The 461,373-nt window shown below is 34.4% G+C and carries 387 protein-coding genes and 3 tRNA genes (1 of these 390 only partly in view); 232 read left to right on the top strand and 158 right to left on the bottom strand.

The window, feature by feature from the left end; translation table 11 throughout:
* The 3 genes in view from FLV_RS06915 to FLV_RS06905 are tightly spaced (at most 48 nt apart) and all read left to right on the top strand, a layout consistent with a single transcriptional unit that may run on beyond the window.
* Positions 1-581: the 3' end of a LysM peptidoglycan-binding domain-containing protein gene (locus tag FLV_RS06915; protein WP_243232204.1), read on the top strand. 1,225 nt of this gene lie to the left of the window's left edge; only the last 581 of its 1,806 coding nucleotides appear in the window; its start codon lies off the left edge, out of view; it ends in the stop codon at positions 579-581.
* Between the two features lie 48 nt (positions 582-629).
* Positions 630-1,604, top strand: coding sequence for a DUF4837 family protein (locus tag FLV_RS06910; RefSeq protein WP_243232201.1), 975 nt, complete (start codon positions 630-632; stop codon positions 1,602-1,604).
* Positions 1,605-1,628: 24 nt separating this feature from the next.
* Positions 1,629-2,075, top strand: coding sequence for a GNAT family N-acetyltransferase (locus tag FLV_RS06905; protein WP_243232199.1), 447 nt, complete (start codon positions 1,629-1,631; stop codon positions 2,073-2,075).
* Here FLV_RS06905 and FLV_RS06900 read toward each other — a convergent pair.
* The 3 genes from FLV_RS06900 to rnpA form a co-directional block, all read right to left on the bottom strand.
* Positions 2,072-2,875, bottom strand: a complete 804-nt coding sequence (locus FLV_RS06900; protein ID WP_243232196.1) for an OmpA family protein — start codon at positions 2,873-2,875, stop codon at positions 2,072-2,074. The two genes, FLV_RS06905 and FLV_RS06900, sit on opposite strands and share 4 nt — an antisense overlap.
* Before the next feature lie 3 nt (positions 2,876-2,878).
* Positions 2,879-4,516 carry a S41 family peptidase gene (locus FLV_RS06895; RefSeq protein WP_243232194.1) on the bottom strand — a complete coding sequence of 546 codons (1,638 nt, stop codon included), beginning with the start codon at positions 4,514-4,516 and terminating at the stop codon, positions 2,879-2,881.
* A 117-nt stretch (positions 4,517-4,633) separates the two neighbouring features.
* Positions 4,634-5,038 (bottom strand): ribonuclease P protein component, encoded by a 405-nt coding sequence (gene rnpA / locus FLV_RS06890; RefSeq protein WP_243232192.1) that lies wholly within the window; start codon positions 5,036-5,038, stop codon positions 4,634-4,636.
* A 126-nt stretch (positions 5,039-5,164) separates the two neighbouring features.
* On the opposite strand from rnpA, the gene FLV_RS06885 reads away from it, so the two are divergent.
* The 3 genes from FLV_RS06885 to FLV_RS06875 all read left to right on the top strand — a co-directional run bounded on the left by FLV_RS06885 (position 5,165) and on the right by FLV_RS06875 (position 7,840).
* On the top strand, positions 5,165-5,905 hold the full coding sequence (locus tag FLV_RS06885; RefSeq protein WP_243232188.1) for a lysophospholipid acyltransferase family protein: 741 nt from the start codon (positions 5,165-5,167) through the stop codon (positions 5,903-5,905).
* A gap of 52 nt (positions 5,906-5,957) precedes the next feature.
* Positions 5,958-6,950: an acyl-ACP desaturase gene (locus FLV_RS06880; RefSeq protein ID WP_243232185.1), complete on the top strand. Its 993-nt coding sequence runs from the start codon at positions 5,958-5,960 to the stop codon at positions 6,948-6,950.
* Between the two features lie 236 nt (positions 6,951-7,186).
* Positions 7,187-7,840, top strand: coding sequence for an HD domain-containing protein (locus FLV_RS06875; protein WP_243232182.1), 654 nt, complete (start codon positions 7,187-7,189; stop codon positions 7,838-7,840).
* Between the two features lie 109 nt (positions 7,841-7,949).
* Here FLV_RS06875 and FLV_RS06870 read toward each other — a convergent pair whose 3' ends face one another.
* From FLV_RS06870 to FLV_RS06855, 4 genes are all read right to left on the bottom strand, one after another.
* Positions 7,950-8,072 (bottom strand): FeoB-associated Cys-rich membrane protein, encoded by a 123-nt coding sequence (locus FLV_RS06870; protein ID WP_243232179.1) that lies wholly within the window; start codon positions 8,070-8,072, stop codon positions 7,950-7,952.
* 6 nt (positions 8,073-8,078) lie between these two features.
* On the bottom strand, positions 8,079-10,178 hold the full coding sequence (gene feoB, locus FLV_RS06865; protein ID WP_243232177.1) for a ferrous iron transport protein B: 2,100 nt from the start codon (positions 10,176-10,178) through the stop codon (positions 8,079-8,081).
* Positions 10,178-10,417 carry a ferrous iron transport protein A gene (locus FLV_RS06860; RefSeq protein ID WP_243232176.1) on the bottom strand — a complete coding sequence of 80 codons (240 nt, stop codon included), beginning with the start codon at positions 10,415-10,417 and terminating at the stop codon, positions 10,178-10,180. Before FLV_RS06860 ends, feoB begins: the two co-directional genes overlap by 1 nt.
* 302 nt (positions 10,418-10,719) lie before the next feature.
* Positions 10,720-11,385 carry an SCO family protein gene (locus FLV_RS06855; protein WP_243232174.1) on the bottom strand — a complete coding sequence of 222 codons (666 nt, stop codon included), beginning with the start codon at positions 11,383-11,385 and terminating at the stop codon, positions 10,720-10,722.
* A 192-nt stretch (positions 11,386-11,577) separates the two neighbouring features.
* On the opposite strand from FLV_RS06855, the gene FLV_RS06850 reads away from it, so the two are divergent.
* Entirely contained in the window at positions 11,578-13,638 is a 2,061-nt protein-coding gene (locus tag FLV_RS06850; RefSeq protein WP_243232172.1) for a M13 family metallopeptidase, read from the top strand.
* Between the two features lie 54 nt (positions 13,639-13,692).
* On the opposite strand, the gene FLV_RS06845 is transcribed toward FLV_RS06850, so the two are convergent.
* Both FLV_RS06845 and hemB read right to left on the bottom strand, forming a co-directional pair.
* Positions 13,693-14,103, bottom strand: a complete 411-nt coding sequence (locus tag FLV_RS06845; RefSeq protein ID WP_243232171.1) for a c-type cytochrome — start codon at positions 14,101-14,103, stop codon at positions 13,693-13,695.
* Between the two features lie 2 nt (positions 14,104-14,105).
* Positions 14,106-15,098 carry a porphobilinogen synthase gene (hemB, locus tag FLV_RS06840; RefSeq protein ID WP_243232169.1) on the bottom strand — a complete coding sequence of 331 codons (993 nt, stop codon included), beginning with the start codon at positions 15,096-15,098 and terminating at the stop codon, positions 14,106-14,108.
* A 224-nt stretch (positions 15,099-15,322) separates the two neighbouring features.
* On the opposite strand from hemB, the gene FLV_RS06835 reads away from it, so the two are divergent.
* Both FLV_RS06835 and FLV_RS06830 read left to right on the top strand, forming a co-directional pair.
* Positions 15,323-15,955, top strand: a complete 633-nt coding sequence (locus tag FLV_RS06835; RefSeq protein ID WP_243232167.1) for a hypothetical protein — start codon at positions 15,323-15,325, stop codon at positions 15,953-15,955.
* A gap of 32 nt (positions 15,956-15,987) precedes the next feature.
* Complete coding sequence (locus tag FLV_RS06830) at positions 15,988-17,766, top strand: hypothetical protein (protein WP_243232165.1); 1,779 nt, start codon at positions 15,988-15,990, stop codon at positions 17,764-17,766.
* A gap of 68 nt (positions 17,767-17,834) precedes the next feature.
* Here FLV_RS06830 and hemF read toward each other — a convergent pair whose 3' ends face one another.
* From hemF to FLV_RS06785, 9 genes are all read right to left on the bottom strand, one after another.
* Complete coding sequence (gene hemF / locus FLV_RS06825; RefSeq protein WP_243232163.1) at positions 17,835-18,758, bottom strand: oxygen-dependent coproporphyrinogen oxidase; 924 nt, start codon at positions 18,756-18,758, stop codon at positions 17,835-17,837.
* Between the two features lie 2 nt (positions 18,759-18,760).
* Entirely contained in the window at positions 18,761-19,177 is a 417-nt protein-coding gene (locus FLV_RS06820; protein ID WP_243232161.1) for a hypothetical protein, read from the bottom strand.
* A 171-nt stretch (positions 19,178-19,348) separates the two neighbouring features.
* Positions 19,349-19,810, bottom strand: coding sequence for a transposase (locus tag FLV_RS06815; protein WP_243232160.1), 462 nt, complete (start codon positions 19,808-19,810; stop codon positions 19,349-19,351).
* Positions 19,811-19,900: 90 nt separating this feature from the next.
* The gene (gene hemE, locus FLV_RS06810; RefSeq protein ID WP_243232159.1) at positions 19,901-20,926 is read right to left on the bottom strand and encodes a uroporphyrinogen decarboxylase; all 1,026 of its coding nucleotides are present in this window, start codon (positions 20,924-20,926) and stop codon (positions 19,901-19,903) included.
* 105 nt (positions 20,927-21,031) lie between these two features.
* Positions 21,032-21,697, bottom strand: coding sequence for a uroporphyrinogen-III synthase (locus FLV_RS06805; RefSeq protein WP_243232158.1), 666 nt, complete (start codon positions 21,695-21,697; stop codon positions 21,032-21,034).
* A complete protein-coding gene (hemC, locus tag FLV_RS06800) occupies positions 21,697-22,620 on the bottom strand; it encodes a hydroxymethylbilane synthase (protein ID WP_243232156.1) in 924 nt (307 codons plus the stop codon). The genes FLV_RS06805 and hemC overlap by 1 nt, the downstream gene beginning before the upstream one ends.
* A 43-nt stretch (positions 22,621-22,663) precedes the next feature.
* Positions 22,664-23,968, bottom strand: coding sequence for a glutamyl-tRNA reductase (hemA, locus tag FLV_RS06795; protein ID WP_243232154.1), 1,305 nt, complete (start codon positions 23,966-23,968; stop codon positions 22,664-22,666).
* Positions 23,969-24,316: 348 nt separating this feature from the next.
* The gene (locus FLV_RS06790; protein WP_243232152.1) at positions 24,317-24,904 is read right to left on the bottom strand and encodes a hypothetical protein; all 588 of its coding nucleotides are present in this window, start codon (positions 24,902-24,904) and stop codon (positions 24,317-24,319) included.
* Between the two features lie 17 nt (positions 24,905-24,921).
* Positions 24,922-25,356: a hypothetical protein gene (locus tag FLV_RS06785; RefSeq protein ID WP_243232151.1), complete on the bottom strand. Its 435-nt coding sequence runs from the start codon at positions 25,354-25,356 to the stop codon at positions 24,922-24,924.
* Positions 25,357-25,725: 369 nt separating this feature from the next.
* Here FLV_RS06785 and FLV_RS06780 point away from each other — a divergent pair, with 369 nt between their 5' ends.
* From FLV_RS06780 to FLV_RS06750, 7 genes are all read left to right on the top strand, one after another.
* Positions 25,726-26,592: a helix-turn-helix domain-containing protein gene (locus FLV_RS06780; protein ID WP_243232149.1), complete on the top strand. Its 867-nt coding sequence runs from the start codon at positions 25,726-25,728 to the stop codon at positions 26,590-26,592.
* 24 nt (positions 26,593-26,616) lie between these two features.
* Positions 26,617-27,717 carry a YhcG family protein gene (locus tag FLV_RS06775; RefSeq protein ID WP_243232146.1) on the top strand — a complete coding sequence of 367 codons (1,101 nt, stop codon included), beginning with the start codon at positions 26,617-26,619 and terminating at the stop codon, positions 27,715-27,717.
* A gap of 142 nt (positions 27,718-27,859) precedes the next feature.
* Entirely contained in the window at positions 27,860-28,873 is a 1,014-nt protein-coding gene (hemH, locus tag FLV_RS06770) for a ferrochelatase (protein ID WP_243232145.1), read from the top strand.
* Positions 28,874-28,958: 85 nt separating this feature from the next.
* Positions 28,959-29,507 (top strand): CopD family protein, encoded by a 549-nt coding sequence (locus tag FLV_RS06765; RefSeq protein ID WP_031456713.1) that lies wholly within the window; start codon positions 28,959-28,961, stop codon positions 29,505-29,507.
* A 143-nt stretch (positions 29,508-29,650) separates the two neighbouring features.
* Positions 29,651-31,066: an ATP-binding protein gene (locus FLV_RS06760; RefSeq protein WP_243232237.1), complete on the top strand. Its 1,416-nt coding sequence runs from the start codon at positions 29,651-29,653 to the stop codon at positions 31,064-31,066.
* Between the two features lie 11 nt (positions 31,067-31,077).
* Positions 31,078-31,860 carry an enoyl-CoA hydratase/isomerase family protein gene (locus tag FLV_RS06755; protein ID WP_243232144.1) on the top strand — a complete coding sequence of 261 codons (783 nt, stop codon included), beginning with the start codon at positions 31,078-31,080 and terminating at the stop codon, positions 31,858-31,860.
* Positions 31,861-32,032: 172 nt separating this feature from the next.
* Positions 32,033-32,431 (top strand): hypothetical protein, encoded by a 399-nt coding sequence (locus tag FLV_RS06750; protein WP_243232134.1) that lies wholly within the window; start codon positions 32,033-32,035, stop codon positions 32,429-32,431.
* Positions 32,432-32,594: 163 nt separating this feature from the next.
* Here FLV_RS06750 and FLV_RS06745 read toward each other — a convergent pair whose 3' ends face one another.
* The 3 genes from FLV_RS06745 to FLV_RS06735 all read right to left on the bottom strand — a co-directional run bounded on the left by FLV_RS06745 (position 32,595) and on the right by FLV_RS06735 (position 35,675).
* Positions 32,595-33,248 carry a metal-dependent transcriptional regulator gene (locus FLV_RS06745; protein ID WP_243232128.1) on the bottom strand — a complete coding sequence of 218 codons (654 nt, stop codon included), beginning with the start codon at positions 33,246-33,248 and terminating at the stop codon, positions 32,595-32,597.
* Between the two features lie 93 nt (positions 33,249-33,341).
* A complete protein-coding gene (locus tag FLV_RS06740; protein WP_243232126.1) occupies positions 33,342-35,210 on the bottom strand; it encodes an Nramp family divalent metal transporter in 1,869 nt (622 codons plus the stop codon).
* Positions 35,211-35,282: 72 nt separating this feature from the next.
* Positions 35,283-35,675, bottom strand: coding sequence for a Fur family transcriptional regulator (locus FLV_RS06735; protein ID WP_243232125.1), 393 nt, complete (start codon positions 35,673-35,675; stop codon positions 35,283-35,285).
* A 95-nt stretch (positions 35,676-35,770) separates the two neighbouring features.
* On the opposite strand from FLV_RS06735, the gene FLV_RS06730 reads away from it, so the two are divergent.
* From FLV_RS06730 to FLV_RS06675, 12 genes are all read left to right on the top strand, one after another.
* Entirely contained in the window at positions 35,771-36,124 is a 354-nt protein-coding gene (locus FLV_RS06730; protein ID WP_243232124.1) for a MerC domain-containing protein, read from the top strand.
* Positions 36,125-36,135: 11 nt separating this feature from the next.
* Positions 36,136-37,044 carry an NAD(P)/FAD-dependent oxidoreductase gene (locus FLV_RS06725; protein WP_243232123.1) on the top strand — a complete coding sequence of 303 codons (909 nt, stop codon included), beginning with the start codon at positions 36,136-36,138 and terminating at the stop codon, positions 37,042-37,044.
* Positions 37,045-37,260: 216 nt separating this feature from the next.
* Positions 37,261-39,513, top strand: a complete 2,253-nt coding sequence (locus FLV_RS06720) for a TonB-dependent receptor (protein WP_243232122.1) — start codon at positions 37,261-37,263, stop codon at positions 39,511-39,513.
* Between the two features lie 110 nt (positions 39,514-39,623).
* Complete coding sequence (locus FLV_RS06715) at positions 39,624-40,088, top strand: thioredoxin family protein (protein WP_243232117.1); 465 nt, start codon at positions 39,624-39,626, stop codon at positions 40,086-40,088.
* A gap of 129 nt (positions 40,089-40,217) precedes the next feature.
* Positions 40,218-40,628, top strand: coding sequence for a BrxA/BrxB family bacilliredoxin (locus FLV_RS06710; protein ID WP_163409320.1), 411 nt, complete (start codon positions 40,218-40,220; stop codon positions 40,626-40,628).
* 220 nt (positions 40,629-40,848) lie between these two features.
* Positions 40,849-42,207, top strand: coding sequence for a rhodanese-related sulfurtransferase (locus FLV_RS06705; protein ID WP_243232115.1), 1,359 nt, complete (start codon positions 40,849-40,851; stop codon positions 42,205-42,207).
* A 176-nt stretch (positions 42,208-42,383) separates the two neighbouring features.
* Positions 42,384-43,778, top strand: a complete 1,395-nt coding sequence (locus tag FLV_RS06700; protein WP_243232113.1) for a stage 0 sporulation family protein — start codon at positions 42,384-42,386, stop codon at positions 43,776-43,778.
* Positions 43,762-44,241, top strand: coding sequence for a gliding motility lipoprotein GldH (locus tag FLV_RS06695; protein WP_243232111.1), 480 nt, complete (start codon positions 43,762-43,764; stop codon positions 44,239-44,241). Before FLV_RS06700 ends, FLV_RS06695 begins: the two co-directional genes overlap by 17 nt.
* A gap of 8 nt (positions 44,242-44,249) precedes the next feature.
* Complete coding sequence (locus FLV_RS06690) at positions 44,250-46,559, top strand: penicillin-binding protein 1A (protein WP_243232109.1); 2,310 nt, start codon at positions 44,250-44,252, stop codon at positions 46,557-46,559.
* A 218-nt stretch (positions 46,560-46,777) separates the two neighbouring features.
* Positions 46,778-47,482 carry a CoA transferase subunit A gene (locus FLV_RS06685; protein WP_243232107.1) on the top strand — a complete coding sequence of 235 codons (705 nt, stop codon included), beginning with the start codon at positions 46,778-46,780 and terminating at the stop codon, positions 47,480-47,482.
* Between the two features lie 187 nt (positions 47,483-47,669).
* Entirely contained in the window at positions 47,670-48,323 is a 654-nt protein-coding gene (locus FLV_RS06680; protein WP_243232105.1) for a CoA transferase subunit B, read from the top strand.
* Positions 48,324-48,367: 44 nt separating this feature from the next.
* A complete protein-coding gene (locus FLV_RS06675; RefSeq protein ID WP_243232103.1) occupies positions 48,368-48,988 on the top strand; it encodes a hypothetical protein in 621 nt (206 codons plus the stop codon).
* Positions 48,989-49,106: 118 nt separating this feature from the next.
* Here FLV_RS06675 and FLV_RS06670 read toward each other — a convergent pair whose 3' ends face one another.
* The 10 genes from FLV_RS06670 to FLV_RS06625 form a co-directional block, all read right to left on the bottom strand.
* Positions 49,107-50,711, bottom strand: a complete 1,605-nt coding sequence (locus FLV_RS06670; protein ID WP_243232101.1) for a fumarate hydratase — start codon at positions 50,709-50,711, stop codon at positions 49,107-49,109.
* Positions 50,712-51,020: 309 nt separating this feature from the next.
* Positions 51,021-52,460, bottom strand: a complete 1,440-nt coding sequence (locus FLV_RS06665) for a nucleoside recognition domain-containing protein (protein ID WP_243232099.1) — start codon at positions 52,458-52,460, stop codon at positions 51,021-51,023.
* A 117-nt stretch (positions 52,461-52,577) separates the two neighbouring features.
* Positions 52,578-54,650 carry a prolyl oligopeptidase family serine peptidase gene (locus FLV_RS06660; protein WP_243232097.1) on the bottom strand — a complete coding sequence of 691 codons (2,073 nt, stop codon included), beginning with the start codon at positions 54,648-54,650 and terminating at the stop codon, positions 52,578-52,580.
* Between the two features lie 181 nt (positions 54,651-54,831).
* On the bottom strand, positions 54,832-55,908 hold the full coding sequence (locus FLV_RS06655; protein WP_243232095.1) for a winged helix DNA-binding domain-containing protein: 1,077 nt from the start codon (positions 55,906-55,908) through the stop codon (positions 54,832-54,834).
* A gap of 11 nt (positions 55,909-55,919) precedes the next feature.
* On the bottom strand, positions 55,920-56,363 hold the full coding sequence (locus FLV_RS06650) for a hypothetical protein (protein ID WP_243232093.1): 444 nt from the start codon (positions 56,361-56,363) through the stop codon (positions 55,920-55,922).
* 9 nt (positions 56,364-56,372) lie between these two features.
* Positions 56,373-57,086, bottom strand: a complete 714-nt coding sequence (locus FLV_RS06645) for a 3'-5' exonuclease (protein ID WP_243232091.1) — start codon at positions 57,084-57,086, stop codon at positions 56,373-56,375.
* 123 nt (positions 57,087-57,209) lie between these two features.
* Positions 57,210-57,686: a methylated-DNA--[protein]-cysteine S-methyltransferase gene (locus FLV_RS06640; protein WP_243232089.1), complete on the bottom strand. Its 477-nt coding sequence runs from the start codon at positions 57,684-57,686 to the stop codon at positions 57,210-57,212.
* A 230-nt stretch (positions 57,687-57,916) separates the two neighbouring features.
* A complete protein-coding gene (locus FLV_RS06635; RefSeq protein WP_243232088.1) occupies positions 57,917-58,732 on the bottom strand; it encodes an NAD-dependent epimerase/dehydratase family protein in 816 nt (271 codons plus the stop codon).
* Positions 58,733-58,862: 130 nt separating this feature from the next.
* Positions 58,863-59,312 (bottom strand): GNAT family N-acetyltransferase, encoded by a 450-nt coding sequence (locus tag FLV_RS06630; RefSeq protein ID WP_243232086.1) that lies wholly within the window; start codon positions 59,310-59,312, stop codon positions 58,863-58,865.
* Positions 59,297-60,199 carry a LysR family transcriptional regulator gene (locus FLV_RS06625; RefSeq protein ID WP_243232084.1) on the bottom strand — a complete coding sequence of 301 codons (903 nt, stop codon included), beginning with the start codon at positions 60,197-60,199 and terminating at the stop codon, positions 59,297-59,299. Before FLV_RS06625 ends, FLV_RS06630 begins: the two co-directional genes overlap by 16 nt.
* A gap of 147 nt (positions 60,200-60,346) precedes the next feature.
* Between FLV_RS06625 and FLV_RS06620 the strand changes: the two genes are divergently transcribed.
* The gene (locus tag FLV_RS06620; RefSeq protein WP_243232082.1) at positions 60,347-60,742 is read left to right on the top strand and encodes a rhodanese-like domain-containing protein; all 396 of its coding nucleotides are present in this window, start codon (positions 60,347-60,349) and stop codon (positions 60,740-60,742) included.
* 59 nt (positions 60,743-60,801) lie between these two features.
* Here FLV_RS06620 and FLV_RS06615 read toward each other — a convergent pair whose 3' ends face one another.
* The 4 genes from FLV_RS06615 to FLV_RS06600 all read right to left on the bottom strand — a co-directional run bounded on the left by FLV_RS06615 (position 60,802) and on the right by FLV_RS06600 (position 66,337).
* Positions 60,802-61,671: a tetratricopeptide repeat protein gene (locus tag FLV_RS06615; protein ID WP_243232080.1), complete on the bottom strand. Its 870-nt coding sequence runs from the start codon at positions 61,669-61,671 to the stop codon at positions 60,802-60,804.
* Positions 61,672-61,689: 18 nt separating this feature from the next.
* The gene (locus FLV_RS06610; protein WP_243232078.1) at positions 61,690-64,101 is read right to left on the bottom strand and encodes a M28 family peptidase; all 2,412 of its coding nucleotides are present in this window, start codon (positions 64,099-64,101) and stop codon (positions 61,690-61,692) included.
* A 14-nt stretch (positions 64,102-64,115) separates the two neighbouring features.
* Complete coding sequence (locus FLV_RS06605; RefSeq protein ID WP_243232076.1) at positions 64,116-64,463, bottom strand: hypothetical protein; 348 nt, start codon at positions 64,461-64,463, stop codon at positions 64,116-64,118.
* 344 nt (positions 64,464-64,807) lie between these two features.
* Positions 64,808-66,337 (bottom strand): carbon-nitrogen hydrolase family protein, encoded by a 1,530-nt coding sequence (locus tag FLV_RS06600; protein WP_243232074.1) that lies wholly within the window; start codon positions 66,335-66,337, stop codon positions 64,808-64,810.
* 177 nt (positions 66,338-66,514) lie between these two features.
* Between FLV_RS06600 and FLV_RS06595 the strand changes: the two genes are divergently transcribed.
* On the top strand, positions 66,515-66,838 hold the full coding sequence (locus FLV_RS06595; protein ID WP_243232073.1) for a single-stranded DNA-binding protein: 324 nt from the start codon (positions 66,515-66,517) through the stop codon (positions 66,836-66,838).
* A gap of 216 nt (positions 66,839-67,054) precedes the next feature.
* Here FLV_RS06595 and FLV_RS06590 read toward each other — a convergent pair whose 3' ends face one another.
* The 8 genes from FLV_RS06590 to metG all read right to left on the bottom strand — a co-directional run bounded on the left by FLV_RS06590 (position 67,055) and on the right by metG (position 76,209).
* The gene (locus FLV_RS06590; protein WP_243232071.1) at positions 67,055-67,747 is read right to left on the bottom strand and encodes a DUF2461 domain-containing protein; all 693 of its coding nucleotides are present in this window, start codon (positions 67,745-67,747) and stop codon (positions 67,055-67,057) included.
* Positions 67,748-68,101: 354 nt separating this feature from the next.
* Positions 68,102-68,620: a ferritin gene (locus FLV_RS06585; protein ID WP_031456669.1), complete on the bottom strand. Its 519-nt coding sequence runs from the start codon at positions 68,618-68,620 to the stop codon at positions 68,102-68,104.
* 80 nt (positions 68,621-68,700) lie between these two features.
* Positions 68,701-70,179: a hypothetical protein gene (locus FLV_RS06580; RefSeq protein WP_243232068.1), complete on the bottom strand. Its 1,479-nt coding sequence runs from the start codon at positions 70,177-70,179 to the stop codon at positions 68,701-68,703.
* Between the two features lie 50 nt (positions 70,180-70,229).
* The gene (locus FLV_RS06575) at positions 70,230-70,859 is read right to left on the bottom strand and encodes a chloramphenicol acetyltransferase (RefSeq protein ID WP_243232067.1); all 630 of its coding nucleotides are present in this window, start codon (positions 70,857-70,859) and stop codon (positions 70,230-70,232) included.
* Positions 70,859-71,566: an HAD family hydrolase gene (locus FLV_RS06570; protein WP_243232065.1), complete on the bottom strand. Its 708-nt coding sequence runs from the start codon at positions 71,564-71,566 to the stop codon at positions 70,859-70,861. Before FLV_RS06570 ends, FLV_RS06575 begins: the two co-directional genes overlap by 1 nt.
* A gap of 132 nt (positions 71,567-71,698) precedes the next feature.
* A complete protein-coding gene (locus tag FLV_RS06565; RefSeq protein ID WP_243232063.1) occupies positions 71,699-72,574 on the bottom strand; it encodes a DMT family transporter in 876 nt (291 codons plus the stop codon).
* A 4-nt stretch (positions 72,575-72,578) separates the two neighbouring features.
* The gene (locus FLV_RS06560; protein WP_243232061.1) at positions 72,579-74,015 is read right to left on the bottom strand and encodes a hypothetical protein; all 1,437 of its coding nucleotides are present in this window, start codon (positions 74,013-74,015) and stop codon (positions 72,579-72,581) included.
* A 136-nt stretch (positions 74,016-74,151) separates the two neighbouring features.
* Positions 74,152-76,209 (bottom strand): methionine--tRNA ligase, encoded by a 2,058-nt coding sequence (gene metG / locus FLV_RS06555; RefSeq protein ID WP_243232059.1) that lies wholly within the window; start codon positions 76,207-76,209, stop codon positions 74,152-74,154.
* A 371-nt stretch (positions 76,210-76,580) separates the two neighbouring features.
* Between metG and FLV_RS06550 the strand changes: the two genes are divergently transcribed.
* Positions 76,581-76,808, top strand: coding sequence for a CDGSH iron-sulfur domain-containing protein (locus FLV_RS06550; protein ID WP_031456662.1), 228 nt, complete (start codon positions 76,581-76,583; stop codon positions 76,806-76,808).
* A 48-nt stretch (positions 76,809-76,856) separates the two neighbouring features.
* Here FLV_RS06550 and FLV_RS06545 read toward each other — a convergent pair whose 3' ends face one another.
* The 3 genes from FLV_RS06545 to FLV_RS06535 form a co-directional block, all read right to left on the bottom strand.
* Positions 76,857-77,759 (bottom strand): PhzF family phenazine biosynthesis protein, encoded by a 903-nt coding sequence (locus FLV_RS06545; protein ID WP_243232057.1) that lies wholly within the window; start codon positions 77,757-77,759, stop codon positions 76,857-76,859.
* Positions 77,760-77,828: 69 nt separating this feature from the next.
* Positions 77,829-78,386, bottom strand: coding sequence for a YdeI/OmpD-associated family protein (locus FLV_RS06540; RefSeq protein ID WP_243232055.1), 558 nt, complete (start codon positions 78,384-78,386; stop codon positions 77,829-77,831).
* The gene (locus FLV_RS06535; protein ID WP_243232052.1) at positions 78,383-78,877 is read right to left on the bottom strand and encodes a TlpA family protein disulfide reductase; all 495 of its coding nucleotides are present in this window, start codon (positions 78,875-78,877) and stop codon (positions 78,383-78,385) included. Before FLV_RS06535 ends, FLV_RS06540 begins: the two co-directional genes overlap by 4 nt.
* A 347-nt stretch (positions 78,878-79,224) precedes the next feature.
* On the opposite strand from FLV_RS06535, the gene FLV_RS06530 reads away from it, so the two are divergent.
* The 14 genes from FLV_RS06530 (at position 79,225) to proC (ending at position 91,185) form a co-directional block, all read left to right on the top strand.
* Entirely contained in the window at positions 79,225-79,392 is a 168-nt protein-coding gene (locus FLV_RS06530) for a hypothetical protein (RefSeq protein ID WP_243232051.1), read from the top strand.
* Between the two features lie 24 nt (positions 79,393-79,416).
* Positions 79,417-79,959 carry a hypothetical protein gene (locus FLV_RS06525; RefSeq protein ID WP_243232050.1) on the top strand — a complete coding sequence of 181 codons (543 nt, stop codon included), beginning with the start codon at positions 79,417-79,419 and terminating at the stop codon, positions 79,957-79,959.
* Positions 79,960-80,067: 108 nt separating this feature from the next.
* Positions 80,068-80,430 carry a PKD domain-containing protein gene (locus FLV_RS06520; protein ID WP_243232048.1) on the top strand — a complete coding sequence of 121 codons (363 nt, stop codon included), beginning with the start codon at positions 80,068-80,070 and terminating at the stop codon, positions 80,428-80,430.
* Between the two features lie 91 nt (positions 80,431-80,521).
* Positions 80,522-82,075 (top strand): patatin-like phospholipase family protein, encoded by a 1,554-nt coding sequence (locus FLV_RS06515; protein ID WP_243232046.1) that lies wholly within the window; start codon positions 80,522-80,524, stop codon positions 82,073-82,075.
* A 90-nt stretch (positions 82,076-82,165) separates the two neighbouring features.
* On the top strand, positions 82,166-83,098 hold the full coding sequence (locus tag FLV_RS06510) for a hypothetical protein (RefSeq protein ID WP_243232043.1): 933 nt from the start codon (positions 82,166-82,168) through the stop codon (positions 83,096-83,098).
* 21 nt (positions 83,099-83,119) lie between these two features.
* Entirely contained in the window at positions 83,120-83,644 is a 525-nt protein-coding gene (locus FLV_RS06505) for a hypothetical protein (protein WP_243232041.1), read from the top strand.
* 211 nt (positions 83,645-83,855) lie between these two features.
* On the top strand, positions 83,856-85,127 hold the full coding sequence (gene serS, locus FLV_RS06500) for a serine--tRNA ligase (protein ID WP_243232039.1): 1,272 nt from the start codon (positions 83,856-83,858) through the stop codon (positions 85,125-85,127).
* Between the two features lie 78 nt (positions 85,128-85,205).
* Positions 85,206-86,987 (top strand): tetratricopeptide repeat protein, encoded by a 1,782-nt coding sequence (locus FLV_RS06495; protein ID WP_243232037.1) that lies wholly within the window; start codon positions 85,206-85,208, stop codon positions 86,985-86,987.
* A gap of 119 nt (positions 86,988-87,106) precedes the next feature.
* A complete protein-coding gene (locus FLV_RS06490) occupies positions 87,107-87,418 on the top strand; it encodes a DUF4286 family protein (RefSeq protein WP_243232036.1) in 312 nt (103 codons plus the stop codon).
* A gap of 28 nt (positions 87,419-87,446) precedes the next feature.
* The gene (locus FLV_RS06485) at positions 87,447-87,632 is read left to right on the top strand and encodes a hypothetical protein (RefSeq protein WP_243232035.1); all 186 of its coding nucleotides are present in this window, start codon (positions 87,447-87,449) and stop codon (positions 87,630-87,632) included.
* Between the two features lie 2 nt (positions 87,633-87,634).
* Positions 87,635-88,075 carry a nucleotidyltransferase gene (locus FLV_RS06480; RefSeq protein ID WP_243232034.1) on the top strand — a complete coding sequence of 147 codons (441 nt, stop codon included), beginning with the start codon at positions 87,635-87,637 and terminating at the stop codon, positions 88,073-88,075.
* 106 nt (positions 88,076-88,181) lie between these two features.
* Positions 88,182-88,967, top strand: coding sequence for a 16S rRNA (adenine(1518)-N(6)/adenine(1519)-N(6))-dimethyltransferase RsmA (gene rsmA, locus FLV_RS06475; protein WP_243232033.1), 786 nt, complete (start codon positions 88,182-88,184; stop codon positions 88,965-88,967).
* A complete protein-coding gene (gene mgtE, locus FLV_RS06470; RefSeq protein ID WP_243232032.1) occupies positions 88,951-90,300 on the top strand; it encodes a magnesium transporter in 1,350 nt (449 codons plus the stop codon). Before rsmA ends, mgtE begins: the two co-directional genes overlap by 17 nt.
* Positions 90,301-90,399: 99 nt before the next feature.
* Positions 90,400-91,185: a pyrroline-5-carboxylate reductase gene (gene proC, locus FLV_RS06465; RefSeq protein ID WP_243232031.1), complete on the top strand. Its 786-nt coding sequence runs from the start codon at positions 90,400-90,402 to the stop codon at positions 91,183-91,185.
* A gap of 216 nt (positions 91,186-91,401) precedes the next feature.
* Here proC and nhaA read toward each other — a convergent pair whose 3' ends face one another.
* On the bottom strand, positions 91,402-92,544 hold the full coding sequence (nhaA, locus tag FLV_RS06460) for a Na+/H+ antiporter NhaA (protein WP_243232030.1): 1,143 nt from the start codon (positions 92,542-92,544) through the stop codon (positions 91,402-91,404).
* Positions 92,545-92,715: 171 nt separating this feature from the next.
* Between nhaA and FLV_RS06455 the strand changes: the two genes are divergently transcribed.
* The 3 genes from FLV_RS06455 to FLV_RS06445 all read left to right on the top strand — a co-directional run bounded on the left by FLV_RS06455 (position 92,716) and on the right by FLV_RS06445 (position 94,544).
* Positions 92,716-93,663, top strand: coding sequence for a 2-hydroxyacid dehydrogenase (locus FLV_RS06455; protein WP_243232029.1), 948 nt, complete (start codon positions 92,716-92,718; stop codon positions 93,661-93,663).
* Positions 93,664-93,840: 177 nt separating this feature from the next.
* Positions 93,841-94,248 carry a DUF805 domain-containing protein gene (locus FLV_RS06450; protein WP_243232027.1) on the top strand — a complete coding sequence of 136 codons (408 nt, stop codon included), beginning with the start codon at positions 93,841-93,843 and terminating at the stop codon, positions 94,246-94,248.
* A gap of 17 nt (positions 94,249-94,265) precedes the next feature.
* A complete protein-coding gene (locus FLV_RS06445; protein ID WP_243232025.1) occupies positions 94,266-94,544 on the top strand; it encodes a TM2 domain-containing protein in 279 nt (92 codons plus the stop codon).
* A 59-nt stretch (positions 94,545-94,603) separates the two neighbouring features.
* Here the strand turns inward: FLV_RS06445 and FLV_RS06440 are convergent, their stop codons facing one another.
* Positions 94,604-96,409 (bottom strand): GNAT family N-acyltransferase, encoded by a 1,806-nt coding sequence (locus FLV_RS06440; RefSeq protein ID WP_243232022.1) that lies wholly within the window; start codon positions 96,407-96,409, stop codon positions 94,604-94,606.
* A 114-nt stretch (positions 96,410-96,523) separates the two neighbouring features.
* On the opposite strand from FLV_RS06440, the gene FLV_RS06435 reads away from it, so the two are divergent.
* On the top strand, positions 96,524-97,285 hold the full coding sequence (locus FLV_RS06435; RefSeq protein WP_243232021.1) for an exodeoxyribonuclease III: 762 nt from the start codon (positions 96,524-96,526) through the stop codon (positions 97,283-97,285).
* Positions 97,286-97,530: 245 nt separating this feature from the next.
* The gene (locus FLV_RS06430; RefSeq protein ID WP_243232019.1) at positions 97,531-98,472 is read left to right on the top strand and encodes an OmpA family protein; all 942 of its coding nucleotides are present in this window, start codon (positions 97,531-97,533) and stop codon (positions 98,470-98,472) included.
* A 442-nt stretch (positions 98,473-98,914) separates the two neighbouring features.
* Here the strand turns inward: FLV_RS06430 and FLV_RS06425 are convergent, their stop codons facing one another.
* The 8 genes from FLV_RS06425 to FLV_RS06390 form a co-directional block, all read right to left on the bottom strand.
* Positions 98,915-100,084, bottom strand: coding sequence for a beta-ketoacyl synthase N-terminal-like domain-containing protein (locus FLV_RS06425; protein ID WP_243232017.1), 1,170 nt, complete (start codon positions 100,082-100,084; stop codon positions 98,915-98,917).
* Positions 100,085-100,334: 250 nt separating this feature from the next.
* Entirely contained in the window at positions 100,335-101,606 is a 1,272-nt protein-coding gene (gene bioA / locus FLV_RS06420) for an adenosylmethionine--8-amino-7-oxononanoate transaminase (protein WP_243232015.1), read from the bottom strand.
* 184 nt (positions 101,607-101,790) lie between these two features.
* On the bottom strand, positions 101,791-102,408 hold the full coding sequence (gene bioD, locus FLV_RS06415; protein ID WP_243232013.1) for a dethiobiotin synthase: 618 nt from the start codon (positions 102,406-102,408) through the stop codon (positions 101,791-101,793).
* Between the two features lie 169 nt (positions 102,409-102,577).
* On the bottom strand, positions 102,578-103,195 hold the full coding sequence (locus FLV_RS06410; protein ID WP_243232012.1) for a hypothetical protein: 618 nt from the start codon (positions 103,193-103,195) through the stop codon (positions 102,578-102,580).
* A complete protein-coding gene (locus FLV_RS06405) occupies positions 103,185-103,688 on the bottom strand; it encodes an RNA polymerase sigma factor (RefSeq protein ID WP_243232011.1) in 504 nt (167 codons plus the stop codon). The genes FLV_RS06410 and FLV_RS06405 overlap by 11 nt, the downstream gene beginning before the upstream one ends.
* 7 nt (positions 103,689-103,695) lie before the next feature.
* A complete protein-coding gene (locus FLV_RS06400) occupies positions 103,696-104,559 on the bottom strand; it encodes a TraB/GumN family protein (RefSeq protein ID WP_243232010.1) in 864 nt (287 codons plus the stop codon).
* Positions 104,560-104,623: 64 nt separating this feature from the next.
* Positions 104,624-104,809: a hypothetical protein gene (locus FLV_RS06395; RefSeq protein WP_243232009.1), complete on the bottom strand. Its 186-nt coding sequence runs from the start codon at positions 104,807-104,809 to the stop codon at positions 104,624-104,626.
* A gap of 219 nt (positions 104,810-105,028) precedes the next feature.
* Complete coding sequence (locus FLV_RS06390; protein WP_243232008.1) at positions 105,029-106,198, bottom strand: aminotransferase class I/II-fold pyridoxal phosphate-dependent enzyme; 1,170 nt, start codon at positions 106,196-106,198, stop codon at positions 105,029-105,031.
* Between the two features lie 343 nt (positions 106,199-106,541).
* On the opposite strand from FLV_RS06390, the gene FLV_RS06385 reads away from it, so the two are divergent.
* Positions 106,542-107,201, top strand: a complete 660-nt coding sequence (locus tag FLV_RS06385) for a DUF2975 domain-containing protein (RefSeq protein WP_243232006.1) — start codon at positions 106,542-106,544, stop codon at positions 107,199-107,201.
* Between the two features lie 2 nt (positions 107,202-107,203).
* Positions 107,204-107,413 (top strand): helix-turn-helix domain-containing protein, encoded by a 210-nt coding sequence (locus FLV_RS06380; RefSeq protein ID WP_243232004.1) that lies wholly within the window; start codon positions 107,204-107,206, stop codon positions 107,411-107,413.
* Between the two features lie 121 nt (positions 107,414-107,534).
* On the opposite strand, the gene FLV_RS06375 is transcribed toward FLV_RS06380, so the two are convergent.
* From FLV_RS06375 to FLV_RS06345, 7 genes are all read right to left on the bottom strand, one after another.
* Positions 107,535-107,816 carry a F0F1 ATP synthase subunit epsilon gene (locus FLV_RS06375; RefSeq protein WP_243232002.1) on the bottom strand — a complete coding sequence of 94 codons (282 nt, stop codon included), beginning with the start codon at positions 107,814-107,816 and terminating at the stop codon, positions 107,535-107,537.
* Between the two features lie 81 nt (positions 107,817-107,897).
* A complete protein-coding gene (gene atpD / locus FLV_RS06370) occupies positions 107,898-109,409 on the bottom strand; it encodes a F0F1 ATP synthase subunit beta (protein ID WP_115887618.1) in 1,512 nt (503 codons plus the stop codon).
* 237 nt (positions 109,410-109,646) lie between these two features.
* Complete coding sequence (locus FLV_RS06365; RefSeq protein ID WP_243232000.1) at positions 109,647-111,182, bottom strand: SGNH/GDSL hydrolase family protein; 1,536 nt, start codon at positions 111,180-111,182, stop codon at positions 109,647-109,649.
* A 76-nt stretch (positions 111,183-111,258) separates the two neighbouring features.
* Positions 111,259-114,099, bottom strand: coding sequence for a TonB-dependent receptor domain-containing protein (locus tag FLV_RS06360; RefSeq protein ID WP_243231998.1), 2,841 nt, complete (start codon positions 114,097-114,099; stop codon positions 111,259-111,261).
* A 299-nt stretch (positions 114,100-114,398) separates the two neighbouring features.
* A complete protein-coding gene (glmS, locus tag FLV_RS06355; protein ID WP_243231996.1) occupies positions 114,399-116,246 on the bottom strand; it encodes a glutamine--fructose-6-phosphate transaminase (isomerizing) in 1,848 nt (615 codons plus the stop codon).
* A 10-nt stretch (positions 116,247-116,256) separates the two neighbouring features.
* A complete protein-coding gene (locus FLV_RS06350; protein ID WP_243231994.1) occupies positions 116,257-117,996 on the bottom strand; it encodes a DUF4270 domain-containing protein in 1,740 nt (579 codons plus the stop codon).
* 21 nt (positions 117,997-118,017) lie between these two features.
* Positions 118,018-118,824 carry a glycogen/starch synthase gene (locus tag FLV_RS06345; RefSeq protein ID WP_243231992.1) on the bottom strand — a complete coding sequence of 269 codons (807 nt, stop codon included), beginning with the start codon at positions 118,822-118,824 and terminating at the stop codon, positions 118,018-118,020.
* Positions 118,825-118,902: 78 nt separating this feature from the next.
* Here FLV_RS06345 and panC point away from each other — a divergent pair, with 78 nt between their 5' ends.
* The 5 genes from panC to FLV_RS06320 all read left to right on the top strand — a co-directional run bounded on the left by panC (position 118,903) and on the right by FLV_RS06320 (position 124,815).
* Entirely contained in the window at positions 118,903-119,781 is an 879-nt protein-coding gene (gene panC, locus FLV_RS06340) for a pantoate--beta-alanine ligase (RefSeq protein ID WP_243231990.1), read from the top strand.
* 14 nt (positions 119,782-119,795) lie between these two features.
* Positions 119,796-120,146, top strand: coding sequence for an aspartate 1-decarboxylase (gene panD, locus FLV_RS06335; protein ID WP_031456621.1), 351 nt, complete (start codon positions 119,796-119,798; stop codon positions 120,144-120,146).
* Between the two features lie 167 nt (positions 120,147-120,313).
* Complete coding sequence (locus FLV_RS06330) at positions 120,314-121,471, top strand: alpha/beta hydrolase (protein ID WP_243231989.1); 1,158 nt, start codon at positions 120,314-120,316, stop codon at positions 121,469-121,471.
* Entirely contained in the window at positions 121,471-122,832 is a 1,362-nt protein-coding gene (radA, locus tag FLV_RS06325) for a DNA repair protein RadA (protein ID WP_243231986.1), read from the top strand. The genes FLV_RS06330 and radA overlap by 1 nt, the downstream gene beginning before the upstream one ends.
* 18 nt (positions 122,833-122,850) lie before the next feature.
* The gene (locus FLV_RS06320; protein ID WP_243231984.1) at positions 122,851-124,815 is read left to right on the top strand and encodes a transglycosylase domain-containing protein; all 1,965 of its coding nucleotides are present in this window, start codon (positions 122,851-122,853) and stop codon (positions 124,813-124,815) included.
* 56 nt (positions 124,816-124,871) lie between these two features.
* Here FLV_RS06320 and FLV_RS06315 read toward each other — a convergent pair whose 3' ends face one another.
* Positions 124,872-125,909: an aldo/keto reductase gene (locus FLV_RS06315; protein ID WP_243231982.1), complete on the bottom strand. Its 1,038-nt coding sequence runs from the start codon at positions 125,907-125,909 to the stop codon at positions 124,872-124,874.
* Between the two features lie 591 nt (positions 125,910-126,500).
* On the opposite strand from FLV_RS06315, the gene FLV_RS06310 reads away from it, so the two are divergent.
* The gene (locus FLV_RS06310) at positions 126,501-132,563 is read left to right on the top strand and encodes a T9SS sorting signal type C domain-containing protein (protein ID WP_243231977.1); all 6,063 of its coding nucleotides are present in this window, start codon (positions 126,501-126,503) and stop codon (positions 132,561-132,563) included.
* A 287-nt stretch (positions 132,564-132,850) separates the two neighbouring features.
* Here FLV_RS06310 and FLV_RS06305 read toward each other — a convergent pair whose 3' ends face one another.
* Positions 132,851-133,309 carry a regulatory protein RecX gene (locus FLV_RS06305; protein ID WP_243231976.1) on the bottom strand — a complete coding sequence of 153 codons (459 nt, stop codon included), beginning with the start codon at positions 133,307-133,309 and terminating at the stop codon, positions 132,851-132,853.
* A gap of 313 nt (positions 133,310-133,622) precedes the next feature.
* On the opposite strand from FLV_RS06305, the gene FLV_RS06300 reads away from it, so the two are divergent.
* The 5 genes from FLV_RS06300 to FLV_RS06280 all read left to right on the top strand — a co-directional run bounded on the left by FLV_RS06300 (position 133,623) and on the right by FLV_RS06280 (position 153,572).
* Positions 133,623-137,165 (top strand): T9SS sorting signal type C domain-containing protein, encoded by a 3,543-nt coding sequence (locus tag FLV_RS06300; protein ID WP_243231975.1) that lies wholly within the window; start codon positions 133,623-133,625, stop codon positions 137,163-137,165.
* A gap of 378 nt (positions 137,166-137,543) precedes the next feature.
* A complete protein-coding gene (locus tag FLV_RS06295) occupies positions 137,544-138,374 on the top strand; it encodes a T9SS sorting signal type C domain-containing protein (RefSeq protein WP_243231974.1) in 831 nt (276 codons plus the stop codon).
* A 436-nt stretch (positions 138,375-138,810) separates the two neighbouring features.
* Positions 138,811-142,938, top strand: a complete 4,128-nt coding sequence (locus FLV_RS06290; protein ID WP_243231973.1) for a T9SS sorting signal type C domain-containing protein — start codon at positions 138,811-138,813, stop codon at positions 142,936-142,938.
* Positions 142,939-143,591: 653 nt separating this feature from the next.
* Positions 143,592-148,979, top strand: coding sequence for a PKD-like domain-containing protein (locus tag FLV_RS06285; protein ID WP_243231971.1), 5,388 nt, complete (start codon positions 143,592-143,594; stop codon positions 148,977-148,979).
* Positions 148,980-149,729: 750 nt separating this feature from the next.
* Positions 149,730-153,572: a calcium-binding protein gene (locus tag FLV_RS06280; protein WP_243231969.1), complete on the top strand. Its 3,843-nt coding sequence runs from the start codon at positions 149,730-149,732 to the stop codon at positions 153,570-153,572.
* An 89-nt stretch (positions 153,573-153,661) separates the two neighbouring features.
* Here FLV_RS06280 and FLV_RS06275 read toward each other — a convergent pair whose 3' ends face one another.
* Entirely contained in the window at positions 153,662-154,522 is an 861-nt protein-coding gene (locus FLV_RS06275) for a cupin-like domain-containing protein (RefSeq protein WP_243231967.1), read from the bottom strand.
* Positions 154,523-154,661: 139 nt separating this feature from the next.
* Positions 154,662-157,049, bottom strand: a complete 2,388-nt coding sequence (locus FLV_RS06270) for an outer membrane beta-barrel family protein (RefSeq protein ID WP_243231966.1) — start codon at positions 157,047-157,049, stop codon at positions 154,662-154,664.
* 238 nt (positions 157,050-157,287) lie between these two features.
* On the opposite strand from FLV_RS06270, the gene FLV_RS06265 reads away from it, so the two are divergent.
* From FLV_RS06265 to FLV_RS06255, 3 genes are read left to right on the top strand one after another with little or no spacing between them, the layout of a single operon-like run.
* Complete coding sequence (locus FLV_RS06265; protein WP_243231965.1) at positions 157,288-158,652, top strand: sensor histidine kinase; 1,365 nt, start codon at positions 157,288-157,290, stop codon at positions 158,650-158,652.
* Positions 158,652-159,338 carry a response regulator transcription factor gene (locus FLV_RS06260; RefSeq protein ID WP_243232235.1) on the top strand — a complete coding sequence of 229 codons (687 nt, stop codon included), beginning with the start codon at positions 158,652-158,654 and terminating at the stop codon, positions 159,336-159,338. Before FLV_RS06265 ends, FLV_RS06260 begins: the two co-directional genes overlap by 1 nt.
* A gap of 11 nt (positions 159,339-159,349) precedes the next feature.
* Entirely contained in the window at positions 159,350-159,769 is a 420-nt protein-coding gene (locus FLV_RS06255; RefSeq protein ID WP_243231964.1) for a hypothetical protein, read from the top strand.
* 63 nt (positions 159,770-159,832) lie between these two features.
* Here FLV_RS06255 and bioB read toward each other — a convergent pair whose 3' ends face one another.
* From bioB to FLV_RS06240, 3 genes are all read right to left on the bottom strand, one after another.
* Positions 159,833-160,921, bottom strand: coding sequence for a biotin synthase BioB (gene bioB / locus FLV_RS06250; protein WP_243231963.1), 1,089 nt, complete (start codon positions 160,919-160,921; stop codon positions 159,833-159,835).
* Between the two features lie 172 nt (positions 160,922-161,093).
* Positions 161,094-161,531: a hypothetical protein gene (locus FLV_RS06245; protein ID WP_243231962.1), complete on the bottom strand. Its 438-nt coding sequence runs from the start codon at positions 161,529-161,531 to the stop codon at positions 161,094-161,096.
* A 119-nt stretch (positions 161,532-161,650) separates the two neighbouring features.
* A complete protein-coding gene (locus FLV_RS06240) occupies positions 161,651-162,580 on the bottom strand; it encodes a bifunctional riboflavin kinase/FAD synthetase (protein WP_243231961.1) in 930 nt (309 codons plus the stop codon).
* A gap of 195 nt (positions 162,581-162,775) precedes the next feature.
* Here FLV_RS06240 and FLV_RS06235 point away from each other — a divergent pair, with 195 nt between their 5' ends.
* Positions 162,776-165,442: a reprolysin-like metallopeptidase gene (locus tag FLV_RS06235; RefSeq protein ID WP_243231960.1), complete on the top strand. Its 2,667-nt coding sequence runs from the start codon at positions 162,776-162,778 to the stop codon at positions 165,440-165,442.
* 2 nt (positions 165,443-165,444) lie between these two features.
* On the opposite strand, the gene FLV_RS06230 is transcribed toward FLV_RS06235, so the two are convergent.
* Complete coding sequence (locus tag FLV_RS06230) at positions 165,445-166,128, bottom strand: ComF family protein (RefSeq protein WP_243231959.1); 684 nt, start codon at positions 166,126-166,128, stop codon at positions 165,445-165,447.
* Positions 166,129-166,289: 161 nt separating this feature from the next.
* On the opposite strand from FLV_RS06230, the gene FLV_RS06225 reads away from it, so the two are divergent.
* From FLV_RS06225 to FLV_RS06200, 6 genes are all read left to right on the top strand, one after another.
* Positions 166,290-167,711: a T9SS type A sorting domain-containing protein gene (locus FLV_RS06225; protein ID WP_243231958.1), complete on the top strand. Its 1,422-nt coding sequence runs from the start codon at positions 166,290-166,292 to the stop codon at positions 167,709-167,711.
* A gap of 172 nt (positions 167,712-167,883) precedes the next feature.
* Positions 167,884-169,422 (top strand): glycine--tRNA ligase, encoded by a 1,539-nt coding sequence (locus FLV_RS06220; RefSeq protein WP_243231957.1) that lies wholly within the window; start codon positions 167,884-167,886, stop codon positions 169,420-169,422.
* A 183-nt stretch (positions 169,423-169,605) separates the two neighbouring features.
* The gene (locus FLV_RS06215; protein ID WP_243231954.1) at positions 169,606-170,415 is read left to right on the top strand and encodes a LytR/AlgR family response regulator transcription factor; all 810 of its coding nucleotides are present in this window, start codon (positions 169,606-169,608) and stop codon (positions 170,413-170,415) included.
* Positions 170,416-170,589: 174 nt separating this feature from the next.
* Entirely contained in the window at positions 170,590-170,823 is a 234-nt protein-coding gene (locus FLV_RS06210; RefSeq protein ID WP_243231952.1) for a hypothetical protein, read from the top strand.
* 106 nt (positions 170,824-170,929) lie between these two features.
* Complete coding sequence (locus tag FLV_RS06205) at positions 170,930-172,975, top strand: ATP-binding protein (RefSeq protein ID WP_243231950.1); 2,046 nt, start codon at positions 170,930-170,932, stop codon at positions 172,973-172,975.
* The gene (locus FLV_RS06200) at positions 172,965-173,657 is read left to right on the top strand and encodes a response regulator (RefSeq protein WP_243231948.1); all 693 of its coding nucleotides are present in this window, start codon (positions 172,965-172,967) and stop codon (positions 173,655-173,657) included. The genes FLV_RS06205 and FLV_RS06200 overlap by 11 nt, the downstream gene beginning before the upstream one ends.
* A gap of 76 nt (positions 173,658-173,733) precedes the next feature.
* On the opposite strand, the gene thiL is transcribed toward FLV_RS06200, so the two are convergent.
* The 6 genes from thiL to FLV_RS06170 all read right to left on the bottom strand — a co-directional run bounded on the left by thiL (position 173,734) and on the right by FLV_RS06170 (position 177,822).
* Complete coding sequence (gene thiL / locus FLV_RS06195; protein ID WP_243231946.1) at positions 173,734-174,786, bottom strand: thiamine-phosphate kinase; 1,053 nt, start codon at positions 174,784-174,786, stop codon at positions 173,734-173,736.
* A 300-nt stretch (positions 174,787-175,086) separates the two neighbouring features.
* A complete protein-coding gene (locus tag FLV_RS06190) occupies positions 175,087-175,524 on the bottom strand; it encodes a hypothetical protein (protein WP_243231944.1) in 438 nt (145 codons plus the stop codon).
* An 89-nt stretch (positions 175,525-175,613) separates the two neighbouring features.
* Positions 175,614-176,060: a GNAT family N-acetyltransferase gene (locus FLV_RS06185; RefSeq protein WP_243231942.1), complete on the bottom strand. Its 447-nt coding sequence runs from the start codon at positions 176,058-176,060 to the stop codon at positions 175,614-175,616.
* A gap of 152 nt (positions 176,061-176,212) precedes the next feature.
* Positions 176,213-176,668, bottom strand: coding sequence for a hypothetical protein (locus FLV_RS06180; protein ID WP_243231940.1), 456 nt, complete (start codon positions 176,666-176,668; stop codon positions 176,213-176,215).
* 70 nt (positions 176,669-176,738) lie between these two features.
* Positions 176,739-177,287 (bottom strand): REP-associated tyrosine transposase, encoded by a 549-nt coding sequence (locus FLV_RS06175; RefSeq protein WP_243231939.1) that lies wholly within the window; start codon positions 177,285-177,287, stop codon positions 176,739-176,741.
* 115 nt (positions 177,288-177,402) lie between these two features.
* On the bottom strand, positions 177,403-177,822 hold the full coding sequence (locus tag FLV_RS06170; protein WP_243231938.1) for a hypothetical protein: 420 nt from the start codon (positions 177,820-177,822) through the stop codon (positions 177,403-177,405).
* Between the two features lie 587 nt (positions 177,823-178,409).
* Between FLV_RS06170 and FLV_RS06165 the strand changes: the two genes are divergently transcribed.
* Positions 178,410-178,889, top strand: a complete 480-nt coding sequence (locus FLV_RS06165) for a DinB family protein (RefSeq protein ID WP_243231937.1) — start codon at positions 178,410-178,412, stop codon at positions 178,887-178,889.
* A gap of 169 nt (positions 178,890-179,058) precedes the next feature.
* Here FLV_RS06165 and FLV_RS06160 read toward each other — a convergent pair whose 3' ends face one another.
* From FLV_RS06160 to FLV_RS06145, 4 genes are all read right to left on the bottom strand, one after another.
* Complete coding sequence (locus FLV_RS06160; protein ID WP_243231936.1) at positions 179,059-180,015, bottom strand: helix-turn-helix transcriptional regulator; 957 nt, start codon at positions 180,013-180,015, stop codon at positions 179,059-179,061.
* Positions 180,016-180,356: 341 nt separating this feature from the next.
* Positions 180,357-182,153 (bottom strand): translation elongation factor 4, encoded by a 1,797-nt coding sequence (lepA, locus tag FLV_RS06155; RefSeq protein ID WP_243231935.1) that lies wholly within the window; start codon positions 182,151-182,153, stop codon positions 180,357-180,359.
* Positions 182,154-182,315: 162 nt separating this feature from the next.
* A complete protein-coding gene (locus FLV_RS06150) occupies positions 182,316-183,053 on the bottom strand; it encodes an NUDIX hydrolase (protein ID WP_243231932.1) in 738 nt (245 codons plus the stop codon).
* 22 nt (positions 183,054-183,075) lie between these two features.
* Positions 183,076-183,792, bottom strand: a complete 717-nt coding sequence (locus FLV_RS06145; protein ID WP_243231930.1) for an NUDIX hydrolase — start codon at positions 183,790-183,792, stop codon at positions 183,076-183,078.
* 680 nt (positions 183,793-184,472) lie between these two features.
* Here FLV_RS06145 and FLV_RS06140 point away from each other — a divergent pair.
* The 14 genes from FLV_RS06140 to FLV_RS06075 all read left to right on the top strand — a co-directional run bounded on the left by FLV_RS06140 (position 184,473) and on the right by FLV_RS06075 (position 210,636).
* A complete protein-coding gene (locus FLV_RS06140; protein WP_243231928.1) occupies positions 184,473-187,607 on the top strand; it encodes a SusC/RagA family TonB-linked outer membrane protein in 3,135 nt (1,044 codons plus the stop codon).
* Positions 187,608-187,618: 11 nt separating this feature from the next.
* On the top strand, positions 187,619-189,193 hold the full coding sequence (locus tag FLV_RS06135; protein ID WP_243231925.1) for a RagB/SusD family nutrient uptake outer membrane protein: 1,575 nt from the start codon (positions 187,619-187,621) through the stop codon (positions 189,191-189,193).
* Positions 189,194-189,215: 22 nt separating this feature from the next.
* Complete coding sequence (locus tag FLV_RS06130; RefSeq protein ID WP_243231923.1) at positions 189,216-190,628, top strand: hypothetical protein; 1,413 nt, start codon at positions 189,216-189,218, stop codon at positions 190,626-190,628.
* Between the two features lie 233 nt (positions 190,629-190,861).
* Complete coding sequence (locus tag FLV_RS06125; RefSeq protein ID WP_243231921.1) at positions 190,862-193,336, top strand: glycoside hydrolase family 2 TIM barrel-domain containing protein; 2,475 nt, start codon at positions 190,862-190,864, stop codon at positions 193,334-193,336.
* A gap of 122 nt (positions 193,337-193,458) precedes the next feature.
* On the top strand, positions 193,459-195,858 hold the full coding sequence (locus FLV_RS06120) for an alpha-xylosidase (protein WP_243231918.1): 2,400 nt from the start codon (positions 193,459-193,461) through the stop codon (positions 195,856-195,858).
* A gap of 78 nt (positions 195,859-195,936) precedes the next feature.
* The gene (locus tag FLV_RS06115; RefSeq protein WP_243231916.1) at positions 195,937-197,943 is read left to right on the top strand and encodes a glycoside hydrolase family 97 protein; all 2,007 of its coding nucleotides are present in this window, start codon (positions 195,937-195,939) and stop codon (positions 197,941-197,943) included.
* A 103-nt stretch (positions 197,944-198,046) separates the two neighbouring features.
* Entirely contained in the window at positions 198,047-199,606 is a 1,560-nt protein-coding gene (locus FLV_RS06110) for a GH39 family glycosyl hydrolase (protein ID WP_243231914.1), read from the top strand.
* A gap of 28 nt (positions 199,607-199,634) precedes the next feature.
* On the top strand, positions 199,635-201,863 hold the full coding sequence (locus tag FLV_RS06105; protein WP_243231912.1) for a glycoside hydrolase family 3 C-terminal domain-containing protein: 2,229 nt from the start codon (positions 199,635-199,637) through the stop codon (positions 201,861-201,863).
* A gap of 80 nt (positions 201,864-201,943) precedes the next feature.
* Positions 201,944-203,452 carry a cellulase family glycosylhydrolase gene (locus FLV_RS06100; protein WP_243231910.1) on the top strand — a complete coding sequence of 503 codons (1,509 nt, stop codon included), beginning with the start codon at positions 201,944-201,946 and terminating at the stop codon, positions 203,450-203,452.
* Positions 203,453-203,566: 114 nt separating this feature from the next.
* Entirely contained in the window at positions 203,567-205,513 is a 1,947-nt protein-coding gene (locus tag FLV_RS06095; RefSeq protein ID WP_243231909.1) for a sialate O-acetylesterase, read from the top strand.
* 10 nt (positions 205,514-205,523) lie between these two features.
* Positions 205,524-207,029 (top strand): family 43 glycosylhydrolase, encoded by a 1,506-nt coding sequence (locus FLV_RS06090; protein ID WP_243231907.1) that lies wholly within the window; start codon positions 205,524-205,526, stop codon positions 207,027-207,029.
* Between the two features lie 244 nt (positions 207,030-207,273).
* Entirely contained in the window at positions 207,274-209,682 is a 2,409-nt protein-coding gene (locus FLV_RS06085) for a glycosyl hydrolase family 95 catalytic domain-containing protein (protein ID WP_243231905.1), read from the top strand.
* A 131-nt stretch (positions 209,683-209,813) separates the two neighbouring features.
* Complete coding sequence (locus tag FLV_RS06080) at positions 209,814-210,275, top strand: Panacea domain-containing protein (RefSeq protein ID WP_031455055.1); 462 nt, start codon at positions 209,814-209,816, stop codon at positions 210,273-210,275.
* A gap of 1 nt (position 210,276) precedes the next feature.
* A complete protein-coding gene (locus FLV_RS06075; protein ID WP_031455056.1) occupies positions 210,277-210,636 on the top strand; it encodes a hypothetical protein in 360 nt (119 codons plus the stop codon).
* 102 nt (positions 210,637-210,738) lie between these two features.
* Here FLV_RS06075 and FLV_RS06070 read toward each other — a convergent pair whose 3' ends face one another.
* Positions 210,739-211,269 (bottom strand): CvpA family protein, encoded by a 531-nt coding sequence (locus FLV_RS06070; protein WP_078229056.1) that lies wholly within the window; start codon positions 211,267-211,269, stop codon positions 210,739-210,741.
* 164 nt (positions 211,270-211,433) lie between these two features.
* Between FLV_RS06070 and FLV_RS06065 the strand changes: the two genes are divergently transcribed.
* From FLV_RS06065 to FLV_RS06055, 3 genes are all read left to right on the top strand, one after another.
* Positions 211,434-211,790, top strand: a complete 357-nt coding sequence (locus FLV_RS06065) for a hypothetical protein (protein WP_243231904.1) — start codon at positions 211,434-211,436, stop codon at positions 211,788-211,790.
* A 131-nt stretch (positions 211,791-211,921) separates the two neighbouring features.
* Positions 211,922-212,941: a phenylalanine--tRNA ligase subunit alpha gene (pheS, locus tag FLV_RS06060; protein ID WP_243231902.1), complete on the top strand. Its 1,020-nt coding sequence runs from the start codon at positions 211,922-211,924 to the stop codon at positions 212,939-212,941.
* An 80-nt stretch (positions 212,942-213,021) separates the two neighbouring features.
* A complete protein-coding gene (locus FLV_RS06055; RefSeq protein WP_243231900.1) occupies positions 213,022-213,429 on the top strand; it encodes a hypothetical protein in 408 nt (135 codons plus the stop codon).
* 193 nt (positions 213,430-213,622) lie between these two features.
* On the opposite strand, the gene FLV_RS06050 is transcribed toward FLV_RS06055, so the two are convergent.
* Entirely contained in the window at positions 213,623-214,192 is a 570-nt protein-coding gene (locus FLV_RS06050) for a 5-formyltetrahydrofolate cyclo-ligase (protein WP_243231899.1), read from the bottom strand.
* On the bottom strand, positions 214,179-215,159 hold the full coding sequence (locus tag FLV_RS06045; protein WP_243231898.1) for a succinylglutamate desuccinylase/aspartoacylase family protein: 981 nt from the start codon (positions 215,157-215,159) through the stop codon (positions 214,179-214,181). The genes FLV_RS06050 and FLV_RS06045 overlap by 14 nt, the downstream gene beginning before the upstream one ends.
* A gap of 135 nt (positions 215,160-215,294) precedes the next feature.
* On the opposite strand from FLV_RS06045, the gene uvrC reads away from it, so the two are divergent.
* From uvrC to FLV_RS06000, 9 genes are all read left to right on the top strand, one after another.
* A complete protein-coding gene (uvrC, locus tag FLV_RS06040) occupies positions 215,295-217,088 on the top strand; it encodes an excinuclease ABC subunit UvrC (protein ID WP_243231897.1) in 1,794 nt (597 codons plus the stop codon).
* Between the two features lie 86 nt (positions 217,089-217,174).
* Positions 217,175-219,451: a patatin-like phospholipase family protein gene (locus tag FLV_RS06035; protein ID WP_243231896.1), complete on the top strand. Its 2,277-nt coding sequence runs from the start codon at positions 217,175-217,177 to the stop codon at positions 219,449-219,451.
* A gap of 214 nt (positions 219,452-219,665) precedes the next feature.
* Positions 219,666-220,850: a homogentisate 1,2-dioxygenase gene (locus tag FLV_RS06030; protein ID WP_243231894.1), complete on the top strand. Its 1,185-nt coding sequence runs from the start codon at positions 219,666-219,668 to the stop codon at positions 220,848-220,850.
* Positions 220,851-220,981: 131 nt separating this feature from the next.
* A complete protein-coding gene (locus FLV_RS06025; RefSeq protein ID WP_243231892.1) occupies positions 220,982-221,341 on the top strand; it encodes a four helix bundle protein in 360 nt (119 codons plus the stop codon).
* An 87-nt stretch (positions 221,342-221,428) separates the two neighbouring features.
* Entirely contained in the window at positions 221,429-222,589 is a 1,161-nt protein-coding gene (gene hppD / locus FLV_RS06020; RefSeq protein ID WP_243232234.1) for a 4-hydroxyphenylpyruvate dioxygenase, read from the top strand.
* 294 nt (positions 222,590-222,883) lie between these two features.
* Complete coding sequence (locus FLV_RS06015) at positions 222,884-223,654, top strand: DUF3108 domain-containing protein (RefSeq protein ID WP_243231890.1); 771 nt, start codon at positions 222,884-222,886, stop codon at positions 223,652-223,654.
* The gene (locus FLV_RS06010) at positions 223,654-224,595 is read left to right on the top strand and encodes a tryptophan 2,3-dioxygenase family protein (protein ID WP_243231887.1); all 942 of its coding nucleotides are present in this window, start codon (positions 223,654-223,656) and stop codon (positions 224,593-224,595) included. Before FLV_RS06015 ends, FLV_RS06010 begins: the two co-directional genes overlap by 1 nt.
* Positions 224,596-224,616: 21 nt before the next feature.
* Positions 224,617-225,837, top strand: a complete 1,221-nt coding sequence (locus tag FLV_RS06005; protein WP_243231886.1) for a M23 family metallopeptidase — start codon at positions 224,617-224,619, stop codon at positions 225,835-225,837.
* A 23-nt stretch (positions 225,838-225,860) separates the two neighbouring features.
* A complete protein-coding gene (locus FLV_RS06000; protein WP_243231885.1) occupies positions 225,861-226,481 on the top strand; it encodes a hypothetical protein in 621 nt (206 codons plus the stop codon).
* 25 nt (positions 226,482-226,506) lie between these two features.
* Here the strand turns inward: FLV_RS06000 and FLV_RS05995 are convergent, their stop codons facing one another.
* Positions 226,507-226,863, bottom strand: coding sequence for a winged helix-turn-helix transcriptional regulator (locus FLV_RS05995; RefSeq protein WP_243231884.1), 357 nt, complete (start codon positions 226,861-226,863; stop codon positions 226,507-226,509).
* A gap of 91 nt (positions 226,864-226,954) precedes the next feature.
* Between FLV_RS05995 and FLV_RS05990 the strand changes: the two genes are divergently transcribed.
* From FLV_RS05990 to FLV_RS05970, 5 genes are all read left to right on the top strand, one after another.
* Positions 226,955-227,326, top strand: a complete 372-nt coding sequence (locus tag FLV_RS05990) for a DoxX family protein (RefSeq protein WP_243231883.1) — start codon at positions 226,955-226,957, stop codon at positions 227,324-227,326.
* Between the two features lie 142 nt (positions 227,327-227,468).
* Positions 227,469-229,112 carry a glucose-6-phosphate isomerase gene (gene pgi, locus FLV_RS05985; RefSeq protein WP_243231882.1) on the top strand — a complete coding sequence of 548 codons (1,644 nt, stop codon included), beginning with the start codon at positions 227,469-227,471 and terminating at the stop codon, positions 229,110-229,112.
* 310 nt (positions 229,113-229,422) lie between these two features.
* Positions 229,423-232,662 carry a carboxypeptidase regulatory-like domain-containing protein gene (locus FLV_RS05980; RefSeq protein ID WP_243231881.1) on the top strand — a complete coding sequence of 1,080 codons (3,240 nt, stop codon included), beginning with the start codon at positions 229,423-229,425 and terminating at the stop codon, positions 232,660-232,662.
* 97 nt (positions 232,663-232,759) lie between these two features.
* Positions 232,760-233,182, top strand: coding sequence for a hypothetical protein (locus FLV_RS05975; RefSeq protein WP_243231880.1), 423 nt, complete (start codon positions 232,760-232,762; stop codon positions 233,180-233,182).
* 87 nt (positions 233,183-233,269) lie between these two features.
* Positions 233,270-233,755: a septal ring lytic transglycosylase RlpA family protein gene (locus tag FLV_RS05970; RefSeq protein WP_243231877.1), complete on the top strand. Its 486-nt coding sequence runs from the start codon at positions 233,270-233,272 to the stop codon at positions 233,753-233,755.
* Between the two features lie 14 nt (positions 233,756-233,769).
* Here FLV_RS05970 and FLV_RS05965 read toward each other — a convergent pair whose 3' ends face one another.
* Complete coding sequence (locus tag FLV_RS05965) at positions 233,770-234,225, bottom strand: DinB family protein (protein WP_243231874.1); 456 nt, start codon at positions 234,223-234,225, stop codon at positions 233,770-233,772.
* A gap of 79 nt (positions 234,226-234,304) precedes the next feature.
* Here FLV_RS05965 and FLV_RS05960 point away from each other — a divergent pair, with 79 nt between their 5' ends.
* The 5 genes from FLV_RS05960 (at position 234,305) to nadD (ending at position 237,508) form a co-directional block, all read left to right on the top strand.
* Entirely contained in the window at positions 234,305-234,661 is a 357-nt protein-coding gene (locus FLV_RS05960; RefSeq protein ID WP_243231872.1) for an arsenate reductase family protein, read from the top strand.
* 298 nt (positions 234,662-234,959) lie between these two features.
* Positions 234,960-235,820 (top strand): YicC/YloC family endoribonuclease, encoded by an 861-nt coding sequence (locus FLV_RS05955; RefSeq protein ID WP_243231869.1) that lies wholly within the window; start codon positions 234,960-234,962, stop codon positions 235,818-235,820.
* A 94-nt stretch (positions 235,821-235,914) separates the two neighbouring features.
* On the top strand, positions 235,915-236,487 hold the full coding sequence (gene gmk, locus FLV_RS05950; RefSeq protein WP_243231867.1) for a guanylate kinase: 573 nt from the start codon (positions 235,915-235,917) through the stop codon (positions 236,485-236,487).
* A gap of 41 nt (positions 236,488-236,528) precedes the next feature.
* Positions 236,529-236,894 (top strand): four helix bundle protein, encoded by a 366-nt coding sequence (locus tag FLV_RS05945; RefSeq protein ID WP_243231864.1) that lies wholly within the window; start codon positions 236,529-236,531, stop codon positions 236,892-236,894.
* Positions 236,895-236,926: 32 nt separating this feature from the next.
* Complete coding sequence (gene nadD, locus FLV_RS05940) at positions 236,927-237,508, top strand: nicotinate (nicotinamide) nucleotide adenylyltransferase (RefSeq protein WP_243231862.1); 582 nt, start codon at positions 236,927-236,929, stop codon at positions 237,506-237,508.
* Between the two features lie 75 nt (positions 237,509-237,583).
* Here nadD and FLV_RS05935 read toward each other — a convergent pair whose 3' ends face one another.
* A complete protein-coding gene (locus FLV_RS05935; protein ID WP_243231861.1) occupies positions 237,584-238,483 on the bottom strand; it encodes a LysR family transcriptional regulator in 900 nt (299 codons plus the stop codon).
* Between the two features lie 85 nt (positions 238,484-238,568).
* Between FLV_RS05935 and FLV_RS05930 the strand changes: the two genes are divergently transcribed.
* From FLV_RS05930 to FLV_RS05920, 3 genes are all read left to right on the top strand, one after another.
* Positions 238,569-239,330 carry a type 1 glutamine amidotransferase domain-containing protein gene (locus FLV_RS05930; protein ID WP_243231860.1) on the top strand — a complete coding sequence of 254 codons (762 nt, stop codon included), beginning with the start codon at positions 238,569-238,571 and terminating at the stop codon, positions 239,328-239,330.
* Between the two features lie 242 nt (positions 239,331-239,572).
* Complete coding sequence (locus FLV_RS05925; protein ID WP_243231851.1) at positions 239,573-240,730, top strand: iron-containing alcohol dehydrogenase; 1,158 nt, start codon at positions 239,573-239,575, stop codon at positions 240,728-240,730.
* A 422-nt stretch (positions 240,731-241,152) separates the two neighbouring features.
* Positions 241,153-242,148 carry an NAD(P)H-dependent glycerol-3-phosphate dehydrogenase gene (locus tag FLV_RS05920; RefSeq protein WP_243231849.1) on the top strand — a complete coding sequence of 332 codons (996 nt, stop codon included), beginning with the start codon at positions 241,153-241,155 and terminating at the stop codon, positions 242,146-242,148.
* Positions 242,149-242,217: 69 nt separating this feature from the next.
* Here the strand turns inward: FLV_RS05920 and FLV_RS05915 are convergent, their stop codons facing one another.
* The 9 genes from FLV_RS05915 to FLV_RS05875 all read right to left on the bottom strand — a co-directional run bounded on the left by FLV_RS05915 (position 242,218) and on the right by FLV_RS05875 (position 252,093).
* Entirely contained in the window at positions 242,218-242,964 is a 747-nt protein-coding gene (locus tag FLV_RS05915) for a tetratricopeptide repeat protein (protein ID WP_243231838.1), read from the bottom strand.
* Positions 242,965-243,062: 98 nt separating this feature from the next.
* Positions 243,063-244,814, bottom strand: a complete 1,752-nt coding sequence (locus FLV_RS05910) for a BatD family protein (RefSeq protein WP_243231828.1) — start codon at positions 244,812-244,814, stop codon at positions 243,063-243,065.
* Between the two features lie 140 nt (positions 244,815-244,954).
* Entirely contained in the window at positions 244,955-245,728 is a 774-nt protein-coding gene (locus tag FLV_RS05905) for a tetratricopeptide repeat protein (RefSeq protein WP_243231825.1), read from the bottom strand.
* A gap of 40 nt (positions 245,729-245,768) precedes the next feature.
* Positions 245,769-246,803, bottom strand: coding sequence for a VWA domain-containing protein (locus tag FLV_RS05900; RefSeq protein WP_243231824.1), 1,035 nt, complete (start codon positions 246,801-246,803; stop codon positions 245,769-245,771).
* A 181-nt stretch (positions 246,804-246,984) separates the two neighbouring features.
* Positions 246,985-247,986: a vWA domain-containing protein gene (locus FLV_RS05895; RefSeq protein WP_243231823.1), complete on the bottom strand. Its 1,002-nt coding sequence runs from the start codon at positions 247,984-247,986 to the stop codon at positions 246,985-246,987.
* The gene (locus tag FLV_RS05890) at positions 247,986-249,620 is read right to left on the bottom strand and encodes a BatD family protein (RefSeq protein WP_243231821.1); all 1,635 of its coding nucleotides are present in this window, start codon (positions 249,618-249,620) and stop codon (positions 247,986-247,988) included. Before FLV_RS05890 ends, FLV_RS05895 begins: the two co-directional genes overlap by 1 nt.
* A 232-nt stretch (positions 249,621-249,852) precedes the next feature.
* Positions 249,853-250,083, bottom strand: coding sequence for a four helix bundle protein (locus tag FLV_RS05885; protein ID WP_243231820.1), 231 nt, complete (start codon positions 250,081-250,083; stop codon positions 249,853-249,855).
* Positions 250,084-250,144: 61 nt separating this feature from the next.
* Entirely contained in the window at positions 250,145-251,008 is an 864-nt protein-coding gene (locus FLV_RS05880) for a DUF58 domain-containing protein (RefSeq protein WP_243231817.1), read from the bottom strand.
* 80 nt (positions 251,009-251,088) lie between these two features.
* Positions 251,089-252,093, bottom strand: a complete 1,005-nt coding sequence (locus FLV_RS05875) for an AAA family ATPase (RefSeq protein WP_053473368.1) — start codon at positions 252,091-252,093, stop codon at positions 251,089-251,091.
* 211 nt (positions 252,094-252,304) lie between these two features.
* Here FLV_RS05875 and FLV_RS05870 point away from each other — a divergent pair, with 211 nt between their 5' ends.
* The 3 genes from FLV_RS05870 (at position 252,305) to FLV_RS05860 (ending at position 255,220) form a co-directional block, all read left to right on the top strand.
* Positions 252,305-253,177 carry an aldo/keto reductase family oxidoreductase gene (locus FLV_RS05870; RefSeq protein WP_243231815.1) on the top strand — a complete coding sequence of 291 codons (873 nt, stop codon included), beginning with the start codon at positions 252,305-252,307 and terminating at the stop codon, positions 253,175-253,177.
* Between the two features lie 40 nt (positions 253,178-253,217).
* Positions 253,218-253,973, top strand: coding sequence for an SDR family NAD(P)-dependent oxidoreductase (locus FLV_RS05865; protein ID WP_243231813.1), 756 nt, complete (start codon positions 253,218-253,220; stop codon positions 253,971-253,973).
* A gap of 107 nt (positions 253,974-254,080) precedes the next feature.
* Complete coding sequence (locus tag FLV_RS05860; RefSeq protein ID WP_243231811.1) at positions 254,081-255,220, top strand: ATP-binding protein; 1,140 nt, start codon at positions 254,081-254,083, stop codon at positions 255,218-255,220.
* A gap of 51 nt (positions 255,221-255,271) precedes the next feature.
* Here the strand turns inward: FLV_RS05860 and FLV_RS05855 are convergent, their stop codons facing one another.
* The gene (locus FLV_RS05855) at positions 255,272-256,015 is read right to left on the bottom strand and encodes a DUF3298 and DUF4163 domain-containing protein (RefSeq protein ID WP_243231809.1); all 744 of its coding nucleotides are present in this window, start codon (positions 256,013-256,015) and stop codon (positions 255,272-255,274) included.
* 105 nt (positions 256,016-256,120) lie between these two features.
* On the opposite strand from FLV_RS05855, the gene FLV_RS05850 reads away from it, so the two are divergent.
* Positions 256,121-257,263, top strand: a complete 1,143-nt coding sequence (locus FLV_RS05850) for a cystathionine gamma-synthase (RefSeq protein ID WP_243231807.1) — start codon at positions 256,121-256,123, stop codon at positions 257,261-257,263.
* Between the two features lie 51 nt (positions 257,264-257,314).
* Here the strand turns inward: FLV_RS05850 and FLV_RS05845 are convergent, their stop codons facing one another.
* Positions 257,315-258,100 (bottom strand): THC0290_0291 family protein, encoded by a 786-nt coding sequence (locus FLV_RS05845; RefSeq protein ID WP_243231805.1) that lies wholly within the window; start codon positions 258,098-258,100, stop codon positions 257,315-257,317.
* A 325-nt stretch (positions 258,101-258,425) separates the two neighbouring features.
* On the opposite strand from FLV_RS05845, the gene gdhA reads away from it, so the two are divergent.
* The 14 genes from gdhA to FLV_RS05775 all read left to right on the top strand — a co-directional run bounded on the left by gdhA (position 258,426) and on the right by FLV_RS05775 (position 282,606).
* Positions 258,426-259,769, top strand: coding sequence for an NADP-specific glutamate dehydrogenase (gene gdhA / locus FLV_RS05840; protein WP_243231803.1), 1,344 nt, complete (start codon positions 258,426-258,428; stop codon positions 259,767-259,769).
* Positions 259,770-259,939: 170 nt separating this feature from the next.
* A complete protein-coding gene (locus FLV_RS05835; protein ID WP_243231801.1) occupies positions 259,940-262,222 on the top strand; it encodes a T9SS type A sorting domain-containing protein in 2,283 nt (760 codons plus the stop codon).
* A gap of 43 nt (positions 262,223-262,265) precedes the next feature.
* A complete protein-coding gene (locus tag FLV_RS05830; RefSeq protein ID WP_243231799.1) occupies positions 262,266-263,300 on the top strand; it encodes an acyltransferase family protein in 1,035 nt (344 codons plus the stop codon).
* The gene (gene recO, locus FLV_RS05825; protein ID WP_243231797.1) at positions 263,294-264,007 is read left to right on the top strand and encodes a DNA repair protein RecO; all 714 of its coding nucleotides are present in this window, start codon (positions 263,294-263,296) and stop codon (positions 264,005-264,007) included. Before FLV_RS05830 ends, recO begins: the two co-directional genes overlap by 7 nt.
* Positions 264,008-264,096: 89 nt before the next feature.
* Positions 264,097-265,992 carry a PQQ-binding-like beta-propeller repeat protein gene (locus FLV_RS05820; protein WP_243231796.1) on the top strand — a complete coding sequence of 632 codons (1,896 nt, stop codon included), beginning with the start codon at positions 264,097-264,099 and terminating at the stop codon, positions 265,990-265,992.
* A gap of 55 nt (positions 265,993-266,047) precedes the next feature.
* The gene (locus FLV_RS05815) at positions 266,048-267,967 is read left to right on the top strand and encodes a hypothetical protein (protein WP_243231794.1); all 1,920 of its coding nucleotides are present in this window, start codon (positions 266,048-266,050) and stop codon (positions 267,965-267,967) included.
* Between the two features lie 205 nt (positions 267,968-268,172).
* The gene (ileS, locus tag FLV_RS05810) at positions 268,173-271,574 is read left to right on the top strand and encodes an isoleucine--tRNA ligase (RefSeq protein ID WP_243231792.1); all 3,402 of its coding nucleotides are present in this window, start codon (positions 268,173-268,175) and stop codon (positions 271,572-271,574) included.
* Positions 271,575-271,580: 6 nt separating this feature from the next.
* Positions 271,581-271,961 carry a TraR/DksA family transcriptional regulator gene (locus FLV_RS05805; RefSeq protein WP_012022792.1) on the top strand — a complete coding sequence of 127 codons (381 nt, stop codon included), beginning with the start codon at positions 271,581-271,583 and terminating at the stop codon, positions 271,959-271,961.
* 87 nt (positions 271,962-272,048) lie between these two features.
* Positions 272,049-272,648 carry a lipoprotein signal peptidase gene (locus FLV_RS05800; RefSeq protein WP_243231787.1) on the top strand — a complete coding sequence of 200 codons (600 nt, stop codon included), beginning with the start codon at positions 272,049-272,051 and terminating at the stop codon, positions 272,646-272,648.
* A 154-nt stretch (positions 272,649-272,802) separates the two neighbouring features.
* On the top strand, positions 272,803-275,961 hold the full coding sequence (locus tag FLV_RS05795; RefSeq protein WP_243231786.1) for a UvrD-helicase domain-containing protein: 3,159 nt from the start codon (positions 272,803-272,805) through the stop codon (positions 275,959-275,961).
* Positions 275,962-276,042: 81 nt separating this feature from the next.
* Positions 276,043-277,236: a glycine C-acetyltransferase gene (kbl, locus tag FLV_RS05790; protein ID WP_243231784.1), complete on the top strand. Its 1,194-nt coding sequence runs from the start codon at positions 276,043-276,045 to the stop codon at positions 277,234-277,236.
* 113 nt (positions 277,237-277,349) lie between these two features.
* On the top strand, positions 277,350-278,810 hold the full coding sequence (locus FLV_RS05785; RefSeq protein ID WP_243231782.1) for an OmpA family protein: 1,461 nt from the start codon (positions 277,350-277,352) through the stop codon (positions 278,808-278,810).
* Positions 278,811-278,874: 64 nt separating this feature from the next.
* The gene (locus FLV_RS05780) at positions 278,875-281,640 is read left to right on the top strand and encodes a PD-(D/E)XK nuclease family protein (RefSeq protein WP_243231780.1); all 2,766 of its coding nucleotides are present in this window, start codon (positions 278,875-278,877) and stop codon (positions 281,638-281,640) included.
* Between the two features lie 291 nt (positions 281,641-281,931).
* Positions 281,932-282,606, top strand: a complete 675-nt coding sequence (locus FLV_RS05775) for an ATP-binding cassette domain-containing protein (RefSeq protein WP_243231778.1) — start codon at positions 281,932-281,934, stop codon at positions 282,604-282,606.
* 361 nt (positions 282,607-282,967) lie between these two features.
* Here the strand turns inward: FLV_RS05775 and FLV_RS05770 are convergent, their stop codons facing one another.
* The 3 genes from FLV_RS05770 to FLV_RS05760 all read right to left on the bottom strand — a co-directional run bounded on the left by FLV_RS05770 (position 282,968) and on the right by FLV_RS05760 (position 285,349).
* Positions 282,968-283,747 carry an alpha/beta fold hydrolase gene (locus FLV_RS05770; RefSeq protein ID WP_243231773.1) on the bottom strand — a complete coding sequence of 260 codons (780 nt, stop codon included), beginning with the start codon at positions 283,745-283,747 and terminating at the stop codon, positions 282,968-282,970.
* A gap of 192 nt (positions 283,748-283,939) precedes the next feature.
* Positions 283,940-284,488 (bottom strand): hypothetical protein, encoded by a 549-nt coding sequence (locus FLV_RS05765; protein WP_243231772.1) that lies wholly within the window; start codon positions 284,486-284,488, stop codon positions 283,940-283,942.
* A 57-nt stretch (positions 284,489-284,545) separates the two neighbouring features.
* Positions 284,546-285,349 (bottom strand): TIGR00266 family protein, encoded by an 804-nt coding sequence (locus FLV_RS05760; RefSeq protein WP_243232232.1) that lies wholly within the window; start codon positions 285,347-285,349, stop codon positions 284,546-284,548.
* 177 nt (positions 285,350-285,526) lie between these two features.
* Here FLV_RS05760 and FLV_RS05755 point away from each other — a divergent pair, with 177 nt between their 5' ends.
* Positions 285,527-285,883, top strand: a complete 357-nt coding sequence (locus FLV_RS05755) for a hypothetical protein (RefSeq protein ID WP_243231771.1) — start codon at positions 285,527-285,529, stop codon at positions 285,881-285,883.
* Between the two features lie 88 nt (positions 285,884-285,971).
* The gene (locus FLV_RS05750; RefSeq protein WP_243231770.1) at positions 285,972-286,490 is read left to right on the top strand and encodes a ferritin; all 519 of its coding nucleotides are present in this window, start codon (positions 285,972-285,974) and stop codon (positions 286,488-286,490) included.
* A gap of 58 nt (positions 286,491-286,548) precedes the next feature.
* Here FLV_RS05750 and FLV_RS05745 read toward each other — a convergent pair whose 3' ends face one another.
* From FLV_RS05745 to FLV_RS05735, 3 genes are all read right to left on the bottom strand, one after another.
* A complete protein-coding gene (locus FLV_RS05745; RefSeq protein WP_243231768.1) occupies positions 286,549-287,841 on the bottom strand; it encodes an aminopeptidase P family protein in 1,293 nt (430 codons plus the stop codon).
* Positions 287,842-287,939: 98 nt separating this feature from the next.
* Positions 287,940-288,338, bottom strand: coding sequence for a hypothetical protein (locus FLV_RS05740; protein ID WP_243231766.1), 399 nt, complete (start codon positions 288,336-288,338; stop codon positions 287,940-287,942).
* Positions 288,339-288,344: 6 nt separating this feature from the next.
* On the bottom strand, positions 288,345-289,238 hold the full coding sequence (locus tag FLV_RS05735; RefSeq protein ID WP_243231761.1) for a hypothetical protein: 894 nt from the start codon (positions 289,236-289,238) through the stop codon (positions 288,345-288,347).
* Between the two features lie 373 nt (positions 289,239-289,611).
* Between FLV_RS05735 and FLV_RS05730 the strand changes: the two genes are divergently transcribed.
* The 7 genes from FLV_RS05730 (at position 289,612) to FLV_RS05700 (ending at position 293,349) form a co-directional block, all read left to right on the top strand.
* The gene (locus tag FLV_RS05730) at positions 289,612-290,244 is read left to right on the top strand and encodes a hypothetical protein (protein ID WP_243231760.1); all 633 of its coding nucleotides are present in this window, start codon (positions 289,612-289,614) and stop codon (positions 290,242-290,244) included.
* Between the two features lie 2 nt (positions 290,245-290,246).
* Positions 290,247-290,858, top strand: a complete 612-nt coding sequence (locus FLV_RS05725) for a hypothetical protein (RefSeq protein ID WP_243231759.1) — start codon at positions 290,247-290,249, stop codon at positions 290,856-290,858.
* Positions 290,859-290,885: 27 nt separating this feature from the next.
* Complete coding sequence (locus tag FLV_RS05720) at positions 290,886-291,143, top strand: hypothetical protein (RefSeq protein WP_243231758.1); 258 nt, start codon at positions 290,886-290,888, stop codon at positions 291,141-291,143.
* Between the two features lie 62 nt (positions 291,144-291,205).
* Complete coding sequence (locus tag FLV_RS05715) at positions 291,206-291,763, top strand: hypothetical protein (protein WP_243231757.1); 558 nt, start codon at positions 291,206-291,208, stop codon at positions 291,761-291,763.
* Between the two features lie 56 nt (positions 291,764-291,819).
* A complete protein-coding gene (locus FLV_RS05710) occupies positions 291,820-292,665 on the top strand; it encodes a tetratricopeptide repeat protein (RefSeq protein WP_243231755.1) in 846 nt (281 codons plus the stop codon).
* A gap of 57 nt (positions 292,666-292,722) precedes the next feature.
* Positions 292,723-293,094, top strand: coding sequence for a hypothetical protein (locus tag FLV_RS05705; protein WP_243231753.1), 372 nt, complete (start codon positions 292,723-292,725; stop codon positions 293,092-293,094).
* Between the two features lie 75 nt (positions 293,095-293,169).
* Positions 293,170-293,349, top strand: a complete 180-nt coding sequence (locus tag FLV_RS05700) for a hypothetical protein (protein ID WP_243231751.1) — start codon at positions 293,170-293,172, stop codon at positions 293,347-293,349.
* A gap of 291 nt (positions 293,350-293,640) precedes the next feature.
* Here FLV_RS05700 and FLV_RS05695 read toward each other — a convergent pair whose 3' ends face one another.
* Positions 293,641-295,002: a hydroxymethylglutaryl-CoA synthase family protein gene (locus tag FLV_RS05695; protein ID WP_243231750.1), complete on the bottom strand. Its 1,362-nt coding sequence runs from the start codon at positions 295,000-295,002 to the stop codon at positions 293,641-293,643.
* A gap of 362 nt (positions 295,003-295,364) precedes the next feature.
* On the opposite strand from FLV_RS05695, the gene FLV_RS05690 reads away from it, so the two are divergent.
* The 5 genes from FLV_RS05690 (at position 295,365) to FLV_RS05670 (ending at position 300,772) form a co-directional block, all read left to right on the top strand.
* Positions 295,365-296,030: a succinate dehydrogenase cytochrome b subunit gene (locus FLV_RS05690; protein ID WP_243231749.1), complete on the top strand. Its 666-nt coding sequence runs from the start codon at positions 295,365-295,367 to the stop codon at positions 296,028-296,030.
* 11 nt (positions 296,031-296,041) lie between these two features.
* Positions 296,042-298,042, top strand: a complete 2,001-nt coding sequence (locus tag FLV_RS05685; RefSeq protein ID WP_243231748.1) for a fumarate reductase/succinate dehydrogenase flavoprotein subunit — start codon at positions 296,042-296,044, stop codon at positions 298,040-298,042.
* 95 nt (positions 298,043-298,137) lie between these two features.
* Positions 298,138-298,884, top strand: a complete 747-nt coding sequence (locus FLV_RS05680; protein ID WP_243231747.1) for a succinate dehydrogenase/fumarate reductase iron-sulfur subunit — start codon at positions 298,138-298,140, stop codon at positions 298,882-298,884.
* A gap of 151 nt (positions 298,885-299,035) precedes the next feature.
* On the top strand, positions 299,036-299,887 hold the full coding sequence (locus tag FLV_RS05675) for a hypothetical protein (protein ID WP_243231746.1): 852 nt from the start codon (positions 299,036-299,038) through the stop codon (positions 299,885-299,887).
* A gap of 117 nt (positions 299,888-300,004) precedes the next feature.
* Positions 300,005-300,772 carry a nitrilase family protein gene (locus tag FLV_RS05670; protein ID WP_243231745.1) on the top strand — a complete coding sequence of 256 codons (768 nt, stop codon included), beginning with the start codon at positions 300,005-300,007 and terminating at the stop codon, positions 300,770-300,772.
* Here the strand turns inward: FLV_RS05670 and FLV_RS05665 are convergent.
* Positions 300,769-302,463, bottom strand: coding sequence for an Ig-like domain-containing protein (locus FLV_RS05665; protein WP_243231744.1), 1,695 nt, complete (start codon positions 302,461-302,463; stop codon positions 300,769-300,771). The genes FLV_RS05670 and FLV_RS05665 overlap by 4 nt on opposite strands.
* A 184-nt stretch (positions 302,464-302,647) precedes the next feature.
* Between FLV_RS05665 and FLV_RS05660 the strand changes: the two genes are divergently transcribed.
* From FLV_RS05660 to FLV_RS05640, 5 genes are all read left to right on the top strand, one after another.
* Positions 302,648-303,652, top strand: a complete 1,005-nt coding sequence (locus tag FLV_RS05660) for a hypothetical protein (protein ID WP_243231742.1) — start codon at positions 302,648-302,650, stop codon at positions 303,650-303,652.
* A complete protein-coding gene (locus FLV_RS05655; RefSeq protein ID WP_243231740.1) occupies positions 303,612-305,969 on the top strand; it encodes a hypothetical protein in 2,358 nt (785 codons plus the stop codon). The genes FLV_RS05660 and FLV_RS05655 overlap by 41 nt, the downstream gene beginning before the upstream one ends.
* A gap of 11 nt (positions 305,970-305,980) precedes the next feature.
* Positions 305,981-306,385, top strand: coding sequence for a methylmalonyl-CoA epimerase (gene mce / locus FLV_RS05650; protein ID WP_243231739.1), 405 nt, complete (start codon positions 305,981-305,983; stop codon positions 306,383-306,385).
* Between the two features lie 136 nt (positions 306,386-306,521).
* Positions 306,522-306,595, top strand: a tRNA-Ile gene (locus tag FLV_RS05645).
* Positions 306,596-306,762: 167 nt separating this feature from the next.
* A complete protein-coding gene (locus tag FLV_RS05640) occupies positions 306,763-307,008 on the top strand; it encodes a hypothetical protein (protein ID WP_243231737.1) in 246 nt (81 codons plus the stop codon).
* Positions 307,009-307,043: 35 nt separating this feature from the next.
* Here FLV_RS05640 and FLV_RS05635 read toward each other — a convergent pair whose 3' ends face one another.
* Positions 307,044-307,634 (bottom strand): riboflavin synthase, encoded by a 591-nt coding sequence (locus FLV_RS05635; RefSeq protein WP_243231735.1) that lies wholly within the window; start codon positions 307,632-307,634, stop codon positions 307,044-307,046.
* Between the two features lie 57 nt (positions 307,635-307,691).
* Between FLV_RS05635 and pdxA the strand changes: the two genes are divergently transcribed.
* The 6 genes from pdxA to accC all read left to right on the top strand — a co-directional run bounded on the left by pdxA (position 307,692) and on the right by accC (position 312,734).
* The gene (gene pdxA / locus FLV_RS05630) at positions 307,692-308,741 is read left to right on the top strand and encodes a 4-hydroxythreonine-4-phosphate dehydrogenase PdxA (protein ID WP_243231733.1); all 1,050 of its coding nucleotides are present in this window, start codon (positions 307,692-307,694) and stop codon (positions 308,739-308,741) included.
* A 106-nt stretch (positions 308,742-308,847) separates the two neighbouring features.
* Positions 308,848-309,390 (top strand): YceD family protein, encoded by a 543-nt coding sequence (locus FLV_RS05625; protein WP_243231731.1) that lies wholly within the window; start codon positions 308,848-308,850, stop codon positions 309,388-309,390.
* Between the two features lie 9 nt (positions 309,391-309,399).
* Positions 309,400-309,594, top strand: coding sequence for a 50S ribosomal protein L32 (gene rpmF / locus FLV_RS05620; RefSeq protein ID WP_031455170.1), 195 nt, complete (start codon positions 309,400-309,402; stop codon positions 309,592-309,594).
* A gap of 173 nt (positions 309,595-309,767) precedes the next feature.
* Positions 309,768-310,766, top strand: coding sequence for a beta-ketoacyl-ACP synthase III (locus FLV_RS05615; RefSeq protein WP_243231729.1), 999 nt, complete (start codon positions 309,768-309,770; stop codon positions 310,764-310,766).
* Between the two features lie 23 nt (positions 310,767-310,789).
* Positions 310,790-311,278, top strand: coding sequence for an acetyl-CoA carboxylase biotin carboxyl carrier protein (gene accB / locus FLV_RS05610; RefSeq protein WP_243231727.1), 489 nt, complete (start codon positions 310,790-310,792; stop codon positions 311,276-311,278).
* A 109-nt stretch (positions 311,279-311,387) separates the two neighbouring features.
* Positions 311,388-312,734, top strand: a complete 1,347-nt coding sequence (gene accC, locus FLV_RS05605; protein ID WP_243231725.1) for an acetyl-CoA carboxylase biotin carboxylase subunit — start codon at positions 311,388-311,390, stop codon at positions 312,732-312,734.
* A 554-nt stretch (positions 312,735-313,288) separates the two neighbouring features.
* On the opposite strand, the gene FLV_RS05600 is transcribed toward accC, so the two are convergent.
* Positions 313,289-314,545, bottom strand: a complete 1,257-nt coding sequence (locus tag FLV_RS05600; RefSeq protein WP_243231723.1) for an OmpA family protein — start codon at positions 314,543-314,545, stop codon at positions 313,289-313,291.
* A gap of 555 nt (positions 314,546-315,100) precedes the next feature.
* On the opposite strand from FLV_RS05600, the gene FLV_RS05595 reads away from it, so the two are divergent.
* From FLV_RS05595 to FLV_RS05575, 5 genes are all read left to right on the top strand, one after another.
* Positions 315,101-315,397: a hypothetical protein gene (locus FLV_RS05595; RefSeq protein ID WP_243231721.1), complete on the top strand. Its 297-nt coding sequence runs from the start codon at positions 315,101-315,103 to the stop codon at positions 315,395-315,397.
* A 29-nt stretch (positions 315,398-315,426) separates the two neighbouring features.
* Positions 315,427-315,714, top strand: coding sequence for a hypothetical protein (locus FLV_RS05590; protein ID WP_243231719.1), 288 nt, complete (start codon positions 315,427-315,429; stop codon positions 315,712-315,714).
* A gap of 20 nt (positions 315,715-315,734) precedes the next feature.
* Positions 315,735-316,031: a PepSY-like domain-containing protein gene (locus FLV_RS05585; RefSeq protein ID WP_243231717.1), complete on the top strand. Its 297-nt coding sequence runs from the start codon at positions 315,735-315,737 to the stop codon at positions 316,029-316,031.
* 17 nt (positions 316,032-316,048) lie between these two features.
* Complete coding sequence (locus tag FLV_RS05580; RefSeq protein ID WP_243231714.1) at positions 316,049-316,345, top strand: hypothetical protein; 297 nt, start codon at positions 316,049-316,051, stop codon at positions 316,343-316,345.
* A 125-nt stretch (positions 316,346-316,470) separates the two neighbouring features.
* Positions 316,471-317,811, top strand: coding sequence for a sigma-54-dependent transcriptional regulator (locus tag FLV_RS05575; RefSeq protein ID WP_243231712.1), 1,341 nt, complete (start codon positions 316,471-316,473; stop codon positions 317,809-317,811).
* Here FLV_RS05575 and FLV_RS05570 read toward each other — a convergent pair.
* A complete protein-coding gene (locus tag FLV_RS05570) occupies positions 317,808-320,249 on the bottom strand; it encodes a hybrid sensor histidine kinase/response regulator (protein ID WP_243231710.1) in 2,442 nt (813 codons plus the stop codon). The genes FLV_RS05575 and FLV_RS05570 overlap by 4 nt on opposite strands.
* Before the next feature lie 138 nt (positions 320,250-320,387).
* Positions 320,388-322,289, bottom strand: coding sequence for a S9 family peptidase (locus FLV_RS05565; RefSeq protein WP_243231706.1), 1,902 nt, complete (start codon positions 322,287-322,289; stop codon positions 320,388-320,390).
* Between the two features lie 278 nt (positions 322,290-322,567).
* Between FLV_RS05565 and FLV_RS05560 the strand changes: the two genes are divergently transcribed.
* From FLV_RS05560 to FLV_RS05535, 6 genes are all read left to right on the top strand, one after another.
* Complete coding sequence (locus tag FLV_RS05560) at positions 322,568-323,680, top strand: NAD(P)/FAD-dependent oxidoreductase (RefSeq protein ID WP_243231704.1); 1,113 nt, start codon at positions 322,568-322,570, stop codon at positions 323,678-323,680.
* Positions 323,681-323,720: 40 nt separating this feature from the next.
* On the top strand, positions 323,721-328,604 hold the full coding sequence (locus tag FLV_RS05555; RefSeq protein ID WP_243231703.1) for a T9SS-dependent choice-of-anchor J family protein: 4,884 nt from the start codon (positions 323,721-323,723) through the stop codon (positions 328,602-328,604).
* A 49-nt stretch (positions 328,605-328,653) separates the two neighbouring features.
* The gene (gene mtgA / locus FLV_RS05550) at positions 328,654-329,409 is read left to right on the top strand and encodes a monofunctional biosynthetic peptidoglycan transglycosylase (protein WP_243231701.1); all 756 of its coding nucleotides are present in this window, start codon (positions 328,654-328,656) and stop codon (positions 329,407-329,409) included.
* A complete protein-coding gene (locus tag FLV_RS05545) occupies positions 329,399-330,355 on the top strand; it encodes a lipid A deacylase LpxR family protein (protein WP_243231699.1) in 957 nt (318 codons plus the stop codon). Before mtgA ends, FLV_RS05545 begins: the two co-directional genes overlap by 11 nt.
* 308 nt (positions 330,356-330,663) lie before the next feature.
* A complete protein-coding gene (locus tag FLV_RS05540) occupies positions 330,664-330,993 on the top strand; it encodes a YegP family protein (RefSeq protein ID WP_243231697.1) in 330 nt (109 codons plus the stop codon).
* A 135-nt stretch (positions 330,994-331,128) separates the two neighbouring features.
* Positions 331,129-331,428, top strand: a complete 300-nt coding sequence (locus FLV_RS05535; protein ID WP_243231695.1) for a hypothetical protein — start codon at positions 331,129-331,131, stop codon at positions 331,426-331,428.
* 364 nt (positions 331,429-331,792) lie between these two features.
* On the opposite strand, the gene FLV_RS05530 is transcribed toward FLV_RS05535, so the two are convergent.
* Positions 331,793-332,356: a DUF6642 family protein gene (locus FLV_RS05530; protein ID WP_243231692.1), complete on the bottom strand. Its 564-nt coding sequence runs from the start codon at positions 332,354-332,356 to the stop codon at positions 331,793-331,795.
* Between the two features lie 154 nt (positions 332,357-332,510).
* Between FLV_RS05530 and FLV_RS05525 the strand changes: the two genes are divergently transcribed.
* Both FLV_RS05525 and FLV_RS05520 read left to right on the top strand, forming a co-directional pair.
* Positions 332,511-332,684, top strand: coding sequence for a hypothetical protein (locus FLV_RS05525; RefSeq protein WP_243231690.1), 174 nt, complete (start codon positions 332,511-332,513; stop codon positions 332,682-332,684).
* Positions 332,685-333,027: 343 nt separating this feature from the next.
* Positions 333,028-333,504, top strand: a complete 477-nt coding sequence (locus FLV_RS05520; RefSeq protein WP_243231689.1) for a hypothetical protein — start codon at positions 333,028-333,030, stop codon at positions 333,502-333,504.
* A 144-nt stretch (positions 333,505-333,648) separates the two neighbouring features.
* On the opposite strand, the gene FLV_RS20030 is transcribed toward FLV_RS05520, so the two are convergent.
* The 3 genes from FLV_RS20030 to FLV_RS05510 all read right to left on the bottom strand — a co-directional run bounded on the left by FLV_RS20030 (position 333,649) and on the right by FLV_RS05510 (position 334,049).
* Positions 333,649-333,852 (bottom strand): GIY-YIG nuclease family protein, encoded by a 204-nt coding sequence (locus tag FLV_RS20030; RefSeq protein ID WP_410745950.1) that lies wholly within the window; start codon positions 333,850-333,852, stop codon positions 333,649-333,651.
* Positions 333,853-333,894: 42 nt separating this feature from the next.
* Positions 333,895-333,968 (bottom strand) — tRNA-Ala (locus tag FLV_RS05515).
* A gap of 10 nt (positions 333,969-333,978) precedes the next feature.
* Positions 333,979-334,049, bottom strand: a tRNA-Cys gene (locus FLV_RS05510).
* 107 nt (positions 334,050-334,156) lie between these two features.
* Between FLV_RS05510 and FLV_RS05505 the strand changes: the two genes are divergently transcribed.
* From FLV_RS05505 to FLV_RS05495, 3 genes are all read left to right on the top strand, one after another.
* Positions 334,157-334,921 (top strand): enoyl-CoA hydratase/isomerase family protein, encoded by a 765-nt coding sequence (locus tag FLV_RS05505; protein ID WP_243231687.1) that lies wholly within the window; start codon positions 334,157-334,159, stop codon positions 334,919-334,921.
* 162 nt (positions 334,922-335,083) lie between these two features.
* Positions 335,084-335,536 (top strand): 6-pyruvoyl trahydropterin synthase family protein, encoded by a 453-nt coding sequence (locus FLV_RS05500; protein WP_243231685.1) that lies wholly within the window; start codon positions 335,084-335,086, stop codon positions 335,534-335,536.
* A gap of 84 nt (positions 335,537-335,620) precedes the next feature.
* Positions 335,621-336,364, top strand: a complete 744-nt coding sequence (locus tag FLV_RS05495) for a UDP-2,3-diacylglucosamine diphosphatase (RefSeq protein WP_243231683.1) — start codon at positions 335,621-335,623, stop codon at positions 336,362-336,364.
* Here the strand turns inward: FLV_RS05495 and FLV_RS05490 are convergent.
* From FLV_RS05490 to FLV_RS05465, 6 genes are all read right to left on the bottom strand, one after another.
* Positions 336,361-336,717 (bottom strand): hypothetical protein, encoded by a 357-nt coding sequence (locus FLV_RS05490; protein ID WP_243231682.1) that lies wholly within the window; start codon positions 336,715-336,717, stop codon positions 336,361-336,363. The genes FLV_RS05495 and FLV_RS05490 overlap by 4 nt on opposite strands.
* A 172-nt stretch (positions 336,718-336,889) precedes the next feature.
* Positions 336,890-338,170 (bottom strand): MFS transporter, encoded by a 1,281-nt coding sequence (locus FLV_RS05485; protein ID WP_243231681.1) that lies wholly within the window; start codon positions 338,168-338,170, stop codon positions 336,890-336,892.
* Complete coding sequence (gene recJ, locus FLV_RS05480; RefSeq protein ID WP_243231680.1) at positions 338,163-339,860, bottom strand: single-stranded-DNA-specific exonuclease RecJ; 1,698 nt, start codon at positions 339,858-339,860, stop codon at positions 338,163-338,165. Before recJ ends, FLV_RS05485 begins: the two co-directional genes overlap by 8 nt.
* 224 nt (positions 339,861-340,084) lie before the next feature.
* Complete coding sequence (locus tag FLV_RS05475) at positions 340,085-340,429, bottom strand: HopJ type III effector protein (protein WP_243231674.1); 345 nt, start codon at positions 340,427-340,429, stop codon at positions 340,085-340,087.
* Positions 340,430-340,586: 157 nt separating this feature from the next.
* Positions 340,587-341,306 carry a 16S rRNA (cytidine(1402)-2'-O)-methyltransferase gene (rsmI, locus tag FLV_RS05470; protein ID WP_243231672.1) on the bottom strand — a complete coding sequence of 240 codons (720 nt, stop codon included), beginning with the start codon at positions 341,304-341,306 and terminating at the stop codon, positions 340,587-340,589.
* 114 nt (positions 341,307-341,420) lie between these two features.
* The gene (locus FLV_RS05465) at positions 341,421-342,425 is read right to left on the bottom strand and encodes a hypothetical protein (protein ID WP_243231662.1); all 1,005 of its coding nucleotides are present in this window, start codon (positions 342,423-342,425) and stop codon (positions 341,421-341,423) included.
* Positions 342,426-342,655: 230 nt separating this feature from the next.
* Between FLV_RS05465 and FLV_RS05460 the strand changes: the two genes are divergently transcribed.
* From FLV_RS05460 to FLV_RS05445, 4 genes are all read left to right on the top strand, one after another.
* A complete protein-coding gene (locus tag FLV_RS05460; protein WP_243232231.1) occupies positions 342,656-343,246 on the top strand; it encodes a thymidine kinase in 591 nt (196 codons plus the stop codon).
* 26 nt (positions 343,247-343,272) lie between these two features.
* Entirely contained in the window at positions 343,273-343,692 is a 420-nt protein-coding gene (locus tag FLV_RS05455; protein WP_243231660.1) for a hypothetical protein, read from the top strand.
* 113 nt (positions 343,693-343,805) lie between these two features.
* A complete protein-coding gene (locus FLV_RS05450; RefSeq protein ID WP_243231658.1) occupies positions 343,806-344,066 on the top strand; it encodes a DUF6364 family protein in 261 nt (86 codons plus the stop codon).
* Between the two features lies 1 nt (position 344,067).
* Positions 344,068-344,475, top strand: coding sequence for a type II toxin-antitoxin system VapC family toxin (locus tag FLV_RS05445; protein ID WP_243231656.1), 408 nt, complete (start codon positions 344,068-344,070; stop codon positions 344,473-344,475).
* Positions 344,476-344,586: 111 nt separating this feature from the next.
* Here the strand turns inward: FLV_RS05445 and rpoN are convergent, their stop codons facing one another.
* The 4 genes from rpoN to FLV_RS05425 form a co-directional block, all read right to left on the bottom strand.
* Entirely contained in the window at positions 344,587-346,047 is a 1,461-nt protein-coding gene (gene rpoN / locus FLV_RS05440) for an RNA polymerase factor sigma-54 (RefSeq protein ID WP_243231654.1), read from the bottom strand.
* Between the two features lie 148 nt (positions 346,048-346,195).
* Positions 346,196-347,641, bottom strand: a complete 1,446-nt coding sequence (asnS, locus tag FLV_RS05435) for an asparagine--tRNA ligase (RefSeq protein ID WP_243231652.1) — start codon at positions 347,639-347,641, stop codon at positions 346,196-346,198.
* A 293-nt stretch (positions 347,642-347,934) separates the two neighbouring features.
* Positions 347,935-349,128 (bottom strand): carbohydrate binding domain-containing protein, encoded by a 1,194-nt coding sequence (locus FLV_RS05430; RefSeq protein ID WP_243231651.1) that lies wholly within the window; start codon positions 349,126-349,128, stop codon positions 347,935-347,937.
* A 308-nt stretch (positions 349,129-349,436) separates the two neighbouring features.
* Positions 349,437-351,806, bottom strand: coding sequence for an efflux RND transporter permease subunit (locus tag FLV_RS05425; protein WP_243231648.1), 2,370 nt, complete (start codon positions 351,804-351,806; stop codon positions 349,437-349,439).
* A 181-nt stretch (positions 351,807-351,987) separates the two neighbouring features.
* Between FLV_RS05425 and FLV_RS05420 the strand changes: the two genes are divergently transcribed.
* The 4 genes from FLV_RS05420 to FLV_RS05405 all read left to right on the top strand — a co-directional run bounded on the left by FLV_RS05420 (position 351,988) and on the right by FLV_RS05405 (position 356,179).
* On the top strand, positions 351,988-352,317 hold the full coding sequence (locus tag FLV_RS05420; protein ID WP_163395336.1) for a DMT family transporter: 330 nt from the start codon (positions 351,988-351,990) through the stop codon (positions 352,315-352,317).
* A gap of 36 nt (positions 352,318-352,353) precedes the next feature.
* Entirely contained in the window at positions 352,354-353,115 is a 762-nt protein-coding gene (locus FLV_RS05415; RefSeq protein WP_243231643.1) for a sensor histidine kinase, read from the top strand.
* Positions 353,078-353,797, top strand: a complete 720-nt coding sequence (locus tag FLV_RS05410; protein ID WP_243231642.1) for a LytR/AlgR family response regulator transcription factor — start codon at positions 353,078-353,080, stop codon at positions 353,795-353,797. Before FLV_RS05415 ends, FLV_RS05410 begins: the two co-directional genes overlap by 38 nt.
* Before the next feature lie 111 nt (positions 353,798-353,908).
* On the top strand, positions 353,909-356,179 hold the full coding sequence (locus tag FLV_RS05405) for a cation:proton antiporter (protein ID WP_243231640.1): 2,271 nt from the start codon (positions 353,909-353,911) through the stop codon (positions 356,177-356,179).
* 239 nt (positions 356,180-356,418) lie between these two features.
* Here the strand turns inward: FLV_RS05405 and FLV_RS05400 are convergent, their stop codons facing one another.
* From FLV_RS05400 to pyrH, 3 genes are all read right to left on the bottom strand, one after another.
* Positions 356,419-358,914: a DUF5686 family protein gene (locus tag FLV_RS05400; RefSeq protein ID WP_243231637.1), complete on the bottom strand. Its 2,496-nt coding sequence runs from the start codon at positions 358,912-358,914 to the stop codon at positions 356,419-356,421.
* A 118-nt stretch (positions 358,915-359,032) separates the two neighbouring features.
* On the bottom strand, positions 359,033-359,596 hold the full coding sequence (gene frr / locus FLV_RS05395) for a ribosome recycling factor (protein WP_243231636.1): 564 nt from the start codon (positions 359,594-359,596) through the stop codon (positions 359,033-359,035).
* A 139-nt stretch (positions 359,597-359,735) separates the two neighbouring features.
* Positions 359,736-360,443 carry a UMP kinase gene (gene pyrH / locus FLV_RS05390; RefSeq protein WP_243232230.1) on the bottom strand — a complete coding sequence of 236 codons (708 nt, stop codon included), beginning with the start codon at positions 360,441-360,443 and terminating at the stop codon, positions 359,736-359,738.
* A 190-nt stretch (positions 360,444-360,633) separates the two neighbouring features.
* On the opposite strand from pyrH, the gene FLV_RS05385 reads away from it, so the two are divergent.
* A complete protein-coding gene (locus tag FLV_RS05385) occupies positions 360,634-361,251 on the top strand; it encodes a thioredoxin family protein (RefSeq protein ID WP_243231634.1) in 618 nt (205 codons plus the stop codon).
* Between the two features lie 360 nt (positions 361,252-361,611).
* On the opposite strand, the gene truB is transcribed toward FLV_RS05385, so the two are convergent.
* The 7 genes from truB to FLV_RS05350 all read right to left on the bottom strand — a co-directional run bounded on the left by truB (position 361,612) and on the right by FLV_RS05350 (position 368,859).
* The gene (gene truB / locus FLV_RS05380) at positions 361,612-362,313 is read right to left on the bottom strand and encodes a tRNA pseudouridine(55) synthase TruB (protein ID WP_262916403.1); all 702 of its coding nucleotides are present in this window, start codon (positions 362,311-362,313) and stop codon (positions 361,612-361,614) included.
* A 2-nt stretch (positions 362,314-362,315) separates the two neighbouring features.
* Entirely contained in the window at positions 362,316-363,125 is an 810-nt protein-coding gene (locus FLV_RS05375; RefSeq protein WP_243231632.1) for an undecaprenyl-diphosphate phosphatase, read from the bottom strand.
* Positions 363,126-363,203: 78 nt separating this feature from the next.
* Positions 363,204-363,464 carry a DUF3098 domain-containing protein gene (locus FLV_RS05370; protein ID WP_243231631.1) on the bottom strand — a complete coding sequence of 87 codons (261 nt, stop codon included), beginning with the start codon at positions 363,462-363,464 and terminating at the stop codon, positions 363,204-363,206.
* Positions 363,465-363,520: 56 nt separating this feature from the next.
* On the bottom strand, positions 363,521-364,396 hold the full coding sequence (locus tag FLV_RS05365) for a cell division protein FtsX (protein ID WP_243231629.1): 876 nt from the start codon (positions 364,394-364,396) through the stop codon (positions 363,521-363,523).
* Positions 364,397-364,699: 303 nt separating this feature from the next.
* On the bottom strand, positions 364,700-365,290 hold the full coding sequence (locus tag FLV_RS05360; protein WP_243231628.1) for a molybdopterin-dependent oxidoreductase: 591 nt from the start codon (positions 365,288-365,290) through the stop codon (positions 364,700-364,702).
* A gap of 220 nt (positions 365,291-365,510) precedes the next feature.
* Positions 365,511-368,072: a TonB-dependent receptor gene (locus FLV_RS05355; RefSeq protein ID WP_243231625.1), complete on the bottom strand. Its 2,562-nt coding sequence runs from the start codon at positions 368,070-368,072 to the stop codon at positions 365,511-365,513.
* A gap of 439 nt (positions 368,073-368,511) precedes the next feature.
* Positions 368,512-368,859 carry a winged helix-turn-helix domain-containing protein gene (locus tag FLV_RS05350; protein ID WP_243231623.1) on the bottom strand — a complete coding sequence of 116 codons (348 nt, stop codon included), beginning with the start codon at positions 368,857-368,859 and terminating at the stop codon, positions 368,512-368,514.
* Positions 368,860-369,175: 316 nt separating this feature from the next.
* Between FLV_RS05350 and FLV_RS05345 the strand changes: the two genes are divergently transcribed.
* On the top strand, positions 369,176-372,226 hold the full coding sequence (locus tag FLV_RS05345) for a leucine--tRNA ligase (protein ID WP_243231622.1): 3,051 nt from the start codon (positions 369,176-369,178) through the stop codon (positions 372,224-372,226).
* A gap of 599 nt (positions 372,227-372,825) precedes the next feature.
* Positions 372,826-373,512: a zinc metallopeptidase gene (locus FLV_RS05340; RefSeq protein WP_243231621.1), complete on the top strand. Its 687-nt coding sequence runs from the start codon at positions 372,826-372,828 to the stop codon at positions 373,510-373,512.
* Positions 373,513-373,687: 175 nt separating this feature from the next.
* Here the strand turns inward: FLV_RS05340 and FLV_RS05335 are convergent, their stop codons facing one another.
* The 3 genes from FLV_RS05335 to FLV_RS05325 all read right to left on the bottom strand — a co-directional run bounded on the left by FLV_RS05335 (position 373,688) and on the right by FLV_RS05325 (position 375,791).
* Positions 373,688-374,158, bottom strand: a complete 471-nt coding sequence (locus FLV_RS05335) for an Lrp/AsnC family transcriptional regulator (RefSeq protein ID WP_160373365.1) — start codon at positions 374,156-374,158, stop codon at positions 373,688-373,690.
* 200 nt (positions 374,159-374,358) lie between these two features.
* Positions 374,359-375,108: a uroporphyrinogen-III synthase gene (locus FLV_RS05330; protein ID WP_243231615.1), complete on the bottom strand. Its 750-nt coding sequence runs from the start codon at positions 375,106-375,108 to the stop codon at positions 374,359-374,361.
* Positions 375,109-375,119: 11 nt separating this feature from the next.
* The gene (locus FLV_RS05325) at positions 375,120-375,791 is read right to left on the bottom strand and encodes a DUF4271 domain-containing protein (protein ID WP_243231613.1); all 672 of its coding nucleotides are present in this window, start codon (positions 375,789-375,791) and stop codon (positions 375,120-375,122) included.
* Between the two features lie 106 nt (positions 375,792-375,897).
* Between FLV_RS05325 and FLV_RS05320 the strand changes: the two genes are divergently transcribed.
* Genes FLV_RS05320 through FLV_RS05310 form a run of 3 tightly spaced genes read left to right on the top strand, consistent with a single transcriptional unit; the run spans position 375,898 to position 378,487 of the window.
* Positions 375,898-376,623: a polyprenol monophosphomannose synthase gene (locus tag FLV_RS05320; protein ID WP_243231611.1), complete on the top strand. Its 726-nt coding sequence runs from the start codon at positions 375,898-375,900 to the stop codon at positions 376,621-376,623.
* Positions 376,624-376,633: 10 nt separating this feature from the next.
* Positions 376,634-377,974 (top strand): dihydroorotase, encoded by a 1,341-nt coding sequence (locus tag FLV_RS05315; protein ID WP_243231609.1) that lies wholly within the window; start codon positions 376,634-376,636, stop codon positions 377,972-377,974.
* A 6-nt stretch (positions 377,975-377,980) separates the two neighbouring features.
* Positions 377,981-378,487, top strand: a complete 507-nt coding sequence (locus tag FLV_RS05310) for a DUF4296 domain-containing protein (protein ID WP_243231599.1) — start codon at positions 377,981-377,983, stop codon at positions 378,485-378,487.
* Between the two features lie 9 nt (positions 378,488-378,496).
* Here FLV_RS05310 and FLV_RS05305 read toward each other — a convergent pair whose 3' ends face one another.
* Positions 378,497-379,498, bottom strand: a complete 1,002-nt coding sequence (locus FLV_RS05305) for an NAD-dependent epimerase/dehydratase family protein (RefSeq protein ID WP_243231597.1) — start codon at positions 379,496-379,498, stop codon at positions 378,497-378,499.
* 206 nt (positions 379,499-379,704) lie between these two features.
* Between FLV_RS05305 and tyrS the strand changes: the two genes are divergently transcribed.
* Positions 379,705-381,000, top strand: a complete 1,296-nt coding sequence (tyrS, locus tag FLV_RS05300) for a tyrosine--tRNA ligase (RefSeq protein ID WP_243231589.1) — start codon at positions 379,705-379,707, stop codon at positions 380,998-381,000.
* A gap of 69 nt (positions 381,001-381,069) precedes the next feature.
* Here tyrS and FLV_RS05295 read toward each other — a convergent pair whose 3' ends face one another.
* The 5 genes from FLV_RS05295 to FLV_RS05275 all read right to left on the bottom strand — a co-directional run bounded on the left by FLV_RS05295 (position 381,070) and on the right by FLV_RS05275 (position 388,482).
* On the bottom strand, positions 381,070-382,278 hold the full coding sequence (locus FLV_RS05295) for a T9SS type A sorting domain-containing protein (RefSeq protein WP_243231586.1): 1,209 nt from the start codon (positions 382,276-382,278) through the stop codon (positions 381,070-381,072).
* A gap of 623 nt (positions 382,279-382,901) precedes the next feature.
* Positions 382,902-383,882: an acyl transferase gene (locus FLV_RS05290; protein WP_243231585.1), complete on the bottom strand. Its 981-nt coding sequence runs from the start codon at positions 383,880-383,882 to the stop codon at positions 382,902-382,904.
* Positions 383,883-383,973: 91 nt separating this feature from the next.
* Positions 383,974-384,309, bottom strand: a complete 336-nt coding sequence (locus tag FLV_RS05285; protein WP_243231584.1) for a T9SS type A sorting domain-containing protein — start codon at positions 384,307-384,309, stop codon at positions 383,974-383,976.
* Positions 384,310-384,416: 107 nt separating this feature from the next.
* Positions 384,417-385,601 (bottom strand): hypothetical protein, encoded by a 1,185-nt coding sequence (locus FLV_RS05280; RefSeq protein ID WP_243231582.1) that lies wholly within the window; start codon positions 385,599-385,601, stop codon positions 384,417-384,419.
* A gap of 136 nt (positions 385,602-385,737) precedes the next feature.
* On the bottom strand, positions 385,738-388,482 hold the full coding sequence (locus FLV_RS05275) for a TonB-dependent receptor (protein WP_243231581.1): 2,745 nt from the start codon (positions 388,480-388,482) through the stop codon (positions 385,738-385,740).
* 233 nt (positions 388,483-388,715) lie between these two features.
* On the opposite strand from FLV_RS05275, the gene FLV_RS05270 reads away from it, so the two are divergent.
* The 3 genes from FLV_RS05270 (at position 388,716) to FLV_RS05260 (ending at position 392,170) form a co-directional block, all read left to right on the top strand.
* Positions 388,716-389,399 carry a response regulator transcription factor gene (locus FLV_RS05270; protein WP_243231567.1) on the top strand — a complete coding sequence of 228 codons (684 nt, stop codon included), beginning with the start codon at positions 388,716-388,718 and terminating at the stop codon, positions 389,397-389,399.
* A 228-nt stretch (positions 389,400-389,627) separates the two neighbouring features.
* Positions 389,628-390,698, top strand: a complete 1,071-nt coding sequence (locus FLV_RS05265) for a sensor histidine kinase (RefSeq protein ID WP_243231558.1) — start codon at positions 389,628-389,630, stop codon at positions 390,696-390,698.
* 176 nt (positions 390,699-390,874) lie between these two features.
* Entirely contained in the window at positions 390,875-392,170 is a 1,296-nt protein-coding gene (locus tag FLV_RS05260) for a porin (protein WP_243231556.1), read from the top strand.
* Between the two features lies 1 nt (position 392,171).
* Here the strand turns inward: FLV_RS05260 and FLV_RS05255 are convergent, their stop codons facing one another.
* From FLV_RS05255 to FLV_RS05230, 6 genes are all read right to left on the bottom strand, one after another.
* Positions 392,172-393,242 (bottom strand): glycosyltransferase, encoded by a 1,071-nt coding sequence (locus FLV_RS05255; RefSeq protein ID WP_243231554.1) that lies wholly within the window; start codon positions 393,240-393,242, stop codon positions 392,172-392,174.
* A gap of 507 nt (positions 393,243-393,749) precedes the next feature.
* Positions 393,750-394,253 (bottom strand): hypothetical protein, encoded by a 504-nt coding sequence (locus tag FLV_RS05250; protein WP_243231552.1) that lies wholly within the window; start codon positions 394,251-394,253, stop codon positions 393,750-393,752.
* 62 nt (positions 394,254-394,315) lie between these two features.
* The gene (locus FLV_RS05245; protein WP_243231550.1) at positions 394,316-397,747 is read right to left on the bottom strand and encodes a hypothetical protein; all 3,432 of its coding nucleotides are present in this window, start codon (positions 397,745-397,747) and stop codon (positions 394,316-394,318) included.
* Positions 397,748-397,850: 103 nt separating this feature from the next.
* The gene (locus tag FLV_RS05240) at positions 397,851-398,075 is read right to left on the bottom strand and encodes a hypothetical protein (RefSeq protein ID WP_243231549.1); all 225 of its coding nucleotides are present in this window, start codon (positions 398,073-398,075) and stop codon (positions 397,851-397,853) included.
* Positions 398,076-398,223: 148 nt separating this feature from the next.
* On the bottom strand, positions 398,224-399,486 hold the full coding sequence (locus FLV_RS05235; RefSeq protein WP_243231548.1) for an aspartate kinase: 1,263 nt from the start codon (positions 399,484-399,486) through the stop codon (positions 398,224-398,226).
* A 108-nt stretch (positions 399,487-399,594) separates the two neighbouring features.
* Positions 399,595-400,071: a GNAT family N-acetyltransferase gene (locus tag FLV_RS05230; protein ID WP_243231547.1), complete on the bottom strand. Its 477-nt coding sequence runs from the start codon at positions 400,069-400,071 to the stop codon at positions 399,595-399,597.
* Between the two features lie 171 nt (positions 400,072-400,242).
* Here FLV_RS05230 and fbp point away from each other — a divergent pair, with 171 nt between their 5' ends.
* Positions 400,243-401,250, top strand: a complete 1,008-nt coding sequence (gene fbp, locus FLV_RS05225; RefSeq protein ID WP_243232217.1) for a class 1 fructose-bisphosphatase — start codon at positions 400,243-400,245, stop codon at positions 401,248-401,250.
* Positions 401,251-401,364: 114 nt separating this feature from the next.
* Here fbp and FLV_RS05220 read toward each other — a convergent pair whose 3' ends face one another.
* Positions 401,365-401,796: a TerB family tellurite resistance protein gene (locus FLV_RS05220; protein WP_243231546.1), complete on the bottom strand. Its 432-nt coding sequence runs from the start codon at positions 401,794-401,796 to the stop codon at positions 401,365-401,367.
* Positions 401,797-401,965: 169 nt separating this feature from the next.
* Between FLV_RS05220 and FLV_RS05215 the strand changes: the two genes are divergently transcribed.
* Genes FLV_RS05215 through FLV_RS05195 form a run of 5 tightly spaced genes read left to right on the top strand, consistent with a single transcriptional unit; the run spans position 401,966 to position 405,285 of the window.
* Entirely contained in the window at positions 401,966-402,559 is a 594-nt protein-coding gene (locus FLV_RS05215; RefSeq protein WP_243231545.1) for a HupE/UreJ family protein, read from the top strand.
* A gap of 4 nt (positions 402,560-402,563) precedes the next feature.
* Positions 402,564-402,998 (top strand): deoxycytidylate deaminase, encoded by a 435-nt coding sequence (locus tag FLV_RS05210; RefSeq protein WP_243231544.1) that lies wholly within the window; start codon positions 402,564-402,566, stop codon positions 402,996-402,998.
* Positions 402,995-404,572, top strand: a complete 1,578-nt coding sequence (locus tag FLV_RS05205; protein WP_243231543.1) for a S41 family peptidase — start codon at positions 402,995-402,997, stop codon at positions 404,570-404,572. The genes FLV_RS05210 and FLV_RS05205 overlap by 4 nt, the downstream gene beginning before the upstream one ends.
* A gap of 18 nt (positions 404,573-404,590) precedes the next feature.
* Positions 404,591-404,956: a nuclear transport factor 2 family protein gene (locus FLV_RS05200; protein ID WP_243231542.1), complete on the top strand. Its 366-nt coding sequence runs from the start codon at positions 404,591-404,593 to the stop codon at positions 404,954-404,956.
* A 17-nt stretch (positions 404,957-404,973) separates the two neighbouring features.
* Positions 404,974-405,285 carry a hypothetical protein gene (locus tag FLV_RS05195; RefSeq protein ID WP_243231541.1) on the top strand — a complete coding sequence of 104 codons (312 nt, stop codon included), beginning with the start codon at positions 404,974-404,976 and terminating at the stop codon, positions 405,283-405,285.
* A gap of 103 nt (positions 405,286-405,388) precedes the next feature.
* Here the strand turns inward: FLV_RS05195 and FLV_RS05190 are convergent, their stop codons facing one another.
* The 3 genes from FLV_RS05190 to FLV_RS05180 all read right to left on the bottom strand — a co-directional run bounded on the left by FLV_RS05190 (position 405,389) and on the right by FLV_RS05180 (position 406,861).
* The gene (locus tag FLV_RS05190) at positions 405,389-405,994 is read right to left on the bottom strand and encodes an FAD-dependent oxidoreductase (protein ID WP_243231540.1); all 606 of its coding nucleotides are present in this window, start codon (positions 405,992-405,994) and stop codon (positions 405,389-405,391) included.
* 1 nt (position 405,995) lies between these two features.
* The gene (locus FLV_RS05185) at positions 405,996-406,196 is read right to left on the bottom strand and encodes a hypothetical protein (protein ID WP_243231539.1); all 201 of its coding nucleotides are present in this window, start codon (positions 406,194-406,196) and stop codon (positions 405,996-405,998) included.
* 86 nt (positions 406,197-406,282) lie between these two features.
* Positions 406,283-406,861 carry a MarC family protein gene (locus FLV_RS05180; RefSeq protein WP_243231536.1) on the bottom strand — a complete coding sequence of 193 codons (579 nt, stop codon included), beginning with the start codon at positions 406,859-406,861 and terminating at the stop codon, positions 406,283-406,285.
* A gap of 316 nt (positions 406,862-407,177) precedes the next feature.
* Between FLV_RS05180 and FLV_RS05175 the strand changes: the two genes are divergently transcribed.
* The 24 genes from FLV_RS05175 (at position 407,178) to FLV_RS05060 (ending at position 440,608) form a co-directional block, all read left to right on the top strand.
* A complete protein-coding gene (locus tag FLV_RS05175; protein WP_243231534.1) occupies positions 407,178-407,747 on the top strand; it encodes a DUF3109 family protein in 570 nt (189 codons plus the stop codon).
* 335 nt (positions 407,748-408,082) lie between these two features.
* Complete coding sequence (locus FLV_RS05170) at positions 408,083-409,060, top strand: ribonucleotide-diphosphate reductase subunit beta (protein ID WP_243231529.1); 978 nt, start codon at positions 408,083-408,085, stop codon at positions 409,058-409,060.
* A 296-nt stretch (positions 409,061-409,356) separates the two neighbouring features.
* Positions 409,357-411,747 carry a ribonucleoside-diphosphate reductase subunit alpha gene (locus FLV_RS05165; protein ID WP_243231527.1) on the top strand — a complete coding sequence of 797 codons (2,391 nt, stop codon included), beginning with the start codon at positions 409,357-409,359 and terminating at the stop codon, positions 411,745-411,747.
* Between the two features lie 174 nt (positions 411,748-411,921).
* Positions 411,922-412,368 carry a Panacea domain-containing protein gene (locus tag FLV_RS05160; protein ID WP_243231524.1) on the top strand — a complete coding sequence of 149 codons (447 nt, stop codon included), beginning with the start codon at positions 411,922-411,924 and terminating at the stop codon, positions 412,366-412,368.
* Positions 412,369-412,737 carry a hypothetical protein gene (locus FLV_RS05155; RefSeq protein WP_243231514.1) on the top strand — a complete coding sequence of 123 codons (369 nt, stop codon included), beginning with the start codon at positions 412,369-412,371 and terminating at the stop codon, positions 412,735-412,737.
* Between the two features lie 166 nt (positions 412,738-412,903).
* Complete coding sequence (locus FLV_RS05150) at positions 412,904-414,304, top strand: DUF1800 domain-containing protein (RefSeq protein WP_243231512.1); 1,401 nt, start codon at positions 412,904-412,906, stop codon at positions 414,302-414,304.
* 11 nt (positions 414,305-414,315) lie between these two features.
* Positions 414,316-415,479 carry a DUF1501 domain-containing protein gene (locus FLV_RS05145; protein ID WP_243231509.1) on the top strand — a complete coding sequence of 388 codons (1,164 nt, stop codon included), beginning with the start codon at positions 414,316-414,318 and terminating at the stop codon, positions 415,477-415,479.
* A gap of 458 nt (positions 415,480-415,937) precedes the next feature.
* A complete protein-coding gene (locus tag FLV_RS05140) occupies positions 415,938-416,777 on the top strand; it encodes a prephenate dehydratase (protein WP_243231506.1) in 840 nt (279 codons plus the stop codon).
* An 84-nt stretch (positions 416,778-416,861) separates the two neighbouring features.
* Complete coding sequence (locus tag FLV_RS05135; protein WP_243231505.1) at positions 416,862-418,007, top strand: pyridoxal phosphate-dependent aminotransferase; 1,146 nt, start codon at positions 416,862-416,864, stop codon at positions 418,005-418,007.
* Positions 418,008-418,192: 185 nt separating this feature from the next.
* A complete protein-coding gene (locus FLV_RS05130) occupies positions 418,193-419,047 on the top strand; it encodes a prephenate dehydrogenase (protein WP_243231500.1) in 855 nt (284 codons plus the stop codon).
* A gap of 13 nt (positions 419,048-419,060) precedes the next feature.
* Positions 419,061-420,143 (top strand): bifunctional 3-deoxy-7-phosphoheptulonate synthase/chorismate mutase type II, encoded by a 1,083-nt coding sequence (locus FLV_RS05125; protein WP_243231498.1) that lies wholly within the window; start codon positions 419,061-419,063, stop codon positions 420,141-420,143.
* Between the two features lie 127 nt (positions 420,144-420,270).
* On the top strand, positions 420,271-421,926 hold the full coding sequence (locus tag FLV_RS05120) for a hypothetical protein (protein ID WP_243231495.1): 1,656 nt from the start codon (positions 420,271-420,273) through the stop codon (positions 421,924-421,926).
* 148 nt (positions 421,927-422,074) lie between these two features.
* Positions 422,075-425,668, top strand: a complete 3,594-nt coding sequence (locus FLV_RS05115) for a VIT domain-containing protein (RefSeq protein WP_243231493.1) — start codon at positions 422,075-422,077, stop codon at positions 425,666-425,668.
* 140 nt (positions 425,669-425,808) lie between these two features.
* Positions 425,809-426,792, top strand: a complete 984-nt coding sequence (rsgA, locus tag FLV_RS05110; RefSeq protein ID WP_243231487.1) for a ribosome small subunit-dependent GTPase A — start codon at positions 425,809-425,811, stop codon at positions 426,790-426,792.
* 82 nt (positions 426,793-426,874) lie between these two features.
* The gene (dtd, locus tag FLV_RS05105) at positions 426,875-427,327 is read left to right on the top strand and encodes a D-aminoacyl-tRNA deacylase (RefSeq protein ID WP_243231476.1); all 453 of its coding nucleotides are present in this window, start codon (positions 426,875-426,877) and stop codon (positions 427,325-427,327) included.
* Between the two features lie 63 nt (positions 427,328-427,390).
* Positions 427,391-429,298: a DUF3857 domain-containing protein gene (locus FLV_RS05100; RefSeq protein ID WP_243231471.1), complete on the top strand. Its 1,908-nt coding sequence runs from the start codon at positions 427,391-427,393 to the stop codon at positions 429,296-429,298.
* Positions 429,299-429,327: 29 nt separating this feature from the next.
* Positions 429,328-431,355 (top strand): DUF3857 domain-containing protein, encoded by a 2,028-nt coding sequence (locus FLV_RS05095; protein ID WP_243231469.1) that lies wholly within the window; start codon positions 429,328-429,330, stop codon positions 431,353-431,355.
* 3 nt (positions 431,356-431,358) lie between these two features.
* A complete protein-coding gene (locus FLV_RS05090) occupies positions 431,359-433,278 on the top strand; it encodes a DUF3857 domain-containing protein (protein ID WP_243231466.1) in 1,920 nt (639 codons plus the stop codon).
* A 51-nt stretch (positions 433,279-433,329) separates the two neighbouring features.
* Positions 433,330-435,252 (top strand): DUF3857 domain-containing protein, encoded by a 1,923-nt coding sequence (locus tag FLV_RS05085; protein WP_243231465.1) that lies wholly within the window; start codon positions 433,330-433,332, stop codon positions 435,250-435,252.
* Between the two features lie 2 nt (positions 435,253-435,254).
* Complete coding sequence (locus FLV_RS05080) at positions 435,255-435,581, top strand: nucleotide pyrophosphohydrolase (protein WP_243231461.1); 327 nt, start codon at positions 435,255-435,257, stop codon at positions 435,579-435,581.
* 134 nt (positions 435,582-435,715) lie between these two features.
* On the top strand, positions 435,716-436,939 hold the full coding sequence (aroA, locus tag FLV_RS05075; RefSeq protein WP_243231457.1) for a 3-phosphoshikimate 1-carboxyvinyltransferase: 1,224 nt from the start codon (positions 435,716-435,718) through the stop codon (positions 436,937-436,939).
* Positions 436,940-437,279: 340 nt separating this feature from the next.
* Positions 437,280-438,329: a tRNA preQ1(34) S-adenosylmethionine ribosyltransferase-isomerase QueA gene (queA, locus tag FLV_RS05070; protein ID WP_243231447.1), complete on the top strand. Its 1,050-nt coding sequence runs from the start codon at positions 437,280-437,282 to the stop codon at positions 438,327-438,329.
* Positions 438,330-438,528: 199 nt separating this feature from the next.
* On the top strand, positions 438,529-439,803 hold the full coding sequence (kynU, locus tag FLV_RS05065) for a kynureninase (protein ID WP_243231446.1): 1,275 nt from the start codon (positions 438,529-438,531) through the stop codon (positions 439,801-439,803).
* Between the two features lie 361 nt (positions 439,804-440,164).
* The gene (locus tag FLV_RS05060) at positions 440,165-440,608 is read left to right on the top strand and encodes a glycine zipper family protein (protein WP_243231445.1); all 444 of its coding nucleotides are present in this window, start codon (positions 440,165-440,167) and stop codon (positions 440,606-440,608) included.
* 79 nt (positions 440,609-440,687) lie between these two features.
* On the opposite strand, the gene FLV_RS05055 is transcribed toward FLV_RS05060, so the two are convergent.
* A complete protein-coding gene (locus tag FLV_RS05055) occupies positions 440,688-442,481 on the bottom strand; it encodes a hypothetical protein (RefSeq protein ID WP_243231444.1) in 1,794 nt (597 codons plus the stop codon).
* Positions 442,482-442,564: 83 nt separating this feature from the next.
* On the bottom strand, positions 442,565-444,121 hold the full coding sequence (locus tag FLV_RS05050) for a hypothetical protein (RefSeq protein WP_243231443.1): 1,557 nt from the start codon (positions 444,119-444,121) through the stop codon (positions 442,565-442,567).
* Between the two features lie 116 nt (positions 444,122-444,237).
* Between FLV_RS05050 and FLV_RS05045 the strand changes: the two genes are divergently transcribed.
* Complete coding sequence (locus tag FLV_RS05045) at positions 444,238-446,628, top strand: penicillin acylase family protein (RefSeq protein WP_243231441.1); 2,391 nt, start codon at positions 444,238-444,240, stop codon at positions 446,626-446,628.
* 85 nt (positions 446,629-446,713) lie between these two features.
* Here the strand turns inward: FLV_RS05045 and FLV_RS05040 are convergent, their stop codons facing one another.
* On the bottom strand, positions 446,714-447,166 hold the full coding sequence (locus FLV_RS05040) for a hypothetical protein (protein ID WP_243231440.1): 453 nt from the start codon (positions 447,164-447,166) through the stop codon (positions 446,714-446,716).
* A 685-nt stretch (positions 447,167-447,851) separates the two neighbouring features.
* Between FLV_RS05040 and FLV_RS05035 the strand changes: the two genes are divergently transcribed.
* The gene (locus FLV_RS05035) at positions 447,852-449,192 is read left to right on the top strand and encodes an FAD-dependent oxidoreductase (protein WP_243231434.1); all 1,341 of its coding nucleotides are present in this window, start codon (positions 447,852-447,854) and stop codon (positions 449,190-449,192) included.
* A 95-nt stretch (positions 449,193-449,287) separates the two neighbouring features.
* On the opposite strand, the gene FLV_RS05030 is transcribed toward FLV_RS05035, so the two are convergent.
* On the bottom strand, positions 449,288-450,805 hold the full coding sequence (locus tag FLV_RS05030; protein WP_243231433.1) for a helicase HerA-like domain-containing protein: 1,518 nt from the start codon (positions 450,803-450,805) through the stop codon (positions 449,288-449,290).
* Positions 450,806-451,183: 378 nt separating this feature from the next.
* Here FLV_RS05030 and FLV_RS05025 point away from each other — a divergent pair, with 378 nt between their 5' ends.
* From FLV_RS05025 to FLV_RS04990, 8 genes are all read left to right on the top strand, one after another.
* Entirely contained in the window at positions 451,184-452,008 is an 825-nt protein-coding gene (locus FLV_RS05025) for a MotA/TolQ/ExbB proton channel family protein (RefSeq protein WP_243231432.1), read from the top strand.
* Positions 452,009-452,062: 54 nt separating this feature from the next.
* Positions 452,063-452,689, top strand: a complete 627-nt coding sequence (locus tag FLV_RS05020; RefSeq protein WP_243231431.1) for an ExbD/TolR family protein — start codon at positions 452,063-452,065, stop codon at positions 452,687-452,689.
* Between the two features lie 19 nt (positions 452,690-452,708).
* Positions 452,709-453,260, top strand: coding sequence for an ExbD/TolR family protein (locus tag FLV_RS05015; protein ID WP_243231427.1), 552 nt, complete (start codon positions 452,709-452,711; stop codon positions 453,258-453,260).
* Between the two features lie 40 nt (positions 453,261-453,300).
* The gene (locus FLV_RS05010; RefSeq protein ID WP_243231425.1) at positions 453,301-454,104 is read left to right on the top strand and encodes an energy transducer TonB; all 804 of its coding nucleotides are present in this window, start codon (positions 453,301-453,303) and stop codon (positions 454,102-454,104) included.
* Entirely contained in the window at positions 454,104-454,334 is a 231-nt protein-coding gene (locus tag FLV_RS05005) for a hypothetical protein (protein WP_243231418.1), read from the top strand. The genes FLV_RS05010 and FLV_RS05005 overlap by 1 nt, the downstream gene beginning before the upstream one ends.
* 2 nt (positions 454,335-454,336) lie before the next feature.
* Positions 454,337-455,260: a PstS family phosphate ABC transporter substrate-binding protein gene (locus FLV_RS05000; RefSeq protein WP_243231413.1), complete on the top strand. Its 924-nt coding sequence runs from the start codon at positions 454,337-454,339 to the stop codon at positions 455,258-455,260.
* Between the two features lie 16 nt (positions 455,261-455,276).
* Entirely contained in the window at positions 455,277-456,944 is a 1,668-nt protein-coding gene (locus tag FLV_RS04995) for a tetratricopeptide repeat protein (protein ID WP_243231410.1), read from the top strand.
* 103 nt (positions 456,945-457,047) lie between these two features.
* Positions 457,048-457,680, top strand: coding sequence for a 7-carboxy-7-deazaguanine synthase QueE (locus FLV_RS04990; protein ID WP_243231408.1), 633 nt, complete (start codon positions 457,048-457,050; stop codon positions 457,678-457,680).
* A 75-nt stretch (positions 457,681-457,755) separates the two neighbouring features.
* Here the strand turns inward: FLV_RS04990 and FLV_RS04985 are convergent, their stop codons facing one another.
* Positions 457,756-458,463 (bottom strand): class I SAM-dependent methyltransferase, encoded by a 708-nt coding sequence (locus FLV_RS04985; RefSeq protein ID WP_243231406.1) that lies wholly within the window; start codon positions 458,461-458,463, stop codon positions 457,756-457,758.
* A 74-nt stretch (positions 458,464-458,537) separates the two neighbouring features.
* On the opposite strand from FLV_RS04985, the gene FLV_RS04980 reads away from it, so the two are divergent.
* Together FLV_RS04980 and FLV_RS04975 are read left to right on the top strand one after the other, a co-directional pair.
* Positions 458,538-459,032, top strand: a complete 495-nt coding sequence (locus FLV_RS04980; protein ID WP_243231404.1) for a YkgJ family cysteine cluster protein — start codon at positions 458,538-458,540, stop codon at positions 459,030-459,032.
* 110 nt (positions 459,033-459,142) lie between these two features.
* Complete coding sequence (locus FLV_RS04975; protein ID WP_243231402.1) at positions 459,143-460,378, top strand: ABC transporter permease; 1,236 nt, start codon at positions 459,143-459,145, stop codon at positions 460,376-460,378.
* Positions 460,379-461,373 lie beyond the last annotated feature (995 nt).

Genomic DNA, 461,373 nt, shown 5'->3' with positions numbered 1-461,373 from the left:
ATAATTTAAGTTCTATTGCTAAAAAATATGATGTTTCTGTTACAGATATTAAAGAATGGAACAACCTTAATAGCAATGCATTGGTATTAGGCAGGTCATTAAAATTAAAACCTAAGGAATTAGTTTCAAAAACTTCTCAGGAAATAATTAAAAAGCCAACAGAATCTGCAATAGCTTCTGCCGAAGTATCAGACAAAAATGAAGTTGAGGTAGAATACGTTGTAAAAACCGGTGACAATCTGGGTAATATTGCTAAAAAATTCGGCATAACATTAGCAGAATTAAAAGAATGGAACAGCCTGACATCAAATAATCTGGCATTAGGTAAAACCTTAGTTGTTTCTAAAAAAGAAAATACTATTGTTGAACCAACAGCTGTAGCATCTAATTCTGTTGATTCATTCAAGAAAAAAGCAGCTTCTGCAAAAACTATTGGAGAAGACTATTATGTTAAAAAAGGAGATTCATTATATAGTATTTCAAAAAAATATCCAGGCGTGACCATTTCAGACATTAAAAAATGGAACGGAATTAAAGATGAGGATATAAAACCGGGAATGAAGCTTAAAATAAACGGATAATAAAAATATCTTACCTAAATTTGGGTTTTATTCTTTAAAATTATAAAAATGAATAAAACCCATTTTTTGTTTCTGCTGTTTTCTGTTTTGCTGACATCCTGTTTTCAGAAAAACGAAAATAATACCGAGCAAAAGCCCGGAAAAACCAATACTATTTCTATAATTATTGACGACCAGTTGTGGTATGGCGAAGTAGGTGACAGCATTCGAAATAAATTTGCTTCACCGGTTTTGGGTCTTACACAAGAAGAACCTTTGTTTACAATCAACCAATATCCGGCCAAACTGCTTGAAGGTTTTGTAACCGATAGTCGAAGTATTATTGTGGTAAAAAAATCTGCTACAGACAAATTTGAGGTTAAAACCAATATTAAAACTTTACCACACAATACTTTTCGAATTTACGGAAAATCAATTGAAGATATAATTTGCAGTATCGAAATGAATTCGCCTGAAATTATTAAGGCAATTCGTCAGACAGAAATTAAAAAACTGCAGCTGGATAACAGCAAATCACTTTTGAATCCTGCCATTATCAAAAACAAATTCCATATCGATTTGCAAATCCCAAAAGGATATGAATACATGCTGCATAAAAGAAACTTCATCTGGCTTAAAAAGGAAATTATTAGCGGTAACACAAGTCTGCTGATTTATCAGATTCCATTAAACAGACTAACGAAAAGCCAGAATGTTGTTGGTAACATTGTTCGAATGCGTGATTCGGTTGGGCATTATATCAAAGGACGGGAACCGGGGACTCAAATGATTACAGGCGAAGACTATGCACCTTATTTCTCGATTACAAGCTTAAACGGTAAGAAAACTTTTGAGACTAAAGGAACGTGGGAATTAAAAAACGATTTTATGACAGGACCTTTTATTAATTATGCTATTGTAGATGAAGCCTATAACCGAATTCTGGTAATTGAAGGATTTTGTTACTCGCCATCAAACCAGGAACGTGATTTAATGTTGGAATTAGAAGCTATTATAAAATCAGTGAAAGTCATTAAAAAATAAACAGGCTAAGAATTTAAGAATAGAATGGAAATAAAATGGAAAATAAAGCCTTTTGAGGCTTTAACAGTTCATGAGTTATATGATTTGCTGAAACTAAGAAGTGAGATCTTTGTAGTGGAGCAAAATTGCGTTTATTTGGATATTGACGGTAAAGACAAGAAAGGGTTGCACCTAATTGGTGAATATGACTCTAAAATCGTTGCTTATGTACGTTTGTTTGATGCCGGGATTAGTTTTGATAATGCCTCAATTGGCAGAGTTGCAGTAGATGCTAATTATCGTGACAGAAAATGGGGGCATGATTTAATGAGAGAAGCCATTGCTGCTATAAAGTCTCATTTTGGAAAAGATAAAATTACAATTGGAGCACAGTTATACCTTAAGAAATTCTACGAAAGTCACGGATTTGTTCAAACCAGCGAAATGTACTTAGAAGATGATATTCCGCATATAGAGATGCAGTTAAATTAAATTCTGGTTATCAAAAACTCTACCCTTCTGTCTAAATCATCCCCTTTTTTAAGTGGATATTTGTTTCCGCAGCCCTGGTAGGCCATACGGCTTTTGGATATTTTTTTTGATGACAAATAGAAAAACACTGTTTTGGCACGATTCCAGGAAAGCCTTCTTTCATTGGTTTCGTTGTCAATTCCGTCGGTATAAACTTCAGGAGTGCAGCAAACGTGCCCTCTGATTTCAAATTGGATGGATTTTTTATTCTGCAATATGATGGCTATTTTATCCAATTCTTTTTTGGAAACTGTTGTTAGTTTTGAACTTCCAATATCAAACAAAATATTTTCCAGAAAAACTTTATCCCCAACTTTTAACTCTCCTTGTAATGAATTACGGATTCCTTTTCCGTAGCTGTTTTTTTTAACGGCAATCAAATCGACCCTGCGGTTTTTGGTACGTGTTTCGTGTAAATTTTCAACGGTATCGCTCCTGATTATTATACGCCCTTTCCCTTCAAGAATGATTATTTTACTTTTGTTAAAGCCAGTTGAAACCAATAGTTGTTGTACGGTATTGACACGATCTTTTGATAAGCGGTAATTGTACTCATCTGTTCCGCGGTCATCACAATACCCGTAAATTTGTACTGATTCTATTTTTGTGGTGTCAATTTTTTTTGCAAAATCAGTAACGATTTTGATTTGCTGACTGCTTAGGATGTATTTGTCAAAATCAAAATAAATGGTTTCGATGGGGTTTTGCTGCGCCGATAAATTGTAAATAAATAACAGAAATAAGGAGCTACAAAGTTTCATTTTTTACATTTTTAAAATCGTTTTATACTCAGTTTGATTGTTTAAGACGGTTACGGCTTTTTTAATTTCTGAATTGTTTTTAATGTAATATTGATATAACCCTTCCTGATATTGGTATCTTTTGATGAGTTCTTCCAGAATCAGGTTTCTAATTTCTTTTTGGTTTTTGTCTAATAAAGTGGTTTCACTTTTTTCAAGTGCAGTTAATAGCTGCTTATATTCAAGTACAATTGCTTCGTCTATATGTTCGTTTTTGGCTGCTGCCAAAGTGTTTTTCAGTGCAATCTCTGTTTCTGTATCAAATGTGAATTTATTGGCTTTTAAATATTGTTTGAAAGCAGTGTAATCTGTATCAGTAAGTACAGGAATTTTATCTCCTAAATTTGGATTTTTATAATAGTAAGTTGTCGCATAATCAAAAATTCCGTCATTTTTTAATAACGCATTTGTAATCGGACTCATTTTGGCTTCATCCAATTCAATATCCGGTAAAACACCACCGCCATCATAAACCGTTCTGCCTTTTCGGGTTTTAAAAGCATTAAAATTTTTAGAATCGGTTTTTTGGGCTACTCCGTTTTTGTCTTTATGGGAATAATCTAATGCCTGAATACAGCGTCCCGAAGGGGTATAGTAACGTGAAATAGTCACCTTTAGTTGTGTTCCATAGGTTAATTCGACTGTGCGTTGTACCAAACCTTTTCCAAAACTACGGCTCCCTAAAACCACGGCACGATCCAAATCCTGCAAAGCCCCTGAAACAATTTCTGATGCAGAAGCACTTTTTCCGTTTACCAAAATAGCCAGCGGAATCTGAGTATCTATAGGTTCTTTAGTAGTTTTATAGGTGTTATTGTGTTTTTCAATTCGCGATTTTGTAGTTACAATTACTTCATTTTTTGGAACGAACAGATTACAAATGTCAATCGCTTCGTTTAATAAACCGCCCGGATTTCCTCTTAAATCCAAAACAATCTGTGTCGCTCCTTGAGTTTTAAGTTTTTCAAGGGCATCTTTGACTTCGACAGCAGCCTTTCGGCTAAAATGTGCCAAAACGATATACCCGGTTTTATCATCAATTTTTCCATAAAATGGAACCGATTTGATATCAACTTCATCCAAAACTAAATCAGTAGTATAGGTTTTATCCTGACGAAGGTATTTTATTTTGATCTTAGTGTTTTTTGTTCCTTTTAATAATTGTGAGGCATCATCCTTAAAATCAGCTATCAAAACATCTCCAATCTGAATAATTTCGTCGCCGGCTTTCAATCCTGCTTTATCCGCCGGATAATTTTTATAAGGTTCACGAACAATCAGGCGGTCTTTTTTACGGGCTATCATGGCACCAATTCCGGTATATTCTCCGGTATTATTGATTTTAAAATTTACAACATCCTGTTCGTTAAAGTAAACGGTGTAAGGATCCAAGCTTCCCAGCATGCTTTTAATCCCTTTATCCATCAAATCACCCGGATTGGTTTCATCGACATAATTGGTATTGACTGCTTTGAATAGGGTTGTAAAAATTTCTATCTGTTTGGCTATTTCAAAGAAATCATCTTTGAAACTGGTTCCAATAAATAAAAATCCTGCAGCAACGGCTGGTATAACGAACTTCTTTTTAAAATAAGGAGTCATATTTGTAAATTGTCTTTAAATTATAAAGTACTAAAATAAGAATTAATCATCAATTAAGACGATTCGTTGATGCGATTCTCAATATCATATATTGAAAAGAATTGATTACAAAGGATTTTATAATTCTGTTTTGTTTTCAGAATCGGTAGTTTTATTTATTTGCTGAAGAAATTTCTCAAACAACTGAATCGTTTTGGTATTGATTTCTTCGTAAGATAATTTGTCTTTTGTCTGATAAAAAAACATCACAGAATAGGGCTGCTGCACATTATTCCAAAGTAAATGTTTGTTCAGTCGATAGGTTTCTCTTAAAACTCTTTTGAAATAATTACGATCTACGGCTTTTTTGAAATACTTTTTAGAAACTGAAACTCCCATTTTAATTTTTTCTTCTGAATTTTCATCCGCCAGACAGTAAACCAAACGCAACGGATATTTAGAAACCGATTTTCCCTCAGAAAACAGTAATCCAATTGTGGTTTTGCTCTTTAAGCGTTCATTTTTAGGATAAGTAAAGTTCATTAATTCAGAAAAAATTTGCAATTTTAAAGGACAAAGGTACAATTAAACCATAAAAACGGTTATTGTTTTCAATTTTTATACCGCTAAAAATTTATTTATTACTTTTGGCCTTTAATTTTTTTAAGCATGCAAAAAATAATTTCATATCCAATCTCCGTAATTTATTATTTATGTTTTGGATTGTGTTTGCTGGTTTTTCACCCAATACAATGGATTTGCCTAAATGTTTTTGGTTATCAGGCTCATAAAGTTAGTGTTGATTATTTGAACTTTTTCCTTTTAAGATGTACAAATCTTGTGGGAACAACCTATACAATCGAAAATAGAGAGACAATTCCCACGGGAGTTCCTTTGATTTTTGTGTCGAATCACCAAAGTATGTATGATATCGTCGCAATGATTTGGTACTTTAGACGTTTTCATTGTAAATTTGTAAGTAAGAAGGAGTTAGGCAGCGGTATCCCGAGTGTGTCTTATAATTTACGGCACGGAGGTTCAGTGCTAATTGACCGAAAAGACCCTAAACAAGCGATTCCGGTAATCAAAGGCTTGTCTGAATATATTGAAAAAAACACCAGATCTGCTGTGATTTTTCCTGAAGGAACCAGAAGCAAAACAGGAAAACCGAAAGAATTTGCTCAAAGCGGATTAAAAATCCTTTGTAAATATGCACCTTCAGCTTATGTTGTGCCAGTGAGCATCAACAATTCATGGAAAATGGTAAAATATGGTTTTTTCCCTGTTGGTTTAGGAAATCATCTTACCTTTACCGCGCATAAAGCAATGGCCGTTAAGGATTATGATTTTGCCGAGTTAATGAAATTGACCGAGAAGGCAGTTGTTGAAGGAGTAAACGAGTATAAATAGATTTTTGATTTCAGAAAAAAATTGAAACAAAAATCCCAATCTTAAATAAGTAATGTCTATAAAAAACATTAGATTAGAAGTGATGCAGTTTTTGGAAAAAAACGTGGATAGCTTCGTAGATCAGTATTTAATTCCAGTAGAAAAGATTTGGCAGCCGTCAGATTTTCTGCCTAATTCTGAAGGAGATAACTTCTTTGAGGAGGTTAGAGAACTACGTGAAATTGCCAAAGAATTACCATACGATTTCTGGGTAACTTTAGTAGGTGATACGATTACTGAAGAAGCTTTACCAACTTACGAATCCTGGCTGATGGATGTTGAAGGAGTAAATCAGGTCGAAAACGGTGGAAATGGCTGGTCAAAATGGATCCGTCAATGGACAGGTGAAGAAAACCGTCACGGAGATTTACTAAATAAATATTTGTATTTGTCCGGTCGTGTAAACATGCGTGAAATCGAAATAACAACACAGCATTTAATCAACGACGGCTTTGATATCGGAACGGGATCTGATCCGTACAAGAATTTTGTATATACCAGTTTTCAGGAATTAGCAACGTATGTTTCGCACAATAGAGTAGCTCAGATGGCTAAAAAATTTGGTGATAATAAGTTGTCTAAAATGTGTAAAATGATTGCAGGTGACGAAATGCGTCATCATCATGCGTATAGCGAATTTGTAACGAGAATTTTTCAGGTTGATCCAAGTGAAATGATGCTGGCGTTTCAATACATGATGAAACAAAAAATCGTTATGCCGGCACACTTCTTAAGAGAGTCTGGTCAAAAGATCAGTACAGCTTTCGAACAGTTTTCAGATTCTGCACAGCGTATTGGAGTTTATACTGCTAACGATTATGTTGACATCATGCAAAAATTAATTGATAAGTGGGAGATTGATAAGATTTCTAACTTAACAGATGAGGCAGAAAAAGCCCGTGATTATTTGATGAAATTACCGGCTCGTATGGCGAAAATATCAGAGAGAATCGTGATTCCAAAAGAGTCTCATATTTTTAAATGGGTAGAGCCGGCGAGATTGTAAATAATTTTAGATTTCAGAATTTAGATTGTAGATTTTTACAAATGCAACTTTATTGCGTTTTTTAAAACAGACTAAACAGATGTTGATTGTTGAGGTTTTTAAATCTTTGACAATCAACATTTTTTAATATTTTAGATCTCCATTTTTTTTAAAAATACTTTAAATTCTAAAGTAAATCTGATAATTTAAATAACAGTATTAAAATAGTAAAGCATACTAATAGGCAATAAAATAATATGAATAATTCTGATTTGATAAACAAAACAATAGCTTTTGTAAAAGAAAAATTAAACGATGCTGAAGGTGGACACGATTGGTTTCATATCGAGAGAGTTTATAAAAATGCGTTATTGATTGCCGGAAGCAGCGATTGCGATTTAACAGTAGTTCAATTAGGAGCCTTGCTTCATGATATTGCCGACAGTAAATTTCATAATGGTGACGAAACCATTGGGCCCAGAACAGCACGTTTGTTTTTAGAGTCTGAAAATGTTTCTGAGGACATTATTCAGCATGTTGTCAAAATCATTGAAAACATCTCGTATAAAGGCGGAAATTTCGAGAAGAAGTTTTCTTCTGTTGAACTGGATATCGTTCAGGATGCAGATCGTCTGGATGCCATTGGGGCAATTGGCGTAGCAAGAGCTTTCAATTATGGCGGATTTAAAAACAGGGCTTTGCACAATCCTGAAATTACGCCGGTAACTAACATGACTAAAGAAGAGTACAAAAAGAATAATGCGCCCACGATAAATCATTTTTACGAAAAGCTTTTGCTTTTAAAAGACAAAATGAATACCCAAACCGGAAGACAACTTGCTGAGGAAAGGCACCGTTTTATGGAAAGTTTCCTGGCACAGTTTTATGCTGAGTGGGAGGGAATTAAGTAAGTTTTATTTCGCAAAGATTCACTAAATAAGCACAAAGATTCGCAAAGGAATTTTAAATAACTTTGCGAATCTTTGTGCTTTTTATTTGAGTAACTCTGTTTAATAAAAATTAACTGCAGCCGCAATTCCCGTCGCCACAGTCCTTTTTCTTCTTTGATTTAAAAAAATATTTTTTAATCAAAAAAGCAACTGCAAAACCTAATATGGCAAAAGCAATAATTTCCTGAATCATGACTTATTATTTTAATATTTGATAGGCAATTAAGGCGGTTAAATAGGCTAATGCACTCATAAAGCCCAATTGCATGGCCGGCCATTTCCACGAGTTTGTTTCTTTTTTTGTGATAGCCAATGTACTTGCACATTGCATAGCGAAGGCATAAAAAAGCAATAACGAAATTCCGGTGGCAAAATTAAAGACTTTTTCTCCTGTATCAGAATGAACTTCTGCCTGCATTTTGCTTTTTATGGTAGCTTCGTTCTCACTGTCACCAACACTGTAAATGGTGGCAAGAGTTCCAACGAAAACCTCACGAGCCGCAAACGAACTAATTAAGGCAATTCCAATTTTCCAGTCGTAGCCCAAAGGTTCAATCGCCGGTTCAATGGCGTGTCCCATTAATCCGATATAGGAATTCTCTAATTTTTGAGAAGCCACTTCGTTTTCAAACTGAGTTTTGTCTAACGTTGTGTTTGCAAATCTTTCTTTTACAATAGCTTCAGCTTCGTTAAAATCTTTTCCGGGGCCGTATGAGGCTAAAAACCATAAAATAATAGATATGGCAAGAATGATTTTACCGGCACCAACAATGAAAGCTTTGGTTTTTTCCACAACATTGATTCCAACGTTTTTAAAAAGGGGTAATTTATAACCTGGCATTTCGACAACGAAATACGTTTTGGATTCCAGTTTTAGAACTTTATTTAAAATATAGGCGGATAGAATAGCTGCAAAAAAGCCTAAAACATAAAGTGCCATTAGGGTTAATCCCTGAACATTCAAAACGCCGAAAACACGCTTACTTGGAATTACCAGTGAAATGATAATCGCATAAACCGGTAATCTTGCTGAACAAGTGGTAAAAGGAGTAACCAAAATGGTAATCAGACGTTCTTTCCAGTTTTCAATATTTCGGGTAGCCATAATTGCCGGAATAGCACAGGCTGTTCCTGAAATCAAAGGCACGACACTTTTTCCGGAAAGGCCGAATCGGCGCATTATTTTGTCCATCAGAAATACAACACGGCTCATATAACCACTTTCTTCTAAAATTGAAATGAACAAGAATAGGAAAGCAATTTGCGGTATGAAAATAATAACTCCGCCAATTCCCGGAATAATTCCCTGTGAAAGCAAATCGGTTAAAATACCGCTTGGCAGTTCTTCGGCAACCCAACTGCTTAAAGAAGCAAATGTGCTGTCAATAAAATCCATCGGGATTGTTGACCAGCTAAATATCGATTGGAATATTAGGAATAAAATCGCAAAGAAAATCGCATAACCCCACACTTTATGGGTTAATACACGATCTAGTTTTGCCCTGATGTCTTTTGCTATCGAAGGATCGACTTTTAAACCTTCTTTCAAAACATCATTTATAAACTGATAACGTTTGATGGTTTCTTTTTGCTGAAGACGTTTTAATTCTGAATGTGATTTTGTGAAAGTGTTTCGAACTTCATTTCTATCCAAATTCGAAAAATTTACATCCTGAGTAATAACCAGCCACAATTTGTATAATAACTGATTCGGAAAAGCATGCTGTAATTTTTCAAAATACTCATTATCAATAACTGAAGCATTTAAACAAGGTTCATGCGGAACTGTTTTATAGGAAACAATTAGTTCTTTTAATGCATCAATTCCTAAACCTTTTCGGGAACTCACTAATGCAATTTTGGTTTTCAGTTTTTCTTCTAAATACGGAATATCCAGAGTTATTCCTTTACGTTCCATACGATCCGACATATTGATGACTAAGATTGTTGGAATTTCAAGATCTTTTATCTGAGTGTAAATCAGTAAATTTCGTTTCAGGTTTTCAACATCTGTTACGACTACTGCAACATCCGGATATAACTTATCGTTTTTGTTCAGCAAAAGTTCAATCACCACGCTTTCGTCCATTGAACTGGCATTCAGACTGTACGTTCCCGGTAAATCCAGAATGTTAGCTTTGATGTTGTGAGGAAGTTTGCAGAAACCCATTTTTTTCTCAACCGTAATTCCGGGATAATTCCCCACCTGTTGATTTAAACCCGTAAGCTGATTAAAAACGGAAGTCTTTCCTGTGTTTGGATTCCCGATAAGGGCAACATTGATATTTTGAACGCTCATTATAAATTGTTTTGGATAAGTTCAACTTCAATTTCACGAGCCGTTTCAATGCGGATGGCCACATGTGAGCCATTAATGTCTAAATATAAGGGGTCTCCAAAAGGAGCAATTTGAAGTAATTCGACCAAGCTGCCCGGCAAACAACCCATCTCTAATAATTTTAAAGGAATCAAATCGATATCAAAATCTTTGATAATGGCTTTCTCGCCTTTTTTTAGGGTGTGGATAGTGTTTTGCAAGCTTATTTAGATTGAATTTAGATTGCAAAAATAGGCAATTATTCTTTATTTAAAGGTATTTAACACTTATACAAATGCTAAATGTTTCTAAAAATAAGGGTTTTTTAGTCGAATGTTGCAATTTAAAGCAGGTGTCAAGCTGAGTCCATTCGACTTCGCTAAGGATAAACTTAAGTCGAAGCCCGTTTTGTTACAAGCCTTCGACTCCGCTCAGGATGACATTGGTTTTTAAAAGTACGAAAGAGGTGTTATTTAAAATTTCCACTTTGAATTAACCATTAATTTTATGTAGAACTATGGTTTCATTCTTTACAAAGAAAATCAATGTCTTCTAAAAGACGTTTTATATCTTCTTTGTCAGTTCCGTCATAAAATCCACGGACACGACGTTTTTGATCCACTAAAACAAAATTCTCTGTATGCACCATATCATAAAGCTGGTCCGGCCTTCCTAATTTTACTGCCAGATAAGATTTTCTGGCCATCGTATAAATCTCTTTTTTATCGCCGGTAACCAGATTCCATTTGCTGTCAACCACTCCATGTTTTATAGCATAAGCTTTTAAAACCGGAATACTGTCAGTTTCAGGAAAAACGGTGTGAGAAAGCAGCATTACTTTCGGATTATTTAAAATCGCTTTCTGAACATCAGCCAGATTGGTCGTCATTTTTGGGCAGATGGATCCACAGGTTGTAAAGAAGAAATCGGCAACATAAATTTTTCCTTCGTAATTCTTCTGAGTTATTGTGTCACCATTTTGGTTTACAAATGAAAAATCAGCGATCGTATGGTATTTACTTTTATACTGAACGGTACTGTCAACCAATTCCTGATTTACATCCGCCGGATTATAAATAGGCAATGTTTTTTGAGGTTTTAAAGCAAAGTAGAATAAAGTTATAGTGATAGCCGAAAATACAATTAAAACAATAAAGAACTTTCTGTATTTGTAAAGAAGCGATTTCATAAAAAAAATTTGGCGTAAAAATACAAAAAGGGCTTTTTAAAATGTTTAGTTATACTTTTTTTTAACAACTAATAAAAAAAGAGACCTGATTTAATTAAAAAATAATGATTAGTAAATTATTAGGTAAATTTTTAACATAGCGAATCAAATTTTAGCAATACGTTTGCATAAACTCTAAAAAGTTAAATATAAATGAAAAAAGTGCTTACTACACCTGTTTTTTATGCTTTTTCTGCAATGCTTTCGTTTGCAGCGGCAGAAGCACAAAACACAACACCAAAAGAACCCGGGATTAATGTTTCTTTCATGAAAAAAGAGATTAGCCCAAAAGAAGATTTCTTCCAATATGTAAATGGAACCTGGCTGGATAAAACTGAAATTCCGGGTGATCGAAATGCATGGGGAAGTTTTAATGAATTGCGTCAGAAAACAGATGATAATTCATTAGCAATCTTAAAAGAAGCTTCGAAAAATCCAAAGTATAAATCAAACACAGATCAGGGTAAAGCCATTGCGTTATTCAATACCATCTTAGATACTGTTGGGAGGAATAAAAGAGGCATTACACCGCTTAAGCCTTATTTGAAGAAAATCGATGCTATTAAAAATGTAGCCGATTTACAAAATTACCTAATCGAAATGCAGTCTCAGGGAGGAGCCGGTTTCTTTGGGATTTATGTGGGAGCTGATGCCAAAAACAGTAATAAAAATTCGGTTACCTTAAACCCAGGTGGTTTAGGATTGTCTGATAAAGATTATTACAATTCTGATGACAAAGATTCAAAAGAAAAACGTGAAAAATATGAGATTCACGTTGCCCGAATGCTTCAGTTTATTGGTGAATCTCCGGCTAAAGCCAAAGAAAGTGCCAAACAAATCCTGGCTTTAGAAATTGAAATGTCTGCACCAAGATTGGATCGTGTTGAACGCAGAGACCGTAGAAAACAATACAATCCAACAGCTGTTGCTGATTTGAAAAAAAGCACACCATCAATTCAATGGGATAAATATTTTGCGGGAATAGGTATGGCAAAACTGGATACCGTGAATATAGCGCAGCCTCGTTATATGATTGCTCTAGAAAAAACTTTTACCGAAAAGAAAGTTGAGGCATGGAAAGAATATCTAAAATGGTTTGCTTTAAACAAAGCAGCTTCAACGTTGAGTACCGATATTGAAAATGCAAATTTTGATTTTTACGGAAAAACATTAACCGGTGCTTTAAAACAGCGTCCGCGTGAAGAAGTTGCTTTGCAGGTAATTAATGGTGCTACCGGAGAAGCTTTAGGGAAATTGTATGTAGAGAAATTATTCCCGGCTGAAGCCAAAGAAAAAGCCAAGAACATGATTGCAAATGTGATGTTGGCGTATGAAAACAGAATTAATGCCTTACCATGGATGTCTGAAGCTACAAAAGTAAAAGCAATTGAAAAACTTAAGAAATTGACAGTTAAAATTGGCTATCCTGATAAGTGGAAAGACTATTCGAAATTAGAACTTAAAAATGTTGTTGAGGGCGGAACTTATTTTGATAATATGAAAAACTTAGCAAAATGGTCGTACTCACAAAACCTTGCGAAACTTGGAAAACCTGTTGACAAAACAGAGTGGGGAATGTCGCCACAAACGGTAAACGCTTATTTTAATCCGTCTTATAATGAAATTGTATTCCCAGCGGCTATTTTACAGCCTCCGTTTTATAATTATCAGGCTGACGAAGCTGTAAATTACGGTGGAATTGGAGCTGTTATCGGTCATGAAATCTCACACGGATTTGATGATTCGGGAGCACGTTTCAATGCAGATGGAAATCTTGTTGACTGGTGGACAGCTGATGATTTAAAACAATTTACAGCTCTTGGCGGTGCCTTGGCAGATCAATACAGTGCATTAGAACCTTTACCGGGAATTCATGTAGACGGTAAATTCACTTTAGGAGAAAATATCGGTGATTTAGGTGGAATCAATGCTGCCTATGATGGTTTGCAATTGTATTTGAAAGCAAATGGAAATCCGGGATTAATTGACGGTTTTACACCTGAACAGCGTTTCTTTATTTCATGGGCAACTGTTTGGAGAACAAAATCAAGAGATGAGGCTATAAAAAGTCAGGTAAAAACAGATCCGCATTCTCCGGGAATGTACAGAGCTTATGTTCCAATTCAGAATGTTGATGCTTTTTATGATGCTTTTGATATTAAAAAAGGAGACAAAATGTATGTTGAACCAGAGAAGAGAGTTAAAATCTGGTAAGAGAATAATGTATATGAAAACGGCGCTGAATCTCAGCGCCGTTTTTGTTTGTAATTATTTCAAATGACTGTAAATATAAGTTTCCAATCCTTTTAATTCTTCATCAGACATTGCCTGCGTTACAGGAAAATTGGTTTTCATCACAGCAAACTGGCTCGGGTCTACAATTGGTTCTCCATTTCCTTTCAGGAAAGTAACCATGTCTCCTTTTTTGTCTTTGTATATTTTGGCGATTTCCTGAATGCTAGGGCCGATTATTTTTTGATCCACCTGATGGCAGGAAATGCAATTTCCTTTTCCTTCAAAAATTTCTTTTCCTAAATCTTCCGGAGTTTTAATTTGCGCAGATTCTCCTTCAGTAAAAGTTTCCGTTGTGTTTTCTGTTGGTTTTCCAAATGACTCCTGGCTTTCTTTTTTGCAGGAAATAAAAGTTAAAACGGCCGCTAAAAATAATAGTTTTTTCATTCTTATTTATTTAAAATTACAGCAGCTTCTTTAGCAAAATAAGTTGAGATAATATTCGCTCCTGCACGCTTAATGCAATAAAGTTGCTCTATCATGATTTTGTCGTGATCCAGCCACCCTTTTTCTGCTGCGGCCTTTACCATAGCGTACTCACCAGATACCTGATAAACCGCAACCGGTACATGAACGGCATTTTTTACCTCGCGAACAATGTCCAGATACGCCATTCCCGGTTTTACCATTACGATGTCTGCGCCCTCTTCAACATCCAATAATGCTTCACGAATTCCTTCAATTCGGTTGGCATAATCCATCTGATAAGTCTTCTTGTCTTTTGGTATATTTTGAGAATCTACCGGAGCAGAATCCAATGCATCTCGAAATGGTCCGTAAAATGCTGAAGCATATTTGGCGCTGTAACTCATAATCCCCACGTTATGGTGACCATTTTCTTCTAAAGCTTTTCGGATAGCCAAAACTCTTCCGTCCATCATGTCGCTTGGTGCTACAAAATCGGCTCCGGCTTCTGCGTGACTTAGGCTCATTCGCGTTAACGCGTCAACCGTAGCATCGTTTATTAATTGTCCGTTTTCAATAATTCCGTCATGTCCGTAAATGGAATAAGGGTCTAAAGCCACATCCGGCATTACAATCATTTCAGGAACTGCATCCTTAATAGCACGAATCGTTTGCTGCATTAAGCCATCTTTATTCCAGGCTTCAACACCTTTATTGTCTTTAAGGCTGTCGCTTACTTTTACATAAATATTCACCGCTTTGATTCCTAAATCCCAGGCTTCTTTTACTTCTTTGATCGTATTGTCTAAAGAGTGACGATAAATTCCGGGCATAGACGGAATGGCGACTTTTACATCTTTTCCTTCTGCCACAAACATCGGAAGCATAAAATCCTGTGGACTTAAACTGGTTTCGCGAACTAAAGAACGAATAGATTCATTGGTTCTTAAACGGCGGTTTCTTTGTAATGGGAACATAGAGTGTTTTTTTATAAAATTTAAAAGGAATATTTCTCTGTAAAGAGTTCATATTCATTATTAAAGTAAAATTAAAATAAGTGCCGCAAAGTTACTGAAAAAACGAGGAAATAAAGAGTCAGGAATGAGGAGGAATTCGTTAATATTATCTAAATTCGTATCGCTTTTTTAAACTTCTGTTAAGAATCTTCTTATGGAATGTGTTTCAATTTTAAATCTCCCAAATGAAGAAAATATTTGTATTATGCTGCTGTTTACTTTTAACAAGCTGTTTTGAGATAACGGAAAGAATCAAACATCATGACGACCAAAGCGGCGAATACACGTTGATGGTTGACTTTTCAAAATCATGGTTAAAGACTAAATCGGCAATCTGGCTGGAAGAGGTTGATGGCGTGAAAATTCCGAACGAACAGGAAATTACCCAAAAACTGAATGATTTTAAATCGAAAGTTTCAAAAATGGAAGGAATTTCGGATGTATCAACCAAAACCGATTTTGACCGGTATGTTTTTATCATCAAATTAGATTATAAAAACCTGAAAGCACTGAACGAAGTCGTAAATGTTTTAAACAAGCAAAAAAATCAGATTCATTTTACGGCTGACTCCAGGAGTTTTGAAAGAATTGCCTCTTATCCAATTCCTGAAAATCTCCTGAAAGATGAAAAGAAAAAGGAAGATCTGGAAAAAGCCAGCATTATATCTATTTACACTTTTGATCGTGACGTAGCAGCAACAAGTAATGCCAATTGCAAAGTTTCTCCAAACAAAAAGACCGTTTTTTTGAAGCAGAGCATGTACAGCGTGCTTAAAAAATCATCATTAATGAATAATAATATTCAGCTAAATCCATAATCATTTAATAAATACTTTCAAATATATCTACAATGAAACAATTTTTCACATTTTTAATTCTGTTTACATTCGGTTTGGCTTACAATCAAACACTTTCTAAAAAGCAGGATTATTTCATTCAGTTTAACGGCAGTCAGCTTTCTAAAAAAGTAAGTGTTGCTGAGGTTTTAAATCATTCTCTTTTAAAAAATGCAAAAGAAGGAAAGATGAAACTGGACGTGAATCAATATGCGGATCTTATAAAATTAGATCAGAAAATAACAGTTCATGGTAATTACTCAGACAGTATACCGTATTATCAGGTTACAATTCCAATAAAAAGCAGAGGTGATATTAAGAACTTTTTAGTTCAAAAAGATAAGGAAAACACTTCGTCTTCAAAAGCAATGATTGAAGATTTTGGTCAGTATTCAGTATATAATTCCGGAGATAAAAAAACAACCGTAGCCTGGAATGACAGTCATTTGGTAATTTTTGGACTAACTAAAAAATATTCTTATAATGATTATGCAGTAACAACAGCAATAGATAGTGTTGCTGTTGTTAGTGATTCTTCTGCAGTTATTGTAGAAGCTCCTGAGGAACCAGTTGTAGACACAGCTTATGCTGATTATTCGGATAATTATTATGCTAATTTTCAAAAAGAGCAAACCGCTTTTGACAGTATTCAGGGCATTAGCCAAAACAGGTTTATAAAATTGCTTTTCGAAAATGGTTTTACAGTTCCGACCTCAGATAAGGTTCATGAAAATGCTGATATTTCCTGCTGGATGGATTATGGATCTGCAATGTCTGGTTTTAATTCCGCTTATATGACTTTGTTAAAGTTTACGTCGTATAATAAGTTTTTACCAAGCCAAAAGAACTTAGGTAATTTTGTTAAAGGAATTAATGTCGATTTTTATTTTGACAATGATAATGCGCGGATTGAAGAAATTGTAGAATATTCGAAACCAATTGCTGACATTGTGGGTAAAATTAGTAACCGAAAAGTCAACAAAAACATCTTTAATTATTTTCCTGCTCAAAAACCGCTTGGTTATATGACCTATCATTTTAATACAAAGGAAATGCTGAAAAGTTTTCCGACTTTAAGTGCAGAGGTTTTCAGTAATCCTTATATTTTGAAAGAAGATATTGGTGTGGTAACCGATCTTATTTCGACAATTATTGATGAAGAAGCCACAGCCACTCTTTTTGATGGCGATTTAAGCATGTTTCTTTATGATGTTACCGAAAGAGAGGTTACCACAAAAACTTTTGAATACGATGAAAATTATGAATCGAAAGAAGTTGTAAAAACGATAAAAAAAGCAATACCGCAGTTTTCAGTAATTTTTACTTCGACACATCCCACTTTTGCTGATAAATTGATTCAATTAGGAGTTCGTAAAAACGGATTGGTTCAAAAAGGAAATTATTACGAAATAAAAGGAACTCAGGATTACGGAGGTTTATTTATTTTTAAGGATAAAGATGTGGTAATTATTGGAAACAGCATTGATAATATTTTTCCAAAGGATAATTCATTTTCGAAAGAAGTCAAAAAAGAGCTGAAGCAAAATTATGTTTCGGCTAAAGTAAGTATTGATAAAATAGTAACTGCTTATTCTAATTCTGGAGAAGCCAAAGCATCTGAAATTAAAAGCCTGAACCGCCTGGCGCAACAATTCAGCGATGTCACGTTGTATTCAGGAAAGAAACTGATTGATAACAAACTGAAATTCGAGTTAAAATTAAATTCGCTAAAAGCAGATAAAAATATCATTTTACAGACATTAGATTTAGTTGACGAACTAAGTAAAAAGTAAATAATCTAAAATACAAAAGCCCTAAAATTGATGTTTTAGGGCTTTTTTTATGTTTTGTTCCGAAGTGATTAAATCCAGTCTACAGGATTTTCCAATACTTTTATTAGTTTGTCTTCTTCGCTTCCAGCTTCCGGATGATGATCGTAAACCCATTGCACATGAGGAGGAAGGCTCATTAAAATACTTTCAATTCTTCCATTGGTTTTTAAACCGAATAATGTCCCTTTGTCGTGAACCAAATTAAACTCCACATAACGGCCACGGCGAATTTCCTGCCAGTTTCTGTTTTCGGGAGTATAAGAAAGGTTTTTTCTTTTTTCTACAATTGGAACATAAGCTTCAAGGAAACTATTTCCAACTTCAGTTACGAAATTGTACCAGTTTTCCATAGACATAGTTTCATTTGCTTTACAATAATCAAAGAATAAACCACCAAGACCACGGGCTTCGTTTCGGTGTGCATTCCAAAAATAGGAGTCGCATTGTTTTTTGTATTTCGGATAAAACTCCGGATTGTGTTTGTCGCAAGCCGTTTTACAGGTTTTATGAAAGTGTTTGGCATCTTCTTCAAACAAATAATAAGGGGTTAAATCCTGCCCGCCGCCAAACCATTGCTGGATTATTTTAGGCGAACCTGTACTGAGCGGAGTCGAAGTATCATACATTTCAAAATAACGCCAGTTCGCATGAACCGTCGGAACCATTGGATTTTTTGGGTGAATCACCAAACTCAATCCGCAGGCAAAAAAATCAGCTTCGCCAACGTTAAACATCTTTTGCATGGTTTCCGGAAGTTTTCCGTGAACGGCTGAAATGTTTACACCGCCTTTTTCAAAAACAGTACCGTTTTCAATAACACGTGTTCTTCCGCCACCGCCTTCCGGACGTTTCCAAAGGTCTTCACGGAATTTCGTAGTTCCGTCAACAGCCTCTAAACCGGCGCAGATTTGATCTTGTAATTGTTGTATGTAGGCGTAAAATTTATCTTTCATTATTATTGTTTTTTGGCTTTCGCCGAAGCAATTTTAGCATTTATCCCAAAGGAAAAAACCTTGCTTTCTGCCTGAATATATTGATAAACAGCTAAAGCTTTACTTTCGAAATTGTAATTTTCAGCTTTAGAAAATTGTATTAAAATATCTCCAAATTGTTCTAATTGTTCCCAGTCAAAGTGAAGGCGATTTAATAAACTGATTAAATCTTCATTGGAATAATTGACTAAAGTTTCAATGTTTAATGCGAATTCTTTCAGTTGATTTTCAATTTCTGTTTTTGCAGAGTGATCCAAAGGCTGAGGGACATAAACAAGAGTTCGTAACGTTTTGAGAACGTTATCAATTCTGATTTTTTCTTCGTCTCTTAAACCTTTGTTGAGCATGATTTTCTGTTCGTTTTCCTGCAAGGTTTCCAAAACCTTGTAGGTATCTTATTTAATTCTATCTTATTTAATTAGACCTAAAAGGCTTAGATACCTTGCAGGGTGAAACCAGATTACTCAAAAGTATAAGTTTCGTTTAAAAAATCATTCTTTTGATTATGAGAAAAGATAAAATTCTCTAAACCGCCAAATAAATTTATGGTTTCATCCCTTTCTATTTTGGTTTTTTTTATCAGATAAATATGCCTGATAGGATGAAAATTTGAAACTTTTGAAATCTAAATCAAAATGATGTTTCGGATTCAAATGAACATAAACAATTAATTGTTTCAGATAAGTTTCGTCTTTTAGTTTTATTCTCTTAAAATGTTTCTCAAATAAACTTCCAGTTCTGTTAATCTGTTTATTGAATGCTTTTGCATATGAATTAAACAAATTGGAAAACGCTTGTGTAACTTCTTTTTCTTCTGAATTAAGTCGAATCACTAAATGAAAATGATTATTCATTAGGCAATAAGCGAAAATAGATATTTTGTCTTCAGAATATTTAGCTAATTGCTTTAAAAAATAAAGTTTGTTAGTGTCATTTTCAAAAATGCTTGCTCCGTTTATTCCTCGATTATAAATATGATAGTAACAATCTTTCTGCAATGGTTGGAGTTTCATTTTTAAAATACTGTAAGTTTTTACTGTAAATATAAAAACAACTTTTAAACCTACAAGGTTTTGGAAACTTTGCAGGAAGTCAAATGAAAATTATTGCCCGTATTCCTTCACCGCATCAATAAACGCTTTTGCGTGATCTACAGGGATATTTGGTAAAATTCCGTGACCTAAATTTACGATATATTTATCTTTTCCGAATTCGTCAATCATTTCGTGAACCATTTTCTTGATAGTTGGAATTGGAGAAAGTAATCTTGATGGATCGAAGTTTCCTTGTAAAGTAACATTTCCACCAGATAAGTAACGTGCATTTCTGGCAGAACATGTCCAGTCAACTCCTAAGGCAGAAGCTTTACTTTTGCCCATTTCGCCAAGAGCAAACCAGCATCCTTTTCCGAAAACAATTACCGGAGTAACCTCAGCCAATGCTTCAACAATCTGATTGATGTATTTCCATGAAAACTCCTGATAGTCAACCGGAGAAAGCATTCCGCCCCAGGAATCAAAAATCTGAACCGCATTAACACCCGCTTTTACTTTTTCTTTTAAGTATAAAATAGTGGTATCTGTGATTTTTTGTAATAAAGTGTGTGCTGCAACAGGGTTTGAAAAACAGAATCCTTTTGCAGTATCGAAACTTTTAGACCCTTTTCCTTCAACCGCATAACAGAAAATTGTCCACGGTGAACCTGCGAAACCAATAAGCGGAACTTCGTCGTTCAGCATTTCCTTAGTCAGTTTAATAGCATCAAAAACATAACCTAAAGTTTCATTTACATCCGGAACAAAAACCTGATTTACCTGTTCCATGGTACGAATCGGATCCGGTATAATAGGACCTAAATTGTCTTTTAATTCTACGTGGATTCCCATTGCGCGCGGTACAACCAAAATATCTGAGAACAAAATGGCAGCATCGGGAGCAATTCTGCGTATAGGCTGAACTGTGATTTCTGCAGCTAATTCCGGAGTTTCGCAACGTGTAAAAAAATCATATTTATCACGTAGAGCTCTGAATTCCGGCAAATATCTTCCTGCCTGACGCATCATCCATACCGGCGGACGTTGAACTGTTTCTCCTTTTAATGCTTTTAAAAATAGGTCGTTTTTTAACATCTCTTATTTCTTTATCCTGCAAGGTTTCCAAAACCTTGTAGGTGTTATTGTTGATTAATATAGATACCTACAAGGTTTTGGAAACCTTGCAGGAAATCTTGTTCGTTACTTATATTCATTAATTACATCTTCGATCACATCCTCCATTGTAGGCTGATCTGCGATGATGATATTTTTTGTGATTTTTGCTAATGCTTCTGCGGTGGTTTCTCCAATGCAGAAACAGATTTGTTTTTGAATTTTATTGTCTTTCAGATAACTCTTAACTCCGGACGGACTAAAAAATAAAATCGCTTCCGGATTTGCTTTTATTTTCTGCGGCTGCAATGTTGTGTCGTAAACCTGAATTTCATTGAATTTAATTCCGTTTTCTTTTAAAGCTTCGGGCAAAGTATCTCTTCTAAGATTTCCACTGAAAAAAGTATAGCTTTCACTAGAATAAATTAAAGTGATAATTTCTGCCAGATCTGAAGCGTAACCTGTATAGGCAATAACGTTGAATCCGTTATCTGTTAGTAAGGTTTTAGTTTTAAGACCAACGCAATACACGTTTTTCTTTTTCAGTTCTTCCGCTTTTGGATGAGATAAAACGCTATGAACGGCATTCTGACTTGTAAAAATCAGGCTTTCGTTGAGGTCTTTTAATTCGAAAGGTTTGTTTTCGGTTTTGATGAAATCGGCTTCGATTACTTCAATACCATATTTCATCAATTCCTGCTTATGAAGAAGCGATACTATTTTAGTAGATACTATTTGAACTGATTTTTCCATTATTTTTTCAGTGATTCTTTGATTTTCTGCATTAATTCCGTTCCGCCATTATTCAAAATCTCCTGAGCTGAGTTGAAACCTAATTTTTTCCACTCTGAAATAGCAACTGTTTTATCGATTTCCAGTTTTTGTTTTCCGTCAATAGATAACAAAACGCCCTGAAAATGCAGCGTATCTTCGTCTTCATTATAAGTAACCAAAGCTCCAATTGGTGCTGTACATCCGCCTTCAAGCGTTCTCAAAAACTGGCGTTCGATATGTGTGCAGATTTCAGTTTCAATATGATTTAACTGTGAAAGTGCATCAAGCGTATAATTATCATTTTCCATTGCCACAACCAGCATAGCTCCTTGTGCCGGCGCCGGAATCATCCAATCGAGATTGATAACATTTTCTGGTTTTAAATTGATACGTTCCAAACCTGCAGCTGCAAAAACAGCTCCGTCCCAGTCGTTATCCTGAAGTTTCTGCATACGCGTATTTACGTTTCCGCGCAAATCAACAACCGTATGATTTGGATATTTGTTGAACCATTGTGCCTGGCGACGCAGACTTCCGGTTGCAATGGTACTTGGATTGGTAAAATCAGGATTTCCTTTATGAACTAAAATATCCAGAACATTAGCTCTTTCCAAAACTGCGGCCTGAACAATTCCTTTTGGCAAAGCCGTTGGAACATCTTTCATAGAATGTACCGCAATATCAATATCGCCATTGATCATGGCAATGTCTAAAGTTTTAGTAAAGATTCCGGTAATACCGAGTTCGTAGAGTGGTTTGTCGAGAATAATATCTCCCTGAGATTTTACGGCAACAATTGTTGTTTTATAACCTAAATCATTTAATTTTTTTTCGACGGTATGAGCCTGCCAAAGTGCGAGCTCACTATCTCGGGTTCCTATTCTAATAACTTTTTGAGCCATATTTTTTTGGATCCTTAAAAGTAAGGAACATTCTGTTTAACTATTATGAGAGGTTGATTTTATATTTTTCTTCAACTGCTGAAGGAATATTATTCGGTGCAAGCTGTCCTATCTGAAACACTTTTTCAATAAACTCAATACTTTCGTCAATAGAAGTGTTTTCGTCTTTTAAGTGACTGGCAAACTGACTGGTGATTTTTTGAATAATTCGGGAACTGATTAATTCAGCCTGTTCTTCATCAAAATTCAGCATTTTCTTTTTATGAAAAGCCAGTTCTCCCGCAACCATATCGTTTAGTTTCGCCTTAAGTGCATGAATAGTTGGCGCATATTTTCGGCCATTCATCCAGGTATTCAATTCTAATTTCATATCCTCGATTATCGCTTCGGCAGCGGGAATATGCTGTTTTCTTCTTTCAAGGGTATCGTCTGTCATCTGGGACAGATAATCTAAGTGTATTAAAGTTACGCCCGGTATTTGTTCCACATCAGGATTTACATTTCTTGGAATGGATAAATCCAGAATCAACAAAGGTTTCTTTAAATTCAGTAATGTTTTGTCAATAGTTGGGTTTTTGGCTCCTGTAGCCACCACCAAAACATCAGCTTGCTGTAGTTCTTCCTGCAAGTTAGCGTAATCTTTTACGATTACATTTAGTTTTCCGGCCAGTATTTCAGCTTTGTTTTTGGTTCTGTTGATAAGCGTAATGTGTCCGTTTTTAGTATGTTTTACTAAATTTTCACAGGTATTTCGGCCTATTTTTCCGGTTCCGAACAGTAGAATATTTTTATTTCCAATGTCTTCTACATTTTTAATAATATATTGAACCGATGCAAACGAAACGGATGTTGCACCGGAAGAAATTTCTGTATCTGTTTTAACTTTTTTGCTTGCCTGAATAACTGAGTTGACCAAGCGATCTATATAAGTATTAATTAAACCTTCTGATTTGCTTAAATTAAATGCAATCTTAATCTGGCTGATGATTTCAAAATCACCCAAAATCTGACTGTCTAAACCAGTTCCTACGCGAAACATGTGGTTTACGGCTTCCTGATTTTTGTAGATGTAGGCAACTTCGCGAAATTCCTCAACGGAACCGTTACTGTTATCGCAAAGCAATTTGATTAATTCATAAGGATGATTGGCAAAACCATAAATTTCAGTTCTGTTGCAGGTAGACGTGACAATTAATGATTCTATTCCTTCGGCTTTAGCCTGAGCCAGTAAATCAGATTGTGCTTTAGTATCTAAACTAAATTTCCCTCTAATAGTAGCATCTGCTTTTTTATAACTTAAACCTAAAGCGTAAAAAGTGGTAGTTCTGGACATATTAAAATTTTCCATATTATACTTTCGTTAAAAAGTGCAACAAAATTATTACTAACTAATTTATAAAAACAACGCTAGAGGTACTTTTTATATCGCTATGGAATAAATTGATTCATTTTAGCTGTTCTAAATAGAATGTATAATGATATCAAGGATTCGACAACCTGTTATGTATATTTATTCTAAATAACAGTCTGGCTTTTGTTTTAAATATTGTGCGAAAAAATATCGCTATGAGTTCGGATGAATGTTTCTGTATTACATATTATTCACTATTCATGATGATAGAAAATTTAGATATAAAAACAGCTTCATTAAATAAAACCCTACCTTGTCAGGGCAGGGTTTTTTAGAGGAAATTAATTATTTCTGAACAATAGGAGTTCTTAATGACTCCAAAACTACAACAATATCAGTGTAAAGTTCTGTGTTCGAAGCAACACCATTTGCATTGGCAGCAGCTCCAACATAACCTTCAAATTTTGTGTAATCTGCATTGCTGGATTTTGTTCCCATACGCGGGTTTTTCGCAGGATCATGTGCAGCTACCATATTTAATCCTGAATAGGTGTTTACAGCATTTGTACCTCCGGTATTAAAGGAGAAGAAATCTGTTAAATTGTCTGATAACCTTGCAATACTGGTAGATTGTGTATTACCAGTTTCTGCTAAAAGAGGAGCAAAGTGTGCCTGTAAATTGCCTGAAGCATTCGACTGAATATCTGCAACAATTAATCCAATAGCAGAGTTTACTACTTTACGGAAACTCAAACGTCCTTTTTCAATCATTTGTCCGGAATTATCAGGATCAGAAACCATAGTTGTACCTCCTAATCTTGCATAGATTGTTGGTTTTTCAACTGGTGTGTTATCATCATCATTATTACAGGAAGTTAAAGTTGCCGACGCAACAAGTAATACGCTAAGTGTAATTTTAGAAAAATTTTTCATAATAAAATATTTAAGGGTTAATTAAAAAAACGATTTATTTTTTGAGACAATTTATAGCTAAAGCTATTCTGGTCTACAGGACAAACTTCTTTGCTTGCCAAATTTGCTGGCAAAATGTAGCGTTGTGCATCATATTGTCCTTTACTCATTAATTCGTTAAATACTTTTTTAGAATTAGTGATTTTATTGTTGTGGAAATACACCACTACATTTCTTTTTACAATTATAGAATCAGAAGTTAATCCTTTAATAGATCTCAAATCTGCACAAATCTTTTTGCCAGAAGCAGAATCTATATTTTCTTTAAAATCAATCCTGCTTACCTGTAAATTTGGAGTTTCGTAAATAGCGGGCTTTGCAGTGATGATGTGGAATATTAAAATGCCGAAAAATAACACCACGGTTATCAGTACCGCCCATAGTCCTTTTTTTATTGTTTTGTTAATTTTCATAAAAGTTTTATTTAATTATTGATGTAGTTTTTAAGAATCATTTACGTGCGGTTTTTACAATTGGTTTTGTTAAGCAACAATAAAGCAACAATTTAGAACAGTTATAAATAAAAGCAAGAAATAATTGATGATTCTTTAAGTTATAATTAAATGAATATCAGTAATTTAGTTTTTTTTAAACTAAATTTGAACTCAATAATTGATTGAAGGAAATTAGAATAGAAAAGAAGCGAAAAATTTCGAAGAATAAAGAAATTATAAATTTAGAAGCAAGTAAACGATAAACCCATTAAAAAGATTTAATTTTGAAAACCCAAATTATCGTTTCATCAAAAATGACATTGTAACTTGAATACAGTAAATCAAAAAATGGAGGAAGAAATAAAAATCGAAGATGACTTTACGCTAATCAGGTTTCAAAACGATACTTCGGAACCTTTTTTTGCACAGCGTGAAATAGGCAATGGTCTGATACAGTTTCATTTTGGATTAAAAGGAAACGCCAAATTCTTGTTCAATCAGGGTAATTATGCTTTAGAATTAAAAGAAGAAAAATCGCTTCTTTTGTATAATCCGCAGAAAGAATTACCGCTTAATTTAGAACTCACTCCCAACTCATGGGTGATTTCGGTAATTGTTTCCATCAAAAAATTTCACGCATTATTTTCTGCCGAAGCCGATTATATTACCTTTTTGAGTCCTGATAATAAGGACAAAAAGTATTATAACGAAGGAAATATAAGTCCATCGATGGCAATTGTACTGAGCCAGTTGTTTCATTACAACCTTCATCCATCCATAAAAAACCTTTATTATAAAGGAAAAGGATATGAATTACTGAGTTTGTACTTTAACAGAACCGAAGATCCCAACGCAGAACAATGTCCGTTTTTGATTGATGAGGATAATGTTTTGAAAATCCGAAAAGCCAAAGAAATTATCATCGCTAATATGGCTGAACCTCCGGGTTTGCAGGAACTAGCAGATGAAATTGGTTTGAATTTGAAGAAACTGAAAATGGGTTTCAAACAAATTTATGGCGACACGGTTTACGGTTTTCTTTTTGATTACAAAATGGATTTTGCCCGAAAGTTACTGGATAGCGGTTCTTATAATGTAAACGAAGTGGGACTGAAAATTGGTTACAGCACAGGAAGTCATTTTATTGCGGCGTTCAAGAAAAAGTTTGCTACGACTCCAAAAAAATATTTGATGTCAATTAATGCGAATGTGTAATTGAAAAGATTAGAGAACATTAATATGATAATTGGAAAAACTCATTCGGAAACGATAAAACAATTAAAATCAGCTATTTTAGGCAGCAGATATCGTGTTGCAATTTTGGCAAACAGAGAAATGCTTGGTTTGTACTTTGGAGTTGGAAAATTAATTTCAGAAAAAACGAGTCAAGAAAAATGGGGTGCTAAAGTTCTCGAAATTTTATCGAAGGATTTACAGAATGAATTGCCAGGGTTAAGAGGTTTTTCGGCATCAAATATTAAGAAAATGAAAGCTTTCTATGAAACATGGAAAGATAATTTTACAATTCGTTCGTTAGCGACGAACGAATTAGAAGAAAATCAAGATATTGAAAATAAACTTATTGCAATTAGTTCGTCGCTAACGAACGAAATGGAAATCTATTTTCAAAAAGTTGGATTTACACATCATTTTGAGATTTTATCAAAAACCAAAACAATTGAAGAGCATCTTTTTTATATTCGGAAAACAGCTTTAGAGTTTTGGAGTGTAACAACCTTGAGACACCATTTAAAATCAAATTTATTTAAGCAACAAGGAACGTTGCCTAATAATTTTACCAAAGCAATTACGCAGGATGATTTAAGAGCTAAAGCTTTAATGGCTTTTAAAGACGAATATCTATTGGATTTTATTAATATAGAAGATCCAGAAGAGGAAAATGAAAGATTAATTGAGCATGAAATTGTTCGCAATATTAAGAAGTTTTTACTTTCATTAGGAACTGATTTTGCATTTATTGCTAATCAATACCGCTTCATTTTAGATGATATAGAATATTTTGTGGATCTGCTTTTTTATAATCGAAAAATGCAATGTTTGGTCGCTTTTGATTTAAAAAAAGGAAAATTCATTCCAGAATATTTAGGAAAAATGAATTTTTATCTCTCGGCCTTAGATGAAATGGTAAAATTGCCTCACGAGAATCCTTCGATCGGTATTATTCTTTGCAAAGAGAAAAATAACAAGGTTGTAGAATTTTCATTTCGGGATGTTAATAAAGCGATGGGGGTTTCAACATATAAAACAGCAAATGAATTACCAAATGAATATAAAGGGTTATTGCCGGAAGCCGAAGAGCTAAAAAAACTAATGGATTAAAGCATCAATTTTAAAAATAACACCATAATAAAAAAGTAATAATTATCATATTTCGAAAAAATAGCAAGTGCTACTTTTGATGAAATTTTTAAAAACAAATAAAAAGCTTAAAGCCTAGTGCTTAAAGCCTAAAGCAAAAAATATGAAAGGCGTATTATTAGTAAACTTAGGTTCTCCGGAAAGTCCAACTCCAAAAGATGTAAAACCGTATTTAGACGAATTTTTAATGGATAAATATGTAATCGATGTTCCGTATTTATTAAGAGCATTATTGGTTCGCGGCATTATTTTAAGAAAAAGACCGGAAGAATCTGCACACGCTTACGCGAAAATCTGGTGGGAAGAAGGTTCTCCATTAGTTGTGTTGTCTGAAAGAATGCAGCAAAAAGTACAGCCTTTAGTAAATGTCCCGGTTTGCCTGGCAATGCGTTACGGAAGTATGACGATCGAAAAAGGACTTCAGGAATTGAGTGATAAAGGAGTTACCGATGTAATGCTTTTTCCGTTATATCCGCAATATGCGATGGCTTCTACTTTGACTATTTTGGTTAAAGCCGAAGAAATTCGCAAGAAGAAATTCCCTCACATGAAATTTACAGATGTTCCGGCATTTTACAACAAACCCGATTACATCAAAAACTTAGCAGATTCTATTCAGAAACATTTAGCTGGGTTTGATTACGATCATTTATTGTTTTCGTATCACGGAATCCCGGAGCGCCATATCCGTAAAACTGATGTAACAAAATCGCATTGTAAAATCGACGGTTCTTGTTGTAACACGCCATCTCCGGCGCATGAATTTTGTTACCGTCACCAATGTTATGAAACGACAAAACAAGTCATCAAATTATTAGGGCTTTCGGAAGATAAATATAGTCTGACTTTCCAATCTCGTCTGGCAGGCGATAAATGGTTAGAACCTTATACGGATGTTGAAATTGATAACATGCCGGCAAAAGGAATCAAGAAATTAGCAGTTGTAACACCGGCATTCGTTTCAGATTGTTTAGAAACTCTGGAAGAAATCGCCATGCGTGCCAAAGAAGATTTTGAAGCAAATGGAGGAGAAGAGTTCCTGGCGATTCCGTGTTTGAATGATGATGATGAATGGTGTGAGACGGTTTCGAATTGGATTAACGATTGGGCTAAGTAAAATTTGTTTCAGGTTTAAAGTTTCAAGTTTTTCTCAAAGTTGATTAACCTGAAACCTGAAACCTGAAACCTGAAACAAAATAACAATGGAATATTATAATTACTTAAAATCACTGCATATTATCTTTGTATTAACCTGGTTTGTAGGTTTGTTTAATATAGTGCGTTTGTTTGTATATCAAATAGAAGCAAATGATAAACCATCTCCCGAAAAAGAAATTTTGCAGGCGCAATTCAAAATAATGAGTTACCGCCTTTGGTACATAATCACATGGCCATCAGCAATTTTAGCCAGTATTTTTGCTTTTTGGATGCTGTTTTTCACGGATTTAGGAAATGCGTGGCTCAAAATGCCCTGGATGCACATTAAATTAGGTTTCGTTTTTCTATTGTATCTGTATCATTTAAAATGCCATCAGATTTTTAAACAATTACAAAATAATGAGGTGAAATATTCCAGCAATTATATGCGTTTATGGAATGAAGGCGCCACTATTATACTATTTGCTATTGTTTTTTTAGTAGTTTTAAAAAGTGCCTTCAACTGGATCTTCGGCGTAGTCGGAATCATTTTATTCTCTGTTTTACTTATGTTAGGCTTTAAATTTTATAAACGAATTAGAGAAAAAAAATAGTTTTTTTAGTTTCAGGTTTCAGGTTTCAAGTTGACAAATGCAACGTAACCTGAAACGTGAAACCTGAAACAAATAAAACAAAAATAATGCTGAACAACTTCAAAATGTCAATGCTGTCCCTTCGTATCAGGATTTTCCTGTCGATGATTGTATTGATTGTAGTGGCATCTTTTTTATTGGCTTCGATTTCGATTATTCAGTTTAAAAATGAAGCCAAAGAATACCATCAGGAACGTTTAGAACGAAAAGAAAATGCAGTAAAGGAACACATTAATTACGTTTTAGCAACGACAACTTATCCGTTAAAAACCCAGAACTTAGATTTAATCTTCAAAGATAAAATCCATGAATTAGCCCAAATTCATAAGATCGAAATCAATATTTACAGCCTTGATGGCAAACTGCTTAAATCATCAAAGGAATCTTTTGCCGTAGATAAAGCACCGCCGCCAATTCCTGAATATATTCTGAAATTGGTTCGTTCTTCCATCGAAAAACGTTTTGTAGATATTAAAAATATTGACGGAGTTAAAAATCGCTCTTCATACAGTTTAATAAAAGACGAAAAATTCAAACCACTCGGAATTTTAAATCTTCCGTATTTAGAAGACGATGGTTATTATGATAACGAATTGAATACTTTTCTGATTCGTTTAAGTCAGGTTTATTCTTTTATGTTGCTTGTGGCGTTTGCTTTGGCATATTTCCTTTCGACTTATATTACAAAATCACTTAAAACTATTTCAGATAGATTAGAAGAAACGAATCTGGATCAGAAAAACGAAAAAATTGTTTTGGAAGCCAACAGTAAGGAAGTTAATTTCCTTATAAAAGCGTATAACGGAATGGTGGATAAACTGGAAACGAGTGCCATAAAACTGGCACAAAGCGAGCGTGAAGAAGCGTGGCGCGAAATGGCAAAACAAGTCGCACATGAAATCAAAAATCCGCTTACACCAATGCGTTTGACGGTACAGAGTTTTCAACGAAAGTTTGACCCTTCTGCGCCAGATGTAAAACAGAAAATGAACGATTACTCTGAAACCTTAATTCAGCAAATTGATACCATGACTGCGGTAGCTTCGGCGTTTTCGAACTTTGCCTCGATGCCGGCACAGCAAAATGAAACCTTAAATGTTGTTGAGGTTGTAGAATTAGCACTGGATATTTTCAATGAAGATTATATTGTTTTCGAAAGTGACGAAGAAGAAATTATTTCTAAAATGGATCGTACGCAATTGATTCGTGTGATTACCAATCTGGTAAAAAATGCAACGCAGGCGATTCCGGAAAGTCAGTTTCAAAAATCGATTGTGGTTACTGTAAAAAGACGAAATAATAATGTTGAAATTGCGGTAAAAGACAACGGAATCGGAATCCAAAAACAGGATAGCGGTCGAATTTTCGAACCTAAATTCACTACTAAAACCAGCGGAATGGGGCTTGGTCTCGGAATTATAAAAAACATCATCGAAAATTACAAAGGAACAATTACCTTTGAGTCAACTTACGGAAAAGGAACCACATTCAGAGTTTCTTTACCTATCACCAACTCATAAAAAACAGCGTCATGAACTACGAAAATCTTTTAATCTCGATTGAAGAAAAAATCGCAACCGTAACTATTAACAGACCTGCAAAACTAAATGCTTTAAACAAAGCGACTATCAGCGATTTGAGTAAAGCAGTAAAATTATTGGGTAAAAATGATGACGTTCGTGTAATTGTAATCACAGGAAGCGGTGAAAAAGCTTTTGTAGCCGGAGCTGATATTTCTGAGTTTGCCAATTTTACGATTGTCGAAGGAGCACAATTGGCTGCTGAAGGACAAGAATCATTATTTGATTATATCGAAAATTTAAAGAAGCCCGTAATCGCTGCCGTAAATGGTTTTGCATTGGGCGGCGGATTAGAACTGGCAATGGCTTGTCATTTTAGAGTGGCTTCAGATAATGCCAAAATGGGTTTGCCGGAAGTTTCTTTAGGATTGATTCCGGGTTACGGAGGAACACAGCGCTTGCCACAATTAATAGGGAAGGGTCGTGCCATGGAAATGATTACGACAGCAGGTATGATTTCAGCCGAAGAAGCGAAACAATATGGGTTGGTAAATCATGTGGTGTCTCAGGCTGAACTTTTATCTTTTACAACAGTAATTGCTCAAAAGATTATTAAAAATGCACCTTATGCCATTGGTAAAGCGATAAAAGCCATCAATACCAATTATAAAGATGGAAAAGATGGTTTTGAAACCGAAATAAAATCATTCGGAAAATGTTTTGGAACTTTGGATTTTAAAGAAGGTACAACAGCTTTTTTAGAAAAACGTAAAGCGGAGTTTACAGGGAAATAATTTTCTTAACCGCAAAGTTCGCTAGGAACTACGCAATCCCGATAGCTATCCGGAGCCAAGTTTTTTAAATTCTTTGTGTTCTTTGCGTAAATCTTTGCGACCTTTGAGGTTAAATAATAATAATACAGAGATTCGTAAGATAAAAACTCAGAACCTTAGCACCTTAAAAAAAATGTACGAACCAATATTTGCCCTTTTTTGTGAACGAGTTAAAGAAAGCATTCAAAGCGGCACTTTCGCAAAATTAACTTTGGCTAAAACCATGGGCGATACCGAGATCAAAAACATTTATTTCAGATTAGTTCTGAATGAAGATGATACATTTTCGATTTCATTAACAACTCGTTACAAAACAGAAGAAATTGAGAGCATTCATACTTTAGATGAAGCGTTGTTGGTTTTAGGTTCTTATATCAAGAAACCATTTCTAACCGCACTTTTGTTTACTACAGATAACGACGTTACTTTCAAAGTAAATAAAAAGAACGCCGGAAGTATTATCGAACAGCCGCCGACATTTAAAAATGCTTCGCCGGTAATGCTGGAGATGATTGAGAAAGGGATGGTTTAAAGATTAGTTTTTTATTTGATACCCGATTTGTCAGACTGAGCGAAGTCGAAGTCCCGATTTCTGAGTAACTTTGACGGACTTCGACTTCGCTCAGTCTGACAAAAGAATAAAATCTTAGCGCATCTCTGCGTAGCTTCTTCGTGAATCTCCGTGAAATATCCTTCTAAACCAGTTTTACAAATAAGTTAGAAGCAATTTTATTCGAAATAGATAATTCTCTGTTATCAATCTTTATTTTTAAAGATAAATCGAAAGATTCCTTAGATAAAAACTCGATTTTAGAACCTAAAGCAATTCCTTGTTTATCAAGATATTTTAAGAATTCTGATGAAGTGTCTTTTACGCCTACACAGACACCAGTTTGGTTTTCGCTTAATTCTGAAAGTAAGTACTTTTCAATTTTGATTATTCGTCCATTCGCATCCGGAATCGGGTCTCCGTGCGGGTCTTCTGTTGGGTTTCCAAGAAAATCATCCAAACGGTTAATCAATTGTTCAGATTTGATGTGTTCCAGCTGCTCTGCAATATCGTGAACTTCATCCCAGCTGAAATTTAGTTTTTCTACTAAAAAAACTTCCCACAAACGATGTTTTCTAACAATCATTTTGGCTGCCAGTTTTCCATTTTCGGTTAATGAAACCCCTTGATACTTTTTATAATTCACCAAATCTTTCTCAGATAGCTTTTTAAGCATATCCGTAACCGATGAGGCTTTTGTTTCCATCATTTCAGCAATAGCGTTTGTACTGACTTCAGTTTCAAGGGAAGCAGTCAGGTGATATATCGCTTTTAGGTAGTTTTCTTCTGAAAAAGTCATTCTTTTTGAGGTTCTAAGGTTCTAAGGGACTGAGGTTCTAAGGTTTTGTTTTAAAGTTTTAAAAAACCTTTGGACCTCAGTACCTCAGTACCTTTATTTAACAATCAGCAAAGGTATTGAAATTTTATGTCTCAATTTGTCTACGGTTGTACCAAATAAAATATCTTTTAGCCCAGTATGGCCGTGGGTTCCCATAACCAGAATATCAAAATTGCCTTCGTTGATGATTTTCGGAATTACTGAGTTTGGTTTTCCAAAACCTAATTCAGTTTCGATTTTGAATCCTTTATCAGAAAGCATTTTTTTGTACTCTAGTAATAATTTTTCGTCAATTGTAGTTTCATGATCGTGTACATGAACGCCATACATCAAAGCACCAACCGTTTCTACAATATGTATAAGTGTGTATTGGGCATTCATTCCGCCTAATTCAAAAGCTTTATTCAATGCAGCTTCATCAGCATTGGAGAAATCTACAGAAATGGCAATATTTTGTAATGAATGGCTTTCTTTTGGTGTAAACTTCAATTTTAGATTGTGTGGTGAATGGTTTATTGTTTTTGATTTGGCTTTAGCAATAAAAGGTTTAAAAACGATAAATAGCAATAAGCCCAGAAATGCAAAAGCAAGCGGAACTACAGTAAGCCAAAGGAGAGTTGGGTTATTTGAACTTTCAAGCCACGAAGAGATTTCGTCGTAAACCAATTTTGCGTTCAATGAAACAATAATAGTAGCAATGAGCCATGAAACAACCTGAGTGGTTTTAGAGATATGAAACCCATTCATTTTGGATTTATCACTCACAAAGTGAATCAGCGGAATAATGGCGAAACCTAACTGTAAGCTTAAGATAACCTGACTAAGGATAAGCAGTTTTCCTGTAACGTCTTCTCCGTAAATATAAATTACGACTAAGGCAGGAACAATTGCAATCAAACGAGTGATAATTCGGCGTACCCAAGGCTGAATACGCAGGTGCAGATAACCTTCCATTACAATTTGTCCGGCAAGCGTTCCGGTAACGGTTGAACTTTGACCTGCCGCGATAAGTGCTACAGCAAAAAGTATCGGAGCCCATTTGGTTCCTAATAAAGGTTCTAAAAACTGATGAGCATCCTGAATTTCGGCTACCTCAAACATTCCGTTTTTGTGAAAAGTGGCTGCAGCAAGAATTAAGATGGCAGCATTTACAAAAAAAGCAAGATTTAAAGCAATTGTCGAATCGATGAGGTTGTATTTTAAAGCTTGTTTGATTCCTGCAGGCGTTCTGTCAAATTTTCTGGTTTGTACCAAAGAAGAATGCAGGTAAAGATTATGAGGCATTACCGTTGCACCAATAATTCCGATGGCGATGTATAAAGCGGCTGAATTTGGAATAGAAGGAACAAGTCCGCCGATGATTTTATGAATTTCAGGTTCGGCAAAGATCATTTCAAAAATGAATGAAAAACCAATAATAGCGACTAATACAATTATAAAAGCTTCCATTTTACGAATTCCTTTGTTGATGAGGAATAAAAGAAGAAATGTATCCAAAACAGTAATCAAAACACCTTCAAAAAGCGGAATTCCAAATAGAAGATTCAACCCAATCGCCATTCCGAGAACTTCTGCCAGATCACAGGCCGCAATAGCGATCTCAGCCAGAAAATAGAGAATATAGTTGATGTATTTGGAATACGTTTCTCTCGAAGCTTGTGCAAGATCGCGCTGTGTAACAATTCCAAGTCGTGCACTTAAACTTTGTAAAAGCAATGCCATTAAGTTGCTCATTAACAAAACCCATACTAAAGTGTATCCAAACTGGCTTCCTCCTGCAATATCTGTTGCCCAGTTGCCGGGATCCATATAGCCAACACTTACCAAATAGGCGGGACCTAAAAAGGCTAATATTTTTCGGAATCCGGTTTTTTTATGTTCTGTAGCAACCGATTGGTTTACTTCTTCTAAAGATTTAGTCATTTTAAAGTATTGTTTTAACAAATATATAGAAAATTATATTTGCAGAACAATATTTTTAGACTAGCCTAAATATTAAATGTTAGAATTTAAACAATTTGGACATAATCCTGATAATGTAAAATTTATATTATTTACTTTATAATTATGAGGCATAATATAACTTGGTTTTACATTTTCTAGACAGGTTATTTCAAGGCATTTTTCACAACTGAAATGGGCGTGGTTGTGAATATGAACCCGCTGTGCATGATGATGACATTTTGCATATTTTACTGTTCCGTCAAGATCAACAATTTTATGAACGATATCATCATTAACGAGGCGGTCTAAGATCCTGTAAACGGTAACACGGTCACAGACATCTTCAATTTGTTTGTAAATTTCTGTATGAGACAGTGCAATTTTTGATTTGCCAAAAATCTCTAAAACGGCTGTCTTTGCTGTAGTATTTCTTGCTGTTTTCATTTTTTTCGTAATAAAAATAATATCGCAACAATGTTGCAATTAGTTTTTTATGTGTATATTTGCAACATAATTGCATTAAAGCAAATGTACATGAAATGAAGAAAATTACAACATCTTTTTACGATATTTTAGGAGTATCAACTGCAGCTATTTGTTTGGTGCATTGTTTGATTTTTCCACTTTTAACGATTCTTCCTTTAGGACTAAATCATAATCCGGTAATTGATTTGCTGTTTGCTTCAATTGGCGTTTTTGCTATTTTCAAAATTATAAAAAAAACATCTCTTTTCGTATCCTCAATTCTGGTTGTTTCAATGAGTCTGATCTGGATCAGTATTTTGGGTGAAATACTATTTGAAATTCATATCGATTTAATTTATTTCGGTGGAATCGGAATGATTATCGGACATTTATTGAATTACAGATTACACAAAAAACAACATCATTAAAAATTGGCAGTATGAAGCAAAAGAATTTTGAAGTGATTATTATTGGAGGCAGTTACAGCGGATTGTCTGCCGCAATGAGTTTAGGGCGTTCTTTGCGTCAGGTTTTGGTTATTGACAGCGGTTTGCCTTGTAACAGACAAACACCACATTCTCATAATTTTATTACGCATGACGGAGAAACACCGACTGCTATTTCGGCGAAAGCCAAATTACAAGTCGACTTTTACAAGACAGTTCAGTTTTACAACGGGCTAGCCATTGATGCTGTTAAAACACAAAATGGTTTCGAAATTAAAACAGAATCCGGAGCACTTTTTACTTCTAAAAAGTTATTATTCGCCACCGGAGTTAAAGATTTACTTCCGGATATAAAAGGTTTTGCAGCATGTTGGGGAATATCGGTTTTACATTGTCCGTACTGTCACGGCTATGAAGTTAAAAACGAAAAGACGGCTATTGTTGCCAATGGAGAAATGGGTTTTGAATATGTAAAATTGATTTCGAACTGGACAAAAGATCTTCGGTTGTGTACCAATGGGAAATCAGAATTAACTTCGGAACAAACACAAATTCTTAAAAATCATGGCATTTTGATTTTGGAAGGAGAATTGGATTCTTTCGAACATAATGCCGGATATATTTCGAATATTGTTTTTAAAAAAGGAGAAAAGATGGATGTAAAAGCCGTTTATGCAAGACCACCATTAGAGCAGCATTGTCCGTTACCAAAAGTTTTAGGCTGTGAACTCAGTGAACAAGGATTGGTAAAAGTCGATTTTATGCAGAAGACAACTGTTTTTGGTATTTATGCAAGTGGAGACGCTACGACTCAAATGCGTTCTGTGGCTTTGGCGGTTTCATCCGGATCTTTTGCGGGAGCAGCAATCAACAAAGAACTTATTGACGAGAATTTTAAATAAGCAGGTGAAAATTGCTCGCAAAGACGCCAGGTTATATAAAATTAGGTGCAAAAAAGCTTTGCGCCTTCGCGTCTTTGCGAGATTAAACAATAATGCTTTAGACCTTAAAAATTGAAAATGTAACATATTGAATTTAATCCGTTTGATTTTTTTTGTTTTAGAATAATTGTTTATCAAATTTAATTTTTAGTTTTGTCTAAATTTAATTTTATAAGGATGAAATATTTATTTTCAACAATATTAATAATTTTAACTACAAGTCTATACTCGCAAAGTATTTCCGGAAAAGTACAGGCATTAATTCCTGTCGGACAGGAAACAAATATTAGTTTATTAAATACAAACTTTAAAACACAAACAGATTCGTTAGGATTTTATAAACTCGAAAATATTCCAAAAGGAACTTATAGAATACATGTGACCATGGAGGGATTCGAACCTCAAACCCAAAAAATATTCCTTTTAGAAAATCAGGATTTGAATCTTGATTTTGAATTAAAGGAAGACAAAAACGAACTGAATGAAGTAGTAGTTTCAGGGACTTTAAAACCTGTAAAACGTTTGGAAAGTACTGTTCCGGTTGAGGTTTATTCGCCGGTTTTCTTTAAGAAAAATCCAACGCCTAGTATTTATGATGCGCTTCAAAACATCAATGGTGTACGCCCTCAGCTCAATTGCGGCGTTTGTAACACAGGAGATATTCACATCAATGGTTTAGAAGGTCCGTACACCTTGGTTCTAATTGACGGAATGCCCATTGTGAGTAGTCTTTCGACAGTTTACGGATTATCAGGAATTCCGAATTCACTGGTAGAACGAATTGAAATCGTAAAAGGCCCGGCATCTTCTTTGTATGGAAGTGAGGCAGTTGGCGGATTAATCAACATTATTACTAAAAATCCAACGAATGCTCCGGTCTTTTCAGCAGATTATTTTACAACTTCTTATTTTGAAAGTAATCTCGATTTAGGAATGAAGCTTAATGCCGGAAAAAAAGCGACTTCAATTTTAGGTGTGAATTACTTCAATTACGATCAGGTCATCGATAAAGACCACGATAATTTTACTGATGTTACACTTTCTGAACGAATTTCGGTTTTTAATAAATGGAGCTTTAAGCGTAATCATAATCGCCTTTTTACCCTTGCAGCACGCGGAATGTATGAAGATCGCTGGGGCGGAGATGTGCGCTGGGAGAAGAAATACCGAGGTGGCGACGAAATCTATGGAGAAAGTATTTATACCAAGCGAGGCGAATTAATAGGAAGTTATCAATTGCCGTTTGAAGAAAAACTAATGCTTTCGTTCTCCGGAAACATACATTATCAGGACAGCCGTTACGGAACGACATCGTATATCGCCAATCAGAAAATTGGATTTTTGCAACTCACCTGGGATAAAAAAATGGGACGTAATGATTTCCTTGCCGGAATTGCAAGCCGATACACTTATTACGATGATAATACACCGGCAACCAAAGAAGCCGAAAGTACCTGGTTACCCGGAATTTTTGTTCAGGATGAAATTGCAATTTCTCCAAAAAGCCATGTTTTGCTGGGAGCTCGTTACGATTATAACTCGATTCACGGTTCAATTTTTACCCCTAGATTCGCTTACCGTTTCAAGGCAAATGAAAACACGATCTTTAGATTAAATGCCGGGACAGGATTTCGTGTTGTGAACTTATTTACTGAAGATCATGCTGCACTTACAGGTTCCAGGGATGTTGTGATCCGGAATGATTTGAAACCGGAGCAATCTGTAAATGTCAATTTGAATTACATTCAGAAAATTAATTTCGGAAATGGAACTTTTATGGGAATTGAAACCACTGCTTTTTACACTCGTTTTAGTAATAAAATCATTTCAGACTACGAAAGTGACCCAAACAAAATCATTTACAATAATATTGATGGATACGCCATAAGTCAGGGAATCAGTACTAATGTGGATCTTAATTTTCCGTCAGGATTAAAATTTATTGTGGGGGCAACGGTTTTAGACAATAAAAATGTCGAAAACGGAATTTCACAGCGGCCTTATTTAACTGAGAATTTCACCGGAACCTGGAGTGTTTCATATAAAATCCAGCCTTGGAATTTGTCAATAGATTATACCGGAAATGTTTATAGTCCGATGGATTTGCCTTTGCTAAGTGAATACGATCCCAGAAGTCCAAAATCACCCTGGTACAGCATTCAGAATATTCAATTTACCTATTCAGGATGGAAGAATTTTGAAGTTTACGGAGGCATCAAGAATCTTTTAAATTTCAGACCAAAACAGAATAATCCGTTTTTGATTTCGAGAGCAAATGATCCATTTGATAAAAATGTGCAATATGACTCAGCCGGAAAAGTATTGGTAACTCCCGATAATCCGTATGGTTTGACTTTTGATACCACTTATGTTTACGGACAAAACCAGACTATTCGCGGTTTTTTTGGATTGCGATATACTTTCAGATAAATGCAGATGTCTGGAAAACATTTGTCAGGCTGAGTGGAGTCGAAGCCCTTTCCAATTTACTAGCCTTCGACTTCGTTCAGGTTGACATCGGATTTAAAAAAAACTAACAAATGAAAAAGCTAGTTATAATTCTCTTTTTTTTAGGAATCACCTCCGCAGGATTCGGTCAGCTTCAAAACAGATCATTTGAAGCAATTGATAGTCTACAGCAGATTCAAAAACGAAAGGTCATCGTTTTTATTCATACAGATTGGTGTCAGTTTTGCCAACGGATGAAAAGTACGACTTTTAAAAATCAGGAAATAATTCAAAAATTGAATTCCGGTTTTTATTTTGTTGATTTTAATGCAGAAGAAAAAAGCGATATAAAGTTTAATAATCACATATTTAAATATCAGCCAACAGGCAATAACGTTGGAATTCATGAACTGGCATTGCAATTAGGGACCACGAATAATCAGATAGTTTATCCGGTTTTATGTGTTTTGAATGAGAAAAACGAAATTATCTTACAATATCCGAATTATTTATATCCGAAGGATTTTAAGCATTTTTTAGAAAATCTGGAAAAATGAATCTGTCTGTTAAAACAAAATCCTCTAAGAATCAATCGAACTATAACAAAACTTTATACTTCAAATTAAGTAGTTGCGGGGAAACTTTGTAACTTTGCAATTCAAAAGTAAAATTTAAAAAATAAAAATATGTATCCACAAGAAATGGTAAAACCAATGGAGGCTGAATTAACAGCTGCTGGTTTTCAAGATTTACATAGTGCAGAAGCTGTAGATAATGCTATCAACGCTGAAGGTACCACATTAGTAGTTGTAAATTCTGTTTGCGGTTGTGCTGCTAGAAATGCACGTCCGGGAGCAAAAATGAGTTTGCAGGGAGCAAAAAAACCGGATCATTTAATCACTGTTTTTGCAGGTGTTGACAAAGAAGCGGTTGATGCTGCAAGACAGCACATGTTTCCTTTTCCTCCATCTTCGCCATCTATGGCTTTGTTCAAAAATGGAGAATTGGTTCACATGTTAGAGCGTCACCATATCGAAGGGCGTCCTGCTGAAATGATTGCTGAGAATTTACAGGATGCTTTTAATGAGTTTTGTTAATTCTTAAGCTTCTAAGTTGCTGAGACACTAAGTCTCTAAGGTTTTAGGGACAGAGCTTCAAAGTAACAAAGCGACAAAGATTTTGAAAAGCACCTTCGGGTGCTTTTTTTATGGATAAAAGTAAAAAAACTTAGAACCTTAGAAGCTTTGCCACTTAGAACCTTTTTTCCTAACTTTGCACCTTTCAAAAAATAATTTCTAAACTTAAACTGTTTATAGCATGCAACTGTATAACACCTTAAGCGCAGAAGAAAGAGCCATCATGATCGATGATGCCGGTAAACAACGACTCACGTTGTCTTTCTATGCGTATGCCAAAATTCAAGATCCCAAAAAATTTCGTGACGATTTATTTATAGCCTGGAATACCCTCGATGCCTTAGGCCGTATTTACGTTGCCACTGAAGGAATAAATGCTCAAATGAGTATTCCCGAAGAAAATCTGGAAGCTTTTAGAGCAACTTTGGAAGTTTATGATTTCATGAAAGGTATTCGTTTGAATGAAGCGGTAGAGCATGATGATCATTCGTTTTTAAAACTGACAATTAAAGTCCGCGATAAAATTGTAGCCGACGGCTTAAATGATGATACTTTTGATGTAACCAATATTGGTGTACACTTAAAAGCCAGGGAATTTAACGAAATCCTGGATGATCCAAATACGATTGTAGTCGATTTTAGAAATCATTACGAAAGCGAAGTAGGACATTTTAAAAATGCTATTACTCCAGATGTTGAGACTTTTAGAGAAAGTTTACCAATTATCAACGAACAGCTTCAGAATCATAAAGAAGATAAAAATCTGGTAATGTATTGTACCGGAGGAATTCGATGCGAAAAAGCCAGTGCTTACTTTAAACATCAGGGATTTAAAAATGTTTTTCAGTTAGAAGGCGGAATAATCAATTATGCTAAACAACTTAAAGAAGAAGGTTTAGAAAGCAAATTCATCGGGAAAAATTTCGTATTCGATAATCGTCTTGGCGAAAGAATTACAGAAGATATCATTTCGCAATGTCACCAATGTGGAAAACCTTGCGATAACCACACCAATTGTGAGAATGATGGCTGTCATTTGTTATTTATTCAATGTGATGATTGTAAAGCAGCAATGGAAAACTGTTGTTCTGCAGAATGTCTGGATATTATTCACATGCCTTTGGTTGATCAGGTAAGGATGAGAGCCGGAAAAGAAGTTGGAAACAAAGTTTTCAGAAAAGGGAAATCAGAAAATTTAAAATTTAAACATTCTGGAGATTTACCCAATGTTGCATTAGGAGCTGCAGATAAACCAGCTGATATTCGCCAGAAAGTAAAAGTAAAAAAAGTACTTCTTGGAAAAGCCGAACATTATTATGTAAAAGCACAGGTTGGGCAATTTACGGTTGAAAATAACGAATTAAACAGTGGTGATAAAATACTTATTTCTGGTCCTACAACTGGAGATCAGGAATTGGTTTTAGATAAAATCATTGTCAACGGTATTGAAACTGAAATTGCTGTGATTGGTGATAAAGTTACTTTTGAAGTTCCGTTCAGAATCAGATTGTCTGATAAAATATACAAGATTTTAGGGTAATATTCTATTCTAAAAACTAATTTCAAAAAACCTATTTTGTGTAAAACAGAATAGGTTTTTTTATTTAACAAGTCTTTAGTTTTAATCCATAAAATGCAAACTAAAAAAAATACTATCTTTACCGATCAAACGTTTATGAACTTAAGTTGCACTTTTGCAACACTACATATATAATTATGGCATGTACAAGTTGTTCAACCTCAGATGGCGGCGCACCAAAAGGTTGTAAAAATAATGGGACTTGCGGCACCGACAGCTGCAATAAATTGACGGTTTTTGACTGGCTTTCGAACATGAGTCCGTCTAATGGAGAGGCGATTTTTGATTGTGTTGAGGTTCGTTTTAAAAACGGACGCAAGGAATTTTTTAGAAATTCAGAGAAATTAACTTTAAGTATTGGTGATATTGTAGCAACTGTTGCATCACCAGGACATGATATCGGAATTGTTACTTTGACAGGTGAATTGGTAAAAATTCAAATGAAGAAAAAAGGAGTAAATCCTGATAGTAACGAAGTCCCAAAAATTTATAGAAAAGCCTCTCAAAAAGACATAGATATCTGGTCTGTAGCGCGTGAGCGTGAAGAACCAATGAAAGTTCGTGCACGAGAACTGGCGATTCAGCATAAGCTGGAAATGAAAATTTCGGATATCGAATTTCAGGGTGACGGATCAAAAGCAACGTTTTACTACACAGCAAACGATCGTGTCGATTTTAGAATGCTGATTAAGGATTTTGCTAAAGAATTCAGTACAAGAGTCGAAATGAAACAAGTGGGTTTCCGCCAGGAAGCGGCTCGTTTGGGCGGAATAGGTTCTTGTGGCCGAGAACTTTGCTGTTCGACCTGGTTAACCGATTTTAGAAGTGTAAATACTTCAGCAGCGCGTTACCAGCAACTTTCGTTGAATCCGCAAAAATTAGCCGGGCAATGCGGAAAATTAAAATGTTGTCTGAACTACGAGTTAGATACGTACATGGATGCCTTGAAAGACTTCCCGGATTACGATACTAAATTAGTGACCGAAAAAGGAGATGCAATCTGTCAAAAACAGGATATTTTTAAAGGATTAATGTGGTTTGCTTACACGAATAATTTTGCAAACTGGCACGTTTTGAAAATCGATCAGGTAAAAGAAATTATTGCAGAGAATAAACAGAAAAACAAAGTTTCTTCACTGGAAGATTTCGCTATCGAAGTAATTGCAGAACCTGAAAAAGACTTCAATAATGCAATGGGGCAGGAAAGTTTAACACGTTTTGATCAGCCTAAAAAGAAGAAAAAACCAAACAGAAAACGCAAAAATGCTGAAACTGCAGGTGCTGTGACTCAAGTAAAGCCGCAGCAGGATAAAAACCACAATAATAATCCAAAGCCATCAGGTAATAATAAACCTTCCGGAGGAAATCCAAATCAGCAGAACAAACAAGCTAATCCGAACAATCAAAATAACCAGAACAAACCAAATAATAATAAAAAACCAAATCATTCGAATAAGCCCAAATCGAATGATACTAAACCAGCTGAACCAAGAAAACCTATAATTATTACTAAAAATGAGAATAAAAAATAGCGGAATTCTTCTTTTGGCAGCTATACTCCTTTTTTCATGTGATAAAAAAAGAGTATTTGATGAGTACAAATCTGTTGGAAGTGCCTGGCACAAAGACAGTATTGTAACCTTCGATTTGCCAGTTTTAGACTCCACAAAACGATACAATTTATTTGTAAATTTGAGGGATAACAATAATTATCCGTTCAATAATTTATTTTTAATTGTAGCTATAGAAATGCCAAACGGATTTACAAAGGTGGATACACTTGAATATCAAATGGCAAATCCGGACGGGACGCTTTTAGGTAATGGCTTTTCGGATATTAAAGAAAGTAAACTGTACTTGAAAGAAAATGTGAAGTTTAGAGGTAAATACAAAGTTCACATCAAGCAAGCTGTAAGGCAATCAGGAAAAATTCCCGGAGTTCAGGAGTTAGAAGGTATCACAGACGTAGGTTTTAGAATAGAACAAAAAGATTAGAAATAGTTATGGCTGCTAAGAAAAACAATCAAACAAATACAGTAAAAGATATTAAATACTATCAAAAAAAATTCTGGAGAGTTTTTGCTTATGGAATGTTAGGTATTTTGGCCTTCTTTTTATTTGCTTCCTGGGGGCTTTTTGGTTCAATGCCTTCTTTTGAAGACTTAGAAAATCCGGATTCTAATTTAGCTACCGAAATTATTTCTTCTGATGGCGTAGTGATTGGTAAATATTTTAAAACAAACAGATCACAGCTTAAATATTCTGATTTGCCAAAAAACCTGGTTGAAGCTCTGGTTGCTACCGAAGATGCACGTTTTTATGAACATTCAGGAATTGACGGACGAGGAACTTTAAGAGCTGTTTTTACATTAGGAACAAATGGTGGAGCCAGTACTTTAACACAGCAATTAGCAAAACAATTATTTCACGGTGAAGGGTCTAAATTTTTGCCTTTCAGAATTGTGCAAAAAATAAAAGAATGGATTATCGCGATTCGTCTGGAAAGACAATATACCAAAAATGAAATTCTGGCGATGTACTGCAACGTTTATGATTTTGGAAATTATTCTGTTGGAGTAAGTTCTGCGGCACAAACTTATTTTTCTAAAGAACCGAAAGACTTAACGGTTGATGAATCGGCTATTTTAGTCGGAATGTTCAAAAACTCAGGATTGTATAATCCGGTTCGGAATCCGCAGGGAGTAAAAAATCGTCGTAATGTGGTGCTTTCTCAAATGGCAAAAGCCAAAATGATTACAGAATCTCAAAAAGAAAAATTTCAGGCGCTGCCAATTACTTTAAAATTCAAATTAGAGAGCCATCGTGAAGGAACAGCAACTTATTTCAGAGAATATCTTCGCGATTACATGAAAAAATGGGTAGCTGAAAATAAAAAACCTGATGGATCTGATTATGATATTTACAAAGACGGTTTGAAAATATACACAACGATCGATTCAAGAATGCAGGCTTATGCTGAAGAAGCGGTTTCAGAACACATGAAAAACCTGCAACAGCAATTTTTTATTGAAATGAAAACCAATAAAAATGCTCCTTTCGTAAATATTACGCAGGCTGAAACAGACAGAATCATGATGCAGGCTATGAAGAATTCTGTTCGTTGGGCTCAGATGAAAGAAATGGACAAAAGCGAAGATGATATTATTGCTTCCTTCAAAGTAAAAACACAAATGCGAATATTTACCTGGAAAGGAGAGCGTGATACTACGATGACACCAATGGATTCAATTCGCTATTACAAACACTTTTTACAATCCGGTTTAATGGCGATGGAGCCTCAAACAGGGGCAATTAAAGCCTGGGTTGGCGGAATCAATTATAAGTACTTTCAATACGATCACGTAGGACAGGGAGCAAGACAGGTTGGTTCTACTTTTAAGCCTTTTGTTTATGCAACCGCTATTGAACAATTGAATATGTCTCCTTGTGATTCAATCCTTGACGGACCTTTTATGATTCGCAAAGGACGTCACCATGTAACTGAAGACTGGGAACCAAGAAACTCAAACAACAGTTACCGCGGAATGGTAACTTTAAAACAAGGTCTTGCAAATTCTATTAATACCGTTTCAGCAAAATTAATTGACAGAACAGGTCCTGAAGCAGTTGTAGAACTGACAAAAAAATTAGGTGTTAAAACAGAAATCCCGGTACAGCCTTCAATAGCATTAGGAGCTGTTGATATTACCGTTGAAGATATGGTGGCGGCATACAGTACATTTGCTAATCAGGGTGTATATGTAAAGCCACAGTTTTTAAGTAAAATTGAAAACAAAAGCGGAGAGGTTATTTACGAACCAATTCCGGAATCGCATGATGTTTTAAATAAAGATATTGCTTTTGCGGTAATCAAATTGCTTCAGGGAGTTACAGAAACCGGTTCGGGTGCACGTTTGCGTACACAGGGCGGAGGTAGCGGAGACAACCGTTGGACAGGTTATCCGTATATGTTTACAAATCCTATTGCAGGAAAAACCGGAACAACTCAAAATCAATCGGATGGTTGGTTTATGGGAATGGTGCCTAACTTAGTAACAGGAGTTTGGGTAGGTTGCGAAGACCGTTCAGCACGTTTCAAGAGCCTTACTTACGGTCAGGGAGCAACAGCTGCTTTACCGGTTTGGGGTTATTTTATGAAAAAATGTTATGCCGATCCAACTTTACAGGTTTCAAAATCAGATTTTGAACGTCCGGCAAATCTTTCTATAAAAGTAGATTGCTATACCAGACCTGCGGCTGTTGTAAAAGATACTACTCAGACAGAACAAAATACAGACGAGTTCGAACTATAGTTTTAGCTTTTTGAATATGAAAATATCCTTTTGTTGCCATCTTTAATTTAGATGAATACAAAAGGATTTTTTTTTGATATTTACATGAGTGGATGAAATAAAAACATTAAATGTCAGGCTGAGCGGAGTTGAATCCTATTTTATTTTACGAAATCGTTATAATTTAATCAAAAAATCTTATTTTTATCAAAATTACCCAGTGATAAAGACAGTTTGTTATGATTACAAAAAAAGTAAACAATGTTCAGGAAGCTATAACAGGCATTGAATCCGGAATGACCATTATGTTTGGCGGATTTGGTCTGTGTGGAATTCCTGAAAATACGATTGCAGCCTTAGTAAAAACCCAAATATCAGATTTAACCTGTATTTCAAATAATGCAGGAGTTGATGATTTTGGTTTGGGATTGCTTCTGCAAAAAAGACAAATCAAAAAAATGATTTCTTCCTATGTTGGTGAAAATGCCGAGTTCGAACGCCAGATGCTTTCGGGAGAATTGGAAGTTGAACTCACTCCGCAAGGAACTTTGGCAGAACGCTGTCGTGCAGCACAAGCCGGAATTCCAGCATTTTTTACACCGGCGGGCTACGGGACTGAAGTAGCCAAAGGAAAAGAAGTCCGTGAGTTCAATGGTAAAATGCACATTATGGAAGAAGCTTTTAGAGCTGATTTTGCCATTGTAAAAGCATGGAAAGGTGATGAGGCCGGAAACCTTATCTTCAAAGGAACAGCCAGAAATTTTAACGCCTGTATGGCGGGAGCAGCAAAAATAACCATTGCCGAGGTTGAAGAACTGGTTCCGGTAGGAACTTTAGATCCAAACCAGATTCATATTCCGGGAATTATGGTACAGCGTATTTTTCAGGGAGAAAAGTTTGAGAAGAGAATCGAACAACGCACAGTAAGACAGAGAGGTAATTAGATAATGAGATAATTTGTCAATTGGATAATTCTTTACGTATGTTTTAAAATTATCAAATTGACTAATTGGCACATTAAATTTAATTGAGATAATTTGTCAATTAGATAATTAATGTTGAACGTAAGTAGAGCATTATCTAATTATCAAATTTTCGAATTGGCACATTAAAAATTGACACATTGATTTTATGTTAAGTAAAGAAGATATAGCAAAACGAATTGCAAAGGAAGTAAAAGACAGATATTTCGTCAATCTTGGTATCGGGATTCCGACTTTGGTGGCGAATTACGTAAGAGATGATATTTCTGTAGAATTTCAAAGTGAGAATGGTGTTCTCGGAATGGGGCCTTTTCCTTTCGCCGGAGAAGAAGATGCCGATATTATCAATGCAGGAAAACAGACTATTACTACGCTTCCGGGAGCAAGCTTTTTTGACTCTGCTTTTAGTTTCGGAATGATTCGAAGCCAGAAAGTTGATTTGACCATTCTGGGTGCGATGGAGGTTTCTGAAAATGGTGATATTGCCAATTGGAAAATTCCGGGCAAAATGGTAAAAGGAATGGGAGGTGCTATGGATTTGGTGGCTTCCGCCGAAAATATCATCGTTGCCATGATGCACGTTAACAAAGCAGGAGAATCAAAAATTTTAAAAAAATGTACTTTGCCGTTAACGGGTGTAGGATGCGTTAAAAAGGTTGTAACTGAGCTTGCAGTTCTCGAAGTGACTAAAAAAGGTTTTAAGCTCTTAGAACGAGCGCCAGGAGTTTCTGTGGATCACATCATCGCTTCAACCGAAGCTGATTTGATAATTGAGGGGGAAATTCCAGAGATGAGGTTTTAGAAAAAGTATTAACGAGAAAATTTCAAGATTTAAAAAATACATCAATGGATATTGAAAATGATTATCTAAACACATTAAAAAATTTACACATAACTTTAAAAAAATCATTTGAATATCATCTGAATTCTGAAATAAATATTGAAACCCGAGAATATAGTAATTTGTTGTTAAATCGAATGAAACAATATTATAGAAGCCAATATGATAATAAAGAATTTTTGGAAAAGAGATATATTACAAATGGAGCAGATTTTTTTACAGAGCAATTATTGTTTTATATGAAGATTTATTTGTCAAAAACCAATCCTGATTTACAAGCAATATCTGAAAAACAAATTGTTGCAAAACGAGGTTCAATACGACCAGATATTTCAATTTGGAAAGATAATGAGGTTATTGCAATTATAGAGTGTAAAACACAATTAGGTTGGAATAGACACAAATGGGAAATTGATTTTAATAAAAGAGAAAAAAAATTAAATAAAGAGTTTAAGAATGCAAAAGCTTTTTTAGTTGTTCTAACTGGTCAAAATTGGGGTGGTTTTGAAGAAAATGATTTATTAGGAGAGAAATATTTCTGTTTATTAAAAGATAAATGGATTACAAGTTTTGAAGATGAAAATGATATATTCACACCAATTGAAAATCTATTTCTAAAGATTTAGATTTTGAGATTTGTCTAAAATAAATATTCTGAAGAAGACAACAAAACCGCCCAATCAGGCGGTTTTTATTTTAAAAAAAACTTAGTAACTCAGTAGCTTAGCAACTTAGTCCCTCAGTTTACAAATTCTCAAAGAAATCATTTCCTTTATCATCCGTAATAATAAAGGCAGGGAAATCTTTTACAGTGATTTTTCGAACCGCTTCCATTCCTAATTCTTCAAAATCAACCACTTCTACTTTTAAAATATTGTCCTGAGCCAAAATAGCGGCCGGTCCTCCGATTGAACCCAAATAGAATCCGCCGTATTTGTTGCAGGCATCAGTCACTTGTTTGGTACGGTTTCCTTTAGCCAGCATCACCATACTTCCGCCATGTTTTTGAAATTCATTCACATAAACGTCCATACGACCGGCAGTTGTTGGCCCAAAACTTCCAGAAGCCATTCCTTCCGGAGTTTTTGCAGGTCCAGCGTAATAAACCGGGTGGTTTTTAAAGTATTCCGGCATTGGTTTTCCGGCGTCTAATAATTCTTTAATTTTTGCGTGGGCGATATCACGTGCCACAATAACAGTTCCGTTTAGTTTTAAACGCGTTTTGATTGGGTATTGCGATAGTTTAGCTAAAATATCCGCCATTGGCTGATCTAAGTCAATTTCAACAGGAGCTTCTAAATGTGGAGCTGTTTCCGGTAAAAACTGTTTCGGATTTACTTCTAACTGCTCAAGGAAGATTCCGTCTTTTGTGATTTTTCCTTTGATATTTCGGTCTGCAGAACAGGAAACTCCCAATCCAACGGGACAAGAAGCTGCGTGACGAGGCAAACGAATAACGCGAACGTCATGTGTAAAATATTTCCCTCCAAACTGAGCCCCAATTTCACTTTCCTGACAAATCTTCTGAACACGCTCTTCCCACTCTAAATCACGAAACGCCTGACCGGACATGTTTCCTGATGTTGGTAAATTGTCAAAATATCCTGCCGATGCTTTTTTAACTGTAGCTAAAGTAGCTTCAGCAGAAGTTCCGCCAATCACTAAAGCCAAATGATAAGGCGGGCAGGCAGAAGTTCCTAAGTCTTTGATTTTTGCACGAATGAAAGCATCCAAAGATTTATCGTTTAATAATGATTTTGTTTGTTGGTATAAATAAGTTTTGTTGGCAGATCCACCGCCTTTTGCCATAAACAAGAACTCGTACGAAGTTCCTTTTTTGGCATAAATATCAATTTGTGCCGGAAGATTCGAACCCGAGTTTTTCTCTTCAAACATCGAAATTGGTACAATCTGCGAATATCTTAAATTGCGTTTTTGGTAGGTATTGAAAATTCCTTTGCTTAACCATTCGGCATCATCAACGCCGGTAAAAATGCTTTCGCCTTTCTTTGCCATAACGATTGCTGTTCCGGTATCCTGGCAGCTTGGTAATTGCCCTTCGGCAGCAACCGATGCATTTTGCAGTAAATTGTAAGCCACAAAACGATCATTGTCAGTCGCTTCAGGATCGTCAAGAATGTTACGAAGTTTTTGCAAATGTGTCGTTCTCAACATAAACGAAACATCTGTTAAAGCTTCTTCAGCTAATAATTCTAATCCTTTTGGGTCAACGAGAAGAACTTCTTTGTCTCCAAATTTTTCAAGTTGTACAAAATCTGAAGTAATTTTGCGGTATTGTGTTTCGTCTTTTAAAATAGGATAAGGATCCTGGTATATAAAATCAATCATTTCTTTGTTTTTGACAAAGTTAAAAATTATTTACCTAAGAAAGAATTTGAATTATACGTGTTTGTGAAGTTTATTGTTGGTTATGAAACTCATTGAAATTTATAAAGTTTGCGAATATTTTATATGCCCCGTTCCTACGGAACTTAAACGATATTCGTTATGTTACCAACGGATTAAAATCCGTAGCTACAATACATATTCATTCCTACGGAATTTTAAAACCCAAAAGCAAGAGCCATCGGCTCGGTTGTATATTGTAGGGCCGGAATTTATTCCGTTTAAATTTCGATTATGTTGATTAATGTTTAATTAAAAAAACCAGGTCGCCACAAAAATAGCCGTGATCACACAAATCAAATCTACCAAAAGCATGGTACCCAAAGCATAACGGGTATTTTTAATATTTACCGAACCAAAGTAAACTGCAATTACATAAAACGTACTTTCGGCGCTGCACTGGAAAATACTGCTTAGTCTTGCCGTTAACGAATCGGCACCAAAAGTATTCATTGAATCTATCAAAAATCCTCTTGATCCTGCAGAACTAAAAGGGCGAAGCATAGCAACCGGCAGCGCATTCGTGATTTCTTTGCTCACTCCCATATTCGAAAAGATAAATCCAATGGCATCGCTGATGATTTCGAACAAACCGCTGTTTCTGAATAATGAAATAGCAACCAGCATTCCTAAAACATAAGGAAAAATAGTAACCCCGGTCTTAACACCGTTGTTGGCTCCCACTACAAATGTGTCAAAAACAGTAGTTTCGGCATCTTTGAATTTTTTTTCATGGATGAAAGAAAAAATCAGGGTAAATGCAATTATCGCTACTAATATTAATCCGGAAAGGTTAGAAGTGAAATAGTTTTTTCCGATTAAATCTAAATGATTCACGTACATCAATAAACCAATAATTGCAGCAATTAAAGTCATTAAACCAATTAATAATGAAGCACTTTTAAAATTGATTTTTTGTTTTACTCCCACAATCAGGAAAGCGGCAATCGTTCCGATGAATGAAGTAATGATACAAGGCAGCATCACATCGGCAGGATTACTTGCATTTGCAGCGGCACGATAACCGATAATTGAAGTTGCAATTAAAGTTAAACCCGAAGCGTGAAGACACATAAACATAATCTGTGCATCACTGGCTTTGTCTTTTTCGGGGTTTATTTCCTGTAAACTTTCCATGGCTTTTAGTCCGAATGGTGTTGCAGCCGAATCTAATCCTAAGAAATTCGCAGCAAAGTTTAACGTCATGTAGGATATCGAAGGATGGTTTTTAGGAATACTTGGAAATACTTTTACAAAAACGGGACTAAGTACTTTAGCTAAATTTCCGGAAGCTCCGGAAACAATTAAAAGCTCCATTAATCCGCAGAAGAATGCCAGATAAGCAATCAATGGCAGAATTAAATCAACCAGAGTACTTTTACAGGTTGGCAATAAACCGTCCGATTTTTGAAGACCGCTGTAGATTTTTACGGTTTTGTTTTTGTAAACATAAGTCGTGTCGGAATTTAGCGTGTCACGATTGACAATCATGGTCTTCTCCGGAGCATTTTTTATGCTGTCTTTGATGAAAGCGGGAAGTTGTTCAACGTATTTTTCTGAAACCAAAATGGGGTCATCTTTCTTTCCGTTCAAAACAGAATCAATAGTATATGTATTGGCTGTAAATAAACTTACCACAATAAACACAATCGAAGAAATAAAAATCGTTAACCAAAATCTGCTTAATACCATAATTGTAATTTTTTGTAAATGTAATTATTTTAAAAGAAAATAATAAACCGCAGATTTGTAGATTTTAAATTAAATAATCTGCTAATCTGCGGTAAATGTTTTCTATTCGTTAATGCATTATACTTTTAATTTTTTCCATAAATAGGAATAATATAAAGCATAAAATTTAGCTCTTTGCTCGTTGGTTGAAGAGCCGCCATGTCCGCCTTCAGTATTTTCGTAATAGTAAATTTTATCACCCATATCAATCATTTTAGCAGCCATTTTTCTTGCATGACCAGGATGAACACGATCATCTCTGGTAGAAGTCATAAAAAACACTTCCGGATATTTGGTATCTTTATTTACGTTTTGATAAGGGGAATATTTTTTAATAAAATCCCAATCACTAGTATCAGGATCTCCATATTCACCCATCCAGCTTGCCCCGGCTAATAATTTGTTATAACGTTTCATATCTAACAACGGAACCTGACATACAACTGCATTGTATAAATCAGGACGCTGGGTAAATGCAACTCCCATAAGTAATCCACCATTACTGCCTCCCATAATGCCTAAATGCTTACTGGATGTAATTTTTTTTGCGATTAAATCTTCGGCAATTCCATGAAAATCATTGTAAATATTTTGCCTTTTTTCTTTCAATCCTGCCTGATGCCATTTTGGTCCAAATTCTCCACCACCTCGTATGTTTGCTAATACAAAAACGCCCCCTTTGTCTAACCAGGCTTGTCCGATAACACCAGAATAAAAAGGTTGTTCTGAAACTTCAAATCCACCATAAGCATTTAGTAGAGTTGGATTATTTCCGTCATATTTAATATTTTTTCCCGCAATCACAAAATATGGAATCATTTCACCATCTTTTGATTTCATTTTAAATTGTTCCACTTTGTACTTGCTGCCATCAAAATATGCCGAAAGGGATTTTACTTTTTGAACTGTATTGTTTTTTGCATTAGCACTAAATAAAGAAGTAGGAGTGAGGAAATTTTGATAATTAAAATAATAATCATCACCAAATTCATCTGTTGCTACGATTTCGATTGTTCCAAATTCAGGAGCATTGGTTTTGGCACTATTCCATTTACCATCTGTGTAAGAATAGGAATAAAGCTCACTTTTTACATTGTTTAAAATGTTGATTAATAAAAAGTTTTTGGTGCTTGAAATTTCCGCAATGCTACTGTAAGCATCCGGTTCATAAATAAGCTGTAAGTCTTTCTGCCCTTTTAACAATGAAGTAAAATTGAGACTGATAGCAGAACCTTGTCTGTAGGTTTTACCATTAACAGTCCAATCTGATTTTAAATTGATTATTGCCTGATTATTTAATATTGCACTAAAATTAGCATCATCAGGAATATCCAGTTTTATCAATTTATCGTTAACCATTACAAAAGATTTTGAGGTGTAAAATGTTTCTCCTTTTCCAATAAAAAGATAACTCTTTTCACCATCCCGAATTAAGTATCCATTATCCGAAACATCGGAAACGTCTCCCTCAAATATTGTTTTTGCTTCAGATAATTTGGTCCCTCTTTTCCATAATTTAACAATTCTTGGATAACCAGAAGAGGTCATGCTTCCTTCGCCAAAATCGGTTCCGACAATTAAAGTATTTGCATCGAAGTAACTGACACTATTTTTAGATTCTGGAATTGAAAATCCATTTGGAATAAATTTCTTGGTAACTGCATCGAATTCTTTAACTTCAACAGCATCACCACCACCATAAGAAAGGCTTACTAAGAAGCGGTCATATTTTGGATACAAACCTTGTGCCCCTTTAAAAACCAATTTAACATTATCTTGTTTGCTCAAAGCATCAATGTCTAAAAGTGTTTCCCAGACAGGATTTTTAGTGTAATAACTTTTCTTGGTTGTTCTGCGCCAAATTCCTCTGACATGCTCGCTATCTTGCCAAAAATTATAAATATAATTCCCAAAAACTCCTGGGTAAGCAATCTTATCTGTATCGTTTAAAACAGCCAGACTTTTAGTGTAGATATCTTGATATTCACTTTGATTAGTAAGAACGTCTAATGTGGCTTTGTTTTCTTTTTCAACAAAATCCAATGCTTTTTTTCCGTCAACTTCTTCTAGCCATAAATAAGGATCTTCCTGAGCGGTCATAGTGTAGATATTAGTTAAGAGGAATAAAAATGCAATTATTGATTTTTTCATTATTATTTATTTTTGTAGTTTGTTGGGATATAATATAATTAAAATCTTTACTATTTTAATTCAAATATAACAAAACCATCCTTAAAGAGTCAAATCTTAACAATGCTATTAATTGTAAAAGAGTATTACAAAAGTTGGTTTTGCAGTTAAGACAAATAAGTTAATTCAATCATTATGAATTTTATTCAATCAAAATTTTAGTTTCCAGATAGTTTTCAAAAGATTTAATTCCTTCAAATAGAATTTGCTTTTTACCCATTTCAGTTTGGTGGAAAAAGTCGGTTTCGATTTTGACATGATCTTTTTTGATAGTTCTTTTCCAGGTTCCGATTACTTTTCCGTTTTCTAAAATTGTTGGTTTAAAAATGCCGTTTTTGGTAAAAGCTTTCGGCTGATGCTCTAATAAAATAGAAGATTGGCGGTTTTTATATGAAATTAAATACTCATCAAAGGCTGCCAAAAAAAGTACGCTTTCGCTGAAATTATCTGAATTATGAGAATCTTTTCCGAACCAATATTGCTGATTATCAATAATAAAATTATTCAATTGCAATGAAACTGCATTAATTGCAGATTTGCAAATTGTTGCAGAAAAACCGGACCAGTGTGAAAAATCTGCGACTGTTGCCGGACCACGGCTTTCAAAATAACGTTGTGCAAGTTTAGCCAAAGCTTCTTCTTTGGTTAATTTGGTTTTTGGTTTAGGAACTCGTTCTTCCAGTAAGGCATACGTCATTTTTTTGCCTTTCATTTTGCCATTGCACACTAAACCATCTAATTCTGCATACATCATAATCAGAACAGGACTTAATTTATAATCGCCGGAAAACTTTTTGACATTAAGTTCCTCTATGATTTCTTCCCGGGTTAAATGATTGTTTCCGGCCAGTATCTTTTCTATTGCTGAGTTGATCTTGTCAAACTCTTTTTCATCACAGCCATATTTTTTCGTTTCGGCAAGAATAATGCGTTTCACTTGTGGTCCTGAGACATCGAGCATCCAGTAAATATCTTCTGCAGAAACCAAATGCCAGGTTGGCCGCAAAATATGAGTCCGGATTATTTTTCCGGAATTAATGGCTTCCTCTATTTCTTTTTCAGTCGCATCACAGCGGGAGCCAATCGCCCATTTCGCCATTGTGTAATCCTGAGCCTGCATGGCACCAAGATGTTTGACAATTTCTTCAGGTGCATTATGACTTGTTTTATCAAGTTTTTGAGCAACCAAACGATGATTTGAAATTTCGTGATGTGTCATTTTGAAGAAAATTAAACTTGATGGACGAGTTTTTTCTTTTGATAATTATCTATTTTTATTATCAAATAGAATAAAGTCATTTGCTGTAAAAGTAAAAGATAATACCCTATTTGCAAATCTTCAAACCAGCGCAATAATCCAATTGTAATAAGGAATATTAAAGGAATCACGTTAAAAATTAAAAGTAATGTGTATTTTTTATAAAAGAATAAAACCGCTGAAAAAATAAATGGTGCTATTAAAAGAACAGCCAAAATTACTTCCATTATATTTTTAAAATGTAAACTATCAAATGATACATTTTCGAAAATCGCAATAAATGAAACTGTCAGTTCTTGTTTCTGCTTCGCCGTAGTTATGAAATCACAATGAATAAGATGATCTTTATCAAATGGAAGAAAAATTGAAATACATCCAATCAAGAATAAGAAATAGAATAGAATTTTTGTTTTCATAAAATTGCATTAAACATGAATAATTTCCTCATCAATCAATAAATCTTCTCTTCGCAAACGAAGAAAAATCTGTGCTACGGCAATGGTATCTTTTTCACAATAGGTCACAATTCGGTCAATATCTTTCTCCACATAAAACACATGTGCGACCTGACTTCCGTCGATATCACCTTTTGGAGAAGGAACTCCGAGAATTTTAGTCAGTAATTTTAAAGAAGTAAAATGTTTGTAATCACCAAACTTCCATAATTCCAACGTATCCAGGTGTGGAATTTCCCATGGCTTTTTGCCGAATAAATTCAGTTTGTCCGGAATGGCAATTTGATTGATAATCATTCGGCGTGCGAGAAACGGAATGTCGAATTCTTTAGCATTGTGTCCGCACAAAAGATGCTGTGGCTGATTGAAATGATTGTTCAGAAGATTATTAAAGTCTTTCAAAATCTTTTTCTCTTCTCCGAAGAACGAAGTAACCCTAAAATTCCGGATATCTCCTTTGATTGTAAAATACCCAACAGAAATACAAATTATCTTTCCGAACTCTGCCCAGATTCCGGCACGATCATAGAATTCTTCGGGAGTAAACTCGTCTTTTCGTTGATATTGCGTTTTCAAATCCCAAAGTGACTGCATTTCCGCATCAAGCGAATTGAAGTTTTCTTCTTCGGGAACGGTTTCTATATCAAGAAATAAAATGTTGTTGAGGTTTATTTTTTCAATCATTTTTTGTTTAAACACGGATTACAGTAATTAACACCGATTTTTTGGTAAAACAGTACACCAAATCTACCATTTTGTAAATATAAAGCTATAAATTAATTTGTGAAAATCTGTGGAATTTGTGTTTTAAAATAAAGTTTGTTGTGCAGAAGGACTTTCGTGCTCCAAAAGCCATTTTTTACGTGATAATCCGCCTGCGTATCCCGTTAAGGATCCATTTGTTCCGATAACGCGATGGCATGGCACTACAATCCAAAGCGGATTTTTACCATTTGCCGATGCTACAGCCCGAATCGCTTTTACGTCTCCAAGCTTTTTAGTCTGATCCATATAAGTTACTGTTTTTCCATACGGAATTTCCAGTAAGGCTTTCCAGACTTTCTGCTGAAATTCGGTTCCTTGTGGATTAAGTTTTAAATCGAAATAGGTTCTTTTACCTTCAAAATATTCATTGAGCTGAAAAACGGCCTCCTGTAAAACTTCGGGAATAGTTTCTGAAACTTCGTTTGTACCAACGTCAGAAACGGAGATTACAGTAATACCATTTTCATCTCCAATGATTTTGGTGATTCCGAGAGGTGAATTGATATAAACTGTTTCCATAAATTTTGGTTTTAACCGCAAAGGCCCAAGGGTTTCGCAAAGTTCGCAAATATTTTTTGAACCATATAAGTTATTTAAGTGTTTTGCTTACTTATATAAAATTCAATGTCTGGCTGAGTCCATTCGTCTTCGCTCAGGATAAATTTAGTTGAAGCCTTTTGTTTTCATAAGCCTTCGACTCCGCTCAGGATGACACCTGTTTTGAGAAAAGTTAAATGTACGTATATGTTTTAGTAAACGGCCAATTTAAATTTATAAGTCAAAACGGTTTCAATTTTATCACTTGAAATAACCTTTCTGATATTTGATTTTTCAGCACTAAACTTCGGCAAAATCAGGTTTTGCTCTTTTGCTTTTTGCGTATAATACTCCTCTCTTGTTGGATGAAATGGCGCAACAGCATTAAAAACGTCATTCCATTTAGATTGGTTTATGATTTCTTCAATGATGCTGATGCAATCGTTTTGATGAATCAGATTTACGGGAGCATCTGCATTCGCTAAGTTTTCTTTTCCTGACAAGGAAGTCACAGGATGACGATTTTCTCCAATTAATCCGCCGAAACGTAAAATTGTAGTTTCGAAGTTTTGATTTTTTTGAAGAATCTTTTCGGCCAAAAGCAGTTGTTTACCGCTTTCTGTTTCCGGATTTGGAATTGTTTCTTCCGTAATCAAATCATTTTCATCACCATAGACAGATGTTGAACTCACAAAAAACACTTTTTTAACGGAAGATTTCTCTATAAACGGAATCAGATTTTGGATTTTCTCTACAAAAACTTTCTTTTCAGAATCCGGATTAACAGCTCTAAGTTTTGGCGGAATATCAATAATTAAGATTTCGCTTTCCGCTAAAAAATCAATGATGCTTTCAGAGATACTTTCGCTTTCAAGCGTAACCAAAAACGGATTTATCCCCGTGTCTTTTAAAATAGGAAGTTTGTTTTCTGAAGTTGTAGATCCATTTACTGAATTTCCTTTTTCAATTAGTCTTTTTGCCAGTGGGAGCCCTAACCAGCCACAGCCTAATATGCTTATTTTTGTCATTTTTTAAGATTCAGAAAAGAAAAGCTTTTTTCTCTCGCAGATTCGGCAGATTGGTTTTAAAATAATCTGCGAAAATTTGTTTAAATCCTTTTAAATCTGCGTGAAAAAAAAAATTACAAGGTTAAACAATTTACAAAGTTAATGTAAAACAAACTTTATCTTTTGCTTTTGCACCAATTCTGTGGTAGAATTTTATAGCCCTTTCGTTAAACTGAGGAGTTCGCCACTGCATGTTCACGCAGTTTTTCTCAATTCCGATTTCTTTTAATGCATTGATTAAGACTTCTCCAATTCCAGAATTTCTGGCACCTTCTTCCAAAAACAGGCAATCCATGTAAATGTAATCGCCGGCACTCCAGGTCGAGTAAGAAAAAGTATACGTTACATATCCTACAATTTCTGTCTCAACAGCTACAACTAAGCAAAATAATTTTGGACTCTCATTAAATAATTCTTTTTTTAAGCCTTCTTCTTTTCCTTCCGGATCATAATCAGCTTGCTCAAATTCGGCATGTTTTTGACATAAAATGATCAATTTGGGTAAATCGGCTATTTCGCAGTTTCTTATTGAATATTCCATTGAAGATTGATTTCGGTTTGTAGAAAGTTGATAAAATGATTGAAATAGTCCGGATAATTTTCATTCGAACGTGTAGCAATAAAGTGTTTTCTCTTCAAGCCATTTTTTCCAACTTTAATCGCTTTGATCGGGCTGGATTTTAAATGCGGCTGAACGGCCCATTTTGCCATTGACATGACGCCCATATCAGCCTTTACCATTTCCAGGGAAGCTTCTGTTAAAGGCATGGGAGTTATTTTCTTCGGACTCACTTTGGCAGGAGCCAAAAGAAACTGATGAATCGTAACGGTTTCCATAGGAAGCGAATGGATAATAAGATGTTCATTAATGAAATCTTCTGCAACGACATATTTTTTGTCTGCCCAGGCATGATTTTCAGAAACGACCATCATAACCTCGTCCTGAAACAGTTCGGTGTATTTTATAGTATTGTCTTTAACCGGATCACTTATAATGGCAATATCAATGGTATTGTCTAAAAGTTTCTGCAGCGGAATATGGGTCGCTTCGATCACAATTTTCAGCTCCACATTGGGATACAAAAGATGAAACTGCTTCAAAACCGATGGAAGCCAGTGATAACTCGAAAAACATTCGGTACTGATTCGGATTTCGCCATGTTCTCCAAAAACCATTTGTTTGATTTGACTTTCGGTTTCTGAGAGTTTGTTCAGGATTTCATTGGCGATTTCATAGATTTTTTCGCCTGCTTTCGTCAAAACCAGTTTTTTATTGGTTCGTAAAAAAATGGCTGTCCCTAATTGATATTCTGCTTCCTTGAGCTGATGACTCAAAGCCGATTGTGTCAGGTGAAGTTTGTCGATTGCTTTGGTAATGCTTCCTTCTTCGACAATTGCTTTTATCAATTTTAAGTGGCGTATTTCCATTTTTTAGTGAATTAATATACAAAGTAACAAAATTTTAGATTGGTTTTTGTATGAAAAAAAGTAATGCTCTGCATGAATTCTTTTCGTTTTTATGAGAGGTAAAACCATCCTAATTTTGAAAAACAAAAAACTTTAAAAACATAAATTATGGAAGCACAAATTAAACATTATGAAAACAGGCTGGCTTTTGAAATGGATCCGTCAGATTTATTTGAAGCCCTGAACAATGGAGAAAAAATAGTTGTAATCGATGCCCGAAGAGCTTTTGGTTATGACGAAGAGCATATACTAAACGCACTTAATATTCCACATCGTGAAATGAATTTAGAAACCACACGGGATTTGGATAAAGATGTTTTGTATGTTACCTATTGTTCCGGAATTGGTTGTAATGCATCAACTAAAGGAGCTTTAAATATGACAAAACTGGGATTTAAGGCAAAAGAATTAATCGGCGGACTGGAATGGTGGAAAAATGGAGGCTATGCAACCGAAGGTACAAAAGTTGTTAAAGACGGATTGAAAATTGAGTGTGCTTGTTAGATATAAAAAAAGGCAGAACTGTCTTAGTCTGCCTTTGAATTTTTTCTAAATTATTTAATTTATTCTATTTTGATATCGTTTTGCTCAGCAACTTTTTTGAATAAATTTTCTTTCTTTTCGCTTTTCAATTTCTGATAAATAGCACCAATAATTTGTTCTGTATCTTTTATGTAATCGGATTTTTCAACGGTGTAAATTCGATGTGCTTTAAAAATATTATCTAAAGCTTTTTCATCCTCATTGAGGGCAAGATAATTTTTTCCTGCGCCAAAAAAGCCTTCTGCATTATTAGGATCAAACTTTATGAGTTTTTCATAATAAGTAATGGCTGTTTTGTAATCTGTTTTTAAACTATATACAACGCCAATGTTTACTAAAGCAAAATCACCTTCAGGATAAATTTCGAGTGATTTTTTATAATATTTGATCGCATTGTCATAATCCTTCAATTGTCTGTAACACATGGCAATATCATCCAGCGCCAAAACAAATTTTGGATCTTTTTTTAGTGCCATTTGAAAAGCTTCAATAGCCAGTACGTATTTTTGGTCACGCATAAAGTCTTTAGCAATAATATAAGAATTTTGCGCCAGTTCATTTTTTGAATTAGTATAAAAAGGGCTTGGCTTACTTATTACTGCTTTGGTGGTAATTTTACCGCAGCTTTTGCTTAAAACAGCATCCGATTTTTCTAAAAGAGATTTAATTCCTTCAACCGTATTTATTGATTCTCTTACTTTGGGATCTTTGTCATTCAAAACGGCATCTGCCATAGAAGAACCTAAGCAATTTGTGTAGATTTCTTCTGTTATTTCAACTTTTTTATTTAGGCAATCACATGCCAGTGTTGCTATTTTTTCTTCAATCGTCTGAGAAAATCCGTTATGAAAACTTATAGAAATTACAAAAACCCAAAATACTTTTTTCATTAAATACGGTTTAAATGATTATTGATTTATAACTTCCTTTTTAATTTTCATTATAGGTGTAAGACTGTCTGTTTTAACTGTTGTACTATCCGTTACCGGAATAGTTTCTACAGGTTTTACCGGTGCTGCATACCTTTTAATTTTCTGCTGAATCAAAACAGCATCATTCAAAACAAAAGGTGTTGGCATCATCCAGTTGCTTCTTGGTTTGATGTTAAATAACGGATTAGTCATTAAATCGAATGAACTTTCGATCAGATCCATATCAAAAACAGTCGATTTATTAATAATGAATTCCATTACAAGAGGTTCATTACCCACAACATAGTAGCATAAAATTTTACTGTCATTTCGTTTTAAGAGATTTCCTTTTTGTCCCGAAGTTGAAACGCCATTGGCTTTAAAGTTATAAAACGTCATTTTTGGATTTGCATAGATATCATAACGATTGACTTTACGGTTTGGCGTAATTTTTATTTTCAGATATCTTTTGCTTCCTATAACGCTGTCCCTAACAAACGAAATAGTGGGTTTAGGAACTTCTATTTTAGGTGCAATGGCGCTATAGCTAAAAGCCGTATTGTATTTGCTCGCAATCGGAAGGCCGTTTAATCCAACCGCTTTTTGATTCATATTTTCAAGGTATGATTTGGTCCAGTCGTCGAGATTGGTATCATAAGTTGTCCAGACAGCAGAATCTGTGTCGGCGTTGTAGACGTATAACAAACTGTTTGATTTAGCTTTTCCGGGCTCATAATCGGAATGATAGCCTGCATAAACAAAAAAGCTGATCGATATAATAAAGAAAAACATGGTCCAGGCACCTTTTCTAACAAATGATCCAAACAACGGAAGAAGCAATCCAAAAAGTAAAACAGTAAGAATGGCGCTTCCGTAAAGGATTTTTAAACCTAAACCAATTGGAAACATAATGATAAAAGGAGCGACAATTGCAAGGGCAGGAATACTGAATAACAAATTTAATCCAACACTATAATGATGCGTAAAGACAAAAATTCCAAATAAAAGTATTCCGAAATAAACCGGGATAATCAGGAAGCCCGCACCCGTTAATTGATTGGCTAAAATGATATTGATAATTATCCAAAGTAATAACGGAGCTACGAAATGATTCATCGTAATTTTTTCTTCCGAAAAATGATGGTAAAAAGCAAAACAAATAGCGATACTAAGGATTACAAAAGCCCCAATGTAGGCATGTCCGTTATAGGTAAAACCATTAAGTAAATCTGAATATTGAGGATAAATTTGAAGAATAATTTTCCAGCCTAAGAAAGTAACTAATCCTGCAATTATGATAGAACCCAATAAAGGAACAAATCCTTTAAAAATTTCTCTGAACGAAATGAGATGTTTTACTTTTCCAACGAAAATAAAGAAAACCAATAATCCTAAAGCAATAAGACTCATTGGAAAAACCCATGAAAAAGGATAATTTATAAAGAATCCGAACGGAACACTAAAATAAACATTGTCTTCTGTAGTTTGAGTAGAGTTTAAATCAATATTAGAAAAGTATTTTAAGAGCGGCATCAAATAAGATCCCTGATGTGTCAATGTTGTTTTGTTTAAATGCTGAAAGTCGTCTTGCTGGGTGTGGTAGTTATAATGCCCGTCGATAAAAGCAAAATTAAATCCCTGAATATTTCCCTGTTCTCTAAAAACAGTCAGATCGGTGTCATTTGGCAGCATTTTGTAAATGCTGTACATCAGCGAGTTCGAAACCGGATATTTTGCTTTTGCATTCGAAAATTCCTTTACAAGCGCCTGGTTTCCTTTGTTGGTTTCCATCAGCATATAACTTGGGCCGGAAGAACCTCTAGCTTCAAAATTCAAAACCAGACCAACCTCTTTGGCCCACGGATGCTGATTCACAAACAGGGCAGCGCCGTTCAAACCTAATTCTTCTGCATCAGAGAAAAGAATAATAATATCGTTTTTGTGTTTTTCGTTGGCGTATAAAAAAGCCCTTACACCTTCAAGGATTGTCGCAACTCCAGAAGCATCATCACTTGCTCCTTTAGAAAAAGAATGCGGTGCACTGTCGTAATGCGAAAGCAATAAAAGCGCTTTTGAACTATCCGTTCCTTTTATGCGTGCCAGAATATTTTTAGATTTTACCAAAAGCCCTTTATCATTCAGGGTAAAACCTTCCTGAAGGCTGGTTTCTAAACCTATTCTGTTTAATTCAAGTATAAGGTAATTGGCAACCAATTCATGATTTGTTGAACCGACAAAATGGGGTTTTTGGGCTATAATCTGAACCTGATTTAATGCTCGTTCTGTTGAAAATTCGGCAAGGGCTTCTTCATCTTTAGAAATGTACTGGGGCATCATAGAGGCAAATATGATGGCCAGAATTCCTAAGACTCCTAAAAAAGCAAGAATTGAAGTAGGTTTTTTTTTCATAATGCGAATGTATACTAAATTTCTTTTTTTACAAGCATAAAATAATCATTGTCCAAAGACCGATATCCCTGATCGTAAAGGAAATAATAGGTGTTTCCTGTTTTGGTCTGCAAAATATTGGTAAAAAATTCAAAATCAAAACCTTTATTGAGCATTTTATCACGTGTTGCTTTTGATTTTCCTTCGGTGTTTAATTCAGACAAAATACGGTAATTTTTACGCAGCTTGTTGTTTACATTGCGCATAAAATTGGTACTGTCTTTATTTATTTTATTGTTGTAGGCATTGCGGCAGCTGTCTGAGCAAAATTTTTTATCTTCCCGGCCTACAATTTTTTCGGAGCATTCGAGGCATGTTTTCATAGATCTGTCTTAATTTGAATAGACAATTTGGTTTTTATTTTAAGCGAATCATGGTTTTGTATCAGTTAACATGGGTTCCTGCTTTCGCCTTTATCTCTCCACTACGTTACGAGGATACCGGCTCTATCAGGGCTAAGAGGGTTTTATTGGTTTTTTAAATTTCTTCGTCAGTTCGAGTGATTTTATAAAATAGCGATAGCATTTTTATAAAATTATATCGAGAACTCTTATGTAAACGATAACTTCTCGATACATTTTTGGCTAATTAAATTTTGTTTTTCAAAGACAAATCCAGAAGCCAAAAACACTCGAAGTGACGTAAGCCTTTCAATTAATTTATTCTATCAAGGATTTATCTTTCTAATCTCATACAAATCTGTCCTCCTATCCTTTAGCGTATGCACGCTTCCGTGTTCATGCAATTCTTTTAGTAAATTCAAATCAACATCAACGATCAGTGTCATTTCGGTGTTTGGAGTGGCTTCGGCTTTGATACCGTTGCTCGGAAAAGCAAAATCCGAAGGCGTGAAAACGGAAGCCTGTGCATATTGAATATCCATATTATTCACTTTCGGAAGATTTCCGACACAGCCGGCAATGGCGACATAACATTCATTTTCGATAGCACGTGCCTGTGAACAATGTTTTACACGGGTATAACCATTTTGTGTATCGGTTAAAAAAGGTACAAAAAGGATGTTCATTCCCTCATCTGCGAGCAATCTTGGGAGTTCGGGAAATTCGACATCGTAACAAATCAGGATTCCGATTTTGCCGCAATCGGTATCAAAAGTTTTAAATTCGGAGCCGCCTTTCATTCCCCAGTGTACCACTTCATTTGGCGTAATGTGAATTTTGGTGTACATTTCTGAGGTTCCGTCTCTTTTGCATAAAAAACCAACATTATATAAATTACCGTTTTCCAGATAAGGCATACTTCCGGTAATAATATTGATGTTGTACGAAATGGCAAACTCCTGAAAACGTTTCCTGATAGGGTCAGAATAACGTGCGAGTTCCCGAATCGCTTCTGCTTCTGATAAATGGTTGTAATCAGCCATCAAAGGTGCAATGAAAAGTTCCGGGAAAAGGGCAAAATCACTTCCGTAACCGGAAACCACATCTATAAAAAATTCAGCCTGCTCAAAAAATTCTTCCAGATTATTCAATTGACGCATTTGCCATTGTACAAGCCCCAGACGAATAACACTTTTTTCGAGATTAATCAGTTTGGGACTTTCGTCATAATAGACATTGTTCCATTCCAGAAGAACGGCAAATTCCTTAGATTCTTCATCTCCTTCCAGATAGTTTTTGATAATTCGCAAAACGTGAAAGTCGTTACTTAGCTGAAATGAAAGCACGGGATCGTGCAGCTCTTTGTGTTTTACTTTATCTATATAGTTTTTTGGAGTCAGTTTTTTAGAATGCTGCGCATAATTCGGAATCCGGCCTGCAAAAACAATTGCTTTTAGGTTTAATTGTTCGCATAATTCTTTTCGGGCATCGTACAAACGTCTTCCTAAACGCAGTCCCCGATAATTGGGATGAATAAAAACGTCTATTCCGTATAAAATTTCTCCATTAGTATTGTGAGTAGAAAAGGTATAATCGCCAATAATTTGTTTGTAGTTGTGTCTTTTATCGACCAGTTTTTCATCTACAATCAGGGATAATGCAGATCCTACGACTATGCCGTCTACCAGAATAACCAACTGACCTTCAGGAAATATAGAAAGGAGTTTTTGAATATCATCGGATTTCCAATAGGAATTGGCCATTTCGGGATAAGATTCCACCATTGAATTTTTTAACTGTTTATAGTCGTCAAATTCTAAATTCCGTAATTCTACCTTGTTTATTTGTGTCTGCATTGTGGTGTATTTCTCTCAAATATAGCAAAATTTTTCCATTTACAAACGGTTACAAACAGTTACAACCGAAAGTAAATAGTTTGCTACCGACTAATTTTTGAAACCCGTGACATCTTTGCACTGTTGAATTTGACGAACGAATTCAATTTTATATAATCCTTAAAAATAGTATACGCCATGAAAAACAAAGTACAATTAATCGGTAACGTAGGTAATGACCCTGAAATCAAAACATTAGACAGCGGAAAAAAATTAGCGCATTTAAGTATTGCTACCAACGAAAAATACACCAATGACAAGGGTGAAAAAGTAGAGCAAACCGAATGGCATCGTGTTACTGCCTGGGGCAAAACGGCCGAAATCATCGAAAAGTATGTCGTAAAAGGTAAAGAAATCGCTGTAGAAGGAAAACTGACCCACAGAAGTTACGATGATAAAAACGGGGAGAAACGCTATGTTACAGAAGTTGTTGTAAACGAAATTTTACTGCTTAGTAAGTAAGATTTTTATTTGTTACTTAAACCCGACAGGTTTTTAAACCTGTCGGGTTTTGTATTTTTCATAGTAAATAATCCATTAAAACAAATAATATCATCCTTAAGTCCTCTCGACTTTGCTTAGGATTAACTTCTTCAAATGCTTTTAATTGTAAAGGGCTTCGACTCCGCTCAGCCTGACAGCTTTTTGAATTCAGCTAGCAGGTTATAAAATATAAAATTATAATACCGATGCGCCATTAATATCAGTAGTCAGTATTTCACTCATGTAGTCAAAAAAGGGTCTCATATTCTGCATGGTTTCCAAAGCCTGTCCTAAAAATTGCGGACTCAAAACCTCATCATCACTAAAATGCTTAATAATCAAAAACTGTTTAAAGCGTAACAAATCTATGGCTTTATGGCTGATATCAAAACCTTTTGGTGCTGTTTTGAGCTGTTCGCCCTGTAAAGTCCCAAAAGTATTTTTAAAAGTTTTCGAATTTAGTATTCTTTGAAATGATTCCGAATCATGATCAAATTCTGTTCGGATGCGTTTTAAATCTGCTGCATTGGGGCCCCAAAAGCCGCCTGCAAAAAAACTGTTTCCTTTTTCCAGATGAAAATAATAACCGCCGCGTCTTGCGGCAGTTGCACGTGTATAGCTGCCTCCCCAAAATGTTTTAAACGGAGTCTTGTCTTTAGAAAAACGGATATCACGATAAATCCGGTACACGCTTTTTTTGCCTGAACGGGTTTCCAGAACATCTGTTTTGGAAAGTTCGTGAAGCAGTGCCTCTGCAAAGGTTTCAATATGGTTTAACTCGATTAGATATTCCTGTTTATGCGCTTCGAACCAGGGTTTGTTATTGTTCTCTTTAAGCTGCTGCAAAAAATCAAGAGCAGATTGGGGAATTATGATTTGGTTTTTCATATAAATTTGAGTCTTTAAAATCAGAAGTTGACCGCAATTTAAAACTAAAAAACCCACCGGAAAAATCTGGTGGGTTTTTGTATATATTGTTAAGCAGTCTTTTTGAATAAATCAAACATCGGACAGCGTGAGCAGCGTTTCTTTTCACTTTTTTTGTATTTCTCACAGCAAGAAGATTTACAGTTTTCAATCTTCTTAATTTTATCAAGGATATCTTTGTTTTTCTTTTTCTTTTTATCCTTTTTTTTGTCCTTGTCTTTTTCTTTCTTGCTCAATTTTCCTCTGTATTAAAAACAGTGACAAATATAAACAGAAAATATTATTTTTATATATTCTAAATAAACTTTAACTTTTTTATTTTGGATTAATAGCAATTGAGCTTGTAACTGTTAACTGCTGAATATCACGATCGAACAGGTAAAGTCCGCCTTTATCTTCACCAATTAAGTTGATTTTGTCCAGAATAGATTTAGCTGTAGCTTCTTCTTCGATTTGTTCAGAAACATACCATTGTAAGAAATTATGTGTTGCATAATCCTTCTCTTCAAAAGTAATGTGGACCAATTCGTTAATCGATTGTGAAACAAAAAGTTCATGGTTGTAAAGTTCCTCAAACATTTCTTTAAAAGTAGAATATGATATTCTTGGAGCTTTTAGATCTGTAATCTGAGCATGTCCGCCACGTTCATTTACATATTTTACCAATTTAAGCATGTGTGCACGCTCTTCGTCTGACTGTGTGTACATAAACTGAGCGATTCCTTCTAATCCGTGTACTTCAGCCCAGCAAGCCATTGAAAGATACGTTTGTGAAGATTCTGCTTCTATGCGAATTTGCTTGTTTAAAGCCGTTTCAATATTTTTTGATAGCATAATGTGTGTCTTTTTTGTAAAGTTAAAAAAAATAATTCAAACCATTTTTTGAATCTCCGAAAACATAGGAGTCATTTGGATTAATTCTCAATGAGTTTAAGGTTTTCAAAACGATATGGTTTTGAAAGAGAAGCTTTATTGATAATCGGATTTTTTTCTTCGTAATAAAAACCGTCTGTAAATTTCCGCATGATGTATTGTTTTGTATTCACATCATAATAGCTTAAAATGTAGTAATCTTTTAGTTTAAGAATATTTTGCAGTGTAATATTTTTATTGATGCTTATATAATAAAAAACATTATCAATAGCCAAAGGTTCTGACTGTTGGTTGTTTACAAATTCTAAATCTGAATTGAGCATAGTGTCAAAATATGCCATTTTATTCTGGTATTCTGAGTAACCGCCAAAGTCATTATCAAAAAAGTCTGCCAGCAAATTACTTTGTATATAGTCATAACCGGAAAACTGATATTCTGCAAATCCGCCAACTGAGACAAGGACATTTTTGTTGTTTTTAGCAACAGTTACTCCGGCGTTTAGTATCGAAAGCTGTTTTAAAAACTTGTCCGTGGTTTTTATTTCCTGAGGTTTTTTATCGTTTATCTGTAAAAGAAAAGGCGAATTTTTAAAATTAAGGGTATCTTTTTTTGAAACAGTCAAACTTTTAAGTGTTTTGCCTGAATCAAAAGCTTTGATGTCAAATAATAGGTGTTCTTTACCTGCCTTGATTTGAAATAATTTGTTCTCGTAAAGAAAAGAATTTGAAGTTTTTGAAGGTGTTTTAGAGACAGGCTGATTAAAATTCATCTCCAGGACTTCTGTAGTAAGCGTATTTAAATCTACAACCTGAGTCTTTTTTAAACTGTAATCGAATGTTAAAATAATATGATCGTCTAATACGAACATTTTGGTTTTTTTAATCGTTTTATCTAAGGTATTAAAATTATCAGAATCCATTTTTTCAATTGGATAATACTGAATAACGATATTGAAAGCTAAATTTTGCCCTTTATCATTTTGAAATGGAATTGCCGATAAATCAAACATTTTCGCTTCGGCCTTTCCATTATTAAACTCATAAAGTAAAAGATGCTGTTTATTTCTTTCTTTGCACAGCATATAAAAATTATTGTTTTTTTGATAAGTGGTTACAATATATTCTGTGGTTGGAGGCAAATCAAAGTTTAGAGCCCTGAATGTTTTTGTTTCCAGATAATATTTAATAATTCGGATGTTTCTTAAATTATTTGTTGCCCAATAAAGGAGCGGATTTCCGTCATCGCTGATACTATGGCCAATTAAAGACCTGTTTTCTGCCATTTTTATAGAATCTGTAAATTGATTCTTAAGAAAAAGAGATTTGTTGTATTTTAAGATGTTGACGTATTTATCATCTGCTGCAAAAACATAAATATCGTTGGTTTTTACGTCTTCAGTATTTAGTATCTGACTATTTTCTGAAGGTCGGTTCAGGTTTAATGAAAAGGAGTTTAATACCGTCTGACTTAGCATGACAGTATTATAAAAGACACACAAAAGAAGTAGTAGTTTTTTCATATATTTTTGAGCCCAAAAATCATTCCAAATATTTGTTTTTCAGTTTGTTTCTAATGGTTCATTAACTCCTGAAAAAGATCAGCAAATTTTCCAACATGCAAACCATCCATCAATCCGTGGTGCACATGTACTGACATTGCCATTGTTTTTTTACCGTTTTCTAAGGTAATCATTTTTCCGAAAGAAATTTTAGGGCAGCTGTCCGAATAAGAAAAACTTCGTGCGTGTGAAAGCGAAGTGAAATTTATCCACGGAATCGCCGAAAAATGAATCAGGTTATCATCATCAAACGATCTTGTAAAAAGTCCCGATGTTTTCTGGATGCGTTCAATTTCTGTGAGAGCGTTACTTTCAAAAATTTTGAAATCTGTATTGTATTCGATGAATGAAAATCCAAAAGTACCATCTTCACGACCAATGGTTGCCGACGCATCTATGCGATCATTGATGTAAATTCTGCCTTCTGAAATCCGGTATTTAAAATTCTCAATTGAATTTACCGCAACCAAAGTTTTATGCAGGTAAAAAATAAAAAAAGAAGTGTTTAGGTTTTTAGCGGTTTGATAGGCTTTTGTACAATCAATTTCTACGGTAGCACCAAAAAAAGGTTCTTCCATTTTGCAGAAATGTTCAAAATGCTCTTTTCTGTTCCAGTTTTCTAAATCTAAAAGGGTTTTCATTATAATAAATTATGGACAACATCTGTTATTTTTTCAAACGCACTAAAATGCTCGTGTTCAACTTTATGATTGATTTTTTCATGTTCCCAGGTGGTGTGAAACGGAATGTGAACGGCATACCCGCCAATTCCCAAAACCGGCAACACATCTGATTTTAAAGAATTCCCGATCATTAAAAATTCATGCGCCTGAATGTCTAAACGACCCAGTAATTTTTGATAATCAATTTCCTGTTTGTCTGACATGACTTCGATGTGGTGAAAATAATGACCCAAACCAGAGCGATGTAGTTTGCTGTGCTGGTCTTTTAGATCGCCTTTTGTAGCAACAACCAGTTTGTATTTTCCGTGAAGGGCTTGTAAAGTTTCTTCAACACCCTCTAAAAGTTCGATGGGTTTTTCAAGTAATTCTTTTCCGTATTGAATGATTTTTTCAATGACTTCAATCGGAATGGTGTTGTTCGAAATATTCATCGCAGCTTCAATCATCGATAATATGTATCCTTTGATTCCGTAACCGTACAAAGGCAAATTCTCGATTTCGATTTTAAACAGTTCCTGCGAAATTCCCTGATGCGAAAGATAATCTTCCATCAGGGCACAAAATTTATGTTCGGTTTCCTGAAAGTAAGGTTCGTTAACAAACAAAGTATCATCAGCATCAAATGCGATTACTTTTAAAGCAGGGATTTTATTTTTATGTAACATGGTATATTTTGTTTCAAGTTTGAAGTTTTCTTTGTTTCAGGTTTTTTTGCTACAAATTACACGAATGTCTTCTAATTTTTTAGAACAAATTAAAATAATTTTAAAAAATCTGCTCAATCTGTCGAATCTGCGTTAAACCTTTTTCAAAGAAATAGTCTTATCGTAAAACGTAATCCTAATGCCGAAAAGTAAAATGATGCCGCCAAAAATCATTTGTAAAGTGATTTGTTCTTCCAATAACATCCAGGCTAAAACAGCAGTAATTACAGCCTGACTTAGTAAACTTAATGAAACCCTTGTGGCACGCATGTGTTGTGTAGCATAACTAACCGAAAGCCAAGCGCACAATTGACAAATTACTGCCTGAAGCACCAATACAAACCAGCCTGTGTCTGAAAAACCGGTAAAAGACTCATTTAAACAATAACAAAGAATTCCTAAATAAATACTCGAAGCAATTAAACTAATGGTCATAAAAGATAAAACGTCAACATCTGAAAGTACATTTTTGCTGACCAAAAGATAAATCGAATATAGGATTCCGGATAAAACGGCAAACAGAAACGCCTGATTAAAGTTTAGTTCCAAAAAGAAACTAAATCCAACCAAAGTTACCATTCCGAATAAAGAAACAATTGTTCCGATCCAGAAGTTTGTTGCCGGTTTTGACTTCAGGAATAAAAAAGAACCAATTCCTACCCAAACCGGTGATAAATTCGTTAATAAAGAAGCCTGAGTAGCACTCGAATCCTGAATAGCAATATTCCAAACCGCAACATCCGAAGAAAATAAAACACCGCAAAGTGCCGCTAAAAGCAGAAACTTCGTCTTTGGCAGTTTAAAGTTTTTTGTAATAATTACATAAGGCAAAAGCAAAATGACGGCAAAAAACATACGGTAAAAGGCAGAAATTAATCCAGGTGTTAATTTCAGTTTTACCAATATCGGAAAAATCGAAATACAAAGTATCCCGCAGATTAAGGCTAACCTTGGTTTGGTGAGTTTCATTTTATTAATCAGCAAATTTTCTAATAATATATTCTTTTGTTTTATTATCGTAATAACCCAAATTATAAAAATCGCCCATTTTGAATAGTGTTTGAGAAGATACATCATTATTTTTGTCAAAAAAGGTTCTTATTTTATCAAATGCCAAAGGCTGTAATTCTCCTTTAATATGATTTCCTTCATCATCAAATAAACCCTCTAGTTTAACCACTTTTCTGTTGGAGTAAGAGTTAAAACTTTCCATAGAAGGATTATATACAGCAACTGCGACTAAAGCTCCAATAAGTCCAAATTGGCTCATTGCTATTTGACCGGTAGACTGCTGCTCTGAAGAAACACCTCCAAATGCTATTAAAGTGTTTTGTCCAATGTGATAACACGAAATACCCAAATTCAAATTATTTATTTTACGAATAAACTGAGAACTGTTTGTTAAAGTTCTTTTACCTCCAAAATCACTGCCTTCGAGTGACATTTCAGAATTTTTAAAATCGATTTGTTTCTCTGAACTTGCATCGTATTCTTTTATTAGTTTGCTATCCAAATCTTTTATCGAAAAATAAAATTGATCCATAGACGTTTTTACCTGATATAATTTATTCTCAAAATAAAACGAGTTAGAACTTAAATAAAAACGATCACCAGATATAGAACGTTGTCGTACTATTTTTTCTGTAGTAATAAAGGTTTCTAAATCAATTGTAAAAACTTGTGTGTAGTCTACATTTGTATCAATTGTTATGGTAATTTGTTTATTGTTAAAATAACATTTTCTCTTTTTTGCACTTTCTGTTAATGAAGTTGGGTTTTTAGTATTGATGTTTTGCATAGAGAAAGGAGCTTCAAAAGGAAGCAGGTTTTCTTTTAAAACACCATAGAAATCTGTTCTTGTATTGTCAGATTTTAAAAATTTAAATCTGTTAAAATCTATTAATTTTTCTGTATGAACTCCTTCTTTATCAAAAATGTGAAGTTTAAGATTGTTGCCTTTTTTGAGAACAGATAAGATGTAAAAGTTTTGATTGCCGCTAAATTTTTGCAGCACTTTTTCTTCTTTTAAAACAAGAGAATATTGTTTGGTTTCAATTTTACGGTTATTCAAATCAAACAATTGGGTAAAAATTTCTTCATAATCATTAGAAGACCAAAATAATCTTGTATTGTCATTATTAAGGTTATAACCAATCATGTTAGTGTACGTTTTGGCAATGGGTCTTTCTGCAGAAAGGCTATCCATAATTCCCATTTTTTCGTTTAGACGAATAGCTTTTACCTTTATTTTATCACTAATAAATAAAGTAACTTCTTTTTTATCTTCGTTTAATGTCTGAAAAACATCACGATTCTTTTTTAATTCAACAGGTGTTGTACTTACAATTTCCTGTGAAAAAGATAGAAAACCATTTAAAAATAGGGAGGCAAGAAATATTTTTTTTAGCATTATTTCAGTGTATTAGTTTTGGCGAATATCTTACTTTTTTAGAAATAAAATTATATTTAAAATTGAAATTAAAAGAAAAGCGTGAATCAATTAAAAGTTTTAATCGATTCACGCCATTTTATAGTATTATAAAACTTTAGTTTACCGTTTCACCATTCGGAGCATCAGCATCTGGATTGATAAAAACCAGTTTTCCTTCAGCATTGGTTGTCATTAAAATCATTCCCTGACTTTCAACACCACGTAAAGCTCTTGGCGCTAAATTGGCTAATACAGAAACACGTTTCCCTATAATTTCTTCAGGTGAAAAACTCTCTGCAATTCCGGAAACAATCGTACGAACATCGATTCCGGTATCCACTTTTAGAACTAAAAGTTTATTTGCTTTTGGCATTTTTTCAGCCTCAAGAATAGTTCCTACACGAATGTCCATTTTGGCAAAATCCTCAAACTGAATTAAATCTTTTTGTGGTTCAGGCTGTTTGCTTTCGGCAAGATTAGCAGTTTTTGTAGCTTCCAATTTATCTATTTGTTTTTGTATTTCTTCGTCTTCGATTTTTGCGAATAATAATTCAGCTTCTCCAATCTGATGTCCATTTGGAATCAATTCTGAATTTTCCGCAACATCATTCCATTTCAGTTTACCTTCATTTTTAAGGATTCCTGACAATTTAGCTGCAGTAAAAGGTAAAAACGGTTCAGCCAAAACGCTCAACGCAGCCGCAATTTGAAGTGCTACATACATTTGGGTTTTTACGCGCTCCGGATTATCTTTCATTACTTTCCATGGCTCTTCGTCTGCCAGATATTTGTTCCCTAAACGGGCAACATTCATCAATTCGCCTAAAGCTTCACGGAATCTGTAACGCTCCACCGAACTTGAAATCACAGCCGGGTAGGCTTTTAATTCAGCTAAAGTGTTTTCATCCACTTCAGATAATTCATTTGGAGTTGGAATATATCCATCGTAATATTTGTTGGTCAAAACCACCACACGATTGATAAAATTTCCAAAAATCGCAACCAATTCATTGTTGTTTCTCGCCTGAAAATCTTTCCAGGTAAAATCATTATCCTTAGTTTCCGGTGCGTTTGAAGTTAAGGCATAACGCAAAACATCTTGTTTCTCCGGAAATTCTTCTAAATATTCGTGTAACCAAACTGCCCAGTTTTTTGAAGTCGAAAGTTTGTTTCCTTCCAGATTCAAAAACTCATTTGCAGGCACGTTGTCCGGTAAAATATAACTTCCTTCGGCTTTAAGCATTGCCGGGAAAATGATACAGTGAAAAACGATATTGTCTTTCCCGATAAAGTGAACCAGTTTTGTATCTTCATTTTTCCAATACGGTTCCCAGTCTTTTCCTTCACGTAAAGCCCATTCTTTTGTTGATGAAATGTACCCGATAGGCGCATCAAACCAAACATATAATTTTTTTCCTTCGGCACCTTCAACCGGAACATCAATTCCCCAATCCAGGTCACGCGTTACCGCACGAGGTTCCAATCCTCCGTCGATCCACGATTTTACTTGTCCGTACACATTAGATTTCCAGTCATTTTTGTGACCTTCTAAAATCCATTTGGTTAAAAAGTCAGAATATCTGTCTAAAGGTAAAAACCAGTGTTTTGTAGATTTTAAAATTGGAGTTTCTCCGGTAATCGTCGATTTGGGATTAATCAAATCGGTAGCATTCAAAGTCGATCCGCATTTTTCGCACTGATCGCCGTAAGCTTCCGGATTGTCACATTTTGGGCAGGTTCCTACCACAAAACGATCTGCTAGAAACTGGTCTGCTTTTGCATCGTACAATTGCTCTGTAACTTCTTCTATAAAATCACCGTTTTCATATAGTTTTTTAAAGAATTCCTGAGCCGTATCATGATGAATCTTAGCTGAAGTTCTGGAATAATTATCAAACGAAATTCCAAAATCAACAAATGATTTTCTGATAATTCCGTCATATTTATCAATAACTTCTTGTGGTGTAACTCCTTCTTTTTTGGCTTTCATCGAAATGGCAACGCCGTGTTCATCGCTTCCGCAAATAAATGCAACATCTTTTCCCTGCAAACGCAGGTATCTCGAATAGATATCTGCAGGCACGTAAACCCCCGCCAAATGCCCAATGTGGATTGGTCCGTTGGTGTAAGGCAAGGCTGCAGTAATAGTATATCTTTTTGGATTCTGTATCATCTTTCAAATTTATTGAGTGCAAAAATAAGCAATAGAATTGAGATTTTGTTATTGCACGGAGATTCGCCTGTAATTTCACAGAGTTGCACGAAGAAAAAGTACAGAGATTCGCTAAGTTTTTTGCTCTTTTAATCTCGGAAAAGCTTAGATGTTAATTTAAAACCAATGATAAAGATATAGTTTGTTCGCTATCGCTCGAGTGTTCTTCGTCGAAATTGACATATAATGAGAAACCTTAGCGGCTCTCTGCGAAAATTCTTTGCGGAATTCACCATTTAAAATAGAAACAGTTTAAACTAACACGACAAGTAAAATCTTCAAAATATATTTCGCAATCTTTGCTATCCAAAAAAACAGCAAAAACAAATTTTATGAGCAAGACAAAACTAATCATCAATAAAAACGGATCAATCAAAATTGAAGGTGATTTTGAAATCATGGATCCGGAAGGAACAGTTTATGGACTTCAGGGGCGTGCAGCGTTAGGTCTTTGCCGTTGCGGGTTATCTGCAAACAAACCATTTTGCGATGGCGGGCACCGCAATAACTTTGAACATGATTCTGTGGCGTTTGATTTACCGCCTATGAAAACGAATTAAGAAATTTTTTCTAAACATAAAAACGGCAATTTTAAATGCCGTTTTTTTTTATACATAAAGTTCCCCTTTCATTGTAATAATTGAAGATCCACCAACCAAAATATCATTTTCCCGATGCATCACTTCAATCAGCGAAGGCTGGTTTAATTTGACTCCCTGCAGAATTTTATATTCGGTGTTAGGTTTGGTAAATTTCTTCTGGGTTAAAAAACCAATTAAAGGGCCTGCCGCTGTTCCTGTGGCCGGGTCTTCATAAATTCCGATTACAGGATTGAAGAATCTGGTTTCGGCGATGTTATCTGTGTTTTGGTTTGAAATGGTAAAACAATAAAAGCCTTCAGATTTGTATTGTTTAGAAATTTCAATCAAAAGCTTGTGGTCAGGAACGATGCTGTTTAAAATCTGACTGTTTTTGACAGGAACCATTGTATGGGCAACTTCGGTTTTTACAATGGTAGGAACAAAGGAATTTACATCTAAATCTTCAATTTTTAAGCCTAACGCCACTGCAATTTTATATGTTGGAATTTCCTCTTTGATAACTGCTGCTTTTTGATGCATTTGTACAATCGGATATTGTGTAACTGAATCGTAACTTACCGTTAAGGAAATCGGAGCGTTTTTCATGATTACAAATTTTTTGTTTTCAGACTGTTCGTCAAAGAGGGGCATTTTTTTGAGCAAAGCTCCACACACTGCACCCAGTAAATTATGTCCGGCACCGTCAATTTCGATTCCGGTTGGGGTAAAGGAACGGACATTTAATGCTTTTTGATCTTTTGAATAATAAACAAAAGAAGTTTCAGAGTATCCAAATTCTTTAGAAATATCCTGATAGGTTTCCAGAGGTAAATATCCTGTAGTAAAAACAACAGATAGCGGATTTCCTTTATAACTTTCGTTTGAGAATACGTCTAAAACATAATATTCTAAGGTGCTTCTTTCGTTCATTTTTTATTTTTTGAATGAATTAAAGTTACTGCTTAAGTTTTAATCAAAGTTAGAATTATTAAGTTTTTTTTATAACATTCGTTTTTGTTCAGCACTTGTACTTATTGCTTTTTCAAGTCTTGAAATCCTTGTTTTTTCCAATTTTGCACTCATAATCCAGTGAATCATAACTTTTTTGTAGGATGGTGCCTGTTTATCAAAATATTCCCAGGCAATTGTATTGGCTTTAAATTGTTTTTCTAAATCGATACTAAGGATATAAGCTTCTTTTTCATGCGAATAAATTCCGGATCTTTCTTCAGATCTAAATTCGAAAGCTTTCAGTCCGGCTTCTTTCATCAATCCGGCCTTTGTGAGCTGTTCGACTTTTTTAATATTGATGGCACTCCAAATGCTCGATTTTTTTCTAGGTGTAAACCGAATGGTATAACTTTCTTCGTCAATAGATTTTCGAATGCCGTCAATCCAGCCAAAACAAAGCGCCTGATCTACAGATTCTGACCACGACATACACGGTTTTTTAGTGCTCACTCTATAAAAACCAACTAACAATTCTGTTTCTGTTTGGTAATTATTTTCTAACCATGCTCTGAATTTTTCCTGGGTTGGGAAGAAAGTTGGTTTCATTTTTTATACTTTGTAATAATGTCTTTGATTACTTCTGAGGTTAGCTCAAAACCGGTTAGTGTTGGAAAACCTTCCCAACGGACAATTCCATCCGGATCAATCAAGAGGCAGTGTGGAATTCCCTGAACTTCCAGTGCATTATACATTGTTCTTCCGGTATCTATCGCACTGAAATATTCTATTTTAGGAGCTGTCAGAGTATTTACGACTTCTTTTGTTTCATCGCTGATACCAATAACGATTAACTCATTTTCGAATTCTGTTTTAAAATGGTTTAATTCCGGGATAGCTCTTTTGCAGGGGCCGCACCAGGTTGCCCAAAAATCAATCAGCACAAATTTTCCTTTAGTTTCAGGTTTGTCCGAAAGCCATTTTTCTACAGTCAGTTTCGGTGCTTTTTGATTGATGACCGATTTTGCCCAGAGTCTTTTTTGTTGTGAGTAGGCGTTTAAAACGAATAGAAAGGTGAGGAGTAATAGTATTTTTTTCATGTTGAGGTTTTTTTGTGCTAAAAATACTCTTTTTTATCTCAAAATAATCTCACAAAAATAATATTTCTGATGTAAGCCAGGCTGCATTAGGGATAGGAGGCAATGTCATTAAGTTAAGGATTAAATGATAAAATTATTGCTGATTTTTGATTAACGATTTTTGATTTCAGATGTAAAAACCTCCTAAAATCAACAATCTAATATTTAGTCAAACCAGATCTGAAATCAAAAATCTCTTAACTTAATGATATTGAGATAGCAGCGGATAGCCCGGCCCGGAGGGAAACGCCCAAAAAAATATTACCAATCGTATCATTATTTCTCCGAAATTTGCAAAAAATTGCATTATGGCTAAAGGACCCGAAAAAAACACCAAAAACAAGGCGTTGCATACCAAATTGCTAAACCGGAAAAAAGCTAAATTTCAGGAGGAGAAAAAAGAACGTGCCTTGCGTTTGAAAGCTTTGGTTACAAAAATGAATGAAAAAAAGAATAATGACGGAGAGGTCATGTAAACAATCCCAAAAACAAAAGACAAAATGGAAGAATTTGGAAGAATAATAGTTTCAGAAACGGCTATGAACAGTGAAAATCCGCAGGATGTAATTAATTCGAATATTTCGGTAATCAATTTAATGCGTGAAGAAGGTGTCGATGATGAATTTATTCACGAAGACGCGTTGTTGAGTTATTACCTGGATTATTATACTTCAAAATATACCGAAGGGAATTTTGCAAAATTTGTATATGATTCCCGTTGGAATAAAGAGCTGAACGAACTTATTGAAGAAGGTCTTGCCCTAATTGGTGCCGAAAAACATTTGGAGTTGTTTCAGGCTCAGGCCAAAAGAGTTAAATTACTGAGTAGTGTAAAGATTGGTAAATTTTTAAACGGAAAGTTTGAAGGAGTCAATCCAACAAGGGATTTACTAAATAATGATACCTTTTTTGAGCTGGATGAAAATCTGGTGGAGCTCAATGCTAACTTTTTAAAAAGCCATCCCGATTTTGAAGTGTTTTTGGTAGACGATATTTTTTCGGTTGTTGAGGAATTCGTTGGGCATGAGATTAAGCGTGTTTAGTTTTTTAGATTATTTTATCGTTAAATTCTTAAGGGAATGACCGGATTTCGTCAAAATTTTAATATAAATTAGCGTAAGGGATTAAGTATGATTATAAAAATTAAAATTATGAAAAGTAAAGTTATTGTTTTATTCAGTGTTTTTGTTGCGTTAATTAGTTTTTCCTGTGGGGATGATTTAGAAAAAGCAGTTGATTGTGTGGGAGAGTCAATACTTCTTCAATTGAATCATACGACAGATGTTACAAATGCAAAGAAAATTGATTACGAAATAGAATACACAGGTGAGTATACCGTTTCGTCTGTAAAATGGACTTTTGGTGATGGCAGTGCTGTGCAAACCGTTAAAGGAAGTACTGTTTCGCATACCTATGCTACTGCCGGAAGTTATACCGTAAAAGCTGATATTACTATTAAAAAAGGAAGCAGCAGCTGTAGCCAGTCTAAAACAAAAACCGTAACGGTTAATTAAACTTTTTTATTTTTATCGGTCAGCCTTGTTTTATCGTATTCAACTTTCTTGTAACTTCGCTTTCAGTGAATTAGTTTCTAAATAAAGTAAAATGAATTACAGATATTGCAAGGCTTTCCTGATTTTGTGCTCTTTAAGTTTTCAATTAGGATTTTCTCAAAATAAAATCAGTCTTTTTTCAGAGATTAACTACAATTCGATTCCGACGGTTTCTTTAAATGAATATAAATCGGTTCAGGAACGTGATAAAAAGCTTCAAAATCCCAATATAGCTTTGGGAGTTGCAATTTCCGGCGGAGGTTCCAGGGCTCAGTTTTTTAGCATGGGCGTGTTGTTGGGTTTAGAAGAAATTGAAGGAAACAATTCTCATCGTAATTTTTTAAATGAAATCGATTATTTCTCAACGGTTTCAGGAGGCTGTTATTCGGCGGGTTATTATTTAACAATTCTGAAAAATAAGCTTTACCAAAATCATCAGTCCTTTAATAATTTTTACTTTTCTAAAGCCGATGCTTATAAAGATTATGTAAATAAATCGGCTAGTATTTTATCACTTCTGAATAATAGTAAAAATGAAAAAGGAGATAAAATATCTATGACCCAGCAATTGGATCTGGAGGTTTTGCAATATGACAGCACCAATCCTGATAATCCTGATAAATGCAAGACTCAAATGCTTTTGTCTGATTTTTTTGTTCCCAAAGGCAGCAGCCAAATTCCTCATTTACCTATGATGATTGCCAACGGAACTGCATATAATAATGGAGAGCGAGTTGCATTTATGCCACATGTCATCAGGGGACTGAATATAAATTCGTCTCTGGCTCCCAATAAAGCTTCGATTTGTTTAGACGAAAATCAGGTAAACAACGGTTATGATTTTCCGCTTACTTATGGCATAACGGCGAGTTCTGCTTTTCCGGGAGTACTTCCAAAAACAAAATTCGGAATTAAGGGACAGGATAAAATATTGTGTATTATTGACGGCGGTGCTTCAGATAATATGGGGTATAAAACTTTAATGGAACTGCTTCACAATGATTTTAAAGTAGATAATAAAAATAAAAAAGCACTTTTTATTGATTGTCTGGGGCAGGGTAAAAAGGAACCTTATATAAATGACGAAAAAATCAAACTGATTTCATTGCTTGAAACGGCTTCATTGTACACCGTTCAGACTCGGTATATGACTTTTGAAAGGGATGTTGAAAACGCATTTGAAAGATATAAAATACCAGTTTCTAATTATCAGGTTATTGGTTTTACTACTTTGCGTGATCATTTACACAAATTAAAAAAAGATGAAGCGTATGAAAAAATCGTTACCGAACTCAAAAATACCGATGATGATTACGATAATTGGTTAAAGTTTCATAACAAATTAAAACACGATTTAATAGAACAGTTTGGCGAACTCAGTTTTACACGTGACAAAGACGGCGAAATAATCCTGCCCACATTAGCCCGTAGTAAGTTTAACGAACTAACAGCAGCCAATGTTTTGATTCTTTATGAATTTGCTTCTCATGTTGAAACAAAACTAAAAATAACCCCCGAAGAGAGAGAAATGCTCTTGTTGTCCGGACGTCTTGCTGCTTTTTTAAAGACCGCTGAGTTAAAAGAATTGTTGTTGGAACGTAAATAGTTCTAGTGTTTTATTTGTTAGTCTTTTAATTTTTTAATAAGGTTTGTAAGAAAATGATATATTTGAATTGTCTTCAAATAAAAATCATTCATGAAAAATTACCTATTACTATTTGGGATTCTGTCTATTTTAAGCTCTTGCGGAAAAACCGAAAAGGAAACAGCTTTTGTAAATTCACAAAATCCAGACTTGATAACCCAACAAAACGCTGAAAGTAATGTTGTAGAAAAAAAGGATGTTGAGAAACTGATTTTTAAAAATAATGATGAATTTGAAGAATCAAAAGAACTGGATTTGAATTTATTGTCAAAAGTTGCAGCCAGTCTGGCGATTCAATATTCAGATATTAAAATCAGTGAAACCAGTTTTATCAGCTATAATGATGAGATTGCCTTTTTTGTGATTACACATTTAGTTAAAACAGATGAGCCGGAAAAAGGAAATGCCGAAGAAGATGATTTAGGAGATTATTTTGAAAGAAAATACCTTTTTGCTAATAAAGCAGATGGTAAAATAATTGCTCAGCAAGCCGATTTTAATTTGAGCTACAATGAAAATGAAGGGATGCATTTTTCGAAAAGCTATATTCTTAAAAATTTAATTCAGTTAAACGAGAATACAACGGGAGTTGCGTTTTATACCGAGGAAGCTTCAGGAAGTCGGGTAAGTTTATATTCGCAGCAAAAATTTACGATTCTTGCATTGGTAAACCATAAAATTAAGAAGCTTTTATACGAATATCCAATCCGGAAAACGCAAGGAGATTCAAATGGCAGAAGTTCTTTTGAATTGGAAACATTAGAAACCGGGATGATTCTTTCGGATACAAAAACAAATGGTTTTCTGGATTTAATCGTTTCAAAAAACTTTTCGTATGAAGTTGCGGTAGAGGCAGATGAGGAAACGGGTTCAGCAGAAAAATCCAGTATCAAAGTAAAAAAAGAATCCGAAAGAATAAAATACAACGGTCAGGCTTATGCATTTAAAAAAGATGACCGATACAGGTTTCTCGATTATAATTAAGATTTTTTTAAAACTGATAAGATGAAATACTTAGTAATGATTTCGATGTTTCTTTTCGTTCAGTCTGACTGGACAGAAAATGTAGAAAAAAGTATAAAACGAGTAAATGCTGAAGGCAAATTAGATGTTGAGTTTGAGAAAAAAGATAGTGAGGGAGAAGTAAAAGTTAAAAGATACAAAACGAATCACGAAACTAAAATTGATGTAAAATACAAGTACGAGAAATTTATGGATCTTGATTTTAGTTATTATGAAAATGAAAATTTATTGTTTGCAGAAATAGTGAACGGCAAGGATATTTTGATTTATAAAGCTGAACGAAAAAAGGAAGATCCTTATGCCGTATTAATAGAAAAAATCACTTATTTCAAAAATGAAAATGAAGGAATCAGCAAAAGCAGAAAAATCGATGTTTATGAAAACAGTGATATTGAAAAATTGAAATCTGAGTTAAAAAAAATAGATTTTAAAACTGAAAAAATAGATAGTACGGAGTATAAAAGTGTAAAAAAGCGCTGTGATCAGTTTAAAGCGACGCAAAAATAAAAAGCACTTTTGGGATTTTTATCGCCTTTTGTGAGACTAATTTAACTTTTCTGGCAAAAAAACTTTGAGAATCTCTCTGCTAAACCTTCGTGCAATTTTGCGAAACCATCTTCTGAACACATTTTCCCCTAAAACTTTGTCGTAATCTTAGGAAACATTTCCTTAAATTTGCTTCCGTTATAAAAAATACAATAGTTATAAAAACCAAGCTATGTTACAAATCGCATTTATTAGAGAGAATCAGGAGAAAGTAATCAAGGCTTTAGCAAAACGAAATATCGATGCTAAAAGCGTTGTGGAAGAAGTGGTGCAATTAGACGAAAACCGTCGTGCAGCTCAGGTAGAATTAGACAACACTTTATCTGAATCTAATAAATTGTCCAAAGACATAGGCGAATTAATGAAAGCAGGCGAGAAAGCTAAAGCAGCAATCTTAAAAGAAAAAACGGTTTCATTAAAAGAAAAAAGCAAAGAATTAGGCGAAAAAGCAGAAGCTTTGGCTGCTGAACTGACCAATAAATTATACACATTACCGAATCTTCCGGCAGATATCGTTCCGGAAGGAAAAACACCTGAAGAAAATTTAAATATTTTTGAAGAAGGTGATATTCCGGTTTTACACGAAGGCGCACAGCCTCACTGGGAACTGGTAAAAAAATACGATATCATCGATTTTGAATTGGGTGTAAAAATTACCGGTGCAGGTTTTCCGGTTTATAAAGGAAAAGGAGCCCGTTTACAGCGTGCTTTAATTAACTATTTTTTAGATAAAAATACAGCTGCCGGTTACAACGAAGTACAGGTGCCGCATTTGGTAAACGAAGCTTCAGGTTATGGAACAGGACAATTGCCGGATAAAGAAGGACAAATGTACCACTCGACTATTGACGATTTATATTTGATTCCGACTGCTGAGGTTCCGGTTACGAATTTATTTCGTGATGTGATCTTAAACGAAAGTGATCTTCCGGTGTTGCATACCGCTTATACGCCTTGTTTCCGTCGTGAAGCAGGTTCATACGGAGCGCACGTACGAGGATTAAACCGTTTACACCAATTTGATAAAGTAGAAATTGTACGTGTTGAACATCCTGATAAATCTTATGAAGCCCTTGACAGAATGGTGGAACACGTAAAAAATATTTTGCAGGAATTGAAATTACCATACAGAATCTTACGTTTGTGTGGTGGTGATATGGGTTTCACCGCTGCTTTGACGTATGATTTTGAAGTGTTTTCTACAGCTCAGGATCGCTGGCTAGAGATCAGTTCTGTTTCAAACTTTGAAACATTTCAGGCAAACCGCTTGAAATTGCGTTTCAAAGACAAAGACGGAAAAAACCAATTGGCTCATACACTTAACGGAAGTTCATTGGCTTTGCCAAGAGTTTTGGCCGGAATTTTAGAAAACTACCAAACGCCGGAAGGAATTGTAATCCCTGAGGTTTTACGCTCTTACTGCGGATTTGATATTATAGATTAATTTTTATAGTCAAACCTAACAGGTTTTAAAACCTGTTAGGTTTTTTTAATTGTTAAACCACACATTAAAAACTGAAATATGAAAAACATCTGTATCTATATCGTTTTGTTGTGGTCTTCTTTCGCCTTTTCTCAAAACGAGCAGCTTGCTCAATATTATTATGATAAAGGCGATTTCGAGAAAGCAAAAATCAGTTACGAAGAGCTTTTAAAAAGTGTGCCATCCAATACCCAATATTTTTTAAGAACCGTTGACTGTTATCAGCAGCTGCAGCAGTTTACTAATGCTGAAAAAGCCATTCAGGATCGTTATAACCGTTACAAACAAGGTGTTTTTTTAGTCGAATTGGGATATAATTTTCAATTGCAGAAAAACGAATCGAAAGCTAAAAGTTACTACGATCAGGCAGTCGAAAAAATCAAAGCCAATCCGAATGATGTTTACGGAATTGCAAATTCTTTTGAGAAAAAAGTATTACTGGAATATGCATTAAAGGCTTATCAAACGGCAATGCAGATTCAGCCGAATTACAATTTTAATTTCCAGATAGGAATGTTGTACGGACAGTTAGGCAAAACCGATTTGATGATTGACCTTTTATTGACAGAATCCTTTCAAAATCCACAGAATTCAAATTTAATTCAGACGCAATTATCGCGTTTTATGAATGGAGAAACGGATAATACTGCTTTTAAGGATGCCATGCGTAAAGCTTTAATCTTAAAAACACAAAAAGATCAGGATGTGTTCTGGAATCATTACCTGAGTTGGTTTTATGTTCAGCAAAAAGAATTCGGGAAAGCTTTTATTCAGGAAAAAGCGATTTACAAACGGGAACCTGAATCCTTGATTAGTATTGTTAATTTAAGTCAGTTTGCACTGAATGAAGACGATACGGAAACCGCTTCTGAAATTTTAAACTTCATTCTGCTGAATACGAAAGATCAGGATTTGCTGATTAGGACGAATGCAAGTTTGATGCAGATTAAAATTGATAAAGCATCTGAAACAGATTACCCGGCAATCACTACAGAGTTAGAACATTTGCTTACAACCTATGGCGTGACTCCTTTTACCTTATCTTTGCAAATAATTCAGGCGCATTTTCTGGCTTTTAATTTAAAAAAGACAGAAGAAGGCAAGACCGTTGTAAAAAAGGCTTTAGAACTTAATTTAAATGAATATCAGAAAGCTGATGCCAAAATGGAATTGGGTGACATTTTGCTTTTGGAAGAAAAATTCAATCAGGCACTGATTTATTATTCGCAAATTCAATTGGATTTAAAGAATGATGTGATGTCGCATGAAGCGAGTTTAAAAGCGGCCAAAACAAGTTATTTTAAAACTGATTTTGAATGGGCTTTAAAACAATTCAAAGAATTAAAGTCGGCAAACACACAATTGATCGCCAATGATGCTCTGGAATATTTTTTACTGATTAATGACAACACCGTTGCCGATTCGACACAAACTGCTTTGAAACAGTTTGCAAAAGGTGATTTTCTACTTTATCAGAATAGAAAGCAGGAAGCTATTACACAATTTCAAAACATTCTGAAGTCTTTCAAAGGGCAGGAAATTGAAGCTGTAACAATGTTGCGTTTAGGTAAAATCTATGAAAGCCTGAAAGATTATAATTCGGCTTTAAGTCAGTACCAGCAAGTGATTGACCATCATAGCGACGGAATTTATGTAGACGAAGCTTTGTTTTTTTCGGCAGAAATTTACAACGATGCACTAAAAGATACAGAAAAGGCAAAACCTTTGTATGAAAAGGTAATTTTTAACCATCAGGACAGTATTTACTTTGTTGATGCCAGGAAAAAATACCGGGAATTAAGAGGAGACAAGAATTTATAAAATTCCAATTTATAAATTCCAAATTCCAAAAAATGAATTAATAAAATGACGATCTGTTTTAAGTTTTGAGAAAAAACTCAGAATCTTAGCAACTCAGAATCTCAGAACCTTTAGAAAAAATGATAATATACAACGTTACCACCAATATACACGAAAGTGTTCATGACCAATGGCTACAATGGATGCAGGAAAAACATATACCTGAAATTTTAGCAACCCAAAAATTTTCATCTGCACGAATTGTAAAAGTTTTAATTGAAGAAGAAATGGGAGGAATTACCTATTCAGTTCAATATACAACAGACAGTAAAGCAACCTTAGAAAAATATTATCTGGAAGATGCGCCTAAGTTTCGTCAGGAGGCTTTAGAATTGTTTGCAGATAAAATGCTTTCTTTCAGAACAGAGTTAGAGGTTATTTCGGAACATTAGTTTAAGTTTCAATTTTAAAAAGGCTATTATGGAAATTCGATTTCAAACAAAGGATGAAAGTAATAAACAGCAGCAGGAAGAATTTTTAAAACTTTCAAAAGCAGAACGATTTTATAGCTTTTTGAGACTAAGTGAACGAATAAGTCAATTTCCTGTGAAGAATAGAATAGAAAAGAATAAAGATAATTTTGTAATTATTATAAAACCGAAATAAAGGTGTCAAAACTTTGGGATCAAAATATAGATGAATTTATTGCTTTGGCTAATAAGCACGGTGTTAGAATGCTAATGGTTGGCGGCGGAGCGGTTAATTTTCATGGATATCAGAGACATTCAGCTGATGTTGATTTCTGGATTGATACTACAGAAGATAATTTTAAAAAACTGGTATTGGTTTTTAATGAAATGGGATGTGAAATTGATGATTTTCCTGAAAATGTAAAACAGCAGGAGCAAAATATATCTGTAAAATTTTCCCCAGTTGATTTAGATTTGGAACTGATAACTAAGTTTTCAGTAAATAAAAGTTTTGAGGAAGCGTATAACGATAGTGAAGAAACCACTGTAAATGATAAAACGTTTCTAAAATGGAATGTTTTGTCTTTAGAAGACCTGATTACAAGTAAAATCAAAGCAAATAGGGAAAAGACTTGCTAGACGTTCAACAACTTCGAGAAATAAATAAAAAATAAAGCTTTGAGCCTTTGAGTCTTCGCTGCAAAAAGAATACTTTTGCGCCCTCGCGGCAAAACAAGAAAAGAAAATGGAAAAAGTAAAAGCCAAAAAACATTTAGGACAGCACTTCCTTAAAGATGAAAGTATTGCAAAAGCAATTGCCGATACTTTGAGTTTAAAGGGATACGATGAGGTTTTAGAAATAGGACCGGGGATGGGTGTGCTTACTAAATATTTACTTGACAAAGAGGTAACAACACGAGTAATCGAGATTGATAATGAGTCTGTTGCGTATCTGGATGCCAACTATCCAAAATTAAAAGACAAAATTATTTCAGAAGACTTCCTGAAATACAACATAAATCAAGTTTACGAAAATAAGCAGTTCGCTATTATTGGTAATTTCCCTTATAACATTTCTACTCAGATTGTTTTTAGAACATTAGAATTCAGAGATCAGATTCCGGAATTTTCCGGGATGTTTCAAAAGGAAGTTGCAGAGCGAATCTGCGAGAAAAAAGGATCTAAAACTTACGGAATACTGTCCGTTCTGGCACAGGCTTTCTATGATACTGAGTATTTGTTTACTGTAGACGAAAATGTTTTTATTCCTCCGCCCAAGGTCAAATCGGGTGTGATGAAAATGACCCGAAAGGAAGATTATAGCCTTCCGTGTGGTGAAAAGTTGTTTTTCACAGTAGTGAAAACGGCTTTTCAGCAAAGACGAAAAACATTACGTAACAGTTTGAAAACATTAAATTTAACTGATGAGTTGCGATTAGACACTATCTTTGATAAACGTCCTGAGCAACTTAGTGTAGATGAATTTATTGAACTGACTCAAAAAATAGAAGCCGATGGAGTTCAAAGTTAGCAAAGAATTAATCCAGCAATTAGAAGAGCATATTGTTCATAAAAACGACAATGAACTTGAAGTTTTACTTAACGATTTGCACCACGCAGATATTGCCGAAATCCTTGATGAACTGGATTTTGACGATGCAACCTACATTTTTAAGGTTTTAGATAGTGATAAAACCGCTGAGATTCTTCTTGAATTAGAAGATGATCTGCGTGAGAATATCTTAAGCCGACTTTCACCAAAAGAAATTGCCGAAGAGCTTGATGAGCTTGAAACGAATGATGCGGCAGATATTATAGCCGAACTTTCACAGGAAATTAAAGCAGAAGTAATCTCGGAATTGATTGACGTTGAGCACGCAAAAGACATTGTCGATTTGTTGCGCTACGACGAAAATTCTGCCGGTGGTCTGATGGGGAAAGAGCTTGTAAAAGTCAATGAAAACTGGAATGTATTGACCTGCGTGAAAGAAATGCGTATTCAGGCCGAAAATGTTTCCAGAGTACATTCAATTTATGTAGTCGATGATGAAAACCGGTTAAAAGGAAGACTATCACTTAAAGATTTATTGACTTCTTCAACCAAAACCCAAATAGGCGATGTTTATATTCGAAAACTGAATTTTGTAAACGTAGATACCGAAGATGTTGAAGTAGCCCGTATCATGCAAAAATACGATTTGGAAGCCATTCCGGTTGTAGATGAGCTGGGACGTTTGGTGGGAAGAATTACAATCGATGATATCGTAGACGTAATCAAGGACGAAGCCGATAAAGATTACCAGCTGGCTGCGGGTATTACGCAGGACGTTGAATCGAATGACAGTGTTTTAGAGTTGACAAAAGCACGTTTGCCCTGGCTTTTGATTGGTATGGTAATCGAAATTGTGGCGTCTTTTGTTTTAAAAGGAAATGAAGATACGTTTCAAACCTATTCAACCTTAATTATTTTTGTGCCTTTGCTTTCGGCAACTGCCGGAAACATTGGTGTTCAGGCATCAGCGATTGTAGTTCAGGGACTGGCAAACGGAACTTTAAAAGAATTCAGCCGTGGTTATTTTACTAAAGAAATTACCGTTTCGATGATATCAGGAAGTATTATTTCATTGCTTTTGCTGGGCTATCATTCGATTATGTATCAGCAGTATTTAGTGGGACTGGCAATTTCAATTTCGATGATTGTAGTCATTTTATTCGCTGCAACTTTAGGGACTTTAGTACCGCTTTTTTTACATAAAAATAAAATTGACCCTGCAATTGCTACGGGACCATTTATCACCACAACCAATGACGTCTTTGGAATTATGCTCTATTTTGGGGTAGCCAAATTGATTCTTGGTTTTTAAGTTTTGCAACAAATTAATAGATTGCAGTGATTTAAGATCTTTAAAATCTGTGTAATTTGGGGCTTGAAAAACACGCTATTAATCAGCAATAAATTAAGCATGAGAGTACATATTATAGGGGGAGGAAATCTAGGGGTTTCTGTTGCCGTGGGGATTGCAAAATTTTCAAAAAATAACCAGATTACCGTTACCAGAAGAAACACTGCGAGTATTCAGTATTTAACTGAATTAGGAATTACCGTTTCATCTGATAACAAACACAATATTCAGGAAGCCGATGTGGTAATTCTGACTATAAAACCGTATCAGGTAGATACTGTTCTGGCAGAGATTTTACCTGTTATTCAGGGAAAAACTATTGCCTCAGCAGTAAGTGGCTTGTCTTTGGAAATGCTGCAATCCAAAACAAATAATGAATTCCCGGTAGTGAGAATCATGCCTAACATTGCCGCACAATTTGGCGAATCGGCTACTTGTATTTCTTTTCCTGAAAAAGACAGAGAGAAGGCTTTGCTAATTGTAGATTTGTTTCAGGATTTAGGAACTGCTCCGGTTATTGACGAAAAACTAATGGACGCTGCAACTGTTTTAGGTGCTTGTGGAACCGCTTATGCTTTAAGATATATTCGTGCTTCTATGCAGGCCGGAATCGAAATCGGATTTGATTCTGAAACCGCTTTGGCAATTGCTGCACAAACTGCAAAAGGAGCTGCAAAAATGCTATTAGAAGAAAAAGTACACCCGGAGCAATTAATTGACCGTGTAACAACACCTCAGGGATGTACAATTGCAGGTCTTAACGAAATGGAACACAATGGTTTCAGCTCTTCATTAATAAAAGGAATCAAAACTTCTTTGAAACAGATTAAAGGATTATTGAAATAAGAAATTACAATATTTAAAATTCCAAATTCCAATTTTCATGTTGGGATTTGGAATTTTTGTTTTTAGACCTATATGTTATTTCTACTTAAGGAGAAATAGCACTAATAATTCGGCAAAGATTGGCTTTAGGAATAGGAGTTTAGCATGTTATTTCTCCTTATTCAGAGGATGATAATATTGTGGAATAATTGGAATTTGGAATTTCTACATTGGAATTTAAACGTTTTTCTTCTCTAAAATGTATTTCAAATAAACAAATCCGAAAATTCCGGAAAGCACAGAAGCAATCAGAATGGCAATTTTAGAAAAAAGAATGATTTCAGAATCTTTAAAAGCTAAAATGGTAATAAAAATGGACATCGTAAAACCAATTCCGCCCAGCATTCCCGCACCTAACAGATGAGGCCATTTTAATTTTTTTGGTAAAGCACAAAAACCGGCGTTTACTCCAATAAAAGAAAAAAGTAAAATACCTAAAGGTTTCCCTACGACCAATCCTAAAATAATTCCGAGTGTGTTTGGATGGTTCAGGCCTTCATGCCAGTCAGATTCAATGGTAATACAGGTATTTGCAATGGCGAATAATGGTAAAATAAAAAAGGCAACTGGTTTGTGCAAAAAGTGTTGCAGCTTATACGAAGTTGATTTTTCGCCGCCATCACCAAACGGAATCACAAATGCTAATATAACTCCCGTAATAGTGGCATGAACACCGGAATTTAGCATGAAATACCACATGGTAACACCACCAATCAAATACGGAATCAGGTTATGAATTTTCATTCGGTTCAAAACAAATAAAAGACCCCAAATTCCCATAGCAATAGCAAGATTTACAAAGGCAATTGAAGAAGTATAAAAAACCGCAATGACAATTATAGCGCCTAAATCATCAATAACGGCCAATGCAGTCAGGAAGACTTTTAGTGATATTGGTACTTTATTGCCCAAAAGAGATAAAATTCCAATAGCAAATGCAATATCGGTTGCCATCGGTATTCCGGCACCGTTTTGAGTAGCAGTTCCGTAATTTAGAGCTAAAAAGAGGGCTGCAGGAACCAGCATTCCGCCTAAGGCAGCAATAATAGGCAAAGAAGCATTTTTGATGTTGGATAATTCGCCATGATAAATTTCACGTTCCAGTTCTAATCCAATCAATAAAAAGAAAATTGTCATTAAACCATCATTAATCCAATGTGTAACGGAGTGTCCACCCAAATCTTTTTCCCATAAAGCAATATAGGGTACCTGAAAAGATGAATTGGCCAGAGTAAGGGAAAGAATAGTAACAAAAAGCAATAACAGGCCTCCTGATTTTTCGTTTTCAAAAAAGGCTTTAAAAGTTTTGGTTAATTTCATTTGAGAAAAGTTATACGGATAAAGATGATAATGAAAATGTTTTCAATGGTGTATTTTCAAAGTTAAAAAAATTAGGCCAATAAAAAATTTGTGTGCATCAGTTTAAAATATTCCGGATTCAGAAATAAAGAATAAACTGTATTTTTGTTTTATCTAATTTAAAAAATAATAATGAGCATAAAAATTCTACATATCGACAGCAATAATCCTATTCTTTGGAAACAATTAGAAGAAGCGGGTTTTGAAAACCATGCCGATTTTACCTCTTCAAAAGAAGAAATCGAAGCCAAAATTCAGGATTATAACGGAATCGTAATTCGAAGCCGTTTTAAAATAGACAAAACATTTTTAGATAAAGCAGTCAATCTTCAGTTTATTGCCAGAGTTGGTGCGGGTCTTGAGAGTATTGATTGTGATTACGCTCTGGATAAAGATATCAATCTAATTGCGGCTCCGGAAGGTAATTGCAACGCTGTTGCAGAACATACTCTGGGTATGATTTTGTCCCTTTTTAATAAACTGAATCAGGCTGATAGTGAAATTCGTTTAGGAGAATGGAATAGGGAAAGCAATCGCGGATATGAACTAGATGGTAAAACGGTTGGAATTATTGGCTATGGAAATATGGGAAAAGCTTTTGCCAAAAAACTAAGAGGTTTTGATGTTGCCGTTTTGTGTTATGATATTGCAGATAATGTAGGTGATGAAAACGCAAAACAGGTTTCATTACAGGAATTACATCAAAAAACAGATGTTTTAAGTCTGCATATTCCCTGGACGCCTGAAACCGACAAAATGATCGACTTGAATTTTATTAATGCATTTGCAAAGCCATTTTGGATTATAAATACTTCCCGTGGTAAAAACATTGTTACGGCAGATTTAGTAGAAGCCATGAAGTCCGGAAAGGTTTTAGGAGCTGGTCTGGATGTGTTGGAATATGAGAAACTTTCTTTCGAAACGCTTTTTCAGGAAAAAAATACTCCGGAAGCTTTTCAGTATCTGCTTGATGGTAAAAAAGTAATTCTGACCCCCCATATTGCAGGCTGGACATTTGAAAGCCATGAACGTCTGGCTCAGGTTATTGTAGATAAAATAAAGGCTTTGTATTCAAAATAATTATCGATTTGGTTTTGGGTTTTAATAACAGGTTTTTTCTGTAAAATTAGTTTACATAATTAGTTTTTGAAGTTATTTTTTTTTAATATTGTTGTTAAATTTAACAAAATTTTAAATTTAAGGAGGAGCCGAAAATCCTAAAAAGAGTAGAAATTAACGAACTAAATTTTATTAATTATGATTGAATGGTACAAAAAAGTGGTTTTTGAAAACTATGTAAATTTTAATGGTCGTGCAAGAAGAAGTGAATATTGGTATTTTGCATTAGCAAGTGGGATTATATCGATCATTTTAACGATAATTGATAAGACTATCGGAACAACATTTGGAATTGCTGAGACAGGAATAATAAGTAGTTTATATAGTTTATTAGTTATATTACCTAGTTTGGCTGTAGGTGTAAGACGTTTACATGATGTGGGTAAAAGCGGTTGGTTTATGTTGATTATTTTAATTCCTATTATAGGTGCTATTTGGTTATTAGTATTAGCTTGTACAGATGGTGAGCAAGGTACAAATGCTTACGGACCTGATCCTAAAAATGATTTTGATGAAATCAACGAAATTGGAAGTGTTGAAGCATAATTATAAAGAATTATAACATGGAAACTACAAGACCAACGGAACACTGGAATAATCCTCCGGTTCGAAGAGAAGAAAACAAAAAAGTTGTTGCAGGCATTTTGGGTATTTTAGTAGGTTATTTAGGAATTCACAAGTTTTATTTAGGCTATACCAAAGAAGGAATAATTCAGATATTGCTTAACCTTGTTTGTGGACTTGGAGGGCTAATAGGACTTATAGAAGGAATTATTTATCTTGTAAAAACAGATGAAGAATTCTATCAAACTTATCAGGTAGGTAGAAAACCTTGGCTTTAAAACATAAGAAAAAGGCTTTTCATTTTTGAAAAGCCTTTTTCTTTTTATATCAATTTTAATTAATTGTCTTCTTTCTCCGCTAATTTGCGTTCCAGTTCTATCTGAAACTCTTCAATAACCGGTTTCATAGTGCTTTCAGGAATATCTGCGATTCTGATGTACATTAAACCGTCTACGGCGTTATTGAACAACGGATCGACATTAAAAGCAACAACACGTGCGTTTTGTTTGATGTATTTTTTAATTAAAACAGGCAAACGTAAATTTCCAGGTTCCAGTTCGTCAATTATTTTGTCGAATTTATTTAAATCTGATTCGGCTTCGTCGAAGATAAAATCTTTATCAGCATCTTTCAGTTTTACTTTATAAGCCTTTTTCGGATGGATATATTGTGCAATATAAGGATCGTAATAGTTCGACTTCATAAACTCAATCATCAATGATTTTGAGAAGTCAGAGAATTGGTTGCTGATGCTTACGCCGCCCAGTAAATACTTGTGCTCAGGATAACGCAATGTCGTATGGATAATTCCTTTCCATAATAAGAACAATGGCATAGGTTTTTGCTGATATTCTTTAATGATAAAAGCACGACCCATTTCGATTGATTTGTGCATCATATCGTGCAGTTCAGGCTCAAACCTAAAAAGATCATTCAGATAAAAGCCTTCTAATCCGTATTTTGGATAAATTTCAGCACCTAATCCCATACGGTACGCACCGGCAATTTTTTTAGTATCCTCATCCCATAAAAACATGTGGTGGTAATACTGGTCAAATTGGTCTAAGTCAATAGATTCGTTGGTTCCTTCGCCAACTTCACGAAAAGTAATTTCACGTAAGCGACCAATTTCATGTAAAATATTCGGAATGGATTTTGCCCTTGCAAAAAAGACTTCGTAATTTTTACTTTGTAATAATCGGCAATCACTGTTTCTCAATGCCTGAACTTCATCAATCATTTTTGATTCGTTGGCAGGAGTAACGATTTTTTTAGGGGCTTTAGGGATTTTTAAATTGGCCGGATCCAATAATTTGCTGTCCTTTTCAAAAGGATTGGCCAGCATATAGGTCTTCTTTCTTAAGAATTCTGAATACTCTTCAAATGATTCGATTTCGTTTTGTTCGTTCACCGAAATTGGTTTCCCAATACGAACCTTAATCACACGGTCTTTTTGTGTAAGCAGTTCAGATGGTAATTTTGCTGTACGTAACGTATCATCAATTTTAGAAAGCCAATAGAATAATTTACTGTTTTTAGCGTGAAAATAAATCGGTACAACCGGAACTTTTGCTTTTCTGATCAGTTTTATAGCACCTTCTTCCCACGGTTTATCAACAACTAATTTACCGTCTTTGTAGGTCGAAACTTCACCGGCAGGAAAAATTCCCAAAGGTTTTCCGTCACTTAAATGACGCAGCGTTTCTTTAATTCCAACCACGCTTGATTTAGCATCCTTATGATTTTCAAAAGGATTAACCGGCATAATATATTTCTTAAGCGGAACGATTCTGTGTAGTAAGAAATTCGCAATAATCTTGAAATTTGGCTCTCTTTCAAGCATTAATTTCAAAAGTAAAATACCGTCAATTCCTCCAAGCGGATGATTGGATATGGTGATGTAAGCACCATCTTTAGGCAGACGTTTCAAATCTTCTTCCGGGATTTCGAATTTGATTTCCATCTCATCCAAAATTCCGTTTAAAAAAGGAACATCTTCTAAATGTTTATTGTGATCGTAAATTTTATTAAGAGTAGAAATCTTAAGAACCTTCATGAGAATCCAGCCTGAAAAAGTACCAAAAACTCCGTACTTATCAACATTTATTGCCTTTGCAACTTCTTTCGCGGTAACTAAACCCATGTACTTTTTTAATTTATTAGAACAGCGAACAAAGATAACAAAAAACTCTACTTTTAGCGTTTGTTATGCAAACTTTCCGCATTTTTATTACTTTTGGATATCTAAAAAAATCGCATGAAAATTATTTCTTATAATGTAAACGGAATACGCGCAGCTATTTCAAAAGGATTTATTAATTGGCTTCAGCAGGCTAATCCGGATGTTATTTGTCTTCAGGAAATTAAGGCAACTCAGGATCAGATTCCGACAGAAGATATTACTGCAGCGGGCTATCCGTACCAATATTATTATCCGGCAACCAAAAAAGGATATAGCGGTGTAGCTATTTTGTCGAAAATTGAACCCCAAAAAGTGGTTTACGGAACCGGAATTCATCACATGGATTTCGAGGGGCGAAACCTGCGTGTCGATTTTGATGATGTTTCTGTAATGAGTCTCTATCTTCCATCGGGAACCAATATCGAAAGATTAGACCATAAATTCATGTTTATGGATGATTTTCAAAACTACATAAATGAATTAAGAGCAACCATTCCAAATATCATCATTTGTGGCGATTACAATATTTGCCACGAAGCAATCGATATTCACGATCCGGTTCGCAACAAAACCGTTTCAGGATTTTTGCCTCAGGAACGTGCCTGGTTAGATGGCTTTATGAAAACAGGTTTTATTGATAGTTTTCGCCATTTCAACAAAGATCCGCATCATTACACGTGGTGGAGCTATCGTGCCGGAGCAAGAGGAAATAACAAAGGCTGGCGTATCGATTACAATTTGGTAAGCGAACCATTGGAGCACAGATTGAAGCGTGCTGTTATTCTCCCGGATGCCGTACATTCAGATCATTGTCCGGTTTTGGTCGAAATCGAGTAATTTTGGTATTGTTATTGTTAGACAAAGCCCGGTTCTAAGTCAAAAACAATTGTCATCCTGAGCGGAGTCAAAGGCTTTAAAGTGAATAACAGATTTATTTAGCAGACTAATAATAAGGAGCTATTTCCTGCTTTCCACTGCAATCTTTTTGTTTTTAAAGAAAAAACAAAAAGGATTTCCGTTTCAATCAGGGCTAGGGCTTCACGGTAAAAAAGAATATTAACCTAATTATAAAATACCATAAAATGATTAAAAAAGCCTCACTGGGATTGCTGGTTTTAGCACTTTCAACGTCTTGTGTTTCTAAAAAAATATACAACGATTTGGAAACAAAATATTCAGATTTAAAAAAAGAAAATCGTTCGATTGCTGATGAAAACGCAGATCTAAAAACTGCAAAAAACCAATTAGAATTAGAACGTGATAAATTAACCAAAGATTTAAACAGCGCTAAAGATGATCTTGCCAAACAAAAAGCTGATCTGGCCGCTGCACAAAATAAATTCAAAGTTTTGCAGGATTCATACAATGCGCTTGAAAAAAACAGCAACGATGCATTGGAGAAAAACATGAACAAAAACCGTGATTTGCTGGCAGAATTAGAAGCTAAATCAAAAAAATTAGCTGAAGAACAGGCTCGTTTGGATAAAACCGCAAGCCGTTTAAATGAATTAGAAGCAATGATTGCAGCAAAAGAAGAGGCAATGAGAAAGCTAAAAGAAACCTTATCTAAAGCTTTAAACGGTTTCGAAGGAAAAGGTTTGACAGTTGAGCAGAAAAACGGAAAAGTGTACGTTTCTATGGAAAACAAATTGCTTTTTAATTCAGGAAGCTATGCAGTGGGTTCTGAAGGTAGAAAAGCGGTTGTAGAGTTAGGAAAAGTATTGGGAGACAATCCGGATCTTTCTGTTTTAATCGAAGGCCATACAGATGATGATCCATACGCAGGTTCTGGTCCAATAGCCAACAACTGGGATTTATCGACAAAAAGAGCGACTGCAATTGTGGCTATTTTAAGCGAAAATGCTAAAATTAACAAACAAAAACTAACAGCTGCCGGTCGTAGCGAATTTTCTCCTTTAGCAAGCAATGCAACTCCTGAAGGAAAAGCTAAAAACCGTCGAATCGAAATCATTTTAACACCAAGACTAGATGAAATCGCTGATATGCTAAACAGTATCAACTAAGCTGAATTTATAAAATTCAAAAGGCTCAGAGTTTTAAACTTTGAGCCTTTTTTATTGATATTCTTTAAAATCAATTTTATAGGAATCGTTCCTGCGGAACTTCTTAAATATAGTATCGTATATTTTCAACGGATTAAAATCCGTTGCTATAAAATAAATCGTTCCTCTGGAACTTTTATATTAAGATATTACCCGTTGGGTGCAATTATTAAAAACACCAGTTGAATTTTCTACCGAAAATCACCCGAACTGACGAAAAGTTATCATCAAAAACTAATTACATCAAACGGATTATGATATTGTAATTAATTAGGTCAAAAATATTCTGGTATAAATTAGGACTTAATAAAAAGCCGTGGGCTTGTATTATATTGTAGCGACGGATTTTAATCCGTTGATATAAAAAGGCATTAGAAATTAAGTTCCGTAGGAACGATTCATATTATGCTTTTTCAATCAAAACACTCACAGCATTTCCACCAAAACCTACTGCATTAATGAGTACTTTTTTGATAGTTTTCGTCTGATTTTGTGCTTCAGCAAACGGAACGTTGATAAATTGATTGTGCTGAATCATCAAAAGTGCCAATTCTAAACTCAAAATTCCTGAGGCTCCAAAAGTGTGGCCGATTTTCCATTTGTTGGTAGTCAACAATGGTAAATTTTCTCCGAAGACTTTTTCGATCGCGCGCAGTTCCGTTAAATCACCTTTTATGGTTCCGGGAGCATGCATGACAATTACGTCTATATCTTTTAAATCGGTTTCTTTTAAAGCCATTTTCATCGATTTCTGAAAGCAGTCCGCTTCTGCAGAAATCGAAATATTGTGTTCTAAAATTTCAGTTGCATAACCAACACCTGTTATGTAAGCAATTGCATTTTCTGCTTCACCGGCTTCCAGACAGCAAACGCCGGCAGCTTCACCTAAAATCATGGTGTTTTGCGTTTTTTCAAAGTCAAAAGCCAGATTGGGCCATGCTTCCTGTGTTTGATTAATGCGTGAATATATTTTTAAAGCTCTCATTTGAGCAATCGTAAAATCGGTTAAAGGAGCTTCACTTCCGCCAACTAAAAATTTATCAGCCATTCCTGATTTGAGCCATGCAACACCATTTAAAATCGCATGAAGCGCAGTAGAACAGGTAATAGAATGTGAAATTTCAGGACCTGTACTTTGTAAATCGTGAGCAATCCAGGAAGAGATATTTCCTAAAGTGGTGGTAGGAGAGGCGAGGGTCTGCGCTTTTCCGGTATCGATGTATTCTTTGTAATGTTTTTCGAATAAATCGGTTGCACCTCTTGAAGATCCTATGTTAATTCCGAATACATCATCAGAATTCCATCCTGCCTGTTTAACCGCTTTTCGCGAAGCTGCCAAAGCAAACAAAACAGAATCGTCCAAAAATTTATACTTAGGATCTGATTCACGGACTTCAGCAATAATTTGTTTAGATTCAGCTTCAAGTGCTGCTACAGAAGTTTCCTGCTGATCTAAGAATTGCTGCGAAAAACAATGCTGATCGTTAAGGTATTTTTTCCAGACTTCTTCAGCATTATTTCCTAACGGAGAAATGGAAGAAAAAGCGGTTATGGAGATTTTATTTGTATTCAATTTTTTTTATTTAACCGCAAAGTTCGCAAAAGTTTACGCAAAGTTCGCAGTGTTTTAAACAAAAATTAAACTATATAAGAAATTGAAGTTCATTTAAGGTTAAGTGTTTTGCTTTACTTATATATAATTCAATGTCCGGCTGAGCGTAGTCGAAGTCTTTGTTTTCATAAGCCTTCGACTCCGCTCAGGGTGACAGTCAGGTATGCGAGGCAAAGTTAAATGAACTTATATAACTTAGGTTTAAAAAAAATTAAACCATCTCTATCGCTTCTTCAATGGTTTTATATACCTTTTGAAGCTGTTCGTCTCTCATAATGTAAGGAGGTAAAATATAAACGATGTTTCCAACCGGACGTAAAACAACACCATTTTCAATAAAGAAATTATATAATTTGGTACGCATAGAACCATAATAACTTTCCTCTGAATCTGATTTAATTTCGACCGCAAAAATAACCCCTAATGTTCTGGCTGTAATTACTTTTGGATGGCTTTCAATTTTCTTTTGGAACTCTAAATGATTTTTATTGATTCTTTCAATATTGGACTGCATTTCATCGGTTTGCAGTAAATCGATACTGGCCAAAGCCGCTGCACAACCTGTTGGATTGGCGGTAAAAGTATGTCCGTGAAATAATGCTTTGTTAATGTCATCATCATAAAAAGCGTCAAAAATCTCCTGTGTAAAAGTTGTAATCGCCATCGGGATTGTTCCTCCTGTTAAAGCTTTTGAAAGGCACATCATATCAGGATCTGCATCAACATAATCCATTGCAAAGGTTTTTCCGGTTTTGCCAAAACCTGTCATGACTTCATCGGCGATGGTTAAAACTTTGTTTTCTTTACAAATTGAAATAAGTTTGTCCAGCGCCTCAGGTTCGTACATAACCATTCCTGCTGCTCCCTGTACCAAAGGTTCAAAAATAAATCCGGCACAATTATGATGCTGAATTACATTTTCCAGCGCCTCAAAACTAGTTTGTTCCTGACCTTTCACCGGAACCGGAATCCGGACAACATCGATAAACATTCCCTGAAAAGCCTGAGTGTAGAAAGAGATTCCGCTTGCTGCCATCGCAGCAAAAGTGTCTCCGTGAAAAGCATTTTCAAAAGCAATTATGGTGGTTCGTTTTTCTCCTTTATTGAAGAAATATTGCAAAGCAACTTTAATAGCAACTTCGACAGCGGTAGAACCATTATCCGAGAAGAAGATTTTTTGCTGATTTTTCGGCAAAATTTCCATCAGTTTTTCGGCTACTTTTATAGCCGGTTCATGTGTAAAACCGCCAAACAAAACGTGTTCGAGTGTTGTGAGCTGTTTATAAATCGCATCTGCAATAAATTTATTACTGTGTCCAAACGGATTCACCCACCAGGAAGCGATGGCGTCAATATATTCTTTATTGTTTTCGTCCCAAAGTAAAGCGCCTTCGCCTCTCGAAATAGCAATTGGTGTTTGAGAAGTTTTATGCTGAGTATAAGGATGCCAGAGATATTGGCTGTCTTTTTCTGTTAAAGTCATTTTTTAGAGAATAGGTTTATAGAGTCAAGATGAAAGAAGAAAGACGCTATAATTTACGCAAAGATAAGAAAGTCTGTTTGCTTACCCTCAATTACCACCTCTATTCTCTTGCTTCTTTACTCTATTTTTACAGATAAATTAGTTAGTTAAATTCTCTTTCTTCTTGACTCTTGCCTCTAAACTCTCACAACCCAAGAAGGTTTTCCCGAAACAAATCGGCGTATTCCCGAATTACATCTTGGTCAAAATACGGTTCTTCATCAATTCTTCCGATGTGTTTTATTCCGGTTTTGTTCAGAATCAGGCTTTCAGTCGATTTGTTTTCGCTTCCGCTAAAGATAATTCCATGTACTTGAAAACCTCTGTTTTGTATGGCTTCAATCGTTAATAATGTATGATTGATGCTTCCCAGATAATGTCTTGAAACCACAATGATTTTATAGTCGGGCTGAATTAAATCAACGATGGTGTCTCTTTCGTTTAAAGGAACAAAAATACCGCCGGCACCTTCAATTACCAGATGATTTTCAGTTTTTGGCTCCCGAATTTCTTTCAAATCAATTGAGATTTCGTCAATTTCAGCTGCCAGATGCGGACTGGCCGGCGTGTTTAATTGATATGAGTTTGAATGGAATTTAGATTTAGAATTTGAAATTCGGGATTTTACTTTATGAGTATCTGAATTGTCAAGATCGCCTGCCTGAATTGGTTTCCAGTAATCTGCTTCTAAAGCTTCGACAATAATGGAAGAAGCAATTGTTTTGCCTACATCTGTAGAAATTCCTGTAATAAATAGTTTCATAGGTATTTTGTTTCACTGAGATTCACAAAGAGAAAAACACAGAGATTCACAAAAAAAAATAATTTTCTTCTTTGTGAATCTTTGCGCTTACTTTGTGGGTCTCTTCGTAATGATTTATGCAAAAATACCAATAAAAACAACAAACCCATCATTACGATGGGCCTGTGTTTTATTCTTCTTTTAATTCGTCGATTACTTTTTTGATTTCTTTAGCATATTTTCCGTAAAATAATTTTGTATGTCCTTCGGTCATAAACCACATCAAAATCATAAATACAAAGATTATCAATATAAAGATTACTGCTGCACTTTCCTGATTTGTATTTAAAATAAGATTTAACAGTTTGCCTGATTTTTTACCTAATGGGATTAAAAACATATAAAACAGTCCAAAAGGAAACAAAGCATAGGTGAAAGATTTATAAGCCTCAATAAACAATCTGATATTATAGTATATTTCGTATAAATTATCTTTCGTTGTGGTTGCGATGTCTGTAAAGTTTTTATAATATATATTCAATCTTATTATAAAAAATATTGAGATTATTATTGATACTGCATACAGTAAATAATACGCAAGTAAAAAACTATATTTCAGATCAATACATAACGGAATTACCCCTACTAGAACAATTGAAACTATTTGGATAATCAGTTCTTTTTTTAAATTTTTTTTAATTTTATCCAATGGCGTATTCACCGACTGAATTTTTTCTAAATTATCCGGAAGAACGATATTCTCCGTCTTTTCGTTATTCCATGCGTTTTGTATATCGTTAAAATCCATATCCTTGATTTTTTATAATTTCTTTTAATTTTTCTTTTGCTCTGTTTAATTTTACTCTGGCGTTACCTTCGGAGATTCCAAGATTCTCGCCAATTTCTTTATGAGAGAATCCTTCTAACTGATAGAAAATAATCGCCTTGTCAATTTTTTCAAGTTTCTGAACGGCTATATAAAAATGATCCAGCTGGCTTTCTTTGATATGTGAATCACCTTCGTCATCTTTAATGTTTTCTGAGGCTATTTCGTATTTATCAACTTTTCGTTTTTCTTTTCTCAAAAAAACAATCGCTGTATTTACCGCTACCCGATACATCCAGGTCGAAAATTGACTTTCGTTTCTAAAAGTTTCATACGATTTCCAAAGCTGACAGACAATCTCCTGAAAAAGATCCTGCTGATCATCAGGATTGTCCATGTACATCTTAGAAACTTTGTATAGGATTCCCTTGTGCTTTTCGATTCGGGTTAAAAATTCTTGTTCTTTTTCTTTCAAAACGATATTATTTCGTTATTGGTTTTACTTTATATCCTGCTTTTTTCAATAAATTAATTAATCCCAATTCTCCTCCTAAATGTCCTGCACCAACCGCTACAAATAAACTTTCTTTTTTCATTAGTTCAGGCAATTGTTTTACCCAGTCTTCATTTCGATTGTCCAGCATGTATTTTTTTGCCTTAGTATTCATGTATTTTTCATTGGTGATTCCTTTAAACAATTCATCTAAATTTTCACTTTTGTAATTTGCCACTAATTTACTTGTTTCGTTTGTATTATACTCTGCCAAAGAAGCGATCATCTCTTCATCAGAATAAGCATTTTCAACGCTTTTTAATTGCGATTTAATTGTTTCTAAGCTAGCGGTTTCTATATTTCGGGCTTTTGCCATTTCAATAAAATTCATTTCGTAAAACTTTAAATCTTCACAACCAAAAGTTTTCATTGAAATTAAACTCATTACGGTCATTAAGCTATAGCTGTCTACTTGCTGAACACTCATTCCTGTTGTTGTTTTCAAAATTTTGTCTAAATCGGCGAGTTGCGTTGGCGTTAATTTTTTGCTTAATGGTTCTGTTCCCATCGCCATTTTTTGCATGTCGGTTAATTCTTTTGGATCGGCAAGATTTACTTCTAAAACCAATTTGTTTGATGTTTCAAATGCTTTTTTTGTTTTTTCGGAAAGAAAATAATCCGATCCGCAAATCATATGAACAGTTCCGTATAAATAAGATGGTTTTGCTAATCCGTTTCCTGAAACTTCCCATAAAAGAGAATTTTCTAGTTTTGGAGATTTTGTTTGCGCTTGAGCCGATGTGCTAAAAACTAATGCGATTACTGCGATTATTGATTTAATTGAATTTTTCATGATTGATGTTTGATTAAGTTGATGATGACTTGATGATGATTGAAACTCGCTTTTACTATTTGTTTTATTTTTTTCTTTGCCATGAAGCAATGGATGCAAAAAATAAGCAGATCATAATGAGAAGCATATCTTTGTTTGGTTTGTCTAAAATAAAGTTGTTTATTAAAGAATAGGAAAGCCCTAAAGAGCTTAAAGTGATGAATGCAGAATTGAATATTTTTTCGATTACTGTAGTGGTTTTGGTTTTCATAATATTTAGATTTATTTGATTACGACTCGTAAGTGACTAAACATTCAAAACGTTACAAAAAAAATAAACTTTTTTTTAAAAAGTGAATAAATACGGCGGATGAGAGAGGGAAAAAAATATAATTTCACAGTGATATACAAAGAAAATACACAGAGATTCGCTAAAAAACTTTGTGATTCTTGTAGGTTATTTTTGTGTATCCCTGTTGAATAATCAAAATTAAAAGACGAAGTCTCTCAGTAATTCTAAAACCAGAGAAATCTCTTCTTGTGAATTATAACTGTGAATGCAAAAACGCAAACGTTCCTGACCTTCCGGAACCGTAGGTGAAAGTATCGGTTTTACATCAAAACCTTTGTCCTGTAATTGCTGTGCAAGTCTCTTTGCGTTTTCATTGCCGGGAATAATGGCTGATTGAATGGCTGATTTGCTTCGGACAAACATGGGTTTTAAGCCTAATAAATTTTTCTGCTGATTAAAAAACACAATGTTTTGTCGTAATTTTTCAATCGTTTCTTTTTCAATTTCTAATTGTTGATAGGCTATCAAAATTGTCGCCACAGAATGAGGCGATAGTCCTGTTGTATAAATAAAACTTCGGGCAAAGTTTACCAGGTATTCTTTAAGATCGGTGTTTCCTAAAATGACAGCTCCATGGCAGCCTAATCCTTTTCCGAAAGTCATTATTCGGGCAAAAATTCGATGGTGCAGTTGAAGATATTGAATGAGTCCTTCTCCTTTATCGCCAAAAACGCCCAAAGTGTGGGCTTCATCAACAATCAAATAACAATTGTATTTTTCTGTAAGTGTTACCAGTTCTTCCAGATTAGGATTGTCACCATCCATAGAAAAAACGGTTTCAGTAACAAGGTAAATATTTGTTAGCCCTTCGACTTCGCTCAGGGTGACATTGGTTTCTCGAAAACGTAAAATCAACCTTTCTAAATCTTCAAAATCGTTGTGCTTAAATTTATATGATTTGGCATTCGACATCGTAATTCCGTCCCGAATTGAAGCATGACTTAATTCATCGTACAAAATAACATCATTTCGTTGCGGTACAGCGCTAAAAAAACCAACATTGGCATCATAGCCCGAATTAAAAATTAAAGCTGATTCTGACTCATGAAATTCGGTAATGAATGTTTCTGCAACTTGATACAGAGAATGGTTGCCTGAAATTAAGCGTGATCCTGTTGCGCCATTCTGAAAAATCTCATTTTCCAGTAAATAAGCATGCGTGTGTTTGAAAATAGATTCTGATTTTGAAAAACCAATATAATCATTAGACGAGAAATCGACCAGATTATTAAATACAGGAAGTTTTCTAAGTGAATTATTCAGCTTGCGATTCTCAAGTTTCTGATTTAGGTTTTCAGGTAATTTCATAAAAGCAAAGTTAGAAAATTGACAGGAATCTGGGGCTAATTTCACAAAATCAAAGGAGAGAGATTCGGTTTTGGTAAAATGAAATTTTAAAATAAGTTTAATTGTATTGTTTAATGATTATGAATTATTGTTTTTCGATAATTTTTATATATTTGCATCAAACATAAACGTATCAATTATGAAAAACAATTCCAGATTATTAACCGTTCTTTATATTATGTCGAGATTAAGTTTTCGCCTCTGTCAGCTTGTTCTCCTGGTTACCCTTTGCTTTGAATTTATACCAGATGGCACTTTCAGAAATTTTAATTCCTCTACGCATCATTCGAAAGGGTATCCGGTAATGGCTCAAATTCAATTGAATATTCCGGATACTTTAATTAGTTATAAAGGTAAGCTTAATAAAGGAATAGTTCTGAAATCAAAAAATAAGGAAGCAAATGAACTTTTTAATGATGTTAAAAAAGATACGGGATATGTAAAAACCTATCAGATAAACAGTTTTGAGATTTATAATGATACGGATTTTGGGATTAAAAAAGAAACGATTAATCCGGTAGTTAAAGATTATAACGCTGAAGTTAAGCTTACTCTTAATCCTCAGGATTATTTTTTTAAATCAGTTTTGATATTGAAAAATTATTTGTCGTTAATTTTAATATTGTTTGTTACCTTTCAGTTTATGCGTTTGTTTAAACAACTAAGAGATGATTTTGCGTTTAACGACTTATTGAATCAAAGAATTAAAAATATTGGTTATTCATTAATAGCGTATCAACTTGTTAATCTTATGGCAAGTGTGATTACAATGAAATATGTATCCGGTATTATTTATAACCACCACATACCATCGATTGAGGGTTCAAAATTTAATTTTATGAATCTTACTACTATTCCTGAATATAATCTTGAAGTGCTTTTTTTGGGGTTGTGTTGTCTTGTTTTGGCCAAATTACTAAATTACGGCTATGATCTTCAGAATGAAAATGACTTAACAATATAATTATGCCAATCATTGTAAATCTAGATGTAATGCTTGCCAAGAGAAAAATGCGTTCAAATGAACTGGCAGAACGAATTGGTATTACGACTGCCAACCTTTCTATTTTAAAAACAGGAAAAGCAAAGGCAATTCGGTTTTCGACTTTAGAGTTGATTTGTGAGATACTAGAATGTCAGCCTGGAGATATTATGGAGTTTGTAAAGGATGAATAATTGTTTTACTGATTCAAAATGAGAGGTTTTGGATAAGTTTATTGTAATGCATTGCAGGAATTTTTAAGATATAAAAAAAGCCAAACATTTGTTTGGCTTTTTTACTTATTCTGAAATTGTCTTAGTCTGCTAAAACAATTATTTTATTATCTTTCATTTCGATAGTACCTGACACAATATTTAAAGTATAAGTCTGGTCATTTACTTTCGTGAATTTACCTGCTACTTCTTTAGGAAAATTGAAACTTGAAGCTACAATTTTAATAGTTCCTTTTTCTAAAATAGAAACAATAGGAGCGTGGTGATTCAATATTTGAAAGCTTCCGTCAACTCCAGGCAATGTAACCGAAGTTACTTCTCCTGAAAATAATTTTGCTTCTGGTGATACTATTTCTAAAGTCATCTTTTTTGAGTTAGAAGTTATTTGTTAAAAGTTAGAAGCAAAAAATATTTTACTTCTAATTTCTAACGTTTAACTTTATTTTTATGCTTCAGCTAACATTTTCTCTCCTGCTTCGATCGCATCCTGAATAGAACCTTTCAAGTTGAAAGCAGCTTCCGGAAGGTGATCTAATTCACCGTCGATAATCATGTTGAAACCTTTGATAGTATCTTTAATATCTACTAAAACTCCCGGGATACCTGTAAATTGCTCTGCTACGTGGAATGGCTGAGACAAGAAACGTTGTACACGACGTGCTCTTGATACAGAAAGTTTATCTTCTTCAGATAACTCTTCCATACCTAAGATCGCGATGATATCCTGAAGTTGTTTGTATTTTTGAAGAATTTCTTTTACTCTTTGTGCACAGTCATAGTGCTCATTTCCTAAAATTTGAGGAGTTAAAATTCTTGAAGTAGAATCTAACGGGTCAACCGCTGGATAAATACCTAACTCAGCAATTTTACGAGACAATACAGTTGTTGCATCTAAGTGAGCGAAAGTTGTAGCCGGCGCCGGGTCAGTTAAGTCATCCGCAGGAACGTAAACCGCCTGTACAGATGTAATAGAACCTTTGTTTGTAGAGGTAATACGCTCTTGCATTGCACCCATCTCGGTTGCCAATGTTGGCTGGTAACCTACTGCAGAAGGCATACGTCCTAAAAGTGCTGATACCTCAGAACCTGCTTGTGTAAAACGGAAGATATTGTCAACGAAGAACAATACATCTTTACCTTGGTCAGATCCAGCTCCATCACGGAAATACTCAGCGATAGATAATCCTGAAAGTGCCACACGTGCACGAGCTCCAGGTGGCTCATTCATTTGTCCGAAAACGAAAGTAGCTTTAGACTCTCTCATTCCTGGCATATCTACTTTAGATAAATCCCATCCTCCATTTTCCATAGAGTGCATGAAATCATCACCGTATTTTATAATTCCTGACTCTAACATCTCACGAAGTAAGTCATTTCCTTCACGTGTTCTTTCACCTACTCCTGCGAATACTGAAAGTCCACCGTGACCTTTTGCGATATTGTTGATCAACTCCTGAATTAATACTGTTTTACCAACACCGGCACCACCAAACAATCCAATTTTACCTCCTTTTGCATAAGGCTCGATCAAATCGATTACTTTGATACCTGTAAATAAAACTTCAGATGAAGTTGATAAATCTTCAAATTTAGGAGCTTGTCTGTGAATTGGCAGACCGTTTTCTCCAGTTTTAGGCAATTCACCTAAACCATCGATGGCATCTCCAACAACATTAAATAAACGTCCATATACATCTGGACCGATTGGCATTTGGATTGGATTACCTGTTCCAACTACTTCATATCCTCTAGACAAACCGTCTGTAGAGTCCATAGAGATTGTACGAACAGTGTTTTCTCCAATGTGAGATTGTACTTCTAGAACTAATAAAGTTCCGTCTTTTTTAGTGACTTCTAGTGAATCATAAATTTTTGGAAGTTCAACATCCTTACCGTTGAAAACTACATCAACTACTGGTCCAATGATTTGAGCAACTTTTCCTATTACTTTTGACATTACTTATGTGTTTATTAAATAGCTATTTAGGTTTATCGAAAATACCTCTTTTTTCAGAGCGCAAAGATAATTTTTTAAAATATAAAATCAATATTTTTTTTGTAAAAAATACTTAGTTTTTTGTTATACTCTCAAAAGAGGATGTTCAAATATTTAAAACAGTAATTTTTAGTGATGTGAAAAAAGCCGCTTCATTTTAAAAATGAGCGGCTTTCTTATTAAAAAAAATTGGCTTTATTATAGTGTTTTAGGGTATAGGATTTGATAATTCCCTAAGTTAACTGGTTTTATGTTAGAGCTGTATTTTAAGTTTATCGCCTCAATAAATTTATTAGCAATTAAGGCGTATCCTCTTGGTGATGGGTGAACTCCGTCTAGAGAAAACATTCCTCCGGTTACAAATGTTGATGTCAGAGTGTAATTGTCGGAAACGATTCCTTCTCTTTTTCCTAATTGCTCCATTATTGATTTAGCATCAACTATTGCTAAATTGTTAGTCTCTGCTGCTGTTTTAATTGTTAAATTGTAAGCAGTAGTAGCGACTTCAATCTCAGCGACTTCACTAGGTAGTAAAACATATCGATCCGGTAAAGGGAAAGTGATTCCTAATTGTCCTAAAGTAGGAGTAGGTGAGGCAATTCCATCATTTGCTACTGTTGGAGTTTTTCCGATTCTGGCAGAAGCACTTAAACAAATTAAGTCTGTTGGTAAAGTTTGTCTTGCTTTTCCGAAAACCTGACCTAAGACTGTAGCAGTTGTTGCATCTACTCCTCCGCCCATTAAGACAGCTTTTAAGCTTGCTGACAAATCAGTTAAGTTTTCATCTACCATCAACATTGGATTATTTCCGGTTGTTGATAAGAGTTTTATTCTGTCACCCTGACCTAAAAAAACTAATGCGTTATGAAGAGGGGTGTATAATTGAGCATTAAGCGTATTTACCAGATTATTGCCTCCTATAGTTAAATTTTCCTGGGTTAGCTGGTTGTATTTGATTACATAAAAGTAGGGTAGTGTTGTTATGACAGGTAAATTGGCGACAACACCTTTTCTGCCTCCGGTGGTAAGCTGAGTGATTAATGTTTTGTACGCAGTATCAAAGGTTGCTGCTGGTGTCAGGGGATTTACAGTTGGATCTCCTCCGGCGGTTGCATAGCCTAACTCGTCATTTCCGCCTATCCACAAAGAAAAGAAAGTAGGGTTTTGACTTAATGCATCGGCCAAAACGGTTGTAGTTGCGCTTGAAGCAAAACGAGCAAAATATGGATTTGCTGTTCCTGTTGCTACACCTGCAGGATTACCGTAGCCGGGTGCTAGCAAATGAAAGCTTTTTGCTCCGGGTACTCCTAAGTTTGTGAACGTTCCGGATAGGTGTGTTGTAACTTCGGTTGTTGGCGTGCCTTCTACAGAGACAGGAGTACTTGTGACAGTGTTGAAATATAAACGTGGTCCGCTGATTACATTTCCTCCTAATAACAATCCGCCGATATTATCATTTGTAAAAGGAGTTGTAAAAGTGCCTCCTCCTACTGTAGTAAATTGTTGCGCAAGAATATTTGGATATGCTCCTTCCTGACCTTTAATAAAAAGGGCATTGTCGCTAAAACCGGCTGCAAAGGAATCTCCCAGTGCTACGTATTTTGAGAAATCAGCTGTTCCGGGAGTTAATGGCAATCCGTCAGATGAGTTATTGTCTTTTAGGGTATCGTCATCGCTGTTGCAGGCTGCAAAGGTTAAGGAAACCAATAGCAGCCATTTGAAATTTTTTATCATAATTCTTATATTTTAAATTATTGCCTGCTAAAAATTGTCAGCAGGTAAATAATGTGTTGATTTTGTAAATTTTAAATTATGGGTTAATGGTCCAGGAAGCAAAGTATTGTTGTCCGATTAATCCTGCTCCAATAACCTGTGTATATTCTTTTCCTCCAATATTTGATGCACCTAATTTGAAAGTAGATTTTAATTTTGGCATGGCATAATTAATTTGTGCATCAATTACTGTTGCAGATTCAATTGTTCCGTCTGCAAAAGTCGATTGCCACTCATATTCGCTATTCCATCTTGCGCTGACATTGAAACCGAAATTTTTGAATAATTTTTCGTTTCCGATAGAAGCTTTAAATCTATGTTTTGGGGTATTAAAACCTGCTTCAAAGCTAGGGTCTTTTGATTGGTCAAAATCAAATTGGGCATAGTTATAGTTTAATCCTAATTCAAAATCTGCGATTATTTTTTTTGAGAGCCCTGCTCCAAATCCTAATGAATGAATTTCTACATTTGAATTTGTGTATATCTGATATGCTCTGTATTCTCCATTTTGAAGGGCTCGTATTGATTGAGCTCCTAAATCAGTAACAGGAACATTGGGTACTGGTAAGTTTGGATTATCCTGAGCTGTTCCATAATATGTTGAAACTACATTAAGGTTGCCAATAAAATCGTTATAAATGTTATAGTACCCATTAAGATCTATTGAAATATCTTCATAAACCGAACGGTATCCTAATTCAAAAGCTTTTACCTGTTCCGGTTTTACAAAATTAGCTCTTGTCTTCTTTAATAATTCAGCTGCAGCATTTGGATTGGTTCCTGCTAATGCGCTAAAAGCTTCAACTGAACTTGCAAGATAGGAGTTGTTATAAGCATCAACTCCTGTCATGTTTTTTGTTGTATTTCCTCCACTGTAACTTTGGCCTTCTGCGCTTAGGGTAAAAGTCTCGCTAAATCTTGTTAGGTTGTCTGGGGCTGAACCGATTAATACGGCTCTACCAATATTAAAACCTATGTATTGATCCTGTGTGGTAGGATTTCTGAAACCGGTTTGAAAAGATGCTCTGAAGTTGTGGTTTTTCTTTTCGCCACCTGAATATACAAGAGATAATCTTGGAGAGTAGTTTCCGTCAAAGTTTTTGGATTTATCATAACGAATAGAACCTGTGAATTTTAATCTGTCGTCAAGGAATCTTTTTGTTAACTGCGTATAAACACCATATTCGTTATAGTTAATTGGTCCGTCTGCATCTGTGTAAATTCTTCCGTGAGAATTTAATTCGTATAATCTATAAGATCCACCTACCTGAATTTCGGCAAATTTGATAAGATCTTTAAAATTATAATTTGCATCAGAATGGTAAATTTTGGAGTTGTCTACCAGTTTAGATCCTGAAAGAACACTTTCGTCATTGATTACCTGATTGAAGGCATTTTGAAATTCTGGTGTTCCAGGCAGAAAACGTCCGGTGTCGGCTGTTGTTCTTGCTGCAGCATGAGCCTGTTGCGGAGTCATACCGCCTAAAGTTCCCTGTATGTATGCGCCTGCATATTGTCCAAACCAGGTGTTGTCATCTTTCCATTTTCTGTTTACATTGATTCCTGTAAAAACCATGTCGTAAGAATGTCCGCCATCTTCTGTAGTCATGTATCCTCTTAAGAAAAAGTTCTTTCCTTTAAATTCCAGTTTATGCTGCTGCATAAAAAAATCATTCAGGTAATATCTGTTGGCTCCCTGATAAACAGCGTTTCCAAAGCCAAATTTACTTTGCCAGATAATTTCCAGCCTTTCATCTCCGAATGGTCTTCCATGTAAAGAAAAGTCAATTTTAGTGTTTCCTGCTTTATTATTTGTGAGGTCAATTTCATTATATCCTGTTCTGCTTACATTACTATTTGGAAGTAAGTTAACTGCTCCTGCAGGTATTCTTCCTAGTGCCACTAATCTTTCGCCTACACCTTTAATGTTTGTAGTCGCTTCGTCTCCGTAGACATTTATACCGTCATAGTTTGGGTTTGTTCTGTCGATTCCGGCAATTGTTTTGTCATTGTAATCAGTTGCATACCAATCTGTAGCTTCCATATATGTGAAGTTTGCTTTAGCAGCAAAATATTTATTGAAAGCATGTGCAAAGCGTATTCCTAAATCGTAATAATTATTCGTTCCGGCGGCATCTTGTGAAGTTGTTCCGTATTTAAAGTAAGTCGAAACTCCCTGGCTGGTAAATGGGCTTTTGCTGTTCATGAATAAAATTCCGTTAAAAGCATTAGCTCCGTATAGTGCAGATGAAGCTCCTGGAAGTAATTCAACGCTCTGAACATCAATTTCGGATACTCCAATCATATTTCCTAAAACGAAATTTAATAAAGGAGATGAATTGTCCATTCCGTCAACTAATTGGAGGAAACGAGTATTGGCTACGGTTGCAAACCCCCTTGTGTTAATTGATTTAAAAGACATACTGCTGGTATTCATTTGTACCTCTTTTAAATTTTCTAAACCATCGTAAAATGATGGTGAAGCCGTTTTTTTAATATCCTTAATTCCCATTCTTTCAATAGTTACCGGCGATTCTAATACACGTTCCGGTGTACGGGATGCCGAAACCACTATTTCGTCAAGCTTGGTTTCTTCTTCTTTTAAAATTACACTAACATTTTGATTTGCTGATGTAATGTTGATTGTTTTAGTTTCGAATCCTACAGCTGATACTTTAATTGTAAAAGGTGGTTTTGAAGTAGTACTCAATTTAAAAGTGCCATCAAAGTCTGTAGATGCTCCACTTGAACTTCCAACTACATTAATGTTGGCTCCGGGAATTGATTGTTTGTTGTTGTCTGTAACAGTGCCGGTAACTGTGCTCTGTGAAAAGGATAGTCCGCTGATAAACAACATAATTAGTAAATAGGCTCTCATTGGTTAGTTTTTTTGTTAGTTCGTATAGCCAAAATACAAATAATTTTAATATTAATAAAAAAACGTTAAAAAAAATTAATATTTATCATAAATAAGTCTGTTATTTTGAGTATTTGGTATGTGTATTTATTGGATTTAAATCAAGAAATAAAAGCTTAAAACCGTAATTAGTATGCATACATAATAATTTTAAGAAAAAAATTGCATTTATCTTAAAAATTCAATTAAGAATAAAAAAGTTTGTAAATAAAAAAAGCGGGATATAAATCCCGCTTTAAATAATGTGTATGTTTTAAAAATTACTCTACAGTAACTGACTTTGCAAGGTTACGTGGCTGATCGACATTACAGCCTCTCATAACCGCAATGTGATAGGATAAAAGTTGTAATGGAATGGTAGTAATTAATGGTGATAATGCATCTGATGTTTCAGGAATTTCGATTACATAATCGGCCAATTCTCTTACCTGAGTGTCACCTTTAGTAACTACTGCTATGATTTTACCGCTTCTGGATTTTATCTCCTGAATGTTGCTTACAATTTTATCATAATGACCTTGTTTAGGAGCAATAACAATAACTGGCATTTGTTCGTCAATTAAGGCAATTGGTCCATGTTTCATTTCGGCAGCAGGGTATCCTTCTGCATGAATATAGGATATTTCTTTAAGTTTAAGAGCGCCTTCAAGAGCTACAGGGAAATTATAACCACGCCCTAAGTATAAACAGTTTGGAGCATCTTTAAAAGCTGCGGCAATTTCTTTAGCTCTTTCGTTTGTTTCTAATGCTTCTGCTACTTTTTCAGGGATTATTTCCAGTTCTTGTAAAAAGGTATGGAAGTCTGTGTTTGTTAAGGTTCCTTTAGCTTTTCCTAATCTTAAAGCGATCATGGTTAAAACAGTAATCTGAGTGGTGAATGCTTTTGTTGAAGCTACTCCAATTTCGGGTCCTGCGTGTGTGTAAGCACCAGCGTGACTTTCTCTGGAAATGGATGATCCAACAACGTTACATACGCCAAACACAAATGCGCCGTTTTCTTTTGCTAATTTAATAGCGGCCATGGTATCAGCAGTTTCTCCAGATTGAGAAATAGCGATAACAACATCATTTTTATTGATGATTGGATTTCGGTATCTAAATTCAGAGGCGTATTCTACTTCAACAGGAATGCGGGTAAATTCTTCAAAGATATATTCGGCCACTAAACCTGCGTGCCATGAAGTTCCGCAGGCAACAATTAGAATTCTGTTGGCATTCAGGAATTTTTCAATATTATCTTCAACACCGGCCATCTGAACTATTCCTTCATTTGCATGAAGTCTTCCTCTGTAGGTGTCTTTGATAACGCTTGGCTGCTCATAAATCTCTTTTAGCATGAAATGATCGTAGCCTCCTTTTTCGATTTGCTCCAGATTCATCTGAAGTTCCTGAATGTAAGGGTCAACTAACGAGTCGTCTTTTATTTTTCTTACTTTAAGAGGTTTGTGCAATCTGATATTTGCCATTTCCCCATCTTCCAGGTAAATAGCGTTTGATGTGTATTCAATAAAAGGAGAAGCATCAGAGGCAATGAAAAATTCATTTTCTCCAACTCCAATGGCTAATGGGCTTCCTAATCTTGCCGCTACAATTTCATCAGGATTTTTTTTGTCAAAAACCGCAATGGCGTATGCACCTATTACCTGATTTAAAGCAATTTGAACAGCTTTTCCAAGTTTAATGTTTTCTTTTTTCTGTACCTCTTCAATCAGATTAACTAAAACTTCAGTATCTGTATCCGATGTGAAACTGTAACCTCTCTTGATTAATTCTTCTTTAAGTGGGGCGTAGTTTTCAATAATTCCATTATGGATAATGACTAATTCCCCTGAATTTGAAAGGTGTGGATGGGAATTGACATCGTTAGGGACTCCATGAGTTGCCCAGCGTGTGTGACCAATTCCGATAGATCCGTTTGTTGTGAAATCAGCTTTTGCTTTTTCTTCAAGATCCGAAACTTTCCCTTTTGTTTTACAAACTTTGATGTTCTCCTGATCGTATAACATTACGCCGGCACTATCGTATCCTCTGTATTCAAGACGCTTCAATCCTTTTATAACAATAGGATAGGCCTCTCTGTGTCCTATATATCCAACAATTCCACACATATATTATCTTTTAATTTGGTTTCGTGTAGTAGATTTTAAGTTTAACTCTTTTGTCATAATTTGAATTACCTTGAGGAATATTCCCCCCAAATAGCACCGTGCCTAAAGGACTCATTATTGATGCTGCCGGAACTTCTGTGATTAAACTTTTATAATTGATTTTGGTTTTGTCTAATTTGTTTGATATGATGGTGTTAATGTCTTCGGTAACTACTAAACCTAATTTAACGTTTTTAACATCAGCATTTTTGATGAGATTTCGAATATGATTTGTGATTCTTATTTTGTAAGTAGTACCTCTTTTGCTTGTTGCATCTATATTAATCATACCATTGAAAACAGCTTTGCTTTTTTTAGCATCACCATTAAGAGCTGTAGTACGATCAGCGGTGTAATCAGTAAGTACCATGTTGTTGTCTAAGTCATACAGATAGATTCTGTCAGGTTCGGGCGCACCGGCCATTTTTTGAGAATCAATTGTAAATACTAAATTAGCTTCATTAGCCAGCCATTTTTTAAAGGTAACATTGTTTCTTATTTCGTCTAATTCATCCGATACACTGTTTGGTTTGGTTATCCATTCTCCTTTATCATTGTAGCTTCCCAAGTCGGTTTCATCAAAAAGTTTGATTACCGCCATAGACCCCTGGCCTCCTTTTAAATATAATTTTTCGTCTGGTGTGTCATCATCCTCTGCAGTGCCGTTTGTGTAATCGGTAGTGCCTTCTTCTAAAAGACTAACAGTGTTTAAGGGATTAGTTGAGGGCCCGGTTAAATTTATAACCAATGTTTTTGAATCAACGGTTGTTGCTTCTGCTGTAGCTTTAGATTTATAAAAAATGGTTATTTTTCCGCCATTAAAATTCATCATAGCCATTCTTGTGTATTCGCTTTTAGCAGACTTTTCTACTTTAAAATACAATCCTTTAAAATAGTTTTTAAATACTTCGTCACTTGCTAATTTGCTTGCAGGAGCATCAAATATTTTGGCTTTAAAAAAGTCTTTATTTAAATGCAGACGCATTTCAGGCTTGATTCTTTTAATAACTTGAGCAGTTGTTGTTGTCGCCGGGGTTGTTTCCTTTATTTCTTTTGGGCTAAAAATGAATTCGTCGTTTTCAGAAGTGTCATTTTCAATAGTTGTCGGATTTCCAGCATCGTCTTTTACTATTTTGGTAGTTTGATCATTTAGCCTTGTTCCAAATACGTTAGGGTTGGTAGTTGCCTGTGTTTCGAAAAGACTATTTCCGTCTGTGTTATAGAACCTGCTAATATCATAATTGTTAGCATTATAATTGTTTAGTAAAATACCCGATTCGTAAACACTTAATTTTATTTTTCCCTCTTCAGGGCCATAAATAGAGTTCAATTCATAAGTTGTTACTCCTTTTTCATTAATAGATTTAGCAGTACTAAAATAAGGGATGTTTAAAGTCACACTGTCAATAGCCACTTCTACTCCCAATGTAGGAGCATAGGATTCTAAGGTAACCTGAGTGTTGAAATTTGCGGTTGTAGTACCAAAAACAGGGTTGTTGTATATACCTAACGCATTAACCGGTAAATTATTTGAGACAACAGGAGTTACTTTTTGATTGTAAGTTGTAACAGTATAGTCTTCTGCTTCCAGATCAAAATGATTGTCTCCAATTAAATCATCACCAATGGCATTGAACTCTTTATCACAGGAATAAAAAACAGCAACTGTTGCTATTAAAAGAATTTTCTTAAAAAAAGAAGTATTATACATATTTAATAATAATGTTAAAATTTAAAGCCCCATACTTTTGTAGAAATTTGTGTACGCTTCTGCGAATGCATCTTTCGTGGCGAAAGGTAAAAAAGGTTTTCCTGAAGATTCTATAAATTTTGTTAAACTTGGCGATACATTTTCTGATGCAATTATTACAGCGTCTGAGTGTAAAATGCTTGCTTTTAGAATGTTTTCGTAGTTTGGGGTTTCTAAATCAGCAATATTTTCGTGCGGGACACCATCAAATTTTACTTTGTTGATCATTTCTAAATCCAGATTTTCATCAAAAGATTGTCCGTAAACTGAGGTTACAATTTTAGTTTCAGAAAATAAAGCTTCATTTTTATAATAATGTTTCATGTAAATTGGCAGCATAGCAGCAAGCCATCCATGAACATGAATGATATCCGGAACCCAGTTTAGTTTTTTTACGGTTTCAACAACGCCTTTTGCAAAAAAGATAGCTCTTTCGTCATTGTCAGGGTATAAAACACCTTCCTCATCAGCAAAAGTTGCTTTTCTTTTAAAATATTCATCGTTATCAATAAAGTAGACCTGAATTCGTTCTTTCGGAATAGATGCTACTTTGATAATCAGGGGCATATCTAAGTCATTCACTACCAAATTCATCCCTGAAAGTCTGATTACTTCGTGTAATTGGTGTCTTCTTTCGTTAATGTTTCCATATCTTGGCATGAAAATTCTTATCTGACCACCCTGGTCATTGATCATTTTCGGCACGTCATAAGACATTAATGAAACCTCATTTTCAGCCAAATAAGGCACGACTTCAGATGATACATATAATATCCTCTTATCTTTCATAATAGTATTTTACTTAATTTTTGGTAATAAAAACGTTGCAAAATTACAAAAATTTATGCAGTTTATAACTAATATATTATGTTTGCACTAAATTTTAATAATACCGCCATGCATATTTTCTACGGTAAAGCTGCCCTGAAAGGATATTTAAAAACTATCAAAACTACAAATTCAACGATAGGTTTTGTGCCAACTATGGGTGCTTTACATCAGGGACATTTAGCATTAATGCAACGTTCGCTTAAAGAAAATGATGATACTGTAGTGAGTATTTTTGTAAATCCTACACAATTTAATAATCCTGAAGATCTCGAAAAATATCCTCGTACACTTGAAGAAGATGTGAAAAAAATGAGGGGTTTAAGCGATAAAATAATTTTGTATGCTCCTTCTGTAGATGATATTTATGAGGGAAATACAAGCTCGCAATCATTTGATTTTGACGGATTGGAAAACCAAATGGAAGGAAAGTTCAGACCCGGGCATTTTAACGGTGTCGGAACAATAGTAAAACGTTTGTTTGAAGTTGTAGAGCCAACGAATGCTTATTTTGGTGAGAAAGATTTTCAGCAATTGCAGATTGTAAAAAAACTGGCCGAAAAGAATAACTTACCGGTTCATGTGGTAGGCTGTCCTATTTTTAGAGAAGAAAACCAATTGGCTATGAGTTCCAGAAATGAACGATTAACTGCTGAGGAACGAAAAGAAGCTGCGATTATTTATAAAACCTTAACCGAAGCAAAAGAAGTTTTCAAGACAAAAAGTCCTCAGGAAACTATTGAATTTGTGGAAAATTCTTTTAAAGAGAATGAAAGATTTGACCTCGAATATTTTGTAATTGCTGACGAATCGACATTATTACCCATAGACCATAAAATTAATGATAAAAAATACCGTGCATTTATAGCGGTATTTGTTAATTCTATAAGGCTGATTGATACCATTTCATTAAATTAATTTACCTTTGCAACATGCAAATTCAAGTTATAAAATCAAAAATTCATCGTGTTAAAGTAACCGGAGCTGATTTAAATTATATTGGCAGTATCACGATCGATGAAACTTTACTGGACGCTTCAAATATTATTGAAGGCGAAAAAGTATCTATTGTAAATATCAATAACGGAGAACGTTTTGAAACTTATGCTATTAAAGGTGAGAGGAATTCAGGAGAAATCACGCTGAATGGTCCCGCAGCCAGAAAAGTTCAAAAAGACGATATCATTATTATCATTTCTTATGCAACGCTGGAATTTGAAGAAGCAAAAACCTTCAAACCGTGGATTGTTTTCCCTAATGAAAATGATAATTCGCTAACTTAATTTTTTCTTTGTTTTAATTTTCTTCATTATTTGTCAAATTTATTTTGCACAAACGAGATTTCTTTTGTCTTAAATTTCTTTGATTTTTAAAAGCGCTCCTTAACAAAAAAGCAAATAAAGTATTATATTGGCTCCTTAATTTTAATACTTTTTAATTTTCCCCAATCATGAAAAAAGTTTATTTGTTTTTTGTTTTATTATTCTCTTTTACTGTTTTTTCACAAAAAAAATTCGACACTCTTAAATCCGAAAAACTTGGTGAAGACAGAAGAATAACTATTGGACTTCCGGCTTCTTATGAAACCAGCCCGTCTAAAAAATATCCGGTTTTGTATTTGCTTGATGGCGATTATTTATTTGATCCTTTTTCAGGAGCTTTAAGTTATGGTGTTTATTGGGATGATTTGCCGGAAATGATTATTATCGGAATTCATCAGAACCATGATGGAGAACGTTATGACGATTCTACTATCGATCAAAATCAAGGAGTGCCTTTTGAAAAAGGAGCAGAATTTTTCGAATTTATTGGTGCTGAATTGGTTCCTTATATTGAAAAACAATATCGTACAGCTCCTTTTAAAATTATTGCAGGACATGATATCACGGCCAGTTTTATAAATTTCTTTTTATACAAAGATATTCCTCTTTTTAACGGATATATTTGTTTAAGTCCTGAGCTGGCACCAAAAATGGAAATTCGTATTCCGGAAAAATTTGCTAAAGTAAAAGAACCATTTTTTTATTATTTGTCTGCGGCAGATGGTGATATTAATAAAATAAAAGAACCTGTAGAAAAGCTGGCCAGCAATATTAAAATTGCAAATAATCCTTTGGTAAACCTTAAATATGATGTGTTTAAAAATTCAACGCATTATTCAGAAGTTTTATATTCGATTCCGAATGCTTTGTATCATATTTTTGAAGTTTACAAACCAATTAATTCTGCCGAATTCAAAGATAAAATCGCTGTCCTTCAATCGGGTTATGCAGATTATTTAGAAAATAAGTATAATACCATGTCAACGGTTTTAGGGGTTGATATTCAGGTTAGGATAAATGATTTTAAAGTTATTGAAAACCTTATTCTGAAAAACAATGCCTACGATGAATTAGAAAAGATGGCTCAGATTGCCAATGTTGATTATCCACTGGCGATGTTGGGAGAATATGAATTAGGTTTGATGTATGAAAAAAGAGGAGACCCGAAAAGAGCATCAAAAAGATATCAAAATGCGTCACAAATGCAGCCAATTGGTGAGTTGACAAAAGATATGATGTATGAGAAAATTGATGAAATGAATACGCTTGCAAAAAAAACAAAATAATGTCTAAAGTTAAAACTTCCTTCTTTTGCCAAAATTGCGGAACTCAATATGCCAAATGGCAAGGGCAGTGCAATGCCTGTAAAGAATGGAATACGATTGCCGAAGAAATTATTCAGAAGCAGGAAAAAGTGGCCTGGAAAAGCGAACCTACTCCAACGGGTAAAGCACCGCGGCCATTAAAAATTAATGAAATTGATTCGGCTCAGGAAATTCGAATGGATACTACTGATGGAGAATTGAACCGTGTTTTGGGTGGCGGAATTGTTCCCGGATCTTTAACACTTTTAGGAGGTGAACCCGGCATTGGTAAAAGTACCCTTTTGCTGCAGATTTCATTAAAATTACCTTATAAAACCTTATATGTTTCGGGTGAAGAAAGTCAGAAACAAATAAAAATGCGTGCCGAAAGAATCACGCCGGACAGCGACAATTGTTACATTCTAACGGAAACCAAAACACAAAACATTTTCAAGCAAATTGAAGCCATTCAGCCTGAAATTGTAATAATCGATTCGATTCAGACTTTGCATACCGATTATATTGAATCAACTGCAGGGAGTATTTCTCAGATTAGGGAAACTACCGCTGAACTGATAAAATTTGCTAAAGAAACCAATATTCCGGTTATCTTAATTGGACATATTACCAAAGATGGAAACATCGCAGGGCCGAAAATCCTCGAGCACATGGTCGATACCGTTTTGCAGTTTGAAGGCGACCGAAACCATGTTTACCGAATTTTACGTTCTTTAAAAAACCGTTTTGGTTCAACTGCAGAACTTGGAATTTATGAAATGTTAGGAAGCGGGTTGCGGGAAGTAAGCAATCCATCCGAAATATTGATTTCGCACAAAGATGAAGAAATGTCAGGAACTGCGATTGCCACCACTATGGAAGGCATGCGTCCGTTAATGATAGAAATACAATCATTAGTAAGCACAGCGGTTTACGGAACACCGCAACGAAGTACCACAGGTTATAATGCCAAAAGACTCAACATGATTCTGGCGGTTTTAGAAAAAAGAGCCGGATTTCGTTTAGGTGCAAAAGACGTTTTTCTGAATGTTACCGGTGGAATTTCTGTATATGATCCGGCGATTGACTTAGCTGTTGTAGCCGCAATTTTATCATCGAACGAAGATATTCCGGTTACAAAAGGTTTTTGTTTTGCGGGAGAAGTTGGTCTTTCAGGAGAAATTCGTCCCGTAAATCGTGTAGATCAGCGTATTCAGGAAGCTGAAAAATTAGGTTTCAATACTATCTTTGTGTCAAAATATAATAAAATTGCCTTAAAAAATACAGGAATCAAAATTGAACTCGTGGCGAAAATTGAAGATGTGGCGAGTATTCTGTTTGGTTGATTTTTATAAAACTTACTTATGAATTTTCCTAAACAAAAAATATTCAAAGCGATTAAAATACTTGCTGTAGTATTCATTTTGATCTGCATCGCACTTTACTCTTTTCGGAACTCGCTTTTAAAACAGGCTATTGCAAAAGTAACCCACAAAATGGCGGTGGATTACAATAGTGATTTCTCAATAAAAGAAGCTTCTTTTGATGGTCTTTCAGGGATTAAATTAACGGATATTGTTTTGGTCCCAAAAAACGCCGACACTCTTTTCAATATTAAAAAAATAGAAACTACTATTAGTCTGAGTAATCTGCTGATTGGTGATGTCCAGCTTGGAACTTTAAAAATCAATGACGGCTATATTCAACTGGTTAAAAAAGGGAAAATCAGGAATTTTGATGCTTTTTTGAAAAAGGATGATACTGAGGAAAAATCAAATGAAAAACGAAAATATGCTGATTATGCCTATCGTATTATTTCTAAATTACTGAATCTGGTTCCGACCGATATGAAACTGGAAAACCTGAATTTTAGGATTGATGACAATGGCAAAAAAGCTTCTATTGCCATTAATAAGCTGGTTTTAGACAACAAACAGCTTACAACGAATTTGCATGTTCAAAGCAAGAATTTTGATCAGCGATGGAATATAAAAGGTTTTGCCGATCCAAGGAATAAAAAGGCTGATATTCGATTTTTTAATCTCGATACGGGAGCAATTAAAGTTCCATATTTGGATGAGCGTTATAACTTAAAAGCAAGTTTTGATTCGATTCGTTTAAACGTTGCCAATATTGATAAAGACGGAAGCGAATTACATATCGACGGTTATACTTCTATTTCCAATTTAAAAATCAATCACCCCAAGATTGCCAGCAAAGACGTTGTAATAAAAAATGCACGATTTGATTATCGCTTTTTATTAGGCGCTGATTTTATTTCGATTGACAGCACTTCAACGATGCAGCTGAACAAAATAAAAGTGAAACCGTATGTTTCGTATAATACGGAATCGGATACGGTTTATACTTTGAAAGTTGATATTCCAAAAATGAAGGCGCAGGATTTTATAGTTTCATTGCCTGACGGATTGTTTACCCATTTTCAGGGAATGGAAGCGACCGGAAATTTTGATTATAAACTGGATTTTAAATTTAATAAAAACAAGCCCAATACATTGGTTTTTGACAGTAAACTGAATAAGGAAAACCTGAGAATTACCAAATACGGAGAAGCCAATCTTAATAAACTTAACGGCGAATTTGTGTATCGTGCCATTATTCAGAACGTACAGCAACGTCCGGTTTTGGTGGGAAATGCTAATCCGAACTACACACCTCTCGATCAGATTTCGCCTTATTTGAGAAAATGCGTTTTAACAACTGAAGATCCGTCTTTCTTTTCGCATCGCGGATTTATCAATGAAGCTTTTAAACAGTCCATTCTAAAAAATATCCGAACCAAAAAATTTTCACGTGGTGCCAGTACCATCAGCATGCAATTGATCAAAAACGTCTTTTTGACTCGTGAAAAGACACTTTCGCGAAAGCTGGAAGAAATTTTATTGGTTTATATTCTGGAAAATAACCGAATTGCAAGCAAAGAAAGAATGCTGGAAGTGTATTTTAACATTATTGAATGGGGACCAAATGTATATGGAATTGGAGAAGCAAGTCATTTTTATTTCCAGAAAAGCCCTTCAGATTTAAGTGTTGATGAATGTTTGTATCTGGCTACGATTATTCCGAAGCCTCGAAAATTCATGTATCAGTTCAATGATGAAGGAAACCTGAAAGATTACGCATTACAGAATCAAAAATTCTTAAAAAACTTAATGTTCCGCAGAGGTCTTTTAGTTCCTGAAGATACGCTTGGGCAATTACCGGTTTACATTTCCGGAAATGCACGTTCTTTAATTCGTATTAAAGTGCCTGATTCTACTGCGGTTCCGGTTGATTCTTTATCTATAAGTGATGAGTTTGATTTATAATAAAAATCCCGATAACTTTGAAGTTGTCGGGATTCTGTTTTTTGTAGAATTCAAATTTAAGGAGCCGGGTCCGGAATAATTGTCTGAACTTTTTCAATTTCGGATAAGATTTCCTTTGAAAGTGTGATGTCGATTGTGGCAATATTTTCTTTTAATTGCTCCATTGTGGTAGCTCCAATAATAGCACTGGTTACGAAGGGCTGCTGTAATACAAAACCCAGAGCCAGTTCGGTTAAAGTCAGGCCGTGTTTTTGGGCAATTTCCTGATACAAACGGGTTGCCTGTCTGCTTTCGTCACTATTATAGCGTTTGTATTGCGGAAAAAGATTGATTCTGGCATTAGGAAGCGGCTCTCCGGTTAAAAATTTACCGGTTAATACTCCAAAAGCCAGAGGCGAATAAGCCAGTAATCCCACATTTTCATGAATAGAAACTTCTGAAGAACCTACTTCAAAAAGACGGTTTAGTAAATTATACGGATTTTGAACCGTTTTGATTCTTGGTAAATTTTGGTATTTGCTTTCTTCAAGAAAACGCATCATTCCCCACGCATTTTCGTTTGAAACGCCAAGATGTTTTATTTTGCCTTCCTTAATCAAGCCGTCAAAAGTTTCAAGGACTTCCCTGAAATTATCTTCCCAGGCATCTTCATAACCATTAAAAGCCCTTTGTCCAAAATTATTCGTTTTGCGTTCCGGCCAATGTAACTGATACAAATCAATGTAATCTGTCTGCAGACGTTTTAAACTGTTTTCTAAAGCATATTTGACACTCGCAGGCGAGAAATCGCCCTTTTCGCGCATGTAAGTAAAATTCGGATTTGGTCCAGCAATTTTTGAAGCCAAAATTACCTTATCGCGGTTCCCGGTTTTTTTGAACCAGGTTCCAATAATTTTCTCTGTGCTTCCATAGGTTTCTTCGCGGGCAGGAACCGAATACATTTCGGCAGTATCAAAAAAGTTCACGCCTTTTTCAAGTGCATAATCCATTTGCTGGTGACCATCTGTTTCTGAGTTTTGTTCGCCAAAAGTCATAGTGCCCAGGCAGATTTTGCTCACTTTTAGATCTGTATTTGGGAGGGTAGTGTATTTCATTGTGCTTTTAGTTTCTAGGATGCTGTGTTTTTAAGGTTGTAAATTTTCAGCTGATTACTATAAAAAACCAAAGATACAAAGGTGTTTTTCAAAAGGAAAAGGTTGAGAAGTTAAAAAAAACTAAAGCTTTTATCTAAAAAGTTTGAAGTGTCTTTTGAATAAATATAGCTTTTTTTGGCTCTTTTTTTACAAAAACAGGCTAAGTGGTTAAAAGTTAGCTGTTTTGATTTATAAATTGTAGTATTATACTTATTTTAAAGAATTAAAAACTCCTTTTTTATTGTAAGTAAAAACTTCGTAAAATTAATTTTTTAATTCCAAAAGAGGTCGCTCATCGGCTAATAATGTCTTTCATCTAAAAGGTCTGAAAATTCATAAAAAACCTGATTTTACACAGTAATTTTGGTACATATTTCAAGGGTAAAATAGCTAAAAAAAATAAAACCCCGAAGCGTGTTTTTACGTAGGTAGAAATAGATGCAAAATCTAAAAAAGAAAAACAGATTTTGATGTTTTTAAAATTCAAGAGTAATATCAAAATACTCAAAAAATTAGTTTTTAAAATATTCTTTTAAATTAATAATATTTATTATGAAAAAAACTTTACTTAGATCCAGGGTTTTGACAACCGTTCTATTTTTTACAGTTTTTTTGTTTGGAAGCACAGTTTTTGGACAAACTACAGGAGATTATCGTTCTTTAGGTAATGGGCCTTGGACTAATACTGGAAGCTGGCAATACTATAACGGCACAAGTTGGGTTGGAGCATCAACTTATCCTGGGCAGAATGCGGGTACTGGTGCTGTTTTAATTCAGGCAAATCATACAATAAGTATTGGAACAGCTGGTATTACTACTCAAACGATGGGTACAGTTACGATTAGTGGTAAATTAACTTTGACCGGAATAGGTACTAATCAAGGTACTGTTTTTTCGATAAGTACTAGTAAATTGGTTGTTACTCCTGGATTATCACCTACCGCAACAATTCTTTTTGAACAGAAAGCTTCTTTGGTTTTGAATTCAAATGCTGAATTACAAGTGAGCACAGGTGGATTGACTACAGTTAATGGTTGTGATGCTAATCAAGAGATTAAGATTGGCTCAACAAAAATTTCTTCCTGTACTGGGAATCCTAAATTTTCAGATACAATGGCTAGTGGCGGGTATAATGCTAATTGTACTACTTTTAGTTTGACAGGGGTAACTGTAGGGGCTAATCAATGTGTAACTTCTGCTACAGCTTTAATAACAGTTAATAGTACACCAGCGGGATTGCCAGTTGGGAATTATACTGTAACATATTTTCGAAATGATCCATGGGCTATAAATTTAACAGCAAGTATGACGGTTACTACTGCAGGGACAGGAACATTCACTGCTACAGGTTTAACTAATCCTGGTAACCCTGGAACTACTATATCCGTAACAAATTTAGCTTCTGGATCATGTAGTAATGCGATTAACTCTAATAATGTGTCAAACAGCTTTACAATGATCTCGCCTGTTAAACCACAGATTACCAGAGTTTATTCTGATTATCCAGTTTGTACTACTTCAGTTGTTCAATGGAATAATGACAGTCATATAAATAACTATTTTTTAGATGTAGCAACATCTAGTACTTTTACAGGAGCTTATGTTCCAGGATACCAATATTTAAATGTCGGTAATGTTATTGAATATCGTGTTACGGGATTAACACCAGGTACTCAGTATTTTTATAGAATTCGTAGTAATAATAAAGGATGTGGAGATGGACAATATTCAGATGTGCAATCTTTTACTACAATTGGGATTGCTAACCCCATATCGGTTTCAGGTAATGTTAACCAGTGTCCTGGAACAACAGGTCAAGTCTATAGTACTACCGCAGTTGCAGGAGCAGATTATTATAATTGGACATTACCTTCGGGTTGGTCAATAACTGGAGGCGGGAATACAAATTCTATTACTGTAACAATCGGTTCAGGAAGTGGTAATGTTTCGGTTGAAGCTGTATCCAATGCTCCAGGAGGTTGTCATAGTGCTTTTAAATCTTTAGCGGTTACAGTTGGGGCTAGTTTTACAACTTTTCCATCATCTCCAGTTTGTTCTAATACAGATGTTACTTATACAACACAATCAGGAAAAACTGGTTATAGTTGGGTGATTCCGGGAACATTAGGAAGTGATTATACCATTACGAGTGGTGGTGTTAGTACTAATTCCGTTACTTTAAAATGGTTAACAGCAGGATCTAAAACTGTTACTGTAAATTATTCTGGGGGTTGTTCAGGAGTAGGCGCAACGAATACAGTTACAGTTAGATCAGCTTTTACTGCAGGAACTATAAGTAATACTGGAGAGACAATTTGTAGTAATACAATTCCAGCAGCAACTATAGGTAGCACTACGGCTGCAAGTGGAGGTGATAATAGTATTACTTATCAATGGCAATACAGTACAGATAATACTTTTGCGACTGGTGTAACAACGGTTAGTAATAATACAGCAACTTACAAACCTACGCAAACTTTAACGCAAACTACTTATTATAGACGTCAGGCCAAAGATGCGACTTGTAATACGACTTTTACTAATTCTACTAATATTTGGGCAGTTACAGTTACTGCCGGTACGCTTTCAACTGCTCCAACAGGAATATCTGGAACTACTGCTATTTGTAATGGAGGATCAACTACACTTACAGTAACAGGGGGGACATTAGGAACAGGAGCAACAGTACAATGGTTTACAGTTTCTTGTGGAGGTACATCGGCAGGGACTGGAAATAGTATAACGGTTTCGCCAACAACTAATACCACTTATTATGTGAGATATAGTGGTTGTAATACGACTGCTTGTGCATCTCAATTAGTAACGGTAAACACTTTACCAACAGCACCATCAGCATCTGCACAAAGTTTTTGCGGAAGTGCTACAGTTGCTTCATTGGTAGCTAGTGCGCCTCCAGGAAGTGTTGTAGATTGGTATGCAGCCACATCAGGAGGAACTGCTTTATCATCAGGGGCAGCCTTATCATCGACAACTTATTATGCTGAATCCAGAAACATTACTACAGGCTGTGTAAGTTCGTCAAGAACTCCGGTTGCAGTAACTATAAATCCTAATTTACCAGCAAGTGTTACTATAGCAGTTTCTCCAACAGGAGCGATATGTTCAGGAACTTCGGTAACTTTTACCGCTACACCTACAAATCCGGGAAATGCACCTACGTATCAATGGAGAGTTAATGGAAGTAATGTAGGAACAAATTCTTCTGTTTCAACCTTTACAACTACAGCTTTAGCCAATAATGATATTGTTACCGTTGTGATGACATCAAACGCAAGTCCGTGTTTGACAGGAAGTCCTGCTACATCAAATTCAGTCACGATGACAGTAAATCCGCTTCCGGGGACTCCAACAGCATCTCCACAAAGTTTTTGCGGGAGTGCGACAGTTGCTTCATTGGTAGCTAGTGCGCCTTCAGGAAGTGTTGTAGATTGGTATGCCACTTTAACAGGAGGTAGTGCTCTTGCTTCAAGTACGGCACTTTCTTCGACAACTTATTATGCGCAATCCAGAAACACTACAGGCTGTGTAAGTTCGTCAAGAACTTCGGTTGCAGTAACGGTAAACACTTTACCAACAGCACCATCAGCATCTGCACAAAGTTTTTGCGGAAGTGCTACAGTTGCTTCATTGGTAGCTAGTGCATCAGGAAATGTTGTAGATTGGTATGCAGCCACATCAGGAGGAACTGCTTTATCATCAGGGGCAGTCTTATCATCGACAACTTATTATGCTGAATCCAGAAACATTACTACAGGCTGTGTAAGTTCGTCAAGAACTCCGGTTGCAGTAACTATAAATCCTAATTTACCAGCAAGTGTTACTATAGCAGTTTCTCCAACAGGAGCGATATGTTCAGGAACTTCGGTAACTTTTACCGCTACACCTACAAATCCGGGAAATGCACCTACGTATCAATGGAGAGTTAATGGAAGTAATGTAGGAACAAATTCTTCTGTTTCAACCTTTACAACTACAACTTTAGTGAATAATGATGTTGTTACCGTTGTGATGACATCAAACGCAAGTCCTTGTTTGACAGGAAGTCCTGCTACATCAAATTCAGTGACGATGACAGTAAATCCGCTTCCGGGGACTCCAACAATTGCTGCTGGGGCAAATGCTACCTGTTCTAGTTTTGTTGCCAATTGGACTGCAGCTGCTAATGCAACAGGGTATTATTTAGACGTATCGAGAGTTGATAATTTTTCGGCTATCCTTCCTGCGTATGATAATTTGAATATTGGACTTGTAAGTTCTTATACTGTTACAGGATTAGACAAGAAAACGACTTATTATTATCGATTAAGAGCCTATAACAGTTGTGGAACAAGTGTAAATTCTGGTTATGTTCAAATAAAAACACTCGATGTTCCTAAAGCTACAATAGGTGGAACAACAAATGTTTGTAAAAACGCAGCTTCGCCTACTATTACTTTCTCAAATTCTGGAGATAATCCAATAACAGTTACTTATAATATTAACGGAGGTTCAGATTTAACAATAGATGTGGGTGCAAATAATACAGCAACAGTTAGTGTTCCAACAGGAACCCCTGGAACATTTAAGTATAATTTGGTTAGTGCTGTTTATCAGACAATAACAGGTTGTGTTACTAGTTTGTCAGGTTCTGCAACTGTAACAGTATATGATTATTTACCAACACCCACAGTTGGTACAATAACAAATATTAGCTGTACAACGACTACAGGAAGTGTTGTTTTAGAAGGTTTGCCGAGTGGAAATTGGACCATTAATCAAACAGGGCATGCTGCAACAACTTATGGTGGTAGTACATCAACCAGAACAATCACAGGTTTGGCAGCGGGTAATTATACCTTTATCGTAACCAATACCAACGGATGTCCTTCCGGGGCAGCTACAGTAACTATTTCAGATAATTTTACTACCTGGAAGAATGGATCCTGGACTAATGGTACTCCTAACGGAACGCAAAGTGTTAGAATTTCATCGCCTACCTATACTTTTGCCGCAGATTTATCTGCCTGTTCATTAATAATTGACAGCGGTGTTGTAGCAACAGTAACATCCGGTATTACCTTAACGATTACAAATGAAGTAACGGTTAATGGTTCTTTAACATTTGAAAACAACGCCAGTTTAATTCAGGATATTAATACTACTGTAAATAGTAACTCGGGACCTATTACCTATAAGCGTACTTCTCAGGCAATGAAGAATTATGATTTTACGTATTGGTCATCTCCGGTTGAGGGGCAAACCTTATATAATTTATCACCTAATACGCTTTGGGATAAGTATTTGTCTTTTACGGGCGATGTCTGGAAAGAAGAGTTGGGCGCCAGTGTGATGCAGCCGGGAATTGGTTATATCATTCGTGTGCCTAAACCAAACACGAGATATCCAAATAATAAAGATTATTGGACTACCGCTAGTTATGTTCAGCAACTCGAATTTATCGGAAAACCTAATAATGGAGACATTACCAGCAGCCAGTATTTTGAGAAAGGTAAATTTTATCTGATTGGTAATCCGTATCCATCGGCTATGTGGGCTGATGCTTTTTTAAAAGGGAATGCTCATAATGATGGTATTTTAGGAGGAACAATTTATTTCTGGACCCATAATACAGCCATTAAGATGGTGAATTCTAAATTGTCTTATGTATCAGATGATTATGCGAGTTACAACCTTACAGGAGGTGTTGCATCTGCTCCAAGTGACCCAAATCATAACGCTGACGTAAATAATGATGGAATTCCAGACGGAGTTGATAACGGTAAAAAACCAACAGGTTATATAGGAGCAGGACAATCGTTTTTTACCAGTGCAGAAGAGGGTTCAGGTTATGTTGAATTTACCAACAGGATGCGTTATGGCGGAACCTATAATTCGCAATTTTTTAAACCTGCAAAAACATCAAAATCGGCAGGATTTGAGAAAAACCGTTTGTGGTTAAATCTAACCAATACAGGAGGTGCTTTTAAACAAACGCTGATTGGTTACGTTGAAGGTGCTACAAACAATTATGACAGAAGTTTTGACGGACTGACTTTTGATGGTAACAGTTATATTGATTTTTATAGTGTTAATGGTGCTGACAACCTGACTATTCAGGCACGTGCTTTGCCATTTAATGATGCCGATTTGGTGCCTTTGGGTTATCGTTCGACCATTGCCGGAGATTTTACCATTGCAATTGACGAGGCCGATGGAAAATTAGCGACTCAGAGAGTTTACCTTGAAGACAAGCAAACCGGTACTATAACCGAATTGACAGCCAAAAACCATACTTTTACCACAAAGGCAGGAACCTTTAATAACCGATTTGTATTGCGTTATACTAATAAAACATTAGGTACCGGAGATTTTGAAACGACTGAGAATGCCGTTTCGGTTATGATTCAAAAGAAAACCATTACGGTAAATTCGACAGTAGAAAACATTGACAAAGTGTTTATTTATGATCTTTCAGGAAAACATTTGTACACGAAAGATAAGGTAAACAATCTTGAATTGATTATTGAGAATCTGCCATTTGCACAACAGGTTTTACTGGTAAAAGTTGTTTTGGACAATGGATACGAAACAACCAGAAAAGTAATTTTTAAATAAAACACCAAAACCATAATTCAAAAATCCGATAGCGAAAGTTATCGGATTTTTTTTTGAACTAAAGTAGGTCATGAAAATCTGAATTCGATTATTAGACCAATAAAAAAGGCTTAACCCGTTGGGTGAAATTAAAAATGAGTGTCATCCTGAGCGGAGTCGAAGGCTTTTGAAAACGAAAGGGCTTCGGCTAAATTTATCCTGAGCAAAGCCGAATGGACTCAGCCTGATACATATTTTAATTTCACCCAAGGGGTTCTGAGATAAAAAATGTTATGGTAAAGCTCTTATTACGATAATTCCAGTTCCTTGACTTTATCATAAACTAAATTGCTTTCATAACCTCTTCTCAGCATATAATTACAAAATTTCTTTCTTTTTTTTAAAGGATTCCGTTCTGTTGAATTTTCCCAGCACCTTTGGGAAAGCAGATCAAATGTTGTCTCGTATTCATCGGGTGTGATTTCTTTTAAAGCCAGATTAATGTTTGCTGTCGAAATGTGTCTGATATTGAGTTCATTTACAATTCTGATTTTTCCCCAATGTTTAATTCGATGTTTGCCTCGGGCAAAGCTGCAGGCAAAACGGGTTTCGTTTAAAAAATTATCTTCAATGAGTTTGACAATAATAATGTCTATTTCGTCCGGTGACATTTTTAAGGAGTATAATTTTGTCACTACTTCATCATGACAACGTTCCTGATAGGCACAAAAATGTTCGAGTTTTTGTAGTGCTTCTTTGATGGTCATAATTCGGTTTACGTAAAAATAAATGTTTGTATTAAGACAAATGTAAAATTTAAAAAAGGATTGTAATTATGGAATTGGTAAATAAAACACTAAAAAATAACAAGATTAATGCAAAATATGTTTTTATTTTCTTACATTTGAAATACTACTTTTTTAAACGCCTTAACTTCAGTTGTTTAGTATAATATAATTTTTTGAGAAAAAGTGCTTACTTCAGACAAATCTCAATACTCTGACAGCTTTCATTTTTTCAATACCACTCATAAATCTTACGAAGAATTAATTGATTTTTTAATCTTTAAACTCTGTTATTATGAGACTAAAATTACTATTTCTGCTGTTTTTTGTTTTTTCTTCTATTTGGGCTCAGCCACCTCATACCTTTACGACTTTGGGCAGTGGTACATTTAAAGTTCCCGCAGGTGTAACCTCGTTAAATGTCGAATGCTGGGGAGGAGGTGGTGCCGGTGGTGGTGTTCATACAACATCCGTGCTTTCTCTTTTTGGCGGTGGCGGTGGCGGTGGCGGTGCGTATAGCAAATCTGCGACATTAGTAGTTACTCCTGCTACAGTGTTGGATTATACAGTTGGACGTGGTGGAGTTGGAGCCAACGGTGGTGATGGACCAGATGGTGAAAACACATTTTTTTCAACAGTAGTGGCAAATGGAGGAAAAGGAGGTAAAAACGGAAACTCGGCAAATGGTGCCGGAGGAGTCGGAGGGACTTCATCCGGTATTGGGAGTTTTGCCGGCGGAAAAGGGTTAGCCGGAGGTATTGTAGGTACATTATTACCATTGTTGTCTTCTGGCGGAGGCGGAAGTAGTGCCGGGCCAGGTTCAGGTACAGGTGTTAATGGTAATGATGCTTTTGCAACTCTTTTGGTTATTGAAGGCGGGGCTGCAGTAACCGGGGGTGGAAAAGGAGGTAATGGAATGACTGTAGGCTTAGCTGCCGGGGGAAATTCCGGGAACGCGCCGGGAGGTGGAGGTGGAGGAGCATTAGGACTGTTGAGTAATAACTTAAAAGGCGGTAACGGAGGTAACGGTCAGATAAAAGTTAATTATACTTGTCCTACTTATGCACTTACTTCGCCAGTTACAGCAGATGACGTTTGTACAGTTATAGGAACAACTACATCAGTTAGGCTAACAGGTGGAGCATCTTTACCAAATGGACATTATATAGTAACCTATGATCGAAGTAGTCCCAATGCTGTGGGATTAACAGCTACAATGTCAGTTACCGGAGGAACCGGAACAGCAACTTTTACAGCAGTTGGGTTAAGCGTTGCGGGTTCAAGTACAATAACAGTTACCAATCTTACCTCAGAATCTTGTACTAATGTTATAAGTACAAATAGAACTGTAACCGTTAATGTCTACTCTGCAAGTGTTCCGGGTACAATAAATACACCTGCTGCAATTTGTAGCGGAGGCACAAGTGCTTCATTGACTTTGACAGGACATACCGGGACAATTTTAGGTTGGGAGTATGCAGTAAGTCCATTTTCTTCCTGGACTGCAGTTTCTAACACTACAACAGATCTTTCGCCTGGTGTTTTGACTCAAACGACGCAGTTTCGAGCAAATGTAAAAAACGGTGCTTGTAGTCAGGCAACTGCGACGACAACTGTAACGGTAAATCCTTTACCCACCATTGCAACAAGCGGAACACTTAATAATATTTGTTTTAGCACAGGAATCCAAACGGCCACTTTGCCATATACAGCTACAACAAATACCCCTGTAAGTTATAGTATTGATTGGGATGGTACTGCAAATCTTGCCGGATTAACAGATCAGGGAACTACTTTGTTTGCTTTTTCTTCAGGTCTTGGAAATTTAAATACCATTTCCATACCTGCAGGTGTAGCTGCAAATACTTATACGGGTACAATGACTATCTCGAGTGTCAATTGTTCGGTAACCCGGGCAATACAACTAACGATTGTTCCTAAACCTACTGCGCCAATACCCGGAACCGTGACAGAACCCTTATGTGTCACACCAACAGGAAGTGTAACTCTAAGCGGATTACCAGCCTCAGTTACATGGACAATACATCAGTCAGGTACAGCATCTGCAACTTATTCTGATACAGGTACCTCTTATCCAATTACGAATCTTGCTCCGGGAAATTACACTTTTACAGTTGAATATACAGGAAGTTGTACATCAGCTTCTTCTGCAAATGTTGTTGTTAATAGTCTTGTTACCAATACCTATAATGTTGTTGGAGGCTGGTCACACGGAACTCCTACGATTAATCAAAATTTAATCTTTCAGTCAAATTATACTTCAACAGGTGAAGGATTAGGAGATATAAGCGGCTGTTCCTGTTTGGTAAGTCTCGGAATTGATGTTGTCATAAATAGTGATGATACATTAACCATTCAAAATGCAGTTGTAAATAATGGAGGAACATTAACTTTTAAAAATAATGCCAGTCTGGTACAAAATAATGACGGTGCCATCAATTCAGGTAATATTATTTACAAAAGAACTTCAACCCCAATGAAAAACTACGATTTTACCTATTGGTCCTCGCCGGTAACGGGACAGACCTTAGTTGGATTATCGCCTAATACACTTTGGGACAAATATCTTTCTTATACCGGGACAGTCTGGCGTGAAGAACTTGGTGCCTCGGTTATGGAGCGGGGAATTGGATATATTATCAGAACCCCAAAAGGAGGTACATGGCCTAATGGAGAGGTTGTAGAATTTCCTTATTCGCAGAAAGTGGAATTTATTGGAGTTCCTAATAATGGAAATATTGATGGGCAATCGATAACAGCCGGGAATTTTTATTTGATTGGTAATCCGTACCCTTCTGCCCTTAGTGCTGATGCTTTTTTGTATGATAATTCTAATAACAACCCAATTTTAGACGGTACAATTTATTTCTGGACTCATAATACTCCTATAAAAATGATAGGAGGGCAGAATGCATATTCTTCGAGTGATTATGCAAGTTACAATGGAGTTGGAGGAACTTCTACTTTAGCTGCTGCTTCCGGCGGAACGATACCATCAGGTAATATTGCTTCTGGTCAGTCTTTCTTTGCGTTAGCCAGTGGAGACGGAAGAGTTATGTTTAATAACGAAATGAGAGTTCACGGAGAAAATGATCGTTTTTATAAACCTGCAAAAACAGCAAAGTCAAATTTGTTGGAAAAACATCGTATATGGCTTAATATGACTAATACGGGTGGTGCTTTTAAACAATTATTAATTGGGTACATCGAAGGAGCGACCAATGACTATGATAGTGATTTTGACGGAATATCTTTTGATGGAAATGCTTACATCGATTTTTACAGCATTAATCAGGGCAGCAACCTTGTTATCCAGGGACGCGCACTCCCTTTTAATGATGCTGACACAGTGCCTTTAGGTTATCGTACCATTATAGCAGGAAATTTTACAATTTCGATAGATCAAGCAGACGGTATGCTTAGTAATCAGGCTGTTTATCTTGAAGATAAACTAACTCAGACAATTCATGATTTAACTCAAAATGATTATACTTTCACTACTGCAAAAGGAGTTTTTAACAGCAGATTCGTATTGCGTTATACTGATAAAACATTAGCTGTTGATGAGTTTGAGCAGGATAATAATGTTGTAGCCTGGATGGATAACAGAAGTTTGAGACTTAAATCTTCTGTAGAAAATATTACTAAAGTGTTTATTCATGATATTTCAGGAAAGTTAGTTTATAGTGATGCTGAAATTTTATCTTCAGAAGTAAGTATCAGTAATCTCAAATTTAAAAACGAGGTTTTATTAGTCAAAATAGTTTTAGCAAACAATCATGTAATAACTAAAAAGATTGTAACGACTTCAAGATAGTACAGGAATCATACGCTCGAAACGGTGCTTGCTAAGTAAAAAAGAGGCTTATCTGCTAAGATTTGAAGCTTTTTTTATAGAGGGAAACCTTTCATTTTGCTCAGGGAGAACATTGGTTTTTGAAAGTTAAGGATACATTCAATTTTATAATTCAACTTACTTGTTTTATATCGGTAAGACTTTCAATTAATTACATGTGTAAAAGGAGTAAGAAAAGGACTAATGCTGTATTTTAACTGTTTTTTTTGCTGTTTAACGATTATTTTTGAATGAAAAATTATTACCTTAATGGTGTTCATTGATACATAGGACAAGGAATTTTTAATTATTTCCTTTTTTGTTAAACCCAAATTACTATTTATTTAATACCAAATTGAGATGAAAAAGACTTTTATTACTGGGAGCATATTTATGATTTCTATATGCTCGTTTGCACAATCGACAACTAATGCTTTTAATGACGTAGTTGGGGTCTCTGAAAAAAACATTCAATTTTTTAATCCATCAAAAACATCGAAACCCAGTTTTTTGGAAAAACATCGTATTTGGCTTAATATGACAAATACAGGAGGAGCTTTTAAGCAATTGTTAATTGGTTATATTGAAGGAGCTACCAATGGATATGACAGCGATTATGACGGAATATCTTTGAACGCAAATCCCTTTTTAGACTTTTACAGTATAAACCAGGGCAGTAATCTGGTGATACAGGGTCGTGCTTTGCCTTTTAAAGATTCTGACGTCGTGCCTTTAGGATATCGTACAATTATATCGGGCGAATTTACTATTTCGATAGACGAGGTTGATGGAATGCTCACTAATCAGGCTGTTTATCTGGAAGACAAGCTAACTAATGTCCTTCATGATTTAAAAGAAAACAGCTATACTTTTACCACGGCAGTAGGTGTTTTTAACAATAGATTTGCATTAAGATATACAAATAAATCATTAGCTGTCGATGAATTTAAAACTATAAAAGATGCAGTATCAATTGGAGTTAAGGATCAAATAGTTTCAATAAATTCAAGTGGAGAGAATATTGATAAAATCATGGTTTATGACATTTCAGGCAAACAATTATCAAACAAAGAAAACATTAGAGACAGGCAGTTGATAATTCATGACTTGCCTTCTACCCGAGAAGTTTTACTGGTAAAAGTATTTTTGGAAAACGGAGAATCCATTACTAAAAAAACTTTGCTTAAATAAAATAAGGCAGTAACTCAAAAAATCCGATAGCGAAAGTTATCGGATTTTTTTGTAACTATTTGAAGATGAATTTTGTTTTTGGAGTATAAATTGCCTAAAAAATATGTTTGATATATTTTTTAGGCAATTGTTTTATGATAAAAATATAAGTTTTTATTTGTAATTGTTTTTAATTTTTTAAAATAAGTGCACTTCATAGTATGTTTTTTGATTTTTATTGAATTATTTAGTTTTGGTTAAAAATGCCGTTTAGAACTTTTATTTTTGTTTTATAAATTAGCCCCAAATTGATTTAGTTTTTTAATTCTTTATGTTTTGATTTTCAGGGCATAAAATTTTTAATGGATTCAATACGAATTTATTTTGGGTGACTAATAAAATTGCAATTTATTTATAAAAAAATAAGTTGTCTTTTTTAATTTAACCCTCCCCCAACATGATTAAAAAACTAGTAACTCTCGTTCGTTTGTTTTTTTTAAAAAAACAACAAAAACAACAAAACCCCAAAAAATTTATACCCCTAAAATTATTTGATAATAATGCTAAATGGGTTTGTTTTGTTTTTTTTCTCTGTGTAAATTTTTCTTTTGGACAAATAACGCAGCCAACCGCCTGGACCAGGGCTTATAATACCAACGCTACATCAACGTACACAGGCTTAAGTTTTTCTATTGCTGCCGGTTCTAATCGTATTTTAGTGGTCGCCGTTACAACAACATTTACAGATGCTGGAGGTAGTAGCCCTCAGGCTGATCCTACAATTACTTATGGAGGAGTTACTTTAACTAAAGCGACAGGGAATGGTGAAACAAATGGACGTATGCACACTTGGCTGTATTATTTAAAAGACAATGCTGTTATGAATGGTACTTCTCGTCCTTTTAATGTTACCGGTGGTACAATACAAAATTCGGCACTGGCAAATATGATGGTTTGGTATGCTGTTTATGCAGGAGTTAACCAATCACCAGCGACTTATACAACAGGAGACGGCCTCGGGAATGGTAGTACTGCTAGTTTAAGTGCTGCAATGGCAGTTAATGTAAACGAACAGGCAGTCTATGTTTCTAGTATATACAATAGAGTGGATGGGACAACACCCAGTTATACAATAAATAGTAATTGGACCAGTAGGGATTTAAATTCCGGAGCTTTTAATAGCAATAGTAATACTGTTGCCTGGACAAATCAAGTGGCAACCCGTAGTTTACCCACTTCAAATACAACGGATAATGCTGTAACTTCTACTATTAATCCAAACAATGGTGGAATTCGATTTGCGATGTCGGCGATGAGTTTGCCAAGTGTATTTATTCCAACCATAACTACTTTAGGGGCTACAAGTGGCTGTTCTGGAGGAACATTAATAATAAATGGAACAAATTTTACAGGCGCTACTGCTGTAACAATAGGAGGTACCAATGTCGCTTCATTTGCCATAAATTCACCAACACAAATATCTGCTGTAATTGGATCCGGGACAACTGGAGTTGTGAGAGTTACAACAGCAGGAGGTACGGCAACTAGTACAGATAGTTTTACTGTAAATGCCTTGCCAACAGCACCAACAGCATCTGCACAAAGTTTTTGCGGAAGTGCGACAGTTGCTTCATTGGTAGCTAGTGCGTCAGGAAATGTTGTAGATTGGTATGCAGCCACATCAGGAGGAACTGCTTTATCATCAGGGGCAGCCTTATCATCGACAACTTATTATGCTGAATCCAGAAACATTACTACAGGTTGTGTAAGTTCGTCAAGAACTCCGGTTGCAGTAACGGTAAATCCTAACTTACCAGCAAGTGTTTCTATAGCAGCTTCTCCAACAGGAGCAATATGTTCAGGAACTTCGGTCACTTTTACCGCTACACCTACAAATCAGGGAACAGCACCTACGTATCAATGGAGAGTTAATGGAAGTAATGTAGGAACAAATTCTTCTGTTTCAACCTTTACAACTACAACTTTAGCGAATAATGATATTGTTACCGTTGTGATGACATCAAACGCAAGTCCGTGTTTGACAGGAAGTCCTGCTACATCAAACTCAGTGACAATGTTGGTAAGCTCAATTTCAGCAGGTGGTAGTGTTGCAGGAAGCACAGTAGTTTGTCCGGGTACAAATAGTGCTACATTAACATTGAGTGGTCATACAGGAAGCGTTACAGGTTGGGAGTCTTCATTGGATAATTTTGCTACTGCGGGAACTCCAATAGCTAATATTACAACTTCGTTACTGGTTGAGAATCTAACTTCTACAACTTCCTATAGAGCTGTTGTGCAAAATGGAACATGTTCTGTGGCCTACAGTTCTGCAGCAACCATAACGGTACGTACCGCTCCAACCGCTACATTTAGTTTGAGTGGTACAGCAACGGTATGCGAAGGTACTGCGCGAAGTGTAAGATTTAACAATCCACATCCTGAGGGTATTACAGTTACTTATAATATTAATGGAGGGACAGAAACAAGTGTAGATATAGCGGGAAGTGCTTTCTTGGATGTTTTGGCATCTGCAAGTGCAGGTACATATAGTTATAATTTGGTTCGTGTTGCTTATCAGGCTGGAGGGTGTCCTACGGCTCTTTCGGGTTCAGTAAGTTTAACTGTAAATCCTACTCCAACGGAACCTACTATTGGTACGACAACCCATGTAAATTGTTCAAGCAATACAGGAAGTGTAGTTTTAGAAAATTTACCAAGTGGAAATTGGACTATTAATCAAACAGGTCATGCTGCAACAAGTTATACGGGTAGTACATCAACCAGAACAGTCACAGGTTTAGCAGCAGGAACTTATACTTTTGCAGTGACTAATGCTAACGGTTGCCCTTCAGCGGGAGCTACAGTAACTATTTTAGATAATTCGAATGCCTGGAACGGAAGCAGCTGGAGTAAAGGAGTTCCGCCTGATGATTCAATGAATGTTATCATAGAAGCAGTAAGTCCAATTTCACCATTTACATCAGATTTAGTAGCCTGTGCTTTAACAATTAATAGTGATGTTGTGGCAATAGTACCATCCGGAATAACATTGACTGTTACAAATGAAGTAACGGTTAATGGTTCTTTAACATTTGAAAATAATGCGAGTTTGGTTCAAATTAATGATGTAAACAATAACGTTGGGTCAATTACCTATAAACGTAATTCTCAGGCAATGAAGAATTTTGATTTTACGTATTGGTCTTCTCCGGTTGAGGGGCAAACCTTATACAATTTATCACCTAATACACTTTGGGATAAGTATTTGTCTTTTACGGGAGATGTCTGGAAAGAAGAGTTAGGTGCCAGTGTAATGCAGCCTGGAATTGGCTATATCATTCGAGTGCCTAAGCCAAACACGAGATATCCAAATAATAAAGATTATTGGACTACTGCTAGTTATGTACAGCAACTCGAATTTATCGGGAAACCTAATAATGGACACATTACCAGCAGCCAGTATTTTGAAAAAGATAAATATTATCTGATTGGTAATCCGTATCCATCAGCTATGTGGGCTGATGCTTTTTTAGAAGAGAATACTCATAATGATGGTATCTTAGGAGGTACAATCTATTTCTGGACCCATAATACGGCTATCAAGATGGTAAATTCTAAATTGTCTTATGTCTCAGATGATTATGCGAGTTATAACCTGGCCGGAGGCGTTGCATCTGCCCCAAGTGATCCAAATAATAATAATGTTGACCTTGACAATGATGGAATTCCAGACGGAGCTGATAACGGTAAAAAACCAACAGGTTATATAGGGGCAGGACAATCGTTTTTTGCCAGTGCAGATGGTGGTTCTGGGTATGTTGAGTTTACCAACAGGATGCGTTATGGCGGAACCTACAATTCGCAATTTTTTAAACCTGCAAAAACATCAAAATCGGCAGGATTTGAGAAAAACCGTTTGTGGTTAAATTTAACGAATACAGGAGGTGCTTTTAAACAAACTTTAATAGGTTATATTGAAGGAGCAACCAATGGTTATGACAAAAGTTTTGATGGTTTTAGTTTTGATGGTAACAGTTATATTGATTTTTATAGTGTTAATGGTGCTGACAACCTGACTATTCAGGCACGTGCTTTACCATTTAATGATGCCGATTTGGTGCCTTTGGGTTATCGTTCAACCATTGCCGGAGATTTTACCATTGCAATTGACGAGGCCGATGGAAAATTAGCCACTCAGAGAGTTTACCTTGAAGACAAGCAAACCGGAACCATAACCGAATTGACAGCCAAAAACCATAATTTTACCACAAAGGCAGGAACCTTCAATAACCGATTTGTATTGCGTTATACCGATAAAACATTGGGAACCGGAGATTTTGAAACGACAGATGATTCAGTTTCGGTTATGATTCAAAAGAAAACCGTTACGGTAAATTCGACAGTAGAAAACATTGACAAAGTGTTTATTTATGATCTTTCAGGAAAACATTTGTACACGAAAGATAAGGTAAACAATCCTGAATTGATTATTGAGCATCTTCCATTTGCTCAACAGATTTTACTGGTAAAAGTAGTTTTGGACAATGGATACGAAACCACCAGAAAAGTAATTTTTAAATAAAACACCAAAACCATAATTTATAAATCCGATAGCGAAAGTTATCGGATTTTTTTTTGATTGTAACTATTAATCATTGCGGTTAAAATGGATTAAATTAATAGCAATAACCCGTGTTGGGTGAAATGAAAAATAAGTGTCAGGCTGAGTCCGTTCGGCTTTGCTCAGGATAAACCTAGCCGAAGCCCTTTCGTATTCAAAAAATTTCGATTCCGTTCAGGATGACATCAATTCCTTAAGTTATAAATGATGTTTTATTTCCGATTTTATACTTTTTATAATCAAACCAATTTTTTTAATCAATTTCACACAACGGGTTATCAAAAATAATTTTAAATCATTATTAGGTGATTTTTAATGTAAGATTTTTTTTTAATTTTTTAAAAAAAATCAAAAAAAAAGTCCTTTTGTCGTGTTTTTTTGTTTTTCATCGAATACTTTAAATTTTGTTAAAAAAGCAATTCAGAACTGTTATTTTTGTTCTATAAATTAGCCCCAAATTAATTTAGTTTTTTGTTTTTTAATTCTTTATGTTTTGATTTTCAGAACATCAATCAGTAATAGATTCAATGCGAATTTATTTTGGGTGACTAATAAAAATTGCCATTTATTTATTAAAAAAATAAGTTGCTTTTTAAATTTAACTCCTCCCAAATATGATTAAAAAACTACTAATTCTTATTTGTTTGTTTTTTTCAAAACAACAACAAAATACCCCAACATTTATAACATCAAAATTATTTAGTAATAATGCTAAATGGCTTTGTTTTGCCTTTTTTGTATTTCAAATTGGGTATGGACAGTCATGTAATGTTGTTAGAGGTGGTGATTTTCCTAATCTTGCCTCGGTTACAACTAATTGGGGGCTTTTAACAGGAGCTACTACAGGATGGTATTATGAAGAGCTATATGCTGCTGGTAAAATTTATCTTGAGGCTGATGGAATTGGGACTACTTCGCTCGCAACAGGAAGGCTTAATCAAAATTTAACGGGACTACTTGGAAATTCATTAACAGTTTCGTTTGATTTAACCGGACAAAATGCAGATAGATTTGCATGTGGTACAACCGCTATGCTTGATGTAAAAGTTGGTGGAGTTACCTATATGACCATTACAAACCCAGTAAGTAATACTATTATTACACAAAATGATGTTCAAACTTTCAATGGTGCAACTTTTGGCCCAGCAAATTTCACTATACTTGTAGGAGCTAACGGTACACTTAATCAGACCACTTCAGTAAAGTCGGGAGGTTTACCAGCAGCTTCTTTAGGTGTTGTGAGAATCACAATGACAATTCCCTCATGGACAGGTGGAACTAGCGCATTGCTTGAGTTTGCAGCTAGAACCCCGAGTAAAACTACTCCTGAAACTGGAAATTGTAGGGATACATCTGGGGCAGACGACTGGATTCTTGATAATATTTCGGTTATTGCTTCTAGTCCTACCGCTTATACTATTACAGGTGTAGATACTTGTAATAGCCCAACAACAATTGGTTTGGCTAATTCACAGTTGGGGGTTAATTATCAGTTATATCGTGGCGGTACTACAGCTGTTGGAGGTTCGGTTGCAGGTACGGGAGCTCCTATTTCTTTTGGAAGTCAAAATACAGTAGGGGTTTATACGGTAGTAGCTACAGCAGGAGCTACAACTTGTACGACAACAATGACTAATAGTGTGTCTATTAACGCATTGCCAACAGTACCAACAGCATCAGCCCAAAGTTTTTGTTCAGGGGCAACAGTTGCTTCGTTGGTAGCTACTGCGCCAACAAGTGGCAGTGTAGTGGATTGGTACACAGCAGCGAGTGGAGGAACTGCTCTTGCAGCTACAACAACTTTGTCATCGGGGACTTATCACGCCCAATCAAGAAATACGACTACAGGTTGTGTGAGTGCAACAAGAAGATCGGTTGTAGTGACTATAAACGCATTACCAACAGCGCCAACTACATCAGCCCAAAGTTTTTGTTCAGGGGCAACAGTAGCTTCGTTAGTAGCTACTGCGCCAACAACTGGCAGTGTAGTGGATTGGTATACGGCATCGAGTGGGGGAAGTGCTCTTGCCACTACAACAGTTTTGTCATCGACGACTTATTATGCTCAATCAAGAAATACGACTACAGGTTGTGTAAGTCCAACAAGAACCTCAGCTGTAATAACAATAAACCCTATTCCAACAATAACTACAGCTGCCTCAACTGCGGTAGTTGCAGCAGTTTGTCAGAGTGCAAGTGTTCAAACGACAACAATGGCTTATACAGGTACTACCCAGTCGCCAACAAGTTATAGTATTGATTGGACTGGTATTGCAGATCAGGTATCTACTCCATTTTCTTTTGCTGGAGGAGGAGGAACGGTAACAGGGATAATAATTCCTGCTGGTACTGCATCAGGAACTTATACAGGAACAATGACGGTTTCCAGTGCTAATGGATGTACAGCAAATAAAGCCATCACGCTTACAATTAATGCTAATTTAACGCCTACAGTAAGTATTTCTAACTCACCATCCGGGACAGTTTGTGCCGGAACAAATGTAACTTTTACTGCTACTGCAACCAATCAGGGGACCACTCCGGTTTATCAATGGAAATTAAACGGAGTAAATGTTGGAGGCAACTCAACAACTTTTTCAAGTAGTACTTTATTATTAAATAATGATGTCGTGACTTGTGAAATGACTTCGAATGCAAATTCTTGTTTGACAGTGAATCCGGTAACTTCAAATGCTATTACGGTGGCGTCTGCAGGGCCAACAACTACCGGAGTGACTATTTGTGCAAACGGTTCAGGGACTTTGGGTTCTTCGACAACTTGTGCCGCTGGAAGCGCAGTATCGACAGGAGCTCAAGAGGCAAGGACTGGTGGGCAAATAAGTAGGACTTCTGGTCGAATTTGGGCTGATCCAGGTAATATTACTGCTGCGGGAGCTCCTTACGCTACTTTGTTTATTACGACCAATAATGCTGTAACTAATTATTTGACAGCAACAAATTATGATTTTAGCAGCATACCAAATAATGCTACAATAAGAGGAATATCAGCAAGAATTAGAAGGATAGCAGATGATGATGATATATTCGATAATTCTATAAGACTTATAAAAGCAGGAGCAATTGTTGGTGATGACAAATCTTCAGGAGCGGAATGGAATGATAATAGTTTTAGTATAGTTAATTTTGGAGGTACAAATGACTTATGGGGCACTACTTGGGATGTGTCAGATATAAAAGATTCTGGTTTTGGATTTGCTCTTTCTGCAAGAAGTGGTACAAATGATGATAGAAATCTTAGTGTAGATTATATGCGAATTACAATTACTTATACTGTTCCAGGATCTGTAAATTGGTATACAGCTGCTGCTGATGGCACATTATTAGGTTCCGGAACTCCCTTTAATCCGGTTGGTGTGACTGGTTCTGGTTTGCCGAATACTGCCACTCCCGGAACTTATATTTTTTATGCAGCATGTTCTTCAAATACAGGGTGTCGTACACCTACAGCATTTGTTATTAATTCAAGACCAACCATTACCAATACAACCTTAACCCAAACCATTTGCTCAGGCGGAAATTCTACTGCTTTTACTCCTACTTCGGGAGTTTCAGGAACTACTTATGGATGGACAGCAAGTGCTACGTCAGGAGTTTCAGGATTTACGGCAAGTGGTTCAGGAGATATTCCAACTCAGATCATTTCTACAACAGGAACGACTCAGGGAACCGTTACCTATGTTATTACACCAACTGCTAATGGATGTCCGGGTACAGCAGTTAATTATACCATATTGGTAAATCCAAGAGCAACTGTAACCAATACAACCTTAACCCAAACGATTTGTTCAGGTGGAAGTTCTACTGCTTTTACTCCTACTTCGGGAGTTTCAGGAACTACTTATGGATGGACAGCTAGTGCCACGTCGGGAGTTTCAGGGTTTACGACAAGTGGTTCAGGAGATATTCCAAATCAGGCCATTTCTACAACAGAAACTGTTCAGGGAACCGTTACGTATGTTATTACGCCAACCGCTAATGGATGTCCGGGTACAGCAATAAATTATACGATATTGGTAAATCCAAGGCCAACAACCCCAACGATTGGGGCTATAACCCACATTAGTTGTACTGCCAATACAGGAAGCGTAGTATTAGGAGATCTGCCAATTGGAGACTGGACAATAAACCAGACAGGGCATGCTGCAGCAAGTTATGATAATACGGTTCCTAATACAACAATTAGAACGATTACAGGTTTAGCAGCGGGTAACTATACTTTTACGGTAACCAATCCCAACGGATGTCCTTCGGTGGCAACAGCTACAGTAACTATTTTAGATAATTCGAATGCCTGGAACGGAAGCAGCTGGAGTAAAGGAGTTCCGCCTGATGATTCAATGAATGTTATCATAGAAGCAGTAAGTCCAATTTCACCATTTACATCAGATTTAGTGGCCTGTGCTTTAACAATTAATAGTGGTGTTGTGGCAACAGTACCATCCGGTATTACCTTAACGATTACAAATGAAGTAACGGTAAATGGTTCTTTAACATTTGAAAATAATGCGAGTTTGGTTCAAATTAATGATGTAAACAATAACGTTGGGTCAATTACCTATAAGCGTAATTCTCAGGCAATGAAGAATTTTGATTTTACGTATTGGTCTTCTCCGGTTGAGGGTCAAACCTTATACAATTTATCACCTAATACACTTTGGGATAAGTATTTATCTTTTACAGGCGATGTCTGGAAAGAAGAGTTAAGTGCCAGTGTAATGCAGCCTGGAATTGGCTATATCATTCGAGTGCCTAAGCCAAATTCTACCTATCCAAATAATAAAGATTATTGGACTACCGCTAGTTATGTTCAGCAACTCGAATTTATCGGGAAACCTAATAATGGAGACATTACCAGTAGTCAGTATTTTGAAAAAGATAAATATTATCTGATTGGTAATCCGTATCCATCAGCAATGTTCGCAGACGCTTTTTTAAAGAATGCTCATAATGATCCTATTTTAGGAGGAACAGTTTATTTCTGGACTCATAATACGGCTATCAAGATGGTGAATTCTAAATTGGCGTATGTCTCAGACGATTATGCTAGTTACAACCTTACAGGAGGTGTTGCATCTGCCCTAAGTGACCCAAATAATAATAATGTTGACCTTAACAATGATGGAATTCCAGACGGAGCTGATAACGGTAAAAAACCAACAGGTTATATAGCTGCAGGACAATCATTTTTTACCAGTGCAGAAGGTGGCTCAGGTTATGTTGTGTTTACCAACATCATGCGTCGTGGGGGAATCCGTAATTCGCAATTTTTTAAACCTGCAAAAACATCAAAATCGGCAGGATTTGAGAAAAACCGTTTGTGGCTTAATATGACCAATACAGGAGGTGCTTTTAAACAAACTTTAATAGGTTATATTGAAGGAGCAACCAATGGTTATGACAAAAGTTTTGATGGTTTTAGTTTTGATGGTAACAGTTATATTGATTTTTATAGTGTTAATGGTGCTGACAACCTGACTATTCAGGCACGTGCTTTACCATTTAATGATGCCGATTTGGTGCCTTTGGGTTATCGTTCAACCATTGCCGGAGATTTTACCATTGCAATTGACGAGGCCGATGGAAAATTAGCGACTCAGAGGATATACCTTGAAGACAAGCAAACCGGTACGATAACCGAATTGACGGCCAGAAATTATACTTTTACCACAAAAAAAGGCACCTTCAATAGCCGATTTGTATTGCGTTATACCGATAAAACATTGGGAACCGGAGATTTTGAAACGACAGATGATTCAGTTTCGGTTATGATTCAAAAGAAAACCATTACGGTAAATTCGACAGTAGAAAACATTGACAAAGTGTTTATTTATGATCTTTCGGGAAAACATTTGTACACGAAAGATAAGGTAAACAATCTCGAATTGATTATTGAGCATCTTCCATTTGCTCAACAGATTTTACTGGTAAAAGTAGTTTTGGACAATGGATACGAAACCACCAGAAAAGTAATTTTTAAATAAAACACCAAAACCATAAGTCAAAAATCCGATAGCGAAAGTTATCGGATTTTTTTTCTAATCCATAGGAATTTAGGGTTTAAAAGCATTTCGTTCCGGCTGATAGTCAATGTCATTAAGTTAAGAAATTTTCAGTCGTCACTTCGAGGTTTAATTTTTTTACAAAAAAAGCAATATAAGATGACGTTTGTTTTGTCAGGCTGAGCGGAGTCGAAGCCCTAGTTAAACAAAAACGTCATAGGTAGTGATTTTTAATAATAATGCAATAGCTTTATTATTAAAAATTGTATCGAGAAGTTTTTTAATACTAAGGTTCTCGATACATTTTGTTTTAAAAAAAGCTATCGCATTTTTTAAACAAAACACTCGAACTGACGATAATGTCCCTTAACTTAATGACATTGGGCTGATAGTGACAAGATTTTGCGAATCTCTATACCTGATCGATTATTCAAAAAAAAGCAACTTGTATGGCTTATCCTGTAAGGTTTCCAAAACCTTGTAGGTTTGCTTTTAATTTAAATACCTGCAAGGTCTTTTTTCTAGACCTTGCAGGAAAATTAATCAATACAATTAATTTGTAAATAATTTTGTATTGGATTAATCGAACTCAGGTTCTATGGTAAAATTTTAAAGCATGATGTAAAAATCACTAAATCTGGGTATTGGAGCAGTTTAGGTATAATTATAAATTGCATGTAAATTCTTATAAAAAATAAGAAAAACAGAATCAAAACCCAAACTCTTATTATTTTGAAATCAAAACCCTACTTCTTATTTGTGCTTATTTTTAGTCTTTTATCTCTACATAATAATGCCCAACAGGGAAAATTAGACACAACTTTTAATACCTATGATGACGGTCTTAATGGCGATGGTTTTAATAATGCAGTCAGAACCTTGTCGATGCAAACCGATGGTAACTTAATTGTTGGCGGAGAATTTTTGAGTTTCAACGGAAAACCACTTTCATATTTAACCAGACTCAAAACTGACGGAACTGTAGATGAAGATTTCGATACAGGTTCTGGTTTTAACGGAAAAGTATATTCGTCTTATACTCAGCCAGACGGTAAAATCATTATTGGAGGCAATTTTACCAGTTTTAACGGGATTCCCACAGGCAGATTAATTCGCTTAAACAGCGACGGATCACATGATACTGCTTTTAATACTTCAATAGCGGCAGGTTCAGGAATCGTAAATCAGATTGTGGAGCAATCTGACGGTAAAATTATAATTGTTGGAAGTTTTACAAAGTATAATGGTATTACTGTAAACAGGATTGCCCGAATCTTATCTGATGGAAATTTAGATACCGGTTTTTTTACCGGTTCCGGTGCTCCTGCAAATATAAATTGTGTTCAAATTCAGCCAGACGGTAAAATCATTATAGCAGGTAATTTTATAAAATTTAACGGTACCGATGTCAATCGAATAATTCGTTTAAATTCTGACGGAAGTTTAGATAACGCTTTTAATGCAGGAACGGCTTTTAATGAAGAAATTCATGCAATGGTTTTGCAACCGGATGGGAAAATTATTCCGGGTGGAGAATTTACAGCTTATAACGGAATTGCTGCAGGCAGAATCATTCGATTAAATCCTGACGGAACAATTGATTCCGGTTTCTTATCAGGAGCAGGTTTTAATAACGGGACTGTAAATGTTATAAAAATAGATGGTTCAGGAAACATTATGGCAGGTGGTTCTTTTACAGATTTGTATAACGGAGCGGATGTAAACAGATTGGTGTTTTTAAATCCCGACGGAACAATTAAACCTGATTTTGATATGGGAGAAGGTCCCGGTTCTGCATCTGTGTATAGTTTAGCAAATTCAGCTGCCGGAGATTGGTACATTGCCGGTTCTTTTTCGGTTTTTGATTCTCAAAATCAGGGAAAACTGGCTAAAATTGATCTCAATGGAACACATGATATTAGTTATCTGTCAGCTGGAGTTGGTTTTGATAATTCGGTTTTAAAAGTATTGCCATTACCAGATAACAGAACAATGGTTTTTGGTAATTTTTCTAAGTTTAATGGCGTTTATTCTTCTAAAATTGCCTGTATTTTACCCAATGGCGATTTGGATAATACTTTTAATTTGGCTCATTCAGGAGCAAATAATGCTATAAAAACAGCGGCAAAACAAGTAGATGATAAAATAATTATAGGAGGCAGTTTTACCGGTTATAATAATACAGTTTGTAATCGTATTGCCCGAATTTTACCTGATGGAAGTTTAGATAACAGTTTTGTTTCCGGAAGCGGTTTCAACGGTCAGGTATTTTCTGTAGCTATTCAGTCAGACCAAAAAATAGTGGCAGCAGGTAATTTTACAAAATATAATGGTGTTACTGTTGGCCGTATCGTTCGGCTTATGCAGGATGGTACAATTGATATTAGTTTTAATGCAGCTACAGGTGCAAACGGAACTATTGATGTGATGATAGTACAGCCTGATGGAAAAATGATCTTAGGTGGAAGATTTGATACGTTTAACGGGATAGGATATTCCAGATTAATACGGCTGAATACTGACGGAAGTATAGACAGTAGTTTTTCTGTTGGTACCGGATTCGATAAAAACGTATATGCACTTGATTTGCAGTCTGACGGAAAAATTATTGTAGGCGGTTCTTTCTTAAATTATAATGGCATTTCAAAAAAACGAATCTTACGGCTCAATTCAGACGGAACATTAGATGCCACCTTTAACTCAGGAACCGGTTTTAGCAAAGGCGATGTTCGAAGTATTTTGGTACAGCCCGATGACAGAATTTTGATTGGAGGTGCATTTTCAGGAAATTATAACGGGACAGCATCTTTACGTTTATTGCGTTTGTCTTCAAATGGTATTTTTGACTCTTCATTTTCAGTAAGTCTTAATAGTACGTTATTTACGATGGGATTTACGGCAGATTATAAACTCATTATTGGAGGCAATTTTAATTCGGTTTCAGGAGTTACCAAACACAGGATTGCCCGTTTAAAATTATGCAATAACAGTTCAAGATGGAATGGAACAAATTGGTCAAATGGTTTTCCGTCAGGCGGAAAAGAACTGACTTTTGAAGAAGATTATTTGTTTTCAGCTTCGGCAAATGCTTGTTGCTGTAGTATCAATTCTACAAAGACCGTCACAATTTCAAGTGGAAAAACGTTGGGATTGAGTTTCAATTATACAGGTGCCGGAATTTTGGTTTTAGAAGATGCTGCCTCTTTGTATCAATCAGATGATGAAATGATCAATACCGGAATCATTCATCTTAAGCGAAAAACAACTCCTATCCGAAAATTTGATTATACTTATTGGTCTTCTCCTGTTGAAAATCATAAATTGAAAGATGTTTCTCCAAATACATTGTCAGATAAATTTTTCTCTTTTGATCCTGATGTAAATTATTGGAAAGAACAAATCCCTTCTACAATTATGAGTTTAGGGAAAGGGTACATTATTCGCGGACCACAAGAATTTTCAACAACGATTCCTGAAAAATACGAAGCCATTTTTAAAGGAATCCCTGTTAACGGAAAAATTACAGCAATTATTGGCCGTACAGGCAGTTATAATTTAATAGGCAATCCATATCCTTCAGCTCTTGATGCTGATGTATTTTTAAGAGACAATTCAGATGTTATCAAAGGAACACTTTATTTCTGGACTCATAATACACCCTTTGCAAATAAATATGCTTCAGCTGATTATGCCGTTTACAATTTATTGGGAGGTGTAGGAACAAGGGCTGCCCTGGCTTCGGGTGAAAATGAAACTTTACCAGACGGAAAAATTGCTTCAGCACAATCTTTTTTTGTTCAGAGCATAACGGCAGGAGAAGTAAAGTTTGATGATAAGATGCGAATTACAGAAGAGAATTCATCTTTTTTTAAGCCGGCCAAAACGAACAAAAGAAAGGAAATAGTCCCAAAAAGCAGAATCTGGCTTAATCTTACCAATGAAGAAAATGCATTTAAACAGCTTTTAATAGGTTATATTGAAGGAGCTACTAATGGTTATGATGCAGCTTTTGACGGAGAATCATTTGATGGAAATAAGGACATTGATTTTTATAGTTTTAATGAAGAAAAAAACTGGACGATACAAGGCAGGGAATTTCCTTTTGAGGACTCAGATGAAGTTGTTTTAGGATACAAAACTCAAATTGATGGGAATTTCAGCATAAGTATAGATCATTTAGATGAAAAATTTACCAGTCAATCGGTTTATCTTGAAGATAAAAATAAAATGATTCTGCATGATTTAAAGAATGGATCTTATCGTTTTTCAACTGAAAAAGGAGTTTTTAATAACCGTTTTGTTTTAAAGTTTACCAATAAAAATTTGAACCTTGCTCAAATTCAGCCAGAAAGAAATAGAATTTGGGTCTACAAAAAGAAAGAGCAAATTATTATAGAATCTGAAGAATCGTTAATCCAAAAAGTTCAAATATATGACCTTACCGGTAAATTGGTTTTAGAACAAAATAGCAATCAAAATACAATAGTAATCTCTAGTCTGAAGTCAAAGAATCAGGTTCTGGTGTTTAAAGTTAAAACAGAAAATTCACTGGACGTCAAAAAAATAATTTTTTAAACCCTGAGTAAAATTAAAATTAGTGTCAGGATGACATGAATTCCTTAAACTGTAAATGATGTTTTGTTTATCGAATGGGTTATTAAAATTTAAAGCATTAAATTTTGATGCGTATTTTCAATGGCCTTTTCATTTTTATAATCAATCCATTTTTGACCTTTGAATTTTCGCATCAAAATATCAAAATGGCGCATGATAAAAACATTATAAGCTGCTTTTGATAAATTGGTAATATTTTTAGGGAATGAGCGTAAACTCATAGAAAATCCGGGTGTCAAATACTTCATATAATGCCAGTAACCTTCGGGCATATAAAGCATTTCACCATGCTTTAAATTGGTAATATAACCTTCGGCATTTTTGAGGGCAGGAAATTTTTCATAATCAGGATTGTCAAAATCAATGTCTTCTCTCGAAATTAAGGCATGCGGAACTTTGTACATGTATTTTGACTGGTCGGGAGCAAAAATCATACACTGTTTTTCTCCATGAAAATGAAAATGCAGGATATTCGAATAATCAATGTCAAAATGCATGAAGACTTTTGAATTTTCTCCGCCAAAAAACAGCATCGGCATTTGTTTGACCAACTTTAAACCAATGTCAGGCCATAAAAAATCATCTTTCAAAAGAGGAACTTCTTTCATTAAATTATAAAGAAAGATGCGGTAATTGGTTGGTTTGGATTCTAAAAGAGTAATGTAATCACTCATTTTCATTTTAGTATGGGCTTCATTAAAGCCATCTTCATGATTTACAGGCCTGTCATCGTATAAAGGAACGATAAGGTCACCGGCAATTTCATTAATATAGGATAATTTCCATTTATGGTAAGCAGGCCAGTCTTCGGTAAGTTCTTCAATAACAACCGGAATTTGATTTTTTACATATTGGGAAATAAACTCAGACTTTGAGATTTTTTTTACCCTTTCGATTTGGTTTAACTTCATCTGTTAAAATAAAAAAATTGCTTATAACTCTGTGTAACAAGCAATTTAAAAATATTTATCGAAATAAAAGAACTCTTTTGACTAAATTTTTAATTCGATTGAAGTGGCATGTTTAAATAATCGAATAAATAATTCTACTCTAAATTCTTTTTTGTTCTTCAGTTTGTGTTCTGTTTTTTTCCTTTAATTTTTGATTTCCGAAGTTGTATTTAAAACCGATTTTAAAATTCCGGGTATCGCTGTAATCGGTAAAATAATTATACTGATTTGCATATTTAGTGGTAACCGTTTGTTTTTCTCCGCAATAAACATCTGAAAAAATCGCAAAAAGTTCCCATTTGTCATGAAATACCTTTTTTCGAAATGCAAAGTCTAAACTCGTAGATTGGCTAATAGTAAAAGTGCCCTGAACAGATCGGGAGTTGTAATAAAAATTGGCTTCGGCAGTAAAATCTTTTTTCTTGTTGAATGTAAATCGGTTATTGGTGCTTCCGTTGTACTGCAAACGTTTGTTTTGGTACAATTTTTCATCAACTCCCAAAAAAGTATCCTGAGTATAATTGATGCCGGTTTGAATTCCGGATTCCCACCAGTCAAAGAAAACCAGATTCGCATTGAATTCTAATCCCAAAGCAGTATTTTTTTCAATGTTGGTGAGATGATAGACAACCGTAGTCGTTTCATAATCCTGATACGAGATTTCCATTGATGGATTTTTTTCATGCCTGTAATACAAATCAAAATTGTATTTGTCTTTTAAAGTATAAGTCAAATCCAGGTTATGAATGATGGTGGGCTGTAATTTTGGATCTCCGACAAAATAGGAATACGCATTGTAGTAAGACCTAAACGGATTCAGCCAGCTGTATTGCGGACGGCTGATTCGTTTTCCGTATGAAAATCCAATTTGATGTTTCTCATTGGCTTTATAAAGCGCATAAAAAGTGGGGAAAAGTTTAAAATATTTTTGTTGGTTTATTTCAGTTACCGTAACCGAATTGCCTTTTAGCTGAGTATATTCTCCTCTTAATCCGGCTTTCAGCGTCCATTTTTCTATTTCTTTGTTATAGCTTGCGTAACCTGCAAAAATGATTTCATCATATAAAAACTGGTTAGTTCTGGCTGTATTTTCAATTAATTCGCCATTAATTTCATCTTTAAAAATAAGCTGGCTGTCTGCTTTTACTTTTCCAAATTTCATTCCCATCTCAATTCCGTTGTCTTCATTCGCATAATCTGATTGTGCTGAAAAAAGCTGAATTTTTTGCGTATTGTCGCTTACAAATCGAGTTTGTCGGTAAGGAGGACTGTCGGGTAATGAAAATGAAGAGAAAATATCCTGATTTTCATTATAGTAGTAATGCGTATAATCTGAAGAAAAAGAAAGTTTTTCTTTCTCCTTAAATTTATGATCATAAGAAAAATTGTAATCATTATTTCGGGATGTTTTTTTTCGGTTGTTTTGGGTAACATACAGAGAATCCAGATTTCTGTTACGATCATAAATATAAGTGGGCACATTATAAAAACCATGAACATTTGGAGTCATAGAACCAGTGACGCCAAAAGATATTGTATTTGAACTGTTTATTTCATATTCTGAATCCAGACGAAATGAATTTTGTGATGCCGATTTGTTTTTTCTTCTCATGATGCTTTCCCAAATCGAATTGGTTTCACCTGAATTGTCCAAATAATGAATGAAATCGACTCCTTCTCTAACATAAGTGCCCGATCCAAAAGTATAACGCCCCGACAGTGAAAGTTTTTCTCCTTTGTAAATATGGCTTGTAGAGATATTTCCTTTTGCATAAATAGATTGTGTGTAAGAACCGCTCATAGTTCCTTTATAACCTAATTTTACATTTTTTTTCAGCCTGATATTTAAAACGATTGCCCCTTGTGCCTCATATTTAGCTGGCGGGTTTGTAATAACTTCGATTGATTTGACATCTTCTCCGTTTGTGTTTTCTAGAAATTGCTTTAATTCATTACCTGTTAGATAAACTTTTTTGTCATTAATAGTAACCAGAATACTATTGCTTCCGCGAACAGTCAGATTGCCGCTGCTCATGGTAGTCACTCCGGGTGTTTTACCCAGGATTTCCCAGGCATTATTAGTAGAAAGGGAAGAGTTTTCTACAGTAAATTCTATTCGGTCAATTTTTCTTTTTAGAATTGGTTTTGATGTCGTGATAGTAACATCATTTAGTATTTCAGGATTCTGTTCCAGTAAAATTGAGGAGAGTTGAAGGTCCGACTGTACATCAATATTCAGGTATTTTTCAGAATATCCATAAGAACTGATTTTTAAAATATACTTTTCTTTATCAACGTCTATTATTTCAAAAAAACCTCTTTCCTCTGTTTGAGTGCTTTTATAAAATATTGAATCCTGTTGTTTTAATAAAGTAATCGTAGCAAATTCAACAGGAACTTTTTTAGAGTCCAAAATTGTTCCTGAAATTTTGTGCTGTCCAATTCCTAAAAATGGAAATACTAAAAATAAAAAAAGATACTGTTTCATGATTTGATGATTTTGTCTGATGCAAATCTCTGAAACCTCATGCGTGTATTGGGTTAATGGAGGGTTAATGAAGGGTTAAAGGGTTTTGATAAAAAGTAGTTAGTATCTGGATTTGTAAACTGATAGGGCGTACTTTATGACAATTCATTTTCAGATTGGGTTAATAAAGGGTTAATCGGGTTTTTATTGAAAGCCGAAATAAATTATTAAGGTAAATTTGTTTTAGTTAATCGTGTATATGATGCAAAACAAAAAGAAAATTGCGTATTTAATCGGGGCATGTGTTTTTACGGTAATCGCTCTGGCGGCTATTCAGGGCTATTTTATATACAATACTTATAAATTGACCGAAAGGGAAGTAAATACCAAAATTAGAAAGCAAATAACCGAGCTGGAAGACCATTCTGAGTTTGATGCCATAAAAGACAGCTGGATGGAGCAAACCGGTAAACTGGCTGAAGGATATGTTTATAAAAAAATAGCAAAAAAAGAATATGTAAGGCTCATTCAAAAAAATCAGGATTCCCTTTCCGATGCTATGAAAAGGTATATGGAGAAGTCTAAAAAACCGGGAGATTTTGAAATTGGTTACAGCGATTATTTAACATCTCTGGTCATTATAAACAATAATAAAACGGATTCGGTTTACAATGGCAAACTGTTGATTTTTGATAATAAAGTAAAAAGTACTAATGAAATTTCTTCTTCGACCGGAAAGTGGCAAAATACTAATGAATCAGAATCTGATAATCCGGGTTCTGTAAAGAGTAAATATACGCTATCGCTGAAAACAGAACAATATTACAGTTTTGCAAGCTGGCAAAAAACGATTTTGGGTCAAATGGCAGGGTTGTTATTGTTTTCTGTGGTGTTAATGTTTTTTGTAGTGTATCTGTATTATCTCTCCATTAAAAATTTAATTAACCAAAAACGAATTGCAGATATAAAAACAGATTTTGTAAACAACATTACACATGAATTTCAAACCCCTTTGGCAACAATGGATATCGCAATAAAAACATTACAGCGAAAGGAAGATCAAATGTCGAATGAAGAATATAAAACGACTTTATCGTTATTGGAAAGACAGAACAGCAGGCTTCAGAAATTGTTTCAGCAAGTTGCGAATGTTTCAGTTAATCCTGTCGCCGATACAAATTCTTCCATCGAAATAGGTTGTAACGAAATTAAAGAAATAATAGAAGATTTCAGATTTTCTAACCCTGAGGTTTTAATCTCATGCCAGCAGATCAAAGAAATGATCACTTTAAAAATAGACCGCTTTCATCTCCATACAATTTTGATTAATCTTTTGGATAATGCCGTGAAATATGGTGCTACGCAAATAAATATTGAATTGAACTGCATGGATAATACATTTTTACTCAGTATAAAAGATGACGGGAAAGGAATTTCGCCAAAAGAACACGTTACTATTTTTGATAAGTTTTACAGAGTAGAAAAAGGAAATCTTCATGATACCAAAGGTCTCGGTTTGGGATTGTTTTATGTAAAACAATTGGTTGAAGCATATCGTGGAGACATAAAAGTAACCAGTGAAGAAAATAAAGGTGCTCTATTTTTAATATCAATTCCGTTATGATGAAACATATTTTATTAGTAGAAGATGATTTTGATTATGCTTCAGTTTTAAAACAATATCTGGAGTTTTCAGGATTTAAAGTATCCTGGAAAAAGAACGGTAAAGAAGCTTTAGAATCTCTTCCCGTTACGAAACCTGATATTTGCATTTTGGATGTAATGATGCCGCAAATGGATGGTTTTACTTTAGCAGAAAAGATAGTAGACCAGTTTCCGGAAACTCCGTTTGTTTTTTTAACTGCAAAATCACTACAGCAAGACAAAATCAAAGGGTTGAAATTGGGTGCAGATGATTATATAGTAAAGCCTTTTGAAGTTGAAGAATTAATTCTAAGAATAGGTAATATTTTAAAACGTTCTCAAAAAATTGAAGAAAAAGTTTTAGAACAGAATTTCACAATTGGTAGTTACATTTTTGATTATGAAAACTACTTACTCAAACACGAGACAATCACACACCGGATTACTGAAAAAGAAGCACAATTGATTGTTTTTTTACATGCAAATCGAAATAAACTCATTAAAAGAGAAGAAATTTTAAGAGAAATCTGGGGCAACGAAGATTTCTTTTCAGGCAGAAGTATGGATGTTTTTATCAGCAGATTACGGAAATATTTTAAAGAAGATTCAACAATAAGTATTTCGAGCGTAAGAGGATTGGGTTTTGAATTTAAGATTAACAATTAAATCAGATGATTATGAAAATTATTATAGTGTTTATTTTTACGGCTATTAGTTTTTTAGCGAATTGCCAAAGCAGACCGGCAGTGCCAAATCCTCCAAAAATCAAGAAATCAGAAACAAAAACTACAAGTTCGAGTTCATCAGTTTCGGTTCAGAATTCAGATTCATCTTATGGTTTTAAAGCCTCTTTTGATTTCGATAAAAATGATAAAGTAAAAAGAATACTAATGGATCATCTGGACGAAAAATACCTGATTTCTAAAGGAGAAGTTTTGATTTGGAAAAAAATGGATGCAGATGAAATTGTCTATAGCGTCACTTTTAAAAAAGGCAGTTTAAAAATGTATGTTGACAAAGAATTAAGTTCCGGAAATACAGTTAGAGAATTTGAAAAACTAGGAGATAAGTTAAAAGAAACGATTTCAAATGATTAAAAAAAAATGCTTTTGACAAATTATGAGTCAAAAGCATTTTTTATTTATGTGTTGAGAAAAAACTTAAACTTTTAATTTTCCTGAAGCTTCAAGATTTCTTTCGATAGTATGTCCGGGTCTTGACCATTTTGGTTTTTCACCCAACGGAGCAAATTGAGAATCTGCTGCTTCAACCGTTTTAGGCTGTGATACTTTTGTAAAAGGTTTTTGCGGATTCAATCCTAACATTTCGAACATTTTCATGTCTTCGTGTACATCAGGATTTGGTGTGGTAAGCAATTTGTCTCCTGCAAAAATAGAATTTGCACCGGCAAAAAAGCACATTGCTTGTCCTTCACGGCTCATATTGGTTCTTCCGGCAGATAAACGTACCTGAGTATCCGGCATTACGATTCTGGTAGTGGCTACCATACGAATCATTTCCCAGATCTCAACCGGTTTTTCATCTTCCATCGGAGTTCCTTCAACAGCTACCAAAGCATTGATTGGCACAGATTCCGGTTGTGGATTTAATGTCGAAAGTGCAACCAGCATTCCGGCTCTGTCTTCGATACTTTCTCCCATTCCGATAATTCCGCCGCTGCAAACCGTAACGTTGGTTTTACGAACATTTTCGATAGTTTCTAAACGGTCTTCAAAAGCACGTGTCGAAATAACATCTTTATAATAATCCTCAGAAGTATCTAAGTTGTGGTTGTACGCATACAAACCGGCTTCAGCCAGACGCTGTGCCTGATTTTCGGTAATCATACCCAAAGTACAGCAAACTTCCATATCCAGTTTGTTGATGGTACGAACCATTTCTAAAACCTGATCAAATTCTTCACCGTCTTTTACGTTTCTCCAGGCTGCTCCCATACAAACACGGGATGATCCGCTTGATTTTGCACGCAAAGCCTGAGCTTTTACCTGACTTACACTCATTAAATCATTTCCTTCAACACCTGTGTTGTAACGTGCAGCCTGTGGGCAATAACCGCAATCTTCAGGACAGCCTCCGGTTTTAATTGATAATAAAGTAGATACCTGAACTACATTTGGATCATGATTTTGTCTGTGAATGGTTGCTGCTTCGTAAAGCAAATCCATTATAGGTTTGTTATATATGGCGATTATTTCGTCTTTGGTCCAGTTGTGTTTTTTAATGCTCATTGCTACATTGTTTTTGATGCTTCAAAAGTAGTTAAATTGTTCTAATCAACCAATGTTGATTGCTGTAAATGAATATTTGGCATTTATTTTCAAAAAAGAAACACTCTAAAATCATAGAATTATAGTTTTTTATGATTTTAGAGAGCTTAAATAATGTTTTTTGTCTGAAAATTTAATCAGCGATATATTTGTTGTTCCAATATAACATCATCATTAGCGTGACAATAACAGAAGAAGCAAGCCCTTCAAACAACAAACAAATGCAATATGTTGGGACCGAAGGATTTCCTCCAAACATAAAAGTTTCTGATAATGACTGAACATAAGCATCACCTCCTCTGGCGTAACTGTAAACCAATAATCCGAAAACGCTCATAGATACGCCGACTACAGAAGTGGCCATTGCCGAAACAGCGTTGGATACAAAATTAGTTTCTCCTTCGTGAAGGTTCATTTGCATAGTCCTGTTAACTCCGTAAAAGATAAAAAATACATTTAGAGTTCGTAAATAGAACAAATCGGCTAAACCTAATACATTCATCAATAAAAAATAAATGCCGATGCCAAGGAATATTAGAGATCCGTTGACAATTTCTTTTGGTAATTTCATGATGGTTATTTTTAAAGAGGTTAATAGTAAATATTTGGTATTCAGTAAAGTATATTAAATTTACTAAAAAAATAAATACGATGATTTAAAAATAACGAAAAGTATTGGTTTTGAGTTTTTTACAATTGACTCACAAATTCCAGAGCAGCCTTTTTGTCCAGATTTAATTGCTCTTTCAATAAATCAACTGAGCTGAATTTTTGTTCTTCGCGAAGGTATTTTAATAACGAAATTTCGAGTTTTTCTCCGTAAATATCAGCTTCGAAGTCAAAAAGATTCACTTCGATAGTTTGCTGTTGACCGTTTACAGTTGGGTTAAAGCCGATATTCATCATTCCGAAAAGTTCTTTTTGACCGACAAAAGTCTTTACAACATAAACACCGTTTTTCGGGATCAGTTTGTAATCTTCCTCAATCTGTATATTGGCAGTAGGAAAACCTATCGTTCTCCCTAATTGTTTTCCTTTTACCACTTCGCCGGTTAAAAAATAGTTATAACCCAGATATTCATTGGCCAAAGCCATATTGCCATCCTGCAGCGCTTTCCTGATTTTGGTTGAACTTACTGAAACATCCTGGATTTCCTGAGCCGAAATTTGCTCAACCTCAAAACCATATTCAGCTCCAAAAGCAATTAAATTATCAATATTGGCCGTTCTGTTTCTTCCAAAACGATGATCGTGACCAATAATTATTTTATGAATATGAAACTGATCGACTAAAATAGTATGTACAAATTCTTCAGCGGTTAATCTTGAAAAGCTTTCGTTAAACGGATGAATGACAAGGTTTTCAATGCCGGTTGCTTCCAGAAGTTTAGATTTTTCCGGTATAGTGTTTAAAAGTTTTATCTCTGATTTTTCCTGAAGCACCATTCTGGGGTGTGGAAAAAAAGTAAGTACCAGACTTTCATATTTTCCGTTTTCAGTGTTTTGAGTGATTCTTTCCAGAATTTTTTTATGGCCAATATGTACGCCATCAAAAGTGCCAAGAGTTAAAATTGTTTTCTTGGTCGAGTGGAAATCGTTAATAGAATGAAAGAGCTTCAAAACAAATTATTTAAGATGCTGCAAATTTATACTATCTATTTGAAATCTGATAGTAACCTGAATTGATTTTTTAATTTGATTTGTTTAGTTTTTGTGAAAAAGGAGTAATTCGTCGGTGTAAAACAAATATCTGTCGATAATAGAGAAGAATTTAACTTAATTACTTTAATTTTGATTCTAAATAACCTCTAGATTATGAAAAAACAACTACTTATTCTGCTTTTTATTTTTTGTTGCATTGCAGCTCATGCTCAGACAAATGTTCTTTGGGAGAAAGTGAATTCGGTTTCAGCAAAAAAAACAGGGAGTAACCAAGACCAGGATAAGTTATATTATAAACTAAATAAAAATCTTTTAATTCAGAAGGTTACAGCTTCGGGTAAAACCTCAAAAATTGCAACGTCTGAAATTACCATTCCAAATGCTGAGGGCGTTTTAGAACGGTTTATGGTTTGGGAATCTTCTAATTTTGAACCGGAATTACAGGCAAAATATCCCGAAATCAGAGCGTATGAAGGAACCGGTCTGGATGATAAAACTGCAAAAATACATTTTAGCGTTGCGCCAATTGGAGTTCAGACAATGGTACTCCGTTCAGACAAAGCATCTGAGTTTATAGAACAAAATCCGGAAAATAAATCAGAGTATGTGTTGTTTACATCAAAAAACAAAGACACTTCAAAATCGTTGATTTGTAAAACAAAAGATGATAATGCTCAAAAAACTACAGGTAAAACAGCAAAAACAACATCTAATACCAAAACCTTCAAAACACTTCGGTTGGCATTGTCATGTACATGGGAGTATGCTGCTTTTTTTGGAGGAACAAAAGCTGGGGCATTAGAAGGGATGAATGCCACGATGACAAGGGTTAATGGTTTGTTTAATAGAGATTTGGCTGTAAAATTGGTTATAATAGCTAATAATGAAGATGTTATTTTTATTAATTCAACGGATCCTTATTCTAATGCACAACAAGGTGCTAATGGAGCATGGAATTTAGAAGTTCAGCAAACTTTGACAACCGTTATTGGAAACAGTGGATATGATATTGGACACTTATTTGGAGGTTCCGGAGGAGGAGGAGATGCAGGCTGTATAGGTTGTGTATGTGATAATCCTGTTTCAGCCACAGATGAGGCAGCAAAAGGAAGTGCTTTTACTTCACCGTCTGATGGTATTCCTCAGGGAGATACTTTTGATATTGATTATGTAGCTCACGAAATGGGGCATCAGTTAGGAGCTACCCATACTTATTCTCATACATTAGAATCAGCCGGAACAAATGTAGAACCCGGAAGCGGTTCTACTATTATGGGGTATGCAGGATTGACAAATTATAACGTTCAAAATAATTCGGATGATTACTTTGCTTATGCGAGTATATTGCAAATTCAGAGCAACCTTGCCAATAAAACATGTCCGGTAAGTACGCCTGTAGTTAATAATAACCCTCCGGTTATAAGCGCAGGTTTAGATTATATCATTCCGTTTAACACCCCATTTATTTTAACAGGAACCGGGTCTGATCCGGATGGCGATACGCTTACGTATTGCTGGGAACAAAATGACAGCGCAACAACAGCAACAACCGGAAGTAAAAGTATTGCTTATCCTGCAAAACCTGACGGACCAATGTTTCGTTCTCTGCCGCCAACCAGCTCAGCTATTCGTTATATGCCAAGTTTGAATAACGTACTGCAAAATAAATTAACGACAACCTGGGAGTCTCTTTCATCTGTAGGAAGAAATTTAAATTTTTCCTTAACCGGAAGAGACAATTCGGCTTTAGACACTCCTCAGACATTTACAGATAATATGGTTGTTACAGTAAATCCTACTGTGGGGCCATTTGCAGTAACTTCACAAAATACAACTGATATTGGCTGGCAAAAAGGCTCTTTTCAACCTATAACATGGAATGTAAATAATACGAATACATTGGCAGGTTCGACGAATGTAAATATTAAATTATCTGTAGATGGAGGTTTGACTTTTCCAATAACGCTGGTATCTAACACGCCAAATGATGGTTCAGAGACTATTACAGTGCCTTCAGATATTACTGCTACAAATTGCAGGATTTTAATTGAGCCAATAGCTAATATTTATTATGCTTTAAATGCAAATCCTTTTGCTATAGGATACACATCAGCAACAAGCTGTACTTCTTATAGTTTTGCAAATGCTTCTTTTAGCATTCCTTTTGGATCAGATTTTACATCAAAAACGATAACTGTTCCTGCTTCAACAGCAATAGTTTCTGATGTAAATGTGTTAATAAACGTAACACATGAAAGGTTTTCAGATTTAGAAATTCAAATAGTAAATCCGCAGGGAACAATTGTGAAATTATTTGATAAAGAGTGTAGTGCTGCTAATTCAAATCTAATACTTGGATACGATGATTCGGGAGTTGCTCTTGATTGTTCTAAAACAACAACTCAGCTAGTTTTGCCGGTTGAATCATTAAGTGTTTTTAATGGACAGAATCCTCAGGGAACATGGACGTTTAAAGTTCGTGATGCCGTTTCAGGACGTTTTGGTACTATAAATTCGGCATCAGTAAATATTTGCACTAAAACATTTACACTTGATAATTCTGAATTTGAAAAAATAGATTTTGTGCTGCATCCTAACCCGAATAAAGGAAATTTTACAGTTCAGTTCGATTGCGATTCAACTAAAGTTGTAGAAGTAACAGTGCATAATGTTTTAGGAGAAAAAGTTTATAACAAAACGTTTGATAAATCCCCTTATTTTTATCAGAATATTCAAATGCAAAACACAACACCGGGATTGTATTTTGTAACGATAACAAATGGTGATCAAAGAATCGTTAAAAAGATACTTGTAAACTAAAATTACGAATGCGCCATTGCCATACAAACAATACTGATTTTGGCTCCCGGAATTTTAAGTAAGGAACGGGAGCAGGCTTCAAGTGTTGCGCCTGTGGTAAGAACATCGTCAATAAGTAAAAAATGTTTGTTGTGATTTTTTTCTGAAAAATGTACATCAAATACATTTTCTATTCCTTCTGATCTGCTTAAAAGATTTTTTTTGGATTGTGTTTTAGAATATTTCTTCCGGTACAAAACAGCAGTATCGTAATCAATATTTAATCCTTTGGCTAAAGCATTCCCAAAAGTAGTTACCTGATTATAGCCGCGTTCCTTAAACTTTTTTTGGTGTAACGGAACAGGAACTACAACATCAAAAGGCGTTTTGAGTTTGATGTTTTTTAAATCTTCAACATACCAGTCTCCCAAAACGGTTCCAATCTCTTCATAGCCTTTGTATTTCAAATTATGAATAAGTTCCTGAACGATTCCTTTTTTGTTGAAATACAAAAAGGCCGATGCATGTTCAATTTCAATTTTTCCGTAAAATTTCTTAACCGCTTCATTTTTATCATCCAAATGATATTGGGTAAGAGGTATTTCATGACGGCAATTGGTGCATAAAACGGTTTCATTGGTCATCAAAAGCGAATGGCAGCCAGCACAAACTTTAGGGAAAAAGAGATCGATAAGATAATTAAGCACAGTTGAATTATTTAGTTTTAAAAAAAGGAATAATGTCTTTTAAGAGAGCCTCATGATGGAGATAAAATACTATTGCCTTTTGAATAAATATAATCAAAATGTTAAATTTAATCAAAATAATTTTACAAAAAAAACCAAAACATTGAATCAATCTTCTTTAGATGAAAAATAGCAGACAAGGTACCAGTATAATTTTAGCATTAATTATTTTTTTAGTTTTTGAAAATCAAATTACAGCTCAAAAGAGTGGAATTGTAAGTAAAACGTTTTTTAAAAACGGACTCGTAGCAAGAGAATTTTATATGGGAGAAGACCAAATGCTCGATAGTATTAAAACCTATCATATTGTTGGAGGACTGGACGAAAGATTTTATTTTGATAAAAATAATTTGATAAATGGTCTTTGCCAAAAGTTTTCGAGCGAAGGAAAGTTAAAAACGACCTGGCTGTTTAAAAAGGGGGTTTTGATAAAAAGAACTGATTTTTTTAAAGAGGACAATCTTAAAAATAAAGCGAAAGTCGAAGAAAACTATGCTATAATTACCAAGAACAACGAATTGTTAAAAGCGGATCCTGATAATTATGGATTGCGTTATGGCAGGGCAGCAAGCCGGATATATCTTGAGGACAATGTGCTGGCAGAATTTGATTTTTTAGGATTTAAATCGCAGTTAGAAAATATTAAAGCAAGTCCGGGTGCGCTAACAAAATTCCCCAGATTAAATCAGGATTTAGCTGAAATTTACAGCAGGCTTTCTACTATTTATGGCAGATTTGAGAATGATAATCTTAGTGTTGATTATAAATTAAAGGCAATTCAGACTGATCCGGAAGAAACAAGACATTATTTTAATCTGGGTGCTTATCTGGCTACAGAAGCCCAGGATTACAGATTGGCAATTTATTATTTGAACGAAGTGGAGCGCAGATTTCCAAATCATAATTTTGCACACTGGGTTTTGGGTTATACATATTTAGAATTGGAACAATATGATAAAGTAGTAGAAAATATTAATATTGCTTTTCAAAACGAAGCGAATCTGTATGAAAATGGTTATGGAACTGCAGAAAGTGACCTGCGAACCATAAGAGGGCTTGCGTATCATAAATTAGGGAAAACCGACTTAGGAATTGCAGATTTAAATGAAGCTTTGAAAATTAATGATAAAAACTCTGTAGCAAATAAATATCTTGGAATAATTTATGACGATTTAGGACAATCTCAAAAAGCCTGTGATTATTTTCAAAAAGCAAGGAGTTTGGGTTATGAAAAAAAATATTATAACAAAGAACTGGAAAGCTTTATTAAAAAAGCATGTAATGCAGATCAAAAGAAAAGGGTCAGTATAGCACCAAAAGACCTGCCTTATATTTCACCTAATCCGGCAGAAAATACAGTTGAGGTTTTTAATTATCCATTCTCTAATTTCACTTATGAAATATTTAATGCGCAATCTCAAAAATTGCGTAATGGAATTTCCAATGATAAAACAATAGAAGTTTTAGGGTTACCGGCAGGCTTCTATATCCTCATTATTAACTATCAAGGTAAATCAGAAACTTTTAAGCTGATTAAGAAATAGAAGCTCATATAGAAAATAGAGGTATTTGCGGTTTTGATTTATAGAAAAAAATATCATTTTCTATTCTGAAATAGGAATTTGGGAGATTTATTTCTAAAATTTTAATAATCAAGGGGCAATCTTCAACTATTTTTCTTTTTTTTAAATTCACTTTTTATATTTTTGCACCACTATGGCAAAACAAGAAGATATATTTAAGAATGTGGTTTCGCACGCAAAAGAGTACGGATTTATTTTTCCGTCAAGCGAAGTATACGACGGACTGAGTGCAGTGTATGATTATGCACAAAATGGTGTCGAGTTAAAAAAGAATATCCGTGAATATTGGTGGAAATCAATGGTTCAGATGAATGAGAATATTGTAGGATTAGATGCTGCAATATTAATGCACCCAACAACCTGGAAAGCTTCAGGCCACGTTGATGCTTTTAATGATCCGTTAATTGATAATAAAGATTCTAAAAAAAGATACAGAGCAGATACTTTAGTTGAAGATTATGCTGAAAAGTTAAATCAAAAGGCTCAAAAAGAAATTGAAAAAGCAAGAACCCGTTTTGGTGATGCTTTCAATGAAGAAGAATTCATTACTACCAATGCCCGCGTTGTAGAATATCTTTCTAAGAAAAAAGAAATTCTGGAAAGACTTGCAAAAGGAATGAGTGAAGACCTTCAGGATGTAAAAGCCTTAATTGAAGAATTAGAAATTGCCGATCCTGAAACCGGTTCAAGAAACTGGACAGATGTTAAGCAGTTTAATTTGATGTTCGGGACAAAACTGGGTGCTTCTGCAGATTCTGCAATGGACTTGTATTTACGTCCGGAAACAGCTCAGGGTATTTTTGTAAACTTTTTAAATGTTCAGAAATCAGGGCGTATGAAAGTTCCTTTTGGAATTGCTCAAACCGGAAAAGCATTTAGAAATGAAATTGTGGCAAGACAATTCATTTTCCGTATGCGTGAATTCGAACAAATGGAAATGCAGTTTTTTGTACGTCCGGGTGAAGAAATGCAATGGTACGAACACTGGAAACAAACTCGTTTAAACTGGCATTTGTCTTTAGGTTTAGGAAAAGAAAATTACCGTTTTCACGATCATGAAAAATTAGCACACTATGCAAATGCTGCTGCAGATATCGAATTTAACTTCCCATTCGGATTTAAAGAATTAGAAGGGATTCACTCTCGTACTGATTTTGACTTAAAAGCACACGAGCAATATTCGGGTAGAAAATTACAATATTTTGATCCAGAACTGAATGAAAATTATGTTCCGTATGTTGTAGAGACCTCTGTAGGGTTGGATCGTATGTTTTTGGCTGTTTTTGCAACATCGTTGCAGGAAGAGGTTTTAGAAGACGGATCATCAAGAACAGTGCTGAAATTGCCGGCTGTTTTAGCGCCAACAAAAGCTGCCGTGTTACCATTGGTTAAAAAAGACGGATTGCCGGATATCTCTAAAAAAATCATCGAAGATTTAAAATGGGATTTCAATGTTGCTTATGATGAAAAAGATGCTGTAGGACGTCGTTACAGAAGACAGGATGCCCTTGGTACTCCATTTTGTATTACGGTAGATCATCAGACTATCGAAGATCAGACAGTAACAATTCGTCATAGAGATACTATGAAACAGGATCGCGTTGCTATAGCCGATTTAAAATCAATTATCGAAAACGAAGTTTCAATGAAAAACTGGTTGATGAAAATGTAAAATATTAATTTTCAGAATATTAAAACCCAAATTCTTTTTTGAATTTGGGTTTTTTTTATGTTTTCTGTTGAACTGTTTTTTGATTATGAAAGTTATGTATTACAATATTTTTTATAACTTTAGATGTTTTTTAAAGAAAATACCTCAAAATTAATAGATTAACCCCAAAAATTAATCACAAAAATGAATTATACCTACATTATTTTAGATGATGATCCGCAATCTGTTGAAAGAATACGAACAATTGCAAAGGAGTTTTCAGAGCTGAATTTTATAGCCTCTGCGGATAATTATAGCGACGGATTAAATTTGGTTTTAAAACACATTCCGAATTTGATTTTTTTAGAAATTGATCCCAAAGATAAGAACAGTGGTCTTTCTTTGAATTTAATTAATGGATTGTTGATGTATTTGAAAGAGTTGCCCAAAATTATTATAACAACAAAAAGCAAAGATCTTGCGTTTGATTGTATTCAGTATGAGGTAAGCGACTATTTTCTTAAACCTTTGGATTCAATAGATTTTTTAAAATTGATTCATAAATTAAATAAAGCAAGTAACGAGGATGAGGTGCTTTTAGTTCAAAATTTAAAACATAAAGAAAAATTAAATTCAGAGGAAATACAAATCAATAAAAATCGAAAATCCTTTATTTTATGTGTTAAATCTTACGGAGATCACCGTTACATCGATTCTAGTGAAATATGTTATTTTCAGGCCGACAATAATTCGACCGATATACATCTGAAAAACGGGGAGATGATTACCGCTTTTAAAACGCTGAAACATTTTGAAACCGTTTTGTCAAATCCATTTATAAGAATACATAACAGTTATATTGTAAATCGAAATTATATTTCGAGGATACATACAGGTAACTCTTTATGTTATATTAAAAAAACGACAATAAAGCTCCCGTTTTCCAAGTCTTATAAAGCAAATGTTGATTTTATAATTAGTGAATTTGCCAATGAAAATTATATAGAAACTTAAAATAAACCATCTGCCCTGATTTGATACTCATTCACTCATGAATGGGTAGCATTGACCATAAACGCCTTTTTTTAAAGCAATTGTTGCGGTTAACTGTTTAGTTTTACAAAAGAATTCCGAACGAAACGGAATCAAAAAAAGTAAAAAAGTATAACAATATAAAACCCAACAATCATGAAAAAATTAGCTTTAACAACAGGATTATTCTCATTAGTAATGGTATTAACTTCTTTTAATACTACAGCAAATACAAATGATACTTTAATAAACAATACAACAATTGGTATTGATGGAAATCAGTCAGCAGGACAAAGCAGAAAAGTAGACATGATGGGTTCTGATTTATCAAATCAAAAAGTAAGCATTGACGGGAATCAGTCAGCAGGACAAAGCAGAAAAGTGGATTAATTAGCTGTAATCCATTTTAATATAGAAAAGACCGTCTAATTAGACGGTCTTTTTCTTTATGTCTAATGTATAGTTTTGTACTTTTGAGTAAACTTTTAAGACAAAATTGAAAAAAAACTACCTGATATTACTTATATTTTTCATTGGTTGTACAAAGCAAAATGAAGGCACTCGTATATCCGATAAATCGAGAGATAGCCTGGATTTGTACTTGTCACTGGCTAACGAATACAAATTGCCGGTAGAGATAAAACAAAAATACAATCAAAAAGCTTTTGAAGTAATTATGAGCCAGCCCGATGATTCGATCAAAAGGGTCAATCTTTTTAAAGTAGCCAACCGTTATTTTAATATGAGAGATTGGAATAATTATAATAAAACGGTTAAAATTGTTTTAGAAAAAGCCCAAAATGCAAAGGATTCGGTTTCAATGTCTAAAGCTTATATTTATTTGGGAGATTATTACAGTTCTCAAACTTCTTCAGACAGTGCCTTTGCTTTTTATTATAAGGCTGAAAAATTATATTTAGCAAACAATGATTTTTATAATTTAGCAAAAACCAGACTTAGTAAAGCATTGTTGCAGTATAACGAAGGTGATTTTTATGGTAGTGAAAAAGCTATTTTTAATGCTCTAAGAGTTATTAAAGGAAAAAACAATAACGATATTTTATACGAAGCTTATAACCTGCTGGGCATTTTATATAATGAATTGGGGGAGTATGACAAAGCTATTGAATTTCATAATAAGGCCATTGCAAGCATAGATGATAAAATTATTCCTGTCGAGTTCCAGTCAAAAGCAACTTCATTAAATAATATAGGATTTGTATATCAGAATCTTGATGATTACAAAAAAGCCAATTATTATTTTCAGGAAGGATTGAAGCAGAAAAACCTGTTTAATCAAAAACCTGAGTTGTATGCTATTTTATTGGATAATTTGGCCTACTCACAATTTAAACTGAATGAAACAAAACAGCTTCCAAATTTATTTTACAAGGCACTTAAAATAAGGGACAGTCTGCAATTAACAGCCGGAATAACGGCCAGTAAAATGCATTTGTCTGAATATTATGCTTCGGTAAAAGATACTGCAAAAGCTTTGCATTATTCAAATCAGGCACTTTTGGTTTCAAAACGTACCAAAAACTTTCGTAATGTACTGGTCGCTTTAAAGCAATTGTCTTTAATTCATCCAAAAAAAGCTTCAAAATTTTCAGAAGATTATATTCGCATCAACGACAGTTTGCAAAAGGCTGAACGTAAAATGGGAGATAAATTTACCCGAATAGAATATGAAACCAATGAAATAAAAAACGAAAATTCGAGTTTAGAAATACAGAACAGAACTTTGGTTTACGTTTTTAGTTTCTTTTTACTGATAGCTTTGTTTTTTTATATTTATAAAACGCAGCAGGCAAGGAACAGAGAATTGCTTTTTAGACAACAACAGCAAATTGCAAACGAGGATATTTATAATTTGATGATTTCGCAGCAAAATGCAATAGAAACAATGCGAATCAGAGAAAAGAAAAAAGTTGCTCAGGAACTCCACGATGGCGTTTTAGGCAGAATGTTTGGAGTAAGAATCAGTTTAGACAGTCTTGATAAGCTGGACGAAGAAACTGCTAATGATAAAAGAAAAAAATACCTGCTTGAATTGAAAGAGATTGAACAGGATATTCGGGAAATTTCGCATGATTTGAACAAAGAAAAATCCGGATTGATTAATAATTTTGTTGCGATTTTAGAAAAGCTATTTCTAAATCAAACCAATACATTCAATACAAAATTGATTTATAATATTGATTCTAATATCAAATGGGATTTGGTAAGCAATGTGGTAAAAATTAATCTGTACAGGATTATTCAGGAAGCCCTTCAGAATGGTAATAAATATGCTCAGGCAGAAACAATTAAGATTGTGTTTAAAAGTGAGATTAATTATTTAGTTTTATTAATATCTGACGACGGAATAGGATTTAATACTCATAAAACAAAAAAAGGGATTGGGTTGCAAAATATTGTTTACAGAACCGCAGAATGTAACGGGAGTGTCGAAATAAATTCGGCAAGGGATGAAGGAACTACTATTTTAGTAAAGATACCGATAGATCAAAAAATAAATAAAATTAATAATGAAAGCTGATTTACCACCATCGCTTAAACAAACAAGCAAAATATTAATTGTAGACGACCATCCGTTTATTATTGAAGGTTATAAAAATGCTATAACACGTTATAATCCTGATAGCCATGAGTTTTTGATTTCTCAGGCTAAAGATTGTAAATCTGCCTATGAAATTATTACAGATCCTGAAACCGCAGCTTTTGATATTGCTTTTTTAGACATTAGTATGCCTGCTTATGATGAAAAAGAAATTTTTTCAGGAGAAGATATAGCAAAACTACTTTTGGAATATATGCCTCACTGCAAAATTATCTTGCTGACGATGTACACCGAATTGCTGAAAATTAAAACCATTATCCGAACCATACAGCCAAACGGGTTGATTATTAAAAATGATCTGACATTTGATGAATTGCTTTTTGCTTTTGATAAAGTAATGAAAAGTGATAAATACTACAGTCAGTCAGTTCAGAAAATGCTGAATCAGTCTCCTCATAATTCAATTGAAATTGATGAATTCGACAAGCAGATTTTATTTCATTTGTCTAAAGGAACTTCTGAGGAAGAAATGCCACACTATATTCCAATTTCGATAAATGCAATTGGAAGACGAAAAAAAAGCCTTAAAGAACTGCTTAAAATAAAAACAGGCTCAGATGAAGACCTGGTAAAGGAAGCGAAAAGCAAAAACCTTTTTTAAAAATAAATTCCAAAAATAAAAAATTCCAAATTCCAATGAGATGTTATTGGAATTTGGAATTTTTTATTTGGTTTTTTTAAATTTCTTCACTCAGGGCATCCCAGCCTCTTGCTTTTAAGGCTATTTTAGTATTGGCCCGGGTTACTAAATGGATTCCTTCACTTTCATCGGCCATATGTCCAATTATAGAAAAGTTTGGATTTCCTTTTATTTTATCGAAGTCATTAATGTCAATTGTAAATAACAGCTCATAATCTTCTCCGCCGTTAATGGCAACCGTTGTGCTGTCAATATTAAACTCTTCGCAGGTCGAAATAAACTGAGGATCCAACGGCAATTTATCTTCATATAGATTACAACCCACTTTTGACTGTTTGCATAAATGAATAATCTCAGAGGATAATCCGTCTGAAATATCGATCATCGAAGTTGGTTTTATTTCAAGCGCATGCAATAAGGTACGGACATCTTTTCTGGCTTCAGGTTTTAGCTGACGTTCAATTAAATAGGTGTAAAGATCCAAATCAGGCTGATTATTTGGGTTTACCTGAAACACCTGTTTTTCGCGTTCCAAAACCTGCAATCCCATGTAAGCGGCACCAATATCTCCGGTTACAACCAGTAAATCAGTTTGTTTTGCTCCGTTTCTGTACACGATTTCATCTGCATCCGCTTCACCAATTGCCGTGATGCTGATGATTAAGCCTTTTTGAGATGAGGTGGTGTCTCCACCAATAACATCTACTTTATACTCATTTGCAGCGTGTGTAATTCCTTCAAATAACTCTTCTAGGGCTTCCAGTGGAAAACGGTTAGAAACGGCTACAGAAACCGTTATTTGCGTTGGTTTGGCATTCATGGCGCAAATGTCAGATACATTTACCACTACCGATTTGTATCCTAAATGTTTCAATGGCATGTAAGCCAGATCAAAATGTACACCTTCAATCAGTAAATCGGTTGAAATGACTACTTTTTTATCCTTAAAATCAAGAACTGCAGCATCATCGCCAATGCTTTTTAAGGTAGACTCTTGCTTTACATCAAAATTTTTGGTTAAATGCTCAATAAGGCCAAATTCACCTAATTGCGCTATACTGGTACGTTGCGGATTTTTATCTTCGATCATTTTTTTAAGTTCCAAAGTTTGTGAGGGGCAAAGGTACAAAGTTGAGGGGTGAATTACTAAACGAAGTTCAATTATTGATTTGAAGCAGAAACATCTGGTTTTTTGTTGAGAATGGTTCCGCTTTTCGTTTCAAACGAAGTTCACTGAACTCCGATTAAAAATTAAAATGTTAAGTGAAGTAATCGGGGCTATTGAGATACATTTTGCTTTTTTGGTGATATCTAAAAATAGCTATGAATCTGTTTTAGGATTATTTGTGGATAAGTGAAACTTTTTTAGAGTGAGAAAATTTTATAGTTTTTATTTGTCTCTGTAAATTTCAAACTCTCCATTTGCTACTTCTTCTATATATTCATCTTTAGAAATTTTCTCTTCAAAAATTATCATTTCCCAGGTTCCCGAATATTTTTTCTCACTTTTCTCATAATAACCAAAATATTCTATGGTAGGATGTTGTGCGTTTTTATCTAACTTAATATTTCCATCTTCGTCTTTGTAATAGTGATAAGGATAGTTTATGACAAAGCTAATTATGTCGTTTTCAATAAATCCTTTTACCATTATGGGTTCTGTGAAAATATTTTCAGATTCTGAATCAGTTGATGTTCCTGTAAATGAATTACCATCAAAAGTCAAATCCATTTGAAAAGCTACTCTTACATACGTATCAATAATTTCATAGCCATGTAAGTATGTGAAAAATCCTTTCCAGATTTGTTTGTTATCAATGATTTTCATAGTATTTATATAGATTGTAACGTTTTAGTAGTTAATTTATTAATTGTTTACTTTCCATTATGGTAGGACGCACTAGCAGGGGATAATTGTCAGCGAAGTTTTATATTTTTCCAGGAATCTTTTGTCATTTCAAATTTTATTTCTTTGGTTCCATGCATTCCGTTTTTTGTCCAGCCTGACTTTAAATAAAATTTTTCTGCCCTTGTATTTGGTGAAGTTCCTAACCAAACATAGTCTTTTCCGTTTGAGAAATACCAGTCAAGCATAATACTTTGAAGTTTTGCAGCTATTCGTTTGCCTTCAAATTCAGGTTTGAGAAAAAGAGCCCAAATATTGTTTTCTTTTAAATCGACAATTGCAAATCCAACTATTTGATTTTCAATTTCGCAAACCCAACCCTTCCCACGATCAAACAGAAACGCTTCACAATCTTTATCACTTACCAAATTGGGATTTGATAAGGTGTTTTCTTTCACAGAATTTCTAACAATTTGAATCTGTTTGATATCTTCTATTTTTGCTTCTCTAAATAACATTTGTTTGAATAAATTAGAATATTGTTTTTGTAGTCAGTATTTTATAGTGATGCCTCTGCTAGTGCGAGCGTCCCGCTCGTGCACACAATCTGAATCAATTAATGTCGATTTCTAAAATGGTCTGATCATTGTCCTCTGCTAGCGCTAGCCTTTTATATTTTGTTTTTACACATCAGGTATAGACATATTTCCTCTTTCTTTTCAATAATAATCTTGTCTGTTGCTAATCTTTCAAGCGTTTCTAATGGCAAATTATTGTCAGCGCGATATTTTATTATTTGTTGGTAAAATTTATCTATTATTTTCTTGTCGACTTCTGAAACATTTTTTTGATTAAAATTAGTTATCCCTAATATCCAAACATCTGTATATTCCTGTTTTACTTTATATAAAATTGATAATTTCGTTGAAAGCTCGAAAGACAAATCTTTATTTGTTAAAATGACTAAACTTGGTCTTGAACTACTGTAACTTGAACTAACAAATTGATATGTTGCATAAGCTTTTCCATCAAGCTCACGATAATGATCAGAAACCTCTATACTAACATTTTGTCCGAATGAAATTTGGAATTGGAAAATCATACAGATAAATAATATTCTTTTCATTTTTTTATGTTTTTTGTTCCAAGTTTGTCCTCTGCTAGCGCGAGCGTCCCGCTCGTGCACACAATCAGAATCAATTAATGTCGATTTCTAAAATGGTCTGATCATTAGCACCATAATTTCTGGCTGAACTATATTTCCAATCTATTGGATTAGTTACAAAGCCTGTTTCAATTGGGTTATTATGAATGTAATTTAATTTTTGCTCAAAAACTTTCAATGACCAAATTTCGATTGGATTGTTGTTTTGCTGCCAAAATTGTCTAAATTTTACGTTGCTGTTTTTCTTTCCTGCTTTTTCAAACATCCAAAGCATCCATTCTTTTCTGCTTTCTTGTGGGTTTTCTTCAATTGTTTGAAGCATTTTTTTAGATGTAAATCCTTTAAAGTCCCGTATTATTCCCGAAGGGTCTCCATTTTCTGATCTAAAAATTAAATGGACATGGCTTGGCATAATACAATATCCGTAAATTTCCATTCCTTTGTTTTTGCGACAGTAATCTAATGATTCAATGATATTTCCAAAATACTCATCTCTGGTAAAAACATCTATCCAATAGACAGTTGCAAAACTGATAAAATAAGCTCCGGTCTTGTCACCAAATTTATATTTTCTGCTCATTAATATAATTTTGAACTAATGTATGAAATACTTTTTTTTAAAATAATGGCTTATGTGTTTGATATTGTTTGATTCACTGTGCGTGCACGAGCGGGACGCTCGCGCTAGCATCTATTCATTGTTTTTTACTTTTCAATTTTAGGTAATCTTCTCTAATGTATTTGTTACAGTCTTCTATCAGTACTTTTCCGTTTTTTAAGTAATAATATGTAGAATCTTTTCCTCTTTCTTTATAAACTGAATCGCCAACATTTATTTGGTAATAAATTTCGTTTGGAATTTGAACCTTATTATAGTCATTCAAAATCATAAATCTTGGAGCTCTAGTATAATCTCCATCTTCTCTTTTAGCAGTTATTTTTCCGTTGAATTCTGTTTTTTTACTTTCCAAATATTTTTCTCTTTTGTAGTCTAATGAATTGTTTTGGTATATAAATATTATTACAAGAATTATGGCGATTGGTATAAAAACATAAGCTAAGTTTTTTCTAATTTCAGATTCTTGCTTTTCTAATTCTTGCTCTGATTTATTCATAGTTTTTATTTTACCGTAGAGTTGTGCGCTTGCCAGTAACTTGTATATATGCGAAACAAACTTTCACATATACTCCCAAAACCGGATAGTTTTGTGAAGGTCTATTTCTTTCTTCAAATATAAAAAATAATAATCTCAAACTTACAAAAACGTTCTTGTGCCCGCGTGAAGGATGGGAGCAGGTTACCGAAGTAACGCGGACAGCCTGACAGCAACCCGGTAAGTGGGCGAATAAACGTAAAGCAAGTTTGCCCACTTATCGGGATGGTGGCACGCCCAAAGTATGATCGTTTCATGCTAAAATGAGCTCTGAAAAGCTGAGATGTTCTGTTTAGTGTATCAAAAACCTGAAACCAATAATATGAAGAGGCAAGAGTGGCGTCATTGTAACTGCCATCCCTGCTGAAGGTTTAATAAACACGATTTATCCTTGATTTAAATAAATTGGGTTTGCGTTGTGTAGATGTATAACTGTACATCTCTACAGCAGGAATAAAAAAAATGTTTATTTTTTTATTCCTGCTGACAAACTGTTGTCACCGGTTCATTTTACTTTTGAAGTATCAACAAATTAAAACTTTAAAATCATGAAAACATTAGAAGCACAGGTAATTACTTCAGAAGATTTATTGAAACACTGGCAGGGGCACAGAGCATTAACACGTCGTTTGATCGAACTTTTTCCGGAAAAAGATTTCTTCGAATTTTCGATTGGCGGAATGAGACCTTTTGCAAAATTAGTCGATGAGCTTCTGGCTATTGCTGCTCCGGCATTAAAAGCAATCGTAAACCGTGAAAGCCAGCCTTATACGGAAGGAGCTGAAAAACTGATTTTTAAAGCGCAATATCTTGAAAAATGGGACGAAGCGACAGCAGAAATTAACAAATGCTGGGAACAATTATCGATGGAAGATTTTAGCGAAACTTTTAACCTTTTTGGGCAATACGAATTTCCAATCATTCAGAATATCTTGTATTTTATTGATAATGAAGTGCATCATCGTGGTCAGGCGTATGTGTATTTAAGAGCGTTAAATATTGAGCCGCCGTTTTTCTGGGAAAGATAAATCCTGAAATAACCTGTTGTTGGGTAAAAGAATAAATTGTGAGTAAATATCATTTATAATTTAATAGATGATGTCATCCTGAGCGAAGACGAATGGACTCAGCCTGACAATTGTTTAATTTTACCCAACGAGTTACAATAATAAAACTCCTGAGTTTTTGGGAGTTTTTTTATAAAAGTCTTTGTCTGTTGATTTCCAGTAATTCCAGAGTTCGTTTTTTTAAACTTTCCGGTTCCAGAATTGTGGCGTGATCTCCAAACATTAAAAACCATCTTGGAAAACCACTGTTGATATCCCGGCACATAAACGTCATTTCTATTTTTCCGTCTATTTCTTTTTCAGAGATAAAACCGTGATATTTTCTTTCCGTTGACAGATATCTTGCAATTTTTTTATCAATTAAGATACGAACTTTTGTAGTTGGACAAGTTTCTGTTTTAGTCAAATACGTTTCCAGTGAATCGTGTTCGATGGTAAAATCAAGTTCCGTTTTTTTAATGCCCTGAATTCGGTCAGTCCTAAACTGTCGGTAATCTTTTCGTAAATGACAGTATCCCAGAAAATACCAATTGTTATTGTCGTGAAAAACGCCCACAGGTTCTAAATTTCGTTGCGTGGTTTCGTCTCTTTCATACGTTTTGTACGTTAGAAGTATTTGTTTTTTCTCGGCAATTCCTTCAAAAAGAACTGCTAAAGTGTTGGGAGAATTGTCATTAAATAGAGGTTCGGCAGTTTGCATTACCACTCGCGATTCAATATTCGAAAGGTAATCTTTATCGTTACTTCTCAAAACTGATTTCAGTTTGTACATCGCAGATGCATAATGGGTTCCTAGAGACGGATCAGTAAATTTCTGCATCAGTTTTTCAGCGGCTATAAAACTACTGACTTCTTCTCGAGTGAACATTACCGGAGGCAATCTGTAGCCATCCATTAAAGCATAACCCACTCCGGCTTCACTGTAAATAGGAACTCCCGAAGCTTCCAAAGTTCGAATATCTCTGTAAATAGTTCGCAAACTGCATTCAAAACGATCTGCCAGTTCCTGTGCTTTTACAATTTTTTTGGATTGTAATTGAATCAGGATGGCGACAATTCGGTCAAATCGTTTTGGGGTTTCGTCCATTTTTTAAAGATACAAAGGTTCTGAGGTTCAAAGATACAAAGGTTCTGTGTTAGAATAAATAAGAGATTTGTTCCAAATTAGGACAGATTTACCGGTTAAGAAATTGTCCTATTCGGAATTTGAATCCATATTTTTTTCTTTATTTTTTGGTTTTGCTGTTGTCGACATAATTTGCTTAGATATACTTCAGTGCGTCTCCATGATTTTTTGGTGATAATTGGTTATTAAGGAATTGTATTTTCTAAAAGGTATTTCGCCATCTGCATCGATAAAAACAAAAAACCCAACAACTTTTTACGTCATTGGGTTAGTCTATATTCTTTGTTCTTTCTTCTAAAATACTAGTCGTTAAGCTTCAAAACAGCCATAAACGCCTCTTGCGGAATCTCAACATTTCCAACCTGTCTCATACGTTTTTTACCTTTTTTCTGTTTCTCCAAAAGTTTACGCTTACGAGAAATATCTCCACCGTAACATTTTGCGGTAACGTCTTTACGAAGTGCTTTAATCGTTTCACGAGCGATAATTTTAGCACCAATCGCAGCCTGAATCGGAATGTCGAATTGTTGTCTTGGAATCAACTCACGTAATTTCTCGGTCATTTTTTTACCGATGTTGTACGCGTTATCTTCGTGAATCAAGGCAGAAAGTGCATCAACGGTTTGGGCATTCAAAAGAACGTCCAGTTTTACCAATTTTGAAGTTCTCATTCCGATTGGAGAATAATCAAAAGAAGCATACCCTTTAGAAACCGTTTTTAAACGATCGTAAAAATCGAATACAATTTCGGCCAAAGGCATGTCGAAATTTAATTCAACACGTTCTGTTGTCAAATACGTTTGGTTGGTAATTAAACCACGCTTTTCGATACACAAACTCATTACGTTTCCAACAAAGTCAGCTTTTGTAATGATAGTGGCTTTAATATAAGGTTCTTCAACTCTGTCCAGTTTTGAAGGCTCCGGAAGGTCTGAAGGATTGTTTACTACTAATGCAGTTTCCGGATGTTTTTTGGTGTAAGCCAAATAGGAAACGTTTGGTACTGTTGTGATAACAGTCATGTCGAATTCACGCTCTAAACGTTCCTGGATAATTTCCATGTGAAGCATTCCTAAGAATCCACAACGGAAACCAAAACCTAAGGCCGCAGAACTTTCCGGAGCAAAAACTAATGAAGCGTCATTCAATTGTAATTTCTCCATCGACGAACGTAAATCTTCATAATCTTCTGTGTCAACCGGGTAAATTCCGGCAAATACCATTGGTTTTACATCCTCAAAACCGGTAATCATATTGGTTGTCGGCACTTTTGCATCCGTAATGGTATCACCCACTTTTACTTCACGGGCTTCTTTAATTCCTGAAATCAAATACCCAACATCTCCGGCAGAAACAACAGTTTTAGGAACCTGATTCAATTTCAGGGTTCCAATTTCGTCAGCAAAATATTCATTGTCCGTCGCCATGAATTTAATTTTTTGCCCTTTTTTGATTTCACCATTAACAACTCTGAAGATAACTTCAATCCCACGAAACGGATTGTAAACCGAGTCAAAAATCAAAGCTTGTAATGGTTCTTCGGGATTTCCTTTTGGAGCCGGAATTTTTTCGATAATGGCTGCTAAAATATTTTCAACACCAAAACCTGTTTTTCCCGAAGCATGAATAATATCTTCTAATTTACATCCTAATAAATCGATAATATCATCACTAACTTCTTCAGGATTAGCACTTGGTAAGTCTACTTTATTTAAAACCGGAATAATTTCCAGATCATTTTCTAAAGCCAAATATAAGTTTGAAATTGTCTGTGCCTGAATACTTTGCGCAGCATCCACAATCAAAAGTGCGCCTTCGCAGGCAGCGATTGAACGGGAAACTTCGTATGAAAAGTCAACGTGACCGGGAGTGTCAATTAGATTTAAAATATATTCTTCTCCTTTGTAAGTGTATTCCATCTGGATGGCGTGACTTTTAATGGTGATTCCGCGTTCGCGTTCCAGATCCATGTTGTCAAGCAATTGTGCTTTTTCTTCACGAGCTGTAACGGTTTGTGTAGCGCCCAATAATCGGTCTGCCAGTGTACTTTTACCGTGGTCAATGTGTGCAATAATGCAAAAGTTACGTATCTTCTTCATTTTAATATATCAATTCTCTAATTGAGTTTTAGTCTTTTTCGGATATAAATTGCACTGCAGCAATTGCTTTAGCGCATAATATTAAGGCGCAAAGATAGCGCAAAGTTTTGGATTCTGGAATGAAGTTGACGTATTGTTGAAGGCTGTAATTTAAAAGAAGTTTTAAAACTCAAAATTAAAACCTTTTTCAGTCAGTTTTTTATAGATTTCTGAATCAAATTTGTACAATTTTGCGGCTCTGTGTGATACGTCTTGTTGTTTTTCATCTAAGGCCACAAGTAATTTCATGTGCAGGATTTTTCTGCGGAAATTCGATTTGTCCAATTCAATTCCTAATATTTCTTCGTACAGATGCATGAGTTGTAATAGGGTGAATTTTTCGGGCAAAAGATTGAATCCAATTGGGGCTTGTTTAACTCTGTTACGAAGTTGCATTAAGCTAAATTGCAGGATTTCTTTATGGTCAAAAATCAAATCGGGCAGTTCGTTTATTTTATGCCAGGTCGCTTCCATCAAGGTCAGACCGGCTTTTACATTGTAATCTTCACGGTTTACCAAAGTATAGTAGCCAATAGTAACAACTCTTCTTCCGGCCACACGATTTGGGTCAGTAAAGGCCTTTAGCTGTTCCAGATAGATGTTGTCAAGACTTGTAAGTTCATACAAAATTCGCTGTGCTGCTTCGTCAGAGCTTTCTTCTTTTTGCAGCCAGCCTCCAAGAAGCCCCCATTTTCCAATACTTTCTCCTTCGGCATGATGCGCCAGAAGCACTTCAAGATTTCCTTTGTTAAAGCCAAATATAACACAGTCGATTGTGAGTCCGTCAATTACCGGTTTTTGAATTTCAGAAGTTGCTGTGCTATCTGTTTTTGAAGTTTTTTTAGAGTGTAAAAATGCCATTTTTTGCTTTTATAAGGCTGGTTTAAAATTCAAAATTAAATCCTTTTTCGGTAAGTTTTGTATAAATTTCCGAATCAAATTTGTATAATTTGGCTGCTCTGTGCGATACATCCTGTTGTTTTTCATCCAATGCAACGAGTAGTTTCATGTGAAGAATTTTTCGTCTAAAGTTAGATTTATCCATTTCGATTCCTAAAATTTCCTCGTACAAATGCATTAATTGCAACAGTGTAAACTTTTCAGGCAAGAGATTAAATCCAATTGGCGCCTGACGAACTCTGTCACGTAAGTGTTTCAGGCTATAAGTCAGTATTTCATTATGGTCGTAAATTAAATCCGGAATTTCATTAATCTTGTACCATTTGGCATCAGATGCCGTAAAACCCGCCTGAATATTATAATCTTCCCTTTTGATTAAGGCATAATAACCAATCGTGATGACACGTCTGAGTGGAAAACGATCCGGATTTCCAAATGCTTTTAATTGCTCCAGATAAATATGATCTAATGCTGTTAATTCATTTAATAATCGGTGAGCAGCAGCATCAGTACTTTCTTTTTTATTGATCCAGCCTCCCGGAAGTCCCCATTTTCCTTTGCTAATTCCTTCTGCGTGCTGAATTAAAAGTACTTCTAAACTTCCTTTGTCAAAACCAAATATCACACAGTCAATCGTAATGGCATTCATTACTGAAGAGTCATTTTTTACGATAATGTCATCATCTAAATTATCAACCATGTTGTTAAAATTTTGACAAATTAAATAAATAAAAATAATACTATATGCTTAAAAAGTGACATATTTTTCAATTTGTCATTATAATGTTGAAAATTTTGATAAAAACTATGTTGAATTCGAATAAGTGTTTTAAATCATTATCAATTTAATGAATGAAATGATGATTTATTGGTAATTTTTAATTATTAATTCTGATATAATATGTTTAATTAATAAAAATAATATTGATATTATTTGAATTACAAAAAAATAAAGCTAATTTTTTGTTAATATAGAAAAATTGCACTACACTTGTAGTCAAAATAACCATAAGATAAATGTGTTTTGACTATAAGTTATTTGAAAAGCAAAATAAGGTAATTGAAAACTCAGAAATGCTTTTACAGAAATTAATTGAGAAAGCTGCTGATGATTGATTTGAAAACTTTAAAAAACACATCTAAATTTTGACCAGAGAATTAATTATAAATTCTTAAAAAACTTTTATAGACTATTTGGCGTAGTGAAATGGTGTTAAATTTCAAAAAGAGGATTCTTTGTAAAGAGATCTGGTAAATACGCGCAAAGGGAGAACTTCGGCACTTGTGGCAAACAAAAAATATAAAAACAAATTATTTCGAATGCGTATTAATTAGATTAAAATCAACTAACAACAAACTTTAACCAAATTATTAATTATTATGAAAAGCAATTACTGTATTAAACCAACAATGCTCCAGTTTTGCCTGGTGCTGTTGCTTAGCGTATTTACGATGCAGTCGGGTTTTGCACAGGAGCAATCCCAATTTGTAAGTGGAAATGTAAAATCAGCAGACGACGGTATGGGAATTCCCGGTGCTACTGTAGCAGTTGAAGGAACTAAAAAAGGAACATCAACAGATTTTGATGGAAATTTCAGGTTAGAAGCAAAAACAGGTGATGTTATTGCAATCAGTTTTATGGGATTTAAAACCCAGCGTATAACTGTAGGAACTCAAAAATCAATAAATGTAATCTTACAAACTGAAGCAGCTGACCTTAAAGAGGTCGTAGTTATTGGTTATGGTACACAAAAAAGAACAGCTGTAATGACTGCTATTACACAGGTTTCCGGTGAAAACCTTGCTAAAACCAATACGATCAACGCACTTCAGGGGCTTCAGGGACAGGCAGCGGGACTTCAAATTACATCTACTTCAGGACAGCCGGGAGAAAAAATAAATGTGGTTATCAGAGGTTTAGGGACTACAGGTGGCAGTAACCCGTTGTATGTGGTAGATGGTATTCTTACCGGTGATATTACTTATTTGAATAATTCAGATATCGAATCGATTTCAGTTTTAAAAGATGCAGCTTCATCTGCCATTTATGGGTCACAGGCTGCAAATGGAGTTGTTTTGGTAACAACCAAAAAAGGAAAACGAGGTTCTCCGGGAAAAATTACTTTTGATCAGTATTACGGAGTACAGTCAGTTGTCAGAAAAGTTGATTTGCTTAATGCTAATGAATATGCTGTTATTTTAAATGAAGCTGCGGTAAACTCTGGTAAAAATCCTTATTTTACGAATGACCAGATAGCTGCCTTAGGAAAAGGTACTAACTGGATGGATAAAATGCTGACGGATAATGCCGCTACCAAAAACTTTTCATTTGGTGCTTCAGGCGGATCTGAAACTTCGGTTTATTCTACCTCTTTGTCTTATCTGGGACAGGAAGGAGTTGTTGGTGGTAAAGATTTATCCAACTATGAGCGTTACAATTTCAGATTCAACTCAGAGCATAAATTGTACAAGGATGTTCTGACTTTAGGGCAAAATCTAAGTTTTGCTTATGTTGATAAAAACGGTATTGGTGTAGGAAACCAATATAACAATTCATTAAGAAGCGCATTCCAGACTACTCCATTATTGTCAATGTATGATGCCGACGGTAATTATTATGACACTACAAATAATAGTGAACTATGGCTGGCAGGTGTAGCAAATCCGTATGCTATGATGGATTACAACAATCAAAACGAAAGTAACAATCAAAAGTTGTTAGGGAATGTTTATTTACAGGTTGAACCCATAAAAAACCTTACGTTTAAAACAACTTTAGGACTTGATTATTACGTTTCTGAGGGGCATTCTTATAAGCCTGTATATCACTTGTCTACTTATGCAAACAATAATTTTGATACAGTGAATCAAAACATGAGTAAAAACAGAAGCATCACCTGGGATAATTTATTAGGATATAAATTCAATGTAGCCGAAAATCATCATTTTGAAGCCATGGCAGGAACATCCTATATTAATTATGCAGGAACTTCGGTAGAAGTTAATAATGCAGATTCTGTTTTTAATGATTTAGAAAATGCCTGGATTGACAATACAACCAATAAAGACGGGGCAAAAATCACTATTAAGGGACAAAAAGAAGAAAACATATTGATGTCTTATTTTGGAAGAGCAAACTATAACTTTAAAGAAACTTATTTCTTCAATGCTACACTTAGGGCAGATGGTTCATCAAAATTTGCTCCCGGAAACCAATGGGGTTATTTCCCTTCAGCATCTGCGGGGTGGGTTGCCTCAAATGAAGCATTTTTAAAAGATTCACAAGCTATTAATTTCCTTAAAGTAAGAGCGAGTTGGGGTCAGGTTGGTAATCAGAGTATTAGATCATTCCAGTATTTAGGCATAATGAAATCTAAGACTACAAATTATATTTTTGGAAATACCGAGGGTGTACTTACGCCAGGAACATATCCATATAGATTTGGAAATCCTGCTTTAAAATGGGAAACTTCAGAGCAGATTAACCTTGGTCTGGATGCCAGATTTTTAAATAATGCTTTGAGTGTAACATTTGATGTTTATAAAAAAACAAACAAAGACTGGTTAATTTTAGCTCCAATGTTAGCAACTGCGGGTGCTGAAATACCACCTTATATTAATGGAGGGGATATTGTTAATAAAGGGGTTGAGCTTAGCCTTAATTATCAGAATAAAATTGGCGATTTTAATTATAGTGTGAGCGCAAATGGTGCTTATAATAAAAATACAGTTGGTAAGATACCTACTAATGATGGTATTATTCACGGATTAAGTAATGAACTTTATGACAATGCCGGTGAGTTTTACAGAGCAGAAAACGGATTTCCATTGGGTTATTTCTGGGGTTACAAAACTGGAGGCGTTTTTCAGAATCAGCAACAAATTGATAATTATAAATCGGCTAACGGTATAGTATTACAACCAGGTGCAGCTCCCGGAGATATTATCTACGTAAATACAAACGGTGATGATAAAATTGACGCTTTTGATAAAACCAGTGTCGGAAATCCTAATCCTGATTTTACTTATGGGTTTAGCTTATCTGCAAATTACAAGGCTTTTGATTTTGCATTAATGGCAAATGGTGTTGCAGGAAATCAGATCGTACAATCGTACAGAAATCAATCAGGAGCTTTCGGGAATTATACTTCCAGAATATTAAGCCGTTGGCATGGTGAAGGTTCTTCGAACTCAATGCCAAGAGTGACCGAAGATAATAGAAACTTCACACAGTTTTCAGATTTATATGTTCAGGATGGTGATTTTTTAAGAATTAATACCGTTACGCTGGGATTTGATTTAGCAAAAATGAATAAATCTAAATCATTTTTTGCAAGCCAGTTCAGAATTTACTTTTCTGTATTAAATCTTTACACTTTTACAAAATATGACGGTATGGATCCTGAAATTGGATTTGGTTCTTCAGATGATGACCAAAAATTTGCATCAGGTGTAGACGTAGGATACTATCCAAGACCTAGAACCTATATGTTGGGATTAAATGTTAAACTTTAATAAATAAGATAATGAAAAATACATATTTATATATTTTCTGTTTGAGTTTATTGTCTCTGGGTTCTTGTGAGTTAGAAACAGAGCCTTTGGTAAATCAAACTGATACAAATTTTTACAAAACTACAGAGGATGCTTATGCCGCATTAGTAGGTTGTTATGATGGATTACAGGTGGCTACCGGAGCTTCGGGGCCAGGTATTCCTGTAGTAAGCGAAATAATGTCTGATGATTGTTTTGGCGGAACCGGCGCATCTGATGGGTACAATTATGCATTAATAGATGAATTTGATAAGAGTCGTTCTCCTTCAGATGTAGATCTGTTTAATAATAATTGGATTGCCTATTACAGAGCAATTTATCGCTGTAATCTTTTCTTGTTAAAAATGGATCAGATTGATTGGAAAGGAGATACAGCTTTACGAAATGCTTACGAATCTGAAACTAAATTTATCAGGGCTTACGTGTATTTTGAAATGGTACGTTTGTGGGGAAATATCCCTTTATTAACGGCTCCTTCCACAGATAATATCCCTCAGGCAGCCCCTGAAGAGGTTTATAAAGTAATCGCAGAAGATTTAGTATTTGCATCAGACAATTTGCCTACAGCTGCCTATAATTCTGTACCGGGTGGAAGAATTACCAAATGGGCTGCAAAATCTTTGTTAGGCCGTGTGTACTTGTATTATACAGGATATTATGGAAAAACTGATTTAGCAGGAGTTGTAACAAAAGCACAGGCTTTAGCACATTTAGAAGATGTTATTGCATCAAGTGGTCACGGTTTGGTTGATAATTTTGCTAATTTATGGCCGGCGGCTTCTGTTGATCAATATGCAGGTGAGAGTAATAAAGAGTTTGTTTTTTCTATAAAATACACTTACACCAGTGATTATAACGGAAACACAGATGGTAACCATTGGATGGTAATGTTCGGAATGAGAGAGTTTTCGTCTTACCCTTATGGTCGTGGATGGGGAGTTACCGTAAATTCAAAATTATGGGATGCTTATAATGCGAATGATACAAGACGCGTAGCAACCGTAATCGGAATCGAAGAAGAAGATATCGCTTTTGATAAAATAAACAGCCAAAGAGAATATACAGGTTATTACAACAAAAAATATTCGCCAATGGTAGACAAAGACGGTAAAGATCTTCCGCTTGTTTTAGGCAGTCAGTTTTGGGATATCAGCCAGTTTCAGGATTATGTAGTATTAAGATACTCAGACGTTTTATTAATGGCAGCTGAATTAGGAAGCGGAAATGCCCAGGCATATTTTGATGATGTGAGAAGAAGGGCTTACAAAACAAATTTTGCATCAATACCAGTAAATCAGGACAATATCATGAAAGAAAGACGTTTGGAATTTGCTCTTGAAGGTGTTAGATATTGGGATTTATTGCGTCAGGGAATTGGAACAGCTTCTTCGACTATCGCTGAAACTACGACATTGTTAAGCGGTGGAGTTGCCGGAACAAAAACAATTACGGCTGCTAAAATTCAGGAAACAAAAGGATTACAGCAAATTCCTAATACGCAGATCACTTTGTCAGGGAATGTTTTAAAACAAAATGCCGGCTGGTAATTTTAACTAAAAACTAAAGAAAATGAAAAATATTAAAATAGTAATTACAACATTTTTGACGCTAGTACTCCTAATGTCATCTTGTTCACCAGACACGTATTCATTAGATGCTGTGACTGATAAGTCGGATATTGATTATGAAATTAAACAGGATTTTACAGTAGATCCGGGAGGAAATACAGTAATATTAACTAATAAAACCAAAGGAGTTGTACTAACCTGGGATTACGTTACCGGAAAATCAAATAAAGCTACAGAAACTGTTAAATATGCTTTTAAAGGAAATTATACCATTAAAATCACAGCAGTTACAGGAGGTGGTATCGTTGAGTTAGATCCTGTTACAATTACAGTTACTCAGGACAATCTAAATTATGTAAATGATCCTCTTTGGAATTTACTTTCCGGAGGTGTTGGAAACTCTAAAACATGGCTTTTAGATTTAGATGCCAATGGGGTTTCGAAATATTTTATGGGGCCTATGTATTTTTACGGTAGCAATAACGGATGGTTAGAAGGTGGTGATAACGGCTGTTATGGTGCAGATTGCTGGAATTGGAGTCCGGAATGGAAAGGAAACACATGGATTGCTGCTCAAGGCGATTACGGAAGCATGACATTCAGTTTAAAAAATGGCCCATTTTTAACAACAGATCATAAAATGATGCCAGGTTATGGTCAGGAATCAGGATCTTACTTTTTAGATGTTGATGCAAAAACCTTAACAACTTCTAACGCTACCATTTTGCATACTAATGAAAATGAAAACTGTGTAGATAATTGGCGATCAATGAAAATTATGTCACTAACAGAAAATACACTACAAGTAGGTGTTTTAAGAAAAGGAAGTTGTGATGGGGCAGCGACACTGGTTTTTAATTTTATATCAAAAGAGTATAGTGATAATTGGGTACCGGCAGTTGTTGCAGATCCAAATCCATTTATTGATTTAAACGGAGGTACAGTAGATGACTTATTATCAACTACCACCACCACCACTAAAACATGGGCATTAAGCAAAGACACCCCTTTCAATTGGACAGATTTAAATGGCGCATTTTTAAACAATTGGTATTCCGTTACTGATTACGAAGCCGCAGGCTGGCCAGGATACGTTTCGGCTGATCAGGCTACGGTTGTTAAAAACAAAATAAGTTTTTCTAACGATGGTAAGGTAACAACTATCGATAGCAATGGTGTAGAAAAATCAGGTACCTATTCTACAGAAACTGGCACTAACATTATTAAGTTTAGCGGTATTTCACCATCATTTCCAATTGGAAGTTCCTGGGCAACAGTTTCTACAACAGCAGAAAACCAATGGAAAATTGTTAAAACAGCAAACACTGGTAATGTTGTAACTGATATCTGGTTTGGAAAAAGAGATCCAAACAAGAGTGAATATATGGTTTTTCACTTTGTGCTAACTAATTGATAATTTAAACCACTTTTTTAAATAATTAAGTCATCTCTAAATGCAATCTGTTTACTGTTTTAATTTTAAAAAGAACGTGTTTAGAGATGTCTTACTATTTTTTTGACAAAATCAAATCGGTTTAAGATTAAAAAATACAACAATACATGGATCAAAAATAATAATTTACCCCTCCAGTAATTAATTGAAACAATTATCGGTAAATTTATTTTATACTAATCATTATAAGCAAGATGAAACATTCTAAAATTTTAAAAACTCTTACTATTTTTGGACTTATTACAATTTTTAGCTGCAATAAGAAAAATACTGATTTTGAAAACCGAAAAGTTTCTTTTAATTCAGATTGGAGCTTTCATCTTAATGACAGTATTATTGATAAAGATACCATTGGAGTTTCGACAAAATGGACAACTTTAGATGTTCCTCATGATTGGAGTATCGAAGGAAAATTTGACGAAAAAAGCCCTGCAGGTTATGGCGGAGGATCGCTTAACGGAGGTTTAGGCTGGTACAAAAAAACATTTAAAGTCGCTGCAGAAGACAGTACAAAAATAACTTCAATTACTTTTGACGGCGTTTACAGAAACAGCGAAGTATGGATAAACGGACATTATTTAGGAAAACGTCCAAACGGATATATTGGCTTTCAATATAACATGTCGCCGTATTTAAATTACGGTGAAAAAAACAACGAACTAATTGTTAAGGTTGACAATTCAAAACAACCCAATTCACGCTGGTATTCAGGTTCAGGAATTTTTAGAAATGTCTGGATTGAAACTACAGATAAACTACATGTGGGACAATGGGGAACTTACATTACAACCCCAAAAGTTATGGCTGAAAAAGCTTCGGTAAATATTGAAACTACAATTAAAAATCAATATGCTGAAAGTAAAAAAGCAACCGTAACGACTACTATTTTTAAAGAAGACACCAAAGTAACTTCGGTTACTCAAAATATAACAATCAATGCCAACGGAAAGCAAACTCTGAAACAATCGAAAGAAGTTGAAAACCCTATTTTATGGTCAGATGAAAATCCGGAATTGTACACAGCAGTTACCGAAATTTCGCTTGACGACAAAATCATAGATCAATACAAAACCACTTTCGGGATCAGAGATTTTAAATTTGATTTGAATAAAGGTTTTATTTTGAATGGAAAACAGTTTAAAATAAAAGGTGTTTGTATGCATCACGATTTAGGTCCATTAGGATCAGCAATCAACACACGGGCTATTGAGCGTCAGTTAGAAATCCTGAAAGAAATGGGTGTAAACGGAATCAGGACTTCACACAATCCGCCTGCGTCAGAACTTTTAGAGCTTTGTGATAAAATGGGTTTCATTGTCATGGATGAAGCTTTCGATATGTGGAAACAAACCAAAACCAAATACGATTATGGAAATGACTGGGACAAATGGCACAAGCAGGATTTAATTGATCAGTTGTTACGTGACCGTAATCACGCCAGTATTTTTATATGGAGTATCGGAAATGAAATTCCGGAACAATGGAGTGAAACCGGAGTTGAAATTGCAAAAGAATTAGCGGCAATCACACGCCAATACGATAAAACAAGACCGCTCACTGCCGGAATGAATCCTCCGGTGAATATGAATATTTATGAAGTGACTTTACAATTCGAGAAAAAAAATGTTCAGTTTAATAAAATAGCAGCATCCGGTATTTTAGATTTAATAGGATACAATTATGCGCATCAGACATTTGAACACCATCAAAAAAACTTTCCTAATGCACCTTTTATTGCAACCGAAACGACCTCAGGTTTACAGACAAGAGGCTATTATGATGCGGTTTCTGATACGATCAAAAAATGGCCGGTACGATGGGATATCAAATTTAATGAAGGAAATCCGGGCAATACCGTTTCAGCTTACGATCAGGTGCAGACACCTTGGGGTTCAACGCACGAAGCAACCTGGAAAATCATTAAAAAACATGATTTCTTAGCCGGAATGTACGTTTGGACTGGTTTCGATTATATCGGAGAACCAACGCCGTACGAATGGCCATCGGTAAGTTCGTATTTCGGAATTGTAGATTTGGCCGGTTTCCCGAAAGACGTGTATTATATGTACCAAAGTGAATGGACAAACAAAGATGTTCTTCATGTTTTTCCGCATTGGAACTGGAAACCCGGACAGATGGTTGACGTTTGGGCCTACTACAACAATGCAGATGAGGCAGAACTTTTTGTAAACGGAAAATCAGTTGGAAAAAGAAGTAAAAAAGGAGACGATTTGCACGTAATGTGGCGAATTCCTTTCGAAGCAGGAACTTTAAAAGCAGTTTCCCGTAAAGGCGGAAAAACAGTTTTAGAAAAAGAAATTAAAACAGCCGGAAATCCTTCGCAATTAAAATTAACTGCTGACAGAAGCACCATCAAAGCAGACAAAAATGATTTGTCATTTGTAACCGCAGACATTTTAGATGCTAATGGAACTTTGGCTCCAAATGCTAATAACGAAATCAGCTTTTCATTAAAAGGAAACGGAAAAATTATAGGTGTTTGCAGCGGCGATCCGGTAAGTCACGAATCTTATAAAGGATCAAAACATACCGCTCTGGCCGGAAAATGTCTGGTAATCGTTCAGTCTGGAGATCAGTCTGGCAGATTAGAATTGACTGCTAAAGCGAATGGCTTAAAGCAGGCTACAATTGTAATTACAACAGAATAATAAGTCAAGCTCCTGCAAGGTTTTCAAAACCTTGTAGGTATTAATTAGTAAAGATAATAAAAATATAAACCTACGAGGTTTTGAAAACCTCGCAGGAAAACTAACATCTAGATTATTAACCAATGAAAAACTCACAATTAACCGCACTGTTTTCGGCTTTCATGTTCGGATGTGTTCTGACGCCAAAAGCATCAGCCCAGATCCAAAACGCAGATGTGCTGAATGCACCAATCGATATCAGCAAAGATTTTCAGAATTATCTGAATACCTTTTATTTTGCTGATGAACTGGCTTCTTTTGATCCTGCAACAGGAAAAGGAACTATAAAATATTTGCGATACAATTACAAAACGCGTCAGGCTTTCAACAACATGATGATGAAACCTGATGCAGAGAAACCAAATGAATTCCCCACAACAGAATATGAGGTTTCACCGGTATTGCCATTCGAAATTCAGTTTGTTTCAGACAGAACAATAAGAATCAAAACCACATCAGGGCCACAGTTTCACCCGCAAAAAGAATCTCTGATGCTGGTTGACGGTGTTGCACCAAATCATCCCGAATTATGGAAATATGCTAAAATCGAAGGCGGTCACAGCTACACTAGCAAACACGGAAAAGTTGAAATTTTGACAAAACCGTGGCATGTTAAAATCTACGATGAAAAGGGAAAATTGCTAACAAGCACACTTCACGATACTGATTTTAAAAATACTTATACACCGACACTTCCGTTTTCGTATGTTCGCAGAAACAGCGATTATTCCAGAAGTATGGGAGCGGCGTTCAGCTTAGAACCGGACGAAAAAATATTTGGCTGTGGAGAATCTTTTACACAATTCAACAAACGTGGTCAAAAAGTAGTTTTATGGACGGATGATGCTAACGGAATCCAGAATGAAACCATGTACAAACCGATTCCGTTTTACATGAGCAGTCGTGGTTACGGCGTTTTCATGCACCATTCAACACCAATTACAGTTGACTTTGGGAAGTATTTTGCCAGCGCCAACGAAATGTATATTGGTGACGACGAAGCCGATTTGTTTTTCTTTATCGGAGAGCCAAAAGATATTTTAGATCAATATACTGATTTGACCGGAAAAGCTGCCATGCCGCCACTTTGGTCGTTTGGTTTCTGGATGAGCCGAATTACGTATTTCTCAGAAAAAGAAGGACGTGAAGTTGCCAAAGATTTACGTAAATATAAAATTCCAACCGATGTAATTCACTTTGATACAGGCTGGTTTGATGTAGACTGGAGAAATAATTACGAGTTTGCAAAATCCCGTTTTCCGGATGCTACCAAAATGATGTCTGATTTAAAAGATGATGGTTTTCATGTGTGTTTATGGCAATTGCCTTATTTCACACCAAAAAATACGTTGTTCAATGAAATCATGGACAAAAATCTGGCAGTAAAAGACCGTAAAGGCAATCTTCCGTATGAAGACGCTGTTTTGGATTTCTCAAACCCAGAAACCATTTCCTGGTATCAGGGAAAATTGAAAAAATTATTTGATGAAGGCGTTTCTGTATTTAAAGTTGATTTTGGAGAAGCCGCTCCGCCGGACGGAATTTACCATTCGGGCAGAACAGGTTTTTACGAGCACAATTTATATCCGTTAAGATACAATAAAGCGGTTGCCGAAATTACACAGAAAGAAAAAGGATATACCTTAATCTGGGCAAGAAGTACCTGGGCAGGATCGCAGCGTTACCCATTGCATTGGGGTGGCGATGCCGAAACTACAAACGGGGCAATGTCTGCAGAATTACGAGGCGGACTTTCATTAGGTCTTTCGGGTTTTAGTTTTTGGAGTCATGATGTGGGAGGATTTGCAACAAAATCACCGGAGAATTTATATAGGAGATGGGCACCTTTCGGAATGTTCACTTCACACGTAAGAAGTCATGGCGAACCTCCGCGCGAACCTTGGTTGTACAGCAAAGATTTTCTGGAAGGATTTAGAAAAGCCGATAATATGCGTTACGAATTAATGCCATACATCTACGCTCAGGCAAAAGAAAGTTCTCAAAAAGGATTGCCAATGATGCGTGCCTTGTTTGTAGAATATCCAAATGATCCGGGAGCATGGCTGGTTGACAATGAATATTTATTTGGATCAAGCATGTTGGTAGCACCGCTTTTTGAAGAAGTAACAGAGAGAGATGTTTATCTTCCGGCAGGAACATGGATTGATTACCAAACCAAAAAAGTTTACGAAGGTGGATGGCATAAAATCAAAGCAGGCGAAGTACCAATTGTAGTTTTGGTAAGAGACGGTGCTGCGATTCCACATATTGCTTTGGCACAATCTACAAAAGATATGGACTGGAGCAAATTAACCCTAAAAGTATTCGCAAGTGATAAAACTACTTCGGCGAAAGCCAAAATATTTTTACCGGATACAGATGCTGTTCAGGAAATTACAGTTACTAAAAAAGGAAATGCTGTTGAGGTAGCGCCAAATGCCTTAACCGGAAAAACCACTTTTAAAACCGAGTGGCTAAAATAGGTTTTGTTTGAGTTGAGTTTTTTAAATCGGGTGAAATCCACGTCACCCGATTTATTTATAAAGAATAAAAAAAATACCATGAAAAAACATCTTTTCCTTCCCGCTTTACTGCTTTCAGTTAGTTTGGGTTACAGTCAAAAAAATAAAAATTCTTATGAACTGGCATCGCCAAACGGACAGAATAAAATCAAATTCGAATTAGTAAAAAATGCTCCTAAGTATGCCGTTTCTCACGGAAAAACCGAAGTTATTACACCGTCAGATTTGGGATTTGTATTGAAAGGAAATGAAGACCTGAGTTCAAACTTTGAAATTAAAGGGGCAAAAACCTCCACTTTTGATGAAACCTGGGAACAGGTTTGGGGAGAAAAGAAAAATATAAGAAATCACTACAATCAATTGGTAGTCGATTTACAACAAAAAACAGGAAACAAAAGAAAACTGCAAATTCAGTTTCGTGCTTTTGATGACGGAGTAGCTTTTAGATATGTGTATCCAAAGCAAAATGTAAAAGACAGTATTTTTATCACGGATGAAAAAACCACTTTCAACCTGAAAGAAGACGGAAAAGCATGGTGGATTCCGGCAAACAGAGAAAACCGCGACGAATATTTGTTTGAAGCAGCACCGGTTAGTAAACTGGATACCGTTTTGACACCGCTTACAATCGAAAGTAAAAGTGGTTTGGCTTTAAGTTTTCACGAAGCAAACCTAATTGATTTTGCCAGTATGACTTTGGTAAATAATAAAGGGACAGAACTAAAATCAGATTTAGTGCCTTGGCCTGACGGAATAAAAGTTCGTGTAAAAGATTCGTTTACTTCATCCTGGAGAACCATTCAGATTGGAGAAAATCCGGGAGAATTGATTACGTCTTATTTGGTTTTAAACCTGAATGAACCAAACAAATTAAAAAACACAAACAGTTATTTCAAACCTTATAAATATTTAGGAATCTGGTGGGGAATGCACATTGGGAAATATACGTTCTGGGAAAGCGACAAACAAGGTGCAACCACAAAACACGCCGAAGAATACATTGATTTTACAGCAAAAGAAGGCTTCAATCATTTATTAATCGAAGGCTGGAACAAAGGCTGGACACCGGGCTGGTACGAAAACCGTATGCACATGTTCAGTTTCACCAAAAGCGCAGATAATTTCGATTTAGAAAAAGTAGTTGAATATGGAAAGAAGAAGAACATCGAATTAATCGGATATCATGAAACAGGTTCGAACTTAATTAACTATTTAAAAGAAGTTGACGAAGGTTTTGCTTTGTACAAAAAATTAGGGATCCATACAGTAAAAATTGGTCACGTGGGTTCTAAACTGAATATGAAACAAATGCACTTCGGACAATTTGGAGTGAATTATTTCAGATACATTTTAGAAAAAGCAGCACAATACGATTTAGCGGTTTTATACCATGAATCAATAAAAGATACCGGAGAACGCAGAACTTTTCCAAACATGGTTTCGAGAGAAGCGGCAAGAGGACAGGAATACAATGCCTGGAGCGAAGGAAATCCGCCAAACCATTTAAGCATTATTCCGTTTACAAGATTACTTTCCGGACCAATGGATTTTACACCCGGAATTTTCGATGTTGAGGTAAAACAAGGATATCCGGGAAAAAGAATTCAGGGAACTGTTGGGCAGCAATTGGCATTGTATGTAGTACTTTATTCTCCAATTCAAATGCTTGCCGATCTTCCTGAAAATTACGAAGGAAAACCAGCTTTGCAATTCCTAAAAGACGTTCCGACAGATTGGGAAGATACCAAAATCGTAGAAGGAAAAATTGGTGAATACATTACAACTGCAAGAAAAGACAGAAACAGTGCCGACTGGTATTTAGGAACTTTAACCAATGAAAACCCAAGAAAAGTTGAGGTTTCGTTATCATTTTTAGATCCAAATGTAACTTACGAAGCACAGATTTATGTAGATGCCGAAGGAACAGATCAAAAACACAATCCGGAAGCAGTAGCCATTTCAAAGAAAATAGTAAAATCTTCGGACTCGTTAAAATTAAATTTAGGAGGAGCTGGAGGAGGTGCAGTGAGATTTAAGAAATTGTAATTGAGTTAGAAGTTAAATGTTAGATGTAAAAAGTCAAACCTGTATAGATACGGTAGAGACGCACAGCAGTGCGTCTAACATTTAGAATTAAAACCATTTCAAGATGAAAAAACTTTTAATAATAATAGTTTTAATTAGTTCAATCAATTTGTTTGGACAAGACCGAACCATAAAAGTAGATTTCAACAAATCTTCGGGAAAAATAAACACCATGTTCAAAGAATGTATTGGTGCCGGAAGAGCAAATGAAGGATTACGTGGAGATTGGCAGCAACAATTGGCAATGGCAAAAAAAGAATGCGATTTTAAATATATCCGATTTCATGGTTTATTGTCTGATGATATGGCGGTTTATCGTGAAGATTCTAAGGGAAATCCAGAATACAACTATCAGTATGTAGATGTTTTGTTTGATTTTATTGTGAGCCTGAAAATGAAACCTTTTGTTGAATTAGGTTTTATGCCTAACGCACTGGCAAGTGGAAGTGAAACGATTTTCTGGTGGAAAGGAAATGTAACACCTCCAAAAGATTATAAAAAATGGGAAGATTTGATTCGGAACTTAACGCAACATTTTACTGAACGCTACGGAGTAGAAGAAGTCAAAACATGGTATTTTGAAGTTTGGAACGAACCGAATTTGACTCCCGGTTTCTGGACAGGGACACAAGCAGAATATTTTAAATTATACGAATATGCAGCACGAGGTATAAAAGCTGTAAATAAGGATTTTAAAGTGGGCGGACCAGCAACAGCCGGCGCCGGATGGGTTCCGGAAACCATTGAATTTGCAGCTAAAAATAATGTTCCGTTAGATTTTATTTCGACACATACTTATGGCGTAAATCAGGGATATTTAGATGAATTCGGAACTTCAGGTACTGTTTTGAGTCCTGACCAAAACAGTATTAGCGGTGACGTTATCAATTCGCGTAAGCAGATTACCAATTCGGTTAAACCAAATCTTGAATTGCATTATACAGAGTGGAGTTCATCTTACACACCAGCTGACCCAATTCACGACAGTTATCATTCGGCAGCCTATATTTTACAGAAATTAAAACAGGTTGGCAATGCGGCAAACTCAATGTCATATTGGGTTTTCACGGATATTTTTGAAGAAGCAGGTCCAAGATTCACTCCTTTTCACGGAGGTTTCGGATTATTGAATACGCAGGGCATTAAAAAACCGGCCTATTTCTCGTATTATTTTCTAAACAAATTAGGCGAAACAGAACTTCAAAATACGGATAAAGCTTCATGGGCAGCTAAAAATGCAAAAGGAGATGTTCAGCTTTTATTCTGGGATTTTACCAATACACATCCGGGTGACAAAGTCTGGAACCAAACCTATTATGTAAAGGATTTGCCTTCAAAAGAAAAAGGAAAAGTAGAAATTGAGGTTTCCGGTCTTCAAAAAGGAAAATATATTTTAGAAATCTATAAAGTCGGATATAAATCAAATGATGCTTTTGCAGATTATCTGGCAATGGGTAAACCTAGTCAGTTAAGTCTTGAACAGGTAAAAATAATTAAACAGAAAAATAACGGTTCGCCAATTGCAATAGAAAAAATAACGATAGATGCTACTGGAACTTTTAGCAAAAAAATTAACGTGAATGAGAATGATGTTGTTTTGTTAAATCTTATAAAAAATAATTAATTTATATATAATTAAAAAAAATCAGGTAATGAAAAATACAATCAAATATCTTGCTGTAGCAGTTTCAGTTTTTGGGCTGATAGATAGTAATGCTCAGGAAAACAAATCAAAAGTGGCACAAAATACATACCTGGGGAAAGATATGAAAAATGATCATGATGCCGAAATAGATCAGTTAATTTCGCAAATGACACTTGAGGAAAAAATAGGAATGCTTCACGGGAACAGTATGTTTGCTAATGCAGGTGTAAAACGTTTAGGAATTCCGGAATTAAAAATGGCTGATGGTCCATTGGGAGTTCGTGAAGAAATTTCCCGTGACAATTGGGCTCCGGCCGGATGGACTAATGATTTTGCGACCTATTATCCGGCAGGAGGTGCTTTGGCTGCAACCTGGAACGATGATATGGCGTATGTATTTGGAGCTAGTTTAGGAGAAGAATTACGTGCCAGAGACAAAGACATGTTACTTTCGCCGGCAATCAATATCGTAAGGACACCACTTGGCGGAAGAACGTATGAATACATGTCTGAAGATCCGTTTTTGAATAAAAAAATTGCGGTTCCTTTAATTGTTGGTTTACAAGACAAAGATGTTATGGCTTGTGTTAAGCACTTTGCGGCTAATAATCAGGAGACGAATCGTGATTTTGTAGATGTACAAATTGATGAACGTACGCTACGCGAAATCTATCTTCCGGCTTTTAAAGCATCTGTTAACGAAGCCAGAGCTTACAGTGTAATGGGGGCCTACAATAAATTCAGAGGAGAATATTTGTGTGAGAATGATTATATGCTCAATAAAGTCCTTCGTGATGACTTTGGATTCAAAGGAATTGTAGTTTCAGACTGGGCTGCGGTACATTCAACAGCTAAATCTCTAAAAAATGGTTTGGATATTGAAATGGGTACGCCAAAACCATTCAACGAATTTTTCCTTGCCGATAAATTAATTGCTGCAGTAAAATCAGGAGAAGTTTCAGAAACAGAAATTAACCTGCATGTAAAACGTATTTTACAAACCTTATTTCAGGTAAAAGCAATGGGAGGCGGAGAGCGTGCAAAGGGAAGCATAGCAACCGAAGCACATTATCAGGATGCTTATAATATTGCAGCAGAGGCAATAGTATTATTAAAGAATGAAAAAAATGCATTGCCATTAAAATTGGAAGGAGTTAAATCAATTGCTGTAATCGGAAACAATGCAAAGAAGAAAAATGCTTTGGGCGGATTTGGTGCAGGAGTAAAAACCAAAAGAGAAATTACTCCATTGGAAGGTTTACAAAACAGACTGCCATCATCTGTAAAAATTAATTATGCCGAAGGATATTTAGAACGTTACGAAGAAAAAAATAAAGGAAACTTAGGAAACATCACTTCAACAGGTCCGGTAACAATAGATCAGTTAGATCCTGCAAAATTACAAGAGGCAATAGACGCTGCTAAAAATTCAGATGTAGCCGTAGTTTTTGCAGGTTCAAATCGTGATTACGAAACAGAAGCTTCAGACCGCAGAGATTTAAAGCTGCCATTTGGACAGGAAGAATTAATCAAAAAAGTTTTAGAGGTTAATCCAAATACCATTGTGGTTATGGTTGCCGGAGCTCCTTTTGAAATAGAAGAAATCAGCAAAAAAACAAATGCCTTAGTTTGGAGCTGGTTTAATGGTTCTGAGGGAGGAAACGCTTTGGCAGATGTGTTGTTAGGGAAAGTAAATCCATCCGGAAAATTACCTTGGACAATGCCTAAAAAATTAATGGATTCGCCGGCTCATGCAACCAAGAGTTTTCCAGGGGATAAAGTAGTTAAATACAAAGAAGGGATTTTGGTAGGGTATCGCTGGTTTGATACTAAAAAAATAGAACCTTCATACCCTTTTGGATACGGATTATCATATACCACTTTTGCTTTGGATAATGCAAAAACAGATAAAACTTCTTATAACTTAATAGATAAGATTATGGTTTCTGTTGATGTTAAAAACACTGGAAAAGTGGATGGAAAAGAAGTGGTACAATTGTATGTGTCTAAACCTGACTCAAAAGTTCAGCGTGCTGCGCAGGAATTAAAAGGTTTCCAAAAAACAGAGGTAAAAGCGGGTGGTACAAATACAATAAATATTTTACTTGATGTTCATGAATTGACCTATTATGATGCAGCTTCAAAAAAATGGACACTGGAGCCGGGAAAATACACACTGAAACTTGGAAATTCTTCAAGAGATATCCAAAAAGAAGTAGTAATATATATCCGATAAATATATTTTACTGAATTAAAACTTTATGATTTTTAAAATAACAGCAAAAACCACTTTATTAACTATAACAACCAAATAAAATGAAACAAATAATAAAAGGATACTTATTAAGCGCCTTATTGTGTTTATCCTGTATAAGTATCTGGGCATGCAGTTCAGACAAGGAAACTCCAGAAAAAGGGACAGATCCTATTGTAAAAACACTTACTGTCGATGTTAATAAAGTTGATCTTGACAGTAAAGCCAATAGTGCAAATGTAATTGTGACAACAAACACTACGGCTTGGTCAGTAAGTGCATCAGATGCAACCTGGATAAAATTTACTCCCGGAACAGGTGTGTCGGGCAGAACAACAGTTACGATTTCAGTTTTAGAAAACACCAGTTCTGTAACAAGAACTGCAGCTGTTACGATTAGCTCCAGCGATGTAGCTTCGGTAAAAATAACGGTTACTCAAACAGGAAAGGCAAGTTTATATCCGAGTTATAATACTAATCCAATTGCGGCAGATGCCACAGGCATGAGCAATACTGCAGTACAACTGGCTGCTAAAATAAAACTGGGCTGGAATATTGGAAATACTCTTGAAGCAACAGGTTCAGAAACGGCTTGGGGAAATCCAAAAGTTTCAAAAGCATTAATTGATGCTGTAAAAGCAAATGGGTTTAATGCGATTCGAATTCCATGCTCCTGGAATCAGTATTTAGAAAATTCTGCAACAGCTAAAATTAAAACCGATTGGCTTAACAGAGTAAAAGAAGTCGTACAGTATTGTGTAGACAATGATATGTATGTTGTAGTTAACATTCACTGGGACGGTGGTTGGCTGGAAAATAATATTACCGAAGCCAAGAAAGTAGAAAACAATGCTAAACAAAAAGCGTTTTGGGAACAGATAGCCACGCATTTAAGAGGTTTTGACGAACATTTACTCTTTGCAGGTACCAATGAACCGGCTGCTGAAGATGCTGTACAAATGGCGGTTCTAAATTCGTATCATCAAACTTTTATTGATGCTGTGCGTTCTACAGGAGGCAAAAATGCTTATCGCACCCTGGTGATTCAAGGTCCTGTAACCGATATAGAAAAAACCAATAGATTGATGACTACTTTACCTACAGATACAGCAACGAGTCGTATGATGGTTGAGGTTCATTATTATTCTCCGTGGAATTTTGGAGGTTTAACCAAAGATGAATCCTGGGGGAAAATGTTCTATTATTGGGGAACAGGCTTCCACTCTACAACAGATACCGGAAGAAATGCAACTTATGGCGAAGAAGCAGATTTGGAAAAAAACTTCAAATTGATGAAAACTCAGTTTGTAGATAAAGGAATACCGGTTTTATTGGGTGAGTTTGGCGCCATCCGCAGAACAACTTTAACAGGTGATGCCTTGACATTACATTTAAATTCAAGAGCCTATTATTTAAAAACAGTTGTCAAACAAGCAAAAGCAAATGGTTTATTACCATTTTATTGGGATGAAGGAAGCCTTGCAAATGATGGTTTCGGAATTTTCAAAAGAAGCGATAATACCGTTTTTGATACTCAGGCTTTAAATGCTTTAAAAGAAGGATTACTGTAATTATAATGCTTATTAAATCATATAAGTGGTATAAGTAAAATTAAGTTAAATCAAAATAAGAACTTAAAAAAACTTATATCACTTATATGTTTTTAATGTTTAAATTAAAATGAAATGAAAAAACATATTGTTTTTATTTTTTTGATAATAAGTGCTTTATCTCGTGCTAATGTCAAAATGCCGTTATTGTTTTCTGACGGAATGGTGTTGCAGCGCAATAAGGAAATTCCGGTTTGGGGCTGGGCTGATGCCAATGAAAAAGTTACCATTCATTTTAACAAACAAACTAAAACCATTCTGGCAGATAAAAACGGAAAATGGATGGTAAAATTAGCTCCCGAAAAAGCCGGAGGTCCTTTCGAATTATCGATTATCGGAAAAAACAAAATTAGTATCAAAGATGTTTTGGTGGGCGAAGTATGGATCTGCAGCGGACAATCCAACATGGAATTTCAGATGTATAAATTGCCTGATTTTGAAACTCAAAAGAATCAGGCTGATTATCCGATGATCCGTCAGTTTGGTGTGGCACAGGATTTAAGCGGAACGCCAAAAGAAGATTTAAAAGCGGGAAAATGGGCTGCTTCCAACAAAGAAAACATTCGTGATTTTACAGCGGCAGGTTTCTTTTTTGCGAAAAAACTATATGCCGAATTAAAAATCCCAATCGGAATTATTAACACATCATGGGGCGGAACTAATGTAGAAACCTGGACAAGTCATCAGGCATTTGAAAAAAGTGATGAGTTTAAAACTATGATTGCCGAAGTTCCAACTGTAGATATGGATGAAATTTTCGAAAATTATAAAAAATCACTTTTAGAAAACATCAGGAAAATTCAGGGTTTTGATGTAACACTGGCTAACGAAGACCAGTTTAAAACATTTGAATTTAATGATAAAAACTGGCCCGAAATAAAAGTTCCCTCACTTTGGGAAAATCAGCAAATAGGGAATATTGACGGAATTGTCTGGATGCGTAAAACGATTATTTTAACTGCTGAACAAGCCAAAAGCGAAGCCATTTTGCATCTGGCAAAAGTTGATGATGAAGACAAAACTTATGTAAACGGAGTCGAAATAGGAACCAATAATCTTTGGGATAAGAAAAGAATTTATAAAATTCCGGCAAATATTTTAAAAGAAGGAAGAAACGTAATCGCAGTCAGAATTACAGATTACAGTGGCGGTGGCGGAATTTATGGTGATCCTTCCGATTTAAAAATTGAGTTTAAAAACCATAACCTAGCACTCGAAGGACTTTGGAAATTTAATGTCGTTCAGGTAAAAATATCCGTTTCGCCAAACAGTTATCCGTCATTATTGTACAATGCAATGGTAAATCCGCTGGTTCCGTTTGCGATTCAGGGTGTTTTGTGGTATCAGGGAGAAGCCAATGTCTGGAGAGCGAATCAGTACAAAATAGCATTTCCGTTGCTGATTCAGGACTGGAGGACAAAATTTAACCAGGGTAATTTTCCTTTCTATTTCGTTCAGTTGTCCACTTTCGATGAATTTGGAGGCAATAGTAAAAAAGGAAGCCGTTGGGCAGAACTTCGTGAAGCACAATTCGAAACTTTAAAAGTACCCAATACCGGAATGGCCGTAACTACAGATATTGGCAACGCAAAAGACATTCACCCAACCAACAAGCAAGACGTTGGACTTCGTTTGGCAGCCATTGCCTTAAATAGTGTGTACGGCAAAAAACAAATTTTTAGCGGGCCAACGTATAAATCTCAGAAAATAAAAGAAAATCAAATCATTTTGACTTTCAACAATATTGGAAGTGGATTATCAACACCAAATAACACAACGTTAAAAGGATTCGAAATCGCTGGTGCTGATAAGGTTTTTTATTCTGCGAAAGCAATAATCAAAGACAACAAAATTATCGTTTCCGCCGATCAGGTTTCAAATCCGGTTGCCGTTCGTTACGGATGGGCAGATGACGATACAGAAATCAATCTTTTCAATAAAGAAAAACTTCCCGCATCGCCTTTTAGAACTGACAATTGGGAAATGATTACGGCAAATGAAAAGTATAGTATAAGCAAATAAAAATAGAATCATGAAAAAAGTAATTTTTATATTTATAAGTTTTATCTCGCTGGTACTTAATGCACAGCAGCAAAAACAAAATGTAAAAGAAGGGTTTTATCAAAACCCAATTTTCTCAGGCGATTACCCTGATCCGTCCATAATCAGGGATGGCGAAGATTATTATATTGTGCACTCCTCGTTCAATTATTATCCCGGATTGTTAATCTGGACCTCAAAAGATTTGATTAACTGGGAGCCTGTTACGCATGCACTCAAAAAAAGTGTTGGTTCAGTCTGGGCACCGGATTTAGTAAAATTAGACAACAAATTTTACATCTATTTTCCCGCAAATGAAACCAATTATGTCGTTTGGGCAGATTCGATAAACGGTCCCTGGAGTGATCCTGTAGATTTGAAAATTGGAAATATCGATCCCGGACATTTTACAGATGAAAAAGGAAACCGTTACCTGTATTTCAGTAACGGAAGTTATGTTCCGCTTTCAAAAGACGGTTTAGCAGTTTCAGGAGAAAGCAAACAGGTTTATGATGGCTGGAAAATCCCTTCTGAATGGTCTATTGAATGTTTTTGTATGGAAGGGCCAAAAATTTTCAAAAGAGGTGACTACTATTATTTAACCACTGCCGAAGGAGGAACTGCCGGACCAGCAACAAGCCACATGGTAATTTCGGCAAGGTCAAAATCGCCTTTGGGGCCTTGGGAAAATTCACCTCACAATCCAATTATAAGGACAAACAGCGCTTCCGAAAAATGGTGGTCAAAAGGGCACGCCACATTAATTGATGATGTTAAAGGAAACTGGTGGATGGTTTTTCACGGCTACGAAAACGGTTATTACAACATGGGACGCCAGACATTACTGCAGCCTGTAGAATGGACAAAAGACGGCTGGTACAAAATGAAAGAAGGTATTAAAACCGAGGACCAAATTAAAAAACCGGCAGGGCAATCCATAAAAAGTAATTTCACACTTTCGGATACTTTTACAGGGACTAAACTCAATTCGCAATGGCAATTTTTTGATGAATATGATTCCCGAAGAGCCACATTTTCTGCAAACGGAATAAAAATCAAAGGAAAAGGAACGGGTATCGGTCAAAGTTCACCCTTGTTATGCACGCCATCAGATCATTCATACACGACTGATGTAGAAGTTGAAATAGAAGGTAATGCATCGGCTGGATTGGTTCTTTTTTATGATCCTAAAATATTTACCGGAATCGCTTTCGATAAAGAAAATATCATGGCAATTCTTAGAGTTTGGCAGTTTCCTACTATAAAAGGAGTCAATAAAACACATTTGTTTTTACGTCTGGAAAAAAAGGAACAGACAGTAAATATGTTTTACAGCATCGATGGAAAGGATTGGCTAAAAATCGAAAACTCTGCGGAGGTAAGCTCATTCAATCATAATGCGCTAAGTGGCTTTATGAGCCTTAAGTTAGGTCTTTCAGCGGTTGGTGAAGGTTCGGTAACGTTCAGGAACTTCACATACAAACCTTTACCCGGATAATTTGGGCGTGACCATACCGAGACAAGAAGGCAAATATACTTTGTGTAAATACGCCTTCTTGTCTCGGTACGGTCGGGCTATCCGCACTACTTTGGTAGTTTGCTTCTATCCCTCACGCAGCAACTGTGTTTTCAGGAACAGGTAGAATTGAACTGTAAATTACCGCAGAAACATATTATATTGCAACATCCAATCCTTCTGAAAGCACAATATATTTGAATAATTCAAATCAAAACTCTTATAAATGAATTTAAAACTCATAAAAAAAATATTTTTCATCTTACTTCTCACATTTTACATCACAAACATTACGGCACAATCCAGTCATGTTTTAGGGTACAATCAGCCTGCTGAGTATTTTGAAGAAAGCCTCGTTTTAGGAAACGGAAAAATGGGGGCAACCGTTTTTGGAGGAGTGAATTCAGACAAAATTTATCTGAACGACATTACGCTTTGGTCAGGTGAACCCGTAAATTCCAATATGAACTCTGAGGCCTATAAAAATCTTCCGGCAATTCGGGAAGCGCTTCAAAACGAAAACTACAAACTGGCTGAGGAACTGAATAAAAAAGTTCAGGGAAAAAACTCAGAGAAATATGCGCCTTTAGGAACAATAGAAATTACAAATTCCAATAAAGGAAAAGCAGTCAACTATCATAGAGAATTGGATATTTCGAATGCAATTTCAAAAGTAACTTATGAAATTGACGGTGTAAAATTTAAAAGAGAATATTTTGTTTCAGCACCGGATCAAATCATGATTATAAAATTGACCAGCAGCCAAAAAGGAGCTTTAAATTTTGATATTAATTTGAGCAGTCTGTTAAAATCAAATGTTGAGGTAAACAACAATGTTTTGTCACTAAACGGAAGGGCACCTATAAATGAACATGCAGGTTATAACGTTCTTCTAAAATATCTTGAAATAAAAGAAAGAGGAACACGATTCACAACGCTTATGCGAATCAAAAATACGGACGGAACAATCACAAGTTCAAATTCGGCCTTAGGCGTGAAGGATGCAACTGAAGCTGTGATTTACGTTTCAATTGCCACAAGCTTTAATGGTTTCGACAAAAATCCCGCTACAGAAGGTGTAAACGATAAAACAATTGCATCAGAAAAACTCAAAAAAGCGTTCGCGAAACCATTCGATAAATTAAAAAGTTCACATATTGCCGATTACCAGAAATTCTACAATCGGGTAACTTTAAATTTGGGCAAAACCACTGCACCGGATTTACCAACAGACGAACGTTTATTGCGCTATGCAGATGGAAAAGAAGATAAAAATCTTGAAATTTTATATTTCAATTTTGGGCGTTATTTGTTAATCAGCGCTTCAAGAACTTTGGGTGTTCCTGCAAATTTACAAGGACTTTGGAACCCGCATTTAAATCCGCCCTGGAGCAGTAATTATACCATGAATATCAATTTGGAAGAAAATTACTGGCTGGCCGAAAATACCAATCTTTCAGAAATGCATTTACCGCTTTTAAGTTTTATAAAAAATCTTTCGGTAACCGGAAAAGTTACGGCTCAGACTTTTTATGGAGTGGATAAAGGCTGGGCGGCAGGGCATAACTCAGACATTTGGGCGATGACGAATCCTGTTGGGCAGTTTGGAAAAGAAGATCCGATGTGGGCTTGCTGGCCAATGGCAGGAGCATGGCTGAGTACTCATATTTGGGAGCATTATACTTTTACGCAAGATCAAAATTATTTAAAAAATGAAGGGTATCCGCTGATGAAGGGTGCGGCCGAATTTTGTATGGAATGGTTGATGCAAGATAAAAATGGAAATTTGATTACAGCCCCATCAACTTCGCCCGAAAATCAATATAAACTGGCAGATGGTTTTGTGGGAGCTACGATGTATGGAGGAACAGCAGATTTGGCGATGATTCGGGAATGTTTCGATAAAACAATTAAAGCCGCTAAGATTTTAAATGTAGATGCCGATTTTGTGAAAAATCTAGAAGCGGATTTAGCCAACTTGCATCCGTATCAAATTGGTAAAAAAGGCAATTTGCAGGAATGGTATTTTGATTGGGAAGATAAAGATCCAAAACACCGCCATCAGTCACAATTATTCGGATTGTTTCCGGGCAATCATATTACGCCTTTAAAAACTCCGGATTTGGCTGAAGCATCAAAAAAAACGCTGGAAATAAAAGGAGACGAAACCACAGGATGGTCAAAAGGCTGGAGAATCAATCTCTGGGCAAGACTATGGGACGGAAACCGAGCCTATAAAATGTACCGTGAATTACTTCGTTACGTAGATCCTGACGGAAAAAAAACCGAAAAACCAAGAAGAGGAGGAGGAACGTATCCAAATTTATTCGATGCGCATCCGCCCTTTCAAATTGACGGTAATTTTGGCGGAGCAGCAGCCGTTGCAGAAATGCTGGTTCAGTCTGACGAAAACGAAATCAGATTATTGCCGGCTTTACCTGATGCGTGGGAAAACGGTTCTGTAAAAGGAATCTGTGCACGTGGCGGATTCGAAATTGAAATGGAATGGGGTAATAAAGTACTAACGAAAATTTCAGTTTCTTCTAAAAATGGAGGAAAAACAACTTTAATAAGCGGTGATAAAAAACAAGACATCACATTGAAAAAAGGGCAGAAAATAGGGATAGACTGGTAATATAAAATAGAGATAACTAACTTAGGTATCTCTATTCTGTTTTAATAACTCTTCTGATTAACAAAACAATAGAACCCATAATTGTAAAGCAACCTAATTTTAATTAACTTTGAAAATATATTTTTATAATTATGTCTTACAATCCAACAACAGTTGCGAATTATTTTATAGATAAATATTCCAAAACAGGAAATCTTACCCCTATGAAAATAATCAAGCTAACGTATATTGCGTATGGCTGGTATTTGGCCCTGACAGATAAAAAAGAAAGGTTGATTGATGAAAACCCGATTGCCTGGGATTTTGGGCCTGTTTTCCCTTCATTGTATTATAGTATCAAACAGTATAAGAAAGAAAAAATCACTGAAAAAATTCCGAATGCTACTAAAAACGAAAAAATCACAAATGAAGATGAAAAGTTTTTAGATAAAATATGGGACGTTTATGGAAGATTTGACGGGATATATTTAAGTGCTCTGACCCATATTGAAGGAACACCGTGGCAAAAAGTATATCGTAAGGATTCGAATGCTGTTATTTCTGATGATGATATTTTTGAGCATTACAATAATTTAAAACCAATTTCTACTTAAGATGTCTTTACTCAATTTAAGCAATATTTCTATTGAAAATACTGCTGCAGTCAGACCTGTTGATATTGATAATGCCCGCATTCAAAACCAAATTCTGGAAGATAGACTGGGAAATGCAAAAGTGGGAAGGTTTTTAGAAGATACAATGCTAAGAAGATATCTTACTTATATCTTCTCATTTATTATTTTCCTTTGGCTGGCAGCTGTTATCTCCATTTTATATTTCAATCACAATCTGTTGGAACTGAATCTTTCAGAAAATGTACTGATAACTTTACTGACTACTTCTTCAGTGAATGTCATTGGAATGATGCTGATTATTCTGAAAAATTTATTTCCTCAGGCGCCTAATCAGGGTTAATAAAAGTAAGGATTAATGATGTGTCAGGCTGAGCGGAGTCGAAGCTCATTAATATTTAAAAAGCCTTGACTCCGGTTCAGGATGACAATGGTATTTATAGCACTATTCTTTTTCTGCAGACTTTTCAGCATTGGCTTTTTTCAATTTTTCATATCCTTTTTCAATCGAAGGATATACAAAAGCCGCTATTTTTTTAATCGGATTATAAAAAATATAATGATCTAAAGTTTGTTTTTTAGCAAAAGTCTGGTTGAAGTTTATTTTTTCAAACAGTGAAATAAAAATACTTACGATCAAAACGGTTTTCAAAACTCTGAAAAAGCCTCCACCCAATTTGTTGATCCATCCCAAATAAGCAAAATCAGCTATTCCGGTTAAAATTTTGGCTAAGAAATAAACGCCTATTACCACTAAAATAAAAGTCAGGATAAAAGCTGTAACCTGAACCGTATTCGGATTCCATGAAACATATTTTACAATAATGTTTTTTAGAAAAGAAGAGAATTTAATGGCTATATAAATTCCTAACAGTAAAGAAATAAAAGAAGCAACTTCTACAAAAAGACCATTTTTGATGCCCTTGTATAAACTGAAGGCCAAAAGTGCCCCTAAAAGCATATCGAAAAAACTCATAATTAACGTTATTTTAATGAGGCGCAAATATAAAAGAATTTATCAGGGATATGTTCTCAAATTTCAACTCCGTATCTTTGCAGCAATAATTTTAGAGTTTAAAACAGAATTAGATTTGAAATAATCTGAAATATGCAGTCTAAAATCACAAATCACAAATCATAATGTCCAGAGATACACAACTAAAAGAGCGTTGGGAAAAGCTCGTTAATATATTGTCCAATCAGTTTTCGCAGGGTGAAGACTTAGACTTGGATTCCATAATTTATCTAATAGGAGTTCAGGAACTCGGGAAAGTACATCGCGAATTTAAAAAAGATGAAAAACTCAATCTCATGCATATTGCTATTTGCCGATTGCTGGAACCTTACGGCTTTTACGAATTCGAATATTTTGACGAAGAAGGCTGGCCGCATTATAAAGTAAAAGAAGAATTACCGTCGTTAAAGGCCGGTGAGCAAACTGTTTTGATGAAAGAAGCGATTGTGAATTATTTTTTAGAAAGAGAACTTATTGATTAAAAAACAGATATTAGAGAGAAGATTTGGATTTTGGTCTGAAAATATAACAGAACTTTAGAAATACTTCTGACTTCTCACACCTAATATCTGACTTTTTTCCTTAAATTTGTACCCTCAATTGTAGAATGGAAATGATAGACAAGATAAAAGAACATATAGAGGAAGCTAAAGCCTTTAATGATAAAAATAAAGAATCTTTAGAGAAGTTCCGTGTTAAATATTTAGGCACTAAAGGTTTGGTAAGAGAACTTTTTAATGAGTTTAAAAATATTCCAAACGACCAGAAAAAAGATTTTGGTTTAGTAATGAATACTTTAAAAACTGCTGCAGAAGAAAAGGTAAAAGCTATTCAGGAAGAGCTGGAAAGCAAGGAAGAAGTAAAAGGCTTTTTTGGAGACTTAACGCGTTCGCCTGAGCCTGTAATCATTGGTTCACGTCATCCTATTTCGATTGTTAAAAATCAAATTATAGATATTTTTGCCAACATCGGTTTCAACGTTTCCGAAGGTCCGGAAATCGAAGACGACTGGCATAATTTTACAGCATTAAATTTACCGGAATACCATCCGGCGCGTGATATGCAGGATACCTTTTTCATTCAGACCAATCCTGATGTGCTGTTGCGTACGCATACATCATCTGTTCAGGTACGTTATATGGAAAATCACAAACCGCCAATCCGTACCATTTCTCCGGGACGTGTTTTTCGTAACGAAGCAATTTCGTCTCGCTCACACTGTATTTTCCATCAGGTAGAAGGGTTGTACATTGACAAAGATGTTTCTTTTGCAGATTTGAAACAGACCTTGCTTTATTTTACTAAAGAAATGTTCGGAAAATCGAAGATTCGTCTTCGTCCGTCATACTTTCCGTTTACAGAACCAAGTGCTGAAATTGATATTTACTGGGGTTTAAAAACCGAAACCGATTACCGTATCACAAAAGGAACCGGCTGGCTGGAAATTGGAGGCTGCGGAATGGTTGATCCAAACGTTCTTAAAAACTGCGATATCAATCCAGATGAATTTAACGGTTTTGCTTTCGGAATGGGAGTAGAGCGTATTGCAATGCTTTTATACCAAATAGGTGATATCCGTATGTTTTACGAAAATGATGTTCGCTTCTTAGAGCAATTCAAAGCAAATATTTAAAAAAAAAGTTATAAGTAAAAAGTGATTAGTTAGAAGTTCTGCTTCCTAATCACTTTTTACATTTTACAGTTCACGAAAAAATGAAAAAAGACATAACAATCCCCGAAGTTGAAAACGTATTCTTAGCCGCCGTTCAGGAATGGAGCGACGATTTTATGGAAAAAGTGTGGTACGCTTATCTGGTAAACGACAGCGACTTCAATTTAGACAGTGTGATGGTGGTTTCAAAAGCATTTGGGACAATTGATGGCGAAATGAAAAAAACGTCTATTTTACGTCATGCGTTTGTTGAGGTTCCAGCGGTTTCTGTTGTAAAAATCGAAATGATCGAAAAAAGTCTTTTGGTTTTAAACAACGAATTCATGGTAACTTTCTTTATCGGAAACACATTGTACGACAAGAAATTCATCTTCAAATCCAATTTAATCAACGAAAATAATACTGAAGAAGTGCCGATTTTGTTTGTTGAAGGGATTATGGTGAAATAATTTTAAAAAAACCGCTGATTGTAATTGTGAAGTCGTCAGTTCGAGTGTTTTTTGAGTAGAGAAACGGAACAAAAAATGTATCGAGAACCCTTATGAAACGAAGACTTCTCGATACATTTTTGGCTAATAAAACTTATTTTCAAAAGAAATCTTAGAGCCAAAAACACTCGAAGTGACGTCAGTGGTGTTAGTTTCAAAACCTATAAACCTTCTCAGGCGTCACACAATAATCAAGTTTTATATCCGATTCAAAAACATCATCAATCTGCGCTACAGCTTCAAAAAACGAAAGCCCGATTTTGATGGTTTCCGGTTTACATTCAGCTAAAAATTTATCATAAAACCCTTTTCCGTAGCCAATACGATTTCCAAAAATATCAAAAGCCAGAAGTGGTACAAAAACGACTTCAATAGTTTGAGAAGGAACAGGCAAACCATTTACAGGTTCCGGAATATTGTATTCGTTTTTCTTGATTTTGGTATTGTCCGTCAATAAAAAATGAGTCATAATCCGGGTCTCAAAATCACTTTTTGAAATCACGATTTCTTTGTCCTTTCCGGAAAGCAGATGCAGAATAAACTCTGTATTTACTTCTTTTTGCTCTTCAATAGGAAGAAAAACATGGTAATATGTTTTGTCCCAAATAGGCAGTCCAATTAGTAAATTACTTATTTCAAGACTTTTTTCTTCAATATCTTCCTGAGAAAGTACCTTTCGGAGGTTTTTATAATGCAATCGCAGCTCTTTTTTAGTCGTCGGCATTGTTGTCAATATTTTTAGAGATATGGTAAATAGCATCGCCTTCATAAACGATTGGTGAATGATTGGCATTGATGACAAAACCGTCATGCGGAGCTTTTACTTTTTGCTCAAATTTACCAAAAGGGTCTGTAATAATGGCTAAAATAGTGCCTTTCGTGACAAATCGGCTTACCATATTATAATCGTGTAATAACCCGGATTGTTTTGCCCTCAGCCAGACTGAATTTTTAATATAAATAGAAGGAAAATCAGCTTTTTCAACAACATGTTTCGGGTCGAGCATATTTAAATAATGAAGCAGACGTTTGGTGCCTTTTATACCTTCATTGGCAACGGGATCATTAATGTCTAATGATTTTCCGCCTTCAAAAAGCAACATTTTGATATTGGCTTTTTCAGAAGTATTTCTAAAAGAACCATTGATGTTTTTCGAATACAAGGTAAACGGAGCATTAAAAACATCTGCCAGAAGTTTTAATTCGGGATTGTTCTCTGTAATTCGAATTTGTGGAGCATTAAAGCGGCTTGCACCTCCGGCATGAAAATCGACGGCATAATCAATAATAGGTAAAACCTGGCTTGCAATATGAAAAGCAAATCGGCTTGCCAGTGATCCTTTTTTGCTTCCCGGAAAAACACGGTTCAGGTCACGTCCGTCAGGAAATTCCCTTGATTTATTGACAAAACCATAAATATTGATAATCGGAATGCAGATGATGGTTCCTCTTGTGGGGCGGTTTATTTTTTTGCTGATAATCTGGCGTACAATTTCGACTCCATTAATTTCATCGCCATGAATTCCGGCTGAAAATAAAACTACCGGGCCATCAATTTTAGACCTTCGAACAATAATCGGGATATTAAGTTTGGTTGTAGTGTGTAATCTGGCGATTTCTACGTTGATCGTTTTGTTTTCTCCGGGCAAAATCGATTCGCCAAAAAGAACCATTGGGGCATTGTTTTTCATGTCGAATTATAAAAGCTAAATATAGAAATTATTCTTTTGATTTCGTAAATTTGAAAAGATTTCAGTGTTAAGCTTTCCAATGCGAATCGGAATGATTTTTGACAAGACTCTTTCATATCTTCAGAAATAAATATAATGCAAAAACCGTCATTAGAACTTCAAATTCAAACCCTGCCGGATAATCCAGGTGTGTATCAGTATTACGATAAAGACGGAAAAATTTTATATGTTGGGAAAGCCAAAAACCTAAAAAAAAGGGTTTCTTCTTATTTTAATAAAATTCACGATACGGCCAAGACCAATGTACTGGTAAAAAAAATCATTACCATAAGGCATATTGTTGTCCCTACTGAAACCGATGCACTTTTGTTAGAAAACAACCTAATCAAAACCCTGCAGCCTCGTTATAATGTGCTGCTTCGGGATGATAAAAGTTACCCTTGGATCTGCATTAAAAAAGAACCTTTTTCGAGAATATTTTTGACCCGAAGAATGATAAAAGACGGTTCTGAATATTTTGGTCCGTACACCAATTTCAAAATGGTTTATACGATTCTGGATTTAATCAAAGAATTGTATCCTTTGAGAACCTGTAATTATGATTTGAGTGAATCCAATATCAATTCGGGAAAATTCAAGGTTTGTCTGGAATATCATATCGGCAATTGCAAAGGGCCTTGTGAAGGCTTAGAACCTTTGGAAGAATATCAAAGACAAGTTAATGCCATTCGTGAAATCCTCAAAGGGAATTTTAAAGAAAGTTTAAAGGATTTCAGGAAATTGATGAACACTTATGCGCAGCATTTACAATTTGAAGAAGCGCAGAAAATCAAAGAAAAAATTGAAGTTTTAGAAAATTATCAATCCAGATCTACCATCATTAATCCGAAGATTACCAACATTGATGTTTTCTCGATTGTGTCTGATGAAAGTGCAGCTTATGTCAACTTTTTGCAGATTTCGCATGGTTCGATCATTCGTTCACATACTTTAGAAATGAAGAAAAAGCTGGATGAAAGTGATGAAGAATTATTAGAATTAGCGATTGTAGAATTACGTGAACGTTTTCAGTTATTATCAAAAGAGATTATTGTTCCTTTTGAACTGAATTTGGGCGAAAACATTAAAATAACCGTTCCGCAGCTTGGAGACAAAAAGCAGATTTTAGATTTATCGATTCGAAATGCCAAATTCTATCGAATTGAACAATTGAAACAACTGCAAATTGTAGATCCGGACAGACATGTAAACCGAATTATGGCACAAATGCAGAAAGATTTGCGTTTGCCTGCAGAGCCGCGCCATATCGAATGTTTTGATAACTCTAATATTCAGGGAACGAACCCTGTGGCGGCCTGCGTGGTTTTTAAAGACGGGAAGCCAAGCAAGAAAGATTACCGTCATTTTAATGTAAAAACCGTCGTGGGGCCTGATGATTTTGCTTCAATGACCGAAATCGTATACCGCCGTTACAAACGATTACTGGACGAAAACGAACCGCTTCCGCAATTGATTATTATTGATGGTGGAAAAGGGCAATTATCGGCAGCCCTGAAAAGTATTGATGAATTAGGATTGCGCGGTAAAATTGCCATTATCGGAATTGCGAAACGCCTTGAAGAACTGTTTTATCCCGGCGATTCGATTCCGTTGTATCTCGATAAAAAGTCAGAAACGCTTAAGGTTATCCAGCAATTGCGAAACGAAGCCCACCGCTTTGGGATCACTTTTCACCGTGACAAGCGTAGTAAGGCGGCTCTTAATTCGTCTGTAGAAAGTATTCCGGGCATTGGCGAAAAAACCATGCTGGCGTTAATCCAACATTTTAAAAGTGTTAAAAGATTGAAATTGGCTACAGAAAAAGAAATTTCTGATGTAATAGGGGTGTCAAAAGCCAAAAAAATTGTCGACTTTTACAAAAACAATTAGTACGTTTTTTTATGCGCCTAATCCAGCTGTCCATTTCAAATACTCGGTCAAAAAGCTTTTTTTCTAATGTAAAAAAAGGAGCTTCTATGGTCGCTCTTTTTTTACACGAAAAAATAGCTTTTCGTCTCTCGCAGTTTTCCATTTCCATCTGGGGCGTACAGACGGCTCTTTTGATACTTTTATTATTCAGTCAGGAAAAATCTTTTTCGCAGGAAAATAAACAAGACAGTATCAAAAGACCAAAAATTGGTTTGGTTTTAAGTGGCGGAGGGGCCAAAGGGTTTGCTCATATCGGAGTTTTAAAAGTACTTGAAGAAGCTGGGATAAAAGTCGATTATATTGGTGGTACGAGTATGGGAGCTGTAATCGGGGGGCTTTATGCAACAGGATATAACGCAGCACAAATTGATTCCATTTTTAAAAGAACAAATTTTGACGAATTAATTAATGATTATATTCCAAGAGCTTCCAAAAATTTCTACGGTAAACGAAATGATGAACTATATGCGATTGTCTTGCCTTTTAGTAATTTAAGAGTTGGAATTCCGGAAGCGCTTTCAAAAGGAATGTACAATTATAATTTATTGAGCAGCCTGACCAGAAATGTACGCCACGTTCGTGATTTTAATCAATTGCCAACACCTTTTTTATGTATCGGGACTGATATAGAAACCGGTCAGGAGGTATTACTGAACAAAGGAAATCTGGCACAGGCTATGGTTGCCAGTGCTGCTTTTCCGTCCTTATTTTCACCCGTTGAAGTAGACGGAAAATTATTGGTCGACGGAGGAGTTGTTAATAATTACCCCATTAAAGAAGTTCGTGATTTAGGAGCTGATATTATCATTGGAGTTGATGTACAGGATGATTTACTGAGTCGTAAAGGGCTAAAAAATGCTACCAGGATTCTGGTGCAGATTACAAACCTGCAGTCTATCGAAAAAATGAAAGGAAAAAGAGCAGATACTGATGTTTATATAAAGCCCGATATTCGTGATTTTGGCGTTATTTCATTTGATAAAGGCGGAGAAATAATCAGAAGGGGTGAAGATGCCGCTTTCGAGGTTTACGAAAAAATAAAAGCTTTGGCAGACGAACAAAATCTTTATAAAAAGCCAAAATTAAAAATAGCTTCGGATACGCTTGAAATAAAAAAAATAAACAATACTAAACTGGAGGATTATACCAAAGAATACATAACAAGTAAACTTAGATTTAAACCAGGAAGCACGATAACTTATGAAGACCTTCGTGTGGGAATAAATAATATAGATGCCACACACAATTTTAGTGCTATTTCCTATTCGCTTGAGCCAACTGGTAATAAAGATAATTTGAATCTGGTGTTGAAAGAGAATCCAACGCATACTTATTTAAAACTTGGACTGCATTATGACGGACTTTACAAAAGTGCTGTTTTATTAAACCTGACCCACAGAAAAACATTTTTAAAAAACGATAATACTTCTCTGGACATTATACTGGGTGATAATTTCAGGTACGATTTTAATTATTATGTCGAAAACGGTTTTAATATCAGTTTTGGTTTCAACTCTAAACTGAATCAGTTTAACAGGAATATAACACAGACGATTAACGACAAATCTGGTGTAAATGAAGATAATTTGATTAATGTTGACTTTATGGATATTACTAATCAGGCCTATTTTCAAACCATTTTTGTGCAAAAATTCCTTATGGGAGGTGGTCTGGAACATAAGTTTTTGAAAATAAAATCGCCAACATTAGAGACCGCTTCAACAATTGATGAGAGTAATTATTTGAGTGTTTTCGGATATTTAAAATATGATTCTTACGATAATAAAAGTTTTCCAAGAACAGGATGGTATTTTTCAGGGGATATTCAGACCTATTTGGCATCCTCTAATTATACACATCAGTTCAATCCTTTTTCTACCGCAAAAGCTGAGATTGGAATTGCCAGAACGGTTTTTAACAAAGCAACCATAAAATTCCAGTCAGATGCAGGATTTGCATTTGGAAGTGACAGTGTTCCTTTTTTTGATTATATTCTGGGAGGATATGGTTATAATAAAGTAAATAATTTCAATTATTTTTATGGTTATGATTTCCTGAGTATTGCCGGAGACAGTTATATAAAAGCCGGTATAACTTTCGATTATGAAATATTTAGAAAAAATCACCTTAATTTTTCTGCTAATTACGCCAATCTTGGTGATGATCTTTTTAGCACCGTAGATTGGATTGATATGCCTAAATATTCAGGGTATGCGGTAGGTTATGGTTTAGAAACGATTATTGGTCCCATAGAAGTAAAGTATTCATGGTCTCCGGAAAATCCAAAAGGTTATACCTGGTTTAATATTGGATTTTTATTTTAATTTGTAATTTAACTCAATAAAAATTACGATATTTGTTGTAATGAAAACAAAATGGACAGGTTTATTAGAGTATCTTCAATTCCTAATCAAGAGAAATCCTGAGTGAAACGGCCGAATTGAGATAATTAGTCAATTATAAATTGAGCTGATTGTCTGTTCACACAATTCAAATTTTTCGAATTATCTAATTTACAAATTATCTAATTGAAAAGCCATGCCATTATATCACAAACTCGGAAACTTTCCACAAAAGAGACACACCCAATTCGAAAAACCAAACGGAGGTTTTTATTATGAGCAATTGTTCGGAACCGAAGGTTTTCACGGACATTCATCATTATCCTATCACGTACACAGACCTACGCAGGTTAAAGAAATTTTAAATTCGTATTCGGTTGAACCCAAAATTGCAATCGGGAAAAATATAAAGTCACTTCTTTTTAAAGGTTTTGAATTAAAACCTGAAAACGATTTTTTGGACAGTAGAAAAGCAATGCTGGTCAATAAAGATTGTATTATTGGTCTGGCTGCTCCAAAACAATCACTTCGAAATTATTTCTATAAAAATGCCGATGCCGACGAAATGCTTTTCATTCATAAAGGAAAAGGGAAACTGCGTACAATGCTTGGAAACATTCCTTTCGAATATGGAGATTATCTGATTATTCCAAGAGGAATTATTTACCAAATCGAATTCGACTCGAGCGATAGCGAACAGGCGAAGCAAACAGAAGAAAACCGATTGTTTTATGTAGAATCCTATTCTCCTTTCTACACTCCAAAGCGTTATAAAAACCAATCAGGTCAGCATTTAGAACATGCTCCATTTTGCGAACGTGATTTTATTTTGCCAAACGAATTGGAAACACACGATGAAAAAGGTGATTTTTTAATTAAAATCAAAAAGGAAGGTATGATTCACGAAGTGGTTTATGCCACACATCCGTTTGACGTTGTGGGTTGGGATGGCTATAATTTCCCATACGGATTTTCGATTCACAACTTTGAACCTATAACGGGGCGTGTTCACCAACCGCCGCCGGTACACCAAACTTTCGAAACGGCCACTTTTGTCGTTTGTTCTTTCTGCCCAAGACTTTACGATTATCACCCAAAAGCCATTCCGGCACCCTACAATCACAGTAATATAGATTCTGACGAAGTACTATATTATGTAGATGGCGATTTTATGAGCCGTAATAATATTGAGCAGGGTCATATTACTTTACATCCAAAAGGAATTCCGCACGGTCCGGCACCGGGAGCTATGGAGCGAAGTATTGGTCATAAAGAAACTCAGGAATTAGCTGTTATGGTGGATACTTTCAGGCCGCTTATGGTTACGGAAGAAGCAATGGGGCTTGATGATGGGCAGTATTACAAATCCTGGTGTGAATAATTAGTTAATGTGTCAATTAGATAATTAGAAAATGTGACAATTTGGAAATTAGATAATTAAAAATATTGTAACTTTAAACTTACAAATAAATTATCTCATTGACACATTTACAAATTATCTAATTAACAAAAATGACTTTCAACGAAAAATATAAAGACAACGCTCTTTTAATAAAAACTTTCAATTTCGCATTAAATATAATTGACTATACAACGGAACTTCAGGATCAAAAGAAATTTGTAATTGCAAATCAGTTGTTAAAAAGTGGAACATCAATTGGAGCAAACTCAAAAGAATCACAAAACGCTGAAAGCAAAGCAGATTTTATTCATAAACTAAAAATTGCAATTAAAGAAGCAGACGAAACTGAATATTGGTTGTTTTTATGCGATGCGCATAATGATTATCCCAATTGCAAAGAACTGCTAAATCAATTATCGGAAATTTTAAAAATTTTAAATAAAATAATATCAACATCTAAGAGGAGTTAGGTAATTAGTCAATGTGCCAATTAGAAAATTAAATCTAATTAAGTTCAATTAAGGAATTATCTCATTTTCTCATTTTCAAATTATCTCATTATGAAAGAAGTAAAATCAGTAGAATACGGATTAGAAAAAATTTTTGAAGGAGCACAGGATTTCCTTCCGTTATTAGGAACAGATTATGTAGAATTTTATGTGGGGAACGCAAAACAGTCAGCACATTATTATAAAACTGCTTTTGGATATCAGTCATTGGCTTATGCAGGATTAGAAACCGGAGTAAAAGACAGGGCATCTTATGTTTTGAAGCAGGATAAAATCAGAATTGTTTTAACAACGCCTTTAACACAGGATTCGCCAATTCATGCACATCTTCAAAAACACGGTGACGGAGTAAAAGTCGCGGCACTTTGGGTCGAAGATGCTACAAAATCGTACGAAGAAACTATCAAACGCGGGGCACGTTCTTTTATGGAGCCAACGGTTGAGGAAGATGAATTTGGTCAGGTAGTGCGTTCCGGAATTTACACATACGGAGAAACCGTTCATATTTTTGTAGAAAGAAAAAACTACAATGGCGTTTTCTTGCCAGGTTATAAAGAATGGAAATCAGACTATAACCCGGAGCCAACAGGTTTAAAATATATCGATCACATGGTTGGTAATGTGGGCTGGAACGAAATGAATACTTGGGTAAAATTCTATGAAGATGTAATGGGATTTGTGAATTTCCTATCATTTGATGATAAACAAATTACCACTGAATATTCGGCTTTGATGAGTAAAGTGATGTCAAATGGCAACGGAAGAATCAAATTCCCGATTAACGAACCTGCAGAAGGAAAGAAAAAATCTCAAATCGAGGAATATTTAGATTTTTATGGTGGGCCGGGAATACAGCATATCGCCATTGCGACAGATGATATTATTAAAACCGTATCGCAGCTAAGAACTCGTGGTGTCGAATTTTTATCAGCGCCGCCTCATACTTATTATGAAGCAATTCCGGAAAGATTAGGTGTTCACATGGGGATGATGAAAGAAGATCTAAATGAAATTGAAAAGCTCGCCATCATGGTAGATGCTGACGAAGATGGTTACCTTTTGCAGATATTTACGAAGCCGGTTCAGGACAGACCAACGCTTTTTTTTGAAATTATACAAAGAATGGGGGCAAAAGGATTCGGTGCAGGTAACTTTAAAGCGCTTTTTGAGTCGATTGAGAGAGAGCAGGAATTAAGAGGAACTTTATAAAATCGTAAAAATTTTGCATATTGTAAAAAAAACCTCTGTAAATTGATGATTTTTGTGTAAATGTTTTGTTAAACTCGCCTTTTTCTATTTATTATTTAAACTTTGTATCTATCTTTGCACTCGCAAATCAGGAAGGGGTGGTTTCCTTCTTGTTTGATATAAATTTTCATAATTTATAGTTTTTTGGTTAGTTAATAGCATAAAAACTCAGTCATTCTTTGACTGAGTTTTTTTGTTTTGGTATATTTGGAATAAAATTTGCGTTTATAGCCAATAAACAGTAAATGTCTTATTATGAAAAAACTAACTCTATTCATATTAATTCTCACTACACTAAGCTTTGATACCTATAAAGAAGATGCTTTTGATGTGGGAGAATATTTTAAATTCAGAATACATTACGGAATAGTAAATGCAGGTTATGCCACTCTTGAGGTTAAAGACGCTACAGTAAATAATAAAAAAGTTTTTCATGCAGTAGGTAAGGGTTATACCACCGGTATGTCAAAATTTTTCTTTAAAGTAGAAGATTTATACGAAAGCTATTTTGATAGGGAAACAGGCCAGCCATATCGTTATATCCGAAAAATAAATGAAGGGGGTTATACCAAAAATCAGGAAGGTTTTTTTAATCAGTCACAAAACAGGGTTTTAGTAAAAGATTATAAACGAAAAACTGAAAAAACGATTGTAGTTACTGAAGAGGTGCAGGATATAATTTCGTCTTTTTATTATTTGCGAAACCATCCTAATATCGATAAATTAAAATCGGGTGAAGCCATTACAATCGATATGTTTTTTGATGACGAGATCACAAAATTTAAGTTAAAATATATAGGTCGTCAGGATATTACAACTAAATTTGGCACCGTTGAAACCATGGTTTTTAAGCCTATGGTACAAACAGGCCGCGTTTTTAAAGAAAAAGAAAGTGTAACGCTCTGGATAACAGATGATAATAATAAAGTTCCGGTTCGGATAAAAGCGGAGTTGGCAGTTGGTTCGCTTAAGGCAGATATTGACGAATATAAAGGATTAAAATATCCATTTAAAGTAAAAAAATAATGAATACCACAGATAATTCTGAATCAATCCTCAAAGAAATTGATCTTAAATTTAAAGCTATAAATCAAAAAACAGATGTTCAGCTTGAAGGGTTGCTTTGGTCTAAACCAATTACGTATTGGGATTATATCCAAACGGATGCGCTTTTAAATCTACAAATTCAACGTACTACGCTTCCTGATGAAATGGTTTTTATTATGTATCATCAGGTTAACGAATTAATTTTTAAAATGATCCTGTGGGAAATTGACCAGATTGCTGATACAGAAAATATTCAGGTTGATTTTTTTAGTGAAAGACTTTCACGAATTACGCGTTACTTCGACATGCTGACCAATTCATTCAGCATCATGGAAAACGGAATGGAAGTAGAACAATACATGAAGTTTAGAAATACACTGACACCTGCAAGTGGTTTTCAAAGTGCTCAGTACAGAATGATTGAATTTGCTTCAACAGATGTTATCAACTTGACAGACAGAAGATACAAAGCAAATTTTGATGAAAACACCGATCTGGAAACTTCTTTCGAACATTTATATTGGCAGGCCGCTGGTAAGGACTATCAAACAGGTGAAAAATCCTTTTTGCTGAATGAATTCGAAAAGAAATATAAAGGACAGTTTTTACGTCAAATGTCAGAGTTTAAAACTAAAAATATCTGGCAAAAATTTACTCAGTTACCCGAAGAGGATCAGCATAATCCGGAGTTGATTCTGGCGATGCGTCATTATGATCATACCGTAAACATAACCTGGGTAATGCAGCATTTAAATACAGCCATAAAATATATTTTAGAAAGCGGAAAAGGAAACGGAGAAGCAACCGGTGGAAGCGACTGGCAAAAATATATGCATCCAAAATACCAAAGACGCATCTTTTTTCCTAAATTGTGGACCGAAGAAGAATTGTCCAATTGGGGAAATGAGCAAACAGCTTAGTTTTCTAAAAAAAATAAAAGTTTGAAAAAAGTATTCGTAATTATAATTGTCTTATTTTCAATAATTTCGTGTAATAAATCAGAAGAGAAAGTTGAAACTAAAATTAGTAAACCAAAAGCTAAAAAGGTAGAATTTGGATTTAATTACAATGATTATAATGTTGTTCAGGATACTATAAAAAAAGGAGATTCTTTCGGATCAATTATTCAAAGTCAAAATATTGGAGAAAAGCAGGTTTATGATATTGTTGAACAGGTAAAAGATTCTTTTAATGTAAGAACCATTCGTTACAATAAACCTTATACTATTCTTCGGTCAAAAAATAAAACCAATAAATTGCAGGTTTTTATTTATCAGCCTGATGCACTTACGTATTACGTTGTAGATTTTAGGGATAGTGTTGCGACTGCTTACAAAAAAGTAAAACCGGTTACATTAAAAAGAAAAATAATAGGCGGAGTTTTAAAAAGTTCGTTATCTGAAACATTAGGAAATAATAGTGTCGAAGCTGCCCTTGCCAGCCGAATTACAAAAGTATTTTCATGGTCGATTGATTTCTTTAAACTTAAAAAAGGAGATCGTTACGGATTAATTTTTACCGAACGTTTCATCAATGGTAAAACTTACGACGGTGTAGAAGATCTTCAGGCTGCCTTTTTTGAATACAAAGGAAAAATCGTTTACGCTTTTCCGTTTGAAAAAGATACCCTTTCCGGAAAAATTGAATATTATGATGATGAAGGAAAAACACTGAAAAATTTCTTCTTAAAAACGCCAATAAAATTCAGTAGAATCACTTCAAGATTCACCATGAACAGGTTTCATCCGGTGCAGCACAGATGGAAAGCTCACAAAGGAACAGATTATGCAGCTCCAAGAGGAACTCCTATTTCGACAACAGCTTCCGGAGTAGTTGAACAAACAGGTTACACTGCCGGAAACGGAAATTTTGTAAAAGTGAAACACAACGGGACTTATTCTACTCAATATCTGCACATGTCTAAAATTTTGGTTCGTCGTGGGCAGCGTGTCACACAAGGACAAACCATAGGACTTGTTGGAAGTACAGGATTAGCTTCCGGTCCTCATGTTTGTTACAGATTCTGGAAAAATGGCATTCAGGTAGATGCACTCCGACTTAATTTGCCAACCGGAGAATCACTTACGGGTAATTACAAAGAGCGTTTCTTTAAAGAAATTGAGCCTTTAAAAAGAGAACTGGATAGTATTGGGAATCTGTAGTATTTCTAAAAAATAGTAGAAACATGAAAAACAAACGCATTAAAGAAACTCTTGATGAGACTTTTTCAGATTTAAAACTATTTTACCGGGATACTGATTTGGCTGACAACTTAATTGAAAAATACAAAGTTGGACAAATAATCAAAGAAAAAGGCTTTACTGATATGACTTCTATTGGCGGTGGCCTGTCAGGGAATTTTAGATATTTAATCGCAAGTGCTAATGCAAAAGATTTGTCTAAATTCAATCCTGATTCAGCTAAAATCGGGCATTTTCTTTTGGATGAGATTACATTTTTTAAAGTTTTGGATATTCAAAAAATCAATACTAAAACACAGGTTTTTTTACTTCATATTCCCGATAATTCACTTTCACTTTTTAAAAATTCAACTTCTAATATCGAAGAAGAAATAACGGACAAAGCCAGACAAAAATTTAGTTCCAAAATCAATGCTCCTTTAATTTTGGAATTACAAACTGAAAACTGGAAAGAAAGGATAAAATCACCAATCGGAATGAATGATCATGGCGAACTGTTTTTTGATGATGCAACTATAAAATTGGAAGAACCAAAAAGGATTGAAATCAACAAGGATAAAAAGATAATAGAAATTAATAAAAAGCCGTGGTGGAAGATTTGGTAAATGGAGATTTTTTTGCCTTTTTTAATTACTTCTTCAAATTTTTTTCGCCCCATTTATCCATTAAAATTAATATCTCTCTAAAGGACTGACCAAGTTCCGTCAGTTCGTATTCCACTTTTGGAGGTACTTCAGGATGTACAATTCTGTTTATCAGTTTATCTTGTTCTAATTCCTTGAGTTTTAAAATTAACATGCGTTCCGAAATACCAATCAGCCTGTTTTTTAATTCACTATATCTTAGTTTTTCTTCATTTAGAAGATAGGACAGGATGTTAATTTTCCATCTGCCTCCAATTAATGATAATGTAAAACCTATCCCGCAGTTTTCCTTCCAGTAGATTTCATTTATGTTATTGGTGGAGTTTTCTTTTCTAATATTCATACGTACTATTTTGTTAGTACCATACAATTATGTATGTGTACCTATTATTGTTACTTAATAAAGATATTTGCGGTAATAAAAATATATAAAAATGGAAACAATTAAAATGGTTATTCACTGGTTAAGTTATGCTTATTACCTGTATGTATTTGGTTATGCATCGCTTTTTAAAGTATTTCAAAAAAAATCCATGATGCAAAGTATGAATTCTTTGGGGTTTAATAAAATCTGGACGATTTCAATTGGAGTTTTAGAATTATTAGGGGTAATACTCATTGTGATTGGAATATTTAAGCCACAATATAAAAATGCCGGAATAGTATTCTTATTCCCATTTGCAGTTGGTGCATTTACTACTCATATGGCTCATAAAGAATATAGTCATTTTTATAATTCTTTAATAATGTGCATTCTTACGGTAGTTTTGCTGGGTACAGATAAAAATTTTAGAATAATATTATAGCAGAATATGTTTTATAATTATTGAACCAATAAAAACATAAAACGTTTTCGTAACTAATTGTTATATAATTGCAAAGCCCTCAGTTATTAAAAACTAATTTCAGTATTTTTGTGTTTCTAAAAAAAACTACAATTTTATAAAAATGGCTTTAAACACAACAAACCCAACCGGGACTGAAGCGTGGAAAAATCTTCAAAACCACTTTAGTGCAATTCAGCAAACTACAATACAGGAATTGTTTGAAAAAGATAATGCACGTGTAGAAAAATTCAATTTGCAATGGAATGACTTTTTAGTAGATTATTCTAAAAATAATATCAGTGAGGAAACCATTTCGCTTTTGTTAGAACTGGCAAATTCAATTGAATTAAAAAGTGCTATTGCTCAATATTTCGGAGGAGAAATCATCAATCAGACAGAAAACAGAGCGGTTTTACATACTGCTTTACGTGCACCGGAATCTGCCGTTATAAAAGTAGACGGAGAAAATGTAATTCCGGAAGTTTACGAAGTAAAAAATAAAATTAAAAGCTTTACAAACGAAGTAATTTCGGGAGAGAGAAAAGGATATACCGGAAAAGCGTTTACGGATATTGTAAATATTGGTATTGGAGGTTCTGATCTTGGTCCGGTAATGGCTGTGGAAGCCTTGCAGTTTTATAAAAATCACTTGAATGTACATTTCGTTTCGAATGTTGACGGAGACCACGTTAATGAAGTGATTAAAAAATTAAATCCTGAAACCACATTATTTTTAATTGTTTCTAAAACATTTACAACTCAGGAAACACTTTCAAATTCTGAAACTATAAAAGAATGGTTTTTGAAATCGGCTTCTCAGGAAGACATAGCCAAACATTTTGTGGCAGTTTCTACTAATATTCAAAAAGTAACCGAGTTCGGAATTAACCCTGATAATGTTTTTCCGATGTGGGACTGGGTTGGAGGAAGATTCTCTTTATGGAGTGCTGTTGGTTTGAGTATTGCTTTAGCCATTGGTTTTGATAATTATAATGATTTATTGAAAGGCGCCAACGAAATGGACGAACATTTCAAATTGGCAGAATTTGATCAAAATATTCCGGTAATTTTAGCTTTATTAAGTGTTTGGTATAATAATTTTTATGGAGCCGAAAGTGAAGCTTTGATTCCATACACGCAATATTTACAAAAATTAGCTCCATACCTGCAGCAGGCAACCATGGAAAGTAACGGAAAAAGTGTTGGACGTGACGGAAAACCAGTTAATTACCAAACCGGAACCATCATTTGGGGAGAACCTGGGACAAATTCGCAACACGCCTTTTTTCAATTAATTCACCAGGGAACAAAATTGATTCCGACAGATTTCATTGGATTCATAAAACCATTATACGGAAACGAAGATCATCATGATAAATTGATGTCTAACTTTTTTGCTCAGACAGAAGCTTTATTAAATGGAAAAACGGCTGCACAGGTTCAGGCTGAGTTTGACAAACAGGGTCTTTCGGAAGAAAAAGCAGCTTACTTATTGCCTTTTAAAGTTTTTACAGGTAACAAACCAACCAATACAATCCTGATTGAAAAACTGACTCCTAAAAGCCTGGGTTCTTTGATTGCTTTATACGAACACAAGATTTTTGTTCAGGGAGTAATTTGGAATATTTTTAGTTTTGACCAATGGGGAGTAGAATTAGGTAAACAACTGGCAAATTCTATTTTGGAAGAAATCAATACAAAGACAGTAAAAACGCACGATAGTTCAACTTCATTTTTGCTTAATCATTTCTTAAGCAAAAAATAATATCTTTCATATTGTTAAAAATTGAAACGCCATGATTTTTGAAAATTATGGCGTTTTTTTGTTACAAATTCTTAAAAATTCTTACAAAACCCGATTATTATTGCTTCTGTATGGAGCTGATGCGGAATTATTATTATGATTTTAATAAAAAAAATATATATTAAATTAAAAAATTATATTTTATTTATCATTTATAGATAAAATCATTTTAATGCTCAACAGTATGCGTAAAACTTGCTTTTCTTAACATTTCGATAACATTATCTGATTAATTTGTTATAATTTTGCCAAAAACAAATAACAAAAACAGATGAAAAAATTGTCAAAGTTTCTCTTAATGCTTTTAGCATTTATTTATGCAGGAGATATTTATGCGCAAGGTAACACCACCTCTTCTATTAGGGGTAATGTTTATGATAAAGATTCCCAATCTTTACCTGGAGCATCTATCCTTGCGGTACACACACCATCGGGTACCCGTTACACTGCATCAACAGATTATACTGGTAGTTTCAGTATCTCAAACATGAGAGTTGGTGGTCCTTACAAGATTGTTATTACTTTTATTGGATTCAAACCTTTTGAAGACAATGGAGTGTATCTTCAATTAGGAGATTCAAAAGATTTTAAAGTTGTTCTGCAAGAAGAATCTAATGAATTGCAGGAAGTTGTGGTAACAGCAACAAGAGATAATACTTTCAATTCGCAAAGAACAGGAGCTCAGACTGTAATCAATTCTGATAAAATTAAAGCCTTGCCATCTTTGTCAAGAAATATTTCAGATTTTGCAAGATTAACGCCTTCAGCTCAATTAAGAAATGACGATGTATTGTCAATTGGAGGGCAAAACAACAGATTCAATGCAATTTATATTGATGGAGCTGTAAGTAATGATGTATTTGGATTGGCTTCAAACGGTACAAATGGAGGGCAAACAGGAGTTAGCCCTATTTCTGTTGATGCAATCGAGCAATTTCAGGTTAGTGTTGCCCCTTATGATGTGAAGCTTTCAGGTTTTGCTGGTGGAGCAATTAGTGCTATTACCCGTTCAGGAACTAATAATTTTGAAGGATCTGCTTATTATTTTAACAGAAATGAGTCTTTAGCAGGAAAAACGCCTCCTTCATTAGCAGGAACAGAGGGAAGACAAAAATTAGCTGATTTTTCTGCGCAAACTTATGGTGTTCGTGCGGGAGGTGCTATAATTCAGGATAAATTATTTTATTTTATAAATTACGAGCGTCAGGATAACGAAACACCACAGCCTTTTAACTTGTCAACTTATACAGGTTTGTCTGCGAACAGATTAGGAGAGTTGTTGACTAAATTGGAAGGATATGGATATAATCCGGGTTCTTTTAATAACAACACAAGAACTCTTGTAAGTGATAAGTTAATTGCTAAAATAGACTGGAATATCAATGATAACCATAAATTATCTTTGAAGCACAGTTATGTTAAAGCGGAGAATTTTGCTCCAAACAGATCATCTGCTACTGCGATAAATTTTATTAACGGAAGTCAATTGTTTAATTCTACAACTAATTCAACAGCTTTAGAGTTAAACTCAAGATTTGGAAATAAATTTTCTAATAATTTAGTAGTTGCCTATACTGACGTTCTTGACGACAGAGGTGTGTTTGGTAGTCCATTTCCAACTGTTCAGATTCAAGATGGATCTAATAATCAAAGTATTTTTTTTGGTGCTGACGGTTCATCAACAGCAAATTTCCTGACTCAAAAAACATTGACTATTACTGATAATTTTGAAATCAATTCAGGTATTAATAAAATAACAATTGGTACTCATAATGAGTTTTCACAATCGAAAAATGTTTTCTTTAATAATAATTTTGGATCTTACAGATTTAGTACTTTTCAGCATTTTCTAGACGATGCAAAACCAAACAGGTTTCAAATGAATTACTCTTTAATCGGAGGTGAAGGAGATAACTCACAAGGAGCTGCTGAATTTGGAACAAAACAATTTGGATTTTATGTTCAGAATGAGATGAAAATAACGAATAATTTCAAACTTTCTTATGGAATCAGAGTTGACATTCCGGTATGGGAAGACGGACCTGTAAATGATGATTTTAATAACAGGACTATAGCAATTTTAGAAGCCGCAGGTAAAAACTTGCAAGGTGCAAAAGTAGGACAAGCTATTAAAACTTCAGCACACGTGGCACCACGTCTAGGGTTTAATTACGACTTAAACGGAAAACATTCTACTCAATTTAGAGGTGGTGTGGGGATATTTACTTCAAGATTACCATTGGTATGGCCAGGAGGAACTTATAATAACAACGGTCTTACTAACGGAGCGGTTTCTATAACAAGTCCTACTGGTATGCCAACTTTTAATCCAAATCCAAGTGTAGGTAGTCAGATCGATCAGTTACCTGCATCGTATGCTAGACCGGGTACAGGAGGTAAAGGTGGAAATATTGATTTATTCGCCAAAGATTTTAAACTTCCTCAAGTATTTAAAGCAAGTTTTGCTGTAGATCAAAAATTACCGTTTGGTTTTGTTTTTACACCTGAGATTACTTATAATGATAATATCAGTGCTGTTAAATATGAGAATTTGAATATCCGTTCTGTGCAAGGTAATTGGCAAGGAGCAGATCCAAGGCCATATTACAATGGAAACAGCAGACCTGACCCTGCTTATTTAGGGGTTTATTTAGGTTCAAATACAAGTGAAGGAAAATCATACAATCTTGCTTTTACATTAACTAAAAACTTCAGATCTGATTTTATTGACGGAAACATTTCAGGAACTTATTCTTATGGTAAATCAACTACCATTATGGATGCTACTTCTTCACAAAACAGTTCACAATGGAATAATACTGAATCAGTTAATGGAGCTAATTATTTAGGTCTTTCAAGATCTGATTTTGATCCGGGAAGAAGAGTTATTGCTAATGGTAATGCAACTTTTAAATGGAATAACTTTACTAAATCAAGACTTGGAGTATTCTATGAAGGTGCACAAGGAACACCAATAAGCTATGTTTATAATGATAATGGTCGTTTATTACAGGATACTTTTTCAAATTCAGCATTAATTTATGTTCCAGCCAAACAAACGGATATTAATTTAGTTACTACTCCGGCAAATCCTATGTCACCACAGGAACAATGGGATGCGTTAAGTGCTTTTATTGAAGGTAATGAGTACTTAAGAGGCAGAAAAGGAAATTATGCAGAACGTAACGGAGATCGTTTGAAAACCTCTCATGTTGTCGATTTAAAATTTGCTCAGGAATTTACACTTACTATTGGTAAAAAGAAACATACTATCGAATTAACAGCCGATATTTTTAACTTCACCAACCTTTTAAATAAAGATTGGGGTAAAAGATATTTTGCAACATTTGATCAGGTTGCATTACTTACGCAAGTTAATGTGCCAGGTGCAACTACACCATCTTTTAATTATAACCCAGCTACTGCTAAAACAATTGATCAGGCAGATGATGTAGGTGTTAATTCATCAAGATGGCAAATGCAAACTGGTATTCGTTATACGTTTAACTAGTTATTTAGAACGCATAAAAAAAACCCTGATTTCAATTGAAGTCAGGGTTTTTTTATAACCTTTTTTGTTATATTTGTTTAAAACAAAATATTAATCTATGTACCATTTTCTTCAAAAATTCCACTCTGGCTGGGCTTATCTGGCATTATTACTTTTAGTAATTGCAGTTGCAAATGCCATTCTTGGATTCACTTCAAAAAAAGATTTTACTGCTAAAGATCGAAAAATTGCCCTATTCGCTTTAATCGGAACGCATACACAATTGTTGATCGGATTGATTCTTTATTTTGTATCTCCGTTAGGAAAAGACGCCTTTGGTCAAATGTCTAATGCTGCACTTCGATTAACTTCATTAGAACACCCATTAATCAATATAATAGCTATTGTTTTAATTACAATAGGATGGTCAAAACATAAAAAACTAATCAATAGCGAAGCAAAATTTAAAACATTCGCTATTTTTTACGGATTAGGATTATTGCTTATTTTAAGCAGGATTCCATGGAACTTATGGTTCTAAAAAAACCAAAATGAGCCCTGTTACGGGGCTTTTTTTATCTCGGCATATTATTTGTACAAACTCCCCAAGTCTGAAAAAAAATAAATTATGAGGAATAAAAAAAATATTTTACTCTCTATTCTTTCAGTAACTTTATTTAGTTGCTTTACCTACGTTATGAGTCAGAGTAAATCTGTTGAAGCCAAGGTTTCTCAGGATACCTTAAAAACAGATAAATTAAAAATAATGCCTTTAAACGATTCTGTTTTTAGTGTTGAAGGCTTAAAATTGAAACTTTACAAAAAATCGGCTCACGCTTCTTATTACCACGATCGTTTTAACGGAAAAAAAACGGCAAGCGGAGGACGTTTTAATAATAATAAATATACTGCTGCCCACAAAAAATTACCTTTCGGAACCAAAGTAAAAGTTACAAACGAAGCCAATGGGAAATTTGTTATTGTTGAAATTACAGACAGAGGTCCATTTGTTAAAACAAGAGAGATTGATTTGTCTAAAAGAGCTTTTATGGATATTGCCAAAAATAAAGGCGCTGGTGCAATGACTGTTACAATTGAAACTGTTGAAAAATAAAAAATCCGAAAGTTCTAAACAAACTTTCGGAGACTCATTATAATTCCGGTGTGGTTGCCTTCGTGGTAATTGTTGAAAGATAATGCATCTTCTATATTTCGAAGTGTAAAACCCATACTTGTTGTATATTCAGTATAGTTTATAAAAATTTTATCAGCAAAGTCTTTTTCTGCCTGATACAATGTTTCTGAAAGCAATTTTCTGATTTCATCGACTTCGTGCTGCGAAACATCGCCTTCAGGTTTGGTGCCTTTTCTGTATTTAGCAATAAATTCGTCAGAAACGATAGAAGGAAGACCTGATAATTTATATACCAAAGCCTGTTGAGCAGCGATACAATGGGCAATATTCCAAATCAGGTTATTTTTAAACCCTTCGGGGATTTTATTTAACTGCTCTAAGGAGTGGTGGTCTAAAACTTTCAGAAGAATTTCTCTGCTTGTTTTTTGTACTTCGAAAACTGAATTCATAATTAATTTATTTTTTTAATAAAATTAGATAATTTTAAGTCTCTATGAATTTACTTTGTATTCAAAATAAACTAAAATTATGAACAAAATATATTACTTAGCTTCTTGTGATACGTGTCGAAAAATAATTAAAAGTCTTCCTGCAAATCATAATCTGGTTTTTCACGACATCAAACAAGACCCAATTACTGAAGTCGAACTGGACGAAATGTATAAACTTTCGGGAAGTTATGAAGCGTTATTCAGCAAAAAAGCACAATTGTATAAATCAATGGATTTAAAAAACAAAGCCTTGACTGAGGCAGATTTCAAAAAATATATCCTGGAACATTATACTTTTATAAGCCGTCCGGTTTTTATTATTGACGGTAAAATTTACATTGGTAACAGCCAACAGAATATTCTGCAGGTCATGAAAGCTTTAGAAGAAAAGTAACATATTATCTCGTCAGTTCGAGTGTTTTGTTTTAAAAAATACGATAGTTTTTTTTAAAACAAAATGTATCGAGAACCTTAGTGCCAAAAAGCTTCTCGATACAATTTTTAATAATAAAGCTATCGCATTATTATTAAAAATCACTCGAAGTGACGAATGCAATTCCTTAACTTGATAATATAGGTATGAATAGCCCGGCCTTTAGGCAACGCCCAAAGAATTTAAAACTTAGATGCCATGAAACTGGAAAGCTTCACTGAAAGTTTTTTAGTATCTTTGCGCCTTTATACTCAATTATATGATACAATCGATGACGGGTTTTGGTAAAAGTTCTTTGCAATTGCCAACGAAAAAAATTACTGTAGAAGTAAAATCTTTAAATAGTAAAGGTTTGGATCTGAACGTCAGGATGCCATCGCTTTACCGCGAAATGGAATTGGGTTTGCGTACTTTGATTTCGACCAGACTGGAAAGAGGGAAAGTTGATTTTGCCATTTACATCGAAAGCACTTCTGAGCAGACTTCTACAAAAGTAAATGTTCCGGTTGTAAAAAATTATATTGCCCAGTTAAAGGAAGTTTATCCCGCTGCTGATGAAACCGAACTGATGAAAATGGCGGTTCGTATGCCGGATGTTCTAAAAACAGAACGTGAGGAAATTGACGAAAATGACTGGGAACAGATTCAGGTTATCATTGATGAGGCTTTACAAAATATTTTGAATTTCAGAAAAGACGAAGGAGAATCGCTAGAAAGAGAATTCAACCTTCGTATTGGTAATATCCGTCAGTATATGAACGATGCTTTGGCATTGGATCCTGAACGTATTCAGGCTATAAAAGACCGTTTGCAGACCGCAATTTCTGAATTGCAGGTAAATGTTGATGAAAACCGTTTTGAGCAGGAATTGATTTATTATCTGGAGAAATTAGACATCACTGAAGAAAAAGTTCGCCTGACCAATCATTTGGATTATTTTCTTGAAACGATAAAAGGCACTGAAGCTAATGGTAGAAAGCTTGGTTTTATTACTCAGGAAATGGGCCGTGAAATCAATACAATGGGTTCAAAATCGAATCATGCTCAAATGCAGAAACTGGTGGTAATGATGAAAGACGAACTGGAAAAGATTAAAGAACAGGTTTTGAATGTGTTGTAAAAAGGCAGTAGGCTTTAAGCTGTAAGCTATAGGCTAAAAAAATGAAATGAATAAAAGCTTAAAGCATATCGCTTAGAGCCTAAAGCATACAATAATGAATAAAGGAAAATTAATTGTTTTTTCGGCACCTTCAGGATCGGGAAAAACAACTATAGTAAGGCATTTACTTAAACAGGAAGATTTAAATTTAGAATTTTCAATCTCAGCGGCTTCACGCGACCCACGCGGAGAAGAAATCAACGGAAAAGATTATTATTTTATTTCGCTGGAAGAATTCAAAAAACACATCAAAGCCGAAGATTTCCTGGAATGGGAAGAAGTGTATCGGGACAACTTTTACGGTACTTTAAAATCAGAAATTGAAAGAATCTGGGCTTTAGGTAAAAATGTGATTTTTGACATTGACGTTGCCGGCGGATTGCGTATCAAACATAAATTTCCGGAACAGACTTTAGCTGTTTTTGTAAAACCGCCAAGTGTTGACGAATTAAAACGAAGACTTAAAGAACGCTCTACAGAAAGCGAGGATAAAATTAATATGCGAATTGCAAAAGCTTCTGTAGAATTGGCAACTGCCCCTCAGTTTGATGTGATTATTAAAAACTATGATTTGGCTGTAGCTTTGGAAGAAGCACATCAGTTGGTGAAGGATTTTGTTTCTAAATAAATTAGTGATTAGTAAAAAGTAACTAGTAATTAGTTTGAAAAATGGGTGAAATAAAATCATATAAAGATTTATTGATTTGGCAAAAAGGAATTAAAATTGTGTGTTTGGTTTATCAGTTAGTTAAGTCATTTCCTCAGGAAGAATTATATGCTTTAACAAGTCAGTTAAAAAGAGCTGCGGTTTCTATTCCTTCAAATATTGCAGAAGGTTATGGTAGAAATACGGATAAATCCTTTAGTCATTTTTTAGATATTTCCAGAGGTTCACTGTTCGAAATTGAAACACAATTGATAATCTCTAATGAGCTTGGTTTTATAACCAATCAAACTTTATATAAAGAAATTTTAAGTCAAATTGAAGAAGAATCTAAAATGATTAATGCTTTTTCAAAGACGTTAAAAAACTAATTACTTTTTACTAATCACTAGTTACTAAGTACATGAAAATAGGCCTCTATTTTGGAACATACAATCCCATTCACATTGGTCATTTGATTATCGCCAATCACATGGCTGAATTTGCCGGTTTAGATCAGGTTTGGATGGTCGTTACGCCACATAATCCTTTAAAAAAGAAAGCTACTTTGCTCGATGACCATCATCGTTTGCAGATGGTATATCTGGCAACGGAGGATTTCCCGAAAATAAAACCTTCGGATATTGAGTTTAAATTGCTTCAGCCGAATTACACCGTGAACACGCTGGCGCATTTGCATGATAAATATCCAAACCATGAATTTTCATTGATTATGGGTGAGGATAATTTAAAAACACTTCACAAATGGAAAAACTACGAAGTGATTTTAAACAATCATGATATTTTTGTTTATCCCAGAATTTCAGATGAACCGGAAAATACCGCATTAAAATCACATCCAAAAGTTCATATTATTGATGCGCCGGTTGTAGAAATCTCGTCTACTTTTATTCGAAAAAACATTAAGACAGGTAAAAATATTCAGCCTTTATTACCTCCTAAGGTTTGGGAATATATCGATCACAATAATTTTTATAAGAAATAAGCATACCATAAATAAAGTTTAAACAACCTTTTACATTATTTCTTTCTTTTGATGTTTTTAAGTAGTATAGTGTTTTTAAGATGACATGGCTATTCTTACTTCATTGGCAATAATATCAAAAAAGCTCTTCAAATTATTGTTTTTTGCGGCCAATAAATAAACATATTCTTCAGGAACGTGAAAACTATTCCAGACCAATTGTAATTTGTTTTGTTGAATAAATTTCCTCGCATTACAATTCCAGGTTACGGCAATGCCGGAATTTTTAGAAAGCATCTCCAGCATTTCATATTCTGATGGGATGATATAATTAGGAACCATTGAAGGCCTTTTTTTGTGGAATGCGTGAAGCCAAAATAATTTTATATGTGGAATTCTGGCATCATGCGAATACCATTTTTGTTCGTTGAGCCATTGTTCGGCTTCAATAAAATGATCTGATTTAAGCTTCTGACGAAATTCTGTAGTATCTAAGCTCATTGGTCCAACCATTACCAATTTAATCTTTGCAACGACTTCCTGAATAGTATCAAATGTGTCGAATTTTTTTGAAACAATGGCAAAATCCAGTTTTTTAGAATCTACTAATGAAAAAAGAGTGTCATCATCAGTAAATGTAAAATCGATTAAATCAAACTTTGAAATTAAGCCGTTTCCAATACTGCTAAAAAGATGTTTTGAAATACCCACAGAAATTAATCTGGTTGCATCTTCAGCTTTCGCCCTAAAAGTATTTTCTACATTTTCAAGACGGTCAAGTGCGTCTATTATTAAGTTATTCAGTAACTTAGCGTATTCTGTTGGTTCTACGCCTTTTGACTTTCGAATAAATAATTTATTTCCAACATGAGCTTCGAGCATAGAAATCTGCTGACTTACCGCAGGCTGACTCATAAATAATTCCTTTGCAGCTACTGAAAAATTGCCATTTTTATAAACCGCCTTAAACGTTCTGTACCATTCTAGATTGACCATGATATAAAATTATTTATAACAAACATAGTTTATTTTATTTTTACTGATATCACTTAAGTCGTAAATTTGTTAAAAATTTAAAATTATGAAAAAAATAGCATTACTCGCAATAGTTGCATTTACCGCTACAAGCATTTCAGCTGTGGCTCAAAAATCAAATAAAAAAGGGATGAAAAAAGTATTATTTGTTGTGACCAGTAATGATAAGCTGGGCAACACAGGTGAAAAAACCGGATTCTGGTCAGAAGAATTTGCCGCACCTTATTATGAATTATTAGATCAGGGTGTCGAAATCACGATTGCTTCGCCGCTTGGAGGTCAGCCGCCAATTGATCCAAAAAGTGCTGATCCGGCTTCAGCAACCGAAGACACAAAACGTTTCGATGCTGATAAAGTTTTACAGGAAAAATTAAAAAACACTTTGAAACTATCCACCATTAACCAAAAAGATTACGATGCCGTATTTTATCCGGGAGGTCACGGCCCGCTTTGGGATTTGGTAGAAGATAAAAGTTCAGTAGCTTTAATTGAGGCTTTTTATAATAACAAAAAGCCGGTAGCTTTTGTTTGTCATGCTCCTGCCGTTTTGAAAAACGTAAAAGTAAAAGGAGAGTATTTGGTAAAAGGTAAAAAAATAACAGGATTTACCAATGCCGAAGAAGAAGCGGTTGGTTTAACGAAAGTGGTGCCGTTTTTATTAGAAGACGCCTTATCTGCAAACGGAGGAATTTTTTCTAAAGGTCCAAACTGGCAGCCTTATGCAGTTGCAGACGGACTTTTGATTACAGGACAAAATCCGGCTTCATCGAAATTGGTGGCGGGGAAATTGTTACAGGAATTGAAATAAAAGTTGCTAAGGTACTAAGTTGCTGAGGTTCTAAGGTTTTGGCAATTTAGTTCTTAACAACATAATTTTAAACAAAAGGTGCTAAGTTGTTAAGGTTCTGAGGTTTTCTCTTGAGAACTTAAAAACTCAGTCTTTTTTTCTTTATAAATAAAAATTAATTAAGATGCCAAGATTCCGAAATCACGTCCTAAGAAAAAACTTAGAACCTCAGAACCTTAGCATCTCTGAAACTTAAAAAAATCATGCTCAACTTTGAATTATATAATCCGACGAATTTAATCTTCGGAAAAGGACAAATAGAAAAACTTTCGACTTTAATTCCAAAAAATGCTAAAATCCTTTTGGCATACGGCGGCGGAAGCATTTTTAAAAACGGAATTCACGAACAGGTTATCAATAACTTAAAAGGTTTTGATATAGTTGAATTTGGCGGAATTGAGCCCAATCCACATTTCGAAACTTTAATGAAAGCGGTAGAAGTCATAAAACACGAGAAAATTGATTTTATTCTGGCAGTTGGTGGGGGATCTGTTATTGATGGGGTGAAATTTATTTCGGCTGCAGTTAATTTTGAAGGTGACCCGATTGATATTCTTCAAAAGAGAATTTTAATTAAAGAAAATGCAATGCCTTTTGGAACGGTTCTGACACTTCCGGCAACGGGAAGTGAAATGAATTCAGGATATGTGGTGACGATTGAAGCAACTCAGGAAAAATTATCTTCCGGAGGAAGTGCTTTGTTTCCTCAATTTTCAATCTGTGATCCTACAGTAATTGCTTCTTTACCAAAAAGACAACTGGAAAATGGTGTTGTAGATGCTTACACGCACGTAATGGAACAATATTTAACATATCCTACTGATGCTTTTTTACAAGACAGAATTGCCGAAGGAATTTTGCAGACCTTAATTGAAGTTGGTCCGGGCGTGGTTCAAAATCCAACGGATTATACTTTGGCTTCTAATTTTATGTGGAGCTGTACGATGGCATTAAACGGATTAATCCAAAAAGGGGTACCTTCTGACTGGGCAACACACATGATTGGTCACGAACTAACTGCTTTATACGGAATCGATCATGCCAGAACTTTGGCGATTATTGGACCAAGTTTATACAAGGTTATGTTTGATACTAAAAAAGGAAAATTGGCGCAATACGGAAGAAGAATCTTTAATTTAACCGGTTCTGATGAAGAAGTAGCTAAAGAAGCGATCAACAAAACAGTTGAATTTTTCCATACGATGGGAATGGATACTAAGCTTTCTCAATACACAAACGATTATGACAAAACAGCAGATTTTATAGTAAATCGTTTTGATGAAAGAGGTTGGAAAGGTTTAGGAGAGAATCAGTTAGTAACTCTGGACAAAGTAAAATCTATTGTTGAAATGAGTTACTAAAAAATAAAATTTCAAGTTTTTTTAAATTCCAAATTCCAACAGTAACCTAAATTATTGGAATTTGGAATTTTTGTTTGAAGTTGAAATATCTATTTAATATCAAGAAATAGAAATTGTTATTTGGAGCTTAAATTTGGGAATTTTGAATTAAAAAAAAGGCGTTCTTAAAATATTAAGAGCGCCTTTTTAAAATACTAAAACAAAACTAACTAACTCAAGTTTTACTAAATTCATTTAAAAATCTAATTTATAATAAGTTACAACGTAATGTTTTGATTTTTATTGCGATAAAATAAAAATATTTTTATTTTTTTTAAAATCTCTCAAAACCATTGTATTTAAAGGTCTTTTTTAAAATTCTTAAACTACATTTTGTGTTATTACTGCATTATTAAGTACTTTTGCTTTAAATTATTAAAATAATGAGCCAAAATTTAAAATTTGCAGTAATTGGAGGAGGAAGCTGGGCAACTGCTATTGCAAAAATGTTATGTGTAAATCTTCCTGAAATTTCGTGGTATATGCGAAATGATGCGGCGATAGAGCATATTCAAAAATACAAGCATAATCCAAATTATTTAAGTTCAGTTGAATTTGATACTACAAAACTTAAATTGACAAACAATATAAACGAAGCAATTGAATATGCAGATTATTTGATTTTTGCTATTCCATCGGCTTTTTTAAGTGCAGAATTAGAGCAGTTAACTGCTTCTTTTGAGAATAAAATTATCTTTTCGGCGATTAAAGGAATTGTTCCGGAAACCAGTTTAATTGTTGGTGAGCATTTTCATATTCAATACGATATTCCATACTATAATATTGGCGTTATTACAGGTCCTTGTCACGCAGAGGAAGTAGCTTTAGAAAGACTTTCCTATTTAACCATTGCGTGTGGAGATCCGGACAAAGCCTGTACGGTTGCCAAATCTTTATCAAGTAATTATATCAAAGCAAAAATCTCAGACGATATTATCGGAACTGAATATGCAGCAATGCTAAAAAATATTTATGCCATTGCTGCCGGAATTGCGCATGGATTGGGTTATGGAGATAATTTTCAGTCGGTGATGATGAGTAACGGAATCCGCGAAATGCGAAAATTTATCAAGAAGGTTCATAAAATGAAACGAAACATTAATGATTCTGCTTATTTAGGGGATTTATTGGTAACAGGATATTCTGTATTTTCAAGAAACAGAATGTTTGGAAACATGATTGGAAAAGGCTACACCGTAAAAAGTGCCATGATGGAGATGAGTATGGTTGCCGAAGGCTATTATGCGACTAAAAGTGCTTATAAATTAAATCAGGGTTATGGAGCCAAAACGCCTATTATTGATGCAGTTTATGCTGTATTGTATGAAGGGAAAAATGCTAAGACTGTTTTCAAAAAGCTAACAGAATCTTTAGATTAGAGCATTTAATCACATAAAAAAAAGGTCCGTTTCTAATTAGAAACGGACCTTTTTTTTTATGAAAGATTATTATTTAACTTCCCTGATAGCAGAAGCATCAATCCAGCCTTCTGTTCCATCAGTTAATTCTATTTTTTTCCAGTTTTCTAAGGTTTCTTTTACGTAAACTTTTGCACCTTCATGTAAAAGGAAAATACTCGATCCTGCTTTTTGGGGTTCACTTCGTACTTCGGTCATTTCAGCAAAAACAATTGCCGGACGATCATTATTATAGTGATCTTTTTCAGTTATGCCTGCTGAGACACTTAATAATAAAGCAAACAATAAAATAAACATTCCTATAAAATAGATTCTTTTTGAAAGTGTAAGCTGCGAAAAATAATATCCAATAAAACTCAGTAAAAAAGCAAATGCAATTCCTACCGAAATCCACGCCCAGGTATTGTAATTAAAGATGCCTGTAAAATTCTGAATGAGTTTTGCAAAACCAACCTTTGGAACTTCTTTAATTTCGTCAATAGTTAGTTTTTTGGCAAATTTAAGGTTGTTTAAGGTTTCGGCATCATGTGGTTTCAGCACAAGGGCTTTTTCATAATTATAAATAGAAAGTGCAACTTTATTAAGCTTGTAGTAGCAATTTCCTAAGTTAAAATACAATTCAGCAGAGTGTTGTTTGTCTTCTTTGACAATATTTTCATAAACCTGAGCTGCCTCTTTATATTGTCCCTTTTGATATAAAGTATTTCCTTTTTCAAAGCTGCCCTGAGCAAAGAAAACCTGTGTGATTAATAAAAAGAGATATACTATATTTTTCATTTGGTATGATTTTCATTTTGTCAAGTTGAGCGGAGTCGAAACTCTCAAATGGTAATCTCGACTCCGCTCGATTTGACAAATGATTATAATTTATTCAATTAAACAATTTGTTTTTCTAATTCTGATATAATCAAAACAGCTTTGTCATAATCCTGCTGAATTGATGCACTCGATGCCGGGGCATAACGTGCAAACTCGCAGTTTTCGGTCAAAATAATAAAGCTTTGAACCGTTTCTGTATTAGCATTTCTGGATAATAACAATTCGCGGATATTGTCTTTGCTCATTTCTGAAGTTTCAATATGTAATTTGGCTTTCAGGAAATTATGCATTGCTTTTTCCAGTGCAATATAAAACGGCTCTTTATTGTTAAGTTGTTTTTTAGCTTCAGATAAATATTTCTTCGCCAGTTTATTATTCATTTTAATTCGGTTACCGGTAACATCACTGTCAATTGCCTCTTTTTTCTTCTTAGCAATCACAATAATCGGTAAAATCACGAAAGGCAATAGTAACAAGCTATAATAAAAATCAGACCCGTAAAAATCATCTTTTGCAGTCGAAACCAAAATCGTTTTTGGCTTGATGTATTTAAATTGTTCTGATTTCGTAATCACATTTTTCGATGTGTTTGATGTAACGGCTTCGGCCTGCATTGGGCCATCCAGAACATCAATCATTATTTCTGGGGAAGTTATGGTTTTATAACTGCCTGAATTCAGGTCAAAATACGAGAATTCCATTGGTTTTATAGCATATTTTCCTTTGTATTGCGGTATAATCGTGTACTTGTCCGAAATTTTTCCGGACATTCCCGCAAGAGATGTACTTACTTTTTCGTCATGAACGGGATCATACATTTCTAATGCATTTGGTACAACTGGTTTAGGTAAAGTGAATAATTTCATGTTTCCTGTACCGGTGGCACTAACGATCAAATCAAGACTTTCTCCATTTTTTAAGGAAGTTTTGGATGGAATGACTTTAAAATCAAATTTACCAACAGCCCCTGTAAAACCTATTGGTTTGTTTGCTTCCGGAAGTGCTTTTACATTAATTGTTTTGGCACCGGCAGAAACTGTTTTGTTTCCGTCATCAAACACTATTCTGCCAAACATATCCCGACCTCTTGGTACCTGAACTCCTATGTCTAAAGAAAGCGGCTCAATAGTAAGTTTTCCTGATTTTTGGGGATATAAAATTGTTTTTTTAAGAACTACAAAATAACAGCGTTCACCTTTATATATTCCTTCTTCAATCTGTAATTGTTTAATGTCAATGTTCTGATTCCAAAAGTCTTTGTATTTTGGTTTTGCCAGTTCCTTAAAACCTGTAACATTAATATTGTAGAAATATAATTTATAAACTACTGTAATAGGCTCATTTATATACGGATTTGTTTTTGAAATTTCTGCTACAAGATTCAGAGTTTCATTTCCGTTTCCTTGCCCTTGTTGTTGAGGCGAATTAGGATCTCTTTCCTGGGCAACAGCATTGGTTACAGTTATTTTTATAGGTGTAGTTTTGTAAACCTGACCATTGTACTCAATTGCGGCCTGCTTGATAGTAAATGTTCCTTTTTGATTAGGTAACAAAAAATAAGAATAAATTTTCTGAAACGAACTTCTTCCATTTACCCAGGATTGACTTATTTGCTGGCTTGGTCCGCCTACAATTCTGAAACCGTCAAATGATGGCTGCTCAAAATTATCCCCGTCAACATTCATGATAAAGTCAATTCGGAGTCTTTCGTTAACTCCAAGCGTATTCTTGCTTACTCTGGCTTCAAATTGAACCTGAGCCATAAGCCCCTGAAAAGTGAATAGTAATAGAATTAAATATCTTTTCATTTAATTTTTTTAATTGTTTGTTTTAACAATTTAGTAATGATTATTATATTTTTTTGTCAGGCTGAGCGGAGTCGAAGCCTATTTATGTTATGAGTTTTCAACTTCGCTCATGGTTACATATTGTTTTAAAGAAAAGTATTTTACCAGTCTTTTTCTGCTTTTCGAGGATTTCCTTTTATTTTTTGGGCATTTACTTTATCCTGGATTTTCTTTTCTTCATTGTTAACCGCATCTAATAAATTCTGCACACGATCTTTTGAAATTCCGCCCGGCATTGGTTTTGGTTCTCCGTTATTGTTTGATTTATCATCTTTTTTCGGATCGTTTTTACCGTCTTTTTTATCCTTGTCCTTATCGCCTTTGTCGTCTTTCTTTTGATCGTCTTTGCCGTCTTTTTTATCTTTATCCTTATTGTCGCCGTCCTTTTTCTGGTCGTCTTTTTTATCGTTCTTTTTCTCCTTGTCCTTATTTTTGTCGTTTTTAGGCGGATTTTCTTTTAACTTTTGTTTGGCTAAAGCATAATTGTAACGTGATTCATCATCGGCAGGGTCATTACGCAAGGCATTTTTATAAGCTTCTACAGCCTGAGAGTAGTCTTTCTCTTTCATAAAAACATTTCCTAGGTTATGGTACGCTTTGTGTTTTTCAGCTCTGGTTTTGGCATATTTGATCGCTTTTGCATAAGCAGACTTTGCCTCTGATGCTTGATTCTGTTTGTAAATAGTATTTCCTAAATTGTAAGAAGCTGCAGCTTTATTAGGAAATTTTGATTGTGAAATTCTGTAATTTGCTTCAGCATCAACCAATTTATTCTGTTTATATTCTTCATTGGCCTCCGGCAATGTTTTGTCTTTTTCCTGAGCGGTAATCGCCAAAGAAAAGGTTAGTAAAATATAAAGAAGTAAATTTTTCATTCTGTTTTTTATTTTTTTGTTCCGGACTTTTTCAGAACAATTATTTCTTTTCGTTAAATAAATTCAACTCGTTTATCCAGTTTGTTTTTCTTTCCAATAGAAAGATGTCCAGGAATAATAGTAAAAAGGCAAAACCTAAAAACCATTGAAATTGAGACTGAAATTCGGCCATTTGTGTAGCTTCAAACTCTGTTTTCTGAATGTTATTCAATGCGTTTTTTACATATTCCAGTACTTCTTTTGTGCTTCCGCCATACACATATCCTCCTTTGGTAGCTTTTGCAATTGCTTTTAATCCTTCCTGATTTAATTTTGTAATGACTGTTTCGCCGTTGTTATCTTGTTGATAGCTTTTGACTACACCATTTTCTTTTAATGGAATTGTTCCTCCTTTTTCAGTTCCAATACCAATGGTGATGATTTTCATTCCAATTTTATTAGCTTCTTCTGCAGCAACAGATGCACCTTCAGAATGATCTTCTCCATCAGAAATCAGGATCAGCAGTTTGCTGGTTTTACTTTTTTCATCAAAATAAGTAGAGGACAATCTGATTGCTTCATCCAACGATGTGCCTTGTGATGAAACCATTCCCGGATTCATGCTTTGCAGGAACATTTTGGCTACACTGTAATCTGTAGTAATCGGTAAAACCGGGAATGCGCTTCCAGCGTAGGCTACAATACCAATTCTGTCACTTCCTAAATTATTGATAATTTGCGATACTAATTGCTTGCTTTTTTCTAAACGACTTGGTGCTACATCTTCTGCCAGCATACTTTTTGAAACGTCTACTGCAAAAACAATATCAATTCCTTCACGTTTTACGGTTTCCATTTTGGTTCCAATTTTTGGATTAACCAAACCGATAATCAAACAGGCCAATGCCAAAAGAAATAATACTAGTTTTAAAACAGGTTTAAAAACAGAACGTTCAGGGCTTAGTTTTTTTACCATTTCCAAATCGCCAAATTCACGTTGTTTTTTTCTTTTCCAATACATATTAAAAAGAAAAACACATACCACAATGGGGATGAGAAATAATAGATATAAATATTTTTTTTCGTCTAATTCCATATAATTTTTAAATTCCAATCCCGAAGTGTCGGGACAAATTTCAAATTCCAATCTTTGTTGTTGTCTGAAATTTTAATCTTTAAATTCCAATATTTTGTTGTTTCTACTTTTTAAATCTCCTTTTCGAAGTTCCAGTTTGTTATTTGGAATTTCAAAATTGGAATTTTTTTGATTTGAAAAATCAAATGAAGCTTCTGTAAACAGTATTTCTTAAGCCAACTTCAAGCAACAATAAAATTCCTGCGAGTAATACAAAAAATCGGTATTTTTCGTCATAATCGTAGAATTTCAATTCCTGAATTTCAGTGGTTTCTAATTTATTGATTGCCTTGTATATCTCGGCCAATTTATCATTACTGGTGGCTCTAAAATAAGTTCCATCCGTTTTTCTGGCGATGCTTTTCAGTAACTGTTCGTCAATCTCTACTTTTTGCATTTTGAATAAAAATCCGCCATTTGGAGCGTATGCATAAGGAAATTCAGCCATTCCGTTAGTTCCAATTCCTATGGTATATACTTTTATTCCGTATTGTTTCGCAATGTCAGAAGCTGTTTCGGGTTCGATAAATCCGGCATTATTAACACCATCAGTAAGCAGAATAATAACCCTGCTTTTTGCTTTACTGTCTTTAAGTCTGTTTACGGCAGTTGCCAGACCCATACCAATTCCGGTACCGTCCTGTAATACATTATCGTATTTAATTTCTTTGATAGCTTCCAGAATAATAGCTTTATCACTTGTAACAGGTGTTTTGGTATATGCTTCAGAAGCGTATAAAACCAATCCAATTCTGTCGTTTGGTCTTTCATTAACAAAATCAGCAGCTACTCTTTTTAAAGCCTCCATACGGTTTGGTTTTAAATCTTTGGCCAGCATACTTCCTGAAACGTCCATTGCCATTACAATATCAATTCCTTTAGTAGTTTTAGTTTCATTGCTGATGTCAACTGTTCTTGGTCTTGCCAGCGCCATGATTAAAGAGCACAAAGCAATAATTCTGAAAACATACAAACAAGGTTTTAGTTTTGTTAAAAGAGACTCAGAACCTTTAAAGCCTTGTGTTGAACTCATTTTTAAGGTTGCCGATTGCTGGTTGCGTTTCCAGAAAAACCATCCAATTGCTATTGGGATCAATATAAACAGCCAAAAAAATTCCGGGTTTAAAAAAGTTATTTTTTCCATTAGTTGCTCGCTCTTTTAAGTTCAACAGAATTTAAAATTCGATCCGAAATAGCATTAGCATAGGTATCTCCTTCTTCATGGAATATAGCAATTTGCTGTAATCCGCCTTCTTGTTTAAACATCAGGACTTCGTAGTAAATTTTAGTGCTCGATTTCAGGGTGTCGTTAATAAGAGTGAATGTTCCGTAACCTTTTATACCTGTAATTCCTTCTTTGGTTTCAAAATCTTCTTGTTTAACAATCATATTTCTGCCCCCCTGAGTTTCGATAATTTTCAAATTACCTTCCAGTGCTTTTGATAAATCAATTTCTGTCTGGGCTTTAAATTTTGCTGTAGAAACCGTGATATAAAAGTTATCCAGCAAGCTTCCATAACCAAAAAGCTGCATTTCTTTTATCAGTGCCATGGCTTCTTTTGGCAATGCTTTTTCAGTATCAAGTCGTCTTAAAACTTTTGGAGTTTCAATCAGTACGCCCGGATTGCCATAGTCGCTTTTTACCCATTCTCCTTCCAGTAATTCTTTGGTTGGATGGCCAATGATATTGTCTTTTACGAAATTAAAGCCTTTAGTGACAATAAAATATGTAGTAGTTGCAGTAACTAAAAACACGACTATTGAAGCCGCAATTGCAATACGTTTGTTTCTTTTTTTCTTTAATTGAAGCTTAATTTGTTTTTGTTTTTGTGCTTCATTGAGTAATTGGTCAGCTTCTTCGACAGGAACTTCTGTCGGAATAGCATTATCAAGCGTTAAAATTGCTTTTTGAATTTTATTTCGGTCTTCTGTAATTTCAAATTCTAATGGTTTTGACTTTGCAAATTTCACCAAATCGGCTTGTCTTAAAACACGTTCCAGATTTTCAACAGTTTCAGGAGTCAGGCTCATTTTCTTTTTGGCAGAAGCGGTTTTAAGGCCCTGAATTAATTCTGAAGTTGTGCTTTCCATAGCCGGAATCTGAATTGCCTCTTCGATATAATTTCTGGCAATATCAGTCAGTTCACTGTAATATTCTTTTACTTCACCTTTTTGCCAAAGTTCTTTTTTCTCCAGATTATTTAATAAACTTGTCGCTTTTTCAATTGGAGTTTTGTAAACCTCTTCTTCAATTTTTTTCTGTTGACGTTTTTTAATGAACCAGTATGCAAAGACACCAATTCCTAAGATTAATAAAAGGCCCAACAGGTATTTCCACCAATCTCCGATTCCGTTTTCAACAGTAGAGATGTCTTTGATGTCGTACATTTTCTTCTGTAAAGTATCAACTGCTATGTTGGCAACTTCAACACGAATAGAATCGGTTAAGTAGGGTTTTTTGTCAATCAAAATTTTGATACTTGGAATCGTGTATCTTCCGGAATCAAATTGTGTTAATCCATATCTTTTGATAAGTTCGTAAGTATCGTCTTTTTTAACCGTATCAATTGGATAGGACTGAATAACTTCTAAGGCTCCAATGTTTTTTAGTTGGGGAAAAACAACTTTAAATTTTGAGTTCACTACAGTTTTAAGCGTTAATTTGAACTCGGCACCAATTTTATTTTTTGTAGTATCAATACTGGTTTCGACTTGTTTTTGTTGAGCAAAAACGGCCGAAGTAAGTAAAAATAAAAATATGTAAAATTTTAATTTCATTATGGTTAATGATTGAAGATTATTGATTAACGATTGAAGATTAACGATTTTTGATTTCAGATTTTGAAAACATTTTAGATGTTTTTCTTTCAATTTTAATCCTTCATTATTTATGAATTATTTTTTGATGTTTTTATACTTGAAACAAAGATTGAAATTAATTCATTGACTTCTATTTTTGCTTTTGATAGATTTTTTAAATCCGTTGTTAAATTTGCTTTTCCAATTATTTTTAAACAAAAGTTTCTCTTAATTCTTTTAAGCAAATGCCCATTTTATGAATAAAATCTTTTTTGCTCTCAGCACTTTGAGCTTCTCCATGATTTAAAGCTGGTGAAGTACCCGAACGAATTATTTTACCTGATAGATGATTTCCTGCATAATTTTTCTCAAAATTACTAGCTACGATTATTATAGTTGCAGCAAAATCGATTAATCTGTCTTCTAATTCTTGTTTAGTCATAATAATCTAATGTTTTATTTAAATCTGAAATCAAAAATCGTTAATCAACAATCAAAATTCTTTATCTCGATTTAAAATAGCCCAGTAATTTTGTTACGTAATTTTCGTCAACTCTTGTATTTACAACTCCTGCTCCAGATTTACTAAAAACTTCTTTGAAATAATTAACCCTGTCGTGATAATGTTTTTCGTAATTCATTCTGACTTTTTTGGAACCGGTATCAACTAACTGAATTTTTCCGGTTTCAGCATCCAGCATCGTTACCATTCCTAAATTTGGAATTTTTTCTTCACGAATATCATATACGCGAACACCTGTAATGTCATGTTTTTTAGAGGCGATTTTAAGCGTATGCTCGTAATTCTCCGACATGAAATCTGAAATCATAAATACGATTGCTTTCTTTTTCTGTGTTCCGGATAAAAATTTCAAGGCAGCTCCAACATCTGTTTTTTGACTTTTTGGTTCAAATTCGATCAATTCACGAATGATTCTCAAAACGTGCGAACGACCTTTTTTGGGCGGAATGTACAATTCTACAGTATCAGAAAATAAGATCAATCCAATTTTATCATTGTTTTGTGTCGCCGAAAAAGCCATCGTTGCAGCAATCTCTGTTACGATGTCTTTTTTAAACTGACTTTTTGATCCAAAACCTTCAGAGCCCGAAATATCAACCATTAAAACCATGGTTAGTTCGCGTTCTTCTTCAAAAACTTTTACGTGGGCTTCGTTATAGCGTGCGGTTACATTCCAGTCGATGTTACGAATATCATCGCCATACTGGTATTGACGCACTTCGCTAAAAGTCATTCCGCGCCCTTTAAATGAAGAATGGTACTCTCCCGAAAAGATATGATTACTCAGTCTTTTGGTTTTGATTTCTATTTTCCGTACTTTTTTTAAAAGCTCTTTTGTATCCATTTTATTTGTTTAAAGTTTAAAAGTTTCAAGTTTCAGGTTGTTGTAAAGCAAACCTGAAACTTGAAACATTAAACAAATTTTTAAGGTACTTCAATCTCGTTTACGATTTTGTTGATAATGTCTACAGAAGTAATGTTTTCGGCTTCAGCTTCATACGTTATTCCAACTCTGTGGCGTAGCACATCATGTACAACTGCACGAACATCTTCCGGGATTACATATCCGCGGCGTTTGATGAAAGCATAACATTTTGCAGCATTGGCAAGATTGATACTTCCACGAGGAGATGCTCCAAAACTAATAAGCGGTTTTAAGTCGGCTAATTTATATTTTTCAGGATAACGTGTAGCAAAAATGATATCAAGTATATATTTTTCAATTTTTTCATCCATGTAAACTTCACGAACAGCCTCCTGAGCGCGTAAAATTTGTTCTACAGAAACTACAGCGTTTACTTTTTCGTAACTTCCTTTTAAGTTCTGACGAATTACAAAACGCTCTTCATCAATTTTTGGGTAGTCTATTACGGTTTTCAGCATAAAACGATCGACCTGAGCTTCAGGAAGCTGGTAGGTTCCTTCCTGCTCAACCGGGTTTTGAGTGGCCAGTACTAAAAACGGACGGTCTAATTTAAAAGTCGTATCGCCAATAGTAACTTGTTTTTCCTGCATTGCCTCCAAAAGTGCAGACTGAACTTTTGCCGGAGCACGGTTAATCTCATCGGCAAGTACGAAGTTGGCAAAAATCGGTCCTTTTTTAATAGAGAATTCGTTTGCTTTAATGTTGTAAATCATCGTTCCGATAACATCAGCAGGTAACAAATCCGGAGTAAACTGGATACGGCTGAAAGAACCTTGTACTGCCTGAGACAATGTATTTATGGCTAAAGTTTTGGCTAATCCCGGAACTCCTTCCAGTAAAATATGCCCTTGTCCTAAAAGCCCGATTAATAAACGCTCGACCATATGTTTCTGGCCCACAATAACTTTGTTCATTTCCATTGTAAGAAGGTCTATAAAAGCACTTTCTCTTTCAATTTTTTCATTTATCGCTCTAATGTCTAAAGTCGTTGTATTTTCTTCCATATAAATATTTTTAAAACCTTGATTTTTATGCCTAACTTTTGAGAGTGCAAATTGAATATTTTTTGAGAAGTAAGATGTTAAAAAATGGTTAAAACTTCGACCAACCGACTAATTTTAAGGACGAATTGTGATTCTATTTTTATATTTTTAAGAACTTTGATGATTATGCTTTATGAACAGATAATAATCATTGAAAATAATACAATAAAACATGGGCAAAACTTTATTATCACCTGTAATTTCAGGCACTATGAATTGGGGGGTTTGGGATAAAAATCTTTCAAAAAAAGAAATGGAAAGTACGATACAGCTTTGTGTCGAAAACAAAATTACGACTTTTGATCATGCCGATATTTATGGTTCTTATACCACAGAAGCCGATTTTGGAAAAGCATTTCATAACAGCAAAATCTCACGCGAAAAAATACAATTAATTACCAAATGCGGAATACAGATGATTGCTGAAAATCGCCAAAATAAAATCAAGCATTATGATTATTCTAAAGATTATATCATCTGGTCAGTTGAAGAATCACTCAGGAAATTAAAAACAGATTATATTGATGTTTTTTTATTGCATCGTCCTAGTCCGTTAATGCAGGCTGATGAAATTGCTGAAGCGGTTGAGAAATTAAAATCAGAAGGGAAAATTATTGATTTTGGACTTTCGAATTTTACCAGTTCGCAAACCGAATTAATCCGTCAGAAAACAGCGGTTAGTTATAATCAGGTACAATTTTCCGCAACACATTATGAACCTATGATCGATGGAAGCCTGGATTATATGCAGACTCACGAAATTCGTCCGTTGTCATGGAATCCGCTTGGAACAGTTTTTAGAGAAGACACTAAAAAAACACGTCGTTTAAAAAAATTGCTTTCAGTTTTAGTTGAAAAATATAGTTTGGGTTCGGATACACTTTTACTGGCCTGGATTTTAAAACATCCCGCAGGAGTTATTCCAATAGCAGGAACTGTCAATGTAGCCAGAATTCAGTTTCTTATGAAAGCTGTTGAATTAGAATTAGATAAAGAAGATTGGTTTGCGATTTGGACAGAAAGTATGGGTGATGATGTTCCTTAAAAGGATTGAAAAATTTAATAATTGAAAGATTAAAAAAAGAATGAAAAAAACAGTTTTAATTACTGGGGCAACAAGCGGAATAGGAAAAGCAACGGCACAAATATTTGCCCGAAATCATTATAAAATTATTATTTGCGGAAGAAGAAAGGAAAGACTGACTGAACTCGAAGAAGAACTTTCAGAATATACTGAAGTACATTCTCTGGTCTTTGATGTAAGGGATAAAAAAGCTGTTTTTGAAAGTATAAATTCCTTACCGGAATATTTTTCTGAAATTGACGTTTTAATTAATAATGCAGGAAATGCACACGGATTAGACCCAATTCAGAATGGTGATGTTGACGATTGGGATGCGATGATCGATATTAATGTAAAAGGACTTTTATATGTTTCGAAAGCGATTATTCCGCAAATGACTAAAAGAGAATCAGGACATATTATCAACATTGGTTCAACGGCTGGTAAAGAAGTTTATCCTAACGGAAATGTGTACTGTGGGTCAAAACATGCTGTGGATGCCATTACGCAGGGAATGAGAATCGATTTGAATCCGTATAAAATCAAAGTTAGCGGAATTCATCCCGGTTTGGTTGAAACAGAATTCAGTGAAGTGCGTTTTAAAGGAGACACAGAAAGAGCCTCAAATGTTTACAAAGGTTTTGATCCTTTAAAGGCAGAAGATATAGCTGATATCATTCACTTTGTGGTTTCAAGACCGTACCATGTTAATATAGCCGATTTGATTGTCATGTGTACAGCACAGGCTTCGTCAACAATTGTTAAGAAGAATCTTTAAGATAATTAGGGCAAAGACGCACAGTAGTGCGTCTTTTTTTTAATTTTAAGATTTAATAAATTAAATTAGTGCGAATTAGTGAAATTCGTGGCAAAATAAATCATAGTATGATCAACAAGCGCCTTTTAATAAAAAATCTGCTCGCTCATAATGACGAGAGCAGTTTTTATGACAAAAAAAGGCAGTTGAATTTGCATTCAAGAGAAGGGAAAGGAAAGTTTTTGAAACATATTTGTGCCTTGTCAAATTCAAATCCGGCAAATAATTCTTATATCGTTGTGGGTGTTGAAGATCATGATAACGAAATTGTGGGCGATGATTTTTTTGATGACAGCCGAATCCAAAATCTTGTCAATGCTTTTTTAGAAAATCCGCCTAAAATTCAGTACGAAAATGTGCCTTTTCCAAATCTTCCAAAAGATAAAGTAATCGGCTTAGTGACCATTAAGCCTAAAAGCCAGATTTCCTTTTTTAAAAAAGGAATTCATACTATTCCGGCCAATAGTGTTTTTGTCAGGCGCGGCAGTAATTCAGTTCCTGTAGAAGGCGAAGTTGAAAAAAATTATCAGAATACGGAAACAGTTATCGGAATTGAAAACAGTTCCCGAAACAGTATTCAGTACACACTTGACGGCGTATTCGATTTTATGAATTTCAGGCATAAAGATATGTCGCCAAAATATCGTGTTTTTAAAGAATTGTTTGTGATTTGCTGGGCCGGTGTGCCTAAAAAGTCAAGAGATAAAACCTTTCTTTCCCGCGTAGATATTGAGTTGATAAATGAGCAGATTAAACTTTTCTATTCGGCTCAGGATGTGGTTACAATTGTTTTTGATGATGACAGTTTTACCATAACAGAATATGTTCCGTTAGGATTAAACGATAAAACCAGTTATTATCCGTTAGAAAAACAAACCATACGTTTTTTTGATAACGGATATTATAAAATCGACCGCCAAATGCTTTTTCAGCCTCCTGAATTTAACAGGCGAATGTTATTTCATATTTACAATTCGAATATTGCTTTACTTCAAAAATTGCAAAAAGGAATTGCTTTGTCTGAACGGGAATTGAAAGATTTAGAAAATCTGCCATCTACTTTCATGATTTGTTATCTGAATGGTTTTGATGAGGCAAAACAAAAACTGATTGATGCTAAATTGCTTTTAAAACCCTTTGGGCAGGCATATTTGTCTTTTAAAGAGTCACTGCGGGTTTTGCGAAAGATGAAATATGACGTTCAATGATTTTCTGTAGAGATACACAGCAGTGTATCTAAATCAATTTATATTTAAGAATTATAGAAGTTTCAAATATTTACTTACCTGTTCATACGGAAATAAAATCTCTTTTGGACCATCGGCATACGAAGCCGCTTCGTAGGAATTGTAATACAAAAGCAGTCCTTCTTCTGTATAAAATATATTCTGAGGCAATTGAAATTGGTCATTTTCGAACATTAGTCCGGTAGAATTGATATTGGCTTTGGCCGGAATTTGATATTTGTTTCGGAACTCTTTTTCGGCAAAAGCCTGGAATTCTTTTTCATCTTTAAATAAATCATCATTAAAAATAGTTTTTCCGGTTGCAGGGTCAAATAATAAAGAACGGAATCCCTGATAACCGTGAGCTCCTCCTGTAAATGTGTAATGATCTAGTTTAATGTTTAAAATCTGATCTGATTGGTATTCGACATTTCCTTTTACTTTAGCTTCCCAGCCAAAAGTTTCGGTGGGGAATTTTTTATACATTTCATCATAGGAAGCAATAAAAGAATCTGCAAGGGTATTGTAATTTTTTACTTCAGAAGGTTTTTCTCCCAAATAGACAATATCTTTTAAAACACTGAGTATTTTTTTGTTGATACTGTCTGCAACAACAGGAATATTTTTAGCTACCGGTACATCAATTGTAATTTTAGGGCAGTTTTTTTTGCACGGTATTTTTGATTCTTTTTCAAAAAACTCGTTTTCAATTGATAAAGTTTTAGTGCAACCTGAAAGTAATATAAGGACCACCAGAAGAAGAGAGAAGTGTTTCATCTTAAAAAGTGTTAATTATATACAAAGGTAATGAGTTGTGTCAGGATTTGAATAAATTTAAAGGTAAATTTGTGAAAGAATTAAGTAATAAAAATTTGTAACTATATGAAATTCAATACAAAAGTAATACATGGCGGCCAGCATCATGACCCTAGTACGGGAGCTGTAATGCCTCCGGTTTATCAAACATCAACTTTTGTTCAGACCAGTCCGGGAAAGCCATTAGGTGATTATGAGTATAGCCGCGCATCGAATCCAACCCGCACAGCCTTAGAAAATGCATTGGCAAGTATCGAAAACGGTACCAGAGGATTGGCTTTTTCGTCAGGTTTAGCAGCTACAGATTGTATCTTAAGATCTTTTAAAGCCGGTGATGAAGTAATTGCCATGGACGATTTGTACGGTGGAACTTATAGAATGTTTTCAAGAGTTTATAAGGATTCCGGGATTAAATTTCATTTTGTTGATATGACGGATATTGCAAAATTGAAATCATTAATTAATGAAAATACGAAATTGATCTGGGTAGAAACGCCTACAAACCCTTTAATGAAACTGGCCGATATTGAAGAAATTGCCAAAATCACAAAAGAAAATAAAATATGGTTGGCGGTAGACAATACTTTTGCGACTCCTTACTTGCAAAAACCACTTGATTTAGGAGCGGATATCGTGATGCATTCGGCAACAAAATATTTAGGAGGGCACTCAGACGTTATTGCCGGAGCTTTAATTGTAAAAGATGAAGCTTTAGGAGAACAATTACACTTTCAGCAGTTTGCAACCGGCGCAACATTGGGGCCAATGGATAGTTTTTTGGTTTTAAGAGGAATAAAAACACTTTCGTTAAGAGTGCAAAGGCATTGTGAAAACGGAGAGAAAGTGGTAGCGTTTTTAAGTAACCATCCTAAAATTAAAACAGTTTATTATCCCGGGTTACCAAATCACCCGTTTCATGAAATTGCTAAGAAACAAATGAAGGCTTTTGGCGGAATGGTATCTTTTACATTCGTTTCAGGTAAAAAAGAAGATTCTGTTTTATTTTTAGAAAAACTGAAAGTATTTACATTGGCAGAATCATTAGGCGGTGTAGAATCATTAGCCAACCACCCGGCTTTGATGACACATGCCTCTATTCCGGCAGATAAAAGAGCCGAAGTTGGAATTACAGACGACTTGGTTCGTTTGAGTGTAGGTATTGAAGATGCAGAAGATTTAATTGCCGATTTAAAACAGGCTTTATTATAAAAAACAAAACCCCAATTCTTTCGAGTTGGGGTTTGTTCTATATTTTGGTTTTTAAAATTCTAGATAATGTGAATAGCCAAAATTGAACCATACTTGAGAATCTTTTGCTTTGTTTTCTTTGTAAAAAGTTCTATTCGGATTCAGTCCGTCAATCCAATCTGAATCAAATCCCTGATAACGCACTTCAAAAAGTAAATCATTCATCGGATCTAATTTATATTGCACGCCAACTCCTAAAAGTACCGAAAATGTAACACCGCTTTCTGTTGAAAATCCATACTGATTACCTTCTGATGGGGTTAAATATTTATCAGGAGTGGTAGCAGGAATCCCCAAAGGGCCAAGTGATGAATCAGCATGAGTACTGTAGTAACTGGCCATAGCTCCTATACTTAAATAAGGATAGAAACTGCCTGGATATCTTTCAAATTCATGAATTGTTGTAAAAGGAGAATAATTTAGCTGGGTTCCGACATTTATTAATGACGTTTTTCCACTCATAGCTTTAAGTTTTTCCTTAGTAACTGATGGTTTTCCTTCGACCCAACGACCAAAATGTTCAAAATTGGTGAAGCTAAACGAAATTTCAGAGCGAATTTTAAAATGCTCATTGAAATATTCATTGTTATTTCTGGCAGATGAAAAATTTAGCCAATGCACAGCACCGATTCCAAATCCGGTATTTCCAACGTTGGTAGATTTATCATGCCTCTGTCCATAATCGGACTGAAATGCTACTGGACCAAATATAAATCCAATTTCGTGAGCTAATTGAGCATTTGATATCGTGGTAATACCAAATACTGTAAAAAAAGTTAAGACTATTTGCTTGAACATGAGTTTATCGGCTTTCAAATCATAGGCAAATATATAAAAACATAACTGACTTTGAAATAATTAATTATCCAATTAAAAAATAAGTAATGAAACACTTAAAAAGCTACTCATAATATTGGGTTTAGATTGGAATATAATCGTTGTAAATGCGAATTTTAAATTTGTTTGAAAAATATATAATTCTTTTAAATTTGTTATAAAAATTAATTTTGAATTATGATTTTACTTTACCTTTGTTAGGAATAACGAAAACGTTTTCTTGATGATGTTTTCTTATTTAATTGGTACAAATAAATGATTTGTAAGCATAATTTATTTCAAAATGATGAAACAAAAAATAAATGAGTTTATGGCTCTTGTAGAGTCAAAAAATCCAAATGAACCTGAATTTCTTCAGGCCGTTAGAGAGTTCGCAGAAACAGTAATTCCGTTTATTGCTGAACAAAAAAAATATGATGGAAAAAACTTACTTCTTAGAATAGCCGAACCGGAAAGGTCTATAATTTTTAGAGTTCCGTGGGTAGATGATAAAGGAGAAATCATTGTAAACAGAGGTTTTAGAATTCAGATGAACTCTGCTATTGGTCCTTACAAAGGCGGAATCAGGTTTCATCATACAGTAAATCTTTCTGTTCTGAAATTTTTGGCATTCGAACAGGTTTTTAAAAATAGTCTGACCACACTGCCAATGGGAGGAGGAAAAGGAGGTTCTGATTTTGATCCCGAAGGAAAATCGGATGGTGAAATCATGCGTTTTTGCCAATCATTCATGACCGAATTATGCCGTCATATAGGCCCGGATCTTGATGTTCCTGCCGGAGATATTGGTGTTGGTGCCAGAGAAATTGGCTATTTGTTTGGGCAGTATAAAAGAATCAGAAATGAATTTACAGGAGTTTTAACAGGTAAAGGACTGGCTTACGGAGGCTCATTAATAAGACCGGAAGCTACAGGTTATGGTGTGGTTTATTTTACAGATCAGATGCTTCGTACGATTGGGCATGAAATAAAAGGCAAAAGAGTTGCAATTTCAGGGTTTGGAAACGTCGCTTGGGGAGTTGCTTTAAAAATAAATGAACTTGGAGGAAAAGTAGTTACACTTTCCGGTCCTGACGGTTATATTTATGATGAAGAAGGGATTTTTGGAGAAAAAATCGACCACATGCTTGAAATGAGAGCAACGGGTGATAACAGAGCCGAAAGATATTTAGAGAAATATCCAAATGCTGTTTTTCATAAAGGCAAAAGTCCATGGGAAGTAAAAGTTGATATTGCAATTCCATGTGCTACTCAAAACGAATTGAATGGCGAAGATGCTCAAAAACTTATTGATAACGGAGTTTTGTGTGTGACAGAAGCGGCAAATATGCCTTCTACATTAGATGCAATTAAACTTTTCTTAGACAACAAAGTGCTTTTTGCTCCCGGAAAAGCGGCGAATGCAGGAGGAGTTGCGGCTTCCGGATTAGAAATGACGCAAAACTCTATTCGTCTGAACTGGACAAGTGAAGAAGTAGATTTGAGATTAAAGGATATTATGGTTGGAATTCACAACCAATGTAAAAAATATGGTGCTGAAAAAGATGGTTATGTTAACTATGTAAAAGGTGCCAATATTGCCGGATTTGTTAAAGTTGCCGATGCTATGCTTGCTCAGGGTGTAGTGTAATTTTATTTAGAATTTATAGAATGCCTTCATTCGACTTTTAATCAGGATCGAATCGAAGGCATTTTTAGTTTACTGAAATTCCTGATCTGTTTTTAAATATTAATTTAAAACAGAACAAAAATCAAATACTTTCGTTTGTATTATATTTGTGAATCTGAATCTTCTAAATAATGAAAAAAGTTTTTATATATATATTGTTTTTAATAACTCTGCAGAACGGTTATTCACAGAGTAATTTGTTGTGGGCAGGCTATTTTTCATATAATGAAATTAAAGACGTTTCTGTAACCGGAACAGCTGTTATTGCTGCTTCAGAAAATGCTTTGTTTTCTAGAGACCCGGTTACAAACGCTATAAAATCAACTACAACTATTGATGGGCTTTCCGGGCAGACAATATCAGCAATGTATTATAGCGAAGTTTCTAAAAAAACGTTAGTGGGTTATGAAAACGGTTTGATGATTGTCATAAATGAAAAAGACGGAAGTATGTTGAAAGTGGTAGACATCATTAGTAAGCAATTGCCTTCAGGGATAAAAAAAATCAATCATTTTATAGAATATAACGGATTGATTTATGTCTCGTGCGATTTTGGAATTGTACAGTTTAACTTAAATACTTCGCAATTTGGGGATACTTATTTTATTGGTGATGCAGGAGCCGAAATTAGTGTAAAGCAAACGACCTTTTTTAACGGTTTTATTTATGCCGCAACTTCAAACGGAATTAGAAGAGCGAACAGTGCTAATGCAAATTTAGTAGATTATAATCAATGGTCTGTTGTGAATTCCGGTGACTGGTCGAGCGTAGAAACTTTAGATTCAGAGCTAATTGCAATTAATTCAGGAGGTTATATTCATCGTTATAATTCGAATGTTTTTATTGGTTTTTTACAGCTTCCACAGCATTCTGCTGATATGCGTGCAGTTAATCATAATTTATTTATTACAACACCCAGTACCGTATATATTTATAATAATCAAATGATTTTGAGCCGCCAGATTGTTAATACTCAGGTTTTGAATGAGAGTTTGATTTTTACATGCACAACTTCGGTGGGAGATATCATTAATATCGGAACCAAAGAAAACGGTTTGTTTAGTTCGTCACTTTCAGTTTCGACAGCGTTTGTGAATACGATGCCGGATGGCCCTCTAAGAAATAATATTTTTGCACTGGATGTTACTCCAAATGTTCTTTGGGCTGTTTATGGAGATTATAATTCTACAATGAATCCATATCCGCTGGATAGTTATGGTGTTAGTAAATTAAAAGAAAAAAAATGGCTTAATATTCCTTATGAAGAGGTATTTGGTGCAAAATCAATTGTAAACGTTCTTATCAATCCAAATGATGAAAATCAGGTATATGCAAGTTCTAATTTTTCCGGATTACTAAAAATTGAAAACGATAAGCCTTCCGTTTTGTACAATGAGAAAAACAGCGGTTTGGAAACACTAACTTTTGAAGGGCCAAATTATATAGATGTCCGTACCAATGGAACAGCTTTTGATAAATCTGGAAATCTTTGGTTAACGAATAATATGATTGAAAACGGTTTAAAAGCGTTGAGAACTAATGGCCAGTGGCAAAGTGTTTCAATGAAAACTATTTTAACAAGACCTGTAGATGCCAGTTATACCGATTTGACTATTGATAAAAACGGAACGAAATGGATTTCAATGAATACCGAAGGAGTGGTAGGTTTTAATGAAAGCACAAATACATTTAAAAAAATAAGTTCCGGTACAGATTCAGGAAACCTGCCAACAAGAGATACAAGAGTTTTGTCAATAGATGCTAATAATCAATTGTGGATTGGAACAACAAAAGGATTAAGGGTTTTATCGAATGTAAATAATTTTCAGACTGAAAATCAATTAACCACAAGACCTATAATAATAATGGAAGACGGATTGGCACAAGAATTATTATATGAACAATCGATAACTGCAATAGCAGTAGATGGGTCTAATAATAAATGGATAGGAACAGCAGATTCGGGTGTTTTTATGGTGTCGTCTAATGGTCAGGAAACAAAATATCATTTTACAATAAACAATTCGCCTTTGCCGGTTAATGTTATAAACGACATAAAAATCAACAGTAAAACAGGAGAGGTTTTTATTGCAACGACTAAAGGAATGATTTCTTTTAAAGGATCAGCTACTGAAGCGAATGAAAATCTAAGTAATGTACATATTTATCCTAATCCGGTTCGTCCAGCTTATTCAGGAACTGTAAAAATTACAGGATTAATTGATAAGGCAAATATCAAAATTACAGATATTGAAGGCAATCTGGTTTACGAAACTATTTCTCAGGGAGGTACTATAGAGTGGGATACTACTGCTTTTGGAAAATATAAAGTTGCATCTGGCGTATATATGGTTTTTGTTTCAGCACAGGATGGAAGCGAAACAAAAGTTAAAAAAGTGATGATAATCAGATAAATCATTACTTGGATTTTAAAATCCAATAATAATTTAAAGAAGAATGAATAGAAATAATTGTTTTGATTTTTTAAGGTTTTTTTTCGCCTTTGATATTCTTTTAGCACATTTGTGTGAGCTTTCTCAGAGTAAATCGCTTGCTTTTTTGTCTCATTTTTCAAATTCCAGTATTGCCGTTAAAGGGTTTTTTATTATTAGTGGGTTTTTAGTATCAAAAAGTTTTACTACAACTCCTTCATTAAAAGAGTATTTTGTTAAAAGAGTAAAGAGAATTTTACCGGCTTATGTTGTAGTTGTTTTTTTTGCGGCATTTTTCTTGGTCTTCTCCAGCAGGTATAGTTTTATTCAATATTTTTCTGATCCGGGTGTATATAAGTATTTAGGATGGAATTTAATTTTTCTAAATTTTATGACCCCTTGTCTTCCTGGTGTTTTTGAAAATAATCTTATGTGTGCTGTTAATGGGGCATTGTGGACTCTAAAAGTTGAAGAAGGTTTTTATGTTGTTTTGCCCTTTATTTTTTACTTAATAAGAAAAACTAAGAAAGCTATTTCGATACTTTTAGCTCTTTATATTTTGTCAATTTTATATTGGTTTGTGATGGATTTTTATCTTAATAAGCCTTTATTGGCTAAACAATTGCCAGGGTATTTGTCGTATTTTATCACTGGAATTTTTTTGTTTTTAAATTTCGATTTTATTTTAAGATATAAAAAAACAGCCTTAATACTATCAATTGGATTGTTAACGGTGTCTTATTTTTCTAACTTTCAAATAGATTTTTTATACCCGGCAGCATTTGGAACTACTGTTATTATAGTTGCTTACAGTATTCCTTGTTTCGATAATTTTGGTAAATATGGAGATTTTACATACGGGCTTTATATTTATCATTTTCCAATAATTCAATTGTTTAGACATTATGATTTGTTTGAAAAATATAACCCTATTCTAATGGCGATTACTGTAATTGTTTTAACGTTTTTCTTTGCGGTGTTTTCATGGTTTTTTATTGAAAAAAGGTTTTTAGATAGATATAAAAAGAGTAATGTCAATGTAATTATGGCTCAATGTTAGTCAAAACCAAAGCAATCGTTATTTCGGCTTTAAAATTTCAGGAAAAAAGCCTTATTGTAAAATGTTTTACACTTTCAGGCGGCCTAAAATCTTATTTTGTTCGTGATGCTTTTTCCAATCGGAAAGCCAGTCAGAAAATTGCTTATTTTCAGCCTCTGTCTATTCTCGAAATAGAGGCGGTTCATAAAAATAAAGGTACTTTAGAAAACTTCAAAGAAATCAAAACAGCAGTTCCTTTTCAAAGCATTCATACTGATCTTGTAAAAAGTACAATGGTTATGTTTCTTTCGGAAATTTTGCATTATTCAATTCAGGAAGAAGAAAAAAACGAATCACTATTTGTGTTTTTAGAAACGGCATTGACATGGCTCGACCATCACGATGAAATTTCTAATTTTCATTTAATTTTAATGCTGGAAGTAACAAAATATCTGGGGTTTTATCCTGATATTTCGGATTTTGATTTGCCTTATTTTGAAATGAATGACGGTGTTTTTACACTTTTTAAAGGATCAAATTCCCTGACAGAGCACGAAACAAATCTGTTTAAAAAACTACTCGGTTTAAAATTTGATAATGATCAGAAAATCTTTCATGTAATAGAAAGACAGCTGCTGTTAAAATTTTTGATTGATTATTACAGCCTCCATTTAGATGGTTTTAAAAAACCTAAATCACTTGAGGTTTTGAAAGAAATATTTTCGTAATTAAAATTTAATTTGTTATATATTCGCAAACGATTTATTTTAATCATAATAATTGCCACATACCTATTCATTAATTTTAAAAATCTACTATGAAGAAAATTACTTTTTCGATTATTTTACTTCTGGCGATTTCGATTTCTGCAGTTTCCCAAAGGAAATATGATGAAATTGTTACGACAGAGAATGCTGTTCAGGATTTAGTGCAAAACGAAATTACTGGAATTGTTGTGTTTAAAGAAGGAGGGACTATAAAAGGCCTGAATCCGGAAACTAAAAAGGTCGTTTGGACTTTGACCAAAGATGATTTTGGAGCGACTTCAGCAGGAGATATCTTAAGCGATCCTGATTTTGGGAAAATTTTTAAAGACAAAAGTGCTTTAACAAGTGTAGGAGGAAGTCCTTATGTTGAAGCTTATATCAACAGTAAATATATCATTATAAATACTGAGACCGGTAAAGTGGTTTATAATTCTTCTAAAGAATCTTTTTGGGTAACTCAATCAGATTTTATTCCTGAAACAGATGAGTATTTGCTTACGTTGAAAAAAGACGGAGATATGGCTATTGCTTTATTAGACATGAAAACAGGTGAGTTAAAATGGAACACTACAGTTGACAAAGCCAAATCATTATTTAGCTTCTCATTAAAAGAGTCTGCGAATACTAATATTGCGAAGATAAATGGTTCAGTAATTTATTATTTATTATACGGAAAATTATATTCTTTTGACAGAAATTCAGGTAAACTAAACTGGAAAGCCGAAGAAGATTATTCAAAATTCTTTTTGACCCAGAATGATAAAAATATAGTTGTAGTAAACAGCAAAGGGATGTTTGCAAGTAAACAATACTTAAATGTTTTAAGTACAGATGACGGAAAAAGTATATGGAAAGAATCTATTAAAACAAAACGTGTCGTTTATCTTGAAGATTGGGGAACAAAGTTATTAATTGCTCATTTTAGCGGTTTTAATTTTTATGATTTAAAAACCGGAGAGAAAATCTGGAAAAAAGATGCAAGAGGAGACGGATTGAAAAGAGTAATTCCTATTGATCAGGATTTCTTATATGTTGCAGAAAATGAAATGATGCTAATCAATAAAGACGGAGAAAAACTTTGGAAAAAATTCATAGAAATCTCTGATGACAAAGAAGATCCAATTTATTATTTAGGAAAAGTTGGTGAAAAAGTAATGTACCTTACAGGAACTTATGGAAACATGGTTGACTATAAAACAGGTGTAAAACTTTGGAAACGTAATATTAAGTTTGAAAAAGATCGTCCTGTTTTGCCAACTTTTGATGAGGCTACAAATTCTTACTTAGTATATAATGATGAGAAATTGTACAAATTTGATCCAAGTATCAGCGATAAGCCAGAACCTTTTGCTAAAGTAAATATCAAAAAGGAAAAAGAATTAAACAGTATCGAACTATTTCCTTGGGGAGTTGTACTTTCAGGACCGGTTGAGGTTATGGGAGTAAATATGGATGGAACAATTAAATATCACCTTAATTATACCCAACCGGGAGAATCTACCAGACGTCTTCTAAAAGGAGCTTCAATGGTAGGTAGTTTTGCTTTAGGTGCTGCGGCTGTAGGAAGCACTTTGAAAGGAAGTGAAATAACAATGGAATTTCGTGATGCTCAAGGAAACTTACAGGGATCGTTAACATTACAAAAAGAGAATAAAACAAATTTGGCACAAGCCAAAGGTTATGAAGCAGGAGCTGAAGCTTTGGCATTAGTAGCAGCTAAATTTAATTCTCGTTTTAATGCAATGAAGCAAAATAGAGATTACTCATATATTTTTGCAAAAGCAGAGTCAGGAGAAAAAATGCTTGTAAAAGTCAGAAAAATTGATGGAATTGAGCTTGATAAAATAACATTTAATAACAATCAGCCACAATACGAAATTGATCCTGCTACACAAAATATTTTTTATGTTTCAGATAAATCTATTCAGATTTTTAATAAAAAATAAAATTATAACTACTCAAAGCCATCAGAATTTATTTGTGATGGCTTTTTTTTTGCTTATGAAAAAAATAGTACTCTTAATCGCTTTGCTTGTAATAGGTGTAATTCAGGCACAAGAAAAAATAAGTTCAAAAAAAAAGAAATTTTATATACCTGTAATTAATTACTCAGAGTTTCCGGTTCTTGATAATGCATTAACGCAAACCACTTTTTATCAAATGGATAAGCGTTTTATACAAGAAGAGCCTATATTGAAGAAAAGATATTTTAATATAGAAGGTTTTATAAAAGATCCGGCAAACGGAAAGCTTAGAATTTATTTAACTATTGAATTGCCACAATATAAAGCAACAACAATCGACAGTACATTTAATAAAAAGAATAATGCGTGGGAATTTCAAGCATTTTCTAATTATAGTGTAAAGATAAAAATGGAGGCGAAATGTGCTGATAAACTTCTGTTGTCCGAGGATTTTAATAGTGTGGAATCGTATACAATTGGTATTAGCTCCCAAAAAGATAAACTCAGAGATGCAATAGTAACAAATAATAAAAAAATTGCCGAGGCAGAGAAAAATGGAAATTACACTGTTGAAGAATTAGGTTTGGACACCGTGATTTACAGGTCTGTTGAAGCAATACAAAACTATCTTAATTATAAATTACAATATACTAAAGGGGAATCTAAAATAAAGTTTGAATTTGTAACCTCAAAAGGGCATTCTGAATACAATCAAATGCTGGCATTTGAAAACGAAATCACTTCTCAGATGGAGAAAGTTACTCTTGAAAAAGGTTTAGATGAGAAATTGCTGATACCACATTTACAATATCTGGAAAGTTTGTTGGTCAAATACCCGCCTTTGCCTTTAAATGAAAACATTCGGTTCATCGTAACAAACAATTTGGCAGAGACCTATTTTTTACTTGAAAACAAAGAAAAAGCATTAATATATGCTAATTTGCTGGTTGAGAATGATAAACAGGATTCCAGAGGATCTTCAATCATAAAAAAGGTAAATAAAGGCTATTTTGCCGATAAGAAAATAAGAAGACACACCACACGTTTTGCTGATCTTCAGAAATTAGGTCTTAAAATAGCAGAAGAAAAAGAAGAAAAAAGATTAGCTTTTTTTGAAAAAATAGAACAGCAGGATGCGGAATGGGAAACTGAAAAAACGAACCGTGAAGCAAAACTGGAAAAAGCCAAAATTCAAAGGCACAATCTGTTGGATTCTATTCCGTATCAGCTTAATGCTAATTTGTTATCAAAAGTGGTTGCCAATCTGGGAGGAAGCGATGCTTTGAAAAAAATTGAAAAAGCACATCTTTTTTCTAAACTTACTATCGAAGGAAATAAAGTGCCTCAGACAGAAGAAAAATGGGCAACAAATTCTAATTATCTTCTTAGAAAAAAAATGCCTGAAAGCTATTATGAAATATTGAACGGAGCAGAAGCCTGGAGTCATGATGACCGTGAAAGCGGTGTAAATGCAAAATGGGCAAAACTTACTTCTTACGATCATAATAATTTATCTAAAAATGCGGACTTAGTAAATTTTCTTACCGATTTAAGACTCGACTTATGGAATAATTTTGAAGTTTTGGAAGATGAAATGTATGAAGGAAGATTATGTTATCATTTAAATTACTTTGAAAAAACACTAAGTACAGGAAACAGAACAATTCCAAAAACGGATTATCATGTTTTTATAGATAAAGAAAATTTCAATATAGTTTCAACAGAAAAAACAGAATTTGATAACGGAAATAAGAGCTTTTTCGAGAGAAAACTTTTTGGGGATTATCGTCCTGTTGCAACTCTGAATTCTGGAAAAATCCCACATAAAATTAATTATGAAATTGAAGATTTTAATGGCGAGACTTTGTATCAGGAAGTAAGGGAAAAAGTGGAAGTAAACCCTGTTTTTGGAAATCGTATTTTCATGAAAGAAGTATATTTCGGAGGATTTAAATAGTGCTATAAATTTCTTTAAAAAAGGATAACATAGAATTGATTGCTTTCTGCTTATTAACTCATATTTTTGAGATTAGTACCAGAAAGTAATCAATTCTTTTTGTTTTTGATCTATTATCTCTCGATAAAAGTGTGAAATTTCAAGAAATTGATGGACAATAATTCAAAATTCCTTACTTTCGCACCTCGTTTAAGAAAAGGATAAAATGAGTACAAAATTTACTGAATACAAAGGACTTGACTTGCCAACGGTAGCGTCTGAAGTTCTTGATTTTTGGAAGAAAGAAAATATATTTGAAAAGAGTGTAACCACTCGCGAAGGTGCTGAGCCTTACGTATTTTTTGAAGGCCCGCCTTCAGCAAACGGATTACCGGGAATTCATCACGTAATGGCACGTGCGATTAAAGATATTTTTTGCAGATATAAAACTCAAAAAGGTTTTCAGGTTAAAAGAAAAGCCGGATGGGATACACACGGTTTGCCTGTAGAATTGGGTACTGAGAAAGAATTAGGAATTACAAAAGAAGATATTGGCAAAACAATTTCGATCGAAGAATATAACGAAGCGTGTAAAAAAACCGTGATGCGTTATACTGACGTATGGAATGATTTGACCGAAAAAATGGGGTATTGGGTAGATATGGAAGATCCATATGTAACTTATAAACCAAAATACATGGAATCGGTTTGGTGGCTTTTGAAACAAATCTACGATAAAGGTTTGTTGTACAAAGGATACACGATTCAGCCATATTCTCCAAAAGCAGGAACAGGATTATCTTCTCATGAAGTAAATCAGCCTGGAGCTTATCGTGATGTTACAGATACTACAATTGTAGCGCAATTCAAGACTTTACCAGAAACATTGCCAAGCTTTTTACAAGGTTTTGGAGATATTCACATTTTAGCTTGGACGACTACTCCTTGGACGCTTCCGTCGAATACCGCTTTGACAGTTGGACCAAAAATCGATTATGTTTTAGTAAAAACTTTCAATCAATATACTTTTGAGCCAATCAATGTTGTTTTGGCTAAAAACTTAGTTGGAAAACAATTTGGAAAGGGATTTTTCTTAAGTGAAGATGACGCTGATTTTGACAATGTGAAAAACGGCGACAAAAAATTGCCATACAAAATCTTAACCGAAGCAAAAGGAGCCGATTTAGTAGAAATCCGTTACGAGCAATTGTTGCCTTACGTATTGCCTTATGAAAATGCTGAAAACGCGTTTAGAGTAATCGCAGGTGATTTCGTTACTACTGAAGACGGAACAGGAATTGTGCATACAGCACCGACTTTTGGTGCAGATGATGCTAAAGTAGCAAAAGAAGCAAAACCGGAAGTTCCGCCAATGTTGGTTTTAGATGAAGAAGGAAATGCAGTGCCATTGGTTGATTTACAAGGGAAATTCACTTCTCATTTAGGTGATTTAGCTGGTAAATACGTTAAAAACGAATATTATGATGCAGGACAAGCTCCGGAGAAATCGGTAGATGTTGAAATCGCAATTCGTTTAAAAGAAGAAAATAAAGCTTTTAAAGTTGAAAAATACGTGCACAGTTACCCACACAGTTGGAGAACTGACGAGCCGTTATTATATTATCCCCTAGATTCATGGTTCATCAAAGTAACCGATGTAAAAGATAGAATGTTCGACCTGAACGAAACTATCAATTGGAAACCTAAATCTACTGGTGAAGGACGTTTTGGAAACTGGCTTAAAAATGCCAACGACTGGAACTTATCTCGTTCTAGATATTGGGGAATTCCGTTGCCAATTTGGAGAACTGAAGACAAAAAAGAAGAAGTTCTCATTGGTTCTGTTGAAGAATTATACAATGCGATCGAAAAAGCTATCGAAGCTGGTTTTCAAAAAGAAAATCCGTTTAAAGGTTTTGAAATCGGAAACATGTCTGAATCCAATTATGATTTAATTGATTTGCACAAAAATGTAGTGGATCAAATTACTTTAGTTTCGGCTTCAGGGAAACCAATGAAACGTGAAAGTGATCTAATTGACGTTTGGTTCGATTCTGGAGCAATGCCTTATGCACAATGGCATTATCCTTTTGAAAACAAAGATAAAATTGATGAAAATAAAGATTTCCCTGCGAATTTTATTGCCGAAGGAGTAGACCAAACTCGCGGATGGTTTTATACCTTGCACGCAATCGGAACTTTGGTTTTTGATAAAGTAGCGTATAAAAACGTAGTTTCAAACGGTTTGGTTTTGGATAAAAACGGACAAAAAATGTCTAAACGTCTGGGGAACGCAACAGATCCTTTTGAAACCATTGCAGAATACGGTCCGGATGCCACACGCTGGTACATGATTTCAAATGCAAATCCTTGGGATAACCTGAAATTTGATATCGAAGGAATTGCTGAGGTGCGTCGTAAGTTCTTTGGAACTCTTTACAATACGTATTCGTTCTTTTCATTATATGCGAACATTGATGGATTTAAATATGCTGAAGCAGAAATTCCGTTAAACGAAAGACCGGAAATCGATCAATGGATCATTTCTGAATTACATTCATTAATCAAATTTGTAGATGAATGTTATGAAGATTACGAACCAACAAAAGCAACAAGAGCCATTTCTGACTTCGTTCAGGAAAACTTAAGTAACTGGTATGTTCGTTTATGCCGTCGTCGTTTTTGGAAAGGTGAATATGCCAAAGATAAAATTGCAGCTTACCAAACGCTTTATACTTGCTTATTAACGATAAGCAAATTAAGTGCTCCGGTCGCTCCTTTTTTTATGGATAAATTATACAGAGATTTGACAGCTTCGACAGGAACCGAGGATTTTGCCAGTGTTCACTTGGCTCAATTCCCAAAATTTGTCGAAAACTTTGTTAATAAAACGTTGGAAAGCAAAATGCAGAAGGCGCAGACGATCTCATCTTTGGTGTTATCGCTTCGAGCAAAAGAAAAAATAAAAGTACGTCAGCCTCTGCAAAAGGTAATGATTCCGGTACTTGACGAGAATCAGCGTGCTGAAATCGAAGCTATTTCTGACTTGGTAAAAGCCGAAGTAAACGTAAAAGAAATTGAACTTTTAGACGATGCATCTGGTATTTTGGTGAAGCAGATTAAACCTAATTTCAAGGCTCTTGGCCCACGTTTTGGAAAAGATATGGGGTTGATTTCTAAAGAGATACAAGGATTTTCTGCAGAACAAATTAATCAGTTAGATAAGCAGGGAACGTTGGATATTGTTATTACTGGAAATAATGTAACTTTATCATTAGAAGATGTCGAAATAACATCGCAGGATATCGAAGGATGGTTGGTCGCAAATTCAAACGGAATTACAGTTGCGCTTGATATCACAATTTCCGAAGAATTAAAAAATGAAGGTATCGCGAGAGAATTAGTAAACAGAATTCAGAATATCCGTAAAGATTCAGGATTTGAAGTTACTGATAAAATTAAAGTTCAAATAAAAAGAGATGGTCTTTTAGAAGAGGCAGTTTCAAAAAATGAAGACTATATTAAGTCTGAAACACTAACAGATAATTTGGTTTTTGTTGACGCTTTAGAAAACGGCACAGAAATTGAGTTTGATGATATTAAAACAATGATATTAATTTCAAAATAATATACCATGATAGATGAAATTACAAGATACTCAGACGCTGATTTAGCAGAGTTCAAAGAAATTATACAGGCAAAAATTAAAAAAGCACAAGAAGATCTTGATTTGATCAAAAGTGCCTATATGAATGATTTAAATAACGGAACTGACGATACATCTCCAACTTTTAAAGCCTTTGAAGAAGGAAGTGAAACAATGTCTAAAGAAGCAAACTCTCAGTTGGCTATCAGGCAGGAGAAGTTTATTCGCGATTTAAAAAATGCACTTTTCCGTGTTGAAAATAAAACATACGGTATCTGCAAAGTAACTGGTAAATTAATCAGTAAAGAAAGGCTTAAAATCGTTCCTCATGCAACAATGAGTATCGAAGCTAAAAACTTGCAGAGATAATCAACCTAAATTACAAAAGAATTAACGCTCCATTAGGGGCGTTTTTTTTGATTTAATTGTTACTTTTGCTCATCAAAAAAATATAAAATGTCATTACGAAAAGCTTATCTCCTTATATTTCTAATTTTACTTGTTGATCAAATTTCTAAAATTTATGTAAAAACTAATTTTATACTTGGTGATGAATATCCTGTCTTCAGCTGGTTTAAAATTCATTTTATAGAAAATGAAGGAATGGCATGGGGTACTAAAATACCTGGTGAATATGGAAAGTTAATTTTGACAGTATTTAGGATATTTGCCGTTTTTGGAATAGGGTATTGGCTTTATGATTCTGTAAAAAAGAATGCTTCTTCTTATTTGGTTGTCGCAATTGCACTTATTTTTGCGGGAGCTGCAGGGAATATTCTGGATTCTGTTTTTTACGGAGTTATTTTTGATGACAGTTATAATAATTTAGCGACTCCTTTTTCTCCGGAACCTTACGGAACCTGGTTTCATGGTTTAGTAGTTGATATGTTTTATTTTCCTATCTGGAAAGGAGATTTGCCAGCATGGATACCGTTTTTTGGAGGAAAACGATTTGAGTTTTTTAATGCTATTTTTAATGTTGCTGATGTGGCGATTTCTACAGGTGTTGGAATTTTACTTGTTTTTAATAAAAGAGCATTTCCAAAAACGACATAAAATTTTAAAAAAAACAAAAAAATTAAATTCCAAATTCCAATAACGTGTAGGTGAAAACCGATAGTGTTGGAATTTGGAATTTTTTATTTGGGTTTTTCTCTTCATTGGGATTTGATATTTATTGTGTTATTTTTACCATACAAAAATCAAACTTATGCAAAGTCCTTCTTTTTCAATTTATGATGCTTCAGCTGGTTCAGGAAAGACTTATACTTTGGTTAAGGAGTATCTCAAGATTATTCTTTCTTCGCCCAAAAACGATGCCTATCGAAATATTCTGGCAATAACTTTTACAAACAAAGCGGTTCATGAAATGAAAAGCCGTATTGTGGGAAGTTTGTCTGAGTTTGCCAAAGATAATCCTTCAGCAAAAGCTGTTGATTTGATGGAGGATTTGTCTCGGGAAACAGGGCTCACTGTAATTAAAATCAAAACCAAATCTCAAAATATTATTAAGCACCTTATTCATAATTATGCTGCTTTTGATATTTCTACTATTGATAAATTCACGCATAAAGTAATTCGGGCATTTGCACATGATTTAAATCTGCCCATGACTTTCGAGGTAACTTTGGATACCGAAAATTTATTGGTTGAAGCTGTTGATGCGATTATTGCACAGGCAGGTCAGGACGAGACTTTAACAAAATTGCTGATCGATTTTACCATGGAAAAAACCGACGATGACAAAAGTTGGGATGTTTCGCGTGAAATTCTGGAGACAGGAAGGTTGGTTTTAAATGAAAATAATCGGAATGAAATACTTCATTTTAACGATAAAACAATCGAAGAATTTGTTGTTGTTAAAAAGAAAATGCTGGTTTTGTGTAAGGAATTAGAGTCAGAAAACGAACAGCTTGCAGTAGAAACACTTTCTTTGATTGATAAAAACGGAATCGATTTAAAGTCGTTTTCAAGAGGAACATTCCCAAATCATTTAGAAAGTATTCGTGATGGGAAATTCAATCCGAGAAATAAAACTTTTCATGAATTTGATGATATTGCCATCAATAAAACAGCAAAAGACAGGGCTTTAATTGAAAATATAATTCCGGAATTACTTCAGACGCTGGGAAAGGTTTATAAAAACTTCGAAAAAAGAGATTTTTATAAAGCGTTTCTAAAAAACATAACACCACTTTCTTTATTGAATACGGTTAGTAATGAATTGGCTAAAATTCAATCGGAACAAAATGTTTTATCGATTTCAGAATTCAATGCAATTATCCATCGTGAAATTCAGAATCAGCCGGCGCCATTTATTTATGAGCGTTTAGGCGAGCGATACCGTCATTTTTTTATTGATGAATTTCAGGATACTTCTGAAATGCAGTGGCAAAATTTAATTCCGCTTATCGATAATGCACTTTCCGGCCAGGATGATTTTGGCAATAAAGGAACTTTGATGATTGTTGGCGATCCTAAACAATCTATTTATCGTTGGCGTGGTGGTAAAGCAGAGCAGTTTATCGAATTAAGTAAAGATGTAAATCCGTTTAATAATCCGGATAAATTAATCAAACATTTAGATACAAATTACAGAAGTTATAGTGAAGTAATTGATTTTAATAATGCTTTTTTTAAATTAATTTCGACTGAGTTTTCAAATGAAGATTATAAAGATCTGTATGAAAATCATAGTTTTCAGAATGCAAATTCGAAAAAAGGCGGTTATGTAAATATTTCTTTTCTTCCTGTAATTGAAAAAAATGATTCAGCTGATGACGAAGAAGCGATAGAAAAATCGGATTTATACGTTCAGGCAACCTTAAATACAATTCAGAAGGTTCTTAGAGAAGGTTTTGAATACAAAGATATTGTTGTTCTAACTCGAAAGCGTGGTCAGGGAATTGCGATTGCAAATTATTTGACAGAACAAGAGATTCCGCTTTTGTCTTCAGAAACCTTGATGATTCAAAATGCTACCGAAGTCAGGCTTATTGTTCATTTACTGAAATACCTCAATAATAGTATTGATTTGGAAGCAAAAGCAAATTTCCTGCATTTTTTAGGAAATACCAAAGAGATTAAAATGCCGGTTCATGATTTTATTGCAGAAGGAATGCATCAGAAGCTTGAGAATGATTTTGAAAAATGGCTTTTGACTTTTGATGTTTCGCTTTCATTTGAAAACATCCGAAAAAAATCACTTTATGAAGCTGTAGAAATTATCATATCTAAATTTATTCTTCCTTCTGAGGGGAATGCCTATGTGCAATATTTTCTTGATATTGTTCTGGAACGCGATATTCGAAATCAGGCCGGAATAGCTGATTTTTTAAGTTATTGGGATAAAAATGGAGAGAAGTTCAGTATTCCGTCTCCGGAAGGGAAAAATGCAGTCAGGATTATGACCATTCATAAGTCAAAAGGTCTTGAGTTTCCTGTGGTGATCATGCCTTTTGCAGAGGAAGATTACAATAGAAAGCCAAAAGATAAATTATGGCTTGATACAGAAGAAGCTGATTTGGGAGTTCCGAAAGCTTTGATTGACAATAGCAGTGCTGTAGAGGGTTTTGGAGAAAGTGCTTCGGCAGTTTTTAATTTAAAAAAACAAGAAGAATTGCTCGATAATGTTAATGTTTTGTATGTGGCGTTAACCCGGGCTGAAGAGCAGTTGTATGTTATTTCTCAATCGTTAAAAGAAAGAAAAGACGGAGAATTTCCTGCTAACATGGCTTCTTTTTTTATTAAATATTTAATGAATAAAGGTGTTTATGAATCGGATAAGCTGGAATATGAATTTGGAAATCCGGTGAAACTTTCTCCGCAGGGTGAAGTATTGGATTCTGTAAAAACAATTCCGATGGTTGCTGAAATCTTAAATTCAAAAAATATTAAAATTGCTCAACGTGAAGCTTTAATGTGGGGGACGCATCAGCAGGAGGCAATTTCATACGGTAATATTGTGCATGAAATTTTGGCTTTCATAAAAGATAAATCAGATATTGATTTGGCGATTACAAAAGCAATCGAAAATGGATTGATAACGTATAATCAAAAAGAGGTTGTTACAAAAACATTGCAGGAAATTGTAAATCATCCTGAAATAAGTGTTTGTTTTGATGGGCAAAATGCGGTTTTAAATGAGCAGACAATTGTTCAAAAGCAAGGAAAAACGTTGAAGCCTGACAGAATTGTGTTAACTAAAGATAGGGGAGCTTATTTGTTGGATTATAAAACCGGAGCCAGAAATCCTAAATATTTACATCAAATTCAGGAATATCAAAATGCTGTTGAAGATTTAGGATACAAAGTGTTAAAAAGGGCTTTGGTGTATGTAGGAACCGAAATCGATGTGGTAAATTTGTGATAAAATTAATCAGATGTTAAAGAATTTACGTAGCTTAATTTTTGCTAATGTATTAATTTTTAACGTTTTAAAAACATAAAGATGTACGGAAAAATTAAAGAGTATCTGCAAAGTGAGCTGCAGACAATTGAAGAAAACGGGATTTTTAAAAAAGAACGTATCATAACGTCTGCCCAGGATGCTGAAATTACTATTTCTACAGGAGAAAAAGTTTTAAATTTTTGTGCTAATAATTATCTGGGACTTTCTTCGCATCCAGAAGTTGTTCAGGCAGCAAAAGATGCTATGGATACACATGGTTTCGGAATGTCGTCAGTTCGTTTCATTTGCGGTACACAGGATATTCATAAAACATTAGAAAAAAAGATAGCAGATTTTTATGGTACTGAAGATACCATTCTGTATGCTGCGGCATTTGATGCTAATGGCGGAGTTTTTGAGCCTTTATTAGGAGAAAATGATGCTATAATTTCAGATAGTTTGAATCATGCATCGATTATTGATGGCGTTCGTTTGTGTAAAGCTGCTCGTTATCGTTACGAAAATAGTAACATGGAAGATTTAGAACAGCAATTAATTAAGGCTAATGAAGCAGGTGCGCGTTTTAAGTTAATTGTTACAGACGGTGTTTTTTCTATGGACGGGCTTGTAGCTCCTTTGGATAAAATTTGTGATTTGGCAGATAAATATGATGCTTTGGTTATGGTTGATGAATGCCATGCGGCGGGATTTATTGGGGCAACAGGAAAAGGTACGCTCGAGGCAAAAGGAGTTATGGGCAGGGTTGATATTATAACCGGAACACTTGGCAAAGCCCTTGGCGGTGCAATGGGAGGATATACGACTGCTAAAAAAGAAATAATTGAATTGCTGCGTCAGCGTTCACGGCCTTATTTGTTTTCAAATTCTTTAGCGCCTGCAATTGTTGGTGCTTCGATTAAAGTTTTTGAACTTTTAGAAAAAGATACTTCTTTGAGAGATAAATTAGAATGGAATACTAATTATTTTAAAGAAGGGATGAAAAAAGCAGGTTTTGATATCATAGATGGAGATTCTGCCATTGTACCTGTAATGCTGTATGATGCAAAATTATCTCAAACTATGGCTAATGAGCTTCTAAAACATGGGATTTATGTGATTGGATTTTTTTTCCCTGTTGTTCCTAAGGAAAAAGCGAGAATTAGAGTTCAGTTGTCGGCGGCGCATTCGAAAGAACATTTAGACAGAGCAATCAATGCTTTTGTGAGTGTTGGACAAATGTTAAAAGTTATATAATTACCATCTTAATGTAATTTTTGTAGGTTTTTTTTAACATAACATTTTGTATTTAAAAAATTAGGTGTTACTTTTGTCTGTAATTAACTAAATTGTAATTAAAAAAAATAAGTATGAAACATCTTAACAAACTTTTTGTTGCTGTATTAATGGCAATGGGTTTAAATACTCATGCACAGGACAGTAATAATCCATGGGCTATCTCTTTTGGAGTTAATGCCGTTGATACTAGAACAAGTTCTGGTTCAGGAAGTGGTTTCTTTGATCAGCATTTTTCTCAGCCATTTGCTGTGAAAGATAACTGGAATATTCTTCCTTCTCTATCTTACATTGGTGTGTCTAAATATGTAGGGAGCGGATTTTCTGTTGGTTTACAGGGTTCTGTAAACAAAATTGATAAATATGTTGTTTTTGATCCATTAAATGCAGGTGCAGATTCAAGAGGTAATGTAGTTGTTAATCCGGGAGATTTAATGTATTACGGAATTGATGCTACTATCAAGTATAGTTTTCAGGAATTAATTAAATCTAAAATAATTGATCCTTCGTTATCTGTTGGTGGAGGTTATACTTTCTTTGGAGATAGTAGTTTTGGAACTGTTAACCCAGGTCTTGGTTTGACTTTCTGGTTTACAGATGCAATTGGTCTTGAACTTGCTTCAAGATACAAATGGGCTGTTGGTGGAGACAGAGATACAAACGGTGAGCCAGATGCTCCATCTCACTTCCAGCATACTGCTGGTTTAGTTTTCAAATTCGGAGGTAAAGATACTGACGGAGACGGAATCTACGATAAAGATGATGCTTGTCCGGATGTTGCTGGTTTGAAACAATTCAATGGTTGTCCTGATACTGACGGAGACGGAATTGTTGACGCTAGTGATGCTTGTCCAGATGTATTTGGTTTAGCTGCATTAAACGGATGTCCTGATACAGATGGAGACGGAATTGCTGATAAAGATGATGCTTGTCCAGATGTTGCTGGTTTAGCTGCTTTAAAAGGATGTCCAGATGCTGACGGAGACGGAATTGCTGATAAAGATGATAAATGTCCAACTGTTGCTGGTCCAAGAGAAAATGGTGGTTGTCCTTTCTTAGATGCTGACAAAGACGGTGTTGCTGATAAAGATGATGATTGTCCTACTGTAGCTGGTCCTGCTAGTAACAGAGGTTGTCCAGAAGTAACTACTGAGGCTTTAGAAGAACTTAAAGTTCAGGCAAGAGCAGTTTACTTTAACTCAGGTAAAGCTACTTTCAAAACAGGAGATAAAGAAACTCCGGCTAGATTAGATGCGATTAAAGAAATCCTTAAAAACTATCCAAACGCAAAATTCAGTGTTGAAGGTCACACAGATAGCGATGGATCTGATAAATTGAATCAAAAACTTTCTGAAGACAGAGCAGCTGCTGTTCTTAATGCTTTAGTAGAAAGAGGAGTTAGTGCTGATAACTTAGTATCTAAAGGTTTTGGTGAGTCTCAACCAGTTGCAAGTAACAAAACTGCTGCAGGTAAAGCTCAAAACAGAAGAACTGAAATCAAACACATTGGTTCTAAATATGAAGGTAAACTATAATTTACTTTTCTAAATAATTTTAAAAAGCCATTCTTAATTGAATGGCTTTTTTTATTTTTATCAAATGATAAATACTTCTTTTTTAGAAAAAATTGCAGCTACTATTATTCAGGATTATTCTGAAAGACTATTTGAAATTACTATTGTGCTTCCTAATAAAAGGGCTAAGGTTTTTTTAATCGAAGCTTTAAGGAGGCAAACAAACCAAACGATTCTTTCTCCTGATATTATTTCAATTGAGGATTTTGTGCAAGAAGTTGCTTCTGTACGTTCTGTTGATTCAATTGAGTTATTATTTGAATTTTATGAAGTTTATCTTTCCATTACAGAAAAGCAACAGCAACAGTCATTCGAATTATTTGCCAATTGGGCAAAAACACTTCTTCAGGATTTTAATGAAATTGATCGATATCTTCTGGAACCAGTACATGTTTTGTCGTATTTAAAAGATATTGAAGATATTAAGAAGTGGGGAATAGAAGTTGAAAACAAAACAAAATTATTAGAGAATTATATCGATTTTTGGAAACTACTGCCATTGTATTATAATTCCCTATATGAACATTTACTGAATAAGTCAATTGGATATCAGGGTCTTATTTATCGTGAAGCTGTAAATAATTTAAATCATTTTTCGAATACTATTGAAAAGAGAAGGTATGTTTTTGCAGGTTTTAATGCTTTAAATGCAGCTGAAGAAAAGATAGTACAGCATCTTTTGGCACTTGATCAGGCAAAAATTTATTGGGATATAGACCAAACTTTTCTAAATGATCCTTATCACGATGCAGGTCTTTTTGTTCGGAGGTTTAAAGAAAATTGGAAACACTATAAGATGAATCCTTTTGAGTGGATTGTGGATGATTTTTCTCAGTCAAAAAATATTCAGGTTATCGGAACTCCAAAAACCATTGGTCAGGCAAAACTCTCCGGTAGTATTATTGAGAATATAATTAAGGATAATCCAGTCTCTTCACTTGATAAAGTGGCAATTGTATTAGGTGAAGAAAACTTATTGATGCCTGTTTTGTATTCTTTGCCGGATTCTGTGGGGGCATTGAATATTACCATGGGTTATTCTGCTAAAAACAATCCGTCACAAATTTTAATTGCGAAATTATTTAAAATGCATACAAATGCGCTTTCCAGAAATGGAGCTAGTTATGTTTTTTATTATAAAGATGTACTTGATGTCCTGACGCATCCACTGATTGAGCCTTTTGCTAAAACCAGTCAATTGGTTAAAATTATAAAAGAAAATAATTATACTTTTATTACCTATGCCAGATTAAACGAACTCAATTTGAATCCGTCTGATTTATTTAGTCTGCTGTTTCAAAAATGGGAAAATGGATCTTTGGCTGTGCTCGAAAGTATTTCGGCGCTTTTACTTTTGATAAAAGAAAATTTCAGCAATGATAGCGAGGAGGAGAAAATTGCAAAAACTTTTGTTTTCTCCATTTTTAAATTTATCAATAAGCTAATCAATTATTATTCGCAGCATGCTCATATAGATAATATTCAGACTTTGTATGCGATTTATAAACAAGTGATAGAGGTTGCAGAAGTTTCGTTTGAAGGGGAGCCTTTAAACGGTCTGCAAATTATGGGAGTTTTAGAAAGTCGTGTCCTGGATTTTGATACTGTAATTGTTACTTCGATGAATGAAGGCAAATTCCCGGCCGGAAAATCGCAAAATTCTTTTATTCCGTATGATGTGAAAAAGGAACTTGGTCTGCCGACTTTTAAAGAAAAAGATGCAATTTATACCTATCATTTTTATCACCTGTTGCAAAGAGCCAAAAATATTTATCTGATTTATAATACTGAAAACGACGGATTGGATGCTGGAGAACGCAGTCGTTTTATCACCCAATTAGAGGTCGAAAAGCAGCCTAAGCATAATTTAACTTTTGATATTTACAATCCGGTTTTACCTGCAACGGCTTATAAGCCAATCATGGTTGCAAAATCGGATGCAGTTATGGCGCGTTTGAAAGAAATTGCTGCAACTGGGTTTTCGCCTTCTGCTCTCACAAGTTATATTCGGAATCCGATTGATTTTTATTTTCAAAAAATTCTCCGCATTCGGGAAGTAGAAGAAGTCGAAGAAAATATTGCTTTGAACACGCTTGGAACCATAATTCATGAAACATTAAAGGCATTATATGATCCTTTTGTAGGAGAATTTATTTCAGAATCCGATATTTTAAATTGTTTTAAACTATTAGATGATGAAGTTTTGAGGCAGTTTAAACTGGTTTATAAAGAAGGGGAAATCAAGAAAGGACGTAATCTTCTTGCTTTTGAAGTTGCAAAACGAAATGTTTCTAATTTTTTAAAAATGGAATTGGAATCTATTAAAAATGGTGATGCGATTAAAATTATTGCTTTAGAAAAAACTTTTGAACGGGAGCTAAATCATCCTAAATTGCCTTTTCCTGTTTTAATCAAAGGAAATGTTGACAGAATTGAGTTGCGCAACGGAATAATACGTATCATCGACTATAAGACAGGAAAAGTTGAAAAGACAAATGTAGTCTTGAAATCTTGGAGCGGATTGACTCAGGAGTCTAAAAACGACAAAATCATTCAGGTATTGGCTTATGCTTTTATGTTTGAAAAAGAAGCAGGTGAATTTCCTGTTGAAGCAGGAATCATTTCGTTTAAAAATTTGAAGTCTGGCTTTTTGCCGTTTGGATTTAAGGAAGATAAAGAATTGAATAGTACTGTTACCAATGAAACTTTAAATAATTACCTGGGTGAAATTGTACTATTATTAAATGAGATTTTTGATGCTAATATTCCTTTTGAAGAAAAAATAAATTAATATTAGAAAGCTGTTAAACATATTCGAATTTTTTAAAACCACATTAACAATCAATTTGGCAGTATGTTCTATTGCTGTCTTGTTGGGAGGGTTTGATTGTTTTTTTATAATGTTTTTGAGTTTTGGTTTTTTGATGAGTATCAGTTTCAAAGAATTCTATCGAAAAAGTGATTACCTGTTTTATTCAAATAACGGAGTTTCTAAAATTCAGCTTTGGGTATTCAGTTATATTTTTACATTTCTCATAGCGGTTTTAATAGGTTTCATGATTTTTTTAATAAAGAAATTATTTTGAAAAAGCATATTTTAGAAGTTGATGGAATTCAGAAGAAGTTTGATGAAAGGGTGATACTTTTTGATATCTATATGAAATGCGAAACATCTGAAATTGTTGGTTTGTTAGGGAGAAACGGTTCGGGTAAATCTACCTTGCTGAAAATCATGGTTGGACTTGTTACAGCTCCCAATAAATGTATTCGCATTAATGAAATTTCAAAAAATAAAGCAACGGATTTGTTTGATGAAATTAGTTATCTTCATCAGGATCAGTTTATTCCAAATTATTTGTCTGTTAAAAAAGCTATTTCTCTCTCAATTGATGCTAATGAAATTAAAATTTTTTGTGAGGATGAATTCATTAAATCTATTTTAAATAAAAAAATAAATCAACTGTCAAGTGGTGAACTTCGCTACTTAGAAATCAAAATAGTGCTATACAACTCCTCAAAATTTGTTTTGTTAGATGAACCTTACAATGGATTGCCACCAATTATGATTGATGTTGTGAACGAATTAATAAAAGTAAATGCAAAGAGAAAAGGAATAATCATTACTGATCATAATTATCAAAATGTAATCAAAATTTCTACCCGGTTAGTTTTGATTAAAGATGGTAAAGTGCACAATATCAATAAAAAAGAAGAACTTGTTGAGAAAGGTTATTTGTCAGCCACAGCCATTTTATAATTCATTTGCTTTTATATTATCGTAATTAATAATTTGTTAATTTTATTTTATTAATTTATCTGCTTGTTTTTTAATAAGATATGAATTTTTTATTTGAATTTTTATACAGTTTATTTTTTAAATAAAGAATTGATGTGTTATAAATAAAAATGTTTCAAAAGCTCATTTCTGGTTGTTTTTTTAACAGGTATTCGTTTAAAAGTTATATTTATTCGAATATCTTTGGCACGTCTAAAAAAAGATTATTTTTAGAAACTTGACACTGGATGTCAAAATTAAAAGGATTAAGATTTTGCCCCTGATAATGAAGAAAGGCCGTTTCAAATTAATGATCGGCCTTTTTTTTGTTTTTGAATAATTTCTAATCTCTGAAAAAATCTGAGAGAACTTTTTTCAAATCTTCTTTATTCTCAATCTGGCTCATGTGTCCGTCTTCAAAAGAAACAAGTTTTGCAGTTGTATTTTCAATTTGAGAAATACTTTCGCAGTAATTTAAAACCGGGTCTTTTTTTCCTAAAATCAATAAAACCGGGAAAAGATTCTGTTTCAGAATATTTTCTCTGTCTTTTCTTATTTTCATGCCTTCGAGAGAAGCTACAATTCCCTGTAAGGGTGTTTTTAAGGCTTCTGTTTTTACTTTTTCAATTTCGTTAGCAAGACGTACCCGGTTATTTTCGCTGAATAAATTAGCAATCGCTAAACTAACAAAGTTGATATAGTTTTGTTTAACCGCTTTAATGGCACGTGTTCTATTCAGTTTTTTCTCTGCATTGTCTTCTTTTGAAGTAGAATTGAGTAAAACCAGTTTTTGTAGCTTTCCAGGAAATAATTCGGCGAAAGCCAGAGCAACATAACCACCCATGGAATGGCCGAGAATTGTGGCTTTTTCAATTTTTAAATGTTCTAAAATTTCATTGACAACTTTAGCATTGTCTTCCATTTCGTGAATATAGCCCAAACATTCAGACTCGCCGTGGCCTAATAAATCGATTGTGATTACGCGATAGTTTTGAGAGAATAAAGTAATATAGTCTTTCCACATTTTTTTGTTTTCCAGAAAGCCGTGGAGTAGAACAATTGAAGTTCCTTCGCCTGAATCAGTATAAGATATTTTAGTGTTTTTATATAGAAGAGTTTTCAAAATCGAATTTTAGAATGGTATGCAAAGATAAGAAACGATAAGCATATAAGAAGTTTAAGTTTTTCGGATGTAATTTGGTATATTATGCAATAGATTTTTTTATGACAATCACGCTTTGTCATAAACAGAAAAAGCTTTCGTTGTACTGAAAGCCATTTCTGTTTGTGTGTATACAAGACCGCGGATTATTTGTTACCGATAGGTTTTAGAATTTGCTCTAATGTAATTTACAAGTTCATTTAACATTGCATTGTTCATGTCTTGTGGTAAATATTTAGTTCCTGCAGAGATACCTATCACATTAGTTTTTGATCTTCCTTCCACTTCAAATACTTTTTCTCCGCTTCTAGGATCAATTATAATGATTTGATGAATGTTTTTATCTGTATTTGAAAGAGCTTGAAATACGAGAATAAATTTTTTATAATCCGTAAAAATGTTTTTTGCACCTTCTCTGGTTTTGAGATTGTATTTTGATGGATCTAATCCAGCTTTTTTAATTTCTTTATTTAATTCAGCCTCGGTCATTATCGTAGAAAAATAGTTTATTTTTTCAAGTTCTTTTTTAAAATGGCCACCTGGAATGATGGCCAATTCTTTGAAGTTATCCAGATTGATAGTGTCATTTATGGTAACAGCGGCTTTGATTTTGGTTTTAAAAAGTGGTATGTTTTCTTCCGTGTTTTGACCAAAACTAATCAAACATGCAAGTAACATTAAAAGAGAAAATAGGTTTTTCATTTTTTCATTTTTTTGTAAATTTATAAAAAGACTGATGTTTCTCAAAGCCATTTTAAATTAAAACCGGTTATCACCATCCAGGAGATTTCCTAATCCGCCTAACAGGCTTCCTTCGTCACGGCTGTTTCCACCAGCTTTTGGTGCTGATGCAATGATGCGGTCGGCTAATCTGGAGAAAGGCAATGATTGTATGTAAACTGTTCCCGGACCTTTTAAAGTGGCATAAAATAAACCTTCACCACCAAAAATTGAATTTTTAATCCCGCCAATAAATTCTATATCATAATCTACATCTTTGGTAAAACCAATAATACATCCCGTGTCGACTTTCAGGACTTCACCATGAGCCAAAACTTTCTTAGCCATTGTTCCTCCTGAATGTACGAATGCCATACCATCGCCTTCAATTTTCTGCATGATAAAACCTTCACCGCCAAATAAGCCGCGGCCTAATTTCTGAGAGAATTCTATCCCGACAGAAACGCCTTTGGCAGCGCATAAAAAAGAACTTTTTTGACAGATAAATTTACCCTGAAATTCGGTTAAATCAATCGGAAGGATTTTTCCCGGATAGGGCGATGCAAATGAAACTTTACTTTTGGTATGCCCCTGATTTAAAAATGCGGTCATAAACAAGCTTTCGCCCGTAAGAACTCTTTTTCCGGCATTTAAAAGTTTGCCAAATAAACCCGATCCCTGTTGTTGTGAACCATCGCCAAATATGGTTTCCATTTGGATATTGTTTTCCATCATCATAAAGCTTCCGGCCTCGGCAATTACAATTTCCTGTGGATCCAGTTCTATTTCAACATACTGCATTTCTTCTCCAAAAATCTGATAATCTATTTCGTGTGCCTGCATAATTTCTAATTGTTTAGTTTCAAAATAAGTCGAATGATGCTTTAGAATGTTACAGTTTTCTCTGTTCTTAGGGTATTTTAAAAACATTAACAGCTTTTGTTATTTTAAATTAGTCTTAATTACGTGTTTATTTGGTGTAAATTATATATTTTTGCATCGTTATAAATTTATATCAGAATGGCATTAGTTAGTGATTTGACCACCAAAGTATTATTTGAAACCGAAAAAGGGTACACCTATCAGTGTGATTTGACCAATACTATCATTGTCAATTTTATTGATACAGTGTCAAGCTATAAAATTCATGATTTTTTGATTTTTCAAAGAAAGGTCAATAGTGTCGATATTTTAGATATGCTTTATGATTTGTCCGATCATGCTGATGCGCAGTTGATTGAAACTACTAAAAGAAACTTTTCCAGAAATCTTACCATCTGCGAAATAGTACAGCTTCGTGAATTATTAAACGGAACTAAATTTACCCTCAATTTACATTCTATGCTTTGTAATATTGTCAATGTAGAGCTTATTTAGAATCTTACTTAGATTAAATCCAAATTTTCAGGCTTTTAGGGCTGCTTTCTTTAATTTGTGTAATTTTACATTATAAAAATTAAAGGTTATGAAAGATTTACTAAGAACAAGCACTTCATTAGTTGAAGGTGTAGAAAATATATTGAATTTACAGGCAAAATTAGAAAGTGACGCTTCAAACAAATATTTAGCTATGGCTGCATGGCTTGATAGAAATGGTTTTGCTAATACAGCATCATATTTTTATAAGCAGGCTGAAGAAGAAAGAGAACACTTTCTAAAAGTTTTCAAATATATTACAGATATGGGAGGGATTGCAATTACGCCATCGGTTCCCGAAGTACAGCAGGAATTTGCTTCTTTCAGAGAAGTATTTGAAATTGCTTTGCAAAATGAAATTGCAGTTACTCAGGCTGTAAACAAAGTAATCGCAAAATGCAGAGCAGAAAATGATTATGCTACAGAAGATTTTATGATGTGGTACGTGGCTGAGCAAAGAGAAGAGGAGAAAAATGCAAGAAGAGCTTTAGAGCTTTTTGAACTGATTAACGAAAACGCAGCTGACGGCAAATTTCAATTAGATATACAAATAGCTAAAATCGGATAATAACGATTTATAAAATTTAAAAGCCCTTAATATATAAAGTATTAAGGGCTTTGTTTATTTATGCATTCATCAAAGTTTCAATCTCATCGACTTCAACCGGAATATTACGCATCAGGTTAAAAGGCTCTCCCTTTTCTTGAACGACAACATTGTCCTCCAGACGAATTCCGAATTTCTCTGCCGGAATGTAAATTCCAGGTTCAACCGTAAAAACCATATTGGCTTTCATTGGCTCATGAAGCAAACCGTAATCGTGCGTGTCAAGTCCCATGTGGTGAGACGTTCCGTGCATGAAATATTTTTTATAGGCAGGCCAGTCCGGATTTTCGTTCTGAACATCAGCTTTGTCAATCAAGCCTAAACCTAATAATTCAGAAGTAATAATTTTACCCACTTCAACATGGTATTGTTTCCAAAGCGTTCCCGGAGTCAGCATTTTTGTGGCTTCGTTTTTCACTCTTAAAACAGCATTGTAAACCGCTTTTTGACGATCAGAAAAACGCCCCGATACCGGAATCGTTCTGGTCATATCGCTTGAATAATTCGCATATTCTGCCGCAACATCCAGTAAAATCAAATCCCCGTCTTTACATTGCTGGTTGTTTTCGATATAATGTAAAACGTTGGCATTGTTTCCCGAAGCAATAATCGGCGTATAGGCAAAACCTTTTGAGCGGTTACGAATGAATTCGTGCGCCAGTTCGGCTTCGATTTCGTATTCGGTAACATTTGGTTTCACAAATGACAACAATCTACGGAATCCTTTCTCGGTAATATCACAGGCGTGCTGAATCAAATCGATTTCTTCGCTTTCTTTTACAGAACGAATACGCTGCAAAATCGGGTTGCTTTTCGCCACATTATGTGCAGGATATTTTTCTTTCCACCATTTTACAAAACGGGCTTCGCGGGTTTCTGTTTCAACAGCTGCACGATAATGTTCGTTGGTATTGATGTACATTGTATCGGCATACGTCATCATTTCGTTCAAAATCTTATGAAAATCCTGCAGCCAGTAAACCGTTCTGATTCCCGAAACCTGAAAAGCACGTTCTTTACTTAGTTTTTCACCTTCCCAAACTGCAATATGATCATTCGTTTCTTTCAGAAAAAGAATCTCCTTTTGGTTTTCATAAGGCGCATCCGGAAATAAAAGCAAAATACTTTCTTCCTGATCCACACCGCTCAGATAAAAAATATCCCTGTGCTGTGCAAAAGGCAAAGTACTGTCGGCACTAATCGGGTAAATGTCGTTTGAATTGAAAACAGCAACGCTGTTTGGTTTCATTTCAGCCATGAACTTTCTGCGGTTTTTTACAAAAAGATTGCTGTTTATTTGATGATATTTCATAATAACTTAGTTTTTGAACTTCGAATTTCAAAATTACATATTTTAAGCAATCAACGTAAAATTGATTTCTTAAAGTTTTATTATTTGTTTGGAATCTGCTATTTGACAGTAAATACTCCCGCAATAGTTATATGAGTTATAAAAAATACTAAAAAAGGAGTGCTAAGTTCCAGCCAGTATGCTGTAAAAGAAAACTGTTGAAAATGATCTACAATCTCTATATTATTTAAAATGCAATAAAAAACAGAAGCAATACAGCAAAATGAAAAAGGCACAGAGAAACGGCATACAAAGTTTGGAGCAATAACTTTTACCTGTTCCAGAAAAATGAGTAAAAAGCAATAGACAAACGTACCAATAAAAGTAATCGGAACCCCAATGATTATGCCCATTGTCTGATTGAAAGACTCACTTACAGATGAAGTGATTATGAAAAACGTAAGGGTAGCTGCTGTGGCACAAAATAAACTTTTCAGTACCGGATTTTGAACTTTCATAATCGATTACTTTTTAGGTTTAATGATGAAATTAGTACCTTCAATTATGCAGAACTCAGGATTTGCAGGCGAGCAGTAATAAACCAAATCTGACCGGTCACTCCAAACTTCGCGTTTTATTTTTAAAGTATCGTTTTTTATAATCAGATTGTAATAGGCATCCACTTGCAATAAATTAGCACCATGCTGGCTTAGCTTGTGTGTGTAAACAGGGAGAATTGTTTTTTGTTCCTCATTTTGTTCTTCGGCTTCCGGGTAAACATAGATTTTTTTGCCATAAAGCGCATACCATTTTTGGTTTATCAAAAAAATAGCTTTATCAAAAAACGCTTCCGTGTCGCCATTGTATTTTGTAAAAACCGATTTGAAGTAATAAACAGAACTCGCTTTTTTCGACAATCTTTCAAACTCCTCAAATGTGCGATCAGTATCCCAGTCTGCTTTTGGATTTAATTCGGTGTATTTATGGCGGGTGCTGTCATTGTCAATAATCCACGAGATATAATTGTCTTCAGAAATTAAATATTTTTCACGGACTTTATAGTAATCAGAACTATTTACAATCAGGCTGTCAATTAGTTTTCCCTGAATGTTGAATTTATAATACAATCTAAGCGGGTCGTGATCATAAGAAAAACCATTTTTGTTAGACTGTATAACCACCGTTTCAGATATTGGCGAAAAGTAGAAGTTACTGAGGTTTAAAAGGTCGTCCGGTAATTTTATAATCTCAAAGTGGTTTGATGCAGGCTTGTTTTCAAGGTTTTTATAGGTCAGATATTCTTTTGGAAAGTCAGGCTGCGTGATAAAATTTCTAAAAAAATAACCATACAAAATGTAACATACTGTCAGCAACAATGAAATGCACACAAAATACAGGTTTTTTCTGTAAAGGCTCATAGATATAAAGGCTATTAATTTAAATCCAAATCTAAAACCTTTTTTGGATTATAAGGTAGTTTTTGTAGATAAAGAATTACAAATGTAATGGACATATATTTGATTGAAGAGAACTTTTAATCTTTTGGGCGTGTCCCAAGGGCCGGGCTTTCGGCTTTATTCCCGATTAACAAAAACTACGGTTAAAAAACCTTGTTTTTCTAAATCGGGAGATAGCGCCTCAAATGAAATTCACTGAACTCCAATTAAAATAAAATAATGTGAAGTAATCCCTCACGCGAATTTTGGTTTTATGAGAAAATTTATTGTTCACAATTGCAAATGTATTTAACAGTGTGATTTTGTATATTGTCATGATTTTGATTTTATAAAAATGAAAGAACTGCTAATTGAGAGCAAAGGAATAAGAACCGATCACTATTTTATACCTCCTTTTGAACTTCGAGAGGGTGAATTGGTTATTATTTTCATGGAAAATAGTAGTTGTTTCGAGGATATAAAATCGCAATTGGTCACTATTTTTGCTGGGACAAAGGAACATGAAAATGTAAACGTAATAAAGCCGTTGACTTTTGCAAAACCCATTAAAGAATCAAGACTGAAGGGAATGTTCAACCCAATAAGTGTGGGCAGGTATTTAAAAAGAAATGCTGACACAAGGAATTCAGTAGTATCGAGAATTTTTGAAATAGACACTTTTACTAAAAAAGACAAAATAAAAAATCTTGATACCAGTGAGAGAAAACGACTTTCGTTATGTGCAGTTTTTTCAAAAACAAAAAATGTATCATTTGATCTGAGAGGAGAAGGAGCTGCATATTTTGCTAAAACATATGAATTTGTTAAAGATCAAATTAAAGAAGAAGGTGCGGCCATTTTAATTGACTGGACTGATGACCTGAAAAATGACTGTACGAAATTTATAACAATAGAATGGACAGTAGATTTAGAAGGATTAAAAAAAATATTCGACGGAAGTGTCGAACTTTCGAAAATGTGTGAATAATTATGAACACCGAAAATATTAAAATACTAAGAACCAAAATTTTAATTCCTTTAGATAAAGCGATACAGCTTCTTAAAAAGAATAAGGAAGATGTTGCGCTTTCGGAAATGGATTTTCATAACGAGAATATCATCGAAATTTGTCAAAAGACGGAATGCGATGAAGAAACAGCAAGAAAAGAATATCAAATCTGTAATTTCGATGTAAGTAAAGCCATTGAAAGAATTAATCAGAAGCCAGTTGTAATTTCAACAGGAAATAATCCGGATTCAAAAATAGGATTCATTTTATGGCCTCAAAATGAAGAAGGAAAATTTTATAAAACAAATAAAAGAAATGACGTTTTTATTCCAATAGATGATTTTGGTATTGTTATAGGTGTATTTCAGTCTGTATTTCCAATAAAAAATCCCTGGAACAATATAGTCGAAAATGAGTTTGATAAAATTGGATACAACTTCTTTGATAATAAAACCTGCAGATTAATTGTAGAAAAAATAGATGATTTGGAAACTGATGATGAAAAAGAAAAAGCATTTCTACTAAAATTAATAAACTGGCTAAACGATAAATTAGCTTATGCGGATTGCATTGTTATTTATGGTAATTTGTAAATGAACCTATATAAAACAGATAATTCTATGACAAAACGTTTAGTCACTATTTTTTTTGTAACAACAATATTGTTAGTTCTGCTTCATGGAGTTTTTAGAATATATGAAGTTTTTTATCCATCTTACTTTAATCAAAAAGAATATACTCAAATTGCATTTATTGAAAATGGGAAGATGCCTGATAAATATGAATTGCTATTTTACGGATTTACCAGTTTTGAAGTTTTGACTGTTAGCTTAATCCTGAGCCTGATTATTTGCAGTTTTAAATTAATAAAAAGGTAAGATGAAACTTCTATACTGTAACAAACCCCAATTTCACAAGTCTTTACAATAAACCAAAATCTATGAAACCAAAAACCATTTGCCTAATTGGCTTGTTCTTTTTTGTTCTGAGTTACATTATGTTTTCAAACAGTGCCGCTTTTGAGTATTTCAAAAAACCGGTCGATTTTGCACATTGGTTTAATTTAATTGGGGCTTGTTTGCTGTTGTCATTCAATAATGTGTTTCCAAAAAACAGATTAAATTCGGTTGCTTCTTTTATCACGGCTTTAGGAGTTGTGGCGCATATTGGACTTTGTACGATCGATTTTATCATGTGGAGCTATGGTGACAATGAGGTCGCAAAAGCTGCATTGAGTGAGCATATCAGTAATACGCCTTCGATTCTGTTTCCGTTTGTAATTGTGGGGCCATCGTTGCTTTTTGTAGGGTTGGCGGTACATGCTGCAAATTTTATCAAAACGCATACAATAAAAGCTTTAATGGTAATTTTGGGAGCGCCGTTGGTAGGCGTTTCATTTTTTATATTAAAAAACGGAATTTTAATGTTGCTGAGTTGTGCTATTTTTTCTTTAGGACTGACCTTGCTTATTTGTAAGAATGATAGTAGTGATTTATAATGAAATTGATATATTTGAATTTCTAACGACTATCATCATAAACCCTGTAAATTAATATGAATAAGATTTTTACCTTTCTGTTTTTAGTTCTGACATTCAATTTATCAGCACAAAGTCAGCTTCAATTTGACAAAAAATATGTACAATGCGAAGATAAATGGGTAGCATTTCCAGCAGACAGTACAGGGGTTTATAATTTCGGTTTTATATACATTGATGAGACTGCAGGTCTGACTTTGGAGTATGGAGACACTTTTAAAATAGATGAAAAGGGTAAATTCATTACCGAAAAAAAAGTAAAAACAAATTCCATGAAATATAGGTTGCAGCCAAATAATAATTTGGTAGCGCTTATTCCCGAATCAAAACTTAAGGAGTTATATGTGGATAAAGTTCCGGACTGGCTTAAAATTTATAAGCATAATGAGAATTCAATCACACGGCTTTTTAGATGGGGTTTCCTATATAATGGCTGGAATGAATGCGAAAAAGCACTTGAGTATTTAGAAAAAGCGAATAAAATTGATCCGGATTTAAAAGGACTTCGTGTAGAATTGGCCTATTCTTATAACTGCCTCGGACGTTATCAGGATGCGATTACTGTTTTACAAAAAGCTTTAGAACTTAATCCGCTTGATGCTTATACCAATAAAGAGTTAATTTATGCCGAAATTAAAAATGGTAATTTAGACAATGCCAGGGTTGTGTGCCTAAAGGTTTTCAAGGAATGCCAGGATAAAACATATAATCCTGAAAATGCATATAATATTTTGCATGCATTTTTTTTGAAAAAAGATGTAGCAAATTTTAAAAGCTGGCTGGCTGAAAGTGATACGTATTTAATTGGAGACCCAAAGTTTGGTTCTTCGGTGGAACAAATGAAAAAAGAGTTTGGGCAATAAAATAATTGGGTTGATTGATATCGCCTAATAATAAGTTACTTTAAAAATAAATTAGATTTGAAAAAACATTTAAAATACCTGATTTCCCTGTTTCTGGCTTTGGCCGTGATTGTGGGCGATGGTGCTTTATATTCAAAATCTAATACGCCCGAATATTATCAGTCTTCTTATGTCACTTCAGGAAAAGAAATTGATTTAAAGAATATTCGGTTATACGTTTTTAATCGTTTAAAATCATTTGGAAAAACTTCATTTCCAATACTTTTAAGTTGTCTTCAATTTAAAGAAGTTTTCAGTCTTCAGACAAACATTCTTTTGCGGGTTTGCAACAATCTTCATCAAGATATTGTTTCATTTATAAAGCAATCTGTTTTTATAAACGAGCGCCTTACTTCAGCCGATTTCAAAAAAAGTTTATACATCGCTTAAGGAATTTTTTCCTTAGCAATTATGCTATTCACAGCATAAGATGATTCATAATGTCTAATCATTTATCATTTTACAATGTATAAACACAATCCTAAAAAAAGTTTAGTGCCATCTAAACCACTTTTTCATTGGCTCAAAAGAAAAATTATCGTAATCCTAACTGCCTTCATGTTAGGAATGGCAAACGGAATGCACACCGAAGATACCAGAATTAAAGGCAATCAAAATTATACCGAACAGCATAAGAAGGACTAAATTTAATTAGAAAATTTGTCAATTGGGATAATTAGAAAATTCTTAATACTTTAAATCATTTTGCCTTTCTCAAAGTTTTAAATTTTGAGAAAGGTTTTTTACATATTCTGAGGAACGAAGAATCTTCGTTAGGAATCCCACAATCAAAATCGACAATCTTTGACGAGTTTCTTGCAAAGATTCTTTGTTTCTCAGAATGACAAGATTGTGCGTTTTAGGTAAACAGAAAACCGAAGCAATCCTGCTTCGGTTTTCTATTGAAATTTGGGATTTAAGAAATTTGGAATTTAATTAATCTATCCATTTATAATATCTCGCACCAATTAAAGATGGAATCTCTTTTTCGATTCGGTCTAAAACCCATTCGTTTTTGGGAGTTCGAACGCTTTGTTTTTGTTCTTTTTTGTGAAGGCTTTCATAAGTGTTGAAATCAATTTCTGTGCTTTCTGTTAAGTTTTTAAAAAGGTTCACATTCACTAAAGCAGATTTCCATTCTGGTTGAATTGTGCCTTCAAAAACTTTTGATTTTGATCCGCTTCCGTACGCTAAGAAGCCGAATTTAGTCCCTGCAACTTCTTTGTTAGTATCATTAAAATGAGCCAGAGTTGACAATAATCCCATGAAGATAGATCCGGTGTAAAGATTTCCAATTAAAGAAGAAGCCAATTCAGCAGGCTGTAATTTTTCGGTAACAAAAGTTCTGTAATCATCAGATTTTGCTACTTCTTTAATTTTAGTCTGATAATCAGCAGGCGCAATATCATCAGCAATAATTTTCTCGGCACTGTCTAAAGCGTAGATTTCAGACAACATTCTTCTTCCCTGGAAAGAATAAGGTAAATGCATTACGATACTGTGCCAGGTATTGTATAAAGTTTCGGTAGTATTTTTTAATTTTTTGAATGAAAAGTAAGCATTCCGCGTACGATCCATGTAACATTGGTTTGAATACTGACCATCAAAAACCGGCTGATCTTTATGGATTTCGATTTCGGCTTCTAAATTGTCAAACCAGGAGTCGTTATTTGTATTTTGTGTAATTGCTTCTTTAGAAATCGTTCTGTACGGTTTAAAGAAATCAAAAACCCCTTTTGTGCTGGTTGCCCAATTATTATCAAAAGCAATAATTTTTGGATCTGCGGTAATCAGCATGGCAACAGCTCCGGCACCCTGCGTATATTCTCCACCCGAATTTAAATCGTATTTGGCAAAATCAGTTGTAACTACAATTGCTTTTTTAGTTGGATTCAATTTTACAAAATCAAGACAGTTTTGTAAAGCGTCAACTCCGCCAATACAGGCGAATGTAAAATCAACCACGTCACATTCTGCCAAAACATCTTCGCCAAATTTTTGCTCCATTAAATTAATCAGATAAGACGCAATTGGTTTTGAACTGTCGACACCACTTTCAGTACCAACATAGATTCTGCTTATTTCGTTCAGGTTGATTTTATTGTCAATAATAAGTTTGGTTAAAGCATTTGCTCCAAAAACAACAGCATCCTGATGAACGTCCGGGAAAGTCATTTTCAGTAAGCCAAGACCTTTTTCTAATTTTTCCGGTTCAATATTTCTGGCAGTCGCCAATGTTTTTATGGGTAAATGTATGTTGGCTACATCAAAAGAAATAGCATCAATTCCTGTTTTCATTCTTGGTTTTTTTGAAGGCGGTAAAGGTAAAGTTATTAGAATGGAATGACAATTTTTTAGGAATATAAAATTTCCTGTTAATGGCACTTTTGTAGAAAACAAATCAAAAGTTGGAGTAAAATAATAATTTAGTAAACTTTTGTTATTTTTTTGCGAGGTGTATATTTTCTGAAATAAATCGACTTAATTATACATTTCAAAATTTTTATAATAAAATAATGAGTAATCTGTTTTTTTTATACGTAAAAGTACTTATACGTAGTCTTTTTTAAAATCATTATAAATAACAGCGAAATGGTTGTAGTTGATGTCTATTTGGTTTATTTTTGCTTAATTTTTTAAAACAAACTACTTAAACACTTATGGCACAATCTGCACTATTGAATGCTTCCATCTTAAAGAAAGTGGCTATGGCTCTTTCGGGAATATTCTTAATCACGTTTTTAGCGCTGCATGTTACCTTAAACTTCATTTCTATTATTAGTGAAGACGTTTTTAACGAGGCTTCACACTTTATGGGTTACAATCCGCTAATACAATTTGTAATGCAACCAATTTTGGCAATCGGAGTAATTTTTCATTTCGTAATGGGATTTGTACTGACTCTTCAAAACAGAGCAGCAAGACCTATTGCTTATGCAAATTATAACGGGGCTGCAAACGCATCATGGAGTTCCAGAAATATGATTATTTCCGGATTGGTTATTTTAGCATTCTTAGGACTGCATTTTTATGATTTCTGGTTTCCTGAAGTTACGTATAAATACATAGCAGGTACAGCACCAGACGCTACAAGGTATTATGGAGAGTTAGTTCATAAATTTCATGACCCAATTCGTACAGGTTTATACTGTGTGTCTTTTATCCTTTTAGGATTTCACTTATGGCATGGGTTTGCATCTTCTCTTCAGTCTGTAGGGATGCACAACAAATACTCAAGATTTTTAGCAAAAGTGGGGTACTGGTTCTCAGTTGTAGTTCCGGCACTTTTCGTAATTATCGCTTTATTTCATCATTTCAATAATTAATATCAATTATAATGGCATTAGATTCAAAAATTCCAAATGGTCCTATAGCGGACAAATGGACAAATTATAAAGATCATATTAATTTAGTAAACCCTGCTAACAAACGTAATTTAGATATTATCATTGTTGGTACAGGTTTGGCTGGAGGTTCTGCAGCAGCTACTTTGGCTGAGTTAGGATATAACGTAAAAGCATTTTGCTTTCAGGATTCACCAAGACGTGCGCACTCTATTGCGGCTCAGGGAGGTATCAATGCAGCAAAAAATTATAAAGGGGATGGCGACTCGGTTTACAGATTGTTCTACGATACTGTAAAAGGTGGTGACTACCGTGCCCGTGAAGCAAACGTTCATCGTTTGGCAGAGGTTTCTGCTAATATTATTGACCAGTGTGTGGCTCAAGGAGTGCCATTGGCTCGTGAATATGGTGGATTGTTAGATAACCGTTCTTTCGGAGGAACTTTGGTTTCCCGTACTTTTTATGCACAGGGACAAACAGGACAGCAGTTATTGTTAGGAGCTTATTCTGCAATGAACCGTCAGATTGGCCGTGGAAAAGTAAAAATGTACAATCGTCACGAAATGCTTGATTTAGTAATCGTTGACGGAAAAGCGAGAGGTATTATCGCTCGTAACTTAATCACAGGAGAAATAGAAAGACATTCTGCTCACGCTGTAGTTGTTGGTTCAGGAGGATACGGAAACGTATTTTTCCTTTCAACAAATGCTATGGGAAGTAACGCAACAGCAGCCTGGAAAATACATAAAAAAGGAGCGTTTTTCGCAAATCCTTGTTACACACAAATTCACCCAACTTGTATTCCGGTTTCAGGAGATCACCAGTCAAAACTGACTTTGATGTCTGAATCGTTACGTAATGACGGTCGTATTTGGGTTCCTGCAAAATTAGAAGATGCTCAGGCAATTCGTGAAGGAAAGAAAAAAGCAACTGATTTATCTGAAGAAGAAAGAGATTATTTCTTAGAAAGAAGATACCCTGCTTTTGGTAACTTAGTGCCTCGTGACGTTGCGTCCCGTGCGGCAAAAGAAAGATGTGATGCCGGTTTTGGAGTTAACAAAACAGGAGAAGCGGTTTACTTAGATTTTGCTGCCGCTATCGAACGTTACGGAAAAGAAGCTGCTTATGTAAAAGGTTTAGATGCTAATGATAAAACATTAGTGACTAAGTTAGGAACTGATATCGTAAAAAGTAAATACGGAAACTTATTCCAAATGTACTTGAAAATCGTTGATGAGAATCCTTATGTTACGCCAATGATGATTTATCCTGCGGTTCACTATACAATGGGTGGAACATGGGTTGATTATAACTTAATGACTACAATTCCGGGATGTTTCTCAATTGGAGAATCTAACTTTTCTGATCACGGAGCAAACAGACTTGGAGCTTCTGCTTTGATGCAGGGATTAGCTGACGGATATTTCGTGTTGCCATATACTATCGGAGATTATTTAGCTCCGGATATTAAAATGGGAGAAATTTCTACAGATTTACCTGAATTTGTAGAGGCTGAAAAAGCGGTTAAAGATCAAATTGACAAATTTATCAATAATAACGGAACGCATTCTGTAGATTATTTCCACAAGAAATTAGGAAAAATCATGTGGGATAAAGTAGGTATGGCTCGTAATGAAAAAGGATTAAACGAAGCTATCGTTGAAATCGCTGCTTTACGTGAAGAGTTTTACAGAGATGTAAAAGTTCCCGGAAGCGCTAACGAATTTAATCAGGAATTAGAAAAAGCAACCCGTGTTGCCGATTTCCTTGAATTGGGAGAATTGTTCGCAAAAGATGCTTTACACCGTAATGAATCTTGTGGAGGTCACTTCCGTGAGGAGTACCAGACAGAAGAAGGAGAAGCACTTCGTGATGATGATAACTTTGCATACGTTGCAGCCTGGGAATACAAAGGAAAACCAAGCGATGCTGTATTACACAAAGAACCTCTTAATTACGAAAACATTAAATTAGTTCAAAGAAGTTATAAATAAGAATTTGGTCGAAAGCCCAAAGTCTTAAAGTCAAAAGGCAAAATGTGCCAAGCGACTTTCGACTTTCGACTTTATGACTTTCAAACGAAAAAGGTATGAAACTTACATTAAAAATATGGCGTCAGAAAAACGCCCAAGATAAAGGGGGAATTGTTGATTACCCAATCGACGGAATCGAACCGGATATGTCTTTCCTTGAAATGCTTGACGTTCTTAACGAACAATTAATCAATAAAGGAGAAGAACCTGTGGCATTTGATCACGATTGTCGTGAGGGAATCTGCGGAATGTGTTCTTTATTCATCAACGGTGAAGCGCACGGGCCGGACAGAGGTGTTACAACTTGTCAGTTACACATGCGTATGTTTAAAGATGGTGATACAATTTTTATCGAGCCATTCAGAGCAAAAGCTTTCCCTGTGATTAAAGATTTAGTGGTTGACAGAAGTTCATTCGACAGAATTCAGCATGCAGGAGGATTTATTTCGGTAAATACTTCAGGAAATACAATTGATGCCAATACAATTCCAGTTAACAAAAGCGATGCAGATAAATCATTTGATGCTGCTGCGTGTATTGGTTGTGGAGCTTGTGTTGCAACTTGTAAAAACTCATCAGCAATGTTGTTCGTGGGTGCAAAAGTATCTCAATATGCTTTGCTTCCACAAGGTAAAGTTGAGGCAACTGAGCGTGTACTAAACATGGTTCACCAAATGGATTTAGAAGGTTTTGGTAACTGTACCAACACCGGAGCTTGTGAAGTAGAATGCCCTAAAGGAATTTCTCTTGAAAATATCGCACGTATGAACCGTGAGTATTTATCAGCAAGTTTAAAAGGATAATTCAATCTGTCATATTGACTATGAATAATATATAAACGTCCCGATATTCGGGGCGTTTTTTTTGTAGTATAAATAATATTAATATTTTGTTTATATTTGAAAAAAAATGCTTTCACTAAATAAAAAGCATTGTAAAATCAATTAAACAGATATGAAAAACAAACTACTACTATTATTGTTGACTTCTTTTGTAATCGCTTGTTCCAGTGATTCAGAATCAGATGATTCTCAAAACCCATCCTCTTCTAACAGAATAAAAAAAATTGAAGAAATTCAAAACGGTGTGGTAATCAAAACAACTGATTATGAGTATAACAGTTCTGGAAACATTTCTAAGATAACTGTAAAAGATCAGGCAAAATTTTACCAATCAACATATAATTATGATTCTACTAATAAAATGATTAGCTGGAATTTAAAAGAATATTATATATCCAATCCTTCTGATGTAATAGAACAATTGAATTCACTGGAATATACCAATGGACTGATTACTAATATTTGTATCGATCGAAAAGAAAAGGAATCGGATTATGTAACTAATTCAATCGATAGGATTAGTCAGACCTATTCGAATTCTGGCCTGACATCTATAAAACATTATATTCCGATTACCGGAGATGAAGATGCAGTATGTTCTGATGTCTCAGATGTCAGTAATGAGGAGTTATTTGAATACTCTAATGGGAATTTAATTCGTTATGAAGCACCAGGGATGGGTTTCTTTGATGAATATTATAAAATAGAGCATGACGAAGGGAATAATTATTTATCAGGAATAAAACCGGATGCATTTAGATACACCTATGGAAGTCAGGTATCTGTCAATAATTTAAAAAAGATAAATGTATATGATTCTTATTCTGATAAACTCACGGCAACAGTTCAGTTTGAAAACACTTATGATAAAAATAAGAACATTATAAAAGCCGTAGAAAAGTATTATTATGCGGGAAGCACAGCTGCATCTAATACAACAACAATGAATTATTACTATTACTAATTTAAAAATCGAAGTTGAAAGACTGAAGCTGGTTTGTGTCAAAAATAGTTTTCTTAAAGCGCATTCATTAATTATCTTGAATGCGTTTTTTTTATCTTTATATAAAAAATAAACATAATGAAAATCGCCCTGATTCAATCCGATCTTGTTTGGGAAAGCCCAAAAGGTAATATATTTGATTTTGAAGCTAAAATAAGCGAAATAAAAGCTTCTGTTGATTTGATTGTGCTTCCGGAAATGTTTTCGACAGGATTTACCATGAATCCTAAAGATGTTGCAGAAACAATGCAGGGAGAAACGGTTCTTTGGATGCAGGCTTTAGCCAAAGAAAAAAAAAGTGCCATTGCAGGAAGTTTGATTATTCAGGAAAACAATCAGTTTTATAACCGAATGCTATTTGTTTTTCCGACTGGAGAAATTCAATTTTATGATAAAAGGCATTTGTTTACCCTTGCGGGAGAAGACAAAGTATATACAGCCGGAAATAAAAAACAAATCGTTGAATATTTAGGCTGGAAGATTTGCCTGCAGGTTTGTTACGATTTACGATTTCCGGTATTTGCCCGTAATGTCGAAAATTACGACCTTCTTTTGTATGTTGCCAACTGGCCAAAAGTACGCATAAATGCCTGGGATATTCTGCTGAAAGCCCGTGCGGTTGAAAACCTTAGTTATACAATTGGAGTCAACAGAACAGGTTTTGATGCGAATCATCATCAATACAATGGTCATTCGCAGGTTATTGATTTTCTTGGAAATCCAATTCTGGAACCGCAGGAAAATGAAGGCGTTTTTATAGTGGGTTTAGATAAAAATATCATGCTGGAAACCCGAAAAAAAATGGATTTCCTAAGTGATAAAGATGTGTTTGAAATTCAGAATTAAAAAGCGGTTTTCTTTCTCTTTTTTTCTGCGTTTAATTTATCTTGTTCCTTCTTTTTTTCTAATGCAGGGTCGAAAGGAATACTTAAATCTATAGATTCAATTTTATCCCAATTTGCATGTAAATCAATTTCTTCCTGATAATAAAATACTTCTTCAGCGTATCTTTTCTCTAAATAGCTTCCGGGATCATACATTTTGTTCTGGTTGTCATCATAAATAACCCGGACAGAATATACGGCTGGTTCTAAAAGTTTAAAATCAAAATTGGTTTTGGAGTTAGAATAGTCTGCTGTAAGCACAACATCTCCTTTTTTATTGGTTAATTCAATGATAATTGGAAAGCGTTTTACATTTTGTAAATTCAGCGTAAGATTTCCGTATTCTTCAATTTCACGTGTATTCAATTTGTATGATAAAGTGTCATTTGTTTTTTCGTAAAAATCTGTCAATGCACCGGGTAAAAACGTAAAATTATATTTTTGGGCAGGCTCTTTTTGAAAATCAATATACAGCTTTCGTTCAAATTCATCATATTCAGTTGCATAATCAACCGCAACAGAATCTTTGTTGACTAATTTTATTTTCGACTTGTCAAATTTAACAAGAGGTGTTGCAGTTTCAAGTGTAAACCGATCTCTGAAATGAATAATTCCGTTTTGTACTGCGGTAATATTCAGCGAGTCTTTTTTCTGGTTTTTGATCTTAAAATTAAACTTCTTTTCATAATTTTCTTTGCTGACTTCCATTGTTAATGAATCCGCTTTTATTGGTTGATACCAAACTTGCAAAGAGTCTTTTTTTGGAAATTGTGTTATAATGGTTTCCAGAACTTCAGTATTGTTTTTAAGTACAATTTTAGGTTTCGAATTCTTGTTAAAATTCTGTTTGCCTTCATACGGAAGCAATAGTCGGTTTCCGGAAGCCTGAATAGGTTTGAAAGTTTTTAAAGGAAGTTTTTCCTTAAATAATTCCAATTCAAAAATGGTGTCATTTGGTATGGTAATAGGTTGTTTTAAAAACCCAATTTTATCCTCTTTTGAGTTGTATTTATTGTTGTTTCCTTTGTCTTTTAAAGCGACCAAAAGATACTTTCCGGCTTTTAGATTTTCTAATTTAAAAGTCGTTAAGCTGTCTAAAGTATTGGTAATATAGCGGGGATTTTCTTTGTAAATGACAGAATCTTTAAATTTATCATTAATCTCATACAGCATTACTGTTACAAAATTATCGGCAGTTTTGTCATAAGAATCTTTGATTCTTCCGTTTAGAGCAAGAGAATCGATGTATGTACCTGTCGAGAAAACATATTTGAACTGATTATATGGGTTTCCTTCATTATTATCGGTAATACTTTGTCCAAAATTAAGACTGTATGTTGTGTTGGGCTGTAAAGTGTCTAAAATTTTTATGCTGATAAATTTACTGGCATTGGTAGGGGTAATAATAGGCGGATTTTTTAAAGGTGGAGAAATAATCAGCTGTTTATTTGCGTTTTTTAGCTTTACATATTCATCAAATGTTAAAATGATTTCATTAGCCTTAAAATCCGTAGTGAAATTTTTAGGAGAACTTGACTTTAAAATAGGGGCAAGTGTATCCTTTAAACCTCCCGTTATGCTGCCGCGCTTTGCGCAACTCACCATTAATAATACCAATAAAAAAGTAAAATATTTTAAGCTGTTTTTCAACATAACGATTCTTGATTTAATTGCACAAAATAACAATTATATTTGCTTTAATTGAAATTTTTTATCGTTTTATTAGGTTTTGAAAGCTTTAAAGGAAGTTGTTTTTTAATTTGATGAAAAGTTATATCAGGCAATTTTCAAACGGGATATAATTTCTTACATTTGGTTTCAATTTAATTTACAGGTTTTGAAAAAGATTTTCTTTTTGGTATTGTTCTTCTCTTTATTGATTTCGTGTAATGAAAATACAAAACCGATTGTCTCTTTTTATTACTGGAAAACCATTTTTAAATTATCAGAAAAAGAAAAAGAAATACTCCAGGAGAATAATGTTCGTAAAATTTACATACGTTATTTCGATATTGATTTACATCCAAAAGATACAAATCCGATTCCTTTAACACCAATTCGTTTTCAGGAAACAATGAGTGATTTTGAGGTAGTTCCTGTGGTTTTTATCAAAAATAAAGTGTTGCTGAGGCAAAATATTGATATTGAAGAGTTAGCTCAAAAAACGATTGGTTTAGTAAATGAAATCAATTTTGAAAATAAAATGGATTGTAAAGAAATTCAGATTGATTGCGACTGGACGCTTTCAAGTAAAGACAATTATCTGAAGTTTATTGAAAAGTTTAAAAAGCTTTCCGGAAAGAAAATTTCAGCAACGATAAGACTACATCAGGTAAAATATTTTAAGAAGACTAAAATTCCAAATGTCGATTCGGGTGTTTTGATGTATTACAATATGGGAACTATTGCTGCAGATTCTTCAAACTCTGTTTATGATAAAAAAGTTGCCGAACGTTATCTGAAAAGTTTAAAGAAGTATCCTTTGCATCTCGATTTCGCCTTGCCAATTTATTCCTGGGGAGTTCATGTCAGGAACCAAAAAGTAATTGGATTAAGGTCAAAACTGAATGTTTCTGAACTTAAAGATGATAAAAATTTTGAACAGATAAGCTCTTTTTTTTTCAGAGTTAAACATGCTAATTACAAAAACGGCACATTTTATGAAGAAAATGATGTGCTGAAGATAGAAGCTGTTTCCTCTGATGATTTAATCGAAATGGCGGAAGATCTGAATGACAATAGCCCTCAAAAACCAAACGAAATTATTTTTTACGATTTAGACCAATTCAATATAAAAAACTATGAAAAGAATATTTTTAAGCAAGTTATTTCTTGCTTCTAGCACTTCTTTGCTTCTTATATATGGAGTAATTTATGCTTGTGGAGGCGGAGACGACTGGGATTATTTTGGTTACAATTCGAATTTTACACCCGAAACTTTTGCAGACAAATCCTATTCGCCGCTTTTTTTAGCCGGAGATGTCTTTTATGCAATTGGTTTTGACACCGAGCATAATTCCCGTTTCAATGAAAACATAAAATCAGATTGGGCAACTTATCTTAAAGGGAAAGCAGATGTTGCAACCGTGAATTATTTTTTAATTGGGGATGATAAACCACGTTATTATTCGGATCAAAAAAATACAATAAAAAATAAAGAAGAAGTTGCACAGCTTCATGTGTATTATAAAAACAAAAAAGACAATGCGGCTTCTGTAAAGTGGGCTAAAAAAATGAGTCTTAAAGATGATAAGGTGAAAAGCTTTATTGAGTTTTTGTATTTGGCACAAAAAATAGAAACCGTATCTATTGGTGAAGATTATTGGAGTTATGATCCTGTCGTAGCCAGGACTTTTAACGATCAGAAAATGATTCAGTCTATCGAAAATGTTTATAACACGACTTCAGATTCATTTTTGAAAAACAGATATTGGTTTCTGACCATGAAAGCCCGTTTTTATAGCAATGACAAGAAAAAGGCGATTGAGTTTTTTAACAAAACAGAAAATTCGGTACCTAAAAATATACTCTATTACCGAGCTCTTTCGTATGTGGCGGGAATCAATTACAAGCAGAAAAAATATGCAGTTTCAAATTATCTATATGCTCAGGTTTTTGATAAATGTCCGGAACTTCGAATCGTAACGGCTTACAGTTTTCATCCAAAAAATGATGCAGACTGGAATAAATCATTGGCAATGGCAAAAAATAATAAAGAAAAAGCTGCTCTTTGGGCAATTCACGGTTATTATAAAGACGAAAAAGAAGCGATTGAAAAGATTTATGAATTAGATGCTAAAAGTGAACATCTGAATTATCTGGCGACAAGACTGGTAAATAAACAGGAGCAGGCAATCAATAATTCTTTTCAGCAGAATGCTGGAGAAAATGTGCCAATGAAAAATCAGACGGTCGCAGAAAATAAAACAGAAAATCAGCCTAAAATTGATAAAACAGCTTATGCTTTAGTCGAAAAAATTGCAGCAGCAGGTAATACAGAAAGACCTTATTTATGGGATTTGTCTTTGGGTTATCTTCAGACTTTAAAAGGAGATTATGTAAATGCTGATAAAAGCTTTGACAAGGCTGTAAAAACGCTTCCGAAAACAGAATTGGCAGCAATGCAGTTACGCTTGCTGCGTTTTGTTAATAATCTGAATAAAATAGATCAACTGACGGATAAAAACGAAAAAACGATTCTGGCAGATTTGAATTGGCTTTATAATGAACTTCCAAAGACTTATAAAGGACAGGAGTTTCGTTATCAAAATGCAGTTTCATGGAGTAAGAGTTATTTGTCGGCACTTTATAAAGCAAAAGCAGATCCGGTTATGGCAGAAATATTCGGGGAATCGCGTTACAGCTATTGGAACGACGGAAATGCTTTTTATGATAATGAAAAAAACCTGATGGATATAAAAATATTTTTATCCAGACCCAATAAAACCGAAATTGAAAAAATTGGGGCAGGAATTTATAGTTTGAAGCTAAAAGATATTAATAATTTTCAGGCAGTTCAGGCAACTTTTAAAAATAAAATTTCAGAAGCAATTGGGTATATGCAGCAGGCTGACTCGGTTCAGTATCAGAATTTTTTAGGAAATCCGTTTAACGGAAATATTAAAGATTGTCATGACTGCGATCATGTGGCTTATCAAAAAAAGAAATACAGTTATCTTGATTTCTTGAATACGATAAAAACAATGCAGGAGAAGCTGGCTCAAAAAGAGGATGTTTATACGAATAGTTTATTGCTTGGAAATGCATTTTACAACATTACACATTTTGGAAACGGACGAACTTTTTATGAAATTACGATTGTAGGTTACGGATCAAGTCCGTATTCGTTTAGAGATTCGATGAAAAAAATGATAACCAATTGTGACTTGTCAAAAATGTACTATCAAAAAGCATTTGAAGCGGCGACAACCAAAGAGCAAAAAGCAAAATGTATATATTTAATGTCAAAATGCGAGCGTAATCAATACTATAACAATAAATATAATAATGTAAACAGTTATTGGGAAATCCAGGATGACAAAATTAATTTTATTGCCTGGAACGGATTTAAAACACTGCAAAAGGATTATTCAGACACCAGATACTATCAGGATGTAATTGCAGAATGTGGTTATTTCAATACTTTCGTCAATCAATAAACTATAATGTTATGATAAATAAAATTGAACATATAGGAATTGCAGTTAAGAATATGGATGATGCTAATATTTTGTTTGAAAAATTATTGGGCGTTCCGTCCTACAAAACAGAAATAGTAGAAACAGAAAGTGTCATGACTTCTTTTTTTCAAACCGGAACAAATAAAATTGAGCTTTTAATGGCAACGAATCCCGAAAGTCCAATTGCAAAGTTTCTGGAGAAAAAAGGTGAAGGGATTCATCACATTGCTTTTGATGTCGATGATATTTTTGCAGAAATTGAACGATTAAAAAAAGAAGGTTTTGTGTTAATAAATGATATTCCTAAGAAAGGAGCGGATAATAAATTAGTTGTTTTTTTGCATCCTAAAAACACAAATAGTGTTTTGGTTGAGCTTTGTCAGGAAATAAGGTAATTTTAATGTTGTAATAATTCCTTGATAATCAATTTGATTTTGATTAATAATTGTTAATATTTAATTTAAGTATAAATGATAGTGCAAAATATTTGGAACGAATAAAAAATAGTAGTAATATTGCAAACTCTTAACCGGTCCTATAGCTCAGCTGGTTAGAGCACCTGACTCATAATCAGGTGGTCCCTGGTTCGAGCCCAGGTGGGACCACAAAGAAAAAGCTTCATAATTTTTTTATGAAGCTTTTTTTATGTCATAGTTATTTTAAAATAAAAAGCAATATATTTGCTTCAGATTTTTTGTGAAAGAACCACGCTTTCGTTAAAATCTCTAAATCAAATTTAAGGTAAGTTAAGATTCAAATTATTTCGTTTTTTATGAAAATAATAAATAAAATTGCGACTGTTTTTTTTGTATTATTTGGTGTGTTAAGCGTTTTTGCGACCGAAACTCCACCAGATCCACCAGCTACTACGGCTAAAGGTGCTGTGGTGATGGCTGGCCCACCAAATCCTCCTGCGCCAATTGATGGTGCTGGTTTGCTGGTTCTGATATTGGCTGCGATTTTATTAGGGATATATGTAATATATAATCATAAACTAAAAACAAAAGCTTCAGTATAAACTGAAGCTTTTGTTTTATTTGAAGGTTTTTGTTTTTATTTGTTGATGGGGTAGAGTCTGGAAATGTATTTTCCTACTACATCAAATTCTAAGTTTATCTTAGTTCCAACTTCGAAATTTTTGAAATTCGTGTTCTCGAAAGTATAAGGTATTATAGAGACACTAAATTCGTTTGTTTTAGAATTTACTACTGTTAAACTAACTCCATTTACGGTTATTGAGCCTTTTTCGATGGTAATATTGTTTAAATTTTTGTCGTATTCAAAAGTGTAATTCCAGCTTCCGTTTGCTTCTTCTATTTTTATACAGGTTCCTGTTTGGTCTACATGACCTTGTACAATATGCCCGTCAAGGCGGTCGCCAAGTTTCATTCCTCTTTCCAAATTAACGATATCGCCGGTTTTCCAGTCTCCAATATTGGTTTTTAAAATGGTTTCCTCAATTGCTGTTACGGTGTAAAAAGTGTCATTTATAGCAACAACCGTAAGGCAGATTCCATTATGGGATACGCTTTGGTCGATTTTTAATTCGTTTGTGATAGATGAATCGACCGTAATGTGAAGATTATTTTGGTCTTTTTGTATTTCGTGAATCCTTCCTAAGGTTTCTATAATTCCTGTGAACATTGTTGGTTTTATTTACTAAATTTGCACATCAAAATTAGTAATAAATAATTGGAGCTCATGAATAAAAAAGCAGAAAATATAATTGTTGGGATTTCGATTGGAGATTTAAACGGTATTGGAAGCGAAGTTATATTAAAAACATTCGAAGATTCTCGAATGTTGGAACTGTGTACGCCGGTTATTTTTGCCAATGCCAAAATACTTTCTTTCGTTAAAAAAAGCTTTACTTCTACAGTTCAGTTTCATGGAGTTGATAAGTTAGATCAGGTTGTGCCTGGTAAACTGAATGTTTTTAATCTTTGGAGAGAAAGTGTTGATATAAATTTAGGGACAAACGATGAAAAAATAGGGGAGTACGCTATAAAATCGTTTGTGGCTGCTACAAAAGCTTTAAAAGACGGGGATATTGATGTTTTGGTTACAGCTCCAATAAATAAATACAATATCCAATCAGAAGATTTTAAATTTCCGGGACATACAGATTATCTGGATCAGGAGTTGGAAGGTAATGCCTTAATGATGATGGTTCATGATGATTTAAGAGTAGGTTTGCTGACAGACCATGTTCCTTTAAATGAAGTTTCTTCTCATTTAACAGAAGAGCTAATTACGAGAAAAATTGAAGCCATCAGAAAGTCACTAATTCAGGATTTTAGTATTGTAAAGCCTAAAATTGCTGTGTTAAGTTTAAATCCGCACGCAGGTGATGGAGGTGTTATAGGAAAAGAAGATGATTTGGTGTTAAAACCTGCTTTAAAGAAAATATTCGAAAAGGGTACTATGGTTTTTGGGCCATTTCCGGCAGATGGCTTTTTTGGTAGTGGTCAGTATGAAAAATATGATGCCGTTGTGGCGACCTATCACGATCAGGGATTGATTCCTTTTAAAACATTGTCATTCGGAAAAGGAGTAAATTATTCAGCGGGCCTAAACAGAATCAGAACCTCGCCGGATCACGGTACTGCTTATGATATTGCCGGTAAAGATATGGCGGATTATAATTCGTTTAAGGAAGCTGTTTATCTTGCAATTGATATTTTTCGTTCGCGTAATCAATATGAAGAGATTAGCGCAAAACCTCTTAAAATAAAAGAAAAACAGTTATAAACAAAAAAAGGTGAATAAGATTATTAGTTTTATAATAATTTTATATCTTTGCACCCCAATTCAGGTATCTGAGTTTTAGAGCCTAATTGTACAAATTGATGTTGAAATGAGCAAAACAAAAGAATTTTTAATTCCTTTCGTGGGATTAAAGCTAGGGAAACACCATTTTGAGTATCAAATAAGTAAGAAGTTCTTTGAGGACTTTGATTATGATGAGTTTCAAAATTCGGATATCAAAGTCAGTTTAGTTTTAGATAAGAAAAGCAATATGCTGGAGTTGGATTTCAAACATAAAGGAACGGTTAATGTGCCTTGTGATCTGACCAGTGAAGATTTTGATTTGCCTATAAAAGGAAAGATGAAACTTATTGTTCGTTTTGGAGATGAGTTTAATAATGACAATGAAGAATTGTTAATCTTGCCTCATGGTGAATTTGAATTGGATGTAGCGCAATACATTTATGAAATGATTGCATTGTCAATTCCGCAAAAAAGAATTCATCCCGGTGTAAAAGATGGAACTTTGCAAACGGAAGCCCTGGCAAAACTAAATGAGTTAACAGTTAAAGAACAAAAAGAAGAGAGTAAACAAGAAGAAGATATTGACCCGCGTTGGGACAAATTAAAAAAACTATTAACGGATAAATAATATAGTAAAATGGCACATCCTAAGAGAAAAATCTCGAAAACAAGAAGAGATAAGAGAAGAACACATTATAAAGCTACTGTAGCTCAAATCGCTACATGTCCAATTACTGGAGAAGCACATTTATACCACAGAGCTTACTGGCATGAAGGTAAAATGTATTACAGAGGGCAAGTTGTTATCGATAAATCTGAAGCGGTTGCTTAATACGTTTTTGTAAATGATATGAGAACTCTCACTATGTGAGAGTTTTTTTTGTTTGTTATAACTTTCTTTTTTAAAGAAATTTACGACAATACGTTTAGATTTTTTTTTGTAATTTTCAAGTCTTTTAAAAATTTTTCAAATACGCCGTATTTGAGAGGAAATAATAGAATATAATGAATACAATCACAGCCGCAATTACCGCTGTTGGAGGATACGTTCCTGACTTTGTACTTTCTAACAAAGTACTAGAAACAATGGTCGATACCAATGATGAATGGATTACTACCCGTACCGGAATAAAAGAAAGAAGAATTCTTAAAGATGCTGATAAAGGAACTTCCTATCTTGCCATAAAAGCAGCGCAGGATTTAATAGCAAAAGCCAATATTGATCCATTGGAAATTGATATGGTGATAATGGCAACAGCGACACCGGATATGATGGTGGCTGCGACGGGTGTGCATGTTGCTACAGAAATTGGAGCTACTAATGCATTTGCTTACGACTTACAAGCTGCCTGTTCGAGTTTTTTATACGGGATGTCTACTGCAGCAGCTTATGTGCAATCAGGACGTTATAAAAAAGTATTATTAATTGGTGCTGATAAAATGTCATCAATTGTAGATTATACAGACAGATCTACCTGTATTATTTTTGGTGATGGAGCCGGAGCGGTTTTGTTCGAGCCAAATTATGAAGGCTTAGGTTTACAGGATGAGTATTTACGAAGCGATGGTGTAGGACGCGATTTTCTTAAAATTCCGGCAGGAGGTTCCTTAATTCCGGCTTCTGAGGAAACCGTTAAAAACAGACAGCATAATATTATGCAGGATGGTAAAACAGTATTTAAATATGCTGTTACTAATATGGCTGATGCAAGCGAATTAATTTTGCAAAGAAATAATTTGACAAAAGAAGAGGTAAGCTGGTTAGTGCCACATCAGGCAAACAGACGTATTATTGATGCTACTGCCGGCAGATTAGACTTAGATGAGTCTAAAGTGCTTGTAAATATCGAAAGATATGGTAATACAACTTCTGGAACTTTGCCATTAGTATTAGCCGACTTTGAACACAAGTTCAAAAAAGGAGACAATGTTATTTTTGCCGCTTTCGGAGGTGGATTCACTTGGGGATCTATTTACTTAAAATGGGCTTACGATAAGAAATAAATTAAAACTAAAAACAAACCATTATGGATTTAAAAGAAATTCAAAACCTAATCAAATTTGTAGCAAATTCGGGAGTTGCAGAGGTAAAGTTAGAAATGGATGATGTAAAAATCACAATTAGAACAACTTTAGAAACAAATGTAACTGAAGCTACTTATGTACAGCAATTACCAGCTCAGGCTGCATTGCCGCAAGCAGTTGCTCCTCAGCAAACTGCACCGGTAGTTGTAAATGTAAATAGTGAAGCAGCTGCTCCTGTTGAAAATTCTAAATTCATTACTATAAAATCTCCAATTATTGGAACATTCTACAGAAAACCATCTCCAGATAAACCGGTTTTCACTGAAGTAGGAAGCACAATAGCTAAAGGTGATGTTCTTTGTGTAATTGAAGCAATGAAATTATTCAACGAAATCGAATCAGAAGTTTCAGGTAAAATTGTAAAAATTCTTGTTGACGATATGTCTCCTGTAGAATTTGACCAACCTTTATTTTTAGTTGATCCATCATAAATAAATTTAGATTTTAGATTTTAGATTTTAGAATGGTTCGAAAGAAAATTTTGTTAATCATCTAAAATTATCTAATTATCAAATTGTCTAATTATCTAATTAAAATAAGATGTTTAAAAAAATATTAATTGCGAATAGAGGAGAAATTGCACTACGTGTAATTCGTACATGCAAGGAAATGGGAATTAAAACTGTAGCAGTTTACTCTACAGCCGATGCAGAAAGCTTACACGTTAAGTTTGCTGATGAAGCGGTTTGTATTGGACCTCCTCCAAGTAACTTATCGTATTTAAAAATGTCAAATATTATTGCCGCTGCAGAAATTACAAATGCAGATGCAATACATCCGGGATACGGATTTCTTTCTGAGAATGCTAAATTCTCTAAAATTTGCCAGGAGCACGGAATCAAATTTATTGGTGCAGCTCCGGAAATGATCGACCGAATGGGAGATAAAGCTTCTGCAAAAGCTACAATGAAAGCAGCAGGAGTACCTTGCGTACCAGGTTCAGACGGATTATTAGAATCTTATGAGCATGCACTAAAAGTAGCTAAAGAAATTGGTTATCCGGTTATGATGAAAGCTACTGCCGGTGGTGGTGGAAAAGGAATGCGTGCAATCTGGAAAGAAGAAGAGCTTTTAAAAGCGTGGGAAAGCGCTCGTCAGGAAGCTGCTGCTGCTTTTGGAAATGACGGAATGTACATGGAGAAACTTATTGAAGAACCACGTCATATCGAAATTCAGGTGGTTGGAGATTCTTACGGAAAAGCCTGTCACCTTTCTGAAAGAGATTGTTCAGTTCAGCGTCGTCACCAAAAACTGACTGAAGAAACACCTTCGCCTTTCATGACAGATGAATTACGTGCTAAAATGGGTGAAGCTGCGGTAAAAGCGGCTGAATTTATTAAATATGAAGGAGCGGGAACAGTAGAATTTTTAGTGGATAAACACAGGAATTTCTACTTCATGGAAATGAATACCCGTATTCAGGTAGAGCACCCAATTACTGAACAGGTAATTGATTATGATTTGATCCGTGAACAGATTATGGTAGCTGCCGGAATACCGATCTCAGGAAAAAATTATTTACCTGAATTACATGCTATAGAATGTCGTATTAATGCTGAAGATCCTTATAATGATTTTCGTCCGTCACCGGGAAAAATTACTACGCTTCATATGCCGGGAGGCCACGGAGTTCGTTTAGATACTCACGTTTACTCTGGTTATAGCATTCCGCCAAATTACGATTCAATGATTGCAAAGTTAATTACAACAGCGCAATCCCGTGAAGAAGCTATCAGCAAAATGCGAAGAGCTCTTGACGAATTTGTAATTGAAGGTGTGAAAACTACAATACCTTTCCACAGACAATTAATGGATGATCCAAAATACATAGCAGGAGATTATACAACTGCTTTCATGGACACTTTCAAAATGAATAGTCCTGAATAAATGTTCTGAAAAACCTCATTGAAAAATGAGGTTTTTTTATGTCTTGATTTAACTAAAAAATGCCGATTATTTAATCTAATTTTTAGATAGCGGAAACGGAATAATTTGCCAGAAAATTTCAATTTTTTTTGTTTTCTTGATGTTGCATTTTGCATGTTTGTTATAAACCTGAACTCGATTATAATTATCTTCCACGGTTTCAACCGTTGGCTGTAGTTTAACATTGGATTATTATTTTTACTAATGATGTTAAAAAAGCAAAATGGTCCCATTTAGCCCCGATTGCTATGCCAGCTCGCTTCGCTCGTGAGAAGTAAAAAAATCTTATGGCTCGGAGTTCGAACATAAGATTGTAACGGAAAGCCGGATGATACTTGCTGCAAAATACTTATTGATCGGGAATTAAAAGCTTTTTAAAGCTGTTTTTGAGGCTTATCTCTTTTAGTAGGGATTTTTAAAGGAGATTTATTTTACAGGTTTAATTTGAATAAAAAAAAGCTGTATCATGAAGATACAGCTTTTGATTTTTAGAATTTTATAAAATGTAAACTACGTTAGTTTTTTATTTTAAAAGTAACTCTTCTTGCTAATTTTCTTGCTAAAGCAGAATCCTTGTCTACAGAAGCATCTATACCACCACTGGTAACTGTTACTCTTTCAGAAGAAATCTTAGCCTTAGTTAAAATGTTTTTTACATTGTTTGCTCTTTCATTTGCTAACTTTTCGTTGTATGAAGTGTTACCAATCTCATCAGCATAGCCTGTAACTTCAACAGTTGCAGAAGGGTTGTTTCTTAAATAGTTTAATACAAAATTAATTCCATCCGTAGAAGAATCTGTTGGTGTAGACTTGTTGAAGTCGAAATAAGCAGCAACATAACCTCCGTTTACTAATTTTGTAATTGATTCTTTATCGCTTATTGCCTCATCACCATTAGAATTTTTAGGGTAAGTTTTAGTTAAGTAACTCTCTAATTCATCAGGGATGCCATTATTGTTTAAATCAACAGCTCTTCCTTTAGAGTCTACCATAAGTCCGGCAATAGTATTAGGCTCTAAATCTAAATAATCAGCTACACCATCTTTATCACTATCGATTAACATTTTTTCAAGAGCGTCAATTCTTTCTCTTTGAACAAGCATATCGTTATTAATAATAGTAACCCAGTCAGCGTGTTTTTGGTTTTTGCCAAGGTACACGGTTAAACCGATAGTACCATTAAATAAAGCTCCATTAAAACCTTTCTCCGGATTTAGTGCAGCTGCATCGTATGTGTGACTTTGAAGAGCATTCATAATAGTTGAAAAGTCTGCAGTCAAAGCTAATCTGTCAGATAGTTTTACCTGACCGGTTACACCAATGACGAAATTAATCATTTTGTCGTTTAATGAAGAGTTTTTGTCTTCAAAATAGGCAGCGCCAAAACCTGTGTGTCCTAATAAACCAATTGTTTTTGTCCAGGTCTCAAAATTCATGATTCGCCCTAAATTGGCTACACCCTGAATGTCAAATCTGTAATATTTTGTGTCAAAAGGAGTTGAGTTTTTTTCTTCCTGAAAACTGTTGTAACCAAAATCAGCTTTCAAACCAAATTTATTATTGAGCATGTATCGTACTCCTAAATCAACAACAAACGGGCTTATTGGTGATGTGTAATATTTCATTGGGTTTTGTGGTTTGTTAAATCCACCTGCTAATTCAATAGACCATTTGTTGAAATTGCCATCAGTTAAACTTTCGTCAGTGCTTGTTTGAGCATTAACTGTTACAACTGTTACTAGTAAAACAAGTAATAGTATAATTTTTTTCATTTTATATTACAATTTTAAAATTTGGTGCAAAATTACAATTTAATTTTAACATTTTAATATTGACGAGATAATTATTGAGAATTGTTTGTAATTATGTTAAAAAAAGATTTTAAGGAGTGTTTTTGTGTTATTATTCTATTCATAACGTGTTATTTCTGATTTTAATGTATGTGGTAATTTTTTGTTTATCAAATACTTGGTTAATAAGTAGGTTTTATATGGCAAACGAAACTTATCTTAACTCCAGATTTTTTTTAGTTTTTAATCATTATTCAAGATTAAGTCTTGATGGTTATTAACAGATTTATTAGTTTTTTTGAAAATGCACTCTGAAGAACTGATTTTATAAATACTACAGAAACACTTTTGTGTGTACTTTTTACCCACTTTTTTTACAAATTATACACTTGTTATTATTTTTAAAAACGCTTACATTTGTTTAATTGCTTTAAATACAGTGTCTTAAGTGGTTTTGTCTTTGTGGTTTTGGTTACGGCATAATAATTTCTTTGTCTAATGTGTAAAACAACTATTAATAATTAAAATATACACATTATGAAAAATTTATTTTTATCAGCCGCAATCGTTTTGGGAGGTTTAACTTCATTTGCATCAACTTCTTCAGTATCAAATACTATTGTAAAAACAATTTCTATTCAGGATGAATATACCGAAGTTAAATTAGAAGAAGTTCCAACAGCAATTATAGATGCACTTAAAAAAGCATATCCGGATGTTATACTTTCAAAAGCATATAAAAATGCAAAATCAGAATACAAATTAGATGTTACTGTTGGTGACAAAGTAGGTAATCTGTTTGCTAATGCTGACGGAACCTGGATTAAAAAATAATTTTGAGGTAATCTTTAAAACAATTTATCATGAAAAAGTTAATCTTTTCAGCAGCTATCCTTTTAGGAGGCTTGTCAATTCAGGCAGCTGCCATAAGTTCAGGAAATACAGTTGTCAAATCAATAATTCAGGACGAATACAAAGAAGTTGACGCAGTACCTGCTGCCGTTAAAACGGGTTTAGATAATGCTTATCCGGGTGTGAAACTCGATAAGGCATTCGTAAACGATAAAAAAGAGTATAAAATCGAGATAACAGTAAGAGGTGAAAAGTCTACTGTTTATACCGATGACAAAGGAAATATCCTTAAAAAATAACTCAAATAAAACCACTAATTATGAAAAAGCTAATCTTATCTGCAGCAATTATTCTGGGAGGGTTATCGGTTCAGGCAGCTATTCCGGCAGGAACAGCTTCAACTGTTAATTCGATTGTTGTTCAGGATGAATATACCGAAGTTGCTTCAGATGCAGTTCCGGCAGCTGTAAAAGCTACAGTCGAAAAATCTTTTCCAAATACTAAACTTGAAAAAGTGTACAAAAACGCAAAAAACGAGTACAAACTGGAAATTTCAAGTGGAGATAAAAAGTATACTGTTTTTACAGATGCTTCAGGAAATATTATTAAAAAATAATTTTAAAAATCAGCATTATGAAAAAGTTAATCTTATCAGCAGCTATTGTTTTAGGAAGTTTGTCAATTTACGCAACTACAAGTAGTAATGTTGACCCTGTAAAAACGTCTGTAAATTTTCAATCAGAGTATAAAGAAGTTAAAACGGATGAAGTTCCGGATGCTGTAAAAAAAGCATTAGAAACCGCATATCCGGGAGTAAAGCTTGAGAAAGCATTTGTAAACGAGAAAAAAGAATACAAATTAGATATAGCAGTTGGAGACCAAAAGGCTACTGTTTATTCAGATGTCAATGGAAACTGGTTGAAGATATAATTAGGTGAATTAGATTTATGTTTTTGGTGAAAAGAGATTGCTTTTAGCAGTCTCTTTTTTTTGCATAAATTTGTGAAATTCTACTTTAAATAGTGGTATTTTAGCAAAAAAGTCCCAAAAAGAACATGCCGAAGATATTATTAATAGAAGACGATATTTCATTTTGCAAATTATTAGAAAAGTTTCTGGTAAAAAAAGCATTCGATGTAACTATTGCTTTCTCAGCAGCGGAAGCCCGAGTATATATCAAAAAAGAATCTTTTGATTTGATTTTGACAGACCTTCGTTTGCCTGATGCTGACGGTATTGTTTTAATGACTGAATTTAAAACTTCGCATCCTGAAATCCCTGTGATACTCATGACGGGTTACTCAGATGTAAATACTGCCGTAAAAGCAATAAAAAACGGAGCTTCAGATTATATCTCGAAGCCATTTAATCCTGATGAAGTTTTATTGGTTATTACAAACGCATTGCAGACAGCTCCGGCTGAAAAAGAGACAGTAAAAGAAAAAAGAATTCCAGCGAAGGAGGCTTCTTCCGAAAATGAGTTTGTAAAAGGAATTTCTGTTGCTTCCAAAAAATTATTAGAGCATATCAAACTGGTCAGTCCTACCGATATGTCTGTTCTGATTATTGGCGAAAGCGGCACCGGAAAAGAAATTATTGCCAAAAGTATTCATCAGCAAAGCCATCGAAAAAACAATAATTTTATCGCTGTTGACTGTGGTGCGATTCCTAAAGAATTGGCAGCCAGTGAATTTTTCGGACATTTAAAAGGATCTTTTACAGGAGCCATAAGCGATAAAACAGGGTATTTTGAAGCAGCAAATGGCGGAACTATTTTTTTGGATGAAATAGGAAATCTTTCTTACGAAAATCAGATTCAGTTACTAAGAGCACTTCAGGAGCGAAAAATAAAACCGGTTGGAAGTAATAAAGAAATCGATGTTGATATTCGGATTATTACGGCAACAAATGAAGATTTACGAGGTGCAGTAAGAAACGGAGATTTTAGAGAAGATTTGTATCACCGAATCAATGAGTTCTCTATTCAATCACCTTCATTAACAGAAAGAGGAGAGGATTTAATGGTTTTTGCAGATTACTTTTTAGAAAAAGCAAACCATCAGTTAAATAAGGACATTATTGGATTCTCGCCGGAAGTAGTAGCTATTTTTCAAAAATACAATTGGCCCGGAAATTTGCGGGAACTTCAAAATTGTATCAAACGAGCCACACTTTTATCTCAGGGAGACTTTATCGAAAGTGATGTTTTACCTATAGAATTTTTTCAGACTGAAAAGACTGGTAGTTCAGGCAGTTTTTCTTTATCCGAAAATGAAAAAGAAACGATTATTCACGCTTTATCGAGAACCCAAAATAATAAATCTGAAGCGGCAAAGTTGTTAAAAATTACCAGAAAAACACTTTATAACAAATTGAAACAATACAATATTGATTAAAGGATTTCTCTTTTTAAAGTGTCAAAAAGTAAATCAATTTTAGATTTTAAAGCACTATAAAGAGATTCTAAATTCGAATTTTCTAAATCATTTTGTTCTAATTTTTTCAGTATTGTTCCAATTTCATCTGACTGAATTTGCCTGAACATTGGAGCAATACGATGTGCAAGTGAATTTATTTCGGCAATGTTTCTTTCCTGAACAGCATTTTCTAAAGCCTTTAAATTTAGTTTTGTATTTTCTATAAATGATCTGATGAACTCTTTTGCTGATTCAGCATCATTGCCCAAAAACTCTTTTAAAGTTTCTAAAGAATAATTTTTTGAAGAAACCTGCTCTTCCGTTTTGATAATATTATCTTCATGAGTTATGGTTTTGTTCAGGACTTTTTGAATGGTTTCAAGCAAAATTTTTGGAGAATAGGGTTTGTTTATGACTGTTGAAAAACCGGCATTTGTATAAGTAGAAAAATCTAAATCTGTTCGTCCTGTTATAGCAATAATGGGTTGATTATTAAAAAATGAATTGGTTTCATTTTTTAATTTTTTAACAAACAAAAAACCATCAATTTTAGGCATTTGAATGTCTGTAATAATAAAATCAAAATCAGTATTTCGAATGGTTTCTAATGCTTGGGCTGCATGAGTAAATGATAAGACCTGATGCTTTTGCTGTTTTAAAACAGTTGTGGTTAAATTCAGTAAATTAATATCGTCATCCAGAACAATAAAAGTCAATTTTTCAGAGTTCAAAATAATTTCTTGTTGCCCTCTGTCAGGTAAAATTGCACTTGTATCGAATAACAGCGGAAGTTTGATTTTAAAAGTACTTCCTTCTCCAAAAGTGCTTTCGAGGTTTAATTTTCCGCCTAAAATCGAAATGATTTTTTGACAGATGGCCAATCCTAAACCAGTTCCGCCGTATTGTTTTTCGATGTTTTCATTGGCCTGGGCAAATTCTTCAAATACAAGTTTCTGGTTTTTCTTTTCGATTCCAATACCCGAATCTTCAATATTAATGGCAAAAAAGTCATTCTCTTCGACAATATAAGCACTGATTCTTATAAAACCCTGTTCTGTAAATTTATAGGCATTTCCGATTATGTTGCTCAAAATTTGTTTTAAGCGAAACGGATCTCCAACAATTTTTGAGTTCAGTTTTTCATCAATATTAATAATCAGGTCAATGTTTTTTTGTTTGTAAACGGTCTGAATACTTTTAGCAACTTCATCAATGATTTCAGATAATGAAAAGGGAACTTTTTCAATCGTAATTTTTCCCGCCTCAATTTGAGAGAAATCCAATAAATCCTGAACCAGCTGGGTAATATATTCTGAGGAATTCTTTATGTTTTTGATAAAATAAGATTGTTTCGTATTCACATCAGAATTGCCCAAAAGTTCTGAATACCCAACAATGGTGCTCAACGGAGTTTTTAAATCATGACTCACTGTTGAAATAAGCTGCTCGCGGCTTTTAAGCAGATTTTTGGTTTTAAAATTGGCAATTTCCAACTGTTTTTTATACAATTGCGATTTCGAATAATCGCTTACAATTATAATCGAGAAGACGACTGTTAACAGTAAACCAATAATGGCCGAAGCTGTAACAATTTCATTTACTTTTTTAAGTGATTTCTCTTTTAATGAATTGTTTTTTATCGAATTAATGATGATTTCCCTCTCAATTATCCGAAGTACTTTTCGGAGTTGTTCAGAAATGGCAATTTCATTTTTAAGCAGTTTGTTTTCTTCAAAATTTAAAGATTCTTTTTTCTTTTCGGCTTTTTGTTTTACATCGCTCAGCAGTTTTTTTGAATTGGCCAAAATAGAATCAGAAGCTTGTTTGGTAAGCGTATTGGTGCTGTCATCCGGAATATTCTGGTTGAGGTAATCAACGTATTTTTGCAGTACATTTCGCTGATAACTTCCTAAATCATTCGGGCTCCTGGTAAAATCCTCAAGTTCCAGTTTTCGGAGTTTAAACTCCATTTTGGTAATTTCATCAATAGCTGTGTTTACAGAAACTTCATCTTCGGCTTTGTTTTTTATCGTTTTTAATTGTCTGATGTTATCTGTTTTTTCAGATAATAAATAAGTAACACTGTCTAACAAAACCTTTTGGTAGTCTGTAGTTACAATTTGTTTGAGCGTGTCGATTCGGGATCGCAAAGAATCGGTTTCAGTCAAATAACTTTTAAAGTCTTTTTCAGAGTTGTTCTGAATTGTTTTTCGGGCTAAACTTTCTGTTTTATATACGTTAGAAAAAAGTTTGCTGACTTTTAATATTTTTGTTTTTTCAAAAGCTATTTTATCTTCTAGTTTGTTGTAAATCGCATTTTCAGAATATAAAAACCATCCCACAATTACGACTAATGCAACCAGGGCAAGGTAACCGAAAAGTACTTTAATGGGCATATAGCTTCTTTTGCTTTCCATAAATGATCGTAAGGGATTTGTTTTTTGAAATGATTACTACTGCAATTTATTCAATATTTTCTGTTTTAAAAAGCCAAACTTTCTTTAAAAAAATAACCACAGACCTTAATCTGTGGCTAATAGTATTTTGTATTTTAATTAAAGGGTTTCGTTCAGCCATTTAAAAAATTCGTTTTGCCAAACCTGTGCATTTTGCGGTTTTAAAACCCAGTGATTTTCATCAGGAAAATATAGCAAACGGCTCTTGATACCTCTTAACTGTGCTGCCTGAAACGCTTCCTGACTTTGTCCGATTGGTACACGAAAATCTTTTCCGCCCTGAACAATTAAAATGGGTTTGTTCCAGTTTCCAACCAAAGTTGCCGGGTTAAAAGTTGTGTATGCTTTTTGCGCTACAGCATTGTCTTTTTCCCAGTAAGCTCCGCCAAAATCCCAGTTATTGAAGAAAACTTCTTCGGTAGTTCCAAACATACTCTGTGTATTAAAAACACCGTCATGAGCGATAAAAGTCTTAAAACGGTTTTTATGAATTCCGGCCAGATAAAATACCGAATATCCTCCGTAGCTGGCTCCCACACATCCTAAACGGTTTTTGTCAACGTAGTTTTCTTTGGCAACATCATCAATTGCAGAGAGGTAATCATCCATCACCTGACCTCCCCAGTCTTTACTGATCTGCTCATTCCATTCTACACCATGACCCGGCATTCCACGACGATTTGGAGCAACCACCACATAACCTTTAGCAGCCATCAAAGAGAAATTCCAACGGAAAGAATACGATTGTGTTAATGCACTTTGCGGTCCTCCCTGACAAAACAATAATGTTGGATATTTTTTTGAAGCATCAAAATTTGGAGGCAGAATTACCCAAACCAGCATTTTTTTGCCGTCAGTAGTAGTCACGTAACGCTTTTCGGTTTTGCTTAATGTTAGTGATTTGTATGTTTCTGTATTGATATTTGATAATTGTTTCCAGGTGTTTTTCTTCAAATTAAAAGAATAAATTTCCGAAGCATGATTCATATCAGATCGTGTTACAATAATGTCATCGCCAGCTAAGCCAACTAAATCATTAACGTCAAAATCACCATTTGTCAATTGACGAACCGTAATTGCAATTCGGGTAACTCCCGGAAAATTGACAATAAAAAGCTGTTTTGTACCGTCCACAGGAGCTGTAAAATAAACATTTTTACCATCCTTGCTCCAGATGAAACTATCTACAGTTCCGTCCCAGTTTGCGGTTAAATTTTGTTTGATTCCTTTAAACTCAACAATTATATCATTTTTATCAGTTTCGTAACCATCGCGTTTCATTTGCAGCCATGATAAATTTCCTGTTGGAGAAAATTGCGGAGCCATATCATAACCCAAATTATCCTCAGTTCTGTTTATTGTTTTTTGAGTCTCTAAATTGTACTCGTAAATATTCGTGTTTGTTGAAATAGCATATTCGGTTCCTGCTTTTTTCTTACACACATACAAAATGTTTTTGCTGTCCGGAGACCAGATATAATCTTCGTCGCCTCCAAAAGGTTTTTGAGGACTGTCAAAATTTTCACCTTTTAAAATGTCAATTCCTTTTGCATCGTCTTTATTTTCCTTATAAAAAACATGATTAAATTTTCCCTCGTTCCAGGTATCCCAGTGGCGATAATCCAGACCATCATAAATTTGTACATCCGATTTTTCAAGATTTGGATAAAAATCTTTTCCTAAAACTTTGTCAATTTTTACTTCTTCATTATAAACCAAATATTTTCCGTCAGGCGAAATGTTTTTATCGGCTAAAATGTCTTTAGTATCTTTAATTTCAGTTGTATTTCCTCCATTTAAAGGAATAATATAAAATTTAGAATGCGATTTGTTTTCCTCCACAGAAGGGGTAGAAACCTTAAAAACAATATTTTTTGCGTCTTTTGAAATTCCAAGTGGAGTCACTCTTCCTAATTTCCATAACAATTCCTGCGACATTACATTTTGTCCTATAGCATTTAAACTCATCATTATTAAGGTTATAAATAATACTTTTTTCATAATAAAATTCTATTTTTTGCAGTGCTAAAATTACAACATTTAAGCTCAGATTAGTTAAATTTCAAATTCCAATTTATTGTTAAAATTCCAAGTATGAAATTCCAAATTCCAAAAATGTTGCCTTTAAATTTTATTCGCCACGAATTCACGAATTGTTTTTTGATAATTTTTTAGAAATTAAAAATTGAATTTAATCAAGGGTTGAAATTTTTGTTTCAAATTTATTTCCTAAATTGGAAATTGGAATTTAAGGGATTGGAATTTATTTTAGGACAAAAATGGAACTAAGTTATTGGGAATTGAAAAACTGGTTTACAAATGTAGAGTACACCATAGTCGGGAGCGGAATTGTAGGGCTTCATACTGCATTACGTTTGCGCGAAAGATTTCCAACTGCAAAAATTCTCGTATTAGAAAAAGGAATGCTGCCACAGGGCGCTAGTACAAAAAATGCCGGTTTTGCCTGTTTTGGAAGTATTTCTGAAATTATGGAAGACTTAAAAACGCATACCGAAGAAGATGTTGTCGAACTGATAGAAAAGCGCTGGCAGGGTTTGCAGCAGCTTCGAAAAAGACTTGGGGATGATATAATGGATTTTAGGCCCTATGGAGGCTATGAATTATTTTTGAAAGAGGATGAATCCGGGTTTAATGAGTGTATTTCTAAAATTCCTTTTATAAATGAAGTTTTAAAACCAATTTTTAAAGCAGATGTTTTTGCAAAAGAAATTGATCGTTTTGGATTTCAAAATATTCACGAATATTTGGTCTTTAATCCGTTTGAAGCACAGATTGATACCGGAAACTTGATGCAGGAATTGCTCAAACAGGCTGTTGCAGCTAATATTCTAATTCTGAATCAGCAAACTGTAACTTCTTATACGGATGCCGGTAACCATGTTGAAGTGGTGCTGAATGATTTTAGTTTTAGTTCTAAAAAATTACTTTTTGCAACCAACGGTTTTGCAGAATCTTTGACAAATGGAGCTGTAAAACCTGCGAGAGCACAGGTTTTAATAACAAAACCAATTGAAGGTTTGGATATTAAAGGAACTTTTCATCTTGATCGTGGTTATTATTATTTTAGAAATATCGGAAATAGAATTTTATTAGGAGGCGGTAGAAATCTGGATTTTGAAGCTGAAAACACAACAGAATTTGGTCAGACGAAAATTGTTCAAAATAAATTGCAGAATTTACTTATTAATGTAATTTTGCCACATCAAAATTTTCAAATTGAACATTGGTGGAGCGGTATAATGGGTATTGGAAACAGCAAGAATCCAATCGTTACGCAGTTGTCCGAAAATGTCTTTTGCGGAGTGCGTTTGGGTGGAATGGGAGTAGCAATAGGAAGTTTGATAGGAACAGAATTAGCAGATTTAATATAACACGTTTAAACTAAGCCACTAACTAAAAACAATCCCAAACATGCAAAAAACTACACTTGTTGTTCTTTTTTCTATTTTTAACCTACTTTTTTTACGAGCAAATCCAATTGCCGAAACCAAAATTGCCGAACCTAGTTTTAGTGTTACCGTTTCTTATACCGGAGATGTTGAGGTTACATTTAATGATTATGACTTTATGTCAACTTATGAATGGCAATTTGAATACGGTCCAATTGGTTTTAAATCCGGACAAGGCACCGTTAGAAGCGTTTCAGGGATTCACTTTTACAGATTTACCGTAAATCCTTTATATGGCTATGATTTTAGAGTCAGACAAAGGTATTTAACCAACAACAATCTTGTGTGGACAGATTGGTCCTCGGTAAAAACAATTTTCCCAACAAGTGATAAAGTTTTTTCGGTAGGATATACTACAAATTTTGATACTCAAAGTGAAACAAAATTAGAATGGAGGGGATTAATTTATAAAAATTCTTCCAGCACTGCAGGAATCTATCAGAGTCAGGACAATCATAGTGAAAATAATAAACCAGGATTTTCAATGAGCATGACAAATTATAGTTATGCTACTGGTTCTGAAATAGCTTTAGTATCTCCAAAATTCAATGACTTGGCAACCGACAGGAAAATAAAATTTTGGACTTATGGCTATGGCACTGACAGCGAATTGCTTGTAGGAACAATGACAAACCCAAATGATCTAAGTACTTTTCATTTGCTTTCACGTCCAGAAACTACACAGGGCTATGGCTGGAATCAGAAAACGGTTTATTTTAATAATTATAAGGGTACTGATCAGTATATTGTATTTTTATTTAAAAGAAAATATTATGGTGCCAATACGAATATAAGTATTGATGATTTTAGCTACGAAACAGCTGCTAATTGTTATGATCTGACTAATTTTTCGCTGACAAATGTAGAACAGAATTCGGCTCAGATAAATTTTGATTCTCAAAATCAAAATGATTATGAAGTTAGTTTAACCAATGTTGTTCGGCGTACGACCGAAATTGTAAAGTTTCAGGGCAGTTCTTACACTTTAACAAATTTAATTGGGAATACAGATTACGAAATTAAAGTAAGGGCTCATTGTGTTGATGATTTATATTCTAACTGGACAAAAACGATTAGTTTTAAAACTCCTTGTACAGTAATTTCGGGATATTACAGTACCTCGTTTGAAGGTGCAAAATATGTTGATCCCTGCTGGAGTACAATTGAAAATAATTGCTTAGTAAGATCTAGCATGGAAAATCTGGGAGAAACGCCAAAACTAATAGCTAAAACAGGTGAGGCAAGTATCAGAATGTCCGATTTTGTAGGGACTTTAAATGTAAATAAAGCTTACCTTATAACGCCTTATATTGCAGACTTAGATGCTGATAAAAGAATAAAATTTAGCCTGATAACTTATAGCGGAGAGGAAACATATAACCGTACAAGTCTTACAATTGGAACCATGTCTGACCCTAAAGATGCCTCAACATTTGTAGCCTTAAAGTCGATTTTGCCTTCAGAAATGAATGAACTTCAAAATGATAACAAATCTTCAGAATGGAAAGAGCATACCGTTTATTTAGATAATTATATAAAAAGCAATAATCATCATTACATTGCAATTAGGTATAATAATGAAGGCAAATCACAATTTAATATTGATGATTTTATATATGAGAAAGCACCTTCTTGTAATGAACCTCTGAATCCAGTGACAGTTGATTTTGGATATGATTTCGCAACAGTAAAATGGGACAATTACAAACCAGCCTCAGAATGGCAGATCGAATATGGACCAAAAGGTTTTGAGCATGGAAAAGGAACAATTGTCACGGCAACGGGTTATCCTTTTAAAATTACAGAATCGATATTAGGGGGAACTGATTATGACTTTTATGTGCGTTCTAAATGCGGAAGTAATTATAGCGGATGGTCAGATCGGGGATATTTTAGAACAAACTGTGAAGGTTTTACGGCAGGTTACACTGATGGTTTTGAAAATGTTTCTTTTGAAAAAACAGGGTGTTGGACCAGAATAGTACCTTACTTTAATCAAAGATGGTACAATAAAAATCGTTACATTTCTGAAATAAAGGGGAGTGCGGGAACTTTGATACACAGTGGTACAAAATCTATTTGTGTAACCAACCAAACAGATGATCCTTTTCCGGCTGGTACAGGTGAGGATGCTGATCGTGTTGTATTGGTTTCACCAAGGCTGAAAGATCTTGATCACTATAAAAAAATTGTTTTTTGGTTAAAAACAAGAGCAGGAATTTCAAAGGGACCAATAGAAGTTACCATCGGGACATTAGCTGATCCTAGAGATTATAATACGTTTACGACCTATAAGGTTTTAACTGTTCCTGTCGGAAATACTGATAAGTGGATCAAATATGAAGTAGAGTTTTCAGATTATTACGGAACAGATAAGTTTGTTGGTTTCAAGCATAGTTCCAAAAATCAGCGATTAGATTACTTTTATATTGATGATTTTGAATATGTTCAAAATGAATGCCCAAGATCAGGACTATTAGGTGCCAGACAATCAGGATCTGATAGTGCTTCTTTAGACTGGAGAGATAATAATACAAAAAAAGCATCAGAAAGCTGGGATATAGAATATGGACCAAAAGGTTTTGCAGATGGTCAGGGAACTCTTGTCAATGTAAATACTAACCCTTATAATTTGACAGGTTTAGCGCAAGGAATCTACGACTATCGGGTGCGGGCATATTGCGAAAAAGCAATAGTAAGTGAATGGTCAGATCGTTATACTTTTAAAATTGGATGCACAGAAAAAGCGCCGTTTATTGAGAATTTTGATCAATATCCGCTGTCTAATGAAATTCCTAATTTTTGCTGGACTAAAAATAGTTTTCTTGATACGCAGCTTTACGAATATTACTTGCCAAATATAAATAGCGGACCAAATGTCTTTTATCTTCAAAACAATGAGGATACTGCACTTTTGGTATCGCCTTATTTAGATGATTTTGATCAAAATAAAAAAATTAAATTTTGGCTTAATCAGCAAATAACTGCTGCCGATTTGAAATTTGCTAACTTGATTATTGGAACTATTAAGAACCCTATTGATATAAGTACTTTTGAACCGTATCAATATATTTCATTAGAAGAATTACGAAATCTCCCTGTATACGGAAAAGAGATAAACGTTGACTTTTCTGAATACAAAGGAGCCAATAAACAAATCGCTTTTCGATTTGTAGCCGAGAATTTAGAATTTCAAGGAACCAATCGGGTTTTAATTGACGATATTTATTATGATCAGACTCTGTCATGCAAGGATCCTGTAGATGTTGTGTTTTCAAATATAAATAGTGAATCATTGCAAATAAACTGGACTTCTAAAAATAAAACTTCAGAAAAGGTCGAGATAGAATATGGCCAGACAGGTTTTGTTCCGGGAACTGGTAAAATTGTTGTTGTCAATACAAATGAAATTAAGATTTCTAATTTAGAAGAAGGAACCTCCTATCAGTTTTATTTAAAAACAGTTTGTGATTCTGGAAATTCGATTGTGGTGGGGCCAAAGAAAATTGAAACTACCTGCAAAAGCAAATCGCTGCCGTGGATAGAAAATTTTAGCAATTTAGGAAATTATGGGGCAAATGTACTGCCGGACTGCTTTAAGCTTTTGTATGGAGATTTGACATTAGAAAAGACTGCTGTTTCAGATAATTATTATAGTTATGGCCCAGATTATATACGTACCGGATATGATGATACAAGTTATTTGCATATAAGAGGGAGTCATCGTACAGAATTGATGACGCCAATGTTTTTTATGACTGCCGGCACAACATATAAATTTAGTTTGAAAGCCAGAAATAGTTACGAGTACAGAACGCAGGGAGTAGGTCTTTCTGTGGGTAGGGGGCAGAACGACTATAATATGGAGACAAATATATCAACATCGGGTTCCGGAAGACTTACAGAATATAATTATACTGATCTGTCTTATTACTTTACTCCTATGATTTCTGGTGATTACAGTTTTTTGATGAATTTTTCAAACTCCGGTGCTCCTAATTTAGTGGCAGATAAATTTGAATTAAAGGAAGGGTATAAAGCAGCTGTTGATGGAAATAAAGTATTAACTGTCTATGATTTTCAAAATGAAATTTCAGATGATGTAATTTTAGAAGAAACTACAAATTCTTATATCGATGTTGAATCTGATAGCCAATCCATCAATAATAAAATTGTTGTGATGAAAGGAAGCAGCAGTTCTGATGAGTGGGTAACTGCTTCAAGTAAATCTGTTTCCGGGAAAATAGCAGAAAATCCAGTTTCGGTTTGGGAATTAAATCAAAGAAGCATTACAAAAGTTAACACAAAAGTAGATGCCAAAAAGGCAACCTCTTTATTTATGAGTTTTGTCTTAAAACAGACTTTTGTTAACAGTAATGCCGAATCAATGTTTAGGGTTGTTGTAAACGGAAACGTTTTAGGTGAGATAATAAAACCCGTAAAAAATAGTGGAGACAATTTTGAAAAATATTTATTTGACTTAACTCCGTATGTAGGTTCAGAAATTAGAATTTCGCTGCAGCATATCGGAAAATCTTATTTAGGGGATAATGCCTATTTAGATAATCTTAGCTTTGCTAAAACAGTCGAAAGTTTGTCAGTAGATAAGAATATAATGACAGACTTTAAATATTATCCAAATCCGGTAGAAAATATTTTAAATATAGAAAGTAATTCAATAATTTCGAATTTAGAAGTTTATGATGTAAACGGACAATTGCTTTTTGAGAATAAATATTCAGATTCAAAAATATCGGTCGATTTTAAACAATTTTCAGCTGGTTTATATTTGATTGTTTTAAAAAGTGAAGAAAAGAAAGAGATTTTTAAAGTGATAAAAAAATAATTGTAAGCTCTAGTTTGGGTGGTGCAATTGATAAACAGAATTTAATATAATGGCAGCACCCAAAAAACCAACAGCAGGTAAATCAAAATCATCTTCAAAGAAGTCAAACCGCTCTTGGGGAGAAAAAATAAAATGGTTTTTTATTAAAGCTGCTTTATGGTTTTTCGGAATTTCAATAGCATCAGTTGTGATCTTTAAATATGTACCGGTACCGTTTACACCGCTTATGGTAATTCGTGCCATCGAAAATAAAATGGCAGGAAAAGAAGTTTATTTTGATCATGACTGGGAGCCTATCGAAAAAATTTCAAAAAATCTTCAAAAAGCAGTCATTGCCAGTGAAGACGGAACTTTTTTATATCATAACGGATTCGATTTCAAGGCACTTCAAAAAGCATATAAAAGCAACGAGCGCGGACGCAGAATTCGTGGCGGAAGTACGATTTCGCAGCAGACAGCCAAAAACGTTTTTTTGTGGCAGGGAAAAAGCTATTTCCGTAAAGGTCTTGAAGCTTATTTTACTGTTCTGATTGAAATTATCTGGGGTAAAGAACGTATCATGGAAGTTTATCTGAACAGTATCGAAATGGGCGATGGCGTTTACGGTGCTTATGCCGCAACAGAACATTGGTACCGACGTGATGCTTCGAGTTTAACCCCAATGCAGGCAGCCGGTATTGCAGCTATTTTGCCAAATCCAAGGAAATTTAAAGCTACAGGATCTTCGAGTTACATTAATAGACGAAAAGAAAGAATTGTTCGTGAAATGCGTGCGGTTGGAAAAATCAATTACGATGGAAAGTAAAAAAAGCTTTTTTGCATTCCTGATATTAATTACAACCTTAACTTTTGGACAGGGAAAAACAACCGAGATAGGTTTTATAACAGATAACGATTTGTACACTTCGTCTAAAAACGATATGTATTATACCAACGGGATGGAACTTTTTTATCGATTTTTAACTAAAAATAACAATGAAAAGATCAATAAAAAAATTACCGAATTCAGAATCGGGCAATATATTTACAATCCCAGATTTATTAATGAAGCAGCCGTTACCATAAACGACCGCCCTTTTACAGGATATCTTTTTGCAGAAGCAGGACGAAGCTTTTTTTACCAAAGCGAATCGGTTTTAAAAACTGATTTTCAGTTGGGTTACATGGGACCGAATGCTTTTGGAGAGGAAACACAGGAGAGTTTTCATCATATTATTGGGTATAAAAAAGTGTATGGCTGGGAAAATCAGCTTCATAATGCATTTGCCATACAGGCTCATGTGATGTATTCGAAGAAATTATTCCCAACAAAACATCATGATTTTATTGACGTGCATTTTCAGTCGGAAGCCAATCTCGGAACTATTTTTACAGGAGTTTCTACAGGATTTTTAGCCCGGTTTGGATTTAAAAAGCTACTACCGGTTTATGATTCTAATTTACATGATGCTTCAGTAAGTTTTGAACCACAGTTAAATATCCGTGAGTTTTACTTTTATGCAATGCCAAGTTTGAATTACCAATTTTATGATGCCACAATTCAGGGCAGTATGTTTAATGATACCAGTCCCGTGACTTTTGAGCTGGAACCCTTGCGTTTTAATGCTGAAGCAGGCTTAAAGTACCGACGTAATAATTTTAATATATCATATTCGTTTATGTATCGTGGGAGAGAACTAAAAGATCCCGATACAAATACCAATAAGGGGTATTTTTACGGTTCGATTCGTTTAGGATTTTTGCTGAAATAGTTTTATTAAATTGACAATTTACGGTTAACCATAAAATCGTGTTTCTAAGTTTTGTATTTTTATATAATACTGAACTCGTTGGGTGTAATTATTAAAAACGTCAGTTCGAGTTTTTTTTGTGTAGAGAAACGGAACAAAAAAAGTATCGAGAACCGTTTCTAATACTAATTTTTCTGTTCTCAATACAATCTCGATGAAAAATCGGGATCACTCGAACTGACGAAAAATTATCATCAAAAACTAATTAGACCCAATAGGTGGTGCAGAATAAAATTATTTCTAACTTATAATTTAAACCAAAAAACAGCATGGGAAAATTTGTAATTACCAAAAGAGCCAACGGAGAATTTCAATTTAATTTAAAAGCCGGAAATGGCCAGACCATTTTGACAAGTGAGGGATATTCAAGCAAAGCAGCTTGTTTAAATGGAATAGAATCTGTAAAAACCAATTCGCAGGACGATTCAAAATTTGACAAAAAAGAATCCTCAAACGGAAAGCCGTATTTTAATTTGAAAGCATCAAACGGTCAAATCATTGGCGCAAGCGAAATGTACGAAAGCACCGCAGCCAGAGACAACGGAATTGCATCAGTAAAAACCAACGCTCCGGATGCTGCTACTGACGATCAGGCTTAAGTTTGAATTTGAAACAATATAATTGAAAGCTCTCGTAAATGAGGGCTTTTTTGTGGGATTTCAATTGCGTTTAAAATAAAGTATTGAATTTTAATATTATATTTGTATAATTTATGAAACAATAAATATCATATTATGATAGAAATAGTTGAAAATTATGAGAACTACGTAAATAGTTTGCCGGAATTAATTAATAAGTCATATTATAAAGCCGAATTTTTTATGCAAAAATTAGGTTTGAAACATGCGACTTATTATAGAAAATTGAGGTTGAAAACGTTTACTTCCCAAGAAGTAAAATTGATCACTGCTTTGCTTTATCCCGAAGAAATGTTGGTTCAGCAATTACAGAAAAGTGAGGAAGATATTAAAGCAGGAAAAACAATTGACTACACGGATTTTAAAGAAAAATTAAGAATCAAGTATAACATCTAAGTTTATAGGGTTTCTTTTGTTGTCCCAAAATAATACGATGTAAATTATAGCGGGCTCTATTTTATAAAAAACATAGACATCTTCAGTCAATAAAAATTTCAGGTAAAAAGTTTTTTTGTGTTTATGTCCTATGTGGCTGTTTAGTTTAATGATGTCTAATACAGAAATGGTTTTTTTTGCAAATGAAGAAGCCTTGTTTTCCGAGTATTTGCTTATTATTTCAAAATATGATTTCTCAGCATTTTCAGTAATTTGTATTTCCATTTCGTTCAGTTGATATACAAATATAAATTACTTTAGTTAATAAAATTATTTTTTAGCGAAATTAATCTTACAATTGTATGTGAATTAAACTCTAAAATATTCAATAATACAATCTAAAATCAAGGAGTTTGCAAAGGTCGTAATGCTTTTCGTAGAGTGTTTCTACAATTTCAATCAGATCGTCTTCTTCCTGGCATAATTTAAAAAAGGCTTTGTCGACAGAACCGGTACTGGTAAATTTATTAGAAACCGTTCCGTATCCGGAAATAGCTCTTGCTCCGGTAATGTCCAGAAAATACTGCGCTTCTTCTTCGTTTAAATCCAGTATTTTTGAATTGGCAAAATGCAGAATTTTTCCTTTCATTTTCCCTTCAAAAAGCTCGGCAATTTCTTCTAAACTGTAATAGTAGTCATGAAGGCAAATATTGTTGGCTTCACCTTTCATCACGAGATAAATGATTTCGTAATCTTTAAAATTATGATCGTCATACAATAAAGTATTCAGACTTTCTTCGAGACCTTCTATGGTGTCACAAGTTTTATAAATACTCGAAATGCCCTGATTAAAAGCCAGTTTTTCAAGGCTTTTAACGACTTCGGTAGCAGTGTTATTTTCTATATCAGAGACGCCTTCAAGGCAGAAAATAAATTTATCAGAATCCATGACAATTCGTATTTTTTTAAGCTTTGACAGCAATTTAATTATAATTGATCAGATATAAAAGGCTGTAAAAACAGTTTAACACAAAGATGAGGTTTAACCTTTAGATAATATGCTGAAGTTTTAAAAGCGTTATTTTTAGTTTAAAATTAAAATTATGGAAATCAATTGGATAGTAATAGGTGTTGTAGCAATTGTGTTAATTGCACTGATTTTGTTTATGATTAAAAAAAATCAAAAAGAGAAAAAGAAATTAACGGATTTTTTAAATAATGACTTTAAAAAAGCGGAGGAAGACGAACCGGATTTTGATAATGCAGGCGAACGATAGTTTTTTAGTATTGAATGTCTAAATGTACTCGTTGGGTGAAATTGATTAAAAAAATGATTTGATTATAAAAGTATAAAATCGGGAGTAAAACATCATTTATAACTTAAGGAATTGATGTCATCCTGAGCGGAGTCGAAGGCTTTTGAGTGCAAAAGGACCTTGGTTAAGTTTGTCCTGAGCGAAGACGAATGTACTCAGTCTGACGCTTATTTTTAATTTTACCCAACGGATTAAATCTGTATTTTCTTATTTTATTTAGGGTGTTGGTTTTGATTTGGCTTAATAATTGATTTGCTGTGATTATATTATGTTAAAAAATTGAGACCTCTAAAAAAAATAAAATATGAAAAACATTTTACTTTTCTGCTTGTTTTGTACCACAGCAATAGCTCAGAATAAAAATTTTAATGTAGAGTACAATATAATTACCTGGAAAAAAGTTTTTGATGAGCCATTGAGTATATCTGATCTGAAGAATAATCCAAGGCTTGAATTTAAAACCGATTCGACTGGAAGTATTAAAAAAGGCATTGAAAATTCTAACTGGCTGAAAGAATACACGGCTGATTTTAAAATTGAAAAAAAGACAGGAAGATATCGCGCTTCGGTTTATAATATAAGATTCTATGATTCGGAAGTACGTGTAAACTCCGGAGAAACAAAAACGATAAGTTCTTCAGATTATCCAATAGAAAAAGAGTGGTTAAAAAATGATGGAACAATTAGAGGTTCATTATTTTGGTTTAATATTACAGAAACAATGAATCCATTTCTAACAGAATTGTTCACTGCAAAAAAAACAGTTAAAGAAGATTGGTAAGTTCTAAATAATAAAAAACCGTATTACAATCAAATAATACGGTTTTTTTGTGGAGAATACCGGATTCGAACCGGTCACCTTCCCGATGCATCGGGATGCTTTAGCCTTTTGTTTCTATTAGTTTTTCTATATATTTTCTGCTTTTCATTTTTTTATTTGTAATTCTCTTTGGCAGGCTTCGCTTCGGGTTAAAAAAGTTTCAAAATATTTTAATTCCCAGTCCTTCGTTATTTTTGTGTATTTGCTTCTACTGTTCAAATGATCTTGTAAACGATGTTCAATATCTTGGCAAGAACCAATATAGTATTTGTTAATCGTCTTTGAATAGATGATATAAGTGTAGTACATAAAGTATATAAATGAAAAAACCCAAACAGTGTTTGGGTTTTGTGGAGAATATCGGATTCGAACCGATCACCTCTTGCCTGCCAGGCAAGCGCTCTAGCCAAATGAGCTAATCCCCCTTTTCATATTTGGAGTTTTATTAGAATCGAACCATTACCTTCCCGATTGCATCGGGACGCTCTAGCCAAATGAGCTAATCCCTCATAGCGACAGCAAATAAAGTCAATTAATTTTCAAAAAACAAATTTAAGAGAGTTTCAGGTAAAATATTTTTCAAAACCGTAACTTTACGTTCAAAACTATTTTTATGAGTTTAGAAAATCAAAGCGGATCTTTACTGACTACTTTTCAAAATGCTGTTGCTACAGTACAATTTGGACATCCGGCAAGTAATTCTTTTCCGAGGCAATTATTGGATCGTTTGACAGCCGAAATTAATTTGCTGAGCAGAAACGAAACCATTTCTGTAATTGTCCTTCAAAGCGAAGGTTCGAAAGTGTTTTGTTCAGGCGCTTCCTTTGATGAACTTTTACAGATAGAAAATGAAGAGCAGGGAACCGAATTTTTTTCCGGTTTTGCCCATTTGTTAAACGCAATGCGAAACTGCACCAAACTTATTATTGGCCGTGTTCAGGGAAAAGCTGTTGGCGGCGGCGTAGGTATTATTGCCGCCTGTGATTACGTTTTGGCAACACCAGACAGTGCTGTAAAGCTTTCGGAATTAGCCATCGGTATCGGCCCCTTTGTGATCGAGCCTGCCGTTTCCCGTAAAATTGGTAAAACAGCGACGACCCAAATGACTTTGGCAGCACACGAATGGAAACCCGCAAGCTGGGCTTTGCAAAACGGACTTTTTGCAGCACTTCATAACACAGAGGAGTTGGATATCGAAGTTCAAAAAATGGCTCAAAAACTTAGCTCATACAATCCTGAAGCTTTATTCGAAATGAAGAAAATTATTTGGGCCGATACAGAACAATGGGAATCACTGCTTTTTGAACGTGCAGCAATTTCAGGCAAACTGGTTTTGTCAGATTTTACAAAAAGAGCTTTATTGCAATTTAAGAAATAGTTTTTTCAGGAGCTGTTCCTGCTGTCCGCTATATCTTTTCCTCGCTAAAGAAGCGAGAAAAAGGATGCCGCTCCCATCAGGGCTAATTCGTTAAACAAGACCTTTTCGTTAAACAAGACTATTTCTCGCTTGTATTTCTTAAATTTGCAAAAAAAATAACCAATGAGTAATATCAGAATTACAAAACAATTTAGTTTCGAAACCGGACACGCTTTATATGGTTACGACGGAAAATGCAAAAACGTTCACGGACACAGTTACAAATTATCGGTAACCGTTATTGGTTCACCAATTACGGATCGGTCAAATGTAAAATTCGGAATGGTGATTGATTTTTCGGATCTAAAGAAAATTGTAAAAGAAGAAATCGTCGATCAGTTTGATCATGCAACCGTTTTTAATGAAACTACTCCGCATATCGAATTGGCAAACGAATTAAAAAATCGTGGGCATCACGTAATTTTGGTCGATTATCAGCCAACCAGCGAAAATATGGTAGTTGATTTTGCAGACAGAATCGTAGCAAGATTACCTTCAGGAATTAAACTTTTCTCCCTAAAACTTCAGGAAACAGATTCTTCATTTGCAGAATGGTTTGCTAGTGATAATCTGTAAAAAGTAAAATGTTCTCAGTAAAATGTGAAAAGCAAATATTTACATTTTACATCTCACAAATCACATCTCACAATAAAATAATAAATGAAAAAAATATATTTTGCTTCTGATCAGCATTTTGGAGCTCCAACTCCGGAATTGAGTTTGCCTCGTGAAAAGAAATTTGTAGCCTGGCTTGATGAGGTAAAAGAAGATGCCGAAGCTATTTTTTTATTAGGTGATTTATTCGATTTTTGGTTCGAATATAAAACCGTTGTGCCAAAAGGCTTCGTTCGTGTTTTAGGTAAACTGGCAGAACTTCGCGATAGCGGAATTCCAATTTATTTTTTCGTAGGAAACCACGATTTGTGGATGAACGATTACTTTGAAACCGAATTGAATATTCCGGTTTATCATTATAATAAAGAGTTTACTTTTAACGGAAAAACTTTTTTACTGGGTCACGGTGACGGAAAAGGTCCCGGAGATAAAGGTTATAAAAGAATGAAAAAGGTATTTACAAATCCGTTTTCAAAATGGCTTTTCCGTTGGTTACATCCTGATGTTGGTGTAGGTTTAGCACAATACTTATCCGTAAAAAACAAACTCATTTCTGGTGATGAAGATGTGAAATTTTTGGGTGAAGAAAACGAATGGCTGGTTTTGTATGCCAAACGTAAACTCGAAACCAAACATTATAATTATTTCATCTTCGGTCACCGTCATTTACCTATGATTATTCCTGTTGGAGAAGATTCAAAATATGTAAATCTGGGCGACTGGATTGGTTATTTTACCTACGGTGTTTTTGACGGTGAAACGTTTGAACTCAAAAAGTTTGAAAACTAATTCCTGCCTGCACCATAAACATATTCATCCAGATCTAATCGAAACAAAGTTCCTTCAATCAAATCCTTTATGGATTTTATTTCTTTCATCGAAACAGCTAAATCTACTTGTGATAAAGGCGTTTTGAGTAAAAATTTATGACAGCTGTTTTTTAACTGACAGGATTCACAACAAGTATTTTCGATAAGGCTGTCTTCAATCAAATCACAAAACTGATTCAATTCGGCAATAGAAAGATAAAACCCGGTTTCCCTGAAAACCAATTGTATTTTATCTAATATCGTTTTGTTTTCCTTTTTCCAGTAAAAGGAAACTCCAAAAGTGTTATGGTATATCTGTTCAATATCTTTCATTATAAATCCTTTATTTCAACAAATATAAATATTATTTATATTAATTCTAAATAAAAAAATCATAAAATTGTGAAAAAAATCTTTACCATATAAGTGATATAAGTTTTTTTAGTTTATTTCGAAATTCTTTTTAAATGAACTTATATCACTTATATGGTTTAAAAAGGTTTTACTATTCAATATTCTGATGATCTTCCATATCTTTTTGAAGATCTAAATTTCTAAAAGTTGGAGAAGCCGCTCCGAAGCCTAAAACGGTTAACAGGGTCATACTTCCTCCAAAAACGACAGAAGTTACAGTTCCCATTAATTTGGCCGTTAATCCGCTTTCAAAAGCACCTAATTCATTAGAAGAACCAACAAACATTGAGTTGACGGCAGAAACGCGCCCGCGCATATGATCGGGAGTTTTAAGCTGTAGAATAGTCTGGCGAATTACTACTGAAATTCCGTCAGCAACTCCGCTTAAAAATAAAGCCGCAACTGACAACCAGAAAATAGTCGAAATTCCGAAAAGAATAATACACAAACCAAAAACAAAAATGGCTATTAAAAGTTTCATTCCTGCCTTTTTGTACAAAGGAACATAAGCCGAAATCAGCATCGTTATAAAAGCGCCAATAGCAGGAGCAGCCCTTAAAATACCAAAACCTTCGGGGCCTACTTTTAGAATGTCCTGTGCAAAAATAGGTAATAAAGCTACGGCGCCGCCAAAGAGAACCGCAACCATATCTAAAGAGAGTACTCCTAAGATGGTTTTATTGTTGAATACAAATTTGATTCCTTCCTTGAGGCTGTCCATTACCGGTTCACCAATTTTAGGATTCAGAATAGGTTTTTTGCTAATTTGCGATAAAGCGATTAAGGCAAAAACGGAACATCCAAAAACAGTACACATAGACCAGTGAACTCCAATAAAATTGATTGAGAATCCTGCTACTGCCGGCCCCAAAACGGCTCCGATCTGCCAGACAGAACTGCTCCAGGTAGCAGCATTTGGATAGGCTTTTTTAGGTACGATTAGAGACAAAAGCGAGAAAATGGTTGGGCCGAGGAAAGCACGAACCAATCCTCCAAAAAATACTAAAGCATAAATTGAATATAAAATAGTATGAGCAGGTAATCCGCCTACGACTTTTGGCCAGGTTAGTAAAAAAAGTCCGAAACTAATTACGGAGAATCCGAGGATGCATTTTACCAGTAAGCCTTTTTTTTCTCTTTGATCAACCATGTGTCCGGCAAATAAGGCCATCGAAACAGCCGGAATTACTTCCATCAGCCCAATTAATCCTAACGAAAGCGGGTTTTTAGTTAAACTGTAAACTTCCCATTCAATTACAATAAACTGCATGGACCAGGCAAATACCATGGCAAAGCGTAATAATAAAAACACATTAAATTCTCTATAGCGTAACGCCTGATACGGGTCGTTTTTTTTCTCTTTATTATTCATTTTTTCTAATGTCTTTTAACATCAATTGAGTAGAAATTTTGTCATTCCACTCGTTTTCAGAAAGCGAATACGCTAATTGAAAAGGTTGTTGATTTTGTGTGATTTTTATTTTTTCGCCAAGTCCAAAACCTATTGCGGCAATTCCGTCCGAATTATTTTGTTTTACAAACAGTCTTAGATGTTCATCATCTGCACCCAAAGTTTTTCCGTAACCTGTATCTTTTATATTCGAAGACATAAAAACCGGAGTCATGTTTTGTGGGCCAAAAGGTTCAAATTGTTTTAAAATCCGAATGAGTTTTGGAGTTATATCGGCAAAATCAATTTCGGCATCAATTTCGATTTCCGGAGTCCGCATTTCGGGATGAATAGTTTCTTCGACACATTTTTCAAAAGCGGCTTTAAAAGCCGGATAATTTTCTGCCTTCAAAGTCATTCCGGCGGCGTACATGTGTCCTCCAAATTGCTCCAGATGTGCTGAACAGGTGTCTAATGCATTGTAAACATCGAAACCTTTTACAGATCTGGCCGAAGCAGCATATTTATCACCGCTTTTGGTAAATACCAAGGTAGGACGATAGTAGGTTTCAATTAATCTTGAAGCTACAATTCCGATTACGCCTTTGTGCCAGTCTTCCTGAAAAACAACGGTCGAAAAACGTTCTTCTTCGTTATTTTCTATAATTTGCTGAAAAGCTTCTTTAGTGATTTTTTTGTCTAAATCTTTTCGGTCTGCATTGTATTGTTCAATTTCTGAAGCAAATTGCTGTGCCTGTTCAAAATCAAATTCGGTTAACAATTCGACAGCATGATTGCCGTGTTTGATTCTTCCCGCAGCATTAATTCGGGGAGAAATGATAAAAACAACATCGGTAATATCTAAAGTTTTCTTTTTAACCTGATGCACTAAAGCTTTAATTCCAGGGCGTGGGTCGCTGTTAATTACCTTTAGTCCAAAATAAGCCAGAACACGGTTTTCTCCGGTAATCGGAACAATATCCGCAGCAATTGCGGTAGCCACCAAATCCAGATACGGAACCAGATCTTCTATAGTTTCATTTCGGTGTTGACCCAAAGCCTGAATCAGTTTAAAACCAACTCCACAGCCGCATAATTCATCGTAAGGGTAGGAGCAGTCTTCTCTTTTTGGGTCTAAAACAGCAACAGCATCCGGGAGAAATTCTCCGGGACGGTGGTGATCACAGACTATAAAGTCAATGTTTTTTGCTTTCGCGTAGGCAATGTGATCGATTGATTTGATACCGCAGTCCAAAGCGATAATTAAAGAAAATCCGTTGTCGTCTGCAAAGTCAATTCCTTTAAAAGAAATTCCGTAACCTTCGTCATAACGGTCCGGAATATAAGTCGCAATATTGGGATAATGCGATTTTAAATACGAGGAAACCAAAGAAACAGCAGTTGTTCCGTCAACATCATAATCGCCAAAAACCAGAATATTCTCCTGATTTTCAATCGCCAGTTCAATTCGGGAAACGGCTTTGTCCATGTCTTTCATCAGATACGGATCGTGAAGATGTTCTAATGAAGGTCGAAAGAAATTCTTCGCCTCTTCAAAAGTTTCAATTCCACGCTGAATCAATAGCGTTGCTACAAAATCTTCTACATTTAAGGCCTGTGCCAAATGTTTGATCTTATCTTCAGAAGGTTTTGGTTTTAAGGTCCAGCGCATTGTTGATTGATTGTAGATTTTTTATTCTGTAAAACGTTTAATTTTAACTGGTAATTTTTTTGTTTTACCACTGATTAAAATTATTTTATGGATTTTTTTAATCACAAATTACACAAATTTCCGCTAATTCAATTTGTGAAAATTTGTGCAATTTGTGGTAAGATATTCGTTTTCAAGATTGGCTAAGTTTTAGACGTTCATATTGTAGATTCTGAAATCTAAAATTATTTCAACTCCAGAGCATTTCCTTCAAACTGAATTCCGTTCCAGCCTAAATTGATGAAATTTCTAATGTTTTGGTGGTTTGTTCCATTTGGATCACCTAAAACTTCTTCAAAATAAAAAGCGCCAAAACAGGCTAAAGTTTCTTCTTTGTTTAAGTTTTGCAATTTTGCGAAAGAAAATAATTTGCAGGAACCTGAATTTTCGCCCGCAGCATTATGTTGAGTTCCGTTTTGAAAAGCAGTTGGAGTAAAGTTGTAGTTTTCCTCGATTACTGCAATAGTTTCCGGGAATGTGATTTGTGTTGGAGTTTGTTTTACTTTTTCTAAAAAGGTTTGAATGCTCATATTGATGGTTGTTTTTTTTGCCACAGATTAAAATGATTATAATGATTTTTTATTTTTTTTGCCACGAATTTGCTTCGTCTGTTCGCTATCGCTCGAGTCGTGTTGAACCTTTTGTTAATCTGTGATAATCATTTTAATCGGTGGCTGAAATAATTATTTATTCTTCTTCATCCTTAGAAAACTTACTTTTCTTAGGTTCTTTTATGATTGTTTTTCCGGCAACGACCACTACAATTTCGCCTCGTGGAGCTGTTTTTTCAAAATGTGCCAGAACTTCTTTTGCAGTTCCGCGTACATTTTCTTCGTGTAGTTTTGATAATTCTCTTGAAACACAAACTTGTCTTTCTTCTCCAAAATACTGGATAAATTCAGCTAAAGTTTTGACTAATTTATGTGGCGAAACATACAAAATCATCGTTCGGGTTTCTTCGGACAAAGCCAAGAATCGGGTCTGGCGTCCCTTTTTTTCTGGAAGAAAGCCTTCAAAAATAAAACGGTCATTTGGAAGTCCGCTGTTTACTAAAGCGGGAACAAAAGCCGTAGCGCCTGGAAGGCATTCCACTTCAATTTTATTTTCAACACAGGCACGAGTCAATAAAAAACCCGGATCTGAAATTGCGGGGGTTCCCGCATCTGAAATCAAAGCGATGGTTTCGCCGGCTTTCAAACGGGCAATTAAATTTTCAGTGGTTTTGTGCTCGTTGTGCATGTGATGGCTGTGCATGTGCGTGCCAATTTCAAAATGCTTTAAGAGTTTACCGCTCGTTCGGGTGTCTTCGGCCAAAATCAGATCGACTTCTTTCAAAACCCGAATGGCTCTGAAAGTCATGTCTTCAAGATTGCCGATTGGCGTTGGAACGATATATAATTTAGACATAATAATTTAAATATTTAAACACAGATTGCACAAATTGACACAGATTATAAGTGCTTTTGAAAATTTTAAAAAGAAAAAATTCGTGGTAATTCGTGCAATCTGTGTTTTGTTTTTTTATGAGAATTTTTTCTCTATTGCTTCAAGAAAACGCTCGGCATAATCGTCTTTTCCTTCCCAGTCGTTATAATCCGGTTTTACCATAGTTTCTATGAATTCTTTTGCTTCATTAAAACTGTCGAATGTCAATAGCTGATTCAAAACACGACTGTAATCTTCCGTATTATTTCCGAAAAGATTTTTGGTAAAGGCAATTCGGTCATTCAGATCAATGTGAAAACCTCGGGCTAATTTTTCGTTTAAAGGAACTGTTTTAGGTTTTTCCGGTTCTGCAATTACAGTTTCAATAGTTTCTGGTTTTTCTTTAAATTCATTTATTGATGGCGTTGGTGCAGGGGCAACATTTTCGAAACTGTCTACTTTTACAAATTGCGCATCAGCATAATTAACCCCCAGAATATCTTCAAATGAAATGTGAACAGCATTTGATTTTGCAGGAGTTTCTGTTTTTATTTCTTCTGTTTCTAATTCAAATGCAGGTTTAAAATCCGGAATTGGTTTTAAATCGCTTACGGTTTTAAAAGAAAGTTCTTCAGCCGTTTCAGTTTCTTTTTGGATTTCAAAAAGAGGTTCTTCAATTTTTGCAGCAATCTCCTCGACTACTTCTACAGGAATATCCACTACGATTTCCTGCTTTTCAGCAATTATTTCCGGAATTTCAGTAACGATTTCCGCCGGAGTTTCTTCAATAATTTCAGGTTCAGGAATAGCTTCTGCCTCAATTGCAGTTTCTTCAACGGTAACCGGAAGTGTTTCTTCAGTCTTAATTGCTACAGGAAGATTTTCTTCTTTTTCAAAAATAGTTTCAATCTGTGACTCTATTTCGCCGTATCCGATAGTGGGTTTTACCTCGTCGAAATTTTCATCAATAAATTTTAAAACTGCTAATTTTTCATATAATTTCTGTGTTTCCAGATACAATTGATTGATATCGGATTTGTTTTTAAGTTTTAAAATTCGATGTGCAATGCTGATTAAATCGGCTTCCAGTTTTTTTTTCATAACTATTGAAATTATAGTGAATAGGGTATTTTAGTATGTTTTGAATGTCTTTTTAATTTGCGAAAGAAATTCGCCGGATATTTATTTTCTGTTAATAAACGCAAGCGAATCTTCAATTTGATAAAAATTCTCTACTTTTGAAAAAGTGTAAAATGACAATTTTTCACGTCAATTTATTACCAGTACAAAGTAATAAAAACTATTCATTTTTAAAGGTAGAAAAATACAAAATGTTTCTCGAAAATACAGTAAATCACAAAGAACAATTTGGTTGGATTGAAGTTATTTGTGGATCAATGTTTTCGGGTAAAACCGAGGAGTTAATCCGCAGGCTCAAGCGCGCCCAATTCGCCAAACAAAAAGTCGAAATTTTCAAACCTGCTATTGATACCCGCTATCATGACGAAATGGTGGTATCACACGATGCTAACGAAATTCGCTCAACGCCTGTTCCTGCTGCGGCAAATATTGCAATTTTAGCACAGGGCTGCGATGTTATTGGTATTGACGAAGCTCAGTTTTTTGATGATGAAATTATTACCGTTTGTAATGATCTTGCGAATCAGGGAATTCGGGTAATTGTGGCCGGATTAGATATGGATTTTAAAGGAAACCCTTTTGGTCCTATGCCTGGACTTATGGCAACTGCAGAGTATGTAACCAAAGTTCACGCAGTTTGTACCAGAACCGGAAACCTTGCCAATTACAGTTTTAGAAAAACGGATAATGATAAATTGGTAATGTTGGGAGAAACAGAAGAATATGAGCCTCTTAGCCGTGCAGCGTATTTTAATGCTATGAAGAAAATTCAGGAAAAATAAATTTCAATTAATCCGTAAACTGCAGAATGAGAAAACAGAATATTTTATTATTAGTGTTAATTGGAATTGCGGTTGCTTTTGTAGTTTTTTTTCAATTTTTTCTTTCTGAAAAAGCAGACGAGGTACATACAGAAATAACAGAATTAGTCGAAAAGTACAATAAAAATTGCCCGTTGACTATTCAGGAAGGAATTCGTTTGGACAGTGTAAGTTTGCATGAAGAAAGAATTGTTCAATACAATTTAACTTTATTGAATGTCGCAAAAGAAACTGCGGAGATAAATGTTATAAAAGCAGAAATTGAAAAAAGCCTGATTAGTACTGCCAAAGCAAATTCTGGACTTCAGGTTTTTAGAGACAATGATTATACGTTGATTTACCATTATAGCGATAAGAAGAAAGCCTTTTTATTTGATGTGAAGCTATTTCCGGATCAGTATAAATAAAATAGTGGTTGTTGATATTAGAATTAAACCCGACAGGTTTTTAAAACCTGTCGGGTTTAGTTTTGTACGGATATTTTTTTTACTTTTGTACGTACAAAGTAAATGTCTGAATAATGGATGCGAAATTAACATTGAAACTGGATAAAGATGTAATCGAGAAAGCGAAAATTTATGCTGCAGAACATAAACATAGTTTGTCGTTTTTGGTCGAAAATTATTTGAAAACCATAACAAAAATCGAAGATATAGGTAATGCTGAAGAACTCGAAATTAGTTCATTTGTAAAAAGCTTTACTATGGGAAATGGCAGCGTCCCTGAAGATTTTGATTATAAAAAAGCACGCAAAGAATATTTGACGGAAAAATACAAATAGTATGAATGTTTTTTTAGATACAAATGTGTTGATTGATTTAATTGATAGAAGAGAGCCTTTTTATAATGAGATCGCCATAATCGCTACATTAGCTGAAAACAAAAAAATCAAACTGGCTGCTTCTTCTTTGTCTTTTATAAATACAGTTTATGTAGTTTCAAGGAATATAGAGGAGAAATTAGTTTTAGAAGCTTTAAAAAAGTTTAGAATTATATGTGACGTTTCAAATATTGATGAGATTGTCATTGATAAAAGTTTAATCTCGAATTTTAATGACTTTGAAGATGCAGTTCAATATTTTAGTGCAGTTCATCATAAATCGGAAATTATCTTAACCCGGAATAAAAAAGATTTTAAAAATTCTGAAATTCCAGCAATGACTCCTTCCGAATTTCTTGCTTCGTTATGAAATTAATCGGGTTAATCGTCAGAATAGAAAAAAATAAACCCGGCAGATTTTAAATTCTGTCGGGTTTGCTATTTAAATGAACTTATATTTCTTATATGGTTAGAAGAAAATCTAAATCTTCTTTCTCATTCTTGCAACCGGAATATCAAGCTGTTCACGGTATTTTGCAATGGTTCTTCTCGCAATTGGATAGCCTTTTTCTTTCAAGATTTCTGCCAATTGATCATCCGGAAGCGGTTTCTTTTTGTCTTCTTCTTCAATCGTATTCTTCAAAATCTTTTTGATTTCCAAAGTCGAAACATCTTCTCCCTGATCGTTTTTCATGGCTTCAGAGAAGAATTCCTTAATCAGTTTTGTCCCGTATGGTGTTTCAACATATTTGCTGTTGGCTACTCGTGAGATTGTCGAAATATCCAAACCAACCAAATCTGCAATGTCTTTTAAGATCATGGGTTTTAGTTTAGTTTCGTCGCCATCTAAGAAAAATTCTTCCTGATAGTGCATAATTGCATTCATCGTTACAAAAAGCGTTTCCTGACGCTGTCTGATCGCATCGATAAACCATTTAGCAGAATCCAGTTTTTGTTTGATAAACTGCACCGCATCTTTTTGTGCAGTCGATTTATCACGAGAATCCTTGTAGGTCTGCATCATTTCCTGATAATCTTTAGAAACGTGCAGAGATGGAGCATTACGTCCATTTAAAGTTAATTCTAATTCGCCATCGATAATTCTAATCGCAAAATCGGGAACTATGTTTTCTGTTACTTTGTTGTTTCCTGTAAAAGAGCCACCCGGTTTTGGGTTTAGTCTTTCAATTTCGTGAATGGCTTTTTTAAGCTGTTCATTCGAAACGCTGTATTTCTGAAGCAGTTTGTCGTAATGTTTCTTAGTAAAAGCATCAAACTGATTTTCGATAATATCGATTGCCAAATCAACATATTCCGTTGGCGTTTTATGCTTCAATTGCAACAATAAACATTCCTGTAAGTCACGTGCTCCAACTCCCGAAGGTTCGAGTTCGTGAATGACATGCAACATTTTTTCGACAATAGCTTCATCAGTATAAATTCCCTGAGTAAAAGCCATGTCATCTACAATATCCGGAACACTTCTGCGGATGTAGCCCATATCATCAATACTTCCAACAAGAAATTCAGCGATTTCGCGCTCTTCATCGTTTAAAATAAAAGTATTCAGTTGATTGATTAAATCCTGATGAAAACTAATTGGCGAAGCAAAAGGCGTTTCACGTTCTTCGTCTTCACTATAATTGTTAACCTGAGTTTTGTAATCAGGGGTATCGTCGTCGCTTAAGTATTCGTCGATATTAATGTCGTCTGCTTCAATTCTGTCCGATTCTGCATCATCATAATCGTCGTAGTCTTCATTGGCAAATTCGTCCGCTTCGTATTCGTCTTCTTTTCCAGCTTCAAGCGCCGGATTTTCGTTCATTTCTTCTAATAAACGCTGTTCAAAAGCTTGCGTAGGCAATTGAATTAACTTCATCAGCTGAATTTGCTGTGGAGATAATTTCTGGGATAATTTTAAATTTAAAAATTGCTTTAGCATTTGTTTTTGTTAAAAGTTTCAAGTTTCAAGTTTCAAGTTTTCCAACTGAACGGATAAACTTAAAACCTGAAACTTGAAAACAAATTTTATAATCTTAGTTCAAGTTCCAACAACCTGAAACTTGAAACCTGAAACTTTTTTAAACTTCTTAGAACTCCGCACTTCCAGGAGTTCTTGGGAAAGGAATTACGTCTCTGATGTTTGTCATTCCTGTAACAAACAATACCAAACGTTCAAATCCTAAACCGAAACCTGCGTGTGTTGCAGAACCAAATCTTCTGGTGTCTAAATACCAGTATAACTCTTCTTCGTCGATTTCTAAAGCTTTCATCTTCTCCACCAAAACATCGTAACGCTCTTCTCTTTCAGAACCACCCACGATTTCTCCAATTCCGGGGAAAAGGATATCCATGGCACGAACCGTTTCTCTTCCTGGTTCTGTGTTGTCGTTCAGACGCATATAAAACGCTTTAATGTTTGCCGGGTAATCAAATAAAATTACAGGACATTTAAAATGTTTTTCAACTAAGTAACGCTCGTGTTCTGACTGTAAATCAGCGCCCCATTCGTTGATGATATATTGAAATTTCTTCTTTTTATTTGGAGTAGAATCTCTTAAAATGTCAATTGCTTCCGTGTAAGAAACTCTTTTGAAATTGTTTTCTAAAACGAAATTCAGTTTCTCCAACAAAGCCATTTCGCTTCTGTCTGCCTGAGGTTTTGATTTTTCTTCTTCTAAAAGTCTTCCTTCTAAGAATTTCAAATCGTCTCCACAATTGTCTAAAGCATATTTAATTACGTACTGAATAAAATCTTCAGCCAAATCCATGTTGTCATCCAAATCATTGAAAGCAACTTCCGGCTCAATCATCCAGAATTCTGCCAGGTGGCGGGAAGTATTTGAGTTTTCTGCTCTAAACGTTGGTCCAAAAGTATAAATCTGTCCCAAAGCCATTGCAAAAGTTTCCCCTTCTAATTGTCCGGAAACCGTTAAGTTCGTATGTTTTCCGAAGAAATCTTTTTTGAAATCAATGTTTCCTTCTTCATTTTTTGGAAGATTGTCTAACGGTAAAGAAGTTACCTGAAACATTTCTCCGGCACCTTCCGCATCAGCTCCGGTAATAATTGGCGTGTTTACATACACAAAACCTTTTTGCTGAAAATAGTTGTGAACTGCAAATGATAATACTGAACGAACACGCATAATTGCCCCAAAAGCATTTGTACGTACGCGCAAGTGAGCGTTTTCACGTAAAAATTCTAAAGAGTGTTTTTTAGGCTGCATTGGGAATTTCTCCGCATCAGAATCTCCAAGAATTTCAAGTTTGTTTACTTGAATTTCGTATTTCTGACCTGCACCTTTACTCTCTACCAAAGTTCCAATTACAGAAACTGCAGCTCCAGTCGTGATTCTTTTTAAAGTTTCTTCCGGCGTATTTTCAAAATCAACAACACATTGTATATTATTAATTGTAGAACCGTCATTAAGCGCGATGAACTGATTATTTCTAAAAGTTCTCACCCATCCTTTTGCATTCACTTCCTGTAGCGTCGTCGTACTGTTTAATAAGTCTTTAACCTTTGTGTGTTTCATTTTAATTTTAGATTTTAGATTGCTGATTTTAGATTAATATAAGATCAGTGTTTTTATATCGAATTGCAAATATAATCGATAATAATTAATTTTTGAAGCTGTTTCCTGCTATCCGCTATATCTTTTTCTTGCTAAAGGAGCAAGAAAAAGGATATCGCTTCTATCAGGGCTAGGGCTTCAGGGATAAAAGTCCTTTTGTTTACATATAAATTAGCTCTTTTTGCTTTTACAGAATAATAAAAAAGCCACAACTTTTACGGTTGCAGCTTTTTGAAATAGGATTGATTATTTTTTTAGTTCTTTATAAACTTAAATGTCTGGTTGTTATCAGTTGATAAAATATACAAGCCATTGCTTAAACCAGAAACATCTACAGACTGAATGTTTTGGGCATCTTTAATGGTTTTAACTGTTCTTCCGGTACTGTCGCTAATAATTAAAGATTTTACATTTGATTCAGAACTGATATTCAGGTTGTCCTGAACCGGATTTGGATAAAATACCACTTTATTAGTTTCGTTTTCAAATTTTTCATTAGCAAGAGTAACGTTGGCTCCAATAAAAGTAATGTCGTCAATATAAAATGTAGTAGTGCTTTTTCCTAAATCAAGATTAAGTTGTGTTGAAGGACTTTTTGCAGCAAAAGTATACGTTATTTTTTGCCATGCTGTGCCTATTGTAGTATTTGGGCCATAGTTCGCACTGGCTGCTGTAGTTGAAAATCTTACGGTACTTCCTGCTACAGACGCTTTAATCCACATGCTTGCTGTATAATTTCTGCCTACAACCAGGTTCATTGCGTCGCTAACCAATTGCACGTTATATTCGTTTGCACCCGCAGATATAGCTTTAAGAGCTCTTGATCCACCATGAACTTCTACCGTTTCTGCAGTTAAATTAGCAGCTCCATTGTATTTTGACCAGTTGGTAAAAGTATCTCCCGTTCCGGCTTCAAGATTACCATTTAGAATAAAATCTAAAGTTGGTGCAGTAGTTATATCATATAAAGCGACATCATCTATGTAAAAAGTATCGGTTCCTTTTCCAAGATCTAAACTTATTTTAGTTGCTGTTGCTGTAGCGGTAAAACTCAAAATACACACTTGCCATCCTGTAGTAACTGTAAAGGCATTTCCGTAAACAGCAGTTCCACCCGAAGTTGAAAAACGAACTGTATTTCCTCCTGCAGTTCCTTTTATCCACATACTTACTTCATAATTGTGTCCAATTACGGTTGCAATATCATCAGTTTGAATTTGTACACTGTATTCATTAGCTCCTGTAGAAATTGCTTTGAGCGATCTTACACCTCCGTGGACTGTTGCCGTTTCTGCAGTTAGGTTTCCTGATCCGTTGGTTTTAGTCCAATTTGTAAAAACGTCTCCGGTTCCGGCTTCAAAATTTCCGTTTGCAACTAAGTTTTGAGCAGTCAGTGCAGATGAAATACCGCCTGCTGTTAAAAATAGAAAAAGTAGTTTTTTAATCATGGTTTTGTTTTTTAAAGGTTGATAGTTAACAATAATCGATTTTTTGACAATCGGTTGTTTAAACAAAAATATATATTTTTTTGATTTATTAAATGAATTTTAATCATTAATAATCAGTAGGTTGTGTACTATTGTTAAATCAAATGTTTTTTTAACAACCGTTTGCGTAAAATTTAATTTTTGAGTCCAAAAAGCCTATAATACAGTCAATTTGTTAAACTTTGGACAAAAAAAAACTACAACCAGAAAAAGTTGTAGTTTTTGAATGTATTATGGTTTACAAATACTAACGGGTTATTTTTAAAAAACTATTCATTTTGTAAATTTTCCAAATCTTCTTTCTTCGTTTTTTTCTTTTCAAAAGTCAAAACAAGCGAAGGCAAAACAACTAAGTTGGCAAACATGGCAAAAATTAAAGTACAAGAAATTAATCCTCCCAATGCAATGGTTCCGCTAAAGCTGGATAATGTAAAAGTACCAAAACCTAAAATTAATATAACAGAGGTATAAAAGGTACTGATACCGGTTTCCCTTAAAGCACTAAAAACCGACTTTTTAACTTTTCCGCCACTTTGAAGCAGATCATGTCTATACTTTGCCATAAACTGAATGGCATTATCTACCGAAATTCCAAAAGCAATACTAAATACCAATATCGTAGAAGGTTTCAGTGGAATGTCAAGATACCCCATTATTCCTGATGTAATACACAGTGGTAAAATGTTTGTTATTAATGATGCCATTACCATTTTAAAAGATCGGAATAGGTACAAAATAAGTAGTGCAATGGTCAAAATAGCAAAAAATAATGATTCGATTAAATTGTGGGCCAAATACGAAGTACCTTTCTGAAAAACCAGTGCTTTGCCGGTTACAGTAACTTCAAATCGCTCTTTCGGGAAAATTTCATCAATTTTTTGGTGTAATTTCCCTTCTACTTTTGCCATTTCATCAGTGCCAATATCTTTCATGAAAGTAGTGATTCGGGCGTATTGACCTGTCGAATCAACGTAAGCTTTCATTAAATTATCCTTGCTGTTTTTTGTGGCATTTTTGGCATAGCTCAAAATAAATGTCTGCTCCTGCGAAGTTGGCAGCTGATAATATTCAGGATTTCCGTTGTAAAAAGCCTGTTTGGAGTATTTAACCAGATTTACAACCGAAACCGGTTTTGCCAATTCCGGCATTTCGGCAATCGTGTTCTGCAATTCATCCATTTTTCGAATGGTCGATGCTTTCATGACACCTTTTTTCTTTTTGGTGTCAATCATGATTTCTAATGGCATTACGCCGTTGAACTCTTTTTCGTAGAATAAAATGTCTTTAAAGAAAGAAGCAGTTTTGGGCATTTCACTAATCAAACTTCCTGAAACTTTCATTTGTCTAACGCCATTTATACTGATAATGAAAAGTAAAGCATAAATGATATAAACGATTCTTCGTTTGTTTTTAACTGTATTTTCAACCACATTCAATAAAGTCGAAATATAAGTTTTACTCAGGTGATATAAATGTTTTTCTTTCGGTAAAGGAAGAAAACTGTACACTATTGGAACAATAAAAAGGGTCAGTATATAAACAGAAAGAACATTTATAGAAGTGACCAATCCAAATTCAAAAAGCAATTCGTTACCGGTAATCATCAATGTTGCAAAACCAATCGCAGCAGTAAGATTAGTCATTAAAGTCGCATGTCCGATTTTTGAAATAATACGCTGCAGGGCTTTTGCCTGATTATTGTGTAATTTAATTTCCTGCTGGTATTTATTGATCAGGAAAATACAATTCGTGATTCCGATAACGATAATCAGCGGCGGAATAATAGCGGTTAGAATTGTGATTTTGTATCCTAATAATCCCAGCGTTCCAAATGACCACATTACGCCAACAATCAAAATACAAATCGAAATAAAAGTAGCTCTGAACGAACGGAAAAAGAAAAAGAAAATTAAAGAAACAACTCCTAAAGCGGCACCAATAAAAAGACCAATTTCGCCTTTCATGTCGTTTGCATTGATCGTCCTGATGTATGGCATTCCTGAAACTTTTAAGTCAACGCCGGTTGTTTTTTCGAATTTGTTGATTTTCGGAACCAGATTTTCGAGGATAAATGTCTTTCTTTCGGCGGTATTTACCAGTTTTTTGTTGATATAAATAGCAGACCGGACACTTCCGCTTTCTTTGTTGAATAATAATCCTTCGTAAAAAGGTAAATTATGGAACAAATCGTACTGAACTTTTTTTAAATAGGCTGCATCCAGTGTTTTGCTCTGATCGATAAACGGTGAAAGAACAAATTTTTCATTGACAGTATCTTTTTCAAGCTTTTTTAAGTCATTTAAAGAAACCACCAAATCAACTTCTTTAGATTTTTTTAAGCCAGTCATCAATTCGTTCCAGGCAGCATAATTTTTAGGAGTAAAAAAGTTTGGGTCTTTAAAACCAATTACAACAAGGTTTCCTTCTTCTCCAAATTTATCTAAGAATTTTTGATACTCTTTATTGGCGATATGATCTTTTGGAAGCAGGTTGGCTTCGGTGTAGGTCATAGAAAGGTTTTTCCATTGAAGAGCAAGAAAAATTGTGATTGCCGCCACAATTGTCAATATCGTAATTCTGTTTTTAAGTATGATTCGGGCAATTTTTTCCCAAAAACCTACTTGTGCTGAGTTTTTCATAAAATTTGTAAAATGGATGCAAATGTAATTAAAAGTGTTAAAAATCATTAAGTAAGGCAATTGTTTTTGCGATTTGTTAACATTAATTAACATACATAATGTTTTGATAATTTAATAATTTGGTGTGATTTGTATGCCGGCTTTTCTCATCTTTGCAGTACAATTTTAAAGGAATAAAAAAATGAATTGGATTTTATTGATTATTGCGGGGCTTTTTGAAGTAGGTTTTGCATCGTGTTTAGGCAAGGCCAAAGAAACAACCGGAATCGTATCGACCTATTGGATGGCTGGTTTTTTTGTCTGTCTTTCGATCAGTATGATTCTGCTTTATAAAGCCACACAAGTATTGCCAATAGGAACCGCTTATGCTGTCTGGACAGGAATTGGAGCTGTTGGAACTGTTTTAGTTGGAATATTGATCTTTAAAGAACCGGCAACTTTCTGGAGGATATTTTTTCTTTCAACCCTGATTGCTTCGATTATTGGATTAAAATTCGTTTCCAGCCATTAAAAAAAATATTTAAGCTATAGTAAAGAATAAATTAAAATGCAGGAAAGCAACACGATCACTTTTATTTTTTTAGCCATAATTTTATTGCTGATTGTCATCATTGGTTTTATGGTGTATCAATTAATGCAATCTAAAAAAGCTAAGGAAGATGCCGAAGAAAGCTTTTACGCTCTTGAAAGAAAAGTAAACGATCTGCAGCTGGAAACTTTAGAGTCTAAACTGAATCCGCATTTGTTTAAGAATATTCTCAACTCCATTCAGTCGCACGCTTATCAGACTTATTTTGCTTTGGACAAACTGGCCAATGTGCTGGATTATATTTTGTACGAAAGCAAAAAGAAATTTGTTACCGCCAAAGAAGAAATTGATTTTGCACTGAACCTGATCGAAATTAATAAAATTAAAATCAGTCCGCTTTTTGAGCTGAAGATCAAAACCAATATCAATAAAGAAGATAAATTATACGAACAGCCTTTACTGGCACCGTTAATTTCAATTGATTTAATTGAAAATGCGTTTAAACATGCAGACCTGCAAAGTGCTGATGCCTTTATTTCGGTAGTTTTTGAGTTTAAAGACAATGCTTTTTTTATGACGGTTTCCAACAAAATTTCGGATAAAAAAGTACTAAAAAAGGAACGAAGCGGTTTAGGAAATACAACTTTAGAGCACCGCTTAAGAATTATTTACAAAAACAACTTCAAACTCGACAGGTTTACAGAAAACGATATTTATATTGCTCATCTAAAAATAGATTTACTTGGATACAAAACTGAAATGCTTGCTTCTGGACGATGAGTTACCCGGATTAACGTACCTGAAAATGCTTTGTGAACAAATTCCCGAAGTAGAAATCGTAAAAACTTTTAATAATCCTGAAAAACTATTGGCCGAAATTTCGGACCTCGAATTTGATTTATTAATATCAGATATCGAAATGCCCGGAATTGACGGTTTGCATCTGGCAGAAATGATCCAGGATAAACTCGTGATTTTTTGTACGGCTTATAAAGATTATGCTGCCGATGCTTTTAATATTGATGCGGTAGATTATATCACAAAACCGGTAAAGTTAGAACGTTTGCAAAAAGCAATCTCAAAAGCTTTTGAGCGATTTAGTAAGCCTGAAACAGCTAAAAAGTTTATCCAGTTAAATACAGATAGAGGAAAAACCTTGTTGTATTTCAATCAGATTCAGTATGTCAAAACCGCTATAAGTGACAGCCGCGATAAAACGGTTCTTTTGACAGATGGAAGTTCTCTGAATTTAAAAAATGTTAAATTTGATATACTTTTAAATGAACTGCCTGAAACTGATTTTTGCCGAATCAATAAAAAAGAAATTGTGGCGGTAAAAGCGATAAAATTCTTCAATCATAACGAAATTGTATTGCATCATCTTGAAGAAAATAATAAAAATACTACCTTAATTTTAAGTGAAACCTATCGTTCCGATTTTTTAAAAAAGGTCAAAATCTAACTTATTACAAAGTTTTTCCGACTTGTTACATACATTGTAAATTAGCTGTAAATTTACTTTTTCACTATCTTTTCAGTGCTGATATTTGCCCCATAATTTAAAATACGGATTATGAATAATATTAAAAATTCTTTATTCTACGTTACTGTCATTGGAGGTTTTACTGCTTTGATATATTGGGTAATTTCTAAAGGGGCTTCACTTGAAGCAGGACGTGGAATCATTCATAAAAAAATAGAAAGCAATCATTGGAATGACTTTTTACATTCTATGATTGAAAACCTTCAGCATCCCCTGGCTATTTTACTGGCTCAGATCGTAACCATTATTTTGGCCGCACGTTTGTTTGGATGGGTTTTCAGAAAAATTGGTCAGCCTTCTGTAATTGGCGAAATGATTGCCGGAATTGTTTTGGGGCCATCTTTAGTCGGGATGTATTTTCCGGAGTTTTCAGCTGCTTTATTTCCAACAGAGTCTTTAGGGAATCTGCAATTTTTAAGTCAGATAGGTTTGATACTTTTTATGTTTGTGATTGGTATGGAACTGGATTTGAAAGTACTTAAAAATAAAGCGCACGAATCTGTGGTAATCAGTCATGCCAGTATTGTGATTCCGTTTGCTTTAGGATTAAGTTTAGCTTATTTTATTTATGGGGCTTTTGCGCCTGAAGGAGTAGAATTTTCCTCTTTCGGATTGTTCATGGGAATCGCTATGAGTATAACGGCTTTCCCGGTTTTGGCAAGAATCGTTCAGGAACGCGGCATGCAAAAAACAAAGCTCGGAACCATTGCCATAACTTGCGCAGCTGCCGATGATATTACGGCCTGGTGTATTCTGGCGGTTGTAATTGCAATTGTAAAAGCAGGTTCGTTTACGAGCGCTTTATATGTTATTGGGCTGGCGATTTTGTACGTTATCGTAATGCTGAAAATAGTTCGTCCGTTCCTGAAACGTGTTGGAGATTTAAATTCAACCCGAGAAAGTCTGAACAAACCGGTAGTTGCTATTTTTTTTATAACACTTTTATTTTCTTCTTACGCTTCAGAATTAATCGGAATCCACGCTTTATTTGGTGCGTTTTTAGCAGGAGCTATTATGCCGGAGAACAATAAATTCAGAAATATTTTTATCGAAAAAGTCGAAGATGTTTCTATCATTGTCTTATTGCCTTTATTTTTCGTGTTTACAGGTTTACGTACTCAGATTGGGTTGCTTAATGATCCGTATTTATGGAAAGTTACCGCTGTAATTATTGCAGTTGCAGTTGTTGGTAAATTCTTTGGAAGTGCTTTGGCTGCCAAATTTGTAGGGCAAAACTGGAAAGACAGTTTAGCGATTGGTGCCTTAATGAACACACGGGGATTGATGGAATTGGTCGTTTTAAATATTGGATATGATCTGGGTGTTTTATCAACTGAGATTTTTACCATGATGGTCATTATGGCTTTGGTTACCACTTTTATGACAGGTCCCGCACTGGATTTTATAGGCTATATTTTTAAGGATAAACCAACGGTAGTTCCACAGGAAATTGGCAATAAAAGCAAGTACAAAATCCTGCTTTCGTTTGCAACCCCCGAAAAAGGAAAGAAATTGCTTCAGATTGCCCATAGTTTAGTTAAAAAACAATCTGATAATTCGATTGTAACAGCAATGCATTTGTCATTAAGTACCGAAATTCATTCTTTTGATGTCAAAGACCATGAGCGAAAAATGCTAATGCCGGTTATCGAAGAATCAGAGCGCTTGAATCAAAATATGGTAAGTGTTTTTAAAGTAACAAATGATATTGATACTGATATTATAGACACTGCCAATCAGGGCGAATATGATTTACTGCTTGTAGGTCTTGGACAATCTATTTTTGATGGAACTTTACTTGGGAAAATTCTTGGTTTTACGACCAGAATTGTTAACCCGGATCGTTTGATTGATAAGTTTACAGGAAAAGAAGGTTTGTTCGAAAACTCTCCTTTTGATGAAAGAACACGTCATATCATTGCCAAAACAAAAATGCCGGTCGGAATTTTTATTGATAAAGATCTGGAAGAAGTCGATCGGATTTTTATGCCTATTTTTAGTGAAGAAGATTCTTTCCTGATTGATTATGCAAGAAAGTTAATCAACAATAATGGTTCGCAAATTACAGTTCTGGATGCCAGTGGAGAGGTAAAAAGTACCCGAAACATGCAGGAAAATATTCGTTCGATTGAACAGATTGCACCAAACCATATTATGATTATGCAGGAAAGAACGATTAAAAAGGAGTTTTTAGAAACTCAGGATTTAATGATTATAAGTTTAGACAGCTGGAAAAAATTAATCGAATCTCAAAGTATTTGGCTGAATAACACGCCTTCGGTTTTGATTTTGAAACCATAGTTTTTTAAATTTCAATATTTAAATTCCAAATTCCAATCCTATAAAATTGGAATTTGGAATTTTTATTATGGATGTCCCGGAGAATAGTTTATATTGTAGAGATGGATCTCAATCCATTATTCGTAATAAAAACCGACAATCGAGATTGTTTCGCCAGTTTGCTATCTCGTGTCCTCTTTCCTCGGATGACATATTAGACTTGGAATTTGGAATTTAAAAATGATTGAGATTTAAATCTTTTACAATCCTAAATCCAATACATAAGAAATCTTAACCGCGATATTATCTTCGAATTTAGCCAATTGATTAGGGCCGTAACGGTAAAATCCTCCTAAACCAAAGCCTTTATAGATTTTGTTTAACTCAATTCCGGATTCAAAGAAACCTTTGTCGAGGGTTTTGTACGTTGGTCCAACATGCTGTTCCGGTTTTTCCATATTTCCCCAGGCCATTCTGGTAACCAATACTAGTGAAGGGCGAACTTTTTTGAGAATTTTCACTCTGTTGAAACCATGTTTTATCTGAAAAAAAAGATATTCGCTGGAGAAAAATTCATTAAAAAACATCGTTTCAAAACTGTTTCTTCCTGAAAAAGTAATACGCTGAATGATAGTTTCCTTGTTGAGGTTATTAGGCATGGTGTTGTATAAATGGGTTATTGGTACATCGCCCATAGCGTAGCCTCCCTGCAATAAAAGACTGGTTTTTTGACCGTCTAAATATTTCTTTTCGTACTCGGTTTTAAAATCTATTTTGCCAAAATTAAAATCATTTTCCAATACATTCGGTAAAGATTGTGTGTATTGAAAAGTAAACCTTGGGAACCGTTTGTCAGATTCTGTTCTGCCGGTTGGCGTCTGCATGAAATCACTAAATGGTGCCCAAACGAGAGAGACCATAGCAGTCGTCATAATATAACTTGAGTACAATTTTCCGTCTACATTAAACAGATAATCAAATTTAGGTTCGACATAAGTACGGGATAATTCAAAAATACCTTCTGTCTTCGGAATTATTTTTGACTGAAGATTGGCTTTCCAACTAATATATTTATAAAAAGTACTGATATTGATTGGGCGGGGATCATAGATTTTAAACACACGTTTGTCAACAGCAAAAAAGGTACTCGCAATTTCCCGAACATCTTCGGTGTAAGAAGCATTTAACCAGGTGTTGGTCGTTTTTCCAATTTGCACACCGGAACCTAAACTATATTTAAAGTTTCCATCTTTTGTGCCGTATGCTGAATATCCTTCAATTCTGAAATTTTTAGAAAAAGCATCGTTTGTAATACCTCCAAGACCCAGTCTAAAACCTTCATAATTATTATAACTAATGAGCTTTTTTAAATCAAAATCTACCGGGCCAAGCGGGATATAACCATTTATGATTTTTCTTCCAAAGCGTAAACGATTCTCAATTCTCTTTTTTACTGAAATACTATCGAGTAACAAATAGGTTTTCTGGCCTTTTAAGTCTAAAGTATCCTTGCGATATTTGTTCCAGAATGTATCGGTTTTTTTATTGGCATCTTCCTGAATTTCGATATAAAGCGACGGATCTTTTATTGGAACGGTTGTGTTATAATGAATGTCGAAATTATTGCTTTCTGAAAGTAAATAAGTAAAATCTGAGGCGCTCTTTTTTCGGGTAGTAAAAGCATCTTCAGCATCTCCGTCAAACTGAATCGTTCCTCCTAAAAAATTAATATCATCATCATTTTTTCCTTTTACAATTTTGAAAGAAGTATTGCCCGGAAACCATATTTTTTCTTCGGGAACATATTCAAATTCATGAATTCCGCTAATATCAAGTAAGCCTTTTATACGCATTATAGCCTTTGCAATGGCATAATTTTCCTGATCTATATATAAAACACCTTCTAAACCCGATGCTCTTTTTCTTTCCTTATTTTTAAAATAAATCATAAAAGTATTTCGGCCTTTAATAACAACGGTATCCAATAATTTATAATTGTAATCTTTTAAGGCATCATTAGAAACAGGGTTGTTGTATTTGGTTTCAAAAAGTTCGTACTTCGAATCATAAATAGAAATAGACTGTAAATTAAAAGCAATAATTTCGTAGATCGGTTGTTTAAAACCGGCCATTTTTGTTCCCAGAATGGTCTCTTTGAGTTTTTTGTTCCCGAATTGATATTGTGATACTTTCTCAGTTTGAAATAAGTGCTGCTTGCTTATAATCTCTTTAAATTTATAGTCGGAAGAATCAATATTGATTCTTTTTTTCTTTAAATCCTTGTATGATGCAGACGAGTCAATCCTGCCTTTAATGGAATCCGGATTAGCTGTTACAATCAGTTTGTTATATGTTTTATACTCAAAACTGTTTAATTTTTTTTGAGGATTGTTATTGTTTTTATTGGCAATAACCTTTCTTAAAATAGTTAATGCAGGATTTTCATTTGAAATGACAACTTCTTTGAGATTGTCAGTTGTCTGCTGAAGCGAAATTGAATAAAACTTTTTATTGTCTGCAACGGTAATAATTTTAGTTTGAAAGCCAATGTAAGAAACCGTAAAAGAAGTAATTTTTACCCTTGGCGAAAGGGTGAATTTCCCATCAACATCAGTAATAGTGTTATTATTGTCTGAAGTTATAATTGTAGCAAACGGCAGTGGTTTGTTTTTTTTGTCGTTTACAATTCCGTTTATTTGAAATTGCGCCTGTAAAGTAAGCGTAAAAAACAAAGTAAATAAACAGAATAGTTTCATACAGCGTGTTATGGTTTTGAAACCAAAGGAAATGAATTTTGGTATGCAAAAATAATAATAAAAAAATCCGTCTGGTATAATTTTAACCAAACGGATTCTTAATTTTATGTCAAATAAGTTACACTTTCATGATTTCAGCCTCTTTAACAGCCAATAATTCATCTATTTTTTTGATGTAACTATTTGTTAAGTTCTGAACTTCTTCTTCGGCAGATTTGCAAATGTCTTCAGATGTTCCTTCTTTTTCTAATTTTTTAATATCGGTATTAGCATCTTTACGTGAGTTACGGATACCAATTTTAGCATCTTCGGCCTCAGATTTGGCTTGTTTTGCTAAATCTCTACGGCGCTCTTCTGTCAAAGGCGGAACGCTGATAATAATTACATCACCATTATTCATTGGATTGAAACCAATATTGGCAATTAAAATTGCTTTTTCGATTACGGATAACATGTTTTTTTCGAAAGGCTGCAAAGTAATTGTTCTTGCATCAGGCACACTAATTTTAGATACCTGAGAAAGAGGTGTAGCAGCACCATAATAATCAACAAAAACACCTCCAAGCATGGCCGGAGAAGCTTTTCCTGCACGAATATTTAGAAATTCTTTTTCTAAATGCGCAATCGTACCATTCATTGATTCTTCAGTACTTTCTAATATGAAATCTATTTCTTCAGTCATTTTTTTAGATTTTTAGATTTTTTTAGATGAGTAGATTATAAAAACAGATTCTTTATAATTTACTGACTAATTGTATTTTTAAGATTATTAGAATTAAGAAAAATCTAAATTAGTCTAAAATTCTAACAATCTATGTGGTCTAAATATTTACTACAGTCCCGATGTTTTCTCCGTCGCAAATTTTTAATAAGTTACCAATTTTGTTCATATCGAAAACAACGATTGGTAATTTGTTTTCCTGGCTTAAAGTAAAGGCAGTTGTATCCATTACGTTCAATCCTTTTTTGATGACATCATCAAACGAAATAAAATCAAATTTTACTGCCGAAGCATTTTTTTCAGGATCACAATCGTAAACACCATCTACACGGGTTCCTTTTAGGATAACGTCAGCATTGATTTCGATTCCTCTTAAAACGGCAGCTGTATCAGTAGTAAAATAAGGGTTTCCGGTTCCGGCTCCAAAAATTACAATTCTTCCTTTTTCAAGATGACGGTCAGCTCTTCTTTTAATATAAGGTTCTGCAATAGATTCCATTTTCAAAGCAGTCTGCAAGCGGGTTTTCATTCCTTTGTCTTCAAGAGCACCCTGCAAAGCCATTCCGTTTATAACAGTAGCAAGCATTCCCATGTAATCGCCTTGTACTCTGTCCATACCTGAACTTGCCCCGGCAACTCCTCTAAAAATATTTCCTCCTCCAATAACAATAGCAATTTCTACTCCTTTATTGTGAATTTGCTTAATTTCATCTGCATATTCGGCTAATCTTTTTGGGTCAATTCCGTACTGTAAGTCTCCCATTAAGGCCTCGCCACTAAGTTTTAGAAGAATTCTTTTATATTTCATGTGTGTTGCGTTTGTTTGTGCAAATATAGACATATTCTGTTTTTTTAAAATAGTGTTTTAAAAAATTAATTATTTCTTTTCTAAATTAAATTTCAACTGATTTTCAGGATTTATTTCATTGAAATGTGATAAAAGTCATTCGTGCATCTTTTTAAAAAGAGTAATTTTATGGTATCAAAACGAAATAAACATGAAAAGTATTGTAGCCAGAGCATTATTCAATAGTCATTCTTATACTGAATATCGAAAATTAGTTACCGATTTATTATCAGAAGGAAAATCAACAGGTGATGAACAATCTGAAAGTTTGACTCATTATTCCCGTTTGAATGAAGCGAGAATGAATCGGCTGGAGAAAACCATCAAAATTTCTGAAGATGTAATTTCGAAACTGCAAAATTTAGAGAACCATTATATTTGGCTGGTAATTTCTGAAGGCTGGTGTGGAGATGCTGCCCAAATACTTCCAATATTAAATAAAATGGCATTGGCATCAGATAAAAAAATTGACCTCAGAATTGTACTTCGTGATGAAAATGATGAATTAATGAGTCAATATTTAACAAACGGCGGAAGAGCAATTCCAAAAGTTATTGTGATTTGTAAAGAAGCCGGAATTGTAAGAACTCATTGGGGACCAAGACCAAAAGGTGCTGCAGAATTGATGGCAAATTATAAAAGAGATTTTGGTGTTGTTGATGAAAAAATCAAAACCGATTTGCAATTATGGTATTTGGCAGATAAAGGAATTTCGGTTCAGGAGGAATTAGTACAAATTTTGGAGAATATACAGTACAATCGATTATGATTTTTATATTGATATATCGTTAAAAAGCGTTGTTGTTTCGTTAATGAGTTGAAAACAAGATTTTTAGTAGTAAAAATACGTTAAAATTATTTTTTGTAATTTAAAATTTTGTACCTTAGTAAGGCAATCCCACTTCTATTATTTATTTTCTGATTTACTCTTTTTATTGGTGTTTGTTTAATAATTAAAAATACACTGTTATGAAAAAGTTATTCGAAAGATTTTACGATTTTTTTTCAAGATTTCTATTTGGAGGAAAAAATATATCTCATTATTAATTCCTCAAGTATGAAATAACATTATTTTCTGCGAGGCTGGTACAGGCACATTACTACTGTCTTGTTTTGTAATGTGCTTTTTTTATTTATTCAAATTCAGGCTTTCCTCAAACAAAGTAATATCAATTGCATTTTGTACATCATAATTACCAATTTTGGTACGGCGTAAAACTGTTAAATGCGAACCTGAGTCCATAGCTTTTCCAAAATCAAAAGCTAGCGAACGAATATAAGTTCCTTTGCTGCAAACCACTCTAAAATCAATTTCGGGTAATGCAATTCGGGTAATTTCAAATTCGTGAATGGTTGTTTTTCTACTTGTAATTTCTACAGTTTCTCCCGCACGAGCGTGCTCGTATAAGCGAACACCATCTTTTTTGATGGCTGAAAAAATAGGTGGTTTTTGATCGATTTCGCCTAAAAACTGTTTTACGGTTTCGTGAATCAAAGTTTCATCAATATGAGAAGTTGAAAACGTTTCGTTAATTTCTGTTTCCAGATCATACGATGGAGTAGTGGCTCCAATATAAAATGTTCCGGTGTATTCTTTTGCCTGACCCTGAAGTTCAGAAATTCTTTTGGTAAATTTTCCGGTACAGATTAATAATAATCCGGTTGCCAAAGGATCTAAAGTCCCGGCATGTCCAATTTTAAACTTTTTTGGAAGCCCGACTTTATTAATTAAAAGGTATTTTAATTTGTTGACTGCCTGAAACGAACTCCATTTTAAAGGTTTGTCTATCAGTAAAACTTGTCCGTCTAAATATTCTTCGGGAGTTTTCAAAATTATTTATTTAATGAGAAATAAGTCAATAAAAGAATTCCAGCGATAATTCTGTAATATCCCCATGGCTTAAAACCGTATTTTTTTATGATTCCGATGAAAGATTTTATCGCAATAATGGCTACTATAAAGGCAATTACATTTCCAATCAAAAATAATTTCAGATTCTCTGGTGATTGTGTCAATAATTCGTAACCTTTCAATTGAGAAACTTCATAAGTTTTTAATAACAACGAATAGGTTGTAACTGCGAGCATTGTTGGAACCGCTAAGAAAAACGAAAATTCAGCAGCTGTCTGTCTGTCTAATCCTTGTTGCATTCCTCCAATTATTGAAGCTGCAGAACGGCTTGTTCCGGGCATCATCGCTAAACATTGCCAAAAACCAATGGTTACGGCTTTTTTGATGGTGATATCTTCTTCGTTAACAATAGTTGGATTTTTGAATTGCTTGTCTATAAAAAGCAAAACGATTCCGCCTAAAATCAAAACAATCGCGATTGGGATAGGGTTTCCTAAAATAGCATCGATTTTATCATCAAATAATTTTCCTAAAATCAAAGCCGGAATAACAGCACAGGCTAATTTGATGTAGAAGTTGATTTTACTAAAATCAAAAAACTTCTTCCAATATAAAACTACAACGGCCAAAATAGCTCCAAACTGAATGGAAACCTGAAATAATTTTACAAAATCGTCTTCCTGTATTCCAAAAAAGGAACTTGTAAAAATCATGTGTGCTGTAGAAGAAACAGGCAGGTATTCTGTGAGTCCTTCGACTATTGCAATAAGAATTGCTTGTAATATATTCATTTAATTAGATTTTTAGATCGTTAGACTTCTTAAGATATTAGACTTTTGAAGAGATTAATCTAAGAAGTCTAAAAATGTCTATTTAGTTTTTTTGAAGATAGAATAAATTGTAATTCCAAAACCAATTAAAACAGCTGTTGGAGCCAGTCTGATACGTCTAAAACTAAAAATTTCTTCATTAAAAACATTCGGATTGTCACTTCCTCCACCAGACATTAAAATAAAGCCCAATACGATAACGCCAATTCCGATTAAAAGAATTTTGTAGTTAATGCCTTCAAAAAGGAATTCCTGTTTTTGTGGCTGAAATTGCTGTTCTTCTTTAATATTGTTTTTCATCTGTATATTTTGTCACCCTGAGCGGAGTCGAAGGGTTTTTGTTTTAAAATCTAAAATTAATAAAGATCATCGGTTCTTAAATTCAGGAAACGCTGTGTTGCAAAGTGTGTGCTTACCCAGGTAATCAAAACTCCTAATCCGAAAACGGCTAATAATACCAAACCAATTAAAGCTTTGTCTTCCATGATTCCTAATCCCGGGAAGTTGTTTTCTACATAAAGTAAAAGTGCGATCAGTGCAACTATTGCCAATCCGGCACCTAACATTCCAAGTTTTACACTGCGCATTACAAACGGTTTACGAATGAAGGCTTTTGTAGCCCCTACCATCTGCATGGTCTTGATGATAAATCGGTTAGAATGGATAGACAAACGTAAGGAACTGTTGATTAATAAAACCGCAATGACCGCAAGGAAACCGCTGATAATCAAAATCCACATACTTACTTTTTTGATATTGTCGTTTACTAAATTTACCAATTGTTTGTCATAAACAATATCTTCGATCATGGTGTTTTTACGCAGATTACTTTCAATTTTAACAATGCTGTCTCTTTCAACATAATCTGCTTTTAAATGAATATCGTAAGAATTCAATAAAGGGTTTTCTCCCAAAAACGTAAGGAAGTCTTCTCCGATAATATCGGTATGTTCTTTAGCGGCTTTTTCTTTGGTAACGTAAACGTATGATTTTGCAAAACGAGCTCTTTTTAATTCGGTGTCAAATGCTTTGGTAACACTGTCAGTTGCTTCGTTTTTAAAGAATACCGTCATAGCGATTTTTTCTTTAAAATCATTGGCCAGTTTTTTAGAATTAATGATGAATAATCCTAATACTCCCAAAAGAAATAACACCAGAAATACACTTAATACAACCGAAAAATAAGAGGAAATTAACCTGCGCTTTTGAAATTTATCAAAGTTAGAACTCATAGTTTGCTTAAATTATGTGGTAAAAATAATAAACAATTTCTTTATTTGAAGTTAATAACGAACTTTTATACTATAAAAGTACTATTTGATATTGAATAGTAAAGTTAATTTAACCGCAAAGTGCGCTAAGGTTTTCGAAAGGTTTGCAAAGTTAAAAGTAAATAGCCACAGATTAAGCGATTAAAATGATTTCAAAAATCTGTTTAAATCCTTTAATCTGTGGCTAAGAAATAGTAACGTAAAGTTCGTGAAGTTTTTTAAATACAAAGCTTTGTGAACTTTGCAGATAAACCATCAAGAAAACTATTTTACTTTGTAAACTTCAATGCTCTTTAGCCAGTAAACATGACGAGGCCCGGTTTTAATATCGTTTTTACAGATTAAAATCATTTCGCCGTTTTTAATCGGTTTTCCGTTTTCTTCAAATAAAATATACGTGTTTTCGCCGTTTGGATTATTGAAAATTTCTGCCCACGAAAAGGTAGCTTTATAATCATCTGAAGCTCTGGCTACGATATAAAAATTTCGGTCTTTATGACCGTTTTGTTTAATTTTTGCTTTCTCTAAAATATCTTTCAAAAGAACTCCTTTGCAAATTTTGTCGTCTTTTTTTACTTCTCCGCTTTGACAAACTACTTTGAAATTATCAATTGTTACTATTTTCATCTTTTTTAATGAATCAACAGTTAATCGAAGTGGAAATTCAATTTCGCCTTTGACTTCAATATGGTGATTGACCATTTTTAAACTGTCAGCTGATGAAAGTATTTGATGTTTGTCATTGTTGGTTTGCGAAATTTTTTCAGTCGAAGTGGTTTCTTCTTTTTTAGAAGTATTGCACATTGAGCATGTAATTGCAATCAGTAGAATGAGCATGTAATTTTGTGTTTTCATATAAAATTATTTTTAATTAGTTAAAGTTGAAAATTGGATTTTTTTATAGAATCAATCGGTGTCTGATTGTGCTGCTGACTGAATCCAAGCAGCGGGAGAAGCAAAAAAGGTATAAGTTTTAATTTCATAATTTGAATTTGATTAGTTAGGATGTATCAGAATGAATACGGATAGTTGATTAATTGTCTTTTTTACAGGAGACAGGATGAAAATCATGTGTTTAGATTTTTCTCACTTCCCATATTAATGACAAATAATACAATCCGCCAATTGACGAGCCGCCAAGAATTGAAGTATAGGCTTTGTTTAAAATATTAGTCCCGCCAATTTTAGCTGTAATTCCCGGTTTTTTGAAATTGTAATTTACCTGTGCATCCATTGTCCAATAGGCAGGAACTTCTCCGCTAACTAAAAAAGAAACATAATCGTAATTGTTTTGATAACGAGCCGTTACACTCGCACCAAGATTTTGCAGGATATTATTGGCGATTAAAGTTCCGTTTACATTAAATTCCGGAGTGTTAAAGCCGTCTTCAAGACCATCTTTGTCATCTGTTCGGTCAAGTTTGGTGTAGGTTAGGTTGGTTAAGGCCGTAAAGGTTTCATCAATTCGGTATCTTACACCTAAACTTCCTCCGTAATTGTAAATTTTACTTTTAGAATTCGTCCATAAACGATATCTGTTTTGGGTTGTTCTGGAATATAACGATGTCGGAATAAGAGCAGGATCCGTAGTGTTGGGAATACTGGCTTCAACCTGAGCGATGAAATTTTTATACGAGTTATAATAGAAATCGGCATCAATGAAAAGGCTTCGGTTTAATGCTATTCCTTTAAAACCAACTTCAAATGATTTTACAAATTCAGGTTCTAAATAGGTGTACGGATTTTTTTGAATCGTATTTTTATTCTTTTCAATAGCCTGAGCCTGAGTTAAACCTGCTGTGTTAACATCGCTGTTGACCTGCGCCTGAAATTTATCAATGGAAGCTTTGGTGTACGAATTTTCGAAAATACCGTCAGACATAATTCGTAAACCGCCAACACGTTTTACACCTCCCGAATTCACATTAGAAAATCCTTCAAAAATACTCGGAAAACGATATCCGTTTTGATAGGATACCCTGAAATTGATTGTTTCTTTCGGAGAATAAACAGCTGTAAACTGAGGTGTAAACTTGGCATCAAAATAATCGGATTTATCCATTCTGATAGTGGCTCCCAAACGTAATTTATCAGAAAAGAAACCTTTGTTCAATTGGGTAAATCCACCCGTTTTTTGATAGGTTAAATTCTCAGAATCGTTTTCAGGATTGATAAAATAGTTTCCATCCGGAACAATAATGTAGTTTCTGTAATCGAAACCGCTTAATAATTTAGCATCGATTTTTTCGAAGAAAGTTGAAAAAGCTTTGTCCCAGTTAAATAAACCTTCTGCATGAACCAAAGACGATTTTACTCGCAGTGCTGCCCCAATATCCCAATTATTAATGTTGGTTAATTCATTTTTCTTAGTTTCATAAGCTTGAGTTCCCGGTTCAAAACGACCTTGGTCAGAAGAGGTTCTGGCCATTTTATGAGCATCGGATACAGCTGCTCCGTTCGTAATCGCATTTTTGTAAGCCGTGGTGTAATCAGTAAACCATTTGTTATCTGATTTGTAGGCTCGATCCATGTTTTCTGCCAGTGAACGAATATTATAAGAGTTTCCGGTATTCTCGGTCGTTAAATATCCTTTAACCTGAAAAATTGGCGTATGATAATCAACAGCAAATTGATTTAGGGTGTAATCATCTAATCGAAATCGGTTCGAACGCTGGTAAATCGTATTGATAAGGGCTGTTTTGTAGGTTACAGAAAGTTCATTTCCTTTTTTCGGACGGAAATAAAACCCAACATCTGCCTTATAATTTTTGATATCATAATCTGAAATTTCAGTTTCTCTATAACCGGTTCTGGCAACAACATAGTTTTTACCGTTTAAATTCAGCGTTCTTCTGTTTGCCGATTCATTTCCATAACCGTTCACTTCGTCATAAGCCGGATTTTCGTGACCGTATAAATTGGTAGAAGCATTTACATTTGGTGCCAGATCGGTTCGGTCATCGGCAATCCAATCTGTTCCTCCCGTTGTGGAAGCATTTATTTTAAAGGCAAATTTAGGGCTGAGGACTTTGGCAAATCTTAAATTAAACTGCGAATATACTTTTGGAGAAAACCGGTCGATGTTTCCAACATGATTAACGCCTGTTAATTGCTGAATGCTGATACCTTCATATTCAAAAGGATTTTTAGTCTGGATATTGGCCAGACCGTTTATGGCATTCATTCCGTATAAAGCGGCAGCGGTTCCGGGAATAATTTCAATTTTATCAATATCAAGGTCGTTTGCACCCAACGCATTGGCAATTGGAGTACCCAGATGCGGAGCCTGATTATCGATTCCGTCTACCAATTGTGCAAATCTCACGTTTGTTGAATTGGCAAAACCTTTCGTATTGATCACTTTAAAACCTAAACTCGGCGTTATAATCTGTACTCCTTTTACATTTTCGAGCGCTTCGTAAATACTTGGCGATCCCATATTTTTGGCTTCCGCCGATTTTAATTGCTCAATAGTTATAGGAGAACGCATCAGGTTTTCTGAACGCCGGGAGGCCGTAATGACAATTTCATTCAGAACTTCTTTTTTGATACTGTCCTGATTTGTTTTGGAATTCTCCGTTTGAGAAAAACTTTTAAAACTTATAAAAAAGAGTAATAGGTACAGTTGTATTTTCATAATTTGATTTGGATTTCAGTGTGTTTAAAAAGACATACTGATGGTTGTTAAGGAATTGGTTTTGGCTATTTGATTTTTTTAATCGATTGTGAAATTGTTTTAAACTTACTTTTTGTAAATAATTGTTATCCTGAGCGGAGTCGAAGGCTTTTAGTGTAAAAGGCTTTCGACACCGCTCAGCCTGATACTAAATATTAATTGTAACCCGTTGAGGTATAATTATTAAAAACGTCAGTTCGAGTGTTTTTTGTGCAGAGAAACGGAACAAAACTTCTCGATACGCTCCGCACTCGAAGTGACGTGTATCAAAAACTAATTTACACCCAACAGGTTAATTGTATTTAAATTTTTTAATAAAAATCAGTATGTTTTAAAATGAATACTGAAAAATATAATTAATGGTTTTACTCCATTTATTTTTTTAAAGGGAATAATGGGGCTAAAATTTCAAATTCTGCGTTTCTCTTTGGGCAAAGTCCTTAATTCGTTTTTCAACTTCATAAAAAACCTGAATAGCTCTTTCTCCGGCTTCGGTTAATTTGGCACCGCCGCCGCCTTTTCCGCCAAGGAGTTTTTCGACCAAAGGACTTTCGGCACGCTGGTTCATTTCTTCAACCAATTGCCAGGCTTGGCGATAGGCCATTTTCATTTCTTTGGCAGCATTGGTAATGGAACCTGTTTTGCGAATATTTTCAAGCAGCCAGATTTTTCCAATACCAAGAAAAGCACCTTCGGTTTCTTCAATCCAAACCCGAACTTCAACATTGTATTTTTTACTGTCAGCCATTTTGAAATTTTTAAATGCTAATCAAAAATAATTCTTTTTTGGTGAAAATATTCTGTCGACTGAATATAATTTCTAAGTATTAAAATACAAAAATACGTATTTTCACGTAATTATAAATACGTATTTTGTTATTTTCTTTGTTTGTCAGTGAAATAGCTTTGGTACAATCTGTAATAAATGTAAATTTGCCAACTTATAATCCAGTGACAAAGAGAGGAAAGCCTTAGTATCTTTGCAACTTAGAACCTTAGTAACTTAGAAATGACTTGAGGAAGCGAAAGCATGACTCCATTTAAAATAAAAATATAAACAAGGAATGAAATACAATCCAAACGAAATTGACGCCAAATGGCAAAAATATTGGGCAGAAAATCAAACTTTTGCAGCAAAAAACAACTCTGAAAAACCCAAGCATTATGTGTTAGACATGTTTCCTTATCCATCAGGAGCAGGATTACACGTTGGGCATCCGCTGGGTTACATCGCTTCAGATGTGTATTCTCGTTTCAAAAGACACCAGGGTTTCAATGTTTTGCATCCAATGGGTTACGACAGTTTCGGATTGCCGGCAGAACAATATGCGATTCAGACAGGACAGCGTCCGGAAGACACAACACGCGTAAATATTGACGGTGGAGTGGATAAAGAAGGAAAACAAATTGCAGGATACAGAAAACAATTAGATAAAATTGGATTCTCATTTGACTGGGCACGTGAAGTTCGTACTTCAAATCCGGATTATTACAAACATACCCAGTGGATTTTTATTCAGTTATTCAATTCCTGGTACAATAAAAATTCAGACAAAGCCGAAGACATTTCGACTTTGGTTTCTATTTTCGAAAAAGAAGGAAATGCCAATGTAAATGCCGTTTCTGATGATAATATTATTGCTTTTTCGTCAAGCGAATGGAACTCATTCTCAAAAGACGAGCAGGAAAAAATCCTTTTGCAATACCGATTAACGTATTTGGCAGAAACCGAAGTAAACTGGTGTCCGGGCTTAGGAACTGTCTTGGCAAATGACGAAATTGTAAACGGCGTTTCGGAGCGTGGAGGCTATCCTGTTATAAGAAAAAAAATGACACAATGGAGTATGCGAATTTCTGCTTATGCCGAACGCCTGCTTCAGGGGCTAAATGATATCGATTGGAGTGAGTCCATAAAAGAGTCTCAAAGAAACTGGATTGGGAAATCGGTTGGAGCTTTAGTTAAGTTTCAAGTTTCAAGTTTCAAGTTTCAAGTTGATACGCAAAGTGATGAAACTTTAAACGTGAAACCTGAAACTGATTTTATCGAAGTTTTTACAACTCGTCCCGACACCATCTTCGGTGTTACTTTTATGACTTTGGCACCGGAACATGATTTGGTGGCTAAAATAACCACTCCGGAACAAAAAGCGGCTGTTGAAGCGTATATCGAAAAAACGGCAAAACGTTCTGAGCGAGAGCGTATGGCTGATGTAAAAACGATTTCTGGAGTGTTTACCGGAGCGTATGCGGAACATCCATTTACAAAAGAAGCCATTCCGGTTTGGATTGGTGATTATGTTTTGGCGGGTTACGGAACCGGTGCTGTAATGGCAGTTCCTTGCGGAGATGAAAGAGATTACGCTTTTGCTAATTTCTTTAAAGGTCAGAACGGAATGCAGGAAATCAAAAATATCTTCGCTAATGTTGATATTTCTGAAGCCGCTTACGGATCAAAAGACAATGTGGAAATCGCCAATTCTGATTTCTTAAACGGATTGAATTATAAAGAGGCTACTAAAAAAGCCATCGAAAAATTAGAAGAAATCGGGCAGGGAACCGGAAAAACAAATTACCGTTTGCGTGATGCTGTTTTCTCTCGTCAGCGTTATTGGGGTGAACCTTTCCCGGTATATTATGTAAACGGATTGCCAAAAATGATCGACGCACAGCATTTGCCAATTATTTTGCCGGAAGTAGAAAAATATTTACCAACGGAAGATGGTTTGCCACCTTTAGGAAACGCAGCGGTTTGGGCTTGGGATACCAATCAAAATAAAGTTGTTGATACCGATTTAGTTGACAACGTAACAATTTTCCCTTTAGAATTAAACACAATGCCAGGCTGGGCGGGAAGTTCATGGTATTGGATGCGTTATATGGATGCGCACAATGAAAACGAATTTGCTAGCAAGGAAGCTTTGGCGTATTGGGAAAGTGTAGATTTATATATTGGAGGAAGTGAACACGCAACAGGTCACTTATTGTATTCTCGTTTCTGGAACAAATTCTTAAAAGACAAAGGTTTTGCTCCAACCGAAGAGCCATTCAAAAAACTGATTAATCAGGGAATGATTTTGGGAACTAGTGCTTTTGTTTATAGGTTAAATTTTAATAAAAATAGAGATACGGATTCAGTTTTTTTTATTTCGAAGAATATTTATGAAAGAAATAAAAATCATAAGTATATCAAGAAAAGTGAATTATATGATTTAATTAAGGATATTGATGTCAATCTTTATAATGATATAAGCGGAGATGAAGATTCAGGTTATGAATTCTCGTTTTCAATGAATCCAATTCATGCTGATGTTTCAATGGTGAATTCTTCTGATGAATTAGATATAGTAAAATTCAAAGCTTGGAGAGAAGATTATGCCGATGCAGTTTTTGTTACAGAAGAAAACGGAAAATACATCGTTGGCCGAGAAGTCGAAAAAATGTCGAAATCAAAATACAATGTAGTAACGCCGGATGATATTTGTGAAGAGTACGGCGCAGATACCTTACGTTTGTACGAAATGTTCTTAGGGCCATTAGAGCAGGCAAAACCGTGGAATACTGCCGGAATTTCGGGAGTTTTTGGGTTCCTGAAAAAATTATGGAGATTGTATTTTGATGATAATGGTTTAATCGTAAACAACGACGAACCAACAAAAGACAACTTGAAATCTTTACATAAAACCATCAAAAAAGTAGCAGAGGATATTGAGAGTTTCTCTTTCAATACTTCGGTTTCTCAATTTATGATTTGTGTAAATGAATTGTCTTCTCAAAATTGTCATTCAAGAGCGATTTTAGAGCCGTTAGCCATTTTGGTTTCGCCTTATGCACCGCATATTGCTGAGGAATTATGGTCGCAGTTAGGATATACGACTTCAATTTCTGAAGTGGCGTTCCCAATTTTTGAGGCAAGCCATTTAGTGGAGACGAATAAAGAATATCCGGTTTCTTTTAACGGAAAAATGCGTTTCACCATCGAATTGCCTTTGGATTTAACTAAGGAACAAATAGAAGAAATCATTATGAAAGATGAAAGAACGCAAAAACAATTAGACGGAAGAACGCCAAATAAAGTGATTATCGTTCCTGGAAAAATTATCAACCTTGTAGGGTAAAAATAAATTCCAAACTTTTTAAATTCCAAATTCCAACTTTTGTTGGGGTTTGGGATTTTTTTTACGCCTTATTTGGCATCCTGAGCGGAGTCGAAGGGCTTTTAGTTTATGAACCTGAGTTCGATTAATCCAATACAAAATTATTTACAAATTAATGATGTTGATTAATATTTCTGCAAGGTCTTTTTCGAGACCTTGTAGGTATTCGGTCATTAGTATTGATAGCTACAAGGTTAATAAAACCTTGCAGGATAAGTAATATAAGGTGTTTTTTTTGAATAATCGAACTCAGGTTTATGAAGGTCTTCGACTCCGCTCAGACTGACAAAAAGGAGTTTAAATCATGATCTAAAAAAGTCTTCATGAAACACCGCGTAGTTTGTTATTGCGAAAAACACTTTGCGACTTTGTGAGAAAAAGAAACTAGTGAACTTTGCGTAAATCTTTGCAGATATTACGGTTAAATCCATCATCCGAAAATTAGAATTTTTCAAAATTGGCATTTAAAAATGATGTCAAATTGGCATTTTTAAAATTTGGTTCGTAAATTGTAGAATATTTTAAAACAGATTCTAAACAATAAATTAAAAAACATAAATATGGGAAGTGGATATTTAATTCTCGCAGGACTTATCATGCTGTTCAGCTGGCTGGTAAGTTCGAGACTAAAAAGTAAATTCGAATTATATTCGAAACTGCAATTACAAAACGGAATGAGCGGAAGGGAAATCGCTGAAAAAATGCTGGCTGATAATGGTATTCGTGATGTTCGCGTAATTTCGACTCCGGGACAATTGACAGATCATTACAATCCTGCAGACAAAACAGTTAATTTAAGTGAAGCAGTTTACAATCACAGGAACGCTGCTGCGGCAGCTGTTGCAGCACACGAATGTGGTCATGCCGTGCAGCACGCAATTGGTTATGAATGGCTGACAATGCGTTCTGCATTAGTTCCGATTGTTAGTGTGGCATCTAATTATGTGCAATGGATTTTGTTGGCAGGAATTCTGATGATTAGAACTTTTCCGCAATTACTGTTAGTGGGTATCGTGATTTTTGCGGCGACAACATTATTTACAATCATTACCTTACCGGTAGAATACGATGCAAGTAATCGTGCTTTGGCTTGGCTGAAAAATAAAAATATGCTTAATCCGGCTGAATATGCAGGTGCAGAAGATTCGTTGAAATGGGCAGCAAGAACTTATGTAGTAGCAGCACTTGGCTCAATTGCAACTTTGTTGTATTACATTTCGATTTACTCAGGAAGCAGGAGGAACTAATTTTTAATGTGACAATTTAGATAATTTGTCAATTAGATAATTTATTACAAAACCCGACAGGATTTTAAAATCTGTGTCGGGTTTGTTATTTGATGTAGTTTTTAAAATTATCTAATTATCAAAATTGCCGAATTTTCTAATTAAGTAAATTATCAAATTGACATATTATCTAATTTTACAGCTGAATTTGCCTGTCAATCTGCTGATCCAGCGAAATAAAGGTCTCCGTTCTTGAAACGCCCTCAATTGCCTGGATTTTGGTATTTAAAAGCTGCATCAAATGTTCGTTGTCGCGACAGATAATTTTAATCAAAACCGACCAGTTTCCGGTAGTATAATGGCACTCCAGAACCTCCGGAATCTTTTTTAAATCTTTTACGGCTTCAGAATTTCGGGAGGCTTTGTCAAGGTAAACACCAATAAACGCCATCGTATTATATCCTAAAACCTTTGGGTTAACGGTGAATTTAGATCCTGAAATTACACCCGAAGTTTCCAGTTTTTTCAACCGCTGATGAATCGCAGCTCCCGAAATGCCAATTTTATTAGCAATTTGAAGAATAGGTTTTCGGGCATCGTCCATAAGATAGCGAAGAATTTCTTTGTCGATACCGTCAATTTCGATTAAGAGCGAGTTGATTTTCATAGCTTGATATTTGAAACGAATTCCAGTAGTTTGGTTTAGAATAGAAATCAAATGTAGTTAAATTGCAATAGAAAAGGAAATGTCAATATTTTTTAAATTCCAAATTCCAAGGAGATAGACAGGATAGTATCAAAAGAAAAATTCCAAATACCAAGTGTTAAATTGGAATTTGGAATTTTTAAGATTGTATATTTTAGGATTTATTTTCCTTTGTTTGCTTCGGCGATGTATTTTTCTAAAGCCATTGTCATAGAAGGAGTTTCAGGAGTTGGGGCAAGAATATCGATTCTTAAACCGTGATCCAGAGCTTCTTTTTGAGTTGTGCTTCCAAATACCGCAATTCTGGTATTGTTTTGCTTAAAATCAGGGAAGTTTTTAAACAATGATTTTATTCCGGTTGGGCTGAAAAAAGCCAAAACGTCATAATAAACATCGGCCAAGTCAGACAAATCGCTCATTACTGTTCTGTAAAAAATAGCTTGTGCCCAGTCAACTTTTAAACCGTTTAATGTTATAGGAGCATCAGCATTTAATTGGTCAGATGCCGGTAACAGGAATTTTTCGTCTTTGTACTTTTTGATAAGTGGCGATAAATCTGCAAAATCTTTTGCTCCAACATAGATTTTACGTTTTCTGTACACTACATATTTTTGCAGGTAAAAAGCAACTGCTTCAGACTGACAAAAATATTTTAACCCTTCAGGTACTTTGTAACGCATTTCATCAGCTACCCTGAAAAAATGATCAACCGCATTTCGACTCGTTAAAATAATTGCAGTGTAATGGTTAAGATCGATTTTTTGTAATCGGATCTCTTTTGCATTAACTCCCTCCACATGAATAAAAGGTCTGAAATCAATTTTTATTTTGTGTTTCTGTTGGAGCTCAAAGTAAGGGGAGTTTTCCACTTTAGGTTCAGGCTGTGACACCAAAATTGTTTTCACTTTCATATTATAAACATTTACCAAGCCACCTCTTTTGTAATCCAATAATACAGGAAATAATAAGGGGCTATTTCAAGAGCGCAAAGATATAAAATAAAATAAAATAATTTATTGATTATTGTATTTTGATAAGTTTTAATTGAAATAAAGTAGGAAAACATACTTATACATGCTGAAACGCCTATTATTGCTAGCGGAATGCTTTTAGGAACATCGTTATGATAAAACAAAACTGCATTAATTGGAAGTATTAACAGGCCAATATAGGTTCTGTAGGTTGCCTTTTGTAAGTTAAAAAGATCTACAAAGTCATTAATATTGAAAGAAGTTCCAATAATTTTCTCGATTAAATACTTTGCTAATATAAAGTAGGTCAAAAATGTAACAATTTGTAAAAAAAGCATCCAGTCGGTTTTGGCGGCATGTCCAAAAATATGCATTGTCAACTGTATGAAAAACGAATAAGAAACAATTTGCACAAAAAACAAGGCAACTGTAAAACTGCTTTTTAGGTGCGAAACATCACGGTAAATTTTAACGTATTTATCTGAGAAAATAAGTTTTGTAAACTCACTAAATCTATTTTCATAAGCTGATTTAGTAATGGCGACAACGGCAAAAGCCAACACAAACAAAAGTGTCGCCCAATCTTTGTTTTCTATAATTCTGGGATGAAGCTGTTCAATCATAACGATACAAAATTAGTAATTTTTTGTGTCAATACTTTTATTATGGATTTATTATGAACCAAATGCTATAAAAAGTTTACTTTTGCGGTGAAATTACGCAGAAAAAATGAATGATAGTATTGTCATAATTCCTACCTATAACGAAATTGAAAACATAGAAAGTATAGTACGTGCTGTACTTTCGCAACATAAATCTTTTCATCTTTTAATTATTGATGATAATTCTCCGGATCGTACTGCAAATAAAGTAGTTGCGCTTCAGGAAGAATTTCAGGGAAGGCTGTTTCTTGAAAAAAGAGCCAAAAAATCGGGCCTTGGAACAGCTTATGTTCATGGATTTAAATGGGCTTTGGAACGCAAATATGATTTCATTTTTGAAATGGATGCTGATTTTTCACACAATCCGAATGATCTTGAAAAATTGTATGATGCCTGTCATTTTGGAGGAGCTGCTTTAGCTATAGGGTCTCGTTATGTTACGGGAGTCAACGTAGTAAACTGGCCTCTTAGCCGGGTATTAATGTCTTATTTTGCTTCGGTTTATGTAAAGTTTATTACCGGAATGAAAATTCACGATGCAACAGCAGGTTTTGTCTGTTATAAAAGAGAGGTTCTGGAAAAGATAAACCTCGATAAAATCAAATTTGTGGGTTATGCTTTTCAAATCGAAATGAAGTATAGAACTTATTGTGCTAAGTTTGAAATAACAGAAGTTCCGATTATTTTTACTGACCGTACCAAAGGAGTCTCAAAAATGAGTAACGCTATTATTAAAGAAGCGATACTTGGAGTTATTTCTCTTCGATTAAAAAAATTATTCAATACACTATAAACGAACGGCGATGAACAGGATTTTAATCAAAAATGCTAAAATTGTAAACGAAGGATCAATTTTTGAAGGTGATGTTTTAATAGAAAACGACTTAATTGTTGAAGTTGCTGACAGCATCAGCCTAAAATCATCCAATTGTAAAGTAATAGACGCCGAAGGAAATTATCTGATTCCGGGTGCAATTGACGATCAGGTGCATTTTAGAGAGCCTGGACTGACACATAAAGGAGATATTGAATCTGAGTCAAGAGCCGCTGTTGCCGGAGGAATTACTTCTTTTATCGAACAGCCCAATACGGTTCCAAATGCCGTTACACAGGAAATTTTAGAAGATAAATATCAGATTGCTGAAGTAAAATCATTTGCGAATTATTCGTTTATGATGGGGGCAACCAATGATAATCTGGAAGAAGTTTTAAAAACAAATCCTAAAAATGTTGCCGGGATCAAGATTTTTCTGGGTTCTTCAACAGGAAATATGCTGGTAGATAACGAGGCAACCTTAGAAAAAATATTTTCGAGCACACCAATGTTAATCGCAGTTCATTGCGAAGATGAAACTACGATTCAGAATAATTTGGCAGAGTTCAAAGAAAAATATGGTGATGATGTTCCGGTAACGGCTCATAATCTAATCCGTAGTGCTGAGGCTTGTTATATCTCCTCTTCAAAAGCAGTGGCGCTGGCGAAAAAAACCGGAGCACGTTTGCATATTTTTCATCTTTCAACCGCGAAAGAAATGGAGTTGTTTACGAATAAAATTCCGTTGGAAGAGAAAAAAATCACGGCTGAGGTTTGTGTGCATCACCTTTGGTTTACCGATGAAGATTACAAAACAAAAGGAAATTTCATCAAATGGAATCCGGCTGTAAAAACGGCTGATGACAGAAAAGAACTTTGGAAAGCTTTAAATGACGGACGTATTGATGTTATTGCAACCGATCACGCACCACATACAAAAGAAGAAAAATTACAATCTTATTTACAGGCACCTTCTGGTGGCCCTTTAGTGCAGCATGCTGTTATTGCAATGTTTGAAGCGTATCATCAGGGAAAAATCACGGTAGAGAAAATCGTTGAAAAAATGTGTCATAATCCTGCTAAGATTTTTAAAATTGAAAAAAGAGGATTCATAAAAGTAGGTTATTATGCCGATTTGGTTATTGTAAATCCAAGTTTGCCATGGAGTGTGAAACCAGAGAATATTTTGTACAAATGTGGCTGGTCTCCGTTTGAAAACTTTACTTTTAAATCCAGAATTACGCATACTTTTGTAAATGGCGAAATGGTTTATAACAACTTTAAGGTAAAAGATGTTCGTGCCGGAAAACGATTATTATTTAACAGATAAACTGCAATGAAGAATTTTGTATTTATACTATTGGTTTTGTTTCTTTCTGTAAGCTGTAAAAAAGAGTTGGTTAAAGAACCCGCCAAGCTTATTGAGAAAGAAAAAATGATTGATATTATATACGATTTATCTCTTTTGGATGCTATAAAATACCAACAGCCCTTATCGTTGGATTCAGTTGAATCGAATCCTGCGAAGTTTGTTTTTAAAAAATACAAAGTTGACAGTTTGCAATTTTCTCAAAGCAATATTTATTATGCGGCTGATTATGATGGCTACAAAGAGATGTTTGACGAAATAAATGCAAGGTTAGATAAAGAAAAAAAGAGTATAGAAATAAAGCTGAAAGCTGAAGAAAAAAAGGCGGCTAAGATTAAGAAAGCTGCCGAAGCCAAAAAGGCTGCTGAAGCCAAAAAGAAAAAGCTAAAAGAAACGGCAAAAGATTCTGTGAAAAATAAAAAAGTGGTAAAAAAAGTGGTACTCGATTCTATAAAAAGAACAAAACGACTTTAACACAAAGGATTATAATTTTGATACATTGCTTATGTATTGATGCACATCTAAAAAAACCGTTCTCAGAGCGGTTTTTATTTTTTCATTTGAATATAGATTTTTAGAATAGGAAGCTTTGGCAGTTGCTTTAGTGAGACTTCTTTTTTGAAAAAATAAAGTCGAAAATATTCCATCAGCAATCCAAAGAAAATGCATGAATAGTGGTGCTGCGTGAATGTTTGGTCTCTTTACTTTCAAAACATCGGCAATTGTATTTAGAATATCCCTGAAAACAATATTATCTGAAATTAGCGTAAAACGCTCGTTTTTTATATCACTTTTCATTAACTCAAAAGCAATTTTGGTTACATCAGTTATGGTAACAAATCCGGTGTTTCCAAGTGTGTAGAAGGAGAGCCCTTTGGCTACTTTTTTGTACAATTCATTGCTTCCCTGTTCGAAAATTTTTGTTGTTGAAACAGGCGCCAGAATAACTCCCGGATTTATAATAATCACATCTAATCCTTCCTGAACGCCTCGCCATACTTCCATTTCGGCACCATATTTAGAAATAGCGTAATCACTATGTGGTTTTTCCGGATTCCAGTCGGTTTCTTCTGTGATGTAAGTTTCGTGAGGTGCCAAATCTCCCAAAGCGGCAATAGAGCTTACAAAACAGAATTTCTTTACTTCTTTGGCTAAAGAAAAATTAACCATATTGGCTGTTCCTTCAATATTGGTTTTTCGAAGTATATCTTCATGTTTTGGGTCAAAAGATATTAGTGCGGCACAATGATAAACGTATTCTATATCGATAAAAGCAATTTCCAAAGAAGGAACGTCTAAAATATCGGCTTCAAGCCAATTGATTTTTTCGAATAAATCCCCTTTTTTATACAATTCAAAAACTGATTTTGTTTTTTGAATGTTATTTTGACTTCGGTAAATAGCCCGGACATTTTCTCCATTTTCAATTAAATGAAGCAATAAATGTGCGCCAACTAAGCCAGTTCCTCCTGTTACTAATACCATTTTGTAAAGATAAGTTTTTGCTCGAAAGGTTCAAAGATTCAGAGGTTCAAAGTTGCAAAGGTTTTTTTTGAGTTTCAGAGGCTCAAATTTTCAGAGGTTCAAAGTTTTTATGTATTGTCATTGAAATTGCTTTTTGTTATTGATATTGTCATTGCTTTTTGAAATTGCCATTGACATTGATTACATTTGCACAAATTATTTAAAAAATGAAGAATCTAGTTGAAGAATTAAAGTGGCGCGGGTTATATCATGACAGCATGCCAGGAACGGAAGAACAATTGCTAAAAGAAGTAACGGCGGCATATATTGGTTTTGATCCAACGGCAGATTCACTTCATATTGGCAGTATGGTTCAGATTATATTATTGGTTCATTTAAAGAATTTTGGTCATCAGCCTGTCGCTTTGGTGGGTGGTGCGACCGGAATGATTGGTGATCCTTCCGGAAAATCTGATGAAAGAAATTTGCTTAACGAAGAAACTTTGGCTAAAAACGTTGCCGGAATCAAAAGTGTTTTGTCACGTTTTTTAGATTTTAATTCAAAAGAACCAAACGGTCCAATCATGGTAAACAACTATGACTGGATGAAAGAATTTTCGTTTATTGATTTTGCCCGTGAAGTTGGAAAACGTATTACGGTAAATTACATGATGGCAAAGGATTCTGTTAAAAAGAGAATTAACGGAGAAGGGGAAGGAATGTCTTTTACGGAGTTCACTTACCAATTAATTCAGGGGTACGATTTTTATCATTTATATAAAAACAACAACTGCCTTTTGCAAATGGGAGGTTCTGACCAGTGGGGAAATATTACCACAGGGACGGAATTAGTGCGCAGAATGGGAGGAGAGAATGCAAAAGCTTTTGCTTTAACAACGCCTTTAATTACAAAAGCAGACGGCTCAAAATTCGGGAAGTCTGAAGGAGGAAATGTGTGGCTGGATGCGGATAAAACTTCGGTTTACAAATTTTACCAGTTTTGGGTAAACGCTACAGATGCTGATGCTGAGAAATATATTAAGATTTTTACTTTTTTAGATAAAGAAATAATCGAAGCCCTAATTGCAGAACATCAGGCGGCTCCGCATTTAAGAGTTTTGCAAAAGAAGCTAGCTGAAGAAATCACGATTTTTGTTCACAGTAAAGAAGAACTGGAAAAAGCGATTCAGGCTTCAAATATTTTGTTCGGAAATTCAACTGCTGAAGATTTAAAAAAATTGGACGAAAAAACTTTCTTAGAAGTTTTTGACGGTGTTCCTCAGGCAGAAATCGCAAAAGCAGATTTAGAAAACGGTTTGGAGATCATTACAGTTTTAAACGAAAAAACAGGTTTCTTTAAATCAAATGGAGAGGCCAGACGTGCTTTAACGGCGAATTCAATTTCGGTAAACAGAGAAAAAATCAAAGAAGATTTTGTGTTGACTGCAAATGATTTGATTAATAATCAGTTTGTGTTGTTGCAAAGTGGGAAGAAAAATTATTTTGTGATTAGAGTGGTTTGATTCACATTCAAGTTATAAATGAAAAAAGCATCCGTTTTGACAGATGCTTTTTCGTTTTAGTGAATATTTTTATTTAATAACTTTTCGGGTTTCATTTTTAGATTTAATCATATAAATACCGCTTTTTAACGAATCTAATGATTTGTTTTCTTCGTCTTTAGAGTTAACTTCTTTGGTTAAAACTTTCTGACCATCAAAATTATAGACATCTATTAAATAAGGTTGTGTAACCTCTTCAACTTCTAAATCTGATTGCACTATTTTTCCAAAAGGGTTATAGAAAGTTACAGGTATGGAAGTTACATTGTTATTTTCATTTGATTCGGTATTAGTTTTAGTGTCGTCAACTGAAATAAGAATATTCCAATTTCCAGTGTATGTTGTGCCATTGTTATTGTTAAAATAAGATGGAAGTATAAAAGCCGATGTCATATGTATTCCTCCAGGATTAATTGCGTTTATTGTAATGCTTCCAGGATTAGATTTTATATCAGATGAATCAAGAATTCCATCTCGGGATAGGTAAAACTCAATTTTTGCTTGGGATGATGTACTGTTTCCTAAATTTTTGACTCCTATTTGCTGGAAGTTTATATTGCCGGTTTGATTATTTATTAGGTGTCTTTTGTTTTCTAAATCACTTAATATAGAATTACAATCTGAGAAACATTGACTATAAATAATTGTGCTTTTGGGATCGATAGTTAAATCTGGTTTACCTGTTGGATTAGTTGGATTAGTTGGATTAGTTGGTGTGCCATCTTTAACGACAAATGAAGATACTGTCGATGTTATATCATTATGGGGATTAAAATCTTCCAAATTGCTTGTCTTTATGGTCAAATAATATCTACCATTACTTATACTGTTAGGGATGGAAAATTTAATTTGATAGCCTATACCTCTGGGATAATCATATTGATTTATACTTTCACTTGACAAGGTTGAGCTATTTATCATTATATCGTTAGCACCATCTACAAAGTTTTTGCTTCTAGAAAGATAAATTTTAATTGAAGTGTGCGAGTTTAGAATCTTTGGACCTTTTCGAAATATAGAATATTGTAGGGTGTTTATTGTTCCTCGATATGAATCATTATAATTAGCTAGAGAAATTTTGGATTCTAAATCTGGTTTTTGGCAATTGAATGAATCTCCAGATGAAACAAAAGAGAAAATAGAATTACTATTTGTAGTGTCTAATTGATACTCACTGTCGCCAGCTTCCACATTTGACCAGTCAATTAAATAATAATTTGCACCCAGTCCAAAATCCATTAAATATACGTGTCCTTTAGTTAGAGGTTGTGTTGTTTTTATATTTACTTTTTCTCTGTTACTATTAACTGTTGAGTTAGAGCAAAAATTATTTTGTGCTTCCTGTAATGTTGAACCTAATAAAACTGGTCTTATATATTTCCATGATAGTGAATTACAGAAGTCATCAATTGGACTGCCAAAATCGGCTGGCTCATCTACATCGGAACCCCTGTCAAGACCATAATCAGCAGCATAAATGACCTTGTAATATTTTGGCCCGGATGTTGAATCTAATATTAAATCAGATTTATAAATTTTACCTACTTCTAATTTGAAGTTTTGTCTTAAATTTACGTCTATTGTTGGTATAGGATCAACTCTGTAAGCACATTCAGCTGAAATAGCTAATTCTATATTGGATCCTAGAACTTGAAGAGTGTGAAATCTGTAAGGAGAACTTTGTGACCATACTTTTACGCTAAAAATGATAAGTACTAATAAAGTATTTTTTTCATAATTTTCTATGTTTTAAATTGCTTTAAAAATAATCTTACAATTTTTGTGTAGTGTTTTTTCTGTATTAATTATCTGTTATTAAATTATTTCTTACAGATAAATATGTGCTCAATGTACAGAAATGTTTAAAGCACCATCAAATTACAGCCACGTATATCAGAATTATCAAAACGTCCCAATACCTCAAAAGAGTTGTTGGGATTTTTTTTGCCTAAATCCTGCGTAGCGATAAAGGAACAGGAATTAATATTAGCTAAATCAATAACGTTTATTCCGCCTGTTTTTCCGTCTTTTACGTAAGTGAGTGCGTCTTCCGGATCACGCATTAGAACATGCATCCAGGATGGACATTCAAAAACTCCTTCGCCTAACGAATAAGCCTGCGCCAAAAGTTCGGTCATGCCGTATTCTGAATGAATTGAAGAAACACCAAAACCTTTACATAAAATTTCGTGTAATTCTTCGCGAATCATTTCTTTGCGTTTGCCTTTCATTCCGCCAGTTTCCATAATAATGGTATTTTGAAGGCTGAATTGGTGTTTTTCAATCAAATCCAATAAAGCATACGTAACGCCAATTAAAATCACATTCTGTCCGGATTCGTCAAGTTCAGTAAGTTTTTTAATTAAGTCATTGTGATTGTGCAAATAAAAGCCGCTTTCAGGCTGATTGGATTGTTTTATTAAGTCTTCGACCATGTGAATTAATGAAGACCCATCGCGTTCAAGATAAGACGGCAAAAGGGCTAAAACCACGTAATCTTCGATATTGCCGTAGAATTGGGAAAAACCTTTTCGGTAACTTTCTTCGTAAAGGGAAACATCGGTAACAAGATGCCGGCTTGTAACCATCCCGGTAGTGCCGCTGCTGGTAAATGTAACCTGTGGAAAATCAGAATTAGAAACTACTTCATGACTTTTGAAAAACTGAATGGGTAAAAACGGAATTTGTTTCAGTGATTTTACCTGTTGTGGATTTACTTTTAAAAAATCACAGAAATCACGATATACTTTGTTGTTCTCATGCTGAAAACGAAACACCTTAAGTGCTATTTTTTCAAATTGTTTCTGACTCGAAATGGTGAATATATCGTTGGCTGTAATCAAAACTTTTTTGTGCAAAGATATGAATAATTGTAGGATGTAAAGCCCATAAAAAAGCTCCAAATCATTGGAGCTCTATTTGTATTTTTATGTTTTATCGAACAATCAATTTTCGAGTAGCCGTATTGCCTTGTTCACTTATTTTGATGATGTAGACTCCGGGAGTCAAATCAGGAATGTTTAGTTCTTTTGTGGTCAAATGTGCCTGAAGTACTTTTTTTCCTAAAACATCAAAGATTATAATTTCCTTTTCCAGATCATTTTTTGAAGTAATAAATACTTTTCCATTTACCACCGGGTTAGGGTACAGGCTTAGTCCCTCTATAGGAGTTCCCTGAGTTTTAGGCGTTGATTTACTGTCTTGCGCTGAGATGCTTACAGTAAAGAAAAAAGCCAGTAAGAAAGTAATATAAAAGTAATTTTTTGCCATCGCATTATTTTGGTTATGTAAATATACAAAAAAAGTTTTCAAAAATTACACCAAAAAAAAACATCCTAAATATTTAGGATGTTTTTAACAATTTATGTCTTAGGATATTATAGACCTTTTGTCCATCCAGCAGCCCAATTAGGAACTCCTGATCCGTTTCCTGCTCCAGTTGCATCTGCTTTTTCTGTGAATAATTTAGTTACATCAGTAGATCCACCAACAGCTGTAGCAGTACCTTTTGCTTTAACTCCTACATCTTCGAATTTAACGTTAGTAGCTAATAAGTCAGTTCCAACATATGAAATGCTTTCGTCGTGTTGAACGTCAAAACCAGTAGCCCAACCTTTTAAAACAACGTTATCCAATTTACCTTTTGTTCCTACTCTTAATTTTACTCCTTGAGCTTCTCCTTGTATTGAAGTTGTTGTGCCGATTAAAGTAATGTTTTTAAGATTTGGGAAAGAGATTGGGGTAGCTTTGTGATTGTCAGAATTATTATCAGCTTCGATACCTCTGTTTCCGGCATTTGTTTTGATTCCGTACCAGTTTTCTCCATTACCAATCCATCCTTCAGTCCAGTCGAATAAATCATCACCTAATAAATCTCCTTTGTTAGAAACTACTAAGTGTTTAGCATCTACAGTTCCACCAAACCATTCGAATCCGTCATCTGAACTTTCATAAACCTGAACATAATCAATAGTTGTTCCTTTTCCTACTCCGAAAAATGAAAGACCATTAAATTCTTTAGTGTTACTGTAAGAAAAACCAGGATATTCAATTCTTAAATATTTGATTGATCCAGAGCTATCACCGTCTTCTGTACCACCGTAAGTTAAATTAGAAACTTCAGCCTGAGCAGTTGTTCCTTTGTTGATACGAGCCTTTCCGCATAATACCAATCCTCCCCAAGCACCAGGCTCCTGTAATTCAGAAGTCATAATTACCGGACTTGAAGCAGTTCCCTGAACATCAATTTGTCCTCCCTGAGCAACTGCAATGTAACGTACTTCTTCTAATTTATCTTTTGCTACTGTTGTAGCCTGAATGGTAACACCCGGCTTAATAGTTAACTTAGCAGTATTACTAACGATTAATTTCCCAGTAAGTTTATAAGTTCCTGATTCTAAAATAACTTCTCCACTTTTAATTTCTCCTTGAAGATTTTCTCTAACTACTACGAAATCTGATTTTGGCCCCTCTGTTTTGTTGTCATCACTAGAACAAGATGTTGTCAAAGTTGCAAGCGATATAGCCGCTAAACCGAAAATTGTTGAAATTGTTTTTTTCATTACTTTTTTATTTGTTTGTGTTATGCAAAGATTAAAACTTAAGCCTTAATAAATGTTAAGTCGTTATTATGTGTTTGTTATGTATATTTTAAAGAAACATCAAGCAAATGCTAATACAATGTTTCTTTAATGTTTATTAGAATTGATAGTTCATGCCCAATCCGAAAGTAACTCCTTTTTTGTAGTTTAATACCAGTACGTCACCGCCTGCATTTTCCTGAACTCTTTTGAATTCTGGATTTAAGATGTTTCTGGCTCCCAAATCAATGCCCAGTTTTTTATTTAGCTTTGTTTTAAAAACAAAATCTAATGATCCCATAGCTTTATCAACCAAGTTTCCTTTTTCCTGACTTCCAATTGCATAAAGTTTATCAGAATAGTGGTTGTATGATAATGTTGCTATGATGCCAGCGTCATTTTTCCAGTTTTTGGCATAGGACAAGTCTGTATTTAAAATCATGTCTGAAGCACCGGTAAATCCTGAACTGCTGTCTGTAAGGTTGATGTTTAAGTCAGTCTCATCAATTACTTTCTGTCTATCAATATCCTGATGAGTTTTCATTAAAGAAGCATTGAATCCAAAAGAAAGTTTGTTTGTCAGGTTTTCATCAAGGTCAAAGATGTTTTTTCTTGCTTCCAATTCAATTCCGTAAGCATATCCTGTATCTCCAATGTTTACCCATGAAATGTCATTTGAGGCAGAGGCTATTATAACTTCGTTGATTGGGTCTAAGATATATTTACCAAAAGCAGTAACAGAAAATAATTCTTCACTTTTTGGGAACATTTCCCATTTGATATCCAAATTGTAATTTTGAGAAGGGTATAAATAAGGGTTACCAATTTTAGATTCCATAACATCTTCATACACAAACAACGCACGTTCTTTAAATTGCGGTAAAGTATAAGTTTTACTGGCAGCTAAACGAAGATTTTGTTTTTCATTCAATTCATATTTTAATACTAAACTTGGTAAAAACTCATTTCTTTCAAATGTATTAATTCCTCCTCCTGCGTCAAACTGCGTTCTCCATTCTACAGTCTGTGTAATATTTTCGTATCTGATTCCAAAAACCGAGCTTAATTTATCTGTTAATTTATATTCTAAGTTTGCAAATCCTGCATGAATATCCTGATTTCCACTATAAGTTTGTGGTGTCATTCCTGCAAATGAACTTATTGAGAATGTGCCATTAGCATAATTTTGCTGATTGAAAAAGGCATCTAAATTATTAGGGTCAAGTCTTTCTTGTAAACCTGCTTCTGTTATTCGGAAGTTAAATTGTATGGCTTCAAAATCACGTTTTTTGAATTTACCATTATAACCAGCGACAATTTTACCTTTTGAATCCCCATTTTTTGAATCTCCTAATTTATAGGTAAAAGCCATATTAGCGGCAATTTCATCTTCTTTTAGATTTTGAAAATATCTCTGATTGTCTGTTATAGTTGCTTGAGCAAGAGAGTAATAATCATTGTCTCTGTAATGAAATAACATATTTTGAATTCTATCAGGCATGTTTCCTTCAACAGTGTTGTAAGAAGCTCCCCAATTAAAATCAATTTTATCAGTTAGTTTATGATTCCCTAATAACTGATTGATAAAAACTGAATTTTGAGTAAATGTCCCTCTTTGAATGTATAAGTCAGCATCAGCATTATCATAATCACGATCGCTGCCTAAATAAGTATCTCTAACTTGGTCAGAAGAATTTACATATAATAAATTGTAGCCAATTTTATGATTACTATTTATACGATAGTTAGCATTAAACATACCTGTAGTATTGGTATTATAGCTATATTTTTGTTGTAAGTATGATTTTTGTTCAGCTGCCTGAGCACTAACAGATCTTGTTAAGCCTTCTCTGAATTCATATCCACTATTGAAACTTGCAGTACCAAAAAGCGCAATTTTTCCTTCCTCACCAATGCGGAATGTTTTACCGGCTTTAATTCCAAATTCTCCGGCAAATGGTGCTTCTTTAACTGGATTTAAACTGTTTTCAAAATTAAATCCTGAGAGTGGATCGTTAGGAACACCGTAAGAGACAAAACCAGATTTATTTGGTCCCTGCTGTAACATAAAGTTGTTAGCTTGTCCTAAAGCATTTGTATTTGCTTTTGATCCTAATGAAATTTCAAGCATGCCATCTCCACGATAGTCTTTAGAAATAATATCTACATTTCCGCCCGCAAAATCGCCATAAATTCTTGAACTGTAAACTTTGTCTATTGAAATATATTCAACAATATCTGTTGAGAAAATATCTAAAGCAATATTTTTTCGCTCAGGATCGTTAGAAGGAATTGGTAATCCATTCATAGAAGTTGAGTTGTAACGGTCTCCTAATCCTCTAACGAAAATATTGTTGTTACCTTCTTGTTTAGAAACACCGGCTGTTTTTACAACAGCAGCAGCTACATCTCCCACTCCTTTACGAGATAATTCCTGTGCTCCGATAGTTTGTTTTATATCAACTGCATTTTTTTGCTCTAAAAGTAAAGCAGATTCTTTTTGTCTGTTTACGGTTGATGATTTTACAACTACATCTTTCAGTGTATAACCTCCTGCAGATAATACCTGATTAACAGTAACTGTTTCGTTGGCCTTTACAGTAACAGGCTTTTCTACAGATTCATATCCTACGAAACTAAAAATAACAGTATAATTTCCAGGATTTACGGATAAAGAATATTTTCCGTCAATGTCAGTGTTGGCACTAATGTTGGTTCCTTTAATTAAAATATTTGCAAAAGGAAGTGCTTCATTATTAGTTTCTTTGTCGGTTAAAACTCCAGAAATCGTACCTTTGTTTTGTGCGACCGAAATCGTACAGATAAATAATGCAATAATTAGAAATCTTAAATTGAATTTCATTTCAGTGTTGTGTTTGATTTATTTTTGTGCAAAGAAATATACTCACTGTAAAGTTCATGTTAGGCACTTGTTATGTTTTTGTGTCTTGTAGATTATCAAATTGTTACCAGATTAAATTACCGTTAACAGCAATTTTTGACGGTTTATTTATTATTATATTTACCATCGCAATTAAAAACCATCAGATTTATTAAGAAGAAAATTTGATGAGAAAACTCAATTTTTGCTATTTTATGAAAAAAACACAAACAAAGATTTTATTAGTTGATGATGAACCGGATATCTTAGAAATTGTTGGCTATAACCTTGCCCAGGAAGGCTATCAGATTGTAACGGCTTCTAACGGAAAAGAAGCTATTGCAAAAGCTCAGAAAGAATTACCGGAACTTATTATTATGGATGTGATGATGGCCGAAATGGACGGCATGGAAGCTTGTGAACACATCAGAAAAATCCCTGAATTAAATAACGTTATTATAACATTTTTAACAGCAAGAAGCGAAGATTATTCTCAAGTTGCCGGGTTTGATGCTGGTGCAGATGACTATATTACAAAACCAATAAAGCCAAAATTACTGGTAAGCAAAGTAAAGGCTTTGTTACGAAGGTTAAAAGAACAGGAAGTAGTTAGTGATACTTTAAACGTTGGCGGAATCGAAATTAATCGTGAAGAGTATAAAATCATCAAAGAAAATGTTGAAATTTCATTGCCAAGAAAAGAATTCGAATTGTTTTACCTGTTAGCTTCAAAACCGGGAAAAGTATTTAAAAGAGACGAAATATTAGATAAGGTCTGGGGGAATGAAGTGGTTGTTGGCGGAAGAACGATTGATGTTCATATTCGAAAATTACGCGAAAAAATTGGCGAAGATCTTTTTAAAACTATAAAAGGAGTTGGTTATAAATTCGAAGTTTAAAAACATTCAAAAAAATGAACCATATAGATGATGTAAGTTCATTTAAATTTTAGTATTCGTACTTTTGTTACAGGAGTCAATCTTTCTCAAAGTTTTAAAAATTTGAAAAAGATTGGCTTTTTTAAATTTTCATCAAACATAGAAATAAGCTTTACTTTTTAAAATGAACTTATATTACTTATATGGTGAAAAAATATTCCCTTAATTGTTTATTATTTTAAAATTTGCATGAAAATCAATTTCAAAAAAACCTATAAGTTTGCTATAAAGTCGGCACTTTATATAAGTTTGTTCGCAACAGGATTTGTGCTGTTGCTGATGAATATATTCTACAAAAATCAATTAAAATATCAATTTGGGTTTGGAGTAGTTTTTATTATTTCGATTTATATCTTCTCTTTTTTGGTGCTGCAATATCGTGTCGAACGATTTATTTACCGAAGAGTTAAAAAAATCTACGATGAGGTTTCTTTACTCGAATCAACACCTTTGATCAATCAGCCCATTACAACGGATATGGAAACGCTTTCGCGGGAGGTGAAAAAATTTGCTACAGATAAAAAACTCGAAATCGAAATGCTTGAAATCAGAGAGCAATACCGAAGAGAATTTTTAGGAAATGTTTCGCACGAACTCAAAACACCATTATTTACAGTTCAGGGGTATGTTTCAACTTTACTGGACGGTGCAATGGAAGATAAAAACATTCGAAAGAAATACCTGAAACGTGCTGAAAAAGGTGTAGAACGACTCATTTACATTGTTGAAGATTTGGATATGATTACCAAATTAGAGTCGGGTGACCTGGATTTGAATATTATCGAATTTGATATCGTTGAATTGATTCGGAATGTTTTTGATTTATTGGAAATGAAAGCTGATAAAAAGAAAATCAAATTAGCATTCGAAAGCAAGAATATACAGTCTTTAGTGGTAAAAGGAGATCAGGACAGAATACAACAGGTTTTGGAAAATTTGATTGTAAACTCTGTTAAATACGGAAAAGAAGGTGGTTTAACCGAAGTGGGGGTTGTTAATCTGACCAAGAAAAAAGTCTTAATTCGTATTAGTGATAATGGAGAAGGTGTCGAAAAGCAGAATATTCCACGTCTTTTTGAACGTTTTTACAGGGTTGACAAAAGCGGAACCCGATCTGAAGGTGGTTCCGGTTTAGGTTTGGCCATTGTAAAACATATTATTGAAGCGCACAAAGAGAAAGTTTATGTAGAAAGTGAGTTCGGAATTGGTTCTGAATTTTCTTTTACGCTTGAAAAAGCCAATAAAATGACAAAAGCCTAGGTTAAATAATTGTAATTGCAGCTTTTGTAAAACCCGTAAAACAAGGGTTTTAACAATAAATCAACATGCGGATTTAGTCGGTAACATTAAATTTTTATTATAATAACATCTGGTTAATGATTTCTTAACACAGGTGGTTACATCTTTGCATCCTGAAATTAAGGGCATTAGAAAAAATGATAAAAAGATTAATATTGGCAGTTTTAGTACTGCTTAGCTGCGGGGTAAATGCGCAGGAATTAAATAAGCAGGATGTAAAAAACGAAGTGATGCGTATTTTAGATTCTATCAACAAAGCAAAACTTCCTGAGACTAAATCGGGTGGCGGTGTCGAAGAACACTGGTACGATAGAATCTCACTAAGAGGTTATGCACAAATACGATACAACGGTCTGTTCTCTACAAATGACAAAGTTTCCTGCGATCAATGTGATAAATCCTGGGGAACAACTTCAACAGCTCCGGATGCAAAAGCAAACAACGGACTTTTTATTCGCCGTGCCCGTTTAGTGTTTTCAGGTCAGGTTCATCCAAATGTGTTTTTCTATTTCCAGCCGGATTTTGCCAGTTCACCTGCTTCAGGAATGAATAATTTTGTTCAGATTCGTGATTTGTATTTTGATGTTTCTTTTGATAAAAAAAGAGAATATCGAGTTAGAGTGGGACAAAGTAAAATTCCGTACGGTTTCGAAAACATGCAGTCCAGCTCACAGCGTCTGACTTTGGATCGTGCTGACGGTATAAATAGTGCAATATCAAATGAACGTGATTTAGGAGTGTTTTTTTATTGGGCACCGGCAGAAATCAGAAAACGTTTTGAGATGTTGGTAAAAGACGGTTACAAAGGTTCAGGCGATTTCGGAGTCTTTGCTTTTGGAGCTTACAACGGGCAAATAGCAAACAAAATCGACGGAAACAGAGATTTAAATGTAGTAGCAAGAGTCACTTATCCTTTTGTTATTGGAAGTCAGATCATCGAACCGGGTATTCAGGCTTATACCGGAAAATGGGCTTTTACCGGAGAAATTTCATCAGGAGTTACGGTGAATGATCCGCAATATATAAAGGATCAGCGAATAGGAGCAACTTTTGTTTTATATCCAAGACCTTTCGGAATCCAGACAGAGTATAATTTTGGTACAGGACCGCGTTATAATACGGTAACCAAACATGTTGATGTAACAGATTTAAACGGTGGTTATGTTTTACTGAATTATAAATGGGATATTAAGAAACAGCACCTTTATCCTTTTGCTAAATTTCAATATTATGATGGAGGAAAAAAATATGAAAAAGATGCCAGAAGCTACGTAGTAAGAGACTACCAGTTTGGTGTTGAATGGCAACCAATCAAAGCATTCGAACTGACAGCAGAATATGTTATTGCCGACAGAACTTTTGTAGACAGTGCTATTCCGGTTAACAGACAGCAGGGAAATTTACTGAGATTACAAGCGCAGTTTAATTTCTAATTTATTTCTCAAAAACAGTAAATAACGAATCCCAATCGATATTATTTTCAAATTGGGTCAATCCTTTAAACGATTTTACTTTTGAAAGATCTTCAATCGTAAAGTCGTTTTGCGTTGCATAAGGTACTAAGTTTTCGTCCTGTAGTTTTATCGCCAGATATTCCTGTTCGTATTGTCCGGGTGTAGGGATAAAAAAGGCTTTTTTGCCCAGCTTTGCCAAATCCATAACCGTAGTGTATCCTGATCGGCACAAAACCAAATCACTTTCATTAAAAGTCTGTTCCAGCTGTTTGGTATTCATGAAATTGTAATAGGTAACATTTTTGAGCTGCTGCTTGGTTTGTGTTTTTTCGACAATACCTTTTACAAAAACAACCTCACCTCTGTATCGTGAGATTTCTGTCTGCAATTTTTCTTCAAGCAAAGTACGCTGAGGTTCCGGGCCGGATAAAATAATCATTAAATCATATTGTTTCGGAGTCTCTTTTTTACGCATTCTGCTCAAAGGACCAATGTATTTCAGGTTTAGTTTACTGTTTTTTAAATGACCAAGTTCTCCGGTTAAATTTGGATTTTCATCAGTATCAGGAATCCAGCATTCATTGTATTTCTTTATAAAAAACTGATGACATTTACTCGTAAACTTTGTGGTGTTTCCTGTCATCACATTCAATTGATGTGTAATAAATACCGAAGGCACTTTTTTACTGAAAACGCCAAGTCTGTTATCTGAAATGATACCGTCAATATCGTATTTTCTGATCCAGGAGTTCACCATTTTTTTCTCATCCAAAATAGCAGTAATCATTTTAGGCAAGCTTTTAATCAGTTTCCATTTGAAGTTTTTGCCGTTTTTAGCATATTCAATATGATAAGAAGGTAATTCTAAGGTCTGTATGTACGGAAATTCTTTTTGTAATAATGCCAATGCAACGCCATCCGAAGCGATTATGGGGATGTAATTGTTTTCCTGTAAAGCTTTAATTATCGGGATACATCGGGTTGCGTGTCCTAATCCCCAGTTTAAAGGAGTTATTAAAATAGTTTTATTGGCAGTATATTCAATGCTCATATGGGCGATTTTTCAAACGAAGATACAGAAATACTCCTTTTTTGTTATTTCGAATATATTACTAAATTATTAACTCTGGAATTCAAGTTCAAAAATCAATTTCAATTTCAATGTCAATATCAATGTCAAATCCAAAACTCAATGAAAAATTAATGGCTCTTCGCCTAAAACAGTGGATTTCAAAAAAGACAATTTCTTAGTGAAACATAAAAAAATCTGCTAAATCTGCTAAATATGCGGGAAGTAATTTAAAATTTATCCCGCAGATTTAGCAGATTTAGCGAATTTCGTAGCTGCCGAAAATTGATTTTTCATTAATTATGGCGAAGAACCAAATTAATTCAATCCAATGGCTCAAATAAAGAGTGTCGGGCTGAGCGGAGTCGAAGTCTTTATGCAATTAAAAGTCTCTGCCTTAACCATGGATGACTCCCTTTAAATAGATAAACTAAAAAAGCCCGGACTTCTCGATGGAAATCCGGACTCATTTGGTCAGACAGAAAGTTTTTAATCCTGAATATAGGTTTTGTTTCCGTTTTTATTGATGTAATATCTTCCTCCTTTTGGACCGGTATAGACTTTTTTGCCATTATATTCTCCGGTAACTTTATCGGCTACTTTTGGAGCTTTTTCGCTGGTTTCTTTTAAAGTCTTGGTGCTTGTTTTCGAAGTTTTTGAAGCAGATTTTTTAGCCTTGTCAGCTTCGGTTTTAGCTTTTGCAGCTTCTTTGTTTGCTGTATTTTTTGCAGTTACAGCTTCTTTTTTAGCTTTTGCGGTTTCTTTATCGGCTGCGCTTTTAGCATTTGCCGATTCTTTTTTAGCTTTTGTAGACGCTTCTTTTGCTTTACCGGAAGCTTCTTTAGCTTTATCGGCTTCTGCTTTTGCTTTATCAGCAGCTTTTTTCTTTTGAGCTGCGGTTTCGGTTTTGGCTTTCGTTGTTTTTGTTGTTTCCTGTGCGTAAAAATTACTTGATGAAACAATCATCAAACAAAGCAATAATAATTTTTTCATAGTTTTTAGAGGTTAAAATTCCAATTAAAAATAATCAATTTATCATTACGATTTGTAATTTGTTAAAAATAAGCTCTTAACTGAATATTTCCTGTATGTACAGTTACACCTGTTTCGCTCTTACGCCCCTGATAATTTAAGTTTACATCTAAAAACTGCGTGATATTTTTCTGCAAAAGTAATTTCCAGACTAAATTTTGGCCAGCCTGAAGCCCTTCAAGCATTTGAAATCCTACTGAAGAGAATTCGTCTCCCACAAATTTGTTTTCATAAAAAGAGAATTCTCCGTTCACAGTTACTTTTTTATCTCCTGCATACGAAAACGAAGTTCCCAGTCGGTTTTGGGTTAAGGTTTCAAAATCCCCAATCTGGTTTTCCTTCTTTTGTAATTCGTAAAAGAAATCCAGACTGGTATTTTTTGAAAATAAATAACTGATTTTAGGAGCCATCTGATAACCGGTCAGATCATAGTTTTTTGCTGTGAAATCTTCAGAAGTTAATGAAGTCTGAATTGTTTTGGCAAACAAATTCAATAGCCAGCTTTTTTGATATAAGTGCGTATATTGTAATTGATGCGAATAGTTTTTTACCGATTGTGAACCAATAGAAAGACGATTTTTTCCGTTATTAATCAGGTAGGAATACGTTACAGAATGCTTTTGCTTGCCCCGGTTATAGAACAAACTGTTTCTGAAACTGGAATTTAATCCTAGGATATTTTTCTCAGATGAGGTAAACGGATTCAATTCAAAATTAGCACCATCGCTTTTTACTTTTCTGTCCAGAATAAATGAGGTCTGGTTATAAAAATAAGAAACTATTTTTTTGAAACCTTTTTCATTCTGCCATTGCAGCGGATTTATGATAAGGGATTGTGAAAATTTATTCTGATTGGTTTTATCATACACCTGGTTGGGTAAAAAGATACGAATAAACTTCGCCTGATCCGGAAAAGGGGCAATTTCAAATTCATCCAGTTCCTTGATGCCGTTATTGTTGTAGTCATTCCACGCATATACTCCCTGGCCAGCCGGAACTTCTAAGTAATTGTATTCCTGACGCGCAATTTGTCCCGAACTGGTTTCGTAAACGGTTCCGATTTGAAAAAACTGATTAAAAAAACGATCGTTATATAAAATTCTTGAATTTAGTGAAGGTTCGCTTTTTCGGTTGGCGTCTGTAAAGTCTAAATTTCTATAACTGGCATAAACAGCCAAATCTGTTTTTTTGTTCTGAATTAGTTTCGATTTTAAAAAATAGGTTTGCGAATTGCTCACATGCTGCAATAATCCGTTCTGTAAACTGTCGTTTTTTCGACGTAAATAACCCAGTTCTACAAAAACTTTGGTGCTGTCACCACGTCCGGCAAAAACGCCATATTCTGAAAAACGCTGACTAATTCCCGTAAATTGATTGGCAGCCTTGTCTTTTTCCTGATTGTCTTCAAGCTGAATATTGCCTCCAACCCAGTTTTTTCCAAAATGATATTTGGTTTTGGTAAGATTTCTAATGAATCTTGAAGTTGAAGCAGTGGCATCTGATTTTAAAAAACTGCCCTGATTTTCGATAGTCCATTTTTTTAATTTGAAAAAAGCTGTTGAAGTATGCCTGTTTCCCGAATAACTTTCGGTAAAATCCAACTTTTCAAACTGATACGTGAACAAGCCAATATTGGAAGTTTTTTTCTTCGAAAACAAATCAAAATTTAAACCGGCAATCAATAAACTCTGATTGCCCAAAAGAGTTGTGTTTAAATTCCAGTCACGATTAAACTCGATGTTGTACAAACGTTCAACCGATTTAAAATCTTCGTCTACAAACTGATAATTGGCATAACCATCCAAAGTCCAGTCTTTCGTAAAAAGACGTTTTTTAGTATTTAATTTTAAGGCAATTCCATTATTGTTTCCGTCATCAATATCCGAAAATAAATTCTGATCATTGTTACTGATTCCAATTTCAAAATCAACCAGCGTTTTTTCGTTAGGATTGTACTTTCCTAAAAAAGTTGCGATCTGAAGCTTCATTGGCGCTACCAGCTGTACAATAGGCTCGTAATTTCCCTGAAGAATTCCGTTTATTGGCGCAACATATTCATAAATTCGTTCCACAGAAGTTGCATTCTGAATTATATAATTTCCTGAATTGGCTCCCACAAGGCTAAATTTTACATTATACAAAACATCGTCAGGGTTGGTGGAGTGCTGATAAATTTCAACCGTATTGTCAATTGTTTTTTTGTATAAAATTTTCTTTTCAGAATAGGTGTCTTCGTAAGCAGACGGTGCAGTCATTAAGGTTGTGTCATCTCCTGCCTGACTTAAAACTTCAACTTGTTCCGGAGAAAGATTTTGTTGTAAAGGCTGGTTTTTTAAATCATTTTCTGAATATAAATAACCGGAAAAACTCCAGCTTTTGTTTTCATGAGAAGCACCGGCATAGGTGAGCATTCGGTTGTAATTACGGTCAGAATACTGGTATTCAACGTTTATTCGCATCTCAGAAGTAATCGTGAAAAGCGAGGTAAAGACAATTTCTCCGGCGTTATAATCAATTACATAATCATTGTTTTCACCTCTTTTTAGCAAAACACCATTTACATAAACACGTTCAGATCCGGAAATTACTAAAACATACAATTCACCATTTTGACCTTTTAATTTATAAGGCCCCTGATTTCCTTCTTGTCCCGTAAAGGTACTTTTGGCATATTGTCCTTTGGCGAAAGCCACGGATGCAAAGACATTGGTTTTATTGTCTTCTTCTCCAAAATCAAAACTGGCCGAAAGTCCCTGAACTTTTTTGTTGAAACTTAAAAATTGTGTTTTTCTGTTTTCTAAAAAAACATCTCCGGCCCTTATGTTCCAGTCATCGCTGAATAATTCCATAAAGATATTGTCAAACTGATCCAGTTTTTGCGAATAACCGCCTTCCTGCAGCGGAATGTTATTGTCCTGAAGCGATGCCCGCAGGCTGACCTTATCTGAAATTTTTCCGGTAATCTGAAGGTCTAAATTGGAGTTTAAAACTGTATTTTGATTGTTTCCAATGGTAACGCCGCGAGTGATGCTTCCGGATGTATTCAGTCCATCAAACGGAGTAGTTTTTTTAGCATTGCTGTTGTCTATTTTATATAATTTTTCAGAACCCAAATCATTGCTTACAACCTGACCTGATTTGTAGAGACTATATTCTTTGGTTAAAAAATCAGGGTATTTTAAATAATTGACTGTTAGAGTATCTGAATCTGAAGTGATTTTTTCGTTTAAAAGAAGTTTTCCTTTTTGAAAATCGATTTTATAAAAAGTAGAATCAATTGGTTCGTTCTTAGAATTTAAAAGCTGAAAAAAGCCCGAATTAATGCCCACATTTTCAAGATGAATCGTATCACGGGTAATTTTTACCTTTTTGGTTTTATAGAGCAAATCTGTTTCCTGAGCCCAAAGCCCGGAATAACAAATTAAAAGCAATAAAAACAGTAATTTTTTCAGCATAAATACTCTAACTCTAAAAAGTCAAAAGTAGTATTTATAATTGGGAAAAGTTGTGTAGGATGTTTTGGTTTTTGTTCGTGAGTGAGAGGGTAATAGTGTGGAGTTATTTGCCATATTTGATAAAAGCCAAAATTATCAAAACCAATAATGCAATAATTATGATGAAACTAGGATTTGCATAATTCGCATGCCATCCAAATTCATTTATCCTTTTAGGAAAATAAGATCTTTTGTCTTTAGGATTGTAATAAAACATTCCCCAAATCCAGTTATTGGGGTCGTTTTCCCATTGGTTTTTGGTTTCTTCTGAAGGTTCGTTATAATTCATGATTTATAAACTATGATTTAACTTGTTGTACTATAGTAAATTTAGCTTTTTTTGGCAAATAAAACGATTAAGAAAACAAAAAAAGGTTTCACCGTATTAGTGAAACCTTTCTCTATAATTTGAATTGAATAATTACCTTTTTTATGAACTATTGTTTTAATTCTTTAGTAACAATCTGCATAGTTTCGCGGCTTACTTGTTTTAGTAAAACTTCTTTGTTTTCTACAACAGTTTCTGCAGCCTGCTCGTTAAAATGACGAATCGTGTACAATGTTACATTTTCGTTATAATCAACTTTGAATTTTTTCGAAAGTATGGCATTCAGTTCATTGAAGTTTCCAAATTTATCTTCTACGCAAACAGAGAAACTGATTGCGGAGTTCTGAATTAAGTTTACTTTTAGTTTAAACTGATGAAACAATCCAAAAATTTCACTGATATTTTCTTCCATGATGAAAGAGAAGTCAATAGACGAAAGCGAAATCAAAAGCTGCTCTCTTTTTACAATAAAACAAGGCAGATAAGGTTCTAAATCGACTCCTTTAGAAACGCAGGTTCCTTTTAATAACGGATTAACAAACGATTTTACGTATAAAGGGATCTCTTTTTTCTGTAAGGGCTGCAAAGTTTTCGGGTGAATAACGGTTGCGCCGTAAAAAGCAAGTTCAATAGCTTCACGGTATGAAATCTGGTTTAACAAACTCGCATTTTCAAAATAACGCGGATCTGCGTTCATAACCCCCGGTACGTCTTTCCAGATCGTTACACTTTCTGCATTTAGGCAATAAGCAAAAATTCCGGCAGTGTAGTCAGAACCTTCTCGGCCTAAAGTGGTAGTGAAGTTGTTTTCATCTGCACCTAAAAAACCTTGTGTAATGTTTAATATTTTGCGAGGTACATTTTTGCTGATGTTTTGCTGAGTAGTTTCCCAGTCCACTTCTGCATCTCTGTAATTTGCATTGGTTTTAATGAAGTTACGAACATCTAACCATTGTGTCTGGATGCCCATGAAATTCATAAAATGACTTAGGATATTGGTCGAAATTAATTCACCAAAACTCACAATCTGATCGTAAACAAAATTGTAGTTAGGAGATTTATTATGTGCCAGGAAATATTCTAATTCTGAAAACTGCTCATTAACAGCTGTAAAAACGGCATGTTTTTCATCCTCAAATAAATCGAGTAATATTTGATTATGATATTTTTTTATCTCTTGTACAGATGAACTTAACTCTGCTGATTTGTCAAAATAATTTTTAATAACGACTTCTAATGCATTTGTGGTTTTCCCCATAGCCGAAACGACTAAAATTACATCTTCATAACCCACTTTCTGTAAAACGTCATATACGTTTTTAATTCCTTCAGCATCTTTTACCGATGCACCACCAAATTTAAATACTCTCATCTTTAATTTGTATTGTTGAGACGCACTGAAGTGCGTCTCTATCAGTTTTTTAAAATTTAATATTAGACAGATGTTTACTCCTTAATAATCTGTCTTGTTTTTTTACAATTAATTTATTTTTTCCAGGTACGAATTAATTCCTGCTTCATCCATTTGAACTACTCTCCATTCTTCAAGAACTTTTGCGCCAGAGTTCTCGTAGAAATTTACTGCAGGTGTGTTCCAGTCGAGAACATTCCATTCAATTCTTCGAACATTATCTTTTTTTCCTTGTTTTATGATTTCAGAATAAAGAGCAGATCCCAAACCTGAACCACGCATTTCTTCCTTTACAATTAGATCTTCAAGATGAATTGTTTTTCCTTTCCAGGTAGAATAACGATAATAGTACAATGCTATACCGACAATCTGCTTTTTAACCTCGGCAACAAAAACATGAAACAGTGGTTTTTCACCAAAACCATCACGTATTAAATCATCAACGGTAACTAAAACCGCATCAGGCTCTTTTTCGAATATCGCAAGCTCCTGAATTAGCCCTAAAACGGCTTCCATGTCTTCAGGTTTTCCTTTTCTAATATTCATAAATTCATATTTTTAATCTGTTATTGGCTAATTAAGTATTTTTTTATTAGATACTTTTCATATTTAATTAGCAAATATACAATAGTAGCAAACTAACAAAATAATTTTTGAATCATTCTCACAAAAAAAGCGATATTTGTGACTTATAAACAAAATTACAACGATATAGCAATGGAAGAACGCAATAAAACACTGGGAGAGTTTATTATTGAGAACCAAAAAGCATTTCAGTACTCATCTGGGGAATTGTCCCGGATTATCAACTCTATACGTTTGGCGGCAAAAGTCGTAAACTATAAAGTAAACAAGGCTGGATTAGTGGATATAATTGGCGCTGTAGGCGAACAGAATATTCAGGGAGAAGAACAGCAAAAATTAGATGTTTATGCAAACGAAGTATTTATCCAGACGTTAATAAACCGTGAGATTGTCTGTGGTATTGCTTCTGAAGAAAACGACGAATTTATTACTGTCAAGGGGAGCGACAACAGTAATAATAATAAGTACGTGATCTTGATGGATCCTCTAGACGGATCTTCTAATATTGATGTAAATGGTTCTCTTGGAACTATTTTTTCTGTTTTTAGAAGAATTACGCCTATCGGAACTCCGGTAACTAGCGAGGATTTTTTACAGCCGGGAATCAATCAGGTTGCGGCGGGTTATGTAATTTACGGAACATCGACCATGTTGGTTTATACGACAGGTCATGGTGTTAATGGCTTTACGTTAAATCCTGCAATTGGAACCTTCTATCTGTCACATCCAAATATGAAGTTTCCGGAAAGCGGCCATATTTATTCTGTGAATGAGGGAAATTATGTGCATTTTCCGCAAGGAGTAAAAAATTACATTAAATATTGTCAGCGTGAAGAAGAAGACAGACCATATACTTCAAGATACATTGGAAGTTTAGTCTCAGATTTTCATCGAAATATGATTAAAGGAGGAATTTATTTATATCCAACCAGTTCAAAAGCGCCAAAAGGAAAATTACGTTTATTATACGAATGCAACCCGATGGCATTTATTGCAGAACAAGCAGGAGGAAAAGCAACTGACGGTTTTGGAAGAATCATGGAAATTCAGCCAACTGAATTGCACGAACGTGTTCCTTTTTTCTGTGGAAACTATGATATGGTAGAAAAAGCAGAGGAATTTATGGCTGAAGGACTTTAAGTTATTTGGCCTGATCTATATGAATTTAAGTGATAAAAAGAAACCCGACAAATTTTAAATTTGTCGGGTTTTATAATTTAATCTCAGTTTTACTATAAAAAGAAAAGCCGAATATTATTTATGCATGTGCTGCATTTCATAAACAAAAGTATCGGCATCAACTTTTTTGTCAACTAATGATAATGCTTTTGCAATGATATAATTTACGTTGCTTGGTGTAAATCCTAAAGCAATACCCAGTTTTCTCAACATTACTTCCTGTTGGTCTTCAAGATGATGGTCAACATGTACCATTCTGGTCAAATCATATAAACGCTCTAAACGCTGAACATGTAAATAAGGTGGGTTGATAGGATATTTTAAAGGGTCTTCAAGAATTTCTTCATACTCAGTTTCTGAAATTTCTAAACGTGAAGCTAGTTTATCCAAGAAACTTTTTTCTTCAGGAAGTACAATTCCGTCTGCTAATGCTACACGAACAATAGCTGAAAAGTGACCTTTGTTTCTTTGTTTGAATTCGCTATCAAATAAATCTGAAAATGACATAATTATAGTGTTTTTATGCCACAAAGATAATTTTTATTTTAAATTATTAATTTTAAAGTTCTCATAAAATTTAACTTATTATTATCCGTTGTTTTAATATGGGCTTTATTTAATTTTTCAAAATAAATCGTAAGTTTACAGCCCCAAATCAATTAATATAAGTAACCTCATGTCAGAATTTTGGATTTATTTTCAGATAGGTTTAAAGCATGTTTTAGATATTCATGCTTATGACCACGTATTGTTTTTAATAGCCCTGACAATTCCGTACGCTTTTAAGGACTGGAAACGTATTTTGTTATTGGTAACTGTTTTTACAGTTGGTCACACATTGGCTTTATTGCTCTCTGTTTTTGGGATCATAGCTGTAAAAGCAAATTTGGTAGAGTTCTTAATTCCGATTACAATTTTAGTAACAGCAGTTTTTCATCTTTTTACAGCCGGAAAAGCAGCTAAAAATGAAAGTCTTAATCTGATCTTTTTTGTGACTTTGTTTTTTGGAATAATACACGGACTTGGATTCTCAAATTATTTTAAAACCATTTTAGGTGGTACAGCGTCTTCAAAATTAGTACCTTTATTGGAATTTGCTCTCGGAATTGAAGCAGCGCAGTTGATAGTAGTTTTTGTGGTTTTGGTAATATCATACATTGTGCAGACAGTATTTCGTTTTTCTAAACGCGACTGGGCACTTGTAATGTCGGCTTTTATCATAGGAGTTGTAATTCCGATGATTGTAGAAAGCCCGATTTGGAACAGATAAATTAATGGATATAAAAAAATTAAATAAGTACGACAGAGCATATTTACGAATTGCCAAAGAATGGGGTTTGCTGTCGTATTGCAAGCGAAAGAAGGTAGGAGCTATAATTGTAAAAGACAGAATGATTATTTCTGATGGTTACAATGGAACACCAACCGGATTTGAAAATTGCTGCGAAGATGAAGAAGGGTTAACCCGTTGGGATGTTTTGCATGCTGAGGCAAATGCAATTTTAAAAGTAGCCAGATCAACACAATCGTGCGAAGGGGCGACCTTATACATTACACTTTCACCCTGCAAAGAATGCAGTAAGTTAATACATCAGTCAGGAATAAAAAGAGTGGTGTATCAAGATGGATATCGTGATGATTCCGGGATTCAGTTTTTATTAAAAGCTGGTGTAGAGGTAGAGCATATTCCTGTTTTAGAAGAACAATGAAATTCAATTTAAAATATTTGCCAATTATTATCGGAGCAGCTTTTGCTCTTGGAACTGTTCTCGGAAGCCTCATGAGTGCTCCTGTGGAGGACACGCTTTTGGCTAAAAATTACTCCAAAACCAAGCTGAACAAACTGATAGATTTTATCAATAATGAGTATGTTGACAGTGTTAATACGGATTCGATTGTCAATCTGACAGTAGATAATATTTTGTCCAAATTAGATCCGCATTCAATTTATATTCCGCCAAGTGAACAAGCCGAAGTTGCCGAAAGTATGAAAGGTGATTTTGTTGGGGTTGGAATTAATTTTTACATGTATAAAGATTCTGTTGCGATTATCAAGCCAGTTGAAAACGGACCTTCGGCAAAAGCCGGAATAAAATCAGGGGATCGAATTTTATATGCCGGAAAAACAAAATTGTTTGGTAGAAAATTACCTTCTGATAGTTTATTTTCTAAACTAAAAGGGATTAAAGGCTCTGAAATAGAATTGACAGTTTTTAGAAAATCGGAACAAAAGAAACTGAAGTTTAAAATTAAAAGAGATGTTATTCCGCTAAAAAGCGTAGATGCATCTTTATTACTTGATAATAAAACCGGTTACATCAAAATAAATCGTTTTGCAGAAACAACCTATGATGAGTTTAAGTCTGGTTTGACAAGATTGAAACAAAAGGGAATTCAGTCTTTGGTAATTGACGTTCGTGATAACGGAGGGGGTTATATGGAAGAAGCTGTGGCTATTGCCGATGAGTTTTTGAAAGACAAACAGCTTATCGTGTTTACCAAAAACAAAAATGGGACTACAGAAAAAACATACGCCACAAAAAGCGGAAGTTTTGAAACCGGAAAAGTAACCGTTTTGATTAATGAAAACAGTGCTTCGGCAAGTGAAATTCTGGCAGGTGCAATTCAGGATAATGACCGCGGAACAATCGTTGGCCGCCGTTCTTTTGGGAAAGGATTGGTACAGCGTGAAATGGATTTTAATGACGGATCGGCCGTTCGATTAACAGTAGCGAGATATTATACGCCAACCGGAAGATCAATTCAAAAGCCCTATACCAAAGGAAACGATGAATATTTTAAAGAGTCTGAAGCTAGAATTAAAACAGGCGAATTATATGCTAAAGACAGTATAAAAGTCGCTGATTCTTTAAAATTTAAAACTCCGAAAGGCAAAATTGTATACGGCGGAGGCGGAATAGTACCGGATGTTTTTGTGCCAATGGAGGCTGAACACGGTAATGAAAATGTAGCGTATTTGATGCAAACCGGAATCGTGGGACATTTTGTTTTTGAAGAATTGGATAAAAACAGAAATGCATTTGCAGGACTTCATTTTAATGAGTTTTTAACAAGAATGAAAAAGTCTGATGTTTATTTTAAAAAATTTAAAAACTACATTTTTCTCACCGGTCTGGATCTTAAGTTAGATAAAACTAAAGATTTGGTTAATCGATACATTACAGCAGAATTTGCCCGACAATTATATGGCGAATTGTATTATTACGATGTCATTCTGAAAGAAGATGCCATGATTAAAAAGGTTCTGAATCCAAAAAAATAATCATTTAATTTTTTTATAATGAAAACAGAAATTGTTGTAAATGCTGAAATCGAACTTCTGACAGCTATTAAAAAAGCAGATGTTTCGGTTTTGGAAAAGGTGCTGCATGACGATTTGCTGTTCAATTTACCGAATGGAAATACTATTACCAAAGAATTTGATTTGAATTCGTATCGCTCAGGTAAAATGAAAATTGATTTACTGGAGGCTTCAGATCAAATTATCAATATAATTGATGATACTGCTGTGGTTGCTGTGACCGTTTCTTTAAAAGGAGCATTTGATAATAATCCGATAAGCGGTACTTTTCGTTATATCAGGGTCTGGAAACAATTTGATGAAAGTTTAAAAGTAATAGCAGGAAGCTGTATCGCTCTACAATAAATAATAAAGAACAAAACATGAAAAATATACTAAAAATAAGCTTTCTATTCGTTTTAGTGACTTTTATAATTTCATGTGCAACCATGAAAGAAAATAATACAGTTACAGGAAAAGTAGATTCGATAGAATCAGGAAAAGACGGCTATACGGCTAAAATTACTACTGATGCAAAGGAACTATATTTTGCTACAATCAGTATTGTAAATGTGGGCGGACCTGAAAACTACAAACAGTTGAAAATTGGTGACGAAGTTTCGGTGAAAGGCGAAATCTGGAAAAGCGAAGATGAAAAACATATCAAGGTTACTGAAATTGTTTCCATTAAGTAAATAAGAAGCAAATCAGAACAATATAAGTGATATAATCATCTAATCTATACGCAAAGCATACATGAACTTATATTGCTTATATGGTTTAATGATTTTCTAAGATTTATCGAATACTATCATGTGCATGAGTCTGCACACCATTGTTCCATAAAGTCAAAATATCGGTTGCAACAGCAGCACCGCTTCCTGCAGCAATAGCCAACTGGCTTCTCCAGCCTGCTAAAGTACCAATAACATAAATGCCGTCAGCTACTTTATGGTCGTCATTTTTAAGCTGGATGCGCTGTTTTTCAGGTAAAGCTTTTTTATGTGGCTCAACATATTCCATTAAACCTTCTATGTCAAAAGTATTGGCAGAGCCAATTCCGATAACAATGTTTTTTGCCTGATAAGAGTTTTTGTTTGTAATTACTTTAAATTTAGGATAAAAACCTTCAATTTTAATTACTTTTTCATTTGGAATCTGAGAAATATGCGGATAGGTTTGGGCTAAATCCTGAGTGCTTTCGAATAATAATTCAGAGCCTAATTTGCCTGGCGTGATTCCATAAGCATTGTAGAAAATAGCTTCCTGTAATGAAGAATTTTTCTGGTGAGTAAAAATTCCGATTTTTTTATCGGTTACAAAAGCTTTGTTTTTGGCAGATCCTAAAACCAGCGCACATGACATGCCTGAGACGCCTCCGCCAACAATTAAAACGTCAAACATATTATCTTCCGTTTGTTTTTTCTTCGATACTTTTTGAAATTCTAAAGATTAAAAGAATCAAAACAGCACAAAACGAAGCGGCAATTCCAATTAAAGCTACTGCGCTATCTCCCTGAAAAGGATTTTGAAAGTCAAGTTGTGTAATATTAAAAACGATTAAGGCTAATGCCAAAACCACTAAGATGGAAGTAAAGATTTTCATAAGCTGTTTGTTTGTCTAAAATAATAAAGCAGAGCTTTTTGAGCTGTATTTTAGAATTTTATGAAGCAAATTTAAAAAAATATCCTTTAGACAAACAAACCTTTAACATTAGCTGCGAATAATTTAACAGCTATTGCTAAGAGAATTACTCCAAATGTCTTGCGAACCACGCCAAGCCCGTTCTCTCCTAATAAATTTTCGATTTTTTTTGAAGACTTTAAAACGATATATACCAGAATAATATTTAGTAAAATAGCAATTATGATATTAATAGTATGAAATTGAGAACGCAACGATAATAAAGTGGTCATGGTTCCCGCTCCTGCAATTAACGGAAAAGCTAACGGAACTATAGATGCTGATCCTGGTTCTTCGTCACGGTAAATATGGATTCCTAAGATCATTTCCAGTGCCAGAAAGAATAACACAAAAGAACCTGCCACGGCAAATGAATGTACATCAATACCAATAAGGTTAAGCAATCCTTCCCCAACAAAAAGAAAAACGATCATAATCGTTCCGGCAACAAGTGATGCCTTCTCTGATTCTATATGTCCTACTTTTGCTCTTAGATTCACAATAATAGGAATTGAGCCTACAATATCAATTACGGCAAAAAGCACCATGCTCACCGTGATGATTTCTTTAAAATCGATTTCTAACATATTGCTTTGATTTTAAGGATTTAAAAACTTTTGCAAAGGTAACTAATAAAGTTGGGTGATTTTTTGACAGAATATATTTTTGTTATAAAAACATGTTTTAGTGGTTTGAAATAAAAAATTTGTAACAATTGTAGTTTTTACCACAGAGTTTTACAAAGATTTTTCGCAAAGAGTCACGAAAAATTATTTTAAGTGGATTAAATAAAGAATAAATCTTTGTGAAGCTTGGTGTAAACCTCTGCGAATCTCTGCGGTAAATTTTTTATGTCTTTTCTTTGACTATCTTTGCACTTTATAAATTCAGTATTTTACAATCATGTTTCAATTAGGAAAAACCATTATTTCAGAAGATATTCTTGAAAAAGAATTTGTGTGCAATTTGTCAGCTTGTAAAGGAGGCTGCTGTGTTGACGGAGATGCCGGTGCGCCTTTAAGTGAAGCAGAAACTAAAATTCTTGAAGATATATATCCTAAAGTAAAACCTTTTTTACGAAAAGAAGGAATTGCGGCTATCGAAGCACAAGGAACATGGTTAAAAGGAACCGACGGAGATCTTGAAACGCCGTTAATCGATAATAAAGATTGTGCTTACGTAATTTTTGATGGCAAAACCGCTCTTTGCGGAATTGAGCAGGCCTATAATCAGGGAATTGTTGATTGGAAAAAACCGGTTTCATGTCATTTGTATCCAATCCGTGTAAAAGATTTTACGGAATTTGCTGCAGTGAATTATGATAAATGGGATATTTGCGACGATGCCTGCTCTTTGGGGAAAGAGTTGGAAGTTCCGGTTTACAAATTTGTCAAAGAAGCCTTGATTCGTCGTTTTGGCGAAGACTGGTATATGGAGCTGGAAAAGGTGGCTGAAGAGTATAAAAAAGTGTAAAATACACACCCTCTTTTACTACTTTATTTAGGTGTTTTTTACCTCAAAAAATAAAAATTTTAACTCAAAAAAAACTTTTTAAAACAATCATAAAGTATTTGCTTTTTATTATAAAAAGTCTATATTTTACAGGGCTTTAGGGTGTAATTGAGTTGTTTAAGTGTTTCATTTACAATAAATTAAATATTGTCTGAAAAAAGATTCAATTTTTAACCTTTGTTAAAAACTACCCTCGATTGTGAATAAGTTTGGCTTTTATTTTTGGCGATAAATGACAATCTTTGTAATCGTTCTGAATAAGGGGAAATTCATTATAAAAATTAAACAAAAATACAATGTCACAAGTTGAACCAATTTTACAAGAAAATAAGAATCGTTTTGTTATTTTTCCAATTAAACATCATGATATTTGGGAATGGTATAAGAAAATGGAAGCTAGTTTTTGGACTGCCGAAGAAATCGATTTGCACCAGGACTTGACAGATTGGAACAATAAATTAAGTGATGATGAAAGATATTTTATTAAACACATTTTAGCATTTTTTGCTGCTTCTGACGGAATCGTAAATGAAAATCTTGCAGAGAATTTTGTCAACGAAGTTCAGTATGCTGAGGCAAAATTCTTTTATGGTTTCCAAATCATGATGGAGAATATTCACAGTGAGACTTATTCTTTATTAATTGATACTTACGTGAAAGACGAAGCGGAAAAAGCAGAATTATTTAATGCTTTGGAAGTTTTTCCTGCAATTGGTAAAAAAGCAGAATGGGCTTTAAAATGGATTGAATCTGATTCGTTTGCTGAAAGACTTATTGCTTTTGCTGCCGTTGAAGGTATTTTCTTCTCTGGAGCTTTTTGTTCTATTTATTGGTTGAAAAAACGTGGTTTAATGCCAGGTTTAACATTTTCTAATGAATTGATTTCACGTGATGAAGGCGTGCATTGTGACTTTGCGGTTCACTTGCATAATCATCATTTGGTTAATAAAGTGCCAAAAGAAAGAATCAAAGAAATCATTGTTGATGCTTTAAATATCGAAAGAGAGTTTGTAACAGAATCACTTCCGGTAAGTTTAATTGGTATGAACGCAACTTTAATGACGCAATACTTAGAATTTGTTGCCGACAGATTATTAGTAGAATTAGGCTGCGAACGTGTATATGGATCTGCGAATCCGTTTGATTTCATGGATATGATTTCTCTTCAGGGAAAAACCAATTTCTTTGAGAAACGTGTTGCCGAGTATCAAAAATCTGGTGTGATGAACACAGATAGTGATGCTCAGAAAATTTCATTTGATGCAGATTTTTAGAATAAAAAACTGCATTTTAGTGTCTACCACGAAACACTAAGAACACAATAATTTTAAGAAACAAAAGTTTCTATACTAGACAGAATTTTTAGATTGGATCTCTTTCCCAAATTGCAGATCCGGTTGCATTTTTTACGATTTTTTTTCATCTATGTTTTAGATTGAAAACGAATAACCATGGAGATTTTATAATCTCTTGCAAAATATAATAATTTAAAAACACGCAATGTTTAAGTACCGGAAAATTTATTTTCCGGTGTCTTTCATTTTTTCAATAACTATAAAAAAGTAAGCTTATGTATGTAGTAAAAAGAGATGGCCATAAAGAGCCTGTAATGTTTGATAAGATTACAGAAAGAATCAAAAAATTGTGTTACGGGCTTAATGAGCTTGTAGATCCTGTTAAGGTAGCCATGCGTGTTATTGAGGGATTGTATGATGGGGTTTCTACCTCTGAACTTGATAATCTTGCGGCAGAAACTGCGGCTTCTATGACTATTGCACATCCTGATTATGCGCAATTGGCAGCTCGTGTGGCAATTTCAAACCTACATTCGAATACTAAAAAATCGTTTTCAGAAACGATGAAAGATATGTATCACTACGTAAATCCAAGAAATGGTCAGGATGCACCATTAATTGCTGATGACGTGTTTAAAGTGATTCAGGAAAATGCAGCTTTCTTAGATTCTCATATCATTTATACACGAGATTTTAATTATGACTACTTTGGTTTTAAAACCTTAGAGCGTTCGTATCTTCTTAAAATAAACGGAAAAATCGTAGAACGTCCACAGCACATGTTAATGCGTGTTTCGGTGGGTATTCACTTAGATGATTTAAAATCGGTAATTGAGACTTACGATTTAATGTCTAAAAAATATTTCACGCACGCAACACCAACGTTGTTCAACGCAGGAACTCCAAAACCGCAAATGTCTTCTTGTTTCCTTTTGGCTATGCAGGATGACAGTATTGATGGTATTTACGATACCTTAAAACAAACGGCTAAAATCTCGCAATCAGCCGGAGGAATTGGTCTTTCTATTCATAACGTTCGTGCGACAGGATCTTACATTCGTGGTACAAACGGAACTTCAAATGGAATTGTGCCTATGTTGAGAGTGTTCAACGATACGGCTCGCTACGTAGATCAGGGTGGTGGAAAACGTAAAGGTAGTTTTGCAATTTACATCGAAACCTGGCATGCTGATATTTTTGATTTCCTTGATTTGAAGAAAAATACAGGAAAAGAAGAAATGCGTGCAAGAGATTTATTCTTCGCCATGTGGACTTCAGATTTATTCATGAAACGTGTTCAGGAAGATACAACTTGGACTTTAATGTGTCCAAATGAATGTCCGGGATTATATGATGTTTACGGAGAAGAATTCGAAGCATTATATACCGATTATGAATTTAGAGGAAAAGGAAGAAAAACAATCCGAGCTCGTGAATTATGGGAGAAAATCCTTGAATCTCAAATCGAGACCGGAACACCATATATGTTGTACAAAGATGCTGCAAACCGTAAATCGAACCACAAGAATTTAGGGACAATTCGTTCTTCAAACTTGTGTACTGAGATTATGGAGTACACATCAAAAGATGAAATCGCGGTTTGTAATTTAGCTTCAATCTCATTACCAATGTTTATTGAAAACGGAAAATTCGATCACGAAGCACTTTACAATGTTACAAAACGTGTAACTCGTAACCTGAATAAAGTAATCGACAGAAACTACTATCCGGTAAAAGAAGCTGAAAATTCTAACATGCGTCACCGTCCGGTAGGATTGGGCGTGCAAGGTCTGGCAGATGCTTTTATCATGCTTCGTATGCCGTTTACAAGTGATGAAGCTAAAAAATTAAACCAGGAAATTTTCGAAACGTTATATTTTGCAGCCGTAACCGCTTCTATGGAAATGGCGAAAGAAGAAGGGCCATATTCTACATTTGAAGGTTCTCCAATGTCTAAAGGAGAATTCCAATACAACATGTGGGGAATGAAAGATGAGGAATTATCTGGTCGTTGGGACTGGGCATCTTTAAGAAAAGAAGTAGTAGAGCATGGAGTTCGTAATTCATTATTGGTTGCGCCAATGCCAACTGCTTCGACTTCGCAAATTTTAGGAAACAACGAAGCTTTCGAACCATATACATCAAACATTTACACACGTCGCGTATTGTCCGGTGAATTCATCGTAGTAAACAAACATTTATTGCATGATTTAGTTGAAAGAGGTTTGTGGAACGAAACATTGAAACAGGAGATCATGCGTCATAACGGATCAGTTCAAAATATTGATGTGATTCCGCAAGACTTGAAAGAATTATACAAAACGGTTTGGGAAATGTCGATGAAAGATATTATCGATATGTCCCGTCAAAGAGGATATTTCATTGACCAGTCTCAGTCACTGAACTTGTTCATGCAGGATGCCAACTATTCTAAACTTACATCAATGCACTTCTACGCATGGCAGTCAGGTTTAAAAACAGGTATGTATTACCTGAGAACAAAATCAGCAGTTGATGCGATTAAATTCACATTAAACAATGATAAAAAAGAAGAAACACCAGCTTTAGTTGCAGAAACTGAAGAAATCAATATTGAGGAATACAAAGCAATGCTCTTAAAAGCACAAGCCGCTGGTCCTGAAGATTGTGAGATGTGTGGGTCTTAATTTTTTAGAATAAAGAAGATAGAATAAAGAGAAAAGATTTATTCTGAAGTTAATAGAAAGCAGTTATTATCATGATAGCTGCTTTTTTTTACGAGATAATTTTTTTGAATGAAAAAACCTTCAAAAAATTTCTATTTTGAAATAATTGTTTAAGTTTGTTGAAAATTAAACTTTATGAGCTATTCAGTTTTAGAAATTTCAAATAAAATTATTGCAAATACTGATGCTAGTCAAGGAGAGATTATTTCAAACTTAAAGCTGCAAAAAATGCTATATTACATGCAAGGTTTTTTTATTGCTGTGTTTGATAAAAGATTGTTTGATAACGAAATTGAAGCTTGGCAATATGGCCCTGTTGTAAGGGATGCATACTATTATTTTAAAGATTTTGGTGCGGGTGCAATCACCTTAAAGGGTGATGAACAAATTGTAGAACTGTCTTATGAAGAGGAAGAACTATTCAAAGAAGTAATGACAGAATACGGTCAATTTTCTGCGATAAAGTTGATGAATTTGACACATTCAGAGTTGCCATGGAAGAAAGTTTTTCATGAAAACCCTCAAGGAGAAATTTCTTATGATTTATTAAGAGAATATTTTAAAACTCAAATTATTGAGTAGATGGGGCGTATTAAAAAGAAAAGTATTAAAGAAAATAAAATTAAGGTTCCCACAGATAATAATATTGTAATAGATTATCCAGTATTTTGTTTTAAACATTTACAAACAGCACCAAATAAAGATTACAAGTTCTATGCTGATTTTATTGAAAGGTTAAAAAAACTTTGTAATCTATCTTGGAATCAAATAAGTGTCGCTCAAAAACATGGTTTTGGAACAGAAAAAATACCTGTTAACCAAATTAAACCAGAAATGCCAAAATTTGTTACTCCTGATGTAACCGATTTAATTGTATTTAGAGCAAATGGAGATAACAGACCATTTTTGGGATTGAGAAAAGACAATATTTTTAGAAGAAAAATTTGGTGATATCTATAATCATTAAAAAAGACTAAATTTCTTTAAATAATAAATATTTGAGTTGTGTTTATAATTAACTAAAAATCCAGAACTTTAGTAACTTAACATCTCAAAATCTACTCCAATTAAACCTTTTCAAAAATCCAAAGTCTTATTCTTAAATAATTCTTAATTTATGAAAAAAAGCAATCTTTGGTCGTTACGATTGGGCTTCTCAGGAAAAGAAGCTGCTAAAATTGAAAAAATAGGATTAGAAAAATTTCTAAAGAAATCTTATGATTCAAAATTTGATACCCAATTTCCTGCTTTTTTACAAGACAGTCCCAAAACAATTGCTGAATACAAAGAATTACGTCAGTCCGTAAAAAATCTCGATCCCGAAGAGAAAAATAAAATTCAGAGAAAAGAAACCCTGATTACAGCCGAATTAAAAAAATGGTGGGTTGCCAAAATGCAAACAGACGAATTTCCGTTACGTGAAAAAATGGTTTGTTTCTGGCACAATCATTTCGTGTCCACTTCGCAAAAAGTAAAAATCAATTACTGGATTTACCAGCACAACATGATTTTACGGGAAAATGCTTTTGGAAATTTCAAGGAGCTGACCAAACAGATGGTGAAGTCGAATGCTATGGTCAAATACCTCGATAATGTTGATAATAAAAAAGGCAAAATAAACGAAAACCTGAGTCGTGAATTACTGGAATTATTCACCATCGGAATCGGGAATTATACCGAAGAGGATATTAAAAACGGTGCAAAAGCCCTGGCAGGATTAAATTATGGTGACGAAGGTGCTGTTTACAGAAAAAATTCAGAAGACAATAGTAATAAAACCTATTTTGGAAGAACAGGAAACTGGAAAGCGGATGATTTAGTTGATATTATTTTTGAACAAAAAAATATTCCGTATTTCATTACACGAAAAATTCTGAAATGGTTTCTTTATGACAGCCCATCAGAGGAATCGGTAAAGTATTATGGTGATTATTTCAGAAAAGTAAATTTTGAAATTGAGCCATTGCTTACTAAAATCTTTACAGAAGAATACGCCAAGGATGTTTCGGGAAATAAAATTAAGGATCCGTTGGTTTACATTTTTCAGCTTATTGATGAATTACAATTGAAGGGTTATGATGAAACCATGATTGTTGCTTTTCTAAAACAGCAAGGAATGGATTTGTACAATCAGGTCAATGTGAAAGGCTGGGATGGAGGAAATTCATGGCTGACTTCACAAGTATATCTGCAGCGAAATAATACTTCGGATTTGCTTTGCAGTGGTCGGAGTCTTTCAAAAAAAATAATCAATAATAGGATGAGTGAAGACAATCCGAAGCCGAAAAAAGAATTGGAGAAAAAAGAGGTCAAAATACAATATGATTCTGATGGAAATAATAAAACTATCATTACCGAATTATCCAACAGGTTATTATTTAAAGTAAATGATTCGACGCAAAAAGACATGGAAAATTTACTGAAATATGATTTTGATCCTAAAAATCCTAATGCCAATTACGCAGTTGTTCGTTTGTTTAATTATATCACCAAATTACCTGAGTATCAATTAATTTAAAGTTTGTCATTATGAACAGAAGAAATTTTCTAACCTTAACAGGGACTTTTACCGGTGGAATGCTGGTGCTTCCAAGCTTTTTGCATGCATTTGGTGAACAAAGTAATTTGGTAATTGGTGAGCAATGTCTTGTTTTTGTTCAGCTCAATGGAGGAAACGACGGATTGAATACGTTTATTCCGTATGATGATCCGTTGTATTATGATTTCAGAACTAAAATTGCGTTAAATAAAGACACAGTTGTAGGTAAAAATAAAGGGATGGCATTTCATCCTGCATTGAAAGATTTTGCCCAAATGCAGCAAAACGGAGATTTAAGTGTAGTTCAGAATGTCGGTTATCCGGAACCGGTTCGTTCTCATTTCCGCAGTCAGGAAATTTGGCAGACGGCTGCTGATTCTAATAAATATATCAATGAAGGCTGGTTAGGAAGGTATTTAGATCTGCAATGTCACGACCATCAGCCAACTGCCGGAATCAATCTGGATTCGATTGATAATTTGGCATTAAAAGGATTGGAACCGAATACAATAACGGTAAAAGACCCGGATCGTTTTAAGGTAAAATCAAATAAGGAAAATGAAAAACTATCCGATAATCCGCAATTGGATTTCGTTCGAAAAATTGCCAATTCGGTTGTAGAAGGATCAGATGATATTCAGAATGCCTTGAAGCAGTCTAAAACAGAAGTCAGTTATCCTAAAACCGGATTGTCTAAAAACCTGGAATGGATTGCCAGATTGGTAAAAGGAAATCTGAATTCGAAAGTATATTACACCTCGCTTGGCGGATTTGATACGCACGATAACCAGCTTTCTATTCACGAGCGAAAATTAACTGAACTCAATGATGCTCTTTTTAGTTTTTATAATGATTTGAAACAGGCGCAATTGCTTCAAAACGTAACCATTGTGGTCTTTTCTGAATTTGGAAGACGCGTAAAAGACAACGGAAGCGGAACCGATCACGGAACTGCAGCGCCAATGTTCATCATAGGAGGAAATAATAAAGGAACAATTTTAGGTAATAATCCTAATTTAGCAGATTTGGATAATGGCGATTTAAAACACCAAATTGATTTCAGGTCTGTTTATGCTTCCTTATTACAGCAAAAAATGAGTTTTGATTATTCAAAAATCGGGATTAAGAATAAACCGGTTTCAGGATTGTTTTAGACGGGTTTCAAACCCGTCTACCGTAATTGGTGCTAAAAAAATTCTATTCAATTAATTTTTACCTATTTGCTATAGCTTGGGTTTTCTTCGTCGAAATTGACGATGTTGAGTAATCATACAAAAAAATAACACAATCTCCCTCAAAACCAATTGTATAAATCCCATTTTAAGCCTGTTTTATTAAATTATCATACAAAACCGCTTAAATTTGTTAAGAAATCCTTTTTTGTTTCATAAAATGCATTATTTTTTTTGGTGAGGTTAAAATAATTTATACATTCGCACAGAATTTAAAAAATAACACAAACAAAATGGCAACTAACCGTTTTTATTTTAGCAACAACTTTTATTTCTTCTTTAGTAGAAGTTAGGATTGTGCTATGGTTATTTGAGAAAATTAAAAGACAAATAAAAATAATATACAATCCTGATGAAAATCAGGATTTTTTTTTGACTATATGACAACTAAGATTGCAATACAAGGTATCAAAGGTTCTTTTCATCATCAGGTTGTGAAGGAGTATTTTTCTGAAAGTGTGGATATTGATGAATGTCTGTCTTTTGAGGAATTGGTTGACAGCCTTCTTACAGGAAAATCTAATCAGGCAGTTATGGCGATTGAAAACTCAATTGCAGGACCAATTATCCCGAATTATGCTTTGATTGACAAGAATAATTTACACATTATTGGAGAGCATTATTTGAATATTCAGCAGAATTTAATGGCTTTAAAAGGGCAGAAAATTGAAGATATCAGAGAAGTTCATTCACACCCAATGGCACTTTTGCAGTGTATGGATTTTTTAAAACAATATCCAAATATCAAATTGGTTGAGGATAAAGATACAGCAGAAACGGCAAGAAGAATTCAGCAAAATCAATTAACCGGAATTGCAGCAATTGCAAGTCAAACAGCTGCTGAGATGTACGATTTAGATATTCTTGCGCCGTCGATTCAAACGATCAAAAACAATATGACACGTTTCGTAATCATCAAAAAGCAAAATTCATTTTTGCCGGAAAGCGAAATCAACAGAGCATCTGTAAAATTTGAACTGGATCATAAAAGAGGAAGTTTAGCAGCAGTTTTGAATGTAATGAGCGACTGCAAGCTGAATTTAACAAAAATCCAGTCGCTTCCAAAAATTGAAACACCATGGAAATATTCATTCTTCGTAGACGTAACATTCGAGAATTACGAAGATTATTCAAAAGCCAAATCATTATTAAATATTATGGCAGAATATTTTAAGGTGTTGGGAGAATATAAAAACACGAAGCCTTTGAGTCAGTCTTAAAGTTGGAAAGTCGAAAGTCATAAAGTCAAAAATAAAAAGAGCATAAAGCTTACGGCCTAAAGCCTAAAGCAAAAATTTAAAAAAATGATTACAACAGCAAAACGATTAGATACAGTTGAAGAATACTATTTCTCATCAAAACTGAGAGAAGTTCGTCAACTCATGTCTGAAGGAAAATCAATCATCAATATGGGAATTGGAAGCCCTGATTTGAGTCCGTCAAAAGCAGTAATTGAAGCGGTAGCCGCGGCAATTCAGGACGAAAACGGACATGGTTATCAAAGCTATCAGGGATTACCGGAAATGAGGCAGGCGATGGCAGATTTTTATCAGGATCAATTTGGTGTTGCAGTGAATCCGAATAATGAGATTTTACCATTGATGGGTTCAAAAGAAGGAATTATGCATATTTCGCTTGCATTTTTAAATCCGGGCGATCATGTTTTGATTCCGAATCCGGGTTATCCAACTTATACTTCGGTAACCAATTTGGTAGAAGCAGTTCCGGTTTATTATGATTTGAAAGAAGCTAATGCCTGGGAGCCGGATTTTGAAGCTTTGGAAAAACTGGATCTTTCGAAAGTAAAAATAATGTGGCTGGGTTATCCGCACATGCCCACAGGAGCGAGAGGAAGTTTAGCGTTATTTGAAAAATTGGTTGCTTTTGCTAAAAAACACAACATATTACTGATCAACGACAATCCGTATAGTTTTGTTTTGAATGATAATCCGATGAGTTTATTACAGGTTGAAGGTGCGAAGGATGTGGCTTTAGAATTGAATTCACTTAGTAAAACGTTCAACATGGCAGGCTGGAGAGTAGGAATGGTTTTAGGAAATCCTGAAATTATCGATGCAGTCTTAAAAGTAAAAAGCAACATGGACAGCGGCATGTTCTACGGGATTCAAAAAGGCGCAATCGCCGCTTTAAAATGTGATAAATCGTGGTTCGAAGATCAAAACAAAATTTACAGACGCCGTAGAGAATTAACGGAGAAATTAGCTGAAAAGTTAAACTGTAAAGTCTACAAAGAAGGAGTCGGGCTTTTTGTTTGGGCGAAACTTCCGGAAGGAATTGAATCAGCAGAGAAGTTCATTGACGAAATATTATATGAGAAACATATTTTCATTACTCCGGGAACCATTTTTGGGAGTAACGGAGAAGGTTATATCAGATTCTCGTTATGTGTTAAAGAGGAAAAAGTACAAGAAGCGATTGATAGATTCTAAGTCGAAAGTCATAAAGAAAGATTGATTTTAGATTTAAGATTAACGATTTTTGATTTCAGACTTTGTAAAAGGTCTTGAAAAAACGAGAAGCCCTAGCCCTGATAGAAGTGGAAATCCTTTTTTGCCGGGGTTCGGCAGAAAAGATTGAAGCGGATAGCAGGAATTAGCTTCTAATAAAAAGAATTATGAAAGTATACGTAATAGGAATAGGGCTGATTGGCGGGTCTATGGTGCTGGACATCAAAGAGAAACATCCGGATGCTACTATTTTTGGAATTGATAAGAACGAAAATCATTTGCAGGAAGCGATTGATCTGGGCGTTATCGATCAGGCAGGGAACTTTGAAGATTTGGCTGAGGCCGATTTTGTAATTGTTTCGGTTCCGGTTGATGTGGCGCTGACGGTTTTGCCTAAAGTGCTGGATGCAGTTGGAGATAAAACCATTGTTTTTGAAGTAGGTTCGACTAAAAAACCAATTTGTGATGTTGTTGCCAGTCACCCAAAAAGAAGAAATTTTATTGCCACACATCCGATAGCGGGAACGGAGTTCTCAGGACCTTCGGCGGCAATAAGAGGTTTGTTTAAAGGAAAAACAAACATTATTTGTGAGGTGGAAAAAACCACTTTTAAATTGCAGGAAAAGGCATTAAAGCTTTTCAGCGAAATTGGAATGAGGATTCGATATATGGATCCGACTTCGCACGACAAACACATTGCTTACGTTTCGCATTTGTCTCACATTAGTTCTTTTATGCTCGGGAAAACGGTAATGAATAAGGAAAAAGACGAACAGGATATTTTTGACATGGCGGGAAGTGGATTCGAAAGTACCGTTCGTTTGGCAAAAAGTTCTCCCGCAATGTGGACACCGATTTTTAAGCAAAATAAAGAGCACGTTCTGGAAACATTAGAAGAATATATTTCAAATCTCAGTCGGTTTAGGGATTTGTTGAAAGACGAAAATTACAATGCCATTTTTGAAGAAATGGAAAGCACAAATAAAATAAAAGAGATATTAAACGGATTAATTAAAAAGTAAAAACTATAATAAAATGGAAAATAAAAAAGAAATGAGAAAGTGGTTAGAAGATTTCAATTTAAATCACCCACTTGTGATAGCTGGACCTTGTAGTGCAGAAACTGAAGATCAGGTTTTGAAAATTGCTCATGAATTGAAAGATTCAAAAGTGAGTGTATTCAGAGCGGGAATCTGGAAACCAAGAACGCGTCCGGGAGGATTTGAAGGTGTTGGGGAAATTGGTTTGAAATGGTTGCAAAAAGCAAAAGCTGAAACTGGTTTATTGATGGGTACTGAGGTTGCGACTGCTGCTCACTGTAAATTAGCTTTAGAGCATGATATCGACGTTTTATGGGTTGGTGCGCGTACAACTGCAAACCCTTTTGCTGTTCAGGAAATTGCTGATACGTTGAAAGGAACTGATAAAATCGTTTTGGTTAAAAACCCAGTAAACCCGGATTTAGCTTTATGGTTAGGTGGTGTTGAGCGTTTACACATGGCTGGAATCGAGAAATTAGGAGTTATTCACAGAGGTTTTTCTACTTACGAAAAAACAAAATACAGAAACATTCCAGAATGGCAGATTGCTATCGAATTGCAAAATAAATTCCCTGATTTACCATTAATCATCGATCCGTCTCACATTACCGGAGATCGTAAAATGATTTTTGAAGTAACGCAAGAGGCTTTAGATTTGAACTACGATGGTATGATTATCGAAACGCACTTCGATCCGGATAACGCCTGGTCTGATGCTGCTCAACAAGTAACTCCGGAAGTTTTGAAACAAATCATTAAAGATTTGACGATCAGAAAAACAGATGATACTACAGATGAGTACAGTTCAAAAATGACGAAATTAAGAGCTAACATCGATGTTTTGGATGCTAACTTATTAGAATTATTAGGAAAACGTATGAAAGTAGCTGACGAAATTGGTCAGGTGAAAAAAGATGCAAACGTAGCGATTCTTCAAAACAACCGTTGGAACGAAATTTTAGGAAAAATGATTTTAGAAGGTGAGAAAAAAGGTCTTACTGAAGAGTTTGTTTTGAAAATGTTCAAAGCAATTCACCAGGAAAGTATTGGTCACCAGGAAAAAATTTTTAATGCCTAAATAGCCTGATAATTAGTTATAAGAAAATTGTTAAAATAAAATAGCCTCTTGCAATTTGTGAGAGGCTATTTTTTTGTTTTCTTTGCACACAAAATCTTATTAAAATTAACTTAACCAAAATCTATACATGAAAAAAATTACGTTTGCTTTTTTATTACTGGCGATATGTTGTATGAACTTAAATGCCCAAAACAAAATTGAAAATCTTAATATGACTTATGGTGAGGAACTACCAGACGACAAACAAAAGATTATAAAAATTATAGGTGAGGCAAATAATAAAATTTATGCACTGGCACTTGCAGGAAAAGATGATTTTTTTCTGAAGATTTTCGAATCTAATTCTATGAAAATAATTTCTTCAAATCCTATTATCATTCCTAAACTGGATGATAAAGAAGTTGATTTTGATGAAATATTTTTATTAAACGAAAAGTTATATGCAATTGGGAGTGTATATAATAAAAAGGCAAAAACTTTTAATCTGGTTGGTTTAGAGATTTCAGATTCAGGTGTTTTAGGTAATAAGTCGATTTTATTATTTAATTCGGTTGTAGACAAGAAATCTGAAAAAGGAGATTTTTATTTTAAACTTTCTCAGGACGAAAATTCATTGCTTGTTATGCATACCTCTTTGTTCAAAAAAGAAGATGCTGTTGAGTATGAAGTAAAACTATTTGATGACAAATTAAATGTACTTTTTACTAATACTGAAAAAGTAAAGTTTGATGACAGTAAAAAAGATTATGAGTTTACTATTTCAGATTTTGAATTGAACTTTGAAAATGATGTTTTCCTGGTAATCAACGAAAGTTACAGAGATTCAAAAAAGAAGGAGCAAATCGAGAAATTCCAAATTCATAAATTTATAAAGGCTAATGCTTATAAAAAAGAGATTGTCGATATTAATATAAAAGGTAAAGAAATTATTAATTGTAAAATGATTTCGACTGCAAAACATACTTTGAAACTGGTTGGTTTTTATTCGAGTGTGCGTGACAATGGTAAAGGAAATAAAGACTTAAAAGGGATTTACAATGCAACAATAGATTTGGCAAGTTCAACAAGTCCTGATGTGAAATTTGATGAGTTTGACTATGCAACAAAAGTTAAACTAATAGGTGAGCGTCGCGCTAAGAACGGAAAAGATGTAAAACCTCTTTATACGATTACCACGATAGTAGAAAAAAATGACGGAGGACTAATTGTTCTTTCAGAATTGCAATATGTTTATTATGGCAGAAGTTCAGGAATTGGGCCTTTGGCATTTACGCCTGTAACATACACTAAAAATGAAATTATAGTAACGTCTTTAAAACCTGACGGTTCTTTAGATTGGAGTAATGTATTACCAAAAGAACAAGCAGCTACAGTAACCACAATGTCATTGGCATTTGGGCTTATTGGCGGAAATGGAAGTTTTTCTGTTGGGGCATCTATGATGATACCTTTGGTAGATTTGGGTAAAGGTCCTGAATATTTAGGTGCAATTCCGATGTATAAAGACGGGAAACTGAACGTGATTTTTAACGATAATGTTAAAAACAAAGGAATTACAGATATAGAAAAAATCAAAGGATTAGGAAACTATAACAATGCCGTTCCATCTCTTTTTATATTTGATGAAAGTGGTTCAATTACACGAAAAGATCCTGAAGAAGCTGTTAAAAATGAATTAGTACTTAGACCGGGTGTTTATTACAGAAAAAACGAAAGCGAACTGATTTTGTACTCTTCGAGAAAAAAACAAGATAAACTGGGGAGATTGTTCTTAGAAAAATAAAATTTTTAAAAGGTTGTAAATTCGTTTTACAACCTTTTTTTTTGTGAACTACATTTGAAGTAAAGACATGAAAAATAAAAAAATAATCTCTTCCCAACCTTTTTTGTTTTTTTGTTCTCTATATCAATATAACCTTAACTTTCGTGCCATGAAATTAAATATGTGTTTGTCTAAGCCGGGCATTTTTCAAATGAATTTGAATGTATTGCTTTTCTTTCTATTATTTATTGGAACAAAAACTTTTGCACAAAGTCCTGAATTAACCGTTAAGGGTAATGAAGCTGAAAAAGTGAGAATGAACAAACTTTTTGTCAATGTAAAAGTGGTGGGCAATATTGCCTATACTACAGCCGAAATGCATTTTTTTAATTCGGGAACCCGTCAAATGGAAGCAGAACTTATTTTTCCGTTACCCGAAAATGTTTCGGTTTCCAGATATGCAATTGATATTAATGGTAAAATGCGGGAAGCTGTTCCGGTAAATAAAAATAAAGGAAAGCAGGTTTTTGAGGCCATAGAACATCGTCGTGTTGATCCTGGTTTGTTGGAAAAAGTGGATGGAAATAATTTCAGAACCAGAATTTATCCTTTAATGCCAAACGGAGAACGAATCGTTATTATTGGTTATGAAGAAGAACTTTCTGCTTTTGATAAAAGTAATCTGGCCTATCAATTGGTGAGCCGCTATCCTAAAAAACTGGATAAATTTGAGATCAGTGTTTCGGTTTTGGGAGCTTCGGCTTCGCCTAGTGTGGCTGAAAATTCAGGAGAAAGTATTGTTTTTTCACAATGGAATCAATCTTTTCAGGCTTCAATAAAAAAAGAAAATTATCAGCCTTCTGAAAAAAAGCTTTTTAAAATTCCGATTCAGCAAAATATTCCAGGTGCTGTGATGCAGAACGTAGGCGGTCAGCATTATTTTTACGGAAATACTTTTATCGAAGGAAATAAAACTGCTAAAAAAGTTCCGGCTTCCATTGGTTTGATTTGGGATAATTCGTTGAGCTGCCAAACCAGAGATTTGAAGAAAGAACTGGATTTGCTGGACGCTTATTTTCAAAAATTAAAAAATACAAAAGTGACGTTGTACTTTTTGAATTATACTTTTGAAAAACAAAAAGAATTTGTAGTTTCTAATGGAAACTGGTCCGAATTAAAAACTATTTTGGAGAACACAAAATATGATGGAGGAACACGTTATTCACAAATCAGTTTTGAAAATCAGGAGGAATATTTATTCTTCTCTGATGGTTTATCTTCTTTGAGTGGCAATATATTACCAAAGACTAAAAAGCCGATTTACACCATTACATCTTCGGTTTCTGCTGATTTTGCTTTTTTGAATTATGCTTCGATGCAAACCCGTGGAAATTTTATTAATCTGAATCAATTGAATGTAGAAAATGCATTAGATAAACTGGTTAACAATAATTTGAAATTTTTAGGAATAAAAGAAAACTTTACGGTAACGGATTTATTTCCGCTGGAAGGGACTTCAGTTTCGGGAGGTTTTAGTTTTTCCGGAATTTCACTGAACCCGAAAAATGAAATAACGCTTTTGTTTGGTTATAACAATGAAGCTGTTTTAGAAAGAAAAATAACTTTAGACGCTTCGGTTCAAACTACAAACGATGTCAATATTGAAAAACTTTGGGCACAGAAAAAAATAGCCAGTCTTGATTTGCAATATGCTAAAAACGCAGAAGAAATTGAACTTTTAGGTAAGAAATACGGTATTATAACCAAAAATACTTCGCTGATTGTTTTAGAAGATATTCGGGATTATATTATGTACGATATTATGCCGCCTGCCGAATTGCGAACGGAGTTTGACAGAATCAAAAAGCAGGAGCATGCTGCGAACTTGGCTGAGCAAAAAAGTAACTGGGAAAGTATAGAAAGTTATTTTAATGAATTGAACGGGTGGTGGAAAAAAAACATCAGGTATTCGGCTCCTAAAAAAGTAGTGAAAACGAAAGTTAAAAATTCACAAAATTCAGGTAACACTTTAAGAAGAAGTACAAATGTTGCGGCAGGGTTTGTTTCGGGTGTTGTTTTAGATCAAACAGGCACGCCATTACCGGGAGCAGCTGTTTCTTTAAACGGTGGAAGAACAGGGGTTAACACAGATTTTGAGGGTAATTTTACAATTCAGGCTCCAGTGAACAGTGATCTTAATATTAGTTTTATTGGTTTTGAATCGACCCAAATAAATGTAGGGAGAAACAATCTGGTTACGGTACATTTGAGAGAAAACTCTAATGCACTACAAGAAGTTGTTGTTATGGGATACGGAACGGTTAAAGGTGATGCAGATGCAGTTTTGACGGTTGATGAACCAGTTGGCTCAAGTACTGTATCAACAATAGTTGAAGATTCACAAGCTAATCCTGCATCTGCTCCAAAAGTTGATATGGTTAAATTTGTTGCACCAACAATAACTGAAATAAAAGAGAAAAAAGTAGGGAATGAAGCGATAGAAATAAGTAATTCAGCCCTAAAACCGGAATCGTATGTTCCGGAAAGAGCTGTCGCACCAGGACTTTCGAATAATGTAGCACAGGCACTGGCAGGTAAAGTTGCAGGAGTACAAGTAGAGCAGACGCCAAATAATAATAATGTTACAATAAGAGGAAATGCGTCAGTTACGGGTGCAAAAGAACCTTTAATACTGGTAAATGGAGTAGTTTACGAAGGAAAACTGGAAGATCTTAACAAAGATGATATTGCTTCAATGAATGTTTTGAAAGATGCTTCTGCAACGGCTATTTACGGAAGCAGAGCATCAAATGGAGTAATTGTGGTTACTACCAAAAATGGGGCTGTTAATGTCGCTCAGACTGAAACTAAAAACTGGAATCCCGACAGATTGTATCTAAAAGCTTTGGCATCGGCACCAAAAGAAAAACAATATGAGTTGTATTTTGAATTGAGAAAATCACAAGAAAAAAATCCAAGTTTCTATTTTGATGTGGCACACTTTTTTTACAATCAGGGAGATGTCAAAAAAGCATCGCAGGTCATCAGTAATATTGCCGATCTTGGATTAGAAAATCATCAGCTTTATAAAACATTGACCTATACTTTACGCCAATGGAAGGATTTTGATGATGCTTTGTTCACTGCAAAGCAAATTGTAAAATGGAGAGCTCATGAACCGCAAAGTTTACGTGATTATGCTTTGGCTCTTGAAGATGCAGGCAACTATCAGGAAGCTTTTGATCAATTAATTAAAGCTTTGGAAGTGAATTATTATGGAGAAATGAGCGGTCAATATGAAGGAGTTGAAGATATTATTCTGATGGATATTAACCGTTTGATGACAGAGCATTCAGGATTAAAAACAGGCAAATTAGATAAAAAGTATATTGAAAAAATGTCGGTTGATATTCGAATTATCATGAACTGGAACCTGATGGATGTTGATTTAGATCTGCATGTTATAGAACCAACAGGCGAAGAATGTTATTACGGTCATACCACAACTGAAGCAGGGGCTAAGTTTTCAAAAGATTTTACACAGGGATATGGTCCTGAACAATATCTGATTCGAAATGCTGTAAAAGGAAAATATCAAATCAAGAGCAACTATTTTGGCGAAACAGAATTGACAGAAAACGGTCCCGCAACAATTATGGTTGAAATTTATACGACCAAAGCCGGAAAAACAGTAAGGACTTTAAAAACAATTCAGTTAGGAAAAGTAAAAGAAAATGAAATTCTTGCCGAAATTGTCTGGTAAAGAAGAATAAAATAGAAGGATAGATTTCAAATTTAAAAGGCGAAGTTGCGTTGTTCAATTCTAAAAACGTAATTTTGCCTTTTATTTTTTAGATTCTAAAAATATTCTAAAATCTAAAATCTGATATCTAAAATTAAAGAATGACAGGAACCGTATATAAGTCTACAGGAAGCTGGTACACCGTAAAATCTGAAAGTGGAGATTTTGTGGAATGCCGTATGAAAGGGAAATTCAGAATAAAAGGTATAAAAAGTACCAATCCTATTGCTGTAGGTGATATTGTCGATTATGAATTAGATGAAACTTCGGATGCTGTAACGGGAACGATTTTTAATATTCACGAAAGAAAAAATTATATCGTTCGTAAATCGGTTAACCTTTCGCATCAGATGCATATTATTGCTTCGAATATTGATCGTGTTTTTTTATTGATTACGATTAATAATCCTCCAACGACTTTTAATTTTATAGACCGTTTTTTAGTTACTGCCGAAGCTTATAATATTGAAACCATATTAGTTTTTAATAAGATCGATACTTTTGACGAAGCAACTTTTGACGATCAGCTGTATATGCAATATGTTTATCAGCAAATTGGTTACAAATGTCTTCGAGTTTCTTCTACAGAGATGAAAGGTGTTGAAGAGTTAAAAGAAATGATGATTGGCAAAGTAAGTATGTTCTCTGGACATTCAGGTGTTGGGAAATCGACTTTAGTAAATGCGATGGAACCATCTTTACATCTTAAAACCAAAACAATTTCTGAAGCAAGCAAACAAGGACAGCATACCACTACTTTTGCCGAAATGTATGATTTGTCTTTTAATGCAAAAATCATTGATACTCCCGGAATCAAAGGTTTCGGAATTGTTGATATGGAAAAAGAAGAAATCAGCGGTTACTTTCCTGAGTTCTTTAAATTAAAAGATCAATGCAAGTTTAACAACTGTCTGCACAAAGAAGAACCACATTGTGCCATAAAAGCCGCTTTGGAAAAAGATGAAATTGCCTGGTCACGTTACAACAGTTATCTTAAAATACTGGAGGGTGATGAGGAAAATTACCGAACCGATTCTTATGATGAAGACCGTAAAATTAGCGACGAAACGAGAAATCAAAAATAGTCTAAAGTCAAATGTCTTAAAGTCTTAAAGTGAGATTTTTTAGACTTTCAACTTTATGACTTTCAAACTTTATGACTAAAATATGAAAGTAGTTATCCAAAGAGTTTCCGAAGCTTCAGTAACAGTTGATGGTCAAAAAACGGCAGATATTCAAAAAGGTTTATTGGTTTTAGTCGGAATTGAAGATATCGACACTCAGGAAGATATTGACTGGCTGGTTGGTAAAATCATAAAAATGAGAATTTTTGGAGACGAAAATGATGTTATGAATTGTTCCGTTCAGGATGTCGATGGTGATATCATTGTGGTAAGTCAGTTTACACTTCATGCTTCTACAAAAAAAGGAAACCGACCTTCATACATAAAAGCTTCAAAACCGGAATTCGCAATTCCGATGTATGAGGATTTTGTAACGTCTTTAGAAAAAGAGTTCAATAAAAAAGTGCAGACCGGGATTTTTGGTGCAGATATGAAAGTCAGTCTGTTAAATGATGGTCCTGTAACAATTTTGATTGACAGTAAAAACAGGGAATAAATGTTCATAAATGTTTGTTAAACATTTCTAAAAATAATATATATTTGAAGAAATTACTTACTAATGAAAAACCAGGTTTCCGTATTGTTTTTTTTCTTATTTTTCCTTGTCTCTACTGCTCAAAAGAGCCAATATCCAACTACAATAATTGCCGACAGTCTTAAAGAAAATGCAAATGCAGTTGTTCGTTTAGATCAAATGGATATTACGATTGCTTCCCAAAGAAGTATGAATATCAAAAAACAAAGAGTTGTATCAGTTTTTAATGAAAAAGGACTACGTGATATTGATGCTTATCAGCACTACGATAAAACAACCTCAATAAAAAATATCGAAGCCATTGTTTACGATGCGTTTGGTAACGAAATTAAAAAGATTAAAAAAAAGGATTTTAGAGACCAGAGTGCTGTAGATGGAAGTACACTTTTTTCGGATAATCGTGTGGTTTATTTAGATTATACACCGGTTTCATATCCTTTTACAATTGTTTATACAAGCGAAACAGAAACTTCAAATACCGCTTTTATACCACAATGGTATTTTTTAGGCGGCTATTATGTTAGTGTTGAAAAATGTGTGTTAAATGTTACTTTTCCTAACAACCTTGGCTTTAAAAAGAAAGAGTTTCAGTTTTCAGAATTTAAAATTAAAAAAACAGCTGATACGGATACCAGACTAAGTTACGAGGCTATGAATATTTTAGCCCAGAAAGCAGAGGATCTTAGTCCGTCTTCACGTGATCTTTATCCGCGAATAATGATGGGATTAGAACGTTTTCATCTTGAAGGCGTTGATGGAGAAGCGACCAACTGGATAGATTTTGGGAAATGGTATTCGGATAAAATATTAACCGGAACGATTGATTTACCCGAAAGTACAAAGATCAAAATCAAAGGAATTATAGGTGATGAAAAAGATCCGATAAAAAAAGCAAAATTGGTTTATGATTTTGTTCAAAAGAAATCAAGATATGTTAGTATCCAGGTTGGAATAGGCGGTTGGAAACCTATGCTGGCAAGTGATGTAGATCGTTTAGGATATGGAGACTGTAAAGCATTGTCTAATTATACTAAGGCACTTTTGCAGGCAGTTGATGTTCCTTCGTATAATACAATTTTATATGGTGATCGCTACAAGTCTAATATTCAGTCAGATTTTGTGTCGATGCAGGGAAATCATATGATATTGGCAGTTCCAAATGGAGATAATTATACGTTTTTAGAATGTACAAGCCAGGACGATCCGTTTGGTTATCAGGGTACTTTTACTGATGACAGAGATGTATTGGTTGTAAAGCCAGAAGGAGCTGTAATTGTCAGGACTAAAATATATGAAGACAAAGGGAATACCCAAACAGATAAAGGGAGTTATAGTATTGATGAAAACGGCAATCTTTCAGGTCACATTTCAATAGTGTCTGAAGGTTCTCAATACAGTTCAAAGTCCAGAACTGAAACGCTGCAGCCTACAGAAAAAGACACACATTATAAAGAATATTGGAGCAACATCAATAATTTGAAATTAGGAAAAATAACTTTTGCAAATGATAAGCAAAATATTCGTTTTACTGAAGACGTACAGGTAAGCGCTATGAATTATGGTGTGGTTTCGGCCAATAAAATTATTTTTCCGGTAGATGCTTTTAATCAAAATAAAAGCAATATTAAACGCATCAGAAATCGTAAAAATCCTTTTCAGATTCAGCGTGGTTATTTAGATACTGATGAAATTGAGATTAATCTTCCTGTGGGTTTTTCGATTGAATTTTTGCCTTCAAATTTTGAATTAAAAGGAAAATTTGGAGAGTACAGAACCGAAATCATCAAAAAGGAAAATAATAAGCTTACTTATAAACGCTCCATGTTTTTAAACAAAGGAAAATATTCCAATAAAGAATACGATGAATACCGTCTTTTTATGGAGCAGGTGTCAAGAAATGATAATGCCAAAATTATACTAACCAAGAATTAATCATAACCAAATCAACCAAAATCAACCAAATGAAATCTATTAAGTTTTTCAGTCTCTTATGCGTGTGTGTTATTTTTTCTAAAACGACGGCACAGGAATTTAAACCAGGAAAAGTATCTGTTGCAGAATTAGAACAAAAAATACATCCAAAAGATTCATCGGCAGCAGCTGCTATATTGTATAAAATAGGAAAAGCCAATATTGAATATAATCAAGGAGAAGGTTTTGTTTTAGTGACACAAGTAGATACACGTATCAAAATTTATAAAAAAGAAGGTTACGACTGGGCAAACCAAAGTGTAGGATATTATATTGGAAACAACGATTCAAGAGAAAAAGTTGATTTTTCGGATGTGTGTACTTTTAATTTAGTAAACGGAAAAATTGAAAAGACAAAGCTTAAAAGTGATGGAATTTTTAATGAAGAGGTGAATAAATACAGATCGAGAAAAAAAATCACGATGCCTAATGTAAAAGAAGGCTCTGTATTAGAATTTAGTTATACTGTAAGATCTCCTAATATTGGTATGATAAGAGACTGGGCTTTTCAAACCAGTATTCCGGTAAACTATTCAGAATATGTGACTTACATTCCTGAGTATTATGTTTTTAATATTAGACAAAAAGGATATGTTTTTCCTAAAGTAACTGCAGAAAAAAATAATAAGTCAATCTTTATAAATTCTAAAGAAAGATATTCAGTAGGAGGATTTGGAGGCACAACAAAAACAGAATTTTCTCAGGACAAAATAGATTATTTAGAAACCGAAACGACTTACATTGCAGAGCATTTACCTGCCATGAAAGAGGAGTCTTTTGTTAATAATATAAATAATTATACCTCAAGTTTGGAGCAGGAGCTCTCGATGATTAAGTATCCTAACAGTCCTGTAAAAACCCTTTCTACAGATTGGAATTCAGTTGCAAAAACCATTTATGAATACGATGATTTTGGACCAGAGTTAAATAAAACAGGTTATTTTGAAGATGATTTAAAAGTACTGTTAGCCAAAATTACAACTCCCGAGGGAAAAATAGCAGTTATTTTTAATCATGTAAAATCAAATGTCAAGTGGAATAAATATTATAGTTATTGGTGTGATAAAGGAGTTCGTAAGGCATATCAGGAAAAATCAGGAAACGTTGCAGAGATAAATTTAATGCTAACGGCAATGTTACGCTATGCAGGTTTAACAGCAAATCCGGTTTTAGTAAGCACACGGGATAACGGAATTTCATTGTTCCCTAACAGAACGGCTTATAACTATGTCATAGCAGCTGTTGAAACAGAAACGGGTAATATTTTATTAGATGCAACAGACAGATTTTCTGTGCCAAATGTTTTGCCTATGAGAGCTTTAAATTGGCAAGGAAGATTGATTAGAAAAGATGGTTCTTCTGATGAAGTAGAATTAATGCCTAAAAAAGCATCCGGTGATATTGTTTTTATGAGTTATAGTATTGATACTGATGGTAAAATTACCGGAAAAGCAAAGAGACAATGTTTTGATTATAATGCGATGATTATCAGGGGAAATATGAGTGAGCAAAAAGAAGAAGCTTATTTGGAAAAACTGGAAAATGATAACAACAAAATTGAAATAAGTGAATACAGCCGGACAAATGAAAAGGAACTCATTTTACCGGTTTCAGAAACCTACTCTTTTACCGGTTCAAATTTATGCGAAAGAATAGGCGATAAAATTTACGTATCTCCAATGTTATTTTTTACCAATAGAAAAAATCCTTTCAATCAGGAAACCAGAGAATATCCTGTAGATTTTGGTTTTCCTTTTATGGATAAATATAGCATAACCATTAAAATTCCTGATGGATATACAGTTGAAACACTGCCTACACCTGCCGCAATGAACATGGAAGATGGCTTAGGTTCTTTTAAATTTAATATTATGGCTAACGAAAATATGCTTCAAATGAGTATTTCGCACCAAATTAATGAAGCTATTGTTTCAACACAACAATACGAAATGCTCAAAGATTATTATAAAGCAATGCTTGCTAAGGAAAGTGAGAAAATTGTTTTAAAAAGGATTTAAAAAATGACATTTCGCACCATAATTATTTCAATAGTTTTAATTCTAATTTCGATTAATACCAAAGCTCAAAATTATGAGTTAGGTAAAGTCACTATTGCGGAGTTAGAAGAAAAAGTACATCCGCGGGATTCTTCAGCTGCTGCGGCAATGCTTTTTAATAAAGGTCAGGTAATTATATATGATCAGGGATACAGTGAGTCTTTTATGCAGGTAAAAATAAAAGTGTATAAAAAAGAAGGATATTACTGGTCTAATTTTCAGCTTGGAGTACAACCCGGAAAGGAGTATAATGTAATCATAACCGATGCTTATACCTATAATTTGGTGGGAGGTAAAATTGTAAAAACCAATTTAAAACCGGAAGGTGAGTTTATTGAAAAAACAAATCAATACTATTGGAATAAAAAAATAGTAATGCCGGATGTCAGGGAAGGGAGTATAATTGAATTTCACTGTAAAGTTTATGGAGAGCCTCTTTATATACGCGATTGGAGTTTTCAAAAAAGCATACCTGTTAATTATTCAGAATTTAAAACAACTATTCCCGATAAATTTATTTTTAAAAAAAGTTTTAAAGGTTTTTTTGTTCCAAAAGTCAAATCTGTAACAGCTAAAACGTATGGCACAACTGCAATGGAAACGACTTACAGTGAAGAGAATCTGCCCGCCATGAAAGAAGAATCGTTTGTTAATAATATTAATAATTATACCTCTGGTGTTTCATTTGAAATGGAAGGGATTAATGTACCGGGAATATTTAGCAAATCATTGTCTGGAGATTGGAATTCCGTTACAAAAACGATTTATGAGATGGAAAAATTTGGCTTGGAACTAAAAAAGACAAGCTATTTCGAAGATGATTTAAAACAAATAATACTCGAAAAAAAATCTTCGGATGAAAAGATAACTGCTATTTTGAATTATGTACAAACAAACATAAAATGGAATGGTTACAATAGTTATGCTTGCAATGAAGGGGTTCGTAAAGCTTATCAGCAAAAAAAAGGAAATACAGCAGAAATCAATTTGATGCTTACTGCAATGTTACGTTATGCCGGTTTGACAGCAAACCCGGTTTTGGTAAGTACCAGAGAAAACGGTATCGCTTTGTTTCCTAATTTAGCAGCCTTTAATTATGTGATTGCAGCAGTAGAAACCCCAAATGGGAATGTATTATTAGATGCTACCGATAAATTTTCAATGCCCAATGTTTTGCCATTAAGAGCTATAAACTGGCATGGAAGATTAATTCGAAAAAGCGGAAGTTCTGAAGAAGTTGACTTAATACCCAAAAAGTTATCAGAAAGCATTACTTCAATGAGTTATGTAATTAATCAGGATGGGCAGATTTCGGGTAAGGCAAGAAAACAAATGTACGATCATAATGCCGTGAAATTTAGGAATGATTCTGACGGCGTAAAGCAAGATGAGTATTTAGAAAAATGTGAAAACACTAATACTATTGAAATAAGCGACTATAGCAGAACAAACGAAAAAGAAACTTTATTACCTGCTGTAGAAACATTTTCATTCGCAGGAAAAGATTTGGTAGAAATTATTGCCGGAAAAATGTATCTGAATCCGATGCTTTTTTTTGCTAAAAGCAGTAATCCTTTTATACAGGAAAACAGAGAATATCCGGTTGATTTCGGATTCCCATTTTCTGAAAGATATACCATCAATATTCAGATTCCTGACGGATTCGAAGTAGAAAGTTTTCCTGCAACTTCAGGAGTCAATATGCAGGATAATCTCGGGATTTTTAAATTTGTTTCAGTTGTTAATGAAGGCCAGATTCAACTATCAATATTACATCAGATTAATGACGCTATAGTTCCTGCAGAAAAATATGAAATGCTGAAAGAATATTACAAAGCAATGATCGCAAAAGAAACCGAGAAAATTGTTTTAAAGAAAATTTAAAAAATGACATTGCGTACCATAATTATCTCAATAGTTTTAATTCTTATTTCGATGAATACCAAAGCTCAAAATTATGAGCTAGGAAAAGTAACAATTGCCGAATTAGAAGAAAAAGTCAATCCAAAAGATACTTCAGCTGCAGCTGCAATTTTATTTAAAAGAGGAAAAACTTTTTTTACGTATGCTGGCGGTAGAGGTTTTACAGCGAATAATGTATATGAATTCAAAATAAAAATTTACAAGACTGAAGGTTTAAGCTGGGCAAATCAAAAAGTGTCCTATTATGTAGGATATGAAAATCTGGGTGATGATAGTGTTAAATTTTCAAATGCCGTAACCTATAATCTTGAAAACGGAACAATTGTAAAAACAAAATTAGACAGCGAAGGGCATTTTAAGAATAAAATAAATAAATACTGGAATCAGGAGACCATAACTTTGCCAAATGTAAAAGCGGGTTCAGTTATCGAATTTAAATATGTACTCAAATCAGAAAATATTGTCAGGTTGCCTGATTTTGATTTTCAATACAATATTCCGGTTATTTTTTTTGAATATAAGACCGAAATCCCCGAGTTTTTTATCTATAAATCATTACTTAGAGGTTATCATAAAATTGAAACAAAAGCTGAAATTGTAGATAGTAGAGATTATTACGCGATTGGTTATAAGCAAATTAACAGTTTATATACATCGAAAGATATTCCGGCAATCAAGAAAGAGATATTTGTTGATAATATAGAGAATTATATAGGAGCTGTACAAAATGAGCTGGAAAGAAAAAGATTTCCGGATAAACCAGTTGTAGATTATACCAAAACCTGGGAGGGTGTTGCCGGTACAATTTATGAAAATGAACGTTTTGGCAAAGAAATTAAACAAAGAGATTATTTTTCAGAAGACTTAAAAAGAATATTGCAAAATGTAAATTCTCCCAAAGAACGTCTAGAGGTCGTTTTCAAATTTGTTCAGGGTTATATGAACTGGAACAAAGAAAAAGGATATTATATAGAGAAAGGGGTTAAAAAAGCGTATGCAGCAAAAACCGGAAATGTTGCTGAAATAAATTTTATACTCATTTCAATGCTAAAAGCAGCTGGTATTGATGCAAATCCGGTTCTGGTTAGCACACTTGAAAATGGTATTCCGGTGTTCCCAAACCGAACCGTTTTTAATTATGTTATTGCCGCTGCCGAAATCGATGGGAAAAAGATTTTATTAGACGCAACAAATAAATTCACTGCGCCAAATATTTTGCCTTTAAATCTTTTAAACTGGAAAGGAAGACTTATAAAAGAGGATAGCTCATCAGAAGAAATTGAAATGATTCCGACAACTCCATCAAAAGACAATTATACTTTAACAGCGATAATTAAACCTGAATTGGGGAAAATAGAAGGAAAACTAAAAATTAAAAAATCGGATTATTCCGCTTTTGGTTTTAGAGAAATAAATGCAAATAAAAGTGAAGATGTCTATCTGGAAAAATTAGAAAATGATTTGAAGAAAATCGAAATTTCGGATTACAAGATTGAAAATAAAAAAGATGATTTATCAAAACCAGTTATCGAAGATTTCAGTTTTACCATAAATAGCCCTTATGATGTAATTAAAGGAAAAATATTTTTAAAACCTTTGTTGTTTTTTTCAGATAATAAAAATCCATTTATTCAGGAAGAAAGACAAATGCCTATTTATTTTGGTTACCCGAAACAACAGATTTATAATATTTTTTATGAGATTCCAGATGGTTATGTCATTGAATCGCTTCCAAAAACAATTAAAATTGCAACAGAAAATGAAAAGGCATCTTATGTGATGGATATGCTTTCTAAAGAAAATAAAATACATATTCAGGTAAGAAAAGAAATAAACAGTTCTATTTTTGCAGTTGATGAGTATGACATGTTAAAAGAATTTTTTCAGAAAATACTAGAAAGTCAAAATGAGAAAATTGTTCTTAAAAAAGTATAAAAATGGATTTAAAAAATGCACAATTAGAGGTTGACACCTGGATAAAAGAACACGGTGTTCGTTATTTTAACGAATTAACAAATATGGCACAGCTTACAGAAGAAGTAGGTGAAGTTGCCCGAATTATTGCTCGCAGGTACGGAGAGCAATCCGAAAAAGAAAGCGATAAAAACAAAGATTTAGGCGAAGAATTGGCCGATGTTGTTTTTGTAGTTTTATGTCTGGCCAATCAAACCGGTATTGATTTGCAGGCCGCTTTTGATAAAAAAATGGATTTAAAGTCTGTTAGAGATAAAGATCGTCACAAAAACAACGATAAATTGAAATAATTGTGAAATATCACTCATAAGTTTTGAATTATGAGTTTTGAATTTTGAATTATGAATGGGGAGTGGTAAATTGCGCGTCTGAATTACGTTTTTAATCATTCATAATTCATAATCTACAACTTATAATTATAAAAATGAATTTATTACTTCAAACCAATCATAAAAATTTACAAGGTCAGATTGCGGTTACAGGATCAAAAAGCGAAACCAATCGTTTATTGCTGTTAAAAGCACTGTTTCCAAACATTACATTGACTAATACTTCTAACTCTGATGACAGCGAGGTAATGCAAAAAGCTTTGATTGGAAGTGATGAGGTTGTAGATATTCATCATGCCGGAACTGCGATGCGTTTTTTAACAGCTTATTTTGCAGTAAATGAAGGTCGCGAAGTCGTAATGACAGGTTCAAGCAGAATGCAGGAACGTCCGATAAAAATTTTAGTAGAAGCTTTAGCGCAATTGGGGGTTGAAATCTCTTATGAAAAAGAAGAAGGCTATCCACCAATAAGAATCAAAGGAAAAAAAGTTACAGCTTCAAAAGTAAGTTTGGCTGCAAATGTAAGCAGTCAGTATATTTCGGCTCTTTTATTGGTTGCTTCAAAATTAGAGAATGGTTTAGAGTTAACTTTAGAAGGCGAAATTACTTCGATTCCGTATATCAAAATGACTTTGGCCTTACTGAATGATTTGGATATTCAAACCAGTTTTGAAGGAAATGTCATTAAAGTTTATCCAAAAGAAGCTGTTGTTTCAAAAGAAATGGTGGTAGAATCTGACTGGAGCTCGGCATCTTATTTTTTTAGTTTGGTTGCTTTGGCTGATGCTGCATCCATAACTTTGAGCAGTTATAAAGAAAACAGTTTACAGGGAGATTCTGCTTTGGTTTCTATTTATGAAAAAATGGGTGTCAAAACGACTTTCGAAGGAAATAAAATGACTTTGACGAAACAGCCTGATTTTAAATTGGAAACAGTAAATTTTGACCTGAATAATACGCCTGATATTGCACAAACGATAGTGGTAACTTGTTTAGGTTTAGGAATTGGCTGTCATTTAACAGGGCTTCATACTTTAAAAATTAAAGAAACAGACCGACTTGAAGCGCTTCGAATTGAACTTACAAAATTAGGAGCCAATATTTCGGTAACCAATGATAGTTTAACTTTAGGACTTTCGGATACGATTAATCACAATGTGAAAATTGCGACTTATAACGATCACCGTATGGCGATGGCTTTTGCTCCTTTAGCTTTAAAAGTGCCAATCATCATCGAAAATGCCGAAGTAGTTTCAAAATCATATCCTGATTTCTGGAATGATTTAAAAGAATTAAACTTCGAAATCTCAGAACTGTAAAGTTTTAAACCATATAAGAAATACAAGTTCATTTAAATAAAATGACATAATTTGAATAACCTCCAGTTTTTAATTGGAGGTTTTTTTATGATTACTTTTTCGGCTTTAGCCAAATAAAAACACGCACTAATTTTCAGAAATTCAAATTAAATGAACTTATATCACTTATATGGTGGAAAAAAACGTTTTTGATGTTGTCGAAACACCACTGAATCAACGACTTTTGAAAATAAACAGCAAAACACTTGACAACGCCTGTCTCACAATCGTATATTTGCACACGATTTACAATTTTAGATACAAAATCTAAAAGTTACATTTTAAAATCAACAATTCAAATATGAAATTATCACACTTCAGTTTCAATTTACCAAAAGAACTTTTAGCAGAATTCCCGGCAGAAAACAGAGATGAGTCTCGTTTAATGGTAATCGATCGAAAAAAGAACACTATCGAACATAAAATGTTTAAAGACGTAATCAACTATTTTGATGACGGAGACGTTTTAATTCTAAATAATACAAAAGTTTTCCCTGCACGTTTGTACGGAAATAAAGAAAAAACAGGAGCAAGAATCGAAGTGTTCTTATTAAGAGAATTAAACTCAGAACAACGTCTTTGGGATGTTTTGGTTGATCCGGCAAGAAAAATTCGTATCGGAAACAAACTTTATTTCGGTGATGACGATTCTTTAGTGGCTGAGGTAATTGACAATACTACTTCTCGTGGTAGAACTTTACGTTTTTTATATGATGGTTCTTACGAAGAATTCAGAAATAAATTGACAGAACTTGGAGAAACTCCAATTCCAAAATACATCAGCCGTGAAGTAACTCCGGAAGATGCAGAAAGATACCAGACTATTTATGCAAAAGAAGAAGGAGCGGTAGCGGCACCAACTGCAGGTTTACACTTCTCAAAACATCTTTTGAAAAAACTGGAAATCAAAGGAGTGAATTTTGCTGAAGTAACACTTCATGTTGGTTTAGGAACTTTTAATCCGGTTGAGGTTGAAGATTTGTCGAAACACAAAATGGATTCTGAAGAATTGATTATTAATCAGCAAGCTTGTGATATCGTAAACGAAGCAAAAGCCAAGAAAAAACGTATTTGTGCTGTAGGAACTACTTCAATGCGTGCCATTGAAAGTTCTGTATCATCTCAAAGCACATTAAATCCTTACGAAGGATGGACAAATAAATTCATTTTTCCTCCTCACGATTTTAGTATTGCAAATTGCATGATTACCAATTTTCACACGCCAAAATCAACATTATTAATGATGATTTCAGCTTTTTGTGGACATGATTTAATGAAAAAAGCTTACGATGAAGCAATCAAAGAAGGATACAAATTTTATTCTTACGGTGATGCGATGTTAATCATCTAATCTGAAAAACATAAATTTAAGAAACCTGTCAGTGATGATGGGTTTTTTGTTTAAAAGGGTTTTTGTAAGTTTCAAGTTTCAGGTTTCAAGTTAAACGTACCGTTGAGCTAACCTGAAACCTGAAACTTGAAACCTGAAACAAAAAAATAACAAACTTTTAGACCATTTTTTGTTATTTTTACTGCACAAAATAAAAACAATGACTTTTCAAAATACACGCGAATTCGCCAGACAACTCGACTCACAAGACGTTCTAAATCATTATCAGGATCAGTTTATTTTTCCGAAAGTAAATGACAAACGTGTTATTTATTTCACGGGGAATTCTTTAGGATTACAGCCAAAACGTACCAAAGCCTATATTGATGAAATAATGAAGGACTGGGCAGATCTTGCGGTAGAAGGTCATTTTTATGCTGAAAAACCATGGTGGGATTATCAGGAGAGATTCCCGGAACCTTTGAGTAAAATTGTAGGAGCATTACCTTCAGAAATTACGGTAATGAATACGCTAACCGTAAACCTTCATTTGCTGATGGTTTCTTTTTATCAGCCAAAAGGGAAACGTTATAAAATTATCTGCGAAGAAAAAGCATTCCCTTCAGATCAGTATATGTTTCAGAGTCAGGTAGATTTTCATGGATACAAACCGGAAGATGCTATTGTAGAAATCAAACGTCGTGAGGGCGAACACAATATTCGTTTGGAGGATGTTCTGGAAAAAATTGAAGAAGTGGGTGATGAGCTGGCTTTGGTCTTAATTGGAGGAGTAAATTATTATACAGGACAAGTTTTTGATATTAAAACCATTACAGCTGCAGGACAAAAAGCAGGTGCAAAAGTAGGTTGGGATTTGGCGCACGCAGCCGGAAATATCAAATTAGAACTTCACGACTGGAATGTCGATTTTGCTGCCTGGTGCAGTTACAAATACATGAATTCAGGACCGGGTAATGCTTCCGGCTGTTTTGTACACCAAAAACATCATAATTCAGATTTGCCAAGATTTGCAGGCTGGTGGGGACATAACAAAGAGCGCCGTTTTAAAATGGAACCTAATTTTGATCCTGTAAATGGAGCAGGAGGCTGGCAGATTAGTAATTTACCGGTACTTTCTTTGGCTCCCTATTTAGCTTCGGTAGAAATGTTTGCTGAGGTTGGAATGGATGCTTTAATTGCAAAAAGAGATAAAATCACCTCTTATTTAGAATTTATCCTGCATGAAATTGATAAGGAAGTTGATAGTACTTTCGAAATTATTACGCCTTCAAACCCTGAAGAAAGAGCGTGTCAATTATCTGTTTTTTTACACGGAGAAGGAAGAAGCCTATTTGATTATTTAATGAAAAACGGAGTTATTACAGACTGGCGTGAACCTAATGTTATTCGTTTAGCACCGGTTCCTTTATATTGTTCTTTTGAAGATATGTACGATTTTGGACAGATTCTGAAAAAAGGAATTTTAGGGAAGTAAAAAGAATAATCTCGCAAAGTCGAAAAGGCGAAAAGTTTTATTTAAAGAAATAATTAATCGTATCGTTTCTCAAAAATGATATTAAAAGATACATTTTTTTCACTCAGATTCTGCAGGTTTTTTGAAAAGTTTATCAAAGAATAATTCGCTTAATCTGCAAAATCTGCGAGAAAAATTTCCAGCGTATTTAAAATCTTTTAAGCTGTGGCAAATAAAACTTTGCGACTTTACGAGATTAAACCATTCTGTGTGAAACAAAACAAAATATTCTAATCTTATAACGTTTTTCAAAAATCATGTAATAATCGGTACGGTGTATATTCCGTATTTTGTAGTATAATAATTTCTAAAAACTACAACCATGAAAGCCTTATTTGTTTTATTAGCAGCAATATTTATAACTTCTTGTCAAAATCAAAGTAAAGAAGACATAAATAAAGCAAAACAAGCCAGTATTGATTCAATGAAAGTTGAAATTAATAAGCAAAGAGTTATTGATTCAATGAAAACTGAAATGGCTAATTTGCAGGAGGAAAAAGAAAAAGCGGAAGAAAGAGCTAAAGCAGAAGCACAAAAAGTGGTGGTCGTACATCAGCAAGATAGAACAACTACAGCTGCTCCCGCTAAAAAGAAAGGCTGGAGTTCTACGGCAAAAGGTGCGGTAATTGGTGCCGGAGTTGGAGCAATAACAGGAGCTGCTGTCAGTAAGAAAAAAGGAGAAGGAGCCATTATTGGTGGTTTGGCCGGAGCTGGTGTTGGAGCAGGAACAGGAGCTATTATTGATGGAAGTAAAAAGAAAGAATAATAGATTTTTAAATCTCTGTAAATATCAAAACCCCAAATTCAATTGAATTTGGGGTTTTGAGTTTTTAACAATTTTAGCATTAGATTTTAATTGCAGCCAATGCTGTTTTATAAAAATCAAGCTGTTGTTTTATTTGAGCAGTTTCATTTTTAAAATAAAATGTTGAGTCTAATAAATTTTGATAATAAGCGATTCCATCAAAAAGATTGGCTTTAAAAGTATTCCATTTTTTAAGCTGCGAAGTTGTCATTTCTTCACTAATATTTTCAATTTCATTTTTAAGATAATCAACGTACATCTTCAATTCTTTGACGAACATATTAGGACGATTTGAACCTCTCAAAACCGATTTGTTTCCGTAAATATGCTGTAACATATCTTTTAAAGAAACTTCCTGATCAAAATAGGCCATGTTGGGGCCCGGACAAACAACAACCCCTTGAGCCTGCCCTTTTATTTTAATATCATTTTCTAAATAAGAGGCATTTGCTAAACCAACACACAAACAGGATTTCTCTGTAATTTTAGTTTTGGCGTTCTCAAAAGCAGTTAGTGACATAGTGTTTTTTATGGCCTGCAGTTCTTCCAGTTTAATGTCCTGATATTTTTTTGAAGCAGTACAAATTCCGTGTGAATCATATTCTTTACTTAACGCAAGGAATTTTTTTGGACAGGAACTTCCGGCCTTATTGTCCTGAATTCGTTTTTGTTTTAAAATTTCATTTGAAGTGCCGCGCAAAGTATTAAACGGAACACCCAATGGTGAAATATGGCTTAAATATAAATCTTCGTCTTTAGCATTTATCAATAAATTTCGGGTTTCATGATCTACAGAGGTCGCTTCAGAAACCAATAAAAAAGGCGATCCCCAGCCCACAGAGTCAACATTGTAATTATCCAGTAAAAACTCATGTTCTTCTGCCGTTCCAACGCCTCCCTGAACAGTAATTTTTAATTCTAAAGGCAGATCAGGGAAATATACATTTTTTTGTTGCAGAGCTTTTATCATTAATTCATGAGAAGACTGAATTAATTGCTCTTTTTTCTGTTTGAATTCTTCCAGAATTGTACCTAATAAAAGTCCGTCAGTAGCAAAAGCATGTCCGCCACAATTTAATCCGGATTCAATTCGGTATTCAGAAACCCAAAGGCCTTTTTTTGCTAAAAAATTCCCCTGAATCATCGCAGATCTAAAGTCACTGACTTTTAAAGTGATTTTTTTCCTGAGCTGATTGTTTTCGTTAGGAAAAAAATCACTGAAGTTTTCAAAATAACTGTAAAGTCTCGGGTTCATTCCTGCAGAAAGCACAACCGAAGATTCGATATTACTGTTCGCAAAACCTCTTAAAGCGGCATGTGCATCATTAAATTCAACAGGAAGCTGCTGGTTTTTAACAAAATTATCTTTGTCTAATTTCGTCATGATGTTTACATCAATTTCTCCCGGGAAAAGATGTGTTTCGACATAATTTTGAATGTTTTCTTTAAAAGATATTCCGTCTTCAAGTAAATTTTGAAAACCTTTTTTGATGTCCGATGTATTGGGTAACATCGAAATAAAGTTTTCTAAGGCAGTTTTACTTTCGGCTAATTCTTCTTTAAAATTTTCGAATTTCTGTTTTACGAGTTTATCAACTAAATTTAAATAGGAAGTAATACGTTCGGCTCTGTAATCGTGAAATTTTTGCGTTATTTCTTCATACGGAAGGTTGAATTTAGTACTGTAAAAATTACGCATCTTTTCAATCAAATCATCATCGGCAATCGAAATTACTGACGAAATTCCGAATTGCGCCACACGAATAGGGCTGTCAATCGTATAAGCAAGCCCCATTACCGGAATATGAAAAGTATGTAAAGGTTTCTTTGTCATTTGTTTTCAGATTAAAATAAAAACAAAGATTGAAAAAAACATTTTCTCTAAACCTGATAATTGTCAGGTTTACAATTGGAAGTCTAAATCAAAATCTTCTTCAAAGATTCGGCGATGCTTCTCCATAAAAAGTTGTAGAATGATTTTTCCTGAATACGTTCAAGTTCTACATCAGTAGTTTTAGCTTTTTCTTTTGAGTCGTTTTTGACTAATAAATTAGCAATTGCCGATTTTAGTTTAGCTTCTTTTTCAGGGTTTTTCTTTTGGTATAATTTTACCTTAAGAGCATCATAATCCAAAGAAGCATTTCCTTTTGAAATAGCATCATTTCCATAAAAATCAAAACGATATTTATTAAAAACTCCGGTAAATGAGGCGTTCATATAAGGTTTGCTGAATCTGCCCATTGCCGCAACATCAAAATTTGAAATTATACCCTGAATGTGAAAACCGTCGTTTTTATCCAAAACATTAAAATTCCAATCAACATTTAGAGGAGATGTTTTCATGAAAATACAATTTACTTTAATCTTAACATCGTTTGTTTTTTTTAAACCAAAACCACTTTGAAGATTGGTTGCCTGTAAATTGAATTTATCAAAATTTAAAATTCCGGGTCCTTTAGAAAAATCAATTTCTTCTTCATAAACCAGTTTCGATTTTAAAACCTGTAACGTATCAATTTGAAGCGGAAATTTTATATTTCGCAATAAATGATTGTACAGGTATTTTTTGCTCAAATCGTCTTTTGGCATTTTGCCACGGTATATATTGGCATCAAAATGATTGATTACAATTGAATTTGCCTTGAAGAAAAAACGATCATTCTTGAAGCCCCAGTCCATTTTTGATATTTGTGCCGAATCAAATTTCAGTGTATAAATATCTTTTTCTGTATCTAGGCGTTTGATAAAATCTGGTCGGTTAAATTGCGGAAGATTAGAGAAATTATTGATTTTTAAAAAGTTCTTTTCAGTACTTATTTTTCCAATATTGATATGATAAAAAGCACTTGGTCTGTAAAATAAGCTATCAACAACCAAAGCATAACTTTTGTATTGCAACGGAATTTTTTCTTTTAAAGTGGCATCGGTTAGCAAAATTCCTTCTAATTTCAGAATGATTTTTTTAATGCTGAAAATAGGTTTTTGTGTATCTAAAGAAATAACATCTACAGTTCCGTCATTTAAGTAAATATTCGAAACGGCGACAATTTTGCGAAACGGTTCAAAAATTTGACTTTTAATACTTTGGCTGTTATTCAGTAATTTTTCGCCTTTTTTATATAAAATAACTCTGGGTTTATTGATAATAATGCTTTCAGCCTGAATAATGTCGCGAAAAGCCAAATCCCAAATATTAAAATGTTTGATTGTAATAGATTCAATTTTAGAAAAAAGCCCGTTTTTACTGTCTTTCGGCTGATTCTTCGGGCTTACTAATAAGGTTTCGGCATAGATATTTCGGGAAAAAAGAGAAACTTCAATTTTTTCGTAATTGATATTATAGACCGTTTTGTTTTTCTCATGAATAATAATAGGAAGCTGTTTTTTAATCCAGTAATTCAGGCCGATATTTGCCAAAATCAGAATTAGAAAAAGAGAAATTACACCGATTGCTGTTTTTTTATATACTGACATTTATAAGATTGATTTTAAATACATAAATTTAGGCTTAAAATAAAGAGGATTATTACATTATTCTTCTTTTGGGTTACATCATTTTACAAACATTACGGTTTATACTTTTGCAAAATATGAGAAGATTTAAAAAAATCCTGCTGGTTTTGGTACTGCTTATTGTGGTACTTGGAATAGGTTTATGTGTTTATATTTTTTATTTGAAACCCAAGTATGAAGGGGAAATTGAATTAAAAAATCTTCAAAAAGAAACCACAGTATATTTTGATGAATATGGCGTTCCTCATATTTATGCCAATTCAGAAAAAGATGCAATAACCGCTTTAGGTTACGTTCATGCGCAGGAAAGATTATGGCAAATGGAATTGCTTCGAAGAATTGCTCCCGGAAAATTATCAGAAATCTTCGGATCAGTGGCGCTTAAAAACGACAAGTTTTTTGCCGGAATTGGCATTGAAGAAGCTTCGGCGAAAGCCATTGCTAAATTGGATAAAAACAGTGAAAGTTATAAATTAACTCAGGCATATCTGGACGGAATTAATCAATACCTGGAAGAAGGTGTAACACCGATTGAATTTACTTTGGTTGGAGTAAAAAAAGAAAAATTCACGATAAAAGATGTTTACAATATCTTCGGGTATATGTCTTTTAGTTTTGCAATGGCTCAAAAAACAGATCCTTTATTGACAGATATTCGCAATAAATATGGTGCAGAATATTTGAAAGATTTAGGAATTGAAGGCGAGTTTAATACTACGCAGATTAAAAGTTCAAAAGAAAATAGTGAAGATTATACCGCTGTTTCAAAATCGATTACGGCGTTGTTGGATAAATCTCCAATTCCGCCATTTATAGGAAGTAACAGTTGGGTTGCCGGTCCGCATAAAACAAAAAGCGGAAAAGTCATTTTTGCCAATGATCCGCATATTGGGTTTTCGCAGCCTGCAACTTGGTACGAGGCGCATATTGTTACTCCGAAACAAGAATTATACGGTTGTTATCTCGCAGGAACACCGTTTCCGTTATTGGCGCATAATCGCGATTATGCGTATGGTTTAACGATGTTTGAAAATGATGATATCGACTTTTATCAGGAAAGGACTTTGAAAGGAGATCCAAATCTATATGAAACACCAACAGGTTTTGGTAAATATCAAATCAGAAAAAAAACAATTAAAGTAAAAGATACTTCAGATGTAGTTTTAACAATTAAATCAAGCCGACACGGGCCAATTATGAATGATTTACTGGAGCGATTAGATCGCAAAAAATCAATTGCGATGTCGTGGACTTACACAAGAGAACCAATCCGGATTTTGGATGCGGCTTATGGTCTTTCGCATGCAAAGAACAGAGACGATTTTAAAAAAGCAGTTAGTTTAATTGCCGCTCCGGGATTGAACGTAATGTATGGTGATGCAAAAGGAAATGTAGCTTGGTGGGCAAGCGGGAAATTGTATAAACACAATAAAGGAGTAAATACCCATTTAATTTTAGACGGTGCAACCGGAAAAGATGATATTACAGAATATTTAGATTTCTCCAAAAATCCATCGGCTGAAAACCCAGAATGGGGTTATGTATATTCGGCGAATAATCAGCCCGAAGCGATTGATGGTTATTTATATCCGGGATATTATCTGCCGGAAGACCGTGCCAAAAGAATTTCGGGTTTAATGGATGCAAAATCAGATTGGGATAAAGAAGCCATCAGTAAGATGATTTTCGATAATACATCTGAAATTGCGGTTGAAACGGTTCAAAATCTAATTTCGAATGTTGATGTTAATGCCATTTCAGAGTCAGAAAAAGAAGCGGTAAAGGTTTTAAAATCATGGAAAGGAACTAATAACCTGGAAGATGCAGCGCCAACAATTTATAATAAATGGGTTTATCTTTATTTAAAAAACACGTTTGAAGACGAAATGGGCGAAGACAATTTTAATTTGTTTTTAGGGATTTCTGTTGGAAAACAAGTAATTGCCAATCAGGTTAAAAATGAAAATTCAGTTTGGTGGGATAATATCAAAACAAAAAAGGTGAAGGAAACGAGAAAAGATATTGTTTCTAAATCATTTCACGAAGCGATTTCAGATCTTCAAAAACAATTAGGCAATACAATTTCTGACTGGAAATGGGGAAAAGTTCATACGGTTGAACACGAACATCCGTTAGGGAAAGTGGCGGTACTTCGCGGATTATTCAATGTTGGACCTTTTGCTTCGCCGGGTTCAAATGAAGTAATCAATAATTTATTTTTCGGTTTTAACAATGAAGGAAAGTATTACGTAAAAGGAGGTCCGTCAACCAGAAGAATTGTAGATTTCTCAGACATTGAAAACAGCTGGAGTATTCTGCCAACAGGACAGTCAGGAAATCCTTTCAGTAAACATTACAGTGATCAGGCAGAAATGTATAACGCCGGAAAATTCAGAAAAATGAAATTGAATAAAGAGGAGATTATCAGAACTTCGACAAAATTGATTTTTAAACCTGAAAAGAAATAGTTTCAGCTTTCACTTTTATTGAGAAAGGTTCAAAGGATTTAGTTTTAAAACCTTTGAACCTTTATTGTTTTGTCTTTTTAGAACCTTACTTAGCGATTATATATTTCCCCTTAACAATATCCCTTGCATATATATCAAGATTTGTATTAAGTGCCTGATTGCTGGTCATTATGTTGGTGGTTTGATAAATTTTGTCTTTTTGGTATGTTTTTAACAGTGTTTCCAACTCTATTTCGTCATGAAAAGCAAACAAATTATAAACCGCATCTCTGAAATTTCTGAAATTGATAGTTTCAGTTATTTCCATGGTTTTTTGTTCATTCCATTTTTCTTTGTTGGCAGTTTCGTTTATTTTATTTAAACAATAATCAACAAAATAAGTTTTGTAGCGGGCTGCTTCGATAATCTTATTTACGATTATTGTATTTTGCTGAGTTGGCATTTGTACTGCTGTTCTGTGTTGTTGGCAAATACCGGTATAAGGAATAAAGATTAATAGCAATAAAACTAACAAGGAATGTTTTTTAAAATTTTTCATAGGTGTTTTTAAATTATTTCCGGCTTATATAGCTGTAAATTGGGTTGATTTAGGGATTTATTGTTGTTTTCAGGCAATGCTAAAATAGTTTTTTTGTTGTAAAAATTCAATTGAAAATGAACTTTTAGATAAAAAATATTCATTCATTTTTGTAGTGTTCGGGTTCGTAAGATAACGATTACGGATGTCTGAATTTTATAAAATGAAACTCCGATAATGTGGTTTAAAACTACATTATCGGAGTTGATTAATAAAAACAACTGTTCTTTTTTTGATTGATGAATGAAACTTTATAGCAATTATATATTCAATGAGTTGAATTTGGTTTAAGATTTTTTAATTGAATTAAAGGATGCATAAATTGTTAGACGATTGATTTGCTTTTTAGTTTCAATATCAGTCAAATTTTTTATAAAAAGAAGAAAATTCAATATAGGCTGTAGATTTTAATAAATCAATAACAAACAGGATTTTGTTATGAAAATGAGTGTCGCATGAGGGATAGGAGCGATATCCTTTTGTGCCGGTGTTCGGCATAAAAGATATAGCGGATAGCCCGACCCGCTTTTTTGCGGGTCATGCCCACGTAAATATTAGGTTTTCGGGGCAAATAATTGTTTTATTTTAAAGCTTATGTATAATTATTACTTATTTTTACGACCCAATATATTAGATTTTTCCCTTGATGCAAACTTCACTAAAAATTGCTGTTGTTGGTTCCGGACTTGTAGGATCGCTGCTGGCAATTTATCTTAAAAAAGCAGGTCATGCCGTTCATGTTTATGATCGTAGTCCTGATATTCGCAAAATAAATTTTTCGGGTCGTTCTATTAATCTGGCAATGTCCAATCGAGGATGGAAAGCGCTGGATGCTGTTGGTGTTGGTGATTCGGTACGCGAAATAGCAATTCCGATGGACAAACGTGCTATTCATTTGGTTGATAAACTTAATTTTCAGAATTACGGTCAGGAAGGAGAGTCAATTTATTCGATTTCAAGAGGAAAACTGAACAGAAAAATGATTGACCTTGCTGAAGAAGCCGGAGCCGAGTTTCATTTTGAGCAGAAAGTTTGGGATGTTACTTTGAGTGATGCCACTTTGCATATTGGAGAAAGTGAAAGAGGCGAGTGGGAAGAAAGAAAATTTGATATGGTTTTTGGAGCTGATGGGGCTTTTTCAAGAATTCGTCACAGGATGCAGCGTCAGAGTATGTTTAATTATTCGCAGGAATTTTTGAATATGGGTTACAAGGAATTGAATATTCCGGCAAATGCAGATGGTTCGCATAAACTGGATAAAAATTCTTTTCATATTTGGCCGCGTGGTGAATATATGCTTATTGCACTTCCTAATCTTGACGGAAGTTTTACCTGTACTTTATTCATGCCTTTTGAAGGTCAGAATTCTTTTGAATCATTAACTGACCGAAAAATGGTCGAAGATTTCTTTACGAAAAACTTTCCTGATTCTATTGAAGTTATACCGGAACTGGCAAATGACTTTTTTAAAAATCCAACTAGTACTTTGGTAACGATGAAGTGTTTTCCATGGACTTATGAAGATAAAATTGCATTAATTGGGGATGCTTGTCATGCAATCGTTCCGTTTTACGGACAAGGAATGAATGCCGGTTTTGAAGATATTACGGTACTAAACGAGATGATCGCAAAGTATGGCAACGACTGGAAGAAGATTTTCTCTGAATATCAAATTTCACGTAAACCAAATGCCGATGCAATTGCAGAACTTTCGTATCGCAATTTTATGGAAATGAGTACCAAAACTGCCGATGAGAAATTCTTATTGCAAAAGAAAATAGAAAAAGTATTCTCTGAAAAACATCCTGATAAATGGATACCTTTATATAGTAGAGTGACTTTTAGTGATCGTCCTTACACGGAGGCTCTGGCGATTGGCGATTTTCAAAACGCAATTATGGAAGAGATTTTAAAACTCGATAATATTGAAAATATCTGGAACACACCAGAAATCGAAAATAAGATACTGGAGTTACTGGAGCAATAAATCAATGTCAATTACAATATCAAAAATCAATTTGGATTTACGTTGATATTGAAATTGAAATTGATTTTTGATATTGAAATTGATTTTTGATATTGTTATTTTTTGAAAATTTTAGTCAAAACGCCAAAAACACCTCTTATAAAAGTAGCACTTGTAACTACTTTAAGAACAGATTTTGTAACTACTTCTGTAGTGCTTGGTCCTGTTTTTGAAGATTTAGCGGGAGCTTGTTCCTCTTGTTCGGCGGCTACTTGTGCAGCTTCTTCAATTTTTTTGTTCAGGATTTCATAGGCACTTTCGCGGTCAATTTCTTCACTGTATTTTTTAACGAGTTTCGATTTGCTGTTTATTTCTTCAATTTCGTCAGCCGTTAAAATATCCATTCGGCTTTGAGGGGCACGCATCATTGTAGCAACTAATGGCGTTGGAACACCTTTTTCGTTCAAAGCAGTCACTAACGCTTCACCAATCCCTAAACTGGTCAATAATTCATCCGTTTTATAATAATCAGATGTTGGATAATTATCGGCCGTTTTTTTAATTGCCTGACGGTCGTTTGCCGTAAAAGCTCTCAATGCATGCTGGATTTTTAATCCTAATTGCGCCAAAACACCGCTTGGCACATCCATTGGGTTTTGGGTTACAAAATAAACACCTACACCTTTTGAACGGATAAGTTTTACAATCGTTTCAATTTGTTCTAATAAGGCTTTACTGGCTTCATTAAAAATTAAATGTGCTTCGTCAATAAAAATAACTAATTCAGGTTGCTCGGCATCTCCTTTTTCAGGCATCTGCTGATAGATTTCGGCAAGTAGACTTAGCATAAAAGTCGAGAATAATTTTGGTTTGTCCTGAATATCCGTTAGGCGAATGATGTTCACGTATCCTTTTCCGTTTTCATCAATTCGCATCAAATCATCAATTTCAAAAGATAATTCTCCAAAAAACAAATCACCTCCCTGCTGTTCCAATTCGATGATTTTTCTTAAAATGGTTCCTGTAGTTGAAGTAGAGATTTTGCCGTAATTTTCTTCAATTTCGTCTTTGCCTTCTTCTGTAATGTAATTGATGACTTTTTTGATGTCTTTTAAATCTAACAAAGGCATTTTTTTATCATCGCAATATTTAAAAATTACAGCTACCACACCGGCTTGCGTATCATTAAGATCTAAAATCCTTGAAAATAACACCGGACCAAATTCAGAAACCGTTGCACGCAGGCGAACGCCATTTTGCTTAGACAATGACATTAATTCAACAGGGAAAGAAGCAACATTGTAAGGGATGTTTATTTTAGCGTGGCGCTCGGTGATAAAACTTTCTTCTTTTCCTTCTTTTGCAATCCCGCTAAAATCGCCTTTGATGTCCATCATCAAAACAGGAATTCCGGCATTTGAAAGCTGCTCAGAAAAAACCTGAATTGTTTTTGTTTTACCAGTTCCGGTCGCACCTGCAATGAGCCCGTGGCGATTTAAAGTTTTTAAGGGAACCTTTACATGTGTTTCGGCTATTGCTTCCCCGTCAAGAATGGCGCCTCCTAAAATAATGCTGTCGCCTTTAGATGAGTATCCGTTGTTTATATCCTCAATGAAACTGTCTTTTTTATTCATTTTTATTCGTAATTTAGATGATTATAAGAGTATTGCTTCGCTTTTTAATACTTTTAATTGGTTTTTTTTAACAGGAAAAGCACGTTTTTTGACTGAAAATAACATAAAAAATAATTTCGCAACATTTTAAGAAGATGACAAAGGAATATTTGAATATTTACTAAAACGTTGTAATTTTTGCATAAATTAACCTTTTTTTTGTTTTATCAAAAAAATGATCTGAGCAATTTAATGAGATCTTTTTTAAATTCAAGTTAAATTTCCTTCAATTAAATTAAAAAAAGTTTTTTTATTTAAACTAAACGTATAAATTTGCTACCCTACAAGTTAAATATAACTAAAAATAAAAATTATTTAAAACTATTAAAATTAAAAAAAATGGCAAACGTTAAAGTTAAAAAAGAAAGCACTTCGAATGGAGGAGGAATGGTTTCAGGAATCATTATTGTAGCATGTGTTTTTGTTGGTTGGTTAATCTGGAAATTCGTTATGGGATCTCCTGCAAACTTTGAAGGAGGTAATCCTGAAACAGGTCATCCAATTAATACTTTAGGAATGGTATATAAAGGAGGTTTCATTGTACCTATATTATTAGGTATGTTTTTAATGGTTGTTGTTTTTTCTATTGAAAGATTTATCGTTATCTCAAAAGCTGCTGGTAAAGCTAATTTGGATGCATTTATGAAAAATGTACAAGGAAGCATCAAAGAAGGAAACATCGAGGCTGCTATCGCTTCATGTGACAAACAACAAGGTTCAGTTGCAAATGCAATTAAATCTGCTTTGATTAAATACCAAGACGTTAAAAAAGAAGGATTCAACAGTGAAGAAGCTTCAGAAGTAATCCACAAAGAAATCGAAGAGGCAACTTCATTAGAAATGCCAATGTTAGAGAAAAACATGACTATCATCTCTACTTTAGTATCATTAGGAACTTTAGGAGGATTATTAGGAACAGTATCTGGTATGATTAAAGCGTTTGGTGCGTTAGCTTCTGCTGGAACTCCAGATCAGGCTGCTCTTGCAACAGGTATTTCTGAGGCACTTATCAACACTGCAACAGGTATCTCTACTTCAGTATTAGCGATCATTGCTTACAACTTCTTTACTGCTAAAATTGACGATTTAACTTACTCTATCGATGAGGCTGGTACTACAATCGTAAATACTTACAGAAAATTCAGAGGAAGCTTAAGACAATAATTAATTTTTGATAGTAATAATTAAAATTAATTATCAAAATAAAATAAAAAGAGAATGGCTAAAATAAAAATGAAAAAAAAGTCAACATCGACAGATATGACTGCCATGTGTGATGTTGCGTTCCTTTTGCTTACGTTCTTTATTTTGACCGCTACTGCCAAGGTGCCGGAAGCACTTCCTGTTGATACTCCATCGTCTACTGTACAAACGAAATTGCCGGATTCTGATTTGGCTATTATTTCAATTGGTAAAGGAAAAGATGGAAAAAGCAAAGTGTTTTTTGACTTAAAAGGAAGAGAATTGCGTAAGCAGACTCTTGAAGGGATGGGCGCGAAATTAGGAGTTGCTTTTTCAGAAGATGATAAAGCTAAATTTGCTCTAATGGATGACTTTGGTGTGCCGCTTGCAAATTTAAAGCAAATCATTGATATGAAAGCTTCTGATAGAAGTAAGGCTAATCAGCCGGGTATTCCAATTGATTCTTTAAATAATCAGTTAAAAGAATGGCTTTTGGTTTCAAGAAGAGCTGCGATTGACTTAGATGATAAAGAATTGCAGATTGCAATAAAAGGTGATGCTAAAGAAGATTATCCACAAATCAAAAAGATTATGGATATCTTACAAGACCAGAAAATCAATACCTTTAACCTAGTTACTGGTATGAGAGGAAAAGACTTTTAATTAAAAAATATACACTAAAATGGCTGAATTAAATACCGGCGACGGTGGCGGCGGGAAAGGTGGCAAAGTAAGAAGTAAAAAACAAAACTCGAAAGTCGATTTAACGGCGATGGTAGATTTGGCTTTCTTATTGATCACGTTCTTTATGTTGACCACGACGTTGTCAAAACCTCAATCGATGAGTTTAGGTTTGCCAGATAAAGAGGACGATCCTAATAAAAAAACAGAGGATATGAAGGTCGATGAGAGACGTACTATGACCATTATGATGGGCGAGGATAATAAACTTGTGTATTATATGGGATTGTTAGAGAATCCTATTGCCGGACCTAAAGATATCGAGTATGGAAAAGGCGGTATCCGTAAAGAATTACTGGCTCGTAAAAAGTCTGTAGTAGAGATTACAGGTGACAAAGAAAAAGGGATTATTGTAATCATCAAGCCCGGTAAAAAATCTAAGTACAAAAACTTAGTAGATATTTTAGATGAAATGGCTATTACAGGAGTTGGAACTTATGCAATTGTTAACGATTTTCTGCCAAAAGAAAAAGAATTGTTAGAGAAAAAATAAAAGCAATTTTATTTTGTCAATAACCTAATAATTAAGAAATATGAAATTAGATATTATAAAAAATCAGTGGCTTGATATCGTATTCGAAGGACGTAATAAGATATACGGTGCATATGAGTTAAGAAAATCAAACACTAAAACAACGGTAAGAGCACTTATCATTGGTTCTATTGTTTTTAGCTTAGCTGTAGCGGCTCCTCTTATTGCCAGTCTTTTGCCAGATTCTAATGAAGATGTGGTAGATAACGATATTAAAATTACTACGGTAAAATTACCTCCTAAGAAAAAAGAGGAAGTTAAGCCAAATTTACCGCCACCACCGCCACCACCGCCAAAAGTGGATCAGGTGAAGTTTGTTAAGCCAGTTGTGGCCAAAACAGAAGAGATTACTGAAGAACCACCAAAGATTGTGGATCTTAAGGAAAAGAAAATCGGTTCTGAAACGATCAAAGGTGATCCGGATGCAGTATTAACTGTGGATGAACCGGTAGGTAAAGGCCCGGTTGCTGAAATTGTACAGGAAGATAACCAGGTATATAACACAGCAGGTATCGAGGTAAAACCAGATTTCCCTGGAGGAATGGAGAAATTCTACAAATTCGTAGGAAACAATTACAAAACTCCGGAAGAAGAAGGTTTAAAAGGTAAAGTTTACGTTACGTTCGTTGTTGAAAAAGATGGTTCATTAACAGATATTAAAGTTTTAAGAGATATCGGTTACGGAACTGGAGCAGAAGCTATAAGGGTTCTTAAGAAGTGCCCAAAATGGACTCCTGGCGAACAAAACGGTAAAAAAGTAAGGGTTCTTTACTCTCTGCCTATTACAATACAATCTGCAGAATAATGTTGAAGGATTTACTTAATAACATTCAGAAGAAATCGCTCAAAGAGCGATTTCTTCTCGTTTTAGGAATATTGTTTTTTTTGATTTATCTTGTGCTTGGTTTAATGATTATGTTTTGGGAAAAATTACCATTAAACATGGATCCTTTGTACAGGTATGCATTTGGTATTTTACTGATAGTATATTCAGCAATACGTTTTTTAAGATTAATAAATTCTAACTCAGAATAGATATGTTAAAATATGTTAAATTTTTTAGTTTGATTATTTTTATTTTTTTGTTTGCAATGTGCAACCAAAAAAGTAAAAGCGATTCAAACAAAGAAACCATTTTGAAGGGATCTATAGAGATTACAGTTGATGAAACTGTTAAGCCAATTGTAGAGGATCAGGTTGCTGTATTTGAGGGTACTTATTATGATGCTAAAGTTTCAGTTAAAACTAAATCTGAAGCGGAATTAATTAATGATCTGCTAAATGGAAAAACAAAAGTTGTTATAACTGCAAGAGATTTAACTCAGGAGGAAAAAGACAAATTCATAAAATTGAAAATTAACCCAAGAGTTACTCCGTTTGCAACTGATGCTATTGCTTTTATTTCAAGCAAAGGCAATAATGACACTTTGATTGCGTTGAAAACAGTAGTTGATTTTATGAAAGGTATTCCAAATCCTAAAATAAAAGGATTAGTCTTTGATAACCCAAATTCAAGTACAGTGCGTTATATGAAAGATTTAGCTAAGGTTAAGGATGTTCCTGCTGAGGGTGTTTTTTCGTTTAAAACAAATGAAGAAGTAATAAAATTTGTTTCAGAAAATGATGGAATGATTGGAATAGTAGGCGTTAATTGGTTATCACAACCTTCTCCGGAAATGCAGGATATTGTTCATGATATAAATGTTTTAAGTGTAAAAGGATTTGATAGTAATGAATATTATAGTCCAACACAAAATGATATAGCGGAAGAAAAATATCCTTTGGCACGTGAATTGTATATCATAAATTGCCAGGGATACTCAGGTTTAGGTATGGGCTTTGCTTCATTCATTGCAGGAGATATTGGACAGCGCATTGTTTTAAAATCCGGATTGATGCCGGTTAGGACTCCTGGAAGAAAATTACAGATTAGAAGTCAAATTATGAATGATAAAGAATAAATTAATTACAATAAAGATGAATAAATTTAAAATTTTTAGTCTTGCCTTAGTTGCTTCAGCATCTGTGGTAAAAGCGCAAGACATTAAAGAAGCTAAAAAAGCAATAGATGCAGAACAATTTCAAAAAGCGAAGTCTTTGCTGAAATCAATCATAAAAGCAAAGCCTTCTGATGGTGAAGCTAACTTTGTTTTAGGGAATATATATTTGAATGAAAGTGTTGTCGATTCTGCTAAAATCTATTATTTGAATGGATTAGAGGCATCTGACAACAAGAATTTAAATTATATTGGATTGGGACAACTTGATCTTGATCAGAAAAATACAGCTGCTGCTCAGGCTAATTTTGGTTTAGCAATAAAAGACATGAAACGTAAAGATGTAGAAGAATTTATCTACATCGGAAGAGCATACATCAATTCTGAAAATCCTGACTATACTAGTGCTGTTGCTATCTTGCAGCGTGCTTTGGCCATTGAGCCACAAAACGCTACTGCTCTTTTGGCAATTGGAGACGCATACTATGGGGCGAATAATCAAAATGATGCTTATAAAGCGTATCGTGATGCTTTTACAGCTGACCCAACACTTTTAAGAGCAAAAATGCAATTAGGGGTTTTGTTAAAAGGAGCCAAATCTTATGATGAAGCGATTAAATCTTTTAACGAAGTGATTGCTTTAAATCCTAATTATGGTCCTGTTTACAGAGAGTTGGCTGAAACATATTACAAATGGGCCAGAAACAAACCTTCTACGGCAAAGGTAAATTTGCAAAATGCAATTACGAATTATGAGAAATATTTAAGCCTTACGGATTATTCTTTAGATTCTAAAATGCGCCATGCTGATTTCTTAATCTTGGTTAAAGATTATAAAAAACTTGAAGAAGTTGCGAACAAAATGATTGCAGAGGATAAAGTGAATCCAAGAATTTTTAGATATTTAGGATATGCTGCATACGAAAATGGCAATGCTGATGTAGCAATTAAATCTCTAGAAGATTTTATGAAAGTATCTACTAACAAAGTTATTGGTAGAGATTATTTGTATTTAGGGTTGTCTAAAATCAAAAAAGGTACTAATGCTGAGGGTGTAGTAGATCAGGCTGCTTTTGATGCTGGTCTTGCTGATATTAAAAAAGCAATTGAATTAGAACCTTTGGTTGTTGAAGAACTTGCTGATTTTGGAAAAGCGTTGTTTGGTAAAAAACAATATACTCAGGCTGCCGCAATTTTTGAACTTGGAGCCGCTAATACAGAATCTAAAAATTATTTAGATGATGCAGTTTATTATGGTATTTCTGTTTATTATGGTAATGCTGGTAAAACTGCTGAAACACGTGATGTAGCTGCACTACAAAACGCTGATGCTACTTTTGATAAAATCTTAGCAGCTTCGCCAACTTATGATGAAGCATACATATACAAAGCAAGAATAAACAGCTTGTTGGATAAAGATGATTTGATTATTAAAAATTACAGTGAATACGTTGCAAAAATTACAGCTAAAGGTGCTGAAGAATTGGCTAAACCGGCTACTGTGAAAAAAATTATTGAATCTTACAATGCAATTGGAGCGGCTTATGCCAATACTGATAAAGTAAAAGCAGTAGAATATTTCAATAAAACGTTAGTTTTAGATCCTGCAAATAGCTATGCTTCTCAATCTGTAAAAGCTTTGAAATAATTTCAAACTTTAAATAAATTTTTAAACCGACAGTTAATCAATAAACTGTCGGTTTTTTTTGTTCCATATTTAATTGACTATCTTTGCATTTTAAAATTAAATAATGTTATCAAAAGAAATACAATTAGAAGTAAATAAAGGAGCAATGTTACCTTTGATGGAAGAGTTTTATACGATCCAGGGTGAAGGGTATCACACAGGAACTGCTGCTTACTTCATTAGAATTGGGGGTTGTGATGTAGGATGTCACTGGTGCGATGTGAAAGAAAGCTGGAATGCTGAGTTACACCCGCCAACAAGTGTTGATTTAATTGTAAAAAATGCTTCGGCTCATGCAGACACTGTTGTAATTACTGGTGGAGAACCTCTAACCTGGGATATGGGTCTGCTTACCGGGAGGTTAAAAGATGAAAATTTAAAAGTTCATATTGAAACATCAGGAGCTTATCCTCTTTCGGGTACTTGGGATTGGATTTGCCTTTCGCCTAAAAAAAATAAATTACCAACTCAAACTGTTTATGATAATGCAGATGAGTTAAAAGTAATTATTCATAACAAACATGATTTTATTTTTGCCGAAGAGCAGGCAGAATTGGTAAATGATAATGCAATTTTATTCCTGCAACCGGAATGGAGTAAAAAGGAAGAAATGACTCCTTTGATTGTTGATTATGTAATGAGTAATCCAAAATGGAGAGTTTCGCTTCAAACACATAAATACTTGAATATACCATAAACAAAAAGCTTCTCATTTGAGAAGCTTTTTGTTTTGCGGTTCTTTTTTTTTAGTAATTATTTCCAGAATAAATTTTCAAACAGTTAGTCTGGCTAAATAATCATAATGTTCACCTTCTAAAATAAGTTCGCATTTTAAACCATTTGCAACCGCAGCATTTTGCAGGGTATTGTAATCTAAGTAAAGCCAGTCAAAAGGTTCTTCTTTTACTCCTTTATAAGATATATTAAAGACAAGTTCTCCATAATAATTATTTTCTGACGGAATCCATTTTCCGCCATCTTCATCTTCATCAAACATATAAATAATGTCTGAACTGTCTATTAAAATTTGACCGTCTTTCTTTAAAAGAGACTTTAGTTTAGATAAATATTTGTTACAGTTGTGTAGTTTCCCAAAAATCCCGGTACCATTCATTAATAAAAGGATTGTGTCAAATTTTTCTCCTTCAAAATCTAAAATGTTTTGAACTTTGACATTTTTTAGACCTCTCAATTTGCAGGTTTCAATTGCTTTTTCTGAAATATCAATTGAAGTTACTTCTAAATTGCGATCTTTTTGTAGTGAAAGACTATGGCTTCCCGCTCCGCAACCAACATCTAAAGTTTTTCCAAAAGTTAATTGTAAGGCCTTTTGCTCCAATTTTGGCATCTCATTATAGGAGCGAAATAGATATTCGACACTCATTTCATCTTCTTCAGAAATTGAAGTCTCCGTAATAATATCTTCTGGTGAATTATTGGTTTGAAAATCAAACATGGCTTTTCCGAAAAGATCTTTCATTGCAATTTAGTTCAAAGTTTAAAGGATTCGAATTTAAAGTTGTTTAATTTTGCAAATCAATTTAAATAGTAAACTTGAAACAAATTTTAAACAACTTAAATAAGTTAGCCAAAGATAAGCATATCGAAAACAAAAAGTATTTTGATAAGCTGAAAAAAAAACAACCTAAGAATTTAGATTATGTTATGCAGGATTTGCATGATGCAGAATTTAAAAGAACAGATTGTTTGCAATGTGCCAATTGTTGTAAAACTACTGGGCCATTATTTACTTTGGCAGATATTGAGAGAATATCCAAATCTTTCAGGCAAAAACCACAACAGTTCATTGAGCAGTATCTTCGAATTGATGAAGACAAGGATTATGTTTTAAAAAGTGTTCCCTGTACTTTTTTGGATAATGAAAATTATTGCATGATTTATGATGTTCGTCCAAAAGCATGTAGAGAGTTTCCGCATACTGATAGAAAAAAGTTTCATCAAATAGCAGATCTTACCTTGAAAAATGTTACAATTTGCCCCGCAGCTTATAATATTGTGGAAGAGATGAAGAAAAAGATGCCATTATAAGAGCTTAAATAATTGGTAATTGTTTATCGTTACAATTCGTTTTTACTTTTTTAAATGTATTTTTGACTGTGATAAATAAAGAGACTTAATAAATTAATAAAAACTGTAAATTGAATCTGGAATATTTTATAGCTAAAAGACTTATCACTGCTAAAGATTATAAAAGCAGTATTTCGGCACCTATTATAAAAATTGCCATTTCGGCTATAGCTATTGGTATTATTATGATGTTGGTTTCAGTTGCAACCGGAATTGGATTACAGCAAAAAATTCGGGACAAAGTTTCAGCCTTCAACGGACAGATTATTATTTCGAATTATGATAATAATAATTCTGAAGTAACATTGATTCCGGTTTCAAAAAAACAAGAGTTTTATCCTAATTTTAAATCGGTCCCTGAAGTAAGTCATGTTCAGGCAATCGCAAGCAAAGCTGGAATTATCAGAACCGAAAATGCTTTTGAAGGAATTATTTTCAAAGGAGTGGGAGCAGATTATGACTGGAATAATATAAAAGAATACTTGGTGGAAGGAAAATTGCCGGATTTCTCTAATTTATTAAATGAAGATGTTATAATTTCTAAATTTCTGGCAGATCGATTAGGTTTAAAAATAGGCGATAGCTTTAATACTTTTTTTATTAAAGAAGAACAAGGGAAGATGCCTAATAGCCGCCGATTCAGAATTACGGGTATTTTTAATTCGGGTTTTCAAAATTTTGATGCGACTTATATTATAGGTGATATTCGCCATATTCAAAGAATTAATAAATGGGCACCTGATCAGGTCGGCGCATTCGAAGTTTTTGTAAAAGATTTCGATAATATAAAAATGATAGGTAATCAAATCTACGAACAAACGTCCTCTGGTTTAGATACAAAAACGATAATTGAGAAGTACGGTTATATATTCGATTGGCTTCAGCTTTTTGATTTCAATATTATCGTTATTTTGGCTGTCATGATTTTGGTTGCAACAATAAATATGGTAGTTGCCTTGTTGGTACTTATTTTAGAGCGCACACAAATGATTGGAGTTTTAAAAGCATTAGGCGCTAACAATTGGGCTGTTCGAAAAATATTTTTGTACAACGCTTTCTATCTTATAATACGAGGCCTGTTTTGGGGTAACTTAATTGGTATTTCGATATTGTTAATTCAGCAGCAATTTGGGGTTATTCGATTAAATCCTGAAAACTATTATGTCAACCAGGCGCCAGTTTATATAAATTGGGTTTATGTGGTTTTATTGAATCTAATGACTGTTACGATTTGTTTCGTTGTATTATTAATTCCATCCTATATTATAACAAAGATTTCTCCTGTAAAAGCAATCCGTTTTGATTAACTAACATATATGAGTAATTGAGAGCCCGGCAGTTTTTTAGAAACTTGCCGGGTTTATTTTTTATACATATATAAAGTAGAAAAGCCTACTATAATATATAAGTGTAAATTTAAACGAAGTTTTAAAAGTCAATTGTCCTGCATAGGGATTTAATATTGGAATTTGATTATATTAATAAGAAGCTTACTCCCGCTATTCGCTGCAATCTTTAGTACCGAACCCCGGTACAAAAGGATTTTTACTACTATCGGGGCTATGGTCTGCGTTTTGAGAAGAAAATTTTGTTAAATAGAAGATTATTTCAGGAATAAAACGATGAAAGAAGAGAGTTTTAGGATGTTTGCTGTGTTATAAATAGGTAAAAAGGGCAGAAAAAGGGTTTTTATAATTTGATATAAGTTCATCAAAGCGCCCCAAAACAGAAAAACTTGACAAAAGTAAGATGTGAAAAAGGCTAAAAACTATCAAAAGGGCACCTAAATAAGGAAAAGCCTTACATTGTATCAAAAAAAGTTGTTTTGTAAATAAGGAGTTATCAGTTAGTTAAGAAATAATTCAAAAAAAGGATAAAAAAAGGGGTTTAAAAGTATTGTTTAACTGAATAAGTGTGGTACTTTTGCACCCGCAACAGCGAAGGCGTTCATCGAAATACTGGCAAGTAATAAGAATCAAACGAAAAGAAATTTTCAAAAAAAAGATTCGAAAAAGCTTGCGAGATTTGAAAATGCTTTTTACATTTGCACCCCGCAAACAGGGAGAGTTCATTGATAGGTTGGTAGATAAATTGAAGAAAAGGGAATGAAAAATTTTCCAAAAAAAAACTTCAAAAAACATTTGCCAGTTAGAAATAAGTTTTCTACTTTTGCACCCGCTTTGAGAAACAAATCAAAGTAAATAAAATAAGAAATACACGTTCGTAGACATATTGAATTGACAGCCGTTTTAACAGAGATGTTAGAACAAAAGAATAAGAGTAATAGAATTGTGAGATTCGA

Origin of the sequence: Flavobacterium pectinovorum (genome assembly GCF_022802975.1) — a bacterium.
GTDB lineage: Bacteria > Bacteroidota > Bacteroidia > Flavobacteriales > Flavobacteriaceae > Flavobacterium > Flavobacterium pectinovorum_B.
This window is presented reverse-complemented; position numbering and strand designations above follow the sequence as displayed.

What these genes read in the sequence shown, in the direction of transcription:
- FLV_RS06910 (WP_243232201.1), top strand. Translation starts at nt 630, where the DNA reads ATGAATAAAACCCATTTTTTGTTTCTGCTGTTTTCTGTTTTGCTGACA.
- FLV_RS06905 (WP_243232199.1), top strand. Translation starts at nt 1,629, where the DNA reads ATGGAAATAAAATGGAAAATAAAGCCTTTTGAGGCTTTAACAGTTCAT.
- FLV_RS06900 (WP_243232196.1), bottom strand. Translation starts at nt 2,875, where the DNA reads ATGAAACTTTGTAGCTCCTTATTTCTGTTATTTATTTACAATTTATCG.
- FLV_RS06895 (WP_243232194.1), bottom strand. Translation starts at nt 4,516, where the DNA reads ATGACTCCTTATTTTAAAAAGAAGTTCGTTATACCAGCCGTTGCTGCA.
- rnpA (WP_243232192.1), bottom strand. Translation starts at nt 5,038, where the DNA reads ATGAACTTTACTTATCCTAAAAATGAACGCTTAAAGAGCAAAACCACA.
- FLV_RS06885 (WP_243232188.1), top strand. Translation starts at nt 5,165, where the DNA reads ATGCAAAAAATAATTTCATATCCAATCTCCGTAATTTATTATTTATGT.
- FLV_RS06880 (WP_243232185.1), top strand. Translation starts at nt 5,958, where the DNA reads ATGTCTATAAAAAACATTAGATTAGAAGTGATGCAGTTTTTGGAAAAA.
- FLV_RS06875 (WP_243232182.1), top strand. Translation starts at nt 7,187, where the DNA reads ATGAATAATTCTGATTTGATAAACAAAACAATAGCTTTTGTAAAAGAA.
- FLV_RS06870 (WP_243232179.1), bottom strand. Translation starts at nt 8,072, where the DNA reads ATGATTCAGGAAATTATTGCTTTTGCCATATTAGGTTTTGCAGTTGCT.
- feoB (WP_243232177.1), bottom strand. Translation starts at nt 10,178, where the DNA reads ATGAGCGTTCAAAATATCAATGTTGCCCTTATCGGGAATCCAAACACA.
- FLV_RS06855 (WP_243232174.1), bottom strand. Translation starts at nt 11,385, where the DNA reads ATGAAATCGCTTCTTTACAAATACAGAAAGTTCTTTATTGTTTTAATT.
- FLV_RS06850 (WP_243232172.1), top strand. Translation starts at nt 11,578, where the DNA reads ATGAAAAAAGTGCTTACTACACCTGTTTTTTATGCTTTTTCTGCAATG.
- FLV_RS06845 (WP_243232171.1), bottom strand. Translation starts at nt 14,103, where the DNA reads ATGAAAAAACTATTATTTTTAGCGGCCGTTTTAACTTTTATTTCCTGC.
- hemB (WP_243232169.1), bottom strand. Translation starts at nt 15,098, where the DNA reads ATGTTCCCATTACAAAGAAACCGCCGTTTAAGAACCAATGAATCTATT.
- FLV_RS06835 (WP_243232167.1), top strand. Translation starts at nt 15,323, where the DNA reads ATGAAGAAAATATTTGTATTATGCTGCTGTTTACTTTTAACAAGCTGT.
- FLV_RS06830 (WP_243232165.1), top strand. Translation starts at nt 15,988, where the DNA reads ATGAAACAATTTTTCACATTTTTAATTCTGTTTACATTCGGTTTGGCT.
- hemF (WP_243232163.1), bottom strand. Translation starts at nt 18,758, where the DNA reads ATGAAAGATAAATTTTACGCCTACATACAACAATTACAAGATCAAATC.
- FLV_RS06815 (WP_243232160.1), bottom strand. Translation starts at nt 19,810, where the DNA reads ATGAAACTCCAACCATTGCAGAAAGATTGTTACTATCATATTTATAAT.
- hemE (WP_243232159.1), bottom strand. Translation starts at nt 20,926, where the DNA reads ATGTTAAAAAACGACCTATTTTTAAAAGCATTAAAAGGAGAAACAGTT.
- FLV_RS06805 (WP_243232158.1), bottom strand. Translation starts at nt 21,697, where the DNA reads ATGGAAAAATCAGTTCAAATAGTATCTACTAAAATAGTATCGCTTCTT.
- hemC (WP_243232156.1), bottom strand. Translation starts at nt 22,620, where the DNA reads ATGGCTCAAAAAGTTATTAGAATAGGAACCCGAGATAGTGAGCTCGCA.
- hemA (WP_243232154.1), bottom strand. Translation starts at nt 23,968, where the DNA reads ATGGAAAATTTTAATATGTCCAGAACTACCACTTTTTACGCTTTAGGT.
- FLV_RS06790 (WP_243232152.1), bottom strand. Translation starts at nt 24,904, where the DNA reads ATGAAAAATTTTTCTAAAATTACACTTAGCGTATTACTTGTTGCGTCG.
- FLV_RS06785 (WP_243232151.1), bottom strand. Translation starts at nt 25,356, where the DNA reads ATGAAAATTAACAAAACAATAAAAAAAGGACTATGGGCGGTACTGATA.
- FLV_RS06780 (WP_243232149.1), top strand. Translation starts at nt 25,726, where the DNA reads ATGGAGGAAGAAATAAAAATCGAAGATGACTTTACGCTAATCAGGTTT.
- FLV_RS06775 (WP_243232146.1), top strand. Translation starts at nt 26,617, where the DNA reads ATGATAATTGGAAAAACTCATTCGGAAACGATAAAACAATTAAAATCA.
- hemH (WP_243232145.1), top strand. Translation starts at nt 27,860, where the DNA reads ATGAAAGGCGTATTATTAGTAAACTTAGGTTCTCCGGAAAGTCCAACT.
- FLV_RS06765 (WP_031456713.1), top strand. Translation starts at nt 28,959, where the DNA reads ATGGAATATTATAATTACTTAAAATCACTGCATATTATCTTTGTATTA.
- FLV_RS06760 (WP_243232237.1), top strand. Translation starts at nt 29,651, where the DNA reads ATGATTGTATTGATTGTAGTGGCATCTTTTTTATTGGCTTCGATTTCG.
- FLV_RS06755 (WP_243232144.1), top strand. Translation starts at nt 31,078, where the DNA reads ATGAACTACGAAAATCTTTTAATCTCGATTGAAGAAAAAATCGCAACC.
- FLV_RS06750 (WP_243232134.1), top strand. Translation starts at nt 32,033, where the DNA reads ATGTACGAACCAATATTTGCCCTTTTTTGTGAACGAGTTAAAGAAAGC.
- FLV_RS06745 (WP_243232128.1), bottom strand. Translation starts at nt 33,248, where the DNA reads ATGACTTTTTCAGAAGAAAACTACCTAAAAGCGATATATCACCTGACT.
- FLV_RS06740 (WP_243232126.1), bottom strand. Translation starts at nt 35,210, where the DNA reads ATGACTAAATCTTTAGAAGAAGTAAACCAATCGGTTGCTACAGAACAT.
- FLV_RS06735 (WP_243232125.1), bottom strand. Translation starts at nt 35,675, where the DNA reads ATGAAAACAGCAAGAAATACTACAGCAAAGACAGCCGTTTTAGAGATT.
- FLV_RS06730 (WP_243232124.1), top strand. Translation starts at nt 35,771, where the DNA reads ATGAAGAAAATTACAACATCTTTTTACGATATTTTAGGAGTATCAACT.
- FLV_RS06725 (WP_243232123.1), top strand. Translation starts at nt 36,136, where the DNA reads ATGAAGCAAAAGAATTTTGAAGTGATTATTATTGGAGGCAGTTACAGC.
- FLV_RS06720 (WP_243232122.1), top strand. Translation starts at nt 37,261, where the DNA reads ATGAAATATTTATTTTCAACAATATTAATAATTTTAACTACAAGTCTA.
- FLV_RS06715 (WP_243232117.1), top strand. Translation starts at nt 39,624, where the DNA reads ATGAAAAAGCTAGTTATAATTCTCTTTTTTTTAGGAATCACCTCCGCA.
- FLV_RS06710 (WP_163409320.1), top strand. Translation starts at nt 40,218, where the DNA reads ATGTATCCACAAGAAATGGTAAAACCAATGGAGGCTGAATTAACAGCT.
- FLV_RS06705 (WP_243232115.1), top strand. Translation starts at nt 40,849, where the DNA reads ATGCAACTGTATAACACCTTAAGCGCAGAAGAAAGAGCCATCATGATC.
- FLV_RS06700 (WP_243232113.1), top strand. Translation starts at nt 42,384, where the DNA reads ATGGCATGTACAAGTTGTTCAACCTCAGATGGCGGCGCACCAAAAGGT.
- FLV_RS06695 (WP_243232111.1), top strand. Translation starts at nt 43,762, where the DNA reads ATGAGAATAAAAAATAGCGGAATTCTTCTTTTGGCAGCTATACTCCTT.
- FLV_RS06690 (WP_243232109.1), top strand. Translation starts at nt 44,250, where the DNA reads ATGGCTGCTAAGAAAAACAATCAAACAAATACAGTAAAAGATATTAAA.
- FLV_RS06685 (WP_243232107.1), top strand. Translation starts at nt 46,778, where the DNA reads ATGATTACAAAAAAAGTAAACAATGTTCAGGAAGCTATAACAGGCATT.
- FLV_RS06680 (WP_243232105.1), top strand. Translation starts at nt 47,670, where the DNA reads ATGTTAAGTAAAGAAGATATAGCAAAACGAATTGCAAAGGAAGTAAAA.
- FLV_RS06675 (WP_243232103.1), top strand. Translation starts at nt 48,368, where the DNA reads ATGGATATTGAAAATGATTATCTAAACACATTAAAAAATTTACACATA.
- FLV_RS06670 (WP_243232101.1), bottom strand. Translation starts at nt 50,711, where the DNA reads ATGATTGATTTTATATACCAGGATCCTTATCCTATTTTAAAAGACGAA.
- FLV_RS06665 (WP_243232099.1), bottom strand. Translation starts at nt 52,460, where the DNA reads ATGGTATTAAGCAGATTTTGGTTAACGATTTTTATTTCTTCGATTGTG.
- FLV_RS06660 (WP_243232097.1), bottom strand. Translation starts at nt 54,650, where the DNA reads ATGAAAAAATCAATAATTGCATTTTTATTCCTCTTAACTAATATCTAC.
- FLV_RS06655 (WP_243232095.1), bottom strand. Translation starts at nt 55,908, where the DNA reads ATGACACATCACGAAATTTCAAATCATCGTTTGGTTGCTCAAAAACTT.
- FLV_RS06650 (WP_243232093.1), bottom strand. Translation starts at nt 56,363, where the DNA reads ATGAAAACAAAAATTCTATTCTATTTCTTATTCTTGATTGGATGTATT.
- FLV_RS06645 (WP_243232091.1), bottom strand. Translation starts at nt 57,086, where the DNA reads ATGATTGAAAAAATAAACCTCAACAACATTTTATTTCTTGATATAGAA.
- FLV_RS06640 (WP_243232089.1), bottom strand. Translation starts at nt 57,686, where the DNA reads ATGGAAACAGTTTATATCAATTCACCTCTCGGAATCACCAAAATCATT.
- FLV_RS06635 (WP_243232088.1), bottom strand. Translation starts at nt 58,732, where the DNA reads ATGACAAAAATAAGCATATTAGGCTGTGGCTGGTTAGGGCTCCCACTG.
- FLV_RS06630 (WP_243232086.1), bottom strand. Translation starts at nt 59,312, where the DNA reads ATGGAATATTCAATAAGAAACTGCGAAATAGCCGATTTACCCAAATTG.
- FLV_RS06625 (WP_243232084.1), bottom strand. Translation starts at nt 60,199, where the DNA reads ATGGAAATACGCCACTTAAAATTGATAAAAGCAATTGTCGAAGAAGGA.
- FLV_RS06620 (WP_243232082.1), top strand. Translation starts at nt 60,347, where the DNA reads ATGGAAGCACAAATTAAACATTATGAAAACAGGCTGGCTTTTGAAATG.
- FLV_RS06615 (WP_243232080.1), bottom strand. Translation starts at nt 61,671, where the DNA reads ATGAAAAAAGTATTTTGGGTTTTTGTAATTTCTATAAGTTTTCATAAC.
- FLV_RS06610 (WP_243232078.1), bottom strand. Translation starts at nt 64,101, where the DNA reads ATGAAAAAAAAACCTACTTCAATTCTTGCTTTTTTAGGAGTCTTAGGA.
- FLV_RS06605 (WP_243232076.1), bottom strand. Translation starts at nt 64,463, where the DNA reads ATGAAAACATGCCTCGAATGCTCCGAAAAAATTGTAGGCCGGGAAGAT.
- FLV_RS06600 (WP_243232074.1), bottom strand. Translation starts at nt 66,337, where the DNA reads ATGCAGACACAAATAAACAAGGTAGAATTACGGAATTTAGAATTTGAC.
- FLV_RS06595 (WP_243232073.1), top strand. Translation starts at nt 66,515, where the DNA reads ATGAAAAACAAAGTACAATTAATCGGTAACGTAGGTAATGACCCTGAA.
- FLV_RS06590 (WP_243232071.1), bottom strand. Translation starts at nt 67,747, where the DNA reads ATGAAAAACCAAATCATAATTCCCCAATCTGCTCTTGATTTTTTGCAG.
- FLV_RS06585 (WP_031456669.1), bottom strand. Translation starts at nt 68,620, where the DNA reads ATGCTATCAAAAAATATTGAAACGGCTTTAAACAAGCAAATTCGCATA.
- FLV_RS06580 (WP_243232068.1), bottom strand. Translation starts at nt 70,179, where the DNA reads ATGAAAAAACTACTACTTCTTTTGTGTGTCTTTTATAATACTGTCATG.
- FLV_RS06575 (WP_243232067.1), bottom strand. Translation starts at nt 70,859, where the DNA reads ATGAAAACCCTTTTAGATTTAGAAAACTGGAACAGAAAAGAGCATTTT.
- FLV_RS06570 (WP_243232065.1), bottom strand. Translation starts at nt 71,566, where the DNA reads ATGTTACATAAAAATAAAATCCCTGCTTTAAAAGTAATCGCATTTGAT.
- FLV_RS06565 (WP_243232063.1), bottom strand. Translation starts at nt 72,574, where the DNA reads ATGAAACTCACCAAACCAAGGTTAGCCTTAATCTGCGGGATACTTTGT.
- FLV_RS06560 (WP_243232061.1), bottom strand. Translation starts at nt 74,015, where the DNA reads ATGCTAAAAAAAATATTTCTTGCCTCCCTATTTTTAAATGGTTTTCTA.
- metG (WP_243232059.1), bottom strand. Translation starts at nt 76,209, where the DNA reads ATGATACAGAATCCAAAAAGATATACTATTACTGCAGCCTTGCCTTAC.
- FLV_RS06550 (WP_031456662.1), top strand. Translation starts at nt 76,581, where the DNA reads ATGAGCAAGACAAAACTAATCATCAATAAAAACGGATCAATCAAAATT.
- FLV_RS06545 (WP_243232057.1), bottom strand. Translation starts at nt 77,759, where the DNA reads ATGAACGAAAGAAGCACCTTAGAATATTATGTTTTAGACGTATTCTCA.
- FLV_RS06540 (WP_243232055.1), bottom strand. Translation starts at nt 78,386, where the DNA reads ATGAAACCAACTTTCTTCCCAACCCAGGAAAAATTCAGAGCATGGTTA.
- FLV_RS06535 (WP_243232052.1), bottom strand. Translation starts at nt 78,877, where the DNA reads ATGAAAAAAATACTATTACTCCTCACCTTTCTATTCGTTTTAAACGCC.
- FLV_RS06530 (WP_243232051.1), top strand. Translation starts at nt 79,225, where the DNA reads ATGGCTAAAGGACCCGAAAAAAACACCAAAAACAAGGCGTTGCATACC.
- FLV_RS06525 (WP_243232050.1), top strand. Translation starts at nt 79,417, where the DNA reads ATGGAAGAATTTGGAAGAATAATAGTTTCAGAAACGGCTATGAACAGT.
- FLV_RS06520 (WP_243232048.1), top strand. Translation starts at nt 80,068, where the DNA reads ATGAAAAGTAAAGTTATTGTTTTATTCAGTGTTTTTGTTGCGTTAATT.
- FLV_RS06515 (WP_243232046.1), top strand. Translation starts at nt 80,522, where the DNA reads ATGAATTACAGATATTGCAAGGCTTTCCTGATTTTGTGCTCTTTAAGT.
- FLV_RS06510 (WP_243232043.1), top strand. Translation starts at nt 82,166, where the DNA reads ATGAAAAATTACCTATTACTATTTGGGATTCTGTCTATTTTAAGCTCT.
- FLV_RS06505 (WP_243232041.1), top strand. Translation starts at nt 83,120, where the DNA reads ATGAAATACTTAGTAATGATTTCGATGTTTCTTTTCGTTCAGTCTGAC.
- serS (WP_243232039.1), top strand. Translation starts at nt 83,856, where the DNA reads ATGTTACAAATCGCATTTATTAGAGAGAATCAGGAGAAAGTAATCAAG.
- FLV_RS06495 (WP_243232037.1), top strand. Translation starts at nt 85,206, where the DNA reads ATGAAAAACATCTGTATCTATATCGTTTTGTTGTGGTCTTCTTTCGCC.
- FLV_RS06490 (WP_243232036.1), top strand. Translation starts at nt 87,107, where the DNA reads ATGATAATATACAACGTTACCACCAATATACACGAAAGTGTTCATGAC.
- FLV_RS06485 (WP_243232035.1), top strand. Translation starts at nt 87,447, where the DNA reads ATGGAAATTCGATTTCAAACAAAGGATGAAAGTAATAAACAGCAGCAG.
- rsmA (WP_243232033.1), top strand. Translation starts at nt 88,182, where the DNA reads ATGGAAAAAGTAAAAGCCAAAAAACATTTAGGACAGCACTTCCTTAAA.
- mgtE (WP_243232032.1), top strand. Translation starts at nt 88,951, where the DNA reads ATGGAGTTCAAAGTTAGCAAAGAATTAATCCAGCAATTAGAAGAGCAT.
- proC (WP_243232031.1), top strand. Translation starts at nt 90,400, where the DNA reads ATGAGAGTACATATTATAGGGGGAGGAAATCTAGGGGTTTCTGTTGCC.
- nhaA (WP_243232030.1), bottom strand. Translation starts at nt 92,544, where the DNA reads ATGAAATTAACCAAAACTTTTAAAGCCTTTTTTGAAAACGAAAAATCA.
- FLV_RS06455 (WP_243232029.1), top strand. Translation starts at nt 92,716, where the DNA reads ATGAGCATAAAAATTCTACATATCGACAGCAATAATCCTATTCTTTGG.
- FLV_RS06450 (WP_243232027.1), top strand. Translation starts at nt 93,841, where the DNA reads ATGATTGAATGGTACAAAAAAGTGGTTTTTGAAAACTATGTAAATTTT.
- FLV_RS06445 (WP_243232025.1), top strand. Translation starts at nt 94,266, where the DNA reads ATGGAAACTACAAGACCAACGGAACACTGGAATAATCCTCCGGTTCGA.
- FLV_RS06440 (WP_243232022.1), bottom strand. Translation starts at nt 96,409, where the DNA reads ATGGGTTTAGTTACCGCGAAAGAAGTTGCAAAGGCAATAAATGTTGAT.
- FLV_RS06435 (WP_243232021.1), top strand. Translation starts at nt 96,524, where the DNA reads ATGAAAATTATTTCTTATAATGTAAACGGAATACGCGCAGCTATTTCA.
- FLV_RS06430 (WP_243232019.1), top strand. Translation starts at nt 97,531, where the DNA reads ATGATTAAAAAAGCCTCACTGGGATTGCTGGTTTTAGCACTTTCAACG.
- bioA (WP_243232015.1), bottom strand. Translation starts at nt 101,606, where the DNA reads ATGACTTTAACAGAAAAAGACAGCCAATATCTCTGGCATCCTTATACT.
- bioD (WP_243232013.1), bottom strand. Translation starts at nt 102,408, where the DNA reads ATGAAACTATTTATTACAGGAATTTCTACAGATGTAGGCAAAACAATT.
- FLV_RS06410 (WP_243232012.1), bottom strand. Translation starts at nt 103,195, where the DNA reads ATGGATTTTAACGATATACAAAACGCATGGAATAACGAAAAGACGGAG.
- FLV_RS06400 (WP_243232010.1), bottom strand. Translation starts at nt 104,559, where the DNA reads ATGAAAAATTCAATTAAATCAATAATCGCAGTAATCGCATTAGTTTTT.
- FLV_RS06395 (WP_243232009.1), bottom strand. Translation starts at nt 104,809, where the DNA reads ATGAAAACCAAAACCACTACAGTAATCGAAAAAATATTCAATTCTGCA.
- FLV_RS06390 (WP_243232008.1), bottom strand. Translation starts at nt 106,198, where the DNA reads ATGAAATTACCTGAAAACCTAAATCAGAAACTTGAGAATCGCAAGCTG.
- FLV_RS06385 (WP_243232006.1), top strand. Translation starts at nt 106,542, where the DNA reads ATGGCTCAAATTCAATTGAATATTCCGGATACTTTAATTAGTTATAAA.
- FLV_RS06380 (WP_243232004.1), top strand. Translation starts at nt 107,204, where the DNA reads ATGCCAATCATTGTAAATCTAGATGTAATGCTTGCCAAGAGAAAAATG.
- FLV_RS06375 (WP_243232002.1), bottom strand. Translation starts at nt 107,816, where the DNA reads ATGACTTTAGAAATAGTATCACCAGAAGCAAAATTATTTTCAGGAGAA.
- atpD (WP_115887618.1), bottom strand. Translation starts at nt 109,409, where the DNA reads ATGTCAAAAGTAATAGGAAAAGTTGCTCAAATCATTGGACCAGTAGTT.
- FLV_RS06365 (WP_243232000.1), bottom strand. Translation starts at nt 111,182, where the DNA reads ATGATAAAAAATTTCAAATGGCTGCTATTGGTTTCCTTAACCTTTGCA.
- FLV_RS06360 (WP_243231998.1), bottom strand. Translation starts at nt 114,099, where the DNA reads ATGAGAGCCTATTTACTAATTATGTTGTTTATCAGCGGACTATCCTTT.
- glmS (WP_243231996.1), bottom strand. Translation starts at nt 116,246, where the DNA reads ATGTGTGGAATTGTTGGATATATAGGACACAGAGAGGCCTATCCTATT.
- FLV_RS06350 (WP_243231994.1), bottom strand. Translation starts at nt 117,996, where the DNA reads ATGTATAATACTTCTTTTTTTAAGAAAATTCTTTTAATAGCAACAGTT.
- FLV_RS06345 (WP_243231992.1), bottom strand. Translation starts at nt 118,824, where the DNA reads ATGAAAGATAAGAGGATATTATATGTATCATCTGAAGTCGTGCCTTAT.
- panC (WP_243231990.1), top strand. Translation starts at nt 118,903, where the DNA reads ATGTTTGCACTAAATTTTAATAATACCGCCATGCATATTTTCTACGGT.
- panD (WP_031456621.1), top strand. Translation starts at nt 119,796, where the DNA reads ATGCAAATTCAAGTTATAAAATCAAAAATTCATCGTGTTAAAGTAACC.
- FLV_RS06330 (WP_243231989.1), top strand. Translation starts at nt 120,314, where the DNA reads ATGAAAAAAGTTTATTTGTTTTTTGTTTTATTATTCTCTTTTACTGTT.
- radA (WP_243231986.1), top strand. Translation starts at nt 121,471, where the DNA reads ATGTCTAAAGTTAAAACTTCCTTCTTTTGCCAAAATTGCGGAACTCAA.
- FLV_RS06320 (WP_243231984.1), top strand. Translation starts at nt 122,851, where the DNA reads ATGAATTTTCCTAAACAAAAAATATTCAAAGCGATTAAAATACTTGCT.
- FLV_RS06315 (WP_243231982.1), bottom strand. Translation starts at nt 125,909, where the DNA reads ATGAAATACACTACCCTCCCAAATACAGATCTAAAAGTGAGCAAAATC.
- FLV_RS06310 (WP_243231977.1), top strand. Translation starts at nt 126,501, where the DNA reads ATGAAAAAAACTTTACTTAGATCCAGGGTTTTGACAACCGTTCTATTT.
- FLV_RS06305 (WP_243231976.1), bottom strand. Translation starts at nt 133,309, where the DNA reads ATGACCATCAAAGAAGCACTACAAAAACTCGAACATTTTTGTGCCTAT.
- FLV_RS06300 (WP_243231975.1), top strand. Translation starts at nt 133,623, where the DNA reads ATGAGACTAAAATTACTATTTCTGCTGTTTTTTGTTTTTTCTTCTATT.
- FLV_RS06295 (WP_243231974.1), top strand. Translation starts at nt 137,544, where the DNA reads ATGAAAAAGACTTTTATTACTGGGAGCATATTTATGATTTCTATATGC.
- FLV_RS06290 (WP_243231973.1), top strand. Translation starts at nt 138,811, where the DNA reads ATGATTAAAAAACTAGTAACTCTCGTTCGTTTGTTTTTTTTAAAAAAA.
- FLV_RS06285 (WP_243231971.1), top strand. Translation starts at nt 143,592, where the DNA reads ATGATTAAAAAACTACTAATTCTTATTTGTTTGTTTTTTTCAAAACAA.
- FLV_RS06275 (WP_243231967.1), bottom strand. Translation starts at nt 154,522, where the DNA reads ATGAAGTTAAACCAAATCGAAAGGGTAAAAAAAATCTCAAAGTCTGAG.
- FLV_RS06270 (WP_243231966.1), bottom strand. Translation starts at nt 157,049, where the DNA reads ATGAAACAGTATCTTTTTTTATTTTTAGTATTTCCATTTTTAGGAATT.
- FLV_RS06265 (WP_243231965.1), top strand. Translation starts at nt 157,288, where the DNA reads ATGATGCAAAACAAAAAGAAAATTGCGTATTTAATCGGGGCATGTGTT.
- FLV_RS06260 (WP_243232235.1), top strand. Translation starts at nt 158,652, where the DNA reads ATGAAACATATTTTATTAGTAGAAGATGATTTTGATTATGCTTCAGTT.
- FLV_RS06255 (WP_243231964.1), top strand. Translation starts at nt 159,350, where the DNA reads ATGAAAATTATTATAGTGTTTATTTTTACGGCTATTAGTTTTTTAGCG.
- bioB (WP_243231963.1), bottom strand. Translation starts at nt 160,921, where the DNA reads ATGAGCATTAAAAAACACAACTGGACCAAAGACGAAATAATCGCCATA.
- FLV_RS06245 (WP_243231962.1), bottom strand. Translation starts at nt 161,531, where the DNA reads ATGAAATTACCAAAAGAAATTGTCAACGGATCTCTAATATTCCTTGGC.
- FLV_RS06235 (WP_243231960.1), top strand. Translation starts at nt 162,776, where the DNA reads ATGAAAAAACAACTACTTATTCTGCTTTTTATTTTTTGTTGCATTGCA.
- FLV_RS06225 (WP_243231958.1), top strand. Translation starts at nt 166,290, where the DNA reads ATGAAAAATAGCAGACAAGGTACCAGTATAATTTTAGCATTAATTATT.
- FLV_RS06220 (WP_243231957.1), top strand. Translation starts at nt 167,884, where the DNA reads ATGGCAAAACAAGAAGATATATTTAAGAATGTGGTTTCGCACGCAAAA.
- FLV_RS06215 (WP_243231954.1), top strand. Translation starts at nt 169,606, where the DNA reads ATGAATTATACCTACATTATTTTAGATGATGATCCGCAATCTGTTGAA.
- FLV_RS06210 (WP_243231952.1), top strand. Translation starts at nt 170,590, where the DNA reads ATGAAAAAATTAGCTTTAACAACAGGATTATTCTCATTAGTAATGGTA.
- FLV_RS06200 (WP_243231948.1), top strand. Translation starts at nt 172,965, where the DNA reads ATGAAAGCTGATTTACCACCATCGCTTAAACAAACAAGCAAAATATTA.
- thiL (WP_243231946.1), bottom strand. Translation starts at nt 174,786, where the DNA reads ATGATCGAAGATAAAAATCCGCAACGTACCAGTATAGCGCAATTAGGT.
- FLV_RS06190 (WP_243231944.1), bottom strand. Translation starts at nt 175,524, where the DNA reads ATGAAAATCATTGATAACAAACAAATCTGGAAAGGATTTTTCACATAC.
- FLV_RS06185 (WP_243231942.1), bottom strand. Translation starts at nt 176,060, where the DNA reads ATGTTATTTAGAGAAGCAAAAATAGAAGATATCAAACAGATTCAAATT.
- FLV_RS06180 (WP_243231940.1), bottom strand. Translation starts at nt 176,668, where the DNA reads ATGAAAAGAATATTATTTATCTGTATGATTTTCCAATTCCAAATTTCA.
- FLV_RS06175 (WP_243231939.1), bottom strand. Translation starts at nt 177,287, where the DNA reads ATGAGCAGAAAATATAAATTTGGTGACAAGACCGGAGCTTATTTTATC.
- FLV_RS06170 (WP_243231938.1), bottom strand. Translation starts at nt 177,822, where the DNA reads ATGAATAAATCAGAGCAAGAATTAGAAAAGCAAGAATCTGAAATTAGA.
- FLV_RS06165 (WP_243231937.1), top strand. Translation starts at nt 178,410, where the DNA reads ATGAAAACATTAGAAGCACAGGTAATTACTTCAGAAGATTTATTGAAA.
- FLV_RS06160 (WP_243231936.1), bottom strand. Translation starts at nt 180,015, where the DNA reads ATGGACGAAACCCCAAAACGATTTGACCGAATTGTCGCCATCCTGATT.
- lepA (WP_243231935.1), bottom strand. Translation starts at nt 182,153, where the DNA reads ATGAAGAAGATACGTAACTTTTGCATTATTGCACACATTGACCACGGT.
- FLV_RS06150 (WP_243231932.1), bottom strand. Translation starts at nt 183,053, where the DNA reads ATGGCATTTTTACACTCTAAAAAAACTTCAAAAACAGATAGCACAGCA.
- FLV_RS06145 (WP_243231930.1), bottom strand. Translation starts at nt 183,792, where the DNA reads ATGGTTGATAATTTAGATGATGACATTATCGTAAAAAATGACTCTTCA.
- FLV_RS06140 (WP_243231928.1), top strand. Translation starts at nt 184,473, where the DNA reads ATGAAAAGCAATTACTGTATTAAACCAACAATGCTCCAGTTTTGCCTG.
- FLV_RS06135 (WP_243231925.1), top strand. Translation starts at nt 187,619, where the DNA reads ATGAAAAATACATATTTATATATTTTCTGTTTGAGTTTATTGTCTCTG.
- FLV_RS06130 (WP_243231923.1), top strand. Translation starts at nt 189,216, where the DNA reads ATGAAAAATATTAAAATAGTAATTACAACATTTTTGACGCTAGTACTC.
- FLV_RS06125 (WP_243231921.1), top strand. Translation starts at nt 190,862, where the DNA reads ATGAAACATTCTAAAATTTTAAAAACTCTTACTATTTTTGGACTTATT.
- FLV_RS06120 (WP_243231918.1), top strand. Translation starts at nt 193,459, where the DNA reads ATGAAAAACTCACAATTAACCGCACTGTTTTCGGCTTTCATGTTCGGA.
- FLV_RS06115 (WP_243231916.1), top strand. Translation starts at nt 195,937, where the DNA reads ATGAAAAAACATCTTTTCCTTCCCGCTTTACTGCTTTCAGTTAGTTTG.
- FLV_RS06110 (WP_243231914.1), top strand. Translation starts at nt 198,047, where the DNA reads ATGAAAAAACTTTTAATAATAATAGTTTTAATTAGTTCAATCAATTTG.
- FLV_RS06105 (WP_243231912.1), top strand. Translation starts at nt 199,635, where the DNA reads ATGAAAAATACAATCAAATATCTTGCTGTAGCAGTTTCAGTTTTTGGG.
- FLV_RS06100 (WP_243231910.1), top strand. Translation starts at nt 201,944, where the DNA reads ATGAAACAAATAATAAAAGGATACTTATTAAGCGCCTTATTGTGTTTA.
- FLV_RS06095 (WP_243231909.1), top strand. Translation starts at nt 203,567, where the DNA reads ATGAAAAAACATATTGTTTTTATTTTTTTGATAATAAGTGCTTTATCT.
- FLV_RS06090 (WP_243231907.1), top strand. Translation starts at nt 205,524, where the DNA reads ATGAAAAAAGTAATTTTTATATTTATAAGTTTTATCTCGCTGGTACTT.
- FLV_RS06085 (WP_243231905.1), top strand. Translation starts at nt 207,274, where the DNA reads ATGAATTTAAAACTCATAAAAAAAATATTTTTCATCTTACTTCTCACA.
- FLV_RS06080 (WP_031455055.1), top strand. Translation starts at nt 209,814, where the DNA reads ATGTCTTACAATCCAACAACAGTTGCGAATTATTTTATAGATAAATAT.
- FLV_RS06075 (WP_031455056.1), top strand. Translation starts at nt 210,277, where the DNA reads ATGTCTTTACTCAATTTAAGCAATATTTCTATTGAAAATACTGCTGCA.
- FLV_RS06070 (WP_078229056.1), bottom strand. Translation starts at nt 211,269, where the DNA reads ATGAGTTTTTTCGATATGCTTTTAGGGGCACTTTTGGCCTTCAGTTTA.
- FLV_RS06065 (WP_243231904.1), top strand. Translation starts at nt 211,434, where the DNA reads ATGTCCAGAGATACACAACTAAAAGAGCGTTGGGAAAAGCTCGTTAAT.
- pheS (WP_243231902.1), top strand. Translation starts at nt 211,922, where the DNA reads ATGATAGACAAGATAAAAGAACATATAGAGGAAGCTAAAGCCTTTAAT.
- FLV_RS06055 (WP_243231900.1), top strand. Translation starts at nt 213,022, where the DNA reads ATGAAAAAAGACATAACAATCCCCGAAGTTGAAAACGTATTCTTAGCC.
- FLV_RS06050 (WP_243231899.1), bottom strand. Translation starts at nt 214,192, where the DNA reads ATGCCGACGACTAAAAAAGAGCTGCGATTGCATTATAAAAACCTCCGA.
- FLV_RS06045 (WP_243231898.1), bottom strand. Translation starts at nt 215,159, where the DNA reads ATGAAAAACAATGCCCCAATGGTTCTTTTTGGCGAATCGATTTTGCCC.
- uvrC (WP_243231897.1), top strand. Translation starts at nt 215,295, where the DNA reads ATGCAAAAACCGTCATTAGAACTTCAAATTCAAACCCTGCCGGATAAT.
- FLV_RS06035 (WP_243231896.1), top strand. Translation starts at nt 217,175, where the DNA reads ATGGTCGCTCTTTTTTTACACGAAAAAATAGCTTTTCGTCTCTCGCAG.
- FLV_RS06030 (WP_243231894.1), top strand. Translation starts at nt 219,666, where the DNA reads ATGCCATTATATCACAAACTCGGAAACTTTCCACAAAAGAGACACACC.
- FLV_RS06025 (WP_243231892.1), top strand. Translation starts at nt 220,982, where the DNA reads ATGACTTTCAACGAAAAATATAAAGACAACGCTCTTTTAATAAAAACT.
- FLV_RS06015 (WP_243231890.1), top strand. Translation starts at nt 222,884, where the DNA reads ATGAAAAAACTAACTCTATTCATATTAATTCTCACTACACTAAGCTTT.
- FLV_RS06010 (WP_243231887.1), top strand. Translation starts at nt 223,654, where the DNA reads ATGAATACCACAGATAATTCTGAATCAATCCTCAAAGAAATTGATCTT.
- FLV_RS06000 (WP_243231885.1), top strand. Translation starts at nt 225,861, where the DNA reads ATGAAAAACAAACGCATTAAAGAAACTCTTGATGAGACTTTTTCAGAT.
- FLV_RS05995 (WP_243231884.1), bottom strand. Translation starts at nt 226,863, where the DNA reads ATGAATATTAGAAAAGAAAACTCCACCAATAACATAAATGAAATCTAC.
- FLV_RS05990 (WP_243231883.1), top strand. Translation starts at nt 226,955, where the DNA reads ATGGAAACAATTAAAATGGTTATTCACTGGTTAAGTTATGCTTATTAC.
- pgi (WP_243231882.1), top strand. Translation starts at nt 227,469, where the DNA reads ATGGCTTTAAACACAACAAACCCAACCGGGACTGAAGCGTGGAAAAAT.
- FLV_RS05980 (WP_243231881.1), top strand. Translation starts at nt 229,423, where the DNA reads ATGAAAAAATTGTCAAAGTTTCTCTTAATGCTTTTAGCATTTATTTAT.
- FLV_RS05975 (WP_243231880.1), top strand. Translation starts at nt 232,760, where the DNA reads ATGTACCATTTTCTTCAAAAATTCCACTCTGGCTGGGCTTATCTGGCA.
- FLV_RS05970 (WP_243231877.1), top strand. Translation starts at nt 233,270, where the DNA reads ATGAGGAATAAAAAAAATATTTTACTCTCTATTCTTTCAGTAACTTTA.
- FLV_RS05965 (WP_243231874.1), bottom strand. Translation starts at nt 234,225, where the DNA reads ATGAATTCAGTTTTCGAAGTACAAAAAACAAGCAGAGAAATTCTTCTG.
- FLV_RS05960 (WP_243231872.1), top strand. Translation starts at nt 234,305, where the DNA reads ATGAACAAAATATATTACTTAGCTTCTTGTGATACGTGTCGAAAAATA.
- FLV_RS05955 (WP_243231869.1), top strand. Translation starts at nt 234,960, where the DNA reads ATGATACAATCGATGACGGGTTTTGGTAAAAGTTCTTTGCAATTGCCA.
- gmk (WP_243231867.1), top strand. Translation starts at nt 235,915, where the DNA reads ATGAATAAAGGAAAATTAATTGTTTTTTCGGCACCTTCAGGATCGGGA.
- FLV_RS05945 (WP_243231864.1), top strand. Translation starts at nt 236,529, where the DNA reads ATGGGTGAAATAAAATCATATAAAGATTTATTGATTTGGCAAAAAGGA.
- nadD (WP_243231862.1), top strand. Translation starts at nt 236,927, where the DNA reads ATGAAAATAGGCCTCTATTTTGGAACATACAATCCCATTCACATTGGT.
- FLV_RS05935 (WP_243231861.1), bottom strand. Translation starts at nt 238,483, where the DNA reads ATGGTCAATCTAGAATGGTACAGAACGTTTAAGGCGGTTTATAAAAAT.
- FLV_RS05930 (WP_243231860.1), top strand. Translation starts at nt 238,569, where the DNA reads ATGAAAAAAATAGCATTACTCGCAATAGTTGCATTTACCGCTACAAGC.
- FLV_RS05925 (WP_243231851.1), top strand. Translation starts at nt 239,573, where the DNA reads ATGCTCAACTTTGAATTATATAATCCGACGAATTTAATCTTCGGAAAA.
- FLV_RS05920 (WP_243231849.1), top strand. Translation starts at nt 241,153, where the DNA reads ATGAGCCAAAATTTAAAATTTGCAGTAATTGGAGGAGGAAGCTGGGCA.
- FLV_RS05915 (WP_243231838.1), bottom strand. Translation starts at nt 242,964, where the DNA reads ATGAAAAATATAGTATATCTCTTTTTATTAATCACACAGGTTTTCTTT.
- FLV_RS05910 (WP_243231828.1), bottom strand. Translation starts at nt 244,814, where the DNA reads ATGAAAAGATATTTAATTCTATTACTATTCACTTTTCAGGGGCTTATG.
- FLV_RS05905 (WP_243231825.1), bottom strand. Translation starts at nt 245,728, where the DNA reads ATGAAAAATTTACTTCTTTATATTTTACTAACCTTTTCTTTGGCGATT.
- FLV_RS05900 (WP_243231824.1), bottom strand. Translation starts at nt 246,803, where the DNA reads ATGGAATTAGACGAAAAAAAATATTTATATCTATTATTTCTCATCCCC.
- FLV_RS05895 (WP_243231823.1), bottom strand. Translation starts at nt 247,986, where the DNA reads ATGGAAAAAATAACTTTTTTAAACCCGGAATTTTTTTGGCTGTTTATA.
- FLV_RS05890 (WP_243231821.1), bottom strand. Translation starts at nt 249,620, where the DNA reads ATGAAATTAAAATTTTACATATTTTTATTTTTACTTACTTCGGCCGTT.
- FLV_RS05885 (WP_243231820.1), bottom strand. Translation starts at nt 250,083, where the DNA reads ATGACTAAACAAGAATTAGAAGACAGATTAATCGATTTTGCTGCAACT.
- FLV_RS05880 (WP_243231817.1), bottom strand. Translation starts at nt 251,008, where the DNA reads ATGGATACAAAAGAGCTTTTAAAAAAAGTACGGAAAATAGAAATCAAA.
- FLV_RS05875 (WP_053473368.1), bottom strand. Translation starts at nt 252,093, where the DNA reads ATGGAAGAAAATACAACGACTTTAGACATTAGAGCGATAAATGAAAAA.
- FLV_RS05870 (WP_243231815.1), top strand. Translation starts at nt 252,305, where the DNA reads ATGGGCAAAACTTTATTATCACCTGTAATTTCAGGCACTATGAATTGG.
- FLV_RS05865 (WP_243231813.1), top strand. Translation starts at nt 253,218, where the DNA reads ATGAAAAAAACAGTTTTAATTACTGGGGCAACAAGCGGAATAGGAAAA.
- FLV_RS05860 (WP_243231811.1), top strand. Translation starts at nt 254,081, where the DNA reads ATGATCAACAAGCGCCTTTTAATAAAAAATCTGCTCGCTCATAATGAC.
- FLV_RS05855 (WP_243231809.1), bottom strand. Translation starts at nt 256,015, where the DNA reads ATGAAACACTTCTCTCTTCTTCTGGTGGTCCTTATATTACTTTCAGGT.
- FLV_RS05850 (WP_243231807.1), top strand. Translation starts at nt 256,121, where the DNA reads ATGAAATTCAATACAAAAGTAATACATGGCGGCCAGCATCATGACCCT.
- FLV_RS05845 (WP_243231805.1), bottom strand. Translation starts at nt 258,100, where the DNA reads ATGTTCAAGCAAATAGTCTTAACTTTTTTTACAGTATTTGGTATTACC.
- gdhA (WP_243231803.1), top strand. Translation starts at nt 258,426, where the DNA reads ATGAAACAAAAAATAAATGAGTTTATGGCTCTTGTAGAGTCAAAAAAT.
- FLV_RS05835 (WP_243231801.1), top strand. Translation starts at nt 259,940, where the DNA reads ATGAAAAAAGTTTTTATATATATATTGTTTTTAATAACTCTGCAGAAC.
- FLV_RS05830 (WP_243231799.1), top strand. Translation starts at nt 262,266, where the DNA reads ATGAATAGAAATAATTGTTTTGATTTTTTAAGGTTTTTTTTCGCCTTT.
- recO (WP_243231797.1), top strand. Translation starts at nt 263,294, where the DNA reads ATGTTAGTCAAAACCAAAGCAATCGTTATTTCGGCTTTAAAATTTCAG.
- FLV_RS05820 (WP_243231796.1), top strand. Translation starts at nt 264,097, where the DNA reads ATGAAGAAAATTACTTTTTCGATTATTTTACTTCTGGCGATTTCGATT.
- FLV_RS05815 (WP_243231794.1), top strand. Translation starts at nt 266,048, where the DNA reads ATGAAAAAAATAGTACTCTTAATCGCTTTGCTTGTAATAGGTGTAATT.
- ileS (WP_243231792.1), top strand. Translation starts at nt 268,173, where the DNA reads ATGAGTACAAAATTTACTGAATACAAAGGACTTGACTTGCCAACGGTA.
- FLV_RS05805 (WP_012022792.1), top strand. Translation starts at nt 271,581, where the DNA reads ATGATAGATGAAATTACAAGATACTCAGACGCTGATTTAGCAGAGTTC.
- FLV_RS05800 (WP_243231787.1), top strand. Translation starts at nt 272,049, where the DNA reads ATGTCATTACGAAAAGCTTATCTCCTTATATTTCTAATTTTACTTGTT.
- FLV_RS05795 (WP_243231786.1), top strand. Translation starts at nt 272,803, where the DNA reads ATGCAAAGTCCTTCTTTTTCAATTTATGATGCTTCAGCTGGTTCAGGA.
- kbl (WP_243231784.1), top strand. Translation starts at nt 276,043, where the DNA reads ATGTACGGAAAAATTAAAGAGTATCTGCAAAGTGAGCTGCAGACAATT.
- FLV_RS05785 (WP_243231782.1), top strand. Translation starts at nt 277,350, where the DNA reads ATGAAACATCTTAACAAACTTTTTGTTGCTGTATTAATGGCAATGGGT.
- FLV_RS05780 (WP_243231780.1), top strand. Translation starts at nt 278,875, where the DNA reads ATGATAAATACTTCTTTTTTAGAAAAAATTGCAGCTACTATTATTCAG.
- FLV_RS05765 (WP_243231772.1), bottom strand. Translation starts at nt 284,488, where the DNA reads ATGAAAAACCTATTTTCTCTTTTAATGTTACTTGCATGTTTGATTAGT.
- FLV_RS05760 (WP_243232232.1), bottom strand. Translation starts at nt 285,349, where the DNA reads ATGCAGGCACACGAAATAGATTATCAGATTTTTGGAGAAGAAATGCAG.
- FLV_RS05755 (WP_243231771.1), top strand. Translation starts at nt 285,527, where the DNA reads ATGGCATTAGTTAGTGATTTGACCACCAAAGTATTATTTGAAACCGAA.
- FLV_RS05750 (WP_243231770.1), top strand. Translation starts at nt 285,972, where the DNA reads ATGAAAGATTTACTAAGAACAAGCACTTCATTAGTTGAAGGTGTAGAA.
- FLV_RS05745 (WP_243231768.1), bottom strand. Translation starts at nt 287,841, where the DNA reads ATGAAATATCATCAAATAAACAGCAATCTTTTTGTAAAAAACCGCAGA.
- FLV_RS05740 (WP_243231766.1), bottom strand. Translation starts at nt 288,338, where the DNA reads ATGAAAGTTCAAAATCCGGTACTGAAAAGTTTATTTTGTGCCACAGCA.
- FLV_RS05735 (WP_243231761.1), bottom strand. Translation starts at nt 289,238, where the DNA reads ATGAGCCTTTACAGAAAAAACCTGTATTTTGTGTGCATTTCATTGTTG.
- FLV_RS05730 (WP_243231760.1), top strand. Translation starts at nt 289,612, where the DNA reads ATGAAAGAACTGCTAATTGAGAGCAAAGGAATAAGAACCGATCACTAT.
- FLV_RS05725 (WP_243231759.1), top strand. Translation starts at nt 290,247, where the DNA reads ATGAACACCGAAAATATTAAAATACTAAGAACCAAAATTTTAATTCCT.
- FLV_RS05720 (WP_243231758.1), top strand. Translation starts at nt 290,886, where the DNA reads ATGACAAAACGTTTAGTCACTATTTTTTTTGTAACAACAATATTGTTA.
- FLV_RS05715 (WP_243231757.1), top strand. Translation starts at nt 291,206, where the DNA reads ATGAAACCAAAAACCATTTGCCTAATTGGCTTGTTCTTTTTTGTTCTG.
- FLV_RS05710 (WP_243231755.1), top strand. Translation starts at nt 291,820, where the DNA reads ATGAATAAGATTTTTACCTTTCTGTTTTTAGTTCTGACATTCAATTTA.
- FLV_RS05700 (WP_243231751.1), top strand. Translation starts at nt 293,170, where the DNA reads ATGTATAAACACAATCCTAAAAAAAGTTTAGTGCCATCTAAACCACTT.
- FLV_RS05695 (WP_243231750.1), bottom strand. Translation starts at nt 295,002, where the DNA reads ATGAAAACAGGAATTGATGCTATTTCTTTTGATGTAGCCAACATACAT.
- FLV_RS05690 (WP_243231749.1), top strand. Translation starts at nt 295,365, where the DNA reads ATGGCACAATCTGCACTATTGAATGCTTCCATCTTAAAGAAAGTGGCT.
- FLV_RS05685 (WP_243231748.1), top strand. Translation starts at nt 296,042, where the DNA reads ATGGCATTAGATTCAAAAATTCCAAATGGTCCTATAGCGGACAAATGG.
- FLV_RS05680 (WP_243231747.1), top strand. Translation starts at nt 298,138, where the DNA reads ATGAAACTTACATTAAAAATATGGCGTCAGAAAAACGCCCAAGATAAA.
- FLV_RS05675 (WP_243231746.1), top strand. Translation starts at nt 299,036, where the DNA reads ATGAAAAACAAACTACTACTATTATTGTTGACTTCTTTTGTAATCGCT.
- FLV_RS05670 (WP_243231745.1), top strand. Translation starts at nt 300,005, where the DNA reads ATGAAAATCGCCCTGATTCAATCCGATCTTGTTTGGGAAAGCCCAAAA.
- FLV_RS05665 (WP_243231744.1), bottom strand. Translation starts at nt 302,463, where the DNA reads ATGTTGAAAAACAGCTTAAAATATTTTACTTTTTTATTGGTATTATTA.
- FLV_RS05655 (WP_243231740.1), top strand. Translation starts at nt 303,612, where the DNA reads ATGAAAAGAATATTTTTAAGCAAGTTATTTCTTGCTTCTAGCACTTCT.
- mce (WP_243231739.1), top strand. Translation starts at nt 305,981, where the DNA reads ATGATAAATAAAATTGAACATATAGGAATTGCAGTTAAGAATATGGAT.
- FLV_RS05640 (WP_243231737.1), top strand. Translation starts at nt 306,763, where the DNA reads ATGAAAATAATAAATAAAATTGCGACTGTTTTTTTTGTATTATTTGGT.
- FLV_RS05635 (WP_243231735.1), bottom strand. Translation starts at nt 307,634, where the DNA reads ATGTTCACAGGAATTATAGAAACCTTAGGAAGGATTCACGAAATACAA.
- pdxA (WP_243231733.1), top strand. Translation starts at nt 307,692, where the DNA reads ATGAATAAAAAAGCAGAAAATATAATTGTTGGGATTTCGATTGGAGAT.
- FLV_RS05625 (WP_243231731.1), top strand. Translation starts at nt 308,848, where the DNA reads ATGAGCAAAACAAAAGAATTTTTAATTCCTTTCGTGGGATTAAAGCTA.
- rpmF (WP_031455170.1), top strand. Translation starts at nt 309,400, where the DNA reads ATGGCACATCCTAAGAGAAAAATCTCGAAAACAAGAAGAGATAAGAGA.
- FLV_RS05615 (WP_243231729.1), top strand. Translation starts at nt 309,768, where the DNA reads ATGAATACAATCACAGCCGCAATTACCGCTGTTGGAGGATACGTTCCT.
- accB (WP_243231727.1), top strand. Translation starts at nt 310,790, where the DNA reads ATGGATTTAAAAGAAATTCAAAACCTAATCAAATTTGTAGCAAATTCG.
- accC (WP_243231725.1), top strand. Translation starts at nt 311,388, where the DNA reads ATGTTTAAAAAAATATTAATTGCGAATAGAGGAGAAATTGCACTACGT.
- FLV_RS05600 (WP_243231723.1), bottom strand. Translation starts at nt 314,545, where the DNA reads ATGAAAAAAATTATACTATTACTTGTTTTACTAGTAACAGTTGTAACA.
- FLV_RS05595 (WP_243231721.1), top strand. Translation starts at nt 315,101, where the DNA reads ATGAAAAATTTATTTTTATCAGCCGCAATCGTTTTGGGAGGTTTAACT.
- FLV_RS05590 (WP_243231719.1), top strand. Translation starts at nt 315,427, where the DNA reads ATGAAAAAGTTAATCTTTTCAGCAGCTATCCTTTTAGGAGGCTTGTCA.
- FLV_RS05585 (WP_243231717.1), top strand. Translation starts at nt 315,735, where the DNA reads ATGAAAAAGCTAATCTTATCTGCAGCAATTATTCTGGGAGGGTTATCG.
- FLV_RS05580 (WP_243231714.1), top strand. Translation starts at nt 316,049, where the DNA reads ATGAAAAAGTTAATCTTATCAGCAGCTATTGTTTTAGGAAGTTTGTCA.
- FLV_RS05575 (WP_243231712.1), top strand. Translation starts at nt 316,471, where the DNA reads ATGCCGAAGATATTATTAATAGAAGACGATATTTCATTTTGCAAATTA.
- FLV_RS05570 (WP_243231710.1), bottom strand. Translation starts at nt 320,249, where the DNA reads ATGGAAAGCAAAAGAAGCTATATGCCCATTAAAGTACTTTTCGGTTAC.
- FLV_RS05565 (WP_243231706.1), bottom strand. Translation starts at nt 322,289, where the DNA reads ATGAAAAAAGTATTATTTATAACCTTAATAATGATGAGTTTAAATGCT.
- FLV_RS05560 (WP_243231704.1), top strand. Translation starts at nt 322,568, where the DNA reads ATGGAACTAAGTTATTGGGAATTGAAAAACTGGTTTACAAATGTAGAG.
- FLV_RS05555 (WP_243231703.1), top strand. Translation starts at nt 323,721, where the DNA reads ATGCAAAAAACTACACTTGTTGTTCTTTTTTCTATTTTTAACCTACTT.
- mtgA (WP_243231701.1), top strand. Translation starts at nt 328,654, where the DNA reads ATGGCAGCACCCAAAAAACCAACAGCAGGTAAATCAAAATCATCTTCA.
- FLV_RS05545 (WP_243231699.1), top strand. Translation starts at nt 329,399, where the DNA reads ATGGAAAGTAAAAAAAGCTTTTTTGCATTCCTGATATTAATTACAACC.
- FLV_RS05540 (WP_243231697.1), top strand. Translation starts at nt 330,664, where the DNA reads ATGGGAAAATTTGTAATTACCAAAAGAGCCAACGGAGAATTTCAATTT.
- FLV_RS05535 (WP_243231695.1), top strand. Translation starts at nt 331,129, where the DNA reads ATGATAGAAATAGTTGAAAATTATGAGAACTACGTAAATAGTTTGCCG.
- FLV_RS05530 (WP_243231692.1), bottom strand. Translation starts at nt 332,356, where the DNA reads ATGGATTCTGATAAATTTATTTTCTGCCTTGAAGGCGTCTCTGATATA.
- FLV_RS05525 (WP_243231690.1), top strand. Translation starts at nt 332,511, where the DNA reads ATGGAAATCAATTGGATAGTAATAGGTGTTGTAGCAATTGTGTTAATT.
- FLV_RS05520 (WP_243231689.1), top strand. Translation starts at nt 333,028, where the DNA reads ATGAAAAACATTTTACTTTTCTGCTTGTTTTGTACCACAGCAATAGCT.
- FLV_RS20030 (WP_410745950.1), bottom strand. Translation starts at nt 333,852, where the DNA reads ATGTACTACACTTATATCATCTATTCAAAGACGATTAACAAATACTAT.
- FLV_RS05505 (WP_243231687.1), top strand. Translation starts at nt 334,157, where the DNA reads ATGAGTTTAGAAAATCAAAGCGGATCTTTACTGACTACTTTTCAAAAT.
- FLV_RS05500 (WP_243231685.1), top strand. Translation starts at nt 335,084, where the DNA reads ATGAGTAATATCAGAATTACAAAACAATTTAGTTTCGAAACCGGACAC.
- FLV_RS05495 (WP_243231683.1), top strand. Translation starts at nt 335,621, where the DNA reads ATGAAAAAAATATATTTTGCTTCTGATCAGCATTTTGGAGCTCCAACT.
- FLV_RS05490 (WP_243231682.1), bottom strand. Translation starts at nt 336,717, where the DNA reads ATGAAAGATATTGAACAGATATACCATAACACTTTTGGAGTTTCCTTT.
- FLV_RS05485 (WP_243231681.1), bottom strand. Translation starts at nt 338,170, where the DNA reads ATGAATAATAAAGAGAAAAAAAACGACCCGTATCAGGCGTTACGCTAT.
- recJ (WP_243231680.1), bottom strand. Translation starts at nt 339,860, where the DNA reads ATGCGCTGGACCTTAAAACCAAAACCTTCTGAAGATAAGATCAAACAT.
- FLV_RS05475 (WP_243231674.1), bottom strand. Translation starts at nt 340,429, where the DNA reads ATGAGCATTCAAACCTTTTTAGAAAAAGTAAAACAAACTCCAACACAA.
- rsmI (WP_243231672.1), bottom strand. Translation starts at nt 341,306, where the DNA reads ATGTCTAAATTATATATCGTTCCAACGCCAATCGGCAATCTTGAAGAC.
- FLV_RS05465 (WP_243231662.1), bottom strand. Translation starts at nt 342,425, where the DNA reads ATGAAAAAAAAACTGGAAGCCGATTTAATCAGCATTGCACATCGAATT.
- FLV_RS05460 (WP_243232231.1), top strand. Translation starts at nt 342,656, where the DNA reads ATGTTTCTCGAAAATACAGTAAATCACAAAGAACAATTTGGTTGGATT.
- FLV_RS05455 (WP_243231660.1), top strand. Translation starts at nt 343,273, where the DNA reads ATGAGAAAACAGAATATTTTATTATTAGTGTTAATTGGAATTGCGGTT.
- FLV_RS05450 (WP_243231658.1), top strand. Translation starts at nt 343,806, where the DNA reads ATGGATGCGAAATTAACATTGAAACTGGATAAAGATGTAATCGAGAAA.
- FLV_RS05445 (WP_243231656.1), top strand. Translation starts at nt 344,068, where the DNA reads ATGAATGTTTTTTTAGATACAAATGTGTTGATTGATTTAATTGATAGA.
- rpoN (WP_243231654.1), bottom strand. Translation starts at nt 346,047, where the DNA reads ATGCTAAAGCAATTTTTAAATTTAAAATTATCCCAGAAATTATCTCCA.
- asnS (WP_243231652.1), bottom strand. Translation starts at nt 347,641, where the DNA reads ATGAAACACACAAAGGTTAAAGACTTATTAAACAGTACGACGACGCTA.
- FLV_RS05430 (WP_243231651.1), bottom strand. Translation starts at nt 349,128, where the DNA reads ATGATTAAAAAACTACTTTTTCTATTTTTAACAGCAGGCGGTATTTCA.
- FLV_RS05425 (WP_243231648.1), bottom strand. Translation starts at nt 351,806, where the DNA reads ATGAAAAACTCAGCACAAGTAGGTTTTTGGGAAAAAATTGCCCGAATC.
- FLV_RS05420 (WP_163395336.1), top strand. Translation starts at nt 351,988, where the DNA reads ATGAATTGGATTTTATTGATTATTGCGGGGCTTTTTGAAGTAGGTTTT.
- FLV_RS05415 (WP_243231643.1), top strand. Translation starts at nt 352,354, where the DNA reads ATGCAGGAAAGCAACACGATCACTTTTATTTTTTTAGCCATAATTTTA.
- FLV_RS05405 (WP_243231640.1), top strand. Translation starts at nt 353,909, where the DNA reads ATGAATAATATTAAAAATTCTTTATTCTACGTTACTGTCATTGGAGGT.
- FLV_RS05400 (WP_243231637.1), bottom strand. Translation starts at nt 358,914, where the DNA reads ATGAAACTATTCTGTTTATTTACTTTGTTTTTTACGCTTACTTTACAG.
- frr (WP_243231636.1), bottom strand. Translation starts at nt 359,596, where the DNA reads ATGACTGAAGAAATAGATTTCATATTAGAAAGTACTGAAGAATCAATG.
- pyrH (WP_243232230.1), bottom strand. Translation starts at nt 360,443, where the DNA reads ATGAAATATAAAAGAATTCTTCTAAAACTTAGTGGCGAGGCCTTAATG.
- FLV_RS05385 (WP_243231634.1), top strand. Translation starts at nt 360,634, where the DNA reads ATGAAAAGTATTGTAGCCAGAGCATTATTCAATAGTCATTCTTATACT.
- FLV_RS05375 (WP_243231632.1), bottom strand. Translation starts at nt 363,125, where the DNA reads ATGAATATATTACAAGCAATTCTTATTGCAATAGTCGAAGGACTCACA.
- FLV_RS05370 (WP_243231631.1), bottom strand. Translation starts at nt 363,464, where the DNA reads ATGAAAAACAATATTAAAGAAGAACAGCAATTTCAGCCACAAAAACAG.
- FLV_RS05365 (WP_243231629.1), bottom strand. Translation starts at nt 364,396, where the DNA reads ATGAGTTCTAACTTTGATAAATTTCAAAAGCGCAGGTTAATTTCCTCT.
- FLV_RS05360 (WP_243231628.1), bottom strand. Translation starts at nt 365,290, where the DNA reads ATGAAAACACAAAATTACATGCTCATTCTACTGATTGCAATTACATGC.
- FLV_RS05355 (WP_243231625.1), bottom strand. Translation starts at nt 368,072, where the DNA reads ATGAAAATACAACTGTACCTATTACTCTTTTTTATAAGTTTTAAAAGT.
- FLV_RS05350 (WP_243231623.1), bottom strand. Translation starts at nt 368,859, where the DNA reads ATGGCTGACAGTAAAAAATACAATGTTGAAGTTCGGGTTTGGATTGAA.
- FLV_RS05345 (WP_243231622.1), top strand. Translation starts at nt 369,176, where the DNA reads ATGAAATACAATCCAAACGAAATTGACGCCAAATGGCAAAAATATTGG.
- FLV_RS05340 (WP_243231621.1), top strand. Translation starts at nt 372,826, where the DNA reads ATGGGAAGTGGATATTTAATTCTCGCAGGACTTATCATGCTGTTCAGC.
- FLV_RS05335 (WP_160373365.1), bottom strand. Translation starts at nt 374,158, where the DNA reads ATGAAAATCAACTCGCTCTTAATCGAAATTGACGGTATCGACAAAGAA.
- FLV_RS05330 (WP_243231615.1), bottom strand. Translation starts at nt 375,108, where the DNA reads ATGAAAGTGAAAACAATTTTGGTGTCACAGCCTGAACCTAAAGTGGAA.
- FLV_RS05325 (WP_243231613.1), bottom strand. Translation starts at nt 375,791, where the DNA reads ATGATTGAACAGCTTCATCCCAGAATTATAGAAAACAAAGATTGGGCG.
- FLV_RS05320 (WP_243231611.1), top strand. Translation starts at nt 375,898, where the DNA reads ATGAATGATAGTATTGTCATAATTCCTACCTATAACGAAATTGAAAAC.
- FLV_RS05315 (WP_243231609.1), top strand. Translation starts at nt 376,634, where the DNA reads ATGAACAGGATTTTAATCAAAAATGCTAAAATTGTAAACGAAGGATCA.
- FLV_RS05310 (WP_243231599.1), top strand. Translation starts at nt 377,981, where the DNA reads ATGAAGAATTTTGTATTTATACTATTGGTTTTGTTTCTTTCTGTAAGC.
- FLV_RS05305 (WP_243231597.1), bottom strand. Translation starts at nt 379,498, where the DNA reads ATGGTATTAGTAACAGGAGGAACTGGCTTAGTTGGCGCACATTTATTG.
- tyrS (WP_243231589.1), top strand. Translation starts at nt 379,705, where the DNA reads ATGAAGAATCTAGTTGAAGAATTAAAGTGGCGCGGGTTATATCATGAC.
- FLV_RS05295 (WP_243231586.1), bottom strand. Translation starts at nt 382,278, where the DNA reads ATGGATTTTGGACTGGGTGCAAATTATTATTTAATTGACTGGTCAAAT.
- FLV_RS05285 (WP_243231584.1), bottom strand. Translation starts at nt 384,309, where the DNA reads ATGGCAAAAAATTACTTTTATATTACTTTCTTACTGGCTTTTTTCTTT.
- FLV_RS05280 (WP_243231582.1), bottom strand. Translation starts at nt 385,601, where the DNA reads ATGAAAAAAACAATTTCAACAATTTTCGGTTTAGCGGCTATATCGCTT.
- FLV_RS05275 (WP_243231581.1), bottom strand. Translation starts at nt 388,482, where the DNA reads ATGAAATTCAATTTAAGATTTCTAATTATTGCATTATTTATCTGTACG.
- FLV_RS05270 (WP_243231567.1), top strand. Translation starts at nt 388,716, where the DNA reads ATGAAAAAAACACAAACAAAGATTTTATTAGTTGATGATGAACCGGAT.
- FLV_RS05265 (WP_243231558.1), top strand. Translation starts at nt 389,628, where the DNA reads ATGAAAATCAATTTCAAAAAAACCTATAAGTTTGCTATAAAGTCGGCA.
- FLV_RS05260 (WP_243231556.1), top strand. Translation starts at nt 390,875, where the DNA reads ATGATAAAAAGATTAATATTGGCAGTTTTAGTACTGCTTAGCTGCGGG.
- FLV_RS05255 (WP_243231554.1), bottom strand. Translation starts at nt 393,242, where the DNA reads ATGAGCATTGAATATACTGCCAATAAAACTATTTTAATAACTCCTTTA.
- FLV_RS05250 (WP_243231552.1), bottom strand. Translation starts at nt 394,253, where the DNA reads ATGAAAAAATTATTATTGCTTTGTTTGATGATTGTTTCATCAAGTAAT.
- FLV_RS05245 (WP_243231550.1), bottom strand. Translation starts at nt 397,747, where the DNA reads ATGCTGAAAAAATTACTGTTTTTATTGCTTTTAATTTGTTATTCCGGG.
- FLV_RS05240 (WP_243231549.1), bottom strand. Translation starts at nt 398,075, where the DNA reads ATGAATTATAACGAACCTTCAGAAGAAACCAAAAACCAATGGGAAAAC.
- FLV_RS05235 (WP_243231548.1), bottom strand. Translation starts at nt 399,486, where the DNA reads ATGAGAGTATTTAAATTTGGTGGTGCATCGGTAAAAGATGCTGAAGGA.
- FLV_RS05230 (WP_243231547.1), bottom strand. Translation starts at nt 400,071, where the DNA reads ATGAATATTAGAAAAGGAAAACCTGAAGACATGGAAGCCGTTTTAGGG.
- fbp (WP_243232217.1), top strand. Translation starts at nt 400,243, where the DNA reads ATGGAAGAACGCAATAAAACACTGGGAGAGTTTATTATTGAGAACCAA.
- FLV_RS05220 (WP_243231546.1), bottom strand. Translation starts at nt 401,796, where the DNA reads ATGTCATTTTCAGATTTATTTGATAGCGAATTCAAACAAAGAAACAAA.
- FLV_RS05215 (WP_243231545.1), top strand. Translation starts at nt 401,966, where the DNA reads ATGTCAGAATTTTGGATTTATTTTCAGATAGGTTTAAAGCATGTTTTA.
- FLV_RS05210 (WP_243231544.1), top strand. Translation starts at nt 402,564, where the DNA reads ATGGATATAAAAAAATTAAATAAGTACGACAGAGCATATTTACGAATT.
- FLV_RS05205 (WP_243231543.1), top strand. Translation starts at nt 402,995, where the DNA reads ATGAAATTCAATTTAAAATATTTGCCAATTATTATCGGAGCAGCTTTT.
- FLV_RS05200 (WP_243231542.1), top strand. Translation starts at nt 404,591, where the DNA reads ATGAAAACAGAAATTGTTGTAAATGCTGAAATCGAACTTCTGACAGCT.
- FLV_RS05195 (WP_243231541.1), top strand. Translation starts at nt 404,974, where the DNA reads ATGAAAAATATACTAAAAATAAGCTTTCTATTCGTTTTAGTGACTTTT.
- FLV_RS05190 (WP_243231540.1), bottom strand. Translation starts at nt 405,994, where the DNA reads ATGTTTGACGTTTTAATTGTTGGCGGAGGCGTCTCAGGCATGTCATGT.
- FLV_RS05185 (WP_243231539.1), bottom strand. Translation starts at nt 406,196, where the DNA reads ATGAAAATCTTTACTTCCATCTTAGTGGTTTTGGCATTAGCCTTAATC.
- FLV_RS05180 (WP_243231536.1), bottom strand. Translation starts at nt 406,861, where the DNA reads ATGTTAGAAATCGATTTTAAAGAAATCATCACGGTGAGCATGGTGCTT.
- FLV_RS05175 (WP_243231534.1), top strand. Translation starts at nt 407,178, where the DNA reads ATGTTTCAATTAGGAAAAACCATTATTTCAGAAGATATTCTTGAAAAA.
- FLV_RS05170 (WP_243231529.1), top strand. Translation starts at nt 408,083, where the DNA reads ATGTCACAAGTTGAACCAATTTTACAAGAAAATAAGAATCGTTTTGTT.
- FLV_RS05165 (WP_243231527.1), top strand. Translation starts at nt 409,357, where the DNA reads ATGTATGTAGTAAAAAGAGATGGCCATAAAGAGCCTGTAATGTTTGAT.
- FLV_RS05160 (WP_243231524.1), top strand. Translation starts at nt 411,922, where the DNA reads ATGAGCTATTCAGTTTTAGAAATTTCAAATAAAATTATTGCAAATACT.
- FLV_RS05155 (WP_243231514.1), top strand. Translation starts at nt 412,369, where the DNA reads ATGGGGCGTATTAAAAAGAAAAGTATTAAAGAAAATAAAATTAAGGTT.
- FLV_RS05150 (WP_243231512.1), top strand. Translation starts at nt 412,904, where the DNA reads ATGAAAAAAAGCAATCTTTGGTCGTTACGATTGGGCTTCTCAGGAAAA.
- FLV_RS05145 (WP_243231509.1), top strand. Translation starts at nt 414,316, where the DNA reads ATGAACAGAAGAAATTTTCTAACCTTAACAGGGACTTTTACCGGTGGA.
- FLV_RS05140 (WP_243231506.1), top strand. Translation starts at nt 415,938, where the DNA reads ATGACAACTAAGATTGCAATACAAGGTATCAAAGGTTCTTTTCATCAT.
- FLV_RS05135 (WP_243231505.1), top strand. Translation starts at nt 416,862, where the DNA reads ATGATTACAACAGCAAAACGATTAGATACAGTTGAAGAATACTATTTC.
- FLV_RS05130 (WP_243231500.1), top strand. Translation starts at nt 418,193, where the DNA reads ATGAAAGTATACGTAATAGGAATAGGGCTGATTGGCGGGTCTATGGTG.
- FLV_RS05125 (WP_243231498.1), top strand. Translation starts at nt 419,061, where the DNA reads ATGGAAAATAAAAAAGAAATGAGAAAGTGGTTAGAAGATTTCAATTTA.
- FLV_RS05120 (WP_243231495.1), top strand. Translation starts at nt 420,271, where the DNA reads ATGAAAAAAATTACGTTTGCTTTTTTATTACTGGCGATATGTTGTATG.
- FLV_RS05115 (WP_243231493.1), top strand. Translation starts at nt 422,075, where the DNA reads ATGAAATTAAATATGTGTTTGTCTAAGCCGGGCATTTTTCAAATGAAT.
- rsgA (WP_243231487.1), top strand. Translation starts at nt 425,809, where the DNA reads ATGACAGGAACCGTATATAAGTCTACAGGAAGCTGGTACACCGTAAAA.
- dtd (WP_243231476.1), top strand. Translation starts at nt 426,875, where the DNA reads ATGAAAGTAGTTATCCAAAGAGTTTCCGAAGCTTCAGTAACAGTTGAT.
- FLV_RS05100 (WP_243231471.1), top strand. Translation starts at nt 427,391, where the DNA reads ATGAAAAACCAGGTTTCCGTATTGTTTTTTTTCTTATTTTTCCTTGTC.
- FLV_RS05095 (WP_243231469.1), top strand. Translation starts at nt 429,328, where the DNA reads ATGAAATCTATTAAGTTTTTCAGTCTCTTATGCGTGTGTGTTATTTTT.
- FLV_RS05090 (WP_243231466.1), top strand. Translation starts at nt 431,359, where the DNA reads ATGACATTTCGCACCATAATTATTTCAATAGTTTTAATTCTAATTTCG.
- FLV_RS05085 (WP_243231465.1), top strand. Translation starts at nt 433,330, where the DNA reads ATGAATACCAAAGCTCAAAATTATGAGCTAGGAAAAGTAACAATTGCC.
- FLV_RS05080 (WP_243231461.1), top strand. Translation starts at nt 435,255, where the DNA reads ATGGATTTAAAAAATGCACAATTAGAGGTTGACACCTGGATAAAAGAA.
- aroA (WP_243231457.1), top strand. Translation starts at nt 435,716, where the DNA reads ATGAATTTATTACTTCAAACCAATCATAAAAATTTACAAGGTCAGATT.
- queA (WP_243231447.1), top strand. Translation starts at nt 437,280, where the DNA reads ATGAAATTATCACACTTCAGTTTCAATTTACCAAAAGAACTTTTAGCA.
- kynU (WP_243231446.1), top strand. Translation starts at nt 438,529, where the DNA reads ATGACTTTTCAAAATACACGCGAATTCGCCAGACAACTCGACTCACAA.
- FLV_RS05060 (WP_243231445.1), top strand. Translation starts at nt 440,165, where the DNA reads ATGAAAGCCTTATTTGTTTTATTAGCAGCAATATTTATAACTTCTTGT.
- FLV_RS05055 (WP_243231444.1), bottom strand. Translation starts at nt 442,481, where the DNA reads ATGACAAAGAAACCTTTACATACTTTTCATATTCCGGTAATGGGGCTT.
- FLV_RS05050 (WP_243231443.1), bottom strand. Translation starts at nt 444,121, where the DNA reads ATGTCAGTATATAAAAAAACAGCAATCGGTGTAATTTCTCTTTTTCTA.
- FLV_RS05045 (WP_243231441.1), top strand. Translation starts at nt 444,238, where the DNA reads ATGAGAAGATTTAAAAAAATCCTGCTGGTTTTGGTACTGCTTATTGTG.
- FLV_RS05040 (WP_243231440.1), bottom strand. Translation starts at nt 447,166, where the DNA reads ATGAAAAATTTTAAAAAACATTCCTTGTTAGTTTTATTGCTATTAATC.
- FLV_RS05035 (WP_243231434.1), top strand. Translation starts at nt 447,852, where the DNA reads ATGCAAACTTCACTAAAAATTGCTGTTGTTGGTTCCGGACTTGTAGGA.
- FLV_RS05030 (WP_243231433.1), bottom strand. Translation starts at nt 450,805, where the DNA reads ATGAATAAAAAAGACAGTTTCATTGAGGATATAAACAACGGATACTCA.
- FLV_RS05025 (WP_243231432.1), top strand. Translation starts at nt 451,184, where the DNA reads ATGGCAAACGTTAAAGTTAAAAAAGAAAGCACTTCGAATGGAGGAGGA.
- FLV_RS05020 (WP_243231431.1), top strand. Translation starts at nt 452,063, where the DNA reads ATGGCTAAAATAAAAATGAAAAAAAAGTCAACATCGACAGATATGACT.
- FLV_RS05015 (WP_243231427.1), top strand. Translation starts at nt 452,709, where the DNA reads ATGGCTGAATTAAATACCGGCGACGGTGGCGGCGGGAAAGGTGGCAAA.
- FLV_RS05010 (WP_243231425.1), top strand. Translation starts at nt 453,301, where the DNA reads ATGAAATTAGATATTATAAAAAATCAGTGGCTTGATATCGTATTCGAA.
- FLV_RS05005 (WP_243231418.1), top strand. Translation starts at nt 454,104, where the DNA reads ATGTTGAAGGATTTACTTAATAACATTCAGAAGAAATCGCTCAAAGAG.
- FLV_RS05000 (WP_243231413.1), top strand. Translation starts at nt 454,337, where the DNA reads ATGTTAAAATATGTTAAATTTTTTAGTTTGATTATTTTTATTTTTTTG.
- FLV_RS04995 (WP_243231410.1), top strand. Translation starts at nt 455,277, where the DNA reads ATGAATAAATTTAAAATTTTTAGTCTTGCCTTAGTTGCTTCAGCATCT.
- FLV_RS04990 (WP_243231408.1), top strand. Translation starts at nt 457,048, where the DNA reads ATGTTATCAAAAGAAATACAATTAGAAGTAAATAAAGGAGCAATGTTA.
- FLV_RS04985 (WP_243231406.1), bottom strand. Translation starts at nt 458,463, where the DNA reads ATGAAAGATCTTTTCGGAAAAGCCATGTTTGATTTTCAAACCAATAAT.